At 55.8% G+C, this 376,605-nt stretch carries 300 protein-coding genes, 2 tRNA genes and 1 pseudogene (1 of these 303 running past the window's edge); 155 read left to right on the forward strand and 148 right to left on the reverse strand.

Annotation, left to right across the window (positions count from 1 at the left end):
- The 8 genes from O2597_RS03110 to O2597_RS03145 form a co-directional block, all read left to right on the forward strand.
- A protein-coding gene (locus tag O2597_RS03110) for a glycosyl hydrolase family 28-related protein (RefSeq protein WP_269522726.1) crosses the window boundary here: on the forward strand, positions 1–1,427 show its end. Its footprint begins 1,600 nt before the window's first position; only the last 1,427 of its 3,027 coding nucleotides appear in the window; its start codon lies off the left edge, out of view; its stop codon occupies positions 1,425–1,427.
- Between the two features lie 473 nt (positions 1,428–1,900).
- On the forward strand, positions 1,901–3,250 hold the full coding sequence (locus O2597_RS03115) for an acetylxylan esterase (protein WP_269522727.1): 1,350 nt from the start codon (positions 1,901–1,903) through the stop codon (positions 3,248–3,250).
- A 64-nt stretch (positions 3,251–3,314) separates the two neighbouring features.
- Entirely contained in the window at positions 3,315–7,298 is a 3,984-nt protein-coding gene (locus O2597_RS03120; protein WP_269522728.1) for a beta-galactosidase, read from the forward strand.
- A 74-nt stretch (positions 7,299–7,372) separates the two neighbouring features.
- Positions 7,373–9,607 (forward strand): hypothetical protein, encoded by a 2,235-nt coding sequence (locus tag O2597_RS03125; RefSeq protein WP_269522729.1) that lies wholly within the window; start codon positions 7,373–7,375, stop codon positions 9,605–9,607.
- Complete coding sequence (locus O2597_RS03130; protein WP_269522730.1) at positions 9,570–10,262, forward strand: SGNH/GDSL hydrolase family protein; 693 nt, start codon at positions 9,570–9,572, stop codon at positions 10,260–10,262. Before O2597_RS03125 ends, O2597_RS03130 begins: the two co-directional genes overlap by 38 nt.
- Before the next feature lie 133 nt (positions 10,263–10,395).
- A complete protein-coding gene (locus O2597_RS03135; RefSeq protein ID WP_269522731.1) occupies positions 10,396–12,369 on the forward strand; it encodes a beta-glucosidase family protein in 1,974 nt (657 codons plus the stop codon).
- A gap of 66 nt (positions 12,370–12,435) precedes the next feature.
- The gene (locus tag O2597_RS03140; RefSeq protein ID WP_269522732.1) at positions 12,436–14,448 is read left to right on the forward strand and encodes a glucosidase family protein; all 2,013 of its coding nucleotides are present in this window, start codon (positions 12,436–12,438) and stop codon (positions 14,446–14,448) included.
- 14 nt (positions 14,449–14,462) lie between these two features.
- Positions 14,463–15,794 (forward strand): sulfatase-like hydrolase/transferase, encoded by a 1,332-nt coding sequence (locus tag O2597_RS03145; protein WP_269522733.1) that lies wholly within the window; start codon positions 14,463–14,465, stop codon positions 15,792–15,794.
- A gap of 439 nt (positions 15,795–16,233) precedes the next feature.
- Here O2597_RS03145 and O2597_RS03150 read toward each other — a convergent pair whose 3' ends face one another.
- Positions 16,234–16,992 (reverse strand): IclR family transcriptional regulator, encoded by a 759-nt coding sequence (locus tag O2597_RS03150; protein ID WP_269522734.1) that lies wholly within the window; start codon positions 16,990–16,992, stop codon positions 16,234–16,236.
- 80 nt (positions 16,993–17,072) lie between these two features.
- Between O2597_RS03150 and O2597_RS03155 the strand changes: the two genes are divergently transcribed.
- Together O2597_RS03155 and O2597_RS03160 are read left to right on the forward strand one after the other, a co-directional pair.
- Positions 17,073–17,837 carry a hypothetical protein gene (locus tag O2597_RS03155; protein ID WP_269522735.1) on the forward strand — a complete coding sequence of 255 codons (765 nt, stop codon included), beginning with the start codon at positions 17,073–17,075 and terminating at the stop codon, positions 17,835–17,837.
- Positions 17,838–17,965: 128 nt separating this feature from the next.
- The gene (locus O2597_RS03160) at positions 17,966–19,405 is read left to right on the forward strand and encodes an alpha-amylase family glycosyl hydrolase (RefSeq protein ID WP_269522736.1); all 1,440 of its coding nucleotides are present in this window, start codon (positions 17,966–17,968) and stop codon (positions 19,403–19,405) included.
- 188 nt (positions 19,406–19,593) lie between these two features.
- Here O2597_RS03160 and O2597_RS03165 read toward each other — a convergent pair whose 3' ends face one another.
- Entirely contained in the window at positions 19,594–20,733 is a 1,140-nt protein-coding gene (locus O2597_RS03165; protein ID WP_269522737.1) for a GntR family transcriptional regulator, read from the reverse strand.
- Positions 20,734–20,949: 216 nt separating this feature from the next.
- Here O2597_RS03165 and O2597_RS03170 point away from each other — a divergent pair, with 216 nt between their 5' ends.
- The 3 genes from O2597_RS03170 (at position 20,950) to O2597_RS03180 (ending at position 29,217) form a co-directional block, all read left to right on the forward strand.
- Entirely contained in the window at positions 20,950–24,894 is a 3,945-nt protein-coding gene (locus O2597_RS03170; RefSeq protein ID WP_269522738.1) for a hypothetical protein, read from the forward strand.
- A 124-nt stretch (positions 24,895–25,018) separates the two neighbouring features.
- The gene (locus O2597_RS03175; protein ID WP_269522739.1) at positions 25,019–28,471 is read left to right on the forward strand and encodes a hypothetical protein; all 3,453 of its coding nucleotides are present in this window, start codon (positions 25,019–25,021) and stop codon (positions 28,469–28,471) included.
- Positions 28,472–28,500: 29 nt separating this feature from the next.
- Positions 28,501–29,217, forward strand: a complete 717-nt coding sequence (locus O2597_RS03180) for a hypothetical protein (protein WP_269522740.1) — start codon at positions 28,501–28,503, stop codon at positions 29,215–29,217.
- A gap of 53 nt (positions 29,218–29,270) precedes the next feature.
- Here the strand turns inward: O2597_RS03180 and O2597_RS03185 are convergent, their stop codons facing one another.
- From O2597_RS03185 to O2597_RS03210, 6 genes are all read right to left on the reverse strand, one after another.
- A complete protein-coding gene (locus O2597_RS03185) occupies positions 29,271–30,254 on the reverse strand; it encodes a Gfo/Idh/MocA family protein (protein ID WP_269522741.1) in 984 nt (327 codons plus the stop codon).
- Positions 30,255–30,412: 158 nt separating this feature from the next.
- Positions 30,413–31,822, reverse strand: coding sequence for a GDSL-type esterase/lipase family protein (locus tag O2597_RS03190; protein WP_269522742.1), 1,410 nt, complete (start codon positions 31,820–31,822; stop codon positions 30,413–30,415).
- Between the two features lies 1 nt (position 31,823).
- The gene (locus O2597_RS03195) at positions 31,824–33,707 is read right to left on the reverse strand and encodes a sialate O-acetylesterase (RefSeq protein WP_269522743.1); all 1,884 of its coding nucleotides are present in this window, start codon (positions 33,705–33,707) and stop codon (positions 31,824–31,826) included.
- Positions 33,708–33,826: 119 nt separating this feature from the next.
- The gene (locus tag O2597_RS03200) at positions 33,827–34,783 is read right to left on the reverse strand and encodes a hypothetical protein (protein WP_269522744.1); all 957 of its coding nucleotides are present in this window, start codon (positions 34,781–34,783) and stop codon (positions 33,827–33,829) included.
- Positions 34,784–34,858: 75 nt separating this feature from the next.
- On the reverse strand, positions 34,859–35,773 hold the full coding sequence (locus O2597_RS03205) for a hypothetical protein (RefSeq protein WP_269522745.1): 915 nt from the start codon (positions 35,771–35,773) through the stop codon (positions 34,859–34,861).
- 68 nt (positions 35,774–35,841) lie between these two features.
- On the reverse strand, positions 35,842–36,744 hold the full coding sequence (locus O2597_RS03210; protein ID WP_269522746.1) for a hypothetical protein: 903 nt from the start codon (positions 36,742–36,744) through the stop codon (positions 35,842–35,844).
- Positions 36,745–36,916: 172 nt separating this feature from the next.
- Between O2597_RS03210 and O2597_RS03215 the strand changes: the two genes are divergently transcribed.
- Both O2597_RS03215 and O2597_RS03220 read left to right on the forward strand, forming a co-directional pair.
- Complete coding sequence (locus O2597_RS03215; protein WP_269522747.1) at positions 36,917–38,914, forward strand: hypothetical protein; 1,998 nt, start codon at positions 36,917–36,919, stop codon at positions 38,912–38,914.
- A 9-nt stretch (positions 38,915–38,923) separates the two neighbouring features.
- Positions 38,924–40,177, forward strand: coding sequence for a Gfo/Idh/MocA family protein (locus O2597_RS03220; protein WP_269522748.1), 1,254 nt, complete (start codon positions 38,924–38,926; stop codon positions 40,175–40,177).
- Positions 40,178–40,201: 24 nt separating this feature from the next.
- Here the strand turns inward: O2597_RS03220 and O2597_RS03225 are convergent, their stop codons facing one another.
- The gene (locus O2597_RS03225; RefSeq protein WP_269522749.1) at positions 40,202–41,080 is read right to left on the reverse strand and encodes a helix-turn-helix domain-containing protein; all 879 of its coding nucleotides are present in this window, start codon (positions 41,078–41,080) and stop codon (positions 40,202–40,204) included.
- Between the two features lie 106 nt (positions 41,081–41,186).
- Here O2597_RS03225 and dgoD point away from each other — a divergent pair, with 106 nt between their 5' ends.
- The 3 genes from dgoD to O2597_RS03240 are packed head-to-tail and all read left to right on the forward strand — an operon-like array spanning position 41,187 to position 44,659.
- Positions 41,187–42,353, forward strand: a complete 1,167-nt coding sequence (dgoD, locus tag O2597_RS03230) for a galactonate dehydratase (RefSeq protein ID WP_269522750.1) — start codon at positions 41,187–41,189, stop codon at positions 42,351–42,353.
- 7 nt (positions 42,354–42,360) lie between these two features.
- Entirely contained in the window at positions 42,361–43,869 is a 1,509-nt protein-coding gene (locus O2597_RS03235; protein WP_269522751.1) for a GH39 family glycosyl hydrolase, read from the forward strand.
- Positions 43,859–44,659 (forward strand): SDR family NAD(P)-dependent oxidoreductase, encoded by an 801-nt coding sequence (locus O2597_RS03240; RefSeq protein WP_269522752.1) that lies wholly within the window; start codon positions 43,859–43,861, stop codon positions 44,657–44,659. Before O2597_RS03235 ends, O2597_RS03240 begins: the two co-directional genes overlap by 11 nt.
- A 33-nt stretch (positions 44,660–44,692) precedes the next feature.
- On the opposite strand, the gene O2597_RS03245 is transcribed toward O2597_RS03240, so the two are convergent.
- Positions 44,693–45,646, reverse strand: a complete 954-nt coding sequence (locus O2597_RS03245) for an acetylxylan esterase (protein WP_269522753.1) — start codon at positions 45,644–45,646, stop codon at positions 44,693–44,695.
- A gap of 292 nt (positions 45,647–45,938) precedes the next feature.
- Positions 45,939–47,012, reverse strand: a complete 1,074-nt coding sequence (locus O2597_RS03250; protein WP_269522754.1) for an alkene reductase — start codon at positions 47,010–47,012, stop codon at positions 45,939–45,941.
- Between the two features lie 96 nt (positions 47,013–47,108).
- Between O2597_RS03250 and O2597_RS03255 the strand changes: the two genes are divergently transcribed.
- The 4 genes from O2597_RS03255 (at position 47,109) to O2597_RS03270 (ending at position 49,283) form a co-directional block, all read left to right on the forward strand.
- Positions 47,109–47,417: an ArsR/SmtB family transcription factor gene (locus tag O2597_RS03255; protein ID WP_269522755.1), complete on the forward strand. Its 309-nt coding sequence runs from the start codon at positions 47,109–47,111 to the stop codon at positions 47,415–47,417.
- 13 nt (positions 47,418–47,430) lie between these two features.
- Positions 47,431–48,258 carry an alpha/beta hydrolase gene (locus O2597_RS03260; protein WP_269522756.1) on the forward strand — a complete coding sequence of 276 codons (828 nt, stop codon included), beginning with the start codon at positions 47,431–47,433 and terminating at the stop codon, positions 48,256–48,258.
- A 102-nt stretch (positions 48,259–48,360) separates the two neighbouring features.
- Positions 48,361–48,825, forward strand: a complete 465-nt coding sequence (locus O2597_RS03265; protein ID WP_269522757.1) for a hypothetical protein — start codon at positions 48,361–48,363, stop codon at positions 48,823–48,825.
- Positions 48,826–48,851: 26 nt separating this feature from the next.
- Positions 48,852–49,283 (forward strand): hypothetical protein, encoded by a 432-nt coding sequence (locus O2597_RS03270; RefSeq protein WP_269522758.1) that lies wholly within the window; start codon positions 48,852–48,854, stop codon positions 49,281–49,283.
- Here the strand turns inward: O2597_RS03270 and O2597_RS03275 are convergent.
- Together O2597_RS03275 and xylA are read right to left on the reverse strand one after the other, a co-directional pair.
- Positions 49,280–50,842: a xylulokinase gene (locus tag O2597_RS03275; RefSeq protein WP_269522759.1), complete on the reverse strand. Its 1,563-nt coding sequence runs from the start codon at positions 50,840–50,842 to the stop codon at positions 49,280–49,282. The genes O2597_RS03270 and O2597_RS03275 overlap by 4 nt on opposite strands.
- Before the next feature lie 164 nt (positions 50,843–51,006).
- A complete protein-coding gene (gene xylA, locus O2597_RS03280; RefSeq protein ID WP_269522760.1) occupies positions 51,007–52,314 on the reverse strand; it encodes a xylose isomerase in 1,308 nt (435 codons plus the stop codon).
- 111 nt (positions 52,315–52,425) lie between these two features.
- On the opposite strand from xylA, the gene O2597_RS03285 reads away from it, so the two are divergent.
- Complete coding sequence (locus O2597_RS03285) at positions 52,426–53,169, forward strand: AraC family transcriptional regulator (RefSeq protein ID WP_269522761.1); 744 nt, start codon at positions 52,426–52,428, stop codon at positions 53,167–53,169.
- A gap of 208 nt (positions 53,170–53,377) precedes the next feature.
- Here the strand turns inward: O2597_RS03285 and O2597_RS03290 are convergent, their stop codons facing one another.
- On the reverse strand, positions 53,378–54,118 hold the full coding sequence (locus O2597_RS03290; protein WP_269522762.1) for a DEAD/DEAH box-containing ATP-dependent helicase: 741 nt from the start codon (positions 54,116–54,118) through the stop codon (positions 53,378–53,380).
- A gap of 2 nt (positions 54,119–54,120) precedes the next feature.
- Positions 54,121–55,218 (reverse strand): chorismate synthase, encoded by a 1,098-nt coding sequence (aroC, locus tag O2597_RS03295; protein WP_269522763.1) that lies wholly within the window; start codon positions 55,216–55,218, stop codon positions 54,121–54,123.
- A 211-nt stretch (positions 55,219–55,429) separates the two neighbouring features.
- On the opposite strand from aroC, the gene O2597_RS03300 reads away from it, so the two are divergent.
- Positions 55,430–56,200 (forward strand): DUF4197 domain-containing protein, encoded by a 771-nt coding sequence (locus tag O2597_RS03300; RefSeq protein WP_269522764.1) that lies wholly within the window; start codon positions 55,430–55,432, stop codon positions 56,198–56,200.
- Between the two features lie 186 nt (positions 56,201–56,386).
- On the forward strand, positions 56,387–57,751 hold the full coding sequence (hemN, locus tag O2597_RS03305) for an oxygen-independent coproporphyrinogen III oxidase (RefSeq protein ID WP_269522765.1): 1,365 nt from the start codon (positions 56,387–56,389) through the stop codon (positions 57,749–57,751).
- Here hemN and O2597_RS03310 read toward each other — a convergent pair.
- Positions 57,733–59,259: an FAD-dependent oxidoreductase gene (locus O2597_RS03310; RefSeq protein WP_269522766.1), complete on the reverse strand. Its 1,527-nt coding sequence runs from the start codon at positions 59,257–59,259 to the stop codon at positions 57,733–57,735. The two genes, hemN and O2597_RS03310, sit on opposite strands and share 19 nt — an antisense overlap.
- A gap of 224 nt (positions 59,260–59,483) precedes the next feature.
- A complete protein-coding gene (locus tag O2597_RS03315; RefSeq protein WP_269522767.1) occupies positions 59,484–60,266 on the reverse strand; it encodes a PEP-CTERM sorting domain-containing protein in 783 nt (260 codons plus the stop codon).
- Positions 60,267–60,389: 123 nt separating this feature from the next.
- Between O2597_RS03315 and O2597_RS03320 the strand changes: the two genes are divergently transcribed.
- Positions 60,390–61,196: a helix-turn-helix transcriptional regulator gene (locus O2597_RS03320; protein WP_269522768.1), complete on the forward strand. Its 807-nt coding sequence runs from the start codon at positions 60,390–60,392 to the stop codon at positions 61,194–61,196.
- A gap of 255 nt (positions 61,197–61,451) precedes the next feature.
- Here O2597_RS03320 and O2597_RS03325 read toward each other — a convergent pair whose 3' ends face one another.
- Entirely contained in the window at positions 61,452–62,363 is a 912-nt protein-coding gene (locus tag O2597_RS03325; protein ID WP_269522769.1) for a phosphorylase family protein, read from the reverse strand.
- 115 nt (positions 62,364–62,478) lie between these two features.
- Positions 62,479–62,985 carry a hypothetical protein gene (locus tag O2597_RS03330; RefSeq protein ID WP_269522770.1) on the reverse strand — a complete coding sequence of 169 codons (507 nt, stop codon included), beginning with the start codon at positions 62,983–62,985 and terminating at the stop codon, positions 62,479–62,481.
- Between the two features lie 248 nt (positions 62,986–63,233).
- Here O2597_RS03330 and O2597_RS03335 point away from each other — a divergent pair, with 248 nt between their 5' ends.
- The gene (locus tag O2597_RS03335; protein WP_269522771.1) at positions 63,234–64,514 is read left to right on the forward strand and encodes a hypothetical protein; all 1,281 of its coding nucleotides are present in this window, start codon (positions 63,234–63,236) and stop codon (positions 64,512–64,514) included.
- 759 nt (positions 64,515–65,273) lie between these two features.
- Here the strand turns inward: O2597_RS03335 and O2597_RS03340 are convergent.
- The 9 genes and pseudogenes from O2597_RS03340 to O2597_RS03385 form a co-directional block, all read right to left on the reverse strand.
- On the reverse strand, positions 65,274–67,703 hold the full coding sequence (locus tag O2597_RS03340; RefSeq protein ID WP_269522772.1) for a heavy metal translocating P-type ATPase: 2,430 nt from the start codon (positions 67,701–67,703) through the stop codon (positions 65,274–65,276).
- A gap of 50 nt (positions 67,704–67,753) precedes the next feature.
- Entirely contained in the window at positions 67,754–67,933 is a 180-nt protein-coding gene (locus tag O2597_RS03345) for a hypothetical protein (protein ID WP_269522773.1), read from the reverse strand.
- Positions 67,930–69,363: a cytochrome c oxidase accessory protein CcoG gene (gene ccoG, locus O2597_RS03350; protein ID WP_269522774.1), complete on the reverse strand. Its 1,434-nt coding sequence runs from the start codon at positions 69,361–69,363 to the stop codon at positions 67,930–67,932. Before ccoG ends, O2597_RS03345 begins: the two co-directional genes overlap by 4 nt.
- Positions 69,364–69,470: 107 nt before the next feature.
- Positions 69,471–70,052: a cbb3-type cytochrome c oxidase N-terminal domain-containing protein gene (locus tag O2597_RS03355; protein ID WP_269522775.1), complete on the reverse strand. Its 582-nt coding sequence runs from the start codon at positions 70,050–70,052 to the stop codon at positions 69,471–69,473.
- Complete coding sequence (locus O2597_RS03360) at positions 70,049–70,237, reverse strand: hypothetical protein (protein ID WP_269522776.1); 189 nt, start codon at positions 70,235–70,237, stop codon at positions 70,049–70,051. Before O2597_RS03360 ends, O2597_RS03355 begins: the two co-directional genes overlap by 4 nt.
- A 31-nt stretch (positions 70,238–70,268) precedes the next feature.
- Positions 70,269–72,643: pseudogene (gene ccoN, locus O2597_RS18595) on the reverse strand (cytochrome-c oxidase, cbb3-type subunit I).
- Complete coding sequence (locus tag O2597_RS03375; protein WP_269522778.1) at positions 72,640–72,801, reverse strand: hypothetical protein; 162 nt, start codon at positions 72,799–72,801, stop codon at positions 72,640–72,642. The pseudogene ccoN and the gene O2597_RS03375 overlap by 4 nt, the downstream one beginning before the upstream one ends.
- Positions 72,798–73,301, reverse strand: coding sequence for a hypothetical protein (locus tag O2597_RS03380; RefSeq protein WP_269522779.1), 504 nt, complete (start codon positions 73,299–73,301; stop codon positions 72,798–72,800). The genes O2597_RS03375 and O2597_RS03380 overlap by 4 nt, the downstream gene beginning before the upstream one ends.
- Before the next feature lie 333 nt (positions 73,302–73,634).
- Positions 73,635–76,328, reverse strand: coding sequence for a hypothetical protein (locus O2597_RS03385; RefSeq protein ID WP_269522780.1), 2,694 nt, complete (start codon positions 76,326–76,328; stop codon positions 73,635–73,637).
- 241 nt (positions 76,329–76,569) lie between these two features.
- Between O2597_RS03385 and O2597_RS03390 the strand changes: the two genes are divergently transcribed.
- From O2597_RS03390 to O2597_RS18705, 8 genes are all read left to right on the forward strand, one after another.
- Positions 76,570–77,493 carry a helix-turn-helix domain-containing protein gene (locus O2597_RS03390; protein ID WP_269522781.1) on the forward strand — a complete coding sequence of 308 codons (924 nt, stop codon included), beginning with the start codon at positions 76,570–76,572 and terminating at the stop codon, positions 77,491–77,493.
- 157 nt (positions 77,494–77,650) lie between these two features.
- Positions 77,651–77,732 (forward strand) — tRNA-Leu (locus tag O2597_RS03395).
- 294 nt (positions 77,733–78,026) lie between these two features.
- The gene (locus tag O2597_RS03400; protein ID WP_269522782.1) at positions 78,027–81,656 is read left to right on the forward strand and encodes an ATP-dependent DNA helicase; all 3,630 of its coding nucleotides are present in this window, start codon (positions 78,027–78,029) and stop codon (positions 81,654–81,656) included.
- A gap of 113 nt (positions 81,657–81,769) precedes the next feature.
- A complete protein-coding gene (locus tag O2597_RS03405) occupies positions 81,770–84,577 on the forward strand; it encodes a type I restriction-modification system subunit M (protein WP_269522783.1) in 2,808 nt (935 codons plus the stop codon).
- Positions 84,574–85,785, forward strand: coding sequence for a restriction endonuclease subunit S (locus O2597_RS03410; RefSeq protein ID WP_269522784.1), 1,212 nt, complete (start codon positions 84,574–84,576; stop codon positions 85,783–85,785). Before O2597_RS03405 ends, O2597_RS03410 begins: the two co-directional genes overlap by 4 nt.
- Positions 85,786–85,792: 7 nt before the next feature.
- Positions 85,793–86,560 (forward strand): hypothetical protein, encoded by a 768-nt coding sequence (locus tag O2597_RS03415; RefSeq protein WP_269522785.1) that lies wholly within the window; start codon positions 85,793–85,795, stop codon positions 86,558–86,560.
- Positions 86,561–86,790: 230 nt separating this feature from the next.
- Complete coding sequence (locus O2597_RS03420; RefSeq protein ID WP_269522786.1) at positions 86,791–90,174, forward strand: type I restriction endonuclease subunit R; 3,384 nt, start codon at positions 86,791–86,793, stop codon at positions 90,172–90,174.
- Positions 90,171–90,842 (forward strand): M48 family metallopeptidase, encoded by a 672-nt coding sequence (locus tag O2597_RS18705; protein ID WP_425603716.1) that lies wholly within the window; start codon positions 90,171–90,173, stop codon positions 90,840–90,842. The genes O2597_RS03420 and O2597_RS18705 overlap by 4 nt, the downstream gene beginning before the upstream one ends.
- A gap of 331 nt (positions 90,843–91,173) precedes the next feature.
- Here O2597_RS18705 and O2597_RS03425 read toward each other — a convergent pair whose 3' ends face one another.
- Positions 91,174–91,401 carry a tudor domain-containing protein gene (locus O2597_RS03425; RefSeq protein WP_269522787.1) on the reverse strand — a complete coding sequence of 76 codons (228 nt, stop codon included), beginning with the start codon at positions 91,399–91,401 and terminating at the stop codon, positions 91,174–91,176.
- Between the two features lie 79 nt (positions 91,402–91,480).
- Between O2597_RS03425 and O2597_RS03430 the strand changes: the two genes are divergently transcribed.
- Complete coding sequence (locus tag O2597_RS03430; protein WP_269522788.1) at positions 91,481–92,473, forward strand: LacI family DNA-binding transcriptional regulator; 993 nt, start codon at positions 91,481–91,483, stop codon at positions 92,471–92,473.
- Between the two features lie 488 nt (positions 92,474–92,961).
- Here the strand turns inward: O2597_RS03430 and O2597_RS03435 are convergent, their stop codons facing one another.
- The 5 genes from O2597_RS03435 to O2597_RS03455 all read right to left on the reverse strand — a co-directional run bounded on the left by O2597_RS03435 (position 92,962) and on the right by O2597_RS03455 (position 99,432).
- Complete coding sequence (locus O2597_RS03435) at positions 92,962–94,176, reverse strand: carbohydrate porin (protein WP_269522789.1); 1,215 nt, start codon at positions 94,174–94,176, stop codon at positions 92,962–92,964.
- A 599-nt stretch (positions 94,177–94,775) separates the two neighbouring features.
- The gene (locus O2597_RS03440; RefSeq protein WP_269522790.1) at positions 94,776–95,093 is read right to left on the reverse strand and encodes a LacI family DNA-binding transcriptional regulator; all 318 of its coding nucleotides are present in this window, start codon (positions 95,091–95,093) and stop codon (positions 94,776–94,778) included.
- Positions 95,094–95,213: 120 nt separating this feature from the next.
- Positions 95,214–97,364: a glucans biosynthesis glucosyltransferase MdoH gene (gene mdoH / locus O2597_RS03445; RefSeq protein ID WP_269522791.1), complete on the reverse strand. Its 2,151-nt coding sequence runs from the start codon at positions 97,362–97,364 to the stop codon at positions 95,214–95,216.
- A complete protein-coding gene (locus tag O2597_RS03450) occupies positions 97,361–97,942 on the reverse strand; it encodes a hypothetical protein (RefSeq protein WP_269522792.1) in 582 nt (193 codons plus the stop codon). Before O2597_RS03450 ends, mdoH begins: the two co-directional genes overlap by 4 nt.
- Positions 97,930–99,432, reverse strand: coding sequence for a glucan biosynthesis protein (locus O2597_RS03455; protein ID WP_269522793.1), 1,503 nt, complete (start codon positions 99,430–99,432; stop codon positions 97,930–97,932). Before O2597_RS03455 ends, O2597_RS03450 begins: the two co-directional genes overlap by 13 nt.
- Before the next feature lie 287 nt (positions 99,433–99,719).
- Here O2597_RS03455 and cimA point away from each other — a divergent pair, with 287 nt between their 5' ends.
- Both cimA and O2597_RS03465 read left to right on the forward strand, forming a co-directional pair.
- Positions 99,720–101,297 (forward strand): citramalate synthase, encoded by a 1,578-nt coding sequence (gene cimA / locus O2597_RS03460; protein ID WP_269522794.1) that lies wholly within the window; start codon positions 99,720–99,722, stop codon positions 101,295–101,297.
- Positions 101,298–101,390: 93 nt separating this feature from the next.
- A complete protein-coding gene (locus tag O2597_RS03465) occupies positions 101,391–101,552 on the forward strand; it encodes a hypothetical protein (RefSeq protein WP_269522795.1) in 162 nt (53 codons plus the stop codon).
- A gap of 109 nt (positions 101,553–101,661) precedes the next feature.
- On the opposite strand, the gene rho is transcribed toward O2597_RS03465, so the two are convergent.
- Positions 101,662–102,804, reverse strand: coding sequence for a transcription termination factor Rho (gene rho / locus O2597_RS03470; RefSeq protein ID WP_269522796.1), 1,143 nt, complete (start codon positions 102,802–102,804; stop codon positions 101,662–101,664).
- A 652-nt stretch (positions 102,805–103,456) separates the two neighbouring features.
- On the opposite strand from rho, the gene O2597_RS03475 reads away from it, so the two are divergent.
- A complete protein-coding gene (locus tag O2597_RS03475; protein ID WP_269522797.1) occupies positions 103,457–103,621 on the forward strand; it encodes a hypothetical protein in 165 nt (54 codons plus the stop codon).
- 728 nt (positions 103,622–104,349) lie between these two features.
- Here the strand turns inward: O2597_RS03475 and ppdK are convergent.
- Positions 104,350–107,109, reverse strand: coding sequence for a pyruvate, phosphate dikinase (gene ppdK, locus O2597_RS03480; RefSeq protein ID WP_269522798.1), 2,760 nt, complete (start codon positions 107,107–107,109; stop codon positions 104,350–104,352).
- Between the two features lie 211 nt (positions 107,110–107,320).
- Between ppdK and tatC the strand changes: the two genes are divergently transcribed.
- The 3 genes from tatC to O2597_RS03495 all read left to right on the forward strand — a co-directional run bounded on the left by tatC (position 107,321) and on the right by O2597_RS03495 (position 110,550).
- Complete coding sequence (gene tatC / locus O2597_RS03485; RefSeq protein ID WP_269522799.1) at positions 107,321–108,136, forward strand: twin-arginine translocase subunit TatC; 816 nt, start codon at positions 107,321–107,323, stop codon at positions 108,134–108,136.
- Between the two features lie 6 nt (positions 108,137–108,142).
- Positions 108,143–109,144, forward strand: a complete 1,002-nt coding sequence (locus tag O2597_RS03490; RefSeq protein ID WP_269522800.1) for an NAD-dependent epimerase/dehydratase family protein — start codon at positions 108,143–108,145, stop codon at positions 109,142–109,144.
- 80 nt (positions 109,145–109,224) lie between these two features.
- Entirely contained in the window at positions 109,225–110,550 is a 1,326-nt protein-coding gene (locus O2597_RS03495) for a response regulator (protein WP_269522801.1), read from the forward strand.
- On the opposite strand, the gene O2597_RS03500 is transcribed toward O2597_RS03495, so the two are convergent.
- The gene (locus O2597_RS03500) at positions 110,547–111,353 is read right to left on the reverse strand and encodes a TrmH family RNA methyltransferase (RefSeq protein WP_269522802.1); all 807 of its coding nucleotides are present in this window, start codon (positions 111,351–111,353) and stop codon (positions 110,547–110,549) included. The genes O2597_RS03495 and O2597_RS03500 overlap by 4 nt on opposite strands.
- An 80-nt stretch (positions 111,354–111,433) precedes the next feature.
- Here O2597_RS03500 and O2597_RS03505 point away from each other — a divergent pair, with 80 nt between their 5' ends.
- From O2597_RS03505 to tsf, 7 genes are all read left to right on the forward strand, one after another.
- A complete protein-coding gene (locus tag O2597_RS03505; RefSeq protein ID WP_269522803.1) occupies positions 111,434–112,660 on the forward strand; it encodes a class I SAM-dependent RNA methyltransferase in 1,227 nt (408 codons plus the stop codon).
- Between the two features lie 94 nt (positions 112,661–112,754).
- Positions 112,755–112,955, forward strand: a complete 201-nt coding sequence (gene rpsU / locus O2597_RS03510; RefSeq protein ID WP_269522804.1) for a 30S ribosomal protein S21 — start codon at positions 112,755–112,757, stop codon at positions 112,953–112,955.
- Between the two features lie 88 nt (positions 112,956–113,043).
- On the forward strand, positions 113,044–113,997 hold the full coding sequence (locus tag O2597_RS03515) for a sugar phosphate isomerase/epimerase family protein (protein WP_269522805.1): 954 nt from the start codon (positions 113,044–113,046) through the stop codon (positions 113,995–113,997).
- A 325-nt stretch (positions 113,998–114,322) separates the two neighbouring features.
- Positions 114,323–114,754: an Hsp20/alpha crystallin family protein gene (locus tag O2597_RS03520; protein WP_269522806.1), complete on the forward strand. Its 432-nt coding sequence runs from the start codon at positions 114,323–114,325 to the stop codon at positions 114,752–114,754.
- 28 nt (positions 114,755–114,782) lie between these two features.
- Complete coding sequence (locus tag O2597_RS03525; protein ID WP_269522807.1) at positions 114,783–115,166, forward strand: Hsp20/alpha crystallin family protein; 384 nt, start codon at positions 114,783–114,785, stop codon at positions 115,164–115,166.
- A gap of 271 nt (positions 115,167–115,437) precedes the next feature.
- Complete coding sequence (gene rpsB, locus O2597_RS03530; RefSeq protein WP_269522808.1) at positions 115,438–116,244, forward strand: 30S ribosomal protein S2; 807 nt, start codon at positions 115,438–115,440, stop codon at positions 116,242–116,244.
- 53 nt (positions 116,245–116,297) lie between these two features.
- Positions 116,298–116,891, forward strand: a complete 594-nt coding sequence (tsf, locus tag O2597_RS03535; RefSeq protein WP_269522809.1) for a translation elongation factor Ts — start codon at positions 116,298–116,300, stop codon at positions 116,889–116,891.
- An 86-nt stretch (positions 116,892–116,977) separates the two neighbouring features.
- Here tsf and O2597_RS03540 read toward each other — a convergent pair whose 3' ends face one another.
- From O2597_RS03540 to O2597_RS03550, 3 genes are all read right to left on the reverse strand, one after another.
- Positions 116,978–117,496, reverse strand: coding sequence for a GrpB family protein (locus O2597_RS03540; protein ID WP_269522810.1), 519 nt, complete (start codon positions 117,494–117,496; stop codon positions 116,978–116,980).
- A 28-nt stretch (positions 117,497–117,524) separates the two neighbouring features.
- Positions 117,525–118,382, reverse strand: coding sequence for a diaminopimelate epimerase (gene dapF, locus O2597_RS03545; RefSeq protein WP_269522811.1), 858 nt, complete (start codon positions 118,380–118,382; stop codon positions 117,525–117,527).
- A 72-nt stretch (positions 118,383–118,454) separates the two neighbouring features.
- Positions 118,455–119,564: a mechanosensitive ion channel family protein gene (locus O2597_RS03550; protein WP_269522812.1), complete on the reverse strand. Its 1,110-nt coding sequence runs from the start codon at positions 119,562–119,564 to the stop codon at positions 118,455–118,457.
- A 114-nt stretch (positions 119,565–119,678) separates the two neighbouring features.
- Here O2597_RS03550 and O2597_RS03555 point away from each other — a divergent pair, with 114 nt between their 5' ends.
- The gene (locus O2597_RS03555) at positions 119,679–122,069 is read left to right on the forward strand and encodes a hybrid sensor histidine kinase/response regulator (RefSeq protein WP_269522813.1); all 2,391 of its coding nucleotides are present in this window, start codon (positions 119,679–119,681) and stop codon (positions 122,067–122,069) included.
- On the opposite strand, the gene leuA is transcribed toward O2597_RS03555, so the two are convergent.
- The gene (gene leuA, locus O2597_RS03560; protein WP_269522814.1) at positions 122,041–123,723 is read right to left on the reverse strand and encodes a 2-isopropylmalate synthase; all 1,683 of its coding nucleotides are present in this window, start codon (positions 123,721–123,723) and stop codon (positions 122,041–122,043) included. The two genes, O2597_RS03555 and leuA, sit on opposite strands and share 29 nt — an antisense overlap.
- Positions 123,724–124,061: 338 nt before the next feature.
- Here leuA and O2597_RS03565 point away from each other — a divergent pair, with 338 nt between their 5' ends.
- From O2597_RS03565 to O2597_RS03580, 4 genes are all read left to right on the forward strand, one after another.
- On the forward strand, positions 124,062–124,628 hold the full coding sequence (locus O2597_RS03565; RefSeq protein ID WP_269522815.1) for a flavoprotein: 567 nt from the start codon (positions 124,062–124,064) through the stop codon (positions 124,626–124,628).
- Positions 124,629–124,637: 9 nt separating this feature from the next.
- Positions 124,638–127,679 carry an SUMF1/EgtB/PvdO family nonheme iron enzyme gene (locus O2597_RS03570; protein WP_269522816.1) on the forward strand — a complete coding sequence of 1,014 codons (3,042 nt, stop codon included), beginning with the start codon at positions 124,638–124,640 and terminating at the stop codon, positions 127,677–127,679.
- Positions 127,680–127,813: 134 nt separating this feature from the next.
- Positions 127,814–128,503, forward strand: a complete 690-nt coding sequence (locus O2597_RS03575) for a hypothetical protein (protein ID WP_269522817.1) — start codon at positions 127,814–127,816, stop codon at positions 128,501–128,503.
- A gap of 31 nt (positions 128,504–128,534) precedes the next feature.
- Positions 128,535–130,550: an intermembrane phospholipid transport YdbH family protein gene (locus O2597_RS03580; RefSeq protein WP_269522818.1), complete on the forward strand. Its 2,016-nt coding sequence runs from the start codon at positions 128,535–128,537 to the stop codon at positions 130,548–130,550.
- 10 nt (positions 130,551–130,560) lie between these two features.
- Here the strand turns inward: O2597_RS03580 and O2597_RS03585 are convergent, their stop codons facing one another.
- Positions 130,561–131,346, reverse strand: coding sequence for a hypothetical protein (locus tag O2597_RS03585; protein ID WP_269522819.1), 786 nt, complete (start codon positions 131,344–131,346; stop codon positions 130,561–130,563).
- A gap of 126 nt (positions 131,347–131,472) precedes the next feature.
- On the opposite strand from O2597_RS03585, the gene O2597_RS03590 reads away from it, so the two are divergent.
- The 4 genes from O2597_RS03590 (at position 131,473) to ahcY (ending at position 134,992) form a co-directional block, all read left to right on the forward strand.
- Positions 131,473–131,814: a helix-turn-helix transcriptional regulator gene (locus O2597_RS03590; RefSeq protein ID WP_269522820.1), complete on the forward strand. Its 342-nt coding sequence runs from the start codon at positions 131,473–131,475 to the stop codon at positions 131,812–131,814.
- A 75-nt stretch (positions 131,815–131,889) separates the two neighbouring features.
- Positions 131,890–133,053, forward strand: a complete 1,164-nt coding sequence (gene metK / locus O2597_RS03595) for a methionine adenosyltransferase (protein WP_269522821.1) — start codon at positions 131,890–131,892, stop codon at positions 133,051–133,053.
- A gap of 45 nt (positions 133,054–133,098) precedes the next feature.
- Positions 133,099–133,491, forward strand: a complete 393-nt coding sequence (locus O2597_RS03600; protein WP_269522822.1) for a GxxExxY protein — start codon at positions 133,099–133,101, stop codon at positions 133,489–133,491.
- A 61-nt stretch (positions 133,492–133,552) separates the two neighbouring features.
- Positions 133,553–134,992: an adenosylhomocysteinase gene (gene ahcY / locus O2597_RS03605; protein WP_269522823.1), complete on the forward strand. Its 1,440-nt coding sequence runs from the start codon at positions 133,553–133,555 to the stop codon at positions 134,990–134,992.
- Between the two features lie 515 nt (positions 134,993–135,507).
- Here ahcY and O2597_RS03610 read toward each other — a convergent pair.
- The 9 genes from O2597_RS03610 to O2597_RS03650 form a co-directional block, all read right to left on the reverse strand.
- Positions 135,508–136,494 carry a hypothetical protein gene (locus O2597_RS03610; protein ID WP_269522824.1) on the reverse strand — a complete coding sequence of 329 codons (987 nt, stop codon included), beginning with the start codon at positions 136,492–136,494 and terminating at the stop codon, positions 135,508–135,510.
- A 462-nt stretch (positions 136,495–136,956) separates the two neighbouring features.
- Positions 136,957–137,601: a site-2 protease family protein gene (locus O2597_RS03615; RefSeq protein ID WP_269522825.1), complete on the reverse strand. Its 645-nt coding sequence runs from the start codon at positions 137,599–137,601 to the stop codon at positions 136,957–136,959.
- Positions 137,602–137,610: 9 nt separating this feature from the next.
- A complete protein-coding gene (locus tag O2597_RS03620) occupies positions 137,611–138,435 on the reverse strand; it encodes a tetratricopeptide repeat protein (RefSeq protein WP_269522826.1) in 825 nt (274 codons plus the stop codon).
- A gap of 50 nt (positions 138,436–138,485) precedes the next feature.
- Positions 138,486–141,683 (reverse strand): efflux RND transporter permease subunit, encoded by a 3,198-nt coding sequence (locus O2597_RS03625; protein ID WP_269522827.1) that lies wholly within the window; start codon positions 141,681–141,683, stop codon positions 138,486–138,488.
- A complete protein-coding gene (locus tag O2597_RS03630; protein WP_269522828.1) occupies positions 141,680–142,792 on the reverse strand; it encodes an efflux RND transporter periplasmic adaptor subunit in 1,113 nt (370 codons plus the stop codon). The genes O2597_RS03625 and O2597_RS03630 overlap by 4 nt, the downstream gene beginning before the upstream one ends.
- The gene (locus O2597_RS03635; protein WP_269522829.1) at positions 142,789–144,183 is read right to left on the reverse strand and encodes an efflux transporter outer membrane subunit; all 1,395 of its coding nucleotides are present in this window, start codon (positions 144,181–144,183) and stop codon (positions 142,789–142,791) included. The genes O2597_RS03630 and O2597_RS03635 overlap by 4 nt, the downstream gene beginning before the upstream one ends.
- Before the next feature lie 17 nt (positions 144,184–144,200).
- On the reverse strand, positions 144,201–144,854 hold the full coding sequence (locus O2597_RS03640) for a TetR/AcrR family transcriptional regulator (RefSeq protein ID WP_269522830.1): 654 nt from the start codon (positions 144,852–144,854) through the stop codon (positions 144,201–144,203).
- Between the two features lie 71 nt (positions 144,855–144,925).
- Positions 144,926–145,231: an HPr family phosphocarrier protein gene (locus tag O2597_RS03645; RefSeq protein WP_345782996.1), complete on the reverse strand. Its 306-nt coding sequence runs from the start codon at positions 145,229–145,231 to the stop codon at positions 144,926–144,928.
- Between the two features lie 146 nt (positions 145,232–145,377).
- Positions 145,378–147,147: an ABC transporter ATP-binding protein gene (locus O2597_RS03650; protein WP_269522832.1), complete on the reverse strand. Its 1,770-nt coding sequence runs from the start codon at positions 147,145–147,147 to the stop codon at positions 145,378–145,380.
- A gap of 145 nt (positions 147,148–147,292) precedes the next feature.
- Here O2597_RS03650 and O2597_RS03655 point away from each other — a divergent pair, with 145 nt between their 5' ends.
- Positions 147,293–147,553 carry an RNA recognition motif domain-containing protein gene (locus O2597_RS03655; protein WP_269522833.1) on the forward strand — a complete coding sequence of 87 codons (261 nt, stop codon included), beginning with the start codon at positions 147,293–147,295 and terminating at the stop codon, positions 147,551–147,553.
- A 21-nt stretch (positions 147,554–147,574) separates the two neighbouring features.
- Here the strand turns inward: O2597_RS03655 and O2597_RS03660 are convergent, their stop codons facing one another.
- Positions 147,575–148,081, reverse strand: a complete 507-nt coding sequence (locus O2597_RS03660; RefSeq protein ID WP_269522834.1) for a hypothetical protein — start codon at positions 148,079–148,081, stop codon at positions 147,575–147,577.
- Positions 148,082–148,083: 2 nt separating this feature from the next.
- Positions 148,084–150,180 carry a DNA gyrase/topoisomerase IV subunit A gene (locus tag O2597_RS03665; RefSeq protein WP_269522835.1) on the reverse strand — a complete coding sequence of 699 codons (2,097 nt, stop codon included), beginning with the start codon at positions 150,178–150,180 and terminating at the stop codon, positions 148,084–148,086.
- Positions 150,181–150,357: 177 nt separating this feature from the next.
- Here O2597_RS03665 and O2597_RS03670 point away from each other — a divergent pair, with 177 nt between their 5' ends.
- Positions 150,358–152,160: a phosphoenolpyruvate carboxykinase (GTP) gene (locus tag O2597_RS03670; protein ID WP_269522836.1), complete on the forward strand. Its 1,803-nt coding sequence runs from the start codon at positions 150,358–150,360 to the stop codon at positions 152,158–152,160.
- A 173-nt stretch (positions 152,161–152,333) separates the two neighbouring features.
- Here O2597_RS03670 and O2597_RS03675 read toward each other — a convergent pair whose 3' ends face one another.
- From O2597_RS03675 to O2597_RS03705, 7 genes are all read right to left on the reverse strand, one after another.
- Positions 152,334–153,419 (reverse strand): carbohydrate kinase family protein, encoded by a 1,086-nt coding sequence (locus O2597_RS03675; protein WP_269522837.1) that lies wholly within the window; start codon positions 153,417–153,419, stop codon positions 152,334–152,336.
- Between the two features lie 95 nt (positions 153,420–153,514).
- On the reverse strand, positions 153,515–154,123 hold the full coding sequence (locus O2597_RS03680; protein WP_269522838.1) for a LutC/YkgG family protein: 609 nt from the start codon (positions 154,121–154,123) through the stop codon (positions 153,515–153,517).
- A 20-nt stretch (positions 154,124–154,143) separates the two neighbouring features.
- Positions 154,144–154,671, reverse strand: coding sequence for a thioredoxin-like domain-containing protein (locus O2597_RS03685; RefSeq protein ID WP_269522839.1), 528 nt, complete (start codon positions 154,669–154,671; stop codon positions 154,144–154,146).
- A gap of 20 nt (positions 154,672–154,691) precedes the next feature.
- Positions 154,692–156,089 carry a LutB/LldF family L-lactate oxidation iron-sulfur protein gene (locus O2597_RS03690; RefSeq protein ID WP_269522840.1) on the reverse strand — a complete coding sequence of 466 codons (1,398 nt, stop codon included), beginning with the start codon at positions 156,087–156,089 and terminating at the stop codon, positions 154,692–154,694.
- A complete protein-coding gene (locus tag O2597_RS03695) occupies positions 156,086–156,859 on the reverse strand; it encodes a (Fe-S)-binding protein (protein WP_269522841.1) in 774 nt (257 codons plus the stop codon). The genes O2597_RS03690 and O2597_RS03695 overlap by 4 nt, the downstream gene beginning before the upstream one ends.
- 34 nt (positions 156,860–156,893) lie before the next feature.
- Positions 156,894–158,378, reverse strand: coding sequence for a rhamnulokinase (locus O2597_RS03700; protein WP_269522842.1), 1,485 nt, complete (start codon positions 158,376–158,378; stop codon positions 156,894–156,896).
- Between the two features lie 24 nt (positions 158,379–158,402).
- Positions 158,403–159,182 carry a DeoR/GlpR family DNA-binding transcription regulator gene (locus O2597_RS03705; protein ID WP_269522843.1) on the reverse strand — a complete coding sequence of 260 codons (780 nt, stop codon included), beginning with the start codon at positions 159,180–159,182 and terminating at the stop codon, positions 158,403–158,405.
- Positions 159,183–159,280: 98 nt separating this feature from the next.
- On the opposite strand from O2597_RS03705, the gene O2597_RS03710 reads away from it, so the two are divergent.
- The 12 genes from O2597_RS03710 to O2597_RS03765 all read left to right on the forward strand — a co-directional run bounded on the left by O2597_RS03710 (position 159,281) and on the right by O2597_RS03765 (position 168,288).
- Positions 159,281–159,961, forward strand: coding sequence for a phosphate propanoyltransferase (locus tag O2597_RS03710; RefSeq protein ID WP_269522844.1), 681 nt, complete (start codon positions 159,281–159,283; stop codon positions 159,959–159,961).
- 137 nt (positions 159,962–160,098) lie between these two features.
- Positions 160,099–160,368, forward strand: coding sequence for a BMC domain-containing protein (locus tag O2597_RS03715; protein ID WP_269522845.1), 270 nt, complete (start codon positions 160,099–160,101; stop codon positions 160,366–160,368).
- 21 nt (positions 160,369–160,389) lie between these two features.
- A complete protein-coding gene (locus O2597_RS03720; protein ID WP_269522846.1) occupies positions 160,390–160,668 on the forward strand; it encodes a BMC domain-containing protein in 279 nt (92 codons plus the stop codon).
- A 90-nt stretch (positions 160,669–160,758) separates the two neighbouring features.
- Complete coding sequence (locus O2597_RS03725; protein WP_269522847.1) at positions 160,759–161,943, forward strand: acetate/propionate family kinase; 1,185 nt, start codon at positions 160,759–160,761, stop codon at positions 161,941–161,943.
- Between the two features lie 50 nt (positions 161,944–161,993).
- Positions 161,994–162,299 carry a BMC domain-containing protein gene (locus tag O2597_RS03730; RefSeq protein ID WP_269522848.1) on the forward strand — a complete coding sequence of 102 codons (306 nt, stop codon included), beginning with the start codon at positions 161,994–161,996 and terminating at the stop codon, positions 162,297–162,299.
- 5 nt (positions 162,300–162,304) lie between these two features.
- On the forward strand, positions 162,305–162,619 hold the full coding sequence (locus O2597_RS03735; protein ID WP_269522849.1) for a EutN/CcmL family microcompartment protein: 315 nt from the start codon (positions 162,305–162,307) through the stop codon (positions 162,617–162,619).
- Between the two features lie 23 nt (positions 162,620–162,642).
- Positions 162,643–164,088, forward strand: coding sequence for an aldehyde dehydrogenase (locus O2597_RS03740; protein ID WP_269522850.1), 1,446 nt, complete (start codon positions 162,643–162,645; stop codon positions 164,086–164,088).
- A gap of 6 nt (positions 164,089–164,094) precedes the next feature.
- Positions 164,095–164,349 (forward strand): EutN/CcmL family microcompartment protein, encoded by a 255-nt coding sequence (locus tag O2597_RS03745; RefSeq protein WP_269522851.1) that lies wholly within the window; start codon positions 164,095–164,097, stop codon positions 164,347–164,349.
- Between the two features lies 1 nt (position 164,350).
- Positions 164,351–164,653 carry a EutN/CcmL family microcompartment protein gene (locus O2597_RS03750; RefSeq protein WP_269522852.1) on the forward strand — a complete coding sequence of 101 codons (303 nt, stop codon included), beginning with the start codon at positions 164,351–164,353 and terminating at the stop codon, positions 164,651–164,653.
- Between the two features lie 26 nt (positions 164,654–164,679).
- Positions 164,680–165,777 carry a class II aldolase/adducin family protein gene (locus O2597_RS03755; protein ID WP_269522853.1) on the forward strand — a complete coding sequence of 366 codons (1,098 nt, stop codon included), beginning with the start codon at positions 164,680–164,682 and terminating at the stop codon, positions 165,775–165,777.
- A gap of 59 nt (positions 165,778–165,836) precedes the next feature.
- Positions 165,837–166,835, forward strand: a complete 999-nt coding sequence (locus O2597_RS03760; protein WP_269522854.1) for a malate dehydrogenase — start codon at positions 165,837–165,839, stop codon at positions 166,833–166,835.
- Between the two features lie 223 nt (positions 166,836–167,058).
- The gene (locus tag O2597_RS03765) at positions 167,059–168,288 is read left to right on the forward strand and encodes a zinc-dependent alcohol dehydrogenase (protein WP_269522855.1); all 1,230 of its coding nucleotides are present in this window, start codon (positions 167,059–167,061) and stop codon (positions 168,286–168,288) included.
- On the opposite strand, the gene O2597_RS03770 is transcribed toward O2597_RS03765, so the two are convergent.
- From O2597_RS03770 to O2597_RS03780, 3 genes are all read right to left on the reverse strand, one after another.
- Positions 168,285–168,683: a response regulator gene (locus O2597_RS03770; RefSeq protein WP_269522856.1), complete on the reverse strand. Its 399-nt coding sequence runs from the start codon at positions 168,681–168,683 to the stop codon at positions 168,285–168,287. The two genes, O2597_RS03765 and O2597_RS03770, sit on opposite strands and share 4 nt — an antisense overlap.
- Complete coding sequence (locus O2597_RS03775) at positions 168,637–170,526, reverse strand: PAS domain-containing protein (RefSeq protein WP_269522857.1); 1,890 nt, start codon at positions 170,524–170,526, stop codon at positions 168,637–168,639. The genes O2597_RS03770 and O2597_RS03775 overlap by 47 nt, the downstream gene beginning before the upstream one ends.
- 205 nt (positions 170,527–170,731) lie before the next feature.
- The gene (locus O2597_RS03780) at positions 170,732–171,982 is read right to left on the reverse strand and encodes a tagaturonate epimerase family protein (protein ID WP_269522858.1); all 1,251 of its coding nucleotides are present in this window, start codon (positions 171,980–171,982) and stop codon (positions 170,732–170,734) included.
- Between the two features lie 134 nt (positions 171,983–172,116).
- Here O2597_RS03780 and O2597_RS03785 point away from each other — a divergent pair, with 134 nt between their 5' ends.
- Entirely contained in the window at positions 172,117–172,929 is an 813-nt protein-coding gene (locus tag O2597_RS03785) for a helix-turn-helix transcriptional regulator (protein ID WP_269522859.1), read from the forward strand.
- Between the two features lie 173 nt (positions 172,930–173,102).
- Here O2597_RS03785 and O2597_RS03790 read toward each other — a convergent pair whose 3' ends face one another.
- The 4 genes from O2597_RS03790 to O2597_RS03805 all read right to left on the reverse strand — a co-directional run bounded on the left by O2597_RS03790 (position 173,103) and on the right by O2597_RS03805 (position 177,642).
- On the reverse strand, positions 173,103–174,194 hold the full coding sequence (locus tag O2597_RS03790; RefSeq protein ID WP_269522860.1) for an Ldh family oxidoreductase: 1,092 nt from the start codon (positions 174,192–174,194) through the stop codon (positions 173,103–173,105).
- A gap of 79 nt (positions 174,195–174,273) precedes the next feature.
- A complete protein-coding gene (locus tag O2597_RS03795) occupies positions 174,274–175,251 on the reverse strand; it encodes a phosphoglycerate dehydrogenase (RefSeq protein WP_269522861.1) in 978 nt (325 codons plus the stop codon).
- Between the two features lie 98 nt (positions 175,252–175,349).
- Positions 175,350–176,762 carry a glucuronate isomerase gene (gene uxaC, locus O2597_RS03800; RefSeq protein WP_269522862.1) on the reverse strand — a complete coding sequence of 471 codons (1,413 nt, stop codon included), beginning with the start codon at positions 176,760–176,762 and terminating at the stop codon, positions 175,350–175,352.
- A gap of 94 nt (positions 176,763–176,856) precedes the next feature.
- Positions 176,857–177,642, reverse strand: a complete 786-nt coding sequence (locus O2597_RS03805) for an SDR family oxidoreductase (RefSeq protein ID WP_269522863.1) — start codon at positions 177,640–177,642, stop codon at positions 176,857–176,859.
- Between the two features lie 70 nt (positions 177,643–177,712).
- Here O2597_RS03805 and O2597_RS03810 point away from each other — a divergent pair, with 70 nt between their 5' ends.
- Together O2597_RS03810 and O2597_RS03815 are read left to right on the forward strand one after the other, a co-directional pair.
- Positions 177,713–178,576 (forward strand): helix-turn-helix domain-containing protein, encoded by an 864-nt coding sequence (locus O2597_RS03810; RefSeq protein ID WP_269522864.1) that lies wholly within the window; start codon positions 177,713–177,715, stop codon positions 178,574–178,576.
- A 99-nt stretch (positions 178,577–178,675) separates the two neighbouring features.
- On the forward strand, positions 178,676–179,473 hold the full coding sequence (locus tag O2597_RS03815) for a sulfotransferase domain-containing protein (protein WP_269522865.1): 798 nt from the start codon (positions 178,676–178,678) through the stop codon (positions 179,471–179,473).
- A 13-nt stretch (positions 179,474–179,486) separates the two neighbouring features.
- On the opposite strand, the gene O2597_RS03820 is transcribed toward O2597_RS03815, so the two are convergent.
- A complete protein-coding gene (locus O2597_RS03820; protein WP_269522866.1) occupies positions 179,487–180,335 on the reverse strand; it encodes an SMP-30/gluconolactonase/LRE family protein in 849 nt (282 codons plus the stop codon).
- Positions 180,336–180,568: 233 nt separating this feature from the next.
- On the opposite strand from O2597_RS03820, the gene O2597_RS03825 reads away from it, so the two are divergent.
- Positions 180,569–180,790 (forward strand): Nif11-like leader peptide family natural product precursor, encoded by a 222-nt coding sequence (locus O2597_RS03825; protein WP_269522867.1) that lies wholly within the window; start codon positions 180,569–180,571, stop codon positions 180,788–180,790.
- Positions 180,791–180,910: 120 nt separating this feature from the next.
- On the opposite strand, the gene O2597_RS03830 is transcribed toward O2597_RS03825, so the two are convergent.
- Genes O2597_RS03830 through O2597_RS03840 form a run of 3 tightly spaced genes read right to left on the reverse strand, consistent with a single transcriptional unit; the run spans position 180,911 to position 186,630 of the window.
- The gene (locus O2597_RS03830; protein ID WP_269522868.1) at positions 180,911–182,302 is read right to left on the reverse strand and encodes an efflux transporter outer membrane subunit; all 1,392 of its coding nucleotides are present in this window, start codon (positions 182,300–182,302) and stop codon (positions 180,911–180,913) included.
- 2 nt (positions 182,303–182,304) lie between these two features.
- Entirely contained in the window at positions 182,305–185,439 is a 3,135-nt protein-coding gene (locus tag O2597_RS03835) for an efflux RND transporter permease subunit (RefSeq protein ID WP_269522869.1), read from the reverse strand.
- A gap of 39 nt (positions 185,440–185,478) precedes the next feature.
- On the reverse strand, positions 185,479–186,630 hold the full coding sequence (locus O2597_RS03840) for an efflux RND transporter periplasmic adaptor subunit (RefSeq protein ID WP_269522870.1): 1,152 nt from the start codon (positions 186,628–186,630) through the stop codon (positions 185,479–185,481).
- 143 nt (positions 186,631–186,773) lie between these two features.
- Between O2597_RS03840 and O2597_RS03845 the strand changes: the two genes are divergently transcribed.
- Complete coding sequence (locus O2597_RS03845; RefSeq protein ID WP_269522871.1) at positions 186,774–187,682, forward strand: LysR family transcriptional regulator; 909 nt, start codon at positions 186,774–186,776, stop codon at positions 187,680–187,682.
- On the opposite strand, the gene O2597_RS03850 is transcribed toward O2597_RS03845, so the two are convergent.
- Positions 187,679–188,500, reverse strand: coding sequence for an alpha/beta hydrolase (locus O2597_RS03850; RefSeq protein WP_269522872.1), 822 nt, complete (start codon positions 188,498–188,500; stop codon positions 187,679–187,681). The genes O2597_RS03845 and O2597_RS03850 overlap by 4 nt on opposite strands.
- A gap of 239 nt (positions 188,501–188,739) precedes the next feature.
- On the opposite strand from O2597_RS03850, the gene O2597_RS03855 reads away from it, so the two are divergent.
- From O2597_RS03855 to O2597_RS03870, 4 genes are all read left to right on the forward strand, one after another.
- Positions 188,740–190,005: a peptidase U32 family protein gene (locus tag O2597_RS03855; protein WP_269522873.1), complete on the forward strand. Its 1,266-nt coding sequence runs from the start codon at positions 188,740–188,742 to the stop codon at positions 190,003–190,005.
- Positions 190,002–190,229 (forward strand): ferredoxin, encoded by a 228-nt coding sequence (locus O2597_RS03860; RefSeq protein WP_269522874.1) that lies wholly within the window; start codon positions 190,002–190,004, stop codon positions 190,227–190,229. Before O2597_RS03855 ends, O2597_RS03860 begins: the two co-directional genes overlap by 4 nt.
- Positions 190,230–190,320: 91 nt before the next feature.
- Positions 190,321–191,364, forward strand: coding sequence for a Gfo/Idh/MocA family protein (locus O2597_RS03865; protein WP_269522875.1), 1,044 nt, complete (start codon positions 190,321–190,323; stop codon positions 191,362–191,364).
- Positions 191,365–191,382: 18 nt separating this feature from the next.
- Positions 191,383–192,282 (forward strand): sugar phosphate isomerase/epimerase family protein, encoded by a 900-nt coding sequence (locus O2597_RS03870; protein ID WP_269522876.1) that lies wholly within the window; start codon positions 191,383–191,385, stop codon positions 192,280–192,282.
- A gap of 31 nt (positions 192,283–192,313) precedes the next feature.
- Here the strand turns inward: O2597_RS03870 and O2597_RS03875 are convergent, their stop codons facing one another.
- A complete protein-coding gene (locus O2597_RS03875; protein ID WP_269522877.1) occupies positions 192,314–193,570 on the reverse strand; it encodes a DNA-binding transcriptional response regulator in 1,257 nt (418 codons plus the stop codon).
- A 192-nt stretch (positions 193,571–193,762) separates the two neighbouring features.
- Between O2597_RS03875 and O2597_RS03880 the strand changes: the two genes are divergently transcribed.
- The gene (locus O2597_RS03880) at positions 193,763–194,632 is read left to right on the forward strand and encodes an HAD hydrolase family protein (protein WP_269522878.1); all 870 of its coding nucleotides are present in this window, start codon (positions 193,763–193,765) and stop codon (positions 194,630–194,632) included.
- Here the strand turns inward: O2597_RS03880 and O2597_RS03885 are convergent.
- From O2597_RS03885 to O2597_RS03905, 5 genes are all read right to left on the reverse strand, one after another.
- Positions 194,629–195,459, reverse strand: a complete 831-nt coding sequence (locus O2597_RS03885; RefSeq protein ID WP_269522879.1) for a ParB/RepB/Spo0J family partition protein — start codon at positions 195,457–195,459, stop codon at positions 194,629–194,631. The two genes, O2597_RS03880 and O2597_RS03885, sit on opposite strands and share 4 nt — an antisense overlap.
- Positions 195,460–195,611: 152 nt before the next feature.
- Complete coding sequence (locus O2597_RS03890; RefSeq protein WP_269522880.1) at positions 195,612–197,348, reverse strand: hypothetical protein; 1,737 nt, start codon at positions 197,346–197,348, stop codon at positions 195,612–195,614.
- Positions 197,349–197,405: 57 nt separating this feature from the next.
- Positions 197,406–199,559: a hypothetical protein gene (locus O2597_RS03895; protein WP_269522881.1), complete on the reverse strand. Its 2,154-nt coding sequence runs from the start codon at positions 199,557–199,559 to the stop codon at positions 197,406–197,408.
- Positions 199,560–199,634: 75 nt separating this feature from the next.
- On the reverse strand, positions 199,635–201,602 hold the full coding sequence (locus O2597_RS03900) for a GNAT family N-acetyltransferase (protein WP_269522882.1): 1,968 nt from the start codon (positions 201,600–201,602) through the stop codon (positions 199,635–199,637).
- Positions 201,603–201,887: 285 nt separating this feature from the next.
- Entirely contained in the window at positions 201,888–202,298 is a 411-nt protein-coding gene (locus tag O2597_RS03905; RefSeq protein WP_269522883.1) for a hypothetical protein, read from the reverse strand.
- A 247-nt stretch (positions 202,299–202,545) separates the two neighbouring features.
- On the opposite strand from O2597_RS03905, the gene O2597_RS03910 reads away from it, so the two are divergent.
- The gene (locus O2597_RS03910; protein WP_269522884.1) at positions 202,546–203,478 is read left to right on the forward strand and encodes an ArsR/SmtB family transcription factor; all 933 of its coding nucleotides are present in this window, start codon (positions 202,546–202,548) and stop codon (positions 203,476–203,478) included.
- A gap of 180 nt (positions 203,479–203,658) precedes the next feature.
- On the opposite strand, the gene O2597_RS03915 is transcribed toward O2597_RS03910, so the two are convergent.
- Positions 203,659–204,537 carry a LysR family transcriptional regulator gene (locus O2597_RS03915; RefSeq protein WP_269522885.1) on the reverse strand — a complete coding sequence of 293 codons (879 nt, stop codon included), beginning with the start codon at positions 204,535–204,537 and terminating at the stop codon, positions 203,659–203,661.
- Positions 204,538–204,615: 78 nt separating this feature from the next.
- Between O2597_RS03915 and O2597_RS03920 the strand changes: the two genes are divergently transcribed.
- A complete protein-coding gene (locus O2597_RS03920) occupies positions 204,616–205,026 on the forward strand; it encodes a CidA/LrgA family protein (RefSeq protein ID WP_269522886.1) in 411 nt (136 codons plus the stop codon).
- Entirely contained in the window at positions 205,010–205,699 is a 690-nt protein-coding gene (locus O2597_RS03925; protein ID WP_269522887.1) for an LrgB family protein, read from the forward strand. Before O2597_RS03920 ends, O2597_RS03925 begins: the two co-directional genes overlap by 17 nt.
- Before the next feature lie 105 nt (positions 205,700–205,804).
- On the opposite strand, the gene O2597_RS03930 is transcribed toward O2597_RS03925, so the two are convergent.
- Complete coding sequence (locus O2597_RS03930) at positions 205,805–207,376, reverse strand: coiled-coil domain-containing protein (protein ID WP_269522888.1); 1,572 nt, start codon at positions 207,374–207,376, stop codon at positions 205,805–205,807.
- Positions 207,377–207,473: 97 nt separating this feature from the next.
- A complete protein-coding gene (locus tag O2597_RS03935; protein WP_269522889.1) occupies positions 207,474–209,195 on the reverse strand; it encodes a hypothetical protein in 1,722 nt (573 codons plus the stop codon).
- Between the two features lie 102 nt (positions 209,196–209,297).
- On the opposite strand from O2597_RS03935, the gene O2597_RS03940 reads away from it, so the two are divergent.
- Positions 209,298–210,038 carry a class I SAM-dependent methyltransferase gene (locus O2597_RS03940; RefSeq protein WP_269522890.1) on the forward strand — a complete coding sequence of 247 codons (741 nt, stop codon included), beginning with the start codon at positions 209,298–209,300 and terminating at the stop codon, positions 210,036–210,038.
- A 39-nt stretch (positions 210,039–210,077) separates the two neighbouring features.
- Here the strand turns inward: O2597_RS03940 and O2597_RS03945 are convergent, their stop codons facing one another.
- Both O2597_RS03945 and O2597_RS03950 read right to left on the reverse strand, forming a co-directional pair.
- Positions 210,078–211,574, reverse strand: a complete 1,497-nt coding sequence (locus O2597_RS03945; protein ID WP_269522891.1) for a sensor histidine kinase — start codon at positions 211,572–211,574, stop codon at positions 210,078–210,080.
- Positions 211,575–211,585: 11 nt separating this feature from the next.
- Complete coding sequence (locus O2597_RS03950; RefSeq protein WP_269522892.1) at positions 211,586–212,242, reverse strand: response regulator transcription factor; 657 nt, start codon at positions 212,240–212,242, stop codon at positions 211,586–211,588.
- 383 nt (positions 212,243–212,625) lie between these two features.
- Between O2597_RS03950 and rpsA the strand changes: the two genes are divergently transcribed.
- The gene (gene rpsA, locus O2597_RS03955) at positions 212,626–214,284 is read left to right on the forward strand and encodes a 30S ribosomal protein S1 (protein WP_269522893.1); all 1,659 of its coding nucleotides are present in this window, start codon (positions 212,626–212,628) and stop codon (positions 214,282–214,284) included.
- An 874-nt stretch (positions 214,285–215,158) separates the two neighbouring features.
- Here the strand turns inward: rpsA and O2597_RS03960 are convergent.
- Together O2597_RS03960 and O2597_RS03965 are read right to left on the reverse strand one after the other, a co-directional pair.
- Positions 215,159–216,061, reverse strand: coding sequence for a uracil-DNA glycosylase (locus O2597_RS03960; RefSeq protein WP_269522894.1), 903 nt, complete (start codon positions 216,059–216,061; stop codon positions 215,159–215,161).
- Between the two features lie 37 nt (positions 216,062–216,098).
- On the reverse strand, positions 216,099–216,563 hold the full coding sequence (locus O2597_RS03965; RefSeq protein ID WP_269522895.1) for a hypothetical protein: 465 nt from the start codon (positions 216,561–216,563) through the stop codon (positions 216,099–216,101).
- A 375-nt stretch (positions 216,564–216,938) separates the two neighbouring features.
- On the opposite strand from O2597_RS03965, the gene O2597_RS03970 reads away from it, so the two are divergent.
- Genes O2597_RS03970 through O2597_RS03990 form a run of 5 tightly spaced genes read left to right on the forward strand, consistent with a single transcriptional unit; the run spans position 216,939 to position 222,010 of the window.
- On the forward strand, positions 216,939–218,213 hold the full coding sequence (locus O2597_RS03970) for a hypothetical protein (protein WP_269522896.1): 1,275 nt from the start codon (positions 216,939–216,941) through the stop codon (positions 218,211–218,213).
- Positions 218,214–218,251: 38 nt separating this feature from the next.
- Positions 218,252–219,202, forward strand: coding sequence for a serine/threonine protein kinase (locus tag O2597_RS03975; protein ID WP_269522897.1), 951 nt, complete (start codon positions 218,252–218,254; stop codon positions 219,200–219,202).
- A gap of 57 nt (positions 219,203–219,259) precedes the next feature.
- Positions 219,260–219,985: a hypothetical protein gene (locus tag O2597_RS03980; RefSeq protein WP_269522898.1), complete on the forward strand. Its 726-nt coding sequence runs from the start codon at positions 219,260–219,262 to the stop codon at positions 219,983–219,985.
- Between the two features lie 48 nt (positions 219,986–220,033).
- The gene (locus tag O2597_RS03985; protein ID WP_269522899.1) at positions 220,034–220,963 is read left to right on the forward strand and encodes a ParA family protein; all 930 of its coding nucleotides are present in this window, start codon (positions 220,034–220,036) and stop codon (positions 220,961–220,963) included.
- Positions 220,964–220,978: 15 nt separating this feature from the next.
- Entirely contained in the window at positions 220,979–222,010 is a 1,032-nt protein-coding gene (locus O2597_RS03990) for a hypothetical protein (protein WP_269522900.1), read from the forward strand.
- Here O2597_RS03990 and hflX read toward each other — a convergent pair.
- The gene (gene hflX / locus O2597_RS03995; protein WP_269522901.1) at positions 222,007–223,305 is read right to left on the reverse strand and encodes a GTPase HflX; all 1,299 of its coding nucleotides are present in this window, start codon (positions 223,303–223,305) and stop codon (positions 222,007–222,009) included. The genes O2597_RS03990 and hflX overlap by 4 nt on opposite strands.
- A gap of 112 nt (positions 223,306–223,417) precedes the next feature.
- Between hflX and O2597_RS04000 the strand changes: the two genes are divergently transcribed.
- Positions 223,418–224,101, forward strand: a complete 684-nt coding sequence (locus O2597_RS04000; protein ID WP_269522902.1) for an acyltransferase — start codon at positions 223,418–223,420, stop codon at positions 224,099–224,101.
- Here O2597_RS04000 and O2597_RS04005 read toward each other — a convergent pair.
- A complete protein-coding gene (locus tag O2597_RS04005; RefSeq protein ID WP_269522903.1) occupies positions 224,098–224,745 on the reverse strand; it encodes an HAD family hydrolase in 648 nt (215 codons plus the stop codon). The genes O2597_RS04000 and O2597_RS04005 overlap by 4 nt on opposite strands.
- A 27-nt stretch (positions 224,746–224,772) precedes the next feature.
- Complete coding sequence (locus O2597_RS04010) at positions 224,773–225,447, reverse strand: HAD family hydrolase (protein WP_269522904.1); 675 nt, start codon at positions 225,445–225,447, stop codon at positions 224,773–224,775.
- 97 nt (positions 225,448–225,544) lie between these two features.
- Between O2597_RS04010 and O2597_RS04015 the strand changes: the two genes are divergently transcribed.
- The 8 genes from O2597_RS04015 to O2597_RS04050 all read left to right on the forward strand — a co-directional run bounded on the left by O2597_RS04015 (position 225,545) and on the right by O2597_RS04050 (position 232,753).
- Positions 225,545–226,681 (forward strand): MlaE family ABC transporter permease, encoded by a 1,137-nt coding sequence (locus O2597_RS04015; protein ID WP_269522905.1) that lies wholly within the window; start codon positions 225,545–225,547, stop codon positions 226,679–226,681.
- Between the two features lie 2 nt (positions 226,682–226,683).
- A complete protein-coding gene (locus O2597_RS04020; protein WP_269522906.1) occupies positions 226,684–227,448 on the forward strand; it encodes an ABC transporter ATP-binding protein in 765 nt (254 codons plus the stop codon).
- 44 nt (positions 227,449–227,492) lie between these two features.
- A complete protein-coding gene (locus O2597_RS04025; RefSeq protein WP_269522907.1) occupies positions 227,493–228,509 on the forward strand; it encodes an MlaD family protein in 1,017 nt (338 codons plus the stop codon).
- Complete coding sequence (locus O2597_RS04030) at positions 228,506–229,093, forward strand: PqiC family protein (protein WP_269522908.1); 588 nt, start codon at positions 228,506–228,508, stop codon at positions 229,091–229,093. Before O2597_RS04025 ends, O2597_RS04030 begins: the two co-directional genes overlap by 4 nt.
- Positions 229,094–229,165: 72 nt before the next feature.
- Complete coding sequence (locus O2597_RS04035; RefSeq protein ID WP_269522909.1) at positions 229,166–230,605, forward strand: circularly permuted type 2 ATP-grasp protein; 1,440 nt, start codon at positions 229,166–229,168, stop codon at positions 230,603–230,605.
- 32 nt (positions 230,606–230,637) lie between these two features.
- Positions 230,638–231,648 carry an alpha-E domain-containing protein gene (locus tag O2597_RS04040; protein ID WP_269522910.1) on the forward strand — a complete coding sequence of 337 codons (1,011 nt, stop codon included), beginning with the start codon at positions 230,638–230,640 and terminating at the stop codon, positions 231,646–231,648.
- An 87-nt stretch (positions 231,649–231,735) separates the two neighbouring features.
- Positions 231,736–232,587 carry a transglutaminase family protein gene (locus tag O2597_RS04045; protein ID WP_269522911.1) on the forward strand — a complete coding sequence of 284 codons (852 nt, stop codon included), beginning with the start codon at positions 231,736–231,738 and terminating at the stop codon, positions 232,585–232,587.
- Between the two features lie 89 nt (positions 232,588–232,676).
- Positions 232,677–232,753: transfer RNA gene (locus O2597_RS04050), tRNA-His, on the forward strand.
- A 71-nt stretch (positions 232,754–232,824) separates the two neighbouring features.
- Here O2597_RS04050 and O2597_RS04055 read toward each other — a convergent pair.
- From O2597_RS04055 to bioA, 7 genes are all read right to left on the reverse strand, one after another.
- Positions 232,825–235,059, reverse strand: a complete 2,235-nt coding sequence (locus O2597_RS04055; protein WP_269522912.1) for a cation:proton antiporter domain-containing protein — start codon at positions 235,057–235,059, stop codon at positions 232,825–232,827.
- 86 nt (positions 235,060–235,145) lie between these two features.
- A complete protein-coding gene (cysE, locus tag O2597_RS04060; RefSeq protein WP_269522913.1) occupies positions 235,146–235,934 on the reverse strand; it encodes a serine O-acetyltransferase in 789 nt (262 codons plus the stop codon).
- Positions 235,935–236,067: 133 nt separating this feature from the next.
- Complete coding sequence (locus tag O2597_RS04065; protein WP_269522914.1) at positions 236,068–236,829, reverse strand: methyltransferase domain-containing protein; 762 nt, start codon at positions 236,827–236,829, stop codon at positions 236,068–236,070.
- Positions 236,804–237,424: a hypothetical protein gene (locus O2597_RS04070; protein WP_269522915.1), complete on the reverse strand. Its 621-nt coding sequence runs from the start codon at positions 237,422–237,424 to the stop codon at positions 236,804–236,806. Before O2597_RS04070 ends, O2597_RS04065 begins: the two co-directional genes overlap by 26 nt.
- Positions 237,417–239,195: an aminotransferase class I/II-fold pyridoxal phosphate-dependent enzyme gene (locus O2597_RS04075; protein ID WP_269522916.1), complete on the reverse strand. Its 1,779-nt coding sequence runs from the start codon at positions 239,193–239,195 to the stop codon at positions 237,417–237,419. The genes O2597_RS04070 and O2597_RS04075 overlap by 8 nt, the downstream gene beginning before the upstream one ends.
- 15 nt (positions 239,196–239,210) lie before the next feature.
- On the reverse strand, positions 239,211–240,221 hold the full coding sequence (gene bioB, locus O2597_RS04080) for a biotin synthase BioB (RefSeq protein ID WP_269522917.1): 1,011 nt from the start codon (positions 240,219–240,221) through the stop codon (positions 239,211–239,213).
- A 129-nt stretch (positions 240,222–240,350) separates the two neighbouring features.
- Positions 240,351–241,811, reverse strand: coding sequence for an adenosylmethionine--8-amino-7-oxononanoate transaminase (gene bioA, locus O2597_RS04085; RefSeq protein WP_269522918.1), 1,461 nt, complete (start codon positions 241,809–241,811; stop codon positions 240,351–240,353).
- A 148-nt stretch (positions 241,812–241,959) separates the two neighbouring features.
- On the opposite strand from bioA, the gene fabD reads away from it, so the two are divergent.
- On the forward strand, positions 241,960–242,868 hold the full coding sequence (fabD, locus tag O2597_RS04090; RefSeq protein ID WP_269522919.1) for an ACP S-malonyltransferase: 909 nt from the start codon (positions 241,960–241,962) through the stop codon (positions 242,866–242,868).
- Between the two features lie 118 nt (positions 242,869–242,986).
- Here the strand turns inward: fabD and O2597_RS04095 are convergent, their stop codons facing one another.
- Both O2597_RS04095 and O2597_RS04100 read right to left on the reverse strand, forming a co-directional pair.
- Positions 242,987–243,544: an isochorismatase family protein gene (locus O2597_RS04095; protein WP_269522920.1), complete on the reverse strand. Its 558-nt coding sequence runs from the start codon at positions 243,542–243,544 to the stop codon at positions 242,987–242,989.
- 94 nt (positions 243,545–243,638) lie between these two features.
- On the reverse strand, positions 243,639–244,319 hold the full coding sequence (locus tag O2597_RS04100; protein ID WP_269522921.1) for a metallophosphoesterase: 681 nt from the start codon (positions 244,317–244,319) through the stop codon (positions 243,639–243,641).
- A gap of 126 nt (positions 244,320–244,445) precedes the next feature.
- Here O2597_RS04100 and O2597_RS04105 point away from each other — a divergent pair, with 126 nt between their 5' ends.
- Genes O2597_RS04105 through O2597_RS04115 form a run of 3 tightly spaced genes read left to right on the forward strand, consistent with a single transcriptional unit; the run spans position 244,446 to position 246,483 of the window.
- Positions 244,446–244,943 carry a hypothetical protein gene (locus O2597_RS04105; RefSeq protein WP_269522922.1) on the forward strand — a complete coding sequence of 166 codons (498 nt, stop codon included), beginning with the start codon at positions 244,446–244,448 and terminating at the stop codon, positions 244,941–244,943.
- Positions 244,944–244,953: 10 nt separating this feature from the next.
- A complete protein-coding gene (locus O2597_RS04110; protein ID WP_269522923.1) occupies positions 244,954–245,460 on the forward strand; it encodes a hypothetical protein in 507 nt (168 codons plus the stop codon).
- Between the two features lie 12 nt (positions 245,461–245,472).
- Positions 245,473–246,483 carry a M23 family metallopeptidase gene (locus O2597_RS04115; RefSeq protein ID WP_269522924.1) on the forward strand — a complete coding sequence of 337 codons (1,011 nt, stop codon included), beginning with the start codon at positions 245,473–245,475 and terminating at the stop codon, positions 246,481–246,483.
- Between the two features lie 30 nt (positions 246,484–246,513).
- Here O2597_RS04115 and deoC read toward each other — a convergent pair whose 3' ends face one another.
- The gene (deoC, locus tag O2597_RS04120; protein WP_269522925.1) at positions 246,514–247,209 is read right to left on the reverse strand and encodes a deoxyribose-phosphate aldolase; all 696 of its coding nucleotides are present in this window, start codon (positions 247,207–247,209) and stop codon (positions 246,514–246,516) included.
- 108 nt (positions 247,210–247,317) lie between these two features.
- Between deoC and O2597_RS04125 the strand changes: the two genes are divergently transcribed.
- Genes O2597_RS04125 through upp form a run of 3 tightly spaced genes read left to right on the forward strand, consistent with a single transcriptional unit; the run spans position 247,318 to position 250,061 of the window.
- Positions 247,318–248,622 carry a thymidine phosphorylase gene (locus tag O2597_RS04125; RefSeq protein WP_269522926.1) on the forward strand — a complete coding sequence of 435 codons (1,305 nt, stop codon included), beginning with the start codon at positions 247,318–247,320 and terminating at the stop codon, positions 248,620–248,622.
- A gap of 15 nt (positions 248,623–248,637) precedes the next feature.
- Positions 248,638–249,435, forward strand: coding sequence for a purine-nucleoside phosphorylase (locus tag O2597_RS04130; protein ID WP_269522927.1), 798 nt, complete (start codon positions 248,638–248,640; stop codon positions 249,433–249,435).
- A gap of 5 nt (positions 249,436–249,440) precedes the next feature.
- Positions 249,441–250,061, forward strand: a complete 621-nt coding sequence (gene upp, locus O2597_RS04135; RefSeq protein ID WP_269522928.1) for a uracil phosphoribosyltransferase — start codon at positions 249,441–249,443, stop codon at positions 250,059–250,061.
- Positions 250,062–250,071: 10 nt separating this feature from the next.
- Here upp and O2597_RS04140 read toward each other — a convergent pair whose 3' ends face one another.
- Positions 250,072–251,385, reverse strand: a complete 1,314-nt coding sequence (locus O2597_RS04140; RefSeq protein ID WP_269522929.1) for an amidase family protein — start codon at positions 251,383–251,385, stop codon at positions 250,072–250,074.
- A gap of 4 nt (positions 251,386–251,389) precedes the next feature.
- Entirely contained in the window at positions 251,390–253,228 is a 1,839-nt protein-coding gene (gene mutL, locus O2597_RS04145) for a DNA mismatch repair endonuclease MutL (RefSeq protein WP_269522930.1), read from the reverse strand.
- A gap of 225 nt (positions 253,229–253,453) precedes the next feature.
- Between mutL and O2597_RS04150 the strand changes: the two genes are divergently transcribed.
- Together O2597_RS04150 and argH are read left to right on the forward strand one after the other, a co-directional pair.
- Complete coding sequence (locus O2597_RS04150) at positions 253,454–255,466, forward strand: thioredoxin domain-containing protein (RefSeq protein ID WP_269522931.1); 2,013 nt, start codon at positions 253,454–253,456, stop codon at positions 255,464–255,466.
- Between the two features lie 123 nt (positions 255,467–255,589).
- Positions 255,590–256,996 carry an argininosuccinate lyase gene (gene argH, locus O2597_RS04155; RefSeq protein ID WP_269522932.1) on the forward strand — a complete coding sequence of 469 codons (1,407 nt, stop codon included), beginning with the start codon at positions 255,590–255,592 and terminating at the stop codon, positions 256,994–256,996.
- A gap of 161 nt (positions 256,997–257,157) precedes the next feature.
- Here argH and O2597_RS04160 read toward each other — a convergent pair whose 3' ends face one another.
- Positions 257,158–257,517, reverse strand: a complete 360-nt coding sequence (locus O2597_RS04160; RefSeq protein ID WP_269522933.1) for a hypothetical protein — start codon at positions 257,515–257,517, stop codon at positions 257,158–257,160.
- Between the two features lie 73 nt (positions 257,518–257,590).
- Between O2597_RS04160 and O2597_RS04165 the strand changes: the two genes are divergently transcribed.
- Positions 257,591–258,121: an NADPH-dependent FMN reductase gene (locus tag O2597_RS04165; protein WP_269522934.1), complete on the forward strand. Its 531-nt coding sequence runs from the start codon at positions 257,591–257,593 to the stop codon at positions 258,119–258,121.
- 18 nt (positions 258,122–258,139) lie between these two features.
- On the opposite strand, the gene O2597_RS04170 is transcribed toward O2597_RS04165, so the two are convergent.
- From O2597_RS04170 to O2597_RS04180, 3 genes are read right to left on the reverse strand one after another with little or no spacing between them, the layout of a single operon-like run.
- Entirely contained in the window at positions 258,140–258,448 is a 309-nt protein-coding gene (locus O2597_RS04170) for a DUF971 domain-containing protein (protein ID WP_269522935.1), read from the reverse strand.
- A gap of 20 nt (positions 258,449–258,468) precedes the next feature.
- Entirely contained in the window at positions 258,469–259,773 is a 1,305-nt protein-coding gene (gene hemL / locus O2597_RS04175; RefSeq protein ID WP_269522936.1) for a glutamate-1-semialdehyde 2,1-aminomutase, read from the reverse strand.
- Positions 259,774–259,812: 39 nt separating this feature from the next.
- Positions 259,813–261,453, reverse strand: coding sequence for an NAD+ synthase (locus O2597_RS04180; protein WP_269522937.1), 1,641 nt, complete (start codon positions 261,451–261,453; stop codon positions 259,813–259,815).
- Positions 261,454–261,551: 98 nt separating this feature from the next.
- Between O2597_RS04180 and O2597_RS04185 the strand changes: the two genes are divergently transcribed.
- From O2597_RS04185 to O2597_RS04205, 5 genes are all read left to right on the forward strand, one after another.
- Complete coding sequence (locus O2597_RS04185; protein ID WP_269522938.1) at positions 261,552–262,907, forward strand: TolC family protein; 1,356 nt, start codon at positions 261,552–261,554, stop codon at positions 262,905–262,907.
- A 128-nt stretch (positions 262,908–263,035) separates the two neighbouring features.
- Entirely contained in the window at positions 263,036–263,419 is a 384-nt protein-coding gene (locus O2597_RS04190) for a hypothetical protein (protein ID WP_269522939.1), read from the forward strand.
- A gap of 76 nt (positions 263,420–263,495) precedes the next feature.
- Complete coding sequence (locus O2597_RS04195; protein WP_269522940.1) at positions 263,496–264,101, forward strand: Maf family protein; 606 nt, start codon at positions 263,496–263,498, stop codon at positions 264,099–264,101.
- Between the two features lie 14 nt (positions 264,102–264,115).
- Complete coding sequence (locus O2597_RS04200) at positions 264,116–265,249, forward strand: energy transducer TonB (RefSeq protein ID WP_269522941.1); 1,134 nt, start codon at positions 264,116–264,118, stop codon at positions 265,247–265,249.
- Positions 265,246–266,100: an RluA family pseudouridine synthase gene (locus O2597_RS04205; RefSeq protein WP_269522942.1), complete on the forward strand. Its 855-nt coding sequence runs from the start codon at positions 265,246–265,248 to the stop codon at positions 266,098–266,100. The genes O2597_RS04200 and O2597_RS04205 overlap by 4 nt, the downstream gene beginning before the upstream one ends.
- 128 nt (positions 266,101–266,228) lie before the next feature.
- On the opposite strand, the gene O2597_RS04210 is transcribed toward O2597_RS04205, so the two are convergent.
- On the reverse strand, positions 266,229–269,654 hold the full coding sequence (locus O2597_RS04210; protein ID WP_269522943.1) for an acyl-[ACP]--phospholipid O-acyltransferase: 3,426 nt from the start codon (positions 269,652–269,654) through the stop codon (positions 266,229–266,231).
- 107 nt (positions 269,655–269,761) lie between these two features.
- On the opposite strand from O2597_RS04210, the gene O2597_RS04215 reads away from it, so the two are divergent.
- Positions 269,762–270,202 (forward strand): MarR family winged helix-turn-helix transcriptional regulator, encoded by a 441-nt coding sequence (locus O2597_RS04215; protein ID WP_269522944.1) that lies wholly within the window; start codon positions 269,762–269,764, stop codon positions 270,200–270,202.
- Between the two features lie 11 nt (positions 270,203–270,213).
- Here the strand turns inward: O2597_RS04215 and purT are convergent, their stop codons facing one another.
- Complete coding sequence (purT, locus tag O2597_RS04220) at positions 270,214–271,398, reverse strand: formate-dependent phosphoribosylglycinamide formyltransferase (RefSeq protein WP_269522945.1); 1,185 nt, start codon at positions 271,396–271,398, stop codon at positions 270,214–270,216.
- 251 nt (positions 271,399–271,649) lie between these two features.
- Here purT and O2597_RS04225 point away from each other — a divergent pair, with 251 nt between their 5' ends.
- A complete protein-coding gene (locus O2597_RS04225; protein ID WP_269522946.1) occupies positions 271,650–272,372 on the forward strand; it encodes a PEP-CTERM sorting domain-containing protein in 723 nt (240 codons plus the stop codon).
- A 53-nt stretch (positions 272,373–272,425) separates the two neighbouring features.
- On the opposite strand, the gene O2597_RS04230 is transcribed toward O2597_RS04225, so the two are convergent.
- Both O2597_RS04230 and O2597_RS04235 read right to left on the reverse strand, forming a co-directional pair.
- Positions 272,426–274,942 carry a BNR-4 repeat-containing protein gene (locus O2597_RS04230; protein WP_269522947.1) on the reverse strand — a complete coding sequence of 839 codons (2,517 nt, stop codon included), beginning with the start codon at positions 274,940–274,942 and terminating at the stop codon, positions 272,426–272,428.
- 65 nt (positions 274,943–275,007) lie between these two features.
- Positions 275,008–276,039 carry a LacI family DNA-binding transcriptional regulator gene (locus O2597_RS04235; protein ID WP_269522948.1) on the reverse strand — a complete coding sequence of 344 codons (1,032 nt, stop codon included), beginning with the start codon at positions 276,037–276,039 and terminating at the stop codon, positions 275,008–275,010.
- Positions 276,040–276,164: 125 nt separating this feature from the next.
- On the opposite strand from O2597_RS04235, the gene O2597_RS04240 reads away from it, so the two are divergent.
- Entirely contained in the window at positions 276,165–276,860 is a 696-nt protein-coding gene (locus O2597_RS04240) for a hypothetical protein (protein ID WP_269522949.1), read from the forward strand.
- A 74-nt stretch (positions 276,861–276,934) separates the two neighbouring features.
- On the opposite strand, the gene ispG is transcribed toward O2597_RS04240, so the two are convergent.
- The 12 genes from ispG to rplM form a co-directional block, all read right to left on the reverse strand.
- Complete coding sequence (ispG, locus tag O2597_RS04245; protein WP_269522950.1) at positions 276,935–279,046, reverse strand: (E)-4-hydroxy-3-methylbut-2-enyl-diphosphate synthase; 2,112 nt, start codon at positions 279,044–279,046, stop codon at positions 276,935–276,937.
- 66 nt (positions 279,047–279,112) lie between these two features.
- Positions 279,113–280,579: an RIP metalloprotease RseP gene (gene rseP, locus O2597_RS04250; protein ID WP_269522951.1), complete on the reverse strand. Its 1,467-nt coding sequence runs from the start codon at positions 280,577–280,579 to the stop codon at positions 279,113–279,115.
- Positions 280,580–280,594: 15 nt separating this feature from the next.
- On the reverse strand, positions 280,595–281,755 hold the full coding sequence (gene dxr / locus O2597_RS04255) for a 1-deoxy-D-xylulose-5-phosphate reductoisomerase (protein WP_269522952.1): 1,161 nt from the start codon (positions 281,753–281,755) through the stop codon (positions 280,595–280,597).
- Positions 281,756–282,586: a phosphatidate cytidylyltransferase gene (locus O2597_RS04260; RefSeq protein WP_269522953.1), complete on the reverse strand. Its 831-nt coding sequence runs from the start codon at positions 282,584–282,586 to the stop codon at positions 281,756–281,758.
- 43 nt (positions 282,587–282,629) lie between these two features.
- A complete protein-coding gene (uppS, locus tag O2597_RS04265) occupies positions 282,630–283,385 on the reverse strand; it encodes an undecaprenyl pyrophosphate synthase (RefSeq protein WP_269522954.1) in 756 nt (251 codons plus the stop codon).
- 91 nt (positions 283,386–283,476) lie between these two features.
- Positions 283,477–284,415 carry an ornithine carbamoyltransferase gene (argF, locus tag O2597_RS04270; protein WP_269522955.1) on the reverse strand — a complete coding sequence of 313 codons (939 nt, stop codon included), beginning with the start codon at positions 284,413–284,415 and terminating at the stop codon, positions 283,477–283,479.
- 30 nt (positions 284,416–284,445) lie between these two features.
- Positions 284,446–285,609, reverse strand: a complete 1,164-nt coding sequence (locus O2597_RS04275) for an aspartate aminotransferase family protein (protein WP_269522956.1) — start codon at positions 285,607–285,609, stop codon at positions 284,446–284,448.
- A 108-nt stretch (positions 285,610–285,717) separates the two neighbouring features.
- The gene (gene argB / locus O2597_RS04280; RefSeq protein WP_269522957.1) at positions 285,718–286,611 is read right to left on the reverse strand and encodes an acetylglutamate kinase; all 894 of its coding nucleotides are present in this window, start codon (positions 286,609–286,611) and stop codon (positions 285,718–285,720) included.
- 43 nt (positions 286,612–286,654) lie between these two features.
- On the reverse strand, positions 286,655–287,887 hold the full coding sequence (gene argJ, locus O2597_RS04285) for a bifunctional glutamate N-acetyltransferase/amino-acid acetyltransferase ArgJ (RefSeq protein WP_269522958.1): 1,233 nt from the start codon (positions 287,885–287,887) through the stop codon (positions 286,655–286,657).
- A gap of 19 nt (positions 287,888–287,906) precedes the next feature.
- A complete protein-coding gene (gene argC / locus O2597_RS04290) occupies positions 287,907–288,929 on the reverse strand; it encodes an N-acetyl-gamma-glutamyl-phosphate reductase (protein WP_269522959.1) in 1,023 nt (340 codons plus the stop codon).
- A gap of 200 nt (positions 288,930–289,129) precedes the next feature.
- Positions 289,130–289,531 carry a 30S ribosomal protein S9 gene (gene rpsI / locus O2597_RS04295; RefSeq protein WP_269522960.1) on the reverse strand — a complete coding sequence of 134 codons (402 nt, stop codon included), beginning with the start codon at positions 289,529–289,531 and terminating at the stop codon, positions 289,130–289,132.
- A 30-nt stretch (positions 289,532–289,561) separates the two neighbouring features.
- On the reverse strand, positions 289,562–289,987 hold the full coding sequence (gene rplM / locus O2597_RS04300; protein ID WP_269522961.1) for a 50S ribosomal protein L13: 426 nt from the start codon (positions 289,985–289,987) through the stop codon (positions 289,562–289,564).
- Between the two features lie 155 nt (positions 289,988–290,142).
- Between rplM and O2597_RS04305 the strand changes: the two genes are divergently transcribed.
- The 7 genes from O2597_RS04305 (at position 290,143) to O2597_RS04335 (ending at position 298,390) form a co-directional block, all read left to right on the forward strand.
- Entirely contained in the window at positions 290,143–290,355 is a 213-nt protein-coding gene (locus O2597_RS04305; protein ID WP_269522962.1) for a DNA-directed RNA polymerase subunit omega, read from the forward strand.
- A gap of 92 nt (positions 290,356–290,447) precedes the next feature.
- On the forward strand, positions 290,448–290,903 hold the full coding sequence (gene smpB / locus O2597_RS04310; protein WP_345782997.1) for an SsrA-binding protein SmpB: 456 nt from the start codon (positions 290,448–290,450) through the stop codon (positions 290,901–290,903).
- 44 nt (positions 290,904–290,947) lie between these two features.
- A complete protein-coding gene (locus O2597_RS04315; protein ID WP_269522964.1) occupies positions 290,948–291,859 on the forward strand; it encodes a homoserine kinase in 912 nt (303 codons plus the stop codon).
- A 42-nt stretch (positions 291,860–291,901) separates the two neighbouring features.
- Positions 291,902–294,460 (forward strand): circularly permuted type 2 ATP-grasp protein, encoded by a 2,559-nt coding sequence (locus O2597_RS04320; protein WP_269522965.1) that lies wholly within the window; start codon positions 291,902–291,904, stop codon positions 294,458–294,460.
- 54 nt (positions 294,461–294,514) lie between these two features.
- Positions 294,515–295,390, forward strand: coding sequence for a transglutaminase family protein (locus tag O2597_RS04325; protein WP_269522966.1), 876 nt, complete (start codon positions 294,515–294,517; stop codon positions 295,388–295,390).
- Complete coding sequence (locus O2597_RS04330) at positions 295,387–296,280, forward strand: transglutaminase family protein (RefSeq protein WP_269522967.1); 894 nt, start codon at positions 295,387–295,389, stop codon at positions 296,278–296,280. The genes O2597_RS04325 and O2597_RS04330 overlap by 4 nt, the downstream gene beginning before the upstream one ends.
- Entirely contained in the window at positions 296,273–298,390 is a 2,118-nt protein-coding gene (locus O2597_RS04335) for a transglutaminase family protein (RefSeq protein ID WP_269522968.1), read from the forward strand. The genes O2597_RS04330 and O2597_RS04335 overlap by 8 nt, the downstream gene beginning before the upstream one ends.
- Positions 298,391–298,477: 87 nt before the next feature.
- Here O2597_RS04335 and O2597_RS04340 read toward each other — a convergent pair whose 3' ends face one another.
- Both O2597_RS04340 and O2597_RS04345 read right to left on the reverse strand, forming a co-directional pair.
- On the reverse strand, positions 298,478–299,917 hold the full coding sequence (locus O2597_RS04340; protein ID WP_269522969.1) for a S1 family peptidase: 1,440 nt from the start codon (positions 299,915–299,917) through the stop codon (positions 298,478–298,480).
- Between the two features lie 599 nt (positions 299,918–300,516).
- A complete protein-coding gene (locus O2597_RS04345; protein ID WP_269522970.1) occupies positions 300,517–302,031 on the reverse strand; it encodes a sialate O-acetylesterase in 1,515 nt (504 codons plus the stop codon).
- Between the two features lie 186 nt (positions 302,032–302,217).
- Here O2597_RS04345 and pyrC point away from each other — a divergent pair, with 186 nt between their 5' ends.
- Positions 302,218–303,216: a dihydroorotase gene (gene pyrC, locus O2597_RS04350; RefSeq protein ID WP_269522971.1), complete on the forward strand. Its 999-nt coding sequence runs from the start codon at positions 302,218–302,220 to the stop codon at positions 303,214–303,216.
- Positions 303,217–303,231: 15 nt separating this feature from the next.
- Here pyrC and O2597_RS04355 read toward each other — a convergent pair whose 3' ends face one another.
- Positions 303,232–303,564 (reverse strand): hypothetical protein, encoded by a 333-nt coding sequence (locus tag O2597_RS04355; protein WP_269522972.1) that lies wholly within the window; start codon positions 303,562–303,564, stop codon positions 303,232–303,234.
- 223 nt (positions 303,565–303,787) lie between these two features.
- Between O2597_RS04355 and O2597_RS04360 the strand changes: the two genes are divergently transcribed.
- Positions 303,788–304,519, forward strand: a complete 732-nt coding sequence (locus O2597_RS04360) for a glutathione peroxidase (RefSeq protein WP_269522973.1) — start codon at positions 303,788–303,790, stop codon at positions 304,517–304,519.
- A gap of 96 nt (positions 304,520–304,615) precedes the next feature.
- Here the strand turns inward: O2597_RS04360 and O2597_RS04365 are convergent, their stop codons facing one another.
- Both O2597_RS04365 and O2597_RS04370 read right to left on the reverse strand, forming a co-directional pair.
- Positions 304,616–305,479 (reverse strand): alpha/beta hydrolase, encoded by an 864-nt coding sequence (locus O2597_RS04365; protein WP_269522974.1) that lies wholly within the window; start codon positions 305,477–305,479, stop codon positions 304,616–304,618.
- A 19-nt stretch (positions 305,480–305,498) separates the two neighbouring features.
- Positions 305,499–306,311, reverse strand: a complete 813-nt coding sequence (locus O2597_RS04370; RefSeq protein WP_269522975.1) for a S1/P1 nuclease — start codon at positions 306,309–306,311, stop codon at positions 305,499–305,501.
- A 169-nt stretch (positions 306,312–306,480) separates the two neighbouring features.
- On the opposite strand from O2597_RS04370, the gene O2597_RS04375 reads away from it, so the two are divergent.
- Positions 306,481–307,314 carry a hypothetical protein gene (locus tag O2597_RS04375; RefSeq protein WP_269522976.1) on the forward strand — a complete coding sequence of 278 codons (834 nt, stop codon included), beginning with the start codon at positions 306,481–306,483 and terminating at the stop codon, positions 307,312–307,314.
- Positions 307,315–307,339: 25 nt separating this feature from the next.
- Here the strand turns inward: O2597_RS04375 and O2597_RS04380 are convergent, their stop codons facing one another.
- Both O2597_RS04380 and O2597_RS04385 read right to left on the reverse strand, forming a co-directional pair.
- The gene (locus O2597_RS04380; RefSeq protein ID WP_269522977.1) at positions 307,340–308,368 is read right to left on the reverse strand and encodes an SDR family oxidoreductase; all 1,029 of its coding nucleotides are present in this window, start codon (positions 308,366–308,368) and stop codon (positions 307,340–307,342) included.
- Positions 308,369–308,461: 93 nt separating this feature from the next.
- Positions 308,462–308,848 (reverse strand): VOC family protein, encoded by a 387-nt coding sequence (locus O2597_RS04385; protein ID WP_269522978.1) that lies wholly within the window; start codon positions 308,846–308,848, stop codon positions 308,462–308,464.
- 190 nt (positions 308,849–309,038) lie between these two features.
- Between O2597_RS04385 and O2597_RS04390 the strand changes: the two genes are divergently transcribed.
- Genes O2597_RS04390 through O2597_RS04400 form a run of 3 tightly spaced genes read left to right on the forward strand, consistent with a single transcriptional unit; the run spans position 309,039 to position 311,724 of the window.
- The gene (locus O2597_RS04390; protein ID WP_269522979.1) at positions 309,039–310,070 is read left to right on the forward strand and encodes an ABC transporter substrate-binding protein; all 1,032 of its coding nucleotides are present in this window, start codon (positions 309,039–309,041) and stop codon (positions 310,068–310,070) included.
- Positions 310,070–310,765, forward strand: coding sequence for a GTP-binding protein (locus O2597_RS04395; RefSeq protein ID WP_345782998.1), 696 nt, complete (start codon positions 310,070–310,072; stop codon positions 310,763–310,765). The genes O2597_RS04390 and O2597_RS04395 overlap by 1 nt, the downstream gene beginning before the upstream one ends.
- Positions 310,765–311,724 carry an ATP-binding cassette domain-containing protein gene (locus tag O2597_RS04400; RefSeq protein WP_269522981.1) on the forward strand — a complete coding sequence of 320 codons (960 nt, stop codon included), beginning with the start codon at positions 310,765–310,767 and terminating at the stop codon, positions 311,722–311,724. The genes O2597_RS04395 and O2597_RS04400 overlap by 1 nt, the downstream gene beginning before the upstream one ends.
- Before the next feature lie 63 nt (positions 311,725–311,787).
- On the opposite strand, the gene O2597_RS04405 is transcribed toward O2597_RS04400, so the two are convergent.
- Positions 311,788–312,435: an acetate uptake transporter gene (locus O2597_RS04405; protein ID WP_269522982.1), complete on the reverse strand. Its 648-nt coding sequence runs from the start codon at positions 312,433–312,435 to the stop codon at positions 311,788–311,790.
- 276 nt (positions 312,436–312,711) lie between these two features.
- A complete protein-coding gene (locus O2597_RS04410; RefSeq protein WP_269522983.1) occupies positions 312,712–314,088 on the reverse strand; it encodes a right-handed parallel beta-helix repeat-containing protein in 1,377 nt (458 codons plus the stop codon).
- A gap of 397 nt (positions 314,089–314,485) precedes the next feature.
- Between O2597_RS04410 and O2597_RS04415 the strand changes: the two genes are divergently transcribed.
- Positions 314,486–315,535, forward strand: a complete 1,050-nt coding sequence (locus O2597_RS04415) for an SDR family oxidoreductase (RefSeq protein WP_269522984.1) — start codon at positions 314,486–314,488, stop codon at positions 315,533–315,535.
- 11 nt (positions 315,536–315,546) lie between these two features.
- Here the strand turns inward: O2597_RS04415 and O2597_RS04420 are convergent, their stop codons facing one another.
- Entirely contained in the window at positions 315,547–316,374 is an 828-nt protein-coding gene (locus tag O2597_RS04420) for a sugar phosphate isomerase/epimerase family protein (protein ID WP_269522985.1), read from the reverse strand.
- Positions 316,375–316,456: 82 nt separating this feature from the next.
- Positions 316,457–317,128, reverse strand: a complete 672-nt coding sequence (locus O2597_RS04425) for a hypothetical protein (RefSeq protein WP_269522986.1) — start codon at positions 317,126–317,128, stop codon at positions 316,457–316,459.
- Positions 317,129–317,249: 121 nt separating this feature from the next.
- Between O2597_RS04425 and O2597_RS04430 the strand changes: the two genes are divergently transcribed.
- The 3 genes from O2597_RS04430 to O2597_RS04440 all read left to right on the forward strand — a co-directional run bounded on the left by O2597_RS04430 (position 317,250) and on the right by O2597_RS04440 (position 321,757).
- Positions 317,250–319,046, forward strand: a complete 1,797-nt coding sequence (locus O2597_RS04430) for a formylglycine-generating enzyme family protein (protein ID WP_269522987.1) — start codon at positions 317,250–317,252, stop codon at positions 319,044–319,046.
- Positions 319,047–319,066: 20 nt separating this feature from the next.
- Positions 319,067–320,098 (forward strand): PstS family phosphate ABC transporter substrate-binding protein, encoded by a 1,032-nt coding sequence (locus O2597_RS04435; protein WP_269522988.1) that lies wholly within the window; start codon positions 319,067–319,069, stop codon positions 320,096–320,098.
- 321 nt (positions 320,099–320,419) lie between these two features.
- Positions 320,420–321,757: a hypothetical protein gene (locus tag O2597_RS04440; protein WP_269522989.1), complete on the forward strand. Its 1,338-nt coding sequence runs from the start codon at positions 320,420–320,422 to the stop codon at positions 321,755–321,757.
- Positions 321,758–321,784: 27 nt separating this feature from the next.
- Here the strand turns inward: O2597_RS04440 and O2597_RS04445 are convergent, their stop codons facing one another.
- Positions 321,785–322,456: a DUF2293 domain-containing protein gene (locus tag O2597_RS04445; RefSeq protein WP_269522990.1), complete on the reverse strand. Its 672-nt coding sequence runs from the start codon at positions 322,454–322,456 to the stop codon at positions 321,785–321,787.
- 301 nt (positions 322,457–322,757) lie between these two features.
- Here O2597_RS04445 and O2597_RS04450 point away from each other — a divergent pair, with 301 nt between their 5' ends.
- From O2597_RS04450 to O2597_RS04460, 3 genes are all read left to right on the forward strand, one after another.
- Entirely contained in the window at positions 322,758–323,687 is a 930-nt protein-coding gene (locus tag O2597_RS04450) for a PAC2 family protein (RefSeq protein WP_269522991.1), read from the forward strand.
- A gap of 85 nt (positions 323,688–323,772) precedes the next feature.
- The gene (locus O2597_RS04455) at positions 323,773–324,288 is read left to right on the forward strand and encodes a hypothetical protein (protein WP_269522992.1); all 516 of its coding nucleotides are present in this window, start codon (positions 323,773–323,775) and stop codon (positions 324,286–324,288) included.
- Positions 324,289–324,435: 147 nt separating this feature from the next.
- Entirely contained in the window at positions 324,436–325,221 is a 786-nt protein-coding gene (locus tag O2597_RS04460) for a PEP-CTERM sorting domain-containing protein (RefSeq protein WP_269522993.1), read from the forward strand.
- Positions 325,222–325,238: 17 nt separating this feature from the next.
- On the opposite strand, the gene O2597_RS04465 is transcribed toward O2597_RS04460, so the two are convergent.
- The 3 genes from O2597_RS04465 to O2597_RS04475 form a co-directional block, all read right to left on the reverse strand.
- On the reverse strand, positions 325,239–325,718 hold the full coding sequence (locus O2597_RS04465; RefSeq protein WP_269522994.1) for an ArsC/Spx/MgsR family protein: 480 nt from the start codon (positions 325,716–325,718) through the stop codon (positions 325,239–325,241).
- Complete coding sequence (locus tag O2597_RS04470) at positions 325,715–326,029, reverse strand: hypothetical protein (RefSeq protein ID WP_269522995.1); 315 nt, start codon at positions 326,027–326,029, stop codon at positions 325,715–325,717. Before O2597_RS04470 ends, O2597_RS04465 begins: the two co-directional genes overlap by 4 nt.
- A gap of 205 nt (positions 326,030–326,234) precedes the next feature.
- Positions 326,235–327,644 carry an MBL fold metallo-hydrolase gene (locus tag O2597_RS04475; protein WP_269522996.1) on the reverse strand — a complete coding sequence of 470 codons (1,410 nt, stop codon included), beginning with the start codon at positions 327,642–327,644 and terminating at the stop codon, positions 326,235–326,237.
- A 172-nt stretch (positions 327,645–327,816) separates the two neighbouring features.
- Between O2597_RS04475 and O2597_RS04480 the strand changes: the two genes are divergently transcribed.
- Complete coding sequence (locus tag O2597_RS04480; protein ID WP_269522997.1) at positions 327,817–329,367, forward strand: phospholipase D family protein; 1,551 nt, start codon at positions 327,817–327,819, stop codon at positions 329,365–329,367.
- Positions 329,368–329,449: 82 nt separating this feature from the next.
- Here the strand turns inward: O2597_RS04480 and O2597_RS04485 are convergent, their stop codons facing one another.
- The 3 genes from O2597_RS04485 to O2597_RS04495 all read right to left on the reverse strand — a co-directional run bounded on the left by O2597_RS04485 (position 329,450) and on the right by O2597_RS04495 (position 334,794).
- Positions 329,450–331,561 carry a sialate O-acetylesterase gene (locus O2597_RS04485; RefSeq protein WP_269522998.1) on the reverse strand — a complete coding sequence of 704 codons (2,112 nt, stop codon included), beginning with the start codon at positions 331,559–331,561 and terminating at the stop codon, positions 329,450–329,452.
- Positions 331,562–332,002: 441 nt separating this feature from the next.
- Complete coding sequence (locus O2597_RS04490; protein ID WP_269522999.1) at positions 332,003–333,529, reverse strand: arylsulfatase; 1,527 nt, start codon at positions 333,527–333,529, stop codon at positions 332,003–332,005.
- Between the two features lie 419 nt (positions 333,530–333,948).
- On the reverse strand, positions 333,949–334,794 hold the full coding sequence (locus tag O2597_RS04495) for a hypothetical protein (RefSeq protein ID WP_269523000.1): 846 nt from the start codon (positions 334,792–334,794) through the stop codon (positions 333,949–333,951).
- A 457-nt stretch (positions 334,795–335,251) separates the two neighbouring features.
- Here O2597_RS04495 and O2597_RS04500 point away from each other — a divergent pair, with 457 nt between their 5' ends.
- From O2597_RS04500 to O2597_RS04515, 4 genes are all read left to right on the forward strand, one after another.
- Entirely contained in the window at positions 335,252–336,109 is an 858-nt protein-coding gene (locus O2597_RS04500) for a hypothetical protein (RefSeq protein ID WP_269523001.1), read from the forward strand.
- A gap of 192 nt (positions 336,110–336,301) precedes the next feature.
- The gene (locus O2597_RS04505; protein WP_269523002.1) at positions 336,302–337,060 is read left to right on the forward strand and encodes a type II secretion system protein; all 759 of its coding nucleotides are present in this window, start codon (positions 336,302–336,304) and stop codon (positions 337,058–337,060) included.
- A 648-nt stretch (positions 337,061–337,708) separates the two neighbouring features.
- Positions 337,709–338,560 carry a hypothetical protein gene (locus O2597_RS04510; RefSeq protein ID WP_269523003.1) on the forward strand — a complete coding sequence of 284 codons (852 nt, stop codon included), beginning with the start codon at positions 337,709–337,711 and terminating at the stop codon, positions 338,558–338,560.
- 12 nt (positions 338,561–338,572) lie between these two features.
- The gene (locus O2597_RS04515) at positions 338,573–339,601 is read left to right on the forward strand and encodes a hypothetical protein (RefSeq protein WP_269523004.1); all 1,029 of its coding nucleotides are present in this window, start codon (positions 338,573–338,575) and stop codon (positions 339,599–339,601) included.
- Between the two features lie 140 nt (positions 339,602–339,741).
- On the opposite strand, the gene O2597_RS04520 is transcribed toward O2597_RS04515, so the two are convergent.
- From O2597_RS04520 to O2597_RS04535, 4 genes are all read right to left on the reverse strand, one after another.
- Complete coding sequence (locus O2597_RS04520; RefSeq protein WP_269523005.1) at positions 339,742–340,701, reverse strand: alpha/beta hydrolase; 960 nt, start codon at positions 340,699–340,701, stop codon at positions 339,742–339,744.
- A gap of 146 nt (positions 340,702–340,847) precedes the next feature.
- Entirely contained in the window at positions 340,848–341,537 is a 690-nt protein-coding gene (locus O2597_RS04525; RefSeq protein ID WP_269523006.1) for a hypothetical protein, read from the reverse strand.
- Positions 341,538–341,547: 10 nt separating this feature from the next.
- Positions 341,548–344,913, reverse strand: a complete 3,366-nt coding sequence (locus O2597_RS04530) for an InlB B-repeat-containing protein (protein WP_269523007.1) — start codon at positions 344,911–344,913, stop codon at positions 341,548–341,550.
- 515 nt (positions 344,914–345,428) lie between these two features.
- Complete coding sequence (locus O2597_RS04535) at positions 345,429–346,004, reverse strand: hypothetical protein (RefSeq protein ID WP_269523008.1); 576 nt, start codon at positions 346,002–346,004, stop codon at positions 345,429–345,431.
- Positions 346,005–347,067: 1,063 nt separating this feature from the next.
- Between O2597_RS04535 and O2597_RS04540 the strand changes: the two genes are divergently transcribed.
- Entirely contained in the window at positions 347,068–349,299 is a 2,232-nt protein-coding gene (locus tag O2597_RS04540) for a glycosyl hydrolase family 28 protein (RefSeq protein ID WP_269523009.1), read from the forward strand.
- Positions 349,300–349,433: 134 nt separating this feature from the next.
- Here the strand turns inward: O2597_RS04540 and O2597_RS04545 are convergent, their stop codons facing one another.
- Together O2597_RS04545 and O2597_RS04550 are read right to left on the reverse strand one after the other, a co-directional pair.
- Complete coding sequence (locus O2597_RS04545; protein WP_269523010.1) at positions 349,434–350,162, reverse strand: thioredoxin-like domain-containing protein; 729 nt, start codon at positions 350,160–350,162, stop codon at positions 349,434–349,436.
- A gap of 631 nt (positions 350,163–350,793) precedes the next feature.
- Positions 350,794–357,210, reverse strand: coding sequence for a leucine-rich repeat domain-containing protein (locus O2597_RS04550; RefSeq protein WP_269523011.1), 6,417 nt, complete (start codon positions 357,208–357,210; stop codon positions 350,794–350,796).
- A gap of 346 nt (positions 357,211–357,556) precedes the next feature.
- On the opposite strand from O2597_RS04550, the gene O2597_RS04555 reads away from it, so the two are divergent.
- Positions 357,557–358,270: a hypothetical protein gene (locus tag O2597_RS04555; protein ID WP_269523012.1), complete on the forward strand. Its 714-nt coding sequence runs from the start codon at positions 357,557–357,559 to the stop codon at positions 358,268–358,270.
- 88 nt (positions 358,271–358,358) lie between these two features.
- Here O2597_RS04555 and O2597_RS04560 read toward each other — a convergent pair whose 3' ends face one another.
- Complete coding sequence (locus O2597_RS04560) at positions 358,359–359,189, reverse strand: class I SAM-dependent methyltransferase (protein ID WP_269523013.1); 831 nt, start codon at positions 359,187–359,189, stop codon at positions 358,359–358,361.
- A 237-nt stretch (positions 359,190–359,426) separates the two neighbouring features.
- Here O2597_RS04560 and O2597_RS04565 point away from each other — a divergent pair, with 237 nt between their 5' ends.
- Positions 359,427–360,350 (forward strand): hypothetical protein, encoded by a 924-nt coding sequence (locus tag O2597_RS04565; protein ID WP_269523014.1) that lies wholly within the window; start codon positions 359,427–359,429, stop codon positions 360,348–360,350.
- Between the two features lie 174 nt (positions 360,351–360,524).
- On the opposite strand, the gene O2597_RS04570 is transcribed toward O2597_RS04565, so the two are convergent.
- Positions 360,525–361,481: a ParA family protein gene (locus tag O2597_RS04570; RefSeq protein WP_269523015.1), complete on the reverse strand. Its 957-nt coding sequence runs from the start codon at positions 361,479–361,481 to the stop codon at positions 360,525–360,527.
- An 858-nt stretch (positions 361,482–362,339) separates the two neighbouring features.
- Here O2597_RS04570 and O2597_RS04575 point away from each other — a divergent pair.
- Together O2597_RS04575 and O2597_RS04580 are read left to right on the forward strand one after the other, a co-directional pair.
- On the forward strand, positions 362,340–365,105 hold the full coding sequence (locus tag O2597_RS04575; protein WP_269523016.1) for a GNAT family N-acetyltransferase: 2,766 nt from the start codon (positions 362,340–362,342) through the stop codon (positions 365,103–365,105).
- A gap of 316 nt (positions 365,106–365,421) precedes the next feature.
- Positions 365,422–365,823 (forward strand): hypothetical protein, encoded by a 402-nt coding sequence (locus O2597_RS04580; protein ID WP_269523017.1) that lies wholly within the window; start codon positions 365,422–365,424, stop codon positions 365,821–365,823.
- Between the two features lie 232 nt (positions 365,824–366,055).
- On the opposite strand, the gene O2597_RS04585 is transcribed toward O2597_RS04580, so the two are convergent.
- Positions 366,056–366,418 carry a (2Fe-2S) ferredoxin domain-containing protein gene (locus O2597_RS04585; protein WP_269523018.1) on the reverse strand — a complete coding sequence of 121 codons (363 nt, stop codon included), beginning with the start codon at positions 366,416–366,418 and terminating at the stop codon, positions 366,056–366,058.
- 82 nt (positions 366,419–366,500) lie between these two features.
- On the opposite strand from O2597_RS04585, the gene O2597_RS04590 reads away from it, so the two are divergent.
- The 4 genes from O2597_RS04590 (at position 366,501) to O2597_RS04605 (ending at position 370,900) form a co-directional block, all read left to right on the forward strand.
- Entirely contained in the window at positions 366,501–367,454 is a 954-nt protein-coding gene (locus O2597_RS04590) for a hypothetical protein (protein WP_269523019.1), read from the forward strand.
- Between the two features lie 442 nt (positions 367,455–367,896).
- Positions 367,897–368,172 (forward strand): hypothetical protein, encoded by a 276-nt coding sequence (locus tag O2597_RS04595; protein ID WP_269523020.1) that lies wholly within the window; start codon positions 367,897–367,899, stop codon positions 368,170–368,172.
- Positions 368,173–368,320: 148 nt separating this feature from the next.
- On the forward strand, positions 368,321–369,424 hold the full coding sequence (locus tag O2597_RS04600) for a hypothetical protein (RefSeq protein ID WP_269523021.1): 1,104 nt from the start codon (positions 368,321–368,323) through the stop codon (positions 369,422–369,424).
- Between the two features lie 123 nt (positions 369,425–369,547).
- On the forward strand, positions 369,548–370,900 hold the full coding sequence (locus tag O2597_RS04605; RefSeq protein ID WP_269523022.1) for a hypothetical protein: 1,353 nt from the start codon (positions 369,548–369,550) through the stop codon (positions 370,898–370,900).
- 293 nt (positions 370,901–371,193) lie between these two features.
- Here the strand turns inward: O2597_RS04605 and O2597_RS04610 are convergent, their stop codons facing one another.
- Complete coding sequence (locus O2597_RS04610) at positions 371,194–375,114, reverse strand: leucine-rich repeat domain-containing protein (RefSeq protein WP_269523023.1); 3,921 nt, start codon at positions 375,112–375,114, stop codon at positions 371,194–371,196.
- Positions 375,115–375,852: 738 nt separating this feature from the next.
- On the opposite strand from O2597_RS04610, the gene O2597_RS04615 reads away from it, so the two are divergent.
- Together O2597_RS04615 and O2597_RS04620 are read left to right on the forward strand one after the other, a co-directional pair.
- Positions 375,853–376,224 carry a hypothetical protein gene (locus tag O2597_RS04615; protein ID WP_269523024.1) on the forward strand — a complete coding sequence of 124 codons (372 nt, stop codon included), beginning with the start codon at positions 375,853–375,855 and terminating at the stop codon, positions 376,222–376,224.
- A 268-nt stretch (positions 376,225–376,492) separates the two neighbouring features.
- Positions 376,493–376,605 (forward strand): transposase (locus tag O2597_RS04620; protein ID WP_269523026.1); only part of this gene is annotated, 113 nt, incomplete at its 3' end.

A 376,605-nucleotide genomic window follows, 5' to 3' on the forward strand; every position in this document is an offset into this window, starting at 1 on the left:
ACAAACTCTTTCCATATAATAATCCCGGCGCCGCTCCCGCGAGTGATGGCACCTTACCCGGCACGGTTCTGAAAGACCTTCCCTCCAGTGCGTTGATCTATTTCGGGCATCAGGAGACCGCCTTGGATGTTCGCGATTCCGGTCGAGCCACTATTTTGTCGAAGTATGGTCTCGGGGGCCAAGTGCGGGTCAGTGGTAGCAATTATGCCAAGACCGGCTTCTTGGGGGTGATCGCCAGTCAAGCTGGCAATCTCGTGGATCCATCCGGCTGGGATGTCAGTGTGGATGATAATCAGGATCTGATCTTCGGGGACTGGTATGTCGAGCAGGCTTACAATCATGTTCAACTCTCCCGAGGATCCGGAACCGGGCCTGGCCGTGTATCGTTTTCCGGGATCAAACAGCATTGCTATTCAAAGGAAGTGGTGAATGCCGATAATTACGAGGGTACTTTATTTTACACCGGGCAGGCATTTTCAGGGGCCACGATTCAACATCCGATCACCCAGACCGGGACGAATCCTTTGGATCTCATTTTGGCGGACTGCTCATGGACCTATACGACGCCAGTATTTTCGATGGGAACGGGGGGCAGTCTGATACAGATCGGCAATATCTATAAAGATGCATCAGGTGCCTACAGCTATCCCGCCGATGTGTTGCCGAGCGGTTGGGAGCAGTCGACTGCCGAGGGCTTTGATCACTTCCGCGAACTTGCCTGGTATGATCTGGTGCTTCGGCATGGTGTCGGGAATTTCCTCCTGAATGACTCTGTGGAACTCGACGAAGTGAATCCGAACCCAACGACAGCACTGGGGTATGAGCCGGAAAACTGGAATGTCGGTGGCGCGGCTCTGGGGGCAGGCTCTGCCCGCAATGTTACTGTGGATGATGAGGGCTCGCCATTTGCCGCCGGGGAGAAAAGCATCCTTTTCACGGATACCACGACACTGACGGGAACACGCCTGTCGCTCTCTCAATATTACGGGCCACTGGGGCTCAGTGCGGAGGATGCCGCAGTACTCAAATTTGACTTTCGTTTGAATGGTTCTGCGCAGGATAACGATGTTTGGCTGCGAAGTTTTGCCGGGAGTTCGGCCGGTGCTTCGCTGCACTTCGTCAGCAATGGAAGCAGTGCTTCCGTGTCGGCCTCTGGAATGACCACACAAGCACTTTCCCTGGACACCTGGTATCATGTTGAAATTGTGCTGGATGCGCCTTCGGCGGGTGCGGCGACGGCAATACTTTACCTGACTGAGTGGACGGCTTCCGGTCCGGGCAGCACGGCCCAGTTGAGCTTGAATAGTTTTGGAGCCCCTCAGAGCTCCGCCTATAGCTTCTTCCTCGTTAACCAGGTGAAAGCGGGGGATTCAACCAGTATACATTTTGACAATGTCGAATTTTTTATAGGGGATCCGATTCTTTAGCCTCTGCAGTGCTCAAGAGCAACATGACTAAACTCAGGGGGGTGTGGGGAGTCGAAGGTCGAAACAGCTTGCTGAAGCTAAAATGCAAGTCCCGACTGTCCCGTGTGCTTACCCAATCATATCTGTTACAAGTGTGATGCTGTGTCGCCGGGGTTAATCGCTTTAGATTTCTGCTAGTAGGCCCCGGAGTTGGCTGCAGATGAACCCCGCACATCAAACTCCGGGGCTTTTTTATAAATTCAAGTTGACCATTTGCTAGTAAAGACACTAAAGAGTTGAATTCAGTATGCGTTCGTATGCTAATCGCAGTTCTGTATCACACTCTAAGGTCTCACTGTCATCTTACTCCGTCCGCACACGATTTTCAGGGCGATAGTCTTTGAACCGACTTTCTGCGTCATATCACTATGAAATACCTCTCAATTCAGCTTTTAGCGCTCCTTTCATTTTGCCTTCTAACCCCATCGATTGCTATGGAATCCAATCTCGCCCGTCCTTACGGGGATACGCCTTCACGTCCACATGATAGTCGTCTGGTCTTTTGGTCAGCGCAGAGTGATGATTTGCTCTTCCCGGCAGATACTGAGGAAATCGTTTTTCAGTGTCGGGCTGGTCTGCGAGCGGTATCCTTGGATTGGGACCTCTGCCGTAACCGCTTCCGCAGTTCATTTCAGCAAGGGCGTGCCGAAGCAATTCCGGGGAACCGCTTTGTCATTCGTATTCCGACAGGGGCGCTCAAGCCCGGATTTTATGATATTCACGTGAGCTTGGATTCGGGCAAGGAGGAGCGCATTCCCGGTATCTGCACTTTCGGCTATGCGGTGGATCGCATGCCGATTACGGATACGCGTCCTGATGACTTTATGGAGTTTTGGAAACGTGGATTGGAGGCTTTGAAGCAAGTGCCCTTGAATCCGCAGCTTGGTGAGGTGCAGGTTTTTGAAGGCGACGAGATCGACCGCTACAATTTAGAGGAGGCAGCTCTGCCAGGGGATTACGATCCTGAAGGGCACCGTGCCGAAACGGTTGAATCCCGTAAGCTGACTTTCGATGGCATCGGCGGAAAGCGGATTCACGGCTGGCTGGCCAAGCCGGAAGGTGAGGGGCCTTTTCCTGCTATGTTGGTACTGCCCGGTGCGGGTTTTGACGCCCGCCCGCGACCGCTCGAGCATGCGCGGCATGGTTATCTCGCTTTGGATATTCAGATTCACGGCCAGGATGTTGATCTGGAGGAATATCCGCGTTTGCCCGGCTACTATGATGAACGGATTTATGAGCCGGTGGAGGATTACTATTTTTATGATGTTTATTTAAATGTCGTGCAGGCGATTAACTATCTCGCTTCACGTCCTGATGTGGACACGAGTCGCATCGTTGTCGTGGGGGGAAGCCAAGGCGGGCGCTTGTCACTGGTGGCTGCCGCGCTGGATAAGCGGGTAGTGGCTGCGGTTCCGGCCATCCCGCACAGTGGTGATGTCGCTTATTTGAAGTGGTATGAGTCCGCGAATGATCGAAAGCTCGCTTACAGTGGTGCTCGTGACGGAATGGACAGAGATGGGCCTCCTGTTTTGCAGGATACACCGGAGGGACGCTGCTTGCCGTATTTTGATCCGGTCAATTTTGCGCCCGAGATCGAATGTCCGGTGTTCATGAATGGTGGATTGATTGACCCGGTATCCTATGTGTCGGGAGTCTGGGCAGTCTATGAGCGATTGGGATCTAAAGATAAAACCATGATCCCGCTTCCGGGGCTGGGGCATGACTGGACGCCCGAATTCGACCGTCTCGCCTGGCGTTGGTTGGATCATCAATTGTCCGAATAAGCGCAATGTCACTTTCGCTGAATTAATAACTCCTGATTTTCTTACCTCAAAATAATACCCACTTATGATACAACGCCCGTTTGTCACTTTCTTTGGCTGTGCCGCTGTCGGCCTGCTGCCTTTTCTTACTGGATGCACTCCTGAACTCGACTCACACATTGAAGCTCGGCTTGAGTCGAAAGAACTTCGAGGCTACGGCGAAGTCGCCGGACAACAGGAGACCAACCTTTACGGCTCGGTCTTTAAAATTACTGCGGATAGCGTCGAGCACGCTCAATTGACCCAGAGTAAATACTTGTCCGATTTACAGGTCTTGCCGGGAGTGTCGAGTTCGACCTTGGCAGTGGGCTCTACGGATGTGACGGCCTATCAAGTCGACGGGCAAGGTTATATCGCTGCCTTACAAAAGGGGAGCGAGGTTTGGATTTTCAGTTCCGATACGAAGGAAGCGCTTGCATCGAATATTGATGGCATGGCCGGCAAAGTAGCGAATTGGAATTCGGTCGCGCAAGCTGAGGTGCCCATGTGGCTGAACCGCTGGGACAAGTTTGGCTTCCGGCACTACTACCGTGCATGGGCCTTGCCGAATGATTCGGATCCTCAGGAATACGATTATGCCAAAGAGTTTGCGTTCGCTGAAAAAAATGAACGCAATGGCTTTGTTTTCTGGGAGAGCTTGAATCCGATCGATACGGCAGAAGGTCTGACCAATAGCGCATATATTCAATATGCGCGTGACGCGGCCCGTGAAAAGCGGCTTCCGGTTGGCGTCAATATCATGGTCGGCGGGCGCGGGAATGGCTGGCTATTCAACCCTTACCGGGAAAGCACGCAGATGCCCATGCCGCACTACAGCGGTAGCTTTAAAAAGCCAGCGGATAACTATTTGGGGAAGCAAGGGTTCACTTCATGGAATGCCTTTGACTTCAATGATGTGCAGCTCGGATTGCTACAAAACGTCATCAAGGACTACATCGCGAACGATCCGAATGTGACCACGATTCTCGAGCCTCATGGAGAACTTCGACACGGGGAACAGGATATTTTTGTTGAGTTCGGTCCTGCTGCGGATGCCGGCTTCCGTCAATACTTGGGAGAGAAGTATGGTGACATCGACTCTGTAAATGATCGATGGGGGACTCATTACGGTTCATTCGAGGAAGTGCACGTGCCGGAGGTGGCTTCCTTTTTGGGGTGGGGTGACGATGCACTCGACCTCGCCGGTACCTGGAAGGTCAATTACGAGCCCTTGCCCGAAGGTGTCCGTTTAGGCTATGGGGACAACACGCGGATCTATTCCAAGGTTGTTAAAACCCTCGGTGCCCCGAAGGCGTGGTTTGCTGAGGACTTTGATGATTCCTCATGGTTGGAGTTTGAGGCGCCGGCTACCGACGATATTTTGTTTATCCAGCAACGGCCAGCTGTCATTCGTCAGACGATCGATGTCCCCGCGAATTGGTTAGCGGATAAAAAACAAGTGTGGCTCTATGTCTGGGATTTGAATCGTGGTGCGGGCGACTTGGCGAAAGCTTATTTGAATGGGGAGTTTGTTGGTGAGGATACCTTAGTGCACCCGCGTCCGCACTGGATGGCATTGGAGGTGAGCGATGCGATTCGTGCCGGGGAAAACCAACTGAGCTTACGCCTTCCGAAGGCGATGATTGCCTATCGTATCTATTTATCGCCGGCTGCACCCAGCTACTATCCGAATCTTGGGAAAGGGCAGAACGCACTCTGGGTCGACTTTGTCGATTGGAATGAATGGTCGCGTGTTGAAACGGCGCGACGCTCGATGGATATGATTCGTCAGGTCGCACCGAATCGACCGATCACCCTGATGGCGCCGGATGGCTATGCCAGTTCGATTGTGGATTTGGCCCGCGACTATGGGGGGAATTTTCATAATACGGGTTACATGGGTGCCTTTTATGCGGATTACTTACCGTCGATGATGCGGGGTGCTGGCTTGCCCTTCAGTCTGGAGCCCGGAGGGCCCGCAAAGGATCTGGAAGGCTTTAAGAAGCATTTGGGGCTCTATACCTCCGAGGGCTTACAGGGGGTCGATTACTTCATCCATATCGGCAGTATCATGTGGCCGGATGATATCCGAGAATTCTTTGAGACGAAGCTCAAGCTCTTCAAGTTGTTTGGTAAATACCACGGAGTGAAAACCGATGTGGCTGCCTTTATCTCTTCACGAAATAATGCCTATACGAGTTACCCATGGCCGAAGGATTACAATAAGAACTTAAAATCCGGCTACTGGATGTGGAACCCGCTCTCCTATCTTCGTGGGCTCTATGCCGGGGACGGGCTTTCCGAATCCTCTTTTGATGCGGGCGATGCGAAGAAATATAAAGTGATTCTGGATTCGAACACCTCGATCATGGATGAGTCCATGCTGGAGGACATCGAGCGCTACGTGCTCGAGGGGGGCGTGTATGTGACTGGCCCCCAGACGGGGCGTCATAGCCCGACGGAGCCGGACACTTGGCCGATTTCACGACTGACCGGATTCAAGGTGACGTATATCGACCAATTGGATGAGCAGCGTGGGCATGCTCTGACCTCGCGTAAGGTGCACCCTGCAGAGGGGCAAGATGTTTACAGTGGTGATTGGACTTACGCGAATGGCAACGGACTGACTCTTGAGCCCGTGGCTGAAGATGTGGTGCCCTTGTTGCTCTGGGAAGACGGCAGTATCGCAGTTGGTATGCGCCCATTAGGAAAGGGCTGGATTATTCAGCTGGGCGCGAAGTTTGTGACGACAAAATACAATGACCGTTTGGACCATCGAACCAATGTGGAGGACCCCAAAGTGCGTGCGACACGTGCGCTCTATTCGCAAATTCTGGAATGGCAGAAGGTGCCGCAAGTCGATGTGGCCTGGGAACCGAAAAATGAACTGGTGCGTGCACGTCACTATGAAACGAATAACGGATTATATGACGTTTGGACGGTATGGAATCCGAGTGATTCCGATACCATTGAAGGGAGCCTTCGGATCAAGAGTGTGGGCGCTGACTCGGCCTATCGGGTCGTGGATGGGCAGCAGGTTGCCCTCGTTGATGGTCGGATTGAACTGGAGTTGGCACCTTACGAGACGCAGGTCTTTTTGACTCCTCGTCATCAGCTACCAACCGCGGCGCTGAAATGGTTCGAACTGCAGCGAAGCTGGTGGCGTTCGACCGTGGAAATTTCCGATACCAACTACCAGGATTTGGGACAACTGAAATTCAATATCGTCGACCTTCAGGACGACTGGGCTTTCCTCCCACTGGATGAGGGAGTTTCGGTCGAGCCGATGGTTCAGCCTGGGTTTGATGATGCTTCATGGACGCGTAAGAAATTCGATGTCTGGAGTCTTCAGCCTGGCTATGAATCCGTTAAGCATGCGCTCTTGCGCAAGACCTTCACCGTCCCGGAAGATTGGGTGAACGGTGAGATCGAGTTGTGGGCGCATGCCTGGTATCAGTCGACCTTCGTTGGGGATGCCCGCCTGTGGCTGGACGGGAAACTGTTCCAGGACTGGACATCGAATGGCATTGCGGCGGCCAATCCTTTTGGCTCACTCAAGCCCGGAAGCAGGCATACGCTGGCTGTCGAGATAAAGAGCGATAGCAAGGTGGCGGGAATTCGTGGTTCGGTTTGGATCCGTTACAACCCGGCTCCATTGGACACGATTGATCTTTCGGGGGAGTGGGAGTTGAGTCCTGATACCATGGCCCTGGACAAAATGATCAAGCTTCCCGGCAAATATGCGGGTATGAGCCTTTGGCGTGAAGTGGAGGTGCCGCTTGCCTTTGACGGGAAGCGTGTGCTCTTCTCAATGCAGCGGACCGGTTCGCTCATGGGCATTATGATCAACGGCCAATGGTTGCGACGCTTTCATCACCAAATCGGCTATGAGATCGAATTGGACATCACGCCTTGGATTCGTTTTGGCGAAAGCAACCGTATCGAGGCAGTTTCCATGAATGGTCCGACCCATGGTGAAGTGAAGTCGGTTCAGCTGCGGATTGAAGAGCCTGTGGCCCACGGGAAATAGGTGTCGGTTCGTCTTATGGTATTGAGAGCACTCGTACGGGGCGTCCCCCCATGTTTCATTTAATCTAGAAATCCATGTCCTTTTCCTTCACTTGTCTCGAAGTCAACAGTCTCACACCTGAAAATGTAGAGCGTGTCTGTCTCTATGCAAAGCGCTTCAAGGTCCGCGCCATCGCTTACATGGGGGCCGAATGGAACAGCTACCAGTTCGTGGATCACAGCGAGTGGGGTGTGCCACCGGTCGATGCTGCTGCCCGGGTCTTCATGGAGGACTATCAGAAGACGATCCGTGAAGCTTCTGAACGGGTCAGTTTGCACGGGCTTGATTTCTATCTTTGGCGGCGTGAGCTCCGTTTGCCGGAGGGCTTTGTCGAAAAGTATGGCGTCGATTGGATCGACTTCGAAAACCCTGAATTGTGGGAACTACTGCGTTGGAACACGCGGCAGCTGTTCGAGCTTTTTCCCAAAACGAAAGGTCTCTTCCTTTCTTGCACCGGCGAGCAAAAGGCAGGGGAATGGATTACGGCCAATGGTGTCGGTGGCGAGCTCCCGCTCTGGCAGCGTTTTGAAAAAATGTTTCGAACTGTTCGGGATGTCTGCGACGAGTTAGGAAGGGAAGTCGTTTTCCGTAACCATGGAGTTGGTGACGAAGGGGTGCCGCTCATCTACGATGAAAGCACCTACATGTGGCATTACCTGAAAGCCGCGCGTGAATTAGGAGAAGCGACTACGCTGATGGCCAAGTCAGTCGAACCGGACTACCAAGCCAGCTATCCCTTGAACAGTGTGCTCGGGCCGATGGCGCAGCAACAACCGACCTACATCGAGTTTTCGCTGCCGATGGAGTATAATGCTGTCGGGCGGACGCCCTTTCCCATGGTGGAGGATATTAAGATGCGCTTGTTGAGGGCCCGCGAGATGGGGTGTCGTGGTGCAGTGGCTCGAGTCGACTGGCATATGTCGCAGCACCGGACGATTCATACCTGGAGCTGCTTGGATAACTTTACTGAAATCAATGTTTATGCTTTCTGCCGCTTGCTGAACGAGCCTGGGCTTCCTGTGAAGACCCTCTTCGAGGATTTTGCCAGAGAGCGTTTTGGTGTGGCGGCGTCTTCTGCTGCAGTGGCAATCTACAAGGATCTTTACGAAGCGGGTTGTAAAGCCTACTATGAACTCGGCACAAAGGGGTGCCGGACCCCGAGTGGGGCGCCTTTACCTCCAAAACGTCACCTTATTTCGCTTCGTGCCGACCACATCCTGCGGTGGAGTTTTTCACCATTGGACTATGCGAACCAATGTCGTGAATTGGAACCGGATCGTCACTTTATCGACCGCATTATTGCTGAGAAGGATGACGCGATCGCGATTTATACTCGGGCGTTGAGAATCCTGGAAGATGCCCAGGCCGATTTTAAGACAGAGGATTATGAAGCCTTTCATTTCAGCCTGACTCGCGCTGTCGATGAGACCACGGTTCGACGAGAATACATGGCATCGTTCTTTGCCTGGTTGGCTTATCACAACACCGGCGAACCTGTGTATCTAGAACTTGCTCAAAGACATTTGAGTGCATTATCCCCTCTGGTTGAAGCCTATGCCGGCAGATATGATTCATTGGAAGCACCGGATCCGGATGCTGAAGATCGCTTTCAGTTTGGTGTCAATTCCCGTGATTCAATGCAGCGTCTACAAGAAGTGCTCCATGCTGACCGAGCTTACTGGAACACGGGCGAGGCTGCTCCGCTCCGTGCTAGTGGCAGCGTAGATGGTGCCTATGAAATCGTTTCGGGAGATCTCAAGTTGATAGTGGACCCGATCAAGGGGAACCTTGTGTCAATCCAGATCGGCAATGCGGCCGACCTGCTGGGCAGTCCCTTGCCGTTGGTCGGTTTCCGGGTGGGAGGACTTGAGGAGACTGGCGTGGATGTCGGTCGCAGCTATGTGACGGCCCAAGCAAAGTACCTTGGAGATGGTTTAGTGGAGACGACTTTATCCTTTGGTTGTCATAGCTGTGAGTTTGTCTTTTTGGCAGCGCAGAATCGCGGTCAAATCGAAATCAAATGTTGCTTCGAGCATTTGCCTAAGGGGTCGATTGTCGAATTACCATGGATCTCGAAAGTTTCATCTCAAGATGCATTCGATATCCAGGATCAGACCGACCCGGAATCCCGTCTGTCTGTACGGGATGGGCTCTGGGATGGCTCAAAGGTCGGGGAAGTCTCCGTTCTTTTGACCCGTTCTGCATCGTCGAAGCATTCAATCGCTGATAGACATGAACTCAAAGATCGAAGCCTTAAAACAACACATTGAATCAGACGAGCGGACGCGTATTCTCGCGTTCGGATCCTCCAACACCGAACGCCGCCTGCCGGGTATGCACTGGTTCGATTGTTTCGAACTGGCCCTGCATCAGCGTTACGGCGCTAAGGCGCATTGTATCAATACCGGTATCGGAGGGCACACGACGCGGGATCTGTTGGGACGCTTCGAAAGCGATGCGGCCTATTATAAGCCGCATGCCGTTTTCATTACCATCGGTGGCAACGACTGCAAGCCGGAGGAAGGACTGACGCTAGAGGTGTTTGAGACGAATTTGACGGAGCTCTGGCGGCGTTTTGATGCCATGGGCACACATGTTATCTTTCAGACCTACTATGCGGTCATGAGTGACGGCAGTCTACGCTACCAGAACTTCTATCGTAATATGGACGTGGTGCGTAAAGTTGCTGAAGCAACCGGAGCCAGTCTGATCGATCATCTGACGCGTTGGGAGCCGCTCCGTCTACAACGTCCTGAGCTCTATGAGCCCTTGATGGATGATGCCTTCCATGTCAATACTCGCGGCAATTGTGTCATGGGGCTCGATATTGCGCGTCGCTTCGGTTGGGAGCTTCGACCTCATCTCGCCCATTGGGCCGAGGCTATCTTGATCCAGCAGGTGATGGATCAATTGGCGGAAAGCTAGTTTTTAAAGGATTCCTATGTCTCAAAAGTGTACAAAGATAGAATTTACCTACACACAAGCAGGTTTGTGTACGTTTGAACCGGAGGTTTCAAAGGATGTGGCGCAGACACGGGCTAGAGAGCTTCTCAAGCAGATGTCCGCCGAAGAGCGCTTCGATCTGGTTTGCGGAATCGGCTTTTGCATTCGAGGTAATGAGCGTTTAGGCATTCCTGAAGTCATCATGTATGACGGCGGTCAAGGGGTGAATCTGCGCCCGGGCTGCGATACGGGACCTTTGACCCAGACAGTCTCTTTCCCGTGCACCCAACAACTGGCGGCGACCTGGAACCGTCAATTGGCCCGCGACTACGCTCAGGCGCTCGGCGAGGAGTGTCGCGCCGGAGGCATCCATGTGCTGCTCGCGCCGGGGATCAATATCTATCGCCTCTCCCAGTGTGGGCGGAATTTCGAATACATGGGGGAGGACCCGTATCTGACTTCGGAGTTCACTCGTATTTATGTCACTGCGGTGCAGAATGAGGGGGTGATGGCGACTTTGAAGCATTTCGCCTGTAACAATGTGGAGTTTACCCGGAAGCACTCCGACTCGCGAATCGGTGATCGGGCCCTCAACGAGATTTACTTGCCGGCTTTCAAGGCAGGTGTGGAGGCCGGCGTGCTGTCGGTGATGACCGGATACAACCAGATTAACGGCGAGTATTGCGGTGAGAGTTATCATGTGATCACCGAGCTGTTACGTGAACGTCTGGGCTTCGAGCACTTGGTCATGTCTGATTGGAATTCCGTGACGGACGGGCAAAAGATCGCCCATAGCGGTCAGGATCTGGAAATGCCGATGGGGGCGAAACTGAAAGAGTCGAAGGAAGCACTGCTTGGTTCGGAGCAGATTGATCGTATGGCGATGAGCATCCTACGCACCTCGTTGATGATGGGCTTTTATGATCGCGACCAGTCCGTTCCGGAGCTGGTGGAGCGCTTGCCTGCGCACGAGCAGACCGCCTATCAAACAGCTCTCGAAGGGATCGTGCTCTTGCGTAATGAAAATTCGACCTTGCCGCTTAAAAAAGATGGGGCTGGGAAAGTTCTAGTCACGGGGAATTTTGCGAGCGTGTCGCCGTTGGCTGGCAAGGGCTCGGGGCGGGTGGAAGGTTACAATCCTCTGCCGTTTATTGATGCCTTTGCCCGGAAAGCGGGAGATGCTCAGGTGCGGTATCGCTTACATCCCTCGGATGATGAAATTACTTCGGCGGAAACGGTCATCGTTTGTGTCGGCTATGATTACGAAGGCGAGGGGGAAGACCGCCCCTTTGAATTGCCGGAGAAGGTGGAGAAACAGATCCAAAACTTGGTCGATTTAAACCAACGAGTGATTGTGGTGCTTTGCACGGGGGGTGCCGTTCGCATGAACTGGCATGATCAAACCGCGGCGATTTTCCAGGCCAGCTTTTGTGGTCAGCGTGGAGCGGAGGCTTTGGCTGATCTGATCTGGGGGGATGCTTGTCCCTCGGGCCGACTTCCTTACACGATGGAGGTCGATTTTGCCGATTCACCGGATCCCGACTACGTGCCGGAAGGTCTCCATGTCAGTGATGGGCGTAACAACGTGCAGTTGCCGGGGCAGGCTAAGCCGCCTCACTTTACCGGTGAATGGCCGCATCGTGTGAATTATAAAGAAGGCAGTTTTGTTGGTTATCGCTGGTATGCGCAGCAGGGCATCGAGCCACGCTACTGGTTCGGGCATGGTTTGTCCTATACCCAGTTTGAATACAGCGATCTGCAGGTGAAGGCGGTCGATGCGAGGACCTGGGAAGTTTCGCTTGAGATTCGGAATGTGGGGCCAATGGATGGTGCGGAAGTGGTGCAGCTCTATGTCGAGCCACTAAAGCCAAGCCCCAGGCAACCCATGCGGGTTCTGAAGGGCTTTGTTAAAGTCTATATTGCGGCAGGTGCCAGTTGCCGCGCGCGTATCTATTTCGATCAGGATGATTTTCACATTTTCGATTCGGAAGGCTGTTTCCAACGACCGAGCAATTCCGAATTTCACTTATGTTTGGGGAGTGATTATCAGAAAATCCACCTGCGGGAACGCTTTGACTTACCTAAATAACTCTAACGCAAGATCTGTCTGGTGTCTCTGCATCGCCTGGATTTCTTAAAACAAACTGCACAGTTTATGTTAACAGAATATAAGGATTTAACTCCGGTTTCCAAGAAGGGGTTTGGACTGGCTATCAATCATTATGTCTCGGGGCGTATTTCGGCTGCGGTTGCCAGTCACGGGGGACTTACTTCCGTGCGTTACAACGGTGCCCAGGATATTAAAAAGGGTGAAATGCTCGAGGCCTCGGCAATCTCCGGATTCAATAAATTGGCCCGTTTGCAGATTATCATTGATGATGCGGTCTATTTTCCCGAGTTCAATGAGGTTCAGCACTTCCCATTCGGTTTCAGTGCGGAATGCGTCTTGGGGACAGTGCATTTGCGCCATGAGCTGGTTTTGGATCGGGATGTTCTTATGCAGCGAGTGTGGGTGCTAAGTAATCCTGGGAGCTGTTCTGTTCGCGCACGATTACTCATACATGGGCACCTTTGGGTTAAAAAGCCCGGGCGAAGCTTTACCGGATGGAGTTTGGATGAGGTCGGTCGTTTGCGATCCGTGATCACGGATGAAGATGATGGTCAACCAAAGGAAACCGAACTGTTGATCGGAGCAAGTCAACCTTTACGCAGTCATCAGTGCCGTGAAGGGTTCAAAAATTATTTGGAAACGACAGCAGTTTCCGATGTGACGGTTTTCTATTTAGCCTTCAATACGGCTGCCCCATTGGAGCACTGTTCGGAGCGAATGGATCGAAAAATCGAGGAATACCGTAGTGATTTGTCGGACGGATTACGCTTTGATACGGGAGATCCGGTGGTCGATTCCGCTTTGAGCAATTGTGTGCCGATGATCTCGAATCTGGCGGTTGGCGACTGTCCTGGGGCGATCAAGGCATCACAGAGTTATTGGGTCTGGGGCTGGGACAGTATGGTGCATGCCGAGGCCTATCTCTGGAGCGGGCAGACCGAGGTCGTCCGCAATATGTTGGATTTTTATCGCGAATATGCCGATCCCGAATTGGGCGTGGCGCATGCCATGAACAGTGATTTTAGCTTTCGTTTGGCCATGGCTCCGAGTGCGCAGTGCCTGTATACGGTGATGCTTTGCAATTATTATGCGGCGACGGGCGATGAGGCGACCTTGGAGCGGCATCTGCCTTTTGCCCGCGAGATTGTGGCTCAGGCGGGGCAGGTCAAGTCCCGGCATAACTGCCTGAGTGTCGGCTTGGGATTCTATCCCGATCATCCTCAGGAATTGGAGCAAACCGGTGATGACCTTAGTATCATCAATAACTCGCTCTACCTTCAGGCGCTTGAGGGGCTCGACCAGCTTTGCGGGGACTATGGCGAGGAGTGTGCCGCGGTGCGAGCTGATATGGAGAACGTCCTCTGGGATGGTGCGCAAGGTTACTGGATCGATTCGGTCTCCGAGGATGATTTGACGCCGCGTCAATATTATCCGCTCTACGGGCAGCTTTATGTCTCACCTCACGGAAGTGAACCGAAGGCCGAATCCGTTGATCAAATCGCCCATTTTCTCCGCAAGCATTTCCGTTTTGAGCAGGGGCTCTACATGTTCCCCCCGTCGATGCCGGGCTTTATGGCCGACGGCAATCAGCTGGGTGCTTATTATCCCTCGGTGGATCGCTATTATTGGAATATTATGAACCGGGTCGGGTGTTGTGAGGCGAGTGATGAATTTGAGCGAATCGTCAGTTATTTCTGGCGGGAGCATACCTATCCGGAAGGTTTGACGCACGAGACTGTCAATGCGGATCCTGCCACAGATAATCCCGGCGGTAAGCAAGCCTTTGCGGCCAAGGGCTGGTTCTGCGATGCCATCGAGTTGAACCTTGGACTTAAGGTTTTCGCGGATGGATTTCGTTTGAACCCACTGCCATGTGAGAAATCCTTCCAAGTTCGAAATCTGGTGCTGCGAGGTAAGCGAATCGATATCGAGCGTGTCTCCGATGAGAATGGATCTTCTATTTGCCTCAATGGAGAAACACTGAATGAACTTTGGGTGACTTGGGAGCAATTACATGAGACGAATGTAATCCGTCTGTCCGTTAGCCCACAAAAATAAAGAAATCTAAGCTCATGAACGTCATCGTCTTTTTTACAGATCAGCAGCGCCACGATACCGTGGGGGTGCATGGGAATCCACTTGGTCTGACGCCTAACTTCGATCGTCTGGCTCGGGCCGGCACATTTCTGAAGAACTGCTTCACTTGCCAGCCTGTGTGCACACCGGCCCGTGCTTCCTTGCAGACCGGATTGTATGCGTCTCAGGTCGGTATCGAAGGAGGCGCGATGCCGGATGATACGGAGACCTTGGCGCATCATTTCAATCGTGCAGGCTATGAGACGGGCTACATTGGCAAGTGGCATCTCGGTGGTGCCGAACCCGTACCTGAAGCGAAACAAGGAGGCTATGATTATTGGCTGGGGGCCAATACGCCGGAAGTGGGTTCCGATGCCTACGACTGTCGCTTGTTCGATAAGCAGGGGAATCCGGTTTCTTTGCCAGGCTACCGAGTGGACGCGCAGACAGATGCAGCCATCCGCTTTGTCACGCAAGAGCGAAAAAAACCATTTTTTCTCTTCGCTTCTTATTTGGAACCGCACCAACAAAATCCGCAGGACTCGTATCCAGCGCCGGACGGTTATCGTGAGCAATACGCTTCCCGTTGGATGCCGCCGGACTTGGCGGCCTTAAAAGGAAATTCCGATCAGCAAATCGCCGGTTATTGCGGTATGATCAAGCGCTTGGATGAAGCGCTGGGCCGTTTGATTGATGCATTGAAAAGCTCCGGTCAGTTGGAGGATACCCTAATTGTATTTGCCAGTGACCACGCCTGTCACTTTAGGACTCGCAGTCACGAATATAAGCATTCGCCCCATGAGAGCTCGATCCGGATTCCTTCTTTTATTCATGGTCCCGGGTTTATGTCCGGTGGTGAGCGCGAGGAAATGGTGAGCCTGGCCGATTTGCCCGCAACGATCCTGGAAGCGGCTGGAATCCAAATTCCGGATACTATGCAAGGTGCTTCCATACTTCCCGCAATTCGCAGAGAAGCGAACGAATTACACACCGAAGCTTATGTCGAATACGACAATCTTGTGGGGACTGGCCGGGCGATCCGAACGAAGCGTTGGAAGTATGCGGTGCAAACGGACAGTCGTGTATCGAAAGGATGCAGCTGTCCCGAAGAATACCGGGAAGCGTTTCTCTACGATTTGGAGGCCGACCCTTGGGAACTTGAAAACCTGATCGAGCTCGACGGTTACCGTGGTGTGGCCGAGCGTTTGAAAACGCGACTCTTAACCCGCATTGAAGCTGTGGAAGGGAGTGCTCCGACCATCCTGAGCCCTGAAGCGATACGGCCGTCGGGGCAACGAACACTGCCAGACGAGTTGGGTGATTTGTAGGGGGAGAAAGGCGGTTCAAACTCCTTCGAGCCAGAGGACTGGCGCGACTACAAGTATACAGACTTGTGTTGTCGTCGCCTAGGTTTTCTCAGGCTTTGCAGTGTTTTCAGACTTTCCAGTATCTTCGAATCAAAACCTGCTTTCGGATTATTATGTAGCGACAAAAAGTAAAGGCATCTATTGGAGATGTCTTTGTTCATGTGTGAGTTTCCTTTTACCGGCAGATGATTCCTAGCGATTTTGTAGTAAACGTCCTCGGCCGGATACGGCGATGAGTGCCACGCTCCCAATGAGCAGACCAGCTACGCGAGCCTCGGGGACCGCTGTGAGGCGTAAAGCGTTTATGTAGGCGACGCCACCGGCGGCGGGATTGAAGCGCCGGCGCATGCACGATTTAAGTGTTGGTGAGAGTGGATACACTCGCTCGGCCCAGAAGGCTCTATGTCAGCTCGGATAGTTTTTCGGCACATTCGCGGCAGTTCGCGATGAGCCGTTTGATTTCGCGCTGACTAACCGGTTCGTCGGAGATGTATCCGCCGATCGCTGCGATCATTTCATTGCCGGGACCGAAGACGGGAGCGGATAGTGTAACCAGTGAACCGAGCGGGCTGTGTCCATGCGGAAAGCAATAGCCCCGCTTTCGGGTCTGTCTGAGGCACTCGTTCAGTTCAGCTCGCGATTCCCAGTAGGGTTTGCCGTAAGTCTCGAAGGGGTAGGCTTGCTCGATTTTGCTGAGCAGGAGCGGGTTGGCATAGGCCATGAAGAGTAAGGAGGAACTGGTTTCATAGAGTGCATTCACGGTTTCCCTATGACGAACCAGAACTCCGGGGCGTTCGCAGGGTGTTCGGAGTCGAGTATGGAATTTGTTTCCTTCCATTTCGGCAAAGACAAAGGAGGCCCGTCGTTGCCGGGATTGGTAGTATTGTAAGAGTTTGCCAGCTTCGCTGAGTAGGTGACGCTCCTCATTGAGATGGTGCAATTGAGCGACTGTCGAACCCAGGGTGAAGCGAATCGGCTCTGTCCGCCGTTCAATGAGTCCCTCCAACTCCATGCTTCGGATCAAACGGTAGGCGGTATTTGGCTTGCAGCCGATGTCATCGGCAATCTGTCGCACGCTTAGGCCGCTTTCTTGACCTGCTAGAAGATAGAGAATCTGCACCGTGCGCTGCACGGATTGATTTGGGATATTATTGGGCATGCTGATCTAAGATCATTATAAAAAACAATGGATGCAATATTCGAGTTGTTTGAATCGCTCCCCATCTTGAAATTGTGGGCATGAATACACCTCGATTTATCCCTTACCTGTCTTTTTTCTCTTTTGCCGTATTTGCTGGCCTCGCCTCATCTGTATCTGGGGCGGTCCTGGGAATTAGTGATATGACTTTTTCGCCCGACCCAGGCGATACGATTGGTGCTGGGGTTGTTGATATCACGAGCTATGCTGCAGACGGTGTCGTCTATTCAGGATTACAGGGACCGACGTCGAATTTTTCCGGAACTTCTATTCCATCGACTGTCTTCTACGGTCAAGGAGGGGCACAGGACCCCGTTTACGAGGGAGGTAATAGCCTACTCGGTTTAAACGTAACCTCAGGCTTTGCGAATGTGGATGTTAATTTCGATCTGAGCTTTGGGCAAGTGGTCGATAGTGCAGCCGCTTTCTTTATGACTGAAGTTTTGATCGGTGGTGACGATGCGATTACTGTGGTTCCTTTGGATTTATCGGGTAATGTTATCGGTGACTACTCCATTAGTATTACCGAAGCGCAGTGGGGGGCTGGACTTCTGGATCAGAAAATCTCTGTTTCGGGGACTATTGGTTCGATACGAGGTGTATCCTTCCTTCTTTCGGACTTTGATGGAACCTTCGGCGACCTGTCTACCATCGCTGGTCTACGCATAGTGGGGAGCACGGGTGCAGACCTTACGACTATCGGCTATGCTACGACTGCTACACCGATTCCTGAATCGGCCTCTGTGGCGTTCCTTTTAGGAGGGATCGGACTGCTGGTCACTGCCGTGCGTCGTCGTTTGAGTTAACCTTTTCTAAGTCAGGATAATCACTCTGGTTTAGCTAGGTCCTTTTAAAGGGCTGGTCGCATCAGTGTGCCTGTCAACATGCACGTGCCATCGCTCGGTGCTATTGCTTCTTCGTGACCATTTAAATTATGCCGACAGCTACATTAAACGAAACAAATCAATCCAATACATTGGCTTATTCGCCGGCTTTGCGTCCTATGACTGAATGGGCTCAAGGGGCTACGATTTACCAGATCTTTTTAAGGGCATTCACGCCAGAAGGCACCTTGCGAGCGGCCGAGAAGCTGCTGGATCATCTAGCCGATCTCGGGGTGAATATTGTCTACCTCTGTCCGGTGGTGGAGTCCGATGACGATATGGACCGTGACGGTTGGAGCCCACGTCAGAAAGACTCTGGGGTGAACAATCCGAAGAATCCGTATCGTCAGAAAGACTACTACACGATCGACCCGGAATATGGGACGGACGGGGACCTGCTTTCATTTGTCAAGCGGGCTCACGAGCTGGGGCTGAAAGTGATTCTGGACCTCGTCTATCTGCATTGTGGCCCGACTGCGGTCTTCATTGAGGAGCACCCGGATTTTGTGAAGCATCACGAGGATGGTTCGATTCTGACCAATGCTTGGAATTTCCCCATACTCAATTTTGAGGGCCAGGGGCTTCGGGAATATCTGTGGCGGAATATGGAGTATTTCATCGAGAAGTTCGATGTAGATGGATACCGCTGTGACGTTTCCAACAAGGTCCCGCTCGATTTCTGGGTGGAAGGACGGCGTCGGATCGAGGCGTTGAAGCCGGATCTATTTATGCTGGCCGAGTCGGCTCCACCCAGCATAGCTGAACAGGAATTCGCTTTCGATGTGAGCTACGGGTTTCGTTATACCTACTTGCTTAATGATGTTTTGGAGAAAAATGTTCCAGTGAGTGAGTTGCGTGAGCTCTTGGAGAATTTCTGTGAGGAGAGCATGGGGGCCCGGCTATTGCGTGCGTTTGACAATCATGATATTTGCAATGACCACAAGGAACTGCGGCAAGAGGTGATCTGTACCCCTGAGGCTATCCATGCGGCAATGGTCCTTGGTTTTAGTTTGGACGGAATGCCCTTCCTATACAATGGACAGGAAGTGGCTGACGGGAACCGTCATACTTTGTGGTCCAATCGAATGCATGGAAATAATCATGGTATTGATTGGTCCAATGCTTTGACTCCGAAAGGTAAAGCTCGGATGGAATTGGTGAAGTCCCTTATTGCCTTACGCAAGAAGGAGGCGGTGTTGTCTGAGGGAAGCACGCAATGGCTCGATAATACGACACCGGAAGGGGTGCTCAGCTTTATCCGGACCTTGGATGGAGAGCGTGTTCTGGTGATTTTCAACCTGAGTGGCGGATTGCTGTCGACAACGATTGACGCGACTCTGGAGCTCTCTGGAGCCAAGCCTCTTGCTCAGTTTGGAATGGAATTGAGACAGGACGGTGACGCGCTTATTGTTGAGAGCAAAGCTTATGGTTATTTGCTGATGAAGCTCCAGGTGCTGCCTAATTTGGTGGGTTTGAAGTCGGCGACATAACTCACACGCGCTCCCTTCGGGAAGCACGTCCTACAACACTTAGTAAAACCAGTGTAGGATGGGCTTCTTTCCCGGCCTGAGCTTGTCGAAGGTCGAGCCCGTGCTTGTCGGGAACTCTGTGGCGTCTCATTCGATGGTGGCGTTTGAGACGAACACCGCTACCCGCATACAAGTCTGCAGCGAAAAATTTAGTGCTCTCCCAAGCTGTCCTCCATCAGGGACGCGTAAGTCTTGAAGCGGAAGGGCACGCCGATGGGGGTGACTTTTTTGCCCTGATACTGTGCTTCGACCAGATCGATCAGGGCATGGGCCGTCTTGACGGTATCTGTTTGGAGCCAAGTCGCTTTGAAAGGGCAATACATCTCAACGCCTAGACTCTGGTGGAGGACATACTGTATTTTATGGCTTTTGTGAATCCCGAGTTCCAGCGCTGCGGTGATCAGGCCGCGCGTGGTCATGTCCGGATAGCAGATGATGGCATCGGGTATGTCGCCGGATTCAAATAACTCCTTGGCTGCCTTGTATCCGAATTTGGTTTGGTTGTGGGTGGCATTTACCGGCTGTTTGATCCAGTTGGTTTTGGTTTGCATGCCGTTTGTTTCGACCTCTTTCAGGAAGTCTTCTTTAAAATATTCGGTCGCGGTCGGTAAGCTCCCGGCTTCGTGTTTCTGTTGTACGCTGGTGATCAGGGCAATCGTTTGGCAGCCCTTTTTCTTTAGGTGGGCGACTGGTTTGGGGAAGAACTTTCTATCGTTGAGATTGACCTTGTTGGAAACGTCTTTGGCGCCAGTTATGACGGATGTTGCCACCGGTAGTTTGAGTAGGGCCGGCAAATTGACCGAATTGGCCATGGGGATGACCAAGCCCTGAATCTCGTCTTTGGTGATCGCCTCGGCCAGAGAGGGGAGTGCCTCACGTTGATTTCTTTGCTCACGTCGATCCACATAGACTTCCACCGCGTAGCCGCGTCGGGTGATTTCTTGTTCCAGCAAGCCTTGTAGGCTGCGGTAGAATCCATATTGGCCTTTCGACCAGATATTCGGGTTGCCGAAGTAAATTCCCATGGTCTTGAGTGCACGGGGACGTTCGCGCACAAAGGTGCCCGACCCGTGCCTGCGTTCCAGCAGGCCCTCCTTGACGAGGTTCTTCAGGGCGATGTGGGCGGTGGAATTGCTGGTGTTCCAGCGTTCCGCCAGCTGTGCGGTGGAGGGGAACTCGGTGCCAGGTGCAATCTCACCGGTCAGAATCTTGTTCCGGATATGTTCAGTAATGACGCGATGCGCGACTTCACCGCGCTCTAATTTAATCTCTTCGAATTGTTCGATCATTGCGTTGTCTTGAGGGTGTTTCGACTCGCTGAAGGGCATCTGGGGAAAGATGGCCGAATCTACGGGCTGACTGCAAATTCTTAAAATGAGTTTTCGTGAAGGAAAGTCAAAAGGAAATGTTGACATTATGGTAGTAAAGAGAGTAAACAATAAAATCTTATTCTTTACTTGTCTACCTATCTCGTGGCGTCGTGTCTGGCGCTTTCTTTTTTACTGATGAATCCCCCACGCAAGCGAAATCCACTCGCCGGTATTCTTATTTTTCTGACGACTATCATGCTTGTGGCACCTGCTCTGGCAGAGCCGAAAGAGACTGTATTCGAACCGATTTCCTTGCGCGGTTACGGTGTCCTCTCCGGGGTGTCAACTGAGTCTGAATATGGTTCGCTCCTGCAGGTGCAGTGTGAGTCTTCTGAAAAGGCCAGCCTGGTTCAGGCGAAGTATGTATCCGACTTCAAGTTGCTGCCGGGTGTGTCCGAGGCGAGCTTGAATTTGGATGGTCAGGCAATCCGCGTGCAACTGGCTGACGGGCAGGGGGGCGTCGCGGTGTTGCGACGTTTCGACGAAGTATGGGTGTTCGCGTCCGATTCGGTTAATGCCATTGAGAAGTTAGTGAAGCGGTCGATCCCTGATGGGCTGGAGGCTTGGTCGTCCAGTTCCAACGTGGAAGTTCCGATGTGGCTGGATCGCTGGGACCGTTATGGTTTCCGTTTCTATTATCGCCCATGGATGACGCCTCCGGGTGAAAGCGAGAAGACCTATGATTTTCTACAGGAATTTGTGTTCGCGGAGAAGAATGACCGTTCGGGTTTTGTTTTCTGGGAAAATATGAACTCGATTGATACGGCCGAAGGTTTAACCAATTCGGTTTTTACGGATTGGGCGCGACGGGCTGCCCGGGAGCGAATGCTTCCGGTTGGACTCAATATCATGGCCGGAGGCAAGGGGCTTGCATGGCTGAGAAACTCCTATCGGGATGAAATGCAGCTCAAAATGCCACACTTTGCAGGGAATTACCACAAGGTCGGAGATCCCTATGGCGGAGGGAACGGCACAACATCCTGGAATTCTGAGACATTGGTGCATAAGGAGCTGAGTGACCTGAAGCACATAGTGGAGGATTTTGTGCAGGATCCGAATCTGACTTCAATTTTGGAGCCACATGGCGAACTGAAGCATGGTCCCCATGACATCTTTATGGAGTACGGGCCGCTTGCTGATGTGAGTTACCGGAAATTCCTGGCCGAGGAATACGGGGATGTCGGACGGCTGAACCAGCGTTGGGGCACGACTTATACGTCTTTGGCAGAGGTTCGCGTGCCTGAAGTCGCGTCTTTTCTGGGGTGGAGCGATGATGCGATCGACTTGTCCGGAATGTGGAAGATCGGCTACGAACCGTTGCCGGAGGGCGAAAGTTATAGCCTGAATGACAATTCCAGGACTTACGGTAAAGACGTGCCGACTCTGGGGGCACCGGATGAATGGTTTGCCGTAGACTTCGACGATTCTGCTTGGGGGGAGGTCGAGGCTTCCGAAACCGATCAGGTGATGTTCATCGAACAGCGTCCCGCGGTGCTTCGGCGCACAATCGATGTGCCGGATCAATGGTTGGGGCAACATGACAAAGTCTGGCTCTACCTGTGGGATTTGAATCGTGCCACGCATGGGGTGGTTAAAGTCTTCCTCAATGGGGAGCAAATTGCACACGAAGAAATCGTGCACAACTTCCCGCATTGGACTGCGCTGGAAGTCTCGCAGAAGCTGCGTGGGGGGGAGAACCGCCTCGCATTGCGCTTGCCCCAAGCGATGATTGCATACCGTATTTACCTCTCCCCGGATGCCCCGAATCAATATCCGGCACTCGGGGAAGAAAAGAATGCGCAGTGGGTGGATTTCGTAAATTGGACCCAGTGGTCCCGCGTGAATGTGGCCGAACGGTCCATGAATATGATCCGTCAAGTCACACGTAACCATCAGATTACTTTGATGGCTCCGGATGCCTATGCGGATTCGATGCTTCAGCTCGCGAAAGACTACGGTGGTAATTTCCACAACACCGGTTACATGGGTGCCTTCTGGGCAGACTATCTGCCATCGCTGATGCGTGGCGCGAATTTGCCTTTCAGTTTGGAGCCTGGTGGGCCGGCGAAGGATCTTCCGGGCTTTCAAAAGCAACTGGGGCTGTATATGACCGAAGGGCTTCAGGGGATCGATTACTTCATTCACATTGGAAGCATCCTATGGAATGATGCGATGCGTGCTTACTTTGAAGAGAATCTGAATGCGATCAAGCTGCTCGGCAAATACCATGCGCCGACCGCTGAAGTGGCTGCATTTTATTCCACGAATGCAAACGCTTACACGGATTATCCCTGGACGAGTGATCCCACCCGACTGAAGGCGGGCTATTGGAACTGGAATTGGCGATCTTACTTAAGAGGTGTTGTCGAGAGTGATGCGGTGGCAGAGACTTCCTTCCAGTCCAGTGATGTCGATCGTTACCGGGTGATTATCGATTCGAATACCTGTGTGATGGATGCGAAATTGCTGGCAGGCATCGAGGGGTACGTGCGCCGTGGTGGGGTCTTCGTGACCTATGCCCAGACCGGGCGACACACGCCGGAGCGCCCGGACTCGTGGCCGATTTCCAAGTTGTCCGGGTTCCGGGTGTCGTCAGTGGATCGTATCTTGGATAGTGGCATGTATCCGGCCGAAGGTGAGAGCGTTTTTTACGGCGATTGGAGCCTGGTGAAGGCGAATGGTTTGTCGCTTGAAGCAGTCGAGCCGGATGCACGTCCACTCATGTTCTGGGATGATGGCTCGGTTGCGATTGGTCTGCGTCCCTTGGGGAGCGGCCTGATCATTCAAATGGGTTGCAAATTTGATGGTTTAAGAATGCCCGACCGCTTGGAGCCGCAGGATCGGCCTATTTCCGATCGTGTTGTGAATCTGCGCCGCTTGTTCTCTCAATTGCTGGAGTGGCAGGGGATCGAACTGATCGATTCAAGCTGGCAGCCCGAAAACCAATATGTGTTACTCCGTCATTTTGTGAGCAATAATGGCCTGTATGATGTCTGGTCTGTTTGGAACCAACAGCAGGAGGGCAATGCTGAAGGGCATATTGTTTTGCCGGATGGCAACAAGTCGACATGGGCATACGATGTGGTTACGGGTAAGCGGCTTTCTATTAGTGATGGTGGTCTCGATGTCGCTTTGTCTCCATTGCAAACGCGCGTCTTCCTGACGCCACGTGCTGAAATATCCGTTGCTCCTGCAAGCTGGTTTGAGTTGCAGCGCAACTGGTGGAAGGCGACGGTAGAGCCCGAGCCGGTGGTATACGATGAACCTCTGCATCCGAATTCGGTCGATCTGGGAAAGGGCTGGAAAATCCATCCAATAAGTAGTGGAGAGGTGGAGCCTTCGATGCTCTCGAAGGACTATGATGATTCCACTTGGGGGCAGCTGGAAATATTGGGAGTCTGGAGCACGATTCCGGCATATGAGGAAGTCAGCCACGCTGTGCTGCGTAAGCGTTTCACGGTTCCTGCCAATTGGGTGGATGGCTTTGTCGAAATGGGGCTGCATTCCTGGTGGCAGTCGACTTTTGTGACGAAGGGGCGCATTTGGTTGGACGGCCAGCTGGTTCAGGACTGGAGCGGTGATGGAATTGTGAATGCCAATCCTTCAGGTTGCTTGACGCCGGGTAGTGAGCATGTGCTGGCGGTGGAGATTCAGAGTGATTCCGTTCTCGCGGGTTCGCGGGGGACGGCTTGGCTCTGGCATCAACGGGCACCAGCAGCGAGTATCGATTTGTCGGGCCTGTGGGAACCCAGCATGGATACCCTGCATTACGAAGATCCGATTCAGTTGCCGGGAAAGTATCATGCCATGAACCTGCGCAGGGAAGTGGTGATACCTGAAAAACATGAGGGGCAACGTGTCCGCGTCGCCGTTCATGATGTAGGGGGCATTGATGGTGTGCTGATGAACGGACGCTGGGTCATGCGCTTTCATCACCAGATCGAAGACCGCTTCGAACTGGATGTCACTCCTTGGGTGAAGTTTGGGGAGCCGAACGTGATTGAGCTTTCCACTCGCCAGGGGCCGGTACATGGGGAGGTCCAATCGGTGAGCTTGAAGTTTTACAACCAATCCAATTAAGTGAATCAATCCTGTGCCCGGAAATGATGAATTTGGAGAAATGATGATGTACCTTAGGTCGTCTGGAAAACAATGTACCCTGAATCAGACCAGGGGCTTCGCCCTGGTGGTTGCGCTTTCCTTGATGGCGCTCATTCTTTTGTTGTCTCTGACGCTCACCGCTTTGGTACGTGTGGAGACTCAGACCAGCAGTGTGCAGAGCGATCTCTCCTTGGCACGTTCAAATGCCCTCCTAGGGTTGCAGGTTGCATTGGGCGAATTGCAAAAGGCGGCGGGCCCGGACCAGCGTGTGACGGGAACGGCTGATCTGGTCGATGGCTTGAGTGATGATTCCCAACGCCACTGGACGGGCGTTTGGGATGTCTCTTCCCGGGATCCATTTTCCACTTTCAGTGCCCCGTCTCAAGTGAGTTGGTTGATCTCCGGGGTTGATACTTCGGGCGATGATCTGACGCCGGACGCAACCGTCAAGGATCCGGTTGCCCTGATTGAGGATACTGCAAATTCATCGAATGAAGTGGTTGCCGGCTTGGAGGTGATTGAAGGTTTGGATGCGAGTCATAGAAATGGACACTTTGCTTACTGGGTTGGCGATGAAGGGGTGAAAGCCAAAGTCAACCTGTCAGACCCGCATCGTGCCAGCAGCGGGCAGACCAGTTCGGATTATCATTTCTCCCAAATGACGGGACAGCGAACCGGTATTGAGAAAGTGTGCTTGTCAGATGCAGGTTCGGCAGTGATTGGAGACTATCTGGATCCTTTGAATGCATCGATCGAAGGGCAATTGGATCGCTTGGCGTCGTTGGACCAACTGCAGTTGGTGGACGATGACTTGGCAGTCCTACCTGCAAATCGAATCCATGACCTGACGACTGCCAGTTTCGGTGTGCTGGCAAACGTCGCTGATGGTGGGTTGAAGAAGGACCTGAGTCTGGCCTTTGAAATGGATCTGGATGACTTTAATGCCGATACACACTTCGCTAAAGGCGGCGAGTCTCTGGCACCAGGTGCCAAAGGAACGATTACCGGACATGATATCCGCTATTTGTTTACGCACGACTACACAAAGGACGGCGATGGAATCCGTGGGCCGACTTGGCACATGCTTCGCAACTTCTACCGCTTGTATCTACAGGATGATCCCGACCGTTTTGTGGATTACAAGACCGACAATCCTCGCGGGGTTGTTGATGAAGGTGGTAGTTATACGATCGAAGCGCGGCCTTTTTTTCCACAAACTCCGGATGGCAGCAGCAGTGCTAGTTATGGGATCGCTGAAGCGCTCTATGATATCCAATATGGCTATGATATAAACGCAGGTAATTTCTATGATAATGGTGGTCTTCGACGGATCCCACGTCCTACGGATATGCAGATCGCCCCTGTCCTGACCCGGATGCAATTATTTATGAGTCTGCAGGCGGTAAAGGTTAACGAAGACCCCGTGACCGGCGATTTTCAATACCGGATTGACTTGCTGGCCAGTCCATTGGTTACCGTATGGAATCCGTATAATACGGCACTTTCCTTTGATACATATAAGGTCTCATGGAGTTTTTTGATTCTTCCATTGAAGATTCAATACAAGGAGCCTGGAGGGAATTTGCAGACGGTTGAGCTGAAACTAAGCTATGCGGATGATTCTAAAAAGGTTGATAATCTAGGCCTTTCGTTTACTCTGAAAGGGACCACTTTAGAGCCGGGGCAAGTCAAGGTCTTCTCGCATGCTGAAGCAGTCGGCTTGAAGGAGTGGACCGGCGGGAAGTCCTTAACAGCCACTTTGGAACCTTACAGTGGGAGTCTCGAACTGGAGTCTGAGTATTTCAGGTTCGATCAGATCCGGGTGACCGCCGTGGATGATGTGGCCGATACGGTTGAGGCTGAAGAATTAATTGTGGAACCCGGCACAGAAATACGAGTTGAAGGCGAGTCGGGGGGAGGGGCCACTGGAGGTTACAGCGACAAGTTGTATATCCGGTCTGACTTGGTCTGGGGGAGTCGTTCCGCGCCCATTAACCTGTCGAACGGGGTCTTTCGTAATCCAACCGGAGCTCGCGAATTTTACTGGCCTGAAGAGGATCCCAATTATTTTGGCGCTGTAGAGGATATCGCTGAAGATCGGGAGCCATACCGACATCCCCTAGGGCTTATCGATACTTATTTGAAACCGACCGGGGCCATCGACATGAATCATCCCGTTCAATTTATGGCCCGTTATAATCCGCGTTCCATGAGTCAGGTGCGCCTGACCGGCGGCTATAATAATGGCTACGATTTTCCCATTGTTGGAAACTGGTGCTATAATATCAGTTCATTTACGGATTGGTATTCCGACATCATTGCGGTCGATACCACGACAGGAAACGGTTTCTGGGGCGAGGATAACCGCAATGGGGCGCAGCATGTCGTCCTGTTTGAATTGCCCACCGCTCCTTTGCAGTCCCTAGCGGCATTTCAGCATGTCAATAATATCTCACGTTATGCCCAGGAACCGGCCTATGTGGTTGGAAATTCCTATGCGAGTCCATTTATCGATTCTCGAAATGTCACAGAAAGACTATTGAGCAAATATACTCAGGTGGATTGGTCCTATTTCTGTAACGAGGCCTTATGGGACGATTATTACTTCTCGAGCCTGTCTCCCCGGGAGGACTTGAACGAGGGGTTCGAGGCAAGATTGGAAAGCTATCTGGCTGGTGAATCTTTACCTGATTCACGGATGACTTGGTACGGTGATTCCACCGGCGAAGCACGCAGAGATTTACTGGATTCGGGAACTGACTCTGGAATTGATGCTGAAGCCTATATGAATGCTGCCAAACATTTCATGGTGAATGGGGCGTTCAATGTGAACTCGACCTCTGTTGAGGCATGGAAAGCCATGTTAGCATCCGCGAACGGTATCGATATGGCCTATCTCGATGGAAATAGTCTTAGTCGTGCGTCCTCTCAAGTTTCACCTTATAGTCGAATGAGTTTACCCGGTGGCGATAGTGCGGATGTTTGGCGTGGATTCCGCTCGCTGTCGGACTTGCAGGTTACTGCATTGGCGGAAGCCATTGTGGATCAGGTTAAATTGCGTGGTCCTTTTACCTCGCTTGCAGATTTCGTGAACCGACGCCTCTCGAGTGACGACTCAGGTTTGATGGGGCCTTTGCAGGCGGCCCTCAATTCGACGGCCTTGAATAGCGATTTTACTGCGGTGGTGACTGAGGGGGACCTTGAAGATTCGGGTATTACGTATCCCGAAGGCTCGAATATTCCTTATCCCCAGCAGGCCATCGGTGCGACCGAGGCGGCTGCGACTGGTTATCTGCAGCAAGGAGACTTACTTATGTCACTCGGTCCTGTGCTCAGCGCTCGCTCCGATACTTTCACGATACGTGCTTATGGTGATTATGAAGACCCGATTACAGGTAGGAAGGTGACGGCCCGCTGCGAAGCGATTGTCCAGCGATTGCCTGAATATGTGGATCCTACCGATGCTGCGACGCTTGGACCTTTGGAACTAACTAGCAACTTGAATCAAGATTTCGGTCGGCGCTTCGTAGTCCGCTCAATCCAATGGTTGGATTAGGCCGAGAAGGATGTTATTTAAATTTAGTGATGCCGAAATTTCTCTATATACTTACCGGTCTATTTCTCTGTGCTCACTTTAACTTGAGGGCACAGACTGATGAAAATACGATTTCAATAAGTTTTACTTGTTTGGCTTGGGACACGACGAAAGCGAATGGCATCCAGTATCTGAATGGTGAGGAAGTCGAAACACTTCGCGTGGGGCAGTCTCGTTTAAACGGACCTTATTCTTATACAGGCCCAAATCCGATTGTCTTTTTTCGGGAAAGGCCCGGAGGCGAACCGGGCACTGTTGTGAGGGAACCTGTCGCCAGAGCTTATGTCGAACCGAACCTTCAGGATGTGCTTTTCCTGTTTTCGGATGCAGTGCGAATGCCAGAGGCGGTGGAAACTCCGGTCCAAGCTAAGCTGAACACGCTGGTGATGAATCACGATTTCGGTGCATTCCCAATGGGTTCATTCCGTATTATCAATCTAAGTAAATACCAAGTTGGCTGTATTCTTGGAGATGAGAAATTTGTGATTCCCGGAAAGGAGACAAAACTGATAGAGGATCCGGCTGACGATAAGGCGGATATGCGAGTTCATTTTAGCATGAAAATTGACGATCAGTGGGAACCGAAGATTAACACCGGTTGGATGTATCATTCGAATCGGCGGGCTTTGGTCTTCCTGACGGATGTGGTCAACTCCCGACGTCCTTATCTTAAGATGAAAACGATAACGGATTTTACGTCGATGTGAGTTATGGATGAAGTGCAGGTAATTTTATCAAAGGAATGCATGCTCAGTTATGTTCAACTTAAGCATATGGGCTTGTTATCGATTATGCTAAGTTTCGCTCGGATGGCCCAGCGTGTCGGGGAGAGTTCGGTTTCGATGTCCATCGGTATCTTTTGCATTCCGAGTACATCCTTAAAGAACAGGTCGTGCCATTGAGGTGGAGGTGTTTGGACGTCAATGGGCCCGCAGTCCTTACTCCCGATTATGAGACGTGTCCATTGGCCACCGCTACGGGATTCCAGAATGCCTTTTGATCCGAGGATTTTCAGACTTTCGTCGCCCCAGATCCCAGTGCCTCTCGGGTTTAAATAGTTGCAGGCAATCGACGCCACGCCTCCATTGCTCAATTCTGCTACAATGGAGGCCGCCATTCTCAACTCTCCAGTGGGGAGTGGATTTGCCTTCTTCGTTTCAAATGCACGAATGCTGCAGATGTGCATGCCCGCGACATGTTCGACAAAACGAAGTGCGTGGATTCCATTTTGGCAAATGAGCCCGCCGTCCTCGTCTTCATCCTGTGCTCGCCAGTCGCAGTAAGGGTAAGACTTTTCCGCTATGACTTGAACGACTTCGCCGATGACGCCGCTCTGTATGATCTGCTGCATGGCATAGTATGGCTGCTCATAGGCAGTACCCGCCATCTCATGAAACACCTTGCCAGTTGTTCTTGCGGTTTGGATAATTGCGTCGAGGTCCGCCTCGGTTAAGGCGCACGGCTTTTCCGCAAGCACGTGTTTTCCTGCTTTCAGTGCACGAATGGCATGTTCCGCTTGTTCGGATCGTCGAGGTGAACAGAGGGAGATGAGGTCAACTTTGGGGTCAGCCAAAAGATCTTCAAAGCTCGAATGTCGGTGGATCGAATGGTCTTCGGATCCGTAAATTTTCTGCAGATCGACGTCTGGTATTCCGGCAACCGCTACTAGCTGTGCGAGTGGATGCTTTCGCAAGTGAGCGTCGATTTGATGTCCGTTCTTACCGTATAGTCCAATATGTAGCATGGCAGGTTCGTGTGGTTTTCCTTTTATGCCATTTGGATTGATTTTACGCGCTCCTTTCAGGAAGCACGTCCTACAAGTATTCGCTTAGATTTACCTTGGTGTTGTAGGACGGGCTTCTTCAGAGCCCGTGACGTCGACAGAAGAGGCAGTATGCTATATTAATTGGAATTCGACCTCGACATTACTTGCTCGATAATCGGAGCTCTAGCTTCTGCCCACTTGGTGTAAGCCTCGGCTGTCGGCTTGAAGCGATTCGGAATGAGTTGAGCTGGCTCGTCCTGAAAGATCTCCGTCAAATTCAGAAAGTGGACCTTCGGGTCCTGTTTAGAAAAGTCCTTGAGAAGTTGATTGTATGTTTCGATGGAGCCGAAGACGAGCACACGTTCACCCCGGATTTCCGGAAGCGCGCTTTCCAGAAGAATTTCGGTTTGAGGATACAGTCCTTTGAGTGTGTTGACGATCGCCGCCACGCCTGCGGCAACCTCTTCGGGGGTTGTGCTGCCGGCTGTCAGGTTTTCCTGCATTTGTAGAATAACCAATTGAGGATCGATGTTCTTTGCGGGCATGTTCTTTAATTGCCATAGAATATTCTCCGTGCGGTTGCCCCACATGGCACCAAAGACCGGCGCGTATTGTCGGTAGGTGTCCCGATACAGATCACCCAGGCCGCGCTGCCATTTCGACATGGTGATGTCGCCGAGGAAGAGTAAGTGACCCTCGCTTCGCTCGGTTTCTTCGAGGAAACGGTTGTATTTGTAGAGCCAGTCATTGCGGGATGCCGGCTGGATGATCGTAAGATCTTCGGGTGTCTCCACCGGAGCGGATGGAGGCGGCACATTGGCGACGGGAGCTGTGGCCAGCCATTGGTCGACGATGGCTTGAATGCTGTCGGCCCACGCTGTGAAGGCTTCTGGCTTCTCCGGGTGCAGCCCGTCCGTGAACCAGGTTTCATTCAGGCTGCCATCGGGGTTGAGGAAGACTTCGCCGAAATCGATGAATTTGACCATTTTGCCATCATCGAGCTTGGCCAGGTAATCGTTGATCTTATGGATTTGCTCCATTCGTCCGGCGGGACGGCTGCGCGGGAAAATGGCCTGCACCAGAACGCGGGTTTCCGGGTGATGGCTGCGGATGTATTCGACTATCTTCCACACCCCGTAGGCAATTTCTTCATTGCTGCGATTGTACAGGTTGTTGGTACCGATCATCAGCAGGACCATCTTGGGGTGGAGTGGGGCCATTTCCCCGTTCTCCAGTCGCCAAAGGACGTGTTGGATCTGATCGGCGCTGATCCCTAGGTTGATGACACCGTGTGGGTCGTAGCGCTCTTGGCGGATCTCTTTACCCGCGCCGACAGTCCAGCGGTAAGTGATCGAATCGCCCAGCAGGACGATTTGAATCTTGTCTGCGTTGTCTTCGGCTTCCTGTACCAGTGCCCGGTGATGGTCGCCCCACGAATCCTGCATCTTGGGAGTTGTCGAGCTATTCGTGTTCGTGGCGGCAAACAGCTGTGCGGCGGATAAGAGGCAGAGTGCCAGCGCACTCGAGAGTCTTTTGTGTGGATTCATGTTATTTTTCGGATTTAAAGCTTTCATCTAAATAGTTGCTGATGCAGTCGGCCCACATTTCCCCGTGCTTTTGGAGGCCGCGGGTGCTCAGATGGATCCCGGCCCGATCTGCCCCTGTGAGTGTGTCGGTGTCCGGGCCTTGCATCGCGAAGCCATCCTCCCAGAGCTTTTGCTGCGCGTTTCGTGTGCTGGCAAAGGAGGATTCCTTTGGGTTGTGGTAGGAAGTTTGAGCGACCATCCATGGAATCTCCCATCCTGCTACTTGGCGGGTGGCTTCGATGATTTCCTTGAGGGTGTCGTAGTAGAAATCGGTGCTTTGCCGAACATTGCTCTCACCTTGATGCCAGAGTAGGGCGCGGAATCCTCTCGGTCCGAATTGATTGATGCGTGCCATCAACCATAGGAAAGGGAAGGAGCCGGGTGTCCAGTTTTGCACCGGAGCACCGCCTTGGCCAGTGATGGCAATGCCGACCGGCACTTTGTATCGGCGGACCATGGCATCTCCGAAAAAGGTCCATGGGCTACCGCCCTGGCTGCCGTCACAGCTGCCGGGGAGGGGATCTTCACAGAGTTGCCAGCTGCCGCCGCCAAAGCTGGCGACGAGTCCGGTTTGCGTGCGGTTGCGTGCGTCCTCCGTCGCGCCGTAATTGGTCGAATTGGATTGGCCGCAAGTGACGAAGACTTCGCCGATGCCGACGTGTTCGATTACTGTTTGGGCGACGATTTTGCCTTTATGCCATGCGCGTATCTCGACTTGATACCATCCGCCGGCGGACAGCCGCAGCTTGGCGGAGAATCCATGGCTGGCACTGTCTATTTCAACCGGCATCCATTCCTCTGGAATGCTTCCGTATGCAGACCTTCCCGTGACGCGGGCTTCGGCGTGATCGAAATCATTACGGAAGGAACCTTCAATGCGGATGGAGCCTTGGGTTTGGGTCGTTCGCTGGAAAACCTGGTAATCCTTTGGCGAATACAAGGAAAGTGAGTTGTCGTTGGCTTGTGGAGCCAAGGGAAAGGCGATCTGTGAAGCCCGGCGGGCAGGGATGGATTCCGGGATCAGGGCTTTGTATTCGGCAACGGCTTCATCGGTCATGCGGCTGGCGTGGATACTGACTTCGCGTGTCTCACCGGGTTGTAGCTTGGCTTCCCATACTTGATAAAGGCCCTCGCGCCAGGGCGTGCCGACTTCGGATGCGGGTCCCCAGATGCGGTCGCCGCCGGTGATTTCGATCCGCCAATGAGCTGTATTGCCATCCTGATACCAAATGGTCTCCGGCCAGAGACGGATCGTCGGAGTCTTCTCGAGGTCGGCGTCCGTTGCGCGCACCGCAGCCACGGTTGAATCCAGAACCATGAGCAAAAGCATGGGCGCTACAGATTTGTTTATCGCGGTGATGTTTACGGCTTGCTCCGAACTGAAGTCATAAACGATCTCACCCTTGTCGCTGCTTGCACGGATGGTCTGTGCATCCAGCTTTTCGATCTTGTGTAGGGGCACCGGCTGATTTTGCCAAAAGAAGATCCCGCGTGAGCCACCCAGTGAATTTTGTTCGGGCAAACCGATGCCGGTTTTCAGGAAATCGGGTCGATGCGCATTCGGCATCAAGTTGTAGATCTCGCTTGGCTTGAGAAAGCGAAGGCTGGCCAGACTACCGTCCTCGGTGATCTGGCTCTCAATCGATGGTTCTCCGCTTTGGCTGATCCGCCAGAGATTCTTTTCCTGGCGGATCGTTGTTTCGCCGGAAAGCGTTTGCAGCAGGAATCCCAGGCAAATGATGCGGCAGATGAAGTTCCTGCAAAGGTAGGGCGCGTTATCCTTAACGCGCCGAATTACGGAGTAGAGCGGTTCGATAAGGGTATCGAACCCTACCCATTGGTCCATCTTTATGCAGAATGCTCGAGTGAATGATCGATTCATGAAGTCATTGTTCATCGTCTACGGGCACAGAACGAACAAAGGCATCCTAGTAGATGCCTTTGGGGGAAGAGGTTGCTCTTGTTTTATTTGATGCTGCGAGCTCGACGTTTCAGGCCAAAGGCTGCGAGCAAGGCGATACTACCAAAGTTGAGTGCCAGCGTCTCAGGTTCCGGGATGGCAGAAAATTCGGCGGGGATTGAGTCGTAGATCCGAAACTGGTCCAAGTCGGTGACTTTGGTATCGGCGTTGTCATTATAGTATTGTCCAAAGGTAAATCCGTTGGCCGAATTAAAGCTTTGTGTAATCGTGTCGGTGCTTCCGTCATCCAGCGCCGAGGATGAAGTTGCACTGGCAATTAAGTAGGTGTTCGAACTGGTATCAATTGCGGTGTTTCCCTCTGCCAGGAAGAGCTTGACGGTGATGAGTCCCGTCGAACCGTCGGTTTCCATCGTGGAGGCGATGTGGTAGGTTGTGTTTGCGCTGAGATTTAGAATCCCGCTGCTAGCGCCGACGGAAACGGCACTGGAGGATCCTGTTAGAAACTCGAAACGCAGTGCCCCGTTATTCGAAAGCAAATTAAATCGCAGACCGTCGCTTCCGCTGATGCCATAAAGAGCAAGAAATCGAAACTGATTGGTGCTTAGTGCTACATCGGTAGACCGAAAAAAGAAGTCAACGCCGCCATTCAGCGTATCAAAGCCACTGGTTCCGTTGTCGGTATACCAAGAGTCAAATGACGAGGCCGCCGAGTTCGGGCTAAAGCCAGCGCCAGTAGGACTGTAGCTACTTGACTGCCCTTGGTCGTCCAAGCTTAGGTAGTTGCCTCCGCCTGTGGTAAGAGGCGTGCTGGAGGAAATGGAGGAATAGACATTCGAAGACGAGCTAGTGCCGGTGAACTGACCGGTGCCGCCTAGGGTTACCATGTCGCTGGCACCGCCGGTGCCGCTTCCGGTGCCATTGAAGTCGGCCTGAAAAACGAGGGCAGCAGATGCCGTGTGGGCGAGGGCCATGCTGAGGAGGAGTAGAGATGGTTGATTCATGAGGTGTTTAAATAGCAGGTTTGAGGTGTTGGATATTCAGTGATTCCGATTCAAAACGAGCATCACCGGTGGTGATTAGTCCGTATGGTGACCACCTTTTCGCTTGAGGCCAATTGCTGCGAGGAGGGCGATGCTGCCAAAGCTGAGCGCAAAGGTTTGAGGCTCGGGGATTGCGCTGAATTCTGTGGGTATGGAGTCGTAGAGTCGAAAGCTATCAAACTCGACGACGCGGGCCACATCAATGTCATGGGTTCCGAAGGTGAAGCTATTGTTTAGTGTTGTGCCTGTTGAATTGAACGATGCTGATGTGGTTTCAGATCCATCTGCAATCGCTGCACTGGAGATTGTCGTATTGCCTTCGGTAATATAAATATTGGTGGTAATTAGCCCGTCGACTCCAGTTTCCAAGGTGACGGCTACATGGTAGAGTGTGTTCGCTTGATAGTCACTGAAGTTATAGCTTGCCCCGCCAATATTGACGCCGCTGCCACTTGAGTAGTCTAATATTTGAACTGCGAAAGGTCCTGTTCCGGAACTTGGTGTATTCGTTGTTAAAATGAGTCGAAGTTGGTCGTTCTGGCCAAGCCTTACATCAATTGGGCGGATACTGGTGCCGGTAAGTTCTGTTTCGGTGCTTTGGAAAAAGAAATCCAAGGCACCATTGACGCTGTCGTAGCCCAGCGAATCGCTGGTATCTTCAAACCAGCTGTTAAAGCCGTTGTCGATGGACGTAGGGTTTAGTGTCACACCAACCTTTCTTCCGACTTTAGCTGCACCGTCTGTAACGGTTAGTTTTCCGTCAGAGATCGAGGAGACGATGTCATCGTCGCTGGCTGTATCGTAAATGCTCCCGGTGCCGCCGAGTGTGGCGATATCGCTGGCACCGCCTGTGCCGCTTCCGGTGCCGTTGAAGTCGGCTTGGAAAACGACATTGGCAGAGGCTGCTTGGGTGAGGCCTGCAGCTAGGATGAGTAGGGATGTTTTATTCATGAGGTGTGGGATATGACTGGTTTGAGGTGCTGGATATTCAGTTTCGAAACGAGCATTATAGGTGGTGATTAATCATTCGGGTGACCACCTTTGCGCTTGAGGCCAATCGCCGCTAGGAGCGCCATGCTCCCAACGCTTAACCCGACTAGCTTAGGTTCTGGGATGGCTGAGAATTCGGCAGGGACCGAGTCGTAAAGCCGGAAACTGTCGAGCTCAAGTACTCGGTCCACTGCTACATCTGAGGTCCCGAATCTGAAGCTGTTGTCATTGACGGTGCCTGTGGTATCCACTGAGCCTGCAGTAGTTCCTGATATCGATGGTATGGCGGATGACGATATGGTTGTGTTTCCTTCTGCCACGAAAATCTTTCCAGTAATCAATCCATCAACGCCTGTTTCAACAGTGACCGCCACGTGGTAGAGTGTGTTCGCCTGGTATTCGTAGAAGTTATAACTTGGCGCCATAATGACAGTGCCAGTGCCGCTTGAGTAATCGAGTATTTGTAGTGTTAGGACTCCGGTGACATTGGTTGTGACGACAATCCGGAATTGGTCGTCCTGACCTATCCGGGTATCGATCGCTCTGACTGAATTCCCGGTCAGCGCGTTTTCCGTGCTCTTGAAGTAGAAATCCAAGGCTCCGTTAATGCTGTCATAACCGAGTGTATCGCTGGTATTTTCAAACCATGAGTTGAAGCCATTGTCTATACTCGTCGGATCGAATGTCACGCCCACAGGTCGTCCCACATAGCCAGATCCGTCCGTGATTACTAGTTTTCCGCCTGAAACCGATGCGCTGATGTCGTCGTCTGCTGCTGTGTCATAAATGCTTCCGGTGCCGCCGTACGTGGCTATGTCGCTGGCACCTCCGGTGCCGCCGCCGGTGCCGTTGAAGTCTGCCTGAAATACGAGATCCGCAGATGCGGTATGAGCGATAGCTGCGGAGGCGACGAGTGGGATGATTTTATGCATGGGTGACATAATGTAGATTTGGTTTTATTTTGGGGTTTGACAATATACTAGTAAAGACCCAAAACAATTCGAGTTTTCTGAATCAATGCAAGCTCAAATTTGAGTCATTCACTCCAAGCAATCTCGATCTAGTAGGATAATGTATAAGACTTCGGCTCCTCTTGAAATCGACGTGCGTGCACGTTGTATACAGTATTTGGAAAAGGCTGCAGATGTTAGCCGCGACTGGTTTGCGGCCGATGGTGGCTGGCGCGCCCCGAGTCGTCCCTTGAGCGCACGTGAACGGCTTTGGCTCAGCTTCGCGTATTATGAAACGGGACAGACGGAGATGGGGGACTTTGTGGTTGGGGCGACGGATGTCAGCCAGAAAGAATATCCGGTGGAGTCGACCTTTAACATCTTCAGCACAAACATCGCTCTGGTGCTCTTACTTCGTTATCGAAAGCTGATGTCGGCATCGGTTGTGTCGAAACTGAAGTCCATGGTGAGGGACGGCTTTGCCACATGGGCGGGAAACCGGGCGCCGGATTACCAGTTCCACGGCTTTAATGACAACATGCCCGCGAAGGCGGCGATGGGGCTCATACTTGGTGGCGAGATGCTAGGCGAGCCTGAGGCGGTGAAGCATGGCTTGTGGAGCTTGCGGCAGTTTGCCGCGCAACTGACGCGTCGAGGCATCAACAGCGAATACAACTCGCCGACTTATTCGCCGCTTACGCTGCATGCCATCGCGGAAATCGCAGGTCATGCGCAAAATGATGAGGCACGCCAACTGGCTGCGGATATCGAAGCGCGCCTCTGGTTGGATTTGGCTGCCCGTTTTCATGAGGGCACGGGAATGCTGGCGGGGCCGTATTCCCGTGCCTACACGGTCGATCTGCTTGGCCAAGTGACCTTGGCTTCGTCGCTCCTTTGGTTTGTCCTTGGCGATGTGTCCAGAATGTCGCCCATGCGCCTGTTTGATCCGGATGAACAATTGGTGCTGCACCATCACGGCAACCCGCCCTTCAATATTGCTCAGATGTGTTGGCTGGCTGCGGGTGAGTATCATGTGAGCGAATCGACTCGGCGCTTGTTCACGGAGAAAACTTACCCCTTCAGTTGTGTGTCGACTTCAGAAATGGGTCCCACCGCGTTTGGTGGCTATCCGGCTTGTTCAAACCGTCAGCAGACCTACCAGGAGGCGGACTTTTCGGTCGGAACTTGCAATGTCTCCTTCTTGAACGGTGGCCAAGCGGCGGCTTATTTTGCAAGCTACCGTAACAAGGCCGACCCAGTTGAGGATGGGCTGAAAGATGTGGGTACGGTCTTTAGCAAAATGCTGCTGAATGATAGTAAGCCGGGCGAATATGTCTCAGAGGGACCTGAGTATACGAATGGTGGTGAGCAAGATAATTTAGTCTCTTATGCAAATCATTTTACACTTCAGTCGGATAGCACTGCCTTGGTCCTGTCGCACCCTCATTTTTTGCTGAGTGCTTGGGATGGGCAGGAGCCTCGAAAAGTAAAGCAACTGAGTGAGGCTGTGTGTTTCCCCTCGAAATTTGCCGGTGCAGACGAAGTTTTTGTCGGAACGGAAACACGTGAGAGCTGGGGCGGTGTAGTGCCGCGTGGACAGTGGATCGTATGTCGCCGTGGGCGCTTGTTTGTCGGGATTCGTCCCTTGGTGTATACACGAACGTTGGGGGAGCCGACGATCACTCTCGAACAGGTGAATGGATACGAAGTGATTCGCAGCACTTTTTACAATGGAGAGGAGCGAACCTTCAGTGTTCAAGACTGTGCGGATGTGTATGGTGGCTTTATCGCCGAGCATGCGAGTGTTGACGATTACACTTCGTTGGAAGCTTTTGCTCAAGAATTGAGCCGGGCCAAAATTGAGGATTACTTTTGGACAACCCGCAGAGTGCGCTACTGCCGAGATGTGTCGGATGCAAAACCTGAATTGGAAATGGAGCTTTCCTGGACGCCGGGCAGCCCGGAGCCGCGTTTTGCGGAGATCAATCGCAAGTTGGTCGAGTGGCCTGCATGGGAGGCTTCTGCACCTGCGCCGAAGACATCTGACATTCCACTACTCGGGAAGACGCGAGATCCATTGCCTTATTATTTCCCATGGGAGCACCTGCGCTGTGTGCAGGCACCCTGGCCCTGGGCGATCGGGGATGCTTAATGAAGCGAGATGAAATCTAAAGAAATGGCAGGCGAATGTGCCCGGGTTCTCATGTTGGGAGTCGGCGGCTACGGGCATCATTATATTGAAGGCTTAAGAGCACTTCGTGCCGCAGGGGAGGCTAAACTTGTTGCGATTGTTGATCCTGCAGTGGAGCAGGCCATGGATTGGCCGGAACTGAAAGCTCTGGGCGTTCCGGTGTTTACATCACTGCAGGCCTTTCTAGGGGCTTCGCTTGAGGTCGATCTAGCTGTGGTGGCGACGCCGATTTCCTTTCATGCGGATCATTCCTGTGCGTTGTTGGAGGCCGGTATCAATGTCCTGTGTGAAAAACCGATCGCGGCTACCGCTGCGGAAGTGGAACGGATGCGAGCGGCTCGCGATGCCTCCGGTCAATTTTTGGAAATCGGTTATCAATGGTCTTTTAGCGAGACGATGCAAAACCTGAAAGCGGACATCCTGAAGGGAATTTACGGGAAGGCTGAGCAGCTCAGCACACGAGTCGCTTGGCCTCGTCCGCAATCTTATTATTCCCGGAATAATTGGGCGGGTAAGATTTACAATGGGCAGGGGAGGCCCGTCTATGATAGCCCGGTGAATAACGCGACCGCTCATTTTCTCCAGAATATGTTCTTTATGCTTGGGCCAAGTGCCGAGCTTTCGGCGACACCCACTCGTCTGGCTGCGGAGTGCTATCGGGCCAATCCGATCGAGAACTTCGACACCGCCTGCATCAAAATTGAAACGCTCGAAGGGCCGCCGATCTATTTTTATACCACTCATGCCGTGGAGGCAAACGATGGGCCAGTGTTCAGCTATCAATTCGAGACAGCCGAGGTGCGTTATCGTTTGGGGGGCGATGTCGTGGCCTACCTCAAAGACGGTTCGACCAAAAATTACGGGGACCCCGAGTCGACGCATATGCGTAAGCTGGAAAGCTGCGTCCGTAAATGTCTGGGTGGAACGCAATCTTCCGCGACCTCTAGCGTGGAAGCGGCCAGTGCGCACACATATTGTGTGGAAGCGCTACAGGATATTCCTGTGCATGCCTTGGCCGAGGAGTTTGTGGCAAAGAAGCAAGTCAACCCGGGGGATACGCTTCGCTACATTCCGGGAATGGAGGCTGTGCTGAAGTCTGCATTTGATCAAAACAAACTATTCGCGGAGTTGAATTTGCCGTGGGCGGTCGATGCTGCGACGAAGGTTGAAGTTCTGATGCCGGATCATGGAATCGAGTATTCCGCTTGCGGAGCTTACATTTGAGGTACGAGTCAATTTGGATGCATCTTAATTTGTACCCGGTCGCTTTCGATAGCTGCGAGGGGATTCCCCGTGACGGGTGCTGAACCAGTTGGAAAATTGTGAGAGGTGGCGGAATCCGAGATCGGCTGCGATGACTTTGATGGGGATTTCCGGACGGCGGAGTTGCCGGCAGGCGTAGGTGAGTCGCTGGCGGTCGCGGTAATGGTTCGGGGTCTGGCCGAGTTCGCTGCGCCAGAGCCGGTCGAGTTGTCCGGCGGTCAGGCCCTCACGGGCGGCCAGTTCACCGCGATCGAAGCTTTCACGAATATCGAGGGCGGCCAGATAGCGATAGCTGGCATTGACACGTGGGTCCTGAATGCTGGGCACCTGGTAGCGCATGCCTGCCCGCTCCGCCAGTAGCAGGCTTTGCTTGAGGATTTCTAGCGTGTGTTTCTGCAGCTCAAGATAATCGGGGATGCTCAGTTTTAAGGCCTGTAGCTCGAGCCGTTGTCCCGGGCTGAGTTGTTTGATGACAGGGCAATTGACGAGCTCCGCTAAGGCTTTTTCGCCGGCGGAATCAGGTTTGACGCTAATAATTTGGGGGCCGCTCCACTCCGCCCCGTTCTGCGGGTTGCCCAAGGCGATATGGATCGATACGATTTCCGAGTCATCGGAAAAATGCTGCCAGCGTGTGCCCGGGGTGGTGAGTATCCATGCCGGATTATTGGCGTCCGCTTGAATCGAGTGATTGCCCTTCTTCATTTCGACGCTGCCCCGGAGTAGTTTGCACAAGGTGAAAATCGCGCCGGGGAAGTTACCGGACCTGCCCGCCGGGGGACCGACATAGCAACGTTCCAATAGGGGGTGGAGTGCCTGCCAGTCGGCAGTTGCTTGCTTGGCTTCTTGGCGGGCTGTATTTGGCATGATGCACATATTTATTAACTTTAAGCCGAAGGCTGTAAATTACATAAGTTTGATAAAACAGCGGTTTTTCGGCAGGTTTTGGAAAATAATCTAAAGTTTTCCTGCTATGAAAATCACCTCACTGAAACCATATATTGTGGATTGTTTCCGCACCAACTGGGTCTTTCTAAAAGTCGAGACCGATGAAGGCATTTACGGGTGGGGCGAAGCCTCGCTGGAATACCGGGAAAAGACGGTGGTCGAAGCGATGCTTGAGCTCGGTCGAAATGTCATTGGGCGGAATGCCTTTGAAATCCAGTCGATCTGGGACGAAGCCAACCGGGAAGTGTATTTCCGTGGTGGCCCAGTCTACATGTCGGCCCTCGGGGCGCTCGAGATGGCGCTCTGGGACATCAAGGGCAAGGCGCTAAAGGTGCCGGTGTACGAGTTGTTCGGCGGTGCGGTACGCGACCGGATTACCTGTTATGCGAATGCCTGGTTTGCCGGTGCGAAGGAGCCGGAGGAATTTGCGGAAAAGGCCAAGCTGGCCATTGAAGCTGGATACCGTGGGCTGAAATGGGATCCCTTCGGTTCGGCTTACCTGGAGCTGACGCCGCAGGAGCTGAAAAAGGCCGAGGCTTGCGTGGCGGCGGTGGCTGGAGTGGTCGAGGGAAAGGCGGAGTTGCTGATCGAGGGGCATGGCCGTTTTGATGTGCCGACGGCGGTGCGCGCAGCCGACATGATCGCCGCTTACAAGGTCGGCTGGTTCGAGGAGCCCTTGCCACCGGGGAATCTGGAAGCGCTCGCGGAGGTTCGCAGGAAGTCCCGTGTGCCGATTGCGACGGGTGAGCGTTTGTATAGCCGGTGGGACTACATCCCGTTTTTCGAGTCACGTTGTGCGGACTTCGCGCAACCGGACGTGACTCACGTCGGCGGCATGTCGGAGTTAAAGCGCATTGCGGAAATGGCGGAAGGCTACTACCTCCCGTGCTGCCCGCACAATCCCTGTGGGCCGGTGGCCAATGCGGCCACGCTCCATGTGGCGGCGTCGACCATGAATATCCGACGCCTCGAAACCATGGCGACCGATGTGAACTGGCGCACTGAAATCGCCGAAGAGGAGGCTGGCTTTGTGGATGGCTGCCTGACCATCCCGCAAGTTCCCGGCTTGGGGGTGGAGATTAATGAGGCGGTATTGGCGAAGTATCCGTATCAAGCCCACGATCTGCGCCATTACAAAGGAACCCTGACGGACATCCGTCCGAAGGAAAGCGGTTATATTTTCAAAAAGTAGGTGAAATATGGATACTGTAGTGGACCCGAAGTCATTTGTCGAAGATCAGGATGTGCCTGCACTGAAGCGTGCACAGCTGACGGACCTGGAAGCCTTGGGGCTTCCCGTCCTTGGTGCGTTTAGACCGCGCAAGACGGCCGAAATCAAGTCGTCCAAAATCGGTGTCGGTTTCGAGACGCTGGACCGCTTCATGTTCGATCCGGATCGGGTCTATCCACTGATGGCCGAACTGGGGGCCAAATGGGCCCGGGTGCAGACGGGCTGGAGCCGTTGCGAGACGGAAGCGGGGCAGTATGACTTTGCCTGGCTGGAGGAAATCGTCGACAGGCTGTTGGAAGCCGGGGTCGAACCTTTCTTTTCGGTGACTTTCGGCAACAAGCTTTACATGCCCGATGTGCCGCACGAGTCGGCGGTCGGCCATGTCCCGCTCTATTACGGGGATGACGTGAAACGGGCCTGGCACGATTACGTGATCGCGCTGGCGCAACGCTTCCGTGGCAAGGTCCGCTACTGGGAGGTTTGGAACGAACCGAACATTCCGCAGTTCTGGCATCCGTCCAAACCGAACGGCGCCGAGTATGCCGAACTGGTGAAAGTCACGGCAGCCGCGGTCAAGGAATCGATCCCGGATGCAAAGATTGTCGGCGGGGCGATGTCGAAAATGGATCCGCCTTTCCTTGAGGCCGCCCTCAAAGCAGGCATGGCGGAGTCTATCGATGTGTTTTCCTTCCATCCCTACCAATCGGTGCCGGAAGTCAATCTGCAGAACATGCACGATCTCGTTCGCCGTATGCTTCGGCAATATGCCCCGGGGCACTCCATCGATGTCTGGCAGGGCGAGAACGGTTGTCCCTCACAGACAAAGGGGCACAATGACGATTGGCTCGGGCTCTATGGGACCGATCAGGTCGTTCAGGCCAAGTGGGTGGCACGGCGTATCCTTGCCGATTTGAAGACCGGATTTGACATGGCCCTGTATTTCCACGCGGTCGATCTGATGGGACGTCCGTACCGTCAAGCCGGCGGCGAAGTTAAAAAGCCCGTGATGATGGGCTTGATCAACGGCGCGGATTACTCGCCCAAGTATTCCTTCGAAGTCTTTCAGCGGGTTTGCTCACTCTTTGATGATACAAGCGAGCGCTGTGAATTGTTTTACCGTTTCCTGAATCCGGATGAGCAGCAGCCTCAGCAAAGTGCGGTGTTGGCTTCGCCGATGGGGGTTTCCTTTGTTCGTGATGGAGTGCCTTTGCTGGCCTACTGGAACACCGAGGACCCGCAACAGAAGAAAGCGGCACGTGAGATCGATCTCGTGTTCTGGGCGGACTCGGACCTCAAGTTCGATTCACCGGTCCTCTTGGATCTCATGACCGGACAGGTGCACGACCTCGCCGCGCACGCGAAACCTTTCATCTGCGACGATGCGCATGTCGGGACCCAGTTCCGCCTGCCGTTTACCGACTACCCGTTGGTGCTCACCGATCAATCCCTCTTTCCCTTGTTGTCGTATGAAAATTGATACCGCATCCTTCCTGTCTTTCGCCGGCAAGACTGTCTTGGTCACCGGTTCCTCCCGTAACCTTGGCCTGACGATTGCCGCGGCCTTTGTTGAAGCCGGAGCCCGTGTTATTTTACACGGTTCCGAAGCCAACCTGAAAACGGCACATGCGCAGCTCATCGAGACCTACGCCGAAGCCGAACTGATGTTGTCGAGTTTCGACTTGGGCGATCCATCCGCGATTGAGGCTGCTTTCGACGAGCTTGAATCGAAGGGCTGGATGCCGGATGTCCTCGTAAACAATGCCGCGCATCTCGGTTTGGGGGATTCCGGCTTTCTTGAGCAAAGCCCGGATTTTTTCCGTGAAGTTTTGGAGGTGAATCTCTTCGGCGCTTTCCGCTGTGCGCAACTGACTGCTCAATGGCTTCAGACAAAGGGTGGGGGTGCCATTGTGAATATTTCCTCCTTGGCCGGGCATCAGGGAATTTATGGACGGAGTGCCTATAACATCAGCAAGGCGGCTCTGGATGGCATGACCCGAGCCATGGCACAGGAGCTTTCATCGTTTGGTATTCGGGTGAACTCGCTCATTCTGGGATACGTCTGGACCGAGCGCTGGAATCATCTGGCTGACGGCGTTGAAGCTCGCCGAAGGAAGAATGTGCCTTCAGCCGCCCCCAGTTCGCAGGAGGAAATCGCCCGGACGGTGCTCTTCCTTGCATCGGATTCCGCTCCCACACTCGTCGGTTCTCAGGTCCTGCTGGATGGAGGAATGGGGATACAGCAACTCCCACGGGATATCGGAGTTTGATGTGTCGCGGTATTTGGCATTCCACACCGAATCTCAATCCCGGAACCAACGCCGGAGCCGGGTATGGACGGCTGCGTCGTCGTGCTCGTTGCCGGCGAGATCGAAGTGGGCGGCTTGGCGGATGAAGAGCTCCTTGGGGCCGGCCAGTGCGTTGTAGACGGCAAATTGTCCGGGGGGCGGCACGGCCGGGTCGAAGGTGGCGGCGGCGACGAAAACGGGAATCGTGACATGTTGTGCCGCGGTTGCGGCATCGAAATATTGCAGCACCTTGAGAATGTCCTGATTGCCTGCGTGGTAGTGTTCCTGAATGGCTTGACCGCTGCCGACACAGGGGAGCTGGACGCGTAGCGGGTGGTTGCCGAAGCTGGGGATGTTGAGATAGGCTTTCTTGAAGCGCTTGTCCCAGGCCAGCATGAGCGCGCCGATCCCGCCCCCAAAGCTGCCGCCGCTGTAGAAGAGGCGATCGCTTAACTGGGGATAGAGCTCCAGCACGGCGGATGCGGCCAACCAGTAATCGACCACGCTACCGAGATGGGAGTAGGTGGCTCGGTCCTCAAGACCGAGCATGACGTGCTGGTGCCCCTCGCCCGGATAGTCCGGGTGTGCCGAGCGGTGGAACCCGCGTGCGCAGGGATAGATGCAGGCGGCGGATTCGACCGGTTGGCCGAAGTCGGGAGCTTCCCGCCCACCGTAGCCATGGCCGACGACGACCGCATTGCTGAGCTTTCCATCGACCGGAACGGTTAGCCAACCACCGGCGCGGACATTGCCCCAGGAGTCGTACTCGATCTCAAAGAGCTTGTAGTCCGGATTCGGGCTTTCGACTTCCTCGCAGCTCAGCTTGAGTGGGATATCCAGTGCCCGGGCATGAATGCCTTCCCAGAAGAGCGTGTAGTCCTCCGGCTCGTCAGGAGCGCCGACTTGCAACAACTCCTCCAAGGTGTAGCCGTAGGTTGGATCGAAATCGAAATCGTGATCAATTGCCATACACTCCGATGCTATGGATTCGTCGGGCGTTGGCGAACTTGGAGTTCTTCAAATTGTTGAACCTGTTGAGTTGAACTCCAGAATGGGATAAACGCGTGGCGGTCCCCCTCTCCTGTGCAAGGGGGGGACCGTCTGAAAATTAGTGTCGTCTGAATAGCGAAATACTTGAAGAAGCCGACTGTCGCGGCTTCTCTACCACGGATTCTTCTCCAATAAGCAGCCGTTCTTTTATGGCGAAGGCGCGAGAGCGACTTCGATTCCACTTTGAGGCAGGTTTGCCTGGCGTTGGGGGTTAAGACGCGAAAGGATAGTCGGTGTAGCCCTCCTCGCCGCTGGCGTAGAATGTGTCCGGATTTGGCTCATTGAGAGGCAGGCCTTCGGCGAACCGTCGAACCAGGTCGGGGGTGGCAATAAACTGCTGGCCCCAGGCGCAGGCATCGGCTTCGCCTTTCTCCAGAATGGATTCCGCGGTGGCTTGGTCCAGTTGTTGGTTGGCGATGTAGGGGCCGCCGAAGATTTCCTTCAGCTTCGGGCTGAGTTGCGGTGCCTCCTGCGACTCACGGGCGAAGATGAATGCAATACCGCGTTCCTTCATGGCTTGAGCGATATAGCCGAATGTCGCTTCCGGATCGGAGTCGCCCATGTCGTGCGTGTCGCACTTCGGCGAGATGTGCAGTCCGACGCGTTCCGGTCCCCAGACCGAGATGGCGGCATCGACCGCTTCGAGCATGAGCCGGGCGCGATTTTCGATTGATCCACCGTATTCGTCGCTACGCCGGTTGGTGGAGTCCTGCAGGAACTGGTCGAGCAGGTAGCCGTTGGCACCGTGAAGCTCGACACCATCAAAGCCAGCCTTCTTCGCGTTCTCCGCGCCCTTACGGTAGGCTTCAACGATCGCCTTGATTTCGTCGAGCTCCAGGGCACGCGGTGTTTCAAAACCCTTCATCGGGCGGACCAAGCTGACATGGCCGGCAGGCTTGACGGCGCTGGGTGCGACCGGAAGTTGACCGTCCAGATACATCGGATCCGAGATGCGGCCCACGTGCCAGAGCTGCAGGACAATACGGCCGCCTTGGGCATGGACGGCATCCGTTACATGTTTCCAACCCTCGACTTGCTCGTCCGACCAGATGCCCGGCGTGTCGGGATAGCCGACCCCCATCGGGTCGACCGAGGTTGCCTCGGAAATGATGAGGCCGGCGCTGGCGCGCTGGGCATAATACTCGGCCATCAGCTCATTCGGCACCCGGCCTTCGCCGGCACGGCAGCGGGTGAGTGGTGCCATGATCATACGGTTGGGGAGATCCCAGGCACCGATACGGACAGGAGTGAGAAGTGGCGATGTAGTTGTGCTTTGTGTGCTCATGGATATATTGTTCTAGTTCTATCGAACAATTGGGCCGAATCCGATTGAGTCAAATTGTGTTCGTAATTTTTCGAACAATATTTTCACTTCATACAAATGCCGACTAAAGAATACGAACATCCCCCGCTCGAAGAGGTTGCCTTGCCCGACTTGATGCAGGCGCTTTCCGACCCCTGCCGGATCGCGATCCTGCGGGCCTTGTTGGAGCGGCAAGAGCTGGCCTGCAACGAGCTGCCGGTCGAGGTTGCCAAGGCGACGCTGTCACACCACATGGCGGTCTTGCGCGATGCCGGCTTGATTTTTACCCGGGTCGAAGGGACCAAGTGTTTGAATACGGTTCGTGCGGACGAGGTGGAAGCGCGGTTTCCGGGGATTCTTAAACTCGTCAGCCAACCTGCTGCTTAAAACGACTTACGATATGTCTTACGTCTCTACATCCGCGAATCTCGACATCAAGGGCTTCGACCCGAATGCGACGCCGATCTACAAGCAGGTCGGCGATGTCGAGTTGAAGCTCCACATCTTTAATCCGGTGGGGCATGATGCTTCCCAACAGCGCCCGGCAATCGTCTTCTTCTTCGGAGGCGGATGGATCGGGGGTTCACCTTCCCAGTTTTTCCCGCACTGTGATTACCTGGCATCCCGGGGCATGGTGGCGATCTCGGCCGAATACCGGGTGGAAAGCCGCAACGGGACGAGTCCGCAGGAATGTGTGATGGATGGAAAGTCGGCCATGCGTTGGGTGCGGGCCCATGCCGGTGAATGGGGCATCGACCCGAATAAAATCCTGGCCGGTGGCGGATCGGCCGGTGGGCATGTTGCCGCGGCAACTGCCACCGTCGAAGGTTTCAACGAAGCCGCCGAGGATGCGTCTGTCAGCTGCAAACCGGCGGCTCTGGTGCTCTTCAATCCCGTATACAACAACGGACCGGAGGGATACGGGTACGACCGGGTCGAGGACTATTGGGAGGATTTCTCCCCCGCGCACAACCTGAGTGCCGAAACGCCGCCGACGATCGTTTTTCTCGGGACCAAGGATGCCCATGTGCCGGTAACCATGGCCGAAGCATACAAATCTATAATGGAATCCTTTGGTGGGCGCTGTGACCTTCATCTCTACGAAGATCAGCCGCACGGTTTCTTTAACCACACCGAGGAGCGGATGCCTTACTATAAGGCGACGGTTCTCGAAATGGACAAGTTTCTGGTCTCGCTTGGCTACCTGGAAGGCGAACCAAGTCTCTAGAGATTTATACTTGGGAGAAATTATGTCTTCCAAATGGCCTGGGTTTTGGCTATTTAAAGGAGTGTTATGCTTCGAGTGCTTTCATGCCTGCTATTCTCATTCATGTCCGTTGCCTCCTTGCTGGGGGCAGAGTTTCAGGATGTTGTTTACAAAACAGGGCCGGCGCGTTTCCGAGCCGGCGACTCCATTCAGATTGAATCTGTGCGCTCGACCGGTTCAAAGCTGCGCGTTGGCGAAACCATCGAGGTGGCCGGCACTTATCATCTGTCCAGCAGGCCTGCCGCTAAAATCAGTGTTTTCGTAACTCAAACCGAAGGTGATGGACGCAGCCAGATCTTGCCCGGACAGGAGCAGGTCATTCGAGAGGGGGCAGGGGCGTTTGAACTGCGGATCGATGTGCGTCACGCCGGTTATTTACACGTCAGCTTTTATCCGCGGGACGGGGGCAGCAGTTTCGGGGGTGTTTATTTCGGCAAAGGTAAACAAATGAACGCCATCGAGGATTGGACGCTCGATTGGTATGTCAAGGATGACGCTGTGGGTCGGGATACGACTCGTCCACAGTAAGCCTAAGCACTTAAACCCAACCCAACATGCCAGAGGCCTTTCCGCTCTTTATTATTGGTTTCATCATCCTTGCTATTGTGGTGCGTTTGCTAGCGGGTTCTTTCGATGGGGGGCGAGTAAAGGATTACATTGAAAATACTCTAGATGGTGAATTGATCGATCAGAGTTGGGATCCCTTGGGGCCGGGATGGTTCGGAGAAAAGAATGACCGTATTTACGAAATCGTATATCGGGATCGTGATGGAGCCGTGCACCGTGCACATGTGAAAACATCTATGTTAAGTGGGGTTTACCTGACGCAGGACCGGATTATCGAGCACGCGCGGACTCCGGTAATTAAGCGTCGTGAGGTCTCAGTTGCCCAAGCGAAGATGGAGCTTGAGGACGAGAAGGTCCGACTGGAAGCACGTTTACGGGAGATTGAAGCGGAGCAGCGAAAATCAACAGATCGCGTTTAGCTCGAAGTTTGCTTGCCGGGGAGCAATTTTGAGAAAACAGAAAGCGATTCACGGTAGGTATCAGGTCCCACCTTCGACTCGATGATACTATCCGGTTCCGGTTGGCAGAACGCGGCGACCAATTCTTTCATGTCGCAGTTGAGGTGATTGTGGGCTGCGCGCAGGGCGGCTCCAAGTGCAACCGAGCCACTGACGGCAAGACGCTGGACTTTGGCTTGAAAGATGTCGGCCACGACTTGGGCAATCGCATCGTTCTTGGACGCGCCTCCGGTCAGGTAGATGACTTCCGGTTTCAGTTCCATCCACTCGCTGCGCAGTTTCATGTTGAGGAACTGGCCTTCGACGCAGGCGCGAATCGCGAGGTCGGCGTCGTTCCAACGCTCAAAGGTTTGGCTGCCTTTCAAGATTGGAGCTTCAAGGTCGATGCGCGGGCTGATTTCGGGACGGAAGAAGGGGACCATGAAGTTTCCCTTGTTGCCCGCTTCGGTCCGTTCAAATGCGGCAGTGAACTGTTCCCAGTCGTAGCCGAGCTTGTCCTTCACTGCTTCACGGGCCAGAGAGCCATTGACGAAGCATTGCAGCGACATGGAGCCTCCGAGTGGATTGCCGAAGACGTGACCGTAGCCTTGAGGGTCGGCGACGACATCCTGCATGGCGGCGAAAAACGTATCGGAGGTGCCCAGAGAGATGACAACTTTGCCGGGTTCTCCGGCGCCCATGCCGACGAGACTGCTGGGGTTGTCGCCGGAGAACACAGTCACGGGCGTGCCTTCGCTGAAACCGAATTTCTCAATAAAGTAGGGAGCGATCTTGCCCACTGCGGTCGCACCCGGCACGACTCCGGGGAGCTTCGCCGCCAGATTCGGTGCCGTTGCTTCCAGTAGTTCCGGGTCCCATTGCCAGGATGCAATATTCAGCAGGTTCATGCCGGCCCCGTCTCCGGTATCGATCGGTGCGTCGGCACCGCAGAGGACCGAACACAGGAAAGAGCTGACCAGATGAATGCGTGCGGTTTCGTCGTAGGCCTGTGGGGCGGTCTTATAGAAACGCCGTATCTGTGGTCCGGTGAAGCGCTCGATTGCGACTGAGCCGGATTTGGCGCACACACTCGAGTTGCCACCGACGGCTTCGGCGATCTCGCGGCATTCCTCTCCGGTGGAAGTATCCATCCAGATCGGGGAGGTGAGACGGCTCAGGCTGGGCTGTATCTGTTCCGCAAGCGAGCTGTTCGGCGAGAGTGACCCGACGACCTGGAACCAGGATGCATTCAGGTAAACCGACCCATGCTGCTGGCCCGCACCTGAGACCGCTGCAACTTTTGATAGGTCGCATTGCCCGCTTAGTTCCTCAAGTAGCAGCTCCAGCGCATCCAGCCACATCCGGGGATCGGAATGCACTTCGCCACCGGCCCCATCCGGAATGAAGCCGGACGGGGCCTTATACTGTGGTAGTTGTTGACCAAAGTTGATGCTGGCATCGGCCACGATGGTGCCGGTGGCGGTGTCAATGACCAGCGCGGAACAGCTCTGGGTGGAAGCGTCGAGTCCGAGGGATAGCATGGTTCTTTATTTTTTGGGGGATACTATTTCTGCCGAGTTAGCTTATATACATTGTGTCGCGAAGCGAAGAAAGTCGCTTCGAATTCAGTGTTTTCGGTAGCGAAGCCGCTGACATGGCTTCGCTACCTTAACCTAGATAGTTTTTTGAAGGTATCGGAGTCGAATTAGATGAACTCGTTGATCAAGTTTTCGAGCATCTCCTGACGACCGCTGGTAAGTGTCGGTTCGCCACCGTTCAGTGCGAGTTTTTCCAGCTCGTCAAAGCTGCAGGCCCCGGATTCGATCTTCTTGCCCAGCTCCGAATCGAAACTGCTGTAGCGCTTCTGGACAAAGTCGGCGAGGCGGCCGTCTTCGCGGATGGCGTGGGCGATTTTCAGACCGCGGGCGAAGGTATCCATACCACCTATATGAGCATGGATCAGATCCAGAGGATCATGCGATTCGCGGCGGCGTTTGGCGTCAAAGTTGAGGCCGCCGGTTTTGAAGCCGCCCATTCCGAGTACCACCATCATTACCTGTGTGGTTCCGTAGATATCGGTCGGGAACTGGTCGGTGTCCCACCCAATCAGCGGGTCCCCGCGGTTGGCGTCGATGCTGCCCAGCATGCCCGCGTTGGCCGCCACGGTCAATTCGTGCTCCATGGTATGTCCGGCGAGGGTGGCGTGATTGGTTTCGATATTGAGGCGGAACTTGTCCATCAGTCCGTACTCGCGCAGGAAGTTCAGGCAGGCCGCGGCGTCACTATCGTACTGGTGGGTGGAGGGCTCACGTGGTTTCGGTTCGATGTAGAAGGGGCCTTCAAAGCCGATCTTCTTGGCGTGATCGACGGCCATGTGCAGAAATGCGGCAAGATGGTCGAGCTCACGTTTCATGTTCGTGTTGAGCAGGCTGGCATAGCCTTCACGTCCTCCCCAGAAGGTGTAGCCCAGACCGTCCAGTTCCTTCGTGCATTCCATGGCCTTCTTGACCTGGGCTGCCGCGTAGGTGAAGGCATTCAGGTCCGGAGACGTGGCGCCGCCGTGTGCATAGCGCGGGTGGGAAAAGAGGCAGGCCGTTCCCCATAGGAGCTTCACGCCAGTCTCGGCTTGCTTCTCCTTGAGTTTGGCAACCACAGCGTCCAGTGCCTTGTTGGAGGCCGCCAGGTCGTTGAGCTCCGGAGCAATATCGCGGTCGTGCCAGCAGTAGTACTCCATGCCCATGATTTCGAGAAACTCGAAGAAGACATCGACCCGCTTCAGCGCATTTTCAATGGAATTGGAGCCATCGTCCCATGGCGTCTGTGCGGTGCCTGCGCCGAATGGGTCGGCGAGTGCGTTGCGCATCGTGTGCCAGTAGGCCCCCGCAAAGCGCAGGTGCTCTTTCATGGATTTGCCGTCAACCAGCTCCTCAGGGTTGTAATGCTTGAAGGCAAGCGGGTTCTTGGATTCGGGGCCTTCGTATTGGACCTTTTCGCAGTTGAAGTATTTTTGCATAACAGGGGTGGGTTTGGGTTTGTTTCGGTGAGAATACGGCGTGAATTCTAGCATATAATCTCCGAGAATGGAATTGCATGTGCGTTCAATAAATGTGCAGAATCGGTCAAAATGAGTGCTTTCTTACAAGATGGCTCCACTGTGCTGGAGGATTCGCTTGAGGCACTGCTTGAGCTGTATGATGAACTCAACGATGTACTCTTCTGGATCAAGGACAGGGAACTGAGGATAGTCGCCTTGAACCGGGCCTTTGCGGATCGCGTGAAGCGCGAGCCGGCACAAATACTTGGAAAGACGGATGCAGACCTCTATTACCCCGAACTGGCCCGTGTCTTTATGGAAGACGATCAAGCGATCATGAGGACCGGTCGGCCGATCCGGCGCAAAGTGGAACTCCTCACGACCAGTTATGGGGGAATCGAATGGCGGACGACCACCAAGTTGCCCATTCGGAATCGGGCAGGGGAGGTGGTGGGCACTTCAGGCTTGTCCCGCCCGCTCATCGGCCCGGTCGAGGCGCTACCGGACCAGTTCCGCGCTTTCGCAGGAATCGTGGAATATGCCCGCACCCATCTTCGTGACGGTGTCACCGTTGTGGACCTGGCGCACTTCGCCGGGATGTCGGTTTCGACCCTGGGCCGCCGCTTTCGCGAGCATTTGCGGCTCGCCCCCTCCGAATTTCTTTCGCAGCTGAGAATCTCGCATGCCTGCCAGCTATTGGCGGATTCCCCTCTCAATGTCAGCGAGATCGGATTCGAGTGTGGTTTTGAAAACGCGGCGGCCTTTTCAAGGGCCTTCCGGATGCAAATGCGCCTCTCACCCTCGGCTTACCGGAGAGGAGAGTTCCCGGGCTGAGTGTATTCACGGCCGGCTTCGACGTGTCTGTTTTTTTCCTGACCGATCCGTTTGCTGGCAGCCAGTCTTGCGTATTGGGATTCGGCTATGGATCTCTATTGAAGCTTGCCGTTAAGCCTACCTCAATGTTGTGCGAACCTATGCGGATCGAAACGTTCGGCTTGGCGATGATTCCAAGTCAGTACTGTATGCATCCACTCGCCCGATGTTATTCCGCTTTCAACCACTTCCGGATATCCGGTACCGGGTAGGCGCGTTGACCGCTTTCAAGCCGTTCGATGTACTTATCCGGCTTTTGGTCTTCGGGCAGCTCGTCACCTTCCAGTCCGTCCTCCTCGATCGGAATGAGCGTATCGAAGAAGAGGGACAAACGGCGGGCTTCCGGGTTCAGCACTTCGGGGGGATTGGGGACGCGGCCACGCTTGACCAGAATGAAACGGCAAGGGTAGCAGAGCTTACGATAGCGCTCCTCGAAAGACTGGACCCATTTGTTGTCGACCTCTTCACGACGGTTGAGCAGGACGACATCGGAAAAATGGATGCAGGCATCGAACCAGGCCTGGGCCTTGGGTTCGGCCATAAGAAAGCTGCTATGCACGACGGTCAGGATGCGGCCCAGTTCGCATTGGTTGTGACTTGACCAGTTTTGCAGGGCTTCCGCCACATCGGCCGGATCACTGTCGCCGGGGGCGATGAAGAGGATGGTTTCGGGGGCCGCCGTGATCTTGCCATGGGCCACTTTTCCGTCCTTCAACTGCCAGGGAACGACCGATACATTGTCCAGCGCTTCGATCTGTTCATCATGGGCCGCGGCGGCTTCGCCCTCCGGCTTGAAATAGAGGACTTGTGAGCCGGGAGCGACTCCTCCCTCGATCAAGTCGAACAGCACTTCGCGGCGTCCGGAACCGGGTATGCCGTAGATGAGATAAACGATAGGTGATTCGGACATGGCTAGGAACCTTGAACATCGAACGCCTCGCACTGGGCCTTGTGGCGCATCCAGTGGTCGACGAGTACGAGTGCGGCCATGGATTCGACAATGGGCACGGCACGGGGCACGACGCAGGGGTCGTGGCGTCCACGGCCCATCAGTTCGGTCTCATTGCCGTCCTTATCAACTGTGGCCTGCTTCTGGATGAGGGTGGCCGTGGGCTTGAAGGCGACGCGGAAGACCAGTTCCTCCCCGTTGCTGATGCCGCCCTGGACACCGCCGGAGCGGTTGGTGGCGGTGCCGACCTTGCCGTCCTTGTTGACGAAGATATCGTTGTGTTCGGAGCCCTTCATCAGGCTGCCGTCGAAGCCGCTGCCGACCTCGAAGGCCTTGGTGGCGGGCAGGGAGAGCATGGCCTTGGCGAGATCCGCTTCGAGACGGTCAAAGACCGGTACGCCGAGGCCGACCGGCAGATTGCGCACGCGGCACTCGATCAGGCCGCCGACCGAGTCGCCTTCGGCCCGGACCTCGCGGATGCGATCGGCCATCTTTTCGGCGGCTACCGGGTCGGGGCAGCGCACCGGGTTGGCTTCCACCTGTTCCAATGTGGGAAAGTCAGTGATGGTGGCTTCGATGTCGTGTACCCGTGTAATGTAGGCGCGGATTTCGATATCGCCGGCCAATTTCAGGATCTTCTTGGCGATGGCGCCTGCGGCCACGCGGCCGATGGTTTCACGGGCAGAAGAGCGGCCGCCACCCTCATGGTTGCGGATGCCGAATTTGGTCTGGTAAGTGAAGTCTGCGTGGGAGGGGCGGAACTTGTCCTTCATCTCCGAATAGGCGGACGGACGCTGGTCTCCATTGGGGACATAGATGGCGATCGGTGTGCCGAGCGTCAGGCCTTCGTAGACGCCGGAGACGATGCTGGCGGTGTCGCTTTCCTTGCGGGGCGTGGTGATATCGCTTTGGCCGGGACGGCGGCGGTCCAGTTCAAACTGGATTTCCTCGACGGACAGGGGCAGGCGCGGCGGGCAGCCGTCAATCACGACGCCGATGCCGCCCCCGTGGCTTTCGCCCCAGGTCGAGATACGAAAAAGTGTTCCGAAGGTATTACCCATCGGACGAATCCAAGGGTTCCCGCGGCGGAAGTCAACGCCAGCGAACGCGTGTTCTTCGGCGATGGATGATGCAAAGCCGACACAGAATAGTTTTTGACAGAATCATTTCTATCATGGGTTTGGGGACTTGCGTCCCAGGGGAAGAGGCAAAACCTTGCTGCATTGACCGTTTGGAGTTCGCTATTTGCCCATGCTTCGCTTGGATATACGTATGAGATACCTCTCCATTACAGTCCTGTCTCTTTTGCCTCTGGCCGTGGTTCACGCCGATTTTTCCTCTTGGAAGGACAAGGCGCTGTCGGTTTTCCGGGAAGCCGAGCCTGAGTTGACCGGCACCGCATTTAGCAGTGCCGAAGATTTGGCCAAGGCCTTGCGTGAAGCCCTTGCGGTTTCCGCCGAACGGGCATTGACCGAACTGAGCCAGGCGGGGGGCTTTGCGGACTCGGATGCTTACCGTATCCCCTTGCCGAAATCGGTCGAAAGCCTGCGCAAGCCATTGAGTCTGGTGAAGCGTGAAGACCTGCTGGATAACTTTCAGGCGACCCTTAACCGTGCCGCGGAGAAGGGGGTGGAGTCCTCGCCGGTTGTGGTCAAGCACGCGATCGAGACGCTGACACTGGAGGATCTCAACGAACTGTGGAAGGGGGAGGACGATGCCATCACCCGTTTTCTTGAAAAGAAGTCGCGAGACGAGTTGGCGATTCAAATGTTGCCCCTGATCAGCGAAGCGACCGAGGCCTCGGGCGCGACCCGCAGTTACAAGGCGCTGCAGTCGGCGCTTCCGGAAGAGGGGGATGGGAGTTTTCTGGGGAAGGTCAGCACCTGGACCGGGATCGGGGCCAAGGACTTCGATCTCGACGACTATGTGAACGAAAAGGCCCTGGACGCACTCTTCGCGGCCATGGCGGCCGAGGAGAAAGCGATTCGCGAAGATCCCGCAGCCCAGACGACCAAGCTCTTGAAGCAGCTGTTCGGGAAGTAGGGGTGGGTAAAACGTCTGCACTCGTGGTGTGTGCGCTTGTCGCACGCTTTGCGGAGTTGCTCGCATGATGAATGATGAGTCGGGGCGCCCGACAAGCGGGCACGCCACGGATGGAGATGAAAGGGCGATTTTTGCCTGAAATGATTTTGCTTCCCCGACGCGATCTCCTGTATTTTAGGTGTTTCCATGCAGCTCTCTGAACAGGACCTCTTGCTAATTGATAAGTATAACCGGCCGGGGCCGCGTTATACCAGTTACCCGCCCGCCAACCACTTCAAGGAATATGCCGATCCGGCTCCTTTGCTGCGCTCGGCTGCGGAGAGTGACCGTCCCTTGTCGCTGTATTTTCACCTGCCGTTTTGCGAGACGCTGTGCTGGTTCTGCGGTTGCCATATGATTCCGACGCTCGACCGGAGCAAGGCGACCGACTATCTGGACCTGCTGGAGCAGGAACTGGAACTGTTTGCCAAGCACCTGCGGCCGGGGCGCGAAGCCGTGCAGCTGCACTTTGGTGGGGGGACCCCGAATTTCTTTGGTCCGGAACAGATCGACCGCCTGGCGGCGATGATTGACCGACACTTTAACTTCACCGCAGATGCGGAGAAATCGGTCGAGTTGGATCCCCGGCGGCTGAGCCGTGCGCATGTCGAGGCCTTCGCCCGCATGGGAGTTAGCCGTGCGTCCTTCGGGGTGCAGGACAGTAACCCGGAGGTGCAGAAAGTCATTCACCGGGTACAGCCGCAGTCCATGAATGTCGAAGCCATGCAGATGCTGCGCGACAACGGTTTCGAGTCGGTCAACCTCGACCTGATCTACGGCCTGCCGTTGCAGACACCCGAGAGTTTCGACCGTACCCTCGACGAGGTCCTGGAACTGAAGCCGGATCGTTTTGCCATCTTCAATTACGCCCACGTGCCCTGGATGCGTCCCGCCCAGAAACTGTTGGAGCGGGCCGGCCTGCCGGATGCGAAGACCAAGCTCGAGCTACTCAAACTCTGCATCGAGCGGCTGACCGCGGAAGGCTACGTTTACATCGGGATGGACCACTTTGCGCTTCCGGACGACGAGCTGGTCAAGGCACAGCGGGAGCATTCACTTCAGCGGAACTTCCAGGGCTACAGCACGCGCGCCGGCGTTGAGATCTGTGGTTTCGGCATCTCAAGCATTTCGCAGGGGCCGAACGGCTACCGTCAGAACGAGAAGGACATCGAAAGCTACCGCGCGCGTCTGGCCCAGGGGGAGCTGCCGATCACCAAGGGCTACGAAAGCACGGAGGAGGACAAATTACGCGCCGATGTGATCATGCGCCTGATGTGTGATCTGTCGCTCGATTTCAAGGCCTTCGGTGAGCGCTGGGGGATCGATTTCCGGGAGCACTTCGCCGAGGCTTTGAGCCAGTTGGAAGGCCCCGCTTCGGACGGGCTGATCGAATGGACGGCTGCAGGACTGGCTGTGACCGAGCGCGGACGTCTCTTTATCCGCAATCTTGCCATGTGCTTTGACGCCTATCTGGAACCGGCCGCGACCGGGCGCTATTCGCGCACGGTCTGAACGGGCACTTCCAGAATTTGGCCGGCCTTGAGTAGGCGGTTCCGCAGCTTCGTATATTCGATGGATTGCACATCGACTTTCGCTTCGATGGCTTCCACTGCGGCGAGTGCGGCCGACTGACCGCAGATCATTTGCGTCCATTCCAAGCGAACCGACCCGTATCCGACATAGCTGCTGGAGAGTGCGGCCGGCACGAGCAGGTTGGTGCACTCGGAGGGCTTTGGCGTCATGGCCCGGTAACTGATCGGGAAGGGCACATACTCGTGCTCGAAGAAGAAGCCTTCATCGCGGACGACTCCATTCTCCACAATACGACGCGTGTGGTGTGCGTCGGGTGGCCACCAGGCGACGCCGATGGCATCTTCGGCTATTTCCTGACCTTTGGTCTGCGCTTCGGTGATCACATAGTCCGAACGCATGCGCCGTCCGGTGCGGATATAGAGCGAGCGCGGCCAGCCGTCATTGTCCGTGAACTCGTCAGCCGCGAGCCCCCATTTGGACCATTCCTCTTGTAAGGATTTCGGCACCGCCGGGTCGTTGCAGAGGAACCAATACAGGCCCTCAATAAAATCCTTATGGTAGTCGTAGATCGCTTGCCGCTCGGCATCGCTGCCATCCGGCCACCCATGGTTGTAACCATAGAGGTTCCCGGATAAATCATGCCAGCTGCCCAGATCGGTTTTCCCCTTGGGTAACTTGATGATCGGGGTGAACAGTGTCCCACCGGCAGCGAGGTAGCGACGGTAGATTTCGTAGTTGGCCGGATCGTAGTTGGCCGGTTTTTGAAAGGGGATCTGGTTGTCCGGATCCTGCGTCAGGCACTGGCGGAAGCAGAAGCCCATGATACTCTTGTCGCCGTCGCCCGGATTGCCTTTCGGCGTATCCTGAACCGTTGCGATCAATCCGCTGCCGGGGTCGCCGGGAATGATGTAAGGGTCAACATCGACCTCGAACTGGCGGAAACTGGTTTCCCGAATCCCGTTCAGGCTTTCACCGTAAGTGGCGTTGCCTTCACGGCCGGTTGCGAAGGAGACACCGGCCCATTTCATCAGGTCGCCTTCGATGGTGGCGTCGATAAAGACGTCTGCCCGGAAACGCTTGCCACTCTCCGTTTCGATTTCGCAAATACGGCTTCCGTCTTTGCTGACTGCACTGTAGCGCTCAGCCAGTCGTTCATTCCGGAAGACCTCGATATTTGCTTCGACGAGCCATTCCTCGATCACTTGCTCGGCGACATGGCATTCGAATTTAGAGGTGAATGCTTCGCCGTATTTCGCCCCGACCCGCTGATAAAACTCGCGCGATAACCCACCGATCACGAGCTGGTTCTGCGTGCCGTTGTTATTGATATCCTGACTGCCGAGTCCTTCGACCAGCATGCCGCCGATGTGCCGGCTAGTCGCAATCAGCACGACCGATTTGCCTGCAGCCTTGGCTTGGAGCGCTGCGGTTAGGCCGGCGGGGGAGGCTCCATAAACGCAAATATCCTTTTCAATCATCGAAGACATACATCTACCTGCAAGGGTATCGGTTTGCTTTTTATCTGGAGGGCGGTGCTTCCGCCTTCGCTTCTTGAGCTACGGCGGACATGCTGTCACCGCCGAACGTAGTCTATTCTTGGTTTCGTCGTGTCAGCGCGGTTGCGATCCCGCTCTGCGGGACAACCCTCCAACTTTTTAGACAGCTTGTTAGGCTCGGGACAGAACCGGGCTTCTTGATTCAGATGATCCGACTAAGCGCGACGACGGCGATAGGCTACGAGTAGCAAAGCAAGTCCACCTGCTACTGCTGCATAGGTACTCGGTTCCGGTACGGCAATAATCTCTAGCGATGTCAGCACGCCGATGTAGGAATCGCTGTTGGAAAGCAAAGAGAAGGTATCGTTGGTTCCATCAATTGTAAATGTGCCGCTGATATAGTTGTCGCCGTAGGACCAACCGCTAACTGCCTTGGAATTGATGATTGTGCCGATCGAATAACTGGAGAAATCAGTAATCGCATTACTGCTGACGCCTGCGTAAATGTTGAAGTCGATGGTGGAGTTGACTGTTTGGTCGCCTCGGAATGAGGTTACATAGAATACATACTCCCCTGCATCCAGGCCTGTTATGGAAAGGCCGATGCCGGCGCTGATACTGCTGTCTCGCACTGCATTGCCTTCGCCGAGTTCGGAATCAAAGAGGGCGAGTAGATCCGCATCAACCCCCCCCGAAATGTTGTAATTCGCCGACTTTGTTGCGATGCCATAATCCAGTGTTGTGCCAGTTGCGGTGGTGGTGGATCCAAAATCAATCGCTAGGTCGGTTGCATTGCCGAATTCGTCTTCGATCCCGGATGCGGCATCCTGATACAGATTAATCCAATTTGTGCCGGTCGAGTCACCTGCGTTGTGACCCGGAGAATTGCTGCCTGCGTAAATCTTACTGGTATAGCCGAAATTGATCAGGATGTTTTCGGCGGAAAGCGAGGAAGCTGCGATGCCGGTTGCGAGAAGCGCTAGGGAGATTTTTTTCATATGTTGGGAGGGTTCTAGGATGGATTCTTAGACTGCCAGACTACCATATGCGTCATTTTTGACTACCGATGTGAATGCCGGTTTATATGGACAAAACATAGATTTGTGTGCAGCCTTGCTTAGATGGAAACATCTTATCGGACCATGCTGGGGCAGCTTTTGAGGAGTCGTCTGAGCTTAGAGCAGGTGCGTCATGAGCAGTTTCCGACCGGATTTTCACCCTCCGGGCAGATCGTGCCTTCCTGTCGTTTCATCCTCTTTATGGCGGGACCTGTGGTCTATCAGGTGGAAGGGGATGAGGTGACTTTTGACGAAGGTTCGGTTGTCTTTGTGCCGCCCTGGATCTGGCGAGACTGGAAGGTGGTGGGGGACACGCCTGCCGAGTTGCTCTGGACTGTTTTCAGAGCGAGCGAGCGTATTTTTCATCCCTTCGATCAGTTGATCTCGAATCGACCGGCCGATTTTTCCCTCCTTCGGGCGGGGATGGAACGCATCTTTACCCTCAATCCGGAGAAGGAGAAATACGATTTACTCATGGAGGGGGAACTGAAAGCCGTCCTCGCACGTTTTTTCCTTAACCTGCCGGAGCCGGCAATAGACAAGGAAGGAGTTTCCGGTCGGCATCCGGAAGTCGATTACTCAGTTCGCTGGTTGCAGGCGCACTACGATGTCCCCACCGCTTTGGCCGAGCTGCAGGAGCAGTTGACCCTCCATCCCGATTATTTCCGCGATCTCTTTCGCCGCCAGATCCACGAGAGCCCGAACCGCTATCTCACCACGCTCCGAATGCGTGCCGCGCGCTATTTCCTGAAGGATCCGACACTTAGCATCAAAGAAGTAGCCGCCCGCTGCGGTTATACGGATGCCTTGTATTTCAGCCGGGCTTACCGCAAGTTCTGGCACCATTCACCCAGTCAGGCGCGTGGATGAAAGGTTCACTGTCGTTTTGCGGGCAAGAACCGCGTTGGACATCGTGACACTGAACCCCTCCGTCTCCGCTTAGCGGAGCCACCTCCCCTCGTTGAGAGGAGGAGCTTTTACTTTGTCACCCACCTCAGTCACACGCGATCATCCCAGTACCTCCCCTGTCTAGGGAAGGGGGACCGCAGCGCGGTGCAGAGGTTTGGCTCCTGATGAGTTATGTCTCTTTCCGCCTTTTAGTGTATGGGAGACCTGAGTTTTTGTTTAGACGTCGGTGGTGTCGCCGTCCGGATCGAGATAGTTCCCCTCGAACGTGTCACCGGTGCTGCTGGGTTCGGGATCCATGGCTTCTTCCGGGATACGGGCGATGGTTTCCAGCACCACCGGAACCGTGAAGGCCGCGATGTTTTGAACGCTGGTCTGCATCTGTTCGAAGGTGAAGGGGCGCACTCCGACCGCCGGATTGGAGATGGAGCAGATCGAGCCGTAGCGGATGCCGAACTGGCGGGCATAGACGATACAGGTTGCCTGGTTCATACTGGTGAGTTCGCCACCGAGCTGGCCCATGGCGCGGATCTCGGCCGGGCTTTCGAAACGGGCCGGGGCAAATTGGAAAAAGGTGCCGGTGTCCCGGATCTGGCCCTTGTAGCCGGTGGCTTCCTTTCGCTTATGTGCTTCATCGATAAGTAGCGCGCGAATGGACGGACTGAGCGGCACTTCAAAGTTTGGGAAGATGCCAGGGCGGCTATGACCGGAGGCGGCCAGCACGTCGTTGGGACGCTCGGCCCGGAATTCCATGAAGTCGTCAATCATGACGATGTCGTCGAAATCCAGTTTGGGATCGATGCCTCCCGAAGTGGCACCGCCGATGGCATGAGTGACACCAAGTTCGTAGAGTGCAGTCCAAGTGCGAACATGGTACATGTCGTCTGCTTCGCCCGGCTTTTTGTCCAAGAGTCCGTACACCGGGATATAGTAGAAGGGCACCCCTTTGTATTTCATCTTATAGATGGTGGGGCTGGGGCCCGCCTTGGTTTCAAAGGCGAAACTGCCGAGCTTTTCAACCATGCCATCGCCGAACTCGAGCGGTGTGCCGAAGCTGGTGCCGCCGACCACGGCGATGAAGATTGCCGGATCCTTGGGAGCTTCCGGTTGTTGTGCGAAGACACTGCTCATAGCTGCTAGAAATGAGAGAATGGATGTGATGAATCGATGATTTTTCATGAAGTTTAGGTTTATTCGTGAATTTGCCTAGCAGCGAGGCTGCCAATTTGCAGGAGGGCTTGGCCCCTTACCACGAAGGCCTGATTGAGAACATGGATAAGGGCAGTTCCAATTGAGGGTCGTAGAGGTCGTCTGTCTTGCCCGTACGATCGCTCTTCGAGTTGTTCTCTTGCTTTGCTTCGGGAACTTCAAATGCTTTGGAGGTCAATTGACGGATGCCCTCCATGTCCAAATCGCCCTCATCCCAGATGTCGTCCCAGTAGCGTTCCAGTTTTTCGCCGGCAGGCGAGGATTGTTCCTTGCTGGAGTAGAGCGTTCCCAGATGTTTGAGGTCGATCTTCCAGTCCCAGTTCTCTTTGTTTCGAACGACGCCGTACATCGGTGCCTGCTTCGTCTCCCGGCCATAGAGCTGGTAACTGATACTCAAGGGGTCGTCGAAAGGCTCACTCGCGATCTTGATGTGCGAGCGTTCGTTTATAGGCATGGTGACAACTGCCTTGCAGCCGAGACCTCCGTAGAGAAGCCATGTGCCGAGGAGTAAGTCGATTGCCAGTCGATCCAATCCAAACCCCATGGCTAAATGTATCGCAGAGGTGCATTGGAGTCGAACCTTTCTGAGCGATTCGATCTACTGTTGTGTCGGCGACTCGATTCTCTGGGGGGTCTGCTTCGAGTCGGGTCTGAGGGGGAAGGTTCATGCCGGCGCGATCTTGTTGTGGATTATCAGATTGCTGCGTATGAGAGCTTAAAGTTTTCGATAAAACGCCTTTGGGCGTGCTTCGAATTTGAGAATTGATCGCTACCCAATACATTCTTCGGGCTATGCTTCGTCAGGTATTGCTCCACTTGCTTTTTCTTGCCGCTTGCCTGCATCCGCTTGCCGCGATCCAGATCGTATTGAACTACGATTATGACTCGGAAGGTTTTTTCGATCAAGCCGGAGCGAAGGAAGCGATGCGTGCGGTTGCGGATTACTATGAAGCACTGCTTCATGATGAGTTGGCTGCGATCACCCCTGAAGGAAGCAATACTTGGACCGCATATTTTTACCACCCTGGAAATGGAGATTTGGTTGCCATCAATGATTTAGCCGTGCCTGCCAATACGCTGATCGTTTATGTCGGCGGCTATGATCTGGGTGTACCATTGGGACGGGGTGGACCCGGAGGCTATTGGCTCTCGGGCACTTCATCTTTTGGTGAAGCCGTTGTTGGGCGCGGGCAGGCTGGAGCACTCGGTGTTACGCCTACGGATTTTGGTCCTTGGGGCGGTGCGCTGACTTTCAGCACCGCCTATGACTGGAACTTTCTAATCGATGAGAGAGCTGGCGATTCGACTTTTGATTTTGTTGCCACGGCGCTTCATGAAATGGGACATTTGCTTGGGGTCGGCACCTCGGAATCCTGGGAAGCACAGATTGATGAAGCTGATTTGTTTCATGGTCCCAACAGTGTCGCTTCCTTCGGTGCGCCGGTACCCGTGCAGGAAGCTGCGGCCCCGAGTGAGAGTGACCCCAACCCGAATCACGGTCATTGGCAGAATGACGGAGTATGCCAGGCGCCGCTCGGCTATGATCCCGACAATCCATTAAATGTTTTAAGTCTGACTCACGGTTCATTCGGTGCGCCCCACGCCGTTGACCAGATTGCAAGGATGGACCCTTCGAGCTGCCCTTTCTATTCGAGCTCGATTCTAGTCATGACGGACCTCGACTTGGCTGGTCTGATTGATATCGGATGGGAATTGAAACCACCTTTGCAGATGGAGATTGTCCAGTTGATGCCGGGCGATTCTGATTTTGCCTGGCCATCCACAACGGGTTCAACCGTCTATTTGCAGCGATCGACCGATCTCAGCGCGGGGTGGACTGATGTGGGGACGAGTGTGCCGGGGGACGGAACCGTCTTGTATCTTTCGGATTCTTCGGCACCGCTAACGCAGGCTTTTTACCGCTTTAGCCCGACCTCAGCCACGGTTACGCTATCCGCGACAGTCGGGAACCTATTACAGTCCGGCAATGTGATGGAGGATGAAAGTGATCTGAGGGTGCAAAGTTATCGGGGCCCCATCATGGTCGATAGCTGCACGGCTTGCCGGCATTGAATGCTTTCCTCCGGTTGCTTCTCAAGACTCGGATTTGGTGCCCTCTGAGCGGCGGCTGGGACAGCCGCCCTCCCATTTTACGGACCGCGCCAATCCAGAAGAATCAGTTCTCCAGAATAGGGCCAATCCGAAGCAAATGGCACCAAGCCGGCACGTACCGGATTTTCCCTTACGTAGGCCCATGTTTCAGTATAATGGGCTCCAGTACGCATTTGAGTGTCCCAACAATCCGGTAGCCAGATGCCTGCCTGTGCAGGTAGGGCTCCAGACTCTGAAACCCGGCGTTTTACCCAAGTGCGTAGCGAAGACGGAGGGTAACGGCCTGGGGTGCAAAAAAGATGTATATGGTCCGGCATGATCACATAGTGGCCGACTCGCCAATGATCCGCACTTCTCCATGCCGAAACCAAGGCTTCATGCACCGGTTCGGATGCAAATAGTGGAACCCGGTTTTTCGCGGCAACTGTTACGAATAGAATATTCGAGCGTCCAGGTACCTCCAGCAATTCGTTATGAGAGGGCCGTGATCGTGTCCTTCGAACTCTCATACAAAGACTCTTTCAGATTAGCTGATTTTAGAAAACGTAAATAAAATTAGTATGCATATAGGGGGAGGGCGATTGTCCCCAATCGCTTCAGGTTATTGATCTGGGGCAGGATGCGTGCTCGCAAGATTCGGCTTGGGTGCCCTCTGCGCGGCGGCTGGGACAGCCGCCCTCCCGGAATGTCGTATAAGCGGCATACCGGCGCATTCAGTTCTTATCGATGTGAGCTCGTCCGTTTGCCGAGCCCCATCCACGCGAGCAATAGGGTGACGATGGAACTGATCGGCATGAGGATGGCTGCGAGCAGCGGGTGCATCAGGCCGGCGAGGCAGAGACTGACGGCAATCAGGTTATAGCACACGGCGGTGCTGAAGATCATCAGGACGGTGCGCCGTCGCTTCCGGGTGGTTTCGAAGAGCTCGGGGAGGCATCGAAGGCTGCGACCGAAAAAGAAGAAATCGGATGCGGCTTCGAGGATACTGCGGTCGACTACGGGAGTGCCCCGGCAGACGGCATGGTCGAAGGCAAGGCTGTCGTTGGCGCCATCCCCGATCATGAGTGCCCGTCCGGGTGCCTTGCTCCGGATCCAGTCGGATTTATCGGTCGGGCTGCACTGGGCCAGCACGGCATCCTCAGGGAGCGACAGTTCCTGTCCGATGCGTTGCACACGTTCCGGCGCATCTCCGCTGAGGATGGCAGTCTCCAATCCGTGCTGATGCAGGTACTGTACGACGTGGACCGCATCATCCCGGACATCTTCCTCGAATTCGAAGGATGTGATCAGGAGGCCATTCTGGCGGAGGACCGTATGGGCGTGGGCCGGCTGTGCTCCGTTCTTTGCCTGCCACGCTGGTTTTCCCAGGGTCCACAGGTTCCCCCCTCGATCCTTCCAGGAAACACCTTGGCCCACAGTTTCATCGAGCGCTTGCGCTGCAGATTCCGTTTTCTGCAGGACAGGATGATAGGCGAGCAGGGTTTCCCGGAGCGAGCGGGCCACCGGATGCGCATTGTCGCGGACCAGATGATAGAGGGCCTCTCCGGCAATCGGGTCCATATCCCGGATGCCGCTTTCGTCCTTCAGGCGGGGAACATCCATGGTCAGAGTCCCTGTTTTGTCGAAGACCACCGTTTTGACACGTTGGAGACGCTCCCAGATTTCCGGGGTTTTGATAAACAGGCCGTAGCGGCGGAGTCGGGCAATCGCGAGCTCTTCACACATGGGGAGTGCGACCCCCAGCGCGCAGGGACAGGAAACCACAAGCACGGATATGAGGACCTGGGTGGATTTGAGCAGGTCCCCGCTTGCCGCCAGCCATGCGAGGCCGCCCAGCACTGCGACGGCTAGTACTGTGGCGATGTAGCATTTGAGGATGGTCTGCAGCTTCCGGTCCTCAAAATCATTTGGCGGGCGTTGAAGCAACTGGGCCAGCAGGCTGTCGGTCCATGCTTCGCGGGCCCGGACCCGGATCGGCTGTAGGCCAATATTGATGCTTCCCGCCGGAAGGATGCGTTCCGCTGGCCATTCTACGGGTTCCGATTCCCCGTTGATCCATTCCAGACTGAGGCTCGCCTCTGTTTCCAGTAGGTCGGAAGCAACCGGGTTCAGTCCGCCGGGAGCGACAGTGAAGACTTGTCCTGTGTGGACCTCCGCGACCGGGATGCGTTCGCCATCGCGTGGGCCACCACTCAGGGTCACTTCGCGGGGACTGAAATCCTGCTTCTGCATCCGTGCCCTGTTTTGTTCCAGGGCAACTTCCTGCAGCCAACGTCCCACCAGCATGAGGAACACGAAGGTGGCGACAAAATCGAAATAGATCAGGTTGGTGTAGCCGCTGGCCCAACCCAGCAGGGATCCCGTATAGGCGGCCAGCAGCCCGATCGCGATGGGCAGGTCAATATGCAGCACGCGGGTACGCAGCGCCTGCACTGCCCGGTTGATGAAGTAGCCGCCGCCGACCACCAGGCTCAGGGTGGCAAAGCCGGCTCCCAGCAGCTGAAACAGCGGTGCCAGAAAAAACTCGCCTCCCATGCCCAGGTATCCCGGTAAGGTGAAGAGCATGGTATTCATCAGGAAAAAGGCGCAGAGGCCGATCCGGTTGACGAGTTGCCTGGAGCTGTTCCGGTTGCCGCTCTGCAGGGTGGAGGGACGCAGTCGGTAGCCGACCTTATGCAGCTCACGGGCAAATTGGTCGAGGCGGAAGACCCCGCTTTGCCAACGCAGGTTCAGAAGGCCTTCGCGCGGGTCGATGCGGATATCGAGCGCCCCGGGCAGTTGCCGGAAACAGGCCTCAATCAGCCAGACGCAACCGATGCAGCTGATGCCTTCGATTCCCAGTTCGGCGTTGGAAAAGCGCGGGTCGCCTTCGGTCTCCGACTGTGTTTGCAGGACTTCCAGCCACTCGCTTTCAGTCGTCTCAAAGACCTGTGATCCGACCGGGGGGAGGGCTTGTCGCCCCTTCAGTTCATAGAAGCGCTCCAAACCGCCCTCATGCAGCATCTGGCTTACATACTGACAGCCATGACAACAGAAGCGTTCGTCCGCTTTCGGAGTAAACGGGGTACCGCAATGCTCACATTCGGTGAGCCTTGTCCGGGCGTTTGTCGGCATCGTTGAATCGATGCCTCTGTCGCGTTTTCGCGGCATGTCTGGAGGGCTGGTTGAAAATACTTTGAGGGTGGGAGATGGCTGGCTCTCTAGGGATTGGATAAGGCGTTGTTGCCGGCATCCTGATTCGATGGTACGGGGATCATCTCGATCTTATTCTCGTTGGCGATGCGTATGAGTGTGATCCACCCCAGAATGACGAGGACAAAGGCCAGAATCACCGGGAGCCAGAGCGACCAGGCGAATTTCTTGTTCTTCTCTTCGCTCATGGGCTGTTGTCTCCGTCAGCTTCCTTTTGCTTCTTGTATTTCTGGAGCAGTTTCGGGTTGGGGCCGAGGAACTCGGCGTCCCGGTCCACCAAGGCTTCCCCGCTGTCCGAATCGAGGTGGATCTGTATGGGGAACGGGCCGGTGTATGCGTCGTGTGAGACACTGAGGATGACGGGGCGTACTTCTTCCCCGAGCGGAGGCACGAGGAGCCCGTCTTCGTTGCCCTGCGTTTCATAGGCCTGACCTTCGGCCGTGGTGCGGATGTGGTAGGTGTGGGCCTCGTTGGTCTTGTTGATCACTCGGACCATGTACTGGTTGCGGATCGTCGTATCGGTGATGAAATAGGGGGCTCCGGTCATGCGGACCACGTTCATGTTGACGCTGCGCAGTTGTCGTGCGGAGAGTGTGAAGGCCGTGGCGCCCAGCAGCATGAGGAATCCGTAGAGGAACAAACGGGGGCGGATGATGCGTCGTTTCTTGCCGGCCAGACCGTTGAGGGAGTCATAGCGCACCAGGCCCTTCGGGCGGTTGAGCTTGGTCATGACTGTATCGCAAGCGTCGATACAGTTCGCGCAGCCGATACATTCGATCTGCAGGCCCTGGCGTATGTCGATACCGGTCGGGCAGACCTGTACGCAGCGCAGACAGTCGATGCAATCGCCAAAGCCTTCTTTTTTGGCGGGGCCCCGAGGTTCGCCGCGGTTTTCGTCGTAGCCGATGACGATGGAGTCATCGTCGATCAATGCGGATTGGAGACGACCGTAGGGACAGATGATGAGACAGAGCTGTTCACGGAACCAGGAGAAATTAAAATACATGATGGCGGTCGCCACCATGACAAAGACAAAGGCGCCCCAGTGTTCGGCCGGGCTGTGCGTCATCCATTGATACAGGCCTGGGATCGAGATGAAGTAGGCCAGGAACATGTTCGCGATGCCAAAGGCGATCAGGACGAAGATACCGTGCTTGAGTACTCGTTTGACGACCTTCTCTGTGCTCCAGGGAGCCTTGTCGAGCTGGCGGCGCTTGGTGGCGTCGCCCTCAATCCAGCGTTCGACGCGCCGGAAGACATGCTCGAGGAAGACCGTTTGCGGGCAGGCCCAACCACACCAGACCCGGCCGAAGAGCGAGGTCAGGAAGAACAGGGAAAAGCCCAGCCCGGTGATGAAGAAGAAAGCCATCCACAGGTCCTGGGCGGCAAAGGTCAGTCCGAAGAGGTGGAAACGACGGTTGATGACATCGAGAAAGACGGCGGGGTGCCCATTGACCGGAATCCAGGGAAGCAGGACGTAAATGCCGATGAGCAGCAGGGCAAAGAGCCGGCGCCCCCGGGTGAACAGGCCGCTGACATCCGCGGGATGCAGAAAGAAACGCGAACCATCGCGGTTGATCGTGGTTACGGTTTCCCGGTTGGGACGGTTGGGTTTCATTTCATATATGAACGTCGAACATTGAACGTCCAGCGTTCAACATTGAATGTTTGCGTGATGTATTCCGAGTTCGATGTTCAAGCTTCGATGTTGGATGATTCGTCGAATCATTGATTCGGCGCCGCTTCCATGGTGGCGCGGTCGTTCTTGCTGAGTACGTAGGACACGACTTCCGCGATGCGCTTTTGTCCGAGCTGGGAGCCCCAGGCCTGCATGCCCTTGTCCTGGACGCCGTTGAAGATCGTATTGTAGATACTGGACGGTGCCGCACCGTGGACCCATTCCTCATCGACCAGGTTGAAGCCGATTCCGCCCTTCAAGTCCTTGCCATGGCAGGGAACGCAGTTGGCGGTAAAGGTGGCTTGTCCCGCGGTGACGAAGTTTGGGTTGGCCCGCATGTCCCAGAACATATCGTTATTACTCACGTCGATCGAGTTCTGGAGCTTGATCGCTGCGATAGCCGCAAGCTGCTCGTCGAGCGATTCTTTCTTACCGCCGCGGTAGGCATTCTGGTCCATCACGACCCAGTAAACGATGGCGAACAGGATCGCGATGAAGAGCGAGAGCAACCACCAGCGGGGCAAGCGCTGGTCGTATTCATGAATCCCGTCGTAGCTGTGCTCCTTGAGCACGACCCCCTCGGGCAGTTCCTCCTTGCTGAAATCGGTATGTTCTTCGTCGTGGTTCATTGTTGGTTCTCGCTAAGGGGGTGTTCGTTGTCGTCTCGGAGCGGCATGTTGGCCATATCGCGTACGGTCTGTTTGCGAAGCAGCAAGGTGCGGATGGAGATGGCGATGAAGACGCAGAAGGTCAGCCAGAAGGAGAGCATCGGCACGAAGCCGGTCCAGTTTTCGAAGATGATTCGTTTGAACATGGTATGTGTCAGTTTTCCGGTTATCCAGTTTTCAGTTGTTTTTCACGACCTTGCCTTGGTCGACGACTTCGTAGGAACCGAGCTTTTGCAGGTAGGCAATGAGTGCGACGATTTGCTTCTCCGGTTCGATCAGGATCCCCTTTTCGGCTAGACTTTCGGCGATTTCTTCCGCTTGGGCATTGACCTCGGCGTAGATTTCCTCCTCCGACAGGTCGATCGGATACGGCACCCCGAGCATGCGCATGGCATTGATTTTTGAGGGCAGCTCCTTGACCTTGGTTTCCTTCACCAAGAGGTGTGGATAAGGCGGCATGTTCGAGTCCGGCGAGACGTCACGCGGGTCCTGCATGTGCAGGTAGTGCCAGTCGTCGGAGCGGAAGGTGCCCTCGCGCGCGAGGTCGGGTCCCGTTCGCTTGGATCCCCACTGGAAAGGGTGGTCGTAAATGGACTCGCCCAGGTGGGAGTAGCCGCCGCCACGGCCGTTGTCGCCGTAGCGGAGGACGTCCGGCACTAGGGTGCGGATCATTTGCGAGTGGCAGTTGTAGCAACCTTCACTCACGTAGATGTCGCGCCCGGCCAGTTCGAGCGGTGTGTACTTGATCTGTAGGCGGCCTTCGATGTTGTCGGCACGCTGCATGGTGACGGTCGGAATGATCTGAATCGCCCCCCCGATCGCGGCGGCGATAATGGTCAGGACGGTAAAGGTGAAGCCGTGCTCCACCAATTTCTCATGCCAGTCGCCCCATTTGGCACCGCTGACCTCGAAGTGGGCGAGCGCGATAATGACGATAAACGCGGTGGCAAAGATGCCGAAGATAAAGAAGAAGCCGTCGCCGAAGATGGCCATGGCGGCAGCGATCATGCCGGTGAAGCAATACATCACCGGAGCGTTGAAGAAGCCGCGGAACTTGCCCATGCGTTCGAAGCCTTCCGTGCTGACTTCGATCGTGCCGTTGACCGGCTTGCCGCTGCGGATCGTCATCCAGACGTTGTAGGCCAGGAGGAAGAAGCCGATCAGGTAGAAGCTGCCGCCGATGAGACGGAAGAGCATGAGCGGGCGGATCGCCTGCAGGGTTTCGAGGAAGTTCGGGTACTTCAGGAGCGTGCCGCCGTCGGTCGTCGCATTGAGCATGACGCCCTGGACCATGCCGCCGGAGACCCACATGGAGGCGACATAGAGTAGAATGCCGACCATCCCGAGCCAGAAATGGAGGTTGGCCATGGCCGTGGAATGCAGCTTTGTGCCCCAGAGGCGGGGTGCGAGCCAATAGAACATTCCAGCGGCCATGAAGCCGTTCCAGCCGAGGGTGCCACCATGCACGTGACCGATCGTCCAGTCGGTGTAGTGGAGAGGGCGTTGACCGACTTAATGGACATGAGCGGCCCTTCAAAGGTAGCCATGCCGTAGAAGGTGACACCAGCAGCGAAGAATTTAATGACCGGATCGGTCAGCAGCTTGTCCCAGGCCCCGCGTAGGGTGAGCAAGCCGTTGAGCATCCCGCCCCAGGAGGGGGCCCAGAGCATGAGGCTGAAGAGCATGCCGAGGGACTGGAGCCAGCCGGGGAGTGCGGTATTTAAAAGGTGGTGGGGTCCCGCCCAGATATAGATGAACACGAGGGACCAGAAGTGCACGATGGACAGGCGGTAGGAATAGACCGGTCGGTTGGCCGCCTTCGGCACGAAGTAGTACATGATCCCGAGGATCGGGGTGGTGAGGAAGAAGGCCACCGCATTGTGGCCATACCACCACTGCACCAGCGCGTCCTGTACCCCACCAAAGATCGGGTAACTGTGGGTGAAACTGGTCGGTAGTGAGAGGTGGTTGACCACGTAGAGCATCGTCACGGTGACGATGGTTGCGATGTAGAACCAGATGGCGACGTAGAGCGATTTCTCGTTCCGCTTGGCCAGGGTCCAGAAAAAGTTCGCGGCAAAGACCAGCCAGATGACGGCGACCATGATATTGATCGGCCAGATCAGTTCGGCGTATTCTTTACCGCGAGTGAAGCCTGCGGGCAGGGTGACTGCCGCACACACAATGATGAACTGCCAGCCCCAGAAGTGGATTCGGGTCAACAGGTCGGATGCGAGGCGACAGCGGCACAGGCGCTGAGTTGAGTAGTAGATGCCGGCAAACATCATGTTGCCGACGAAAGCGAAGATGGCCGCATTGGTATGGAGCGGGCGCAGGCGGCCGAAAGTCAGGTATTCCACGCCATCGCCCTTGAACAGCCCACGCGTGATCCATTCGAGGAACTTGCCGTTCATCTGCCAGAAGTTCAATTGGGAGGCGACGAAGACACCGGCACCCAGGCCGACGAGGGCCCAGAGGATGGAGGCCAACATAAACCGGCGGACGCTTTCGTCATCGTATTCGATGGTAGTAGTCGTGTTCTGTGTGTTCATTTGCGAAGGACGATCTTGGGTTTTTCCAAATCGAAGGGGCGGAGGGCATCTTGTTCCGGGGTACCGAGGTGCTTGCTGCGTCGCTCCCGGATGAAGCATGCGAGAAAAATGCCGGCGAGGAGCAGGCTGAGGAAGACAGTGAGGAGGAGGACTTTCACGGGACCCTCCTTTGCAGATTATGGTTCATGGCGAAGGGGCAGTCATTGCGACCCGCCCGATGCTGGCAGTGCTCGATCTCGTAGGCGATCAGGCCGGAGAGGGCGTTGTTGATCAGCTCGCAGCAGAATTCGCGGTCCAGGGCATTGAATTCGTGCTCCGTGTCCCAGTCTTCCTCGAACACGCTCATAAATGCTTTCAGACCGGAGTCGTGCAACTCGATACAGGCACGGCCCCCGAATGTCCGGGCCCGGCAGACACAATGGGTGCCGAGGAAACTGTCCATGTGCAGCGTCTTGTTCGTTTCCACGGGGCGCTGCCCGGTGCGGATCATTTCGATCACTTGGTTCACGGCGGAGTCGAAGAAGGAGAGTGGAATCGGCCCCTCATCCTGTTCGGCGCGTTCCACGTCATCGGCCGGCGGGACTTCCGCCTCGGTCAACCAGTTCTCTACGATCTGTTCCCGGTTGTCCAATAGGTATGCGACCAAGCGATTTTGCATGCCCACATATTACGAATTCTGACTCTAGCTGTCTCCGCATATTGGGAACACTTATGCGCATATTTTCTTCAATTTGGGCAAATTATGCAGATACGGAGGAATTGACCATCTTGTCTGCTGGTTGAAACCCCTCCGTCTGCGGCAAGTGCAGCCATCCGCCTTCGCTCCTGTACGCCGTGACAGATCCTCCCCTGCACGCAGGGGAGGGGGCGCGAAGCGCTGGAGCGCCCCCATGATCACGGAATGTGGCTCTTCCCGTAAGTCGGCGATGCAGAAAAAGAAAAGCCCCCGGCGTAGGCCGGGGGCTGCAGGCTATGTGCTCTCTCGTCGTGGCTAGTTACTTTCGTAGAGCTTGATATTCGAGAAAGTCACATTGGCGGAGGCATCGGCATCATCATCCGCAATCAGTGTGATGGAGGTCTGCGTGCCGGTGAAGAACTGTCCCAAGGGGATCACGTAGCTCACCGGTCCCTCGCCATCCACATAGGACGGTGCGACCGCCTTGATTGTATTGGGGGGCGTATCACTGCCTCCCAGCTTCAGTGTGTTCACCCCGTTGCTATAGCTGTCGTCACTGTCGAAACCGATACAGCATAATTCGCCGGTATCAGAGGCGTCGATGGTGACTTCGAGGACGGTATCTGCGGTCACGGTGTAGTTGAAGGGATGCTTTTGCCAGATGTTCCCGCTTAGATGTACGGCGGTGTCGTTTGATTCCAGTGTCACCGAGCCGTTTCCTGTCTGTGATGAATAGTCACTGAAGCTCCCGCTATCGAAGTCCGGGCTTTCGAAGACACGTATGCCGGAGAAACGTACATCACAGCTGGCATCGGCATCATCATCGGCGATAAAAGTCAGGTAACTCGTGTTTCCGGTGTAGCAGGTTCCGACTTGGATCCGGTAGCTCGTTGTGCCGCTGCCGGCCGTGTAGAGCGGGCTGAGAGCGGTAAGGGTCGATATCCCGCTTTGACTGCCTCCCAGTTGGAAGTTCGTGGCATTGTCGCTGTAGTCGTTGTCGCTATCGAGGCCGATGCCGAGGATTTCCCCGCAATCCCCCGCATCAAGGGTGAATTCAAGTACGGTGTTGGCGGTGACTGTGTAGGCAAAATCGAATTTGCACCAGATGTTGCCCTCCAAATGAAGGGTGGTGCCGCTGTTTTCCAAGGTGTATGTGCTACTGCCGTCGGACTGGTTGCTGTAGTCGCTGGCTGAGCTATCTTCAAGTACCATCGAGTCGACCGAGGCGGCTTCATACAATTCGATGTCTGAGAAGATGATATCCGCATTGGCGTCGGCGTCATCGTCGGCAACGAAGGTCAAGTGGGTCATCACACCGGTGAAATATTCCCCCAGCGGGATCTCATAACTGATTGCGCCGCTGCCATCGGTATAGGCCGGATCCCATGCGTGAAAGCCTGCGACATTGGTCTGGCTGCCTCCAAGTTGTATCTGGGTCGCGCTGTCACTGTAATCGTCGTTGTTGTCCAGTCCGACGGCCATGATCTCGCCACTGTGGCTGGCCTCGACGGTGACGCGCAGCACGGTATCCATGGTCACGGTATACGGGTAGGGGTAGCGTCGCCAGATATTGCCCTCCAGATGAATCGCGGTGTTATTGGACTCTAGAGTGGCGGTGCTGACGCTGGCGGATTGACCGGAATATCCGGTGAGGGAACTTGCGTCGAATTCCAGTCCGGAAGCGGTGTTGTCTGCTTGGAAGTAGCCCTTGCTCTCGCCGTATAAGAGGCTGTTCATATCGCTGCCTAAGCCATCCCAGTCGCTGTGCGGATTCACAAAGTCGGGGTCGGTGCCGCTGCCCGGATGGTAGGTTGCGGTGCCATTCGCGAGTGTAACCGAGCCCTGGGTAAAGCTCCCGTCCGTCGCGGTGAAGGCGAGGATGCTGTTGTTCAGGGTGATATTGCCACTGCCCGCCTCGTGGGCGCCGTAACCTTTGGTCGAAATAAAGCTGAAATTCGTGACGCTGATGCTGCCGTCTTCAGTCCAGACGCCGGAACCGCCATTCGACTCCACCCCGTTCGGAAGGGTGTCGGTCCGCCGGAACATGTAACCGGCCGTACAATTGTTCAAGCTGCTGCTTTGCCAGAGACGGTAAGAACGGAAATTGCGAAATGAGACGCAGCCTGTCAGGCTCGCACTCACCTTCAGGTCGAAGCCGGCATCTTCATTGTTCAATGAGATGCAGCCATCAAAACTGACGCCATTGGTTGTGCCCTCCATGACGAAGCCGTCGCCATTCCAGTAGGAGATCCCCTGCAGGTTGCGGCGGTTGTTCTTCGATACGCAATCGATGAAACTCAGGTTTGTGTTGTCGGTGCCGCTGTCCTGGGAGACGAAGCCGAAGGGGATCGGTTCGGCGTAGTCCCACCAACTGGTGTCTCCGCCCGTCATGTCGGCTAGGCAGGCGACGAAGCTGACATTGTCGCAGCCCTGATCCAGGCGATAGGCATGCTTGGTGTAATGGACGACCGACAGGTTTTCGAAGCTGGAATTATCCAGGTTTGAGACGTAGACGCCGTGGCGCACGTCATGGATGTCGATGTCCTTGAAGTGGATGTCGGTGGCTGAGTCGCTGTTCGTATTCCGGATGGCGTAGACGACACCACTCAACTCGAGGTTTTCGACTTCCCAGTAACTGCCCGTGACGCTGATCACTTGGGTCTGCCCGCTATCCGGATTGCTGCGGGTCCAGGTCCCGCTGCCGCTGAAGTGGGGCTTTCCGTTACCGGTGTCGATTCCCAAGATTTGCTTCGGGGAACCCGCGCTCCCGCTGGAACTAAGTGTGAGAAGGCTGGAACCGTAGTCGCCGGAACAGAGGTACAGGGTGTCACCGGGGCTCATGCTTGTGTTGAGCGTTAGGGATAATTGGCTTTTCGGAAGTGCATGGGCTTGGCTACTGCCATCCATATTTCCGCTACCATCGGGGGAAAGCCAGTAATCGGCAGCGGATAGGTGCAGGCTACCGGAGACGAGACTGAGACAGATCAATCGCCGAAAGAATCGATACATGATATTATGGGGTTTGGGGTTCAGGGAATGGCTGCGGGATACGCAGCCATTCCCTGAATGCCATTTTTGTCCTGGATTGGGGACGATTGCGCTGGTTAACCTATTCAGTAGGTCGGTGTTTTCGATTGGGCGGCACATCGGAGGGAGCCGGAGATCGGAATGGCAGGGCTTGATTCTTTTCATAAGATCTCTAGCTTCCATAAGCGATACTGTTGATTCTCCTACAAACTCCGCTGTTTTCATGACCACAGAGATGCTCCCAGGGAAAGCCCATACGCCATCAGAGGGGCAGGCCGGGCGGAGCCGGCGGGTGGTGGAGAAACTGACCTCGTCTCAGATCTACCGGGACTACAAGGGCGCGTTCGAAACGGTGACGGGTCTCTCCTTGACCCTGCGTCCTCTCAAGGCCTATGAGAAAGCCGTGACTCTGGACGAGGGCGGCAACCCGTTCTGCGCGATCATGGCACGCACCAACCAGGGCTGTGCCAATTGTCGAAAGATGCAGGCGGATCTGGAAGAAGAGGCGGAGCTGGGGCCGGGCAGCCTGCATTGTTTTGCCGGGCTCTGCGACAGCGCGGTGCCGATCCGTGTGGGCAACGAATTGATCGCGTTCCTGCGGACCGGGCAGATCTTGCTGCATCAGCCGAACCAGGAGGAATTTACCCGGACGACCCGCCAGCTGTTGTCCTGGGGGGCGGATGTGAACCTGAAGGCCTTGGAAGAGGCTTATTTCCAGACCCAGGTCTTCGATCAGGCGCAGTATGAAGCCATGCTTCGCCTGCTGGCCACTTTTGCGGAGCATCTGGCGACCATCAGTAATAGTATCGAACTTGAGGATGACGAGCAGGAGCCGGCCCTAGTCAGCAATGCCAAACGCTACATCCAGGACCGCTTTAATGAGCGCATTTCGCTGGATGAGGCCGCCAAGGCGGTCAATGCCAGCACCCGTCACTTCTGCAAGGTCTTCAAGCAGGCGACGGGGATTACTTTTACCGATTATCTGGCCCGTGTCCGGGTCGAGAAGGCCAAGCACCTGCTGCAAAACCCGCACCTCCGGGTCAGTGAGATCGCTTTCGAGACCGGATTTGACTCGATTTCGCAGTTCAACCGTTCCTTCAAGCGCATCGCAGGGACCACGCCGACCCAGTTTAGGGAAGAATTCTAGGGCTCTTTAGGGAAGGCTGTTGACTTGCGCGGCGTATGGCGACTGGGGACAGTCGCCCTCCCATCTTCTATTTCCGGGGAAGCGCATGGCGATGTGAAATCTTTGCCTGCGGGCTTGCATTCGGGCCCAAGACCTACTTAATCCTGCGCTTTCTGATGCCCAGATGGCGGAATTGGCAGACGCGCTAGACTCAAAATCTGGTTCCTTCGGGAGTGTGGGTTCGACCCCCACTCTGGGTATTCTTTCAATATAAACGGGTTACACAACGTAGCCCGTTTTTTTGCCCGAATTTAGCCAACAGCCTGAAATCCTAACGCTTATAGTGAATTGGCTGCCAAGTCGCTATTTTAGTCGGTTTTTCCGGATTCTTAGTATCGCGGAAGGGCAAAGTTCGACCAACGCGCTAGACGCGAATCTATTGTGCCTCGTTACAAAGTAACTTTGGCACTACAATTTGAAGTTGAGTAGTTCTATGTGTAACGCTTTTCTTCGAAGGCTTCCAATACTTATTGTCTATCAAGTGTTAACACCAAATGCCTACTCATCTTTCAGCACGACTCTCTTGGCATAATGATGGTTGGAATGGCCGCATCTGTCGTAAGCCAGCGACCAACCACTTTTGTGTCGGGCCTCACACCTATCCGAAGGACAAAATCAAAAACAAGCGTGATCTGGATTGGGAGGAGTCGGTGTCGGGCCAATGCTGTTCAAAGATAAACGGTATCCCGCCATGTATCTACAGCATCAATGCATTCGGCTCCGAGCCTCTGACGGCTGTAGATGAGCCGCCGGAGTTCTTCAAAACCGGTAAGCGAACGGAGTGGAAGTTGCCTCCTGCAACTGTCTGCACATGGCCATATGAGACCATGTATGCAGACGAAGTCTCTGCCTTGGGGCGAAAAGACAACGTCAAACGTTTAGAGTTAGCTAAGGCATTCTTCGATGAAATCGAGCCGGATCAGAGTCTAGTATTCCACTACGCCAATTATAGCAATCCGCTGAGTAGCGAGGACAGTAAACACTACGTAGTAGTGGGCGTGGCTCGAGTAAAGAAGCTCGGAAACTTTCAGTATTACAGTGACACCGATGAGGCGACCCGTCTGCAGTATGGTGGAGCTTATGTGTGGCAGATGAACGTAGAGACGCACTACCCGGACCAAGGAATGCGCATCCCATACCATCGCTACTTGGACAGTCCGGAGATTCTTGAAAAGATCACGCTAGTTCCAGAGAATCCTCGCTGCTTCAAATACGCCTCGCGACATGTGAGTGATGACGATGCACTGTCGCTGGTTGAACGACTTGTTGAGATTGCTTCCTACCTGCGAGAGATTGGTGATGACTCAGAAGACTGGGGGCAAAGGCTGGGATGGCTAAATAGTCTCCTTGCCGAGCTCTGGAAGGGCCGTGGCTTGTATCCCGGACTGCCACGGGTGTTGGACCTCCTCGGCATGGCAGAAGTCGTGCAGCCTTTCCGTATTGCTTCTGGCGAGGGAAGAGAGAAAGAATTCAAAGCGGTTGTGTTTGACTGGCTGGACGAGAAAATAGACATGATGCCCGGCGTTCCGCCTACTGCCTTAGAACCTTCAAGAATACGCAGGCAGTGGAAACTTAGAGAAGAAGCGGAGCGCACCTTGTTGGCTGAAGTGTTACCCCGGTTTGACCTGCCGAAGGACCAGATGGAACGCATTCTTGCTGAGGACCGAGCCGAGAGCTGCCTGATTGCCTCACTGGACGATATTCAAGACAATCCTTATTTATTGGCGGAGCAATTTGTCGGCACCGGGCCAGATGATGTCATCTCATTCTCGCGTATCGACCATGGAGTGTATCCATCCCCTGAACTCGGAGGCGCCTCCCTTTTTGAGCTGGATGACTGGCGGCGACTACGTTGTGCCTGTGTCGATCGTTTGATGTTCGAGAGTAAACACACCTTCCTTAGCTGCGGCCAGCTGTTGCAGGACGTGAATCATCGCCTAGATCTGCTACCCGAGTGGAAGCGAGTGTCCTTCAAATCCACCTACCTTGATGTGGACCGTGAAAATCTAGAGCTTGCGCTGGTTTTCCGCAAAGAGGGAGGACGCGAGTATGCTTATTTGCGCCGGATCTATGAGGCTGAACGAGAGATCGAGAATCGCGTGCGCATTCTCGCTGGTTACAGCGAGATTAATTTCACTTCTCCAGTGACGGAAAAGCACTGGCGGAATCTTCTGTTCAATGCCGAAAGTCGCCTTGCAGACAAAGACCGCACTGAATATGAAAATGCAATCACGACGCAAAGCGCCGTCTGCCTTCAGATCTTCCGGCGACCGCTTTCCATTGTCTGTGGAGCTGCTGGCACAGGGAAGACCACGATCATCAAGGCCCTTCTGCAGGCTATAGAGAAAGCCCATGGAGCCAACGCAACCTTTTTGCTACTAGCACCAACCGGCAAAGCCGCTGACCGAATCCGCGAAAAGACCGGAAAAGATGCCATGACAATCCACTCCTTTCTGGCCAAGCAAGGCTGGCTTAATAATAATCTGACGCTGAAGCAAACAGGTGGCAAAAAGGAGATGCACGTCACTACCTACGTTGTGGACGAAGCATCCATGCTCGACTTGGAACTGACTGCCGCTCTGTTTCGCGCCATCAACTGGAACACCGTCCAGAGATTCATCATCGTAGGTGACCCCAATCAGTTGCCTCCAATTGGCCGAGGAAAGGTCTTCGCTGACATTATCGATTGGTTGCGTGCCAATCATCCCGAATGTGTCGGTGAACTCACGGCCAACCTTCGCCAGATGGAGAATCGATTAGTCGGCAATGGCACGGGCATTCTCGACCTTGCCTCGGTTTTTATCCGTCGTGGAGACAAGTCCGTGAAGGACGAAGAAGAGTCCCTTAGAGCCGAAGAGTTGTTCCAGCGATTGCAAGACCTGCCGGCGGATGGTGCGATGGACAAGGACTTACGCGTGCTATTCTGGCAAGACTCGAAAGACCTTATGGAAAAACTGGTGGCGCAGATGATTGCCGATATGGAAGAAGATACTGGCACAAAGATCGATGCTGAAGCGACTCACAAGCTTTGGCTCGCAGCTACGAAGTCAGAAGACGGGCATTTTCGCCCTGAATATCACCAAGTTATCTCACCCTACGTTCACGAAGACTTTGGCACCGAAGCAGTGAACCAACGGCTTCAAAAGGAAGCACGCGGTGGGGGATTGGAACGGATAGGCTCTCTCTCGGGTATCACGCTTTTCGATAAGGTGATGCAGACTAGAAATCGGGGTGCATCCGAATCGTTGCATGCTTACAACTTTAACACGAAGACCAATGAACCGTGCGAGGTCTTCAACGGAGAGTTGGGATACGTGCGTCCTCATGGCTTTGACAAAAATAAGTGGAAATGGGGCGGCTTCCGGATGAAACGCTTGAGTGTTAGCTTTGCGCGTAAAGAGCATCTGGCGGTTGGTTACGGCAAGGAACTCGGCAAGTTCGTTAGCAACGGCAAAGAACGCTGGATCAAAGAAGAGCCCCCCGAAGAGAATCTAGCCCTGGCTTATGCCATCTCCGTGCACAAATCTCAAGGCAGCGAGTTTGACCGCGTTTATTTTATCGTGCCCAAGCAAAAGACCGCCTTGCTGTCTCCCGAACTCTTTTACACCGGCGTGACACGTGCCACTAGGCATTGCACTCTCCTTGTTGAAGAGGACATCGCGCCACTGCTGAAGATCCGCCGCCCCGAAAGTTCGCATCTGGTGGGAATCAACTGCTCGCTTTTCGATTTTACACCGGCGCCGGACGGGTTCGAACTATTGCGCCGTGAGGGCTATTTTGAGGACCGAAAAATCCACCGAACACTGGCTGACGTTATGGTTCGATCCAAGTCGGAGGTGATCATATCTAACATGCTCTTCGATCGGGAGGTAGCCTTTGAATATGAGAAGCCGCTGTATGCTCCCGATGGATCTTTCTATCTTCCCGACTTCACCATCACATGGCGTGGAGAACGCTATTTCTGGGAGCATCTAGGCATGTTACATCGCGATGATTACAAGCGGAAGTGGCATATCAAGAAGGAGTGGTATAACAAGCATTTTAGCGGTAGACTTATAACAACGGAGGAATCGGGCGAACTTTCACAAGAAGCCGCTGAAGTTATTAAAAGACATTTCTCCTGATTATTGCTATATACACTGGGTCTAGTCCGCGAAAAAGGTGGAACTAGAATTTTCGGTTGAGTAGTTCTAGGTATAAGGCCTTTCTAATTTGCTATTCAAACTTTCTGAACTAAATGCGCCTCACAAAAATCACTCTCAGTCAGCTCGAGAAATTCCTTTTTAAGTCAGCAGATGTTCTGCGGGGCAAGATGGACGCATCCGAATACAAGGAATACATCTTCGGTCTTCTTTTTTTGAAACGCCTCTCGGACATGTTCGAGGAAACGCGCAACCAGCTTCGCAAAGACTACAGACACCTAACGGCTGATCAGCTGGAGCAGGTTCTTGAGGATCGCACAAGTTATGGCGATACTATGTTCGTGCCCCCTCGCGCTCGCTGGAACGAGCCTTGGACCGAGATTGTGGAGAAGGCCGAGGATGACGGCAGCACGACCACCACTGAGGTTCCCCATACTGCGCTCAAGGACATTCAGACGGGAATTGGCGAGATGCTTAACAAAGCGATCGCCGCCCTTGAAGACGACAACGAGGCTCTCCATGGTGTGCTCAAGGGTAATATCAATTTTAATGAGCAAGTTTCCGGCAAACCCAAGATCAAGAACGAAGACCTGAAAAGCCTGCTCGACCACTTCACGAAGAGCGTGGATGGACTAGGAATCCCGCTCGTCAATGATGTGTTCGAGTTTCCCGACCTGCTCGGTGCGGCATACGAATACCTGATCAAGGAGTTCGCAGATAGCGCGGGCAAGAAGGGCGGACAATTCTACACCCCCCCCTGGGTGGTGCGCTTGATGGTGCGGCTCATTGATCCAAAGCCACGCATGACGATCTATGACCCAACGGTCGGTTCCGGAGGTATGCTTATTCAGTGCAGTCAATATGTCAGCGAACAGGGTGGCGACGGCACCGACCTCGATTTCCATGGTCAGGACAGCGACGGCGGCGCGGTATCCATCGCCAAGATGAACCTCATCCTCCACAACCTGCAGTCGTCGCACATCGAGTTCGGCAACGTGTTGGAGGAGCCTCACAACGAAAAGGACGGTCAGCTCATTCTAGCTGACCGCGTAATCGCCAATCCGCCCTTCGCTCAAAACTGGACGCTCTCCCGCTGTAAGCGCCCGGAGCGCTTCCAGTATGGGCACGCTCCGCAGACGGGGAAGAAGGCGGACCTCATGTTCCTTCAGCACATGTTAGCCAGCTTGAAGAGCACCGGGCGGGGCGCGGTGGTCATGCCTCATGGCGTTCTCTTCCGCGGGCGCAAGGAGCGGGAGATTCGCATGGCCTTGCTCAGGGCACGGGTGATCGAGGCCATCATCGGCTTGCCGCCCAAGTTGTTCTACGGCACCGGCATTCCAGCCGTTATCATCATCCTCAATAAGTCGATCCCCGACCAGGAGCGCGACCACGTCTTTCTCATCAACGCCGACCGCGAGTTCGCTGAAGGGAAAAAGCAGAACCAGCTTCGCCCCGAGGACATCGAAAAGATCGTCCACGTTTTCCAGAACCGAATCGAGGAGGACAAGTATTCCAAACGCGTGCCGCTCTCAGTCATCGAGAACGAGCACGATTGGAACCTCAACCTCCGCCGCTACGTTGACAACACCCCACCGCCCGAGCCAGAAGATGTTCGCTGCCACTTGATCGGCGGTGTGCCCCGTGGCGAAGTGGAGACACCTGCTGCGGTTCGACAGCTTGGGAAATTCAATCTCTCCGTCGCCTGCGTGCTTGATGACCTCGATGAGCAACGCCTCTCCTTCAAAGCCGAACTCACCAGCTCTGCCGAAGTGCGGGCGCGGGTGGAAAGTCAGCCGGAGATTGAGGCCACCCGCACTCGGCTGAACGAAGCTCTGTCTGGTTGGTGGCAAACAGCTCGCGACGATTTCTCTGCGCTGGCTCCTCAAACTGAGGCTGCCGTAGTGCAGGAAGGCGACGGCTCCTTCGTGACCCTCACCGATGCCCGCTTGCCACAGGTGCGGTCAACACTGCTTGATCAACTCGTGCAAGTGCTCGTGCCCCTCGGCGTCCTGGATGACTACCAGTCCCGCGGTGTCTTCGTGAACTGGTGGGAAGGTATCAAGTATGATCTCAAGACCATCACCTCGATTGGCTGGGCTCCCACGCTGATTCCAGAGTCAATGGTCATCGATCGCTTTTTCGCCGCCGAGCGGAATGCGATCACGGAGAGGGAACAACTAATCGCCGAAACAGAGGCCACGTTGGCAGAGGCAGTGGAGAACGCACAGTCCGTCCTCGAATACGAACCGGAAGAAGGTGAGTCCGTCACAGCGGCCTCGATGAAGACCGAGCTCAACAACGAAATCGGCGACGATGAATCGGAATCGACCCGCGACTTCCGTGAGGCACTGGACGCCATCAAAGCAGCCGAGTCTTCACTCAAGAGTCACAAGGATGAACTCAAGCGCCTGACTGAGGAGCTTGCCCTGAAAGTCGAGTTCAAGCTATTCGGCATCGAGGACAAGCTGGAGGAACGCACAGAGCTGCTCGCCGCAGCCGAGTCCGAGCTGGCGGCTGCCGGTGGCCCACCCGAAACACCCGCCCGACGCGTCAAGGGAGCGCCCAAGCCCACTGCGGCCGAGAAGGCGCAACTCAAGAAGCGCAAAGCACTCGCCGCGGACGTCGAAACGCTGAAGGTCATCATCGCCAGCTACCACGCGCTGGTTCACGAGATCGGTGGCGTGATCACGACGGAAGAGGCTCGGGAGTTGATCCTTCAAAAGCACCATGACCTCGTCGCCGGTTGTCTCCAACGCTACGTGCAGGCAGAGGAACGTGCCTTGTTCGCCATCTTTGAAAACCTGTTTGCGAAATATGCTACCAGCGGGGAAACGATGGAGGCGGCGAGACAAGAGACGCTCACGGAATTGCAGGGATTCCTTACAACCTTGGGTTACGCATGAAGACACTTGGATCCATCGTCACATACCGGAAGGGAAAGCCACCTAAGACGGGCCCTCACGGAAGACTTCCCGTGCTGTCGCCACACTACCTGCGGACCGGCGAGATCGAGGAAATGGCAGAACCGACTGCAAAAGATGTCGTTCTCAATGGTGGCGAATTAATTCTCCTTTGGGACGGATCCAATGCAGGCGAGTTCTTCCGCGCGCGTGCAGGCGTTCTCAGTTCGACTATGGTAGCCTTTGATTTCGATGAGGAGCTCACCAATCGGGACTACCTCTACTACGATCTGAAGCGTTTTGAGCCAGAACTCAAGGGACGGACAGCCGGATCAGGTATTCCTCATGTCGATAAGGAGGTTCTCCTCTCCCGTTCAGTTTTTGAGGGAGGCCCTCTAGAACAAGCAGCTGCAGCCAAGGTTCTTCTCAAGGTTGACCACGCCATCGAACAAACCGAAGCCCTGCTGGCGAAGCAGCAGCGGATCAAGACGGGGCTGATGCATGACCTCCTCACCCGCGGCCTTGATTCCCAAGGACAACTCCGCGATCCCTTGACCCACGAATTCAAGTCATCTGGATTCGGGCCGATTCCAGATGAGTGGGATGTCAGGGAGCTGGCAGCATGCACGAAGGAGACGATTACATACGGGATTGTTCAGGCGGGTCCCCACGTCCAGGGCGGCATCCCATACATCCGAACCGGCGACATGAGCGGCGACAAACTTGTTCGAGATCAGATGCTCTGCACGTCTCCTGAGATCGCAGCTCGCTTCAAACGATCCGAGGTGAGAGCAGGTGAAATCGTCTGTGCGATTCGAGCGACCATTGGAAAGGTTTTGCAGGTGCCGCCTGAGTTGGACGGCGCTAACCTAACACAAGGCACGGCCCGCATTTCTCCAGCCGCCGATGTAGATGCCGCATTCCTTCTTTGGGCGTTGCGCTCGATGAATACGCAAAACGAACTGCAACTTCAATCGAAGGGCACAACCTTTGCCGAGATCACGCTGACAGATTTGCGCCGAGCTCCGGTTGCGATTCCTCGCTCGACTGACGAGCAACATCGCATCGGTGTAATCCTCAATCAGCACGATGTAACGGTTAGAGCGCAGGTAGCACAACTCACTAAACTCCGCCGCCTGAAATCCGGCCTGATGCATGACCTGCTGACTGGCGACATGTCTGTCACTCCACTGATTCCCGCCACCTTATAGCTCGACTATGCCAACCCTCCGAGAAATTGTTACAGCCGAAACCGCCACAGCGGAGGAATTGCCACTCGTCCACACGACCCAGCGCAAGAAATTGGATGAGTTAAGGGCAACGCATCAACTCCGCGAGCCAGACTGCGATGTATTTTGTGAGCCCGTTGTCTACTTTTTTTATGGGCGTCCTGCTTACCGCTCACTTTTGGGCCGCGATCCAGGTTCCGGTCTTGAGCTTTGCCCAATTGGTCTCGTTTTCCGTCCCGGGACAGTATCATCTACAATTCGGCGTATGTTCGCCTGTGACTCTGGTGCTGTGCATTTGGGTCTGTTGGAACCGCATGTCGCGAAAACGGAGCTCACATTCCTCGAGCTGGATCCGACGATTGATAGCGCCCGGCGCCTCATTCCATTGATTTACGGAACAAACAAAAATTACTTTACTACTCAGTTAGAGCCTGCGGTCACACCTTCATTTCCAGCAGGCGAGGTAGCCGATCGCTGGCATCGCCTGATTCAAAATCCGACCTTGACAACATGCGACGACCGCATGTCCGCCATCGAAGTGCAAGTCATGGGGCCAGTGGGGCTTATCGACTCGTTGCTTTACGTTTCCCTACCATCTGAGCTTCTCGAAGATCCCGAAATCAGATCAACCATTTTCACCGAATGGAAATGTGACCCGCTTCCATACGACGTTTATCATGCAGCTCCCCCTATCGAATACTATTCCGACATTAGGCGTGCCGTAAGGGAGCAGTATCTACGGACTCACCGGATATGAACGCTTCCCAACAACACGAACTAGTCGGGCTATATCGTGCTCGCCATGAGCCTCCGGGGTTTGCTATTTGTATTTTTTCAAACGATTCAGGGGTGCTTTGTGTGCAAGAAGCATCTGATGCAGGTCTCGTTACGAGATTTTTCCCGTGTGATGCAGATCGGGATGAATTGCAAGCGGGACCAATCGGCGGGATTGGGTATCAAACTGTTTATTCTGAGATTGGCTCAGAAATGCTGTTCAGCTTTCAACGGACTGACGGTGAGTTCGTGATCGGAAAGAGAACCGCTGTCGAAACGGTTGTCCGAGATGAGTTGATCAATCTTTGGAGGTTTCCTTTCATTTACGCAGAGGCGGCAAGGTTTATCGGCGACCAGGAGGCCATTCTTAAGGCGGAGAAGGCAACCGCACGTCTTCTCAAAAATCCCCGATCTGAACGCAAGGAATTGGGTCCGTTTGTCGCAGGGGAGTCAAACCGCAAAGACCTCCAACTCGACGAGAAGAATCACGTAGAAGAACCGCTATTGGAGCATCTTGCCAAGCTGGACTGGACCGTGCTCCGGCTGGAGATGCACTCCCAGACCGCGGCCGAAACGGGGCGGCGGGACTTCTCCCAAGTGGTGCTGGAGAAGCGCCTCACCGACGCCATTGTCAGAATCAACGATTGGATCGAGCCGGATCAGGTGGAGGAAGTGGTGCGGCGCTTGTGCGATTTTCAAAGTCCGTCGCTCATCGAGAGCAACAAGCAGGTTCTGACGTGGATCACCGAAGGCATCGGCGTTGCTGAGAACAGGAAGGCCGGCGAGCCCAGCCCGACGGTGCGGATAGTGGATTTCTCTCCCAATTCCACCAAGAACGACTGGCTGGCGGTGAGTCAGCTGAAAGTGAAGATTCCAGGTCGAGACCAGCATATCATTCCGGATGTGGTGCTTTTCCTGAACGGGCTCCCCATCGTGGTGATCGAGTGCAAGAGCCCGAAGGTCGAGGAACCCATCGCGGAAGCAATCGACCAGCTTCTCCGTTACAGCGAACAAAGGGGCGCGACCGGCGAAGGCAACGCGGCACTGTTCTTCTACAACCAGTTCGTGGTGGCAACCTGTCGCGAACAGGCGAAGTTCGGCACGATCACCACGCACACGGAACGGCACTTTTACCGCTGGAGCGATCCTTGGCCGTTCTCGTTGGATGAGGTGGCTGAACAAACCGCCAAGGAAGGCTCGGCCGGATCTCCCTGCGATCAGGCCCGGCTTACCGCCGGGATGTGTGCGCACAAGAACCTGCTTTCGCTGCTGCAATCCTTCACCCTCTTCACGACGGATGCCCGGGGACGCACCCGGAAAGTGGTGGCTCGCTACCAGCAATTTCGCGCCGTTCACAAGGTGCTTGAACGCATGACCAATGGCGAGACCCCCGCCCAACGTGGTGGAATCGTCTGGCATACGCAGGGATCGGGGAAATCGCTGACGATGGTATTCGTCGTGCGGGAGCTTCGACGCCGGAATGCCTTACTTGATTGGAAGGTGGTGTTTGTGACCGACCGGACGCAGTTGGAAGAACAATTGAGCGAGACGAGCCAGAGCATCGGGCAGACAGTCGTTGCGGCAGAGAATATCTCGCACCTCAAAGAATTGATTCGTGACCCATCCTCCAATTGCGTCATGGCGATGGTGCAGAAGTTTCAGGAACGAGATCTGAAGGCGATTTTTCCCGTCCTGAACGCGAGCCCGAAGATCCTCATCATGATCGACGAGGCGCACCGAACTCAATACGGGCTGCTCAAAGCGAATCTGGAGCGGGCCATGCCCAACGCGACCAATGTCGCCTATACCGGCACTCCGATCGAAAAGACGGAGCGGACATTCGGTGCCTACATCGATTACTACACGATGCGGCAGGCGCAGGAGGACGGTGTGACTCTGGAGATCGTGTATGAAGGTCGCACCCACTCCGCGAGCGTCTCTGACGCGAAGGCAATGGACGCCAAGTTCCAGGATGTCTTTTCCGAATATCGGCTGGATGAACGCCTGCAGATTCTCGGCCACGGAACTCGTGATGCGTATCTTGACGCGAAGACCACCATCGAGGCCAAGGCTCGCGACATGGTGCGGCACTTTGCGCGACAAGTGTTTCCAGGAGGCTACAAGGCTCAGGTGGTTGCCAACTCGCGTATCGCTGCGGTGCGCTACGCTGAGGCCTTGAGGGAGGCGATAGCAGAAGAGGTGAAGTCTCTGGCGGAGGACAATCCCCTCCAGGTGAACGCCGATGAACTGAACGCCGTGGAGGTGGCTTTGGTCATTACCTGGGGGAACAATGACGAGGCCGAGATCAAGGACGCGATGCGAAACGTGGACATCGAAAAGTCGGTGAAGCGATTCAAGATGCCCTTCGAGGCCGAAGAGAACTCTGGAGGCGAGACCCTCAATGGGCGGATCGGCATAGTGGTGGTGACAGAGATGTTGGTCACGGGCTTCGATGCGCCAGTCGAGCAGGTGCTCTACCTCGACCGCGTGATCAAGGATCATGGATTGCTTCAGGCCATCGCACGGGTGAATCGCGTGTATGACGAAGGCAAGGACTGCGGGTTTGTCGTCGATTACGTCGGAGTGGGCAACAACCTGCGCAAGGCGCTCGATGCATACGCTCAGAAGGAGCAGCAGGAAGTGATCGAGTGCCTGACGCCAGCCTCGGAATTGATCGGGGATCTCAAACAGGCCTTGGATGAGACTCTGGAGATCCTGGCCAGGAATGGCTTGTCGGACACAACCGAGACAGAGGCATTTTACGATCTATTCTACGATGAAGACATCCGCTTCGAATACCTGACGGCGTTTCGGAAGCTGACGCATGCCTTCAACAAGGCGCTGCCAAGAGCCGAGGCGCTCGACTATTTCCATACCTACCAACGCCTCGGGGCCGTGAACGAACTCGCCAGCCAGTTCTTGAAGGACGACCGGCTGAGTATGAAGGGCGTTCCGAAGAAGCTGAGGGCGATCACCGACGAGTTTCTGGAGTCCCAGGGCATCGAGCAGAAGGTCGCACCGATATCGGTGTTCGATCCTGAGTTCCAGAAACAGGCTGCACAACGCAACCGCTCCAAGACTAAAGCGGCCGAGGTGGAACACGCAGTTCGTCACCACATCGAAGTCAATTACGATGAGGATCCTGAGCTCTTCGCTTCATTCGCCCAGGAGCTGGAGCGCATCTTGCAGGAGTTCGCAGGAAATTGGGACGCCATCTGGAAAGAAATGGAGAAGCTCCGCCAAAAGCTCATGGCGAAGGAGCAGGAGGAAACTCATGGGCTGGATCGGAAGCGCGGGATGCGGATTTTCCGAATCATCAAGGCCGAGCTCTTTGGGGAAACGCCACCAGACGAGGAGCAGATCGCCAAACTGGTGAACTTGACTCAGCTGGTTTTCCAGACAGTCCAAACTGAAGTTCGACAAGCTGGTTTCTGGGGCGCGCCCGCAAAACAGGCTCGGTTAAAAGGAGAGTTACAGAAGATTCTGATAGGTGAGGATTTTGTGAATTTCGGTCCAATGTGGGACAAGAAGGCCACCATTATTTCCCGTATCATGGAGTGGGCGCGGCTAAACCACAAACTGGTGATTAGACCATGACGTTGAAATATGAGGTGGTTCGCTCTGCGCGAAAGTCCATTCAAATCACGGTCGAACGTGATCGAAAAGTTGTCGTCCGCGCTCCGAAACAGGCCAGCGAGAATTCTGTTCTAGCTGCAGTTGAAAGTAAGCGATATTGGATCTGGCAGAAGCTACGCGACCCTCACAAATATCCCGACCCAGCACCGAGAAAAGAATATGTCACCGGTGAGACATTCCTTTTTCTTGGGCAACATTATGGCCTTACTCTGACTCACGACGCTAGTGGAGAGGTGAAGTTATGTGGTAAGAACTTTCAGATGGCAGTCTCCGATAGGACTAGCGGCGACACTCTCTTCCGGAATTGGTATCTTGCTGAGGCTAGGAGAAGAATGGGACCTCGAATCGCATCGTTAGCTACAGAGATGGGCGTCGATTTCTCCCGGATCTGGGTCCGTGATCTAAGGTATCGCTGGGGATCATGCACGCCAAGAGGAACACTTTCGTTTAATTGGAGAATAATCCAAGCTCCGATGATCGTGGTGGACTACCTAATTGTTCATGAACTCGCTCATGTGCTGGAACCAAACCACTCACAAGATTTCTGGAATATTGTGGCTGTTCATGTGCCAAGTTGGCAAAAAGCCCGAAACTGGCTAAAACTGCATGGAGCTCAACTAGAGTGGTGATGTGCTGTTCTCGCGTTGGTAGTCGAGGTGATACTGATGCAATCAGAGGATTTTCGTGTGATTTTCTAGAGATCACAGAAAGATTCATTGCATGTCTATTCTTCTAAACTTTCCCCATTCAGCCCCATTTTGCCCCGAATTTGGTTCAACATGTAAAACTCATCAATTGTAAGTCTTTGATCATCAACAATGAGAACTAGACTCAAAATCTGGTTCCTTCGGGAGTGTGGGTTCGACCCCCACTCTGGGTACCATTAAAGCCTCGCAAGCAGCGGGGCTTTTTTGTGGCAATTTACATTTCAGGCAGATTGCGGGGGGGGGCGCCTTCCGCCTATGCTACGGCTACGGCGGGACATGTCGGTGGTCCGGTTCTGCGCAGTGCGCGGCCTGATTCTCTGCGTGGGCTTTCCGTCAGGAGAAGAATACTACCGGCATAAACAACGCTCCGGTAATAGCGTCCGTTTTTATGCTTACTCTTCACGATTAGAAAGCGGTTTTCGGAAGTGATCTCCGTAATGTTTTCGAGGGAGACCTGCTGGTCCTCGGCGACGATTTTCATCGGATATTATGCATACTTATCCGGGAGAATTCGATGAAATTACTTTCCATTTGAGGGATATCTGTAAACGATGTCATACATGTCCCGATCCATCAAAGATGTTGCCCGATTGGCTGGTTGTTCCATTTCGACGGTATCGAGAGTGTTATCTGGTAACGGGTATATCAGTGAGGAATCCCGCCGGAAAGTGGAAGCTGCGGCGAAGCAGTTGAATTATCGGCCAAACCGTGTCGCGCGCAGTCTGAGGGCCCGCCGGTCAACGGTGATCGGACTGCTGGTTTCTGATATACGAATGCCGTTCTTTGCGGAGGTCAGTTCGTCGATTGAGCGTACGGCGATGGCCAATGGATATACTGTTTTAATTTGTAGTACGGAGGAGGACGAGCGTAAGGAAGCGCTTTATCTGGAACTGATGCAGGAAGAGCAGGTGGCGGGAATTGTTTTTTCGCCGACCTGCTGGAAAAACAAGTCGATCGATTTCAGCGCCTTGCCCCCAGTTGTTTGTGTCGACCGCAAGATGGCGGACGTGAAGTTGGATTCCGTTTTGGTCGATAATGCGGATTCCTCCAAGCGTTTGGCTGAATGCTTGGTCGAGGGCGGCTACCGCCGTGTGGCAGGCATCTTTGGTGGGAGCAACAGCTATACCACCAGCACGCGTGTCGAGGGCTTTAAGGCGGCCTTTGCCGGGAACCCGTCACTCTTGGCCAAGGTGTATCAGTCCGCTCCGACCGAAGAGGCGGGGGCCAAGCTGGTGCGACAGGCCTTGGAGGAAGATCCGGAAGTCGATGCCTTTTTTTGTGGGAATGCCTTGATTGCCAGTGGCGCGTATCGTGAGCTTCGTCTGGGGGGGCGGCGCAAGCCCTCTGAATTCGGCTTCGTTAGCTTTGACGATCCGTCCTGGGCGAGTTTTGTGGAGCCCGCGGTCACGGTGATCCGGCAACCGGCGGCCTTGATCGGTGAAGCCGCGACCGATCTCCTGCTCAAGCGAATTGAAGACCCCGAGCGTCAGGTCAGCGAGATGATTTTGCGTGGTGAGCTGATTGTGCGCGAGTCGGCTTTGGGGCCACGCTAGCTAAGTCGAGATTGCGGCCATTCCTGCGCTTCGACCATTCGGCACGCTCATGACAGGCGCGCTCAGGACCGGCCAGGATAATGCTTACAACACTGTCGAGGTCGGCAGAATGATTTTAGGCAGAATGATGCTTACAACGGCGCTTTGGGAAACAGAATGATTACTGACAGGATCATTCCTACAACCGTGTGGGTGAGGCAGAATGATTTTCTAGCAATGCAGCTGGTGTGGCGTGTCCCGCCTTCGTTCCTACGGCGTGGCGTGTCCCGCCTTCGTTCCTACGGCGTGGCGTGCCCGCCTTCGTTCCTTGGGGCTTCGTTGCTCTACGCCCGCACGAGCCGGCGTGGCGTGTCCCGCTTGCGTGGTTCGCAGAATCCTCCTCATTTTTAGGGGCATTGCCCGAAAATGAGGAGGAACCAAAAAAGCCCTGCCGTGCATGACACGACAGGGCGGATGTCTAGGGTATTTTGTCTGAACAACAAAAAGGACTAATAGCTGATCTTGGCGCGGAGACCGGCGATCCACACGGTACTACGGTCAGTGTTGCCGGCCGGATTCATGACGACTTGAAAGCTGGGCTGGAGGGTGAGCCAAGGCGTCACCGCTGCCTTGTAGGTCAGCTCGGCGGTGTATTCCTCGGAGGACTTCGGCCCGCCGCTGTTTTCGGAGGCTTTCGAGTAATCATCGCTGATGAGGGCGGCAATCAGGCCGAGCCCGACTTCATCGTTGGGGCGGCTATTGAAGGGACCGACCGCGCGGAGGATGGCGGTGATTTCATTTTTGTAGAGGTTCCTGTCTTCGGGGGCATGGCCGATGGACAGCGATGCGTCCACATGGCGTGAGCCGTCACTGTTGAGATTGTAGAGCGTGCGACCCGCATTGAGGTAGACGAGATAGTTGTTGTCGGCATCGTCTTTCAGATAGCGGCCGAAAGAGCCGGTGTTGTAGTGGGCGCCGAGTTTGATAAAGCCCGGCTTTTCGGTGCCTTCTGCGGATGTGTAGCCGATTTCTGCCCCATAGGCGACCGGACCGTGCCAATCAAAATTGAGGCCGGTGCTGTCGTATTGAACCGGGTCGTAGTCACTGCTGTCGTAAACGCCGCCTTTCAGGTAGAGTCCACCGTTGGTCGGGCGGTAGGTGACCACTGCGCCAAGCTTTTGCGCCGGGTCCCAGGGGATACCTGCGCCAAAAATGATATTGGGCACGTAGGAAAGCTCATCGTTCATGAAGGTGCTGCCGTAGTCTTGGACGCCGAACTCGCCGACGCCGTCGATTTTACCGACCTTATAGCTCAGTGCTCCGTCGAGCAGGTCCTGACCGAAGTAGATGTTCGCCAGGCGTGTGTCCTGCGGTCCTTCCATGGAGCTCGGGTTGGTGAAGACGCCGAACACCGTGCGGTTATAGTTTTTACCATCCTGATGGACGCCACTGATTGAGATATAGCTGTTTTCCCAGCCCAGCATCTTTTCGAGGTCGAAGTCGGCGGAGAGCCGTTGCCGCCAAAAGTAACCGGTACCGTCTTCCGCCGCGCCGGAGAAGTCGTCGTAGACGTCAAAGATCGTGTGAGTACGTACGGTGATGCCTTGGTTTTCGAGTCCGGAACGGAGACCGCCCCAGTCGCCAAACAGGTAGGGAGATTCAGTAGTGGGTTGGGCGGACAGGGGGAGTGCAGAGAGTGCGAGTATCTGGAGGTATGTTTTCATGATTTTTTAGGGGAGGGGTCCCTGTAGATGGGGACGGTTTCGGGCGAAACACATATTACTCAAAATATGCTGGTATGTATGGAAACGTTGCCACAATATTTTTGTCAATATAAAATATGTCTTCTTCTAATTGGCAAAAGTAGAATCCGGAAATACTCTCTTTGGTCTAATAATTAGAGGATTTCTGGCTTTTTGATCTCGCGGATAGACCGTTGGTCTTTTTTTGTGGAAACGATGCCACATAATAGTCATTTACAGCTTGGTGCAAGGGGCGATTACGTGTGAATGGCACTACTTTAAGGACAAATTGAAGGGTTCCTATTGCAACAAAGCGTCGCTCGTAGTGGCTGCTTTAGCTGCCATATTCAGCATCCTAAGCCACCTCGGCTCGATGGCGACTGAAGTCGCCACTACGATAAGAAGCTTAAAGTAGTGCCATTCCGATTACGTGTCACCAGTCTCACTGCCTGTGATGGGCTGCGTTTGTCCTGTCCGCTTGAAGTCCTTATGGGGCATCATCGCTTAAGCCAGGGCTCCAATCAATCTAGGGGCATTGGGGACTAGTCGAATTGTGCCGGGGCATTCGAGTTTGGGCTACTCTAGCTTTGTGCGGGGGCGCGCAAGGTCACGCCCTGGATCCATGATCCCTCGACCAACATTCGGATTGGTGTCTCCGGGATTCCGCGCTCGCCGCGTTGCAGCATGCCGATTAGAAAATCGATCGCGGTTTGCCCGATGAGTTTCCCATTCTGGTCGATGCCGGAGCGGGTGGCCTCGTTTTCGCCCAGGCTCAGCCAGGCACAGCCAATGTCTTCAGGCACTTTGAGGCCCATCTTGGTGAGAAGTCCCATCGCCGGGTCGTCCGTGTCAGTCAGGATGACGTCCGGCTGGTTGGGCTCAAACCAGCGCAGAAGCACCTTGCTGTGACTGTTTTGATTGATGACTTGATACGGAATTTCACATATTCACTGAGCTTTCGTTGGTCGGCATTGAACGATACAAGCGTAAACTTTTTTCATAGGCGATCGAAGGCCTGTCTAGATCGTGCGGGCGGGACCATCGAGTTCGGCGACAAAGAGGCTACGGCGGCTATAGCGGCTCAGGGCCAGACGCCACCAGTTGTGCAGTTTGCTTTCAGTCATGGTCCAGATCCGGCGGTGCAATTGTCGCATGGATTTCGGATCGTTGAGCAGGCGGATTTTCTCATCGGTACTGAGCGCGGGGGCCCCTGAGTCGATCAGTTTCTGGCCCAGGGCTTCGAGGTTGGTGCGGGTCTCGGACGTCTGGTTTCGCCGGCGGGGTAGGAAGTCGAGGTGGAGGGCATTGATATATGGGTCAAGAATGGCTTGAATGAGGCCGAAATCATCGCGGAGTATCTCAATCGGTACGGGGTGCTCGACCCGCATGTCTGCGCATTGATCCAGGAGATCGATAATGTGTGTTTTGTGTATTTCCTCGGGAGTGACTAGGTAGCCATTGGACTTCAGCCAGAAGGAGGCATCGGTATGGCTGGAGAAGACGGAGAGCGGAATGGCCATCAGCCAGCCGAAGAGAATGGGACTCATCCAGAACATGAGGGACGGGTCGATCTTCCATGCGAGTACCGCCCAGAGCAGGCCGATCAGGCTGTGTCCGATGTGGGCCTGACAGGCGGCCATCCAGGTGGTGTGGGCCGCATTCCGGTTCTGCGCCCGCCAACTGACTTTGTTACCGGTCAGAATCGCGACGACAAAGGCACTGTGAAACAACATCAGGCTGGGGGCCAGCAATGTGAAGAAGAGGACTTCCATTAGTACGGAGGCCGCTGCCTTGAGCCCGCCTCCGAAACGCCTGCGAAAGTCCGGTTCCACCGCAAGGCGGAGGATCGCGAAGAGCTTAGGAAGAAAAATCATGCTGAGCGTGAGTGCGAGAATGACCAGCATATGATCCGTCAGCTTGTTGGGAGAGAAGGGCAGGAGCGCGGGGCGTATGAGAAGGGTGAGGCCGCTGCTTTCCCAGCTGTAGGCGGCCATTGTGCTGATCCCGAGGAACAGGAGCCAGAGCGGTGCCGCCAGATACGAGTAGATGCCGTTGAGCATGTGTACGCGGTTGAGGAAAGGAATGTGTCCGAACAAGGCGATCCATCCGTGCTGCAGGTTGCCCTGGCACCAGCGTCGGTCGCGTTGGGCGAAATCAAGGAGGGTGGGCGGTAGTTCCTCGAAGCTGTCGCCGATGTCGTAGGCGAGCCAGACCTCATAGCCGGCTTTCCGCATGAGGGCCGCTTCGACAAAGTCATGGCTCAGGACTCGCCCGCCCAATGGGCGTGGTCCGGGCAACTCCGGCAGGCTGCAATATTCGATGAATGGCTGGATACGGATGATGGCATTGTGGCCCCAGTAGTTGCCTTCGCTTTGCTGCCAGAAATTCAATCCGGCCGAACTGATCTCACCGTGAATGCGATTGGCGAATTGTTGGAAACGGGCGAAGAGTGTTTCTGCACCAAACAGAGAGGGGGCGGTTTGTATGATGCCGACTTCCGGGTTCATCTCCATGAGGTGTACCAGTTTGAGGATACACTGTGCCGACATGAGGCTGTCGGCGTCGAAGCAGATCATGTAGTCGAAGTGGGACCCCCATCGACGGCAGAAATCACTGATGTTGCCGCTTTTCTGGTTCAGGTTCGAGATGCGGTGGCGATAGATGATCTGTCCGTGGGCATTGTACTTGTTGGTCAGTTCCTGCCAGAGGCTCTCCTCTTCGATCCAGCGGTTGGGATTGGTCGAGTCGCTCAGGATACAGAACGTGAAATGCTCCAATCGGCCGCTTTCCTTCAGAGCCAGGTACGTTGCCTCGATGCCGTTGTAGAAGCGTACGGGGTCCTCGTTGTAGACGGGGAAGAGCAAGGCGACCCTCGATTTCAGTTCATCCCCGCCGGTTTCGTCCGACAGCTTGAATTGACGGGAGATGCGTATCCGGTCTCTCCGGAACAGGAGGACCAGAAAGCCAAAGAGGGATTGTGAAAACCCGAATGCCAGGCCGGAAGTCAGGATAAAGTAAAGTGCGAAGAGGGTCCATTTGGCCGGGGTCATGCCGGTTCGGTGTAGCCAGTCGATGAAAAGCAGGCTGCTGACCAGCACGAGCATGCTAAAGGTCCCGAAAAACAAGATCCGGCGGAAATGGCAACTCGGTGTCTTTGGTTTCGCGCTCATTTTGAAAAGATATAGACGATCCAGACCATGAGGATGAGCAGCAGGGCTGGTCCGAGTTTACGGAGCAAAGGGACCCGGCCGAAGACTGCCGTGGTGGTGGTGGCGACATCCTCAATGGTTTCAAATCGAAGGGTGGGGGCACCCATCGAGCGGCGTCGCAACTCGGGCACAAGTTGCAGGCGGTAGAGATCTCTTAATTGCTGTGTGTCTTCGGGGCCTAGCGGGGCGCCTTCGATCAGTACCTCGGGTTGTCGGGCCGGGACTTGGGCACGCCGGATTGCCAGTAGGAGCTTGTTCGTGTCGATCTTGTCTGCTCCATCCACCAGTTCCGGGCTGATCCGTGCGAGGCCCGCTTCGATTTCATCGAGCGTGCGGTCGGCTGCGATGGCATCCAGAGCTTTTGGATTGTTGTTCCTCGTTTTAGCATCCAGGGCTTCGAACAGGATACGCTGCGTATGCAGGCCGCGGACTGCAGCATGCCGGATCCCATAGGCGCGCAGGATGGCCTCGACCCGCTGGTAAGCCAGGTCGGTGTCAGCCTGCTGAATGCGTGGGTCGTTCTGGACTAGGGGAGCCATGAGTAGGACCAGCGTTCGGAGACCTGGTGGCCTTCGCGCAGGAGTTGGGCGGACATTTCATAGGGCTTTTGGCGCTGAAGGCCCGCGGGTGTTTTGAAGTGGGCGAAGACGCGTATTCGGTCCTCCGATACGTTGTATTGGATGACTGGATTTTCCAGTACCTCCGCTTCACCCCAGTCGAACCCGAGTGAGAGGCGACTGATCTCCTCGGCCAGTAGTGATTCAGGCCGGGTGAATTCGATAATGACGGTGGTGGCATCGGGGTCCAAAGTACGGCGACCCACCCGGGTCTCCACCACGCGGGCCATTTCCGACGGAGGCGGTTTTAACAGCATTGAAATTGTGTAGTCCAAGTCGATCGGGCCGGTTTCGTCCTCGGCAAGGTCGGGCATCCAGAATGCGGTTACATTGTCCGTCGCCTCGGTCGCGGTCCCGAAGGTATAGAGTACGACGGAGCCCATCGGGAATTGGCGGTTCGGAGTGATCCAGGCCGAGGGGCGGTGTTCGTAGTTGGCTTCCAGATCCTTGTAGTTTCGGAATTGCCGGTCCCTTTGCATCAAGCCGAAGCCGCGGAGTTTGGCGGCTGGGAATTTCCGGGAGTAGCGTCCTGGCAGGTTCTCGAGCGTATGCCAGGTCCATTCCCTGTCGGCGTGGATTAGCAGGCCGTCGGAGTCGTGGACTTCCGGACGCCAGTCCTGGTAGTCGTGGTTGGTGTTCTCGCCAAACACAAACATGCTTGTGATGGGAGCGATGCCGACCACATCGGCCCCGCCCTTGCGGAAAAAGAGCCTGGCGCGTACGTCAATCCGGGTGCTTCCATTCGGGTGAACCGTGAACTGGTAGGCGCCGGTGACACGTTTTCCTTCGAGCAAGGCGAAGAGGGTCAGGCTTTCTTCCTCGGGCTTGGGTTTCTTCAGCCACAGTTCCGTGAAGCGGGGAAATTCCTCCTTCTTCCCGAGTGTGTCCATGCTCAGGCCACGCAAGGAGAGTCCATAGGCCTGACCTTTGCCGAGGGCACGGAAATAAGAGGCTCCGAGAAAGACAATCAGGTCGTCATAGACGTCTTTACGATTGAGCGGGTACTTGACGCGGATCCCGGCGTAACCTTGCGGATTTCGCAGAAACCCGGGCTTGTAGGCGCTCTTCTCGTAGTTGAAGGCGGTTTCCAGAAAGGGAATCTCCTGCACGTGCGTGTCGCTGGTTTCGAAGATACGGATGGCGTCGTGGTAGATGTGTCCCAAGTGGAAAAACTCGACGCGGAAGGGGAGCGGGTCGTTCCACCAGAGGGCTTCGGAGGGGCGAAAACGGATATTGCGATAGTCGTCGTAATCGAGCTCCGCGAGCGCCTGAGGCAGCTTGGCCGACGCTTCCGGCCGTTCCATTTGAATACGTTCAGCCGCGATCGCACTGACCGCTTCGAAGTCGATCAGACTGCGTTCCTGCTGGGCCAGGGCGGACCCTGCCAGGACGAAGAGTAAGAATATCCGCATGAGAGTGAGTAGGATGTGACTACTAGCCGCGAATAGACGAATATGGCGCCATTATGCGATGCTAATACTGATAAACCTCGGAAAACCTTTATAATCCCTCAGTTGCTTAAAGTAAGCACAGCGTAGGCCAGAACTCAAACGGCAGTAGCTGTCCCAAATAAGGCCTTATTTGTACCTGGGGGGTTCTCTTAAGGCGCCGGGGTGGCGGGAAGTGGATGCGCTGCGATTTAGGTTTGCCCCCGATGGCCTGATTCATTGTTTTCGTCGGTTTCCCATTTGATCCAACCATGACGCAGGCAATCAAGATCTACGACACAACGCTCCGTGACGGCACACAGGGCGAGGGAGTTTCGTTTACCGTGGCGGGCAAGGTCCGCGTGGCGGAGAAACTGGATCAGTTTGGTATTGATTACATTGAAGGTGGTTGGCCGGGCTCGAATCCGCGCGACATGGCCTTTTTCGAGGAGGCCAAAAAGCTCAAGCTCAAGCATGCGAAGCTCGCCGCATTCGGATCGACCCGACGGGCCAGCCTCTCTGCCGCGGAAGATCCGCAGCTGCAACTCTTGCTGGAGGCGGCCACGCCGGTCTGCACGATTTTTGGCAAAACCTGGCTGCTGCATGTGACCGAGATTCTCCGCACCACCGCCGAGGAGAATCTCAATATGATTGAAGATTCGGTCCGTTACCTGACTGAGAACGGCCGGGAGGTTATCTACGATGCCGAACACTTCTTCGACGGATATTGCGACAACCCGGAATACGCCATCCAGACACTGGAGGCTGCGAAACGCGGGGGAGCCGTCTGCCTGACGCTCTGTGACACCAATGGCGGCAAACTGGTCAGCGAGGTGCATGAGATCGTGGGTAAGGTCTGCGCGCATTTCCCCGACACTCCGGTCGGCATGCACTGCCACAATGATTCGGGACTGGGGGTTGCGGTTTCCCTCGCCGGGGTCGAATCCGGTGCTGCTCTGGTACAGGGAACGATGAACGGGGTGGGTGAGCGCAACGGTAACGCCAACCTGACTTCCATTATTCCGAACCTGGTGCTGAAAATGAAGCGCGAGCTCAGCTGTGCGCCGCATTTGAGTAAGTTGCGAGACCTCTCCCTCTTTGTGGACGAGATGGCCAACCGCTCCTCGGATATCAAGGCGCCCTTTGTCGGAGCCAGTGCTTTCGCCCACAAGGGCGGGGTGCATGCGGATGCCGCGGCCAAGGTGAAGCACAGTTACGAGCATATTGAGCCGGAACTGGTCGGCAATCGCACCCGCGTGCTGGTCTCGGACATGTCCGGACGCAGCAGTGTGATGATGAAGGCAAAGGAAATCGGGGTCGAACTGGACGCCCGTTCGCCCGAGCTAAAGGATTTTCTCGGGGAGCTGAAGGAACTCGAATTCCGCGGCTACGAATACGAAGCGGCGGATGCCTCTTTTAAGCTCCTCCTTGCCCGATTCCTGAAAGATAAAAAGGAGGATTTCGAGCTTATCGGGTACCGGGTCATGGTCAGCAACCAACCTGCGTTGAATCGCGTGGTTTCCGAAGCGACGGTTCAGATCCGGATCGGTGACGAGATCCACCACACCGTGGCGGAAGCGACCGGTCCGGTCGGCGCCCTCGACGATGCCCTTCGCAAGGCCATCGCGCCGGTCTTCCCCGAAATTATGGATGTCGAGCTGATCGACTTTAAGGTGCGCATTCTGGAGAGCCAGCACGGCGCGGATGCCATTATCCGCGTGCAGATCGAGTCGACCGACGGCGAGGAAATCTGGGGCACGGTGGGTGCCAGCGACAATATCATCGAAGCCACCTGGGAAGCCCTGGTCGATTCCGTCGAATACAAGATCCTGCTGGAATCGGATAAGTAGAAGCGACTGTCATCGCTTTTCTACGGGACAGCAAACTGTCGCTTTTTTAATTCTCCTCCTTGGTTAAGGAGGAGTCCCTGAGCTTCGCCTGCCATGAGTGAGTCGAATGGTCGATGGGGAGGTGGTTTGTCTATCAGTAGTGGAAAGGACCCCTCCGTCTTCCGCTGTGCGGAATCCACCTCCCCTGCTGGCAGCCGTCTTCGGATGAAGCTGCGCCGTGCCAGGGAGGAGGAGTTGGCGGTGAATCAATCGTAGCCGAAGTTGTGAAACTTTGGCCTCTTTGGCATGGCGGAACCACCCCGTCTCGCGCCGGGCGCGATCCACCCCTCCTGATTCAGGAGGGGAATTTTATTCATGCGCGCGTTTATTTCAGGGCCAGGAGCTTGAGGAATTCGTCGTTGTTCTTGGTCTGGCTGAAACGGTCGATCATGGCCTCGGCGGCGTCCTCGATCTTCTGGCCGGCGAGCGCACGGCGGAGGAACTGGGCGCCTTCCAAGTACTTGCCGGAAAGCAGGAGTTCTTCCTTACGGGTGCCCGAAGCATTGAGGTTGATTGCGGGCCAGAGGCGGAGCTCGGCGGCCTTGCGGTCGAGAACCATTTCCATGTTACCGGTGCCCTTGAACTCCTGGAAGATCAACTCGTCCATCTTGCTGCCGGTCTGGATCAAGGCCGTGGCGATAATCGTGAGGCTACCTCCATCTTCGCAGTTACGTGCGGCGGAGAAGATCTGGCGCGGTTTTTCCAAGGCACGGATATCGAGACCGCCGGTCATGGTGCGTCCTCCCTTGCCGGAGGCGGCATTGTAGGCGCGGGACAGGCGGGTGATGGAGTCCATCAGCAGGACGACGTCCTTGCCGGCTTCAACCAGACGTTTGCAGCGCTCGATCGCGATTTCGGCCAGCCGCAGGTGGTTGGTGATCTCCTCATCATTGGAGGACGCGTAAATTTCGGCATCCACACTGCGCTTGAAGTCGGTGACTTCCTCTGGGCGCTCATCGACCAGAAGGACGATCACATGGCATTCCGGATGGTTCTCGATGACCCCGTGGGCGATATCGTGGAGCAGGGTAGTCTTACCGGTGCGGGGCGGTGCGACGATGAGGCCGCGGGTGCCTTTGCCGATCGGGCAGAACAGGTCCATGATGCGAGTGGTGACGCGTCCATCCTTGGCTTCGAGGCGGATTTGCTCGTCCGGTGCGATGGTCACCATCTGCTGGAAGCTCATACGGCCCTTGCGGTCTTCCAGCGGCGCGCCGTCGACTTTCTCGATATAGCGGACCTTGGGATTCGGGAAACGGTCGTTCTTGATCGCGTTGCCCTCGATGAAATTGCCCTGCTTGAGCTTGAAGCGCTTGATCAGCTCGCGCGGGACGAAGGGGTCACTTGGCTTGGTCTTGCCGTTACGTGCGGGGTCGATCAGCTGGCCGGTCTTGTTCTGGAGGATCTCCAGGACGCCGGATACGGAAATCTGGTTGTTGGGTTCGTTCGAGTTTTCTTCCTGACTCATGTTTGCTGTGCCTTGCGGTGCTGGTATCTCAATGGGATGGGAGCGGGTAGGACGTAACCTTGCTGCTTCCCGGTTGCACCAAAACGTAGGGATCGGGTGCGGTGTCGGTAAAGGGTGTATCGTTTTGAAGCCTTAGTTCGGACCGGCGGTCCGTTCATTCGAGCAACCGTTTTTGCTCATGCCTTTGTGACGATAGGCTGGATTCAATGGACAAGTCGGAGTCTGTCAATGCCTTAGAATGATTGTCTATGGGGAGGGAGATCTGGGGATCGGAAGGAAGCGGAGGAAGAAGCGTCTGTCGTCGCTTCTCTACGGTTGTGGTGCGCGACCCTTCGGCAAGCTCAGGGTGGTGAGCCAGTCGAACCACAAGCGAACACGCCACGTTTTTGAACCGTGAATGAACGTGAATTAACGTCAATTAAGATGGATGGAGATGCCTGACTGACCGGTTCAGGGGCACGGTCGAATGGTCGGCGGGTGCCTGCCTAGACGGTTTTAGATAAGTCTTTCGTTGCAATCCATTGCCTGACTTAGTAGAAAGCTACGAACAAGGTGTTTGCCTCGCACCTGTCCTGATGCTTGTCGATGGGGCAAAGCTGTCGTGCTAAACCGTGTTCGTAAGATTTTTAAGTGTGACCGATCATACTGATTTATGAAAGAAATGGAAGGCGACTCCGAAGGGAAGAAGGAATACAGCAAGACTCCCATGAGCGCTAAGATCACATTTGGAATCCTAGCAGCATTGATTCTGATTCCCCTCATCCTAATCGCACTGACCGTGATTTTCGACATAATCCAGATGAGCAATTTTAACTGAGAATAAAGGCAGATGGCGGGAATTTGGATCGGTGTTTTGATAATGTTTTTGGGGCTGACTATGACGGATGGCTTCGGGGAAGTCTCTGTGACTCTTATTCTGCTCGGTGCTACGATTTCAGGATTTTCGTGGCTGCGTTGCCGGGATGGTAAACGAGGGGATTGGTCTCCTTGTATCTTCGATCACCTGTAACCCCTCCGTCTCCGCTTTGCGGAGCCATCTCCCCTTGAAAAGAGGAGGAGCTTCTTGCTCTATAAGACCATATTGAGTCGCTCGCAATCATTCAAGCTCCTCCCCTGCGTGCAGGGGAGGGGGACCGCAAGGCGGTGGAGGGGTTCAAGCACAGGAGAACTCGATGTCCTATTGCGGCCTTCCCGCTAATGGAGCGACAACACAAAAAAAGGTTCTTCGCCATTTACCGGGGAAAGCATCGTCGAATACTGGAATGAAGAGAATCTTAATTTTACAACCGCTTCGCTAGAGGTAGGGAGGCAGGGGAGGAGAACAAAGTCATGCCACCGGATAGCTCCTCTCCCCAACCTCGCCCGACAGGGCTCTCTAGCGGAGCGGTTGTGAAAAATAAAATGGAGTGTATGAGACTTCACGTAAATCCTTTGAATCATCAAGGATCACTGTTTATGCAGCCGTTCCCCGGTAAATAACCATGAACCCAAAAAAAGCCCTCCGTTTCCGGAGGGCTTTTGAATTCAATTCGTGACCGAATCGGCTTACTTGAGCGCTGCCTGGGCAGCGGCCAGACGTGCAACCGGAACGCGCGGCGGCGAGCAGCTGACGTAGTTGAGGCCGACTTGGTGGAAGAAGTTGATGGAAGCCGGATCACCACCGTGCTCACCACAGATACCAAGCTTGATACCCTTGTTGGTCTTGCGACCCTTGGCGGCACCGATCTCGACGAGTTGGCCAACACCGGCAGCGTCGATGGACGCGAACGGATTTTGCGGCATGATGTCGAGCTCCTTGTACTTGCCGAGGAAGGAACCGGCGTCGTCACGGCTCATACCGAGACCGGTTTGGGTCAGGTCGTTGGTGCCGAAGCTGAAGAACTGTGCGGTTTCGGCGATTTCGTCAGCGGTCAGAGCGCCACGCGGCACTTCGATCATGGTACCGACGAGGTATTCGAACTTCACCTTCTTCTTCTCCATGACTTCCGCAGCAACGCGGTGGATCACGGCGACTTGGTTCTTGAGCTCATCAGCAAAGCCGACCAGCGGAACCATGACTTCAGGAACGACCTTGATCGGCTTCTTCAGCTTGTAGCAAGCTGCAGCAGCTTCGAAGATTGCACGGGCCTGCATTTCGGTGATTTCCGGATAGGAGATACCGAGGCGGCAACCGCGGTGACCGAGCATCGGGTTGGCTTCATGCAGGGCGTGGACACGATTCGAGATCACATCCACATCCACGCCGAGGGAATTCGCAAGCTCGCGCTTGGAGGACTCGTCGTGCGGGAGGAACTCGTGAAGTGGCGGGTCGAGCAGACGGACGGTGACGGGCAGGCCGCCCATGGCCTTGAACAGTCCGGTAAAGTCCTTGCGCTGGAAGGGCAGGAGCTTCTTGAGGGCTGTACGGCGTTCCTTTTCGTCGGATGCAAGAATCATCTGACGCATGAAGGTGATACGGTCGCCTTCGAAGAACATGTGCTCGGTACGGCAGAGGCCGATACCTTCAGCACCGAAGGAAACTGCATTGGCAGCTTGCTCCGGGGAGTCGGCATTGGTGCGAACACCCAGCTTGCGATACTTGTCGGCCCAAGTCATGACTTGGTCGAAGAGCTGGAAGGTGTAGCTGTCCTTGGCCTTCATCTTGCCGGAGAGAACCTGGTTCACTTCGGACGGAGCGGTGGTCACGGAACCGGCATAGATGTCACCGGAAGTACCGTTGATGGAGATGTCGTCACCTTCATTCAGGACCGTGTCACCGATGGTCAGTGTGCCGGCACCGTAATCGATTACGACTTCAGAAGCACCGCAGACGCAGACCTTGTTCATTTGACGGGCAACCAGCGCAGCGTGTGAGGACACACCACCGCGGGAGGTGAGGATCCCGTCGGCAGCGATCATACCGCGAAGGTCTTCCGGTGTGGTTTCCACACGGCAAAGTACTGCGTGACCGCCGGAAGCGGCAACTTGCTCGGCCTTTTCTGCGGTGAAGCAGATCTTACCGGCGGCAGCACCAGGGCCAGCGGGGAGGCCTGTGCTCAAAACCTTGGCCTTCTTTTCAGCGGCCGGGTCAAACACGGCAACGAGGAGGCTGGAGATGGAGTCGGCCGGGATCTTGAGAAGTGCAGTCTTCTGGTTGATCAGCTTTTCCTTCACGAGCTCAACCGCGATACGGACCGCAGCCAGACCGGTGCGCTTGCCGTTACGGGTTTGCAGCATGTAGAGCTTGTTGTTCTGCACTGTGAACTCGAAGTCCTGCATGTCCTTGAAGTGCTTTTCGAGCTTCTTGCGGACAGCTTCCAGGTCGGCGTGCGCATTCGGCATTTCTTCCTTCAGCTTCGCGATCGGGTTCGGCGTGCGGATACCTGCGACAACGTCTTCACCTTGTGCGTTGATGAGGTACTCACCGTAGAAGACCTTTTCACCGTTGGCCGGGTCGCGGGTGAAGGCAACACCGGTTGCACAGTCTTCACCCATGTTACCGAAGACCATGGCTTGAACGTTCACCGCAGTACCCCAAGCGGCCGGGATGCCGTACTTTTGGCGGTAGAGGATGGCGCGTTCGTTTTGCCAGGACTTGAAGACCGCACCGACGGAGCCCCAGAGTTGCTCGTAGGCATCCTGCGGGAAGGCGGACTTGGTGCGCTTCTTGATGATCTCCTTGTAGCGCTTGATCAGTTCCTTGAGGTTTTCGGCGGTCAGTTGGTTGTCGAACTTGACACCGACTTCTTCACGAAGCTTTTCAAGAGCAGCTTCAAACGGGCAATGGTCGTTTTCGTTGACGGCCTGCACGCCCATGACGACGTCACCGTACATTTGGATGAAGCGGCGGTAGCAGTCGTAAGCGAACGCTTCGTTGCCGGATTCTTCAGCCAGCGCCTTCACGGTCTTGTCGTTCAAGCCGAGGTTCAGGATGGTGTCCATCATGCCGGGCATGGATTCGCGGGCACCGGAACGGACGGAAAGAAGAAGCGGGTTCTTTTCAGCGCCAAGCTTCTTACCGAGTTGCTTTTCGATCACTGCGACGGACGCCTTGAGTTCCTTCTCAAGGGTGGTCGGATACTTCAGACCGTTGTCATAGAAGTATGTGCAAACTTCGGTTGTAATGGTGAAGCCGGGAGGCACGGGCAGGCCGATGCGGGCCATCTCGGCAAGGTTTGCTCCCTTGCCGCCGAGAAGCTCGCGAAGCTTCGAATTACCATCGGTCTTGTCGCCGAAGTCGTAGATATACTTCACAGCCGTTGCTGCTGTGCGCTTCTTGGCGCCGCGCTTGACTGCTTTCTTCTTGGTTGCTTTTTTTGCTGGCATATTGAGTCCTATGTGAGGATCGGGTGATAAGATTTGAGCTTTGCTGATGCATCGCTCAAAGCGTTGAAAACGGGCTAGCAAATGCATTTCAATCTGCCTGTCAATGGATTAGGCTTAAACAAGCGGTTTTCTAGACGATCGTATAGGAATTTGACCGGATTTTCAGGATTGCACTCGAAGCATTGCTGCCTTCATACCTAGCCGGAAAACCATGACTGACAGCGGACTGGATAAAGAGGAATTTGACGAAGAACTCGATGTGAATGGGAACATGAGTTTTCTTGAGCATCTGGAGGAATTTCGCTGGACGCTGGCCCGAAGCGTGGGTGCGTTTCTGCTTGGAGCGATCCTGGTGGCCTGTTTTCTCGGGCAGGTTTCCGACTTCCTGCAGTACCCCTTGCGCGTGGCTTACGGTTCTGCGGAAGTGGCGGAACAGCAACTGGTCACACGGAACCCGATGGGGGTCTTCTCGGTATTCATCCAGATCGTGTTTCTCGGAGGCTTCACGCTCTCCTTGCCCTTCATGCTCTATTTTCTCGGTCGCTTTATCGCCCCCGGGTTGAATGAGCGGGAGAAGCGGATCCTGATACCGTCCTGTTTTGCGGCTTTCGTACTTTTCATTGCGGGTGTCGCCTTTTCCTTCTTTGCAGTGCTGCCGCTGACCCTGTCGTTTTGTGTGCGCCTGAACAACTATTTCCACTTCACGCTCTGGTGGACGGCGACGGATTATTTCAGCATGGTGGTTTGGTTTTCCATCGCGCTCGGCGGGTTCTTCCAGTTTCCCTTGATCACCGTGATACTGGTTGTGATCGGGGTGGTCACGGTTGAGCAGTTGAAGCGTTTTCGCCGGTTCGTGGCGGTTGCGATCATGGTTTTTGCGGCGCTCCTCACGCCAGGCGGGGATCCCATTTCGCTGTCCATTATGTCCGTTCCGATGTACCTCCTCTACGAACTTGCGATCCTGATCGGGGCACGTTTCGAGCGGGCAAAACGTGACAAGGAGCTTGCGGAGACGGATGATCTCTAAGTCTCGATGGATGGTATGAAGGTGTTGGTTACAGGTGGCGGCGGATTTGTCGGAAGCTATTTAATTGAGCGTTTGTTGGGTCGTGGGTATGCGGTCCGGTCCTTGGGGCGTTCGCCGCAACCGCAACTTGCCGACATGGGGGTCGAGGTGGTCTGCGCGGACCTCTGCGATGCGGATGGGGTTCTCGAAGCCTGTGCCGGCGTGGACGCGGTGTTTCACGTTGCGGCCAAAGCCGGTGTCTGGGGAAGTTGGGAAAGTTACTATCGTCCGAATGTGGTGGGGAGCCGCAACATTGTGGAGGCATGCCTGCGTCAAGGGGTCTCTCGCCTCGTCTATACCAGTACGCCGAGTGTGGTCTTTAATGGTGAGCCGATCCGGGGTGGGGATGAAGGGCTGCCTTACGGCCGGAACTGGCTTTGTCATTATGCCCACAGTAAAGCGATCGCGGAAGAGGCGACCTTGGCCGCGAACTGTGATGCCCTGAAAGTCTGTGCCTTGCGTCCGCACCTGATCTTTGGTCCGGGCGATCCCCATTTGTTGCCCCGGGTGATCGGCAGTGCGGTTTCGGGACGGTTGAAAATTGTCGGCGAGGGCACGAGCTGCGTGGATGTTTCCTATGTCGAGGATGTGGCGGATGCACATCTGGCGGCATTCGATGCCTTGGCTGAAGGGCGTGGGGCCGGCCGGGCTTATTTCATTTCGCAAGGGGAGCCCGTTGAGCTTTGGCCGTGGCTCAACGGGATACTTGAAGCCATGGGGCATCAGCCTTTGACGAAGAAGGTTTCCCTGCCTGTCGCCTATGCGATGGCCTCCGTGGCAGAAGCGATCTGGGCAGTTTTCCGTTTGAAGGGGGAGCCGCCGCTCACTCGTTTTGTGGCGGTGGAGTTGGCGAAGGATCATTACTTCTCGATCGAGGGCGCCAGACGCGATTTGGGATACGAACCCAAGGTAACGATGAAGGAGGCTTTGGAGAAGACGGTCAAAGACCTGAAGGAACGGAATCTCTAAGGTTTTTGCCTAAAGATATTGTTCAAACGGGTTGACCTTCCTGTCGTTTCGGGAAGGATTGTCAGTTCATGCCTAGTGTCATGACCCTATGTTTGGCAGTGATCATCTGCATCCTCCTTGTGATCTGTCTGGTGCTCTACCGGAAGTTGCAAGCGGTCCGGGGCGTTAAGTCCGCGGGGTGGGGTAGTTTTTCTGATGCGCAGACCATCGCCAACGAGGGGAATCCGCTCTTTGCCACACTCTCGCATGAGCTGAGGACTCCCTTGAACGGATTGCTCGGGATCGTTCAAATGTTGCAGGAAGAGCTTGGCGGGGACGACGAGGACCTGGAGGCGATCGAAGGTTGTGCCCATCACATGCTCGCGGTGATCAGTACGCTGGTCAATCTGACGAAGATGAAGGAGGAGTGGAATGAGCTCCCCGAGTACCGGGAGTGGGTCAGCCCCTACGAATTATTCGAGCAATTGAAGAAGCAATTGTCGTTTCGGGCAGGTCTGCGCGGTTTGAAGTTGGAGGTCGTCCATCAAGACAAAACCACACGTTTACGTGGCGACTCGGACCATTTGAAGACCATCGTTGAAGGGCTTCTCCTGGGCTCTTTGGAGTCGGTCTCCTTGTTGGAGATCCCAACGAAGCGTCAGATCTTGCGTTTGGCTTGGGAGACGCGTGAGAAAGAAGTCATCATTTCTCTTCGCAATCCGCTCGAAGTTTATAGTGATGCGCGCGGCATCCGTATCCTCGACGCCTTTAAGATGACAACCGGTCATCATCATGCCCGCATCCCGATGGAATATTTGTACTGGGCGGTTTCGTCGGCCTTGCTGGAGCGATACAATGGAGTGCTTCGCACTAAGGAAATCGAGGCGGGAGGCGCGGTGACCCGGGTATCTTTTGAAATGGCACAGATGCAGGCGTCGCCGTCCGAGCGCCGTCCGGTGGGTGGCTTGAGCCTGGATGTGAACCGCGGACGGTCCACATCGGCACAACTTCTGCCGGTCAAGCTTTCGGTTTTGGTAGCGGAGGACGATCCGATCACGCGGAGCTTGATGTCTGCGGTACTCAAACTCATGGGGCAGGAAGTTTCTTTTGTCACCAATGGTCGTGAAGTGTTGGATATGATCAGTCAGTCGCGTGCCTACGATTTGATCCTGATGGACATCGACATGCCGGTGATGGACGGAATGAGTGCGGCAATTGCCTTGCGGAACGGAGAATCCGGCGAATATGGCACGAAGATCCCGATCGTGGCCGTGACTGCATTTAATACCTTGTCGGACGAAGGTAAGTTCAAGCGTGCAGGCATGGATTATTACCTGCCCAAGCCGGTTAAGTTACGGGATCTGCGTTCCGTCCTCTTGGAAGTGGTGAAGCAACGGAAGCCTGTGGCCGGTTCCGCCGCCCGTTAACTGTCGCGCTGGCGTCGTGCTTCGTAGAGGCAGACGGCCGCCGCCACGGATACGTTGAGCGAGTCAGCCCGACCTGCCATTGGAATCCGTATCCTGCAATCCGCTGCCTCGAGGCAGTGCGTCGTCAGTCCGTCGCTTTCGCTCCCAAGAAAGAGTGCGGTGCCTTTCCGGTAGTCGACATTCCAGTGCAGGTTCTCGGTGTCGGGAGTGGTGGCAACGAGTTGGATTTGCTTTTGGCGGAGCCAGGGCAGGAAGGTCTCGCGGCTTACGCTGACGATGGGCAAGGCAAAGACCAGGCCTTGCGAGGAGCGGATTGCATTCGGGTTGTAGAGGTCGAGGACGCAGTCGACCAAAACCACTGCATCGGCACCTGCGCCGTCCGCACTTCGCAACAGTGCTCCCAGATTGCCCGGTTTTTCAATGCCCTCCAGTACGAGTAGGAGCGGGGCCTCCGGAAGGTTTAGGTCGTCGAGTGAGTTGGCCTGTTGGCTGGCGAGACCGAGGAGGCCATCGGGGCCTTCCCTGTAGCAGGCCTTTTGAAAGGCATCCGTGCTCATCCGTACCAACTGGATCGACTGCTCGCGGCGGCACTCGTCGATGAAGGCGCCATGCGCCTCCGAAGGAAAGAGCTCCGGGCAAAAGTAGATGGTCTGTACTTCGAAGCCGGAACCGATCGCATGGCCGAGTTCGCGCAAGCCTTCGACGATGAAACGTTCCTGCCGGTCGCGGTGCTTGCGCTCGCGAAGCTTGACCAGGTTTTTCACCTGTTCGTTCTGTCGGCTCTGAATATAGGCTTCGTCCATTGGCTGGAGAGTGAGAAGTCGTTGCAAAAGTGTGAATTCTAAACTTTCCCTTCCGTGATTTCTCTCCACTACTACATCATATGAGCCAGTCCGCACCGAAAAATTTTGTTCCCGAGCCATTCGAGTACCATCATGAGCTTGAGTTGACGATAGAGAGCCTGACCAACCTCGGGATGGGGGTGGCGCGTGTTGACGGCTGGGTCGTTATGGTGCCCTTTGTCATCCCCGGAGAAAAAGTCAGGGGCCGGATCTTTCGCAATTACGCCAATTATTCCGAAGCCGATTTAATGGAAGTGCTTGAGGCTTCGCCTGACCGTGTGGAGCCGAAGTGCCCGCTTTTCCAGACTTGTGGCGGCTGCCAGTACCAGCACATGAGCTACGCGCGCCAGCTTCAGGAGAAGACCCGACATGTGACCGAGCTCATGCAGAAGTTGGGGGAAATCGACCATCCGGTGGAACTCTCGCACGGCTCGCCTCAGGTGTACCATTATCGCTCCAAGTTGACGCCGCATTATAACCGTCCGAATAAGGACGGCAGCCAACCGATCGGTTTCCTTCGCCATGGCCGCCGGAGTGAAATTGTCGACGTGCCGCAATGTCCGATCGCGACACCGGCAATCAATGAAGCCCTGCCGTCCGTGCGTGAGAAGGCGCGCCGCGAAGGCGGGAAAAAACGCCGTCAGCGGGGGGGGACGCTCTTGCTGCGCGATGTGATTGAGGGGGTGGAAACGGAGCCGCAGTCGATTGTTTCGGAACGGGTGGGGGATTTGACCTTCCAATTCAAGGCGGGGGAGTTTTTCCAGAATAACCCCTTTATCCTTCCGGAGATGGTGAAGTATGTGGCGGAGGAGGCTTCAGCCACGGGGGCGCAGTATCTGGTGGACGCCTACTGCGGGGTCGGCCTCTTTTCCCTGTCCACGTCCGCGAGCTTCGAGCAAGTCGCGGGAGTGGAGATCAGCGAGCCGGCGGTGCGCTGGGCCCAGGCAAATGCGAAGATTTGTGGGATCAAGAATGTCCGTTTTGTGATCGGGAAGGCCGAGGCGATATTTGCCGGTTTGAAATTCCCCGCCGATGAAACCACGGTCGTGATCGATCCGCCCCGCAAGGGATGTGACGAAAGTTTCCGCCAGCAGCTCATGTCCTACCGACCGCAGCGCATTGTCTATGTCTCCTGTGATCCCGCAACGCAGGCCCGGGATGTGAAGGAATTTGTGGAGGCGGGCTACGCGATCACCCGGATACAGCCCTTTGACCTGTTCCCGCACACCCGTCACATCGAAAATGTGATAACATTGAACCGGGTATAAACTATCGGATACAGCTGTAAATTAGGGTTGACGGGGCGCTTCGCAGGCACATTGTCCTCCCACTTTTCCACCGTACAAAGTTTTTCTAATAGATATGGCAATTGATGTAAAAGTCCGCAAAGGCGAGCCCATGGAGCGTGCGCTCCGTCGCCTCAAGAAGCGCCTCGACCGCGAAGGTGTGATCCGTGATGTACGCGCCAAGCGCTACTTCGAAAAGCCTTCTCAGGCCAAACGCCGCAAGAAGAAGGAGTTGGATTTCAACAACATGCTTCGCGTTCGTTATTCGAATATGTAAGTTTGAAGCTGCGGGTTACCGCAGGCTTTCCAAGAGTCCCGGTCCTGCGTTCGCGAACCGGGATTTTTTGTAGCATATTAGAAGAACCATGGCTGAGCTTATCGACCGTCTTTCGCTTTCCACTTGCTGGTGTTCGGCAAGGCATACCGACGGTTATGAAATGGTGGAGGAGATGGTCGGGCTTGGTTTCAAGCGGATCGAGCTGAGCCATGGGATCCGTATCTCTCTGGTTCCAGGCATCTTGACCGCAGTCGAGGAAGGTCTGGTAGAGATTTCTTCGGTGCATAACTTCTGTCCGCTGCCGAATAGCGTCCAGCATGCTGCGCCCAACCTCTACCAGCCTTCCAGCTATGATTCCCGCGAGCAGACCTTATGGAAAAAGTACTCGGCCCAAACCTTTGATTTTGCCGTCAAAGTTGGCGCGAAAAAGGTGGTGATGCACTCCGGCTCGGTTTGGTTCTTTTTCTCCTCGCCGGAGGATAAGCTGGATAAGTGGATGGATTCGGCCGATCTCGACGTGCTTGAGATGGCAGAGGACAAGGCCTTTCAAAAGCGTCGTGATCGCGCCCTGAAGAAGATCCGGCGTCATTCCAAAAAGGCGCTCGGGCGTGTCTTGGACAATTATGCCGAGGTGTTGCCGCTGGCAGCAGAGCGTGGACTGACCTTGGGGATTGAAAACCGGGAGGGGCTGGAAGAACTGCCACTCGACGAGGGGCATGGCGATTTCATCCAGAGTCTGTCCGACAAGGGGCCGGTTGGCTACTGGCACGATGCCGGTCATGCCGAGATCAAGGCTCAGTTCGGCTTACTCGATCACCGCAAGCGATTGGAGGAACTGTCTGAGCGACTCGTTGGTTTCCATTTGCACGATGTCTCGAAGGAGGGGCGTGATCACCGGGTCCCGGGGAGCGGGGTGATCGATTTCAAGATGATAGCGGAATTCGTGCGGCCCGAGCACACTTTAGTCCTGGAGTTGAGCCCGAGTCTGAGCCGGGACGAGGTCCTTCGTTCCAGAGATTATATTGGATCCGTGCTTCAGTAGTATTCGGTGTTTGGCGCGCCTCTGACGGGTTGCCTTTCCCCGGGCTGATTTGGTTTTACGAGAGGCGGTGCCGGGGCCAGGCCTCGCCGGTCGTCCTGCTTTGTTTTCGCTGAGGCGCGCATTTGTCTGCCTGGAGGGGGTGGGACATTCTGGCGCATTAGATAAAACTGTCACGCTCGGCGCATAGAATGAGACATTATGACTCTTTGTTGTTTGGGGAGCGAATTTGTAAGTCGTTGAATGTCAGTGGGTATGTGTGGGCTGTTAAGCTGGCACGATGGATGCACGTATTTAAGCGAACACATATATCAAGGAGGAATACACTATGAAACTTATTCGTTATGAATACCCGCAAGCACCGGCAACGTCCGCATTCAATCGTCTCTTCGACCTAGGCGCACCTTCATTTCAGCGCTTTGGGAACCTGTTTGACGATTTCTTTGGTTCGAATGCCGGTTTTGGTCAGCCCTCTGCCGACCTCTACGAGGACGATCACAATTACTACGTCCGTATGGAACTGCCCGGCGTGAAGAAAGACACGATCGATCTCGAGCTGGAAAACGCGGTACTCACGATCAGCAGCGCACATGAGGCAAAGGACAAGGACACGGAAGAAAGCTACAGCTTCCAACGCTCCATCTCCGTACCGGATGGTGTGGAGGTCGGAAAGGTCACAGCTGCCTATGAAGACGGCATTCTTACGATTACGATGCCCAAGGCAGAGGCCCGGAAACCGCGTCAAATCACTATCAAATAATCACATAGATCAAGAGGAGGTTACAAAAATGAGCACAGAAGTTGAAACAACGAACAAGGCCGAAGTGAGCAAGGCGGCTCCGCGCAAATGGCGTCGTCCGCAATACAGGGTTTCCGAACATGAGGATGCCTTTGAGGTTGCGGTTACCATGCCGGGAGTGGGGCGCACGGGGTTGGATATTTCCCTGGAAGGAGAAACCCTAAGTATCCGTGGGACCCGCCTACATCCGTCCACAGCGTCCGGATGGCGGCCCTTACGCCGTGAATTGCCTGAAGGCGATTATCGTCTGGAACTTCGCCTGAATGTTCTGGTCAATGAAAACAAGATCCGTGCTGAAATGGCCGATGGCATTTTGCGACTGACACTTCCCAAGGCGGACGAGGTCAAGGCGCGCAAGATCAAGGTCGGCTAAGCCGATCCAATTTTCAGGTTAATATTGCGACAGGCCGGTGCGTGAAAGCACCGGCCTTTTTTGCGTCAATCCGGTGAAGAAGTGAATAAATGCCGGATTTCGCTTGCCTTGAAAGCCACCGGTGCTATCCCTCTCCGCTTTCCTGCTCAAAGGGAGCGGGGAACGCCCGCCGTTACCGGCGTGAAAATAAAGTAATCTAAACGCAGAACTAACAGAGAAAAGAAAAACATATTTCTCCCCGGGGTTTTCGCTCCAGGGCTTTGAAAATACCATGAATACCACACCTAAAGACCTCCTCGATGCCGGCGTCCATTTCGGTCACCAGCTCCGCCGCTGGAACCCGAAGTCCAAACCCTACGTCTACGACAATCGTAACGGCATTTCCATCATCGACCTTGAAAAGACGCATGCCTTGCTTGAGAAGGCCTGCAACTTCATCGAAGACACGATCGCATCCGGCAAGGATGTGTTGTTCGTCGGCACCAAGAAGCAAGCGCAGGAAATCGTGCGCGAAGCTGCCGTGGCCTGCCAAATGCCGTTCTGCGTGAACCGCTGGATGGGTGGTGGTCTGACCAATTTCGCAACCATCAAGACTTCGCTGGCAAAGTACCGCAAGTTCCTGAAGATGGATCAGGACGGTGATCTGGACAAGCTGCCCGGTAAGGAAGAAGCCGCCATCCGTCGCCAAATGAGCCGGATGAACCGTAACTTCGAAGGGATCCTGAACATCGAACAACTGCCCGCCGCTGTTTTTGTGGTCGACTCCAAGAACGAGGAGATCGCTGTGGCTGAAGCCAACCGTCTTGGCATCCCTGTCCTGGGTCTTGTGGACACCAATTCCGACCCGACAGTCCTCGATTTCCCGATCCCGGGCAATGACGATGCCGTCAAGTCGATCCGCATCATCGTTGAAACCATCCTGGAAGCCGCCCAAAACGGTCTCTCCAAGCGCGAAATGAAGAAGATTCAGAAGGCCGCGGCTCCGCTGGTCCGCGAACAAGTCTTCGAGCAAGAGGATGATGTCGAAGTGACACTGCCGGCCGGTTACGGCGAGGAAGAAAGCTCGGAGGAAAAGTAATCCCCGGATTTTCGATTCATTCGATTTAAAATACACAGCCAACCTAAAGATAAATGAGTGTACAAATTAACGCAAAAATGGTCGGTGAGCTCCGTGAAAGCACCGGTGCCGGCCTGATGGATTGTAAGAAGGCCTTGGTCGAAGCTGAGGGTGACGTCGAAAAGGCCGTCGAACTGCTTCGCAAGAAGGGTGTGGCCACTGCAGCCAAGAAGGCTTCCCGCGACGCCAGCGATGGTCTGGTCGAGTGCTACATCCACCTCGGTGGCAAGGTCGGTGTGCTGGTTGAAGTGAACTGTGAAAGTGACTTCGTTGCCAAGACCGACGACTTCAAGCAATTCGTCCGCGATATCGCCATGCACGTGGCCGCATCCAGCCCGGTTTGCGTTTCCCGCGAAGACATCGATCCGGTCATTATCGAGAAGGAGCGTCAAGTTGCCGAAGCCCAAGCTGAAGGCAAGCCCGCTCAAGCGATCGAGAAGATCGTTGAAGGCAAGCTGAACAAGTTCCTCAGCGAGTCCTGCCTCCTCGAGCAAGCTTTCGTTAAGAATCCCGACCAAACCGTTCAGGAAGTCCTGACCGCCATGATCGCCAAGATGGGCGAAAACATGGTGATCAAGCGTTTCGCACGTTTCCAAGTCGGAGCTTAATCGAATTCCTGTTTTCTGTTTTTAAAAGCCCCGTGTCCGTTATGGATGCGGGGCTTTTTTTTGCGCTCTCGGGCTGACGGAGCGGTTCAGCTGCGCTCGTCGAGCATTGCCTGGATCCACGCATGTTTTGAGTCGGTATAGGCTTGCCGGTCATCTGGATACGCCTGGGCCCCGTTTTGCTTCAAACGCGCGTAGGTCTGGCGGAGTTCTGGAGACGCCCGCAAGCGGTCGCGAAAATACAGGTAATTCTGCCAGCGTGGACTGCCGTTCAGGACGGCGTGGAGATACACGCTGCGATTGGATTCGTTCCCTTTGCTGAAGAGGTGGTCATCCCAGCCTCTGGGGTCGCCCAGATAGTGGTAGTCGAGCGGCTTCAGGCATTCCGCCCAAGCGGTCATGCGGTTGAAGTCCGCGACCGCGACTGCGATATCGAGTATCGGCTTGGCCGGTAGCCCTGGCACAGCGGTGCTGCCCACATGTTCAATCGAGAGCGCTTCGGTACCGAGGGCTTGAACCAGGGCGGTTCGCTCCGCGCAAAAAGCAGCGGCCCAGCCCGGTTGATGAGGTACCAACCGGACCGAGCCGCGGGTTAATCCCAGAATCATTCTTGTGAGTCCGGGTTTGTGTTAAGTATTAGGCCTGTACGGAAAAGGACAGGGCTTCTTCGTCGAACTCCATGGTGGCGACCCGTGTGGCCGGGCCGGTCATGCGTACGGCATATTCATCACCGATTTCAATCCCGATAATACCACCCGGCATGTGGACTGTAATATCCTTGTCACATAGTCCGATGCGGTGAGCGACCGCGGCCGCTGCGCTGCTGCTGGAACCGGAAGCCAGTGTGTAACCGGCGCCGCGCTCCCAGATTTCAATCTGGATGTTGTTGCGGTCCAAGGCTTTGAGGAACTGGACATTGGTGCGATTGGGGAAGGCCTTGTGGACTTCGATGGCGGCTCCGTCGGTACAGGCGAGTTCCTTGGAGATCTCACGCATCGGCACCACGCAGTGGGGATTGCCGATATCGGCGATGTACACGGTGTAATCCTTGCCGTTGACCTCAAGCTTCTGTCCCAGGTTCTGGTCGGCTTGCTCGGGACCATCGACCGGAATGTGGTCCATGGCAAACTCTACCTGCCCCATGTCGACGGTAATGGATTCTGCGTTCTCGCTGATCTGGCAGGTGACCACACCTCCCAGGGTGTCGACCGTAAAGGAGTCGTTTTTCACGCGTTGCGTGTCGTAGAGATAGCGGGCAAAGATGCGCAGGCCGTTGCCGCTCTTTTCGGCTTCGGAACCGTCCGGATTCATGATGCGGAGGCCGAAGTCGGCTTTGTCGGTCGGCAGGGGTCCGTAGAGGATTCCGTCCGATCCGAGGCCGAAATTCCGGTGGCAGATACGGACGATCGCATCGGTCGAAGGGAGCGCTTGGGCGTCTTTGGGATCGAGGACGAGGTAGTCGTTCCCGAGGGCATGATATTTCTCGAATTTCATCTACCTATACCTTAGCGAAGCCCTCAAAACTTGCAACCAGAGATGTTAGCCAATGGGCGGAAAGCGTGCTGTTTAAGCGTCTTTTCCGGGGAAGCCGATTTCCAGGGGTCGCTTTGGATCGCCTGCGAGATGAAGCGTTTGTGTGGGGAAGGCAAAATCGATTCCGGCGGCATTGAACCGTTCCAGGATTTGCAGATTCACATGCTCGGTGAAGCTCAGAAAATCCCAGTACGCCGGAGGGTGGTACCAGTAGATGCAAAGAAATCCGAGCGAGGCGTCGTTGAAGTCCTTGAAATAGACGCGTGGCGGAAAGTCGGGGGCCATGCCTTCGTGATCCTTGAGGATGTCTTCAAGGATGGCCTTCGCTTCGTGCATTTTCTCCGGCGGCGTATCATAGGTGACGGTAATAGTGAAGAGGCGGCGGATATAGGGGCGCTTGGCGATATTCCAGATCGACTTATTGGCGAGTTCTCCGTTGGGAATGGTCACGAGGTGTCCGTCGAGTGTGCGTATCTTGGTCGAGCGCAGGCCCACGGCTTCGACCGGACCGTCGTGGCCGTCCACATTGATCCGGTCCCCGATCTCGAAGGGCTTGTCCGCCAGCAGGACGACAGAGCCGAAAAAGTTCTTCAGGGTGTCTTGTGCGGCAAGTGCGACGGCCAGGCCCCCAATACCGAGGCCGGCGAGAATGGAGGTGATCTCCTTGCCGCTGAGAATCTGCGCGATCTGTACGACGGCCAATACGACGATCGTGGCGCGCAGGCTTTTGCTGACAATGGGGGCGAGCATGTCGTCCATCTTGCTTTCCGTCTGTGTGGCCCGGGTGACCATCCAGACCCCGGGCATTTCGACGAGGAAGTACAGGGTGGTGGCGACCGCCAAGGTGACGATAACGGCGATGCTAGTGTTGACGAAGCTTTCGGCGCCGTGCAAACGGAGCAGACTGACGCCCGCGGAAAGCCCGATGGCAAATGATAGAAAGGTGGCTGCTCGGGCGGCGCCGCACATGCCGCAGGCAAGGATGGGGCGGCTGTCTTCCAGTTCTTTCCCGCGCTTCTGCAACAGATAGTTCAATAACTTGCCGGCCGTCATGGCCGCGAGCAGTAGAACGAAGAGGCCTGCGATACGCCAAAGCTCGTTGTCCGCGATGATCGGTGTATTGAAAATTTCTCCAGCGGTCATGGCCTTGCCGGCAGAGCACAATCGAGGCCAAGCGGGCAAAGATAAGATAACTCCCGAATAGCTATTAGCTTGCGGAAGATGCCTTCACGAAGTGGAATCTACCTAATCGTTCCGATGAATCTTACGCGGAGAGTTGAAGGTGCCATGAGCCCGGGGCGCATTCAGGCGTTCCAATTGGTGGAATCCTTTGTGATCTACCCTTGTTTCGGTGTGCTGGTTCTCCTTTCCATGTATTTCGGAGGCTTGGGGAGCCCGGCCGGAGCCCTCTATTTATTGTTGTTTTATGCTGTCGGGATTTATGCCGGATTCCGGCATGGCTTGCTGGGGGCGATCTATACCTGTTTGATCGTCTTTATCGTCCACTTGCTGGCGTTTTTCTTCTCTCTCGGTCCCTTTGAGCAGGGCAACCCATGGTGGAGCTTTTCCTACCTGCTGGTCTTTTTTCTAACCGTCTTTCTGGTCGCCATCGGGGCCGACTACCTGGAGCGTTCCGCTACATTGGCCAGAGGCGGGACACAAACGCTGCACAAGGTGTTCAACTCCCTGCCGATCGGCATTTGGGTGCGGGCCCGCAATGGCCGTACGGTCTATCTGAACGAGCGCTGGGCGGGCTTTACCCGGCGGTCTGTAGACGACATTCTCAATAGCGGTTCACTTGAGCCACCGGTTGACCTGGGTGAGGATTGGGAAGAAGGCGTTCGCAGCTTGCTCGATAAGGATCCGGGGTACGTCCATTATGAGCCGATTGACTTGGTCGATATTGCAGGAGTGAGCCGGCATTATACCCTGTTGACGACACGAGTCTACATTGACCAATTACGGGATTACGGGACTTTGTCCCTGCTGATTGACGAGACGGCGACCCGTTTACAGGAAAAACAGATTATCACGAGTCAGCGTCGCTTGCGTTCGGCTCTGGCCAATGCGGTGATGGGCTTTTGGGACCAGGATGTCCTGACGGGGAAGATCTTTGCGGACGAAAACTGGTACGGGATTCTGGACGTCCCGCATGAGGAGCAAGTGGATCCGCTAGAATGCTGGAAGTCTCGCTTGCATCCGGATGACCGGGAGCGGGTTTATGAGGCCTATGACCGCTTCTTCGAGGGGTCGAACAGTTCGAGCCTGAGTGTGGAATACCGCATTCGTAAAGGCACGGATTCGAACTATGTCTGGGTTGAAGATCGCGTGACAGTGACTGAGCGGGATGCGGAAGGTGCCGCGATTCGAATCATGGGCACGATGCATGACGTTTCGGATCGCAAGCAGATCGAGTTCGACTTGAAGCAAGCTAGGGACCGAGCCGAATCGGCGAACGAAGCCAAGGGGCATTTCCTGGCCACAATTTCCCATGAAATACGAACTCCGCTGAATGCGATTATCGGCCTGTCGAGTTTCCTTTCGGATAGCGGACTGGATGAGGAGCAGGAGGACCTGGCCAAAACGATTTACACGAGCGGGAAGAGCCTCCTCCTGTTGGTCAATGACATCCTTGATTTTTCGAAGATTGAGTCAGGGCGACTTGAACTGGAAACACAGGAGTATCCGATCCGTCTCAGTTTCGAAGACACCATCAAGCTCTTCAGGACAAGGGCTGCGGAGAAGAACGTGGAATTGTCCTTGGTCTTAGATGACAACCTCCCTGAATATGCGCTCGGTGACATGGAGCGCCTGCGGCAGGTGGTGAATAACCTGGTGGCGAATGCCTTGAAATTCACGGAAGCGGGTGATGTGAAAGTTTCGGTCCGAAAGGTCCTTCTGGAAGAATTGTCGCCGGAGCGCCGGCCGGATCCGCTGGAACCGACCGGATACCTGGACCAGGCGGATCATGAATACATCGAGGTGGTCGTGCGCGACACCGGGATAGGGATTCCAAAGGACCGCCAGGGGGTACTTTTTGAAGCTTTCAGCCAGGCGGATCCCTCGACCACACGGAAATATGGCGGAACCGGCCTCGGGCTGGCCATCTGCAAGCGCTTGGTGCACGCGATGGGCGGGCGCATCTGGCTCGACAGTTGTCCGGGAGTGGGCTCCTCCTTCGGCTTCGCCGTGCGCAGTAAACTTGTGCATGAGAACGCCAAACTGGAAAAGCTGACGCGTAGTCCCTTTGAATCGGTCGACCGGATTGCCGAAGAGCACCCCTGCGATATTCTGATTGTCGGGCCTCCGGCTGATACCGCCAAGCTGCTCCTGTCCTGCCGCAAGCTTGGCTATACGCCGCATCATATTTCTGACTACAGCTTCAGCGAGCGTGGCTACCGGGGCCGCTACTATGACATTGTGTTTGTCTGGATGGCCGATGTTTCGCGGGCTCTGGAGCTGACCCGCCAGTTACGTCTGAAGGCTTCCGGCAAATGGGTCAATACGGTGGTCGGCGTGCTTCCCGAAGGACGCACGATCTCAACCGAGCGTTGCAAGCTCAGCGGGATGGAGCATGTCCTGAACGGCGAGCCGGGGCCGCATGCCGTGCGGGAGCTGATTATGAAGCTTCTTTTCGCGCGCGGTTAAAGGCGCTGACGAGAGCGCGGAGGCCGGCGAGCTCAATGTTCGCGTCAATGCCGCAGCCGAAGTAGTGCTTGCCGTTCCGGTGCTTGATCTGGATGTAGGCGGCCGCCTTGGTTTTGGAACCGCCACCGATGGAGTGCTGGCGGTAGTCGATGAGATTGAAGTCTTTCCATCCCTGTTGTTCCAGGGCATCCACAAACGCGCTGATCGGACCGTTTCCGGTACCGTCGATCTTTTTCTCCATGCCTTGATAGACCACATCCGCCTCCACCCGTACCTCGCCGGTCTTGGAGAAGTCCTCGCGCTCGATGGCATGGATCTCCAATGGGGTCGACAAATTGACATATTCCTTGCGGAAGATCTCATGCACCTCGAGCGATTTCAGTTCGCGACTGCTCTGGTCGGCCATGTTGTTGACGACTTCGCCGACTTCCGGATGCATGGGCTTGGGCAGTTCCAGACCATAGTCACGGGAAAGTATGTAGGCGACGCCGCCTTTGCCGCTTTGGCTGTTGATCCGGATGATGGCCTCATAATCGCGGCCGATATCGGTGGGGTCGATGAGCAGGTAGGGGACCTGCCACAGGCCTTCGGGATCCGCTTCGCGGTCGCGCAAGTCCATACCCTTCTTGATCGCATCCTGGTGGGAGCCGGAAAAAGCGGTGAAGACCAGATCGCCGGCATAGGGTTGTCGTTCGGGCACTGACATCCGCGTCACCCGTTCATAGACCGAGCGGATATGGTCGAGCTTACTGAAGTCGAGCTTGGGGTCGACTCCCTGTGAGTACAGGTTCAGGGCGACAGTCACGATGTCGAGGTTGCCCGTGCGCTCGCCATTCCCGAAGAGCGTGCCCTCGACACGGTCGGCACCCGCCATCAAGCCCAACTCGGTGGCGGCAATGCCGGTCCCCCGGTCATTATGCGTGTGCAAGCTGATGATGGCCTTGTTTCGCTCCTTCATGTTGCGGCAAAACCATTCGATCTGGTCGGCATGGATATTGGGCGTGGCCACTTCGACGGTGGCCGGGAGGTTGAGGATGATCTTGTTCTCCTCTGTGGGTTCCCATACGTCCATGACCGCTTCACAGACCTCCAGTGCGTACTCGACCTCGGTGTCGGAAAAGCTTTCCGGCGAATATTCCATGCGGATATGGGTGTCCGGAATGGTCGGCACCAGGCTCTTGACCAGCTTGGCGCCTTCGATCGCGATTTCCTTGATCTCAGCCTTGGTCTTATTGAATGTGACCCGGCGTTGTAGTGGGGATGTTGAATTGTACAGGTGCACGATCGCGTGCTTGACGCCCTGCAAGCTTTCAAAAGTGCGCCGAATCAAGTGCTCGCGGGCCTGCACCAGTACCTGTACCGTGACGTCGTCAGGGATGCGGTTCTGTTCCACCAGACTGCGGATAAAGCGGAATTCGGTGTCGCTTGCAGAGGGAAAGCCGACTTCGATCTCCTTGAAGCCGATGGCGACCAGCAGGTCGAAAAACTCAAGCTTTTCATCGACCGTCATCGGGATGGCCAGGGCCTGGTTGCCGTCGCGCAGGTCCACGCTGGTCCAGATGGGCGCATGGGTAATCTCCTTGTCCGGCCATTGGCGGTCGGGCAAGTGGATCTTGGAGAAGGGGCGGTATTTGGTTATGCTGCCGGTTTGCATGATACTAAGGAAAAAGAAGGTTCAAAAGCTTGGGCTTTTTCCCGGAAATGAGAAGCGTCTTTCGGATGCACGAATGGATGTGCATCATTTCCGGAAGATAAAACTGTAAGGATGACAACGGGCCGAAGCCCACGACGAATTAGCGGTGCTCCCCCAAGGGGAGGAGACCGAGTCGTAGCCCACGTAGGGCGATCCAATACTTTCCGGATGTGTCAGGCATCTGGAAGTGAGCAGATGCCGACATGGGCGCCCTGTCAAGCGCGGGCTTGCATCCCTTGCGCAGCTTTGCCTACTTGGAGCTTGTTAGTTGAAGGAATTGGAATCAGATTCATTAACACGTGGCCGATAATTATACAGTACTTGAAGGGCGCACCATTGTGCTTGGTATCACAGGTTCCATTGCCGCCTATAAAGCGGCCGATATCACCAGCCGCCTGACGGAGAAGGGCGCGCGCGTGTATCCGGTGATGACCGCCTCGGCATGCCAAATTATCCAGCCTTTGACTTTGCAGACCCTGGCTCGCAATCCGGTGGCTTACGATCTGTGGAAGGAGGGGCAAGGCTGGCAACCCGGGCACATCGATTTGGCGGACCAGGCCGACCTCTTACTGGTGGCGCCGGCCACGGCGAATTGCATTGCCTTGTTTGCTCATGGCCTCGCTCCGGACTTGCTCTCATCGATTCACCTGGCCACCCCGGCTCCGGTGATGATTGCGCCTGCCATGAATGGCAAGATGCTGGCGCATCCCGCCACTCAGGCCAACCTGGCCTTGCTGCGGGAGCGCGGCTACCATTTTATCGAGCCTGATAGCGGAATGCTTGCCTGCGGCTATGAAGGTCAGGGCAAGCTCGCGGCGGTGGATCGCATTATTGAAACCGTCGAGGCCTTTTTCGCGTCGTCTTAATTGGTATACATGGAGAACGAGGATTCGCAGTCAGGGAACGCCCCCAATTCCGCCCATAAGGACCGCCTCAATCATCGTGTGTTGAAGTCCGGGGAAAGCTTCGGGAACTATCGTGTGGTGCGCTGTCTCTGCGCGGGGCTGATTGCGAATTACTATCACATGCAGCATGTGCGGGACCTGCATGATGTCACGGTCGGTGTGTTTCATCCCAGAAGTCTGAATGACGAGCGCTTTCCAAAACGTCTGGAAGTACTGCGGAAGTCGCTTCAGGGGTGCAAACACGAGGGGATTCCGCGGATCCTCGAAATTGCCCGTATCAACGACCGCGATTGTATCTTTCTTGAAGCGGTCAAAGGCAGGTCTCTGAGCCAGTATTTCGCTAAGCATGGAGATCCGGGGAAGTCGGGGCTCGGGACTGAAGCCAGCAGCCATATACTTGCGCAGCTGCTCGGTATTCTCGGATACGCCCACAGCATGAAGTTGGATCATCGCGATCTCGATTCCGACCTGATCTTTATCCAGGAAGATGAGACGCTGACCGTGCTTGGAGTGGGGATCAAAGCCACGGTCGATGTCGAGCTTTTCGAGTCGATTGTTTCGGCTTCAGTTTCACCGCTTGTTTCAAGTAAAACCCCCGGCCGCCTGAGTTCCTTCGATGTCATGAGCCCGGAATACCGTTCCGGCGTGGCGGAGGACCGGCGGGTCGATATCTATGGTGCGGCGGTTGTGGGCTATTGGCTACTGACGGGACAGAAGGCGCAGCCGGGGCATTTTACGCCGCCCGGTCGTTTGATCGAGGGCTTGGCCGGCAGCTGGAATAATTATTTTGAAAGGTCCTTGGTCTTAAACCGGGAGGATCGCTACCCCTCCTGCAAGCTCGCACTGCTCGGCCTCAAAAAAACGGAGCATGAGCCTGAATCCGAGCGGGCCGGCTTGATTCAGCGTCAAATTGACCGGATACCTGTGCCCAAAAGCATCTTGGCGCGTGGAAATGTCGCCTCCCGCGTCTACCGGCTTTCCGTTATTGGCGTGGTTGGACTCACGCTGGCCGCGCTCATGGCCTCTTTCCTTCAGGTGACCTATACGAATGATGTCGAGTATGTGCGACATGTTGCAGTCATGGCCGAGGCTGGGCGTCCAGCCAACCTCAGGGTCTTGGTCCGCCCTTCAGTTGCCAAAATTGAGTTCTTGCGTTTTGGAGACAGCTTTATCGCGAATAACGGTCAGTTGGATCTTCGGGTCCAGACCGGTCATTACACGGTCAGAGTCTCCGCGCCGCATCACCTCGATTCCACGGTTGAGCTGACGATTGCCAATCATGAACTGACCGAAGTTGAAGTCGACCTGAAGCCGGCCTGGACTGATTTTCAGATCATCTCGGAGCCTGGTGCTTCTATCTCGGTGGTTGACGAAAGAGGCTTGGAGATCGAGCTTGGGGTGGCGAATCAGGATGGTGTTTTCTTTCTAAAAAAGGGCATCTTTGCCGGAACTTATCAAATTATTGTCCGTAAGAAGGGCTTTCAGGAAAAGGTACTGGATAACCAGCAGGTATCCTTTGGTGAAGTGACTGAACTTCAGATCCCTCTCGTGGCCCTGCCTGCAAGCTTAACGGTCCAAACGAATCCATCCGGTGCCAGGGTTCTAATCAACGAGAAGGATCTGGGGCTCTCTCCGCTGACCATTGAAGAGGTCGATCCCAGTGAACATTACCTGGTGGCGGTCTATCTGGATGGCTATCGACCGCTGGCCAAGCGGATTGAAGTCGCGGCGGGGCAGGATATGTTGGTTTCATTCGAGTCGCTTGTGCCTTTGTCCGGTGAACTCGAGCTCTCTTATTCATTTTCCGGGGTCTTGGATGACGAGATCAAATCCTTGTCGCAGGATGTACGGGTAGAACTGGACGGTTTTCAGTATCGTCCGGATAGTGATGCTTTACGGCAAGTTCCACAGGGGAAGCACAAGATCCGTTTGCAGCATCCCCTATACGCCTCGGATTTGCTTGAGTTTAGCATTAAGGACCGGGAGCGCAAGGCAATCGCGCTTTCGCTGACGCCCAAACCGGCTTACATTGCATTGGATATTCCGGGGGATTTGAATGCCGGCGTGCGGCTGAATGGAACGGAAGTTGAGATTGTAAACGGACAGGTGTCGGTTCCGGCCAATCAGCCTGTCGAATTCGAGCTGCAGATTCCCAACCACTTGACCATGGTGCGACGGTTTGAAATGGAACCGACGGAGCAAATCGACTGGAAGGTCGAACCGGTTCCGATTCCCGGACCGACTGCCGGTCAGTCCTGGACCATGCCGTATTTTGGTTTGAAATTCTCCTGGGTGACTGCCGGTACATTTCTGATGGGCAGCCCGATGCGGGAACCCGGACGTTTGCCAAACGAGGGACCACAGGGTTCGGTCACCTTTACCCGTGGATTCTGGATGGGGACTTATGAAGTGACCCAGTCCCAATACCGTGGGCTGATGGAGCAAAATCCTTCCGAATTTGGCACCGGTCAGCACCCGGTCGATTCCGTGTCTTGGAAAGATGCCCAATATTTCTGCAGCTTGTTGACCAAGTTCGAAGCGGATGCCAACCGTTTGCCGGAGGGCTATGTCTACCGTTTGCCGACGGAGGCGGAATGGGAGTATGCAGCGCGGGCCGGTACGACGGGCGCATTTTCATTTGGCGATGAAGCGGATTCCAGTATGGGCGCTTTTCGTGGCGTGTATCCGCCGGATTCGGTCCGGACTTCGGGCGCCGATGGTTACGGTACGCATAAAGTGGGGTCCTTTGCACCCAATAATTGGGGACTCTACGATGTACATGGGAACGTGAAAGAGTGGACCTTGGACGTCTATAATGGACGTTTGGAGGGGCGTGATCAGGTGGATCCCCGCCCGCGAGAGGAAGACGGTGGCCGTATTACCGTACGCGGCGGCAGTTGGGAGGACTTTGCCGTGCGAGTTCGTTCCGCTGCGCGTGATTCGGTGCGAGAGGATTTGAATAGTAATTCAATCGGTTTTCGTGTCGTTTTGGCACCTGATATTACGGAATAAGGAAACAGGCTTTTCCTGCGATTGACTTGGCGGCGCTTTGGCTTTGCCATGGGTACATGCGGCGAGTTCGCCTTCAGATTTCAAAAGGGATACAGCTATCCTGTTTTTGCTTGTTTTGCCTCGTCTCCGCGGGGATGGCAGAGGCTTCTTTGCCCAGCCTGACCGAGCTTTACCATAACTATACGAAAGCCAATGGTGGTCGTTCGGGGATTGCTGGTATACAAAGTCTCATTGTCAACTGTGAGTCACTGTCAGACGCTCCCGGCGTAAAGCCAGTGTCGCTTAAAATCTATCGCAAGCGTCCATCCAAAATGCGCATGATTATCGATTACGGGGATTCTTCGGTCGAAACGATTACGGATGGCGAACAGGTTTGGAAGCGTTGGGAATCTGTCGGAGGGGAGGTCCGGCAAGAAGAAGTGACCGGGGCGGATCGTGAGGATATTTTGCGGGATGTATATATCGACGGACCGTTTTATCGTATGGACGGTCGGGAGGACTATCTTGAAGTCGAAGCGATCGAGGAGATCAACGGCGAACCGGCTGTTCGTTTGAAGGTGCTGCCGGATGCACCGATGCGTTTTGACTATATCTGGCTCAGTCTGGAGCATTTTCAGGAAGTACAATTGTCACGACCCAAAGTGTCTGAGTCCGGTGAGGAGAAGTCCGAACGGATGGTTTTCTCTCATTTCACTAAGACTCAGGAGGTCTGGTTTGCTCGGAAAATCGAGTTCTATTCTGGTGAGACGCTCCTCCGGGGCGTCAATGTCCACCAAATACGGGTAAACCCGGGCTTGTTTGATTCGCTTTTCACTTTGAACTAGCCGAAAAACGGCTTTTGTGACAGCCTGACTCATGCATGGAACAGGGCTGAACCGACTCATTCGACTGGTCTTGATCGGATTCATACTTTTGGGTCTTGGCCTGTTTCTTTGCCTCTGGCAACTGCCGAGCCTATTACAATGGGCGCTCCAGCCTTACCTCCAGGCACGGCAAGCCCAGTGCGCTATCGAGCGTATCGGCCTGAGCCTGCAGGGGTTTGAAGTGCAGATGGCTTGGTATCGTGAGCCTGGACTGGAACTGGAACAGTTGCAGTTGTCCGGTACTTGGTTATCGCTTGCACAGCCCTCGCTTCCGACGGTTCTGGATGTTCGGTGTGCCCGTGTGCTGTGGCATCTTCCGGATGGGGAGGCCGCCGAGCCAGGTTCCGCAGACTTGACCGCTACTATCGAAAACTTGTTGTCCGGCTTGCCGGCACAGGTTGCCCAGGTCTCTGCCCTGATGGGGGAGTTGCCTGCCCTGATGTTGACGCTTGATCTATCGGAGCTGGAGTTGCGGAGGGGAGAGCAAACGATCCCGGTTGCGCTTCGGGCAGATTTGGAGCATCTACCGGCAGGTGTCACGAGCCTCGTGCTTGAACTGACGGGGGCTGGTTTTCATACGGGGGTTATGCTCAAGCGGATTGCAGATGAGCCGCGTCTTGGGGTGGACTATACGCTCGGCATTGAAGACATCCCGGGCTTTTTGGACCGTATGATTCCGGGATGGGAAGCATCCTTACTCGAAGAGGGGGTCGAATTGTATTTTGACCCAATCGATGGGCATAGCGGCATGATGGAGGCCTCTGGGTACCTCCGCTGGTCGGGAGCAACTCCCGAGGAACTCATGCTTACATTGCTCGCGAACACAGGTCCGCTTGAGTTTTTTGCCCCGGAGGCGGATGGGCGATCGCCGGGGACCGGCTTGGGCCTGGCATTATCCGCACCGCGCAAGTTTCGGGTGTATCTCGACCTGCCATTCGATTCGTTACGTTACCGGGGCTGGAATCCGGGAGAAGCACATGGTGGTGTCACGCTCTCGGACCACGGTCTGGGGCTCGTCTTTACGGCGGAAACGAATCGTATCTCGCTCGAACAAACTGGAGGCCGTCGATTCGATGCCTTGGAAGGAACGGGGAGTTTTCTGGCTGAAGTGACGACACCGAAGCTTGATGCAAGCCTACTGCGTGCGCTGACCGGGGCGAAGTTTGAAGGCTGGATCATGGATGCGGGAGCCGAGGCGGCAATGACCTTGCAGCTCGAAGATTGGAAGCTCAATGACCTGACGGGGCATGGGGCGGTCGTCTTGCGTTCGGGGAAGACGGAGGCACTTGCCCTTGAGTCCGTGCAGGCCTCATTTAAACTGGATGCTTTCTCCGGAGACTTCCCTTCGGGGGCTATGGAATTGAAGGCGGGAAAGATTGATGCCGCCGGGGCTGTTATTGATGACATGCAAAGCCGTATTCGTATCGAGGATACCGGTGAAGTTTACATGGACGGCTTGGAAACCTCGATTCTCGGTGGTCGTCTGGAAGTGGAGCCCCTTCATTTTTCGATTCAGCCGCAGTCATGGGAGATCGACTCGCAGGTCCGTCTGGATCAAATCGATCTCGATGCGCTAGCCAGCATGGTTCCCCAGTTTAAGGGACGGGTTCAAGGTCGGGTCAGCGGGAGTCTTGACTTGGCCTGGCGGGACGGACTGATCCTGGCAGGAGGCAACCTTCGTCTTCCGTCCGAACAGTCAACTGCGCATCTCTCGTATCCTGTCGAGGGCTTGCTGACAGGTGGAATGAGCCCGCAATCTTCAGGCTATGAGCAATACCGTATGGCTGAAAAGGCTTTGGGGGATCTCACGATCTCACGCTTCGATCTGCAGTTCTTTCCAGGGGGGAGCGAGCACAAGCCGGTCCAGCTGAAGTTTGTCGGTGAATCACTCCAGGACAACACCCGGGTCCCGCTTGATTTCACCCTGAATGTGAATGCGCAGGATACGACCCGTCTCCTACGCTTGCTCCAAGTGATGCAGCAGGGCGACCTGCAGTTCAGTTACTGATACCGCTTTGCTACAGCAGCGCCAGTGTGGTAAGCGGTGCCACGATAAGAACGCTGTCGGCAAAGACACGGTAGTGCTCGACCGGAATCTTATGGCGTTTGACAAATAGACCCGCCAAGGCTGCCAAGGATAAGAGATGTGCAATCTGATGGGCCGGTGGTAGGAGCCATTCCACTGGGACCGCCATCAGGCTGACTAGAGCCATTTGCGGGAGGAGCGGCCAGTGTGTGAGGGAATGTACTCGGAGTGCGGCATCGACTTCACGCTCCCGTGATGCGACCATCAGGCAGTTGATAAAGCACAGTAAGGCGAGGGCCAGCGCGGGTATCCAGGGGAAGGGAGGTGGCAGCAGGGCTGCGCTACCTCCAGCGAAGATGATTGCCACACAGATTTCCTTTGGAAAAAAACGAGGGGAGAGGCGTTGATTCAAGTAGGTGTAGGTCGCACTCAATCCGAGGATTAGGAAACCACGGTTCAATTGTGGCTGATCCAGTAGGGCGAAAGCCAGTGTCATGTCGATTAGCAGTACGCCAAACCAAATGTACCAAAGCCGCTTGCTGTGACGCTTGGCGAATCGATGACGGACCGAAAGTAAATCATCTGCCCGACGCTGTCGGACATCAAACAGGCGGTCTGCCAGATAGGTCAACCAAACCGACAGGCCGAGCACAGTGGCCGCCGCCGGATGCCAGGGGCGGCCGAGACCGGCGGCCAGAAGGGCTTGCCAAGCCAGTGCCACCAAGGCGGCATCCCATGCCAGTACATTGGGCCATTGCCACCACCGAATTCCGCTCATCTCCCCACCATCCCCCATGTGACACAATAGGCAAACCCGAAGCGACAAATCTGACCCTGTGCTTGCTTGATATACGAAAACTATTTCGTGCTTTATTTCAGGGGATTCTGCTGTTAGCACTCATTCATGCCCGCCACTCATTCATGGGATTTTTTTACCAACCACGCACAGGTGTTCTTCTATCTTTCGCGCGATCCGGAGCAGCCCTTGCGTACGGTCGCCTTGGATATCGGGATTACCGAGCGGGCGGTGCAGCGGATTGTGGCAGATCTGGAGGAAGCCGGCTACTTGAGCCGGGAGCGGGTGGGCCGCCGCAATCGCTACCGGATTCACCCGGAGCGCAAGTTAAGGCATCCCCTGCAATCGCACTGCAGTATCGGCCAGGTGATGCAGGTCGTCCACCCCCGGCAGTCGATACGTACCATGGATTACCGCTTCGATGTGGGAGGGCATGGGTCCGAAATTTGAAGTACGTATCAATTTATCCTGATATGTTGATGTAAATCTTGCATTTCATGAGGTGGCCGTGGATACTGCCGCCTTATGAGCAATCAGTTTATCTTTTCATCCGAGTCCGTTGGTGAGGGCCACCCCGACAAAGTTGCCGATTATATTTCCGACAGTATCCTCGACGCGTGTCTTGAGCAGGACCCTGCCAGCCGTGTTGCCTGTGAGACTCTGGTGAAAAGCAACTGTGTGATTCTCGCGGGAGAGATCACCACGAATGCGAAGCTCAACTACGAAGCCATTGTACGCCAGGCGATCCGGGAGATCGGCTACGTGAACGACGACGATGTCTTCCATGCCGACAAGGTCTTCATTTCGAATATTCTGACCGCACAATCGTCCGACATTGCCCAGGGGGTCGACGCTTCGTCTGCAGAGGGGAAGGATACCGCCGAGCAGGGAGCCGGAGATCAGGGAATCATGTTCGGCTATGCCTGCACCCAGACACCCGAGTTCATGCCGGCACCGGTCATGTTTGCCCACCGCTTGCTCCGTGAGATGGCCCGTCAGCGCAAGGAAGTTCAAGTGCCTTGGTTGCGTCCGGATGTGAAAAGCCAGGTCGCGGTGGAGTACGATGGTAACAAGATCGTTGGGATCAAGAATGTGGTCATCTCAACGCAGCATACCGAGGCGGTGAGCAAGGCCCAGATTCGTGAATTCTGTATCGAAGAGGTGATCCGCAAGGTGCTTCCGGTTGAATTGCTAAAGGATGACACCGAATACCTGATCAACCCGACCGGCAAGTTCGTGATCGGGGGCCCGCAAGGGGATGCCGGCTTGACCGGCCGTAAGATCATCGTGGATACATACGGCGGTTGGGCCCGTCATGGCGGTGGGGCCTTTTCCGGCAAGGATCCGTCCAAGGTGGACCGCTCGGCCGCTTATTTTACGCGTTGGGTCGCTAAGAATATCGTGGCGGCCGGACTGGCCGAAGCTTGCGAGTTGGAGGTGGCCTATGCGATCGGGCACCCGTATCCGACCAGCATCCACGTGGACACCTTCGGTACCGGCACTGTCGAGGACAGCAAGATCGCCGAGGCCGCCCAGAAAGTCTTCAGCTTCAAACCGGCGGATATCGTCAGCCAACTGGATCTCCTTCGACCGATTTACCGCGAGTCCACCCATTACGGGCACTTCGCGAAGGAAAACCTGCCATGGGAGTCCACCGCGAAGGCGGAGGCGCTTAAGGCGGCACTGTAGCTTGTCCCGCTAAGATACGCGAAGGAAACGCGAAGGGAGGTTGATATGAGTGAAGATACGACTCTGATTTTTAAGGATGAGTGTTATGCCATCATTGGTTCTTGCATGCGGGTGCATTCGGATAAGGGCAATGGCTTCCTTGAGCCGGTTTATCAGGAATGTTTGGAGATCGATTTTGAGCTCGAAGGCATCGGATTCGTGCCACAAGCGACGCTCCAGCTCGAATATCGAGGCCGCGAGCTAAAGCACCACTACAAGCCTGATTTCTTCGTTTTTGATCAAATCATTCTAGAAATAAAGGCAGTCAAGAAATTGACCGACGAACATCGCTCTCAGGTTCTCAACTACCTGTCAGCTACTGGCTATCCGTTGGGCTTGCTGGTCAATTTCGGAGCCTACGGTCGACTCGAATGGGAGCGTATCGCCAACACCAAATAATCTTCGCGCCTCTTCGCGTTTCTTCACGGGCACACAATTTAAATTACAATATACGAATCAGATGAGTACACTAACCGAGACCAAGACCGACTATAAGGTCAAAGACATCAACTTGGCCGACTTCGGCCGCAAGGAAATCGAGATCGCGCAGCATGAGATGCCGGGTCTCATGGCGACACGTGAGAAATACGCGAAGGAGCAACCGCTGAAGGGCGTTCGTGTCATGGGCTCCCTGCACATGACGGTTCAGACTGCGGTCCTGATTGAAACCCTGAAGGAGTTGGGGGCGGATGTGCGCTGGTGCTCCTGCAATATTTTCTCCACCCAGGATCACGCCGCAGCCTATGTGGCCAAGCATCTGGATGTTCCGGTCTTCGCCTGGAAGGGGGAGACGCTGGAAGAATATTGGTGGTGCACCTATCAGGCCATGACTTGGCCGGACGGTTCCGGCCCGCAGCTGATCGTCGACGATGGCGGGGATGCCACCCTGCTGATCCATAAGGGCTATGAGCTCGAGGATGGCGATGACTGGGTCAATTCCGACTCGGAGAGCATGGAAGAAGCCGTGATCAAGAACCTCCTCAAGAAGGTCAAGGCCGAGAGCCCGAACCACTGGCATGAGGTGGTGAAGGACTGGTCGGGTGTTTCAGAGGAAACCACCACCGGCGTGCACCGTCTCTACGAGATGCACAAAAACGGCAAGTTGCTGGTGCCTGCCATCAACGTGAACGACTCGGTGACAAAGTCGAAGTTCGACAATCTTTATGGCTGCCGCGAGTCCCTCATCGACGGCATCAAGCGTGCCACCGACGTCATGGTGGCCGGCAAGGTGGCCGTTATCTGCGGATATGGTGATGTGGGCAAAGGCTGTGCCGCTGCCATGCGTGGCATGGGCGCCCAGGTCGTTGTGACCGAGGTCGACCCGATCTGTGCGCTGCAGGCAGCCATGGAAGGCTACCGTGTGCTGACGGTCGAAGATACGCTGGGCTGGGGGGATATTTATGTGACCACGACCGGTAACTACGGAATCATTTCAGCCGACGCGATGTCCAAGATGAAGGACCAGGCGATCGTTTGTAATATCGGCCACTTCGACAACGAGATCGAAGTCAGCAAGCTGAGCGACATGCCCGGTGTCGAAGTCGAGGAAATCAAGCCCGACGATCAAGGGGCGGTGGATAAGTACACCTTCCCTGGAGGCAACAGCATTTACCTCTTGGCCAAAGGTCGTCTGGTGAACCTCGGTTGCGCGACCGGACACCCGTCTTTCGTCATGTCGAACAGCTTCACCAACCAGGCCCTGGCCCAGATCGAACTCTGGAAGCAGGTCGAGAAATACACTCCGGGTGTTTACATCCTGCCGAAGCACATCGACGAGGAAGTCGCCCGTCTGCACTTGGAGAAGATCGGTTGCAAGCTGACCACGCTGACCGAAAAGCAGGCGGCGTATATCGGGGTCAAAGTCGAGGGCCCCTATAAGGCCGAGCACTACCGCTACTAGAAACATATTTTCTTAGTCGACGAAAGCGCCTCTCCGGAGGCGCTTTTTTATGTTCATCGTGAATGGCACGGACTTAAGGCAATGATCCGTAGTGGCGACTTCAGTCGCCAGCAAGTCGACGCACCTGCAGGACGTAATATGGTAGCTAAAGCAGCCACTACCGCCCAAAGCCTCTATAGGCCCAAATATTCAATTCCCCTCATTAAGTCCGTGCCATTCATGTTCATCGTCGATTTGCGGGGAAGGGCTTGTTGAAGTGGACGGATGCCATCGGATCAGACTTGCGTAAAGGTTATTCGTGAGCTCGATCCAGTCGAGTGATTCAATGGGTAGGCTTGAGTTTAGACCCCTCCGTCCCGGGCGAGCCGGGCCACCTCCCCTTGCAGAGGAGGAGTTTGAGTGTGTGTTTTGCTCCTGATGGCAACTCGTTTAGTAAGGGTGCCTCAGGATTCACTCCAGGTGGAGGCTGAAAAATAAAAGCGCCTCCTCTTACTTTAAGGTTCCTGTGTGTAGCCTCACAAACTGACTTCCAGTACTTCCAGATGCCAACCACGCGGACTCTCGCCGATCCAGCTTTGAATTAAGTCTCCCTTGCTGAATTGGCGGTCGACGAACTGGCGGCTAACCGTTGACATACAAAGGCATTTGAAATCATGGGTACTCTTGTCGTAACCGGTGACAACGATGATATGCATGTTTTTCCCGTCGTAGTAAGGTAGTACGGCGAGATAGTCCTTTTCCAGAGAGATCAGGACACGTTCGATGGCTTTATCGCGAGCATAGTCGCGGGTCTTGCTCTTGCTTCTTGCGGTATTGGCTGAGTTGTAATCGAGGTAGGAGACATTGGCTCCTTCACGATACAGTTGCTCGGCCAGCACCCGCATATTCTTGAAGTTCCCCTTTTTCAGGAGACTCAGTGCCTGCTCCCTGCGTTGTGCTTCATTCAGCGCTCGGATCTCCTCCTCGGTTGTCGCTCTAAAAAAGCCGAGGATGACCGGTTTGGATTGTTCGTACTGCTTGAAAGACATTCGTTTCGGGTCTGCCGAAGAATTGTCCTCCTTGTAGTAAAAGTATTCCTTGATCATATCGTAGCCAACCAGCAGGTACGACTTCTTCTGCTGCCTTGAATAGCAGATGACCGGAGTATGCTGGTAGCCGATAAACCAACGTATGCCGTCAATGAAGTCCTTTGGGTCGGTTTCAATTCGGGAATAAGATCCGGTCCGCATGGAATTTTCCCTCGCCAGCTCATTGGGCGCTAGTGTGAAATGCACGCCTTGTCGTCTGATTTGACGGGCTGCGTGGATGACGTCAAATTTGTTCTCGGGTGTCTTTGAGAAGGCGGTTTCAAAATGCGACCATTCGCTGGCTTCGCCTAGGAAGGTCAGTGTCGTTTGTAGGCAACCTGCGAAATTGTTGAATCGTGGGTCGTCCTCGTAATTCAACTTTGCCAATTCATACTCGGGGGGAGTCCGGGCTGCCGGACCTGTGTATAGGTGCATGGGCCGGGTTGAGAGTTGATCCTCAAAAAGAAAAGCCTGTCCCCATGGTAAGGGCGGATAGGGGTAACGGGGAGTCGTCAAGGGGGCCAGGATGCCTTTGATGTACAGTTTATCCGAAGTGCTTAAACTGTTGGCGGATATCTCCATTCCTTTTCCATCCGGAGATACCAAATAGTACTGTCGCGAATTTTGATTATAACCTGACAGTGCTGCATGCACTGTATTCTTGTTCCATAATAACCAGTCCCTGTATTCCAAGGCGAAGGGGGGTGGTCCTTCGGCATAGGCCTGGGTGAAACTAATCGGGCTGCAAGCTAGAAACGTACAGATAGTGAGTGTCTTAAGGAGTATCTTTTGGAGCCGGGACTGCTTCATTGGCCCTTATGTGAACCTTTGCGGAAGAGGCTTTCAAGCTGAAAGGATAACGGGAATTTTCTAATTCAGCCCGGTGGCCCTGCCGACTCATCCGCCGGCAATGATTTGAGCCAGATTCGTGAAGACACCCGTCACCGCGAACATGGCAATGCCGATGGCTTTCTGGAACGGGGGGAAGTTGATCAGGACGAGAAGTATGAGAAAACCGTAGCGAGACAGTTTGAAGTAGGTGAGCTCCTTCATCCCGATCAGGTGTTTCAATACATGCGAACCGTCGAGGGGCGGAATGGGGACAAGGTTGAAGACCAGAAGAATGGCATTGACCACAATGAAGCGGACGAAGAGATCCGAGAGTTCCGGATTGAAGCGCATGAGAAAGCCGCCGACGATGGTTGCCAGAACACAGAGCAGAAGGTTGGAGGCCGGCCCGGCCATGCTGACGAGGATATCGTCGCGCTTCCAGTTCTTGAACTTGCGTTTGTCGATCATGACCGGCTTGCCCCAGCCGAAGATCACGAAGCCCGGATTGAAGAGAATCATAACCAGCGGCAGGATGACCGTGCCGATCAGGTCCATGTGCGCAATCGGGTTCAGGGTGACACGTCCTTGGGACCGCGGTGTCGTGTCTCCCAGCTTGTCGGCCACGAAGGCATGGGCCCATTCGTGTACGCTCAGGCAAATCACAAGGATCAGGTATAAAATCAGGCCGTTGGCCAGGTGTTCGGGTGTCATCGGTTCAGTCTAGTGCTGGCGGATTTCATCGAGGACGACGTTTTTCGAGTATTGCAGACCGGGGGTCTGCACGGTGTCGGCCAACTCTTGGGCTTCTTCGTAGCGGCCCAATTTGCCGAGTGTCCGGGCTTGGTGCAGGTGGATGATTTCGAGGCGCAGGTCGCTGTCGGCGGTTTTCGCCAGTTTCTTCCAGTGCAGCAGGGCGGCTTTCCAGTCGGGGCTGGCTAGGTCGTAGTAAGCTTCCCCCAAGCGCATCTGGAAATCGAAATTCTCGGGTTCCAGTACGGCGGCCTGCCGGAACGCGCGCAGCATCTCACGGTCCAGTGCGTCGCGTGTGAAGATGTTCTCCTTCAGGAAATCGTCACGAAACCTGTAGAGTAACTGTCCCAATGCAAAGTGGTAGACCGCAGTCTCGGGTTCGAGGTCGACTGCCCGCAGGTAGAAAGTAAGGGCCGCCTTCCCTTTGCCTTGTTCGGCCAAATGGGTGCCGATTTGTTGTTTGACCACGGCGATGTTCGGGTCCAATTCGTCGGCCTTGAGAAAGGACTCAAAGGCCTGCTCATTCTCGTCCAGGCGGCGGAGCAGCTTCCCGTAGAGGATGTAGGCACTCGGATCATCGGGGTTGTCGGCCAGATAGGAGCGGTAGGCATCGACCAGTTCCTGGATGTGCCGGTCCAGGTCCGTCGCGGAATAGAACTCCGGGTCCTCCGCGATCTTCTTGTAGATCTTTTCCTCTTTGTTGGCGATGCCGAGGAGGCGTTCCGAGGCGAAGTCGGTCTGGGCGGCGGCCAGTGGTGTCAGGCAAATGAGTAGGATGCTGAATCGGGAAAGCATGGATATCTATTGGAGTCTCTGCCGGTCTGTTGGTTCCACACAAGCCGGAACTAGCGGCCGAGCCCATTTCGGATGGCCTTCCAGGCCTTCCCTGCGAGGTCATGGATGTCTTCGAGGATCGAGTAGAAGGCGGGGACCAACAGGAGTGTCATGGCGGTGGCAAAGAGCACGCCAAAGCTGAGCGAGGTGGCCATTGGGATCAGGAATTGTGCCTGCAGGCTGGTTTCAAAGAGTAGCGGAAGCAGGCCGACGAAGGTGGTCAAGGAGGTGAGTACGATCGGGCGGAAGCGCATGGCGCCGGCCTCTTCGATGGCTTTCCGGATGGGCATGCCTGCGGCTCGTTCCTGATTGATGAAGTCGACAAGGACGAGGCTGTCGTTGACAACGACGCCCGCCAGCGCAACGAAGCCGAGTATGGAAAGGATGCTCATCGATTGTCCCATCAGAAAGTGCCCTCCGATGGCTCCAATGAGGCCGAAAGGGATGACGATCATGACGATGAAAGGCTGGATGTAGGACTTCAAGGGCACTGCGAGGAGCGCATAAATGATGAAAAGGGCGATCAGGGTCATGTATTTCAGGTTGGCGAAGATGTCGGCCTGTTCACGGGCTTCCCCTTCAAAGGACCAGGAGACTCCGGGATAGTCCTTCATGATTTGCCTGAGATAGCCATGCGCTTCGTCATCCCCGCGCAAGTCGGCCTTGATCAAGACCAGGTCCGCCACGTTCTTATCGGCATTGGCTGTGATATTCAGTACCCTGCGGCGATCCACCCTGGTGATCGTGGAAAACCCGTCGTCGATGTCGAAGTCGGCCACTGCCTCGAAGGGTACTTCTTTTCCTTCGGGGGTACGGATCCGTAGCTCGTCGAGGTTTTCAACCGAGCGCCGTTCTTCCGGCGGATAGCGGACCATGACCTTGATGTCGTCGCGTCCACGCTGGATGCGCTGGGCTTCGACCCCGTAAAAGGCGGCCCGCACCTGGTTCCCCAGATCGCTTTGACGGAGCCCGAGGGCTTGTGCGGCAGCTTTGATGTCCAATTGAATCTCGCGTTTGCCGCTACTGTAGTTGTCCCGGATGTCGTAGAGGCCTTCGTAGGTGGCCAGCTTGGCCTTGATGGCTTCCGAGGCGGCTTGCAACTGTGCAAAATCACGTCCGGACAACTGGATGTCGATCGGGCTGCCGGCCCCGCCGGCGGCATTGGCATTGAAGGTCAGTTCCTTGGCCCCTGCAATCGGGCCGATGCGCTCGCGCCAGCGGTTGGCCAAGTTGGGAGCGGACAGTGTCTCGATGTCACCCCCGCCGGCCAGGTCTTCGCGCTTGATCAATTCGACCACGATCTCCCCTATGTTCGATTTCGTCTGTGTCACGCTAGTACCCATCGGACCTCCGCTGGAACCGAAGGGTTGGGAGCCGAGGGTGATGATGACATTCTGGAACGGTTCGCCGTGGCCCTCCTTCTTGATCTCTTCAATCAGTTCATCCAGTCCGGACTCCATTTGACGGATGGCTTTCTCGGTGAGCTCGAAAGGGGTGCCCTCCGGCATGACGAGACTGGCCACGATGTAGTCGGAAGGCACTTCGGGGAAGAAGACAAAAGGCATGTGCCGGCCCGCGAGCATGCCGATCATCAGCATTAGGATGCCGATGAAAGTGGCTACGGTGGCATAGCGAAAACGGATGACGAGGCGGACGAAGGGGCGGTAGTACTTCTCGATTAAGCGTTCGAGTCCGTCTGCGATCCTGCGTTGCTGACGTCGTAGCCAGCCTAGCTTTTCGCGGTCGCCTCCGCCCACACGGCAGAGCGTCAGATGATAGGGCAGGACGAGTTTGGACTCGATGAGCGACCAGATCAGGGTGGCGATGACGACGACCGGAATCGGAAAGAAGAACTTCCCGAGGAAGCCGGGAATCGTGAGAATGGGCAAGAACGCGACGATGGTGGTGAGGACGGCAAAAGTGACCGGGATCGAGACTTTGTGGGTGCCGGCGACTGAGGCTTCCACACCGGGACCGCCGTGTTTTTGGAACTGGGTGAAGACGCTCTCCCCGACAATGATGGCATCGTCCACCACGATCCCCAGCACGAGAATAAAACCAAAGAGCGATGCGAGGTTGATGCTGATGTTCAGCCCGGGGAGGAAGAGCAGGGCACCGAGGAAGGAAATCGGAATGCCCAATATGACGAAGATGGCCAGCGAGGGACGCAGGAACAGGGTCAGGACGGCAAAGACCAGCATTAGGCCGAAGATCCCGTTCTGGATCAGCATTTGTAGGCGGCCTTTCAAATAGTAAGTGAGATCGCGGAAAGGTTCGATCTGGATGCCGGATGGCAACTGTGCTTCGAAGTCGTCGGCAAATTTCCGGACCCGTTTGGCGATATCCAGAACGCTCTCGTCGCCGACCGCGAAAATGCTCAGGACAACGGCCCGCTTGCTGTTGAAATTCGTGATCAGCGGGTCATCGACAAAGCCGTCGTCGATCTCGGCGATGTCGCCGAGACGTATAATGGTTCCGTTGTTTCGGGTAATGACGGGAATGTCGGCAAACTCAGGGCCGGTGTAGGATTTGCCCGTGGTGCGCAGGAGGATTTCGCCGCCGCGTGATTTGATCGTGCCACCGGGAATGTCAACCGAGCTCGAACGGACCGCCTGTACCACTTGGGCGAAGCTAAGACCGTAGCGCCGCAAGGTCTTCTCGGACACATTGATGGAGATCTCGTAGTCGGCGATGCCTTTGATATCCACCTGCGTCAGGTCCTCGCGTATGCTCAACTCGTCCCGTGCGCTTTCCGCGATGTTCTTGAGTGTTTTCAGGTCGGTATCGCCGTAAATGGCTAGGGAGATGACCTCGTTGCGGAGGAGGATTTCTTCGACCGTAGGTTCCTCGGCTTCTTCCGGGAAATTCGTGATGGCATCGACCCGTGTCTTGATCTTGTCCCGTATCTCGGTGACATCGTAACCGCGCTCCACTTCGATGGCTAGCGAGCCGTAGCCTTCCCCTGCGGTGCCGGTGATCTTCTTGATCCCGTCAACATCCTGGATGCGGTCTTCAATCAACTCGACAATGCCGGTTTCCACTTCTTCGGGGGCCGCCCCGGGGTAGGGCACGGCGACACTCACGATGTCAAGGTCGAGCTCGGGAAAGAGCTCGAGCTTGACCGTGCGGGCAATGAAAAGCCCGGCCACGATCACAATCCCGGCAAGCAGGTTGGCGGCAACGCCGTTTTGTGTGAACCAGCGAATCATTCGGTTTTAAGGACCCGGACGGGCATATTTTCCACGTAGTAGGCAATGGGGCTGGTCGCGACCTGATCTCCGGGATTGAGGCCGTCCTGAACGACGATGCGGTTGATGTCGCTCTTCACGATTTCGACGGTATGGGTGACCAATGTCGCTTCATCTGTGAGCACATAGACTGTGTCGGAACCGCGTAGAGCGTAGCGGGGGAGCTCGTAGGCTTGGTTTATTGTCCGACCTTCGATCACCGCATCGACAAACAGGCCCCGTCGCATGGTTTGCTCGGTATTGGCGAAGGCATCGTTGACTTCGACAATGGCGGAAAGAAGGCGGCTGCCGGTGTCGAGACTTGCTTCCAGGCGGACGAGGCGGCCGGTCCACTGGCGTGTCCCCGCACTGAGGTGAACGGTTGCGGGCGCCTGTTCTGGATCCTGTAGGAAGCTGGCTTCGTGTTCGGTGATGGGCAGACGGATTTCCGCGATGTCCGTTGCGAAGATGGTGGCGATGGGATTGGCCGGGTTCGCGATGACGTACTGTCCCAGGTCCACCGACTTGCTGAGTACACGTCCACCGTAAGGTGCTTTTAACTCGGTTCGGTCTAGGTCACGCCGGGCGCGTTCGAGTGCGGCCTCAGCACTGTCAGCCAATGCCTGTGCCTGCGCGAGTTGGGGCTTGCGCAAGGTCAGGTCGCTGGGAGTGCCTTTGCCCAATGCCTTCCAGTCGGCCAGGGCTTGCTCCCCCAGCGCTTTTTCCTGGGCCAGGGCCAGTTCCGCATTTGCCAAATCGGCGGCCCGGGCGGCCACGGCTGCTTTGTAATCGGCCGGATCGATCCGCAGCAGTACATCGCCCACGGTAAAGCGGCCACCGGCCCGGAAATTGTCTGCGACCTCAATGATTTGTCCGCTGACTTCCACGACCAGGTTGGTCTCGGTTCGCGGCAGCACGGTGCCCTGGCTCGATACGGTCAGCTGTACGGTTGCCGGTTCGACTGTCAGAACCTCGATCGTTGTCACCGGTCGCTGCGGTGTGGCGACCTTGGCCTCCGGTTTGAAATGGATGAGCGCAGCGGTGGCGAGTAGGGCTGCGGCAAGGATGAAGAGTGGTAGAATCGTTCTCATGGTTGACGGTCGACCGGGCCTCCGAGTGCGAGATAGAGCTCGATCCGGTTTTGCAGGAGTTGGTTGCGCTGGCGGATTGCCTGGCTTCGGGTACTGGCAGAGGTGCGCTGGGCGTCCAGGGCATCCAAAAAGTCGGTGGTGCCGTTGCGGTAGCGTTCCCATGCGAGCGCTTCAGCGGCTTCGGCTTCGTCGGCGGATTCTTGAATGTGTGCGTAGCTCTGCTTCAGATAGGTTTCAGCGGCCAGGGTCGTTTCGACTTCGTAGAAGGCCTGCAGTGCCGTGCTGCGGTAATTGGCGGCCGCTTGCTTGCGCTGGGCAGCGGCCCGGTCGATCCCGCCCTGAATGCGGCCTCCCTGAAAGACCGGCTGGGCGAGATTGGCTCCCAGGCTCCAGACCGAGAAATCGCTGTCCAGCAGGTCTTTGAATTCCTGGGAGGCGGTGCCTCCGGACGCGGTTAAACTGATTTGCGGGAGACGCTCCTTGCGGGCGGCGTTCAGCGTGGCCTCGCTCGCGGCCAGGCGTCGTTCCGCGGCGATCAGGTCCGGGCGCCGTTCCAGCAGGGAGGCGGGCAAGCCCGCGTCCAGTGCCGCGGGGAGGGCGGGCAGACACGCTTCGGTCTCCGTCTGTCCGTCGGGATAGGCTCCCTGTAGGATTTCAAGGCTGCGGGTCGCCTGGTCGAGCGCCTGTTGCCGGCTGCTGACTTCGGCTTCGGCGCCGGCACTCAGGGCGCGGATGCGCCGTAGGTCCAAGCCGTCGCTCAGCCCTCGCTGAAAGCGGCTCTCCAAAGTATCCAGATTCGCTTGATAGGCGGCCGCATTCTTTTCCGCCAGTGTCAATTGCTCCCGGGCTTCGAGCAGGTTGAACCAGGCTTGGGCCACGCGCGCCTGCAGCGAAAGACGCGCCCCGGCCAGATCCGAGTCGCTGGCCTGGACTTCTCCCAATGCCGCCGATTTCTGATCGCGGAGTTTCCCCCAGACGTCGAGTTCCCAGCTCAGGTTGAGCTTCAGTTCGTAGTTCTCAAAGCGGATGCCGCCGACGGATTGTGGACCGAAGCTGTTGATTTTTTGTCGGGAGCCGCCGAGGCCGAGCCCCAGACTCGGAAGACGGTCGGCTCCGGCGATGCGGGCTTCCGCAATGGCTTGATCGAGCCGGGCGGCAGTGAGGGCCAAATCCGGGTTTTGGAGAAGTGCCATCTCGATTCGTTCGGCCAAACCTTCACTCTGGAAGAGGCTGCCCCATGTTTCCGCTCCAGTCGCGTCCGTTGAGCGAGCGGCCCAGCTTCCCGGAATCGCCAGATCCGGAGCCGCCGCCGGTTGTGGCGCACTCGCGCAGCCCGCCAGCAATGCTGCGGTTGTCAGGGTGAGGGCAGACTGGATTTGGTTGAGGGGCATGCTTTTGGGAGGGCGATTTATGCAATAAATCCCGCGACCACGAAATGAATGAGCTCGTCCGCCATTCTATCGAACTGATCGGCGTCCAACTTACCGTCGGTCAGGTTATTTAGGCGTACCTGCTCGATCAGGCTGCCCAGCATCGTGCTGACCACCAGATAGAAGCGGCATTGTAGCTCGTCCTCAGTCATGTCCGGGCAACTGCGCCGTAATTCATCAGTGAAGCGGCAGCAGAGCTCGCCGAAGAAATCCTTGTGCAGCGGTCCGATGAATTCTGCCGGTTCCGTGATGGCGCGACCGATCAGCTGCATCAGGGTGGTGTCGGGTTTGCCCGATTGGTTCATGCATTTGAACAGGGGACGGATCAGCGCATCCAGCGTGGCTTCGACCGGGACAGGCTTCGGCGCGTGTGACTCGATCAACGACTTCAGTTGCTCCATCCGCTCACGGTTGATCGGCTCGAAGCGCTGCCAGATCACGGCGCGCACCAAGTCGGTCTTGGAGCCAAAGTGATAGTTGACCGCCGCTAAATTGACTTTCGCCAACCGGGTCACATCCCGCAGCGTCATCGCGCGGAAACCTTTTTCCGCGAAGAGTTTTTCGGCCGCCTTTATGATCCGGTTGCGTGTCCGGTCGGCAGATTTCTGGGAGACAGCAGGAGCTTTAGCCATGTTTTAAACGAACGTTTAAAACGGAGTGGAGTCAACCTGTGAACTACAATTTTCAGGAGAGTTTTGGCGGGCTAAGCTTCCTCGAAGCGGCGCTCGAAGAGAGCTTCCAAGTCCTCCAGCATCTTCTTGGCTTCTTCGGCGGAGCCTTCGGCTCGAACGGTCAGTTTGGAGCCCTTGCCGGCAGCCAGCATCATCAGGCCCATGATACTCTTGCCATTGACTTGTTCGTCGTCCTTTTCAACCCAGACATCTCCGGAATAGGTGTTGGCAATACGCACGATCATAGCGGCCGGACGGGCGTGGATGCCCATCTTGTTTTGCACTATAAGTTCTCTGTGCATGGTCTCACTTGAATCACTGGTTCCGGAAGTTGTCATAAAAAGCTAAGAAAAGAAGCCTGCCCAAGCTATAGCAGGAATGAATCCAACTTAGGCGGAGCGCTAAAGTCACTGAGGTTTTACAGGTGGCATATTAAGTGACTCGAAAATTTACCCGTCAAGGGGTAAACGCTTACATTCTTGTCTTAGGCGGGCTCTCCGTATTCCGGAATCAAGTCGCTTTGATGCCGCCAAAGGTCGGCGTAATGCCCATCGGCATTGATCAGACTGTCGTGGGTGCCGGCCTCGAGAATGCTGCCTTGGTCGAGCACGACGATTTTGTCGGCGCGCCGTACGGTGGATAGCCGGTGGGCGATTACGAGGACCGTGCGATCACTCACCAGATTGTCGAGGGCCTGCTGGATCTTGCGTTCGGTGATGGTGTCGACGCTGGCGGTGGCTTCATCGAGGATAACAAAAGGCGGGTTCTTGAGCAGAACCCGGGCGATGGTGAGTCGCTGCTTTTCACCTTGGCTCAGGCGGATGCCTTTTTCCCCGATGTTGGTGTCGAGCTTTTCGGGGAGGATGTCGACGAACTCCCAGGCGCAGGCCAGTTTCAATGCCTGGATCATTTCGGCTTCGCCGGCGTTTTCCTTGGCCAGCAGGAGATTGTCGCGGACGGTGCCCTCAAAGAGGAAGGGGTCTTGGGCGACGTGACCGACCTTCTCGTGCAAGTCGTTGAGGCTTAAGTTTTTGATGTTGATACCACAGAGCCGTACCTCACCATCGGTGACATCGTAGGTGCGCATAGCCAGGTTGGCCACGGTGGACTTCCCCGCGCCGGTATGCCCGACCAAGGCGGTCACGGAGTTGGCCGCAAGGGTGAGGTTGAAGTTCTCCAGTACGGCGGGTCGGCCCGGATATTCAAAACGTGCATTTTCAAAGACAACGTCGATCGGGCCGTCGGGGAGTGTCCGGGCCGTCTCCGGTTCGTCGACTTCGACCTCCGCGTCCAGGACCTCGAAGACGCGTTCACCGGAGGCGCGTCCGGCGGCAATCAGGTGGTTAAGCCCGTGCAATTGCGAAATCGGCATGTAAAGCATGTTGGCGTAAAGGAAGAAGGCGAGCAGTTCGCCCATGCTGAAGCCGGCGGTCGAGTTGAGGACGAAATACCCACCCACGGCCACGATGCTAAGGAAGCCGAGCTTGGTGACCAGACTCGTGGCCGGGTTGTAGAGCGACCAGCGGAACATTGCGTGCAGGGTCTTCTGGCGCAGGTCCTCGGCCTTTTCCTCGAAACGGGCGGATTCACGCTTCTGCAGGCCAAAGGTCTGAATCAGGCGGTTGCCCTGGATGTCTTCGACCAGCAGGCTGTTCAAGTCGCCGGCACTTTCCCGGATCTGTTTCCATATTTTACGGGAGCGTTTGGAGTAGAAGACCCCGACGATGAGCAGAATCGGAACCGGCAGGAATACGCACCAAGCCAGGGTGGGCTGCATGATGAAGAGCACGGTCGTGATCCCGATGATGCGGAGGATGGCGCCGGTGCCCTGTTCCGTGCCGTCCAGCAGCGCGCGTTCGACGGAGGCGACGTCCTCGATCACACGCGAGGAGATTTCGCCGCTCTTACGCTGGTCGTAGAATGAAACCGGCAGTCGCAGAAGTTTGCTGTGCAGGTCCCGTCGCATCTCCAGGAGTACGCGTTGCTCGAGGGTATTGTTGACCCGGATGCGAAGACTGTTGAACACTTCGCTGCCGAGATAGAGCAGTGCGATAACGCCGACCCCGATCAGTAGTCCCTGGATCGCACCGGTGTCGGAGATGTTGTCCATGATCTCCTTGATCGCGTAGGGGACGGCGATTTCCATCAGGGTCATACCCGCGGCAAAACCGATTGTCAGCCAGAACAGTCCCTTGTAGCGGAACAGATAGGCGGAGACGCGCAGGATGGTACTTTTCTTCTTTTCGGAATTCACGGCCAATACAGTCAAAACCTGACGGAAGCCTGCACCGCTGTATTTGGCAAATCCGAAACCGGATTTAATTAATGGTTGTCAGCCACGGAGTCCGCCCGCTACTTACTTGCCTCTTAATACACCAACCCGAAATTTTCCCATACACATGTCTGTCCGTCTCTACGTAGGTAACCTTCCATTTGAAGCCACCGGCGATGACCTGCGCGAGGTCTTTGCCACCATCGGTACCGTTGAGGATGCCATCATCGTCAATCGTCCCGGTGGCGGTCGTCCCCGCGGTTTTGGCTTTGTCACCATGGCGGATGCCCAGGATGCCGATCTGGCCATCCAGCAGCTGGACGGGCGTGAATTGTCCGGCCGTCCGCTTAAGGTGAATGTCGCCAAAGAACGCGACAGCGAGTCCTGAGCCGGCTGGGGCTTCGGGGCCTTACTCTAGGCCGATTAGCTGTCGGGAGCAGGGCAGTTTCGGATTGTTGGCGTAGAATTTGGCCAACTTAAAGGCGGCCTGCGTCTCCTCTTTCTCGCTGAGGGCGCGGTACTTGCGTTCGTAGTTCCAGCCATAGCCCCATCGGTACCAGTTCTTGAAGTAAGGGCTGCCTCCCAGCCGGACACCCAGATACATGGTTTCCGCGAGCTCGTGGTTGCCGGTGCTTTGCAACACACAGTCGCGCAGGGCTGCATCCGCTGCCAGGCGTTCGGCCTCGGTGCCGCCTTTCCAGTAGGCAATGTCATGCTCGAAGCAACACTGGCACCAATCGTCCTTATTGATCAGGGAACGGTCAGGAAAGAGCGAGCAACCATCACTGCTGAAGTCGCTGATCTCCGCCGCCGGTTCGGTGTCGAGCACATGGTAGAGGACAAAGGCGAGCAGACCGATACCGAGGCACCCGATGAACGCGAAACGAACGCGGCGGTTCTGCAGCCAGTGCTTCAAAGCTATTCGGTGGCCGCTTCCTCGCGTGCGGCTTTGGGCAGGCGTACCACGTTCCGGACAGAGTTCTTGGTCACGATATTGCCGCCTGCACCGCGTCCACGGACCGCCAGGTCCTTGAAGAAGACCGTTTCCTCGGTCTTGCGCAGGCGTGGAGCCGGCTTGAGGTTGACTTTTACGGCGTCCATCTCGCCGCCCTTGGTCTCATAGCAGGAAATATAGAAGATGCGGGAGCCTGGCTTGCCCTTCGTCAGGTCGTACTCCTTGTCACGGGTCACGCCGCCGACGGTGAAGTGCTTGGCCAGGGTGGGGCCGGTCTTGCCGTCGCGGTAGACCATGCAGTAGGTCAGCGCGTTCGGATCGGCGCGGTTGAAGATGTCGATGTGGAGGATGTCCTTGCCGAAGAAGGCCTTCTCGCTGACCTTGCTGACGATCAGCTTGCCCTCTTGGTTGATCGCGATGACGTCATCGAGGGTCGAACACTTGCAGATGGCTTCGTCCTTTTTCATGCCGTAGCCGGCAAAGCCTTCCTTGCGGTCGACATAAAGGGTTTCGTTGGCGATGACCACTTCCTGGGCCACGACCTTCTCAAAGGAGTCGAGCACGGTCTTCCGCTCGCGGCCCTTGCCGTATTTCTTCAGCAGTTCGGAGAACCAGCGGATCGTATACTTGGTGAGGTATTTGAGGTTCTTGAGCGTTTCCGCGATGTCGTCCTCCAGTGCCTTGATCAGCTCGTCGGCCTTGAAGGAGTCGTATTTGGAGATACGCTTGATCTTAATCTCCAGCAGGCGAAGGATGTCCTCGCGGGTGACTTCGCGCTTGAGCTGTTTCTTGTAGGGATCAAGGCCCTTGTCGACCGTTGCAATGACGCCTTCCCAAGTTTCTTCCTCTTCGATGCGGCGGTAGATCCGTTTCTCGATGAAGATTTTCTCCAGTGAGCTGAAATGCCACTTTTCCTCAAGCTCGCCGAGCTGGATTTCCAGTTCGAGCTTGAGCAGGTCGCGGGTCTTTTCCGTGGCGAGGTAGAGCAGGTCGGTGGCCGCGAAGAAGTGCGGCTTTTCGTTCTCGATCACGCAGATATTGGTCGAGATCGAGACCTCGCAGTCGGTGAAGGCGTAAAGCGCCTGTTCGACGGTCTCGGCGTCCGATCCGGAAGGTAGGTAGACGAGGATTTCCACCTTGTCGGCGGTATTGTCTTCGACCCGGGCGATCTTGATCTTGCCCTTGTCATTGGCGGACAGGATCGAATCAATCAAGGACGTCGTGGTCTTGCCGAAGGGAAGCTCTGTGATGGCCAGTAGGTTTTTCTTTCGTGTCTCGATGCGGGCGCGGACTTTGACCCGGCCTCCGCGCTTCCCGTCGTTGTACTCGGCGACGTCGGCGATCCCGCCGGTGGGGAAATCGGGGTAAATGACCGGTGTTTCCTTGCGGAGCAGCGCGATACAGCCTTCCAGCAATTCACAGAAATTGTGGGGGAGGATCTTGCAGGAGAGGCCGACGGCGATGCCTTCCGCGCCCTGGGCGAGGAGCAGGGGGAATTTGACCGGCTGGGTTTCCGGTTCCTTGTTGCGGCCATCGTAGGAAGCCAGCCACTTTGTGGTTTTCGGATTGAAGACCACTTCCAAGGCAAACTTGGACAGGCGCGCTTCAATGTAGCGGGCTGCGGCGGCGGAGTCACCGGTGTAAATATTGCCCCAGTTGCCCTGCATGTCGATGAGCAGCTCCTTCTGGCCCAGCTGGACCATGGCATCCCCGATGGAGGCGTCCCCGTGCGGGTGGTACTTCATCGTGTTGCCGATAACATTGGCCACCTTATTGTAGCGACCGTCTTCGAGTTCCCGCATGGAGTGGAGGATCCGGCGCTGGACGGGCTTGAGCCCGTCGTTGGCGTGCGGGACCGCACGCTCGAGGATCACGTAGCTCGCATAGTCCAGGAACCAGGAGCTGAACATGTCATCGACGTGTCCGGAGTCTGTGGCTAAGTCGAAAATGTCATCATCGCCGCCAGATCCGGATTCGTCCTGTTTGGGGCTGTTGTGCTGCGCGGCGTCGAGGCCGAGCTCCAATGTTTCGTCGTCGGTGGGCTTTTTCTTACGGGACATTCAGTCAGGACGGAAAGGTTATCTGCAAATTCGAATCGATGAGGCCTTGCGTGGCCGCAAACCTTGGAGGAAGGAGAAATCTTGAGGCGGATCAAGTAGATTCGCGGAGAAAGCTTCGGAAGCGAATATTTTCGATTTTAGGCTTACCATTTCAGGTTCAGGTCATAGCATTCAAACATGACTACCATCAATACTGCTCCCACTAGCCATAAAGCCCTTCTGAAATGGGTGGATAAAATGATCACGCTGTGCGAACCGGACACTTTTTACTGGTGTGACGGCTCGCAAAAAGAGGCTGACGGACTCTTCGAGATGATGGTCGAGCGGGGGACCTGCGTGAAGCTGAATGAGACGAAACGACCGAATAGCTACCTGTTTCGCTCGGATCCGGGCGATGTGGCCCGGGTTGAATCGAAAACTTTCATTTGCTCCCAGAATAAGGACGGTGCCGGGCCGACCAACAACTGGGAAGATCCCCGGACGATGCGGCGCAAGATGAAGGATCTCTTCCAAGGCTGTATGCACGGCCGGACGATGTACATCATCCCCTTCAGTATGGGGCCGGTCGGGGGGCCGATTTCCAAGATCGGTGTCGAGATTACCGATTCGCCCTACGTGGTGGTGAACATGCGCATCATGGCGCGGATTGGAACACCGGTCCTTGAGGCTCTGGGGCACGACGGCTTCTTCGTGCCCTGTCTGCACTCGGTGGGCTATCCGCTGGATGGTGACAAAGAAGATGTGGCCTGGCCTTGTGATCCGGAGAATACGCACATCGTTCACTTTCCTGAAGAGCGTGCCATTGTCTCCTACGGTTCCGGATACGGGGGCAATGCCTTGCTGGGCAAGAAGTGCCTCGCGCTTCGGATCGCTTCCACCCTGGCCCGGGACGAGGGCTGGATGGCCGAGCACATGCTGATTCTAGGGGTGGAGGAACCGGATGGCAAGAAGACCTATGTGACAGCGGCGTTTCCCAGTGCTTGTGGCAAGACGAACTTTGCCATGGTCATACCCCCGAAGGAAATGGAGGGCTACAAAGTGACTTGTGTCGGGGATGACATCGCCTGGATCAAGCCGGGCCCCGACGGGTGCCTCTATGCGATCAATCCGGAAGCCGGCTTCTTCGGGGTCGCGCCGGGGACGTCCGAGGGCACCAATCCCAACGCCATGGCATCCTGCTCCAGAGACACGATCTTCACCAATGTCGCCCTGACGGATGACGGCGATGTGTGGTGGGAGGGCATGAGCAAAGAGCCGCCGGCTCACTTGATCGACTGGAAGGGGAATGACTGGACGCCTGAGAGTGAAACGCCCGCCGCGCATCCGAACAGCCGCTTTACCGCGCCGGCCGCGAATTGTCCGGTGATCGACCCCGACTGGGAGAAGCCTGAGGGCGTTCGGGTCCATGCTATGATCTTCGGGGGGCGGCGTATGAGCGATGTCCCCCTCGTCAGTCAGGCCTTCAACTGGGGGCACGGGGTCTATCTCGGCGCCACCACCGGCTCTGAAATGACGGCGGCTGCCGAAGGCACGATGGGCAAATTGCGCCGCGATCCCATGGCGATGTTGCCGTTCTGTGGCTACCACATGGGGGACTACTTCCGCCACTGGATCAAGATGCAGCGCAGCCTGACAGAGACCCCACGGATCTTTAATGTGAACTGGTTCCGCAAGGACAAGGACGGCAACTGGCTTTGGCCGGGCTTCAGCGACAATATGCGTCCCTTGCGCTGGATCGTGGAGCGCGCTACGGGCCGGGCCTTTGCCAAGGAGACGCCGATCGGCTGGATGCCGAGCTACTCGGATTTGGATTGGCGCGGACTGGACTTTTCCGAAGAGCAGTTTGAAGCCTTGATGGCGATCGACCGGGATACCCTGCGTCGCCAAACCCTGCAACATGAGGAACTCTTTATCGAGCTCTTCCAGCATTTGCCCAAGGAAATGATCTTCGAGCGCGAGTTGCTGATTTCGCGGTTTTAACGAAGGCGCGAAAGCGATTGCTCCTCATACCCATTCTTTATTCATTCCGTCATTGTGTCGCATCGACCTTAAGGACGATGCGGATGTGGTACGTAGGTGAATGAGGATTCGAAGGCTTATATGAAATAGGGACGCCCGGAAAAGGCGTCCCTATGAAATTCGTTGAAGTGGTATTACTTGTCCGTGGCCTGCTCTATCTGCGCGATGATTTCCTCCTTGGTCGGCGGTGAGGCGTGGGTCACGAAAAATGCGGTTGCCGCGTTGGCGATGACCAGGCGCTCCTTGACCGTCAGGTCCCCGAGAGAGGCGCAGAGATAGCCCCCGTTGAAGGTGTCTCCGGCACCGGCCGTGCGGATGACGTTTGTCTGTGTTTCCTGCATGGCGAAGGCTTCGCCGTCGTCTTTGCTCGAGGCTGCTGCGAACGTGGGCGTGTGGACTACCAGTTCGTCGATTCCGATCTTCTGGCGTGCGGCGGTGAGCGCGGATGCGATCCGGGCGGGGTCGTGCCCCGGTGACTCGATGCCGATGCGTGCTAGCAGTTCAAAGACTTCGTGCTCATTCATGCTGAGCGTCATTGGAATTTTCGCATTGAACTGAGTGATCAGGCCGAGACTTTTGGTGAAGGATTCGGCTGACTTCTTCTTGATGTCGGCAAAGTCAAAGAACATGCGCTTGGGCGTCTTGGCGTCGTCATACTGGGACACGAAGCCCTTGAGCAGGTTGTCGAAATCCGGAGTGAGTGACCAGTAGCCGAGTCCCAGAATATCCACGTCGGCAAACAGCGTCTTGAGCTTGTCTTTACCAAAATGTGCGACGAAGTCTTCCCAAGTCAGATTGGCGACCGTCTTGAGGTCACTCATCAGGACCTTGCCGTCTGAGAATTCGAAGGCAAGGGTCAGCGCGGGATCCCCGAGGGAGATCAGTTGGCAAATATCCTCAAACGGGGCGAAAGCCGGATCGGTTTCACTGGCACCGAAGAGACCGGCCAGACTGGGTTGGAGGCCGAGCATGCCTGCCACGCGGCCGGTGTTGATGCCAAAGCCTCCTTCGCAGCGGCGCTTGTGCACGATCTCGAGTCCGACACCGCCATCGGCTCTTTCAACTATCAGTTCGCCGAAGTGCTTCAGCTGGTTCATGGGGGTATATTCGGTCAGGCTCTTACGCTCACTGACAATTTGATACACCTCATCAACGAAGCCGTCACAGCCGAGCAATATCTTGCCGCTGACCTTGCTGATGTAGTCGATGTATTTTTGCATATCTATACTCATGATGATTCTTGGGATAATTAATGATTGGGTGCTGTGTGCGTGAAATTGGGAATACGGGAGGCGGGTGGCCTTTCCCGATTCGATCAAGGCATGACGAGGCCGACTTGAATACCGGGGCCATGTACGCCTTCGATGAGGATGCCTTCCACGTCTGCGGTTTTGGAGGGTCCCGTTGCAAAGATGATCGAAGGGTCGTCCCCAAAACGCCGGATCGCTTCCTGTAAATTGGGCAGGATATCCTTCTCGTTGATCACTGCGACATGGATCCAGGGTGCCAGGGCGGCGAGCCGTGCACTGGTGTCACCGTCCTTCAGCATGATGGTTCCGGTTTCGGCCACTGCCGCGCTGGCTTTGGTGATGCCGAAGCTGTACTCGTTGATCTTGGACTCGTCGTAGGCGGTCTCGAAGCGGATGCCCTCCAGCTGACGGAATTGATCGGCCAATTCCGGATCGCAGTAGCCGAAGGTGCTGCTTTCGGATTTCAGGAATGCGCCCAGTGCCTCGATCGAGTCGAAGAACTTGCCGCTCGCGAAGCCCAGCTTGTCGGCGAATTGCGCCTTCAGGTTTTCGAACTCACCGCTTGCCCGGCAGACGGCGAGGTCCGTGTCCCATTCGGGCTTCGGGGTGCGTTCCTTCAATGGGGCCAGCGCGCTGCGGATGGCGGAGAAGATTTTTTCGCGATCGTTGCTCATGATTTTTAAGACTGCGGCGCCTACTGCTCCAGTTTCTCCCGGAGTGACTCCATTACTTTTGTGGGACCGACGTACTTGCCGGCCACGAAACTGTCTGCCAGGACCTTTCCTTCATTATCCACAAGGACGAGACAGGGGATGCCTGAACCACAGTACTTGGTCAGTTCCTTGGATGATTTTTTGCGTGAATACTCCAGTGCGGGCCAGTTCATCTTGGTGCCGACCATGTATTCCAGCATGGCGTCCTCATTCTTGTCGCTGCTGACAAAAATGATCTCGAAATTGTCATGCTTGGCCGACTGCTCGTCATAGAATTGAACCAGCTTGGGAGTGAAGCGCCGACAGGGCGGGCACCAGTGGGCCGAATAGTAGATGGCATAGTAGTCCTTGCTGCCGAGCTCGGCCGGCGCAACCGCCTTGGGGCTGCCATCTTCCACGCGGATGAGGTTCCGGGTAATTGTTTGTTCGAATTCCGTTTGCGCTGCTCCAAGAATATTGGTCGAAAGCGCGGCGAAAAGAAGGGTGGAGATCAGTGTTGTTAATTTCATGGGAGCTTAGACCGAGGGCGTTAGTTTTTGTTTCGTCCCTTGAACCATTTTCTGAATTCACCGCCTTGGAACTTCGGCAGCTTTCGGCTGGCCTGCCAGGCCTTGGCGGAGGGGTGGGGAATCATTTCGGTGGGAATATAATTCATGGTATGCCCCATCGACAGCGCAGTCTTCCACATCGTCGGCTGCGAGCAGAGGGTGGCCCACATGCCCAGCTTCGGCGTGCCCTTCATGGCTTCGCTGACGTGTTCCCGTTTTGCCTTGTCGCGCAGGCGCAGGAGCAGGTCGGGGATGGGGATGTTGACCGGGCACACCTCGTTACAGGCGCCGCACAGGCTGGATGCCTTGGGCAGGTCTGCGAGCTCGGGGAAACGGTTGCCCGCGAGCAGGGGGCTGAGGACGGCCCCGACCGGGCCCGGATAGACACTGCGGTAGGCATGGCCTCCGGATTGGCGGTAAATCGGGCAGACATTCAAGCAGGCGCCGCAACGGATGCAGCGCAGGATTTCACGGCACTCGCTGGCCAGGACTTCGGTGCGGCGATTGTCCACGAAGATGATATGCATCTGCTCCGGACCGTGCGGCTGTCCTTCGCGGCGCGGGCCACCGATAAATTGGTTATAGACGGTCAGCTGCTGTCCCGTGCCGGACCGTCCGATCAGATTGAGAAAGAGGCCCAGGTCTCGGTCGGACGGTACCAGCTTTTCGATGCCCACCACGGCGATATGGATCTTGTTCGCGGCCATGCAGAAACGGGCGTTACCCTCGTTGGTGACGATGGCGATGCGTCCGGATTCGGCGGAGACAAAGTTGGCCCCGGTCAGGCCGACATCCGCGTCGAGATACTTTTGGCGCAGGTACTTGCGGGCGCGGCGGGTGATGGTTTCCGGATCGTCATTGTATTCGCCGAGTCCTTCACGCTCAAAGCTCTTGGCGATCCCGCGGCGGTTCTTGTGCACGATGGGGGTGACGATGTGTGAGGGATGGTCGCCGTCGATCTGTAGAATGAATTCACCAAGGTCGGTCTCGACGACTTCCATGCCATTCTTTTCGAGATAGTCGAGCAGGTGGATTTCCTCGGTCACCATGCTCTTCGATTTCACCATCCGCTTGGCGCCGTTCTCCTGCATGATCCTGAGGACGGTGGCATTGGCGCTTTCGCCATCGACCGCGAAGTGGACCTTTGCCCCGTTACGGGTGAAGGACGCTTCGGCTTGCTCCAGGTATTGGTCCAGATGTTCGAGGGTGTGTTGCTTGATCCGGCCGGCGGTTTCACGCAGCTTGTTGGGGTCCTCGTAGTCCCGGAAGAGTGTGGCTTGGCGGCGCTCCGACTTCATCTTCGCGCCGATGAAATTGGCGTCGTGGATTTCCTCGCTCAGGTCGCGGGCGACGGCGTCGATTTTTTGAAGTGTTTTCATAGCTTGCCGGCGTTTTTCAGTGAGTCGCGCAGGATCTGGGCGATGTGGAGACGTTTGGTTTGCAGGCCCTGCTTGTCCATCATGCCGCCGAAATGCATCATGCAGCCCATGTCGGCGGCCGCCACCACGTCCGGCTTGCTGGCTGTGAGGTGTTCGATCTTGAGGGTGCCCATCTTCTGCGAGATATTGGGAAAGCTGACCGAGAACGTCCCGCCGAAGCCGCAGCACTGTTCGACTTCCTCGATCGGTTCGACCGTGAGTCCTTCGATCGAGCCCAGCAGGGTCGCCATGGCTTCCGGGCTCTTTGATCCCCGGAGGTGGCAACTGCGGTGCACGGATATTTTGGCGTCATACTGGCCCGGCCATTCCGTGACACCGAGACCGTGCACGATAAAGTCCATGAGTTCCCAGGTGCGGTTTGCCAGGGCCTGCACCTCTGCCAGATCTGGTTCCTTTTCAAATTCGAGCGGTGCGCCGTGGAAGAGCATGGCGGCGCAGGAGCCGGAGGGGACCACGATCGGCTTGTCTCCGGCAAAGGTTTTGACCACATGGCGCACGACCTTGCGGGAGTTCTCCCAGTCCCCGGCGTTGAAGGCGGGCTGGCCGCAGCAGGTCTGGCCGTCGGGAAGCTCGATGTCGCAGCCGAGGAATTCCAGCACTTCGACGGTGGCTTGGGCAACGTCGGCAAAAAACGCGTCACAGAGACAGGTGGTCATCATCTGGACCGATTTGCCGGTCGGACGATTGGGTGGGGTGTGCAGCAGGCTCATCTCAGTTGATTCGAAAATTATTTATATTTAGCGCTTATTTTGTGGCGATCACCTTCTTGTATTTCTTCTTTGCCTCAGCCCAAGCATCGGCATCAGCGGGCTCATAGCTTTCGACCAGAGCGGATTTTAAGACAATCGAACGGCCTTCGCCGATGTTTTGAACGCTCCCGTCGGCGAGCATCTGGGTGAGGATGTTTCCGAGGCCTGTCGCCTCAACGGGGCAGGCGGTGACCGTGACGCCGATCGCGTTGGCGGCGAGCTGGTTGAGCAGCTTGTCCTGGCAACCGCCACCGACGATGTGCAGGGACTTGGGCTTGTCCTCTGTATATTGTATCAGCTTTTCCCATACGTCTGCGTAGCGAAGAGCCAGACTTTCGTAGATACAGCGGATAATTTCCCCCTTGCTTTGAGGGACAGGTTGATTGCTTTCGGCGCAGTATTCCTGGATTTTTTCCGGCATGCGCCCGGCTTCAGCAAAACGTGGATCATCCGGGTCGATCAGGGAACGGAAGGCATCGGCCTCGCGAGCCAAGCCGGCCATTTTGCTGTAGGGCACATCTTCACCGCGGGCCAGCCAGTAACGCTTGGATTCTTGTATCAGCCAAAGGCCGCAAATAATTTTCAAGAAACGGACGGAATTGTTCACTCCGATCTCATTGGTGAACGCATCGCTATAGGATTGCCCGGAGATGACGGGGGTGGGCAGTTCGAGCCCCATGAGCGACCATGTGCCGCTGCTCAGGTAGGCTGGTGTTGGTGCCTGGCTGGGAACCGCGGCGACTGCGCAAGCGGTGTCATGTCCGGCAACAGTGACGACCTTCAATCCGTTAAGGCCGGTTTTATCCTCAACGTTCGGGGCGACTGGCCCCAGCACTGTGCCGGAATCGCTGATTTCCTTGAAGAGTTTTTTAGGCAGGCCGAGTTTCTCGATGAGCTCGTAGTCCCAATTCCGTAAGTTCGGATTGTAGAGTTGTGATGTGCTGGCAATGCTGCGCTCCTGTGTCTTTTTTCCAGTCAGCAAATACCCCAGCAGGTCGGGCATGAAGAGTAGGTCCTCGGCGACTTCCAGGGCCGGATTTTGGGTTTCAATTTCGGCCGCCAATTGGAAGAGGGTGTTGAAAAACATGCAGGGTATCCCCGTCGTGCCATAGATGTCCTCCTTTGGAACCTTGGCATAAGCGGCTTCCATCATTCCGTCCGTTCGGCTGTCGCGGTATTGGTAAGGGAGTCCGAGAAGGCGTCCATCCTTGTCCAGCAGGCCATAGTCTACGCCCCAGGTGTCGATCCCCAGGCTGACAAGGCTGTCGCCATAACGTTCGGCTGCGATTTTCAGGCCATCCAGGATGTTTTGGTAGAGCGCGGGTAGATTCCAATGCCAACCGGAGGGGAGTTCGACGGGTGTATTGTCGAAACGGTTCAGTTCATGTAACTCAATCCGGGTTCCGTCGTATTCTCCGGCAAGGACGCGTCCGCTGCCGGCACCGAGGTCAACTGCGAGATAGACTTTCTTCTGGCTCATGGAATCTAGTGAGGAATCGGGGTGTTAGCTTTTGGATTCGGGCAGTGGTGCGATTTCGACCGCGCAGCCCATATTGCGGAGTGTTTCGATTGTCTTGGGGTCGGCGTTACTGTCCGTGATGATCAGGGAGATGCTTTCATGCCCTGCAAAGAAATATTCAGAGCGTTGGTTCAGCTTTGTGGAGTCGACCAGCAGGACGACACTTTCGGCGAGCTGCACGAGGCGCTCTTTATAGGTGGCTTGTTGTTCGAAGCCTTCGCTGGCTCCCCGTTGGGTATCAAAACCGATGCAGGAAATGAAAGCGGTGTGCACATTATGGCGGCGCAGGGTGTCGATGCTTTCGCCGCCGACGAAGGTTTGGGTTTTCGGGTGAAAACGTCCGCCGGTGCAGATGAGTTCCACATTTTCCATGCGAGTCATATGATCCAGCACGGCATAGGCGTTGGTCACGACGCGGTAAGGTAAGTCAGGTAGGGCGGAGATGAGCGCAAAAGCGGTCGTGCTGCTATCGAAGGCGTAAGTCCGCCCCGGCTGGACCAGGCTGAGGGCTGCTTGAGCGATGGCTTTCTTGCTCTCGACCTGAAGCCCGCGCCGCTCTGTGAAGGATTGTAGTTTGGGGCGGCCACTCAAGCTGCTCGCTCCGCCGTGGACCCGGGTCAGCTGATTGCTCTCTGCCAGCACCTGTAGGTCACGTCGGATCGTTTCGTCGGTGACTTGGAATTCCTCGGCCAGGTCGATCGTGCGGAGGGTGCCGCGTTCTTCCAGTAGGGCGAGTATCTGTTGCTGGCGCTCAGGGGCTAACATGTGGACTGAATGTTGGATTTATTTGGGTTTATGCAAGATATATGTTGACAAATGTGTGGAAAATTTGGTTTTTGAAGCCGAATTTCAAAATAAATCCAATGGCTTCTGCTAATTTACCTCAACTCAGTCGTTTCCAAATTGAAACCCTCGTCCGCGAAAGCCTGCGTCGGCAAGTTGGTGGCAGGCAAGTAGTTAAGTCGGGGGCTCCGAACCCGCTCGTGGTCAATTCAAGCGCACGCCACTGCCATTTGACTCAGGAGGCGGTGGAAATCCTCTTCGGAAAAGGCCACACGCTCACACCAATGAAGTGGCTTTATCAGGAAGGGCAGTATGCAGCCGAGGAGTCGGTCACGCTGATTGGTCCGCGCAGCCGGGTGATTTCCAACCTTCGCATTCTCGGGCCTTGCCGTGACCTCAACCAGGTCGAGTTGGCTTATACGGATGCGATTTCGCTTGGCTTTAAGATCCCGGTTCGCAACTCCGGTAATATTGCCGGCACGCCGGGTTGCATGTTGATGGGCCCTGCCGGTTTCCTCGAGATGGAGGAGGGTGTGATTCGCGCTGCTCCTCACGTGCATATGGCCCCGGAGGATGCCGAATACTACGGCGTCGAAAACAAGTCTTTCATGAAGCTTCGAATCAAGGGCGACCTTGGCATGACCTTCGATCGCATCTTTGTCCGCGTGGATCCTTCCTTTAAACTCGAAGTTCATATCGACACCGATGAGGCCAATGCCTGCGGCTTTGGTCCGGACGTGCCCTGTGAGCTCGTGAAGTGAACATCGAACGCTGAACGTCCAACGCTCAATTTTTAACTTTTAGACATCCCTAATCCCAAACCCGAATCTTTCCGTGTTCGAAGTTGAACGTTCAATGTTCGTAACGCGCAATTCCACAACCAAAACCCAGAAATATCATGAGTGAATCCATCGGATTGATCGAAACCAAGGGCCTGACCGGCTCGATTGAGGCCAGCGATGCCATGGCGAAAGCCGCATCCGTGTCCCTCGTAAAGCAGATCTCCATCGGCGGCGGTTTCCTGACCGTTCTCGTCAAGGGAGACGTTGGCAGCGTGAAAGCTGCTGTTGAAGCAGGCGCCGAAGCGGCCAACCGCGTCGGTGAACTGGTCGGTTCGAACGTCATCGCACGTCCGCACGACGACCTTCTCAAATACTTTGATGCATAACCCTTAAGGGAGAAATTTATTATGGCTAAGCAAGCAATTGGAATGATCGAATGCAAGGGGCTGATCTGCCTCATGGAAGCCTGCGATGCAGCCCTGAAGGCTGCGGATGTGAGCATGACCGGTTGGGAGAAGATCGGTTCAGGTCTCGTTACCGCGTTTTTCACCGGCGACGTCGCCGCAGTGAAGGCAGCAGTTGAAGCAGGTGCCGACGCCGCCGGCCAGATCGGCGAAGTCGTTGCCGTTCAAGTGATCCCTCGCCCGCACGACGATCTCGGCAAGCTGGGCAGCTGGATCGGCTAAGTACAGCTTACGCAGTTCTCCAGTTATCAGTTCACCAGTTTTCGGTTAAACTGAAAACCAGCCAACTGAAAACTGATTCACTCAAAAGAAATGAAGATACTCGTCGCCAATCTGGGGTCCACCTCCTTCAAATACCGTCTCTTTGACATGTGTGACGCGGATGCCGCGTTGCTGGCCAAGGGTGGTTTTGAGCGTGTTACCGAATATACGCCCTGCATTGAGGAGATGTTGGAGACTTTGGTGAACGAAGGGCATCTTCAGTCGGCGGAGGACCTTGACGCGGTTGGTTTTAAGACCGTCCTCGGCAAGGACCTCAGTGGTTGTGTGGAAGCCGATGAGCGTGTCCTTGAAGCCCTTGATGGCTTCAAGGAAGTCGCTCCGGCTCACAATCCGGCTTATGCGGAAGGGATCCGCTGCTTCCAAAGCAAGCTGCCGAATGTGACACGCGTCGCTCTTTTCGAGACCGCGTTCTATCAGTGGATGTCGCCCGCCGCGTACAGCTATGCGATACCCAAGGCATGGCGCGAGCTTGGTATCCGTCGCTACGGTTTCCATGGTGCCAGTCACAAGTTCATCGCCGAACGTTCCGCTGAGCTCTTGCAGCGCCAGGATGTGGCGGCACGTGCACGCGGGCTCTACGTCAAAGGCCCCGGAGAGTTCAATGGCAAACCGCTCCGAGTGATCTCCTGCCATCTGGGTGGAAGCAGCTCTCTGGCGGGTATACAGAACGGCGTCTCCATCGGGGGCAGTATGGGGTTCAGCCCGCAAAGCGGATTGCCGCAAAACAACCGGGTCGGCGATCTCGACTCCATGGCCATTCCCTACGTCTGTAAGATGTTGGGCATTTCCGTGGAAGAAGCCGAACGCCAACTCAACAAAGAAAGTGGTCTTCTCGGTTTGTCGGGGGTCAGCAACGATGCCCGCGATATCCGCGAAGCCGCCGAACAGGGCAACGCGGAGGCGAAACTCGCGAGCGAAGTCCTGATCGACAGCATCCGCCACTGGGCCGGAAGTTTCTTTTTCAAAATGGGCGGTGCCGAAGTGATCAGCTTTACGGCCGGCATCGGTGAGAACGACGCCGAGCTGCGCGCCGCGGTTTGCGCCGACCTTGAAGGGCTCGGCGTCAAGATCGACCCCGAAGCAAACGCCAAGACCATCCGCGGAGCCGAAGGCATCATCAGTGCGCCGGATTCGAAGATCAAAGTGATGGTCATTCCCGCGAACGAAGAACTCGTCATCGCCCGCGAAGTCTACCGCTTCAAGCAGGCACACTAACTTTATCCCGTATCAATTTTCCAAATACCAATTCAACCTAATAAAATACCATGGCTAAACAAGCAATCGGAATCCTCGAAACCAAAGGTCTTATCGCTCTCGTGCAAGGCACCGACGCGATGCTCAAAGCCGCTAATGTCGAACTGGCAGGCTCTATGAAGGGCGTCGGCAGTGCATTGGTGAGCTCCACCATTACAGGTGATGTCGCTGCGGTGAATGCTGCGATTGAAGCCGGAGCTGAAACCGCCGGCCGTTACGGCGAAGTTGTCAGTGCCCACGTTATCGCACGTCCGCACGAGGACATCGAGTCGATCGTTCCTGCACTCAAGGCTGCCAAGCGCACCGCAACCAAGTAGTCCCGATGTATCTGGGAAAAGTCATCGGTTCCGTTGTGTCGACCAAGAAGGACGACAGCATGAAGGGGCGTAAGCTCCTGCTGGTCCGTCCAATGTTGGTCGACCCCGAGGACCCGAGCCAATTCAAACCGGGCAGCAACACGATCATTGCGATCGATACGCTTGGGGCAGGCGAGGGCGAACTGGTGATGTTTGCCCAGGGCAGCTCCGCACGCCAGGCCGATGGGCTGAAAGCGTTGCCGGTCGATGCCGCCATTGTCGGGCTCGTTGATACCGTCAACGTGCTCGGTAAGAAGACCTACGAGGCCAAGAACAGTTAATTAGATAACAGGAAATATTTCCAATGAGCCAATTGAGTGAAGTAGATATCCGCAATGTCGTCTCTGAAGTGCTTGCACAGTTGCAGTCTTCCGGCGGCACAGTATCCGCACCCACGATCAAGTCTCGCCCCGGACGCCATGGTGTTTTCGAGGATGCGGCGACCGCAGCCAAAGCGGCCCGTGGTGGATTCGAGCAACTCAAAAAGAAGGGCTGGGCCGGTCGTGCCAAGGTCATCGAAATCGTCAAGCAGATGTGTTCGGACAACGCCGAACGCTGGGGCAAAATTGAATTCGAAGAGACCAAGATCGGCCGTCTCGATCACAAGATCGGCAAGCTCTATGGCATCAAGAACGTGCTGGGCACCGAATATCTCACGCCCTACGGCATGAGCGGGGATGCCGGGATCACGATGGAAGAATCCGCCCCCTGGGGTGTGATCGGCAGCATCACGCCGGTGACACACTCGGTGCCGACTATTGCCGGTAACATCGTAAACATGGTGGCCGCGGGTAACGCGATCGTTGTCAATCCGCACCCGGGCGGAGCCGCTTGTGCGGCAATCGCGATCCACGAGTTCAACGAGGCGATCAAGGCCGAACTCGGTATCGAGAACCTTATTTGCACGATCGAGAAGCCTTCACTGGATTCCTTCAACGAGCTGTGTGCCTCGCCGGACGTGAACCTGCTCTGCATTACCGGCGGACCGGCCGTGGTCGATGCCGCGATGAAGACCGGCAAGCGTGCGATCTGCGCAGGTCCCGGAAATCCTCCGGTTGTGGTGGACGACTGCTCCGCCCTCGATTTCGACAAGGTCGCCAAGGACATTATTTTCGGTGGTGGTTTTGACAACAACCTTCTCTGCATCGGTGAGAAGCAAATCATCGCGGTCGGTGACAGCTACAAGCTCACGCTGGATGCGCTTAAGCGTCAAGGTGCTGTGCTCCTGACCAAACAGCAAACCGAAGCGATCAAGAAGGAAGTCTTCGACATCAAGGATGGCGGTGGCGGTTGTTCGCACGCCGTCCTGAACCGTGCTTACGTCGGTGCCGATGCGTCCAAACTTGCGGCCATCGCAGGCCTGAAGGTTGATCCGAAGACCGAGATGCTCATCACGGAAACCGATCCAGATGATCTCTTCGTGGTGGAAGAGCAAATGATGCCCTTGCTGCCGATCGTTCGTGCCGGTTGCTTCCCCGATGCGGTCCGTATCGCCAAGGAATCCGAGCACGGCTACAAGCACTCCGCCATGGTCCACACCATGAACGTGAAGAACATGACCATCATGGGCCAAGCGATGGACACCACGCTCTTTGTTAAGAACGGTCCCTGCACCGCAGGCCTCGGTATGGGCGGCGAAGGCTATATCAGCTTCTCCATTGCCACAACGACCGGCGAAGGCATCACCACGCCGCGTACCTTCACCCGTTTCCGCCGCTGCACGCTGGTGGACAATTTGAACATCATTTAATTCGAAATGCTACTTGCCCGCGTAGACGGCCATGCCACTGCAAGCATCGGCCACCCCAGCCTGAAAGGGCAGAAGATCGTGCTCTGCACGCCGATCGATGAAAACGGGAAGTCTGCGGGTTCGCCTTTCGCAGCAATCGACCCCATCGGGGCCGGTCGTCATTCCAAAGTATTTATCACCACCGACGGTACCTGGACACAAGGCACCGTCCACGACGAAACTTCTCCCATCCGCAATCAAGTGATGGGCATCATCGACTAACATGAAACCCGCACGCGTCATCGGCACAGTGACCCTCAGTCATGCGGCTCCCCAGTTCAAGGGAGCGCGCTGGCTGTTGGTTGGTCCGATGGGGCCGGATGAGCTCTCGGGTAAAAATCCGGATGGCGTCGCCGAAGGATGGACACCTGTTGTTTACGACAAGCTCGGTGCCGGAGTGGGGGATCCGATCCTCTATGTCGAAGGAGCCGAAGCGACACAGCCTTTCGATTTCCCGATTCCACTCGACACCATCAACGTCGCGTTGCTGGACAAATACACTTACCAGCCTCCCGAAGAGGCCTGAATTTAACACAAACGATTCAAAATATCATGAGCAAGCTCTACACCGCTAAAGATCTCGAGAAGATGATTGAGCAGGGACAGCCGTTGTCGTCCGTTCCCGCCAACGCGATGCTCACGCCGATGGCACGTGACCTCCTGCGTAAACACAAGGCTTCGCCAGCCCAGGCAGCCTCCGCGCCGGAGCGCTCTGCGTCCGCGATTGCTGCCAATGGCCCCCGCATCCACGAACCGGTCCTTCCGAATGCCGAATACACCTGGACGCCGGGCGGCGACCCTCGCACGCCGCAGGAGTTGGAGAAGTTCTTCTATTCGCCTGAAATCCAGGAGCTCAAGGAGCGGATCTGCCACATCGGCAAGCGCATCTGGAGCAAGGGGTATGTCGATGGCAACGGCGGTAACATCACCGTTCGGGTGGGCGACAATCTCGTGCTTTGCACGCCGACGCTGATCTCCAAGGGCTTCATGGTTCCGGATGATCTTTGCATGGTCGACCTCGACGGTAACCAGGTGGCCGGCACACGTCCGCGCACTTCCGAGGTCAACACCCACCTCGGTATCATGAAGAATGAGCCCAAGGCCAAGTCCTGCGTGCACGCGCATCCGATTTATGCTACCGCCTTCGCGGTCGCAGGTGTGACTCCGCCTTCCTGTCTGATTCCCGAGCCGGAAGTCTTCCTCGGTGAAATTGGTTTTGCCAGCTACCAAACACCGGGCACACCTGAGAACGCCCGCGAAGTCGGTCAACTTGCCAAAAAGCACCAGTCCATCCTGATGCAGAATCACGGTGTGATCTGTTGGGGGAAGGACGTTGAGGATGCTTACTGGAAGATGGAAAACACGGACGCCTTCTGCCATACCGTGACGATCACCAACCAACTCGGCGGTCCGAAGCAATACGGTCCGGACAAGCTCAAGGAACTGATCCTGCTCCGTAAGAAACTCGGCATGCCGGATCATCGCCTGGACGAGCTTAAGGAGTGTGAACTCTGCGACGCCGGTGCGACGACGATCAACACCGCACCTCAGCCGTCCGGCAGCTCCTGCAGCTGCCAAGCGCCCAAGGGGGATGTGGACGAAGCTCTGGTCCAGAAGATCACTGACATGATTATGTCGAAACTCGCGTAGCGAGTTTCAGTTCTCTCCTGAACTGAAAACCGCAAACTGAAAACTGGAGAACTATTTTGATGAAATCAAAAGCCCCCATTCGCGTCGCTGTCACAGGAGCCGCCGGTAATATCGGCTATGCCTTGCTTTTCCGCATCGCGTCCGGTGCCATGTTTGGTCCGGACCAACCCGTGGCTTTGAACCTGATCGAAATTGAACCTGGCATGAACGCGCTCAAGGGCGTGGCCATGGAACTCGACGACTGTGCTTTCCCGCTGTTGACCGAGATTGTGCAGACCTCGGACCTGAGTGTGGGCTTTAAAGATGTCGATTGGGCGCTGCTCGTCGGTTCGGTGCCGCGGAAGCAGGGCATGGAGCGCGCAGACCTGCTCGGAATCAACGGCAAGGTCTTTGTGGGCCAAGGCAAGGCGATCAATGACAATGCCAAGAAGAGCGTGCGCGTCGTTGTAGTCGGCAATCCCTGTAATACCAACTGCCTGATCGCGATGAAGAGCGCACCGGACATTCCGGACGAGCAGTTCTTCGCCATGACCCGCCTGGACGAAAACCGTGCCAAGAGCCAACTGGCGCAAAAGGCGGGTGTGCCGGTCAAGGAAGTCTCCGAACTTTGTGTCTGGGGCAATCATAGCCCGTCCATGTTCCCTGATTTCTACAACGCCAAGATCGGTCGTCAAAAGGCCACTGACGTCATTGCAGATGAAGCTTGGTTGAAGGATACTTTCGTTCCGACCGTCGGACAGCGCGGCAAGGCGATCATTGATGCCCGTGGCGCTTCTTCGGCGGCTTCAGCCGCCAATGCGGTGGTCGATACCGTACGTGACTTGATCACCCCGACCCGCGGCGATTTTCATAGCGTCTGTGTCGTGTCACGTGGTGAGTACGAGACACCCGCCGGGATCATCACTTCATTGCCAATCAAGGTGGATGCCGTGGGCAACTGGCGTGTGGTCGAAGGCATCAAGCTGAGCGACTACGCCAAGTCCAAGATCAGGGCTTCCAACGACGAACTGCTGGAAGAGCGCAAGTTGGCTTTCGGGCAACTCGGCCTGAGTATCTAAAGCGCAGTCATAGCAGGATTCTGTTGCGATTTGGCCGCTGTTCCCCGGGCGGCTACCATGTTATTTTGTGTCTCTCGCTAACCACTACCAATAGTTCAGACAATTGAATCGTGTGTGGTAGGGGCGTTATCCTTAACGATCCGAATCGGCTCTATGAGGACATCGAACCCTACCGATCTATCCATGAATTTTAGCTCCCGCTGGCAGAGTATTTTAATTAAGTATGAATTTAAGTGACACAGATATTAGTCGGATCGTAAGTGAAGTACTCGCGTCCGTGAACAAGAAGAAGTCGGCCTCAGTGGCTGCTGCAAAGCAACCGGCCTCGTCCATCCCGGGCAAATCCGGACGCGCGGCAGTCTTGGTTGAGCCACGCAAGCTGGAGATCCGCGAGTTCCCGCTCCGTGCCATCGGACCTGACGAAATTCTCATCAAAGTGGAAGCTTGCGGCGTCTGCGGCACCGACGTGCATTGCTACAAATCGGATCCCTTTGGACTGACACCGAATGTGCTCGGCCACGAAGGTACGGGCGAGGTGCTCGAAGTCGGCGCAAATGTCAAAATGGACAGCGTTGGTAAGCCGGTGCGGGTCGGGGACAAGATCGTTACCAGTTTGATGGAAACCTCGCCTGACTGCCTGATCGCAAAATACAATCCGGCCAAGTCGAATCTCAGCGACGATCTCAAGGTTTATGGACTTCTGCCGGATGAAGCGGACAATCATTTCAATGGTTATTTCGGCGAGTACCTGATCATCCGTCCGGGGTCCTCTTTCTTCGTGGTCAATGACATGAGTGTCGAGCTGCGCTGCCTGATCGAGCCGGCTGCGGTGGTTTGCCATGCCTTGGAGCGCGCAAAGAGTTGCGGTAACAATAAGTTGAATTTCCGCACCCGCGTGGTTGTACAGGGCTGCGGTCCGATCGGGTTGCTCATGATCGCGGTGCTGCGCACTCACGGGGTGAACAACATTATCGCCCTGGATGGTAACCCAGACCGTCTGGAGATCGCACGTCGCATGGGTGCGGACGATACGATCAATTACAAGGAATACTCTGGTATCGACGAAATCGCGGCAAAGGTGCAGAGCTTGACTAAAGGGCTGGGTGCCCACTGGGGCTTTCAGGTGACCGGAGTGCCGGCGGCCCACGCGAATTTGTATAAGTTGGTTCGACGCGGCGGGGGCATTTGCGAGGTGGGGCACTTTGTTGACGCTGGCGAGTGTGCCATCAATCCGCACCGTGATCTCTGCGCCAAGGAGATATCTCTTGTCGGGAGCTGGGTTTACAACAGCTTCGAATACCCCAATGCGTATCATTTCCTCCAGCGGGCCGAGCGAATCGGGATTCCGGTTTCCTCGCTCGTGACTCACAAGTTCCCGCTCGACCAGATCGACGAAGCCTTCCAAGTGAACCTTCGCCAGGAAGGCGTCAAGGTGGTCGTCGAGGCGCGCTAGTTCTTCGTCAATACGTGCTCGATCGCATGGGTCAGGAGTTCCGTACTGACCGGCTTGGCGAGGAAATGCTCACCGCCGCTGTTATAGAATCCGCTACCGCTTTCTTTGCGTGAGACCATGGCCGAGACGAAGATGATGGGGATGCGCGAGGTGTCCGCATGGTTCCGGATTTGATTGGCGACATCTCCGCCATCGACTTCCGGCATGACGACATCGAGCAGGATAATGTCCGGCTCGTAAGCACGGACGGCATCAAAGGCTTTCCGGCTTTCGTTGATCGTGTAGACTTCGTAATTGCCGGTGGTCTCGAGATTCAACTTCACCATTCGGGTGAAGGACGCTTCGTCATCAATGACGAGAACTTTTCGATGATGGACTGTGGGGTGAGCTCTCATTGGTAGAACCGGTGTATTCGGGGAAGATGGCGCGAGCGCAGGCGCCGGTATGCTTGGGGCAATTCTCTAATGTAATCATTCCATGGTGCATTTCAACAATGCTACGTGTTACGGACAGTCCCAAGCCGGTGCCGTCGCCCGTCGCACGGGTGGAAAAGAAAGGTTCGAAGAGCTTGTCCTTGTCGGCTTGCTTGATCCCGTGCCCGCTATCCTCGATTTCAACGACGACCAGCCGGTCGCCGATCTTGAAGCGTTCGGTCATTTCTCCCGAGACATTGCTACCGGTGTGATTCATGCGTTGGCGCTCGGTGCGGATGCAGATCTCGCCGCCATTGGGCATGGCGGCTATCGCATTGAGGAAAAGGTTGATGAAGACCTGCTCAAGCTTGGTCGTATCGGTCATCACGACGAGGGGCATCTTCAGCATGTCTTCGGTTATGTGGATACCGGCTTCCTTGAAATTATGCCGGAGCAGGGCGAGCACCTTGCGGATGAGGGTGTTGATATCCATCGGATCCATGCTGATCTTGTGCGGCGAGGAGTAGTCCAGTAACTCCATGATCACTTCATTTGCCTTGTCCGTGGCTTGCAGCATGTCGGTCAGAAGCTCTTTGAACTCTCTGCGCTCCTTGAGTCGGCCACGAAGATAGTCGACGCCCAGACGTACCACACCCAGCGGATTCTTGACTTCGTGTGCCACGCCGGCAGCGAGGCGTCCCACTGTCTTGAGCTTTTCCGATTCGATGAGTTGGAGGCGCGTATCGTTGAGTATGTTGATGGTGCTGCGAAGCTTGACCTCGGTGTTTTTTTGATCGGTTACATCGCGGGCGATGCCCACCAGTCCGATCGTGTCGCCGTTCTCGTCGACCAGTGGGACCTTGCTGGTCAGGAACCAGGCGAGGGAACCGTCGTCATTGATCTGCTGTTCCTCGCTGTTGATCAGTCCGATTCCCGAACGTACTATGTGCATGTCCTCGTTATGCAGGATGTCGGCGTCCTCCTTGTCGAAGTAATCGTACACCGTCTTCCCGATCACGGTGTCGTCGCTGGTTGCCTGTAGGAAACGCCGGTGACGATGATTCGACACGATGTAACGACCTTCTCGATCCTTGACGAAAATCCGATCCGGCACGTTGTTCAGGATGGTCCTCAACAGGATACGTTCCTTGTCCAGCGTATCCTGAACCTGTTTCATATCAGTAATGCTTCTGGAAATACCCATCGTTCCGATGATACGGCCATTATTATCGCAGAGCGGTACTTTGCTGGTGGTCACCCAAGTGACATGCCCGTCGCGATAGGTTTCCTTTTCCACTTTGCCAATAATTGGCTTGCCCGTCCGGATGATCGCCTGCTCGTCCTCATAGGCTGCCCTCGCATGTTCTTCGGTGAACAAGTCAAAGTCAGTCATTCCGAGGATGCTGATCCGGTCAAATCCGTAGGATTCGGCCATGGCCCGATTGACCTTTGTAAAGCGGCTCTCAAGGTCCTTGAAGTAGATCGCATCCGGTATGTTATCCATCAGGGATTGCAGCAGGGTCTGTTCGTGGATCAACTCATACTCCTTCTTGCGCCTCCGGATTGCATGGGAGATGCGGGTCAGCAGTTCGCCGTCATCCATGGATTCCAGCAAGAGGTAGTCGTCGACCAGGTGGATCCATTCCTGATAGTTGAGCAGCTCCTTGTGGTTGCGGCAGAGGCAGAGCAAGGCAACCGTGCCCTGGCTTTCGCCGATGGTTTGGATCGTCTCGCGTACCAGCGAACGGCCTATCCGCATGTCGAGCAAAACCGCGTGACATTCTGCCTGCCAGGGCAGCTTGTTCAGTTGCTTCAGGCTGCTCACGCGCCTGAGTTCGAAACTACCGATATCGTCGGATTCAAGCTGGGACGAAAGCAACTCCAGCTCCTCGGCCTTTTGGCTGAGGAGTATAAGTTGTCGGGGCGAGTCCGGTAAGTCTTGTGCTGGGGTAGACAGAACAAAACTAACCTAGTGGAAAAATTCGCTCAGGACAAGCTAAAGGGGTGCTTTGTGGCTTAATTAACTCAGCTTATGCGCCGAAGATCGGGCGCATGTGTCGCTCGAAAAGATTGTAGGTTACGCCATCGCCAATAACGGTCGCATTCGCCTTCAGGGCATCCGTATAGCGAGCGCCCATTTTTGCGGCGATCTTGAAGCCGACATGGATCAGCTGGCGCAGGTGGAGGTTGTAAGCGGGATTGGACTGATCATGCTCCAAGGCGGCGACATACTCGTCCGAAGTCCATGACGCAACGGTTTCGGGAGCCGGCAGCTTGCTGGTGTCAATGTCGATCACGGTGCTGTAGGGGGCGGTCAGTTCCTCGTAATGCTCAAGGCTCTTGGTGTAGATTTCCTTGGCAATTGCCAGACCTTCGCCACCGGAGCGGGCCAGGCCGATGACTTCCTCGAGCCAAGTGGTTCCGGCTGTCTTCACGTGCAGGCCCGCGCCATGCTGCTTGATCAGCTTGTTGATGATCGGGTAGAGGGAGAACTTGTCGCTGCCGGAGTGGACGCTGATCTTGAGGGTTTCCGGCAGGCCGAAGGTCTTGATCGCAAAGGCGATGATACAGAGGTCGGCATGGAACTCCTTTTCGAACTGGGCCAAATCGCCGACGTAGTCGACACCCTTGTTGAAGCGACCGGTAAATTTGGGCGCTACGGTTTGAACCGGAATCTCCTGCAGGGCCATCATGGACAGGATGTAGAAAATATCTTCCGGCCCTTGGGGGAGGTCGGTTTCGTCGATCGAGACTTCGGTGACAAAGGCGGGATCCGATTTCTCGGCTTCAATTTTGCGGTAGAGTTCCCCAGCCTTGGCGATCGCGTTGAAGTATTTGGCGGCGGATGCCTCGGCGGCCTCCTTGCTCAAAGTGACAGGTTCGTCGAGGCCCTCAATGGCCAGTTCTCCGAAATATTGTTCGATGCTGGAGAGCCATTTCGCTACCGCGGCGGTATCCGGTGTTTCGCCGACATAATCGGCCACATCGAGGGTGAAGAAATTGCTGCCTTCGAGGAAAGGGCCGACGGTGTCAAATTTGATGTGATCGGCATCCACGTAATAACTGTCGCTCCAGCCCAGTGCTTTCACCGCGGCATCGGCTTCCTCGCGGAGACTGTGCGGTACCGATCCGACAATGGTATGCTCACGGTGCGATTTATTCCAAGTGGGATAAATTTTAAGGCCTATGGCATTGGCTTTTAAAACTGCATTGAGTTGGGCTTCGCCTTGATGGGCAAAACGGTCGCCCATGCCAAATGTGTATGCTTCGATTGTCTTCATCTCAGGGTGGGGTTTAGGTCCGTGTCTTGGTGGGGTGGGTAATTATCGCTCATTATGCATTTATTTTAATAGCCTGTCTATAGGAGCTTCGCTCAACTGTTTGACTTTTTCGCTCATGGAATCTAGGACAGGGCATGCTTACATATTTCAATCGCGGCCCACGTTCGTACTACGAGAAGCCGATCCCCGAGATGCGGCGTTTATTCTGGGAGTTTCAGGCGGTGATTGAGGGCCGGATCGGCAAAACAGATCGCTCCAGACATACATTGGAGGACCTGTCCTCACAGAGGCTTTGGCTCTCGCCGCCGCAATCGGATCATGCCTGGACAGGGGAACCCGGGAAGGAGGCGACCATTGTCGTCTTCCACTTTCGCTTTATCCCGGAGGTTCTATTGCGGGCGATTCCTTCGGACAGCGGAGGCATCTCGGTGCAGCTGAATGCGAAGCAATGCGGTCAACTCCGCGACTTGGCCGACAAGGTGGAAGGCTATTGGAATGATCCGGCGCCCGGCATGGTGCTGTGTTATGAGCACGCGCTCTTAGAGTTGAGTTTGCTGGTTTACGAGCTCTGGACGGATGCCGAGGACCATCAGAATGCTGACATGCGCCAATCGGTTGAAGATGCCCTGGCATGGGCGGTGGATCACATGAAGCAAAATCCGAGTATCTCCGAAATCGCCCGACAGGCACACGTCTCGGTTTCCCATTTGAGGCGATTGTTCCATGAAGCCTTCAACGCTTCGCCCAAGGAAGTTTTCGACCAGGTACGGTTTCAAAGGGCGATGCAGCTCCTCACCGATACCGATATGAAACTGGTCGCCATCTGCTCGGAGTGTGGTTTCAACGACCAGAGTACCTTCTCCCGGGCGTTCAAGCGCCGTTTCGGCTGTAGCCCGATCGAGCTGCGCAAACGCTTGGACCATGACGATTCGGTGGTGCGCTTCTAGGCAGTGCTTTCTGCACGGCTTCAGCCATGCGCCCCTTCCGGAAGAAAGAGCTTCGCTGGCCTGATCGGGAGGGGCGGCTAAAGCCAGTTGCCGACGAAGCATGCTTTCGGTCCTTCCGGGATATAAAAAAACGGGTGGTCGGCATCAGCCAACCACCCGTTTGCAAAACCAATTTAGGCTTCGGTCGGGAAGCTTCCGAGTTCCCAGGTGGGAGCGCCGCATTCTTCGGCGATCTCGTTGAAGGCTTCGATTTCGGCCTTGGAAAAGAGAAGGCCGCCGGCTTTAACCACGCGTTCGGCCCACTTGGCTTCGATTTGGCCGGGGAGCAGGCAGTTTTCGTTGCCGTGTCCGAGGATATCCTCGATGACCGCCTTGACGTTTTCAGCCTGGTTGCGGCCCTTGGCGAAAGCGCCGCCGTTGATCGCATCCGGATGGATGACCTGAAAGTAGAATGCGGGTGTGCGCTTTTCACCTTCGGGGGCCTGACGGCTGCGAAGGGTGGGCAGGCTGCCTCCGATAAAGGCACCGACAATTTCGTTGATCAGACTGAGGCCATAGCCCTTGTGCGCACCGAAAGGCATGAGTGCGGCGACTTCCTTGGCGTCGGTCGTCGGCTTGCCGTCCTTGTCCACTGCCGCATTGGGAGGCAGCGCGGTGCCTTCGCGGAGGAACTGTTGCACACGTCCCATGGCGATGACGGAGGTGGCCCAGTCGATCACGATGGGGAAGCCCACTGCGTCGGTGGTCGGGAAGCCCCAGCTGTGCGGGTTGGTGCCGAGAGTCGGGAACTTGCCCATGAAGGGCACGACTTCGGCTAGGGCCGCGGTGCAGTTGGTGTAAGCAATGTAGCCTTTCTTGGCGGCTTCCATGACATAACCGCCACCCCAGAGATAGTGGAAGGCGTTGTCGACGGAGACCTGGCCGATGCCGTATTTGTCGGCGAGTGCCATGGCCGTATCGATCGCTTCATAAGCGGTGGCCTGGCCGAGCTTCTTGTTTGCGTTCCAGGTTTCGCTGGCCGCAAAACGGGACTCAACCTTCTCGATCTCCGCGGCCGGTGCGCAGCCGCCGGCCGCGCTACCGAAGAGGTGGTCCAGGTGCAGCGCCTTGATGGCGTTATGCGTGCGGATGCCGTGATGCGAGGCGAAGGCGGAGAAGCGGGCGGCCTGTGCGGCTTCGTCAGCCGTGTATCCGCGGTGTTGATAGGCTTGGGCGACGAGGGTGTCGTGTTGTTCCTGCGGAACGATGTAGAATGTTTCGGACATAAGATGATGAGTTTTTGAACCACGGATGAACACAGATTCACACGGATTTGAATCTGTGTCCATCTGTGTGAATCTGTGGTTAAATTAGTGCGTTGGGAGGAGGAGCGTCGTTGACCTGAGCCAGTGGTTTTTGTCCTTTCAAAAGAAGAACCAGATTCTCAGTGGCCATGCCGGCTTGGCGCTGGACGCTTTCGTAAGTGCGGGATCCCACGTGCGGTGTGATGATGCAGTTTTTCGCGCCGAGCAGCGGGTGGTCGGACGCGGGCGGTTCCTGGTCGAGCACGTCGGCTCCGTAGCCGGCCAGTTTGCCGCTTTCCAGTGCGGCGGCGATGTCCGAGGTGTGGGTGAGCTCGCCGCGGCCGCAGTTGATCAGGATGGCGCCGTCCTTCATGTTCTTGATGGAGGTCTCGCAGATCATGTCGCGGGTTTCTTCGGTCAGGTTCGTGTGTAGGGATACGATATCGCTTTCGCGCAGGAGCTGCGTGATGCCGTCCATGCGCTTGACATTGTGCTCCTTGGCGAAGTCTTCCGGCCAGTACAGGTCGTAGCCGATGCAGGTCATGCCGAAGGCATTGGCGCGGATGGCGACTTCGCGGCCGATACGGCCGAGGCCGATGATGCCGATGGTCTTGCCCATTATCTCATGGCCGGTCATTCGTTTCCATCCGCCGGCGGCAGTGGCATTTGCTTGCTCGATGAGATTCTTGTTCAGCGCGAGCAGAAGCATGAAGACGTGTTCGGCTACGGTGGTGTGATTGACGCCGGGGCAAAAGCTGACGGGGATTTGCTTCTCGGTGGCATAGGCCACGTCGATCTTGTCCACGCCGATGCCGTATTTGGCGATGATCTTCAGCTTGGGCAGGGACTTGTCGATGACGGCCTTGGTGATTTCGTCGTCGCCGCAGAGGAAGGCATCGAAGTCGCCGGCCAGTTCCAGCATGCGGGCTTCGGAGAGCGGGCCGCGTTCGCGGACGATTTCCGCACCGGTGCTTTCGAGCAGTGCATGGTGGTCGCCGGGGCAGTCTTGGTAGGAGGTAGTCGTGAGGAGGATTTTCATATGTGTGTTGGGAATTGTTTAACCGCAGATGCACGAGGATGCACGCGGATAGTTTAATGATATTGAATCAGCGTGTATCCGTGTCATCCGTGGTTGACTTACTCGACGCCGGGAAAGTTGAAGTAGTTCTTCGCGTTGTCGAAGCAGATGCCTTTGACGAGCTTATCCAGTAGATCCTTGTCGTCCGGGATGAGCCCGGCTTCGACATCGGTGCCGACGATGCTGCAGACGAGGCGGCGGAAGTATTCGTGACGCGGGAAGCTCAGGAAGCTGCGGGAGTCGGTCAACATGCCGACAAAGCGGGAGAAGAGTCCCACGCTGGACAGCACTTCCATCTGTGTGCGCATGCCGTCGAGGGTGTCGACGTGCCACCAACCGGAACCGAGTTGCATCTTGCCCGGAACGCTGCCGTCCTGGTAGCTGCCCATGAGTGTCGCGAAAGCGTAGAGGAAGGAGGGGTTGATGTGATAGAAGATTGTTTTCGGGAGGGCGTCGGCGGTGACGAGGCTGTCGAGGAAGGCCACGGTCTTACGGGCGACCGGTTCGTCGAGCATGGAATCGTAGCCGGTGTCCGGACCGAGCTGCTTGAACATCTTGGTGTTGTTGTTCCGAATCGGACCGAGGTGGAGCTGCATGGTCCAGCCCTTTTCTGTGTTCCAACGGGCAACGGCTTCCATGATGAATGTCATCCACTCTTCGGCTTCGATGCTGCTGAGTGTTTCGCCGGCGCGTAGCTTCTTGAAGATGACCTCGGCTTGTTCGTCGCTGCAAGGTGCGTACGGGCAGGCTTCCAATCCGTGGTCTGTCAGGCGACAGCCTTTTTCATGGAAGTAATCATGGCGAGATTTGAGTGCGTCGATGAAGTCCGCCGCCGAGTCGAGTGATTTGCCGGAGACGTTCGCCAACTGGTCGGTCCATTCATTCCAGCCCTTCACGTTGGTGGTGATCATCGCCTTGTCGGGGCGGTAGGTCGGGAACATTTTAGTACGGTTGCCGCTGGCATTAAAGGCGGCGTGGTGCTCCAGCGTGTCAATCGGATCGTCGGTTGTGCCGATGGCGCGGATGTCGTACTGCTTGCAGATGTTATGGACGTTGAAGCTGTCTTCCGCGAGCTGGGCATTGGCCTTTTCCCAGATGACATCCGCTGTGGCCGGACTGAGCACTTCATCGATACCGAAGTAGCGCTTCAGTTCGAGGTGAGTCCAGTGGTGCAGGGGATTGCGCACGGTTTGAGGGACAGTGCGGGCCCAAGCGTCGAATTTCTCCTTCGGGCTGGAATCCTTGCCGGTGACCAGCGTTTCCGGTTCGCCGGAGGCGCGCATGGCACGCCACTTGTAGTGGTCACCGCCGAGCCAGACTTCGGCCAGGTCCGGGAATCGGGCATTATTGGCAATCGCTTCCGGTGACAGGTGGCAGTGGTAGTCCATGATGGGCTGGTCCTTGGCGACCTCATGGAACAAGCGCTGCGCGGTCTTGTTGGGAAGGAGGAAATTTTCGTGGAGATAAGACATGTATTGAAGTGGTTCGGTTTTCAGTTGGCCAGTTTTCAGTTGATACAGTCAGTAACTGAAAACTAGTAAACCGATTTAGCGAAGCGATGCTTCGCTAAATCGTCATAGATGCGTAGCCGCCATCGACCACGATTTCGGCGCCGTTCATGAAGCTGGAGGCGTCGGATGCGAGGAGCAGGGTGGCCCCGATCAATTCTTGGGCTTCGCCGAAGCGGTTGGCCGGCGTGTGGCCCATGATGCTGGCCACGCGCTCGGGGGTGAGTACCTTCTTGTTTTGCTCAGCGGGGAAGAAGCCCGGAACGATGGTATTCACACGAACCTTTTGCTCCGCCCATTCGCGGGCCAGGTTCTTGGAGAGGTTGTGCACGGCAGCCTTCGTCGCGGAGTAGGTGAAGACGCGGGAAAGCGGGATGATACCGCTCATCGAGCCGATGTTGATGATGCTGCCGCCTTCACCACGGTCGACGAGGTATTTGCCGAAGACTTGGGATGCAAAGAGTACGGCCTTCAAGTTGGTGTTGATGATGCGGTCGAATTCCTCCTCCGGGATGTCGAAGACGGGTGTGGGGGAATTGACGCCGGCGCCGTTGACCAGGATGTCGACCTTGCCGGACTTTTCGAGCACTGAGTCGAGCAGAGCCTGAATGGATTCCTTGGAATTGACGTCGACCTTTTCGAAGTAGGCTTTGCCGCCTTTTTCCTCGATCTTGGCGAGGCGCGCCTTGGCTTTTTCCTCACTGCGGCCGACTAATACGGTTTCCGCGCCGGCTGCGGCCAGCCCTTCGGCCATGGCGCCGCACAATTCACCGGTGCCGCCGATTACAACGGCCACTTTGCCGTCCAGAGAGAATACTGAGTGGAGGTAGTCTGCAGATGTCATTTCGCTAGACTAGCAGATTTTCTAATTCAAGAAAATGGATTGCTCTTTCTTAAATTTGCACTTTTTCATCATGTTATGGGTGGAAGCAGGTCGAGCAAAGGAGACGGTACGGTTTGAGTCGATGAAAGTAAACGAGACAGAGCTGCCTTTCGACAGCATACTTCTGGAGGACCGACCGTGGTTCCCCTACCTGTGTACGGAGGTGGAGCACTGGGAGTGGGAGACCTCGGGGGATCGGCATTACAATTTCTGGGCGGCGCTGACGGGCGAGGCCTACCTGAGTTGTGACGGGCAAACCTTCCGCCTGAAGCCGGGGATGTTCTTTGTCTTTGCTCCGGGGCAGAAGATTTCCGCTGCGCACTTTTCAGGGGAGCGGGTCACTCGCTTCTCCGCCCATTTCCTACCAGTGTATGACGGAACGGTGATGGAAGCGGTAGAGGGTTTTCCGGTGCTCGGACGGGAAGTGTCCTCCTTGTCAGTGTTGAAACATCAGATCGATGCCATCATGCGTCTGGCTTTCCGGCGGGAAGACGAGGCCACCTTAGCCCGTCAACTCTACCAGTTGATTGCACAGTGTTGTTCGAGTGCGCCGACCGCAGTCGATGTCCTGCTGGACCGGCGGGTGGCCAAGGCGATCCGCCGCATCCACGAGGCGCCCGCGTCGATCGTCTCCATGGATGCGCTGGCCCGCGAGGCGGGCATCTCGCGCTCGCATTTTGACCGCGAATTTTCCAAGCAGGTCGGTATCGCTCCGAAGCAATTCCTTTTGAACTGCAAAATGATTCAGGCCCGGCGTTACCTTGAAAGCAGCCAATTACGGGTCGGTGAGATCGCCGAGGTCCTGGGCTATCGTGACATTTATTTCTTCAGCCGCCAGTTCAAGAGCTTCTTCGGTGTGTCGCCGGTCCATTACCGCAAGGCGCTTCGAGGCTAAGCCTTTCATCGGGAGTGGCCAGGCAGTCGCTCAAAAGTTCCCGATCCGGCAACTGCGGCTTGTTTCAAGGCACAGCGTCTTTCATAGTAAGTGGATACGATGAAAAAACTGCGTGCCATACGACATTCCTACCTGAACTGGGACCTGCCTGAATCCGTCTATTTCTTTTCCCTCCACAAGTGCGCCAGCACCTTGTTCAGCGACTACATCCTGAAGCATGTGGACGGCCTTCTGTTGGTCAATCAATCTAAACGGATCTTTATGAACAAGCCGGACGCTCTGGTCTCGGTGCGCTATCGCAAGCGGGGGCATGTCTACGGGCCGCTTCGCCTGTCTGGAGGCGGGACGGGGCCGGTTTGGAAGCAGCTGGTCCAACCCGTGATCGCTCCCGAGTTCATCCGGGACAAGATTGCCTATGTGATGATCCGGGATCCGCGTGACATCCTGGTGTCTTCCTATTACTCCTTCGGATTTACGCATCCCATGAGTGCCCTGCCGGAGATTCGGGTGAAGCAGGAAGAGCGGAGGGCGATGATCCAATCGATGTCATTGGACGCCTATGTGCTGGAGTTTGCGAAGTCCCAGCAAATCCATTTCAAGAATGTCGGCGATGTGCTTGAGCGTTGTCCTCGAGCGGTCCTGCTCCGCTATGAGGACATGATTTCGGATTTTGACAATTTCCTGGAAAAGCTTCGCCGCTATCTTCCGATCCGAGATGAGGTGGCGGAGGAAATCCGTCGTCGTTCCCGCCCGAAGGACCGGGAGGAGCAGGGGAGCCATAAGCGGTCCGGGCAGGTTGGAGGCTTTCGCTCCAAACTTGAGGCGCATACGGTAACCGAGTTGAATCGGGAGCTCTCCGGTATCCTCTCGCGTTACGGCTATGAGGCTGACACCTGAACTTTATGAGCGATTAGTTGTCGTTCGTATCGGGCAGGCTGATCCGGTAGACCGAGCTGCGTGCCGTGACGTACAGAGACAGGGGATCCTCGCTTGCCACCAGTACATTCGCGGGCCGCTCCGGTAGTTCGACGCTCTGCCACAAGCTGCCGTCCGCTTCATAAATGTCGATCTTGGCATCCGTCAGATAGATACGGTTTTTTGAATCGATGGACATCCCGTCAGAAGCCTGAGCGGCAAAGAGTTGCTTCTGCTCCAGATGGCCGTCGTCTCGAATCGTGTAGCGGAAAGTCTGCTTTCCACCATGGTCCGCCACGTAGAGATACTTGCCGTCGCTTGTCCCGATAAGTCCATTGGGGCGGATCATGTCGTCGATCACACGGATCACTTCGGAACGGTCAGGTTTGAGGTAGTAGACATGCTCACCGTCCTGTTCGAGGTTGTCCCGACGGCCATAGCGCGGGTCGGTGAAATAAATACCGCCTTTCGGGTCGATCCAGAGGTCGTTGGGGCTGTTGAACGGATGATTGTTGTAGGAATCGGCGAGAACATGACGATGGCCGTCGGTATCGTAGTAGCTGAGCACGCGGCTCTCGCCTTCGCAGGCGTGGAGCTGTCCGCTTGGATCGAACATCAATCCGTTTGCCTTGCCGGATGCTTCACGAAACACCCGTATGCCCTCGGTTTCATTCCATTGGTAGATTTTCCTGTCGGGAATATCTGTGAAGTAAAGCTCGCCCTCCGCATTCAATGCCGGACCTTCGGTGAAACGAAATCCGGTGGCGATGGACTCGATCGTGGGTTGTGAATGAAGTAGTGAGCAGAGGGGGTAGAGGGCCAGTAGAGTGCGAAAGGTCGACATGTAACTGATCAAAGCAGAATGCCCGTAGGGGGCAAGTTGCTTACTCGCCCGCGTTTGTATTTATATAAGCGCCTTGTGGGCAGCGAATTAGGCTGGATAATAAAGGGTGGGCTTGCTTGCATAAAAAGTCCACAATTCAGTTCAATGGCATTCAGGGTGCTCGCTGACACGCGATCATGAAACCACACAAACGTGGTTAAATGTCACCATTTCAACTTAACTGGAAAATAAAAATGTCTAAAGAAAACGTAGAAAAGCTCATGATGGCCGGTGGTGCCGATAAAAAGCTTCGTATCAAATACGATCTCCTTGAAACAAAAGAGGATTTCATCGCCATGGCTAAAGAGGATGGTTACGACTTCACGCTCGATGAGCTGAATGAAGTTCTGAAAGAAGAGCGTATGACCTTCGATTCCTATGGCAACCCGCGCACCCGCGAGGTTTGGATCCGATAAGAGCTGATCCTATTTTCATGCCGCTGTCGCCAGACATGTCGTGTGAAGTTAATTCAAAAAGCCACCTCTCTAAATATTGGAGAGGTGGCTTTTTGTTTAAAGGAAGGGGTGCTCTAGCAACTATTGCTCGTTGTCGTCCCAACCGCCGCCCAAGGCGGCAAAGAGGGCACTCTGGTTGGTGAGCTTACTCAAGCGTGCCTGAATCAGATCCTGCCGGGCACTGAAGAGTTCCTGTTGCGCCAGTAGCACCGGTAAATAGCTGTCAACCCCGGCATCGAAGCGCTGGGAGGTGAGTTCTTTCCGTCGCTCGGCGGCCTGCACCCTGATTTCCTGCGCGGTGATTTGCTCCTTGATCGTCGCTTGTACCGCGAGTGCATCCGATACTTCACGGAAGGCGGTCTGGATCGCTAATTCATAAGCGGCGATTTCAGAGCGCTGTTGGATCCAGGCGACGTCGAGGTTGGCCTTGTTGCGACCGGCGGCGAAAATCGGCACCGTGATGCTGGGGGTGAAGCTCCACATGGCCGAACCCGATTCGAAGAGGCCGCTCAGTTCCGCGCTGGCGGTACCGCCAAATGCGGTGAGCCGAACCGAGGGAAAAAAGGCGGCACGAGCGGCTCCGATATTGGCATGGGCGGCCATCAATTGGTGTTCCGCTGCCCGGATGTCGGGGCGGCGCGTCAACAGGTCGGAGGGTAAGCCGACGGGCAAGTCGATCGGAGTATTCTGGGAGGCCAGGATCGATTGCTTGGCCAGTTCCGGCAGTTTCGTTCCGATCAATTGGGCGAGGAGATTCGTCGCCTGTTGCATCTGCGACTCCAGACTCAGGGCCTGGGCGCGGTAGGCCTGTGTTTGTGCTTCCGCGGTGCGCAGGTCCAGTTCGGTGCCGATCCCGGCGTCAAAGCTGTCCTTGTTGATCTGGTAGGCTCGCTGCGCCGCTTCCATGCTGCTGATCGCGAGAGCATGCTGCTCCCGTAGGGCGAGGAGATTGTAATATTGGTTGGCGACGGAGCGGACAAGGCTGATCTCCGCGCTGGCTTCGGCCGCTTCGGTGGCGAGGAAACTCTGCAAAGCCTGGTCCTTGAGGCTGAGAATACGGCCGAAGAAATCCAGCTCGTAGGACGGCATTTGGAGGCCGACATTGTAGGAACTGGAGGTGGTGGATTGCCCGGAATAGCTGAGATCGGCCGGCGTGCGCTGGCGTGTCCCGCTGCCGCTGGCATCGAGGCTCGGCAGGAGGGCCGCACGCTGGATGCGGTAGTAGGCGCGCAGTTGTTCCGTATTGAGTTTTGTGATACGAAGTTCCCTGTTGTGTTCCAGTGCGAGGTCGATCAGCTGCTGAAGTTCAGGATTCGCGTAAACCGTCTCCCACTTCGGCACGTTTTGTGTGCCGGGGACGTTTTCCGCGAGGGGAAAGCTTTCCGCAACCGGACTTGCCGGCCGCTCATAATCCGGTGCCAGCGAGCATCCGGAGAGCAATGCGAGACTTAGAATTGGATACAGGTATCTCATGTTTATGCCTGGTTCGGGTCCGTTGGAGGAGTTACGGGCTTGACCCTGAAGAGTGCGACGATGACGACAAAGAAGATCGGAACAAAGATGACGCCGAGTAAGGTGGCCGAGATCGTGCCTCCGAGCACCCCGGTGCCGATGGCATTCCGGCTGCCGGCACCCGCGCCCGAGCTCAGAGCGAGCGGCAGCACGCCGAAGCCGAAGGCCAACGAGGTCATCAGGATCGGACGCAAGCGCATGCGTGCCGCCTTGGCGGCCGACTCGTACAGGCTCATGCCGCTGTCATAGTAGGTCTTGGCGAATTCAACGATCAGAATCGCGTTCTTCGACGACAGGCCGACGATGGTGACAAGTGCCACCTGGAAGTAGATGTCGTTTGGCATGCCGAAGAGCAGGGCGGCTGTCAGTGTGCCGATCACGCCCAGTGGCACCACCAGTAGAACCGAAGCCGGTACGGCCCAGCTTTCATAGAGCGCTGCCAGACACAGGAAGACGACGAGCAGCGAGAGCGCATAGAGCATCGGGCCCTGGCTGCCGGCCAGTCTTTCTTCATAGGATAAGCCGGCCCATTCGAGGCCGAAGCCGGCGGGCAGCTGCCCGACCAGTTCTTCCATCTTGGCCATGGCTTCACCAGAGCTGACGCCCGGTGCAGGTTGGCCGGCGATCGACATCGACGGTTCGCCGTTGAAGCGTCCCAGCTTGGGCGGACCCATTTCCCACTCCGCGCTGGAGAAGCTTGAGAAGGGGACCATCTCGCCCACATTGTTCCGGACATACCAGCGGTTGATGTCTTCCGGTAGCATCCGGTAGGGGGCATCGGCCTGGATATAGACACGTTTGACGCGGCCACGGTCGATGAAGTCGTTCACGTAGGAGGACCCCCAGGCGGCGGAAAGCGTGCTGTTGATACTCGCAATCGATACGCCCAGAGCGGATGCTTTTTCCTGGTCGATATTGATCTTGAATTGCGGGGTGTCATCCAGGTCGTTGGGCCGGACGTTGGTCATGCTCGGTTCGCTCGAAGCCATGCCCAGTAACTGGTTCCGCGCCTGGACCAAGGCCTCGTGCCCATGGGCCGCCTTGTCGACGAGTCGCAGGTCGAAGCCGGTCGCGGTGCCGAGCTCCATCACCGCAGGCGGCGCGAAGGCAAAGGCGAAGGCATCATCAAATTGCAGGAATTTTCCCATCGCGCGCTTCTGGATCGCCTCGACGGACTGGTCCGGGCGCTTGCGTTCTTCCCAGTCTTTCAGGCGGATGAAGGCGATGGCTTGGTTCTGGCCGCGGCCGGAAAAACTAAAACCGGTGACGCCGAACATGCCTTCCACATTTTCGGCTTCATTAACGAGGAAATATTCCTCGATGCGTTCGAGTACCTTGAGGGTTTGTTCGCGGGTGGATCCGGGCGGCAACTGCGCTTGGGCGAAAAGGGTACCTTGGTCTTCATCCGGGAGGAAGCCGGTCGGCACCTCCTTAAAGAGATAAACCATGCCGGCGACTATCAAGCCGAAGAGCATGAAGGATTTGACCTTATGGTGGATCAGGTAATTCAGCGCGCCCTCGTAGCGATGTGCGTTTCGGTCGAAGGTGCGGTTGAACCATCCGAAGAAGCCGCGCTTTTCATGATGATGGCCTGCTTGCACCGGTTTGAGCATGGTGGCGCAGAGTGCCGGTGTCAGGATGATTGCGACCACAACGGAGAGTGCCATGGCCGACACGATGGTGATGGAGAACTGACGGTAAATCACACCGGTCGATCCGCCGAAGAATGCCATGGGAATAAACACGGCAGAGAGGACCATGCCGATGCCCACCAGTGCGCTGGTGATCTGGTCCATGGACTTCCGCGTGGCCGCCTTGGCCGGCAGGCCTTCCTCACTCATGACCCGCTCCACGTTTTCAACCACCACGATCGCGTCGTCGACGAGCAAGCCGATGGCCAGCACGACCCCGAACATGGTCAGCGTGTTGATACTGAAGCCTGCGGCTGCCATGATCCCGAAGGTACCGAGGAGCACGACCGGCACCGCAATTGTGGGAATGAGGGTGGCCCGGAAATTCTGCAGGAAGAGGTACATCACAAGGAAGACAAGGATGACGGCTTCCACGAGTGTCTTGACCACCTCATGGATGGAGATGCGCACGAACGGGGTCGTATCCATTGGGTAGACCACTTCAAGGCTCTCCGGAAAGAAGGGCTTCATCGCATCTATCTGCTTGCGGATTTCATCGACCGTATCGAGCGCATTGGCTCCGGTCGCCGGGCGGATGGCCATCCCCGATGCCGGTGCCTGGTTGAAGCGGGCCTGCGTGATGTAGCTTTCGCTGCCGATCTCCACACGTGCGACGTCCTTGATACGGATCTGGGAGCCATCGGAATTCACCCGGAGCAGGATGTTTTCAAACTCTTCAACGGTTTGCAGTCGTGTCTGCGCGGTGATCGTGGCGTTGAGCAACTGTCCCTCGACCGAAGGACTGCCGCCCAACTCACCGGCTGAAATTTGTGCATTCTGCACCTGGATCGCTGCGGCGACATCGGAAGGCATCAGTCCGTAGTCATTCAGCTTGTCGGGATTCAGCCAGATACGCATGGCGTACTGGGTCCCGAAGGTTTGAATTTCACCCACGCCCTGCACCCGGCTGAGCGGCTCTTTGACATTGCTGATGACATAGTCGCCGATGTCGGCGGCGGACAGGCTGCCATCGGTCGAGCGGAAGCCGACGACCAAAAGGAAATTACGGACGGACTTCGTCACCCGCAAGCCGAGCTGCTGCACTTCCTGGGGGAGTAGTGGTGTGGCGAGCGAGAGTTTGTTTTGTACCTGCACCTGGGCGATATCCGGGTCGGCTTCGGCGTTGAAAGTCAAGGTCACTTCGAAGCTACCGGTCGAATCGCTGGAGGATTCCATATAGCGCAGGTGGTCGAGTCCGGACATATTCTGCTCGATCACCTGGGTCACGGTGTCTTCGAGTGTTTTGGCGGACGCACCCGGGTAGCTGCCTTGGATGCTGATCGCCGGCGGGGCAATGCTTGGGTACTGCGCAATGGGCAGCTCCTTGATGGAGAGCACCCCCGCCACCATGATAATGATGGCGATCACCCATGCGAAGACGGGTCGGTCGATAAAAAAGCGGGCCATAGTGGGAAAGTTTCCTTAGGGATTCGTGTGTCGGTTCACTTACTGTACCTGTACCTGCATGCCGGCACGGATCTTCTGCAGGTTATTGGTGATGATGCGGTCGCCGGGTTCAAGGCCGCCGGTAACCAGCCAGGCACTGCCTACGGAGCGCTGACTTTCCAGAATGCGGCTCTCGACGGTACCTTCCGAGCCGACCACCAGTGTGACCGCTTCACCCCGCGCGTTGCGTGAGACCAGCGAGTGAGGGACCAGAATTGCATTCGGGTCGGTCCCTTCCTCCAGACGGGCACGGACAAACATGCCGGGCAGGAGTTTCGCCTCCGGATTCGGAACGATGGCCCGGAGTGTGACAGTGCCCGTGCCGGGGTTGACCGTGACGTCCGAGAATTGCAGGGAACCGGCATGCGGGTAGAGGCTTCCGTCGGCGAGGACAACTTCCACCTTGGCATTGCCGTCGCTGCTGCGGCTCAGCTTGCCGCTGGCCAGCGCTTCTTTCAAGCGCAGCACCTCCTCGGCGGATTCGTTCAGGTCGATATAAAGCGGGTCCAATTGCTGGATGGTGCCGAGCAGAGTCGCGGCGGCCTGTTGCACATAAGCGCCTTCGGTCACGCCGGCGCGACCGATGCGGCCACTGATCGGAGCGGTGACTTCGGTGTAGCCCAGATTGATTTCAGCGGCCTTCAGGTCCGCCTTGGCGGCGGCAATTTGCGCCTTCAGCGATTGTTCGGAAGCGACGGCATCGTCATAATTCTGTTTCGAGATGGCGTTCGTCGCGACGAGCTCCTGGTAGCGTTCGGCCTGCGACTTGGCCGATGCGTAGCTGGCTTCGGCCCTGGCCAATGCCGCCTTGGCGGCATCGTAGGTGGCTTGGTAGGGCGCCGGATCGATTTGAAAGAGTACCTGGCCAGACTCGACATCGGTGCCTTCCTCGAACAGGCGCTTCTCCACAATGCCGTTTACACGGGCGCGAACCTCGGCCATCCGATAGGGGGAGGTGCGCCCCGGCAATTCTCGGGCCAGTGCCACCGCCTGCTGCTGGACCGTCATGACTGTGACCGGCATCGGCGCGGCTTGGGCCTGCACTGCGCCTGCGGCCTCTTCCTCCTGGCAGCCCGTGAAGAGTAATGACAGTGCTAGGAGGGCCGCGAAGCTGACCGTTTTTGAAAGCGTAAGTGTGTGAGTCGTTTTCATGTATCTAAAGTCGGTTTATACGTTGGGCATCAAGTGTCACAGTTTTAACTTTTAATCAAACAGTCGTTTAAAATACATGATAATCCTGAGATAGATAGTACTTTGTTGCTTGTAGATTGATAACAAAATGATATCAGTTTGGCATGGATTTGCGTCATCTTAGATATTTCATCGCGGTCGCGGAGGCCTTGAACTATCGTCAGGCGGCCGAGCGGCTCCATGTGGCACAACCGGCGCTGAGTCGTCAGGTCAAGCAGTTGGAGGATGCGATCGGGGCGAAGCTACTGGAACGGGATACCGGTGGCACCAGCCTGACGGAAGCCGGCGCGGTCTTTCTGGAGGAGGCGCGGGATATCCTGGAGCGGGTGGAGATGGCAGGCGAACTGACCCGGAGCGCGGCGGAAGGGCGGCGCGGGCACTTGCACATTGCCGGGATCGGGAGCCTGTCGGTTGGATTACTGGCCCAAGCCTTGTCGGCGTTTCGGCAAGCCTACCCGAAAGTCGAGGTCAGCTTGCACGACATCGGTTACCGTGACCTGTTGACAGAGCTTCGTTCGGGCAGTGTGCATCTGGGCTTTTCCTTTAATGCGCGGAAACACATTCCGGAGGACATGGAGCAGGAAATTGTGGCCCAGTCGGTCACGCACATCGCACTCAGTGTGGAACATCCGCTGGCGCAGCGTAAATCGATCCGTCTGCGCGAATTATCGGACGAGACGATTTTTTGTATCGGTGAGGCGGATTACCGTGACCTGCATGCCCGTATTACCCATTCCATTCTGGACGGGCGCAAGATCCGGCACCATCCGGTTAAGAGGATTGCCAGTCCGGATTTGATGATGGCGATGATCGCCGGCAATTACGGCGTGAGTCTGGTGTTTCCCCGCTTTGCCAACGTCTATCCACGCATCCGCCTGCTTCCGCTGGATGAGCAGGGGGAGGACTTGCAGATCCGCTTGTCGGCGGTCTGGCGGCGTAACACACAGGCACGTCTCGCACGTAATTTTGTGGAGGTCCTTCGGACCACCAATCAGTCGCTGGAAGTCGCCTAAGCGAGGAAGCCCATATTCTCCATCCAGTGCTCACAGGCTTGCGACCACCCGCGGGTGCCGGGAATATTCTTGGCCAGACCGACGCCGTGCGGACCCTTGTTGTAAATGTGCATCTCGGCCGGAACGCCGGCTTTCCTCAGGGCGAGGTAGAAGGCGACGCTGTTTTCGGCGGGAACACCCGGATCTTCATCGGTGTGGAAGAGGAAGGTTGGAGGAGTGTCCGCCGTGACCTGTCGTTCGTTGGAAAGGTGCTCCACCAATTCCTGTGGGGCGTCTTCTCCGATCAGGTTTATTCTGGAGCCCGTATGTCCGTATGTCTCGGCAAATGCGATTACCGGATAGCAGAGTACCATAAAGTCGGGGCGTGAGCTGAAGCGTTCCACCGGGTCTTCCGAGTCGGGATTCCCCGCATCAAAATGGGTGCCGGCGGTGGACGCGAGATGGCCCCCTGCGGAAAAGCCCAGTATGCCGATCCGGTCGGGTTCGATTCCCAGTTCGCCGGAGCGGGAGCGGACCGTCCGGATCGCGCGTTGTGCATCCTGGAGGGGAATCGGGTGCTTGTACCCGTTGGCGCCGACCCGGTATTCCAGAATGATCGCGGTGACTCCCATGCAATTCAGCCATTTCGCGATGTCATGGCCTTCATGCGCAGACGCCAGACCGGAGTAGCCGCCGCCGGGGCAGACGATCACGGCCGCCTTTTTACGGAAGCAGTTGGAAGGCTCGTAAACGGTAAGGAGGGGGATGTCGCGCACCGGTTCAGTTCCGTTTGCATCCGGTGTTTGTTTGGGCCAAAGGAGTTCTGGAGTTGAATTCATTGCGATCAAAGCAGTTGTGCGTGTCTTCAATATGGATGAGGTTTTCTGGAGCTAGATCCAGATGAAAGATCGATCCGGAGCCAATACAATCCGTATACAATATTGAATCTATAAAGCCGTTGAATGACTGCCTTGAGGGCCCTCGATACCATTGCTTGCCCTTCATCTCCCCAGAGGATGGGCTCGCTGAAGCCTTGACGTCCGCCCCTCACACGATAGGCGGTTCTTGCTTTTTCAAAATGCAGAGTATCAGGGACAGTCATATCGAACTTCTGGCACCGGCTGGGTGCTATGCTTCCTTGCAGGCCGCAATCGAGGCGGGGGCGGACGCGGTCTATTTCGGTCTGGCCCAGCTGAACATGCGTGCGCGGGCACGGCGATCTTTCCATTTGGACGACCTTCCCGAGATCATGGAACGCTGCCGTCAAGGGGGCATTCGTGGCTATTTGACCCTGAATACCTTGCTCTATGACCATGATCTGAAACTGTGCTACAAGCTATTGGAAGAAGCCAAGGCGCAGGGGGTGGACGCGGTTATTGCGGCCGACATGGCCTGTATCCTGAAAGCCCGCGAACTCGGACTCGAAGTGCACCTGTCGACTCAGTTATCGGTTTCCAACTTCGAAGCGTTTCAGTTCTATGCGCAGTATTGCGACCGTATCGTATTGGCCCGCGAACTGAACCTTTCCCTGATCCGCAAGATCCGCCAGCAGGTGGTGGCGTGCAATTTACGTGGCCCGAGCGGGCGTGTCGTGGAGATTGAAGCCTTTGCCCATGGTGCGCTTTGCATCGCGGTGTCCGGTCGTTGTGGCATGTCGTTGTATACCGACAATGCCTCCGCCAACCGTGGGGCCTGTATCCAGAACTGCCGTAAGGAGTACATCGTCAAGGACAAGGAGACCGGGCAGGAGCTGGCCGTCGACAACAACTTCGTGATGTCGCCCAATGACATTTCCACCATCGGGTTCCTTGACCAGGTGTTGGAGGCGGGGGTGCACACCTTGAAGATCGAAGGGCGGGCCCGTTCGCCGGAGTATGTCAAGCGGGTCATCCGTGCCTACCGCCGCGCGGTTGATGCGGTCATGGACGGAAGCTACGATGCGGCCTTTGTCGAAGAATTGCTGGAAGACCTGAAAAAGGTCTACAATCGTGGCCACTCCAGCGGCTACTATCTCGGGCGCGAGCAGGGCTGGTCGAATGCCTATGGTTCCAAGGCCACCCACCAGAAGGTCATGCGCGGGCATGTGAGCCACTACTACGCGAAGATCGGCGTGGCCGAGGTCACCGCCATCGGCGAGGTTCGTGTCGGGGATGAATTCGTCATCATCGGAGAGACCAGCGGGGTGGTGGAAGGCAAAGTCGAGGCCATGCATCTGGATGAAGGATCCACGGAGGTGGTGGCGGCCGGCACGGTCTTTGGCCTGAAGGTGTCGGCGCGTGTGCGTCGCAATGACAAGTTTTTCCTCATGGTTCCGGTGGCAACGCCGGCCTCGCCCCAGTCATGAAACTGATCCCCATCGCCCACAAGAAGCCGGAGTGTATCGGCTGCATGCTTTGTGCGGAAGTGGCCCCGAATTATTTCGAGATGGACGCCGACGGCGAAGCCCGGTTGATCCGAGTCATTCGTGAGGATGTGAGTTTCCAGTACAGTGAAGGATTTGCGGAGGACCGCCCGGCCTTGGAGGCGGCGGCGGAAGGCTGTCCGGTCAATATCATCCGTATCGGCTGATGCCTCGGGCCCGGTACTGAGGCCTAACTGTATAGCGGTGTATCCGGCGCCATCGCTTGCATTTGGCCGCCATTTGCATGCAATAACGGGCATGGTTAATTTGGCGATTGTGGGAACAGGAGGCATGGCCGGAGCCCATGCCCGTGCTTTCAAGGCGATACCGAATTGTTCCATGCTGGCGGCCTGCGATATCGATGCCAAACGTGTTGCGGACTATGCCAGGGAGCATGCGATTCCGGACGCCTACACTGAGCTCGAGAAAGTGCTGATCCGCAAGGATATCGATGCGGTTTCACTCGTGGTTCCGGATTCGCTGCACCATCCGCTGGGCTTGAAAGTCCTCGCTGCGGGGAAGCACCTGCTCTGCGAGAAGCCGCTGGCCCTGAACCATGCGCAAGCCGTGGAAATGCGGGATGCTGCGGCGAGGGCCGGTGTCATACACATGGTCAACTTTTCCTATCGCAACAGTTCCGCCATTCAACGCGCCAGCGAATTGGTCGAGGCCGGCGTTCTGGGAACGGTGCGACATGTCCGGGCGCATTACCACCAGAGCTGGCTCGTGCAGGACGCATGGGGCGACAGCCGGAGCAAGCCCGGCTTTCTCTGGCGGCAGTCCAAGTCGCATGGCAGCACCGGTGTGCTCGGTGATGTCGGGGTGCATCTACTGGATTTTGCGTCCATGCCGCTGGGGGCTTACAAATCGGTCTACTGCCGGCTGAAGAATTTCAAGAAGAACCCGGAAAACGCGGTCGGCGAGTACACCCTCGATGCCAACGATACCGCCTTGATCACGGCTGAGTTCAGCAACGGGGCCCTGGGGACCCTTGACCTGACGCGTTGGGCCTATCCGCATATCAATCAGGTGCAACTCAGGCTCTATGGCGACCAGGCTTCGATTGTCATCGATCTGGATAGTTCCTATACCTGCCTGAAAATCAGCCGCATCCTCGGGCGGCAGATCATGGACTGGGAAACGCTGGACTGCGGCGAGACGCCTACGAACTACGCACGTTTTATCCGGGCGATCGAGAGTGGCGTGGCGGACCAGCCCGACTTTGCTCGCGCTGCCGAGATCCAAGCCGTGCTCGACGCCTGCTTCGAGTCCGATGCCAAGGACCGTACCATTCACCTGTAATCCACAATCCAGATCACCATGTTCAGTGAACACGACATCCGCATCGGCACGCTGGCCGGAAAGGGCGCGCAGACCGCAGGCTATATCAAGCAAATCCTGCCCCATGGCTTTGAGTCCTTTCAGATTAATTTCTGGCAGCATTTGGGGGAGGTCGACCTCGTGCGCCTGGCGGACGAAGTCAGGGAGGTGCTCACCGGCACCGGCGCTATCGTGTCCTCGTTGGGAATCTTCGGCAACCCACTCGAAGACGGCGAACTCGACCGCGCGACGCTCAAAGGCTGGGAGGTTTGTATCGACCATGCACATCTCTTCGGCACGGATCTGGTTTGCGGGTTCGCCGGACGTATTCGCAACAAGCCGGTGCCGGACTCACTGCCGCGATACAAGGAGGTTTTTGGCAAACTGGCCAAGCGCGCGGCCGGCAAGGGTGTACGGATTGCCTTTGAAAACTGTCCCATGGGCGGAACTTGGGAGAGCGGTGATTACAATATCGCCTTCAACCCAGGGGCGTGGGAGCGGATGTTCAATGCGGTCGATGCCGACAATATCGGCTTGGAGTGGGAGCCCTGTCACCAGATGTGCCAGTTGATCGAGCCATTGCCGCAGTTGAAGAAGTACATCAGCCGTATCTTCCACGTGCATGGAAAGGACGCGACGATCCACCACGATGTCCTGCGCGAATTCGGCATGCATGGTCCGGAGACCGTGGTCGAACACCGGCATCCCGGCTTCGGGGACAGCAATTGGACGAATATTATCAGCGAATTGAGACGCGGTGACTACCGCGGTACCATCGACATCGAGGGCTGGCACGATCCGGTCTACAAGGATGTCCTGGAGATGACCGGGCAGGTGCACGCGCTTCATTATCTGAAGGGCTGCCGGGGAAACTATGTTCCGAATCCGGAAGGCTATTGATCGCCCAGAAGTGGCGATCCCATGGGCGGTATTAGTCGCCGGCCGTCCGGAAGTAGCGCTCGTCAGCCAGCGACTCGATCAAGTGCTGGGTCATCGGGCTGTCATCGCTCAGGTTGCGGACCGTCTCTTCGCCGATGATATCCTGTTTGCTAAGCGCCATGGCGTTCCGGATGATCCGGGTCAGGCGGCAGTAATCCATGTTTTCGGCTTCCGACTGGAGATAGCTGATGGCATCGTTGCTGAGCACGCGGGTGCGGAGGAAGGGGTGGGCCATGCGCAGGGTGCTGAACACGGTATGAGCGATCATCGGTATGTCTTCCTCCCGCTCGGCCATGCCCGGTAATTGAATGCCCTGGCTGCGCTTGCGGAGCGTCTTGACCAGCGGACGCACTGCGTCCGCCGTGTAGGAGTCGGAGTCCTCCGCATAGGAAAAGATCAAGCGAAGCGATTTATTATCGGAGGCGTCGTATTGTTCGATGAACTGTTCGATCTCATCGGCCGCTTTGGCGGTCCAGTCTACGGTTTGACCCAGGTAGAGGAACTGTGGGCCTTCCTTGCCTTCCGAAGCCTTCAACAGCTCCATGAGTTCCGGGATGTGCAATTGCATCGGATCGACTACATGCAGGGGAGTCGCATCTCCATTGGACCGGAAATTGATTTCGCGGGCGAGCAGCTCGAACTCCGCGCCTTCTTCGCCTTCGATCACGACGATGGAGGCCTTATCCGAGGCGATCTGGATGTCGGAGAGCAGTTCGCGCATCACGCCGCTGCGGGCTTGCAGGTAGCGGGCAATGGTCGGTGCCGGCGCTTCCACTTGGCTGTCCGCATCCGCCTTGGCCTTTGCCTTGGCGGCTTGCTTGCCGGTGGCCTTGGGTTTGGCTTTGCCGGCCGCCTTTTTCTTCTTTACCGTCTTCCGTGCAGTCGTCTTTTGCGCAACCTCGCGCAGGACGGATTGCAGGCGGTTCTTCGCGCGTTCCGGGTGTGCCGGGAGCAAAAGGTAGTTTTCGACCCCCGCCGGGCACTGGTTGTACTCCAGGCTGGTCTCGTTGGTCATTCGCTCGAAGGCGACCAGATTGGTCCGTTTGCAGGCAGTGTAGAGCCGCTCAAAGGCCCACAGCACGTCTTCCAACTGGAGATCGTAGAAGACATGGTCCTGCTTGCTTAGTTTCCGCACGGCCTTGACCAGCGGTTCGACTGCGTCATGGAAAACAAACTCATGATCCAGCTCCTGGAGAAGAGCTGAGAGTTGTTCCCGCATGGCCGGGTTCTGAGTCAGGATATGAATCATACTAATTCAAGTTCGAATAAGCAGTTGGACGACTTATCGTTAGTTTGTGGCTAAACATGTCGAGTACCAACAAGTGATGGCATGGTTTTTACTATCCTCTGACAAAACGCTATGAGTGATTTTACAATTAAACTAGGGGGAATGCCCTAGTTGGCCTCCTGCTTCGAATCAGCTGGCCTTGCGTAGGATATCATGAATGTAAATAGGAGCATGTGCTTAGACGAGATACAGATCATCTTCCAGGATGTCGATGGATGCCTCAATCCCGAGGACGGCGAAGCCTTTGGTGCGACTGAGGATTGGACTCCATCCGTCTCTCAAATCGCCATGCTGGAACGCCTCAACCGGGCGATTGAAAGCTCTCCGGTCAGTCATTTCATTATCAACACCGGGCGTTTCTGGCCGATTCTGTCCCAGGTCGCCGAGCATTTGACCACGCGGAAGGCGCGCTATTTTCTGCTTGAGCATGCCTGTGTGATCTATGACCGGGAGCGTGACGGCTATCTGGACCTCGTTGCGGTCGCCCGTCAGTGTGAAATGGGTACACTGGTCGAGCGTTTCGGGAACCTCAGGCTAATGCAGCGCCTGCTGGATTGGTATGACCGTGTCGGGCAGGCTGGGATGGAGGCGGTGTACGGCGGCCTCATGCCACGCTTGGACAAGGTCGGCAACCTGTCCTATGCCTTGCCGGAAGCAGCCGATCCTGACGAGGTGCTTGCGCGAATTGAATCGATGATACGCGCGGACTTCAGTGCCGTCGAGTGTGCGAGCCTTGAATTCTGCCGCTCCGACCGCTTCATCGACATACTACCGGGTATCCACAAACTGGACGGGATTGAGCTGATGTGCGCCTACCTTGGCGTGGACCCGGGGCATGCGTTGGCGGTGGGGGACTACCTGAATGACCTGGCCGTGTTCGAAGCCTTTCCCCGGGTCATGTGTCCGGCCAACGCGCATCCGAAGATCATCGATCTGACCCGCAGCAAAGGCCCGTCCGGTATCGTGTCGGACAAGGCCTATGGTGCGGCCTTGCTGGAGCTGCTCGAGCGGATGCGGGCTTAGGCGGTGCCCGCCTTTTCTTTTTCCAGCCAGCGCTCGATACGGTTGACCGCTTCGGCCCGCCGAGGATCGTCGGTCTTCATGCGGTTGAGTACATTCAAGGCGGTTTCCGCGTAGTCCAGGGCGGTGGCGCTGCCGAGCTTGTCGAGTTCGGAGTGCTTGATTTCGCCTTCGCGGATCATCTTACGGGCCTCGGCTTCGATCTCGGCGTTGCTGCCGCCGGGGGCTCTGGCATCGCCTTTGGCCTTGCCGCTGAAGCCGCCCCCTACGCCGCCGGAGTTGCTGCTGCCGTCGTCCTTCGGTGTGCTGCTTTCACCGCGCGGTTGGCGCTCGATGCCTGCAGGGTACTGCTTCCCGTCCTTGCCCGTGACCTGGCGCGGGGCATCGATCCGGTTCATCTTCTCCATCGCGTTGCGGCAACGGCGTACCAAATCGTTCGAGACTTTGCACATTTCCGCGATGACCGCGTTGGACATGTTGGGCCATTCCTCAAGGGCGATTTCGACGGCATTGCGCTTGTCCTCGTTGGAGCGATACACGCCGTTGGTTGCATTGGCACCCAACGCATGCTTCAGCGCATCCGTGCGGGAGCCGGGATGCACTTCCGAGGCGATGCTGTCAAATTCGTTGCGTTGGGCGGCCAGGTAGCGGTGAAAGCCGTCGGCCAGCCAGTATTTCGTGCCGTCGTAATAGGTCACAACGGGCGGGAAGACAGCGCCTTCCATCATGGAATCGGCGTAGCTGTTGATCGCGTCGTCATTGGTCGCGACACGTGCCTGGGTGCCGCCGTAAATATCGATTTGGTCGAGTTCGAGGTCTTTGATTTCCATAAAAAGCCGTCGTTTGTGGCGACGGGCCGGAGCGATGACAACGGAAAGATGCGGCTGGTGAAAAGAAAGTCGCGGACGTCGCAATCGTAGCTGAATGAGAGAACCGTCAGGCTTTCCTCGCGAGTCGTCTGTACCCCGCAACTGCGGATGCTTCAGCTGTTCCCTGCGTGCTCTGAAGCCTGTGCCTGCACCGCCTCCGGATAGGACCTTACTTCGGCTTCCAGTTTGTATTGGCCATCCTTCTCGGGGTCCTTATAGCAGCGGAAGATGGTTTGTCTGTCGTTCACAGTTTTTGTGGAGATGACCGGCTGCCTCCGGCTGCATTCCGATCGAAAGTGTTGGTCCGAACGGCTACTGTGCCGCAAGGCCACTCGCCCGCTGGATACGGAATACTGGTCATCACCCAAGTCTTGGATCCGGAAGAAAATCAACTCTTCTTCCTGATTGCCTCCGCTTGCTGCGAAGAGGGCGTATCTGCCTGGGGCGAGCGTCCGGACCGCGATGTCCTGTCCGATTTCAAGTGTCGGGATGCCCCACGTCTCTAATGAGCTTTCATTCGGAAATGCCGGTGCCCAGTCCGGTTGGCCGTTTAGCTTTTTGCCCCGCTCGGCCAGTCGGCTATCTGTCTGTGAATTGTCGATCCGGCCCAGCAAATAGACAAGGTCGAGTAGGGCGAGGGCTTCTTCTTTGTGTCCCGCGTTGGTATAGGCTTCCATCAGAACCCAGGCCGAAAGCTTGGAGCCGACCTGTCCCTTGGTTTCGACTATTTGCACAAAGTGTTTCCAGTGATCTCGCGACCAGTTATGGTAAAAGTGGGCGAGGAGGCCGGCGGGCGCGTCGCTTTCGAAGGCACGGTCAATCAAGGCGAAGATCTCGGGCTGGCTCAGACGCAGCCTGTGGCGCAGGTTGAAGCTCAACGGGGTCTGATCATCGACCGGCCAAATCTCGATGATCTCGGTCGACTGCTTGCGCGTGGCCCGTAGGCCGGGCAGATGGTTGGACTCGCTTTCCGAATACTTGATTTTCCAGCCTTCGGCTTCGAGTTGGCCTTCCATGGCTGCGAGGGGCTCGACTTCGTCCTCAGCAACTGAAAAGTTCCAGTAGCTCTCATAGGGAACGAAGGGCCTGTGCCCCGCCAGCAGCGCTTTGGGCTGTCGGGCCTGAAGTGCGGCCGGTAGTGCCTGCTCCCTATAGTCGGGGGTGAAGTAGTCGGGGAGTGGAATCGGGGCGCTGACCACTTTCCGCATGGCGTCCAGTTTCTCGCGGATCGCTTTGTCCAGTTCCTTGGCCAGGGCGTCGGCTGTGAGGTCGTCAATATTTACCTTGATACGCAGGCCTTCGTAACTGAGTTCATGCCGCACCGTTCCCTCCATGTCCCATTTCATTGATGGCGGTGTCATGTGGTCGGTGAAGCTGAAGCGGGGAGCGAACACGCCGCTGCCTCCGGACATGTGAAGTACCGACTTCCGCTCGAGTTTCATCAGGCTGCTGCTGTCTTCCACGCTCTCGAGGCCGATGAAAAAACACATGTCGGGCAGCAGCTGTCCCGGTGCCGGCCAGGATTCATCGGAGGTGGTTTGCACCTGGGAGACGCCTGGGATGCTGGCGAGCTTTGGTGCGAGCTGCCCAATGACGGCTTGGGTCAGGACTTCACCGTCGGCGGCCATCAGATAGATCGTGTCGGTCTCGAGGTAGGTGGCGTCATTGTGCTGCCAAGTGCTGCCGAAGCTATTGCTCGATGCGCTTTTCGTAACGCTGCCTTCAATCTGTGTGTGGCTGTCGCTAACCGGATCCGGTTCATCCGCTTGCTGGGCTCCACAACCGGAGAACCAGCAAGCTGTGCTCAGGAGGCAGCCCGAAACGAGGGAAGCGCGAATTGTTTTCTGCATCGTTAGGAACGATGCGTCGATTTTCTTCCGAGTCGAAGGAAAAAACCTCGCCGCGGCCTAGAGGATGAGGAAGGCCCAGCCCGCGGCCGAAGCGAAGGCGGCTGCGCCCAGGGCGATCCAGAGGCCCTTGCGCACACGGTGCCGCTCATCAAACTTGCAGTGCGCATCGAGCGGCAGGGTGGCCCGCAGGGTCAGGAGTCGGCCCAGTTGGAAACTGATGAGAGTCTTGCCGTTGACCGCCCAGCCGGACGCATCAAGGAGCGGGGCCAGGGTCCGCTGACGGATCTTCAGCCAGGCAATGAACATGGAGGGCAGTGAAATCATGAGGATGAGCCCGAAGATGACGAGCGGCAGTTCCCACCAAGAGAGGGCCTTCATCGTGTTGAAGAGGGAGGCGAGACCGGCACCGACGGCGCCAAGCGCGATCCCGGCGGCGGCTATCATTCCGGCGATACCGGTGACATTGCCGCCCATGAGACCGCCTTTGGCTTCCTTGCCGTCGTTGGCCGAATCCTTGCCGATGTTCTGGACGCCGGTCTCCAGTTGTTTCTGGATAGCTTTATCGCGGGAGCTGGCCCACTTTTCAAGCTGGTCCCCGATAAAGCGGCCGACCCGCACGTAAGGCATGAGGAAGGCTTCGCGGATGCTGATCGGATTTTGGATGATCTTCACCACTGTCGTGTCCCAGAGCTTGCCGGATCCGTCGCGGAAGACGCCGTTGCGGCCCACGATCAGGTTGGCCGAATCGCCGGCCGAGAAGACCGCGGCGATATGGAACTTGCTGGGTGAGTCCTTGCGCCGGCATTCGCAGTAGGTGAGGAAGGCCCGCGACAAGCTGGCCAGAGCGGCATGCTTGTTCGGGTCGTCGACCTTGAGGCAAAGGCGGCATTCGCGTCCGTCGAGGAAGAGGGTGCCGGCCTGGAAAATGGCCGCGCGTTCCTCGTCGTAGAAATCGCTGAAATTGACGAAGTTGTTCAGCACGCGGATCAAGTCGCGGTGCATGCGTGCCAGTTTCTCGACCGCATCGACCGATTGCATCTTCGGGGCGAGGGCCAAGTCCTCCTGCAGGAGCGCATTCAACTGGCGGTGGGTGTTCCCGGTCAGTAGTTCGCGCACGCGGGCGATCCCGAGCTTCTCAACTCCGGTGTCGGGCTTGGCTTCACGCCATTTCCGGTAGTCGCCGAAGCGGCTTCGGAGCTTGCGCCACTCCTCCGGGGCTAGGCTGTCGTCAATCCCGAGGGCAAGGGGGCCGATGACGAGCTTGCAGAACTTGTCCATGCGGGCTTTCCACTCCGGATTGATTCCCGAGCCGAGGGGCAGGAGAGGGCTGCCGCTGACCTTGGCGAGTGGCAGTTCCTGGATGTCGGTCTGGCTGACGGAAAAGTCCTCTGTGGCCAGACGCTCGTAGAGCTTCATGTCGTGGTTGAGCGGGGCTTCCGCGCGCGGGTCGAATGCGGCCAGGCGGCAGCGTGCGAAGAAGTCGTCCACCTTGCGCTCGATCGCCACCAGGGCGTTGAAGGCTTCGGGGGTGGCGTCGCCGAGCGGAAACACGTCGGCCCCTTCGGCCGAGTCGACCTCGCCCCGGGTCCACCATTGCTCATAGCTGCCGAGCTCCTTGAAAAATGTATCCAGTTTCTGGAGACTGATGCCGGGCTCGCCGCTGCGGTCCGTCTCGGGGCCGAGGCAGTTCATGATCTCGCCGATGACCTGCTTCAGCTCCTCCGAATCCGTGGCGTCGGCCGCCACGATGCCGTCGCCGTTGAACTTGGACTGCCCGTAAATCTTGGCCGTATTGGCGGCTTCCTTGACCGAGATCGTGTCCGGCGTGTCGTCGCCCACATTGGCCAGGATTTGCTTGGCGGAGGCCAGCAAGGCCTGCCCTTCGGCGTCTCCGGTGTGGATCGCTGACAGCGGCAACTCGCCGCCCTCGAAGAGCGACTCCGGATTGGCGAGGCGTTGCAGGGTCCAGCGTACGGCGGCCAGCATCTCCTCGATGCGGACGCGGCCGTCGGCGTCAAAGTCGATCAGGGTCAGGGTCTCACGATCGATCTCGAGTCCGTTGACGGGACAACTGAGGGCGACCCAGAGTTTCGGATCGAGTGTTTCGAGGGCTTTCAGGTCGTCGACCGTACTGAGCTCAACCTGGTAGATGCCGCCGATCCGCTTGAATTTCCACGAATGCTCCGCTTTTAAAGCCTTGAGTAGATCCATTTGTTTATGCGCTCAGTTCTAAGGGTTTACGACATAAACAAACGGAATGCCGCAGGCGTCAAACATAAGTGCGCATTACTGCAGGTAGCGTGGCTGGAAGCGTTCCCGCTCGATACGGTTGTAGAAGGAGCGCATGATGCGCAAATAGAGTTCGTCGCCCAGCAGTTCGTCCTCGACTCCGGCATCAATGTTCGGGTTGTCGTTGATCTCAATGATGCGCGGCTGCCCGTCGATCTCCTTGAGGTCCACCCCGTAGAGGCTGTCACCGATCAGGGAGGAGGCCTTGACCGCCGCGTTCAGGATGTTTTTCGGCACCTGGTTGATGGGAATGGACTCCGACGCGCCGGAGAAATCCTCGTCTTGTTCCGCATCCTGCGACCAGTTGTAAATCTGCCAGTGGTCGTTCGCCATGTAGTACTTGCAGGCATAGAGCGGGGTGCGGTCCATTACCCCGATTCGCCAGTCGAAACTGGACTGGAGGAATTCCTGGGCGATGACAAGGTCGCCCTCCTCGAACATGAGCTTCAACTTGGCTTCCAGCTCGTCGCGGTTGGCCACCCGGTAGACTCCGAGTGAAAATGAGCTTTCCGGGAGCTTTAGCACGAGCGGGTAGGCCAAGCTGCTGAGCAGCTCCGGGGTGACCGCATGCTTGGTCAGCAGCCAGGAGCGCGGCTGCTTGATTCTTGCCCGTGCCAAGCGCTCATGCAGGTAGATCTTGTTGGAACAACGCAGGATGGACCAGGGATCGTCGATCACCACGAGGCCTTCGGTGTGGGCATGACGGGCGAACTTGTAGGTGTGGTTCTCGATTCCGGTTGTTTCGCGGATGAAGAGGGCGTCGAACTCGCACAGGCGCCGGTAGTCCAGCTTGGTAATGAATTCGACAAAGAAGCCGGTGGTCTCGGCCGCATGACGGAATTTCTCCAGGGCCTCAGGGCAGGAGGGGGGCGTCTTCTCGTCCGGATTCACGAGGATGGCCAGGTCGTACTTGTAGTGCTTGAGCCGTGTGCGACGGTAGCGCTTCTTGCTGAAATAGCCATGGATCGCTTCCTCCAGCAGTTCCGGGTGGGATTGGGCGATACTGAGCGGGTTGATCTGGACCAGCTTGCGTACTTTCCATTGGTGCTCTTTCCGGGTGAAACCAATGGTGAAGCAGGGGATTTCAAAGAGGGCGTAGAGGCGCTTGGCCAGTTCGGCCTGTTCCGGATCGGCCGCCCTCCCGAGGATCACGGTGATCTCAAAGGAGGCGGCTTCGATCCCCTTGAGCTTGCGCTCGATGAACTCGCGGCATTCGTCGACCACGCTCTGGGCGATCGGGATATTGCCCATGTCCTTGATCGTCATTACGGTGGGCACGACCCGGTGGTTCCGGGCGGCGGCCAGCAGGGAGACGTAATAGCCCAGGGTGAGGGTCTTATAGGCGCTGCAGAGGTTGAGCACGTTGAATCGGTCCGAGTTGCGGAAGCGCTCCTCCGACAGGTAGCGCCGTGCCGAGACGATCTCGATGTCATCGTTGGACTGGAAGTTCCACTTCTTGGCCGAATCGACCACCACGATATTGCCCGCGGAATGAGCATGCTTGTCCTTCAGTGGGCAGGTCATACGGACCGCGGATTCCCCCGGCCCGTAGTAGTCCGGCAGTTCCTCGCGCACGCTGAATCCGAAGCGGCCATACCAGGCGATCAACACGGCATTCTGTTTGTCGGCCTCGAGGGTGAGCTTCTCAAAGCCGGAGTTACGTGCGGTCTCAAAGCATTGCTGCATGAGCCGTTCGCCGTGTCCCCGGCCGCGTGCGGAAGCCTGCACCGCGATCGAGTAGATCCGGAGTGATTGCTTGTAGCCGATCAGGATGGCGGAGCCGAGGAGCGCCCCCTCCGACGACTCGTCGTCTTCCAGCACAAGTACGAACTGGCTGTCACTGCGGATGCTGTTCTTGAGCGAGGCTTCGGTGCTCTGGCGGGCGGGCGGAAAACAGCTGCACTCCAGTTCAAGGAGCGCGGGCAAATCGGTGAGTGTGGCGCGGCGAATGCGAGGGGAGGTCATTGGTGTGAAGTCGCGGGAAAACGTTCCGGCTGACTAAGGCTGCTATGGTAGAGTCCTCTTCCTTGAATTTCCAGATTGGATCTGGGCCCGCCCGTGAATTCTTCGGTCGCTTCTACTTGCCGACTCCAGGCTTCGCGCTGTGCCTCCGTCCGTATAAAACTGCGGGGCAATCTCACAATTGACCCGCGGAAAACCTCGGCGATCGCAAAATGGTCGCCTGGGCGGTAGGTGCGGATCTTTTATCGAGTCAGGTAGAGTGGGATCGCGGCGCTTTTTCGACCTAGATCACCACGGCTTGCCGACTGTTGTATTATTGATTATGTGCCAAAGAGAATAGGCTTGGTTAAACTCGAGTGTCGTAATGCCAACGCCGTCGCCAATCCAGTCATAACCGACGAACACAGTCATCTCAGCATCCGTGCCCTCTTTGTTTTTCCCTTCCAGCAGGAGGCGGCTGCCAGGGGTCGGGAACGTAAATTGGCATACCTGCATTTTAGGTAGCCAGTCTCTGAGAACTGCACTCAAGGCCGCTTCATCTGCCGGCTCAGGGGAAACCAGTTTTTCTCCTTGATAAATCGACACGGTAAAAGGGGCATCGAGGTCTATCTCAGGCTCAGGTGCTACTTTCTCGAATGTCACGCAGCCTGACATGAAAAGCAGCGCAAGTAACAGTGATATGTGACAGATTGATTTCATCTTTCGAGCAGAACAATGTGGCGTGTGGCGGCCTTAGTCACTTCCTGTTTTTACCTGTTCTGTCGCTATCCTTTCCAAAATCAGTTTCAAATTTTGCATGTCTTCGCACCGGCGCATAAATTGCCCAGCGCCAAGGCGATGCGTGTATGGGGACTGTTTTGATAGCTTGCTTTCAGGAGGAATCTTGGGAACATTCGGCAGATACTTGCCCCAAGCGGGCAGCGTGTTTTTACCTTTTAAGCGAGATATGGCCGATTCCTGGGAAATTTTGAAGCTGCTGGCGGACTCCACCCGAGTGCGCATTCTTTCGCTTTTGGCCAAGGAGGAGTTGTCGGTGGCCGAGCTACAGGAAGTTCTGGATATGGGGCAGTCTCGGATTTCCTCTCACCTGGGGCTGCTGCGCCAGGGCGAGCTGGTCCATGACCGGCGGGAAGGAAAGAAGACCTATTATGCCTTGAACGGGGGGAGCAACGCGAACGAGGCGGCCCTCATGCAGGCGGCCTGCAGGGCGGTGGAGGATAGTCCGCAGATCGCGGAAGATACCGCCAACCTGAAGCGCGTGCTGGAAAAGCGGAAGCGCAAGGCGGAGGAGTATTTCAACTCGGTGGCCGGTCGCCTGGGCAAGAATTACTGTCCGGGACGGAGCTGGGAGGCGATTGGGCACTTTTTGCTGCACCTGACGCCCAAGATCCGGATTGCCGATCTGGGCGCGGGCGAAGGCCTGGTTTCGCAGCTCTTGGCCCGTCGGGCCGAGCAGGTGGTCTGTGTGGACAATTCCCCTAAGATGATCGAGTTCGGCAGCGAGCTGGCGAAGAAGAACGGCTTTTCGAATTTGAGCTACAAGCTGGGCGATATCGAAGCGGTGCCTTTGAAGGACAAGAGCTTCGACCTGGCCCTGCTCAGCCAGGCACTGCACCATGCCTCACATCCGCAGAAGGCGGTCGACGAGGCCTACCGTATCCTCAAGCCCGGCGGGCAGCTCATCATCATCGACCTGTTGGAGCACCATTTTGAAAAGGCCCATGAGTTGTATGCCGATGTCTGGCTCGGATTTTCGGAAAACAAGCTTTACCAGTTCATGAAGGACGCCGGATTTCGTCAGATCGAAGTCAATGTGGTGGCCCGCGAGGAAGCCGAGCCGAACTTCGAGACCGTGCTGGCCTGCGGTGTTAAGGGGTGAAGCCCTTCGACAGGCTCAGGGCAGGCGGGATACGGGATTCGGGATACGTGATATGGGGGCAGTGGATCTGCGTTCAGGGATCTTGCCGTGCATAAAAGCTGGTGTCGATGACATCGGGCAAGGTGGAGGCGCGGAAGCGCATCCCTCCAGTACCCTGGAGTTTATCAATGAGCTGCGTACTTACTGGCGTGACTTGCGGACGAGTTCGAGCCAGCGGGAAGCGGCGGGGGAGAGGGGGATCCCTCGGCGCCACATGAGTCCGAGCCGCCAGCGCAGGTCTTTCTCGTCGATCCGAGCGGTGGCGATGGAGAGCTTGCCACGGGCTTCCACTTCGAGCCGGGGGAGCAGGGAGATCCCGAGACCGGCGGAGACGAGGGCGATAATGAAATCGGCATGGGCGCCACGTGCGGCGACGTTGAGTTCGATCTGCCGTTTGCGGCAGGCTTTGGCGAGGATCGTATTCAGGACAAAGCCGCGTTCGAAGAGAATGAAGGGGCTGCTGGCCAGTTCCTTGAACTTGACTTGTTCGCGGCCGGCGAGGGGATGGTTGTTCGGAAGCAGGGCGACCAAGGGCTCATCGATGACCAGTTGCCATTCAAAGTCGGCCGGAACCGGGTCGAGGGTGGCGCCCATTTCGATCTCGCCCGAGCGGAGTAATCCTTCCAAGTGCTGGCTGCCTTGTTCGTGCAAGTCGACCTCGATCCCGGGATAGCGCTGACGGTAGGCGGCGACCAGCGGCGCGAAGAGTACGCTGCTCCCGAGGGCGGGCAGTCCCAGGCGCAGATGGCCGGTTTCCATGCCATGGAACTCCGCCAGTTCCGCCTGCAGGTATTCCCGTTCGGCCAGCATGGCGGTGGCGCGGCGCAAGACCATCTCGCCGGCATCTGTCAACTGGACGCCATCACTGAGACGGTTGAGCAGGCGTGAGCCGCATTCGAATTCCAGCTGGGAGAGCGCCTTGCTGATTGTCGGCTGGGTCGTGCCGAGGGCACGCGCCGCTGCGGAAAAGCCGCCGTGCCGCACGACTTCGACAAAACACTCCAAATGCCTCAACTCCATGTAATTCCAATTTGGAATATAAAGTATTCTGTCAATTCATTATCAGAATGAACGCGCTCTGTGCTATATTCCGGCGATATGGAATCGATCCCTGCCGATACCGACATTGCGACAAGACCTGCGCCTTCACACCAGCGCTGGATACAAGTGCTTGCCTTGATCCTGATCTGGTGTCTGGGGCAGCGATTCACGACCGCCCTGAATTGGCCGCTGCCGGGGAGCCTGATCGGCTTGGGCTTGCTTTGGTTCCTTCTGGACCGCGGACTCATTCCTGCCCGCTGGGTGGAAGCGGGGGCTGATGGCTTGCTCAACCATTTGATGCTTTTCTTTGTCCCGGCCATGCTCGCGCTGGTCGACCGTCCGGAATTGCTCAGCCTGCTCGGGGTCAAGTTGCTCATTACGGTGCTGTTGAGCACCTTGGCCGTCATGTGCGGGACGGCCTGCGTTGTGGAAGTCGGCTTCCGCCTGCGTCATGCCAGCGATTGCTAAAGCGGTCTTCTGGTGCCTGTGTACCCTGTTGGTGTACGCCGCCGCGCGCGGACTGCACCGTAAGTACGGGCGTTGGTGGAGTTCGCCCATGCTTGTGACCTGGGTTGGCTGCGGGGCGCTCATCCTTGCCTTTCATGCCTCCTACCACGACTACCTTCTGGGCACGCACTGGTTGGTCTGGCTGCTGGGGCCGGCAACGGTGGCCTTTGCCATTCCGATCCACCGGCATCGTGCGTTGATCCGGCGTCATTGGTTGCTGCTCTGCATCGGTGTTGTCGTTGGCAGCTTGATTGCGATTGCGACCTCTTGGGGGCTGGCTTCGGTCTTTCACCTGACGCCGGAACTGCGGGCCAGCCTTCTGCCGCGCTCGGTTACGACACCACTGGCGATGGAAGCCTCGTCACGACTGGGTGGCATTCCGGAACTGACCGCTGTATTCACCGCCTTGACGGGGCTCTTTGGGGCGGCGGTGGGCGAAACCCTACTGGGCTATTTGCCCATCCGCTCCACTTTCGCCAAGGGGGCGCTGTTCGGCATGGGCGCGCATGGTGCCGGGGTGGCCCGGGCCCGCGAGATGGGACAGGAGGAAGGTGTGGTGGCCAGTCTCATCATGATTCTGGCCGGTTTGCTCAACGTGATCGCGGCAGGCTGCCTGCAAGCGATGTTTCATTGAGTTGAAGGCCCGAGCGAACGTTAAGGGACATCCGGTGTTTCAATCCATACAAGGGCAACATCCGATCGGCCTGTCGCTGGACAGCCCGTGCCACGCCTTGCAGGCTTACTGAACGTCGGTCGGCAGTTTTTGGACGCGGGCTTCGAGGCGCTTGATTGTGGCCGCCGCTTCCGTGGGATTGAAATCCTTGCCGACATTGAGGACGGCACTGGCGAGGAAGGCATCGATCACGACGGCATGTGAGGTGTCGGTGAGGACGCCGATAAAGCGGCTGTTCTTGGTGAATGCAAGGTCGCCCCGGGAGGAGGCGAAGTCCGCCAGAAGCTCGCCCAGCGCGGGGCGGTCCATCTTGAGGAATTTCTCGCTGCTGGTCAGGCGTCGAAAGCCGGTCCGGCCGAAGTTGCTTTCGTCATTCTTGATCAGGACGGCTTCCTCCCAGCGTTCCGGCTGCATGGCCAACTGGAAGATTTCCAAGCCGCTGGCGCTGACATAGGTCTCGGGCAGGGGAATGAAAATCAGGCGCGGGTCGGTGCTGAAGAATCCGATCTGGCGGACGGGGAACTTGCGCCCGGCAAGATCGATTTCCACATCGGCGGCAATCACGCTACCGGCCGGTTTGGAAAAAGAGAAGGGTGTGTCGGCCGAGTGGGTGACGAGGTAGGTGCCCTGCGTATCCGCGACAAGGATACTTTTGCTTTCGTAGCTGCGCTGGGTTTGCCCGCCGAAGAGTGTCTTTTCGTTGGAGGTGAAGCGGATCGTGCCCCGGTTCTTTTGGAAACGGGTGAAGATCTCGCTCATGGTTTGCGGACGGGACTCTACAATTTCCTTTTTGATGTCCTCCGAGGTTTGGGTCAGAGTGCTGACGCCTTCGCCCAGTTGGGAGACGTTCTGACCGAGAGTGGACACATTTTCGCCGAGGCGCTCCGCGCGGGCGTTGGCCTGCGCGCGCTCCTCGCGCAACTGTGTCTTTTCCTGCTCGGCGCGGCTCAGGTTGTCATTGAGCAACTTCTGTTCGGCCATGGCGACTTCCAGTTGGCGGTTCAACTGCTCGCGTTCGCTGGCCAGTCGGGACTTCTCCGCTTCCGCTGCCTTCAGCGCGGCTTCCTTTTCGGCGAGGGCAATCTCCCGGGCGGCCAGTTCCTCCTCGGTCTTGGTCAAGCGTTCACGGGTTAGGGAGCTTTCCGATTTCAGCTGGCCGAGTGTTTGGACGATTTCGACTTTTTCGGCGGTCGCCGACTCGAGGCGTGTACGGGTGCTTTCATACTTCTGGGCCAGTTCCGTGCGTTCCGCATCAATGGCGGCCTTTTCCTCGGCCATGCGTGTCTGTTCCGCTTCCAGTTCCGCCTTGGTCTGTGCCAGGTTCTGTGCTTCGCTGGATTTGGCCTCCAGGGCCTCCTTGGTTTCATTCAGGGCCTGTTCCCTCGCTTCCAGTACGCGTGTCTGGTTCTGCAGCGACTCGCGGGCGGCATTGAGATCTTGACTCAGGTTGGAGCGGGACTCCTGTTCCGACTGAAGCGATTCTTCCAGTAGCTCGATCAGCTCCGCTTCGGTCGTGGCGGAAGAGGCGGTGGCATTGAGAGTGGCTTCCGGTGGCTCTTCGGGCGGGTCAAAGCGTGCCAAGGCCAGCATGCTCAAAAGCAGGAAGTCACAGATGACGAGCATCAGGGTCTTGTTCATTTTTCAGAGTGGGAAGGTTGTAAGTGGGAAGGTTTGAAGGCTGGAAGGTGGCTGAGGAAAGTTGTCTGCGGACTTTTTTTCTACCTTCAGACTCCAACTAAAGCTCGATATCCTTCATCAGGGCGGCGGGGGCTGGAGAAGTGCCGAGGCCCGATTCCATGATGAGTTTGCGACGGTAGGGACGCAGGTTCATGACTTTCAGCATGGCGGTGAAGAGAATGCCGAAAAGTGTGGAGGCATAGGCGGCCATAAGGCTGGCTTGGACGATGCCGACTGCGACCAGGATGAGTGACAGCACGGTGCCGCCGAGACCGACATAGAGCCCGAAGTCGAAGAGGTTTTCTTCATTTTCGAGGAGCTTGAGCTTGATCTCGGGGTTGAGCTTTTTCTTGGCGATCTCACGCAGCTTGATCAGGCAGAAGCAGTAGATGACCAGCTGCAGGATGAAGAAGAGCGCGAGGACGAGGAGGGTGACTTGATTGAGTTCTTGCATGATACGGACTGGAGATTGGATGGAATCGAGGGTGAAGGTGCCGGCGAATTCGATGCGCGGGGACTGCTCGCTTTCGTCGACTTTGGATTTCAGGACGTCCGGTTCGACGAAGGTCCAGACGACGAGGGCGAAGATCACGCCGAGAAAAGCGTCCCGCAGGATGACGGCTGGGTTCCCGTAGGAAACGGCTTCCTCCTTACGCTTGAAACTGGCCCGCCAGGCCGCACCCATGGAGAGAGAGAAGGCAAAGCCGGCGCAGAGCATGAATCCGAACTTGAGGAGCAGGCCGGTGCTGGCATCGGCGGCGGTCAGCGCGGTGAACCACTCCGGGCGATAGCGGGAAAGGAATTGCACGGCCGGTCCGGCTGTGCCGCGCGGCTTGAAAACCGGGTGGTCCTGTTCCAGCAGGTATTGGAGGGCATCCGGACCTTCCCGCATGCTGAACTGCAGGTCGTTCAAGGCGGTGCTTGGGTGGTTGACAATATAATCGAATACCGTGCCGGGCGTGCCGGCGAAGCGAAGTGCGGTGTAAAGAAGCGGGACCTGTTCGGGATAGGTGCGGAAGAGGCCGGCGATCTGGTTCCAGTCATCCAGGTTGTCGCTGATTTCGGCTAGGCTGACGAGGGAGCGGTAATCCAGTTGGCGGGCTACGGACAAGGTGGCGATGGCGAGCGCTTCGACCGAACGCACGGCAGCGGGGTTGCCGTCGGCGGCGGAACGGGCGAGTTGGCCGATGCTGCCGGCCATACGGGTCTGGAAATGGCCGCTGTCGATCAATTGGGCCAGTGTGAGGATGGCTGCGTCGTAGGGGGCGCCGGCGGCGTGGCTGGCGGGGTGCAATTGCAGCAGGCCGGGCATGTCCCGGACCTCAAGCAAGGCGGTGACATTGGCGTTCTTCGAGTTTTGCAGACGCTCCAGCAAGACGCTGCGTTCATTGCGGGCGAGGAGGAGTGAAAGGACGCCGTTACCCGGTGAGCTGTAGGCGCGGTCCCGCTGCACCCAGTGGAGAAAGGCTTCGAAGTCGCTGTCGGGGCCGCCGCTGATGGCGTAGCCAGGATTGAGATCGAGCAGTTCCAGCTCACGTACCTCAAGTGCCTGCAGGAGGGAGGACTGCGGGTCGAGGGCTTCGGCCATGCGTTTGGCCGGTCCGATGTAGGCCGCATCGAGCTCCGCCTGGATGCTTTGTTCGGGCGAGAGGCCGCCGGACCCGACATAGGACAGGACATCCGGATCCAGCGTGCGCAAGTGCGCCGGCACCAGTAGTGCGCAAGCTGTGAGCAGCAGGGCCAGAATAAGGAGTGCTATTGTCTTGAATACCGAAATCATTCAGTGCGTTTTGTATATGTGCCTGAAGTTTCGACTCCTGACAAGGCGTAGATTGGATTGTTTCCAGTTTTACCTACGTCAGGAGCACAGCAGAAAGTGACAATGGAGAGAGAAACCGTATTAGCATACTTTGATTCGGACGTGGTGGTGGATCACTACGCGCTGGCGGCTGCGCGTGTAGGTCTCTGGGAGTCGGAAGAAAAGATCTTTACCCGCTTGTTTCAGCAGGCGGATTCTATCCTGGAGCTCGGTTGCGGGGCCGGACGGATTGCATTCGGCCTGCATGAACTGGGCTACCGGAACATACTGGCAACCGATTATTCGCGGCAGATGGTCAAGCAGGCCCGTCACATGGCTGAAGTGTTGGAGTATGCCATTCCCATGCAGGTGGCGGATGCCACGCGCTTGCCCTTTGAGGACAATCTTTTCGACGGTGCCATTTTCGGCTTCAACGGCCTGATGCAGATACCGAAGGCGGAGAACCGCGAGAAGGCGCTACGGGAGATTTTCCGTGTGATCCGTCCGGGAGCCTGGTTTGTCTTTACCTCGCATGACCGTGAAAACCCGAAGCACCGCAAATTCTGGGAGCAGGAAAAACTGCGCTGGCGGCGTTCGAAGCAGAAGGAGGCCTTGGATGACTTTGGGGACCGCTACGAGCCGACCGACATGGGGGAACTTTACATCCATGTGCCGACCATCCGGGAAATGGAAAAGGTCCTGAAAGGGGTGGGTTTCCGGATCGAGGCCAACGCAATGCGTTCGGCCGTAGCCAATGAAAGTCCCCGGGTTCGCGAGTTTTCGGACGATTGTCGCTTCTGGGTGGTGCAGAAGCCGGAGGTCTAACATCGCTCCGGGTATGACAAAGCTGCTGTAAGCGACGACCTAGACGAGGTCCTTGACGACCGGCAGTTCGATCCGGAAGCAGGTGCCCTTGCCGACTTCGCTCTCAACCTGGATCCGTCCTTCGTTGGCTTTGACGATGGTTTGGGTGATGGCCAGACCGAGGCCTGCGCCGCCGGTGTGGGTGTTGCGGGCATCGTCCGTCCGGTAGAAGCGGTCGAATATGTAGGGCAGTTTGTCGGCCTGGATGCCGATGCCGCTGTCGCGGATTTCGATAACGGCCATATTATCGGTGATCCCGCAGCTTAAATCGATTCGGCCTTTTTCGGGGGTGTAGCGGGCGGCGTTGTTCAGGAGGTTGATGACCGCCTGCTTCATCCGCATTGGGTCGATTCGGACCAGCACACTTTGGAGGTCGGTACTCAGTACGATCTCCTTTTCATTGATCAGTGGTGCGATGAGCGACCGGATGCCGGCTAGGAAGTCTTCTAGGTCGATGATGTCGCTGACCAGTACTTCCGCCTTTTCGTCGAAGTCGGCCAGTTCGCGCAGGCCTTCGATCAGTTCCCGCATGTGCTGGGCCGATTCGTGGCAGATTTCGATGGTTTCACGGTAGCGTTCGGGCGAGCGCTCCCGTTTGAGCGAATACTGGCAATCGGCGAGTATGGCTGCGACGGGAGTGCGCAGTTCATGGGAAGCATCGGAGGTAAATTGTATTTGCCGTTGGAGCGCACTGGCCAGACGGGCAAAGGTTCGGTTGAGGATGTCGGCCAACTGACCGAGTTCAGAGCGTACGTTGCGGGTATCAATCCGGTCCTCGAAATCTCCGGCTGCAATGCGTTCGGAGGTCTGGCTGATTTGACGAATTGGCAGCAGGCCACGACGGATAATCCAGAAGCCGATGGTCGAGGTGAGGATGAGGATGGCCAGGGAGATGAGGCAGGCACGGAGGAGCAGGCGGTTGACTTCGGCTGCGACTGCCTTGCTGGACTTGCCGATCACCATGATGCCGTGTGGGCCGATGTGATGCACGAGATAGTGCTGTCGGCCGTTGGTGATGTAGGTCCAAGGTGTGTTGGCTTCGATCTGTCCACGCAGAGTCTCGATTGGCAGGAGTTCGTCGGGGAAGTTGTCGGTTTTCGCGATGTAGTCGTCCTGATCGCGCGCGACAAAAAGGTATTGTTCGTCGGCCACCAACTCGGCGATCCGTCTTTCATAAGGCTTGGATGTCGTGTCGGGCGGGCGCAGGTTGGCCAAGTTCGGGCCCATTCCCTGCGGACGCAACCTTGGCTGAGGGATGGCAACTCGATTCGCCCCGCTATTCACCGTGCTTCCAGGCCGCGCGTAAGCATCGTTGGGCGAAAAGAAGAAGGGAATAATGCCGATCATGCTCTGCTGGAGTCGCAGTTCGGTGATGCGGTCGTGTTCACGCTTTTGGAAGGTATAGAAGGCCACGACAAGCACACAGAGGGATAGGGCGATGAGCCCTGTGTAATAGGCGAAGATACGCCATTGGATACTGTGCCAGAAGCGGAACAAGTTTCTGAGGGTCAGGCAACCAGCATGTAGCCCATGCCGCGGCGGGTTTGCAGGTGGTCTTTGCCGAACTTCTGGCGAAGTTTGTAGATGTACACGTCGAGCATGTTGGACATGGTCTCGTCGCGTTCGTCAAAGAGGTGCTCGTAGAGGTATTCGCGGGTGACCAACTCGTTCTGCTTCATCATGAGGATTTCCATCAGGGCGTACTCCCGTGCGGTGAGCATGACGAGCGCGCCCTTAAAAAAAACGGTGCGGGTAGCGGTATTGAGCTGGATCGGCCCGACATTGAGCACCGGATTGGGGCTCCCGCCGGAGCGCCGCAGGGCGGCCCGGATGCGGGCAGTGAGCTCGTCCATCTCGAACGGTTTGACCATGTAGTCGTCCGCCCCGCAGTTGAGGCCTTTCACGCGGTCTTTGAGTTGGTCGCGCGCGGTGAGCATGATGACCGGCAGATCCTGACCCGCCTGCCGGAGACGCTGGATCAATTCCCATCCGTCCAGTTTGGGCAACATGACATCAAGAACGATGAGATCGTAGTCCCAGTTGAGTGCCTTGTAGAGGCCTTCCTCCCCGTCGTCGGCGGCATCAGCGGCAAAGCCATCGTCACGGATATAGTCGAGCAGGGATTTCCGGAGCCGGTCGTTATCTTCGATGATCAGGATTTTCATGTTGGGGGAACTTTAGCATCCCCAATCTGAATCCTAGATGAATTTTTGAAAGGATTTTGTTTGGGTGGTGCTCGCAGTCGGATCAGAGGTTTGTCATGAAAGTGCGATCATGCAGCTCGGATCGAAGGGAATCGATCCCTACCCAAAGACATCAGTAGGTAGGGGGCGATATCCGTTGCACCGTTTCGGGGGATACGGTGATTTCAGATCCACTGAGCCTAAGCCTTTTCACCCATTTTAAGCTTGCCGAAGGGGCTTGGAGGCCTACTTTCACGCGCTCCTTAGCGTCGGTCGGGACCGGCGGTCCTGCAATTCCTGCAGGATGAAATTCCGAAAACAAGAACCATAAACCAAGTCTGCGCCATGGCGCAGCAAACCGAAAAATGAGCCAGTTAATGGAAGAGCTGTTGAAAGACAGCACCGTAGATAAGCTCGAAGAAGGGTCCATCATCAAGGGCACCATCATCGAGATTCGCCCCACCGAAGTGATCGTAGATATCGGTGGTAAATCCGAAGGGATCGTTCCTGCCCACGAATTCGTGGATCCCAGTGAGTTGCAGGTCGGTTCCGAAATCGAAGTCTTTCTCGAAAAGCTCGAAGACAGGGAAGGTAACCCGGTTATCTCCTTCGACAAGGCCGAGCAAAAGAAGAATTGGGAAAAGATCGTCGAAAACTGCGAAGAAGGTTCTGTGGTACAGGGCCGCGTTCGTTCCAAGGTTAAGGGTGGCCTGATCGTAAGCATTGGTGTGGACTCCTTCATGCCGGCTTCGCAAATCGACATCCAACCGCCGAAGAACCTGGACCAGTACGTGGGCCAGACCTACGACTTCAAGGTGATCAAGATCAATACCGATCGCAAGAACATCGTCGTTTCCCGCCGCGAGTTGATCGAAGAGCAGCGCATGGACAAGCGCCGCAAGCTGCTTGAAGAAGTCAAGCCGGGTGACAAGCGCCGTGGCCAGGTCAAGAACATCACCGATTACGGTGCTTTCGTGGACCTCGACGGTCTCGACGGCCTGCTGCACATCACCGACATGTCTTGGGGCCGTATCCAGCACCCGAGCGAGATGGTGAAGCAAGGCGAGGAAATCGAGGTCATGATCATCGAGATCGACCGCGAGCGCGAGCGTGTTTCCCTTGGCCTGAAGCAACTGGCCGACAATCCGTGGGAACGCATCGAGGAGAAGTACCCGATCGGCAGCACGGTTGCCGGCAAGGTGGTCAACCTCGTGCCTTACGGTGCCTTCATCGAAATCGAAGAAGGTGTGGAAGGTCTTGTGCACGTCACCGAGCTGTCCTGGACCAAGCGTATCTCCAAGCCGAGCGAAGTGCTTCGTATTGGCGACGAGATCGAAGCCGTGGTTCTGGGTATCCAGAAGGAAGAACAAAAGATCTCCCTCGGTACCCGCCAACTCGAAACCAATCCTTGGGAAATGGCCCGCCACAACTACCCGGTTGGGGCACGCGTCCGCGGCCAAGTCCGCAACCTCACCACTTACGGTGCTTTCGTCGAGCTCGAAGAAGGTATCGACGGTATGGTGCACGTTTCCGACATGTCTTGGACCCGCAAGGTCAACCATCCGAGCGAAGTGGTCAAGAAGGGCGACGAAGTCGACGCCATCGTTCTGGATGTCGATGCCGATGCACAGCGCATCTCGCTCGGCATGAAGCAACTGTCGAACGATCCGTGGGACGAAATCGAAACCCACTTCAAGATCGGCGACATGGTCAAGGGCAAGGTCTCCAAAATCACCAGCTACGGCGCTTTCGTCGAACTGGAGAACGATATCGACGGCCTGGTCCACATCTCGCAAATCAGCGAAGACCGTGTGGAGAAGATCAAGGACGTGCTCAACCAAGGCGACGAGGTCACCGCTCGTGTGATCAAGATCGACAAGGACGAGCGCCGCATTGGCCTCTCTATCAAGGCTGCCAACTACAGCGAGGCCGAACTCGCCAAGGAACGCCAAGCCTTCGAGAACATCACCGGCGACGAAGATCTTACCAACCTGGGCGACCTCCTCGACGAGGCCACCAAGTAAGCACGATCTTTCCATCCTATCTTTTCAAAAGCCCTCCGGAAACGGGGGGCTTTTTTTTGGATCATCGTCACTTACCGGGTAGGGGCTTGTTGAAGTGGACGGATTCCATCGGGTCAGACTAGCGTATCGCTTATCCGTGAGCTCGAGTGATTCTATGGGTAGGCTTGATTGTGGACCCCTCCGTCTCCGCTCCGCGGATCCACCTCCCCTGCCTGCACCCGTCTTCGTCTAAGACTACGCCGAGCCATGGAGGAGGAGTTTATTGGGGCTCTGCGTGTGAGTTGACGTTAAAGCTCCTCCTCATGGTAAGGGGAGGCTTGTCACGGCGTATCAAAGAGACAACGGATGGCTGCGCCTGTCGCAGACGGAGGGGGCGGAGCATACGAGGACTCATATCCAATGCCACACTTTCCCGGAAATCGACGATGAACCAGAATAGCACGGACTGAATGAGGGGAATTGAATATTTGGGCCGATCGAGGCTTGGGGCTGTAGTGGCTGCTTTAGCTGCCATATTACGTCCTGCAGGTGCGTCGACTTGCTGGCGACTGAAGTCGCCACTACGGATCATTGCCTTAAGTCCGTGCCATTCACGATGAACCTTTTTTTGCATCGTCATTTTCAGGGAATGCCTCTTGAAAATGAGGGGAATTCTGCAAACCACAGGTGCGCACAGCGGGCGCCCGCGAAGGTATCCGTCTTATTTCGCAGAATGATTTTGAAACAGCCTCCAAGCGGGCACGCCACGCCGTAGGAACGGAGGCGGGAGACACCACACCAGCAGCGTTGCTAGAAAATCATTCTGCCTCACCCACACGCCACACGGTTGTAGGAATTATCCTGTCAGTCATCATTCTGTTCGCAGACTCCGGCCTCAGCTCTTTGGCAGGAAAAAGCCGCGCTGTTTGTCGGAAATGGGCAGGCCGGTTTTTTCCATTACCTGCAGCAAGTCTTCCCAGACCTGGCGCTTGGTCTTCAAGGTGTTGTTGCGCAGCAGGTAGGAGGGGTGAAAGGTGATCATCATGGGGATGTCGTTGAAGTCGTGCCAAGTCCCCCGGATGTTGCCCATGCGCCGGTTGGGATCCGGACCCAAGAGGCCGGAGACAGCGGTGTTGCCCAGTGCGACAATGACCTTGGGTTGGACGATATCGATTTGTGCCCGCAGGTAGGGCAGGCAAAAATTCATTTCCTCGATTGTGGGCGGGCGGTTGCCGTAGGGTTTGTCGTGTTCCGGACGCCATTTCAGGATATTTGCGATATAGACCTCCTCGCGCTGCAGTCCCATGGCCTGAATAATCTTGGTCAGTAGCTGACCGGCTTTGCCGACAAAAGGTTCTCCCTCGATTTCCTCGTCCGCTCCGGGGGCTTCGCCACAGAAGAAGATGTCGGCATCGACCTTGCCGACGCCGAAAACAATCTTGCCCTGCTTGCTGAGGTGCTCCTTGCAGACCGGGCAATTCATAACCAGGGATTCCAATGCCTGCATGCGGGTGGTGGCATCTCCGTCCGGGAGTTCGACCTGTGCCGGTGTTTCCGGAATCGGCTTGAACGGGGAGGCTTTCTTTTTGGGGGCCGCTTCGGCGGATTTGCCCGGCGGCGGGAGCTCTCCGAGGTCTGCCGCCGCTCCGGTTGCTGCTTCCGGTGTCGAGGGTGCTTCCGGCACACTGATGGCCGCAGGTTTCAAGGATGCCAGTGTCGTATCATCGACAAACACATGACTGACGCCATCGCGCTGCATGTGTTTGAGGGCTTCGTGCACGGCTTCCAATGCTTCCATGGCGCAAGGTTTGCCGAGGCGGGGGAGGGCGTCCAGTCTATTTGCTTAAGGATCGAAGCATTCGCCGCTTACGGATGAATTTCCAGCTTTCGGGCACGGCGATGAGGAGGAGGATGCCAAAGGCGAGAGCCAATAGGGAGCTGGGCAATTCCAGGAGAAAGAGGAAGCCCGCGAGCAGCCACCAGGCACAGGCAAACAGGCTTTTGTCGGTTTGACGAAATGAAAGTCCGTGTGCGCCGTAGCCGATACCAATCAGGGTGCCTGTCAGGGCGGGGAGCAGGTGGTGGGGGATGGCCGGGATGGCAAAGCCCGCCACGAGGGTGAGGACGATGCCGGCGAGAGTGGCCAGCCAGATCCCGGCTGCTGGCGGGAACCGTAGCCGGTCTGCCCCGCTTTCTTCCTTATTCAGTCCCAAAAACACCAAGGTGGCCACCGACGCCATGAGTAGGGTTAGGGTCCATATGTAGAGAATGGAGTTGATCGGCACTGCGTAGGTCTGCACGAGGAATTCCAAGGTGAGACACTTCGCAATGATGAGTGCCCACAGAATGATAACTAGGCGTTTCCACTGGTGCAAACTAGGTTGCGCTTGTCCGCCTGTGTACGTATCTGCCGATTGGCTTTGCATACTTTGAGTGTAAACCTATTCCTCCGTGACGCAATGCAAAACTTTCTCGTCTCCAAGGGCTTCCGAGGTGGAAATAAGTGCTATGCCCTAGGGTTTACTATTGTGAATTCCTATCGGGCTACGGTAATTTTCGCGCAGATCCATTCAAGAAAGTGTAAAAAGGGCGTGATTAGCTTTTTACAGCTTTACGCAAAAGTCGGATTAATTGATTGAATACAGCTAAGTTACCAACTGACATTGTTCTAAGGTATGTCTGAAAAAGCCACATTACTTACGAAGCTCCCTCCTGTTGCAAAGAAAACGGCACCGGATCCGGTCAAAGCGAGTTCCATCTCCACGACCAAATCCAGTAGCAGTCAGACTTTGCTGTCAGCCAAGAGTCCCAGCAGCGAGAGCAGCACCAAGCCCTCTCTCGTCAATGTCAGCAAAACCGCGTCGACTGCGGACACTGCAAAGGTCAGTTCCCAGGCGACGACGGTCGAACCGGCGTCCGAAAAGACGATCAGCGGTTTTCAGGTGGTTACCTACGCATCTTTTGTCCTGACGTTTATTCTGGCCGGCTTCGCGGCGGTGGTCTTGTTCCGGAAGGCTGCGAAGATCGCCGAGCAGCGCTTTATCATCAGTGCGAAGACCTTTGCGATTGGTGCTGCGATCATGGCCTTGCATGGCTTCTTCAATACTTTCCTCTATACCAATTACCTGCGTTCTACGGATGGAACCGCTCCGCTGGTGTTTTCGATGTTGGTTTGGATTCCGATGGGGGTCGCGATTGGGATTATCGTCAATCACCTGCTGACGCCCAAGGAGAAGCCTGAAATGGCGGCCATGATCTTTGACGGCTGTGCTTACAGTTTGATCTTTGGCTGTGCGATGCTCGGGTTTTCCACCGGGATCAAGCCGAATGCGGCCATTATTTTTTCCCTTTTGTCCTGCTTCCTTTTCATCGTGCCGGTGGCACGTTCCTTTACGACCTTCCGTACCGCGATGGTCCGTCATCCCGAATTGAAGGAAGTCTCGGACCAAGTACTGATCTACGGCCTTATTTTCATCCCCGCGATTTTTCCGATCCTTTCCTTCCTCCGAGTGTGTGGGGTGGGGCCGGATGGCCTGCAGTTCCTGGTGAACTTTGTGACCTTCGACTTTCTCCTTGTTGTTGGCCTGTCGATGCTAGCCTCTGCGGATGAGTTGGGTGCCGAAAGCGCCGCTGCCGAAAGCGCCGCTGCCGAAACCGAGGTGGCCGCTGAGCCGGTGGCTGCTGTTGAAGTTGCGCCGGAGCCGGTCGCTGTCGCGAAGGCCGAAGCCCCCAAGCCTGCCAAGCAGCAGGAGCGTGTGGTCGAATTCAGCACGAGCTCGGATGCGCCGGTCAAGAAGCTGCCGCCTCGTAAGCCCGGTCGCCTGAGCCCCGAAACCCGCCGTCCGGAGCCACCCCGCAAGCCCGGCAGCGTGAGCGATGCTGAAGAAGCAGCAGCTCCGAATGCACCGTCCCGCATCAAGGCACCTGCCAAGCCAAAGAAGCGTTTCTAACTCTCTCCCAAAACTCGAACTGACTAGCCCCAATGATTATGGATATTTCTGGAATGGGATTCACCGATGAACTTAGCTCGCTGCAACCGGGCATGAACATCGGCAACTTGCACATCGTCAGCTTCATCGGAAAAGGTGCGATCGGCGAAGTGTACCTTGCGCAACACGATATTCTCGGCAAGCAATTCGCCCTGAAGGTCATACCTAAGGGATTTTCGGCCGAGGAAGCCGCGGAAGCGTTCAAGCAAGCCGCGCGGATCCAAACCAAACTGGACCACCCTCACATCCTTCGTATCGACGATCTTGGTGAGGAGGATATGTTCTATTGGCTACGCATGGAATACATCGAAGGGGAAGTGACCGCGGACAAGACCAAGGTCCGTACTCTGGGAGACCTGATGCGCCATAACAAGGGGGCGCTGACCGAGGAGGAAGTCTGTTACTATGTGTACTACCTGCTGCTCGGTCTGGACCATGCCCACTCGCAGAAGGTCATACATTCCGACCTAAAGCCCTCGAATGTTATGTTGGCTGAAGAAGGTGTGAAGATTTCCGAGCTCGGAGTGACCGATCTGATCGGCCATGCCTGGGATGATTTCCATCTCCTGCGCCATGACATCCGCCTGGAGCCGACTCCCTTTGATCCCTTGCCGGGATTCAGCCGTGCACTGCCGGCTCTGTTGAGTGCCTTTGAGTACTACAGCCCGGAACAGCGTGTGGGCAAGTCCCCGGATGTTGCGAGCAACCTGTATACAGTGGGGCTGATGACCTACCGCATGCTGACGGGGCGTCACTGCCTCTCGATGGATCCTCCCACCCGTACGGTTAATGGGATCAACCCGCGCTGGGATGCCTGGATGACCCAGGCCCTCGCTTATGATCCGGAAGACCGTTTCCAATCTGCAGCTGAAATGCTCGAAGCCATGCCCGGTCTCCAGTCGTCCGAAGCCGCCGACACTTCCGATACTGAGACGCAAGCAGCCGGCTAAACAATACTTCTTCTATATTCTATTCTACAACTCGAACCTGTCATCATTCAAAGCACCATGGCTATCCAACGTAAGTTCAAAGTGACCACCACAATCACTCAATATATGTGGGCTTCCTCCCGGGACGATGCTGAAAAGTATCAGGAGGAATTGATTCGGAAAGGGAAGCTCGACATTTTCCGTGATGGCGAAACAGACGTGAAGTACTGTTTTGCAGGTGGTAACAACTTCGTTGAAGCGCCGGAGGACATTTCCCAGACCCGTAACCCGATGGAAGAGCCGCGTCGTGGCGACTGGCTGGAAATCCAGCACGGGGATGTCAAGGCCTGTGCGCTGGTGCGTCGCCTGACCCGCCGCAAGGTATACTACTTCGAGGCCCTGTCCAAGACCGAGCGTTCGGTTGACCGTGACCGCTGGCAGCGCTGGGCGGAGCAGCACATCATCCATCCGTCCTACGACGGCATCGTGCCTCCCTTTATCGTGGATGAAGTCATCCAGGCTCACGAGGACCGCGGTATGCTGAGCGGTTTCAGCGCGACTCCGGATTCCTCCCTTATTCTTGAGATCCTGGACAAGTATGGTTATGTTCCGGACGAGTACGAAGTGGAGAACGGTTACTGGGCGGAAATGTACATTGACCGTGCCCTTTCGGAGCGGATTCTGGCCAATCAGGACGATTCCGCTGTCCGTACCGGTACACACGATGACCCGGAAATGGGCGACTTTTCCATCGGTTTCTCCGAAGAATTGCCCACCATCGACGATTTTGAGTCCAAATTCTAGGGTTTTGGCGCTTTACGCGCTACATACATCAACTTAGAAAGTTTTACTATGCCACGTAAGTTAGCCTTTATTAATTACAAGGGAGGGGTCGGGAAGACCTCATTGATCGTAAATGTTGCCGCCTGTCTAGCGAAGAAGGGCAAGCGAGTCCTCCTGATCGATTTGGACACCCAGTCCAACTCAAGCATCTGGTTGATGCGCATTGAGCGCTGGAACCGAATCAACATGGAAAAGCGTGGTTCCATCTACTCGATTTTTGATCCGGGTGAAGACCGCATGAAGGATATCCGCGTGCGTGACGTGTTGCAGGACAACCAAGGCAAGCCTTTGCTGCCCGGGTTGGACCTCCTTCCGACGACTTTCAACCTGATCGACATCGAGAACGAGTATAAGATCAATCCGCAGCGCCCTCACTACCTGATCTTCAACGAGCAGATCCGTGAGATCGAGGATGACTACGATTTCATCCTCTACGATTGCCCGCCGAATGTGCTCAATGCAGCGCAGTGCGGTATCTTCAGTGCGGATGAGCTCTACGTTCCGTCCAATCCGGATGCACTTTCCCTGATCGGCTTCACCCTGATGATTGAGAAGCTTCTTCTCTTTTATCGTCGTTCCGCCGGTTTCCGCACTCAGGAAATGGGGAACTTTGCCCGTGTGGCAGGGGTGGTCTTCAATTCCATCAAGGCCAACGTCGATATCGGAGTGCCGAAGATGCGTATGCAACTTCGTTTGAATCAGTTCAAGAAGCAGCGCCTGGTTTCCAACGAAGCCAAGATTTTTAATACCTGTATCCGTGACGCAACAATTGTTCGCCGTGCGGTAACATTGGGGCTTCCGGTTTGCCTTGTTGAGAGCAAGGATGTGGCCGATGGAGTCGGAAAGGACTACGACGACTTGGCAGATGAAATCATTGCGCACAACGTAAATGCAGCCATGCCCGGCGGCAGTAATGTCTCCGTGGCAAGTGCTTCCTAAGCGGGTGAGCGCAGCATGGAGAAGTCCAGTGATTCACTGCTGCTGGGGCTGAGTGGCTCCGAGCGTCTGGCGGCCCGCTGGGACCGTGTCGCGTTTCGTGCCCAAGGCTCTCCCTTTGAGGACCTCAGTGTCTCCTGTCTGGCTAAAAATGCAGGTACGCGGTCTTGGTCGCGTTCCGGTTCCAAAGTCAAGGGGGACACGGTTGCACGCTACATTTATCTCAGTTTCGAGGAGTTGCTCGAAATTGAGAAACTCGACGAGAAGACCGCTGAGCACTTGATTGAGATCTGCGAAGCGACTTTCTTGTTCGAGGAGGAGTGTAACGAACTGGGCTCGTTTGAGGAGATCGACGCTCAGGCCACGGCGCAGCGCATGCGTTTTGTCGAGGAATACGGCCTGTACCAGGATTACCCAGTGGCTCTTTCCAATCTGGATTCCGACTTGCGTGAACTCTGCGCCGATGAGGAAATCATCACTTTTCTCGAGCTGATGGGCTTTCTGGATCGTCTGTCGGACAAGGCATGGATCGGTGGGGCCTACAAAAACCTTCAGAATGTCTTCGCTCACGGGGATGAGCGTGGTTTACAGAAGTATTTCCCGTACCGTATCGGGCATCGCGGCTTTCACCTGCCGGAGGCCCTGTCATTCTGTCTGAATCGCCTCGCACGCCGGGAGCTAGTCGCGGTGCTGGAATACCATGAACGCCGCCGCCGCCGCAGCCGTCTCGGGAACCACCGACGCGTGGAACTGCCTGAAGCGGTGGAAGCGAAGCTCCTGCCGGAGGTCTTGGAATGCATGCGTTATTTCGGGCACCGGCAGCCGCATTTGCTGGTTCGTCTCCATGACTCAGTGTACTTGACCCGCGAGCTCATGTTTCTGAACGACCCGCAGACGGAAGGGGTCTTGCACTGGTTGATCCACTTGGCTTTGGGCCTCTTCAAGCCTTCCAGTGCGGAGGGCGTGAACGAAGAACTGAAGAAGATCGACGTGAAGCTGAATGACGAGGTGCGCAAGGATTTGCGCGACTTGGTCGTCGACCAGGATTAGCCTTCGGTCGAGGCCATGACAAAGGCCTCCAGTTGTGTGCGCATTCGTTCGGGGATGGATGCCACCAGATAGATGCCTTCATCCCGCACTTCTTCCTTATGGACGCCGCCTTCGCGGTGCAAGCGGGCCACTAGATCGTAGCGCTGATGTGGGATCAAGAGCCTGACTTGCTCGAATTCGGCACTGATAATGGATTCCATGCGCTGGAGCAGGGTATCGATCCCTTCGCCTGTATGTGCGCTGATAAAGACGCTCTCGGGAAAGGAGAGACGGAGCTCCTGCATGGTGGCGTCGCGGTCCCAAAGGAGGTCGATCTTATTGAAGACGATAATCGTCTGCTTTTCGTCGGCCCCGAGTTCAGCCAGCACCTTGCGTGTGGTCTCTGCATGTGCTTTGACTTCGGGGCTGTTCGCATCCAACACGTGGATCAGGAAATTGGAAACGACGGCCTCTTCGAGTGTGGCCTTGAAGGCGTCGACCAGACGGTGTGGTAGATTGCGCACGAAGCCCACGGTGTCCGTGATGACGAGGGGTTGGCCGCTGGGGAGCGGACAGCGTCGGGAAGTCGGGTCGAGCGTGGCAAAGAGTTTGTCTTCGGCCAGGATCTCCGACTGTGTCAGTTTATTGAGTAGCGAGGATTTGCCCGCATTGGTGTAGCCGACGATGGCGCAGGTCGGGACCGGCACCGTCATGCGCTTTTTACGCTGTACCTGCCGGTGCTGGATCACGCTCTCGAGTTCCCGTTTAACCCGTGCGATCTTGGTGCGAACCATGCGTTGGTCCAGTTCGAGCTGGGTTTCCCCGGCATCACGCTGCATGGCACCGCCACCGCGTTGCCGGTCGAGGTGGGACCAGGCCCGGCGCAGGCGGGGAAGGTTGTACTCGAGACGCGCCAACTCGACCTGAAGCACGGCTTCACGGGTCTGTGCCCGGTCGCCGAAAATGTCGAGAATCACCTCCTGACGGTCAATTACGAGTAGCTTGCCCTCGGCGAGCTGTTCCCAGTTGCGTTGCTGGGCGGGGCTCAACTCGTTGTCGAAGACGATGACATCGCAGTCATGCTGTCGGGCTTCCTCGACCAGTTCGGCGGCCTTGCCGGGGCCGACCAGGAATTTGGCCTGCGGTTTCCGGACCGAGACCATGCGTTCATGTCCGATCCCGATGCCCAGGGTGGTTACGAGCTCGCGTAGCTCATCGAGCAGGCTGCGGGTCGTCTCCTCGCTGTCTTGTGGGAGGGTGATGCCGATCAGCATGGCGCGTTCCACCATCTTCGGCTTTTCTTTTACATCGTGCACGGTCGGATTATTCGGGAAAAGGCTGAGGACTAAAGCAGATCCACTTAAAATCAAATACCATTCCGCTGAATTTTTAGATTCACGCCGGTGTCGGATTGGACATGCTAAAGCCATGCTTCTCGCCCGCGATCTCTTCGACTTTCCGGAAAGCCTGCCGTTTCAGGAGTATTTCAGTCCGGATGTGCCCCCCTGGGAGTGGGTGTCCCGGATCAAGCAGGCTCTGGCCGCCTACGACTTTTCCGCGTACAATCCGGCGGCTCTCGGCGGATTGGAAATTCACGGGCATGTCTATATCGATCACAGTGTGGCGCTGCCATCCTTTGGCTCCATCACCGGGCCCGCTTATATCGGTCCTGGTTGTGAATTGCGCCCGGGGGTGTATATTCGCGGGAATGTAATTGCGGGGGCGAATTGTGTGCTGGGTAACTCCTGTGAATTCAAGAACTGTCTCCTATTGGACGGGGTGCAAGTACCTCATTTCAGTTATGTGGGGGACAGTATTCTCGGCAATGGCGCCCATCTCGGAGCCGGGGTCATCTGTTCGAACCTGCGTCTGGACCAGAGCGAGGTTCCGGTACAGTTGCCGGATGGTTCCCGTACCAGTTCTGGCCTGCGGAAGCTGGGGGCGATCCTTGGGGACCGCGCAGAGGTCGGCTGTAATGCTGTCTTGAACCCCGGTTCCATCCTCGGACGTCGGGCTCTGGTCATGCCGGCCATGGCCTTTCGTGGCACACTGCCGGACAATCGGGTCGCTTATGTCCGCGAGCGTATCGACAACGCGCCCCGGATGGACTAAGCGAAGGCGTTCTTCAGGGACAGCAGGTTGTCGAATGCGGCGCTTGCTCCGGCATCCATGAGCTCGACCTCGCTGTGGGCGCCGGTGGCTACTGTATAGCAGGGGATGCCGGCGGCAGTGGCGGTTGCCACATCCGTCGGTGAATCGCCGATCAGGCAGGCACCTTTTGTGCTGGCATTGAGGCGAGAAAGGACATGACGGGTCAGGCGCGGGTCCGGTTTGGCCCAAGGCGTATCGGTGTTTCCGATACAGGTGGTGATAAAGCGGTCAAAATCGCAGTGATGGCTTACCTGTCGCGCGGTGTCCCCGTGTTTGTTGGTGAAGATGGCCTGGGGGGTGCCAGTGCCGTGAAAATACTCGATGAGTTCCAGTGCACCGGGAAGAATGACCAGCCCCTCATACATGACCTCGGGGAAATAATGGCGGAATGCCCGGCAGGCGTCATCCAGCTGGTTCTTGGCGACAAAGAGAGCCATGGTATCGGCCATCGGGCCTCCAAGGCTTCGGCGGATGCTTTGATCGTCGGGCTCCGGCTGTCCCAAGCTGCGAATCACCTTGCGGTAGCAGTTGATGATACCGGAGGTTTGGTCGATGAGGGTGCCGTCCATATCCCAGAGGACGGTGTGGGGGCGTGTGAGTTTCACGAGCTGGTGTTATGAAATCCCGACGACCTAGGCTTCCACCTTCTGAGGTTCCAGTCCGAACAACTGGCGGCCCAAGTCATACATGTCTTCATAGATGCCGGCCGCGGTGGTTTCGGCCTGCAATTGCTCTACGCTGTGGCTGCCGGTTGCCACCAAATAAGCGGGAATCGGAATGACATCGGCGGCTGCGAAGTCGAAGGGGGAATCACCGATGAGGCAACTGCTGTCGTCGTCGGCTCCAAGCAAGTCCAGAATGTGACGGGTGAATTCCGGATCGGGCTTGCGGTAGGGGACATCGTCGGTGCCGACGATGGCATCGAGCCATGGGGCGAGGCCGAGGTGCTCGAGGATGGCACGGGAATGGTCGCCGAACTTGTTGGTCAGCACTCCCAGGGTGTAGCCTTCGGCCTTGAGAGACTGCAAGAGCCAGCTGACACCCGGCAATTCGGCGACGTCTTCCAGCATGATGCGATTGAAAAACTCTCGGAAGTGGGGCAAGGCCTCGTCAACCCGTTCGGGCCCCATTAGGCGCCCCAAGGTCACCGGGACGGAGCCGCCGACGGTGGCACGAACTGTAGCATAGTCACTCTCCGGCAGACCCAATTGCTTTTGGGCATGCGCAACGCTGCGATGGATAGCGCTGAAATGGTCGATTAAAGTGCCGTCTAAATCGAATAGAATGGTTTGCATCTGTGTGCCCATAGTCATCTTTTTTTTGAAAAACAGTTTTTACAGCTCAAAGATCCATGAGCAGGATTTGGACCTCTGGCAAGCGAAGGTATGCTTCCATGCATTTAGAATGAAACCAGATAACGTACATCAGGCAGGCTTCGATCTACGCGCAGGGCCGGAAGGCGTCGTTCTCGTGTTGATCGGTACTTGGCTGATGCGGGTGGATCGGCCGGATGCCGCGGCGGCGCTCGAGGGATTTGGAGCCGGAGGGGCTGTAGGCCCTGTACGCTTCGACACGAGCGGGCTCGACGACTGGGATACGGCGCTGCTTGTTTGGGTACAAACGGTTCGAGGGCAGGCTGCCAGGCTTGGACTGGAATGTGAACTCGACGGACTCCCCGAGGGCGCGCGGCGCATGCTCGCACTCGCAATGTCCGCTCCGGAGCAGGAAGCCGAGTCGGAAGCTCCGACCGGTTTCTTTGAAAAACTGGGTTTGCAAGCACTCGTTGCCTGGAGGGCGGTGGAGGATTATCTCGAGTTCATGGGGCAACTGATGCTCGATCTGGTAGCCTTTTTCCGTGGTCGCGGGACGGCCCGGCTGAAGGACTTTCTTTTTATCCTGCAACAAACCGGTGTGCAGGCCTTGCCGATTGTCGCCCTGCTCAGTTTTCTTACCGGCTTGATTATTGCCTTTATCGGTGTGATTCAGCTGCAAAAATTCGCGGCCGATATTTATGTCGCCGATTTGGTCGGCTTGGCCACGACCCGTGAACTCGGGGCGGTCATGGCCGGAGTGATTATGGCGGGGCGGACCGGTGCGGCATTTGCGGCCCAGATCGGCAGTATGCAGGTCAACGAGGAAGTGGATGCCCTGGTCACCTTCGGGATTTCACCGATGCGTTTTCTCGTGGTGCCCCGTGTGGTCGCCCTTGTCCTGATGATGCCACTTTTGTGCGCTTGCGCGGATTTTGTTTCCATCTTCGGCGGAATGGTCGTTGCCATGTCGATTTCCGATGTCAGTGCCGTCCAGTATTTCTATCAGGTCGAGGCGGCGGTCGACCTGAATGATTTGATGGGCGGGATCTTCAAAAGCGGGGTCTTTGGGGCCATCATCGCCCTGTCGGGCTGTTATCGTGGCCTGAACTGTGGGCGTGACGCGACTGCGGTCGGTCTGGCCGCGACCTCGGCGGTGGTCACTTCAATCACGTGGATTGTGGTCGCTGATGCGATCTTCGCAGTCATGTTTCATATCCTTGGAATTTAGCAATGAGCCACAAACCGGAGATGATCAAGGTACAGGACCTGCGTATGGGCTACGGGGATTATACCGTCATGCAGGATTTGAATTTCACGGTCCGGAAAGGCGAGGTCAAGGTGATCATGGGGGAGAGTGGTTGCGGCAAAAGCACCTTGCTCAAGCATCTGGTCGGGCTGGAGCTGGCTCGCGCGGGCCGCATCTACTACAATGGCGATTTGTTTGATCCAAATGTGGACGAAGCCGGCATCCGGCGCCGTTTCGGTGTACTGTTCCAGGGCGGAGCCCTGTGGAGTTCCATGACGGTGGCCGAGAATATCGCCTTGCCACTGGAGCAATACACGGATTTGGAGGCTCCGGAAATCCGCGAGATTGTCTCATTTAAATTGGCGCTGGTCGGCTTGGACGGGAGCGGTGACCGTTATCCCTCGGAGTTGAGTGGGGGGATGCGCAAGCGTGCCGGACTGGCGCGGGCGATTGCACTGGATCCGGAAATCCTGTTCTTTGACGAACCGTCGGCGGGCTTGGATCCCATCAGTTCGAAACGCCTCGACGACCTTATCCTACAGTTGCGGGACGCGTTGGGTGCGACTGTTGTGGTGGTGACACATGAACTTGCCAGTATCTTTGCCATTGCCGACTCGGCGCTCTACCTCGATGCGGCGAGTAAAACCGCTCTCTGTGACGGCGCTCCCAAGGCCTTGATGGAGGATCCCGGGGTGGACGCCAAAGTGCGTCGCTTCCTCTCGCGGGGCGAATCCGGAGAAATGTCCTAAACGTTTGTCTTTATCTAACGAAGTCTTCACCTTGCTTCCTTAACGTGAACCGAAATCCTAATCCAAAACTGATCGGAGCCTTTGTCGCATGTTCAGGTGCCCTGTTGATTTGCCTGATCTTGTTTTTCGGTTCGGCTTCGATCTTCCGGAATACCTCACAATTCATACTCTTTTTCGACCAGTCGGTGAATGGGCTGCAGGTCGGTTCTCCAGTCAAATTCCGTGGGGTTCCGGTTGGTTCGGTGGAGCGTATCCTGATTCGTGCGGAGGGGCAAAAGCGCAATTCCACGGCCATTCCCGTGATCATCACGCTGGATTACTCACGTCTGGAGAAAAATCTGGGCGGGGTTCAGGATATTTTCGCTCCCACCTCCTTTGACGACTGCGTGGGGCATGGGCTGGTGGCACAGTTGAATTTGGAGAGTGTGATTACGGGGCAGCTCTTTGTCGAATTCACAGTCGAACCGGACAAGGCACAGGGCCTCAAGCCGCATCTGAAGAAAAACGACGGGTTGGTGGAAATTCCGACTCTGGCATCTTATCTCGACCAAGTGACCACCGACTTGGTACAGCTTGTTTCGTCCGTCAACGCGATCGATCTGCCACGCCTCAATCAAAATGTGAACCGTGTGCTCGAAAACATGGCTGTGGTGTTGGAGGGGGTCGACTCGAAGGGAATCAGCGATTCGGTCAAAGCCGCGGCGGGGAATCTGAACAGCTTTATCGAATCCGGTGAGCTGACTGTAACCCTGCAGGAGATCCGCACTGCGGTGGCGGCTATCCGCGCCACGGTCAAAACCTACGATCTGGAGGAAGGGCCGATGGCGGAGACCGTACGGGTCTGGACGAATCAGTTCACCAAGACGCTGGCTCAACTGGATCAGCTGCTGGAGGCAACCACCAAGACCATGGGGCCGGATTCGAACCTGAGGTATGAACTCGAGAATTCCCTGCGGGAGCTTGGCCGCGCCTCACGTTCTATCCGCCAATTGGCGGAATACCTGGAGCGCAACCCGAATGCCTTGCTCACCGGACGTCCCGAAGCTATAAGTAAACCATGAAACAGGCGATCTATCGTTTCCTATTCAGTCTGATGCTGGTTGTCGGGCTGGGGGCCTGTGTCGGCTTGAAACCACGCCCTGACAAAATGCGCACCTATGTTCTCGGGCCGCTGGAACTGCTTGAGCCGGAGCAGGACCTTGCCATGCCTATTTATATCGAACGTCCGGATTTGCCGGCTTATTCGACCGGTAACCGCTTTGTGATAAGGGACAAAAACGGTCGGACGAGTAGTCTGGATGATGCACGCTGGGCCGAAATGCTGCCGGATACGGTGTCCCGTGCATTGGGTGAGTGGGTGGCGGATCAAAGCGGCCGTCGCCTAGGTGGCTATTACCCCTGGCCGAAGATGAGCAATACCTTGGTTTCGGTGCGTGTGCAATTCCAGCAGTTTGTGGCGACGGCGGACGGCCGGATTCTGGTTTCGGCGCAGTGGCAGGTGAGTGCCGAAGGCGTTGAGGCCAAGTCGGGAGGCTATCTTTCTGAGAATATTGTCTGGCAGCCGGACGATCCGGAAAGTATCGTTTCCGGATACAATCAGGCGCTTCGTGAACTGGCCGCTTTGGTCGCGGATGCATTCCAGTAAGCATGTCTTTTCAAGATATTCATTCCACCCTCCGACTCGGCAAGCATTCTGCTGAACGCTGATCAACTGCTTATGTTTTTCGAAAAATACACCACGGATGATTTCTTTGACGAAATGTTCGAGCCGGATGGTTCGGTGCGCCTCCACTACCGGGCCATTCTAGAACGCATGCAGGGCATGAACCCCGAACAATACGACCAGAAGCGTCAAGCGGTCGACTTGTCTTTCCTGCGTCAGGGAATCACTTTTACCGTCTATAGCGATGATGAGGGGACGGAGAAGATTTTCCCCTTCGATTTGATGCCACGAATCATCCCGAATACGGAATGGGTGGCGCTCGAACGTGGGCTGACCCAGCGTGTCCAGGCGCTCAACATGTTCCTGAAGGATATCTACAATGAGCAGCGGATTATCAAGGAGGGGATCATTCCCGCGAGTTACATCCTGTCGGGCAAACACTTCCGCCGTGAGTTTATGGGGATCTCCGTGCCCCATGATATTTATGTTCATATTTGCGGAACGGACCTGATCCGCGACGACAAGGGCAACTATCTGGTCCTCGAAGACAATGCGCGTTCGCCCTCCGGCGTGTCCTACCTGCTGGAGAACCGCCAGGCCATGAAGCGGGCCTTCCCGAACTTCTTCCCGCGCGCCGGGGTGCGCCCGGTGGAGAACTATTCGGAGGAACTTCTCAAGACGCTCCAGTTCGTGGCTCCGCATGGTAAGGAGAATCCGGTTTGCGTGCTTTTGACCCCCGGCCACTTTAACAGCGCGTATTTCGAGCACTGCTTCCTCGCCCGGCAGATGGGGATTGAAATCGTGGAAGGGAGCGACCTGGTCGTGCGCGACTTCAAGGTGTACATGCGGACGACCCAAGGGCTTCAGCAGGTGGATGTGATTTATCGCCGGATCGACGACGACTTTCTCGATCCCAGTGTGTTTCGACCTGACTCCATGCTGGGCGTGCCCGGACTGGTCAACGCCCTGCGGGCCGGCAATGTCAACATCGCCAATGCGATCGGAACCGGCATTTCCGACGACAAGCTGATCTATGCCTTCGTTCCGGACATGATCCGTTTCTACCTCTCCGAAGAGCCCTTGATCGGGCAGGTCGATACCTACATCGCCTCGGAAGAGCAGGACTACAAGTACATCATGGACAACCTTGCGGATCTGGTGGTGAAGTCGACCAATGAAGCCGGCGGATACGGCATGTTGATCGGCCCCAAGGCGACCAAGGAGGAGGTGGCGACTTTCCGGCGCCTGATCCAGGAGGATCCGCGGAATTTTATCGCCCAACCGCCGATCATGCTTTCCCGGCATCCCACCTGGTGTGCGGATGATTTCGAAGGCCGGCACGTCGACCTTCGCCCCTACATTCTCTCCGGTGAAAAGACCACGATCGTGCCCGGTGGTTTAACACGGGTGGCGCTGCGCAAAGGCTCGCTGGTCGTGAATTCCTCTCAGGGTGGGGGGAGTAAGGACACTTGGGTCCTGTATTCTGACGGTTGATTGTCTGGCTGAGCCCCAAAACAAAGATTTTTATGCTATCTAGAGTTGCCGATTCTCTTTATTGGATGAGCCGTTACATTGAGCGGGCCGAAAATATCGCCCGTCTGCTTGATGTGAATCTCCAGTTGTTGCTCGATTTCGAGGAAATGGACGATGACAAGCTAAAGGAGCACTGGGAACCGGTGATCCGTGCCGCCGGCGAGGAAAAACAGTTCTACGAGCTGTACGACCAGGCGGACTCACAGAGCGTGACGGACTTCCTGACCTTCAATCGCGACAATCCCAGTTCGGTGATTTCCTGCATGTTTGCGGCCCGTGAAAATGCCCGGATGATTCGAGATCAGATCTCGACGGAGATGTGGCAGTGCCTGAACCAGGCCTATCTTTTCCTGAAATCCAACAATGCCAAGTTGGTGTGGGAGAGCGGACCCTACGAGTTCTACAAGCAGATACAGGATTACAGCCACCTCTTCCTGGGCTTGACGGACGCGACTTTCTCGCATGCGGAAGGCTTCCATTTCATGCAGGTCGGCAAGTTTCTGGAACGCGCGGACAAGACCAGCCGTATTCTGGACATCAAGTACCACATTCTGTTACCCAGCGTGGATGAAGTGGGTGGGGCGGTCGACGCCGTGCAATGGGGGGCGATTCTACGCTCCTGTAGTGCCTTCGAAGCCTATCACCGGCTCTATGTGAGTAGTGTCAACCCGCTCAAGGTCTCCGATTTTCTCATCTTTAACGACGATTTCCCTCGTTCGATCAAGTTTTGTGTACGGGAACTCGACCGCAACTTGCACCGCATCTCGGGTTGCCCCTTGTCGGAGTTTTCCAATTCCGCAGAGCGTGTCTCGGGGCGTATTCAGAGCGAGATGATCTACAGTGGTATCAACGAGGCTTTCAGTCTCGGGCTGCACGAATACCTGGAGAACCTGCAGGACAAGTTCATTGAGATTGGGAAAGCGGTCTACGATACCTACATGTTTCACCCCCGCCTGGACCTGGCGACGGAAATCGCGGCGCAACAGCAACAGCAGCAACAATAGTCGAGGCCGGAAATTTTCGGCTTGTTTGACCGGCTGGCTGCGATGTATGGACAGCATAGCGGAGCCCTGTGTGGTTCCCCGCATCTGATGAAACTCTCGATTACGCACGCGACGACATTTAGCTATTCCAGTTCAGTTCGTGACAGCATGAACGATGTTCGCCTGTGCCCGGTTTCAGACGAATGGCAGCAATGCCAGTCGTTCTCCCTCCATGTGGTCCCTACGGAATACAGTATCCTGCGTCGTCTGGACTTCTACATGAACCAGGTGCATCACATCGAAGTCCCCGATCCGCACCGTGAGTTGAGGATCGAGGCACGGTCTGTGGTGGAGACCTTTGCCGATACCCGGTGCTTTGACCGGGCTTCGGATTCAGCGCTGTTGCCCTTACTCGCCAGAAGTGAACAGTTCTACGATTTCGTGTCCGCCAGCGAACGTGTGCCCCTGGTTCCTGCGGTCATCCATGTCAGCAAGGAGGTGCTCCCCGATGGCATGAAGGATGTACAAGAAGCGGTCCTTGCGGTCATGGGCTATGTGTATCAGTCGTTCACCTACGAACCAGGGTACACCAATGTCGAAACGCCGGTCGTCGAAGTTTTTGAATCGAGACGGGGGGTCTGTCAGGATTTTGCCCATGTAATGATTGCGCTCTGCCGTTGCCACTGCATTCCGGCACGCTACGTCAGCGGGTATTTCCACATTGAAAAGGCGGTGGAGGGAACGGCCGATGACAATATGCAATCACATGCCTGGGTGGAGTGCTATCTGCCTGATATCGGCTGGGTGGGGTATGACCCGACCCATCACCGCCGGATCTGTGACCGCTATGTCAAGGTTGCGGTGGGGCGTGACTACTCGGATGTGCGGCCGGTGGCCGGCACCTACCGGGGAGACGTGGATGCACAGTTGGATGTGACCGTCCGCGTCGAGAAAATTTAATTTTTTTGAAAGTGCTGTTGACAAGTCGTCTCTGAATTGAAGCATTCCGAGCTTCGTTCTTGATACAGCATGTCTGATATCACTAGATGGTGGTTGTAGCTCAGTTGGTTAGAGCACTGGTTTGTGGTACCAGGGGTCGCGGGTTCAAATCCCGTCTACCACCCCATCCCTTTCTAATTAAGCCGTTGTTTATCAACGGCTTTTTTTGTCGATGGAAGTCCGCGGGTTCGGATCCGGTCAGGTACTGATTGCGGCAAGAATCGCGCCCATGTCCGGGGCATCCTTGATTTGCTGTCGAAGCCGGTCGGAACGGGCCACCCGGGCAATATCCGCCAAGGTGGTGAGGTGGCCCTCGGTGTCGCCGCTGGGGCTGACCAGGAAAAAGACGAAATCGATGCCTTCGTCCTGTTCGGGGAGGACGAGGCTGGGCTTCATCCGTGCGGCAAAGCACATGCGGCTGTCGATTTGGTCACTGTAGACATGCGGGATGGCGATACCGTGGCCGAGAAAGGCGGGGAATATCTTTTCCTGGGCACCCAGGGCTTCCAGCATTTCGTCTTTGGAGAGGTTGTCACATTGTTCGGCTGCCGCTGTTGTCAGGTTTTCGTAGAGGCATTCTAGGGTCTCGCAATGTAGCTGCAGGTACCTGCCGCCCTGAAGCGCGCGAAGGAGGTGTCCTTCGGACCGGCGCAGGCAGATGACTTCGTCCTCCTCTCGCACCATTTCCTTGAGGGCTGAGTCATGGGGGATTGCCTTCAACTGCTTGCCCCGTCGGATGAACAGGGGGTGCCAGTCGCCGGAGGGGAGACTTTTGCCTTCCTCCCAGCTGACCGATTCAAAGCTGCTCTCGCCCTGCATGAGCTCGCTTCCGATGACGGCGGGGCGCGAGAGGTCGCCGAAGACGGCCTCTCCGGTCAACTGGTCTTCCGTCGACGGACTGTCCAAGGGGATCCAGCCAAAGACCTTTTCATTATCCAGTTGTTCGGCCCATCGCTGCATGAGCAGCTCGTTCAGCTCGATATTGTCGGTCAGGGCCAGCACATACCCGGCCCCGAATAGCTGCTGTTCTTCCTCGTAGAGTTTTTCGGCTTCCATGCCGTCCCGGTTGAGTGCGGTCAGCCCTTCCTTGCGGGCGAGTGCGATATTACGTGAATTGGTGTCGAGTAGAATGACCGACTGTACCTCTTCCTTGGCCAGCTTCCGGGCCAGTTCACGCCCGAAGTGATGTGCCCCGATGACGATCCAGTCGTTGGGGGCCGGTCGTTGCAGGCGGAGAAGTTTCGCCACGATGCCGGCGGAAAGCCCCTGGATGAGAACGGTCGCGCAGATGACCGAATACACGAAGGATTCGAGCAGGGCGGCATCGCCTGGACTCTCTTCCTTGCCGTTGAGGGTGAGGGCGAAGAGGGAGGCCATGGAGGCGGCGACCACCCCACGGGGGGCAACCCAGCTAAGCAGGGCGCGCTCCCGCAGGTTCAGGGACGTGCCCCAGGAGGAAGCTGTGACGCTGAGGGGGCGGATCAGCAGGATGACGGAGAGCAGGACCCAGCCGCCGCCCATCTCGAAGAACCGGGTGAATTCGCTGAATTCGAGCCTTGCCACGAGCAGGAGGAAGAGCATGCCGATGAGCAGGTCGACGATTTCGGCCTTGAAGGCTTTGATCTCGCGCAAGCGGCGTGGTTTCTTGACCCCGACAATAATGCCGGCGATGGTCACGGCGAGCAGGCCGGCTTCCGGTTTGATCAGCTCGGTGGCACCAAAGATAAACATGGCGCAGGCCAGTGCGAAGGCATTGACGATGTTGTCCGGAACAAAGCCTCGGGACATGAGCCAATAAATTGTATAGCCCCCGGCGACACCGATCCCAGCACCGCTGACAATCCGGATGAGGAAATTGGGCAGTGCGACAGTTCCGCCCCCTTCCACCACCCATTCGAAGCAGAGAATGGCGACGAAGACACCGATCGAATCAATCAGCACGCCTTCCCAATGCAGTATGCTGCCCAACTTTTGCTGTACGCGAATCCTGCGCAGCAGCGGGACAATGACGGTGGGTCCGGTCACGATGACCAGACTGCCCATCAGTAGTGAAAAGGAAGGCGAAGTTTGGAAGACCAGGTAGACGGTGGCGGCAACCCCCAGCCAAGTGATGAGCACCCCAACGGAGAGCAAGCGCTTGATTACGGTCGAGGTGTGGGTGAAGTCCTTGAGATCGAGGGTCAGTCCGCCTTCGAAGAGGATGAGCCCCACCGCGAGTGAGACGATCATCGGCAGGTAAGCGCCCAAGGCGTCCGGTTGAAAGAGATCAAAGCCCTCAGGGCCGAGCGCGAAACCGCCAAGGAGGAGTAGTACGATCGTGGGCAGGTGCAGCTTGCGGGAGAGGACCGTGAGAAAACAGCCGGCTCCGACCGCGAAGCAAAGTGACCACAGTGCTTGTCCGGAACTGGCGAGTGCTAGTGTGGGAGGTATCAAGTCGTAGGTTGTTGACTGCTTAGATCGTTCGTTGACCCAGGTAGAGTAAGAGCAACTTCCGTGCTCAGGCAAGCCGGCGCAGCGCCTCAGTCATCGAGGTCGTGGCACATGCCCAATGCGGGCGACACGTCCTTGGTCTTGCCGATGATTTGTGCGGGCACCCCGGCGACGCTGGTATGGGGCGGCACGGGCTTGAGGACCACGCTACCGGCGCCGACTTTGGCACCTTCCCCGATTTCCACGTTACCGAGGATCTTGGCTCCGGCACCGAGCAGCACACCGGAACGCACTTTCGGGTGGCGGTCCCCGCGGTCTTTTCCGGTCCCCCCCAGTGTGACCTCGTGCAGGATGGAGACATTATCCTCGACGACTGAAGTCTCGCCGGCGACGAAGCCGGTGGCGTGGTCGAGCAGGATCCCACAGCCAATCTGGGCGGCCGGGTGAATGTCGACCGCAAAGGTTTCCGAGATCAGGCTCTGCAGGTAGAGCGCAAATTCATGACGTCCGCTGTTCCAGAGGTGATGGCCGACACGGTAGCAGACAATCGCCTGGAAGCCCTTGAAGTAAAGCAGGGGGGTGAGTACGTCGGGGCAGGCCGGATCCCGTTCGTAGACGGCATTCATGTCGCAAGCGACCTGTTGCAGGATCTTGGGTTCGTGCATGAAGGCCTCCATGAAGGTTTCGTGCAGGACATCGATCGATGCTGCGTGATTGACGAGTTTTCGGGTCAGCCGGTAAGTCAGGCACTCGGCAAATGATTGACGGTCCAGAACCGTTTGGTTGAGCAGCGTCAGCAAGGCAGGTTCACGCGCGACGATGGCGTGGGCGCGACGCCGGATTTCATTCCAATGTTCATCTAAATCAATTGCTTCCATAAACAGTCGTACTGGCAAGTGGGCACGGGGCCGACTACAGTCAATTCCCCTGCGCAGGTAAAGCTTCCTTTCCCTCACTTATGCTGGAATGTGCCTTTGGCAAGTGCTGCAGGCATTTCCGGGAGGGGGCCGCTCAGAGGCTGAGTTCCATCCGGCAGAAGGTCCAGGTGGCATAGACCCCGGATTCGTTCCGGTACTTCGCTTCATAGTCGCGCAGCAGGCGCATCATCTGGCTTGGGGTCATGCGCTGGGATACGGTGGCGCCTGTGCCGTGCAGGGATTTCCAGAAGTGCAGGGCGCTTTCGTAGTGATAACGGTGCGTCTGCGATTCCAGACGTTGGACATCCAACCCCGCTTTTTTCGCATAGCGCTCCCATTGTCCGGGGCTGCGCCAGTCGATCGGATTCTTTCCGTCGAGGATCGCCGTCATTTCCGGCAGCGTCGGGTCGACAAAAAAGCCGCTGAGAATCCGTCCCCCGGGCTTCAGCAGGGCTTTCCAGTGCTGAAGGCAGTCTACCGGATTGCGGGACCATTGGAGCAAGCTGGACGAAACCACAAAGTCCCAAGTACCGGAATCCGCTTGGGCGTTCCAGGCATCACGCTGGCTGTAGTCGAAATCCGGCATTCGTTGTTTGCACAGATCGATCATTTCGCCGGCGAGGTCACTGATTTCGACCTTCGTGAAGCGGTCTTTCAGGTGACGGGAGAAGAGACCGGTCCCGGCGCCGAGTTCCAGGCATCTTGCGTGGCAGGTGGTGGCCGGGAGCCACTCGGCCAGCCAGCTGGCCGCATCTTTTTGAACAAAGGCGTGGGTCTCGTAGCTTTCCGCTTTCCGGTCGAAAGCCGGATCTTTCGGGCGGTCTGGGTTTTCAGGCAGTGAAGACAGGGCTGTCATTTAAATACGCGGCGATGAGTGATGGGTAAGCGTGGCCGGTTGATACTGTGAATGTATGATCGAAGTACTCCTCCAGTGTTTGACTCCTTAAGAGCGGGTCCTGTTCACCAATAATTGCAAATACTCGCTGAGTCGCCTCAGGTGCGGCTCGCAGGCGGTTGAGTGCCTGCAGGCCCCAACTCAGGTCAGCGTAGCGATAGGGCAGGGAGTCCTGCGGTTTTTCATCCAAGCCGCTGAGACGATAGAAGAGTTTGAGTGCTTTGTGGGGGGATTGAAGTAATTTACGTTGTAGGGCGCCGAGGCTGGCTTGAGGGGTTGTGCCGCCCAGACCACATTCTCTGCAGAAACCGAGGATTGGTGCGAGACAAACAATGTCGGCCGTGTCCGGCAGGCGATCGATTGCATGTAGCAATAAGAGACTGCCCAGGGAGTAGCCGACGATGTGGTCCGGACGGAAGGCCAGTAGGTCGTCCACCGCCCACTGTGTCGGTTCCAACACGAGATGATGGGCATCCGGCCGGAGTGACATGACGGCGGACTCGAAATCCGCGGCACGGATGCCCCAGCCGCTGATCCATGCGTAGCGCTCAGGCACGGGAGAGGACGCTCCTTTCAAAGCAGCTAAGGATCTTGTCGTAGTCGGGGGTATCCAGTGTCGATTTCAGCGATAGCCGAAGACGGGCGGTACCGGCCGGGACTGTCGGGGGCCGGATCGCGGCAACGCGAATACCCGCCTGAAGCAATTCGCCGGAGAGTTCAGTGACCCGGTCCACCTCATCGCAAATGACCGGCAGGATGGGCGCATCGGTTCCCCATACCTCCCAGCCCTGCAAGCGCAGGCGCTCGCGACAGCGGTAGGCCTTTGCCTGCCATTGACGTCGTGAACTGCCTGACGCGCGAACGATGCGGATCGCCGCCTCTGCTGCGCAGACGGATGACGGAGGGAGGTAGGTTGAATAAATAAATTCACCGGCCATGTTGATGCAGTAATCCCGCATCCAGTCTTCGGAAAAGACGGTGTAGGCTCCGGAGGCGGCCAGTGCCTTACCCAAGGTGCCGGTCAAGACATCCACACGGGACGAGACCCCGTGTGCTTCGGCTAGACCACTACCGCTCTCGCCGAACCAACCGATGGCATGGGCTTCGTCAAGATACCAGTTAAAGCCGTATTTGGCCTTCAGCCGCGCGATTCGTTGTAGATCGGGGGAGTCGCCGTCCATCGAATAAAGGCTTTCCGTGACGACATGAATCTTCCGGCCGGCATGATGGTGGAGCAGGGACTCCAGGCAGTCCAAGTTGTTGTGGGGGAAGCGGATCAGGCGCGCGCCGCTTTGCAGGATGCCATGAATCAAGCTATTGTGTATCAGGCGATCCGCTAGGATCAGGTCGTCTTTCTGGACCAGGCATTTTAGAACCGACTGATTGGCGGCATAACCGCTGTTCCAGATCAGGCAGGGGCGTTGGCCGTACCACTCGCTGACGGCGGATTCCAGACTGGCGTGTGCGGCCGTGTAGCCGGTCACGAGCGGGGAGGCCGAGGCCGAGGTCCCATACTTCCTGCAGGCTTGCACCGCAGCGTCAATGACATCCGGATGATGGCGCAGTCCCAGATAGTCATTGTCGGCGAGGTTTAGAATCGAGCGGTCCTCTTCCGAGACCCTGAGCCGGCGTAAGGTACCCCTCTGCCGGCGATGACTGAGTTCCTGTTCCGGGGCAATGTTCTGTGCGACAGGTGTTTGGGCCGGGAGCAATGGGGGATTAAAGCGGTCAAAACCACTGCCGTTGGGGCGTACGGTCGCTAGGATGTCCATGTTGAGGGAGTGATAAGCCTCCAGGTTCGAATCGGATACGGCTTTGTCGGCGGGCTGTCGCTCATTCAGGACAAAGGCATGTGGCCGCTTTCCCAGATAGGCCTCCAACAGCCGCCCCTGATTGATCGCCCCCAGTCGCTGGTCGATCACCACGATGGTACCCTCCGGTTCGATGCTGTCGATGAAGTCTCTCCAGTCGAGGCCCTCCGGGTCGATCGGTACCGCTAGGCCGCCCGCGCCCTCGATCAAGCGCACATCGCTGGGGGGTAGTTGGGCCAGCCGGGAAACGAGTGTTTCCAAGCGGCACAAACCATCGACGGCGTTGCCCGAGGCGAGCGGCGCGAGCGGCTGCGGGTATTGCATCAGGGTATGCGTTGTCAGGGATCCAGCTCCGGCCCTTTGTCGGGCGCGCTCGGCATCACCGGAGGCTCCGCACTCCAGGGCTTTGACGATTTGCACCTTTTGGCCGAGTGCTGAAAAGTGTCGGGCCAGCAGGCCCATGACGTAAGTCTTGCCCACGTCGGTGTCATTCGCGGTGACAAAATAGGTTTTCATGGCCGCAGGGGGGAATTAGCCGGCAGTGGCATCCGCCGGAATTTCTACCTTGCGGACCGGCTTACGGCCCTGCTTCTCACGGGCAACATCCGGATCCAGCGGGTGCAGCCCGAAACGGGCGAGCATCCGCTCGTCGTCCGAAGCCTCCGGGTTCGCGGTGGTCAGGAGCTTGTTGCCAATGAAGATACTGTTGGCACCGGCGAGGAAACAAAGCGCCTGTGTTTCCCCGCTCATGGAACTACGTCCTGCGGACAGCCGGACCGTGCTGCGCGGCATGAGAATGCGGGCCACGGCGATGAGACGGACGAACTCGATCGAGTCGACCGGTTTCTGGTCGCACATCGGTGTGCCTTCGACCGCAACCAATGCGTTGATCGGAACGGATTCCGGTTGGGGGGAAAGATTCGCCAGCTCCACCAGCAGTTTCAAGCGGTCCTCACAGGATTCGCCCATCCCGATGATGCCACCGGAGCAGACTTCGAGACCTGCCTTGCGGACATTGGATAGGGTTGCCAAGCGGTCGTCATAGGAACGGGTGGTGATGACTTCGCTGTAGTACTCGCGGGAGGTGTCGAGATTGTGATTGTAGACCGTCATGCCCGCCTCTTTTAAGCGCTGGGCATGGTCTTCGGTCAGGAGCCCCAAGGTGCAGCAGACTTCCAAGCCGAGCTGATCCACGATTCGCACCGATTCCAGAACGGAGCTGAACTGGCGTTCGCTGGAGACACCACGCCAGGCAGCACCCATGCAGAAACGGGAAGCACCGGAAGCCTTCGCCTTGATTGCCGCCACCCGGACTTCGGCCGGGTCCATCAGCGGTTCTCGGTCCACAAAAGTGGTGTAGCGGGAGGACTGTGCGCAATATTTGCAGTCTTCCGAGCAGGCCCCTGTCTTGATCGACTGCAGCATGGAGAGCTGCACGCCTGCTGGGTCCTGAAACGCATGGTGCGCCTGCTGGGCGCGGAAAATCAAGGTGGTCAGCGGCAGCTCGTAGAGCGCGCGGGCGGCTTCGACTGTGGTGCTCATATGGCACCTGTCATGTGTCGCGTTAAATGTTAAGGCAATAAAAATATCACTTAACAAAAGCTTCGGCTGAGTTTCTGCCTAAGGCAAAGCAATTAGAGGTATTTCGTTCGAGTCCGCGTTTATAGACGCCTAGTCGGCGCAGCAGGCGCCGCGTTCGACATAGCACGGGTCGCAGACCGCTTCACCTGCGACTTGATTCAGGGTGGGGCTGCCGCAGAATTTACATGGAATGGCTCGAGGCGGTTCTCCCAGCACTTCATCGAGTGTACGGAGAATGCGGTCGCACATGAAGTCGATTTCCTCCTCGGAGATGACCAGAGGCGGAACGATGAGGAGGCTGTCGCCGAGAGGACGAAGGATAAGCTCATGCTTACGGGCCGCTAGACACACTTGCCAGCCCATGCGTGCTTCGATGGACCAAGTCTCTTTTCCTTCGCCGGCATAGAGCTCCACCGCTGCAGTGAGGCCACGTTGCCGTATGGTGCGAACGTAGGGATGTTTGTCGAAGTTGTGGGCGAGCGCTTGACCGAAGTATTCGATTGTTTCGGCGAGTTGTCCGGAGGAGACGAGGTCTTTCAGCTTTTCCAGATTTTTCAGTGCGACGGCGCAGCCAATGGGATTGGCGGTAAAAGTGTGCCCGTGGAAGAATGTCCGGTCGTCAGTCCATTTGCCGAGGCATGCTTCGTAAATACTGTCCTGTATCAATGTGGCGGCCAGCGGGACATAGCCAGCGCTGATGCCTTTGGCCAGACAGAGGAAGTCGGGTTCGACGCTTTCCTGTGTACAGGCGAACAGGCTTCCGAGACGACCGAAGGCGACAAAGACCTCGTCGAGGATGAGATGAATGCCGAAGCGGCGGCAGAGGCGCTCGACTTCCTTGAGGAAGCCCGGAGGTTGCTGGAGCATCCCGGCCGCACCCTGGACAAAGGGCTCGATGACCAGACAGGCGACGTTATGCGCCTCTGTGGTGAGATAGGCTTCCAGTGCGCTCAGGCTGGTGTTGGCATCCGCTTCCCGAACTTCGCCGTTCAACTCATGGCAATGCGGTGCGGGAAAGTGCCAACTGTCCAGAAACCAGGCGCTGAAGCGTTCGTGGAAGCGCCCGGACTGTCCGGCGGCCATGGTCCCGATGGTGTCTCCGTGGTAGCCGCCTTGCATGCCGATGACCCGCTTGCGCTGGGGCTGTCCCTGTAGCTGCCAGTACTGGTAGGAGAGTTTCAGCGCAATCTCGATGGCGTTGGAGCCGTTGTCGGAGAAAAACACCCGGTTCAAGTTGCCGGGGGCTTCATTGCAGAGCTTCCGTCCGAACTCGGCCGCGGCCGGATGGCTCAGACCGAGGTAGGTGCTGTGGGCGACCTTTTCCAACTGGGCCGTCACTGCTGCGTTCAAGTCGGGGTCGTTGTGTCCGAAGGTGTTGGTCCAGACCGAGGCATTCGTGTCCAGATAGCGATTGCCATCCGTGTCCCAGAGCCAGCAGCCCCGGCCGCGCTCGACATGCAACTGCGGCCAGCTGCAGTATTCCTGCATCTGGCTAAAAGGGTGCCAGGCATGTTCCCGGTCCCATCGGTCCAGCTTCGGTGTATCGGCCATCCCTGCTCAGAAAGTGATAGAATTAATAGGATGCAATCATGTTTCGATTAACATTTTCTTTCGCAAGGATTTCGGGTTGATTCCTGTCCGCGAACAACTTGTCTCGTGGCTTTCTCGCTTATTACACTGAAATACCTCCGAACACATTATGGCTAAAGGACTTCTTTTTTCCGGACAAGGTGCACAAACCGTCGGTATGGGACGCTCGCTCTACGAGTCGTCGGATATCGCCAAAGCGCTCTATGATGAGGCCAATGAGGTCCTCGGTTGGGATCTCAAGGGCATCTGCTTCGATGGGCCGGATGAGGCTTTGACCGAGACCAAGGTCTGTCAACCGGCACTGTATGTGCAAGGCTTCGCCATCTACAGCATTCTCAAGGAGCGTGGCCTGCTGGATGACTTGACCGCCGCCTGCGGCTTGAGCCTCGGTGAGCTGACCGCTCTGGCGGCTGCCGGCGTCTATGACTTTTCCACCGGGCTCAAGCTCGTTGCCGAACGGGGGCGCCTGATGCAATTGGCCTGCGACGCCACCAAGGGCGGGATGGCTGCCGTCATCGGAGGCACGCCGGAGGATGTGCAGGCCTTCTGTGAAGCTTTCGATATCGAGATCGCCAACCTGAACTGCCCGGGACAGATCGTCATTTCCGGCGAGAACACGAAGGTGCTCGAAGCCGTGGCCAACTCCAAGGAACGCGGATTCAAGCTGGTCAAGCCTTTGAACGTGGCTGGCGCATACCACAGCCGCCTGATGGTCTCCGCCCGTGATGCTTTTGCCGAGTACATCAAGGACTTCGATTTCAAGACTCCGGAAATTGCGGTTTACACGAACGTGACCGGCGGCCGCGTCTCCGCCCCCGATGAGATCAAGGATTGCCTGGTCAAGCAGGTCGTCTCCTCGGTTCGCTTTGAGGATTGCCTGCGCAACGCGGCTTCTGAAAACAGCCTCGCTGATTTCTACGAGTGCGGTCCGGGCAAGGTGCTGGCAGGTTTTGCCAAGCGCACCGACAAGTCACTGAACGTGACCTCGATGTCCGAGTTCGACGAAATCCCCGCCTAAGGGGAATCGCTTTCACCCGTTGCCGTACGGGCTGGCCGCCACTCTTTCCGTAAGGGTGGCGGTTTTCTTTTGGTGTGAAGAATGCCCTGAGCCAACCGTATGGCAGCGGCGAGCCGGTCTAACCGTTGTAGCGCTTCACCAGTTGGGTATAGTCCTTGAACTTGGGGTGTCCGGCGCTACCGAGCAGACTGTAGAAGACTGTCTCGGAGGGCAGGACATGTGCTTCCATGGCGAGTAGCTGCTGCAGTACGGGGGCGCGGTCTTCCAGACGGCGTTCGCCGATCCCGTCGGAGAGCAGGGTGACCCCGATTTCTTCGCCCAAGGCCTGTACCGCAGTTTGGTACACACAGATCGGGGTTTCGATGCCGAGGAGTAGCAGGTGGTCGATTTGATTGCTTTCGATCCAGCGGTCAATGCCTTCCGCTTCGAGCGCAGAGAATGCGCTTTTACCGAAGACCGGCGTATGGCTGGGCCAGAGTGTGGTGATCGCTTCCGAAGTCGGGCCGAGCTTTTCGGGCAATTGTTCGGTGGCCGCCACACTGCAACCCAGCAGTTGAGCGGCCTCGATGGCAAAACTGGCACGCCTGACGATGCGCTCGCGCTCGGGCATGGCTTTCAGGAAAACATCCTGCAAGTCGATAACAAGCAGGCCTAAATGGTTGATTGGATCGGACACGGCGGGGAACTTGCCAAGTCCGGCTCCGGTCTTCAACCCCGATTCCACGGTGAAGACTTCTATTAGCGCCTTAAAAGCAGGACTCCCCTTCTACTTACACCGGGTCGGGAAGGCGTTTGCTGTGGGCATAGGTCTTCCGGGCACGGACTTGTACCAGTGATTTGTCATTCACAATATAGGCGGTCAGGTGGCCACCGTAGACGCAGCCTGTGTCGATGCCGATGGAATCCCTGTGCTCCAGAACATTCGGCCGCGGCGTATGGCCATAGACGACGAAGGGCGGGCCTTTCCAGCTGTCTGCCCAGGGCGGTGCATCGGGTGCATCCGAGCGTTTGGCGGCTTTCCCGTTCTTGTCGATGACCTGGATCCTGGTGGTGATCTCCACCGGTTGGCTTGCCCAGGGTTGGCTGGGCAGGAAGCCACCGTGTACAAAGACGGTTTGAAGCAGGCTGCAATATTTCAGCTTCGGGAGCAGTTCGAGGTATTCCCAGTCCGATTTGCTGAGTTGGCGGATGGTTTCCTGATCGTAGTCCTTGAGGATTTTCGGCCGATTTTTCCTGCGTGCAGTGAGCAGGCGTAGTTCGTGGTTCCCCAGAATGGACTCAACCTGGTACATGCGGGCGAGCTCGATGACACCGGCGCTGTCGGGGCCGCGGTTGACCAGGTCGCCCACTTGAATGACGCGGTCATCCGGTTGCAGTTCAAGTGCTTCCAGTAGTTCTTCAAATTCTTGGGCACAACCATGTACGTCACCAATTGCGATTGTTCGACTCATTCAGTACTTTAAGTTTCAGCGGGTAGTTTCGAGTAGTGGGAGGCTTGAGCCTGTCGGTATTGCTGCAAGTTTAAATCACTACAGGCTTGTCGATTTCTTCCGACTGTTGAAGCATGCGCGGGAATTATGGACTGGGCTATCAAAAGTTTTGCACGCAAGTCGGCGTTGACCGAGCAGGCATTCACGCCGGGGGACCGTATTGTCTGTCTGATTTTCAAGCAGGCGGATTCGCCTGAACTGGGCCGTGCGGACCTGCTCGAGACGGAGGTCGATGGCTTCCAGGCGGAAGGCGAAGTCCTGGGGCGTTGGACGCGCATCGTGAAGGACCCCGGCGACGAAGCCCAGCAGACCCGGGAGACGATGGCCTCCGCCGAGGATTTCTTTTTCTCCCTGTTCGAGGTGGAGGATCCCGAGGCGAAGGAGGAGTCCGATGCGCTCAAGCACCTGCTCGCCCTGATGCTGGAGCGGAAGCGTGTCCTTCGCGCCCAAGGGGCAAGGCAGACCGCCGGTGCCCAGGATTATCTCCATGTGAAAAGCAAGCGGGTACTTTCCGTTCCCATTGTCGAAATTTCACCGGCACTCATGCTACGTATCCAAGATACGATCGGTGAAATCATCCTCTAAACCATTGCATATGAGCCCCAAAAATTATTTTACCAGCTTCCTGGTCCTTGCCAGCAGCCTGCTTCTCATTCCCGGGTGCCGGGAGAGCCGGCAAGCACCGGATAACCTCAAGGTTCCACGTCTGATGGTCGAAACTCGTGGCGTGCAATACGGCGCCCTGACTGGAGACCAAGTCCGCCTTCCAGTGAGCGGCAGCTCGATACAGCTCCAGAAAGACCCTCTGGTCAACGAGTTCCAGATCTTCAATGTCGAACTGGTCAAGGTCGAACTGGGAATGGCCCTGTTGATCCAGACTTCGGAAACCGGTGCCCGAGAGCTCTATCGCGGCACGGTCACCAACATGGGCGGACGTATTGTCCTCACCGTCAATGGGAATGCGATCGGTGCCCGGCGCATTGATGGAGCCATTCAAGACGGAAACTTCTACACCTTCGTGGAAGTCCCGGAAGATGAACTTGGCGAACTGGTGATGGATCTTCGTGACAGTATCGTCTACTTGCAGCAAAACAAACCCTAACCGACACGCATCGTGCGTTCATTCCTGACCAGCTCCCTCTTGTTGGCCATCTCTTGCGGCATGCTGAACGCTGCCGGGCTCACATGGCCGACCCCGAACCCTGCCTTCCAGCAGGGGCTACCGATCGATACATATGTGCAGCCCACGGTTTCCGGACGTCCGGAGTCCGGTCTATTCGGTTGTGTCCGTAACGACGGCGCCCGGTTTCATGAAGGGATCGACCTGAAGCCATTGAAACGTGACTCCCGTGGCGAACCCACGGATGCCGTCTATGCCATTCTTCCCGGACGTATTGCCTACGTCAACAAGGTGGCCGGGCGCAGCAGTTATGGGCGCTACATCGTGATTGTACATGACGGGGAGCGACCGGCCTTCCATTCCCTGTATGCGCACCTGGCTTCAGTGGCTTCGGGGATTGACGCAGGAGCACGGGTCGATGCCGGGACGGTTCTGGGGGTGATGGGACGTTCCGCGAGCTATTCGATCCCCAAAAACCGGGCGCATGTTCATCTCGAACTCGGCCTGCGCCTGACAGACCATTTCCAGCAGTGGTACGATCGCCAGAAGTTCGGCAGTCTGAATTACTTCGGCTACTGGAATGGTATGAATCTCGTCGGGGTGGACCCCCTTGATTTTTACCAGCTGGTCCGGCTGGGAAAAGTCCGGAATTTTGCGGAATATCTGAAGCAACAGCCGGCGGCTGCACGCATACGGGTTTATGCCTCAGCGGTTCCTGATTTTGTCCGCATTTATCCGGACTTGCTGAGCCGGGACTATGCCGGGCAGCAGCTGGTGGCCTGGGACATTGCATTCACCCAGTATGGTGTCCCGAAAGAGTGGACGCCGCGCTTTGCCAGTGAGTCGCTGGATGGACGCGCCGGGGATGTTCGGCTGCTTGCCTACAACAAGGACATGCTGGAACAGCAAAGCTGTCGCAGGGTTGTGGATCTTCGCGGTGGCGGCGACCCGCAACTCAGCAAAGGCACGATCAAAACCCTGCAAAAGCTGTTCGGCTTCCGTTGATCCGTTTCATCGGGAAGGGGCTCCCCCGGCCTAATAGCTGGAATCGGCGGGGGCGACTTCCATGCCCTGCATGGCGGCCATGAGGCTTGAGGCGGCGGATACTCCGAGACGCTCAGCCCCGGCATCAATCATGGCCAGGGCATCCTCAAGTGTGCGGATTCCGCCACTGGCCTTGATCTTGATTGGGCCGGTACGCTTGTCTCTGAACAGGCGGATATCATCCACGGTCGCCCCGCCCGCGCCGAAACCGGTTGAGGTCTTGATGAAATCAGCTGCGCCCAGTTCACAGGCATTCAGAGCCTGTTCCTTCTGGGCTTCGTTCAGGTAGCAGGTTTCCACGATGATCTTGGTCAGGAGCTTCAGGGAACGGGCGGTTTCCGTCAGCTTGGCAATTTCTTCCGTGACCAGGCTCTTTTCCCCGGCACGCAGGGCCGCGTAATTCATGACAATGTCGACTTCGTTGGCCCCGTGGTCACTGGCCCGGACGATTTCTTCACGTTTCGCTTCGAACGAAGAGCGGCCGTGAGGAAACCCGATCACGGTGCAGACATTCACGGGCGTCGGGTAGAGAATGGACGAGCAGATGGAGACGCTAGTGGGGTACACGCAGACAGATGCGTATCCGGCTTCTGCAGCTTCATCACAAAGCGAGCAGATCTCAGAGTCGCTGGCATCCAGTTTGAGGTTGGTGGCATCCAGATAACGGGCGAATTCGGAATGTGTCATGGTGGTTGAGGCCGTTAAAACTGAGCAACAAATAAGGATGCTTGAGATGATTCCAAGCATATCTTTGGTTGCAGTCCGTGCCCGGCTTCCCATCGTTGGCTGATATCTATGGTTCTGCCTCAAGAGATCATTGCCCTGAAGCGAGATGGCCAGGCCCTGAAGCGGGCGCAGATCGAGGCCTTTGTCCAGGGAGTGGTGGACGGGTCCTTCAAGGACTATCAAGCGGCGGCTCTGCTTATGGCGATCCTACTGAATGGCATGGATGCGGAGGAGACGGCTTGTTTGACCGAGTCGATGATGCGTTCCGGCCGGGTGCTGCAGCTGCATGAGATCGACCGTCCCAAGGTGGATAAGCATTCTACCGGCGGGGTGGGTGACAAGGTCTCGCTCATCCTTGCGCCACTGGCTGCAGCCTGTGGACTTTGTGTGCCGATGATGAGCGGGCGTGGGTTGGGGCATACCGGCGGCACGCTCGACAAGCTGGAGTCGATTGACGGCTTCAATGTCTACCTGAGTGAAGCTGAATTCCGGGCACAGCTACAAACGCTTCACACGGCCATGATCGGTCAGTCTTCTGAGATGGTGCCGGCAGACCGCATTCTCTACGGCCTGCGTGACGTCACTGCCACGGTGGAGAGCATTCCCCTGATCTGTTCCAGTATCCTGAGCAAGAAGATGGCCGAGGGGATTGATGCGCTTGTTCTGGACGTGAAATGCGGGCGTGGAGCTTTCATGAAGACTGAGGCGGATGCACGGGAGCTAGCCGGTTCGCTGGTACGAATCTGCGAAGCGATGGGACGGCGGGCTTCGGCTCTTATTTCCCGCATGGATGCGCCGCTAGGCTTTGCGGTTGGTAATGCGCTTGAAGTGATTGAAGCGATCGAATGCCTGAAAGGACGCGGGCCGGCAGACTTGATGGAGATCACCTATGCTCTGACCGCGCGCATGCTGGAGCTAGGTGGTATCGTGTCGGAAGAGGGACAGGCCCGAGAGCTAATGGCGGATGCACTCGACTCGGGTTCGGCGCTTGAGTTCTTTCGAGGGATGGTTGAAGCCCAGGGAGGAGATGCGTTGGTGATCGACGACTACAGCCGTTTACCTCGTGCCGCTGAGCTTGCGGAATACCGTTCCGAGTCAGACGGATACGTGGCCGGAGTGGACGCACGACTGGTCGGCGAGGCGGTCTGTTTGCTGGGGGCTGGCCGTCAGGCCTCGGACGATACGATTGATCCTTCCGCAGGAATCGTATTGAAGAAGAAACCGGGCGATTCGGTTTCCCGGGACGAATGCCTATGCTGTATCTATTATAATGATACGGCACGCTATGAAGAGGCCTTGCAGCGATTGGAAGGTGCATTTGCAATTTCGACGGAACCGGTGGAAGCTCCGGCACTGATTATCGACAGCCTCTAACAAGATCCCCAAACCATGTCATTACCCCAAGAAATACTCGAATATGAGCCTCAGATCGGCCTCGTCCTGGGCTCTGGGCTTGGCTTTTTCGCTGACGAACGTCTGGAGCGTGCCGGTTCAGTTCGCTATGAATCGATCCCCGGCTTTCCCGTGTCCACTGTGGAAGGGCATGCCGGGCAGTTTGTCTATGGTACGCTTGAGGGGTACCGGGTGCTTTGCATGCAGGGGCGCTTTCACTTCTATGAGGGCTACCCGATGCGCGAACTGACCCTGCCGGTTCGCCTGATGGCGCAAGCCGGGGTCAAGCACCTCTTCCTCACGAACGCGGCGGGGGGCATTAACCCGGAGTACCGGCCCGGGGACTTCATGCTACTTTCCGACCATATCAATTTTCTCGGGACAAACCCCTTGATCGGACCGGTGGCGCCCGGGGAGACGCGTTTCCCCGACATGTCCGAGGTATATGATGCGTCCCTGCGGAAACGGATCAAGCGTTGGGCAGAGTCACACTCGATTCCATTGCATGAAGGTGTGTATCTGGCCACCACGGGCCCCAGTTATGAGACCCCCGCTGAGATCCGATTTTTCCACGGCATTGGAGCCGATGCCGTGGGCATGTCGACCGTGCCGGAGGCGATTGTTGCGCGACAGCAGGGCATGCGGGTGATTGGGATCTCCTGTATCACCAATGCCGCGGCAGGGCTATCCGAGACACCCTTAAGCCACGAAGAGGTCGGGGATACCGCCAACCGTGTGAAATCCACTTTTGCCGATCTCTTGTCGGCATCCATACAACTCATATCATCCGAATAAGCCATATGCTTACCTGTCTACAGGACCATCCCTTGCTACAGCACAATATCACGATCTTGCGTGACACGGCGACGCAGGGAGTCGCTTTCCGCAAGTCGAGTCGCATCATCACACAGTTACTGGTGGCCAAAGCCGCGGAGCAGGCGGGGTTGACCGAGGTTCAGGTCAAGACTCCTCTGGAGACCACAACCGGCGCTCGCATTGAGGCACCGATTATCTTGGTCCCCATTCTCCGGGCCGGGCTGGGCATGCTGGAACCTGCGATGGAAATGTTGCCCAATGTCAGCGTAGGCTATGTCGGACTGGAACGTGACGAAGAGACTGCTGTGGCGAGCAGCTACTACAACAAGTTGCCGGTTTTGCCGGACCCGCATCACGTTTTCGTGATGGATCCGATGCTGGCCACCGGTGGTTCGGCGGTGCAGACCATTTCAATGTTGAAGGAGCAAGGCGCCCTCAAGTTGACGATGATCTGCGTGATTGCCGCGCCCGAAGGGATTGACTGCCTGCAGCAGGCGCATCCCGAAGTCCCGATTATCACTGGGGTGATCGACCGTGAGTTGAACGAGCGCAAGTACATCCTGCCGGGTTTGGGGGATTATGGGGATCGCCTGTTCGGTACCTAACCGGCCAGGCTTACAACTCGGCGCTGTTGTAGCCGTGAAAGCTATCGCTCAAGGCATCAATAATGCGAAGCGTATTGTGCACATGTTTAGGGCTAATCAGGACCTGGGCCGCACCAAATTCCTCAACGCCGCAGTGGAAGGGCAGGGTCAATACCGGAAGCATGGCCACACTGGCGGGTGCCATAAGACGAAGGGTTTCCCGCTCGATCTGGGGCGACCAGTTTTTTCGTTGAGGTGAGGCCAGCGGACAGACCGGAAGCACTATGAAGTCGTACTGTTGGAAGATCTCGATGAAGCGGGCGCGGATGCGGCCTCTGGCAACATCACAGGCTTCCGCTTCCTGCGGGCTGCATTCCTTGCCGGTTTCAATGATACGCAGCAAGTCGCTGTCATAGCGGTCACGATATTCCTCCAGCCAATAGCGGTGTACGGAGTAGAGTTCTCGTGCCTGTAGAGTGGCCAGAGTGTTTGCGGCTTCATTCAAAAGCAGCGTCAACTCGCGTTCCATCCAAGGATCTTCGTCGATATCCAGAGGGCGCACGACCTGATGGAGCCCGATCTTGATCCGACTGTCCATCGATTCGCTCGAAGCTGTGTGAATCAGCCCCCGTAGTGGCTTATCGCCACCATTGGGATGACCGTTAAAGGCGGTAAAGACCGTGGCCAAGTCCTCCAGATTGTTGGTGGTCCATCCCACGGATTCGATCGATGGCACGATGGGGAAGACTCCGTCACGCGCATAGTTGTTGGTGATCATCCGGTAGTTGAACAAGCCGTGGAAGGCGGTCGGGATGCGCATGCCCCCGCAGGTGTCGAGTCCAAAGGCCAAGGGGACCCATCCGTCACTCACGGCGCGAATGGAGGCGCCGGCGCCCCCACCTCCGATTTTGTGGTTCCCGCTTCGATGCGGGCAATTGCCGAAGCTGCGGTTGCGCCCTTGCTGGTCGACGCCGAATTCCGCAGGCACGGTTTTGGCGAAGAAACAGGCCCCATCGGCCTTCAGCTTCTGGTACAGCAGGCAAGACTCGTCCAGCGGTGCCTCGAAGGGGTCTTGGAACCCGGCGCCACAACGGGTGGCCAGATCGTGGACGTCGAACATGTCCTGCAGCATGTAGGGAACGCCGCGCAGAGGGGCTTCCTCCAGGGACAGTGAGTAGAGCACTTCCTCGATCAGGACACGTTTTTCCGGTAGGGAGGCAAAGAGCGCTTTGCTCGTTTCATGGGTCGTCAATTCCAGTTTGCCGAAGAAGTTGTCGATGACCTGCTCGGCAGAACGGTCAAGGCGCGATCGCCATTCGTTGAAGTTGATCAATTGGGTCGACATGGTGCTAGTTTCCGAAGCGACGCTCCCATTCGCTCCAGCTGATTTCACTGAAGGTCGGTTTGCCGCTGGGGGAGGTGTGCGGCGTTTCGCAGCAGAGGAGTGTTTCCGCGAGCTTCTGTGCTGCTGCGTGGCTCATGTTGTCGTTGCGCTGATAGCTCTGTTCCATTGCGAGACGGGCCACCAGTTCCCAAGTGAGTTTAGGATCTTTACGGGAGCCGCCGCGTTGACGAAAACGGTCCACGAGATCCCGTACAAAGGCTTCCACCTGTTCCGGAGCCATCCAGTCCGGTACGCTGAGAATCCGGTAGAAATGACGGCCAAACTCTTCGATTTCGAAGCCGTGGCTGTTCAGTGTTTCCAGTTCCGTTTTCAGGGCTTCGGATGCGAGTGGCTCGAACTCTATCGGGATGGGGATCAAGAGTTGCTGGCGGGCTGCTTCTTCTTGATCGAAGGTTGCCAGTATCTGTTCGAAACGCACCCGCTGGTCGGCATGGCGCAGGTGCAGCATAACCAAGCCGCGCGGGGTTTCAAAGAGACCGTAGCGCTGCTTCAGGAGGCAGAGCAGTTTCCACTCCGGCGCTTTGGCACTCGCTGGCTCGGCCTCTGTCTCGGGGAGTGCTGTCTCCTTTGGTGGCTGGGGCGCTACAGGCAGCACCCGGGCAACCGGGACCTTCGTTTTGGAACTACGCTGAGGGGCGGGGACCACGCGGGGTACCGGCGTCGGGGTGGTGGCAGGCTTAATGGGGGTCGGTTCGACGGTTTCGTCTTGCGGCTTGACTGGAGTCACTTCGGGCACGCTGGCCTTTTCGGTAGACGCAGGCTTGGCGGCATCACTGAGTGTGTCTGAAACCGCGCCCAGTACGAAACGACGTACGACGGCATCATTGCGAAAGCGGACCTCTCGCTTGGCCGGATGCACGTTGACATCGACCTCCCGTGGCGAGAGATGGAAAAAAAGAAATGCGGGCGGGTAGCGGCCCTTCTGTATTCGACCGAGATAGGCGTCCAGTACGGCAAATCCGAGCGTCCGGCTGTCGACGGGACGCCGGTTGATCATGGTGATGAGTTCGCGGCGGGTCGAGCGTCCCACGCCCGGTTTCGCAGTGAGCCCGCTCAGGCGGAAACCCAATGAGCTATCCTCGGCTTCGACCGGAATCAGGTCGTCCGCCAAACTGCGGCCCCAGATCTCGCCGATCCGGTCCCGCAGGTCGCTGCAGGAGGGGGACTGGAAAACCGTCCGCCCGCTATCCACCACATGAAACGCGATTTCCGGATGGGCGACGGCAAACAAACGCGTGGTGTAAGTGATATGAGCGGTTTCCGTGGGGTCGGTCTTGAGGAATTTGCGCCGGGCCGGGACCGAGTTAAAGAGGTTGGCCACTTCGATCACCGTACCGACCGGCATGCCGCATTCCTTCTTGTGGATGAGTTTGCCGCCGTTGATGAAAATTTCGGTACCATGGTCCCAGCCTTCGGCGCGTGTACGCAGGGTGAATTTGGAAACCGAAGCGATGGAAGGCAGGGCTTCGCCACGGAAGCCGAAACTCAGGATTTCATTCAGGTCGGCGGCTTCGCGGATCTTACTGGTCGCATGGCGTTCCAGGGACAGAAGGGCTTCGTCGGGCGGCATCCCCTTGCCGTTGTCGCTGATCCGGATGAAGGATTTTCCCCCGTTTCGAAACTCGATCTCGATACGTGTCGCGCCGGCATCGATACTGTTTTCAACCAGCTCTTTGACCACGGCCACCGGGCGTTCGATGACTTCACCAGCGGCTATCTGGTTCGCGACGACGTCGGGCAGTATACGGATGGCAGGCATATCTTTCGGACAAACCTGAATCATGTGGGATTTATCCGTTTAGCTGCAAAACAAAAGCGCGCTGTGATTGGTATTGAGCAGAAACTGGACGTATGCTGCCGATCTCGTATCAAGCTCGGCATACTTCGGCTCAATCCCTCCTCCAAGTTGAAGCGGGATATCTGAGTCGACATTCTGGACGAAGCGGTTTGCTGTGCGAGGGGTTGCCCCAGCTGGCATGCCTGACTTATTACTCTTTTAATTCAACCAATGGAAAATCGACTCTCTGCCGAAAACAGCCTCTACCTTCGCCAGCATGCGGACAATCCGGTGCACTGGTATTCTTGGAGCCAGGCGGCCTTCGACGCCGCGCGTGCCGCAGATAAGCCGGTACTGGTCTCGATCGGTTACTCGGCCTGCCACTGGTGCCATGTCATGGCACATGAATCTTTTGAGAATGACTATATCGCCGGATTGATGAACAAGCACTTCATCTGTATCAAGGTCGACCGGGAGGAACGACCCGATGTGGACCAGGTCTACATGGAGGCGGTGCAGATGTTCCAGCAGCAGGGGGGCTGGCCTTTGAATGTGTTCTGCCTGCCGGACGGGCGTCCTTTTTTCGGTGGTACCTATTTCCCGCCGGAGGACCGGGGGCAGGGACTCATTCCCTGGCCGCAGGTCCTGATGCGGGTGGCGGATTTCTACAAGCGCTCCAAAGGAGAGCTCGTGGACAATGCGGAGGCCGTGCAAAAAAATATCATGGCGGGCGCGCAGGCCACGGCGAAGGGCGACTGGGAAGACAGTTGCTTGCTGCAGTCGGTCGAGGGGATCTGCGGGAACCACGATGATACCTATGGTGGTTTCGGTGGTGCGCCTAAGTTTCCACCGGCCATGACCCTGAACTTTTTAAGGCTGATGCGGCATTCCGATTTACTGGCCCAGCGCGCGCCACAGCTGGCCAAGCGAATTGACGAGGTCTGCCATACCACACTACGGGCGATGGCACATGGCGGCATCTACGATCAATTCGGTGGAGGCTTTGCCCGTTACAGTGTGGATGCGCATTGGCTGATTCCGCACTTCGAGAAAATGCTCTATGACAACGCCCTGTTGATCGATGCCTATACCCGGGCCTGGGTCGACCAGAAGACGTCGCTCTACGAGGCCGTTGTGGCGGAGACCGTGGCTTGGCTGGATCGCGAAATGTTGTCACCCTGCGGCGGTTTTTATGCGGCCTTGGATGCCGACAGCGAGGGCAGGGAGGGCGCCTACTACGTCTGGACTCCGGAGGAGGTCGACGCGGTACTGGGACCCTCGACTGCGCGGGAGGTTCGGGCTGCCTACAACATCAGCAAGGAAGGCAATTTCGAGCACGGCACCAGCAATCCCGCCTTGGTTGAGGATGATTTCATGCTGCGTCAGAAGCTCACGGAGGCCCGTCGCAATCTCCGGGAGCATCGCGAGGCCAACCGGGTGGCTCCGGGACGGGACCCAAAGATTAATGCCGCTTGGAATTGCATGCTGGTCCGTGCGCTGGCCGACGCCGGTTTCTACTTCGGAAATCCGGCTTGGCTGTCCCGTTCGCGGCAGACTGCCGATTTTATATGGAACCAGTTATTCGAGCAGGTGGACGGGCGGGTGCGCATGTGCTCGGTTTATTACGAGGAGGGAGGCGCAAAAGTGGATGGCTTCCTGCATGACTACGCCCTTGCGGCCGATGCTTTCCTGACACTCGCCTCCAAAATCGAATGGCTGGAGCCCGGGGCCTCGGCGCTCTATGTCGAGCGGGCGCGGCGCTGCCTCGACAGCGCCCTGCAGCTTTTCGACGATCCGCATGCCATCGGCTGGTTTTTTACCGCCAAGGATTGCGAGGCGCCGGTCGCCCGACGCAAGGAATGGTTCGACAATGCGACCCCATCCGGCAATTCGGCCATGTTGCATGCCCTGGCCAAAGCCTATGCGGTGAGTGGGCAAGGGGACTATGCCGAAGCCATTCAGCGAAGCCTGCCCGCCTATTCGGAGTATGCCCAACGTGTGGCCAGCGGGGTTGCGCATGCATTGGAGGCGATTGCGGCACATCAGTCGGGTATCGCGGTTATCAAATTCAGGCCCGGTGCTGATCTCGAAGCCTTGCGTGCCGGACTGAGCGCTGCGCATTGGTGTAGTTGCTTTGTCTTGCCGGATGCCAGTGTTGAACTGACGGCTGACTTCCAGCTTTGTGTGGGGAGTCGTTGTCTGCTTGCAACGGATTCCGTGGATGACTTGCTGAAGGAGTTCTGAGGGCAGAATAATGCATGTTATGCAGCGCCCCTCACGCTGCTTGGCTTTGAAGTCATTGGATCGCTTGACCACGGGTAGAGGTATTAGGTTGCAAAACAGGTCTTGCCTTCGAAAAGTGCGGGCATGTCTGAAGGCAAAAAACAAGCTACTTGGGGTGGACGCTTCTCGGAAGGTCCGGCGGAACTGATGCTGCGCATCGGCGAATCGGTTTCTTTTGATCAACGGTTGGCGCCGTTTGATGTGCAGGGTAGTCAGGCTCAGGCAGCCATGTTGGCCCATGTCGGGATCATTACCGAAGCGGAGCGCGATGCGATTGTGGCCGGGCTGGATGCGATTCTGGCCGAAGTGGAAGCCGGCGAGTTTTCCTGGGATACCGCCTTGGAAGACGTGCATATGAATATCGAGCAGGCATTGACCCAGCGAGTGCCGGCCGCCGCCAAACTGCATACCGCCCGCAGCCGCAATGACCAGGTGGCCACGGATATGCGCCTTTGGTTCAGGTATGCCTGCGGCCAACTCGATGCCTCACTGGCCGCCGTCCTCTCCTCTCTGGTTGACCTGGCGGATAAGACAAAGGAGACGATCATCCCCGGATACACGCACCTGCAGCGTGCGCAACCGGTCTCGATGGCGCACCATCTGCTTGCCTACGTGGAGATGTTCCAGCGCGACCGCACGCGTGTGGCGGCAGTCCGGGAACAGGCCAACGTTTGCCCCCTGGGCTCGGGTGCGATTGCCGGTACGACCCTTCCGATCGACCGTGAGTTTGTGGCCCTCAAACTTGGCTTTGTGGATGCCGCCGGCAAGCCGCGTGTGACGCAGAACAGCATGGATGCGGTGAGCGACCGCGACACCTTTATCGACTTTGCCTCCGCCTGTGCGACGATTGGAGCGCACCTCTCGCGCCTCTCCGAAGACTTTATCCTCTGGAGCAGTGCGGAATTCGGCTTTGTGCGCCTGCCGGATGCCTTCACCACGGGATCCAGTCTCATGCCGCAAAAGAAGAACCCGGACGCCTTTGAGCTCATTCGTGGCAAGTCCGCGCGTTTGACCGGTAACTTGCAGATGTTGCTGACCATGGTCAAAGGACTGCCGTTGACCTACAACCGCGATTTGCAGGAGGACAAGCCGCCGGTCTTTGACTCGCTCGACCAGGCTTTGCTCATGCTGGATTCGGTGGCAGCCTGTCTGCCCGGCGTCGAAGTCCAGACGAAGCGTTGCGCCGCCGCCGTGGCGGATCCGGCCCTGCTCGCGACCGATGTGGTCGACTACTTGGTCGAGAAAGCGGTGCCCTTCCGTGAGGCACACCATGTGGTGGGTGCGCTCGTGGGGCTGTCCGAAAAACTGGATACACCGCTCAACGAATTGCCTTACGATCAAGTGGCACCAATTCATGAAAAACTGGGCGAAGACTGGAATGTGGTGTTCGATCTGAAACGTGCCCTCGCGGCCCGTGAAAAGCCGGGCATGCCCGGGCCAAAGCAGGTCGAAGCACGTATTACATATTGGCGCGATCAGTTGAAGGACTAGGGAGGCCTGCTCCATGCGTCGTTTTGGCGCTGTGGTTGTCGTTGTCCGGCTGGCAACACCGTGTGGCGACTGGGGACAGTCGCCGCTACCTTTTTTTGGGGGGTCTGGTAGGGGCGTGTGTCCCACACGCCATTGCGGGGTTGTCAGTGCGGATCGTGCGCTTAAGCTTCCTTGAAGGAATACGGTGTTGCCGGCGTGTCCTCGTTGATGGCCACGCGGTCTTTCACGACCGGGAGGCTGAGGATGATCGTGGGCTTTTCGTCCGCTTTGCCGGTATAGCTCAACTGCCCCAGCCATGGGTTGGCTTTGCGGGTAAATTGATAGCCGCGCGCCTCCAGATCCTTTCCCAGCTGAAGGATGTTCGATCGGCTCATTCCGCTTCCGGAAAACTCGCAAACCACATGCCCCTGTTCTCCTTTTTCCGGAGCGAAGAGGCAGTCCACTTCGGGGGTATGTTTCTGGATGATCACCAGCAGCTTGGCCGCTTTTTCCATGCGGTGGCGTAGACTACGGGGGTGCATGGAAAATACCTTACCGAAGTTCGAATTTCTTTCAAGATTCGCGTTTTGATTCGAATGGGATATGGATGTAGCTATGATCACGCTACTTGTAGGTACCAACCGTCCGGAGGCAAATAGCCGGAAAATCGCACACACGCTCGAGTCCATCTATCGTGAATTGGATGTACCGGTACGGGTACTGGATCTCATCGATTTGCCGCCTGCCATCTTCCAGCCATCGGCCTATGCCGAGAAGCCGGATGCGTTCAAGCCCTTCGCAGAGGCTGTGTTGCAGGCCCAGGGTTTGCATGTCCTGGTGCCTGAGTACAACGGCGGCTTTCCGGGAGTGCTGAAATATTTCATCGATATGCTGCCGTTTCCTGAAAGTTTTGAGCGGCGTCCTGTGGCCTTCACCGGGGTGGCTGCCGGGCAATTTGGAGCCTTGCGTCCGGTCGAGCAGCTGCAGCAAATCTTCGCCTACCGGAATGCTTACCTGTATCCGAACCGAGTGTTTATTATGGGGGTCCACAAGGTCTTGGACGATGCCGGTAAAGTTGCCGATCCGGAATTGCTGCAACGCTTGAAGAAACAAGCCGCCGGCTTTGTCGAATTCCTGAATCGGTAAATCGAAGCGGGATAAGCCCTAGCAGGCGTTTTGAAGCGCTTCCAATTCCTTCAAATATTCCCAGCTGTATAGTCCGGTGCTGTGACCATCGCTGAATTGGGGCCGGATTGCGTAGTTCCCCATGATTTCCCAATTCTGGATTTTGACTCCGGGGAATTCCCTGGGGGCATGGCCGCCGTACTGGTTGCCGAAGATGTCCTTCTCGCCTTTGGTTTGGGCGCTGGGGGAGTGTTTGCGAAGAAACTCTGCGTGAAAGTAGCTTTCGCTGTTATCATCCCAAAGGATGCAGAGTTCATTGCCGATGAGTTGTATGTTTGTGGGGCGCATGGGGATATTGGGTCTTTGTGCTAAAGGGCTTGGATGCCGGATGCCAGTACCTCTGCAGCTTGGTCGATATCGGGACCTTGGTGGGCCGAGCAGAGGAAGGCCGTTTCGTAGGCCGATGGGGCGAGGTAAACACCGTGGTCGAGCGCGTAGTGGAACAGCTTGTTGTAGTTCTCGGTTGATCCCGCGGTGGCATCGCCATAGTTCCGGACCGCTTGCTCGCGGAAGAAGAGTGAAAACATGGAGCCGACCTGCGGCACTTGAAGGGCAATGCCTTTGCTCCGGGCTGCATCAAGCAGGGCGTCACGGATCCGGGCCCCCATCACCTCAAAGGCGGGATAGGGGTTGACCTGCTGCAATTTCTTCAATGCGGCGATACCTGCCGCCATGGCCAACGGGTTGCCACTCAAGGTACCTGCCTGATAGACTGGACCCAGTGGGGCCAGACAGTCCATTATTTCAGCCCTGCCGCCGAAAGCACCCACCGGGAGGCCGCCCCCGATGATCTTACCCATGGCCGTAAGGTCGGGCGTGATGCCAACGCGTTCCTGGACGCCTCCCAGAGCGAGCCGGAATCCGGTCATGACTTCGTCGAAAATCAAGACGCTGCCATTTGCGGTGCAGAGCTCCCGGAGCAGCTCCAGATAGCCGGGATCCGGCAGGATCAGGCCGCAATTGGCCGGGTAGGGTTCGACGATGATGGCCGCAATTTCGTGGCCGTGTTTCTGAAAGATATCACGTACGGCTTCGGCGTCGTTGTAGTCGAGGACAATGGTTTCGGCGGCAAATGCGGCCGGGATGCCGGCACTGTCCGGATTGCCCAGGGTCAGAGCCCCGGAGCCGGCCTTGACTAGCAGGGAATCCACATGACCGTGGTAGCAACCGGCAAATTTGATGATCTTGTCGCGCTTGGTATAGCCGCGGGCCAAGCGGATGGCGGACATTGTCGCTTCGGTTCCGCTGTTGCACATCCGGACCTTTTCCACCGAAGGCACGATGTCCACGATCAGTTCGGCCATTTCCACCTCGTAGGGATTCGGGGTTCCGAAGCTGGTGCCGGCTTCCAGTGCCTGGGCGACGGCTTCGCGAATGTCCGGGTCGTTGTGCCCATGGATCGCGGGGCCCCAAGTACAGACAAAATCGATCAGTTCCGCACCATCCGCGGTGGTGAGACGAGCTCCTTCGGCCCGTTGGGTAAAGAATGGGGTGCCGCCAACCGAGCGGAAGGCCCTGACGGGGGAATTGACCCCGCCGGGAATCAGTTGCTTTGCCCGCTCAAAGAGGGCTTCGGACCGTGTGTGGGTGTCGTGGGTTTGGGAGCCTGCCATGGCCGCTAATCTCAAGTATCCACCGCCAACAAACAACTCTCAATTCACATACTTTTGGACGATCGGGATACGGCGGCCGACCCCGAAGGCGAGCGGTGTCGTCTTGAGGCCCGGAGCCGCTTGCTTGCGCTTGTATTCATTGAGGTCCACCTTGCGCACAATGTCGTTCACGATCGCTGCGTCGTAGCCCTTTTCGATGATTTCCGCGCGAGACAGTCCGTCTTCCACGTAAAGCCGAAGAATGCCATCGAGTACCGGGTAGGCGGGCAGGGAGTCTTCGTCTTTCTGGTCCGGGCGCAATTCCGCCGAAGGGGGCTTCTCGATGGTATTGACCGGGATGAGTTCCCGCTCGCGGTTGATATACCGTGCGAGGGCATACACCTTCATCTTCGGCAGGTCGGAGATGACGGCCAAACCGCCGCACATGTCGCCGTAAAGCGTGCAATAGCCGACCGCGATCTCGCTCTTGTTCCCGGTGGTGAGCAGGAGGGCGCCGAACTTGTTCGACATCGCCATCATGAGCAAACCACGTGTGCGGGCCTGGATGTTTTCCTCGGTGACATCGGCCTTGTGTCCTGCGAACATGGGCTGCAGGGCTGTTTCCGCGGCATGGACCGCATCGGCGATGGCGACTTCATGGTACTCGATTTCCATGTTTTTCGCCAAAGCGGCGGCATCATCCCGGCTGTGCTGGCTGGAGATGGCGGAAGGCAGGCCCACGCCGATGACGTTTTCCTTGCCAAATGCTTCCACCGCGAGGGCGCAGACGACTGCAGAATCGATCCCGCCACTCAGTGCGACCAGAGCCTTGCCGAAGCCGCTTTTGTGCGCGTAGTCGCGCAGGCCTAGGGCCAGCGCATCGTGGGTGGCCGCATTGCCCTTCAGGTTGAAATGGGGGGAGACGAGTGGCGTGCCCTCCAGATCGACGACGCGGTTTTCCGCCCGGAAGGCTGCCATGCCGGCGATCAGGCCGCGGTCGGGGTGGGCGACCAGGCTGCCGCCGTCAAAAATAAGCTCATCGTTTCCACCGACCGAGTTACAATAAATGGTCGGGCAATGGCAGCGATCTGCCGCATCCTGCACCAAGGGTTCTCTGGCTTCGTTCTTCCCTTCATGCCAAGGACTGGCGGAAAGGTTGAGCAGCAGGTCGAGCTGCTTGTCCGAGAGGAAGGCGACGGGGTCTATGCAATAGCGACGGCTGGTTTCCACATGGGGGGCGGTCCAGATGTCTTCACAGATGGTCAGCCCGATTCGAAGCCCGTTCCACAGGTGGATCGTTGGTGCTTCCGCGGGTTCGAAGTAGCGCTCCTCGTCGAAGACATCATAGGTCGGGAGGAGGGATTTGCGTCCCACCTTGACGACCTTGCCCCCCTCGCACCAAGCGGCCGAATTGTAGAAGGGGCGACCGCGATCGCTCTCGGCGCGTCGCTCGACAAAACCGATCACAGCCGGGACGGTTCCAATTGATTCGGCGATATCATGTAGGGTCGCTTCGCAATCCCGAACAAATCGGCTCTTGAAGAGAAGGTCGCGGGGCGGGTAACCGCAGACCGCGAGTTCCGGGAAGACCACGAGCTCTGCGCCGGATGCAACCAGTTCCTGGTAGGCTTGAAGGATCATTTGACGATTCCCGGAGAGGTCGCCGACGGTCGTGTTGATCTGGGCTATGCCGATTTTCATAAATGTTGAAACAATTGTTCGAGCTGGCACTTGCAAAATGAGTCACCTGCCAAATAGTCACAGCGACGTGGCACCAGCCTGGATCAACTATTTTTCCGATGCTTCGAGAACTCAAGACTTTCAGTATCCTAAGCCTGGGAATTTTTACCTGGGCGATTGCTCCGCTGTCCTTCGGCCAGGGATTACCGGCTGAAGGTGAGGATGCCGCTGTGCCGGAGCCCCTCTTTTTAACGGTTTCCGATGTTGTAGCACGCTTGGAAGCCGCCAGCCCGGCTGTTTTAATCGAAAAGGAAACGGTACGTCGCGCACTCCATCAGAGCTACCAGAGCCGTGCGGCACTCTATCCCAGTCTTTCCCTGAACGTGGAGCAAAGCCGCCAGCAGTATGGGCTCGACTCCACCCGCGACCCGTATGACGGTCCTCCGTTTAACGCCTTTTCGTCACGTGTCACGGGAAACCTCTCGGTCTTCAATACGCAGAACTATGCGGATTACCGCTTGGCGCGGATGGAGCATCGTATCGCGACAATGGACTATGAGGTCGCGCTACAGGACTTTATCAGTCAGGCATTGCAGGTTTACTTCACCCAACTTCGGGACATTCGCCGGATTGAGATCGTGGAAAGCAATCTTGTACGCGAACGCGAGCTGCTTGAGTTGGCCAGACAGCAATATGATGCGGGGGTTGCGATCAAGATCGACGTGACCCGGGCGGAGGTCCGTCTGGCCACGGAGCGCCGTTCCCTGATGGAGGCCCGCACACAGGCAGAGAACTCGATGCTTCAGTTGAAGGCCTTGCTGGATCTCGATCTGGATGGGGCCGTCCTGCTCGACCGTAGCGTTATCGATGGAATCAAGGCACCTCCGTCGCTCAAGCGCTACGGTTCGATGGAAGCCCTGACGGAGATGCGTCCCGAACTGTCAGGCCAGCAAGAGCGCGTCGATCAGGCGATCCTGGCGAGAAAGGCTGCCGGTTGGCAGCGTTTGCCCACGGTCGACCTCTTTGCCGACTGGGGCTACGATTCGGGGGAACCCTTTGATGACAATGAGGGCGAGGCCTGGTTGGTCGGGATCCGGGCAAGTATGCCGCTTTTTGAGGGCTTCCGTATCCGGGCGGAGAAACGCGAAGCGACTGCGGCCGTGCGTCAGGCACAATTTCAAATGACCCGGTTGCGTAACGAGATTGAGCGGGAATTCCGTTATGCCCTGATTGAGATGGAATCGCGCTACGATCAAATTGAGATTGCCCGAGAGGAAGTACGCCTCGGTCGCGACGAGGTGGATCAGGCCGGTGAGCGTTACCGGGAGGGCTTGGCGGACAACCGTGAGTTGATTGACGCACAGCAACGGCTCTCCGATGCCGAAAACAGCCACCTCCAGGCGATTTATCTCTACGGACTCAGCCGCTTGGCTTTTGCCCGGGCCATTGGTTCGGCTCAGAGGGTTCTGGAGTAGCCAGCATAAGCTTCCTGTTATCTGCGAGCTGACTTGGGGCCCTGTTGGTTTTTGCTCTTTTCGGAGCTAACGAAATTGAGTTGTAATCGCCTGGCTAGGCTTTATGCGTTAGTTAAATGAGGCATCAGTTGACGAAATACCCCGTAACCGTCGCAGTTGTGATCCTGTTAATCGCGTTGTACGTCCTGAGCTTTGCCTGTGGCCTGGGCTTTTCCATCGATGCTTCGGTTTTCGGATACTGGGGCTTCTCATGGGCGGCGACCGTCTTAATTGTGGCCTTTTTTTCCCTCAAGCATGAGATTGTCACGAAGCCGTGTCCGCGTCTCAGATTGATTGCCCGTTACGTGATCTTTAGTTTCATCTTCTGCTTATGGGCTGCTCTGGTCATTACCTTGTTTACCGGTGCACCGCTTTCACCCGCCTATCAGGCCTCGGTCGCAGTCTTTCTGTTCCCCTGTGTGGTCATGTTGCTGCCGGGGCGTGGCAGTCGGCGGAAGAGCTCGGCTTCGTAGTCAAACTACCGGCCAACTGGGGCGGTACGCAGAATTATTTTGACCACGCCAGTGTGCCCGGCTTGATGGCTAGGCAATGGCCATACGTTCAGACCGACCCACTCAGCTCCTGCTTGCTTCCGCATCGCCCCGACGGCGTGAATTACTTCAACGGATCGGCTTGGTTTTCAAGGTCTGTCCGGCGGATGTCGAGGAGGACGATTCCGGTATCCACGGTCCGGAACATATGGTGCATCACAACGCAGTGATGAAAGCGGAGGCCTTGGCGGATCAGTATCCCGATTCCCTTGTTCTGGGCTCGGATACGACGGTGGCGCTTGGCGACCAGGTCTTAAGCAAACCGGCTGATCTTGAGGAGGCGGTCGGGATGCTTGAGCGTCTGGGGGGACGTCAGCACACGGTTTATACGGCGGTTTCGCTTCGCTGGAAAGCCGCTAATTTTCAGTGTGACTTTGTGGAACAGAGCCAGGTGTGCTTCAAGCCACTCGACAGGGCGACCATTCTGCGCTATTTCGAATGCGTGAACCCGCTCGATAAGGCTGGTGCCTACGGGATCCAGGAAGGCCGGGAAATGATTATCGAGTCGGTGGACGGTTCGGTCGAGAATGTGATGGGCTTGCCGATTCAGGCATTGGAAGCCTGCTTTAGGGAACACGGCTTTGATTTTCGCAGTCAGTTGTGATTTCGTAAATCATCTTGGCAGACGCATCTACAGACAGCCCGCGCTGGAATCCCTTTGAGGAATACCGGCGTGATCGGCAATGGGTAACGGTTCTCGCACTCCTGCTGGCGCTACTGTTCCATCTGACTGTCTACTGGGTACTGCCGGAACAGGTCTTGAGCTCGCATGCGGTGGAGTCGGATCAAGCCGATCAGGAAGTCGAGTTGACACTGATTCCCGCGGAAGAGCCGGTCACCCCGGATGAGATGCACTACGCCGAAGTCAATCCGGACGCCCCTGAGAACGAGCCGGATAAGACCGACCGCTATTCCTTTCAAGCCCAGCAGGCGGCGGACGAAGCCCCTGTTGAAGACCTCTTGGATGCGCCGAATGTGGAAGGTGACTCTTCAAATATGAAAATTCTACAGGGCGATTTAAGCCCTCCAAGCCCCATTGAACCGGGTGTTTATTCGACTGCCGCGCAAGAGGGACAGGACGAGGGGACCCAAGGTGGTGAGCCGGGCAGCCCTGAGCAAGCCACACAAATGGCCCAATCGCAACCACTCCCAGCCCCTGACTTCATTCAACAAGACCCAGTTACGGAAGAAGGGCCGGGAAGCAGTCCCGATCTGAGCGGCGAGGCATCCGAACGGGTCGAGGGGATCGATCCGAATGCGCCGATCGACCTGTACCGCCAGCAACCGCAGCAGGAAACACCTGCGAAACAAGCGACCGGCGACGGCGGTCAGCCGGAAGCCCGTCCGATGCCGCGGGAACGTCCCCGACTGTCACCTGAATTGATAACCGGCCCGCTTTTGGACTCGCGCGGTTCGGCTTCACGTCGAGGTGCGATTGCACTGGATGCCACGTTTAGTGAGTTTGGCGAGTATGAGCAGCAGTTTTATGCCGCCTTGCAGGTGGGTTGGTATCAGGAAATCGATTTCTTTCAGCCGATCGACACCGGAGCCAAAGTCCTGGTGGAATTTACCCTCCACATGGATGGCAAGATCACCGAGGTCAAGGTCCTGCATAGCACGGCCAGCACGATTGCCACGACCATCTGTGAAAATGCCATTGTGAAACGATCTCCTTTCCGGCCCTGGACAAAGGAAATGGTTGAAGTCTTTGGCGAGAAGCGAACACTGAGGGTCATGTTTAACTATCTATGAGTGAGGAATCCCAGATCTTACCCGAGGCATTGCCGCTTGGGCCGGATGTGCGACTCATTGAGGCCAATAAGGACGGTCTGGTCGCCTTGGACAAGCCGTCGGGGGTGATGTCGCATCCGAATCGCCATGAAGAACGGCATCGTGCGCTTCTGGACGCCCACTATGATTATGAGCGGGAGGAGTTTTCATGGGAGAATGACGCGGGTGACATATGTCGCGCCTGGCTGGTGAACCGTCTGGATTCCCCGACTTCCGGTGTCATCCTGATTGCCTTGAACAAGGAGGTGGCCGATGCGGTGAAGCAGTCCTTCGCCGCGCATCGCGTGAACAAGACGTATTACGCATTGGTCAAGCGTACGCCGGGTGTGCCGGCTGGGGTCTGGAGCGACGTACTGAGCAAGACCATCGTGCGTGGCGGGCGTAAGATCAAGGATGCCCAGCGGCTGCCGGCCAAGTCCCGTTATCAGGTTGTAAAAGACACGGTCGGCGGCTTTCCGGTCTGCTTGCTCAAGCTCATGCCGGTCACCGGCCGCACGCACCAGCTCCGGATCCAATGCAAAAGCCACAACCATCCCATCGTAGGCGATCAGACCTATGGCAGTTTCAGCTTCAACCGTGAAGTGGCAGCGGAAACCGGAGTGAAACGTTTGCTCCTGCATTCGGCGGAGACGACTGTGAATTATGCGTATCAGGGCAAATCACAGCATTTCACGGCCAAGTCCGCGCTGCCGGCAGAATTTGATGCGGTCCTGAAGTTTCGTCCCGGCTTGAATACCGGTCGCGGCACCCGTGCGCCGATGCCGCATTCGAGTTCACGCGCCCTTTCCGGGCGTCGCTTCCGGCGACCGTAGTCCGGGAACGATGGTGCGCGTAAGCGAGTCGGCCGAATTTCGGTTCGAGGGCCCGTCGCTTTCGTGAGCTTGCCTGAGTGACGCCCCGGCCGAATCTCCGTGTGCTTCCTTAGCAGGCTCGTCCCGTCTTAGTCCTCATGCCCGGATCCTCCGGTGGACCGCCCCTCGTTTGCGATCGCTTTCATGCTTCGGTAGTCGAGTTTGCCGCTGCCCAGTACGGGAAGGCTTTCGATTGCGATCCAGTCCCTTGCATTCGGCTTCCACAGGTTGGGGATCTCCAGTCCCTTGAGGAGGGTGTGCAGATCACCGGTCTTATCTCCCAAGGTATGAAGGACGCACAGTTTCTCGCCCTTGCGTGCATCTTCGAGGGCGACCACTGCGAGGCTTTCCGGGCCGGTGTCGAGTGCGTCTTGCAGGGCTTTTTCGATACTGCCATGCGATATCATTTCCCCTCCGATCTTGCTGAAGCGGGAGAGGCGACCGGTGATGGCAAAAAAGCCGTCCGTATCCATTAGACCTATGTCACCGGTTTCATACCAGCCGTCCTTGACCACGGAGGCCGTCAGTTCCGGCTTGTGTAAGTAGCCTTTCATCACGTTGGGGCCTTTGACGCAGATCATGCCCTCCTCGCCGGCAGCCAGCGCTTCGCCGGTTTCCGGATGAACGATCTTCATGGCGATGCCGGGGAGCACGCGACCGAGACGCTCGGGCCGGCTGCCGGTTTCTTCCAGCTTGTCGATTTCGACGTTGGGCAGGCTGACCGCACAGACGGGAGCCAGCTCGGTGGCTCCATATCCTTCCAGCGGGCGCAGGCCGAAGCGTTTCTCGAACATGTCGGCGACTCTCGGCTGGAGTTTTTCCGCACCGGTAAACACATAGCGCAGTGCGGCCAATTGCTCGGGTTTGATTTTGCGGCAGTAAGCAATGAGGAAACTGGGCGTGGTCAGCAGGAGGCTGCCGTGGTAGCGTTCCGCCAGTTTGCCGATGGCGTCGGCTTCGAGCGGGCTTGTGTGGCACGCGGTGGTCAGGCCGCTGAGAAGGGGAAACCACATGGCCGCCGTGTAACCGAAGGAGTGAAAGTGCGGGAGGCTGGCGAGCATCACATCACTACGCTTGGGACCGAGCACAGCACGAAAGGACTCGATATTGGAGAGTAGATTGTGGTGGCTCAGCATCACTCCCTTCGGCTCCGCGGTCGAACCGCTCGAAAACAGGACGGTGGCGATATGCTCGGCATCAAAATCGCCGGCCTTGGACAGGCGGGAGGCCGGTGTCAGGCGCGCGCTCAGCCAGGCCCGTTTCTTTTCGGCTGAACTGAAGCCCGTGAGCAGATCGTCGACGTAAAGGACATTAGCGGGTAGGGGAAGATCGGGGAAACGTTCGAGAAAAGCCCGCGAGGTGATGACGGTATTCAATCCGCATTGCTTTTCCGCCGAAGCCACCAGTGCGGCTGGTGCGGTGTAGTTCAGATTTACGCTGGTACGGAGGTCCAGCGTAATTGCGAGGTTGGACAAGGTCGAAGCGATTCCTGTCGGCAGAAGCACGCCGATATGGTCCTCATCAACTGTCGTGGATTGACGGATACAATCTCTTAGGAGGAGTGATGCGGTCAGGGTTTCTCCGAAACTGAGTTCCTTGCCGTTGTTGTCGGCCAGGGCAAGTTTCTTCCAATTGCGCCGGGCGGATCTGATGAATTCATGGCCGAGGCTCTTGCGATGGCCTTTGAGCAGTTCCCATGCGTCAACCGAGAGTTCGCTGACGGCTTGTTGCACCTCAAAGACTGTCGAGCTGGCGGGCAGGGCTTCGCCGTAATGCACGCTAATTGGATAGCGGAAATCTCGGAGCGGACGGATTTTGGGCATGCCGTGACGGTAGCTGGAGACACTGCCCCAGGCGCCGCCGATGTAGACCGGAATGATCGGGTAGTCCGTTCCCTTGACGATGCGCTCAAAGCCCGGTTTGAAGGGGCGCATCATCCCCGTGCGGCTGAGCGCGCCCTCGGCAAAGATACAGACGAGATAACCGTCATCCAGGGCCTGGCGTGCATTCTTGAGGGATTGAAGCAGCTTTTTGGGATTGTCCTGTCCATGGATTAGGATGACGCCACCGATGTCGACCAGTTTGCGGATCATCCAGTTGGATTTCTCATAGAAGCTGCGGGACATGAGCATGCGGATTCGCCGTTGCTGGCTGGAAGCGATAAGTACCGCATCCATTAGGCTGATATGATTGCACACCAGTAGGGCGCCTCCTTCCACGGGCAGTTTCTCCAACCCGCGTACTTTCATCTTGTAGCAGAACCGGGTCACTAGAAGTACGATGAACTTGATGAAGAAGTCGGGCAGGACAATCAGGCTGACGACGGCAAGAATAAGGAGGCCGATGCCCAGGCAGAGAAAGCCCTGCTGGGCGCTCAAGCCGATGGCTGTATTCAGATAGAGCAGGGCGCTGGCGCTGAGGATCCCGATCCAGCTGAAGAAGGAACTTGTGGCCTTGATGGAACCGACTCGGTCCGAAGGACTGCGGAATTGGATAAAGGACTCGAGGGGAACGATGAACAAGCCGGCGGCAAAGCCAAGTATGGGCATGACAATGATGGCCGCTTTCAGACTACCGGGTGCGATCACGCCGAGAACGACCAGGCTGATGCTCATCAATCCAGCACCGATCGGGACGATTCCGAATTCGATATTGCGTCCGCTGAGCCAGCCTGCAGTGGCCGAGCCCAATCCTATGCCGATTGCGGTGAGAAGAAAGAGGCGGGTGGACTGCTCCGGACTGAGCTGGAGGTGCTCACTGCCATAGTTGAGGAGATTCAGCTGGATAAAGGCTGCAGCGAGGCCAAAGACGGCCAAGGCTGCAACGGCCAATACGAGAAAGCCGTCCTTGCGGATGATCTTGAAGGTGCGGAAGACGCTGCCGAATCCATTCAGGCTGAGATGACGGTCCGGGTGCGCGGGAGTCGATTGCATCTTCAGTGAGGCGGCGAATCCGAGCCCGGCAATGACCAGGCAGGACAGCGCCGCCAAGGCGAATTGCTGGTTGAGGATCAGGCTCAATTCCGGTGCGAGCACGGTCCCGGCGATAATCGCCACAAAGGTGAAGAGTTGTAGCATGCCATTGGCTTTGGAGAGACGCTCGTGCCCCACCTGTTCGGGAATGATCCCGTATTTGCACGGGCCGATAAAAGCGCTTTGGGCTGACATCAGGAACATGGTCAGGTAGAGCAGAAACGCGCTTTCCTTGTTCAGCGCAACAACACCTACCCCCATGATGCCGATTTCGGCTGCCTTCAGGATGACGATCATGCTCCGTTTGCTGAACTTGTCGGCAAAGTTGCCGGCGATCGGTACTATCAGGATGAAGGGAATGGCAAAGACCAAACCGACCGTTGCCAGAATTTTCGGGGAAGCGTCTACTCCATTCCAAGCGACCAGGGCGTAGATCATCAGCAGCTTGAACAGGTTGTCGTTCATCGCCCCGCCGAACTGGGCGATATTGTGCCACCAGAAAGTCTGTGGCAGTTTAATGGTGTTGTTTGCTTGTGTCGTCATAGTGGTGAAGTCGGATTCGGCCTTCACTTTTTAGATGACAACAATATTGTCAATGCGATAATGACAATAATGTTGTCATTGCGATGATTTCATGTATGTCTTAGCTTATGTCGCAATTAAATGCCCACGAGGAAATTCATGCCTTGGCCAACTCGGTCCGTCGTGTTTACAACCGGTTTCGTCATGTCACGGATCAACTGCATGCGCAGACAGGCGTCACCGCACCAAAGCGGACGCTACTCATGGATTTGAGGCGTTATGGACCACAGACGGTACCAGACTTGGCCTCGGCCCGTTTTATTAGCAGACAGATTATTCAGACCCAGATCAACGAGCTAAAGAAAGAGGGGTATGTGGAGGGCCGTTCCAACCCTGAACATAAGCGTTCGAAACTGATCGCCCTGACCCAGGAGGGGGAAGCCTTCGTGGATGCGATGATCGCACGCGAACATGACTATATGGATCAGGTCGACTGGCTGCCGGATCCTGAGCAACTGCACACTTGTGTCGCGGTGCTGGACGCAATCTACGACAAACTGGAGGCCTAAGGGCCGCGCCGTTACAGCGCCACCGTGACCGAACCTGCCGCCTCCCGGGCCTTCTCTCGGGCGGCTTCGATGCTTTCATCGCGGGCGAGAACAACGCCCATCCGACGCTTGCCCTTCACCTCCGGTTTGCCGAACAGTCTCAACTGGGTATCCGGGGCACGTAGAGCGGTTTCGAGATTGCCGAATTGGACGTCCTTGCTTTGGCCTTCCACGAGGATGACCGCAGATGCACTGGGACCGAATTGCCGGATCACGGGAATCGGCAGGCCCAGAATCGCGCGGGCGTGGAGGGCAAACTGTGAGAGGTCCTGGGAAATCATGGTGACCATACCTGTATCGTGTGGACGCGGGGAGACTTCACTGAAATAGACCGTGTCCCCTTTAACGAAAAGTTCGACGCCGAAGATGCCAAAACCGCCCAGTGCATCGGTTACGGATTTTGCGATATGCTTGGCGTTTTCCAGGGCGGTGGAGCTCATTGCCTGCGGTTGCCAGGATTCGCGATAGTCGCCGTCGACCTGGATGTGGCCAACCGGTTCGCAGTAGGCGGTCCCGTCCACATGCCGAACCGTCAGGAGGGTGATTTCGTAATCAAAGTCGACAAAGCCTTCGATGATGACCTTGCCCTTGCCGGCTCGGCCGCCTTCCTGTGCATAATGCCAGGCGGGCTCGATGTCCTCTTCCGTCTTGAGTACGCTCTGGCCTTTGCCCGATGAGCTCATGATCGGTTTGACCACGCAGGGCAGGCCAATGGTTGCGACGGCGTCTTTGTAATCCTCGAAAGTGTCGGCAAAGCGGTAAGGGGAGGTGGCGAGCCCCAGTTCTTCGGCTGCGAGTCGGCGGATGCCTTCACGGTTCATGGTCAGGCAGGTGGCGCGGGCGGTCGGAATGACCCGGGTCACGCCGGCCGACTCCAGGGCGGCTAGGGTGTCCGTTGCGATCGCCTCGACTTCGGGGACGACATAGTCGGGCTTTTCTGCCTCGATAATGGACTGCAGTGCCGCTCCGTCCAGCATTGAACAGACGTGGGCCCGGTCCGCCACCTGCATCGCGGGGGCATCGGCGTAGGCGTCGACAGCAATGACTTCCACGCCATAACGCTGCAGCTCGATGACGACTTCCTTGCCCAATTCCCCGGAACCGCAGAGCAGCACCTTGGTGGCATTCGATGTAAAAGGGGTTCCAATCGTGGTCATTTCGGTAGTCAAAAGGGCCGTGAGGCTTTAGACAAATCGTAAAAACCTATTCCTGTGCACAGACGATAGGTATTTCGATCCGGATGCAGCCGATTAGCGACTGTCATGTGCTATCGTGTTTCTATTCGTATTTTGCCCGTCGCTGCCCTTGCCCCGGATCGAAGGCTTTAAACTTGCCTTGGAGCGCTGAAAAACTTATAAGTCGTACGGCTTAAGTGTTCAGTTCTACGCCCCAACTAACCCCTGATACGATGAAAAGAGTCCGCAAACCAAGCCTTGTTTCCGGCTGTATTTTTATGCTGTCCGTTCTGCCCGTGTCTGCTGTTATCAGCCTGAGTTCGATCGATACATTTGCGGTCAATGTTGAAAATTGGGAAGCGGGGGATCGTCCGCCGACATGGAACAGCGGTTCCGGCTTCGACGGCAGTTCCGGGTATCTCTTTCACGATTCGGACGGGAGTTCCAGCGGAGGAAAATGGCTGATGTGGAATGACAGTACCGGTTCCCAGGATTGGCTGGGGGACTATACTGCAGCGGGTGTTTCTGCGATTTCCTTTTGGGCCAATAACCAAACCGGAGCGGATCGGAACTTCTGGATCAGTTTTGAAGGACCGGGGGGCGATTTCGTGACAGAGGCGATCGTATTGCCGGGGAACGGGCAATGGACGCAATACACGGTGGACTTGAGCTCGCTATCCTATTTCTCCGGGAGCGGGGGGACGGGTAATTTATCCGATACCTTGGGCAATGTGAGCCGGGTTGCCATGTTGGCCGACGATTCCAGTGGAGTTGGGCTCAATATTAATAACAATCTTGGTATTGTCCGTCCAGGGACATCGGTTTCTGAAATCTGGATCGACAATATCGAGGCCGTTCCCGAGCCCGCGACTTATGTATTATTCATGGGTATGTCGATGCTCGGATACATGTTGAAGCGACACTCTCCCAAGCGTTCCCCGAAACCAGTCATCTGAGACTACCGAGGAGCCGCCGGATGTACCTGCGGCACGGATGAAATTGCCGCTGGCTAGTTCGTCGGATCAATCCGCAAACGATAGAATTTTAGCGGTTCTCTGCTGTTATTGCTTAATTCAACATGCAGGCGCCCGTCGGGACCGGCGGTCAAACTGCTTTGTTCGAATGCTTCCGTTTCATCCCATTCGAGGAGGTTTCCGGATTCTTGGACTGCATATGTGTAGTCTTGAACGTCGGGATTGATGCCGAACATGAGGCTGAGGTTGACGCCCTCGTCCTCGTTTGCGTTGCACTTGAGCTCCAGATCGGGGGCATCGGAGGCGTCTTTGGGGTTTGTATCAAAAAAATACTCCAGAAGGTTGATCGCCTGGTCTGCATCCGGGTTGGCCTCTCGATCCAGCTCACCGCCTTCCGTCACTGTATCGGGTTCCAGGTGACGTTCCTGCCAGCGTAGGTAGGCGTCTTTCTGGGGAGTCGGTTCGGCTGACTCGGCATCCGGATCCATGTCGTACGGCAATTCCCAATACTGGGAACCATCGCTGTTGCCGATATAGAGATGGGCTTCGGTGAAAGCTTCCGGGTTGCCGTCCGTCCACAGGTAATGGAAGGGCTCTGCGGCATTCTCGACACTCCGGGGATAGCCGTGTTTACGTTCGCTCTCCCGGGTGAGTGTCATCGCCTTCGTCCAGGTCAGTCCCTGGTCCTCGGAGACCCATTGCTCCATCTCGCCACCTTGGCCCCAATAATGTTCGATTTCAGTTTGGCCGGCGTCCTTTCCAGGAATGTTCCCTGCACCCGTTGGAGCCAGCACGATCCAGCGGCCTTCGGTATCAATGCGCAGGTTGCCCGCAGAGTAGTTGTGGATCAAGGTTGAGCTGCTTGTGGCTGCGGGGGGCATTTGGGTCGTGACCCATTCGCTGCCGTTCCAACGGCTAATCTCCAGAGTGCGAGGCTCGCCCTCCGGTCCCGGTGCGTAGTTGGCTGCCGTCAAATACAGGATTACGGGATAGCCCTGGGCATCGTACACCATGTCCTTCATGTAAACCAAACGGCCTTGCGCTGCATAGTCGATCACACGTGCGGGGTTGTCCGCCGAGTCGAGCGGCAAGGTCAAGATCGTTCCGTCGGCCGCTGTCCAGGTATCACCGAAGTCATCACTTTGCATGTAGTAGAGGTCGGTGCGCTGGTCCACCTGGCCACCGGGATGACGGTTGAAGGCGGTGCCGATGCGGTTGCCGTGATGATAGCTCGTTTGATAGTGACCTTGGATGCCAGCCAGCTTGATTGCATCACTCCAGTTGTGCGCATCCGTGCTGGTTGAGTAATACAACTCGCGTCCGCCCGTGTAGCGTGAAAAGAAGTGGGCGAATCGCTCGTCGCCGTCTCCACTTCCCGGAAGGTACCAGATTTGCGGGTAGGTGAAGGACTCGCCTTCCTCCGGGGAGAGCCGTTCGAAGGATGCGGTGCTGTAGGGTTCCGTACTCTTGAAGATATACCCCATGCGCGAGGTGTTGCGTCCCGAGATAAAGACATAGACGTAGCCGTCCTTGTCGATTTGGATCGCGGCATTGTCGTGCGGATCGTCCACCCCGTCCTTGTCCATAACGGCTGTTGGTTTCGGAACTTGTCCGGTTGCGTGGTCGTACTCCGAGGCCATGATGACCAAATGCTTCAGGTGGGAAGCCAAGGTGCCCCCATAGCAGAAGAATGTCTTGTTCACGGCGGGGGCGTGAACCGCCATCGGACGGTGCTTGGCCGTGTAGGTGGCGAAGCCGCCCGAGTATTTCGGGCCATAGGTCGTATCTTGACCGAGATCAAACCAGATGCCCTTATAGCCGTTGATCTGGACGGGCTCAATTACATCGGGTGGTACAATTAGCAAGTTATCCTTATTCATCGCTTCATCCTCAATTCGTATGCGTCCGATATAGCCCGGGTAGGGGGAGCTTGGTGTTGCCGTCGAGCCAACGGTCAAGGGCACTGCCGCATCATAAAATGCTGTGGGCAGCCCGGAGAATTCGGTCTTCATGAAAGCCTCGTCCGTGCTTAGGTTCTTAAGATAAAAGGTCGCCGTGCCGTTGTTGAGGATCAGTGCCAGGTAATAATCATCTCCTGTGTTCACCGAAAGCGTGGCGATTGTGGAATAGCTGTTGCCGTCCGTACTGTACAGCCAGCGTATCTGGCTCTTCCGAACTCCCAGGACCCAGGATGCATTGCCGGTATTTCGATCCCAATGGGATACCAGCGTCCGTGTCGTATCCTTGGTGGCAGAGGTGCAGTTGAACAATACTTCGATCGTCATCGTGCTGTCGGTCCACACGCTTTCATCCGCAACACTGAGGTAACTCCCTCCCGAAAAGAACGCTGCGCCGCCCAACTGTCCCCCTTTCTCGATCTGTGAAACCGTCGCTTGAGCTTCGGTCAAATCGCGCAGATTCCCGCTGGTGTCGTTGAGGAAGCCGGACGTAGTTTCGAATGCCCAGTCTGCCAGCGTGGCGGCCGGTAAGCTCAGTGCTAGCATCGAGAGGTTTGAAAGGAGCAGGGCTATGCGCTTGCAGGTCTGAATCATGTCCGATGGGGAAAAGCATCGGAGCCTGATTTGTTGCCTGCCCGTCGAGCAAACTCGACAGAGAGTTACACGGAACGTTCGGGGCGGATGGTTCGCACCGTGTCGGCCGGATCCCATTCGCCTTCGACCAGTACCGTCTTCGGCTTTGCGGGAATGCCCCGCTCGTTATGCATCAATTGCGAGTCGACCAGGTTGACGGCTTCCGCTCCGATTCCGACCCAGTCGCGTCGAACAGTCGCCGTGTCTTTCGCATGGAAAGAGACGTACCCCAAATCCTCCGGAACTCGAATTCCAAGCTCGGGAAAGAAATCGTGCAGGGTGTGATGACCGGCATTGATCAAGGCATCGATCCGGTGTTCTGCGAGCCATTGGGCAAAGGTCTCTTTCGATTCGATAGTCTCGGGAAGCAGATGGACGGCTTCTGGCCCGGATTCATACTTCAGCATCGCCAAACTTGCCTCCCAGGCTCGATCGACACGTCGACTGCCCCGATCGGTGATGCAGATGCCGATCGAATGATAGCCGAGTTTGACCAATTCACGGTAGGCCAGGGGGATACTGTGGTACTGGTAGGTGCCCACTCGATGAATCTTAGGTTTCCTTAAAGTGAAGCCCATGGAGGCGATTGCGAATTGATCCCAGTCGAAGTCCACAGTTCGGCAACCGAGCGGCATCGGTGCAAACACAACGCCGTTGATACCTCGGGCTTTCAACATCTGGGTCAAGCGCTCCCTGCCCAACTCCGGCTCCGCGCCCCAGATGATCTCAATCGCGTAGCCCAATGTCTGAGCTCTCTGCCGGGCACCCTTGTAGAGTTCTTGAACCGATTCATCGACCAGAAGCGAAGTCGGGAAATAGTGAACGAAGGCCAGATTCGAGGTTTGTTGCGGCGGCCTGTGATGTTTCCGCGTTTGCATGAGCGCAGACACCAGGGGATTCGGGGTATAGCCCATCTTTTCCGCGAACTCGCAAATCGCCCGGGCCTTTTCTTTCCCGACGCCCGGTGTTCCGCGCAAAGCACGGGAAACGGTCATATGCGAGCAGTTTAGAGCCTTGGCGATTTCACGTATGGTGGCTGGGGGCGGCGGGGGGGGCATTGGAATCAAGCTGTCTCGGCTAAGTGTCTAGTAGCTTCTGATTAAAGTACCAGAATGCAATGAAGTTCCGTGTAACGTTCCCGCGGTGTGGATTGTTTACATGCCTTTGCTAAACCAAGGCCACCATGAAAAACAACCTACTGATACTCCCACTCACCTGCTGCGCCCTTTCATCCCTGCCGGCGCAGTCGCTCATTGTTAATTTCAACGGTTCTACCGTTGCGGGCACGGAACACTTTTACAGCCCCACTGACGGTGACGTCGTCTGGGGAAGTGATACTTTGAATTTCGATTTTGAGAATTTCCAGGATAGCAGTTCGACTGGAAACCATGCCGGCGTATTCGATAATGACGGCTCTACGTTTGGGGAGACCGGAGTCTCTTATTTCTTTGTTCGCGATCAGACAGTTGATTCTACCGGCATCACCGCCACTTTAACAATCAGTGGTTTCAGTGGAGACAATTATAAGCTCGAACTGATCAGCTCCGTTTATTCTGACACTGGCGTCCGCTTGGCAGATATTCAGGTGAATGGCAGCTTTGCGGATAGTGGCGGCGGCGTTGCTTTGTACGGAGATGACTACAATGCATATACCGATGGTTTTCTAACTGGCACGCCTTTGACTTGGAATAATGTCGTTCCAACAGGCGTCTCGAATGACACGATTACCCTTACCGTCGCCACATCCGGTCAGGATTTGATGGGCTTTATCAATGGTCTGCGGATTACCGTAATTCCCGAACCGGCTACGATGGGGCTGTTCATAGGACTCGGTCTGATCCCATGCTGTATGCTCGCTCGAAACCGGAAGTACAGATAATCGAACACACAAGATTTCTCCAAAACGGGTGTGCTTGGCCACACCCGTTTTTTGTTGGCTCGAACTGAAAGTCTTCAACTAGGCTCCACCCACTTGCCATGCTCCTTGATCAGGTCGATCAGGCGGTCCAGGGCTTCGGCGGAGGCGACGTTGTATTTCACGCACTCCTTGCCGACGTAGAGATTGATCTTGCCGGGGGCGCCGCCCACATAGCCGAAATCGGCGTCGGCCATTTCACCGGGGCCGTTGACAATACAGCCCATGATGGCGATGGTCACGCCCTTCAGGTGATCGGTACGGGCACGGATTTTCTGTGTGACGCTCTGCAGGTCAAAGAGTGTGCGCCCGCAACTCGGGCAGGCCACGAATTCGGTCTTGGATATGCGTGCCTTGGCGCCCTGGAGGATGTTGTAAGCCAAGGCCGTGGCCTTATCGAGCATGGGTTCGGTTTCCACACTGATGAGGTCGCCTATGCCGTCGCAGAGAAGCCCACCGCTGATGACACTGGCTTCCAATAATCGATCCGCGTAATAGTTTTTGGGCGCAAGAGTGTTGCCTGTGGTGTTACGAATCCAGATCGGGGCGTCGGCTATCGTATCCCGGGTCGCTTCTGCGAGAGCGCGGTATTGGCCGAGCGGGTGAGCGGAGCCGCCGCAAGCGGCGATACTATGATCGTTGCTCTGTCGCGTGTCCGCTTGCGGACGCTTTGAACATCCCGCGGTCGAAAGAATTAAATTGGCGCTCCCCATGGCCTGGAGACGCGGGCCGATTTCCTCGCGAAGCGCTTCAGCCGAGCAGTCGAGTGCAAGATTAAACCCCTTGCCCCTGCAGAACTGCAGCAGGCTTTGGGCGTAGAAACTGTCCTCCCGGCTGACCGACTGAAGGAGTATGATGCCTGCGAGTCCATCGGGCCACTCGTAGGCTTCGAGCTCCGAGAGGTCGATGCCTACCCCGAGTTCCAGCACAAAGGCTTTTACCACACTATGGAGGGCTTCGTGCAGGCCCCTGAAAGGTTCCAGATCTACGGCTGTCTGGATCTCGACTTGCAGGCCTTCGATTTTACTGTCCTTGAACTTGGTTTGAACAATGCAGACATCTTGGATGATGGCAGCTGTTTCGCCGACTGGGTGCGCGGTTTTAACGATGACCGCCGGCAAGGATTCGCCGCCGATGCTGCAGTCGGGCCCCAGCTCGATCGTGCGGGTTTCCCTGCGTCGAAAATCAAAGGGATCGATACTGTCCTTCAGCGGTTCACCCAACTGGGAGTCCGCCTGTGCATTCCAGAGTGTCATCGCCTTATGCGCCAGGTCACGGGCGACGGGGACCTCGTAGATCGGATCTTCAGTCAAAGACACGCGGATGGTGTCGCCCAGGCCGTCGTTGAGCAAGGTGCCGATGCCAATCGCGCTCTTCACCCGGGCATCTTCGCCATCACCGGCCTCGGTCACGCCGAGGTGGAGCGGGTAGTCCATGCCCTCCTGCTTCATCCGGGCCACGGCGAGACGGTAGGCTTCGATCATGACCTTCGGGTTGCTGGCTTTGAGTGAGAGGCAGATATCCTGATAGTCATGGCTTTCCGCGATACGGATGAACTCCAGTGCGCTCTCGACCATGCCGAGCGGGCTGTCCCCGTAGCGGTTCATGATCCGGTCGGAGAGGGAGCCATGATTGGTCCCGATGCGCATGGCGCGTCCGAGCTCCTTGCAGCGCAGCACGATCGGCGAAAAGGCTTCGTGCAGGCGCTCGAGTTCCTCCTCGTAGGCGCTGTCGCTGTATTCCTGCACGGCGAACTTTTTCTTGTCGGCATAGTTGCCCGGATTGATACGGACCTTTTCGACATGCTTGGCCGCTTCCATGGCCGCAGAGGGCAGGAAATGGATGTCCGCAACCAGCGGGACCTCGCACTTGGCCGCACGTAGCTTCTTTGAAATCTCGCCGAGTGCCTCGGCGGCCTTCTTGTTCGGTGCGGTGATCCGGACGATTTCGCAACCCGCTTCGGCCAGCGCCAGTGTCTGCTTTACGGTGGCGTCCACGTCCTGGGTGTTCGTCGTGGTCATCGACTGCACGCGGATCGGGTGGTGCCCGCCGATGCCGATGTTGCCGACCATTACCTCCCGGGTTGAACGCCGCTTGGCAATAAAGCGGGAGGCGCAGTAGTCGAGTTGGGCAAGCACGGGAGAACTCATGACCGATATTTTGAAACTGCGAATGGATGCGGATGCACGCTAAATTTCGTCTTATGAAATCCCCGGCTACTCCGCATCGACGGCAGTGGGTGCCGGCTCAGTATTTTCGATGGCCGGGTTGGCTTCTTTGTCCTTTGCGTTCTGCTTTACCTGAGGGGCGTCGTCAATGATACCGGCGTCGACGCCGACGCGCTTCACATCGTAGAAACTTACGTAGGCGACGAAGCTCAACAGGAGCACGACAAAGGCGACTTGCAGGTTTTCCATCAGCTTGCGGGGCAGGGGGCGTCCAATTAGCTTGGAAATTGTGGCGAAGAGCATGTGGCCGCCGTCGAGGACCGGGATGGGCAGCAGGTTGAATATGGCCAGGTTCACATTGATCAGGGCCAGAAACCAAACCACATCGATCCAGCCATAACGGGCCATCGAGGTCAGTCCGTGTACGATGCCGACCGGGCCACTCATGTTACGAACTTTAACATCGGAACTCTTGTGCACCAAGGCAACGAGGGTCAGGCGCATGGTGTTGGCCATAATGCCGATTTGTTCGATCGGATTGCGATGCACTCGTTCAGTCTTTGCCTCATAAAAGTAGGCAAAGCCAAATCGAGGTTGGGTCTCACCTGGCGCTATTTTGGGCACGATCGGCAGTACCACTTCTTCGCCGTTTCGAAGCACTTTCAGATCGATGGGGCCACCTTCATGGTTACTAAGGTAGACGCTCAAAAAGGCCGAGGAGGCGATTGCTTGATCATCCAATGCCAAGAGCTTGTCACCTGGTAACAGACCGGCTTCGGCGGCAGGCATATTTTGCTGCACTTGGCTGACTACGAGATCTGTGCCGGGATCCACTCCAATATACCGGATATCTTCGGAGGTCACCAAGGCCGGATAAACTCTGAATGTCATTGTCTGCTCATCCCGCAACACGGTCACATCGGCGAAGGCGCGACCTTCCTCGTCGCGACCGGTGCCGGTCATGACGGCATTGTTGAACTGCATCCAGTCACCTACACCTTCGTTATCGACCTTCAGGATGATGTCGCCTTCTTTCAGGCCGGCTTCAAAAGCGGGACCGGGGACGATCGCACCCTCGGAATTTACGATTTCCGGCGCAACAAAATCGACTTCGGTGGACTTGATAATGTCCTGTCCGACCCACCAGAGGATCAGGGACAGGCCGAATGCCAGAATCAAATTAAACACCGCGCCCATGACGGCGACGATCATCTTGTCGGCATAGGAGATCGGGGGCAGCTTGTCGGCCTCGTCGCCTTCGCCGCCTTCCAAGCGGCCCATGTCCGCCAGTTGAGGGAGAGAGACATAGCCGCCCAGTGGCAGCAGCGAGATCCGGAAATCGGTACCGTTACGGTGCCAGCCGAAGAGGCGTGGGCCGAAGCCGATGGAAAAACGGTCTGCGATCAGGCCGCGCTTCTTGGCCGCGATAAAGTGGCCGAGTTCATGGATGAAAATACAGAAGCCGAGGCAGAAGAGGGCGATAGCGATGTACCAGAAATTGAGCAGGTAAGCCATGTGTGTATCGGAAAGTCAGTAGTTGAGCGCGAGGGAGCGTGCCTCCTGGTCAATTTGAAGCAAGGCTGCGATGTCGGTTGGTTGGGTCTTTGACATTGTATTCAAACAATGCCCGATGATCTTCGGAATATCAAGGTAGGCGACCTCTTTGGCGAGGAAGCGTCCGACCGCGATTTCATTGGCGGCATTGAAGACGGCCATCGCACTGCCGCCGGTGCGGAGGGCGTCGTAGGCCAGTTCGAGGCAGGGATAGCGGGAAAAGTCGGGTGCCTTGAAGTCCAGTTGCATGGCCTGGGTGAAATCCAGCGTCGCATCGACTCCTTTGGCGCGCTCGGGGTAAAGCAGGCAGTGCTGAATGGCGAAAGTCATGGAAGGCGGGCTGAGCTGGGCGAGGATCGAGCCGTCGATGAATTGGACGAAGGAATGGACGATGCTTTGTGGATGAATGACCACTTCGAGGCGCTCAGGTTCCAGCCCGAAAAGCCAGAAGGCTTCGATCAGCTCAAGTCCTTTGTTCGCCATCGTGGCCGAGTCGACGGTGATTTTCGGGCCCATGCTCCAGTTCGGATGCTGGGTGGCATCCTTCGGTGTGACCGAGGCCAGGGCTTCGACCGGTGCATCCCTGAACTGGCCGCCTGACGCGGTCAGGATCAGCTTGTCCAGCTGACGTCCGGGGTAGCCCTCGATGCATTGAAAGATCGCATTGTGCTCGCTGTCGGTGGGCAGGAGGCGTACACCCTTGCGTTGGGCGGCTTCGATCACAAATGCACCGCCGAGGACGAGCAGTTCCTTGTTGGCCAGCGCGATGTCCTTGCCGGACTCGATGGCGGCAAGGGCCGGTTTCAAGCCGCAGGCACCCACCACCGCAACCAGCACAATCTCGGCCTCCTCCAGGGTGGCAATAGCGCTGAGCGCATCCGGGCCGCCGTGGATCTGTGTTCCGGCGGGAAACTGGCCGTCGGTTTGGGCCCGGCGATAGGCCGCTTCGTCCGACAAGGCCGCGTGCGGCACCTTGAACTCCCGGCAGATCTCCGCCAGAGCCCGGTCATTTCCATTGGCGGCCACTCCGACGAGCTGCAGCTTGTCCGGATGGGCCCGCAGTACACGTAGTGTGCTGCCGCCAATGGAACCGGTGGCTCCTAGCAGGACGATCTTCCTTGGCCCCGGGTCCGACATTTAGAAAATCGAGTATTTGAACAGCAGGTAAGCCAGGGGTGCCGTCAGGATCAGGCTGTCCGAGAGGTCGAAAATGCCCCCGATTCCCGGGATAATGCTGCCGGAGTCCTTGACCTCGGCCTGACGCTTGAAGGCGGATTCCACCAAGTCTGAGGCGATCGAGGCGATCGAGATCGGCACGGCGATCAAGGCGGCAAGCCACCAACTGAAACCTTCCGGAGCGAAGTTGTTGAAGAGGCCGAGAAAAACGAGGCCGACCAGCACCGCGCTGACCACGCCGCCGACCGCACCTTCGTAGGTCTTTTTCGGACTGATGATGGAAAGCGGGGTCTTTCCGAATTTCATGCCGACCAGCAGACCGCCGACATCGGTGCACTTGGCGACTGCGACGACCCAGACCGTGAGGAAGATTCCCGTGTTGGCCCCATAGTCATTGTATTCGGCGGTCTTGACGATTTTGATCAGGAAATGCAACAGGTAGGGGACGTAGATCAGCCCGAACAGGGTCGGCATGAAGCTGCGAAGCCGGCCTGCTTGAACATCCATACGGATGATCGTGATGGTCAGTACGAGGAAACTCAGTAGAAAAAGATCGTTTCCGGAGTCGAGGCCGCCCAGGTAATAGGAACCCAGGACGATGACCACCCCACAGGCGAGGCCGAGTGGCTTCATCGGGGACAGGCCGATCTTTTCAAACAACTGGTAGAGCTCCAGTTGTGTCATGCAGGCGATGGCTGCGACGAGGAAGACTCCGGCATGTACGCCGAAGATCAGCAGCGAGACGACGAGCGTCGTCCAGAGAATTGTAAAACTGATGAAGCGTTGCTGCATGAAAGGTGTCTCAGGGGTTGGAATATGTCTGTCTTAGCGGCGTTCAGGCGTTTTGCAACTGTTCTGCGGTTTTGCCGTAACGTCGTTCCCGCGCCGCATAGTCGTCCAGCGCCGCTTTGAAGTGCGCCTCGGTGAATTCGGGCCAGAATACGGAGGTTGTGTAGATTTCGGCGTATGCCGCCTGAAGCATGAGGAAATTGCTTAAACGATACTCGCCGGAGGTGCGGATGACGAGGTCCGGGTCGGGCATGTCCTTGGTGTACAGGTAGCTGCGCAATGTTTCGTAGTCCAGCTTCTCCGGATCCAGGGTTCCCGCCTGTGCCGCACGGGCGATGGCCTGCATGGCGTCAACCACTTCGGTACGGGAGCCGTAATTGAGCGCCAGTGCCAGAGTCTGGTCTTTGAAATCGCTCGTGTCGGCCTCGGCACGCTGAAGCAATTCCTGAATCCGCACGGGCAATTCCCGATAGCGGCCCACCACGCGTAGGCGGATCTTCCGCTTCATCAGTTCCTTGTGCTGGTCCACGAGAAAGCGCTCCAGCAGTTTCATCAGCCCGTCGACCTCCTCCTTGGGGCGGTTCCAGTTTTCCACGCTGAAGGCGTAGAGTGTCAGGTAACGAACCCCGAAGTCCCGGGCGGCGTTGAGGGCACGCTTGACCGATTCCGCGCCCCGGCGGTGCCCCTCAATTCGGGGCAGGCCCTGCTTGCGGGCCCAGCGGCCGTTGCCGTCCATGATGATCGCAACGTGCTGAGGCACTTTGCGGTCAGTTGAAGGCAGGGTTTCCAAGGTCTCAGACATGCGATTGGTTGACAGACAGGTATCAGGCACAGTTAAAACGCAGCCCGCATCACGTGCAATGCGAAAGGCAGTCCGGCTGCGGATTCAAGGCTTACTGATTGAGCTCGACCAGTTTGGCGAGAATCGCCTTCTGGGCGTGCAGCCTGTTTTCCGCCTCGTCAAAAATGATGGATTGCGGACTGTCGAGGACGTCTTGGGTGACTTCTTCGCCGGCATGAGCCGGGAGGCAGTGCATGAAATAGGCGTCCGCTTTGGCCAGGGCCATCAGTTCGCTGGTGACCGAGTAGGGGGCCATCTGTGCCTTGCGCGTCACGGCCTCGGCTTCGTCGCCCATCGAGACCCAGACATCGGTATACACGACATCGGCATCCTGCATGGCTTTCTTCGGGTCGAGGGTATAGGTGTACTCCACCGGCAAGCCGTCGGCCTTCAAGGCGTCGATCACCTCCTGTTGCGGTTCAAAACCCTCCGGGCCGGAGAGGGCGATTTCCATTCCGAACATGGCTGCGGTGATGATCCAGGAGTTCGCCATGTTGCTGGCGCTGTCCCCCAGATAGGCGACCTTTTTGCCCTTCAGGCTTTCGATCGACACATTTTCCGGGTCGTAGCGCTCCAGCAGGGTGAAGATGTCGGTGTAAAGCTGGCAGGGGTGATTGAAATCGGTCAGCCCGTTGACGATCGGCATGCTGGCATGCCGCGCGAAAGTTTCCACGATTTCGTGCTCGAAGGTGCGGATCACGAGTCCATGCAGATAGCGGGAGAGGACCTTGGAGGTATCCTCAATGGTTTCCCCGCGCCCGATCTGGGTGTTCTGGGAATTCAATACGACCGGGAAGCCGCCGAGTTCGTTGATGCCGACTTCGAAAGAGACGCGGGTACGGGTGCTGCTTTTGTAAAAGAGCAGACCCCAGGACTGCATGTTGAGGGCGGGCGGGCAATTCAGGCGGTTGGCCTTGAATTCCTTGGCCAGGGCAAAGACGTCCTGGGCCTGTTCGAGGGTGAAGTCGGTTTCTTTGAGGAAATGTTTCATTCTGCGGGATTCGGGATTCGAGATACGGGATTAGTTGAACGATGCGAATACCTCGTCGAGGATGCGGACGCTCTCGGCGAGTTGTTCCGGCGTGGCGATCAGTGCTGGAAGCAGTCGGATGGTGTTGTGGCCGGCGGGGACGATCAGCAGGCCCTTGTCCCGGGCGGCCTTGGTGACGGCAAGGCCGTCCGCATGAAGACCGAGACCGACCATGTAGCCGGCACCCCGCATCCCTTCGATGTGCTGGGGGTATTTTTTCACCAGTGCTTGGAGGGATGCATGCCAGGATTTGGAGTTGGCCGTCACCTTTGCCAGCAACTCCTCGGACTCAATGATGTCGAGTACCGCGTTGGCCGCTGCGGAGGCCAGGGGGTTGCCGCCGAAGGTGGTGCCGTGGGAACCGGGCTGGAAGAGCTCGTCGTAGCCCTCTGCGACCCAGATGGCCCCGATCGGGAAGCCTGCGCCCAAGCCCTTGGCCATTCCGATCGCGTCCGGCCGGATGCCGCTGGCTTCGTAGGCGAAGAAATTGCCGGTCCGTCCGATGCCGCACTGCACCTCGTCGAGCATAAGCAGGGCGCCCCGTTCCGTGCAGAGGGCACGCAGCTCCTGCAGGAAGGAATTCTCCGCGGGGAACACGCCGCCTTCGCCCTGTATTGTTTCCACGAATACAGCAGCCACGGTCTCGTCGACCAATGCGTCGAAGGTCTCGATCTTGTTCAGTTCGCCGAACTTGAAACCGTCCAGCATGGGGCGGAAGCCGCCTTGGATCTTTTCCTGGGGGGTGGCTCCCATGCCGCCGAATGTCCGGCCGTGAAATGCATTTTTCGCGGCGACGACGGTGTAGCGCTTGCCTTCCTCGTCGTTCGAGAGCTTCCGGCCATGCAGGCGGGCGAGCTTGAGGAGCGCTTCATTGGCTTCGGCTCCGCTGTTGCAGAACAGGACCCGTCCCGGGCCTGCCTGGGCGACCAGACGGTCGGCCAGTTTCTGCTGGCCCGGTATGCCGTAGAGGTTGCTGCAGTGAACCAGCGTGCCGGCTTGTTCCTGGACGGCCTTGACCCATGCCGGGTGCGAGTGGCCGACGGATGTGACGGCGATGCCGCTGCCGAAATCGAGGTAGCGCTTGCCGTCTGCGTCAAATAGGTAAACCCCTTCGCCCCGCACGGCGTTAAACGCGGGCGGGCCGTAGTTTTTCATTAAACTTGGGTGGTGCATTGTATTTAAACTTGTTCGGTTTTCGGTTGTTCGGTTTTCAGTTCGGAACAGATGACTGGGAAACTGAAAACCGGATAACTGTCCTGCTGCCTAAGCATTCACGATTTCGGTCCCGACGCCCTTGTCCGTGAAGATCTCCAGTAGGAGGCTATGCGGCTGTTCGGCATCAACGAAGTGGACACGGTGGACGCCACTGAGCAGTGCTTTGACCGCACTGTCGGTCTTCGGGATCATGCCCTTGCTGATGGTGCCGTCCTGAACCAGTCCGTCGATCTCGTTGATCTTTAACGAGGAAATCAAAGTGGACGGATCCTGGATATCGTGCATCAGGCCGGGGACATCGCACAGGTAGACCAATCGTCGGGCCCGCAGGGCGGCCGCAACACGTCCGGCCGCGGCATCCGCATTGGTATTGTAGATCTGGCCGTCCTCATCGCAGGCGATGGGGGATATGACGGGGATGTAGCCGTCATTGAGCGCCTTGCGGATGATCTTGGTTTTGACCGTGTGGGTCTCGCCGACATAGCCGATATCCACCGCTTCCCCGTCGATTTCAACCTGCTTCTTGTCGCAGACCAGAATGCCGTTGCCGGGCAGCCCCAGCGGGCGTGCACTCTTGGCCTGGAGAATCTCGCAGATCTCCAGGTTGACGACCTTGTTGAGCGTGTGTTCGACAATATTGACCGATGCGGCATCCGTGACCCGGAGGCCGTGCTCGAAACGGGTCTCGACCTCGGCTTCCGCCAGGGCGCGGGTGATGGCTTTCCCGCCTCCATGAACGACCACGACCTTGATGCCGACCGCATGCAGGAAGGCGATGTCCGTGGCTACGCGTGTACGCACCTCGGGGTCGGCCGCATCCATAAAGGCGCCGCCGTACTTGATCACGAAAATACAGTCGCGAAAACGCTGCACATAGGGAAGAGCCTCCAGTAGAACGGCGGCCTTGGTGGTGACATCCAGATGGTCGGTGAGTGGCATCATCGAATTATAATAGGCTGAAAATAACGAAGAGATGAAGCAGTAACTACTCGGACTTGTTGAAGTCGACGTAGGCTTCGCTCAAATCGGAGGTGAGTAAACGGAAGGAGGCGGGCCCCTGATTCAAGTTCAGAGTGATCCGGAAGCGTTTTTTTGCCACGATGGCCTTCCATTGAGGGATGTTCTGGTCCTGCGGACGGCCGCCGATCAGGGCCGGGACATCGTCGTAGTGGATGTCGAAACATTCCTCTTTCAGTCCGACCCGGGCATAACCGGCGGCATCGGCAAGACGGCCCCAGTTCGGGTCTGACCCGTACCATGATGACTTGACCAGGAGCGAATTGCCCACGGCACGGGCGACTTTCTCCGCGTTTGCCTCGCTGGCGCAGCCTTCGACGATCAGCTCAACCAGCTTGGTGACCTTTTCGCCGTCGCCCACGATCTTTTCCGCGAGAATGTCGCAGACCTTGTAAACTGCTTCACGGAAGGCTTCCAGTAGGTCGGGTGAGTCCTTGGCTTCGATCCCGGACTTGCCGTTTGCAAACAGAAGCACGGTGTCATTCGTGCTCATGTCCCCGTCGATTGAGATCCGGTTGAAAGTCTTGTTGCAGGCCGCCGTCAAGGCGTCCTTGAGCGTGCTGTTGTCCGCTTCCAGATCGGTCACGAGAAAGGCCAGCATGGTTGCCATATTGGGTTCGATCATGCCGGCACCCTTGGCCATGCCGGCCACTGTGACGGTTTGTCCCTGATACACGAAGCGCGCGGTGGCAACCTTGCGGCGCGTGTCGGAGGTCAGGATGGCATCGGCTGCCTGGAGCGAGCTTTCGGATTCGTCGGCCAATTGTACGGCCGCTGCGGCCATGCCCGCTTTCATTTTTCCCATCGGCAGCTTCCGGCCGATCCGGCCGGTGGAGCAGACCAGGAAGGGCTGTTCGATTCCGGTTTCAATTTGGGCCAGGGTGGACATTTCCCTGGCATCCGCCATGCCTTGCTCGCCGGTGCAGGCGTTGGCGTTGCCGCTATTGGCGACAAAGCCGGCCACGCGTACGGCGGGCTGTTCGAGGATGGCCTTGCAGACGTGGACCGGTGCGGCACACACATCGTTGAGGGTAAAGACACCGGCTGCGTTGCAGGGCGCTTCGGCGATGACCAGAGCAAGGTCGAGACGTTCCTTGCCGGTCTCACGGATGTCGCAGGCGACGCCGGCGAGCTTGTAGCCCGGACAGTCGGCCAGTCCGTTCGAGTTTTCGGTCAAGGTCACTGTGATGGGCTTTTCCATGGCAGCTTAAAAGATGGGATTAGACGAGTCCGGCTGTTTCCGGGAACCCGGCCTTGAGGTTGAGGATTTGTACAGCTTGGCCGCTGGCTCCCTTGACCAGGTTATCGATCACCGATGTGATGACGAAATTGTCTGTCCGGGAGTCATAGACCGCGGCGATGTCGACCCGGTTGGTTCCAGTGACATGCTTGGTGTCCGGGAAGCTGCCACTGGGCAGGACGCTGACGAAGGGCTTGCCCTCGTAGATCTTGTTCCAGGTGCTGTAAACTGTTTCCAATGAGGACTTTGCCTTGGCTACGATGGTGGTGGCAATGCCCCGTGTGACAGGTGCCAGGTGCGGGTTGAACTGTACTATCACATCGGCGAAGGCCGCCTTTTCCAATTGCTCCTCGATTTCCGAGAGGTGCCGGTGCCGCGGCATGCCGTAGCCCTTCATGCTTTCGTTCCGCTCGCAGTAGATAAAGTCTTCCGCGACCTTCCGTCCAGCGCCGCTGACGCCGCTGTAGCTGTTGATGACGATGCCGGAGGGAGCGATCAGGCCGGCCCGGAGGAGGGGAATCAGAGGGATTTGGATGCTGGTCGGGTAGCAACCGGGACAGGCGATCAAATTGGACGCTTTCCATGCGGGATCCGCCAACTCCGGAATGACGTAGGGAGCGGCCTTGAGCAGCTCCGGGGCCGGGTGCGGGTGTCCGTAGTAGCTCTCGTAGGTGGCCGGGTTGTTCAACCGGAAGTCCGCACTCAAATCGATCACGGTTTTGCCCGCTTCATAGAGCGGCTTGGCAAATTCGGTGGCCACTCCGTGGGGGAGGGCGAGAAAGAAGACGTCCAGCTCCGTATTGGCCGCCAGTTCCGCCGGATCCGAGGCCGTGAATTTCAGCTCGCCCACGGCATGCCTGAGCGCCGGCATCACATCGGCCACCGATTGGCCGGCCAGTGAACGGGAGGTGACGGCGGCCAACTCGACCTGTGGGTGCCTGGAAAGAAGCCGGACCAACTCTTCGCCCGAGTAGCCGGATGCACCGATGACTGCTGCTTTCATGCTGATAACAAAAAGGGGGATCTGAATTCGGATGGATTGGCGGACCTTATACGCCCCAGCTAGAGCTGTGCAACTTATAGAAGAAAACGCCAGTATTAGAAAATAACTCGGAGTGCGGGACTCTGAAAAACAAAAACCCTCCAAAGCACGCGGCACGGCCTTGGAGGGTTTGCAAAAATCTGCGTCCTTTGCCGCTGCGATTAACGCTTGGAGAACTGGAAACGCTTACGTGCGCCCGGTTGACCGGACTTCTTACGTTCACGGGAGCGCGGGTCACGGGTCATGTGACCGTCCTTCTTGAGGGCTTCGCGAAGATCGCCGTTCATCTTTTCCAGCGCACGGGCAATCCCGAGGCGGACTGCACCGGCTTGGCCGTTGAGACCTCCGCCTTCTGCCTTGACCTTGATATCCACTTGATCGGCCATTTCAACGGTCTTCAGCGGGGACAGGGCGGCACGGGTGAAGTCTTCGGTTTTGAAGTAGGCTTCCGGCTCTTGGCCGTTGACTTCAATCTTGCCGGTGCCGCGGGTGAGGCGGACACGAGCCGTAGCGGTCTTGCGACGGCCGACGGTGACGTAAGTTTGTTCTGCAGTAGTTGCCATGATGTAAAAAAGGATTGTCCAGCGAGGGGGTTAGACCAGCGGCTTGGGCTGTTGTGCTTCGTAAGGATGCTCCGGACCCGCGTGGATCTTAAGCTTCTTGATCATTTGACGGCCCAGGGTGTTGCGCGGCAGCATGCCCTTGATGGCGTGCTCGAGGATGAACTCGGGCTTCTTTTGGCGCATGTCGGACACGTTGATATACTTTTCGTTACCCATCCAACCGGTGTAGAACATGTAACGCTTGTCCGATTCCTTCTTGCCGGAGAGGCGAACCTTGTCTGCATTCACTACGACCACGAAATCGCCGGTGTCGACGTGCGGGGTGTAGGTGGGCTTGTGACGGCCGCGTAGGACGTTGGCGATTTTGACGGCGATGCGGCCCAGTGTCTGATCGGCGGCATCTACCACGTACCAAGTCTTGGTATGGTCGGTTTTTGTAGCTAAAGTCGTCTTCATGATTTTGGAAAAGCGGTGAACAGTAGAATCGCCCTCAGGCCTGTCAATGGGAATTTTAGCTAATTTTAGCAATAAGCCGATTTTTTATTGCAATGCAGGGCGGGAGGCTCATTTTGCGCTGTTTTCCCACATTTAACCACAGCGGAGAAACTACTTTGAGAGACGATTATTTACAGGAAGCGCAAAAGGTGATCACCGACCCGATGATTTTGATCAACGTGGTCTCTCGCCGTGCCAAGCAACTGAAGAGCGGCTACAAGCCTCTGATCGAATCGCTTGAGCGCCTGTCGGCCGAAGATATGGCCCTGCGCGAGATCATCGAAGGCAAGATTACCTACCAGCTCGACGAAGCTGAGGAAGAAGTCTGAGCGGCTTTCGCGCGCCCTGAGTTGACTACCCAAAGCTTCCCCGGGTCTGCGCCGTGGAGACAGGAACCATCGTGTGCGCCAAGAAACAGAAACTGGATGATCGCTTCCGCGAGATCCGCAACCCCAAGGCCTCCCATAATTACTTTATCGGGGAGCGCTTCGAGGCGGGGCTTGCGCTTGTCGGGACGGAGGTGAAGGCGATTCGTGACGGGAATGCCCAGATCACCGAAAGTTTCTGCCGAATCGAGAAGGGGCAGGTCTGGCTCTACAATGCGCACATCGGTGAGTACAAGTTCGGCAACTTCCAGAACCACCCGCCGCGTCGTAAGCGTAAGCTCCTCCTGCACCGCCGGGAAATTCATAAGCTGATTGGGGCTATTGATGCCGGGGGCAAGACCCTCGTGCCGCTACGCATCTACCTGAAGCACGGGCTGATCAAGATCGAGATCGCGCTTTGCACCGGCAAGAAACTGCACGACAAGCGCGAGACGCTCAAGCGCAAGGTCGTGATGCGTGAAGCTGAGCGTGAGATGCGGCGCGGACGTTGAGCGTCCGGTTCGCAATCAACTGAAAAGCATATACCTTTCTACCTATGTCTATACAATCCGTCATTGCCCAGATCCCTGCCAGCACGTCCAACTGTGGGCCGGGATTCGATAGTCTCAGTATCGCCTTGAGCCTCTACAACTTTGTGCGCATTACGCCGCGGGAGGACGACCGTATTGAAGCTATGGATACTGCATCTGCCGGCGCGCAAAAGATGGTCGTCGAAGCGGCTATGGGCTTTGCCCAGTCGGCCGGTGTCGAGATCGGCGGGTTTTCCTATGAGATTTGGGGCGACGTCCCGCAGGCCCGAGGTCTGGGGTCGAGTTCGACCATCCGGGCGGGGGTTGTGGCCGGGTTGAACGCGCACTTTGCGCGTCCCCTGAATAACGAAAGCTTGATCAGCCTGGTTGCCAAGCTCGACAATGCGCCTGACAACACCTGCGCGGCTTTTTCCGGGGGCTTTTGCATCGCCCGTACGGACCCCGATACATTTGCTTACCGTGAGCATGTGCGCTTTGCCTTGCCGGACAGCCTGGCTTTTGTCGCGGTCTCTCCGGATTATGAGGTCTTGACCGAGGATTCACGCCAGGTCCTGCCGGAGTCCATTTCGTTCAAGGATGCGGTCCGAAGTTCCAATTCCCTCGCATTCCTGGTCGGTATTTTGGTTTCGGGCGATTTTGACCGGCTCAAGGACTCGGTTGTGGACTACCTGCATGAGCCGTACCGGGAGCCCCTCAATCCTTTCTGTCATGAGGCGATTGAAGCGGGTTGCCACTCCGGAGCCTACACCGGTTGGTTGAGCGGGAGCGGTTCGACGGTGATCTGCGTGAGCGACCGGAGTCATGCCATGGCCGTGGGGGAAGCGATGCAGTCCGCCTACACGGCCAACGGTGTCCACAGCCGTGTGTTCCGTTTGACAGCGGAAAACGAAGGCCTGAAAGTGAAGATCGACCGATAAATTGCTTTCAATGCCTTAGGTGCCCCTTCATTTTGCACGCTCGTGCCTTCCCTCGACTCAAACCACAGTTTGCATCACTTCAGCGACCAAGCGGTTGCGGAGGTGCCCGGCATTTTTACGGGGACCGGCGAATTGCGTTTGAAGTACGATTCGATTATCCGGACTTTCGAGGGCCTGTCACGGAAGGAATTGACGGAGCGCCAACGCCGTCTGGACCGGGCGGTGGACGAACTGGGGCTTCAGTTTTCGGAGATGACCGGAAAGCGGCATCGACAGAACCCCTGGCGCCTGGACCTCTTTCCGCTGGCCTTGTCAGCCGGGGAATGGCAACGGATCGCCAAAGGGGTGGTGCAGCGGGCACTCGCGTTCAATGCCTATGCCACGGATCTGTACGGCGCGCAGAATATTCTCCGGGAGCGGGTCATTTCGCATGATTTGCCCCTGCGCGATCCGGCGTTTCAGCGGCAACTGAGCGGGATTGAGGTCCCATACGGGGAGTACTCCCAATTCGGCGCCTTCGACCTTGTCGATGTCGGGGATGGCGACTGGCGGGTGGTGGAGCACCATATGGGCACACCTTTCGGAATTTCACATGTGCTTCAAAACCGGCGTATTTTGTCGCAGGTTGTGCCCGAGCTCTATGAACGGACCGATGTGGCGCCGGTGGCCGGTTTCAGCACCTTCCTTTTGGAAATGCTGCGGGCCCAGTCCAAGCGGGTGAATCCGCATATTGTGCTCCTGACTACCGGTAAGCCGGGGCAGGCGTACTTTGAAGAGGCTTTCATTGCGCGGCACATGGGTTTGTCGATCGCACAACCCGGAGATCTTCTCGTGCGGGAGAGTCGGCTTTTCCTCAAGACCATTCGTGGCTTGGAGCCGGTGGACGTGCTTTACCGGCGTGTGGAAAGTTCTTCCCTCGATCCGATTGCCGTACCCCGTAGTGGCGGAGGCATTCCCGGCCTGATCAACGTATGGCGGAAAGGCAATGTTTCCATTGTGAATGCGCCGGGGGCCGGGGTGACGGACAATCGGGCGCTTCTCCGCTACGACGAGCGGATCATCAGCTACTACCGTGGTGAAGGCGTACTGCTCAAGTCGGTCAAAACCTACCATCTCAGTGATGTCGATCAACGCGACTACGTGGCGGAAAACCGGGACCGCCTCATTCTCAAGCCGATCCAGGACCACGACATTATCTGGACGCGTATCGGAGGACGTCCGAAGGGGCAGGACCGTGCCCTGGACCGTCTGGCGACGAAGTATCCCCAGTATTTTGTGGCTCAGGATATTCCCGAGCCCTCCGGCTTGCCCCGTTACCGGGATGGCCGTTTTGACAGCCAAGGAGTCTATCTGCGGGTTTATTACATCTTGGGCAAGGAACCGATCGTGCTCGCCGGAGGCTTGGCTCGTCACAGTTCGCCGGTACATCGCATTCGCCGTCTCAGCCTGGTGACCGAGGGACTCAAGGATGTCCTCGTTCCGGATTCGGTGATCGAGGATTCGAAACCGAAGCGCGAGCCCATGCCGGTCGGCAACCGCTTCTCGATCGGCAGCCGGGTGGCGGAGGCACTGTATTGGGCCGGACGCTATCTCGAGCGCGCCGAGAATACCGCGCGCCAGTTCACCACACTCGAGAAATTACGCTGGGACCAGATGGCCAGCTCCGAGCAGCGTGCGTATTGGCCCTTGTTGCAGTCGGTGGCGGCGGCGACGGGGCAGTCGGCCTATGCCAAGCGAAAGCGTCCGCCCCGCGATATCCTGGCGCTTTCCAAGAGCTTGTTGATGGATCCCAATAAAGGTGCTTCGGTTCGGGCCTGCCTGCAATTCGCCCGCAATTCACTCGAAAGTGTCCGCGAGACCATCAGTCCGGAATGCCGTGAAGTCTTGGAGGAAATGAATCTGTTCATGCGGGATGAGGCGGGTCGCCGCTTTTCCCGGAGCCGCTTGCGATCGATCGGGGACCGCATCGTGAGTGAGGCCGCGCGTTTTAACGGGACCGTGGAACGGACCATGTCGCATGATGATTCCTGGCAGTTCTACCGGGTGGGGGTCTTTTTCGAACGCGCCATGGGGACGCTTCTGCTTCTGGAAGTCGCCTTGCCCCGTATCATCGAATCGTACCGTGCGACCGACGAGGAGAATGCCGACCTGACCGCCTTGCTGCGACTCCTCGGTTCGTTGGATGCCTACCGCCGTACTTTCCGTTCCCGTGCCTATATCGACCGGGTGGCGCAACTCATCATCCAGGGGCGCAGTAATCCGAGCTCCCTCTCATTCTGCCTGCGTAACCTGCATTACGCGATTGGAACGCTCTCCATTACCGGAGAACGAAAGCTGGGGCAGGGACTGCTCGGCCGTGTTGCCGCGCTCATCGACGAACTGGAGAACTTCAGCCTGTTGGCGGACCAGGACAGCCGCATCGAACGAGTCGATACCAGTGATGCCGGGTCCATTTACATGCCTTTCAGTGCGGAGCAGATCGAGGCCGAACTGCACCGTTTGACCCAGGAAGTGGAGGTCATTCACGAACGTATCGAAGATGTCTTTTTCAGTCACCAGGACGCTTTTGCCCGTGACCCCATGCTCTTCGATATCGGCTAAGCATGGACCTCCTTGCATTCTGGCCTTAATGTTGCTCGTTTACCTTTCATAATCATGCGTTTCCGCGTTTCCCATACCACCCAGTATGTCTACGATACCCCGGCATCGGAATCGTTCGCGGAATTGCGTGTCTGGCCCCAGTCGAACGCCGCACAGAAGATACTCAGTCGTGAATTGAGCATCGAGCCGGATACTTTGGTGGATCACTATGTCGACTACTTCGGCAACAATGTGGAGTTCTTTTCCATCCCGCACCGCCATACTTCGCTTACCGTACGGGCGGAAGCCAATGTCGAGACGTTCCCCATTCAGTTGCCGTCGCGGGTGACGGATACGCCGGTGGGGGAGTGTCGTCAGGTCTATAACAGCACGCGTTACCAGTTGTTCGAGTATTTGGAGCCGACCGGCTTGGTGCCGCTGCATCAGCATCGACGTATCCGGAAGCGCTTTTTCCGTCAGGCGGAGCCCATCGGGGAATGCCTGCTGAAGCTGAACGAATGGATCTTCAAGAGTTTCGAATACCGGTCCGGCGTAACGGATATTTCGACGCCGATCAGCCGTGTCGTTGCAACCCGCCGCGGGGTTTGTCAGGACTTCGCACATCTCATGCTGGCTATTCTTCGAAGTAATGGAATACCCGCACGTTATGTCAGCGGCTATATCGAGGCCTACGATCCTGAAAAGACCGACGCCAAGCTGATCGGTGCGGCGGCCAGCCATGCCTGGGTTGAGGTGTATTTGCCCGGTGGATACTGGTGGGGGCTTGACCCGACCAATAACCAGGCTGCCGGGGAACGTCATATCGTGGTCGCGGTCGGTCGCGATTACAATGATGTGGCCCCGATGCGCGGGACCTACAAGGGCGCCTTCGACCAGAAACTCAAAGTTATGGTTTCACTGGAACGGGAACCTGCAGCTGCCTTGCTATGATACTGTCCATCCATCACCGTACGCGGCATCAGTATGAGGCGCCTGTCAGCTTCAGTGATCACGCATTGTTCCTGCGTCCGCAGGACAGCCACCAGCGGCGGGTCCGCTCGTTCGAGCTTAAGACCAAGCCGGCATCCTCGCAGCGATGGGTCCGGGATGTTTACGGCAATCTGGTTCGCGTGTGCAATTTCGGACTGCAAACATCCGCTGAACTGGAATTCGACTTGCACATGGAACTGGAATTGGCCGACGAGAATCCATTCGATTTCATCCTCAAGCCATACGCGACCGCTTTCCCTTTTGACTATGAAACCTCGGATGCGCAGGCCTTACAGCCCTTTCTGGACAAGAGCCAGAAACCCGGTTCCCTGCGTGTGCTGGACTGGTTTTATTCGGCGGTCAGCCAGCCTATCCAGCATCCCGATATTGTGCAGTTCCTCGCCGAGTTGAATTCCGCCATCCACAAGCAGATTGATTATGTGCGTCGGGATGAGGAGGGGATACAGGACCCGGACCTGACCTTGGAGTTCATGTCCGGTTCCTGCCGTGACATGGCCATGCTCTTTGTCGCCATCGTTCGTCAACTGGGTTTGGCGGCACGTTTCGTGAGCGGCTACCTGTATGATCCTCCGGTTGAGGACGGGGAAAATCATTTCTTCAATCGTGCCGTGGGTTCCATGCATGCCTGGGCCGAGGTCTATCTGCCCGGTGCCGGATGGAAGGGCTTTGACCCGACCAACGGCATTCTTGCCAATGGCTTTTTCGTACCCTCGGCCGTCTCGCACGACCCCAAGTTGGTCGATCCGGTCCAAGGCAATTACTTCTCCAAAACCGCCACCCAATCGACACTCGAGGTCGAACTTCACCTGGAGCGCCTGAATCATGAGTAAGCACGTAGACATCACCGAATTCGCCGAGGGACTCGAAGCACGGCTTCATCAGGCGGGGATTGAGCTCACCATGGGCGGAGAGCCGACCTTCGTCAGTGCCTTGCCGGATGCTCCTGAGTGGAATACCACGGCCATGGGGCCGGAAAAGCTGGGCTATGCACGACGGATGGCTGCCTGTTTGATCGATGCGGTGTACCCCGAAGCCCTCGCGATGCAGGTTTTTGGCAAGTGGTACCCGGGAGAGCCACTGCCGCGTTGGAATGTCGTGACCTTGCATACGCCGGCCGGCGAACTCTGGCCGGAAACCGAGCGCCTACTGCTTGATGATGTTGCGGGCGGGAACGATGAGGAGCATGCCCGGATCCTGGCACATGAAATTGCGAAATCCCTGGGGCTTGAGTCCGGGGTGTTGCCTGCCATCGAACAGGACGCACGGGGATGGGATGCGGTCGGCTGGGTGCTTCCGCTGGCAAACGAACAGGGGCGGTGGTCGTCGGTTTCGTGGCCCTTTAGTGACGACAAGCCCATCGATGTGTTTGCCGGTGACAGCCCAATTGGATTGAGGCTGCCACTGCATGAATTGGCCGAAGACTGTCCACGGGGTGCCTTGACTGTCGAGGTGCGCGAGGGCGCACTTGAGATCTTTATCCCACCCCTGGCCTGGGAGGCCTTCCGCGAACTGATCGGTATGATCCGGGAATTGGTCATACGGCTGGACTATGCCGACCTTGTTTTTTGCGGATACGCGCCTTCCGAGACGAAGGGGGAAGTGATTAGCCTCGGCTTGGCGGCGGACCCCGGGGTATTGGAGGTGAATCTACCGCCGGCCCGAACATGGCATGAATACGATTTCATTTTGCGGGAATGTGCCAAGGCGGCCGACAAGGTTGAGTTGAAGCTGGAAAAATACCAGATGAATGGCGCGGTCTATGGTACCGGAGGGGGGTCGCACCTGGCCTTTGGTGGCCCGGATCTCGCCCGGAATCCATTTCTAAAAGACCCGAGGCGAATCACTTCGATCCTGCGCTACTGGCAACACCACCCCGCGCTGTCTTATTTGTTTACCGGGCAGTATGTGGGGCCCGGCAGTCAGGCCCCACGGGTGGACGAGGGGCCGACGCATGGTCTGTACGAGTTGGAAGTGGCCTGCGAGGGCATCGAAAACATGCATGATACGCCAAATGGCGAGTTGATTGACCAGTTCCTGAAGAACCTGATGACCGACTCGTCCGGCAATACACACCGGTCTGAACTCTGCTTCGATAAATTCCACAACTATGCCATGCCCAATGGTTGTCTCGGCATACTGGAATTGCGGGCCTTTGAGACCTACAATACGGTCGATTCGATGTCGGCGGTCGCCTTGTTTGTCCGGAGTATCTTTACACGCTTGTTCGAAGCCCCCTTTAAGGAACCGTTGAAGCGTTTCGGCCCACATTTGCACGACCGTTACTTCCTGCCTGCTTTCCTCTGGGAGGATGTACTGGCCATCTGCAAGGACCTGAAGGCACATGGCTTTGATTTTGATCCTGCATGGCTGGAGGCAGTCATTGAGTTTCGCTGTCCCTCGGTCGGGCAAATCAAGTTTGAAGACGGGAGCATCGATGTGCGCCGTGCCTTCGAGTCCTGGCCGTTGATGGCAGAGGAAAGCCGCGGCAGTTCGACGGTGCGTGTGGTGGATAATTCAAGCGACCGTCTACAGGTGACCTTATCGGACAAAGGCCTGTTGGAGAAGGGGATGTTATTGGCCAACGGCGTACGGGTACCGTTTGAGGAAGTCGGGGGGCGCATGATCTGTGGCATCCGCTACAAATGTGCCAGTGCGTATCCCGCCTTGCATCCCCATGTGCCGATCCAGTCGCCCCTTCATCTTGAGTGGGTTGACCGCAAATCGGGGGAAACCCTGGCCGCTTCGCGCTACCACTACTGGAACCCCGGGGGGCCGGTTTACAATGGGCGCCCGGGCGATGCGGAAGAAGCCCGGGAACGACGGGCGGAACGATGGCTGCCGGCGGATGATCTGATTGGCGGACGACCGACGTCCCACGAACCCAAGCTCGCTCCGGAGTATCGCTACACCTTGGATTTACGCCGCCAGTTGCGCGTATAGGCTGTTTTGCGGACGGGGTGTTGTCTAGCTGTCTGCCTGATGCGCCGTGGGAGTGTGTCAGGCAGAATCAAATAAGTGAAGGATCGACTAATAGGAGCGCACCCCGTCCATGTAGGCATCGACCTTTTGGGCGAAATCATGCGCGCGTTCCAGCTCGTTTTTGTAGAAGGCGGAGCGGATCTGACTTTCCGCCTGCCTGTAGTACACTCCCATCACCGCCTCGAGCTCTCCCTTGAGTTCATCCAGCGCCCTGCGATTCCCATCGGAACCGGCATTACGTGTGTTGTTATAGCGTGAGTGGAACTTCTCCAACTCCGTCCGAACGCCTTCGCTAGACTCGTGTGCGTAGGGCACCCGCTTTTCTTTCATAATGGTGACGGCTATCTGCGCGACTCCCATCAGGTAGTCGGTGTATTGCTCAAGTACCTTGTTTTCATCACTCAAGGCAGCAAAGCTGCCGGCTTCCCACTCACTTACATTGTCCAGACGTTCCGCAAAGCGACGTCGGACCTTTTCCTTTTCATTGTTTTGGTTTGAGCTTGTACGGGACGAATATGGATTGCGGTGTTGATCCTCATCGGTCTGGGAGTCTCTGTCAGCTTCGGGTATCTCATATTCAATATAGAAGGCAGCGATCCCAATCACTTTGCCGCTTTCATGGTGGATGGCCGGACTGCCGCTGTTGCCCTCAATGAATTTGGCGTCTGTTTCGATCCGGGAAGGGCCGATCCCGCGAATCTTGCCGGAGCATTGTGTGACCACCGAGGCGCCGGCTTCATTGCCGAAGACAGTCATCTCGTCTCCAATTCGTACGCTTTGGGCGACATCCGGCTCCACTTCCAGATATTGGCCCTCATGCTGTACCGGGAAAATCGCCAAGTCACGGTCCTTTGCGATAAAGAAATTGTCGGGGAGCTGTATTTGACTTCCGCCCACTGTTTTGCAGCGTGCGGAGTTGCTTCCGGCGACCACGTGGACATTGGTGGCGACAAAGTCCCGCCCCTTGATCCGCACCAGAAAGCCGGTTCCCGTTCCCTCATCCGTATCAATGATGAGTATGGATTCGTAGGAGATCGCCGGCACTTCGATGCTTGGCTTGCTGTCCTCTGTTTCGGCATTGCTTTCACTTTCAGCGGAAGCGTCCTCTTGGGATTCGGAGTCCGGGGTGGGGCGGGTTCCGGCCGGATTCGGGCGACTTGCGGCAGTTGCGTCTTTAGACCGGGGCTTCGGCATCCGCCATTGGCCTTCAACTGCGGTTTCGAATTCCGGCATGTTTAGGTAGCGGTAAATTTCTTCCCCGCCACAAAAGAGACGAAGCTCCAAGATATCGCGCTCAATGCGAGGCGGGGTGTCGTAGGAAGCGGAACTTCCGATTCTAAAGGAAGCGCCAAGTAAATATTGCAGGTCGGGGTTCAGTGCGGAATCCGGATAGACCTGCTGCTTCTGACGTGCGGGATTATTTCGAAAGCGGGGCGAGGCGATCGCATGGAGGTCAACGCTTTCACGGCTCTTCAGTCCTTCAAACATATGGAGGCTCGAACTGGTTCTCGTCTCTAAACGGTAGTTGTATAACCCGGGTTCAGATAAGTTGCGTGCCGGTGAAAATGTCAGCTTGTGCACGTTGTACGCGAGTACGATGTCCGACGGGAAGTCAAAAGGGGTATTGTTTCTGACACGGCACTTCAGCCGTATCGGGCTAAAGTGGGGAGGTTCGTAGTTGTTCGGGCTGACTTCAGTTGTTTCAATGCTTATGGAATTCGGGTTTGCCCTGATTTTTTCGAATGCCCATCGGATAATCTGAGTCCTGGAAGAGTCGGAAAAAGCACTCATCGGATGGACCCAGGGGTTTCCGTTGTTCAGTGTCAGGTACACTTTGTCATCCCGGATTTGTTCCACGACCCCTCGAATCTGGGTGCCGTTCTCCAGCGCCAGATCGCTGGGTGCAGGGATGGCAGCGCACGGTTTGACCAGAGCCGCCAAGCATGCCATTAACGGAAGCAAAATGTATTGGAATCGTAAGTCGGCCATCATGGATTCGAAGCAGAATAACCATTTAGAGAATGAAATTAGTGCGTCAAACCAGATCAGGCGCTCAGGTACTTTTCCTCTGGGGTTACTTAGTTCGTCTAATCTGGAGTCGTTATTTTTGACTCGAAGGGAGTCGCCGGTAGGCCGTTTAGATCATAAAGATTGCAATCGGGGTTGCTATCCCATGCGTAGCGGACGGCAATCGGATGGGGAACCTCCGGATTCCAGACCCGGATAGTTGATGGCTCTAATATTTCTGCTTTGGCCTCGACGAAGATCCCGTTTGTTCCTGCGATGCGGAATCCTCGAATTTCCGGGGTGTCAAAGGCATACAGGCCTTTCTCCACAAAGGTGAAATGCAAGAGCAGGCTTCCGTCCTTGATCTTCGTTCGTTCCAGTCGGGGGCTTTCGCAGCTGATCGCATATCCGTAATCTTTGGCCAATGCATGACGAACAAGCCGATCCGCCACGGTTTGCTTGTCTTTGGGATGTTCGTTCCGGGCTTCACCGGTATCAATGATGACGGCTTGTCCGACATTCGGCAATTTATCCAAGGTTTCCGTCTGTACCGCGCGGATATAAGCGAGGCCGCCATCTTCCATCTGTTCGCGATTCGGATTCGGTTCGTAATCCGCAAGTTGAACCCAATAAAAGGGGAAGTCGCCCTGTTCCCATGCATCGCGCCAGTTTTGAATCAAGCGGGGAAAGAGGTCGCGGTAGAGTTCCGGGCGGGGGGCGTCGGCTTCACCCTGATACCAGATGACGCCACGTATGCCATAGCCCACGATCGGATGAATCACGCCATTGAAGGAGTTGCCCGGGCGATGGTGGCTGTAGCGCGGGTCCCAGGGGGAGCGCAACTTCGGTTCCGGTTTGCCCGCCGCTTCCCACGCCTTGTACTCCGCAAGCTTTTGGGCCTGTACGTCATCCGTGTAGCCGTCGCATGCTTGTCGCCAGTATTCGATCGTATCGGCGTAGATCGGCAAATCCGCTATCGCTTCACGGTCGATCCAACCGAAAGCCGACGAGCCGCCCCAGGCGGAGTTGATGATTCCGACCGGAACATTCAGGGTCTGGTGGATGCGTCGGCCAAAAAAGTAGGCTACGGCCGAAAAGCCGCCGACCGTGTCCGGACTGCACACTTTCCATTCGCCCTCAAAGTCGTCTTGCGCATGTTCCGTGCCGCGGTTCGGCAAGCTGAGGAGTCGGATCTGTGGATAATTAGCCGAAGCGATCTCTACAGGTGCATGGTAGGCACCCTTGACGGCAAAGCGCATGTTTGATTGGCCGGAACTGAGCCAGACCTCGCCGACCAGTACGTCGTGGAAGGTCAACTCGCTGGATCCACTGATTTTCAGCTCGTAGGGTCCGCCTGTCGGAATTGGGTCCAGTTTCAGGCGCCAGTGTCCATTCGGGCCGGCTTTGGTTTGGTGGCTTTGCGCCTCGATCGATACGGTGACGGTCTCTCCGGGCTTCGCCTGCCCCCAGATCGGATTTGCCTGTCCCTGCTGCAAGACCATGTGGTCGCCGAAAATATGCGGCAACCGGATTTCGGCCTTGGCATAAATCGTGGCCAAGAGCAGGAGCAGGGAACAAGTCGTGAGTCGTTTCATTGGGTCTAAAAGGTCGGCATACAACCGGGTTCGGTTGGCGACATTCGCAGGAAAATACAGCTCCTTAAGGGCATGTTGGGATGCCGGAGGAGGCAACCGCCGCCGTGCGCAATTTGTTGCCGAGCGCCGCTGCATCGGATTCGGTTTTTTGTCGCAGATCACTTACGGACTGTTGTACCGTGCAGGATGGAATTTACTCTCGAATCACCCATCGACATGCACCTGCACCTCCGCGAAGGGGCCATGATGGAGCATGTCACTCCGATGACCAGCAAGGATTTCGCGGCGGCGATCATTATGCCGAACCTGGTGCCGCCGGTCGACAGCCTGGAGCGCCTGCTTGCCTACCGAAAGCAAATCCGGAACGCCAAGGATGGGGATGTCTTCGACCCGCTGATGATGCTTTTTTTCCGCAAGTATACGAAGGAGGAACTGCTCGCGGCGAAGGAACACATATTTGGCATCAAGCTGTACCCGGCCGGTGCGACGACCAACAGCGAGGCCGGAGTTCAGGCACTCGGCGAGGTCGAAGAAACGTTCGCATTGATGGAGGAACTTGATATCCCCCTCATGATCCACGGGGAGACCCACGGCTTCGTGATGGACCGGGAACGGGAGTTCCTTGCTAGCTATGAACACCTGGCGCGCAAATATCCGAAGCTTAGGATCACGATGGAGCACATTACGACGCGCGATGCGGTCGAGCTCCTCGACAAGTACGCCAACCTCTATGCCACGGTGACCCTGCATCATTTGATGATCACCCTCAATGACGTGGCAGGAGGCCTCTTACAGCCCCATTTATTCTGCAAGCCGATTGCCAAGCGCCCGGAGGACCGCGAGGCCCTGCTTCAGGCCGCCCTTCAAGCCCACCCAAAGTTGATGTTCGGTAGTGATTCGGCCCCGCACCCGGTTTCCAAGAAGGAATGCTGTGGTTGTGCCGCGGGACTGTTCACGGCGCCGGTGTGCCTGCCGGTGCTGGTGGAGTTGTTCGAGCAGCATGCCGCATTGGACAAGCTGCAGGCCTTTGTCAGCGGGAATGCACAACGGATCCACGGCTACACGCCACCCGCCAAGACGGTGACCCTTCGCAAGACGGGAATGACTGTTCCGGAGCGCTATGGCGAGGTGGTGCCTTACCGCGGCGGGGAGACCCTCGCATGGGCGGTCGCGGAGATCTCTTAATTCCGGCAGCGAGCCTTAGTCCGGCTTGGCCGTCTTGTGGATTGAGAGAATACGGTAGTGTTCGGAAAATTCCCAATCCACTGTCACATAGTCTCCCTTTTCGAAGCGCTTCAGCTTCTTCACCATCTTTTCGTCGAAGCCGCCGCCGTCCTTGGGCATGCCGCCGCGCCAGTGGGGAATGAGCTGGAGCCTTTCATCTTTGGATTCGACCACGATCTTCGGCCCGTCCTTGCGGGCGATGACACCGGTGATGGTGCCGCTTGTTTGGTCGGGGGTCGGTTCCGGCTTGGAGTAGCCTGGTAGTAGGCACGTAAAGACGGCAAGGAGTGTAATCAGAATTGTTTTCATTGGCATGACGCGGTTTGCGTTTTGGGCTTAGGACGCAGATCATGCGTACGTTTTTACCCAGGTCAATGCATGTCTCTGCACCGTTTATGTGTTCAAACTGAATGTGCTCTAATTCTGTTTTTAGCCTTCGCTAATAGTTTTGTATAGATGCGGCAGAAGGCATGAAACTGGTCTGTGATTGGCTTATGTATGAACCCTGCGAAATCACAGATTACTTAGCATTATGACATTCGAAAATAAAGAAGGCGCTACCATACCATCGGTAACATTTCGTACACGCAAGGGTGACGACTGGCTGGACATCAGCAGTGACTCGCTCTTTTCCGGCAAGAACGTGGTGGTGTTCTCGCTGCCCGGTGCGTTTACACCGACTTGCTCGTCCTCGCACCTGCCGCGCTACAACCAGCTCGCCGGTCTCTTCAAGGAGAACGGTGTGGATGACATTGTCTGCGTGTCCGTCAACGACAGCTTTGTCATGAATGCCTGGCAGGAAGACCAGGAGGCGGAAAACATTACTTTGATTCCGGACGGCAACGGCGAATTTACCGACCAGATGGGCATGCTGGTGGATAAAGCGGATCTAGGCTTCGGCAAGCGTTCCTGGCGCTATTCCATGTATGTTTCGGACGGCGAAATTAAGAAGATGTTCATCGAGCCGGTCAAGGAGGGCGACCCCTTTGAAGTCTCGGATGCCGACACCATGCTTCGCTATCTCGCTCCCGAAGTCAGCGTGCAGGAGCCGATGACCATCTTTACCAAGCCCGGTTGTCCCTACTGCGAGCGAGCCAAGGCGCTCTTGAAGGAAAAATGCTATCCCTTCGAGGAAGTCGTCGTCGGCAAGGATATCACTTTGGCCGGACTGAAAGCCATCTGTGGCGAAGAGACCGCACCACAGATTTACAAGGACGGCAGCTATCTCGGCACTGAAGAGGAGCTGGAGCGCTTCTTCCTCTAGCGGGCGGAAGCAATGCCGGGGCTGCGTAGTCCCGAAAAGGCGAAGGGCTTGGATTCGGTCGGGTGTCCCCTGAATCCAAGCCCTCGAGGTCCGGCATTATTCCGCTTCTTTAAATACGAAGGGCAGGCCCATGCTGATCGAGGGCGCGACCATGGTGAAGTGATCGAATCCGGGAAGCAGCACCATTTCGACAGTCCCGTCGGCGGCCCAGGCTGAATCCAGCTTTTCCCTGAGTGGCTTCAGGTCGTCGATGAAGGATGCGGCGTCTTCTTGGTCGCCTGTTGCGATGAAGAGTTTGCATGTGCGCGATTGGGTCGTAGTAGCGACTTCAGTCAAAAAGTCCAATTGACCATTCAGGTAGGGACTGCCTGCCACGATGCCCTTAAAATACTCCGGGCTCTTCGCATAGGTGTAGAGTGCAAACAGGCCTCCGAGCGAATGACCGAATAGGTAACGTTGCTCCGGATACACTGGGTATTTCTTTTCGATGAAAGCAAAGGCTTCTTCGGTGAGAAAGGCATGAAACTTCGCTCCGCCGCCGGAACCGGGTACCTCTCGGTACGGTTGCGGACTCAGGTCTCGGCTGCGGTGGTTGCCGTTCTCCAGGTCCAGGGTGCCATAGCCGATTCCGACGATGATGACCGGGGGCAGCGCGCCCGACCAACTCAGTTGTGTTGCGGCCGATGCCATCATGGGGAAGGTGTGGTCGCCATCCAGAGCGTAAATCACGGGGAATTTGCGTTCCGGTTCGCTGGCCGCTTCGGGGGGCACTCGGACATAGAGTGTAAATGCATCCCCGACGGAATCGGATTGGATCGTGTGTATGTCTGTTCCGGTCAGGACCGGAAGCTCGCTGCTCGAAACTTCGGCGCGCGCCTGTGGGGCCACAATGGAGGCGACCATCCATGCCAGGGTCCAGTACCAATAACCGCGTGTCGACTGTAAGTGTATCCTGTTCATTTTGGTAATTGATGCGGTTTTACTCGGCCAGAACGTAATCCAGGGTCAGTGCCAGACGTAAGCCGGCTTGCCTCAGTCTTTGTTTCATCAGGTCCGTATGCTCGAAGATGTACCGGTAGGTGCCGCTCTTGCCTTCGCCGGGTATCTGGTACGCGACCTTGCGGTACTGGAGCGATTCCTGCAGCCATCTTTCCGGTTTAGGTGCAGGGCCCGATTCGACCTTGACGACGGCGTTTCGCTCGATGCTCGCACTCAGTTCCGTGTAGCTGAGATGGGTCGCTTCAATGAGTTTGCTGTCCCAGATCGCATGGATGTTGCTGGGCTCTCCGAACCAGGTACAGGTCACCAAATTGCCACCCAGGTCTTTCTGGTAGCCGGCGTGGAGCGGTTGGTGGATGTCGCCGGTGAAATGTACCAGCCATTTCAGGGCCTCCGCTTTCTCAGCCCGGGGCGTATCCGGGTTTTGGAGCACTTTGATCAGTTCCAGGATCTTGCCATAGATATCGCCGTCCGGATGTTTTCGTGCATGCTCATAGGCCACACCGTCGGGAAGATTTACATAGTGCCAGCTCGATGCATAATTGTAGCTCGGGTCGGCCCGGACTTCATCGGCCCAGTTCGCGACGTCGACGAGGCTGGCGGGGCCGATCAAGGATTCGACTGCGGCTTTGGCTTGTGGCGACAGGTGTTCTTCCGCGATCTGAGCAACCACCCGGTGCCCGGTCGGTCCCCAGGCGAAGCTAAAGGCTGTTGAAAAGCTTAGAAGGAGCGCGCTCGTTATCGGTAAACGCAAGCAGGGCGTGAGCGCAGGTATTTTGAAGGAGAGCGTCATGTCGCGAAATGTTTTGAATGAGAGCCTAGCAAGTCGTATTCCATCGTATGTGGTGAAGGGGCATCTTTCGCTGGAATCATTCCGGCGCGTTGCCACCTGGCACCGCCAGGTGCTTGTTTTTCGAATTTAGCACTTTGATCTTCATTGTTTAGCTGTCAAATAGAGCGTTATGAAACGTGGCTTTTCTGTATCCGTCATTAATGTTATGCTTGTTCTTTGCCTCGCCCCGGTTGCTCTTCAGGCGGCTTGGGAATACCGGGCCAAGCCTGCCGATCTGGCCCATGAGAAGGATGTGGCACCGGATACGGTGAATCGTATCATCCAGAACTTCCTTGTCGCCAGCGGGCAGAAGGACATTTTGTACGGGGACCGCTGTTTCCGTCTTTCCGGTTCGAATGTGACCGCCTGGGATACCCTTGTCGGGGTTGAGGATATCAAGTACAGTTCGACCTTTATCCCTCCAAACAAAGGTTATAGCCGGTATAGTTTTTACAAGAGCGGAGCGACCCGGACCGTGGATGAGGTCTATGACGGAAGTAATGTCTGGGTCCTGAGCCGGGTCTTCGGCGCGCCGCGAGTGGAAGAGGAGTCCTTTGCCTCCAGGGCAGGTTACGCGATCCGAATCTTCCCCTCTTTAGTGCTGACCGATCCGAACCTGCAACCCGACTGGATTGCCTATCGCGGCAAGGAAATGCTGGGGAACCGGGAAATGTACCGGATCGAATTCGGGTATGTAAGTTTGGAGAATATACAACTGCTCTTCGATGCGAAGACATTCCTATTGATGGAAATACGTAGCCGCGGCAGCTTTCAGCCCGGAGGGGCTCGGGTGAACTGGAGGTACCGGATCCCCCACTATACAAAAGAGGGGGCGTACTACTTGCCGGCCAAGAGTGAGGTCTATATCGGCAGCACGGTCATTGAGAGCATCGTTTATGAGGAAGGTGGTTTCTCTGACACTTGGGATGAGTACGTATTCACGACACGTAAACTGAAACGCTAGCCCGGGCAACCGGTCAGACATCGTGTCACTTGAAGTGAAGCGGCTGCAATCGGTTGTATGCGGACAGGTAGGTTTCGATAACGGCATCCATCATCACATTCGCATCCTCGAAGACCTGCTTGCGCCCGGAGGCGGCTTCGATCCATTCAATGGTTCGGCAGATACCTTCCTGGAATGGAATCGATGCGTTATAGGCCGGCACGAACTCCTTGATCTTGCTGTTGTCGAACACCGCACTGGCTGCCTTGTCGCCCAAGAGCCCGCCCCGCATCCCGGGCACCATTCTGGCAATGTACTCGGAGGGGACATGTACCTTGTTGACTTGCTCCACTCCGGCTGCCCGGCCCACCGCATCGTAGATCTGATTCCAGCTCTGCACCTCATCGGAGGTGATATGGAAGGCTTCGCCAATCGCTTGCGGGTGTCCGAAGAGCCCGGTAAAGCCGATCGCGAAATCCTCTGAATGTGTAATGGTCCAAAGACTAGTCCCATCCCCATGTACGAGGACAGGCCGCCCCGCCCGCATCCGTTCGATGATGGCAAAATTGTTCCAGCCACCGATCGCAACCGGGATCACGGTTTCATAGGTGTGCGAGGGGCGAACGATGGTGACCGGGAATCCGGAATCGTGATAGGCCTGCATGCAGGCCGCCTCGGCGGCAATCTTCTGGCGCGAGTAGTCCCAGTAGGGATTTTCCAGTGGCGTCGATTCTGTGATTGGAAACTGCTGTAGCGGTTTCTGGTAGGCACTGGCGGAACTGATGAAGATATATTGCGCGCATCGGCCGGCGAACAGGCGTACATCACGTTCCACATCAGATGCGTTGAAGGCGATACAGTTCACGACAACGTCGTAGTGTTGCCCGTTCAAAGAGTTCGCTGTCGCCGTTTCGTCGTGGATGTCCGCCTGGATCGTGGTCGCGCCTTCGATGCCGTAGCTCTCCGGTGGACGTGTTCCGCGATTGAGCAGGACGACCTGATGGCCTTGCCCGATCAAGCGGCGTACTGATGCCGCGCTGATGTTACCGGTGCCGCCGATAAAGAGGATCTTCATGAGTCAGTATTGGTAGGAAACTGCCAAACATGCAAACTTGTGCCGTTTCTTTGCGTGGCATTGGGGGGGGGGGCGTTGTGTAAGGGGGGCGTTTTAAAGCATCGGGATGCCACGTTTGCAGAGCTGAATCGGCAGTTGCCAGGGATCACGAAGCATGGCGAGTTGGTCACCATTTTCCAACTGGTCGGGGCCGTTGACCAAAGTGGCTCCGGCTTCCAGCAAACGTTTGAGGGTGCCGGACAGGTCTTCACAGACGAAAGCCAGATGGAGCAGGAGGGGGTCCATGGATGCATAGTCTGGAGTCGTGACCTTCGGGTTGTTGTAGATTTCGATCATGACCTGGTCGTTCCCTGCTGCGAGGAAGCGTACCGGCACCGGAGTGTCGGCGGAGCGCTTTACCTGGAAGCCCAGGTGTTCGCTATACCACCGGGCCATCGCGTCCGGATCTTCGACTTGATAGGCAAAATGTTCGATTCGCATGCCGTGAATATGATTGGTGTTTCAGCCTATTCCCAAGCTTTTCTTCAAGGGAATTGTAATTAGCTCCGATCGGCATGTCGGCTTCCGGTCGAATCAGCCCGGTTTGTCGTGTGTATTAGCGCTTATTCTGCCAGTGCTCGTAATCTGTACAGTGGCAATCATGGGTATATGAGTTGCTGCACTTTGATGCATGACAAACGAGCTACTTGAAGAGGAACCCGTATTCCCTGAAAATGAAGGGGCGCCCGCGAGGCAGTTGGACTATCTGGGGTACGCGCCGTGTCCGATCCGCAAGGAGTTGCAACGGCGGATGCATGCCTACTTCAACGCACACAAGTCGGAGTTTGGCCCGATTGAATGGTTTTCGCCGGATGGCTGTTTTCATGGAAGCGGTGACAATGATCCCTACGACCTTGTCTGGAAGGGGGAAGATCCGTCGGACATGCCAGGAGTGATGACCGATGGCGGGAGTAGTGATTTCTTTACCGCGGAAGGACACGAGCGGTGGATTGCCTCCGGGGTATATGCGGATGATGCCGGAATCCATACGCAGATTCGTCCGGAGTTTGCGGAAGCCGGCTTGGAGGATCCTTTGGGAGCAATGCATCTGTACGCCAGCTTTCCATCCGTCATCATGGTGGATCTGGAAAAGTTGGGCGACCGCCCGTCACCCCTGGGCTGGAAGGATCTGGGCAACCCGATTTACAAGGGAGACATCACGCTCGCAGGACACGACGACAACGAGCTCTCGGACAACATGCTCTTCAATACATGGAAGAACTTCGGTGATGACGGTTTGCGGGCGCTGGCCTCCAATATGAAGCAATTCTGGGCGCCCGCGAAAATGATGAAGGCCATCGGGGCGGGGCATCCGGACGGAACTGCCATCTATTGTTTGAACTATTTCTTCGCCAAGGCCTGCCATCGAAGTGAAAAGGCGCGACTGGTTTGGCCGGAGGAAGGCGCATGGTTTCAGCCTCTCATGGTCTTGGCGCGGAAGGGGCGTCGTCCAGCCTCACAGTTGGCGATCGACTTCCTGTTTACGCCCGAGTGGGGGCGCTATCTCGACCAGGTCGGCTTTCCTCCGGTTTACAGCTACGAAGGACAGCCTGCCTTGCCCGGAAAGATGAGCTGGGCGGGCTGGGACTTCTTCCGTCAACCGGACCTGGAGGCCAAGCGGGAAGCCATGCAGGCCGTTTTTCAGGAGGCGCTTCACCTGTGATTTCCCTTATCACAGTTGGTGGGCCGCCATCCTGTGGCAAGACGAGTGTCATCCTTAAGACGGTTGCCAGCATGTCGGATACGGGCAAGCGGATCGGTGTGGTCAAATTCGATTGCCTGAGTTCGCAGGATGCGGACCTGTTCAAGGCGGCAGGAATTCCGGTTCTCACCGGTATCTCCGCCAATTATTGTCCGGATCATTATTTCGTTACGAATATCGAGGATTGTGTGCACTGGGCCGAGAGCGAGGGGCTGGATCTGCTGATCAGCGAAAGCGCGGGCCTGTGCAACCGCTGTGCTCCACATGTGCGCGGCTTTCTGGCCGTTTGTGTCCTGGATAATCTTTCCGGTGTCAATACACCGCGCAAGGTCGGCCCCATGCTGAAAACCGCCGATATCGTTGTGGTTACGAAAGGGGATATCGTCAGTCAGGCGGAGCGGGAGGTTTTTGCCTTTCGGGTCAGGCAGGTGAACCCCAAGGCGAGGGTTCTTTTTATCAATGGCATCACCGGGCAGGGGGCCTGGGACCTGGGGCGCCTGTGGTTGGAAGCCCCGGCGGATGCGCCGCTTGCCGGTGGCCGCATGCGATTCTCCGTACCGACTGCGGTCTGTTCCTATTGCTTCGGGGAACTGCGTATCGGCGAGGCACACCAGCAGGGCACGCTGCGCAAAATACAAATTCCGGAGGCGGGCTGATGGCTGTGGACGAACCGATCGACTTGAATGCCTTTCTGGACTTGTACCATCTTCCGGCAACGGACGCTGCGGATCTGAAGGCTTACTGGGAATCCCTGCCATGGAACACCCGCCAGGAATCCGGTTTTACCTTGGGCCGCTTGTTGGAGGCTTATTCCGAGTATGCGAAAAACGCCGGCATTCTCAATGACGAGACGCCCCCCCTGCGCGCACTCGATATACTCCCTGGTCGGGACAAATCAGGTTGTCCGGAAGCTTTCGACCTTCATTTTGAGCCCGGCGAGGTGGTCTGTCTGGTGGGGCCGACAGGAGCGGGCAAAAGTCGCCTTCTGGCTGATATCGAATGTCTGGCACAAGGAGATACGCCGACCGGTCGCTGTGTCCTGGTCAACGGACAGGCTCCCGACTTTGGCGGACGTTTCTCCGGCGAAAGCAGCCTCGTCGCACAGATTACCCAGAACATGAATTTCATTATGGATCTGAGTGTACGGGACTTTCTCTACATGCATGCGGAAAGCCGTGCGCTTGAGAATGTCGATACGGTGGTGGCCCGTGTGTTGGACGAGGCGGTCGCCATGGCCGGCGAACCTTTTGGCCCGGAGGACCAGATTACCCAGCTCAGTGGCGGTCAGTCCCGCGCGCTGATGATCGCGGATGCCGCTTACCTGAGTCCCAAGCCCGTGATTCTGATTGACGAGATCGAGAATGCGGGGGTGGACCGTAACCGTGCACTCGACCTGTTTGTCAGGAAGGGGAAGATCGTACTCCTCTCAACCCATGATCCGATACTGGCTCTTTCGGGCGTGCGGCGTCTCGTGATTGCCAACGGTGCTGTCGCGAAGGTGATTGAGACCTCAGACGTCGAACGGAATATCTGTGAAGAGCTCAAGCAGATGGACGCCGTGCTTTCTCGTGTGAGAGGGCGTCTTCGTGCCGGCGAGTGTATCGGGGACTTGTGAGTTCTGTAGTTGTAAACCGATCGTGCCGGTATACTGCACCGGGGGCGATTGCTTGCTGTCTTACTAGGCCTGCGAGGGTGCTTCCTGCGCAGTCGTATTGACTTGCCCGCTCCTGTCCGTCTTAGGCCGGAGCAGCAGCCATGGTTTGCCGAGGGGCAGTATTTCGCGGCCAAAGACTTGTGCGTAGATCGCGGCAGCCATCATGTAGAGCGCACTGAACGCGCAGGCCATCAGTTCGTACCCGGCGATTGCGGTCAGCCGAACCGCGTTTTCATGCGGGAGGAAGTGTGCCACGTCGAGGAGGATGAAGCCGATTAGGAGTAGGGTAAAGGTGAGTGCCATGGCGCTGTGGATACGCATGGCGGGGATCCACATGATGAAGGTGTAGACTGTGTAGCCAATCAGGAAGAAGCCGACATCGGCATGGGTCGATTTGTAGACGCCCAGGGCATTGCAGATCAGGATCACGCCGAATCCGATCCAGAAGGCGCCATAGGCGACAAAGGCGCTGTAGCCGAAATTGTTGCCGCACTTGAACTCCTGGAAGCCTGCAATGAGCTGGGCGAGTCCACCGAAAATCAGGGCCAGGGCGAAGACCGGTCCGATGCCGCACCATCCGACATTGTGAAATTGGAGGACCAGCGTGGTGACGCCGAAGCCTGCCAGACCGACGACCGCCGGATTCCCTTGTGCATTTGTACCGTGTGACATGTTAAACCTGATCTTCGCTTGATTGTTCGATGCGGATTGTCCGTATGAAGAAGGCTGGCATGCAGGCACGTCCGCCCCTCGAGTCAACTTGCTTCAACCCTCGAGGGCGGATATAAGCTTATTTGATTTGGGCGGTTAGGACCACTGCGCACTCCATGCTCGTGTCCGCCAGCGGTGGCCGTGCGGATGCGGTGAGATTGGCGTCAGGCACCGGGTTCGGATCTTTGAGTCCGGCTCTCCCGTAAGGAAGACTCTGTCATCGGCCGAGTCATACGCTCATTCGTGTGCGTCGACACTATGGTAGCCTTTTGGTTGAGCGTAGCTCTGATTGTTAAAATGGGGGCCCTTGCCATACCATGGCAGGGTCGGGTCTTCGTAACGGGGTGGGTTGCCCGCCACGCTCGCGTTTAAGAGTGTCACGCTGTCTTTGAGGATGACTTCACCCGGCCCCATTATGAATGAGCCGGGATCCCCCGCACCGACACCTGCGAAGGAGAGGATACAATTTTCCAGAATGACCGTGGTACCTGCTGTCTCCGTGCCCACAATGAATCTCGAGCGATCCGATCCGTGGAAGGTGCAGTTCTTCGCGGTAATCGCATGTTCTCCTTTTTGACTGGGTAAGGTAAACTCGCGGCTGCCGTGGTCCACGGAGATACAATTCACCAGCTCGCCGTCGTACCAGACCTTGAAGCCGTACCTGCGATTCGAGATGGCCTTGCAGTCCTTCAGTGTTTGACGGGTGCCTTTCAAGTCGTATCCCGCATCCTGGTTGCGACTCGACAAACAGCCGATCAATGTGATCCCGATGTTGCCTCGCTCGAACTTGATGCCGTCCCCCTGCGGGTAGGAGCCCTTGAGCTCGCGGTTGTTGATCGACACACAGTTCTCCATCCGGATGTCCGTGTTCGGGGGCGCCTCGCTTCCTTTTGAGTGGAAGTCGAACCCCACCGGATCGGAGCAGTACTTCCAGAATGCCTTGTCGTCTTCGTTTCGTGTGCCGGTGCAGTCCGCAAGGCTGTCGAGGATCGAAATGCGGTCACAGGAATGACTGAAGCGGAAACCGGCTTCGCTGTACCGTTCGGCTTGGCAGTGCCGGACGGTCAGGTCATCGCAGTTTGCAAAAGCAAACGCGGCTTCCCGTACACTGTGGACCGAGAGGCCATCGATAATTAGACCCCGGTGCTCTGTCTCATCTGTCGCCAGGCCAAACTCCCGATGCTCGATGCGGAGGTCTTTCACTGTCCAGTAACTGCTCCCTTCGATAAAGCGGAACGTTGTGTAGCTGCGTGTCTTTTGCTTCCCAACAAAGCTTGGCGGCCCGAAACCCCGGTCCACCCCGATCAAGGACTTGCGCGCTTCTGCCGTTCCGCTGCTGCCGATCTTGATTCTCAGGTCGCCGTAGTTTGCCGCATCCTCCGATTCAGGACCACCGAGGTACAGGCTGTCACCGGCTTCCATGCTTTGGTCCAGCACCGTGGCTAGCGCGTCACTTGCATAGGCATGCGCCCAACTTGAACCGTCCTTCGATCCGGCACCGTCAACCGTCATGTAAAATTCCGCCGAAAAGGCCAAGGCTGGGACCAAGCCCAGGAGGCATGCGGTTCGGGCAAGTTTTGATCGGAGGCGGTCCAGCAGATGGCGATTCTTCATAAACGAGTGGTTTTACTCTACTGCATCTCTATATCCTGTGAAAGTGTCGGCTGTTGAAGCTATTCACCGCCATGGAGAAACACGAGCATTCATCGCGGCCGGTAACCAGCGATCTGCGCTCTCGGATCGGGCGAATCACGAAAGCGGTTGTAAACTCCACGCCTGTCAATTCGTTCGAACATATCTAGTTTCCTCGTCTCCGTTCGGAAATTCACCCCGACCGACAGATGTTCGAAAAATGTCGAACTATGACGTTCCATTGATTGCATCGAGTGGGCTTGTCGCTATAATACAGCCAAGAAGCCGGGCCCGGGCTGGACGCATGTGTTGAGTCGCGGACCTACGACCATCCGTGCATGGCAGGGCATGGGCAGAACAGAGAGGAATCGAATCATTTATGACAGAAAAACATGCATTAGTCGCAGGCGGCCTTGGCGTCATCGGACGCAACCTGGTCACACACTTGGCGGATGAGCTGGGGTGGGACGTCACCGCGGTTTCCCGGCGCAGTCCGGAATTTGAAACAAAGGCCAGGTACATATCCGTGGATCTATGCGATTACAATGCCACCCGCGTCGCGTTGACCGATGCAGCTCCGTTCACCCACGTTTTTTATGCTGCCTACCAGGAACTGGAAATTCCGGAGGAGCAGGTGTCTGTGAACCTTTCCATGTTGCGTAATTGCGTCACGGCTGCCGGCGTGCTGTCACCGGATTTACAGCGGGTCGTGCTGTATGAGGGGGCGAAGTACTACGGGGCGCACCTCGGCGCCTTTTCGACGCCGGCGCATGAGGAGGATCCCCGGCAACTGCCGCCCATGTTCTACTACGACCAGGAAGACTGGCTTCGATCCGTGGGTGAAGGCAAGCCCTGGGACTGGGTCGTGCTGCGCCCGGATGTTGTCTGCGGTTTCGCCATCGGGAATCCCATGAACCTGGCGATGGTCATCGCGGTCTATGCCTCGATCTGCAAGGAACTCGGGCTACCACTGCGCTTCCCCGGCTCGCGGGAGTGTTATGGCAAACTGGCCCAGGTTACGGATGCCGGTCAATTGGCCCGTGGCTCGGCTTGGGCTGCGATGGAGGCGGAAGGAAAGAAAGCCTACAACTTGACCAACGGTGATATTTTCCGTTGGTCGCACTTATGGAAGCAGATCGCCGCATACTTCGATATGGATGCGGCGGAGCCGATGCCGATCCGTCTCTCCGAGATGATGGCGGACAAGGCCCCGCTCTGGCAGGCAATCCAGCGCAAGTATGGCCTGGTTGAAGTGCCTTATGAGAAGATTGCTTCTTGGCCCTTCGGTGACTTTATCCTGAACTGCGACTGGGATGTGATTTCATCCACTACGCGTATCCGGCAGGCCGGCTTTCATGATGTAGTCGACAGCGAGTCGATGTTTTTGCGTTTATTCGACGAATTCCGGGAGCGGAAAGTGATACCCTGAAGCGGTTGGTGCTAGAGTGATTGGAGTGCTTTCCAGGCTTCGACGCTCTCACGGATTTGACTGGTTAACTGGGCCATTTCCGCATCGTTTCTCGGTGGCGTGTTGACCGGGTTTCCCTTCAAAACGCACTCCACGACATAGGGACCTTCAAAGCCTCCTCGACGGAGCGCGTTGAGATAGGCGCCAAAGTCAATGTGCCCCCGGCCAATGCCTTCTCGGTTTGAATCGGACAGGTGAAAGACCGAGTTCCGGGAGGCATAGACTTCCAATGTTTTCAAGGGGTCGGGTTCTCCGATATTCATATGAAAACTGTCCAACAGGATTTGGATGTCCGTACAGCCGCTCGCATCGATTAGCTGCTGGTATTCCGCTGCGGTGTGAATGTAGGGGACTTCGTAGAGGTTGCAGGGTTCGTAGGAGAGGGGGACGCCCTTGCCATTTGCGTAACTTGACAATGACCGGAGGGCCTCGCTGAGAAATGTCCAGGCGCCTTGCTGGTCCCTGCAATTTTTCGTCCAGGCCGATAGGCCTTGCAAGGTCTGGCCCACGCCGAGTTCGGCGGCAAAGTCGATGGCTTTATCGTAGTAGCTGATAGCGTTCTCGAACGTGGCCTCACCGTTTTTGGGGCCTGGATGGCAATCAAAGGGGTCATAGATAATCAGGGCCAAGCCGTTGGCGGCAGCCGCTGCTTTGACTTCGGCCGCTTCGAATTCACGATAGCTCCCGCAGAATTGAACTCCAGTCAGGCCAAGCCCTGCGATAGTGGACATCATCAAGTCCAAATCTTTGATTCCCAGATTCCAGGTGCAGATGCCGATAATTTCATTTTGTGAACGCATCGGTTAAGCTATCCGGCTATCATGTGTTTCTCAAATGCCGGCACCGCGTTTTGATGGGTTCATCGGCATGCTTGGAGCAATCTTACCGGCAGCTCGCGTGGAGATCGTCTTTTCTATGGTCGAGCTTTTCTTGCAGTTCCAGAAGCTTCCGTTCGCGGGCAAACATGTTTTCCTCCCATTGCTGTAGCTCCGCCTCCTTCTGCACCATGGCATGCATCCGATCCATGAGTTGCTCTTCCATTTTTAACAATTCTTCCTCTCTTTCAGCCAGTTGAAGCCGGAACTCGTTCTGCTCCCGGTGCTGGCGCGCCAATTCCTCCGCACGCTGCCCCGATTCCAGTCGCTCCTGCTCGATGGCGCCACTCATTTTCAGCAAGGCATCCAATTGACTGCGCAGACGCTGGTTCTCCAGACGCAAGCTGCCTGCTTCGGTTTCGAGTTGCTGAATGGTTTCGGCCCCGCGCGTGCGGAATAGTTTTGTGGCGCGCCTTGTTCGTGCCGTTTCCAAGGAAACGTAGGCAACTGGCACCAGCCCGTCGAAACTTAAACTGTCCAAAGCTTCCAGGTTCGGTAGTTCCAGGTTGGGTCCGACCGTCACTAAATTGCGACGGTGTCCATCGGGCGATTCCATTAGCACAAGGTAATGCACTTCGGTATTATCGAAAATCAAGCGGACTGACTTCCGCTTGCTGCGGTCCAATCCGGATAGTAACTCTTCCTTGCTGAGTTTCTTAAGTGCGGTTTTGCTTTCCATCTAGGTCTTTTTATTGGAGGGAAATAGTTGATTTAGCATAGCTGTGATTGATGCGTATCCGATTTACAATGACACTTTACGTTGTTACCTGAACTTCACAAAAATAGCTTAAGCCGCATTGATGGCGGGCATTAGGTTTTATTGTATCGGATATTGTGATACAGATGTTACATGTTCTGTTTCAGTCTGTCGACAGTCCGGTAACATTCCTGTGAACCGAAACACTAGCCTCGACAGTATTGCCGGCGAACCTATCTCGAATCACGTCGAATTCAGATGTGCGATGAGTAATCAACCTAAGAAAAGTGTTTTGATTGACCTTTCGGAGAATCCCGTCGAACGGGGTCATCGAAATAAGGGGCTTCTTTTTATTTTAATCCCGATTGTTCTTTCAGGAATCGTAGCGGTCGCATTCTTTCTGGTGTCGGGGGCCGGCAAATTCAATCATGGCACGACTCCTAAAACGCTTGAAACCGATGACGCAAAGCTAGGGGAAGTGATGCGCAGCTCTGAACTGACTCAGCCAGTGGTTTCAGGTTTCGCTGAGCCGGTATTGCCGACACCGCAATCCGGGAGTTTCAAAAGCATGATGATTCCGGCTGTCGAAATGAACAGGGACGAGCAGCCAGCTCCTGGACTCGATGAATCTGAGCCACGGGATCACCTTGATGACATTATGGATTTTTATGCCAGTCATGCAGAGTTGAAGCGGATGCCATTGCATGAAGAGGAATGTTCGGCACTCGTCATTCAACTGCAGAAGGCGCAAGGGGACGACAGGGCAACCCTGGAAAATGCGTATGCCGTGGCCCTTATTGAAAACCTCACCGATGCAGTCACGCGCGAGATCGGATGCAATCGCCGGATTGTCGAAGGAGACGCCCTGCAAACCTATGCGGCTCTCGAATGGAATGAGGTGGAAAAGAAACTTGAAGCTCTGCAAGCCCTCGAAGCCCAAGGGTCCAACTGGGAAAGCTTATTGATCCGGGAGAATGCACTTCAGTCGATGATGAAGTTTCAAACGGCCGCAGTTGCGACCCTGTCGGAGCTCGCTGCGAATTACCAGAATCAGGGTGAAATTGAGATGACGAAAAGTATGTACCGGAAAATCCTCACCTTACAACCTAAGTCAGAACCTGCTATCCGGTTCTTGCATCGTCATGCGTTTCCGGCCGGAACAGAACGGCAATTCACTCCGGTTGGACTCACGATGTGCTTCATACCGGCAGGCTCCTACATCATGGGCACGCCGGAGTATGAAATCGGCAGGGATGAAGATGAATGGCAGCATCCGGTTACGCAGACCCGGGCATTCTTCCTTAGTAAGCGGGAAATTACCCAGAACCAGTGGCTGCAAGTGATGGGACGACTGCCTGGGCAGTTACCCCAATCCGAATTCAAGCCTGAGTTGCCTGTACACAGTGTCAGTTGGCACGAAGCCATGGCTTTCTGCCGGCAATTGTGTGAAATCGATCCGGAGGGTAACTATCGCCTGCCCACTGAAGCAGAATGGGAATATGCTTGTCGCGCCGGCAGTGCGGAGCCGTACAACAATCGAAGCAACCGTCTGGAATTGTCCGCGGCGAATATTTTCGATCCCGGAGCCGTCGGCAACAAGGATGCAGTTGTGGCGGTTGGCCAATACGAGGCGAACGCCTGGGGCCTGCAGGACATGCATGGAAATGTATGGGAATGGACCTTGGATTGGATGCAGCCTTATGAGGAGTTGCCGGCGCTGAATCCTGTTGCGGATAAACTCAGCGAAGGGGCGGATGAAAACTTGAGTACAAAGGTGCTTCGTGGCGGTTCCTATTACGACGAGGCTGGGTTCGCCCGATCGGGCAATCGTTGGGATTATGCCCCCAGTGTTGCAACCGAATACATCGGATTCCGCGTAGTACGTGAGGTCCGGTTTTGAATTTTTAACCACATCAAATTATGAAGAAGATTCATCAATCGCTCTTAATCACCTTGACCGGAATGATCGGCCTTTGGATGCCGGCTTGCCAGACTCGCTCGACCTGTGGTCCACAAAGCCAAGCTGGCACGCAAGCTGCGCCAGTCATGGTGCCGGCGCAGAAAAGTACGCCTGCTTCCGCTTATGAACCATACAAGCTGAGAACTTCATTGCAGGGTTACCTCCGTAGTATCGGCTCGGATAGTATGGACCAAGTCATCGCCAACTGGGAATCGGAACTGGGGCGCTTTCATCCTAACCTCCGATTCCGCCATGAAGGTAAGGGCTCTTCGACTGCCATTCCCGCTCTTCTTGAACAACGTTCCGACATCGGACCGATGAGTCGTGCCGCCAAAGACGCTGAAATCGAAAAGTTTACCGGCAAATTCGGCTACGCACCCACTCAGCTTACCGTGGCGATTGATGCACTGGCTGTCTTCGTCCACCCTGACAATCCGATTCTGGAAACAGGCCTGAGTTTGGATCAACTGGAGCGGATTTTCAGTCAATCCGAGGAACCGGTTACACGTTGGGGTCAGCTAGGCCTCGGTGGACGATGGACGGATGCTCCGATCCGGCTTCACGGCCGCAACCCCGCATCCGGGACCTATGCTTTCTTCAAGTCAAAAGCTCTAAAGAAACAAGATTACAATGCCGGACTGACCGAACATCCCGGAAGCGCTGAAGTGGTTGCTGCGGTGGCAGCCGATCCCTATGCAATCGGCTACTCCGGCATTGCTTATATGACCGATGACGTGCGGGCAGCGCCCCTGCAGGACAGTGAGGGGGCGGTTGTCGGGGCGAATGAAGCCAACGCGGCCTCCGGCAAATACCCCTTGGCCCGCAATCTCTACATTACCTTAAACATCGATCCAGCCACCGGTCCCAGCGATTTGCTGAAGGAGTTCATGCGCTTTGCCTATAGCAAGGAAGGGCAGCAAACCGTTGCCGAAGTCGGCTATTTCCCGGTCTCGGTCGAGGCCGCCAAGCGCGCGGCCGTTCCTTTTCAGTAGGCAGCGGATAAGTTGGAAACATCACGACGGCTGGGTGTCTCGGACGCCCAGCCGTTTTGCTTTGAAACGCTTGCACCTTAAGGACATATACGGAGTGTTCCGGCCATTTAGCCCACTCGTATGTGGCGATCATTCAATTTCATGTAGGGGAGCGCTACAATCGCAGGACTCATTCCGGTCGGAATTATTACATTTCTTTCAACTCGTATTGCTCCGAAGGTCTCTTTATTGCTTCCATATTATTAGCGTGAGTAGGGGCGGATCGGAATTCGACGGCCGGCCCGCATACGTTTGAACTGCATTGGAATTAATCGACCCTATATGAGCCCATCCCCTAAGATAAGCCTGCGCAATCCGGCCGGTGAGGATTTCGGACCGTTTCATTGGAAGCGGATCGTGGAATTCTTTGAGTTGGGTTTGATTGACGACTTCTTTTACCTCCGGGCAACGGGGGAGGCCGCTCCCATCGGCGAACTGGTCAAAACACTGGGCGTCCCTCCTACGATAGGGATTAACGCGATCCTGAACGGGGGGGCCGTGGATGGCGCCAAGAGTTCGAAGCAGGAACTGGAGGCGCTCCATCAACTGGGCTTCCCGCCGGTGAGTGTCCCCATCTTTGCCGAGCTGGCGGAGCATCTCACTCAGCGTATGGCCCTGAGCGAGGCGGCGCTGGATGCGGAAGATCCCAACTTCAAGCTATCGTATGCCGAATTTGAAGCCTTGATGGCTAAGTCGGAGGTAGATGTGGAGCCGGTTGCCGACATGCCACCGGCAGAGGCCGATGTGTCCCCTGAGGACTTGGACCGCGAGCCGGAGGAATCCGAACCGGAGGAAGTCGGTGCACCGGACGAAGTGCCGGAAGGTGTACCGGACGAAGTGCCGGAAGGTGTACCGGAGGAAACCCTGGATACTGAAGCGGCAGCACTCGAAGACGATGATGACATGCCGGATGTGATCGAAGACATACCGGACTATTTGTCAGGTCCGGAAGAGACGCCCCCGCCGGCGCCGGCGATCGCAGCATTCGCTGGCAGTGACAGCGAAGACGGGGCAACCGAAGCGGACCAAGCGGAACAAGAGCCCGAGCCGGCTCCTGAGGTGACGCAGCCGGAATCCGCCCCGGCATTTGATTTCGAATCCCTGGCTGACGCAGCACCGTCAACTCCGGTGGAAAAGCCCCGATACGTACAACCAAAGACCGAGAAGCCGATAATTCCGCTAGTTGTGGCCGTGCTGGCTTTGCTGCTGATCGCTGGCGCAGTGGCGGCGTTTCTGATCATGGGCAAGGGGCACGAAGCCGGGGCCGATACTGCGGTACCGGTTGAACGCGTTGTTCCGGCTCAGTCCGTAGATCCGGTCGTTCTTGAAAAGGTCGAAAGTCCGGCCGAGTCCGATACGGCTGTTCAGACCGTCGTCCAGACCGAGGCGGCGGTTGAGGACGAACCGGCCACGAACAAGGTCAAGGGGCTCTTTAAGGATGCGACCGGAGCCATTTCCGGTGCGGCGAACAAGACGGTTGATTTCGTGAAGCCCGCGGTCAAGAAGACCGTCGAGGTCGTGGGCGATGCGGTTGAGACCGCGACCGATGCCGCTGCGGATGCCTTGAAGGATAGCGATGAGTCCGAGTCCGTGACGACGGAAGCGGATGCCGTCGAATAAGCCGGAACCGCCATTATGCTCTGACCGTCAGCGAATCGCTTTTTGCAGGGGGCAATTTTCGACCTCGATGCGGTGGCCTGCCCGGTAGCATTGCAGCAAGCGCTTGGACTCCTTTGCCAGCATGCGCCTGACTTCCCGGCGTGCGCCCTTTTCGCGGGGAATCGGCATGTGGTCGTAGGCGGTGGTTTGGTGGCGGAGCCATGCGATGGTCGCGGCTTCCGCTCGCTGCTCGATGGGGATCCGTTTGGTCCGGGCCACCGTGCCGCTGCCGACCGGTGTCGCATGCGCGCTGATTAGCTGGGCCAGCCGGACTGCGAGCTGTTCATAGCGCGGATGAAAGTTCAAGTAGTCGCGCAGAGCCTTGGTGAAATCTTCTGCGTAGGCCAGTTCCTGCCGGGCACGACGGGCACGGCCTGCTTCGAGCTTTCGGGTATAGCCGGGGTCGGCGCGTTCGATTTGAAGCGCAAACCGTAGAGCTTCAATTCGCTTGGCCGGTGCCCAGATGCCTCTGGAGAAGAGCTTGCGGCCCTTTTTCTCTTTCACCGTCCAGCTAGGACCGTCGGCTTTGATCCGGCGGCTCAGTGTGGCGTCCCCTGGAGGCAACAGGGCCCATCCGGCGGGCACTGCGCGTAACTCGCCCTTTAGGGTCAAGACATGGCCAGGCTTGGCGCAGGGGCGGACTTCGAGCGTTTCATCCATCGGAAGGGGCGCCGGCGACTAATTGCCGCGCTTCTTTCGTTTCGAGGGCTGGGTGCGCAGGCCCTTCTTGCCCGCGCTTTTTACCGTGCTCTTGCCGTCGTTCGACTTCCAGCGCCGAGCCTCTGCCTGAAATTGATCTATCTTCTTATGATTACACCTGTCCCAATCCATCGCTGACCTCCTGATTTATTGAAGGGCAGGGAACTTGGGGCTGCGTCGCTCGCTTGTCCATCTTCTTTCCGTAACGGGAATACCTCAAGAGTTTGATCCCTGCGGCTCTAGGCATTAGTGTATACAGGTGATGGCGGAACAATCGAATCTGAACAAACCGTGGCTGGTTGCGGTATGGCCCGGCATGGGCGGGGTGGCGTCCAGCGCGGGATACTACCTGATGTCCAAGCTTGGCATGCATCAGTTGGCCGAGTTTTCACCCCGTGATCTCTTCGACATTGAATACATCGATGTGCAAGGTGGAATCATTCATCCCGGCCGTCTACCGCGCAGCCGTTTTTTTGTCTGGAAGGATCCGGAGGCGAAGCGCGACATACTGGTCTTTATCGGTGAGGCGCAACCGCCCATCGGCAAGCATGCCTTTTGCCACCGGATGATCCAGTTTGCCCAGCAACTGGACGTACAGCGAGTGGTTACCTTTGCCGCGATGGCGACCGGGATGCACCCTGAACATGATGCACGTACCTTTGCCGCAGCGACCTCGGAGGACGGCTTGGCCGAGCTGCGGAGCTTGAACACCGAAATACTAGAGAAAGGCCGAATTGGTGGCTTGAACGGCGCGCTGCTCGGGGTGGCCGCCGAGGATGGACTCGACGGCGTTTGCCTGCTGGGCGAGATGCCTCATGTCTTCGCGCAGCTTCCGAACCCCAAAGCCGCCTATGCCGTGCTTGAGACTTTTTGCCGGTTGGCAGGGGTCCATCTCGATCTTGCGGAACTGAAGCAACAAGCCGATCAGGCAGGCGTGCAACTTGGTAAACTTTTGGGGAATGTCGAACAGATGATGCGGCAGCACGCGGGCGATGGGGCCGCGCCGGCTGAGGCCGTACCCGATGACGAGGAATCCGGACTGGACCCCGGTGACCGGCAACACATCGAAACCCTGTTCGAACAAGCCCGTCAGGACCGCTCGAAAGCCTACGAACTGAAGGCCGAACTCGACCGACTCAAACTGTTCGACAAGTACGAGGACCGCTTTCTCGATCTATTTCGCTCATCCTGAGGCTGGAAACTTAGGTCCGGCGTGTAAGCCGTGTGCGTGCAATATGACTTGAGACTTTTGCGGATGGGGTTTCACTGCGCCTGACATGCCAGCGGACGAATCAGACTACACCCAGCCCTCATTGTTTGATGACACCGCACCGGCACCCAGTGCGGACGCGATCACAACCCAGGAGATTGCCCAATTTCTCCGTAAAAAATCGGCACGTCGCCAGTTGAGCGAAGATGTCACCGCAAAGACCGCACCGCGGATCTACTGGCACAAGGGCAATGAACTGTCATTTTTTGAACGCGTGCCGCACCGATTGTCGGGCAGTCCCTATCTTGAGGCGCGTACCAGTGTCTTCGACTATGAGCGTCCGCAGCATGCGGGGCAGGCTTTGGCGGAATGGATCTTCAGTGGCGACACTCTGCCCGGTATCGGTGCGCGCTTTCGTGTATTCGACCTGAAGGCGGCCAAATGGATCGGATCGGGCCGTGTCGCCGAAGACCGTGATACCGTCTTTGCCTTTCTCGTAGCCGGCCTCTGGTCGGATTTTTACAAGTTCGAGCACGACTGCAGCGGGCTGGTCCTGGTGATTTTTGACGGGGCCCGGCCGTAAGTCGGGTATCTTTATCTCTGGCGCCTGGGCTGGATGGCACTTTCTGGGCGGCCAATTTAATCTTGCTGTTCTTTAGGTGTTTCGGGACTTAGGCAGCACCGAATTCTTACCCTTCCCGATAGAAAAATAAATCAACATCTTGTGCCGATGTCGTATCAAATTTTGGCAGGATTTCTTTTCGCCAGCGCTCTTACATTGTCCGCGCAAACGACCTATCTGATCGATTTTAACACGACCCGGACCACTTCGACTTTTCCGGGCGGTGCCTCGGCTTGGAATGTCTACGCGGCGGATACAGATATCGAAGGATCCGCAGTCACGATTGCCGACACCTCCGGATCGACTGCTACGGGCATTACTCTGATTGGAGCTGGTAGTCTTACGGACTCGGGCAATACCGAAACACTGGATAATGGGGGCCCCTCCTGGGTCACGGAAGGAAATAGCAGTAATGCGGCGGGTGATTATTTTTTCACCAGCACCGGGAGCGGTGCCGAATCTTTCACTCTGACCTTCGGAAACTTGGTTGAGGACTCTCAAATCTCTCTGGATCTTTTCTCCAGCCGTTACACGGACACCGCGACTGGTTATTTCGAATATTCAATCGACGACGGCTCGACTTGGTATGGCTTCTCCGTTCTTGAGAAAGATGGAACGGCGACAACGGATGTTTATTGGCTAGGCGAAGACACCAGCAGTTCGCCTTATCGCGGGAAAAGCGACGGTGATGCTTTGGGACGCTACATGAATGAAATCATTACACTTTCCGGAACGACTTCATTGCAGATCAAAGTGACAGATTATGTTACCGGTTCCGGCACCTATACTGTGTTGAATGCACTCCGATTGACGGTCATTCCCGAACCCTCCAACTATGCGCTGATTTCAGCGGGTTTCGCGGCCGGCTTGATCGCGCTCCGTCGCCGGAGATAAGTGTTTGGGGCGACCACTTATGCCCCTTGATGATGACTGCAGTCGTCATCTCGCTGGCAGCCCTCGACCGGCGTGACATCGCCAAGGAGGCGAGCCATCAGCGGGTGGTCCGAGCCACAGGCAAACTCGCCGCGGAAGAAGAGCAGGGGACGCTTGATCAGAATCGGAGACTCGATCATCGCCTGCAGCAGCTCGTCTTCGCTTAAGGTCTCAGGCTTAAACTCGCCCGCCGTGATTTGTGGCGCGCGTAGATTGACGCAGTCGTGGATGCTGCGACCGGCGAAGAAATTGAGCAACTCCTTCGCTTCCAGCTTCCGGCTCAGAAGGTCGACAAACTGCACCACGTAGCCGGCTTCCTTTAGCTGCTCCATCTGGCGGGCATTGCCTTTGCAGCCGGCTTTCCCATAGAAAGAGACGATCCCTTTTATTTGGTCCGGTTGGATGTTGTCGGACTTGCTCAGTCCGTCGAGTGCACAGCTGGTCGTTTCGTTGTTCATTCCGGGAAAAACTCCAGGTTGATTTCCTCTTTGCCCTCCTTGGTCTCCATGGAAAAGCGGCCCTTGTAGTAAAGCGGAGTGCCTTGTTCCTTGGCGGTGATCTCATACTTGGCCTTGGTCGAGCCATACAGGGCCTCATCCAGATCCTTGTGCAGGTATAGGTTCAGAGACTCGTCGTCGTTGAACTGGACCAGCACCTCGGAGTGCGAGATGAAGACGAGATCATCGTAGGCATAGGTCACTTCCTGCCCAACCGCTTGGGCGAGCTCATTGACCAGATAGAGTGGGCGAAGCTTATTTGGCTCGGACATGACTGCCCTCTAGCAGGTCGTAGTCCCTATGAGCCGTTCGTGTAATCTTTGCCCGTTGTTAAAAGCAGGACTAATGGTGTTTTAAACTAGGACTAGAGGCTTGGTTCTTGGGGATAGGGCTCGTTGTTCACAACGAGCTGCAGTGTGCACGGGACGCAGATCGATCGGGATACCGAACCTCGTCCCAGCGTGTGCCCCGTGATTCTTATTCGAGTTCGTATTCCGATTCGTATTCCGGAGCCACACTGGGCACGCCGGTCGCAGCTTCCACTTCGCGGGCGAAGTTCACCGCGACCTCGGATTCCCCATGGGTGATGAAGGCACGTCGCGGCTTCGACTCAATCGAAGTGATCCAGTGCAGTAGCTCCGACTTGCCGGCATGGCCGGAAAAGCCGCCGATCTGTGAGATGTGGGCGCGTACTTCCTTTTGTCGACCGAACAAGCGAACTGATTGTGCTCCGTCCAGAATCTGCCGCCCCAAAGTGCCCTGCGCCTGATAGCCTACGAAAAGAACCGTGTTCTCCCGGCGGTCGATATTCGCATCCAGGTGGTGTTTGATGCGACCACCGGTGCACATTCCGGAACCGGCGATAATGATGACTGTGCCGTGGATCGAATTGATCGCCTTTGATTGCTCGACGGTTCGGATCAACTTAAGCGAAGGAAAGTCGCAGGGGTGGTTGCCATGGCTCAAGCGTTCCATCGTCTCTTCGTCAAAGAGCTCCGGATGCCGGCGAAACACATCGGTCACCCGGACAGCCATCGGGCTGTCGACCAGTACCATCGTCGGCGGAATGCGCTTCTGCTCCAGCAACTCACCCAGATAATACATCAATTCCTGGGATCGCTCGACCGCAAAGCTGGGTATGATGACATTGCCGCGCTCACGGTGCGCCTGGTTTACCACCTCGGCCAACTGGTCGTGAATGGCGCCGGCGTCGGGGTGTTCCCGGTCGCCGTAAGTGGATTCCATTACCACATAATCCACACCACTGGTAAAGACAGTCGGGTCGCGCAGGATGGGCACATCGTTGCGCCCGATATCACCGGAAAACAAGAGTGTGCGCGTTTCGCCGCCTGACTGTATTTTCAACAAGATACTCGCGGCCCCGAGGATGTGCCCGCTCTCGAAGAAGGTGGCTTCAAACCCATCCGCGATGCGCACGGGCGTCTCAAACTTTACATAGGACATCAAGCCGCCGACGCGCTCGGCATCCTGCACCGTAAACAAGGGCACATAGGGATGCTTTGCTTCACGGCCAGCTTTCTTGTGGCGCTTCTTTTTGAAGGCCACGTCTTCTTCCTGGATCTTGGCGCTGTCACCCATCACGATCTTGGCGATGTCGCCCGTCGCCGAGGTGCAGTAGATTTTGGCGCGCAAGCCCTCCTTGCCCAACTTCGGTAGCAGCCCGCAGTGGTCGAGGTGCGCATGAGTCAATAGGACCGCATCCAAGTCTTCCGGCGGCACCTTAAACGGCTCCCAATTCCGATCCTGCAGGGCCCGCTCCTGGTAGTACCCGCAGTCAATCATGATCCGCTGGTTGTTTGCCTCTACGACATATTGTGACCCGGTCACATTTTGCGACGCTCCCAGAAAATGAATTTTAATCTTCATGCGATTTACCTCCCTTGAAATTCAGGCTGAAGGCTAGAAGACAAACCTTCTTATGGCAAGTCAAGGGTCGGCAATTGACAGCACTTCGATCCTCTTGTTCGTAAGCTGAGGCCTTGAGCTGGTGTCGCTTTCGCTCGACAAATTTCTTAATTATTCCAGGATCGTTACTTCTATGCGGAAAAGAGTGGAACGTTGCCGCGGTATCCCCAGTGCGCTACTGGGGGTTGTGATGCTTCTGTACTTGCTGGTGTCGGGCTGCGCGACCGACCCGGAAGCCTACCCGAAGCCGGAATCGACCGCGATCCGGGATTATCGGTCGACGACCCTCGGCCATACCCACGCGGCCTCGGAGGTCGCTCACCCGGGCGAGTCGGGTTTTGCCCTCCTGCGCTACGGGCACAAGGCTTTCAACGCGCGGGTCAGCATGCTTGACCGGGCGGAAAAGAGCATCGACCTGCAAGTGTATATCTGGGAAGCGGATGAAACGGGGCGCATCATGGCCCAACGGGTGCTTGCCGCGGCGGATCGTGGTGTGCGTGTCCGCATACTGGTGGACGATCTCGGCTTCGGGGGCAGCGACCGAGCCCTGATCGCGCTCGACGCGCATCCCAAGATCGAGGTACGGGTTTACAACCCCTTTGCCGGACGCAAAAGCCCGGTTCTGGATCTTCTGACGGATCTGCAACGTGTCAACAGACGCATGCACAACAAGATCCTCATCGTGGATAACAGCTTCGCCATCGTCGGCGGCCGGAATATCGGGGATCACTATTTCGCGGTAGCCCCCGATTCCAATTTTCGTGACCTTGACATTGCCGCGGTCGGCCCCGTGGTGCGTGAAGTGTCCGAGGCCTTCGATTATTTCTGGCGGGGAGACTGGTCCGTTCCCGCGGCTGCGGTTGTTCGGGAATCAGTCGATCTCGGAACCTTGAAGCAGTTTGCCGCCGATATTGATGGGTTGATTGCCCTCGGCCATTACCCGTACCCGCTTGACGCGGACCTGGACGAATTTCAGCAGCAGGTCGAGGACCTCGAGGGATTGTTTGTCTGGGCTCCGGGACGAATTGTCTGGGACGATCCGGCGGTCACCGACGCCGATGGCGGCGAGCTTATTTCTAAATTGCGCGGGAAGCTCCCGAAGCTGCAGAAATCGCTGACCGTGGAATCTGCTTACTTTGTCGTCGGGGACCGTGGCGTCGAACAGGTGAAGCAGCTCACCGGTCGGGGGATCACCGTGCGCGTTCTGACCAACTCACTAGTCTCCAATGATGTGCTGGCGGCCCACGCCGGTCATGCCGAGTTTCGCAAGCAACTGCTCGAAGTGGGTGCAGAAATCTATGAGCTACGTCCGGATTCTTCAGTGATCCGGAAGACCTGGGAGGGGGAACCGCTCTCGGGCCTGCACACCAAGGCATTGGTCTTTGACGATGAAAGCGTGTTTGTCGGCAGTTTTAACCTCGACCCCCGTTCGTCCAATATCAATACCGAGGCGGGGATCTACGTGGAGAGCCCCGAGTTGGCGCGGCAAGTCTTGGAATACATGGCCGAGGGGGTAGAGCCACGGAACAGCTACAAGCTGGAGTTGGATGAGAGCGATCACTTGATCTGGATTACCACTAACAACGGCGAGGCAGTCCGCTACCGAAAGGATCCCTTGTCGACCTTTGGGCAGCGTTTCCTAGCGAAGCTCATCGAGCTCTTGCCGGTGGAGTCGCAGTTATAGGCATTGGGCCGCTGCGGCTTTTTCTAGGGGAAGTAGAAAGGAGGCAAACGCCCCCCGGCACTTTAGGAAACCGCGCTCTCGATCATTCTGCTTCGGGTACCGAGCGTTCCAGGATGAAGAAGTGATTGTTATCATCACTGTCGGTGGGCGTGTAGGTGATGCTTACGCTGCGGTCAGATGCTTGGGTGGATGTGAGTTCGGTCCAGTTGTCCAAAGTCGTGCTGCCGAACAGCGTATATTGAAGGCCTTTGAGCGCATTGCTGGTACCGATGGAGAAGCTCCCTCCTGTTTCTGTTTGAATCGAGACCGGAAACTCCAGCACCTTCTCCGCTGCTGCGAGACCGAGCGCTTGCTGTCCATCGGCATCGAAATGAAGATGGTCGCTTTCTTTTATGGATACATTATCGGTATCGATCCAAACCGCTCTGGCATCGGCATCGGCAACCGCGACCTGTGCCTCTCGTATCATGGCCAGACGCGTGGCATCAAGATATGTCTGCGCACTGGAAAGGCGAGCGATGATGAAAAGCAGATCGGACTCGTAAGTGCCATAGCTATTCAGGAATGTGGCTCGCAGGTCATCAATAAAGGCCGAGAGGTTGGCTTCGTAGGCAGTTGCATAACTGTCGCTGTCACAATCGCTTTCACCTTGGAGCCAGAGCATGCCCTGGATCTCAATGTCTGCGTCGGGGTAAGCTGTGGCCAGAGCGGCGAGACCATCGGCTACGGTTTCCTGAAATGTGACGTATTCCGGACCGTCACCGTCAGTCGTCGCATCACCACCTGCTTTCCAGTGCGTGTATAGGTTTGTGCCGCCGTTTGCATACTTGATGATGGCGACTCGGGTGGTGGTGCCATCGGCGATACTGTCGGACAGCTCGCGCCCGAAGGTGATGGCCGGACCAAATTGACTGATGCCATATTGACTGTTTTCCGATAGGCCCGGTTGCAAGGAGGTCAATGTTTCACTGCCGCCTTCGAACAGGTAAAAGAAGTCCACGTCGTCTTGAGCGGCTTGCAGGTTCTCCGGGGAGGTTGGCAGATCTTCCGTGGGGGCCCGGCCATCGGCGTTGGACTGGCCGCCAATGAGGAAGACTTGCAGGTGCTTGACGGTTAACACGTCAAGCGTGGTGTCGTCTGTGATGGCTTCACTGGTATCCAGCGCATTGCCTGATTCATCGGTGATGATGGACCCGGCCAGCAATGTAAGCTGCAGTGTGCCTTCGGAATCGAGCGTGACTTCCACCGTAAAACTACCGGGGCTCGACTCGCTTACGCTGTTGATTGTAATCGCTGCAGTTCCAGCGTTGCCGAAGTCGGAGATATCCACGGTTGAGTCATCGATGTTCTCGCTGAAGGCTACAGTATAGCTGATGGTATCACCTTTCGTCACCGGTCCGCCGCTAGCATCATCCACGATGTCGCTGCCGGCAAGGGTTGGTGCCGTCGTGTCGGCTACTGGTTCAGCGGTGGAATTATACTGATACAGATAATTGACTGTTGCTGCATCGATCGCCTCATCGAAGATCCATACTTCGTCGATCTGTCCCTCGAACTCCAAGCCATCGTTGCTGTATGCGTCGCCGATCGCACTGTAGGTGAATGTTGTTGCTGGGCTATCGTTCGAGTCTTCGAGACTGGCGACGACACCATCGATATACACCGTTGCGATATTTCCGGATGTCACGCTGACGACATAATGGTGCCATTCGTCCTGATTGTCAGGATCGTAAATCGCATCCACATCATCTGTAGCATCGCCCCGTAGCCGGAGGCCACCCGGGTTGATATTACTTGTCGAACTGGTGAACCCAATGAAGTTTGCTGTATCTTCACGATGGCCGATGACCATATCCCAAGCCCGACTAATGTCCGCGCGCCGTGCCCAGAAGGCAATCGAGTAAGCCTCGCCCGCTCCGGTGTCGAAAGTCGTTGTCGATAGCGCAACATAGTCCGTGCTCTCTCCGCTGAGAGTCAGTGCGCCGCCACCAAATACATAATAACCGGCCGTGGTGGCAATTCCGCTGTTGTCGGCTGTGCCGCCATCTTGAAGGCTGCCATTGTTCGTTCCCGTGTTGTCGCTGTAACCGGTGTCGAAGGTGTAATGCGAAAGAACGCTTGCATCGATTTGTCCTGCAAACAGGGAGATTACGATCGTGGGATAGAGTGTCTGAAAGATGCGCTTCGTTGACATTTCGTTGAACGTTTTGCTGAGGTTGATGATTTCTAAAAAGCTCAGTTTATCTGATCTTAGGGGGGGGGCTAAGATCAATCAGATGCTATTTGTGGCGAACTTTTGTCCTTTTTGGTCTAAATGACATCAATCGAAACCTCTGCATAAGCTGTCGCTTTTGCGTCCATCGTGAACGCTACTTCAAACCCCGTCGACGGATTGCATTATTATCCAAAGGTTCATTTGGGCCTTTTAGGCACTCGTACTCAACACGAGTCACTGCCGATCAGGTGTGCGAACTGGCTGACACTCGGACTCTTGTGTGCCTAATACCGTTTCGGATAAATTCTGGCGGTATAACTTGCTCTCAGTTCAGCAAAAAAATAGGGCAGGTAACAACAACCATGTGCCGTCACCTGCCCGAATTTTGGATAACCGATATTGATCCGGTAAATTGGGAAATCAGCGTCCCATCGATTGGGAATTTATCATGTCAGCCACCCCTGTAACCTGAACGGACAAACTCTTCTGACTGGGTGGGTAATCCTTGAAGCTTGCCACGAAGTCCGCGACCTGCTTGCCGATCTGTCCAATAATCCAGCTTCTGTTCTCAGCCCATTCGTCATAGCCGCGGGCATGGATGAAGCGCTCAAAGGGGTCGAGCTTCAGGTTGATCAGATAGGGCGTGCTCAGGGGGACCTGTTCACCCCGGAACCATTCTTCCTGGTCGATAAAGAGCGCTTTCCAGTCGCCCCAGCGGATGCCATGGAAGGTCGTTTCGGTGAAATAGTAGAATTCCTTGCGCTTACTTTTTCCTTGGTTCAGGAGCAAATCACTCTGGTCGTAACCATCCAGGTGTACGCGGTAGCTCTTGCCCCCGATGTCCATCCCGTCCAGCAAGTCTTCCTTGACGTTGTCATCCCCGACCCAGGACATTAGGGTGGGCATCCAGTCCTCCATCGTCATGAACTCACCGGTGCTGGTGCCGGCGGGGATGCGACCATCCCATTTGACCAACATCGGCACGCGAAAGCCGCCTTCCCAACCGCCGACGCCTTTTTCGCCATGGAAAGGCTGGTTGCCGCCGTCCGGCCACGAGTTGCAGGGCGCGCCATTATCGGTCGAAAACATTACGATCGTGTTGTCGGCCACTCCGAGCTCGTCCAGCAGGTCCAGCAATTCGCCGACGTCATCGTCCAACTCTGCCATGCCATCGGCATATAGACCATAGCCGGTCTTGCCGTCATACTCCTCGTTCAGGTTCGTCCGGTAGTGCATACGGGTGGTGTTGTGCCAGACGAAGAAGGGCTTGTCGGCGGTGACTGCGTCTTTGATGAATCGCTTTGACTGGACGAGCACCTCCTGGTCGAGGTTGCGCTGACGTTCGCGGCCCCACTCACCAAGGTCTTCGACTTCCTGTGTGCCGTCACCGGTCGACTTCGAGTGGATGACGCCGCGCTGCTTCAATCCGAACCGCTCCTGTGTCGCCTCGTCTTTCGGGAAGTCGTACTGCTCGGGGTATTCGCCCGCGTTGAGGTGGTAGAGTATCCCGAAAAACTCATCGAAGCCATGCATGGTGGGCAGGTGCTCGTCACGGTCACCCAGGTGGTTCTTGCCAAACTGTCCGGTGACGTAGCCATAGTCCTTCAGCATCTGGGCCAAGGTCGGGTCGCTCGGCTGAATTCCTTCTTTGGCGCCGGGAAGGCCCACCGTGCTGAGGCCGGTGCGGAGCGGATACTGTCCGAGAATAAATGCGGCCCGGCCGGCGGTACAGGAGGCCTGGGCATAGTGATCCATGAAGATCATGCCCTCGTCGCCAATCCGGTCGATGTTCGGGGTGCTGCCCCCCATCATCCCGCGATGATAGGCGCTTATATTCCACATGCCGATATCGTCACCCCAGATGACCAGGATGTTCGGTTTGTCGGCGGCGAGTAGGGCGGATGTCAATGCACAGAAGAGTGTGCATGCGATAGGGAAGCATTTCATTGTCTTCATCTTTGAGGTGTTGATTGAGTGTCTAAGGGATGTGCCTGCATGGCCGAACCCTATTATTCAATGCTCAGGGAGCATATGCTCCTGCGAACAAGGAAGCTAATTATATGAACGTATAGCAGTGCATGTCAACATGGGGGGAGCGAAAGCATCAGAATTGTGTCCGAGCGCGCTGTCTTGCCTGACGCTGGAACCGGGGGCACATTTTCCTGCTCTCTCGGGAATGAGCGGAAAAAGGACACCAGTCGACAAGACGCTGCATGGCTCCGCTGAGGAACTCGGATGTACGTGGGTGGGGGAGACTGTCGAAATCTTCCTATATCCAAGTTTGATCCCTGTCGCCCTACATTGCCCGCTTTGAGCGCTGCGAATCCCACGCTCTTCGGACTGCCCGATCGTCGTGTGGCTGGCCCTTAGCGACGGCGCAGCATGACCCAGGTCATGCTCATGAAGCCGGCGATGAGTGCGAAAGATGAGGGTTCCGGAACAACACTGGCAAAGGTGGTGCCGATCCGCAGCTCATCGATCCAGATCGTGTCTCCCGACTCAGGATTGTAATTGCGCACGCTGAACAGGCTGATTTCGGACAATCCGGTAATGTCGGCTGTCGCACTGGCATCGGCTGTGAGTGGTTCGCTACTGCTGGTCGGGTTGAGGTATAAATCGGTCCGGTTGTACTCCGTGCTCCCATCTTTGGAGAATTTGGCCACAACCAAGAATGTCTCGCCTGTTGTGGAACTGGTGAGTGAATTGGTCGTCGCATTATCGTTGGAGCTGCCCACGCGGGCGAAAAACGGATTTCCGGAAGTATTACGAATGCCCACGCCGAGCGCGTCACTTGCATTTCCGGTCGCACCATTACTCACCTGAAAATTATAGAAGTCGCTGGTATCGATGCCCGTTCCTGCCTGCAGGAGGAAGCTTATATAGACATCGCCGGCTTGAGCTGCAAATGTGCGGGTCAAGTAATCGTCCACATTGGAGCGGGCGGCTGTGGGCTGGCTGAGTAAGGCCTGCGAGCCTCCGGAAACCAATCCATTCGGATCTATCAAGCCTGCCGTCTGGATGGTTGAATCCCCGGCGGTTGCCTCCGCCCAGTCGCTTGTCCAACCTGAACCTTGCGCTCCGCCATTCAACGCCGTCCCGGCCGTATAGCCGTCAAATCCATCATAGGCAACCAGCGATGCACTGGCTGTGCCGGTCATGGTGGCCAGTGCCAATAGAATCGAAACAGAGCTACGAATCGTGGAGAAGGACATTTTTACGTGCTGATGGTGATTTTTTTTCGGCTTGTGACAGCTGCGAGGCCAGTCACGAACCGAATTCAGGATGCGAATCCGAGCCATCGATGACAAGGACAAAGCATGTAGGCCTGGAGCCGTGAAACCGGGGGGACCTGCCACCGCCGGCTAGGGCGGTGAAAGACCGGCGCAGGATTCCCGCGTGGTTTGTTGCGCGGGATATGCCGACCAGCTCAGCAGGAAGCTGTCCCTGGTTGACGAGTGATGCTTAAGAACGCCGGGCCACTGCAATAGTCGGGTCCGCAGCTTTCGAGTTCCGAAGCAGGTTGAATGAAGTCGGATGGACTGGGGGATAGCACAGCGGCATGCGGGATGGATGGCTTTTTCCACATGTTGGGGCTTTGCTTGTACATGCATGTAAGTGGCTTGTTTTTGCGTTTGACCCCGTTAGGCTCAATTCGATGGAATGCTCTTCATGATGAAGTTTCCCCTGATCTTTGCTTTTTGCTTACTGTCGAGCTTTAGCTTGGTTCATGAACTTGTGGCCTCGAAGGCTCCAATGGTTTTCGATCCGATGAACAAGCCCTATCTGGAGCTTAAAAGTGAAGATGGGAAAAGTATCACGGCGCAGATTCTGAAATTTGATCACGAGCGAGGTTTGGTGAAAATTCGCCTCAAGGATCAATCGGGAAGCATGTGGTTTTCTCCTGAATTACTCAGTCCTGCTTCTCGGGCGGAGTTGAATGACTGGCGCATGATTTTCTTAATTAGCGAACAGCTCCACGTTCAGGCGGACCGCAGCAATGAATCAAGGGCTCCGGACCTATCAAACAGGTTTAACCGGCAACCGGGAATGGGCTCTCATTCGCGTAGCTCCAATACGACTTCTTCCGGAGGTCGTTTCTTTGATGAAACCATGACGACGAGTGATCGCCAAGTGAATGTCTCGGGGGCTTCATATGATCTAGAGCTTAGGAATTATTCCCAGGAGCAACTACGCGACATCACCATCCGAACCAAGATTGTAGTGAAGAGTGCAGGTGGCTCATATCAGGTTTATGACGATTTCATCGCGATCAATCAGCTCTCTGGTGGTGAAACAACCTATTTTCGCACAAAACCTGCCGAAATGAGTCGGACGAAGAGCAAAACGACTTCTACGGTGACTCGTTATGATTCATTAACAGGAGGGACGAATACCAGTTCAAGCTCGACATCGGTTAAAAGCAGCAGATCCAGCCTCAAGGGAATCGCGATCCGTGTCTGTTACAAAGATGTTGTGGTTCAGGAGATCTTCAGTGAGCGCAGCCTCAATGAGCACATCGATTGGTAGGGCGCTCTTGGAGAAACGGGCAGTCGCAAAAGTTTAAAGTCATATCCCTGCGTCGTGCGACGAAGCTGAATGCTTGACGACTCACGGATACTTCGATGCTGCGGTGCACTCAGAATCGGTATATTTTCATACCAGAATAGACAATAGAGTGATGCCTTTGTGTGGGCCTTGTGGTTTGCACAACTGTGTTGCATGGATCAATCTAGTTATGTGATTGTCCCATCTTTTCATTCTTCCAGATCAAAATCCACGCTTGAGCTTCAGGCGGGGAATGCGTGTCGTGCGTTTACCCTAATCGAGCTTTTAGCGGTCATTGCAATTGTCGGCGTCCTGACCGCAATCTTAATTCCGGCCATTTCCGCAGTTCGCAAAAATGCCAGGGATGCCGTTTGTTTGTCGAATTTACGGCAACTGCATTCGGGTGTGCTCTTGTATGCGGGCAACCAGGGTGGGTGGTTGCCGACGAATAGCGCTGACGACGCCGAGGGCGGCGCATGGTGGAAGCATATTTACCCAGAGATCATTGATTCGGCGGATGTCTTTTGGTGTCCGGAAGATGATACGGGCGGCATCTCTGATGCAAATGCGGAAATCGCCGGCAACGGCAAGCTGTCCTATGGGGCTGTAGGCGATGATGCGGGTATGGAGAATGGGGAAGCGAAGTCGCGGGGTGTGATGGGTAAGAATCTGGCATCATTCAAGAATCCGGCAAGGTCTGTCATGCTCGTGGATGACCATAAATCAGGCCGTCAACTGGCCAAGAGCTGGTTTTTTAACTGGCCAAAGGAGATCGAGGATTTGAACGCAGCCCATGATGGCAAAATCAATATGGTTTTTGTCGACGGACATGTCGATTCTCTGTCGTATGATGAGATCCAAGAGCTGTTTGAGGAAGATCGAATCACAGTCTCCTACGGAGGTATGAACTCGAAGACGCCTTCGGCGGACTAATTCAGGCTGTAATGCGGCAGAGGCGGTATCGTGTTTAAACCGCAGTGCTTAACTCTCCACTAGCTGCTTCGTTCCCTCCGCCAAGCGATTGACCCTTCCGCCGTTTCCTATCGAACCGGGCTAGTGGTTTCTCGACGACGTTTATGGTTCACGCGCGAAGATGGCCTGCTCGAAGAGCTGGCCCCGAGTCTCTTCTGGCATGAGCTCGCCCCTGTCCCTGCGGGATGCGCTGATATGCTTCTCCCGCGGCGTTAGCCGGACAGTCAAGCACCTAGGTGCATTCCTGACCGGCCGCCTTGCGAGGTGAAGCAAATCAGTTGCACCATATCCTCAATAATTATGAGAAGAGGTATTAAATCCCAGCAGGCGAATGAAAGCCGTCATCAACGATGGAGGGCACCAACGTTGCGAGCAGATGAAAACTCCTTCGTGGAGCCCTTACATGAATTGGGCGAATGATATCTTTATATCTTGCGTTGGACCCCTTTTAGGAGCCAGTAGAGTTCAGCTCAGTCAATGTGCCTCTGCTTTGGATTTACCGCGTATGTTCCCTTACGTTTTTGTGCATTGACTTGATCTGCGCGTCTGAGCGTTATCCTTTCGAAACGCTTTTCAACGATGCCTCAATGCTTCCCGTTCCTCCTTTTTATGAGTCTCATCTTGAGCCTCATTCCACTGCCTGCCGTTGCGTATGACGGGGATGCATCGGGTGTGAGTGATGTATTCGAGTCGATCTATGAGCAAGTCTTGCCTGCTGACGAGGATCCGGATCAGGATGGGTATAACAATTTGATCGAGTCGCTTCTCGGGACGGATCCTTTGAATGCGGCCAGTCCCGGCGATTTCGGACTCAGTATGAGCGGCGCAAGTCTTCGGATCCGGATTCCCGCTGAATCGGGATTGCGCTACCGGGTGCAGACGACCGATGGTTTTTCAAGCTGGAATATCCCTACCGAATTTGTAACAGCGGAAGATGGCATCGACTACGTGGAATTCGATACCAGCGGCATCTCCCGGATGTTTTTCCGGATCGAAGTTGAACCGCCCTTGAATTCGGATACGGATGGTTTGAACGACTGGGAAGAAGGGCGTTTGGGTACAGATCCGTTGCATTCAGACACAGACGACGACATGCTGGATGACGACATCGAGACCATGCTCGCCGGCAGTAATCCGCATTTGGTGGATTCGGATGGTGACGGTTTTGTCGACAAAGAAGAATATGAATTCGGGAGTAATCCGCGCAGTTCCGCTTCAGTTCCGGCTGAGTTTTTAGAGGGAGCCGCTCATGTGATCCAAGTTCATAACCTCGCCAGCCCCGCACAACTGGAAGGCCTCGCCTGGTCTCAGGCGGTCAGCGTGAATAACCCGGCCCCACCAACCGCACTTGAAGGAGATGTCTGGTCGGCACCGGTTTTGGTGAGAAACAACGCGAGTTCGGTGATGCTCCTGTCCGAGGTTTGGTCAGCACCTGTTACGATTTTGAAGCAAGCCCCATAGATCCTATTTAATATGAAAAAGTTCATACTTTCACTATTATCTTGCTGCTATGCCGCCTTCCTGCTGGCTGCGCCTTTCAACTCCGGGTCCGACGGCAGTGATGGTGCCTTGGTCTTCGATCCTGACCTGGGAGACGTCATCTTTGATCCGGATGACATTGATCCGGCTTTGGATCCGGATCGGGACGGAGTCTACCATTTCACAACCATCACAATCGGGCCGGGGACTACAGTTCTACTCCGTGGGGATGTTATGGGGCACAAGCCGGCCATTTGGTTGGCTGCCGGCGATGTAACAATCATGGGAGAGATCAACTTGGGGCCCATTGGTCCGCTCCCTGGAGCAGGAGGATTCTATGGTGGTCAGTCTTCCGGGCTAGTGGATGGGCAGGGGCCGGGCGGCACCTCGGGTGCTGTTTCTTCGGAGGTGCCAGAGCTCCCGACGAATGATTATATCAATCCGTTTCTGGTGCCCCTGATCGGGGGATCCGGGCAGGGAGCCCCTCAGTCCGGATCCGGACTCGGTGGCGGAGGCGCCTTCCTGCTGGCCAGTTCGACAAGAATCGAGATTACTGGATACATTCGTGCAATTGACGGAGGAAGTCTGCGCCTGATCGCGAATGAGATTACAGGTGAGTGGGGAAGCGTTGAAGCTGATCACATTCGTGCCGAGGCGTATCAACATAACTATTCTAATTACTATGGAGATGACATACGACTTTCCCGTCCGGGCCTGGTTTTCTACGACAATCCCATCAAAATTACGGTTGTTGACAGTGTAGCCGTGGCCAACAACCCGGGGGCGAATAAAAATGCTCCCGATGCCGAAATTATCAATAGCGGTTCGACAACCATACAGGTGGAATGCTCCCGGATCCCACTGGGGACCACAATCCGGGTCGTTGGCTGGAATGAAACCTACGGCAAGGTGGAAGCAGTCACAGGACCTTTGACCGGCACGCTTGAGGCATCGACTGCGACCTGTGAGATGATCATCCCGCCCGGCTATACGACTTTTATGGCACAGGCGGTGTTAAACTAGAATCGATGGTCTGTGTTTGAGTTGGATCAACTCAGGATCGGATAAAAGGGGCAGATCTAGAATGGATAACAATCCCGCATTCATTCTATCTGCTACGTTTGCCCCTATTGAGCACCCCACTTTTTTACTCAGGCCTGAGACTACTCCGGAAACTTGGGTGCCGGGGGTGGTCGCAAATCGTCGAGCGTGCTTAATTCCTCAATCGAATCGCTGTCGAGAAGCCATTCGAAGGCCATAATCTGGTGCTCGACCGGCGGGATCTGATGGCCGCCTTCAAAGGCTATGATGCCGACTTCCAAGCCGTTATTCAGTAGGATTTCGAGGTCACGCTTCCGCACGTAGTAATTTGAGCCCCGGTCATTGTTTCCGTTTACGATGATGACCTTCATTTTTCGGTAGTGCTCCAACAGGTAGCTATCATAACCGAGCCAACCTCCGTTCCAGAAAATGCCTTTCCATGGGCGATCGATGGCGTTGGCCCAGCTGACGGCACGCAGGGAACCGCCGGAGATGCCGCCAATGTAGAGCTGATCCGGGTCATGTGGTACAGTTGCTTCGATCTGGGGCAGCAGCTCGCGAAAGCGCGCCAGGTTGTGCGCAGCGACTTCCGTTGACTTTGTGTTGCCGTAGCGATCCATTGTAACAATAGTCATTCCAGTCGCCTCGGCCGCTTCCATGTGGCGTAGCAGGTAGCGCATGCCCTTGGGGCCGGCGTTAATCAGAATCATGAGCGGTCTGAGGCTGGTCCCACTGGCTGGGGAGGGCTCGTAAACATAGAAATCATGCGTATCGAGTTCGCCGGCGTATTGGTAGGCGGTAAATTTACCCGGCATCTTGTCGAGCATCTGCATGAGCTCGTCACTGATTCGGGTCCACTCGACCAACCAGGCTTGGTCCAACACTGAGAAGTCGGCTAATTTCATGTATAGATCGTCGGTTTCATGGACCCGCAGGTGAACGCGATCTTGTACTTCGTCATAGTCAACCAGCTCCGCATGAATCTGCCTGCAATCGGTTAAATTCCAGTGCCGCAGGTTGTTGTTGGCGCTGAGGGGGAGCAGGGTAAAGAGTCCGATCAGCCAGTAGACGCAGGATTTCATGATTAACGTTAGATTAGCCGCGAAATCCGATTCGTCACTGACAAAAGATGCTTCGGACGCTTCATTTGTTTGGGAAAACAGATCCGTCTCTCGTGGGCAACTCCTTATGGGACCTAAGCTCCTTACGTATTATCTGTTGTTCGCGCTTATAGTTTGACGACACGCGCGTAAGTCTGATCTGAGCTTTCGCTAAAGGGGATCATGATGACCTGTGTGCCGCCGGTGCCGTTGATCGTCCCTGTATAGTCGGTCCACTCGGTAAGATCGGTTGAAGTCTGCACTTTATAGCTGGCATTGGATAATGTCTTCCACTGCACTTTTAAGTTCTTTCCGTGGACACCAATGACGGCATCGCCAACAATGTTAAGGTAGTTTTCGTTCGTCAGGTCGTAAAGCGTGAGCTGGTATTGGTTGTCAGGCCCCAACTTCTTTTCAAGTAGATAGGGGTAGTTGAATCCCGAAAAGCTGGTTAAAAAGACACTGACACGACTGTTCGTCACCGTATGTCCGAGTTCGCCCGTGTCATCAAGTTGATACAAATGCGTCTCGCTCCCTTGAATGACCAGTTCGTGCTGGGAAATATAGATAAACCCGGACAGTGCGCTGTCCGTGAGGAACTCTTGGATCAATGTTCCGGATCGATCATACCAATTCACTTTCCGGCCGTTGCCGTAAGCGTCCATAATTCCAACGGAACCATCCTGGCCAACCATGACCGCGTAGTCATCCGGATCGTCGCCGTGTTGAGCTGCGGGAAATTCTTTGCTCCAAATCGTAGTCGCTGCGTTCGAATGAATGCAAAAGGTCAGTAGGGCGAGTATGAGAACGGGTTTCATGATGGCTCTTTTACTCGAAGAGTAGTGCGGAAATCTTGACAAAGAAGCTTCGAGGAGAGTCGTTATTCGGGTAGAGGATCGAGGTGACTTCTTCCGTCTCCTCGTCAATGCTTTCCACGCTGATCTCTTCGGAATACACGAGGTCTGTGTCATCACCGTTAAAGTTCCACGTGACAAGGTCCTTCGAGACGAGTATCTGATAGCTTACATCCAGTGCGTCTTTGGGGCGCGGGTAGCTGACCGTAAAGACGAACTCGCCGTCGATCTGCTGCTTGTCGACCTTGATTTTGTGCTTTTTGTCCGCGCTTCTGGGGTCCGAACCAAATGCGTATTCGGCACTGTTGGATAGGGAGTCATGGTCGGGGTCCGCGTCGAATGCACTGATCGAGATGTCTTCGAGCTCCTCGTTCGTGAAGTGCTCGAGTCGCCAGACACTGAAGTAATTTGACGCTGTCGAGAATTCTGCAGTGACGCTTGCATCTCCTGTCACTCTGAACTCGGAAGTCGCGTCAATGCCGGAGAAGTCTCCTGTCCAGCGGATAAAATAGGTTCCCGCATCCGGTATGGCTTCCAGATTGACAATAGAGTTGTTGGCAAAAGCCGGCTGCTCCGGATCGATCTTAACCGACCCTGGGCCGTCAACTTGGACGTTGATTTTGTAGCCGAGCGTAATTTTCGACATGCCGTAGCTTGGACGTATCGAGCCATATAGTTTAGAGCTAGTATCGGCTGGCAGTGCGCCGAGGGTGAGTGTTTTAGGGCTGTAGAAATATTGTACGTCGTTGAGCGAGGTGGCTGTTGTGAAATCTACGACGGCACCGTCTTCAGCGATAATATGCTTTAGCTGGACCATGCTATTGTCGACCCGAAGGATGCCGCCACTCTCGACGACGATTAATTCGCTTCTCGTATATCCTGACAGGATTGCGCCGGCCCGGACAACCATAGGTGTGAAATACGCACTCAACGGTGTTTGCCCCTCTTGGGTGTGTTCGTTGTAGATCGGAATACCGATCGTCGCCCCTCCCGCTTCCTCTAGAAAGATATTATGTGCCGAGTTCTTACTGTAGAATACAGATGACATCTGGAATTCGAAGGAGTTGTCAGTTTGATTCACTGCCGGACGATCATACTTGTGCTCCAGATACAGTAGGCTGGCCGTTTTCGCGGAAGCCAAATTGCTCCCACGGATCACTACATTCTCTCCATAAGCAACGACTGGATAATCCGCTGAGCTCATTTGCGGCAGTTCATCATAGCCTGCAGGGTGCAGGATGGGGACGACCCGTTTGTTGCCATCCATGGTCACTTGGATTGTGGACGTATTGCCGGAAACATCGCCGGCCCAGCCTTCCAGGTAGTAACCTGACGACGGAGTCGCGGTCAGTGACACGGTTTGTCCGTTTTCATAGCTGCTTAACGCGGGCGATCGAGTGACGGTTATTCCGGGGATGCTCTGCACCTCCAGCTGCCAACCAGTGGGAAATTGTGCTGTCAGGGTGAGTGGTTCGTATCCGAAAGTATAGCTAATCCATTCGTTCTGACTGATAATGTCGCCGCTCCAGCCGTTGAAAGTCGCACCTTCCATCGGAATCGCGTGAAGACTCACCGTGGTGCCATAGGCGTAATTCCGGGTGTCGGGAGTTAATTGCACGGTTCCATTACCGATGATAGTCAAATTGATCGGTCTTCCTTTCTGGATCATGTCGAATCCATGGCTGACTCTCAGTGGTGGGATGAGCTCCGCAACCGGACTTAAGGTATCCGGATTCATCGGGACACTGCCTAGGATGACTGTTTCGGGGCTGTGAAAGAGTGTCAGCCGGTATGATTCGGGGGCAAATCTGAAATCGATAACCGCTCCGTCTTCTGCAAAAATAAAGTAGGGGAGATTCGCTCCCTCGTCGACTCGGTAGTATCCGCCGGTTTCTACGACGACCAATTCTGAAGAGCTGCCTCCAGTCAAGCTGCCACCGGCCCGGATTACAAGGGGGCGGGTATCTTGATAATCAGCGACAGGTCCGTCGCTTGAGTGGCTGTTGAAATTGTCGGGGATGCTGATGCTTGACCCGGTTTCCGTCTCAAGGAATAGATTATAAGCATAAGCGCGACCGTCAGGTGTCTCCGGCATGATCAACTCTGTGCTGGTGGGAGAGGCTGTAGCGACTGTCATTTCAGTCATGCTGTCTCGATAGATGAGCCGGGCCAAGGTGGTCGTTTCGAGGTTCGCCCCTGTGACCGTCATCGTCTCACCAGGAGCGTTGATGTATTGGTCGGCGCTTTGAAGCTCAGGTAGCTCTCCGTAGAGCTTGCTTCTGACTATTGGGAATGCCTGAAGGTTCTCTTCCATCGCGATGGTTGTATTGAGTTCGCTGCCACTGGCATCGCCACCCCAGCCGAGAAAGTCGTAATCGGGATCGATGCTAGCGCTTATGCTGACGACCTGTCCGTCAGGGTAGATTGCTAGCTCCGGTGATGCATTCGTAGTTGCTCCCGGGATGTTCGGCAGTTCGAGTTGCCAGCCTTGCATAAACGTTGCGGTGACATAGGCCGCGTTCTCTGTAATATGCACACGAATCGAATCTTCCTGGGAGCTAAGGTCTCCGCTCCAACCGGAAAACATGTATCCCGGGGCAGGGACCGCAGTCAAGGTCGCGTAGCCATAGTAGAGAAAGTATTCCAGGTCGGGAAAACGGTCAACACTTCCGTTCCCGACGACCTCAACATGCACAGGGGTGCCTTGCTGGAATCTATTGATGTCATAGCTTGGCGTGATCGGTGGCAGTTCGATCATGTTGCTGTCGTCCCAAGGGTAGGATGAGCTGTCCCAAATAAGCACCGTATCGGGGCTGTGGTAAATGGTGGATTCGGAGTTCGTGACGCTCGTCACGTTCACAACGGCTCCGTCCTGTGCGTAAACCGTTGTGGCTCGAGAGTTGTTGTCCATTTCGAACACGCCGCCGGTTTCCACCACGACAATACCGAATCTGACTTCACCGCTGAGGAGAGCTCCGGATCGTATGACAACGGCGCCGTAATCGTAAGGGTTTTCAGCGGCACCGTTTCCGGTATGCTCGGTTAGTGGTGACCCAATGCCGACCGTACTCGATGAATCGGTTTCGAGAATTAAGGTATGGTAAGCTCTGGGCTCCACAAAATCCGGTATCCGGATTTCAGCCGTTGTCGAATTAAGCGAATTGACCGATGCAAAGTATCTATCCTGAAAATTCGTTCCATGGTTCACAAAGCGAGCTTGTGCCGCATTCGATAGATCGGTTCCGGTGACCGTAATGATCTCGTCCGGAGGAAGGATGTAATGGTCGACATCCGTGATCTGGACTGCTGCACGAGCCCACTGCGTGCACAGTAGTCCCACAAGGGCTAGGCCAAATAGGCGTAATGCAGAATAGGGCCGTTGTCTGATTGGCATATTGCCTGAGTATCAAACGTGTTGGCTTATGTTTGCGAGGCCTATTTTGAATGATGTTGCAGGCCAATGCCTTATGGTCCTAATTTGCTTACCTTATGAGGGATGGACCTAACCCGAAGTGTTGAGCCCATAGTAAGTATCACAGGCAAGGTTCGGCAAACTCACATCACGCAATAAATAGCTTACGTTTCATTCGCCAGAGGGGGAGGGCGTGCGGGTCGTGTGGCTTTCTAAATTCTTCGTTCGACCCCATTACAGCTAAGGCGCTTCGCTAACCGATAACCGGTAGAAGATCGAACTTTCGCTTGTGGACGGTAAATTGGCGACCTGCTCGTTTGTGTCACCCTCGAAGCTCAAGCCACTGACTTCATGTCAGCCATCGGGATCCGATAAGTCGATAGTCGATTCTACGACAACATGAATTGGGCGAATGATATCTTTATATCTTGCGTTTCCCTCTTTTAGGCGCCCTTGCGGCGTCGATGAACCAGCAGTAGGCTCACTGCCCCGATTATGCACGCGTATGATGCTGGTTCAGGAACAACTTCGAGCGTAAATGTTTCACTGGAATAAGTACCAACGGGCTGTCCAACATAGACCCCTGCTTCGAGATCGCCGAGCCCTGTGGCGACCGTACCTTTGATTTCGGTTTCACCATCGAGCAGGCTTAGGGTGCCAGTGTTGCCTCCCTCTGTATCGCCGTAAGCCATTGTGGCAGAAAAACCGTATAGACTGAAGCTGGTGTGTGCACCACCACCTGCTGACCATTGATTGCCAATATCACTAAAAATTGGATTCAGGACAGAATAACCGACATCCCAGTTTGTTGAGGAATCTCCAAAATTCCAGCCGTAGTTTGGATACATCGCTTGGTAACCAGGGCCGGAATCCGAACCTGAAATAGTGTAGTCGCCAGTACTGAAGTTATAGCGAACTACAATTGCGGCCGAGCTTGAGACACTCATTCCCAACCAGCAGGAAAATAGTAAAATCCAAGTCTTTAGATGCGTGGGGAAACGATTTGCAGATGATGTCATAATTGGCTGTGTCCATTGATGCAATGGGTCGCTTTGTTCCAATCAGCAAGCTGCAACCCAATACTGTTTTCATTTGTTAGGCTGCCTTATCTAGAACGTTAGCATTGTTAAACTTTTGTAAAATGCAGGTAGCCCGGTTTGAGCGAATCTCTATATTTTGAGTACGCCTGCTTTGGCGTCCCTTTCGCCGCGTCGGAAATGGCTCACACCTGAAGCGCGTAGATGACCCGATCAAAGGGCTGGCTCCGAGACAAATTGAGGGGGGCTTCGGGGTATGTACGAAAAGGTGCCAAAGGTTTGTTGGTTTTAGCCCAACGAGGCGAGAGAATAACACATCCAGACGGCTGGTCGGTGCGTGTTCTCGCACTTTTTTTGGTCATTCCACACCTGCCTAGCTCGTGGATTATAGCTGTGCTCAGTGCAAGGTATGCCTCGTTTGTCCACGCAACGACTGCCTTTTCGCGTCGAGTTACCTGCGGCGACGCAAGGCAACGCTTGCCGGAGCGAGACATTCAGCTGCTCGTAACAGAAAGTGCAAGTTAAAGCACGTATTAGACAATTCAATACGCTCGTGTTTGCCTATCGATAACGATTAGTAAATATGAGTTCTTTCATATGTTGATGAGCGTTACAGGTTCGAGCCGTGGGCTGGATTTATCTATGCTGAGCTGACCCATTCGGTCATAAGGTGACCCTGTCGGCGATGATTGATTCCATTGGATGCCGATGCGGCAAACCCTGATGACGCTTTTTGTGATTTTGCTTTTCAATTACTGTGTGAGAGCGGCGCTTCTGCTTGAATACGTCCCCTAACCCCTAACCCCTAACCCCTAACCCCTAAAAAAGAAATATGAAATCATTGTTGAAACGGTTCTCTGCGAGCTGGGCATGCCTCTTGTTGCTGTGTGCTACGGCGTCGATAACGCTAGCGTCGGAAGTGTCTGTGTCGGGTCCGGAAAAGGCATGCGCAGGCCAAACGGTCACAGTCACGGCCCATTATGATTCGCCGGCGGACGATACTATTCTACGGACTATTGTTCGAAGGGTGTCGGATGGAGTCTATATGGGCTACGTTGATACGGAGGTCAGTGAGGGGGGAGGTACCGTGGAGGTCGACTGGACCGTGCCGACCACTGTCGAGAATGGTGTCGAATACGACTGGCTTGTTTATTTAACCCCTGATGGCTGGAGTAATCGATACGTATCGACCGGATGGACTGAGGGCTTTTCAATTGTCAATGTAAGCGTCCGTGGCCCTGAGGAGGCCTTTGCCGGACAGAAGATCGACGTGGACTTCGATTATGACTCGCCGGAAAGCGGCATGATCTTAAGGACGATCATTAAGCGGGTATCGGATGGCGTCTATATCGATTACGTGGATACGGTTGTCGATGCCGGCTACGGCAACCTTCATATGGAGTATACGCTTCCGGCTTCAGTTGATGTAGGGGAGAGCTATGCGTGGCTTGCCTATTTAACGCCTGATAGTTGGAGTAATCGATACGCATCGACTGGATGGACGGAGCCGGTGGAAATTGTCGATCTGATGACTTATCCGGCTCCCCTCGGCGCTCCGGTGACAGAGGACTATACGCTGTCAGCGAACGGAGTGCCGGTCGATATCTATGCGGGAGCCGATTATAACGGCTACAAGTACGGATTCTGTCAGTTCGATTTCACCGGGGACGTGAACATCGTCATCACCGCGACCGGTGGAATCTCCAATCCGGTTGTGCTGCCGGCTTCCTTGGGAATCACGCCGGTTGTGGATGGAGATACGATTAGCTTCGATGTCAGTAATGCCGGCCAAATCACGGTTTTGCCGGATGGTTCCAGCACTGACGACGCATTGCATCTCTTTGCGAACGATCCGGACTTGAATCCTCCCAACCCCAACGATGCGAATGTCCTTTACATGGGGCCGGGGATGTATGGTTCAGTCGGGCGAATCGACCTTGCGGATGACGAGACGCTTTACTTGGCTGGTGGCGCATTTTTGCAGGCCGGAATCACGATGTTTGGGTGTGAAAATAGCAGGATTGCCGGACGGGGCATCCTCGATGGTTCATGTTACTCAAAGGGAGCTGGACCGACCTCATACCCCATCCACATCTCTGATAGTACGGATTGTACGATTGAGGGCATTACCCTGAGGTTTGCATGGGGATGGACGATCGTTACCTGGAGTTCGGACGGGTTGGTTTTTTCGAATCTAAAGATCTGTAATGGTCATATGGCAAATGACGACGGCATCGATATGATCAACGGCACGACGAACCAGACGATCGAAAATTGTTTTATCCGAACCGACGACGATTGCATCGCGTTTAAAGGAATGAGTGACGGCCGGAGCAACTTGGATGGCATTGAGATCAGTTCCTGCGTCTTCTGGGGAGATCGGGCCCGTATTTTCTTACTGGGGCATGAGACACGGGCTAACTATATCATGAATATAACGGTGGCCGATTGTGACATCATCCATTACAACGAAGACAGTTCGGTCTTTCTCATTGAACCGGGTGAGCAGGGGACGATCGGGCCGAATGTGCTTTTCGAAGACATACGTGCGATCGGTAATCCCGACAACACTTCAAGTTTTATCCAGGTGCAGCCCACGATCAACCATTGGATGACTGTGCAGTTGCCCGGCTATGTCGATGGTGTGAGCTTTAAGGATATTACCTGCTTGGGTGAGCACGGCGGGCAGTATATCAAGCTTTCCGGTTGGAATTCGACTTACGTGGCACAAAATGTTTCCTTTGAGAACATCGTTGTTAACGATAGCGTTCTAACGAGCACGGAGCCTCTGATCGAAGTGGGGCCCTATACCCCGAATTTCAGTTTTTATCCCTATGATGGTGTGCCGAATTCAGGTACTTACTATCGTATCCGGAATCGTTTGTTGGACCAATACATGTATATCGACTACTATGGTGATATGGATGTCACCGCATATGGAAATGTGACTGATGATGATCTGTCTTCCCATTGGAAGTTTGTCGAGTACGATGGATATACGCGGATTATTAATCGCCTAACGGAGCGTACCTTGAATCTGGAAAGCCGCTATGAGGGAGAATCGATAGATTATGTGGAAAGTACCTCGATTAAAAGCGCTGCCTGGACTTCGCACTGGGAGCTGGAGGATTATGACGGTGTCTATACGCGTATTCGAAATCGTTGGGCTTCCACGTCACGTATGCATGTGTCGGACCAACTTGGCTATGTGCAATGTGACACGATCGATTCCAGTGATACCAGCAGTCATTGGGTGATAGAGTCCGTGGAAGAGTAAAAGGAGGCAAATATTTAAAACATGAGACAGAGGCTCGGCAACTTGGAGTTTTCTGACAACAGCGCATAGGTTCCACGCACGAAGCGCGATAAGCGCGAAGATGGCCTGCTGGACTTCGTGGCCCCGATGGCCGACTAGTCGGTGTCTTCCAGGAGCTTTTCCAGTTCGGCCATCACCGTGCGTGGTCCGATGTATTTGCCGGCGCTGTCATAGCTGTCGAGCAGCTTGTTGCCCGCGGCATCGGTGACGATTAAATTCGGAATGCCGCCCCCATTGCGTTGGACGATGTCCTTGTTTTCTCCGTAATGAAAGGCAGGCCAATCCATATCATATTTATCCATATATTCAGCCATGAGCTCTTCGCTTTTATCGCTGCTGATAAAGATTAATTCAAAGGCCGCTCCTTTGCGTTTTTGTTTTTTATAAAAATCGACCAAATCAGGCGTGAACGCGCGACAGGGTGGACACCATTGGGCGGATCGATAAAAGGCAAAATACTTTGGTCGAGCACTCGACTCGGGCTCAAAGTCGACCAGTCGGCTTCCCTTTGAAATAACGAGATCGCTATAAACCCGCTTGGCAAATTCAGTGCTTGGTCTGAAGGTCGCATCAGAGGCTGCCGTCCCCACGTCTTGCGAGGCTAGCCATTCTCGGGCAAACTGCTGATCGGAAGGCTTCAGGTCTTCTAGAGGGAAATCGATCACCCGGCCCTCACGATTCTCTAGTTTGACCGTAGTGCTTTCCACTTGAATCAATTTGGCTTCAAAATACCCGCCGCCGATCATGTTCCATGTGCGAAACCCTTCGGCGAACAAAACAAATGGTGTCAGGGATAATAGTAGCAATTGGTAGAAGAGTCGCATGGTCGGTTGCTTCAGTTGCGTGAGTTACTTGTTTCTGTCGGAGCTGTATTGCGTTGTTGCTCGTATAAAGCGATATTTGGAGACGATGAAACTACAATATAAAAGTAACGTCATAATCATCGGTAAGTATTCATGAAGCGATGCCACCGCTTAATTCTGGTTGCATCCGTAGTCGCGGCAGGCTTTACGCCGGGATGTGCTTAGCCACGGATGTAAGCAGATGTGCTCGAATGGGCCTTTTAATTGAAACGCGTTTTTGGGGATGACTCCATTACTTCCTGGCGATCGCGATCCAGAGCATTTAAAATGATATCTGCTATATCGAGTGGGGCACCGTTGAGTTCGATGCTCCGCAGAGTATCCTCTATATAACTAACCCAATTCTGTTTAGACGTGTTGGATGCGTCCATCGTATAGTGCTGGAAGAGAGCATCAATCTTCAGGGTATTGTCACCTAGGCTTTTGAGCAGAGCAGTCCGCATTATTTTGACCTCTTTATGATCATGGTACCATTCCGCATAAGTTACTAAATGGCAGTGTTTTCAGTCAGAGGATGTCTCACCGCTGGAAACTACGCCTATGTCATCGTTTCGGCTTATACGTTTGATTCTTTTCAGGCCTTTTGAGTTGCTCAATTATTTGGAATTGGTTCTATCCTTATACGGATGAAGTTGCTTCCCCCAACGAAGGGGACTCTCGCGATCGTCCTACCATTTTCAACATCCTCGGTCAGGATCACGTCGTCCGTAGTCCATTCAACCAAGTCCTTACTGGTCTCGACGATATACATAACGTCTTCAGCCATTGAGTAGAAGTAGATCTCCAAATCCTCTCCATTGCTTGGAGGGCTCAGAGAATACGCTTCGCCGGTGCCGCTGGGATCCAAGTTGAACGCATACCTGAGAATCAGCGGCGAACCTGAGTCGTCTTGAGAATTCCAAAGATCCAGACCACTAGACAAGCCATAGAATTCGCGCCATGAAGATTGGTCGTGAGAGACTGCCTTTATCCTGTAGCGAAGCCAAGCGGAACCTTCGAAACCTGATGCTCCATAGTAATGCTTCACAATTCGACTATCTTCAAAGAAAGAAGAACTCGCATTCGGGGGTGCATCGCCCCTAAAGAGGATTTCCATCAACTTGGAGGTCGATGAAAAGGCATAATTCCCGATCGTGTCGATCCCGCGGCCTATACTGGCAGCCCTTAATCCAGTGCAAAGATCGAAGGCATAACTTCCAATCTCGGTGACCGTGTCCGGAACATCGATAAAAGCGAGTTTAGGACAATCCTTAAAAGCATAGGAACCGATCCGCAAAAGACCTTCAGGCAGGAACACATACTGTAGTTCATTGCTGTCCTCAAAGGCATTATCGGCGATTCCAGATACTTTAAGTCCATTGATCTCCGATGGGATAGCCAACCAACCGGTATGACCCAAGAACCCGGCAATTTCGAGATCCCCTTCCGGCACGTAAGTGCCGTCGGATATCCTGTAGAAGATTCCGTCGCTGTAGCCGTTTATGAGCACCTTGCTGACACTGCCAAATATTTCAAGATTTTGGGATAGGTCCGTTCCCTCCAACACCCAGATTCGGCAGTTCGCAGGGGTTTGATACATGCTATTTGAACCCCAGGTAAGGGGCCCTTCTGCTTCAAACAGGACAGCAGCCAGATTATTGCAGTAGCTAAAGGTGTTATCCGCAAAGGAAACGTCGCTGGCGCCAACGTATACGGAACGCAAGGTGGAGCAATCGTAAAAAGCACGGTCTCCGACAGACTCAAGATTGCCCGGTAGGCGCACATGCACCAGCGAATCGCAGCCGTAGAAAGCCAGTTCTCCAATTGCTTTCAAATTTTCGGGCAGCACCAAATCATTCAGCCGCTCACATTCGTAAAAAGCACTATCACCTATATGCTCGATTTCTGAGGGCAAGGCAATCGAGAGCAACTCGCTATTCCTGTAAAATGCCTGACTCGCGATCGAGGTTACCGGAAAGCCATTGATATAGGAGGGAATCTCGACTACGCCGGCATCATCGGCCAAGCCTGTGATTTCCACGGCATCACTAATTAACCGGTAATAAAGATTACCCAGCACGCCACTGGCTCCGCCAACTGGCATCCCGTTCCAAGTCGGCATGGTAAAGCCCGTACTTGCGGCATCATAAAAGACCATGGGCGCTTCACTATATCCCGGAAAAACCTGTGAGCCGTAATTAAGCGGTGCATCTCCCTGGAAATAGATGGAACTCAAGCCTACACAGCCATCAAAGGCATAATTGCCGAAAGTTGTCACCCCTTCCGGAAAGACCAGCGACGAGAGGCCCACACAGCCCTGAAAGGCATAGGAACCTATCATTGTCAGTCCATCGGGGAAGCTGATTTCCTCGAGTGCTATGCAGTTGGCAAATGCGTAATCGCCGATACCGGTGACACTTGGATGAAACTGAATCGATTGCAAAGCGGAACAATCCTGAAACATCGTGGCAGGCACATCCGAGAGCCCAGCGGGTACCTCAAAGGCAGTCAAACTCTTACTGCCCCTGAAAATGCCAAGTCCAAAAGTATTCACTGAATCCGGCAGACTGATCGTCACGATGGAATTACAGTGCTCGAATGCATAGTCACCAATAGAATGAATTCCATCATGCAAGGAATTGATATTTAACTGGGTGCAACCTGAAAAGGCCCCGGCTCCAATGGTGGTGACCGTCGTAGGCATGGTAATTGATTCAAGAGCCGAACATGCACTGAAGGTTCCTTCTCCAATCACAGCCAACCCATCCGGAAGTGCAAAGCTCTGCAATTGAGTGCAGCCGGCAAACGCGTATTCGCCGACGTGCGACACGCTATCTGGAAGCGTCAGCGAGGTGAGGGACTGCCGACCCATAAAAGCAGCTGGAGCGACCTGGGTAATTGGCACAGTATTGAAATGTGCAGGTACCGAAAACACGCTGTCATTGCCTGCATAATTCCGGACGGTAGCTTCCGTGCCGTCGTTTAGGATGAGCATGTCTTGATCATCGGCATAAGCCTGAATCGCTTGTGCCGGAAGTCCCTGCCAAGTCGGCGAGGAAAAACCGGTAGCGCCGGGTAAATGAAAAAAGGAGAAATAACGCCCCGCACCAGCAAAACTATCGCTCCCGATCTGACCCGGTGCATTTCCCTTAAACACGATTGTATTGAGAGAATAGCAATAAAGGAAGGCCGCATCACCGATCTCCGAGACTGGGGCCGGAATCACCACGTGCCGAAGCTCGGTGCACAGGTAAAATGCCCGGACTCCGATAGATTGTAAAGTGGATGGTAGCTGGACTTTTTCCAAAGCGGAGCAGCCTCGGAAGGTTTCAGCGTCCAGCATCTCAACTCCCTCGGGTATCTCGATCCTGGCAAGGCGCGTGCAGTCACGGAAGGCACTTGAAGAAATAGTCCGAACCGAACCTGGGATCTGAATATTGGAAAGATTCTCACAGCCACGCAGAGCATGACTCCCAATCGTTAGCAATCCCTCGGGGAGTGCGATCTCAGTCAAACTTTTGCAGAGATAAAAGGTGGCGTCATGAAGCGTCTCCAAACCGTCCGGTAGTTGCACCCGGACCAAGGAATCACAACGCTCAAAGGTATGACGGCCAATCGTAACGACCGAGTGCGGGATAATGATCTCCGATAAGTTCTCACAAGAATAGAATGCGTATTCACCGATGCTCACGAGGGTGTCGGGCAACTGAATTGAGACAATATCGGCATTCGATTCAAAAGCATTATCGATGATCTTTGTCACCGGCAGACCATCTATCGAAGATGGAATGATTATCTCGGGAGTATTTCCCCCGGCGCCGACAATATAAATTTCGTCCCCGGTATTAATGTAAAAGAGATCGCTGCCGCTCTCATAGCCCGAATAGTTCTTGGGTTTATAAAACGAAAACGGAGAGACGTAGTCTTCGGGAACGTTGGTATGGTAAATCTGAAAGCTAAAGGTGCCGGTAATGCCACTATTCGAAAAATCATCCGGCAACACCCCGTCGAAAATTACATTTTTTAGCCCGGAGACGGTATTGAAAGCTCTGCTTTCGATGCGGGAAATCGAGGACGGAATAATAACAGTCTCAATTCTTTTATAGTAAAAGAGGTCCGCTCCCAATGTCGTCACAGGTATACCGTTGATCTGGGAAGGAATGGTAAGTTCTCCATCTGTCCACCAGTTACTAAAGCCCACAATAGATAGACCGTTTACATCACCGATGTAGTGCAAACCGTCGAGAAAACCATATTCAGTGAAGATTTGCAGACTCAGCGAAGTCCAGGGAGCGACATCAAATCCCGAGGCACTCGGACTGTGGTAGTATTTCGTAATCGGATATCCACCCAAAGCGTCAACACCTAGTGCCGGTGCATCACCGAGAAAAATCACCGCATCGAGATCGCTACTGAAATTGAAGGCACCGTCACCAATCGAAGCCAGATTCTCACCCAGAACAAGGGTCTCCAGTCGGAAACAATTTCGAAACGATTCAATGCCAATCGATTCAACCGAGGCGGGAAACTCGACATAGGTCAGTTTATCCGCATTTGAAAACGCTCGGTCGCCTATCGTCTGAACGCCTTCACCGAAATCGATCATCTGCAGCGAAGAATTGTAAAAGGCATCGACCTCGATTTCAGTTAGCGTGTCGGGCAGTTCGATGTATTGTAGCTGACTTGTGTTGATAAAGGCGGCCGGTCCGATCGTGGTAACAGGGAACGATAAAAACTGATCCGGAATAACCACTGTCTCGTAACTGTCGTCGGAGGCCACAATCATGATCTCCACGCCAAGGTTGACATAGAAAAAACCGTCCCCCTGTCCGACTCCCTCGATCACGACCTTGGCGCACGGGTTGTATTTGTAATGATCAAAACCCGAAACACCTTCCAAGTGATAGATCGTGATGGTATCGGGGGTATTTAGGAATCCGGAATAGCCTAAGGGGGTCGGCGCCTGTGCCCCCGAATAAACAATGGCTGTAAGACTCGTGCAGTAACTAAATGCATCGACTTCCAGTTCAGTCAGATTGCCGTCGAACTCCACCCACCTCAGGTTGGCACAGTTTCGAAATACCCGGTTTGCAATGCGATCCACATCGCCGAGAAATTGCACCCAGCGCAACGCGCATCCGGAAAAGGATTCACCTTCCAACCGCTCCAGGCTCTCGGGAAAAATCATCGTTTCGATCGGACAAGCACTGAATGCGGAAATTCCGATGACCTGAATCCCCTCGGCGAACTCCACGTCGCTCAATGACAGGCATCCGTAGAACGCTCTCTTCCCAATCTCGGTCAATGAACTCGGAAAATTGATATCAGTCAGGGCCAGGCATTGCACGAAAGCTTCTTCGGGAATGGCCTGTATCCCCTCCGGAAGGTTGATCGCTTCTAGCGAGTCACAATACCGGAACGCCATCAGGCCAATTTCCCGAATGCTTCCGGGCAATTGTATTGAACGTAGTTTTTTGTGTTCCGCAAAGGCCCCGCGGGCTATGCTACGCACCGGCAAACCTTCGATGTATTCCGGAATGACCAATTCCTCGATCTCTACGGAACACCCTGTGATCTCTATTTCACTCCCTTTATTCACGTAAAAGAGGCTATTGTAAGTGCCAGCGGACGCAATTGCTTGGCTGTCGTAATTGTCATGTCTGGGCGCGGTGAAGTCTCTGGCGTCTTCATAAAAATAGAGTGTGGTGCGGATTTCAAAATTTTCGGAGCCCAACAAAACGGGCGCATCATCCTCGAAAACGCAGGCGGTCAGATTAGAGCTCAGGTAAAAAACGCGCTCATCGATCATCACATTGGCACCCTCAATAAATACGGTGGTCAGATTGCCACATTCGGAAAAGGCGTAGGGCTCGATTAGTTTGACCGACTTGGGGATTCTCACCGATGAGATCTCCTTGTTGCTGAAGAAGGCAAAGGCTCCGATTTTGGTAACCGGTAAATCAAAAAGGGAATCCGGAATCGTCAGGATGGAATCCGTCCCCGAATAAGCGATCAGATAGACCTCATCTTCAAGGACAACGCAAGTAAACCCATTCGCGGTTTTCCATTCCTGGATCGGTGTGCTGTTATAGGCCTGCCAAGGCATATTGGCATAGGCGAGGAAACCGGATTGGTTGGCATCGTAGAAAAGATTCGGCTGACCAGAGTAGCGGGAGAAGAGAGAAGCTCCCACGTAGCTGGGCACTGGCCCCGCCATGATGACCCCGGCAAGCCGATCGCAACTATGGAACGCACCGGTAGCGAGATGGTCCACTCTCTCAGGAATCACGACAACCGAAAGGCTGCTGCAGAGTGCGAACGCATACTCGTCAATACGCTCAAGGTTGGATCCCAGGTCAATGGAACGAAGATTTTTACATGAGCTGAAAGCTTCTTTGCCAATTCCAGTTACATGCGCGGGGATAGACAGTTTGGTGAGGTTTGAACAACCACTATAAGCATATGCGGGGATAACTCTGATCTTTACTGGAACCTGAAAGTCCGAAATAGCAGTTCCGGCCAGAACGTAATCGCCCATGGATTCGAGTCCTTCCGGCAGGGGGATGCTGCTCAGATTCTGGCAGTAACGAAAGGCGGCGGAGCCGATGGTTCGGAGACTGGAAGGAAGTGACAGTTGGGTGAGCCCCTCGCAATCATAGAAGGCTCGGTCTCCAATCTCGTTAAGATTTCTGGAAAGTTGAACCGAAGCCAGATCCTGACACCGATAAAAGGCATCGTCTTTGATAACAATAACCGAGTCGGGGAGCACAAGGGATTCGATCGTTTTGTCCTTGAAGGCCGCCTCGCCAATGTGCTTCACCGGCAAACCTTCGATCGAGATCGGGATGACTAAGTCGCCGTAATCATCGACCCCCGTGTTCTCGGCTATTTCGATATAAGACCCTCTATTGTAAAAAGCCAAATTCCCGAAGTATTTGAGAGTTTCCGCACGCGCGTTAACAAGTAGGGCAAGGCAGGGGAGAATGAATGCCGCCTGCCGCTGAAGGCAGGCTATTGATCTGAGTAACATGGTAAGCAGGAAAGTTTGAATTCAAGATGTCGAATGGTATAGTCTAAGTTGCCTAATCTATCCTTTGCTAAAGACTTATTCTAAATGAAATTCCAGCAGAAGTTTACGCAGCTTGTTGCGCAGGGTGGCTTCAGCGATTTGAGGTGGAGAATTAAAGGATTCGTAGAGGGCCATGTTCGGAGTTAGCAATGGCCATTGCCATAAGCGAATCGGGCTTCATCTTGATGAATCGTATCGATCCTCTCTTGGCCAGGGACGGAAAGGTTTGCGGTTGCCCCCTTTTAGCTCTTCGGCGGGCAGGGTTCTGTGTTTGACCCAATTGCTTCGGTTCTTTGTATATCGAAACGTGCGTTTGCTATTTGTCCTGCTTTGCTTGATTGGCGCCGTATCCTCGGCCTGCTCTGATTCGCTCCAATTCTATGGACTCATCGAAGGAGAAACCTATGTGGTCAAGCTTCGGGAACGTCTTGTATTTCTTCGGCTTGGTTCCGGGGAGGGACAAGGCATTAATGGTTCAGAGCAATATGTCGAGTTGCGCACATATTCGGAGTCTGAAGGTTTGACGGATGTCAAGGTGGAGAAGATGACGGTCGCATACCACTCTCCACTGAATTTCTTTAAAACAACTGGGCCTGTGTTTCTTGCACCACGGAATTGGTTCTCAATGTCATACAATAACCGAACACCGAAAAACCCAGCTTATCTCTCGCTTGTGTTTAATCCGGACTCCAAGGTTGAATACCTGTCTCCATTCGCGATTTCAATTACAGACGTAGACGGAGCTGCGCTGAAAGAGGGCATACGTTTTCGTTCAGTTGGCTTTCATCCCCACTTGAGGTTGTGGTGCTCGACGGATGGGCGACTTTTAGAGGGGCGCTTTATTCAGCAAGATAACGGACATGTTCGTATTGACGGGCTAGAGGGCGAGAAGTGGCTGTTTCCTGTTGATCGATTGTCCACTGCTGACTTGGAATTTCTGCGTGTCGTCGAGTTGGATCCTGATTATGATATGCGCAACCAAGCGTCTGTTATGTCGCGGTTGCAGGAAGGCGTAGAGTGATCTTTATATTTTGCGTTTGCCCCCCGTTTAGGCCTCTGTGACCGGGGGTTGGAGCATTTTATCTTCTACGATTGAACACTTTGTTGTCCTAGCGGAGTACGGCGATGATTTCGACCGGTGCGACGAGGCCGGATGTAATGTTCTCGATCATGTTATTCACCTTATGTGCGGTGGTTGTCTGCATGATCGTATGCAGGCTCAGTGGTGGTGGACTGTTTTTGGTGGCGGGTTGAGCGCGCAGCTTCTCGAAGAACTGCAAAGCAAACTCCTGCCGATTATTCACGATCTCGATGTCGAAGCCCGCTTTTTCCAGTGCTTCAGTGTAGTCTTCAATCGTCCCCAGGCTGCTGGTACTGGAATCAGTCGCCCAAGGCACCGGGTAGCTGAGCTCACCAGCCGCATGTCGCATCACGTCGTACACTCCGAAGTTTGAACCTGGTCTGAGCAGTCGACGGATCTCTTTAAAGAGGGTTGCCTTGTCTGCAATGTTCATGCCGACATGTAACATGTAAGCACCGTCAAAAGACGCATCTTTAAAGGGAGTCGCCAGTGCGCTACCGACATGTAGTCGAATCTTCGAATCCATGTTCAGCCAAGCGCAGAGTGTCTCGCCGGTGACGACAAATTCTTCGGTTAAATCAATTCCGGTGATCCGGCTATGACACAGGTTGTGGACATAGCGTGCCGTGCCGCCGATCCCGCAGCCCACATCGAGTAAATGGTCCTGCTCGCTAAACCTTAGTTGCTTGAATAGGTGTTCCGTTGCCTGACGTCCACCTATGTGAAATTCGTCCATCGGTGCGAGGTCTTCGATCGTAAGGGTTTCCGGGGTTTTGCCGAGATGGGGCAATGCGGCTTCGATTGCTTGCAGCAACTTGCCGTGAGAGTAGTGGTTTTGTATGGCTTTGTTGGTGTTCATGGTCGTTTGGATTTTGGCTCCGGCTTCATCCAGTACCTGCCTCAGTATAGAGCGGTGACATTGGTTTTCATTCTGTTGTCGCAGCAATCGACCGGAAAGTCGGTGCGATGCGATAAGGCTGCCAGTAAACTGATCTCATTTCTAGTAGTGGGTGTGGGCCATTTCGGGTGCTGGAATAGGGGGGCTTCTAAAAGATTGCAAGTTGTAGAACTTATGCCAACCATGCGGCGTACTAATATGAGAAGGTTTAGGAATTTATCTAGTTTTGCCCTATTGGGCTGGGTCTTTGCTTCATCGGCCAGTGGTTCAATCAATGTAAGTTACCTTTTAAATCCAGGCGGTTCGGGGTCTGTATATTATACAGGTCTGGTCGATTACTCGCGCGATGTCGGGGGAACTTCTCAAACCTGGTGGCTATTTGAGAATAACCAGATCGCGAGCGATCTGAATGGTGGCCCCGGAAACCGGGTTTCGATTACCGGCCTGGCGCCGGGGACGACCATTACCAGTATTGAGACTTGGGGCACGTCCGGTAGCGTGGTGGCGATTGCAGACAATGGTACGTCTTATCTTTTAAATTCAGGCGGCGTGGCCTCCGGATATTATGCGGGTCTGGTCGATTACTCGCGCGATGTCGGGGGAACTTCTCAAACCTGGTGGCTATTTGAGAATAACCAGATCGCGAGCGATCTGAATGGTGGCCCCGGAAACCGGATTTCGATTACCGGCCTGGCGCCGGGGACGACGATTACCAGTATTGAGACTTGGGGCACGTCCGGTAGCGTGGTGGCGATTGCAGACAATGGTACGTCTTATCTTTTAAATTCAGGCGGCGTGGCCTCCGGATATTATGCGGGTCTGGTCGATTATTCGCGCGATGTCGGGGGAACTTTTCAAACCTGGTGGCTATTTGAGAATAACCAGATCGCGAGCGATCTGAATGGTGGCCCCGGAAACCGGATTTCGATTGCCGGTTTGGCGCCGGGGACGACCATTACCAGTATTGAGACTTGGGGAGCGTCCGGTAGTGTGGTGGCGCTGGGGACGGTTATACCGGAGTTTGCTTCGAGCGGAATGGTCTTGGGGCTCTGTTCTCTACTTGTAGTCTCTCGCCGATGTCGGGCGAAAAAAAGGTCAAACCCGACTGAACTGGGGCACTAACTTAAGCCTGTGACGTAGTCGCACGGCTAAAGCGGCGCAATTACGTCTATCCACCTTAAGTCCGTGTTTGCCCCTTAGGCCTTTTCCCTCTTCTATGTTCCCGATTTCAGAATCATGCGACAGGCAACTGATTCATGATTGCAGCAGGGCGTGAGAAAGCGACTCGGAGGCCTCTCACAGCGGCGAGACTGGGGATTCATGGGAGGACCCCATTTCGGACGGCTGTTTACCTCCGTTTGGAATCCCCTCCAGAGGCGGGATGTTCATGATCTCTTTCATTACAGCCCGGTAGTCATCGCGGACCGTATTCTCCCGTTCGTAATCACCAATCAGGCAGACGGGTAAGCCTAATGTGACCGAGCGCGGCACGATGACTTCGTCGCGGATTTTGGTATTAAAAATGCGGGCGTCCTGAGCCACCACCCCCTTACCTTTGAATTGATTGATTCGAACCTGGACACGCATGATGGACGAACTGATATCCACCTTATTTTTAATCGAATTGAATATGACACCGCGCACCTGAGCTGCAGGGTCCATGCCCGCAACACGATAGGAGGCCGACGCCTCAAAAAAGAGCTTTAGCTTCTCAACCAATAAGGTGAAACCAATCAGGCTTAAGGCATCCGGATTCGAGGGAACAAAAATCTCATTACAGCTAAAAATACCGCAACTCGATGCCGATAGAATGTTCGGCGGACAATCAAAGAGGATGTAGTCGTAGTCATCCTCAATTTCGGCAATCTGTTCCTGAAACTGAACATAAGCGGGCAAGCCATTTGCGGGCTTATAATCTTCCTCCAAATCAATCAAACTGAAAGTCGTGGGCAAAAGGTCCAAACCAGGCAGTTGCTTGCCCGACTCCTTGTTGCGGACCACGTCGCGCACAATACAGTCACTCAATCGAGCGACACCCGGCTCAAAGGTTGAATAGATGTGCCCCTCATTCTTTTCGACCAAGGGGTTCCAACGTTCAAAGCGAAGCAGCCATAAGCTGGAATTCGACTGCACGTCCAGATCCACAATGAGCACTCGCTGGCCGACTTCTGCCAGGGAAGCTCCCACATTCACAATCAGCGAGGTTTTGCCAACACCTCCCTTATAATTAATAAAGCTTAGCTTACGTGCCATTAAGTCAGCAGCACACAGATAAACTTAAGTTCGCACAATTCACATCATTTCAAAAAAGCGTAAAAAGTAGAAGGGCCTACGTGGTTTTCTGGGCGAATTTACTAATAAAAAGGGCTAGGTGGCGAAAATGGGGTCAAACGCGACCTTCGACAATCTACTTCGATAGGCTCAGTAGAGCTCAGGTCCGGCTATATAGATCAGGCTTTGTTGACCGGATTGCTGACATCGTTCGGATTTTCCTATTCATCCGGCTTCGTTCAAGGCTTCAGTGGCCCGTCATATGTAGCCGAACTGCTTACAATTTGGATGTGCTGAGATCACTGAATGATTCCTACAGCTGCGTGCTGTTTTTAACCGCAGAGTTCGACGAAGACGCGGAGCTTTGAGGAAGTCGAAGTTAACGCGATCACAAACTCAGCGCTGGCAACTACTCGCATGTCATCTTTTAGCCCCTTCGCTTGGCTTGTAAAAGTGGTAAGCGACGGGCTTCCTCTTGAAGATATAGAAGGATAGGATGCTGAGCCCAGCACATGGGCGCGATTCAACTCAAATAAGTAGTTGGCGTCAACGGGGCAGGGGAGTGCTTCAATGTTTAAGTTCGACGTTTGCCCCCTTTTAGCTCATTGCTTCGGCATGACCGCCGGCGAGGCGTGCCTACCGAGCCGGGATTTCTTTTTGCGATCGGTCGGATCAGGCCGGTCTTCTTATACGATCGGCACAGTGCCTGGTAGGCGGTGCAGCCCCAGAATTGGTGGCCTATCAAGTGGCGCATCGTAGAGAGGCGTGGCAGATCAGCTTTTTTAGCTTCCTATTGAGGGGGCTCTGTGGGATTTTTTTCGGATGAAGCCTTTGAACCCCATGGATTGGCCTAAGCTGTTGCGGCCGGGCCGCCGGGTGTTCATTGGGGGCGGGGCGGCGATGCCCTTGGCTCTGGTGCGTTCGATGCTGTCGTATGCGCATCAATTCAAAGATATCGAACTGGTGCACATCCACAGCTTGCACGAGTCGCCGTGGATCGCTCCGGAATATGAGTCGATGCTGCGGACCAACTCTTTCTTTCTGACGCCGGATGTCAGCGAAGCAGTCAGCCGGGGGCAGGCGGACTATACGCCTTGTCCGATGTCGATGGTGCCCCGGCTTTTTCGTGAAGGACCGCTGCAGGTCGATGTGGCTCTGGTGGAAGTCAGCCCGCCCGATACGGCGGGGGATTGCTCGCTGGGTGTCAGTGTGGATGTGGTGCGGGCGGCCGTGACGACGGCCCGCTTGGTCATTGCCCAGGTAAACCCGCAAATGCCGCGCACGGGAGGGGATAGCCGCATCCCGGCGTCGAAGATCGATTATTTCCTGGAGCAGGACATGCCCTTGCCCGAAACGAAACCGCTTTCCATCGACCGTCGGCACGAATTACTCGCGCGCTATGCCGCCCAGCTCATTGAAGATGGCTCCACCTTGCAAGTGGGCCTGGGGAACAGTCCGCAGGCCGTCCTGCGAGCGCTGCACAAGCACCGACACCTCGGCATTCATACCGGCATGTTTACCAATGCGTTTATGGATTTGATCCGTCAGGGCGTGGTGGATAACTCACAAAAATCCTATAAGCCGGGTAAATCGATCGCCAGCCATGTGCTCGGTAGCCGCGAGTTGTATCGCTTTGTGCATGAGAATCCGGACGTGGAGCTGTACCCCAGCGACCGGGTCAATGCCCCCGAGCGAATTGCCCGCAATGACCGCATGGTGGCCATCAATGGGGCGCGGATGGTCGATTTGACCGGGCAGGTGGTGCGGGATTCCAGTGGGCACCATTTTTATGGCGGTGTCGGCTCCCTGCAGGATTTTGCCCGGGGGGCGGGGGCCAGCAAAGACGGCAAGCCGATGGTCGTCTTGACCTCCCGCTCGGACGCGGACGGCTCGGCGCGGATCGTGGCCGACCTTGGCCCCGGGAGTGGCGTTTGCACGGGGCGAAGCGATATCCACTATGTCGTGACGGAATATGGGGTCGCCAGTCTGTTTGGACGCAGTATCCGCGAACGCGTGGCACGCCTGGTGGAGATCGCCCATCCGGACGACCGGGAAGCGCTCTTACGCGGTGCATGGAACCGGGGCTGGGTGCCCAAGTTTTTCACCATGCCGGGTGGCGCACGTGACGAGGTGGAATCCAAGATGATTGATTTCAAAGTGGGGCGCTTTCAGCTGCGTCCCCTGCATCCCAGCGATATGACCGTGCTGCAGGATTTCTTTTATTCGCACGATGAGGAAACCGTGCGCATGCGCTACGGCCATCATCGGGAAGCGATGAGCGGGGAGTCTGCCTACAAACTGGCTGCGGTGGAGGCGGGTAAAGATCTCGCACTGGGCATCTTCGATCGAAATGGGGAGCTGCGCGCCATCGGTCGTTTTTATCTGGATAAGGGTGGGGAGACCGCAGAAGTGGCTTTTGTCGTGCATGAAGCGACCCGCCGGGCAGGAATGGCCAACGTCCTTTTGGGCGAATTGGCGGTCGTGGCCGCCGAACGCGGGGTGAAGACCTTTTGGGCGAGCGTGCTGCAGCAAAACCGTCCGATGGCGGCTTTGTTTGAGCAAGCGGGCGGTCGCAGCAACGATCCCATTGCCGGAGACGAACGGCATTACGACATTCCGGTCGCAAGGGTGTTGAGCCGGTATCTGAAATTCCAGGATCAGAAGAAATCACACAAAGAGGACATTCCAACCCTTGGGCTGCATTACAGTGATCAGTATGAGCGGCACGATACGGGCGCGGGGCACCCCGAGTCGGCCGCGCGCTATCGAGCGCTGCGCAAAGCATTGGCCGAACTGCCGCCGGAAATCCCACGTCTGCCCGGCCGCCGAGCGAGAACATCGGAGGTGTTGTTGGCCCACGAAGCCTATTATCAGGATCTGGTTTATCGTGACGTCGAAAGTTTTGCCGATGTGCTCCGAACGGGGGACACCGCCATTTGCATCGACAGCTATGATGTCGCCCTGGAGGCGACTGGGGCGGTCTTACATGCGGTGGATGCCGTGATGCAACAGGAGGTGAAACGGGTCTTCTGTGCGGTGCGCCCACCCGGGCACCATGCCACCGCCGACCGCGGGATGGGGTTTTGTATTTTCAACCATGTCGCCATCGCTGCCAATTACCTGAGGAAGCACTACCCGCTGAAGCGGATCGCGATCGTCGACTGGGACGTCCATTTCGGCAATGGCACCGAAGCGATTTTTGCCCAGGATCCCGATACCTTTTATCTGTCGCTGCACGAGGCGGGGAACTATGCCGGCGACAATGAGGCGCAGAGCCAGGACCCAAGGTCGGTCGCGACGCTCAACATTGCCTTGCCCGAAGGATCCGGTGAAACGGAAGCCCTGGCCGCCTGGGACAGCCAGGCAGGACCGGCGTTGGATGCGTTTCGCCCGGAATTCGTGCTGATCTCTGCCGGTTTCGACGCCCGGAAGGGCGATCCACTCGGCGGCTTGAATTGGGAGGACGCCACCTTCGCCCAACTCACCCAGCGCCTCGTCGCACTGGCCGAGAAACATGCCTCCGGTCGCATCGTCTCCGTCCTGGAAGGCGGCTACAATCCGCCCGGCCTAGTGTCCGCCGCCCTGGTCCATGTGCGGGCGATGTGAGAACTCTGCTCTGGTTTTTATGTTGCCTGACGTGAAGCTCGTCGAACGTTGCGTTTGAACAGTTTTAAGCCTTCCGGGCATCGTCAGAGGGTGGGGGATTCTATTTTATACGTTTGCCCCTTTTAGCCCTCTTGGGAGCTTGACCTATTATATGATTCTGGCATTTCATTTAGATGCCTTGGGACGCAATGTCCTACTGGTCATCCGCTAGACAGTCAGCGGCGAGTAATTCGCAACTGATGATGAGTTAAGCGATCTGGGTGCGTAATGCATCCCCGGTCCTCACTAAATTCTTCATCAATAATTGCGAATAGCTATGCCATCACGAAAGACATCAATTAAACGCGGCACCCGCCAAGTCCTTAAAAATTCAGCATATGAGCATGAGGTTGCAGCTTGGCTCATGCACGACGGATGGGAGGTCTACGAGCCGAAATTGGACAACGGACACTGCACGGATCTTCTGATCTCCGATGGACCCAATTTCTATCGGATCCAGATCAAAACCGTTGGGGCTCGGGACGAAGCACACAGGCTCAAGAATAGCTGGAAGGAGAGTCGTGTGAATTGGGTGGTTGCCTTCGCCCGCAATTCAAATTGGGGCTACATCTTTCCAGCTTTCACTGTTAAGGAACGCCGTCTCAACTTTGATGGACATCAACGTTTCGAGCAGACGAAAAAAGCCTTTCTGAAGGCCTTCCATCTATTGGGCCAATGATCTATCTATATCTTTTGCATTTGACCTCTTTTAGGCCTCCAGGCGATGAGCGTCTGAACTTTTAGCCGCAAAGAAGCGCAAAAATCGCAGAGTGGGTGGCGTTGGACCGCTTTTGCGTGCTCTGTGCATTTTTGCGGCCACCTCAGCTACGTCAGTGAGGAGAGAGTGGAGCCATGATATTTAAATTCTACCTTTGACCTCTTGGGGCCCACTTCAGTTTTACCTCTGCTTGCTAAGTCAACGGGTTGTGGGCGAACGCAAAGGCTTCGACGGGGCGGCCGTGGATCAAGTGTTCTTGGATGATTTGCTCGAGCACCTCCGGGGTGCAGGAGTGATACCAGGTTCCTTCAGGATACACCACCGCGATCGGACCGCGTGTGCAGACTTGGAGGCAGTTTGCCTTTGAGCGATAGACGAGTGCTTCCGGCCCTGTGAGGTTTAATTCCTTCAAGCGTTGCTTCAAATAGTTCCACGAATCAAGGCTTTGGGCTGTTGCGCAACATTTAGGCTTCGTCGGATCGGCGCACAAAAAGATATGACGCTTGTATTTGGTTATACCGAGCGCAGCCGCGTTTTTGTTGAGTTCGTCCGTCATGTCCGAGGAAGCATTGATAGTCTCATCATTCCGGTAGATACCTTCCGTAGTCAAGAAGTGACGCCGAGTTCAAGATGGTAAAGTGCAGTTTCTCTCTGCGCCCTCCGCGCACTCTGCGGTTAATCTCGATCATGATGAACGGCCGAACATTTTGCGTTTGCCCCATTCTGCACCCTCGACACAAAGGTCGCTCAGTATGCTTACACTTCTTATTTCAGCGCTTGTCGCGGCCGCATTGGCTGGCACCTTGATCACTTCGCACACCAGCACGGGTGCGGCGATCTTCTGGAGCATTTTTGCGTTTGTCGGCACGTTCTTCCTCGTAGGATTCTTGGTTCGGAAAAAGATGACCAAAGTCCAAGGCGAACTTCAGAAAAGTATGCAAGCCGCTCAGGGGCGCATGCAGCGGAAGGTGCAGATGTTTCAGAACAAGCCGGGCGGCAACATTAAGCAGATGCAACGCCAGCTCGAAATGGATCAACAAGCCATGCTCAAGGAGGGGCTCGCGTTCACCGAGCGGCTCGAACCCTTTCGGAAGTGGTCTTTGATGACAGGGCGCCAGATCGCCACTATGCGCTTTCAGTTTTACTATCAGCTCAAGGAGTTTAAACAGGTGGACGAGATCCTGGCCACTTGCGGTTTTCTGAGGGGCCCGATGATGATCGACCCCCTGACGGCGGCCATGCGAATGGCGCGCTGTTATCAGAAAGATGACTTGGCGGGCGCTGAAAAGATCTACAAGCGCCGGATTCGGTGGGCTTGGGGCGATCGAGGGACTTTGCTCTACGGCTTGATGTCGTGGATTTACGTTCAGGTGGGCCAAGTGGATGAAGCCCGTCAGGTTCTTCTGAAGGCCAAAGAGAAAACAGGAAACGATCTCTTCCAAAAGAACTGGGAGCACCTATCCAATGATCGAGTCAAAAGTTTCTCGAATGCCGGGCTGGGGGATCAATGGTATGCCCTCTATCTGGAGAATCCGCCTGCACCGAAGCAGCAGCGGATGCGCGGCAATGCACGCAATCCGCGCGGATTCTAGCTCGCCTCCCAGGGGATCAGAGCGTTCCGTGGCGTGCGGGCAGAGCTAAAAGAAGGGGATTTCCGGAGGTTCTGTTGAGTCGACATTTAAATTCTACGTTTGACCCCTTCCTTTTGCCGAAAATGGGATTTCGAGCCGAAGAGAATGTCTAGTATGCGAGGTCCTCTAGATGATCCTCTGATTTTATTGTACGGCGAAGACGATTACGTTAAAAAAGAAACTCGAGTAAATGCTGTTCTAGAAGACCTATAGGAAATTGTAAACTGTCCGTAATATTGTCTTAATCGCCAAGCCTTGAAAAGGGGCAAACGCGAATGGCGCTAACTTAAGGAGCACAAACGAGTAAAAAACTCGACATAAAAAGCTTACGAAAGAGGCGTGAGCTTTTATTGTTTTCGGATGCGAAACCTTGAACAATACCTACCCGGGATGAACCATTTCTTTGTGTCGAACCGGGGCCACCTTCTCGGGTGATCCACTGGAGTCGGATCCGGTTGACGGTGTTATCTGTCGTGTGGTGTCGGCCACCGATTTGAAAGCAACCGATCCGGCTATCGTCGTGGAAGAAATCACGCCGGTACTCTCAGACGGCTTACCGGTGCTCGGCCATTACGACGACGTCTCAGGCGCCGACTGGGAATGCCGCAGCTTCCGTATGTCGCTTCCTCTCGGCACCTACGAGCGCGGCTTCATCTGGGTCGAAGTCGACGAAGAGTAGGCGAGGGAAAGGTGAACCCTGGGCGGGGAGTGCTCGGTCAAATCTTTATATTTTGCGGTTGGCCCTTTTTGGGCCCCGCAAAGCTTAGGCAATAACTTGCGTAGAATAGGTTTTGTTTTTCGGGGCATTCCTTCGAGGATATTCCGTCATGCCTCGACTTATTCGTTTTCTCGTCACACTCGGCTTTGTTTTCATTGCTTTGTTTCCCCGTCTTTTGTTGGCCCGTCCGCTGACGCTCTCACTTTCGCCGGTGCTTGACCACAATGTTCTGAATGATCCCGCCGAGCTTGTCCTCCTCCGGAATGCGATTCTTGCCGAGCTGAGCGAAACTTACGAATGCGTGGTTCTAACCCGAAGCAACGGAATTCCCTTATTCGAGGAGCAGCGCCGCTTGGCCCTGGCTTCGCTCGACCCGCAGACCTTCCCGTATCCTCCGGCAGCGGATTTTTTACTGATTCCGGAGTTGAGTAAAAAATCGGGAACGGTGGTATTGGGGATTAACTATACTGCGATAACCGGGCGCAAGAACAGTAAAGTGCTTCGCCACGAACTGACTTTCGGCTCCGTCTCCGAACTAATTGAAACCGCCGCGGATCGCACGGTCCGGGAACTGGAAGATTTGCTCTCGCTTCAGAAACGGCCGGTGGCGTCGACCATCCCGCAAATGCTGGAGGGAAAGGAGTGGGCGGTCCTGCCTTGGCTGGATCTGGGCCGGGATGATGGAATTGCGACGGATTCTTCGGAAAGGCTTACCGACTTAAGTGCGGAGTTATTGGCCAGGGAACTGCCGAAGGCGAAGATGCTCAGTGAAGCAAATGTCGAAGAAGCTTCGTTATCTTACTATGCTGGAGCGACGGAACAAGTGGCGGCTGCCGTCGGCCATGAGCTTGGTGTCGATTATCTTTTGACCGGTAACGTGACGACTGCTTCCAGTGAGCTTTGGTTGAATCTTTTTATCGTGCGCGCTCAGGATGCATTGGTTTTGGCGGCCCGGGAGATTCGAGCCAAGGATATGGAAGAAGCGGTGGATACTCTGGAATTTGCCATTCCGGCAATGTTGCAATCGATCCCCTCGATTCCGGTGCTGGAAGAATCTCCAGCGGCGAAAAACCTGGAAGAAGCGCGTATCCTCTGGGAATTGGCCAGACGCTTGGGCAAAGAATTATGGGCGCGAAACCAGGCTTTGGATCTGATATTGGCGGCCCGCATGGTCGCGCAGGATACTTATGGCGAATTGGGAGCGCTCCATTAAGTACCTGATTTGCTTTACCTGCATCCGAATTGTTTGAAATACCATCGGGATTGGCAGACGATCGCGATGCCGCAAGTGCAAAAGGATTTTAACGATTACGTCGTCGAATTACTTCGGTATACGATGCCTTCCCCGAGACAGGATGCCGAGAAGGAAATCATTGCGGATGCTTTGTTCCACAATGGCGATTGGACGGAATCCCTTCAAATTTACCAGGCGCTGGCAAAGGACGGTTTGGTGGATCCGGCGGACGACTGGATTTTGGCTTCGGATTACATCTGTCTTTTGAGCTTAGGTGCGGGCCCGGGAGAAGCGGAGCGTTTTATCGAAAACCTTCCGGAATCGGTTTACCAGAATCGTTCCTACTTGCAGGCATCCAATCATTACCGGCGCATGGGTAACGAAGCGGGGGAAGTCGCAATCAGCCTACGCCGGATCCGTTCCGGGAAATGGACCACCTTTGGCGATTTTGATCATTTGGGACAGATTTTAGAGCGAAATCTTTCCCCCCGGGAATTGTTGGACACATTAAAGCAATTGGACCGCGAATTCCAGAACATGCCTGTTGTCCAGTGGCATTTGCTCAAGGCGGAACTTAAATTGGATTTGAATGAAGATGCGGCTTTGCGCGCGCAAATGCTCCTCAAGCGGAAGGCGATCGGCCAATATGGCTTCAGTAACGAAAAAGACTACCGGGCCTGGCTCCAGAAGATTGCCGGAGCGCCCAGCCCGTGGTTGAAGGCCAATGAGATCCGGGCCATTCCGGAGCATTACCATATGTATCTCCAACCGGTCGGAGAAATCGACTTGGAATTGCTGGATGCCGCGGCCGATATGGCTTCCCGCTTTTTCGGCACCCGGATTATCATCCGGCCGGCGATTCCGGAGCCCACCCAACGGGATGTCTATACGAATGATTTGAGCGGCTATGTAGGACAGACTTTGCTTCGCTATTTGGCCAGTGCGCGTAAACCGCCGGAGGATGCGATCAACCAGCTTTTTGTCGTCAACCGGCGCTTCCTCGTCTATGGGCGCGGTCAAGTTCGCGATCTTTACCGTATGGGCTTGGGGACGGTCATTTCCACGGACTTACTTCAGAGCCACATCTCGGATGAAGGAGAGCGTACCCGGCGTTTGGCTGCGATGATCATCCGCCACTTCAAATACTACGTCGAACGTTCGCAGGGAATTTCCTTCGATGACGCGCCGAATAATAAGCCCTGTGTCAATACGCAGTTCTATTTTTCGCAAGACCCGAAATTTGCTTATTGCCCGGAGTGTGTGGCGAATTACCGCAATGCGTCTTGGGACCAAATTCACGCATTCGTGCAGGCTTTACCTATGAAAATCGCGTTCCAACCGGATTATGGGTCGAGGCCGAAGATCCGGCAAAGCACGATTGACAATATTAAGAGCTACGTCGATGAAGTGCAGGCTGCGATGAAGGGGATAGAGGAGGCGGCCACTGGCCATTGACTCCTTCAGGTCAGGCAATATAAGATCAGACTTTGTGGGCCTGATTGCTGGCAACGTTAGAGTGAGGCAAAGGAGACACCAGTGCCCCCATTGCGTTTGACCCCCTTTACCCCCGCAATCCATACGGGTTCTAGAGCGCTTCCCAAGGGATTAGATCGTTCCGAAGCGTGCGGGCAGTGCTGTAAGAAGGGGACTTCTGAAGATTCTTGTCGGGGAAGGAGAAGATGACATGGGAGGAGTTGTCGAAATTTGGGTTTAGGCCCTCTAGAAGAAAAACCTTGGTTTTTCTTCTTTTACGGCGCTTCGCTGACTGTTAAGCGATAGAAGATCGAGCTTTCGCTTGTGGTCGGCAAATTAGCGACTTTCTCGTTTGTATCGCCCTCGAAGCTCAATCCACTGACTTCCTGCCAGCTATCGGGATCCGATAAGTCGGTCGTCGATTCCACGGCAAAAAGGCAGCTATCACTGTGTGGTCCGTAGTAAATCTTAAGCCCCGATCCATCTTGGCTCAGGCGAGTCGTTAAGCGTGAATTCTCATTTAAAGGGTTGGTTCCCAATAAGCGCTCCAGGCTGTTGGGCAAGTTGTCAGCATCGTTGTTCTCAGCTAGATTCAGTTTTACAGAGGGATAACCTTCCCAATTCGGCATAGTAAAGCCACTCGCATCCTCATAGAAATAAACCGTGAAGTTTGACGCAGTATAGTAGAAGGCCCGATATTCGACAGAACTGGGGGCGTTCCCCGTGAAAATAGCACTTTCGAGCTTGAAGCAGTACTGGAACGCTCGGCTTCCGATAGAAGTGACGGAGCGTGGAATGACTATACTGGTAAGCCCATTGCAGCGTTCGAATGCATAGATTCCTATCGAAGTGACGTTGCTAGAAAGCGTCACATTGGTGAGTCCCGAGCAAAGTGTGAACGCATAATTCCCAATGGATGTGACGCTGTCTGGAATTACATAAGGACCATCCATGCCTCCCGGACATTGGAGGATGGCTGTTTGAGATTTATCAAACAACACGCCGTTAATACTGGAATAAGAAGAATTGTCGGCATCGACATCAATATTCGTCAAATTTTGGCAGTTTTGAAAGGCTGCATACCCGATGCTTATGACGCTATCTGGAATTGCCACACTCGTAAGGCTGGAGCAGCTGTAGAAGGTCGAATCCCCTATGGACGTGACGGTGCTTGGGATTATGATGTTCATTAGTTTGGGGCAGTAGGAGAATGCTCCTTTATCGATGCTTATCACGCCGCTTTGGATGTTAACATTTGTGAGCTCAGAGCAGCTGGAGAATGCACTTTCTCCGATGTTTGTGACGCTGCCAGGAACCGTCACATCCGTCAGGCTGGAACAGTTGGAGAACGCTCGGAGACCGATGGAAGTGGCACCACTTTGTATTGTGAGGCTGTCCAGTTTCGAGCAGTTGTAGAACGCACGTCCCCCCATGTTTGTCAGGGTGTCCGGAATGGCAACGCTGGTGAGTTCCGGGCAGTTCTCGAACGCGGAGTCTCCGATAGATGCAACCCCGCTTGGAAGAGTCACACTGGCAAGTTTCAAGCAATCGGAGAACGCATTGTTGCCTATGGATGCAACGCTGTTTGGTATCGTCACATTGGTGAGGTTATAGCATTGCTCAAATGCAGATTCTCCGATGGATGCCACGGTGTCGGGGATAGTCACCTGGGCAAGGTGCGAACACCGTTCGAACAAGCCATTCCCAATCGATGTAAGGCTGCTTGGAATGACAGCGTCAGTGATTCCAGTGCAACCGGAGAACGCATAGTTGCCTATGGATGTGATGGTGTCAGGGAGGTTGACACTCGTGATTCCCGAGCAACCGGAGAACGCATAGTTTCCGATGGATGTGATGGTGTCAGGGAGGTTGACACTCGTGATTCCCGAGCAACCGGAGAACGCATAGTTTCCGATGGATGTGATGGTGTCAGGGAGGTTGACACTCGTAAGTCCCGAGCAACTGGAGAACACATAGTCCTCGATGGATATGACATTACTCGGGATCTCAACGCTGGAGAGACCCTTACAGAAGATGAATGCCCGCTCTTCAATGGATGTGACACTGAGTGGAATCGCATAGGAGCCATCCCTGCCTCGCGGATATCGGATAAGTGTTGTTTGGGGCTTATTAAATAAAACGCCATCCATACTGGAGTAGTCAGAATTGTTTGTATCAACATTAATGGCGATGAGTTGCGGGCAACCGTCGAACGCAGAATTCCCGATGGACGTGACGGTGCTTGGGATCTCAACACTGGTGAGGCCGGTGAAGTCGTAAAACGCGTCAGCGTCGATCGACGTGACAGGAAAGCCCTCAATTGTGTCAGGAATTATCAAGGTTAAGGTTCCCGATACCCCAGGATAAGAGTCGGTGATCGTCACTGTGTTGTCGGGGTTTACTTGATAGCTTATTAGCTTCCTGCAAGTATAGCCCAAATAATACGGTGTCGTGAATCCTGTTTTCCATCCGTAGAAATAGATGATGAATCCCGCTGCATTGTTGCGAAAGGTATTTGCATCAATACCTGAAGGAGCGTTTCCTTGGAAAATGACATTCCGGAGTTTTGAGCACTGCTCAAAGGCATAAAATCCGATAGATGTGACGCTGCTGGGGATCGTCACACTGGTGAGCTCGGCACAATATGAGAACGAGTCGTGACCGATAGATGTGACGCTGTCCGGAATGTTAATACTGGTGAGTCCGGTGCAATGTCCAAATACTGAATACCCGATTGATGTGATACTGCTTGGGATCTCGACATCGGTGAGTCCGGTGCTGGCGTAGAAAGCATAAGCGTCGATCGACGTGACGCTACCTGGGATCGCATAAGAGCCACTTCTGCCTGCCGGATAATCGATGAGTGTCGTTTGGGATTTGTCGAATAATACGCCGTCAATGCTGGAGTAGTTCGGGTTGCCTACATCCACATTAATGTCGGTCAGGCTAGAACAACCTAAAAATATGTGACTGCCAATGGCGGTGATGCTGCTTGGGATTGTCACACCAGTGAGGCTGGTGCAGCTGTAGAATGCCCGATCGCCTATTTGGTTTACGCTGCTGGGGATCGTGACATCGGTGAGGCCCGTGCAGGCAAAGAACGAATAATTGCCGATCGTTGTGATGTTACTGGGGATGCTCATACTGGTGAGCCCGGTGCAACGAGAGAACACATAATCGCCGATAGCCGTAATGCTGCCTGGGATGGTTACACTGGTAAGACCGGAGCATTCGTTGAATGCATAATCCCCGAGGGACGTGACGCTGTTTGGAAGAATTATACCAGTGAGACCGGAACAGTTTTGGAATGCCCCCTCTCCAATGGTTGTGATGTTGTTTGGTATACTGATGCTGGTGAGTGCTGTGCAGTCAGAGAACACATAATCTTCGGTGGCTGTGATGCCGGTCGGGATGGTCACACTGGTGAGCCCGTAGCATCGTTCGAAAGCACGGCTACCGATGGATGTGACGCTGCTCGGGATCGTGACACTAGCCAGTTCCGGGCAGTCGCTGAATGCGCGCTCTGCGATGGCTACGATATTACTACTTGGCATGTCGATGCTAGTGAGGCCGTAGCAGCCCTCGAAAGCGCTTATCCCAATGGATGTGACGCTGCTTGGGATGGTGATGGCTGTGAGTTCGTAGCAGTAATAGAACACGCCAGTCCCGATAGTTGTGACGCTTCCCGGAATCGTGTAAGAGCCAGTTTTGCCCGGAGGGTATTGGATGATGGTCGTTTGCGATTTATCAAATAATACGCCGTCAACACTGGAATAGTATGAATTGTTTATATCTACATCAATGCTGTTGAGGTTAGAGTATGTTGAGAACGCATAATTGCCGATGGATGTGACACTACTTGGGATGGTAATGCTTGTAAGTCCCGAGCAGCCTTCAAATGCATACTCCCCAATTGTTGTGACGCTGTCTGGGATGATCACGCTGGTTAGGTTGTAGCAGTAGGAGAGCGCATAATCTCCGATGGATGTGACTGATTTTCCGTCAATGGTTGTGGGAATGGCAATCGCACCGCCCGATCCTGTGTAGCCTGTAATCTCAACTTCGGTGTCCCCACTGATGAGTGTGTACTCGAAGTCGCCGGAGGTAAGGGCATGGGTGAGGGGTGCAACGCACACAAGCAGTGCCAGCGTGATGCAGTGCTTGAAACGGAAAACCTTGAAGGAGGATGCGCTCATTATTCTATAATTATCCTTAATGCGTTAGCTTTCTGAATGAAGCAGATTTTGCTGTCAATGCTTGCCTGTTTGTACGTTATTTGCCCCATTATAACTCTATGGGTTTGGGAAAGGCTTCGCGCCGTCGCTTTGCGAGCTATGGCGGACACGACGCCGGTCTAGAGAGTCAAAGGAGAGGTGAACCCCTTTTTTTTATGGTGTATTGCCTATGCAGCTATTCTCCGTTCTCCTTTTCAATTCGAAGGCTGCGGGCCATGGTAGAGGATGAGAGGGGAGTTCCGGATGAAGATCAACCACAAAGGTAATGACATGACCCTCTTTTGCCCACAAAGGTAATGTCATGACCCCCTTTTGCCCATTCCGAGCGCGGCTTCATATGGGTCGAAGTCGACGAAGAGTAGGCGAGGGTAAAGGGAGGCGAAAAATGGGGTTGAACTGGCCGGGAGCGGGTAGTTCTTGGTCAAGCCTTTATATTTTGCGTTTGCCCCCGTATGCCTCCCTGACGGTGTGCTGGAAGCGCGCCGAGTTGAAATAATGATTAGTTATCTTAAGCCGTAAATACGTGTTAGAGCTGAGTATCAGGTATATGTTAATCGAACATTTCTTCCAGGCGGATGGGAGAAACGTGGAGGAACTACGTATTATGACTTGTCACATTGGGGACCACCGACGAAGTTGGATATTGATCGTGCAAAAGCAAAATTTGTGAACGAACACTTGCATTAATTTTTCATTATCATGTTTAAACCTATTGCTTTGCTTTTGCTCGTATTATTGATGTGCTCATGTTCCCAAGAGCGAAAGCGGTCAATGTCTTTGGACTTACCCAGTGGAGATATGGTTCAATTGATATTGCTTGAAAATCATCTAGTTGTTCTATCGGAAGATAAGCCTATCGTTCGGATTACTGTAGCCAAAGATCGCTACTTTTTAGAAACTTTTGGTGCTGGAGTACCCTCCATCACTACGGAATATCGAAAATGGGATTTCGAGCCGAAGAGAATGTCTAGTATGCGAGGTCCTCTAGATGATCCTCTGATTTTATTGTACGGCGAAGACGGTTACGTTAAAAAAGAAACTCGAGTAAATGCTGTTCTAGAAGACCTATAGGAAATTGTAAACTGTCCGTAATATTGTCTTAATCGCCAAGCCTTGAAAAGGGGAAAACGCGAATGGCGCTAACTTAAGGAGCACAAACGAGTAAAAAACTCGACATAAAAAGCTTACGAAAGAGGCGTGAGCTTTTTATTGTTTTTGGATGCGAAACCTTGAACAATACCTACCCGGGATGAACCATTTCTTTGTGTCGAACCGGGGCCACTGAGCCGGCCCCGTAAAGTTGGACAGGTTGCTTCACCGAGGTTAAGTAAAGCAACCAATGAAAAAGAGACGAAAGTTCACATCCGAGTTCAAAAGCAAGGTAGCGCTGGAGGCGCTGCGGGAACAGCACCCGATCCACGAGATTGCGAAGCGTTATCAGATCCATCCGAC

The sequence above is a fragment of the Coraliomargarita parva genome, assembly GCF_027257905.1.
GTDB lineage: Bacteria > Verrucomicrobiota > Verrucomicrobiia > Opitutales > Coraliomargaritaceae > Coraliomargarita_A > Coraliomargarita_A parva.

Excerpts from the sequence above, each read along its gene's own strand:
- O2597_RS04275 (WP_269522956.1), bottom strand. The coding sequence starts at position 285,609 with ATGAAAAACTACGGCCCGCCCGCGTTTAACGCCGTGCGGGGCGAAGGG.
- O2597_RS03735 (WP_269522849.1), top strand. The coding sequence starts at position 162,305 with ATGTATCTGGGAAAAGTCATCGGTTCCGTTGTGTCGACCAAGAAGGAC.
- O2597_RS03860 (WP_269522874.1), top strand. The coding sequence starts at position 190,002 with ATGAAACTGATCCCCATCGCCCACAAGAAGCCGGAGTGTATCGGCTGC.
- O2597_RS03810 (WP_269522864.1), top strand. The coding sequence starts at position 177,713 with ATGTTATGGGTGGAAGCAGGTCGAGCAAAGGAGACGGTACGGTTTGAG.
- O2597_RS03315 (WP_269522767.1), bottom strand. The coding sequence starts at position 60,266 with ATGAAAAAAATCTCCCTAGCGCTTCTCGCAACCGGCATCGCAGCTTCC.
- O2597_RS04365 (WP_269522974.1), bottom strand. The coding sequence starts at position 305,479 with ATGAACAGGATACACTTACAGTCGACACGCGGTTATTGGTACTGGACC.
- argF (WP_269522955.1), bottom strand. The coding sequence starts at position 284,415 with ATGAAACATTTCCTCAAAGAAACCGACTTCACCCTCGAACAGGCCCAG.
- O2597_RS04410 (WP_269522983.1), bottom strand. The coding sequence starts at position 314,088 with ATGAAGAATCGCCATCTGCTGGACCGCCTCCGATCAAAACTTGCCCGA.
- O2597_RS04485 (WP_269522998.1), bottom strand. The coding sequence starts at position 331,561 with ATGTCAACGAAGCGCATCTTTCAGACACTCTATCCCACGATCGTAATC.
- O2597_RS03665 (WP_269522835.1), bottom strand. The coding sequence starts at position 150,180 with ATGTCCCGTAAGAAAAAGCCCACCGACGACGAAACATTGGAGCTCGGC.
- O2597_RS03180 (WP_269522740.1), top strand. The coding sequence starts at position 28,501 with ATGCCGAAATTTCTCTATATACTTACCGGTCTATTTCTCTGTGCTCAC.
- O2597_RS03670 (WP_269522836.1), top strand. The coding sequence starts at position 150,358 with ATGACTACCATCAATACTGCTCCCACTAGCCATAAAGCCCTTCTGAAA.
- O2597_RS03190 (WP_269522742.1), bottom strand. The coding sequence starts at position 31,822 with ATGAATCCACACAAAAGACTCTCGAGTGCGCTGGCACTCTGCCTCTTA.
- O2597_RS04490 (WP_269522999.1), bottom strand. The coding sequence starts at position 333,529 with ATGAAATGCTTCCCTATCGCATGCACACTCTTCTGTGCATTGACATCC.
- rpsB (WP_269522808.1), top strand. The coding sequence starts at position 115,438 with ATGAATACCACACCTAAAGACCTCCTCGATGCCGGCGTCCATTTCGGT.
- O2597_RS03910 (WP_269522884.1), top strand. The coding sequence starts at position 202,546 with ATGGCCGATTCCTGGGAAATTTTGAAGCTGCTGGCGGACTCCACCCGA.
- O2597_RS04020 (WP_269522906.1), top strand. The coding sequence starts at position 226,684 with ATGAGCCACAAACCGGAGATGATCAAGGTACAGGACCTGCGTATGGGC.
- rseP (WP_269522951.1), bottom strand. The coding sequence starts at position 280,579 with ATGGCTTACCTGCTCAATTTCTGGTACATCGCTATCGCCCTCTTCTGC.
- O2597_RS04610 (WP_269523023.1), bottom strand. The coding sequence starts at position 375,114 with ATGAGCGCATCCTCCTTCAAGGTTTTCCGTTTCAAGCACTGCATCACG.
- O2597_RS04545 (WP_269523010.1), bottom strand. The coding sequence starts at position 350,162 with ATGCGACTCTTCTACCAATTGCTACTATTATCCCTGACACCATTTGTT.
- O2597_RS04535 (WP_269523008.1), bottom strand. The coding sequence starts at position 346,004 with ATGACATCATCTGCAAATCGTTTCCCCACGCATCTAAAGACTTGGATT.
- O2597_RS03765 (WP_269522855.1), top strand. The coding sequence starts at position 167,059 with ATGAATTTAAGTGACACAGATATTAGTCGGATCGTAAGTGAAGTACTC.
- O2597_RS04040 (WP_269522910.1), top strand. The coding sequence starts at position 230,638 with ATGCTATCTAGAGTTGCCGATTCTCTTTATTGGATGAGCCGTTACATT.
- O2597_RS04580 (WP_269523017.1), top strand. The coding sequence starts at position 365,422 with ATGCCATCACGAAAGACATCAATTAAACGCGGCACCCGCCAAGTCCTT.
- O2597_RS03620 (WP_269522826.1), bottom strand. The coding sequence starts at position 138,435 with ATGCTTTCCCGATTCAGCATCCTACTCATTTGCCTGACACCACTGGCC.
- purT (WP_269522945.1), bottom strand. The coding sequence starts at position 271,398 with ATGACCACGATTGGAACCCCTTTTACATCGAATGCCACCAAGGTGCTG.
- O2597_RS03250 (WP_269522754.1), bottom strand. The coding sequence starts at position 47,012 with ATGAGCACACAAAGCACAACTACATCGCCACTTCTCACTCCTGTCCGT.
- O2597_RS04340 (WP_269522969.1), bottom strand. The coding sequence starts at position 299,917 with ATGTTTGAAGGACTGAAGAGCCGTGAAAGCGTTGACCTCCATGCGATC.
- O2597_RS04390 (WP_269522979.1), top strand. The coding sequence starts at position 309,039 with ATGACAAACGAGCTACTTGAAGAGGAACCCGTATTCCCTGAAAATGAA.
- O2597_RS03575 (WP_269522817.1), top strand. The coding sequence starts at position 127,814 with ATGGCAGAGGCTTCTTTGCCCAGCCTGACCGAGCTTTACCATAACTAT.
- metK (WP_269522821.1), top strand. The coding sequence starts at position 131,890 with ATGAGCAATCAGTTTATCTTTTCATCCGAGTCCGTTGGTGAGGGCCAC.
- O2597_RS03655 (WP_269522833.1), top strand. The coding sequence starts at position 147,293 with ATGTCTGTCCGTCTCTACGTAGGTAACCTTCCATTTGAAGCCACCGGC.
- O2597_RS04470 (WP_269522995.1), bottom strand. The coding sequence starts at position 326,029 with ATGTCCGAGCCAAATAAGCTTCGCCCACTCTATCTGGTCAATGAGCTC.
- O2597_RS03405 (WP_269522783.1), top strand. The coding sequence starts at position 81,770 with ATGCGCCTCACAAAAATCACTCTCAGTCAGCTCGAGAAATTCCTTTTT.
- O2597_RS03785 (WP_269522859.1), top strand. The coding sequence starts at position 172,117 with ATGCTTACATATTTCAATCGCGGCCCACGTTCGTACTACGAGAAGCCG.
- O2597_RS03790 (WP_269522860.1), bottom strand. The coding sequence starts at position 174,194 with ATGTCCGAAACATTCTACATCGTTCCGCAGGAACAACACGACACCCTC.
- O2597_RS03635 (WP_269522829.1), bottom strand. The coding sequence starts at position 144,183 with ATGCCCCTCAACCAAATCCAGTCTGCCCTCACCCTGACAACCGCAGCA.
- upp (WP_269522928.1), top strand. The coding sequence starts at position 249,441 with ATGCTTACCTGTCTACAGGACCATCCCTTGCTACAGCACAATATCACG.
- O2597_RS03710 (WP_269522844.1), top strand. The coding sequence starts at position 159,281 with ATGGCTTCTGCTAATTTACCTCAACTCAGTCGTTTCCAAATTGAAACC.
- O2597_RS03160 (WP_269522736.1), top strand. The coding sequence starts at position 17,966 with ATGCCGACAGCTACATTAAACGAAACAAATCAATCCAATACATTGGCT.
- O2597_RS04505 (WP_269523002.1), top strand. The coding sequence starts at position 336,302 with ATGGATCAATCTAGTTATGTGATTGTCCCATCTTTTCATTCTTCCAGA.
- O2597_RS03850 (WP_269522872.1), bottom strand. The coding sequence starts at position 188,500 with ATGAATTCAACTCCAGAACTCCTTTGGCCCAAACAAACACCGGATGCA.
- O2597_RS03745 (WP_269522851.1), top strand. The coding sequence starts at position 164,095 with ATGCTACTTGCCCGCGTAGACGGCCATGCCACTGCAAGCATCGGCCAC.
- O2597_RS04075 (WP_269522916.1), bottom strand. The coding sequence starts at position 239,195 with ATGAAAACCTATTTTGTCACCGCGAATGACACCGACGTGGGCAAGACT.
- O2597_RS03115 (WP_269522727.1), top strand. The coding sequence starts at position 1,901 with ATGGAATCCAATCTCGCCCGTCCTTACGGGGATACGCCTTCACGTCCA.
- O2597_RS03120 (WP_269522728.1), top strand. The coding sequence starts at position 3,315 with ATGATACAACGCCCGTTTGTCACTTTCTTTGGCTGTGCCGCTGTCGGC.
- O2597_RS04260 (WP_269522953.1), bottom strand. The coding sequence starts at position 282,586 with ATGCAGCAACGCTTCATCAGTTTTACAATTCTCTGGACGACGCTCGTC.
- O2597_RS03930 (WP_269522888.1), bottom strand. The coding sequence starts at position 207,376 with ATGAACAAGACCCTGATGCTCGTCATCTGTGACTTCCTGCTTTTGAGC.
- O2597_RS03400 (WP_269522782.1), top strand. The coding sequence starts at position 78,027 with ATGCCTACTCATCTTTCAGCACGACTCTCTTGGCATAATGATGGTTGG.
- O2597_RS03695 (WP_269522841.1), bottom strand. The coding sequence starts at position 156,859 with ATGAGCCTGCTGCACACCCCACCCAATCGTCCGACCGGCAAATCGGTC.
- O2597_RS03640 (WP_269522830.1), bottom strand. The coding sequence starts at position 144,854 with ATGGCTAAAGCTCCTGCTGTCTCCCAGAAATCTGCCGACCGGACACGC.
- O2597_RS04370 (WP_269522975.1), bottom strand. The coding sequence starts at position 306,311 with ATGACGCTCTCCTTCAAAATACCTGCGCTCACGCCCTGCTTGCGTTTA.
- O2597_RS03420 (WP_269522786.1), top strand. The coding sequence starts at position 86,791 with ATGCTGTTCAGCTTTCAACGGACTGACGGTGAGTTCGTGATCGGAAAG.
- O2597_RS04315 (WP_269522964.1), top strand. The coding sequence starts at position 290,948 with ATGTCTATACAATCCGTCATTGCCCAGATCCCTGCCAGCACGTCCAAC.
- O2597_RS03700 (WP_269522842.1), bottom strand. The coding sequence starts at position 158,378 with ATGAGCCAGAAGAAAGTCTATCTCGCAGTTGACCTCGGTGCCGGCAGC.
- O2597_RS03155 (WP_269522735.1), top strand. The coding sequence starts at position 17,073 with ATGAATACACCTCGATTTATCCCTTACCTGTCTTTTTTCTCTTTTGCC.
- O2597_RS03260 (WP_269522756.1), top strand. The coding sequence starts at position 47,431 with ATGTCTTACGTCTCTACATCCGCGAATCTCGACATCAAGGGCTTCGAC.
- O2597_RS03720 (WP_269522846.1), top strand. The coding sequence starts at position 160,390 with ATGGCTAAGCAAGCAATTGGAATGATCGAATGCAAGGGGCTGATCTGC.
- O2597_RS04500 (WP_269523001.1), top strand. The coding sequence starts at position 335,252 with ATGATGAAGTTTCCCCTGATCTTTGCTTTTTGCTTACTGTCGAGCTTT.
- O2597_RS04405 (WP_269522982.1), bottom strand. The coding sequence starts at position 312,435 with ATGTCACACGGTACAAATGCACAAGGGAATCCGGCGGTCGTCGGTCTG.
- rpsU (WP_269522804.1), top strand. The coding sequence starts at position 112,755 with ATGGCAATTGATGTAAAAGTCCGCAAAGGCGAGCCCATGGAGCGTGCG.
- O2597_RS03185 (WP_269522741.1), bottom strand. The coding sequence starts at position 30,254 with ATGCTACATATTGGACTATACGGTAAGAACGGACATCAAATCGACGCT.
- pyrC (WP_269522971.1), top strand. The coding sequence starts at position 302,218 with ATGGAATTTACTCTCGAATCACCCATCGACATGCACCTGCACCTCCGC.
- O2597_RS04170 (WP_269522935.1), bottom strand. The coding sequence starts at position 258,448 with ATGCGCCCCACAAACATACAACTCATCGGCAATGAACTCTGCATCCTT.
- O2597_RS04605 (WP_269523022.1), top strand. The coding sequence starts at position 369,548 with ATGCCTTCCCCGAGACAGGATGCCGAGAAGGAAATCATTGCGGATGCT.
- O2597_RS03505 (WP_269522803.1), top strand. The coding sequence starts at position 111,434 with ATGAGCCAGTCCGCACCGAAAAATTTTGTTCCCGAGCCATTCGAGTAC.
- O2597_RS03925 (WP_269522887.1), top strand. The coding sequence starts at position 205,010 with ATGCCAGCGATTGCTAAAGCGGTCTTCTGGTGCCTGTGTACCCTGTTG.
- O2597_RS03990 (WP_269522900.1), top strand. The coding sequence starts at position 220,979 with ATGGAGAAGTCCAGTGATTCACTGCTGCTGGGGCTGAGTGGCTCCGAG.
- O2597_RS04425 (WP_269522986.1), bottom strand. The coding sequence starts at position 317,128 with ATGGAAAGCAAAACCGCACTTAAGAAACTCAGCAAGGAAGAGTTACTA.
- O2597_RS03300 (WP_269522764.1), top strand. The coding sequence starts at position 55,430 with ATGAGATACCTCTCCATTACAGTCCTGTCTCTTTTGCCTCTGGCCGTG.
- O2597_RS03390 (WP_269522781.1), top strand. The coding sequence starts at position 76,570 with ATGACCACAGAGATGCTCCCAGGGAAAGCCCATACGCCATCAGAGGGG.
- O2597_RS03585 (WP_269522819.1), bottom strand. The coding sequence starts at position 131,346 with ATGAGCGGAATTCGGTGGTGGCAATGGCCCAATGTACTGGCATGGGAT.
- O2597_RS04420 (WP_269522985.1), bottom strand. The coding sequence starts at position 316,374 with ATGCGTTCACAAAATGAAATTATCGGCATCTGCACCTGGAATCTGGGA.
- argB (WP_269522957.1), bottom strand. The coding sequence starts at position 286,611 with ATGATGCCACTCACCGACCATCTGGATGTCACCACCAAGGCCGCCGTT.
- O2597_RS04495 (WP_269523000.1), bottom strand. The coding sequence starts at position 334,794 with ATGTCCTTCTCCACGATTCGTAGCTCTGTTTCGATTCTATTGGCACTG.
- O2597_RS04235 (WP_269522948.1), bottom strand. The coding sequence starts at position 276,039 with ATGCCCCCCCCGCCGCCCCCAGCCACCATACGTGAAATCGCCAAGGCT.
- O2597_RS03150 (WP_269522734.1), bottom strand. The coding sequence starts at position 16,992 with ATGCCCAATAATATCCCAAATCAATCCGTGCAGCGCACGGTGCAGATT.
- O2597_RS03165 (WP_269522737.1), bottom strand. The coding sequence starts at position 20,733 with ATGATCGAACAATTCGAAGAGATTAAATTAGAGCGCGGTGAAGTCGCG.
- ccoG (WP_269522774.1), bottom strand. The coding sequence starts at position 69,363 with ATGAAACCCAACCGTCCCAACCGGGAAACCGTAACCACGATCAACCGC.
- O2597_RS03815 (WP_269522865.1), top strand. The coding sequence starts at position 178,676 with ATGAAAAAACTGCGTGCCATACGACATTCCTACCTGAACTGGGACCTG.
- O2597_RS04125 (WP_269522926.1), top strand. The coding sequence starts at position 247,318 with ATGGTTCTGCCTCAAGAGATCATTGCCCTGAAGCGAGATGGCCAGGCC.
- tsf (WP_269522809.1), top strand. The coding sequence starts at position 116,298 with ATGAGTGTACAAATTAACGCAAAAATGGTCGGTGAGCTCCGTGAAAGC.
- O2597_RS04205 (WP_269522942.1), top strand. The coding sequence starts at position 265,246 with ATGAGTGAGGAATCCCAGATCTTACCCGAGGCATTGCCGCTTGGGCCG.
- aroC (WP_269522763.1), bottom strand. The coding sequence starts at position 55,218 with ATGGGTAATACCTTCGGAACACTTTTTCGTATCTCGACCTGGGGCGAA.
- O2597_RS03905 (WP_269522883.1), bottom strand. The coding sequence starts at position 202,298 with ATGAAATCAATCTGTCACATATCACTGTTACTTGCGCTGCTTTTCATG.
- O2597_RS04140 (WP_269522929.1), bottom strand. The coding sequence starts at position 251,385 with ATGTCGACCCAATTGATCAACTTCAACGAATGGCGATCGCGCCTTGAC.
- argJ (WP_269522958.1), bottom strand. The coding sequence starts at position 287,887 with ATGGAAAAGCCCATCACAGTGACCTTGACCGAAAACTCGAACGGACTG.
- O2597_RS03335 (WP_269522771.1), top strand. The coding sequence starts at position 63,234 with ATGCTTCGTCAGGTATTGCTCCACTTGCTTTTTCTTGCCGCTTGCCTG.
- O2597_RS04375 (WP_269522976.1), top strand. The coding sequence starts at position 306,481 with ATGAAACGTGGCTTTTCTGTATCCGTCATTAATGTTATGCTTGTTCTT.
- O2597_RS04510 (WP_269523003.1), top strand. The coding sequence starts at position 337,709 with ATGAGTCTCATCTTGAGCCTCATTCCACTGCCTGCCGTTGCGTATGAC.
- O2597_RS03360 (WP_269522776.1), bottom strand. The coding sequence starts at position 70,237 with ATGTTCAAACGAATCATCTTCGAAAACTGGACCGGCTTCGTGCCGATG.
- O2597_RS03310 (WP_269522766.1), bottom strand. The coding sequence starts at position 59,259 with ATGTCTTCGATGATTGAAAAGGATATTTGCGTTTATGGAGCCTCCCCC.
- O2597_RS04105 (WP_269522922.1), top strand. The coding sequence starts at position 244,446 with ATGGACTGGGCTATCAAAAGTTTTGCACGCAAGTCGGCGTTGACCGAG.
- O2597_RS04600 (WP_269523021.1), top strand. The coding sequence starts at position 368,321 with ATGCCTCGACTTATTCGTTTTCTCGTCACACTCGGCTTTGTTTTCATT.
- O2597_RS03570 (WP_269522816.1), top strand. The coding sequence starts at position 124,638 with ATGGAGAACGAGGATTCGCAGTCAGGGAACGCCCCCAATTCCGCCCAT.
- O2597_RS03980 (WP_269522898.1), top strand. The coding sequence starts at position 219,260 with ATGGCTATCCAACGTAAGTTCAAAGTGACCACCACAATCACTCAATAT.
- O2597_RS03380 (WP_269522779.1), bottom strand. The coding sequence starts at position 73,301 with ATGCAAAATCGCTTGGTCGCATACCTATTGGACAACCGGGAACAGATC.
- O2597_RS03985 (WP_269522899.1), top strand. The coding sequence starts at position 220,034 with ATGCCACGTAAGTTAGCCTTTATTAATTACAAGGGAGGGGTCGGGAAG.
- O2597_RS03625 (WP_269522827.1), bottom strand. The coding sequence starts at position 141,683 with ATGATTCGCTGGTTCACACAAAACGGCGTTGCCGCCAACCTGCTTGCC.
- O2597_RS04330 (WP_269522967.1), top strand. The coding sequence starts at position 295,387 with ATGATACTGTCCATCCATCACCGTACGCGGCATCAGTATGAGGCGCCT.
- O2597_RS03195 (WP_269522743.1), bottom strand. The coding sequence starts at position 33,707 with ATGGACCAATGGGTAGGGTTCGATACCCTTATCGAACCGCTCTACTCC.
- O2597_RS03975 (WP_269522897.1), top strand. The coding sequence starts at position 218,252 with ATGGATATTTCTGGAATGGGATTCACCGATGAACTTAGCTCGCTGCAA.
- O2597_RS04355 (WP_269522972.1), bottom strand. The coding sequence starts at position 303,564 with ATGAAAACAATTCTGATTACACTCCTTGCCGTCTTTACGTGCCTACTA.
- O2597_RS04230 (WP_269522947.1), bottom strand. The coding sequence starts at position 274,942 with ATGATTCAGACCTGCAAGCGCATAGCCCTGCTCCTTTCAAACCTCTCG.
- O2597_RS04210 (WP_269522943.1), bottom strand. The coding sequence starts at position 269,654 with ATGACGACACAAGCAAACAACACCATTAAACTGCCACAGACTTTCTGG.
- O2597_RS03430 (WP_269522788.1), top strand. The coding sequence starts at position 91,481 with ATGTCCCGATCCATCAAAGATGTTGCCCGATTGGCTGGTTGTTCCATT.
- O2597_RS03880 (WP_269522878.1), top strand. The coding sequence starts at position 193,763 with ATGAATGTAAATAGGAGCATGTGCTTAGACGAGATACAGATCATCTTC.
- O2597_RS03705 (WP_269522843.1), bottom strand. The coding sequence starts at position 159,182 with ATGTTAGCCCCTGAGCGCCAGCAACAGATACTCGCCCTACTGGAAGAA.
- O2597_RS04215 (WP_269522944.1), top strand. The coding sequence starts at position 269,762 with ATGTCGCAATTAAATGCCCACGAGGAAATTCATGCCTTGGCCAACTCG.
- argH (WP_269522932.1), top strand. The coding sequence starts at position 255,590 with ATGTCTGAAGGCAAAAAACAAGCTACTTGGGGTGGACGCTTCTCGGAA.
- O2597_RS04335 (WP_269522968.1), top strand. The coding sequence starts at position 296,273 with ATGAGTAAGCACGTAGACATCACCGAATTCGCCGAGGGACTCGAAGCA.
- O2597_RS04430 (WP_269522987.1), top strand. The coding sequence starts at position 317,250 with ATGGCGGGCATTAGGTTTTATTGTATCGGATATTGTGATACAGATGTT.
- O2597_RS03410 (WP_269522784.1), top strand. The coding sequence starts at position 84,574 with ATGAAGACACTTGGATCCATCGTCACATACCGGAAGGGAAAGCCACCT.
- bioA (WP_269522918.1), bottom strand. The coding sequence starts at position 241,811 with ATGGCCGATACACCGAAGCTGGACCGATGGGACCGGGAACATGCCTGG.
- O2597_RS03875 (WP_269522877.1), bottom strand. The coding sequence starts at position 193,570 with ATGATTCATATCCTGACTCAGAACCCGGCCATGCGGGAACAACTCTCA.
- O2597_RS03630 (WP_269522828.1), bottom strand. The coding sequence starts at position 142,792 with ATGAGAACGATTCTACCACTCTTCATCCTTGCCGCAGCCCTACTCGCC.
- O2597_RS03755 (WP_269522853.1), top strand. The coding sequence starts at position 164,680 with ATGAGCAAGCTCTACACCGCTAAAGATCTCGAGAAGATGATTGAGCAG.
- O2597_RS04045 (WP_269522911.1), top strand. The coding sequence starts at position 231,736 with ATGAAACTCTCGATTACGCACGCGACGACATTTAGCTATTCCAGTTCA.
- O2597_RS03950 (WP_269522892.1), bottom strand. The coding sequence starts at position 212,242 with ATGAAAATCCTGATCATCGAAGATAACGACCGGCTCCGGAAATCCCTG.
- ppdK (WP_269522798.1), bottom strand. The coding sequence starts at position 107,109 with ATGCCAGCAAAAAAAGCAACCAAGAAGAAAGCAGTCAAGCGCGGCGCC.
- O2597_RS03845 (WP_269522871.1), top strand. The coding sequence starts at position 186,774 with ATGGATTTGCGTCATCTTAGATATTTCATCGCGGTCGCGGAGGCCTTG.
- rho (WP_269522796.1), bottom strand. The coding sequence starts at position 102,804 with ATGAGTCAGGAAGAAAACTCGAACGAACCCAACAACCAGATTTCCGTA.
- O2597_RS04615 (WP_269523024.1), top strand. The coding sequence starts at position 375,853 with ATGTTTAAACCTATTGCTTTGCTTTTGCTCGTATTATTGATGTGCTCA.
- rplM (WP_269522961.1), bottom strand. The coding sequence starts at position 289,987 with ATGAAGACGACTTTAGCTACAAAAACCGACCATACCAAGACTTGGTAC.
- O2597_RS04010 (WP_269522904.1), bottom strand. The coding sequence starts at position 225,447 with ATGGGCACACAGATGCAAACCATTCTATTCGATTTAGACGGCACTTTA.
- O2597_RS03895 (WP_269522881.1), bottom strand. The coding sequence starts at position 199,559 with ATGGATCTACTCAAGGCTTTAAAAGCGGAGCATTCGTGGAAATTCAAG.
- O2597_RS03760 (WP_269522854.1), top strand. The coding sequence starts at position 165,837 with ATGAAATCAAAAGCCCCCATTCGCGTCGCTGTCACAGGAGCCGCCGGT.
- O2597_RS03750 (WP_269522852.1), top strand. The coding sequence starts at position 164,351 with ATGAAACCCGCACGCGTCATCGGCACAGTGACCCTCAGTCATGCGGCT.
- O2597_RS03435 (WP_269522789.1), bottom strand. The coding sequence starts at position 94,176 with ATGAAAACATACCTCCAGATACTCGCACTCTCTGCACTCCCCCTGTCC.
- O2597_RS03740 (WP_269522850.1), top strand. The coding sequence starts at position 162,643 with ATGAGCCAATTGAGTGAAGTAGATATCCGCAATGTCGTCTCTGAAGTG.
- O2597_RS04450 (WP_269522991.1), top strand. The coding sequence starts at position 322,758 with ATGGCGGAACAATCGAATCTGAACAAACCGTGGCTGGTTGCGGTATGG.
- O2597_RS03590 (WP_269522820.1), top strand. The coding sequence starts at position 131,473 with ATGCCCGCCACTCATTCATGGGATTTTTTTACCAACCACGCACAGGTG.
- O2597_RS04520 (WP_269523005.1), bottom strand. The coding sequence starts at position 340,701 with ATGAAATCCTGCGTCTACTGGCTGATCGGACTCTTTACCCTGCTCCCC.
- O2597_RS04065 (WP_269522914.1), bottom strand. The coding sequence starts at position 236,829 with ATGACAGCCCTGTCTTCACTGCCTGAAAACCCAGACCGCCCGAAAGAT.
- O2597_RS03820 (WP_269522866.1), bottom strand. The coding sequence starts at position 180,335 with ATGTCGACCTTTCGCACTCTACTGGCCCTCTACCCCCTCTGCTCACTA.
- O2597_RS04525 (WP_269523006.1), bottom strand. The coding sequence starts at position 341,537 with ATGAAACCCGTTCTCATACTCGCCCTACTGACCTTTTGCATTCATTCG.
- O2597_RS04435 (WP_269522988.1), top strand. The coding sequence starts at position 319,067 with ATGAAGAAGATTCATCAATCGCTCTTAATCACCTTGACCGGAATGATC.
- O2597_RS04100 (WP_269522921.1), bottom strand. The coding sequence starts at position 244,319 with ATGAGTCGAACAATCGCAATTGGTGACGTACATGGTTGTGCCCAAGAA.
- O2597_RS04440 (WP_269522989.1), top strand. The coding sequence starts at position 320,420 with ATGAGCCCATCCCCTAAGATAAGCCTGCGCAATCCGGCCGGTGAGGAT.
- O2597_RS04385 (WP_269522978.1), bottom strand. The coding sequence starts at position 308,848 with ATGCGAATCGAACATTTTGCCTATCAAGTCGAAGATCCGGACGCGATG.
- cimA (WP_269522794.1), top strand. The coding sequence starts at position 99,720 with ATGACGCAGGCAATCAAGATCTACGACACAACGCTCCGTGACGGCACA.
- O2597_RS03175 (WP_269522739.1), top strand. The coding sequence starts at position 25,019 with ATGGCGCTCATTCTTTTGTTGTCTCTGACGCTCACCGCTTTGGTACGT.
- O2597_RS03725 (WP_269522847.1), top strand. The coding sequence starts at position 160,759 with ATGAAGATACTCGTCGCCAATCTGGGGTCCACCTCCTTCAAATACCGT.
- O2597_RS04325 (WP_269522966.1), top strand. The coding sequence starts at position 294,515 with ATGCGTTTCCGCGTTTCCCATACCACCCAGTATGTCTACGATACCCCG.
- O2597_RS03500 (WP_269522802.1), bottom strand. The coding sequence starts at position 111,353 with ATGGACGAAGCCTATATTCAGAGCCGACAGAACGAACAGGTGAAAAAC.
- rpsA (WP_269522893.1), top strand. The coding sequence starts at position 212,626 with ATGAGCCAGTTAATGGAAGAGCTGTTGAAAGACAGCACCGTAGATAAG.
- O2597_RS03865 (WP_269522875.1), top strand. The coding sequence starts at position 190,321 with ATGGTTAATTTGGCGATTGTGGGAACAGGAGGCATGGCCGGAGCCCAT.
- O2597_RS03795 (WP_269522861.1), bottom strand. The coding sequence starts at position 175,251 with ATGAAAATCCTCCTCACGACTACCTCCTACCAAGACTGCCCCGGCGAC.
- O2597_RS03920 (WP_269522886.1), top strand. The coding sequence starts at position 204,616 with ATGGAATCGATCCCTGCCGATACCGACATTGCGACAAGACCTGCGCCT.
- mutL (WP_269522930.1), bottom strand. The coding sequence starts at position 253,228 with ATGATTCAGGTTTGTCCGAAAGATATGCCTGCCATCCGTATACTGCCC.
- ahcY (WP_269522823.1), top strand. The coding sequence starts at position 133,553 with ATGAGTACACTAACCGAGACCAAGACCGACTATAAGGTCAAAGACATC.
- O2597_RS03675 (WP_269522837.1), bottom strand. The coding sequence starts at position 153,419 with ATGCAAAAATACATCGACTACATCAGCAAGGTCAGCGGCAAGATATTG.
- O2597_RS03465 (WP_269522795.1), top strand. The coding sequence starts at position 101,391 with ATGAGTGAGTCGAATGGTCGATGGGGAGGTGGTTTGTCTATCAGTAGT.
- O2597_RS03525 (WP_269522807.1), top strand. The coding sequence starts at position 114,783 with ATGAGCACAGAAGTTGAAACAACGAACAAGGCCGAAGTGAGCAAGGCG.
- O2597_RS03265 (WP_269522757.1), top strand. The coding sequence starts at position 48,361 with ATGTCCGTTGCCTCCTTGCTGGGGGCAGAGTTTCAGGATGTTGTTTAC.
- O2597_RS03220 (WP_269522748.1), top strand. The coding sequence starts at position 38,924 with ATGAAATCTAAAGAAATGGCAGGCGAATGTGCCCGGGTTCTCATGTTG.
- O2597_RS04565 (WP_269523014.1), top strand. The coding sequence starts at position 359,427 with ATGAGAAGGTTTAGGAATTTATCTAGTTTTGCCCTATTGGGCTGGGTC.
- O2597_RS04150 (WP_269522931.1), top strand. The coding sequence starts at position 253,454 with ATGGAAAATCGACTCTCTGCCGAAAACAGCCTCTACCTTCGCCAGCAT.
- O2597_RS03730 (WP_269522848.1), top strand. The coding sequence starts at position 161,994 with ATGGCTAAACAAGCAATCGGAATCCTCGAAACCAAAGGTCTTATCGCT.
- O2597_RS03290 (WP_269522762.1), bottom strand. The coding sequence starts at position 54,118 with ATGTCCGAATCACCTATCGTTTATCTCATCTACGGCATACCCGGTTCC.
- O2597_RS03555 (WP_269522813.1), top strand. The coding sequence starts at position 119,679 with ATGAATCTTACGCGGAGAGTTGAAGGTGCCATGAGCCCGGGGCGCATT.
- O2597_RS04000 (WP_269522902.1), top strand. The coding sequence starts at position 223,418 with ATGCTTCTCGCCCGCGATCTCTTCGACTTTCCGGAAAGCCTGCCGTTT.
- hemL (WP_269522936.1), bottom strand. The coding sequence starts at position 259,773 with ATGGCAGGCTCCCAAACCCACGACACCCACACACGGTCCGAAGCCCTC.
- O2597_RS03170 (WP_269522738.1), top strand. The coding sequence starts at position 20,950 with ATGAATCCCCCACGCAAGCGAAATCCACTCGCCGGTATTCTTATTTTT.
- O2597_RS03275 (WP_269522759.1), bottom strand. The coding sequence starts at position 50,842 with ATGCTATCCCTCGGACTCGACGCTTCCACCCAGAGCTGTTCCGCGCTG.
- O2597_RS03140 (WP_269522732.1), top strand. The coding sequence starts at position 12,436 with ATGTTAACAGAATATAAGGATTTAACTCCGGTTTCCAAGAAGGGGTTT.
- O2597_RS03490 (WP_269522800.1), top strand. The coding sequence starts at position 108,143 with ATGGATGGTATGAAGGTGTTGGTTACAGGTGGCGGCGGATTTGTCGGA.
- O2597_RS03340 (WP_269522772.1), bottom strand. The coding sequence starts at position 67,703 with ATGCCGCGAAAACGCGACAGAGGCATCGATTCAACGATGCCGACAAAC.
- O2597_RS03870 (WP_269522876.1), top strand. The coding sequence starts at position 191,383 with ATGTTCAGTGAACACGACATCCGCATCGGCACGCTGGCCGGAAAGGGC.
- O2597_RS03245 (WP_269522753.1), bottom strand. The coding sequence starts at position 45,646 with ATGGCAATTGATCACGATTTCGATTTCGATCCAACCTACGGCTACACC.
- hemN (WP_269522765.1), top strand. The coding sequence starts at position 56,387 with ATGCAGCTCTCTGAACAGGACCTCTTGCTAATTGATAAGTATAACCGG.
- O2597_RS04185 (WP_269522938.1), top strand. The coding sequence starts at position 261,552 with ATGCTTCGAGAACTCAAGACTTTCAGTATCCTAAGCCTGGGAATTTTT.
- O2597_RS03935 (WP_269522889.1), bottom strand. The coding sequence starts at position 209,195 with ATGATTTCGGTATTCAAGACAATAGCACTCCTTATTCTGGCCCTGCTG.
- O2597_RS03200 (WP_269522744.1), bottom strand. The coding sequence starts at position 34,783 with ATGAATCAACCATCTCTACTCCTCCTCAGCATGGCCCTCGCCCACACG.
- O2597_RS03770 (WP_269522856.1), bottom strand. The coding sequence starts at position 168,683 with ATGAGAGCTCACCCCACAGTCCATCATCGAAAAGTTCTCGTCATTGAT.
- O2597_RS03415 (WP_269522785.1), top strand. The coding sequence starts at position 85,793 with ATGCCAACCCTCCGAGAAATTGTTACAGCCGAAACCGCCACAGCGGAG.
- O2597_RS03715 (WP_269522845.1), top strand. The coding sequence starts at position 160,099 with ATGAGTGAATCCATCGGATTGATCGAAACCAAGGGCCTGACCGGCTCG.
- O2597_RS04550 (WP_269523011.1), bottom strand. The coding sequence starts at position 357,210 with ATGTTACTCAGATCAATAGCCTGCCTTCAGCGGCAGGCGGCATTCATT.
- O2597_RS04585 (WP_269523018.1), bottom strand. The coding sequence starts at position 366,418 with ATGACGGACGAACTCAACAAAAACGCGGCTGCGCTCGGTATAACCAAA.
- O2597_RS18705 (WP_425603716.1), top strand. The coding sequence starts at position 90,171 with ATGACGTTGAAATATGAGGTGGTTCGCTCTGCGCGAAAGTCCATTCAA.
- O2597_RS03145 (WP_269522733.1), top strand. The coding sequence starts at position 14,463 with ATGAACGTCATCGTCTTTTTTACAGATCAGCAGCGCCACGATACCGTG.
- O2597_RS03330 (WP_269522770.1), bottom strand. The coding sequence starts at position 62,985 with ATGGGGTTTGGATTGGATCGACTGGCAATCGACTTACTCCTCGGCACA.
- O2597_RS03210 (WP_269522746.1), bottom strand. The coding sequence starts at position 36,744 with ATGCATAAAATCATCCCACTCGTCGCCTCCGCAGCTATCGCTCATACC.
- dxr (WP_269522952.1), bottom strand. The coding sequence starts at position 281,755 with ATGTCGGACCCGGGGCCAAGGAAGATCGTCCTGCTAGGAGCCACCGGT.
- bioB (WP_269522917.1), bottom strand. The coding sequence starts at position 240,221 with ATGAGCACCACAGTCGAAGCCGCCCGCGCGCTCTACGAGCTGCCGCTG.
- O2597_RS03960 (WP_269522894.1), bottom strand. The coding sequence starts at position 216,061 with ATGGAAGCATTGGAAGCCGTGCACGAAGCCCTCAAACACATGCAGCGC.
- O2597_RS04240 (WP_269522949.1), top strand. The coding sequence starts at position 276,165 with ATGAAAAACAACCTACTGATACTCCCACTCACCTGCTGCGCCCTTTCA.
- O2597_RS03685 (WP_269522839.1), bottom strand. The coding sequence starts at position 154,671 with ATGAAATTAACAACACTGATCTCCACCCTTCTTTTCGCCGCGCTTTCG.
- mdoH (WP_269522791.1), bottom strand. The coding sequence starts at position 97,364 with ATGAGCGCGAAACCAAAGACACCGAGTTGCCATTTCCGCCGGATCTTG.
- O2597_RS04575 (WP_269523016.1), top strand. The coding sequence starts at position 362,340 with ATGGATTGGCCTAAGCTGTTGCGGCCGGGCCGCCGGGTGTTCATTGGG.
- O2597_RS03495 (WP_269522801.1), top strand. The coding sequence starts at position 109,225 with ATGACCCTATGTTTGGCAGTGATCATCTGCATCCTCCTTGTGATCTGT.
- rpsI (WP_269522960.1), bottom strand. The coding sequence starts at position 289,531 with ATGGCAACTACTGCAGAACAAACTTACGTCACCGTCGGCCGTCGCAAG.
- O2597_RS04540 (WP_269523009.1), top strand. The coding sequence starts at position 347,068 with ATGGGCTACGTTGATACGGAGGTCAGTGAGGGGGGAGGTACCGTGGAG.
- O2597_RS03645 (WP_345782996.1), bottom strand. The coding sequence starts at position 145,231 with ATGACAACTTCCGGAACCAGTGATTCAAGTGAGACCATGCACAGAGAA.
- O2597_RS03255 (WP_269522755.1), top strand. The coding sequence starts at position 47,109 with ATGCCGACTAAAGAATACGAACATCCCCCGCTCGAAGAGGTTGCCTTG.
- O2597_RS04130 (WP_269522927.1), top strand. The coding sequence starts at position 248,638 with ATGTCATTACCCCAAGAAATACTCGAATATGAGCCTCAGATCGGCCTC.
- O2597_RS03130 (WP_269522730.1), top strand. The coding sequence starts at position 9,570 with ATGAACTCAAAGATCGAAGCCTTAAAACAACACATTGAATCAGACGAG.
- O2597_RS03550 (WP_269522812.1), bottom strand. The coding sequence starts at position 119,564 with ATGACCGCTGGAGAAATTTTCAATACACCGATCATCGCGGACAACGAG.
- O2597_RS03855 (WP_269522873.1), top strand. The coding sequence starts at position 188,740 with ATGCAGAGTATCAGGGACAGTCATATCGAACTTCTGGCACCGGCTGGG.
- cysE (WP_269522913.1), bottom strand. The coding sequence starts at position 235,934 with ATGGAAGCAATTGATTTAGATGAACATTGGAATGAAATCCGGCGTCGC.
- O2597_RS03205 (WP_269522745.1), bottom strand. The coding sequence starts at position 35,773 with ATGAATAAAACATCCCTACTCATCCTAGCTGCAGGCCTCACCCAAGCA.
- tatC (WP_269522799.1), top strand. The coding sequence starts at position 107,321 with ATGACTGACAGCGGACTGGATAAAGAGGAATTTGACGAAGAACTCGAT.
- O2597_RS04030 (WP_269522908.1), top strand. The coding sequence starts at position 228,506 with ATGAAACAGGCGATCTATCGTTTCCTATTCAGTCTGATGCTGGTTGTC.
- O2597_RS04360 (WP_269522973.1), top strand. The coding sequence starts at position 303,788 with ATGACATTCGAAAATAAAGAAGGCGCTACCATACCATCGGTAACATTT.
- O2597_RS04415 (WP_269522984.1), top strand. The coding sequence starts at position 314,486 with ATGACAGAAAAACATGCATTAGTCGCAGGCGGCCTTGGCGTCATCGGA.
- O2597_RS04380 (WP_269522977.1), bottom strand. The coding sequence starts at position 308,368 with ATGAAGATCCTCTTTATCGGCGGCACCGGTAACATCAGCGCGGCATCA.
- deoC (WP_269522925.1), bottom strand. The coding sequence starts at position 247,209 with ATGACACATTCCGAATTCGCCCGTTATCTGGATGCCACCAACCTCAAA.
- O2597_RS03690 (WP_269522840.1), bottom strand. The coding sequence starts at position 156,089 with ATGAAAACACTTCAAAAAATCGACGCCGTCGCCCGCGACCTGAGCGAG.
- O2597_RS03345 (WP_269522773.1), bottom strand. The coding sequence starts at position 67,933 with ATGAGCGAAGAGAAGAACAAGAAATTCGCCTGGTCGCTCTGGCTCCCG.
- O2597_RS03915 (WP_269522885.1), bottom strand. The coding sequence starts at position 204,537 with ATGGAGTTGAGGCATTTGGAGTGTTTTGTCGAAGTCGTGCGGCACGGC.
- O2597_RS03830 (WP_269522868.1), bottom strand. The coding sequence starts at position 182,302 with ATGAGATACCTGTATCCAATTCTAAGTCTCGCATTGCTCTCCGGATGC.
- O2597_RS03885 (WP_269522879.1), bottom strand. The coding sequence starts at position 195,459 with ATGGAAATCAAAGACCTCGAACTCGACCAAATCGATATTTACGGCGGC.
- O2597_RS03355 (WP_269522775.1), bottom strand. The coding sequence starts at position 70,052 with ATGAACCACGACGAAGAACATACCGATTTCAGCAAGGAGGAACTGCCC.
- O2597_RS03125 (WP_269522729.1), top strand. The coding sequence starts at position 7,373 with ATGTCCTTTTCCTTCACTTGTCTCGAAGTCAACAGTCTCACACCTGAA.
- O2597_RS03825 (WP_269522867.1), top strand. The coding sequence starts at position 180,569 with ATGTCTAAAGAAAACGTAGAAAAGCTCATGATGGCCGGTGGTGCCGAT.
- O2597_RS04560 (WP_269523013.1), bottom strand. The coding sequence starts at position 359,189 with ATGAACACCAACAAAGCCATACAAAACCACTACTCTCACGGCAAGTTG.
- O2597_RS03600 (WP_269522822.1), top strand. The coding sequence starts at position 133,099 with ATGAGTGAAGATACGACTCTGATTTTTAAGGATGAGTGTTATGCCATC.
- O2597_RS03540 (WP_269522810.1), bottom strand. The coding sequence starts at position 117,496 with ATGATTCTGGGATTAACCCGCGGCTCGGTCCGGTTGGTACCTCATCAA.
- O2597_RS04165 (WP_269522934.1), top strand. The coding sequence starts at position 257,591 with ATGATCACGCTACTTGTAGGTACCAACCGTCCGGAGGCAAATAGCCGG.
- O2597_RS04460 (WP_269522993.1), top strand. The coding sequence starts at position 324,436 with ATGTCGTATCAAATTTTGGCAGGATTTCTTTTCGCCAGCGCTCTTACA.
- O2597_RS04475 (WP_269522996.1), bottom strand. The coding sequence starts at position 327,644 with ATGAAGATTAAAATTCATTTTCTGGGAGCGTCGCAAAATGTGACCGGG.
- O2597_RS04110 (WP_269522923.1), top strand. The coding sequence starts at position 244,954 with ATGAGCCCCAAAAATTATTTTACCAGCTTCCTGGTCCTTGCCAGCAGC.
- O2597_RS03680 (WP_269522838.1), bottom strand. The coding sequence starts at position 154,123 with ATGAGCAACGATCGCGAAAAAATCTTCTCCGCCATCCGCAGCGCGCTG.
- O2597_RS03235 (WP_269522751.1), top strand. The coding sequence starts at position 42,361 with ATGGATACTGTAGTGGACCCGAAGTCATTTGTCGAAGATCAGGATGTG.
- O2597_RS03455 (WP_269522793.1), bottom strand. The coding sequence starts at position 99,432 with ATGCGGATATTCTTACTCTTCGTCCTGGCAGGGTCCGCCCTGGCCCAG.
- uxaC (WP_269522862.1), bottom strand. The coding sequence starts at position 176,762 with ATGTCTTATCTCCACGAAAATTTCCTCCTTCCCAACAAGACCGCGCAG.
- O2597_RS04570 (WP_269523015.1), bottom strand. The coding sequence starts at position 361,481 with ATGGCACGTAAGCTAAGCTTTATTAATTATAAGGGAGGTGTTGGCAAA.
- O2597_RS04225 (WP_269522946.1), top strand. The coding sequence starts at position 271,650 with ATGAAAAGAGTCCGCAAACCAAGCCTTGTTTCCGGCTGTATTTTTATG.
- O2597_RS03225 (WP_269522749.1), bottom strand. The coding sequence starts at position 41,080 with ATGCCAAATACAGCCCGCCAAGAAGCCAAGCAAGCAACTGCCGACTGG.
- O2597_RS04455 (WP_269522992.1), top strand. The coding sequence starts at position 323,773 with ATGCCAGCGGACGAATCAGACTACACCCAGCCCTCATTGTTTGATGAC.
- uppS (WP_269522954.1), bottom strand. The coding sequence starts at position 283,385 with ATGTCTGAGACCTTGGAAACCCTGCCTTCAACTGACCGCAAAGTGCCT.
- O2597_RS03270 (WP_269522758.1), top strand. The coding sequence starts at position 48,852 with ATGCCAGAGGCCTTTCCGCTCTTTATTATTGGTTTCATCATCCTTGCT.
- xylA (WP_269522760.1), bottom strand. The coding sequence starts at position 52,314 with ATGCAAAAATACTTCAACTGCGAAAAGGTCCAATACGAAGGCCCCGAA.
- O2597_RS04015 (WP_269522905.1), top strand. The coding sequence starts at position 225,545 with ATGAAACCAGATAACGTACATCAGGCAGGCTTCGATCTACGCGCAGGG.
- O2597_RS03325 (WP_269522769.1), bottom strand. The coding sequence starts at position 62,363 with ATGAGCAGTGTCTTCGCACAACAACCGGAAGCTCCCAAGGATCCGGCA.
- O2597_RS03805 (WP_269522863.1), bottom strand. The coding sequence starts at position 177,642 with ATGACATCTGCAGACTACCTCCACTCAGTATTCTCTCTGGACGGCAAA.
- O2597_RS03610 (WP_269522824.1), bottom strand. The coding sequence starts at position 136,494 with ATGCACCTATACACAGGTCCGGCAGCCCGGACTCCCCCCGAGTATGAA.
- O2597_RS03240 (WP_269522752.1), top strand. The coding sequence starts at position 43,859 with ATGAAAATTGATACCGCATCCTTCCTGTCTTTCGCCGGCAAGACTGTC.
- O2597_RS04195 (WP_269522940.1), top strand. The coding sequence starts at position 263,496 with ATGGCCATACGTTCAGACCGACCCACTCAGCTCCTGCTTGCTTCCGCA.
- O2597_RS04515 (WP_269523004.1), top strand. The coding sequence starts at position 338,573 with ATGAAAAAGTTCATACTTTCACTATTATCTTGCTGCTATGCCGCCTTC.
- O2597_RS03615 (WP_269522825.1), bottom strand. The coding sequence starts at position 137,601 with ATGACACCCGAACACCTGGCCAACGGCCTGATTTTATACCTGATCCTT.
- dgoD (WP_269522750.1), top strand. The coding sequence starts at position 41,187 with ATGAAAATCACCTCACTGAAACCATATATTGTGGATTGTTTCCGCACC.
- O2597_RS03520 (WP_269522806.1), top strand. The coding sequence starts at position 114,323 with ATGAAACTTATTCGTTATGAATACCCGCAAGCACCGGCAACGTCCGCA.
- argC (WP_269522959.1), bottom strand. The coding sequence starts at position 288,929 with ATGAAAGCAGCAGTCATCGGTGCATCCGGCTACTCGGGCGAAGAGTTG.
- O2597_RS03515 (WP_269522805.1), top strand. The coding sequence starts at position 113,044 with ATGGCTGAGCTTATCGACCGTCTTTCGCTTTCCACTTGCTGGTGTTCG.
- O2597_RS04160 (WP_269522933.1), bottom strand. The coding sequence starts at position 257,517 with ATGCACCCCCGTAGTCTACGCCACCGCATGGAAAAAGCGGCCAAGCTG.
- O2597_RS04445 (WP_269522990.1), bottom strand. The coding sequence starts at position 322,456 with ATGGATGAAACGCTCGAAGTCCGCCCCTGCGCCAAGCCTGGCCATGTC.
- O2597_RS04180 (WP_269522937.1), bottom strand. The coding sequence starts at position 261,453 with ATGAAAATCGGCATAGCCCAGATCAACACGACCGTCGGCGACCTCTCC.
- O2597_RS03890 (WP_269522880.1), bottom strand. The coding sequence starts at position 197,348 with ATGCAGAAAACAATTCGCGCTTCCCTCGTTTCGGGCTGCCTCCTGAGC.
- O2597_RS03385 (WP_269522780.1), bottom strand. The coding sequence starts at position 76,328 with ATGTATCGATTCTTTCGGCGATTGATCTGTCTCAGTCTCGTCTCCGGT.
- O2597_RS03320 (WP_269522768.1), top strand. The coding sequence starts at position 60,390 with ATGGAAACATCTTATCGGACCATGCTGGGGCAGCTTTTGAGGAGTCGT.
- O2597_RS03135 (WP_269522731.1), top strand. The coding sequence starts at position 10,396 with ATGTCCGCCGAAGAGCGCTTCGATCTGGTTTGCGGAATCGGCTTTTGC.
- O2597_RS04400 (WP_269522981.1), top strand. The coding sequence starts at position 310,765 with ATGGCTGTGGACGAACCGATCGACTTGAATGCCTTTCTGGACTTGTAC.
- O2597_RS03425 (WP_269522787.1), bottom strand. The coding sequence starts at position 91,401 with ATGAAAATCGTCGCCGAGGACCAGCAGGTCTCCCTCGAAAACATTACG.
- O2597_RS03580 (WP_269522818.1), top strand. The coding sequence starts at position 128,535 with ATGCATGGAACAGGGCTGAACCGACTCATTCGACTGGTCTTGATCGGA.
- fabD (WP_269522919.1), top strand. The coding sequence starts at position 241,960 with ATGGCTAAAGGACTTCTTTTTTCCGGACAAGGTGCACAAACCGTCGGT.
- O2597_RS03840 (WP_269522870.1), bottom strand. The coding sequence starts at position 186,630 with ATGAAAACGACTCACACACTTACGCTTTCAAAAACGGTCAGCTTCGCG.
- O2597_RS04465 (WP_269522994.1), bottom strand. The coding sequence starts at position 325,718 with ATGAACAACGAAACGACCAGCTGTGCACTCGACGGACTGAGCAAGTCC.
- O2597_RS04480 (WP_269522997.1), top strand. The coding sequence starts at position 327,817 with ATGCGGAAAAGAGTGGAACGTTGCCGCGGTATCCCCAGTGCGCTACTG.
- O2597_RS03970 (WP_269522896.1), top strand. The coding sequence starts at position 216,939 with ATGTCTGAAAAAGCCACATTACTTACGAAGCTCCCTCCTGTTGCAAAG.
- O2597_RS03475 (WP_269522797.1), top strand. The coding sequence starts at position 103,457 with ATGAAAGAAATGGAAGGCGACTCCGAAGGGAAGAAGGAATACAGCAAG.
- O2597_RS04345 (WP_269522970.1), bottom strand. The coding sequence starts at position 302,031 with ATGAAACGACTCACGACTTGTTCCCTGCTCCTGCTCTTGGCCACGATT.
- O2597_RS03450 (WP_269522792.1), bottom strand. The coding sequence starts at position 97,942 with ATGGCTCCCCTAGTCCAGAACGACCCACGCATTCAGCAGGCTGACACC.
- O2597_RS03835 (WP_269522869.1), bottom strand. The coding sequence starts at position 185,439 with ATGGCCCGCTTTTTTATCGACCGACCCGTCTTCGCATGGGTGATCGCC.
- ispG (WP_269522950.1), bottom strand. The coding sequence starts at position 279,046 with ATGAGTTCTCCCGTGCTTGCCCAACTCGACTACTGCGCCTCCCGCTTT.
- O2597_RS03940 (WP_269522890.1), top strand. The coding sequence starts at position 209,298 with ATGGAGAGAGAAACCGTATTAGCATACTTTGATTCGGACGTGGTGGTG.
- leuA (WP_269522814.1), bottom strand. The coding sequence starts at position 123,723 with ATGCAAACCGGCAGCATAACCAAATACCGCCCCTTCTCCAAGATCCAC.
- O2597_RS03285 (WP_269522761.1), top strand. The coding sequence starts at position 52,426 with ATGAGTGCTTTCTTACAAGATGGCTCCACTGTGCTGGAGGATTCGCTT.
- dapF (WP_269522811.1), bottom strand. The coding sequence starts at position 118,382 with ATGAAATTCGAGAAATATCATGCCCTCGGGAACGACTACCTCGTCCTC.
- O2597_RS04035 (WP_269522909.1), top strand. The coding sequence starts at position 229,166 with ATGTTTTTCGAAAAATACACCACGGATGATTTCTTTGACGAAATGTTC.
- O2597_RS03780 (WP_269522858.1), bottom strand. The coding sequence starts at position 171,982 with ATGAAGACAATCGAAGCATACACATTTGGCATGGGCGACCGTTTTGCC.
- O2597_RS03900 (WP_269522882.1), bottom strand. The coding sequence starts at position 201,602 with ATGACCTCCCCTCGCATTCGCCGCGCCACACTCACCGATTTGCCCGCG.